317 protein-coding genes, 3 tRNA genes, 1 rRNA gene, 2 pseudogenes and 1 riboswitch are annotated in these 335,478 nt (G+C 71.4%); of the genes and pseudogenes, 142 read left to right on the top strand and 181 right to left on the bottom strand.

Annotated elements, in window-relative coordinates; all coding sequences use genetic code 11:
- The 4 genes from ACIPK3_RS15825 to ACIPK3_RS15810 form a co-directional block, all read left to right on the top strand.
- On the top strand, positions 1 to 421 hold a 421-nt coding region (locus tag ACIPK3_RS15825; RefSeq protein ID WP_402569975.1), incomplete at its 5' end, for a hypothetical protein.
- 70 nt (positions 422 to 491) lie between these two features.
- A complete protein-coding gene (locus ACIPK3_RS15820; protein WP_402569973.1) occupies positions 492 to 1,340 on the top strand; it encodes an EamA family transporter in 849 nt (282 codons plus the stop codon).
- Between the two features lie 47 nt (positions 1,341 to 1,387).
- Positions 1,388 to 2,281: an NAD(P)-dependent oxidoreductase gene (locus ACIPK3_RS15815; RefSeq protein ID WP_402569972.1), complete on the top strand. Its 894-nt coding sequence runs from the start codon at positions 1,388 to 1,390 to the stop codon at positions 2,279 to 2,281.
- An 87-nt stretch (positions 2,282 to 2,368) separates the two neighbouring features.
- A complete protein-coding gene (locus ACIPK3_RS15810; protein ID WP_402569970.1) occupies positions 2,369 to 2,641 on the top strand; it encodes a DUF1876 domain-containing protein in 273 nt (90 codons plus the stop codon).
- A 25-nt stretch (positions 2,642 to 2,666) separates the two neighbouring features.
- Here ACIPK3_RS15810 and ACIPK3_RS15805 read toward each other — a convergent pair whose 3' ends face one another.
- The 4 genes from ACIPK3_RS15805 to ACIPK3_RS15790 are packed head-to-tail and all read right to left on the bottom strand — an operon-like array spanning position 2,667 to position 6,418.
- Entirely contained in the window at positions 2,667 to 3,833 is a 1,167-nt protein-coding gene (locus tag ACIPK3_RS15805; RefSeq protein WP_402570214.1) for a serine hydrolase domain-containing protein, read from the bottom strand.
- A gap of 2 nt (positions 3,834 to 3,835) precedes the next feature.
- Positions 3,836 to 4,600 (bottom strand): energy-coupling factor ABC transporter ATP-binding protein, encoded by a 765-nt coding sequence (locus ACIPK3_RS15800; RefSeq protein ID WP_402569968.1) that lies wholly within the window; start codon positions 4,598 to 4,600, stop codon positions 3,836 to 3,838.
- Positions 4,588 to 5,349 carry a cobalt ECF transporter T component CbiQ gene (gene cbiQ / locus ACIPK3_RS15795; RefSeq protein WP_402569966.1) on the bottom strand — a complete coding sequence of 254 codons (762 nt, stop codon included), beginning with the start codon at positions 5,347 to 5,349 and terminating at the stop codon, positions 4,588 to 4,590. Before cbiQ ends, ACIPK3_RS15800 begins: the two co-directional genes overlap by 13 nt.
- Before the next feature lies 1 nt (position 5,350).
- Entirely contained in the window at positions 5,351 to 6,418 is a 1,068-nt protein-coding gene (locus ACIPK3_RS15790) for an energy-coupling factor ABC transporter permease (RefSeq protein WP_402569965.1), read from the bottom strand.
- Positions 6,419 to 6,600: 182 nt separating this feature from the next.
- Between ACIPK3_RS15790 and ACIPK3_RS15785 the strand changes: the two genes are divergently transcribed.
- Complete coding sequence (locus tag ACIPK3_RS15785) at positions 6,601 to 6,954, top strand: SsgA family sporulation/cell division regulator (protein ID WP_402569963.1); 354 nt, start codon at positions 6,601 to 6,603, stop codon at positions 6,952 to 6,954.
- Here the strand turns inward: ACIPK3_RS15785 and ACIPK3_RS15780 are convergent, their stop codons facing one another.
- The 4 genes from ACIPK3_RS15780 to ACIPK3_RS15765 form a co-directional block, all read right to left on the bottom strand.
- Entirely contained in the window at positions 6,955 to 8,613 is a 1,659-nt protein-coding gene (locus ACIPK3_RS15780; RefSeq protein ID WP_402569962.1) for a penicillin-binding transpeptidase domain-containing protein, read from the bottom strand.
- Positions 8,614 to 8,751: 138 nt separating this feature from the next.
- Positions 8,752 to 10,374 (bottom strand): penicillin-binding transpeptidase domain-containing protein, encoded by a 1,623-nt coding sequence (locus ACIPK3_RS15775; protein WP_402569960.1) that lies wholly within the window; start codon positions 10,372 to 10,374, stop codon positions 8,752 to 8,754.
- Positions 10,375 to 10,568: 194 nt separating this feature from the next.
- Positions 10,569 to 12,791, bottom strand: coding sequence for an MMPL family transporter (locus ACIPK3_RS15770; RefSeq protein WP_402569959.1), 2,223 nt, complete (start codon positions 12,789 to 12,791; stop codon positions 10,569 to 10,571).
- A 134-nt stretch (positions 12,792 to 12,925) separates the two neighbouring features.
- Complete coding sequence (locus ACIPK3_RS15765; protein ID WP_402569958.1) at positions 12,926 to 13,528, bottom strand: TetR/AcrR family transcriptional regulator; 603 nt, start codon at positions 13,526 to 13,528, stop codon at positions 12,926 to 12,928.
- Between the two features lie 207 nt (positions 13,529 to 13,735).
- Here ACIPK3_RS15765 and ACIPK3_RS15760 point away from each other — a divergent pair, with 207 nt between their 5' ends.
- Positions 13,736 to 17,038 (top strand): S41 family peptidase, encoded by a 3,303-nt coding sequence (locus tag ACIPK3_RS15760; protein ID WP_402569956.1) that lies wholly within the window; start codon positions 13,736 to 13,738, stop codon positions 17,036 to 17,038.
- A 55-nt stretch (positions 17,039 to 17,093) separates the two neighbouring features.
- Here the strand turns inward: ACIPK3_RS15760 and ACIPK3_RS15755 are convergent, their stop codons facing one another.
- The 4 genes from ACIPK3_RS15755 to ACIPK3_RS15740 all read right to left on the bottom strand — a co-directional run bounded on the left by ACIPK3_RS15755 (position 17,094) and on the right by ACIPK3_RS15740 (position 20,762).
- Positions 17,094 to 17,309, bottom strand: a complete 216-nt coding sequence (locus ACIPK3_RS15755; protein ID WP_402569955.1) for a hypothetical protein — start codon at positions 17,307 to 17,309, stop codon at positions 17,094 to 17,096.
- Between the two features lie 116 nt (positions 17,310 to 17,425).
- The gene (locus tag ACIPK3_RS15750) at positions 17,426 to 18,310 is read right to left on the bottom strand and encodes an SDR family oxidoreductase (protein ID WP_402569953.1); all 885 of its coding nucleotides are present in this window, start codon (positions 18,308 to 18,310) and stop codon (positions 17,426 to 17,428) included.
- On the bottom strand, positions 18,307 to 19,233 hold the full coding sequence (locus tag ACIPK3_RS15745; RefSeq protein WP_402569951.1) for an alpha/beta fold hydrolase: 927 nt from the start codon (positions 19,231 to 19,233) through the stop codon (positions 18,307 to 18,309). Before ACIPK3_RS15745 ends, ACIPK3_RS15750 begins: the two co-directional genes overlap by 4 nt.
- A complete protein-coding gene (locus ACIPK3_RS15740; RefSeq protein WP_402569950.1) occupies positions 19,230 to 20,762 on the bottom strand; it encodes a flavin-containing monooxygenase in 1,533 nt (510 codons plus the stop codon). The genes ACIPK3_RS15745 and ACIPK3_RS15740 overlap by 4 nt, the downstream gene beginning before the upstream one ends.
- Positions 20,763 to 20,948: 186 nt before the next feature.
- On the opposite strand from ACIPK3_RS15740, the gene ACIPK3_RS15735 reads away from it, so the two are divergent.
- Complete coding sequence (locus ACIPK3_RS15735) at positions 20,949 to 21,569, top strand: MerR family transcriptional regulator (RefSeq protein WP_402570212.1); 621 nt, start codon at positions 20,949 to 20,951, stop codon at positions 21,567 to 21,569.
- 59 nt (positions 21,570 to 21,628) lie between these two features.
- On the opposite strand, the gene ACIPK3_RS15730 is transcribed toward ACIPK3_RS15735, so the two are convergent.
- Positions 21,629 to 22,432: an exodeoxyribonuclease III gene (locus tag ACIPK3_RS15730; protein WP_402569949.1), complete on the bottom strand. Its 804-nt coding sequence runs from the start codon at positions 22,430 to 22,432 to the stop codon at positions 21,629 to 21,631.
- Between the two features lie 70 nt (positions 22,433 to 22,502).
- On the opposite strand from ACIPK3_RS15730, the gene ACIPK3_RS15725 reads away from it, so the two are divergent.
- The 3 genes from ACIPK3_RS15725 to ACIPK3_RS15715 are packed head-to-tail and all read left to right on the top strand — an operon-like array spanning position 22,503 to position 23,885.
- Positions 22,503 to 23,012, top strand: coding sequence for a GNAT family N-acetyltransferase (locus ACIPK3_RS15725; RefSeq protein ID WP_402569947.1), 510 nt, complete (start codon positions 22,503 to 22,505; stop codon positions 23,010 to 23,012).
- A 36-nt stretch (positions 23,013 to 23,048) separates the two neighbouring features.
- Positions 23,049 to 23,567 carry a hypothetical protein gene (locus ACIPK3_RS15720; RefSeq protein WP_402569946.1) on the top strand — a complete coding sequence of 173 codons (519 nt, stop codon included), beginning with the start codon at positions 23,049 to 23,051 and terminating at the stop codon, positions 23,565 to 23,567.
- A gap of 18 nt (positions 23,568 to 23,585) precedes the next feature.
- Positions 23,586 to 23,885: a hypothetical protein gene (locus tag ACIPK3_RS15715; RefSeq protein WP_402569944.1), complete on the top strand. Its 300-nt coding sequence runs from the start codon at positions 23,586 to 23,588 to the stop codon at positions 23,883 to 23,885.
- Positions 23,886 to 24,015: 130 nt separating this feature from the next.
- Here the strand turns inward: ACIPK3_RS15715 and ACIPK3_RS15710 are convergent.
- From ACIPK3_RS15710 to galU, 7 genes are all read right to left on the bottom strand, one after another.
- A tRNA-Ala gene (locus ACIPK3_RS15710) sits at positions 24,016 to 24,089 on the bottom strand.
- Between the two features lie 93 nt (positions 24,090 to 24,182).
- A complete protein-coding gene (glpR, locus tag ACIPK3_RS15705; protein WP_402569942.1) occupies positions 24,183 to 25,334 on the bottom strand; it encodes a gephyrin-like molybdotransferase receptor GlpR in 1,152 nt (383 codons plus the stop codon).
- A 174-nt stretch (positions 25,335 to 25,508) separates the two neighbouring features.
- A complete protein-coding gene (locus ACIPK3_RS15700; protein WP_402569940.1) occupies positions 25,509 to 26,111 on the bottom strand; it encodes a GNAT family N-acetyltransferase in 603 nt (200 codons plus the stop codon).
- 26 nt (positions 26,112 to 26,137) lie between these two features.
- Positions 26,138 to 26,680, bottom strand: coding sequence for a molybdenum cofactor biosynthesis protein B (locus ACIPK3_RS15695; RefSeq protein ID WP_402569938.1), 543 nt, complete (start codon positions 26,678 to 26,680; stop codon positions 26,138 to 26,140).
- Entirely contained in the window at positions 26,677 to 27,189 is a 513-nt protein-coding gene (gene moaC, locus ACIPK3_RS15690; protein WP_402569936.1) for a cyclic pyranopterin monophosphate synthase MoaC, read from the bottom strand. Before moaC ends, ACIPK3_RS15695 begins: the two co-directional genes overlap by 4 nt.
- A 115-nt stretch (positions 27,190 to 27,304) precedes the next feature.
- Positions 27,305 to 28,636 (bottom strand): gephyrin-like molybdotransferase Glp, encoded by a 1,332-nt coding sequence (glp, locus tag ACIPK3_RS15685; RefSeq protein ID WP_402569934.1) that lies wholly within the window; start codon positions 28,634 to 28,636, stop codon positions 27,305 to 27,307.
- Between the two features lie 5 nt (positions 28,637 to 28,641).
- On the bottom strand, positions 28,642 to 29,544 hold the full coding sequence (gene galU / locus ACIPK3_RS15680) for a UTP--glucose-1-phosphate uridylyltransferase GalU (protein ID WP_402569933.1): 903 nt from the start codon (positions 29,542 to 29,544) through the stop codon (positions 28,642 to 28,644).
- Between the two features lie 114 nt (positions 29,545 to 29,658).
- On the opposite strand from galU, the gene ACIPK3_RS15675 reads away from it, so the two are divergent.
- Positions 29,659 to 30,279: a 5-formyltetrahydrofolate cyclo-ligase gene (locus ACIPK3_RS15675; protein ID WP_402569932.1), complete on the top strand. Its 621-nt coding sequence runs from the start codon at positions 29,659 to 29,661 to the stop codon at positions 30,277 to 30,279.
- A gap of 119 nt (positions 30,280 to 30,398) precedes the next feature.
- On the opposite strand, the gene ACIPK3_RS15670 is transcribed toward ACIPK3_RS15675, so the two are convergent.
- A complete protein-coding gene (locus tag ACIPK3_RS15670; RefSeq protein ID WP_402569930.1) occupies positions 30,399 to 33,155 on the bottom strand; it encodes a penicillin acylase family protein in 2,757 nt (918 codons plus the stop codon).
- Positions 33,156 to 33,432: 277 nt separating this feature from the next.
- Here ACIPK3_RS15670 and ACIPK3_RS15665 point away from each other — a divergent pair, with 277 nt between their 5' ends.
- The 6 genes from ACIPK3_RS15665 to ACIPK3_RS15640 all read left to right on the top strand — a co-directional run bounded on the left by ACIPK3_RS15665 (position 33,433) and on the right by ACIPK3_RS15640 (position 39,221).
- Positions 33,433 to 34,929, top strand: a complete 1,497-nt coding sequence (locus ACIPK3_RS15665) for a potassium/proton antiporter (RefSeq protein ID WP_402570210.1) — start codon at positions 33,433 to 33,435, stop codon at positions 34,927 to 34,929.
- A gap of 277 nt (positions 34,930 to 35,206) precedes the next feature.
- Entirely contained in the window at positions 35,207 to 36,499 is a 1,293-nt protein-coding gene (locus tag ACIPK3_RS15660; protein WP_402569928.1) for an MFS transporter, read from the top strand.
- A 67-nt stretch (positions 36,500 to 36,566) separates the two neighbouring features.
- Positions 36,567 to 36,896, top strand: coding sequence for an FmdB family zinc ribbon protein (locus ACIPK3_RS15655; protein ID WP_402569927.1), 330 nt, complete (start codon positions 36,567 to 36,569; stop codon positions 36,894 to 36,896).
- Between the two features lie 70 nt (positions 36,897 to 36,966).
- Complete coding sequence (locus ACIPK3_RS15650) at positions 36,967 to 37,800, top strand: S-methyl-5'-thioadenosine phosphorylase (protein WP_402569926.1); 834 nt, start codon at positions 36,967 to 36,969, stop codon at positions 37,798 to 37,800.
- A gap of 272 nt (positions 37,801 to 38,072) precedes the next feature.
- A complete protein-coding gene (locus ACIPK3_RS15645; protein WP_402569925.1) occupies positions 38,073 to 38,639 on the top strand; it encodes a hypothetical protein in 567 nt (188 codons plus the stop codon).
- Between the two features lie 63 nt (positions 38,640 to 38,702).
- Positions 38,703 to 39,221 carry an MscL family protein gene (locus ACIPK3_RS15640; RefSeq protein WP_402569924.1) on the top strand — a complete coding sequence of 173 codons (519 nt, stop codon included), beginning with the start codon at positions 38,703 to 38,705 and terminating at the stop codon, positions 39,219 to 39,221.
- A gap of 10 nt (positions 39,222 to 39,231) precedes the next feature.
- Here the strand turns inward: ACIPK3_RS15640 and ACIPK3_RS15635 are convergent, their stop codons facing one another.
- Positions 39,232 to 39,411 carry a hypothetical protein gene (locus tag ACIPK3_RS15635; protein ID WP_402569923.1) on the bottom strand — a complete coding sequence of 60 codons (180 nt, stop codon included), beginning with the start codon at positions 39,409 to 39,411 and terminating at the stop codon, positions 39,232 to 39,234.
- Positions 39,412 to 39,499: 88 nt separating this feature from the next.
- Between ACIPK3_RS15635 and ACIPK3_RS15630 the strand changes: the two genes are divergently transcribed.
- The 4 genes from ACIPK3_RS15630 to ACIPK3_RS15615 all read left to right on the top strand — a co-directional run bounded on the left by ACIPK3_RS15630 (position 39,500) and on the right by ACIPK3_RS15615 (position 44,123).
- A complete protein-coding gene (locus ACIPK3_RS15630) occupies positions 39,500 to 40,735 on the top strand; it encodes a low temperature requirement protein A (protein ID WP_402569921.1) in 1,236 nt (411 codons plus the stop codon).
- 89 nt (positions 40,736 to 40,824) lie between these two features.
- Complete coding sequence (locus ACIPK3_RS15625) at positions 40,825 to 41,853, top strand: P1 family peptidase (protein WP_402569919.1); 1,029 nt, start codon at positions 40,825 to 40,827, stop codon at positions 41,851 to 41,853.
- 135 nt (positions 41,854 to 41,988) lie between these two features.
- Positions 41,989 to 43,224 (top strand): Ig-like domain-containing protein, encoded by a 1,236-nt coding sequence (locus ACIPK3_RS15620; RefSeq protein WP_402569917.1) that lies wholly within the window; start codon positions 41,989 to 41,991, stop codon positions 43,222 to 43,224.
- Between the two features lie 152 nt (positions 43,225 to 43,376).
- Complete coding sequence (locus tag ACIPK3_RS15615) at positions 43,377 to 44,123, top strand: DUF6227 family protein (protein WP_402569915.1); 747 nt, start codon at positions 43,377 to 43,379, stop codon at positions 44,121 to 44,123.
- Between the two features lie 24 nt (positions 44,124 to 44,147).
- Here the strand turns inward: ACIPK3_RS15615 and ACIPK3_RS15610 are convergent, their stop codons facing one another.
- Both ACIPK3_RS15610 and ACIPK3_RS15605 read right to left on the bottom strand, forming a co-directional pair.
- Positions 44,148 to 44,399, bottom strand: coding sequence for a hypothetical protein (locus ACIPK3_RS15610; RefSeq protein WP_402569913.1), 252 nt, complete (start codon positions 44,397 to 44,399; stop codon positions 44,148 to 44,150).
- A gap of 94 nt (positions 44,400 to 44,493) precedes the next feature.
- Positions 44,494 to 46,386 (bottom strand): LamG domain-containing protein, encoded by a 1,893-nt coding sequence (locus tag ACIPK3_RS15605; protein ID WP_402569911.1) that lies wholly within the window; start codon positions 46,384 to 46,386, stop codon positions 44,494 to 44,496.
- A gap of 349 nt (positions 46,387 to 46,735) precedes the next feature.
- On the opposite strand from ACIPK3_RS15605, the gene ACIPK3_RS15600 reads away from it, so the two are divergent.
- Both ACIPK3_RS15600 and ACIPK3_RS15595 read left to right on the top strand, forming a co-directional pair.
- Positions 46,736 to 47,425, top strand: a complete 690-nt coding sequence (locus ACIPK3_RS15600; RefSeq protein ID WP_402569910.1) for a response regulator transcription factor — start codon at positions 46,736 to 46,738, stop codon at positions 47,423 to 47,425.
- Positions 47,422 to 48,756 carry a sensor histidine kinase gene (locus ACIPK3_RS15595; protein ID WP_402569908.1) on the top strand — a complete coding sequence of 445 codons (1,335 nt, stop codon included), beginning with the start codon at positions 47,422 to 47,424 and terminating at the stop codon, positions 48,754 to 48,756. The genes ACIPK3_RS15600 and ACIPK3_RS15595 overlap by 4 nt, the downstream gene beginning before the upstream one ends.
- Positions 48,757 to 48,793: 37 nt before the next feature.
- Here ACIPK3_RS15595 and ACIPK3_RS15590 read toward each other — a convergent pair whose 3' ends face one another.
- The 3 genes from ACIPK3_RS15590 to ACIPK3_RS15580 all read right to left on the bottom strand — a co-directional run bounded on the left by ACIPK3_RS15590 (position 48,794) and on the right by ACIPK3_RS15580 (position 52,588).
- Positions 48,794 to 49,906 (bottom strand): trypsin-like serine peptidase, encoded by a 1,113-nt coding sequence (locus ACIPK3_RS15590; RefSeq protein WP_402569907.1) that lies wholly within the window; start codon positions 49,904 to 49,906, stop codon positions 48,794 to 48,796.
- 127 nt (positions 49,907 to 50,033) lie between these two features.
- Positions 50,034 to 51,038 (bottom strand): 1-aminocyclopropane-1-carboxylate deaminase/D-cysteine desulfhydrase, encoded by a 1,005-nt coding sequence (locus ACIPK3_RS15585; RefSeq protein ID WP_402569905.1) that lies wholly within the window; start codon positions 51,036 to 51,038, stop codon positions 50,034 to 50,036.
- Positions 51,039 to 51,139: 101 nt separating this feature from the next.
- Complete coding sequence (locus ACIPK3_RS15580) at positions 51,140 to 52,588, bottom strand: MFS transporter (RefSeq protein ID WP_402570208.1); 1,449 nt, start codon at positions 52,586 to 52,588, stop codon at positions 51,140 to 51,142.
- Between the two features lie 179 nt (positions 52,589 to 52,767).
- On the opposite strand from ACIPK3_RS15580, the gene ACIPK3_RS15575 reads away from it, so the two are divergent.
- Entirely contained in the window at positions 52,768 to 53,733 is a 966-nt protein-coding gene (locus tag ACIPK3_RS15575; RefSeq protein WP_402569903.1) for a helix-turn-helix transcriptional regulator, read from the top strand.
- A gap of 4 nt (positions 53,734 to 53,737) precedes the next feature.
- Here the strand turns inward: ACIPK3_RS15575 and ACIPK3_RS15570 are convergent, their stop codons facing one another.
- The 3 genes from ACIPK3_RS15570 to ACIPK3_RS15560 form a co-directional block, all read right to left on the bottom strand.
- Positions 53,738 to 54,370, bottom strand: a complete 633-nt coding sequence (locus tag ACIPK3_RS15570; RefSeq protein WP_402570206.1) for a TetR/AcrR family transcriptional regulator — start codon at positions 54,368 to 54,370, stop codon at positions 53,738 to 53,740.
- A gap of 470 nt (positions 54,371 to 54,840) precedes the next feature.
- On the bottom strand, positions 54,841 to 55,839 hold the full coding sequence (locus tag ACIPK3_RS15565) for an RNA polymerase sigma factor RpoD/SigA (protein ID WP_402569901.1): 999 nt from the start codon (positions 55,837 to 55,839) through the stop codon (positions 54,841 to 54,843).
- 401 nt (positions 55,840 to 56,240) lie between these two features.
- Positions 56,241 to 57,032, bottom strand: a complete 792-nt coding sequence (locus ACIPK3_RS15560; RefSeq protein ID WP_402569899.1) for a dioxygenase — start codon at positions 57,030 to 57,032, stop codon at positions 56,241 to 56,243.
- Positions 57,033 to 57,147: 115 nt separating this feature from the next.
- Between ACIPK3_RS15560 and ACIPK3_RS15555 the strand changes: the two genes are divergently transcribed.
- Complete coding sequence (locus ACIPK3_RS15555; RefSeq protein ID WP_402569897.1) at positions 57,148 to 57,657, top strand: MarR family winged helix-turn-helix transcriptional regulator; 510 nt, start codon at positions 57,148 to 57,150, stop codon at positions 57,655 to 57,657.
- 111 nt (positions 57,658 to 57,768) lie between these two features.
- On the opposite strand, the gene ACIPK3_RS15550 is transcribed toward ACIPK3_RS15555, so the two are convergent.
- Positions 57,769 to 59,328, bottom strand: a complete 1,560-nt coding sequence (locus ACIPK3_RS15550) for an MFS transporter (protein WP_402569895.1) — start codon at positions 59,326 to 59,328, stop codon at positions 57,769 to 57,771.
- Positions 59,329 to 59,459: 131 nt separating this feature from the next.
- The gene (locus ACIPK3_RS15545; protein ID WP_402570204.1) at positions 59,460 to 60,104 is read right to left on the bottom strand and encodes a TetR/AcrR family transcriptional regulator; all 645 of its coding nucleotides are present in this window, start codon (positions 60,102 to 60,104) and stop codon (positions 59,460 to 59,462) included.
- Positions 60,105 to 60,482: 378 nt separating this feature from the next.
- On the opposite strand from ACIPK3_RS15545, the gene ACIPK3_RS15540 reads away from it, so the two are divergent.
- Positions 60,483 to 61,790 (top strand): M6 family metalloprotease domain-containing protein, encoded by a 1,308-nt coding sequence (locus ACIPK3_RS15540; RefSeq protein ID WP_402569894.1) that lies wholly within the window; start codon positions 60,483 to 60,485, stop codon positions 61,788 to 61,790.
- Positions 61,791 to 62,094: 304 nt separating this feature from the next.
- Positions 62,095 to 62,170: transfer RNA gene (locus ACIPK3_RS15535), tRNA-Arg, on the top strand.
- Positions 62,171 to 62,236: 66 nt separating this feature from the next.
- Here ACIPK3_RS15535 and ACIPK3_RS15530 read toward each other — a convergent pair.
- Both ACIPK3_RS15530 and ACIPK3_RS15525 read right to left on the bottom strand, forming a co-directional pair.
- Positions 62,237 to 62,592: pseudogene (locus tag ACIPK3_RS15530) on the bottom strand (tyrosine-type recombinase/integrase); the annotation flags it as partial.
- An 83-nt stretch (positions 62,593 to 62,675) separates the two neighbouring features.
- Positions 62,676 to 63,122, bottom strand: a complete 447-nt coding sequence (locus ACIPK3_RS15525) for a hypothetical protein (RefSeq protein WP_402569892.1) — start codon at positions 63,120 to 63,122, stop codon at positions 62,676 to 62,678.
- A 126-nt stretch (positions 63,123 to 63,248) separates the two neighbouring features.
- On the opposite strand from ACIPK3_RS15525, the gene ACIPK3_RS15520 reads away from it, so the two are divergent.
- From ACIPK3_RS15520 to ACIPK3_RS15505, 4 genes are all read left to right on the top strand, one after another.
- A complete protein-coding gene (locus ACIPK3_RS15520; RefSeq protein WP_402569890.1) occupies positions 63,249 to 63,623 on the top strand; it encodes a hypothetical protein in 375 nt (124 codons plus the stop codon).
- A gap of 136 nt (positions 63,624 to 63,759) precedes the next feature.
- Entirely contained in the window at positions 63,760 to 64,272 is a 513-nt protein-coding gene (gene msrA, locus ACIPK3_RS15515) for a peptide-methionine (S)-S-oxide reductase MsrA (protein ID WP_402569889.1), read from the top strand.
- A gap of 52 nt (positions 64,273 to 64,324) precedes the next feature.
- Positions 64,325 to 64,831 (top strand): glutathione peroxidase, encoded by a 507-nt coding sequence (locus ACIPK3_RS15510; RefSeq protein WP_402569887.1) that lies wholly within the window; start codon positions 64,325 to 64,327, stop codon positions 64,829 to 64,831.
- A gap of 64 nt (positions 64,832 to 64,895) precedes the next feature.
- Positions 64,896 to 65,765, top strand: coding sequence for a MerR family transcriptional regulator (locus ACIPK3_RS15505; RefSeq protein WP_402569885.1), 870 nt, complete (start codon positions 64,896 to 64,898; stop codon positions 65,763 to 65,765).
- Between the two features lie 141 nt (positions 65,766 to 65,906).
- Here ACIPK3_RS15505 and ACIPK3_RS15500 read toward each other — a convergent pair whose 3' ends face one another.
- The 3 genes from ACIPK3_RS15500 to ACIPK3_RS15490 form a co-directional block, all read right to left on the bottom strand.
- Positions 65,907 to 66,098: a DUF397 domain-containing protein gene (locus ACIPK3_RS15500; RefSeq protein WP_402569883.1), complete on the bottom strand. Its 192-nt coding sequence runs from the start codon at positions 66,096 to 66,098 to the stop codon at positions 65,907 to 65,909.
- A gap of 188 nt (positions 66,099 to 66,286) precedes the next feature.
- A complete protein-coding gene (locus ACIPK3_RS15495; RefSeq protein WP_402569881.1) occupies positions 66,287 to 67,144 on the bottom strand; it encodes a helix-turn-helix domain-containing protein in 858 nt (285 codons plus the stop codon).
- Positions 67,145 to 67,353: 209 nt separating this feature from the next.
- A complete protein-coding gene (locus ACIPK3_RS15490; RefSeq protein WP_402569879.1) occupies positions 67,354 to 68,109 on the bottom strand; it encodes a GPP34 family phosphoprotein in 756 nt (251 codons plus the stop codon).
- Positions 68,110 to 68,302: 193 nt separating this feature from the next.
- On the opposite strand from ACIPK3_RS15490, the gene ACIPK3_RS15485 reads away from it, so the two are divergent.
- Together ACIPK3_RS15485 and ACIPK3_RS15480 are read left to right on the top strand one after the other, a co-directional pair.
- Positions 68,303 to 70,705: a D-alanyl-D-alanine carboxypeptidase gene (locus ACIPK3_RS15485; protein ID WP_402569877.1), complete on the top strand. Its 2,403-nt coding sequence runs from the start codon at positions 68,303 to 68,305 to the stop codon at positions 70,703 to 70,705.
- A gap of 154 nt (positions 70,706 to 70,859) precedes the next feature.
- Positions 70,860 to 72,755: an MFS transporter gene (locus ACIPK3_RS15480; RefSeq protein WP_402569875.1), complete on the top strand. Its 1,896-nt coding sequence runs from the start codon at positions 70,860 to 70,862 to the stop codon at positions 72,753 to 72,755.
- A 40-nt stretch (positions 72,756 to 72,795) separates the two neighbouring features.
- Here the strand turns inward: ACIPK3_RS15480 and ACIPK3_RS15475 are convergent, their stop codons facing one another.
- Positions 72,796 to 73,635: a hypothetical protein gene (locus ACIPK3_RS15475; protein WP_402569873.1), complete on the bottom strand. Its 840-nt coding sequence runs from the start codon at positions 73,633 to 73,635 to the stop codon at positions 72,796 to 72,798.
- A gap of 73 nt (positions 73,636 to 73,708) precedes the next feature.
- On the opposite strand from ACIPK3_RS15475, the gene ACIPK3_RS15470 reads away from it, so the two are divergent.
- Positions 73,709 to 74,497, top strand: coding sequence for an SDR family oxidoreductase (locus ACIPK3_RS15470; protein WP_402569871.1), 789 nt, complete (start codon positions 73,709 to 73,711; stop codon positions 74,495 to 74,497).
- 31 nt (positions 74,498 to 74,528) lie between these two features.
- Here the strand turns inward: ACIPK3_RS15470 and ACIPK3_RS15465 are convergent, their stop codons facing one another.
- On the bottom strand, positions 74,529 to 75,644 hold the full coding sequence (locus ACIPK3_RS15465; RefSeq protein ID WP_402569869.1) for an ADP-ribosylglycohydrolase family protein: 1,116 nt from the start codon (positions 75,642 to 75,644) through the stop codon (positions 74,529 to 74,531).
- Positions 75,645 to 75,774: 130 nt separating this feature from the next.
- On the opposite strand from ACIPK3_RS15465, the gene ACIPK3_RS15460 reads away from it, so the two are divergent.
- From ACIPK3_RS15460 to ACIPK3_RS15450, 3 genes are all read left to right on the top strand, one after another.
- Positions 75,775 to 76,317, top strand: coding sequence for a DUF2165 domain-containing protein (locus tag ACIPK3_RS15460; RefSeq protein WP_402569867.1), 543 nt, complete (start codon positions 75,775 to 75,777; stop codon positions 76,315 to 76,317).
- Between the two features lie 153 nt (positions 76,318 to 76,470).
- Complete coding sequence (locus ACIPK3_RS15455) at positions 76,471 to 76,680, top strand: hypothetical protein (RefSeq protein ID WP_402569865.1); 210 nt, start codon at positions 76,471 to 76,473, stop codon at positions 76,678 to 76,680.
- 56 nt (positions 76,681 to 76,736) lie between these two features.
- Positions 76,737 to 78,473, top strand: coding sequence for a DUF6895 family protein (locus ACIPK3_RS15450; protein WP_402569863.1), 1,737 nt, complete (start codon positions 76,737 to 76,739; stop codon positions 78,471 to 78,473).
- A gap of 15 nt (positions 78,474 to 78,488) precedes the next feature.
- On the opposite strand, the gene ACIPK3_RS15445 is transcribed toward ACIPK3_RS15450, so the two are convergent.
- The 3 genes from ACIPK3_RS15445 to ACIPK3_RS15435 form a co-directional block, all read right to left on the bottom strand.
- Complete coding sequence (locus ACIPK3_RS15445) at positions 78,489 to 79,067, bottom strand: hypothetical protein (RefSeq protein WP_402569862.1); 579 nt, start codon at positions 79,065 to 79,067, stop codon at positions 78,489 to 78,491.
- 98 nt (positions 79,068 to 79,165) lie between these two features.
- The gene (locus tag ACIPK3_RS15440) at positions 79,166 to 81,751 is read right to left on the bottom strand and encodes a bifunctional FO biosynthesis protein CofGH (RefSeq protein ID WP_402569860.1); all 2,586 of its coding nucleotides are present in this window, start codon (positions 81,749 to 81,751) and stop codon (positions 79,166 to 79,168) included.
- Between the two features lie 47 nt (positions 81,752 to 81,798).
- Positions 81,799 to 82,644 (bottom strand): TIGR03619 family F420-dependent LLM class oxidoreductase, encoded by an 846-nt coding sequence (locus ACIPK3_RS15435; protein WP_402569858.1) that lies wholly within the window; start codon positions 82,642 to 82,644, stop codon positions 81,799 to 81,801.
- 189 nt (positions 82,645 to 82,833) lie between these two features.
- On the opposite strand from ACIPK3_RS15435, the gene ACIPK3_RS15430 reads away from it, so the two are divergent.
- A complete protein-coding gene (locus ACIPK3_RS15430) occupies positions 82,834 to 84,360 on the top strand; it encodes a CehA/McbA family metallohydrolase (protein ID WP_402569856.1) in 1,527 nt (508 codons plus the stop codon).
- 23 nt (positions 84,361 to 84,383) lie between these two features.
- Here ACIPK3_RS15430 and ACIPK3_RS15425 read toward each other — a convergent pair whose 3' ends face one another.
- From ACIPK3_RS15425 to ACIPK3_RS15400, 6 genes are all read right to left on the bottom strand, one after another.
- Positions 84,384 to 85,847, bottom strand: a complete 1,464-nt coding sequence (locus ACIPK3_RS15425) for an aldehyde dehydrogenase family protein (protein WP_402569854.1) — start codon at positions 85,845 to 85,847, stop codon at positions 84,384 to 84,386.
- A complete protein-coding gene (locus tag ACIPK3_RS15420) occupies positions 85,844 to 87,574 on the bottom strand; it encodes an amidohydrolase family protein (RefSeq protein ID WP_402569852.1) in 1,731 nt (576 codons plus the stop codon). Before ACIPK3_RS15420 ends, ACIPK3_RS15425 begins: the two co-directional genes overlap by 4 nt.
- Before the next feature lie 27 nt (positions 87,575 to 87,601).
- A complete protein-coding gene (locus ACIPK3_RS15415; RefSeq protein WP_402569851.1) occupies positions 87,602 to 88,720 on the bottom strand; it encodes an LLM class flavin-dependent oxidoreductase in 1,119 nt (372 codons plus the stop codon).
- 123 nt (positions 88,721 to 88,843) lie between these two features.
- Positions 88,844 to 89,614 (bottom strand): SDR family NAD(P)-dependent oxidoreductase, encoded by a 771-nt coding sequence (locus ACIPK3_RS15410; RefSeq protein ID WP_402569849.1) that lies wholly within the window; start codon positions 89,612 to 89,614, stop codon positions 88,844 to 88,846.
- A 9-nt stretch (positions 89,615 to 89,623) separates the two neighbouring features.
- A complete protein-coding gene (locus ACIPK3_RS15405; RefSeq protein ID WP_402569847.1) occupies positions 89,624 to 90,580 on the bottom strand; it encodes an LLM class F420-dependent oxidoreductase in 957 nt (318 codons plus the stop codon).
- Positions 90,577 to 91,836: an amidohydrolase family protein gene (locus tag ACIPK3_RS15400; RefSeq protein ID WP_402569845.1), complete on the bottom strand. Its 1,260-nt coding sequence runs from the start codon at positions 91,834 to 91,836 to the stop codon at positions 90,577 to 90,579. The genes ACIPK3_RS15405 and ACIPK3_RS15400 overlap by 4 nt, the downstream gene beginning before the upstream one ends.
- Before the next feature lie 209 nt (positions 91,837 to 92,045).
- Here ACIPK3_RS15400 and ACIPK3_RS15395 point away from each other — a divergent pair, with 209 nt between their 5' ends.
- Both ACIPK3_RS15395 and ACIPK3_RS15390 read left to right on the top strand, forming a co-directional pair.
- Positions 92,046 to 95,003 carry an AfsR/SARP family transcriptional regulator gene (locus ACIPK3_RS15395; protein WP_402569843.1) on the top strand — a complete coding sequence of 986 codons (2,958 nt, stop codon included), beginning with the start codon at positions 92,046 to 92,048 and terminating at the stop codon, positions 95,001 to 95,003.
- A gap of 177 nt (positions 95,004 to 95,180) precedes the next feature.
- Entirely contained in the window at positions 95,181 to 95,417 is a 237-nt protein-coding gene (locus tag ACIPK3_RS15390; RefSeq protein WP_402569842.1) for a hypothetical protein, read from the top strand.
- Between the two features lie 193 nt (positions 95,418 to 95,610).
- Here ACIPK3_RS15390 and ACIPK3_RS15385 read toward each other — a convergent pair whose 3' ends face one another.
- Positions 95,611 to 97,200 carry a FadD3 family acyl-CoA ligase gene (locus ACIPK3_RS15385; RefSeq protein WP_402570202.1) on the bottom strand — a complete coding sequence of 530 codons (1,590 nt, stop codon included), beginning with the start codon at positions 97,198 to 97,200 and terminating at the stop codon, positions 95,611 to 95,613.
- A 108-nt stretch (positions 97,201 to 97,308) separates the two neighbouring features.
- Between ACIPK3_RS15385 and ACIPK3_RS15380 the strand changes: the two genes are divergently transcribed.
- From ACIPK3_RS15380 to ACIPK3_RS15370, 3 genes are read left to right on the top strand one after another with little or no spacing between them, the layout of a single operon-like run.
- Positions 97,309 to 98,463 (top strand): lipid-transfer protein, encoded by a 1,155-nt coding sequence (locus tag ACIPK3_RS15380; protein ID WP_402569840.1) that lies wholly within the window; start codon positions 97,309 to 97,311, stop codon positions 98,461 to 98,463.
- 6 nt (positions 98,464 to 98,469) lie between these two features.
- Positions 98,470 to 98,889 carry a Zn-ribbon domain-containing OB-fold protein gene (locus tag ACIPK3_RS15375; protein WP_402569839.1) on the top strand — a complete coding sequence of 140 codons (420 nt, stop codon included), beginning with the start codon at positions 98,470 to 98,472 and terminating at the stop codon, positions 98,887 to 98,889.
- Complete coding sequence (locus ACIPK3_RS15370) at positions 98,886 to 99,659, top strand: enoyl-CoA hydratase/isomerase family protein (protein WP_402569838.1); 774 nt, start codon at positions 98,886 to 98,888, stop codon at positions 99,657 to 99,659. Before ACIPK3_RS15375 ends, ACIPK3_RS15370 begins: the two co-directional genes overlap by 4 nt.
- 18 nt (positions 99,660 to 99,677) lie before the next feature.
- On the opposite strand, the gene ACIPK3_RS15365 is transcribed toward ACIPK3_RS15370, so the two are convergent.
- From ACIPK3_RS15365 to ACIPK3_RS15355, 3 genes are all read right to left on the bottom strand, one after another.
- Positions 99,678 to 100,241 carry a hypothetical protein gene (locus ACIPK3_RS15365; RefSeq protein WP_402569836.1) on the bottom strand — a complete coding sequence of 188 codons (564 nt, stop codon included), beginning with the start codon at positions 100,239 to 100,241 and terminating at the stop codon, positions 99,678 to 99,680.
- A gap of 110 nt (positions 100,242 to 100,351) precedes the next feature.
- The gene (locus ACIPK3_RS15360; protein WP_402569834.1) at positions 100,352 to 102,694 is read right to left on the bottom strand and encodes a PQQ-binding-like beta-propeller repeat protein; all 2,343 of its coding nucleotides are present in this window, start codon (positions 102,692 to 102,694) and stop codon (positions 100,352 to 100,354) included.
- Positions 102,695 to 102,905: 211 nt separating this feature from the next.
- Entirely contained in the window at positions 102,906 to 103,640 is a 735-nt protein-coding gene (locus tag ACIPK3_RS15355; protein WP_402569832.1) for a VOC family protein, read from the bottom strand.
- A 134-nt stretch (positions 103,641 to 103,774) separates the two neighbouring features.
- On the opposite strand from ACIPK3_RS15355, the gene ACIPK3_RS15350 reads away from it, so the two are divergent.
- A complete protein-coding gene (locus ACIPK3_RS15350) occupies positions 103,775 to 104,410 on the top strand; it encodes a TetR family transcriptional regulator (RefSeq protein WP_402570200.1) in 636 nt (211 codons plus the stop codon).
- Between the two features lie 86 nt (positions 104,411 to 104,496).
- Here the strand turns inward: ACIPK3_RS15350 and ACIPK3_RS15345 are convergent, their stop codons facing one another.
- Positions 104,497 to 104,949, bottom strand: a complete 453-nt coding sequence (locus ACIPK3_RS15345; RefSeq protein ID WP_402569830.1) for an Lrp/AsnC family transcriptional regulator — start codon at positions 104,947 to 104,949, stop codon at positions 104,497 to 104,499.
- A gap of 82 nt (positions 104,950 to 105,031) precedes the next feature.
- Here ACIPK3_RS15345 and ACIPK3_RS15340 point away from each other — a divergent pair, with 82 nt between their 5' ends.
- Positions 105,032 to 105,655 carry a LysE family translocator gene (locus tag ACIPK3_RS15340; RefSeq protein ID WP_402569828.1) on the top strand — a complete coding sequence of 208 codons (624 nt, stop codon included), beginning with the start codon at positions 105,032 to 105,034 and terminating at the stop codon, positions 105,653 to 105,655.
- 35 nt (positions 105,656 to 105,690) lie between these two features.
- Here the strand turns inward: ACIPK3_RS15340 and ACIPK3_RS15335 are convergent, their stop codons facing one another.
- Entirely contained in the window at positions 105,691 to 106,176 is a 486-nt protein-coding gene (locus ACIPK3_RS15335; RefSeq protein WP_402569826.1) for a nitroreductase family deazaflavin-dependent oxidoreductase, read from the bottom strand.
- The gene (locus ACIPK3_RS15330) at positions 106,176 to 107,378 is read right to left on the bottom strand and encodes an acyl-CoA dehydrogenase family protein (protein ID WP_402569824.1); all 1,203 of its coding nucleotides are present in this window, start codon (positions 107,376 to 107,378) and stop codon (positions 106,176 to 106,178) included. The genes ACIPK3_RS15335 and ACIPK3_RS15330 overlap by 1 nt, the downstream gene beginning before the upstream one ends.
- A 127-nt stretch (positions 107,379 to 107,505) precedes the next feature.
- On the opposite strand from ACIPK3_RS15330, the gene ACIPK3_RS15325 reads away from it, so the two are divergent.
- Positions 107,506 to 108,678 (top strand): thiolase C-terminal domain-containing protein, encoded by a 1,173-nt coding sequence (locus ACIPK3_RS15325; protein ID WP_402570198.1) that lies wholly within the window; start codon positions 107,506 to 107,508, stop codon positions 108,676 to 108,678.
- A 53-nt stretch (positions 108,679 to 108,731) separates the two neighbouring features.
- Entirely contained in the window at positions 108,732 to 109,400 is a 669-nt protein-coding gene (locus ACIPK3_RS15320) for a pyridoxal 5'-phosphate synthase (RefSeq protein ID WP_402569823.1), read from the top strand.
- A gap of 48 nt (positions 109,401 to 109,448) precedes the next feature.
- Here the strand turns inward: ACIPK3_RS15320 and ACIPK3_RS15315 are convergent, their stop codons facing one another.
- The 4 genes from ACIPK3_RS15315 to ACIPK3_RS15300 are packed head-to-tail and all read right to left on the bottom strand — an operon-like array spanning position 109,449 to position 111,857.
- Entirely contained in the window at positions 109,449 to 110,318 is an 870-nt protein-coding gene (locus tag ACIPK3_RS15315; protein WP_402569821.1) for a GNAT family N-acetyltransferase, read from the bottom strand.
- 46 nt (positions 110,319 to 110,364) lie between these two features.
- Positions 110,365 to 110,961 carry a GNAT family N-acetyltransferase gene (locus ACIPK3_RS15310; RefSeq protein WP_402569819.1) on the bottom strand — a complete coding sequence of 199 codons (597 nt, stop codon included), beginning with the start codon at positions 110,959 to 110,961 and terminating at the stop codon, positions 110,365 to 110,367.
- A gap of 45 nt (positions 110,962 to 111,006) precedes the next feature.
- On the bottom strand, positions 111,007 to 111,411 hold the full coding sequence (locus ACIPK3_RS15305; RefSeq protein ID WP_402569817.1) for a Zn-ribbon domain-containing OB-fold protein: 405 nt from the start codon (positions 111,409 to 111,411) through the stop codon (positions 111,007 to 111,009).
- Positions 111,408 to 111,857 (bottom strand): DoxX family protein, encoded by a 450-nt coding sequence (locus ACIPK3_RS15300; RefSeq protein WP_402569815.1) that lies wholly within the window; start codon positions 111,855 to 111,857, stop codon positions 111,408 to 111,410. Before ACIPK3_RS15300 ends, ACIPK3_RS15305 begins: the two co-directional genes overlap by 4 nt.
- Before the next feature lie 143 nt (positions 111,858 to 112,000).
- On the opposite strand from ACIPK3_RS15300, the gene ACIPK3_RS15295 reads away from it, so the two are divergent.
- The 4 genes from ACIPK3_RS15295 to ACIPK3_RS15280 all read left to right on the top strand — a co-directional run bounded on the left by ACIPK3_RS15295 (position 112,001) and on the right by ACIPK3_RS15280 (position 117,090).
- On the top strand, positions 112,001 to 113,203 hold the full coding sequence (locus ACIPK3_RS15295) for a flavin-containing monooxygenase (protein WP_402569813.1): 1,203 nt from the start codon (positions 112,001 to 112,003) through the stop codon (positions 113,201 to 113,203).
- Between the two features lie 166 nt (positions 113,204 to 113,369).
- Positions 113,370 to 115,598: an acetate--CoA ligase family protein gene (locus ACIPK3_RS15290; protein WP_402569811.1), complete on the top strand. Its 2,229-nt coding sequence runs from the start codon at positions 113,370 to 113,372 to the stop codon at positions 115,596 to 115,598.
- A complete protein-coding gene (locus ACIPK3_RS15285; protein ID WP_402569810.1) occupies positions 115,589 to 116,383 on the top strand; it encodes an enoyl-CoA hydratase/isomerase family protein in 795 nt (264 codons plus the stop codon). The genes ACIPK3_RS15290 and ACIPK3_RS15285 overlap by 10 nt, the downstream gene beginning before the upstream one ends.
- A gap of 92 nt (positions 116,384 to 116,475) precedes the next feature.
- The gene (locus tag ACIPK3_RS15280) at positions 116,476 to 117,090 is read left to right on the top strand and encodes a flavin reductase family protein (protein ID WP_402569808.1); all 615 of its coding nucleotides are present in this window, start codon (positions 116,476 to 116,478) and stop codon (positions 117,088 to 117,090) included.
- 7 nt (positions 117,091 to 117,097) lie between these two features.
- Here ACIPK3_RS15280 and ACIPK3_RS15275 read toward each other — a convergent pair whose 3' ends face one another.
- From ACIPK3_RS15275 to ACIPK3_RS15260, 4 genes are all read right to left on the bottom strand, one after another.
- Positions 117,098 to 118,417 carry an MFS transporter gene (locus ACIPK3_RS15275; protein ID WP_402569806.1) on the bottom strand — a complete coding sequence of 440 codons (1,320 nt, stop codon included), beginning with the start codon at positions 118,415 to 118,417 and terminating at the stop codon, positions 117,098 to 117,100.
- Between the two features lie 90 nt (positions 118,418 to 118,507).
- Positions 118,508 to 119,557: a Zn-dependent alcohol dehydrogenase gene (locus ACIPK3_RS15270; protein ID WP_402569804.1), complete on the bottom strand. Its 1,050-nt coding sequence runs from the start codon at positions 119,555 to 119,557 to the stop codon at positions 118,508 to 118,510.
- On the bottom strand, positions 119,557 to 120,711 hold the full coding sequence (locus ACIPK3_RS15265; protein WP_402569803.1) for an acyl-CoA dehydrogenase family protein: 1,155 nt from the start codon (positions 120,709 to 120,711) through the stop codon (positions 119,557 to 119,559). The genes ACIPK3_RS15270 and ACIPK3_RS15265 overlap by 1 nt, the downstream gene beginning before the upstream one ends.
- Before the next feature lie 30 nt (positions 120,712 to 120,741).
- Complete coding sequence (locus ACIPK3_RS15260) at positions 120,742 to 121,653, bottom strand: SDR family NAD(P)-dependent oxidoreductase (RefSeq protein WP_402569801.1); 912 nt, start codon at positions 121,651 to 121,653, stop codon at positions 120,742 to 120,744.
- Between the two features lie 84 nt (positions 121,654 to 121,737).
- On the opposite strand from ACIPK3_RS15260, the gene ACIPK3_RS15255 reads away from it, so the two are divergent.
- The gene (locus ACIPK3_RS15255; protein WP_402569800.1) at positions 121,738 to 122,664 is read left to right on the top strand and encodes a cyclase family protein; all 927 of its coding nucleotides are present in this window, start codon (positions 121,738 to 121,740) and stop codon (positions 122,662 to 122,664) included.
- A 209-nt stretch (positions 122,665 to 122,873) separates the two neighbouring features.
- Here ACIPK3_RS15255 and ACIPK3_RS15250 read toward each other — a convergent pair whose 3' ends face one another.
- The 3 genes from ACIPK3_RS15250 to ACIPK3_RS15240 form a co-directional block, all read right to left on the bottom strand.
- Positions 122,874 to 123,344, bottom strand: a complete 471-nt coding sequence (locus ACIPK3_RS15250; protein WP_402570196.1) for an ATP-binding protein — start codon at positions 123,342 to 123,344, stop codon at positions 122,874 to 122,876.
- A gap of 436 nt (positions 123,345 to 123,780) precedes the next feature.
- Positions 123,781 to 124,662: an acyl-CoA dehydrogenase family protein gene (locus tag ACIPK3_RS15245; protein ID WP_402570194.1), complete on the bottom strand. Its 882-nt coding sequence runs from the start codon at positions 124,660 to 124,662 to the stop codon at positions 123,781 to 123,783.
- An 8-nt stretch (positions 124,663 to 124,670) separates the two neighbouring features.
- A complete protein-coding gene (locus ACIPK3_RS15240) occupies positions 124,671 to 125,804 on the bottom strand; it encodes an acyl-CoA dehydrogenase (protein ID WP_402570192.1) in 1,134 nt (377 codons plus the stop codon).
- A 130-nt stretch (positions 125,805 to 125,934) separates the two neighbouring features.
- Here ACIPK3_RS15240 and ACIPK3_RS15235 point away from each other — a divergent pair, with 130 nt between their 5' ends.
- Complete coding sequence (locus ACIPK3_RS15235) at positions 125,935 to 127,482, top strand: class I adenylate-forming enzyme family protein (RefSeq protein WP_402569798.1); 1,548 nt, start codon at positions 125,935 to 125,937, stop codon at positions 127,480 to 127,482.
- Here the strand turns inward: ACIPK3_RS15235 and ACIPK3_RS15230 are convergent.
- Together ACIPK3_RS15230 and ACIPK3_RS15225 are read right to left on the bottom strand one after the other, a co-directional pair.
- Positions 127,461 to 127,970, bottom strand: a complete 510-nt coding sequence (locus ACIPK3_RS15230) for an EF-hand domain-containing protein (RefSeq protein WP_402569797.1) — start codon at positions 127,968 to 127,970, stop codon at positions 127,461 to 127,463. The two genes, ACIPK3_RS15235 and ACIPK3_RS15230, sit on opposite strands and share 22 nt — an antisense overlap.
- A 135-nt stretch (positions 127,971 to 128,105) precedes the next feature.
- Positions 128,106 to 128,540, bottom strand: a complete 435-nt coding sequence (locus ACIPK3_RS15225) for an STAS domain-containing protein (RefSeq protein ID WP_402569796.1) — start codon at positions 128,538 to 128,540, stop codon at positions 128,106 to 128,108.
- Between the two features lie 219 nt (positions 128,541 to 128,759).
- On the opposite strand from ACIPK3_RS15225, the gene ACIPK3_RS15220 reads away from it, so the two are divergent.
- Both ACIPK3_RS15220 and ACIPK3_RS15215 read left to right on the top strand, forming a co-directional pair.
- Positions 128,760 to 129,335 (top strand): RNA polymerase sigma factor, encoded by a 576-nt coding sequence (locus ACIPK3_RS15220; protein ID WP_402569795.1) that lies wholly within the window; start codon positions 128,760 to 128,762, stop codon positions 129,333 to 129,335.
- Positions 129,332 to 130,537, top strand: a complete 1,206-nt coding sequence (locus ACIPK3_RS15215; protein ID WP_402569794.1) for a maleylpyruvate isomerase N-terminal domain-containing protein — start codon at positions 129,332 to 129,334, stop codon at positions 130,535 to 130,537. Before ACIPK3_RS15220 ends, ACIPK3_RS15215 begins: the two co-directional genes overlap by 4 nt.
- Before the next feature lie 168 nt (positions 130,538 to 130,705).
- Here ACIPK3_RS15215 and purU read toward each other — a convergent pair whose 3' ends face one another.
- Both purU and ACIPK3_RS15205 read right to left on the bottom strand, forming a co-directional pair.
- Positions 130,706 to 131,590: a formyltetrahydrofolate deformylase gene (purU, locus tag ACIPK3_RS15210; protein ID WP_402569793.1), complete on the bottom strand. Its 885-nt coding sequence runs from the start codon at positions 131,588 to 131,590 to the stop codon at positions 130,706 to 130,708.
- A gap of 46 nt (positions 131,591 to 131,636) precedes the next feature.
- A complete protein-coding gene (locus ACIPK3_RS15205; protein WP_402569791.1) occupies positions 131,637 to 132,083 on the bottom strand; it encodes a hypothetical protein in 447 nt (148 codons plus the stop codon).
- A gap of 171 nt (positions 132,084 to 132,254) precedes the next feature.
- On the opposite strand from ACIPK3_RS15205, the gene ACIPK3_RS15200 reads away from it, so the two are divergent.
- Complete coding sequence (locus ACIPK3_RS15200) at positions 132,255 to 133,523, top strand: ABC transporter substrate-binding protein (RefSeq protein WP_402569790.1); 1,269 nt, start codon at positions 132,255 to 132,257, stop codon at positions 133,521 to 133,523.
- A gap of 48 nt (positions 133,524 to 133,571) precedes the next feature.
- On the opposite strand, the gene ACIPK3_RS15195 is transcribed toward ACIPK3_RS15200, so the two are convergent.
- Both ACIPK3_RS15195 and ACIPK3_RS15190 read right to left on the bottom strand, forming a co-directional pair.
- A complete protein-coding gene (locus ACIPK3_RS15195; RefSeq protein ID WP_402569788.1) occupies positions 133,572 to 135,179 on the bottom strand; it encodes a hypothetical protein in 1,608 nt (535 codons plus the stop codon).
- A gap of 201 nt (positions 135,180 to 135,380) precedes the next feature.
- Positions 135,381 to 136,766, bottom strand: a complete 1,386-nt coding sequence (locus ACIPK3_RS15190) for a transcriptional regulator (RefSeq protein ID WP_402569787.1) — start codon at positions 136,764 to 136,766, stop codon at positions 135,381 to 135,383.
- Between the two features lie 262 nt (positions 136,767 to 137,028).
- Between ACIPK3_RS15190 and ACIPK3_RS15185 the strand changes: the two genes are divergently transcribed.
- The 3 genes from ACIPK3_RS15185 to ACIPK3_RS15175 are packed head-to-tail and all read left to right on the top strand — an operon-like array spanning position 137,029 to position 140,062.
- On the top strand, positions 137,029 to 137,682 hold the full coding sequence (locus ACIPK3_RS15185) for a bifunctional DNA primase/polymerase (protein WP_402569785.1): 654 nt from the start codon (positions 137,029 to 137,031) through the stop codon (positions 137,680 to 137,682).
- A 29-nt stretch (positions 137,683 to 137,711) separates the two neighbouring features.
- Positions 137,712 to 138,485: an ABC transporter ATP-binding protein gene (locus ACIPK3_RS15180; protein WP_402569783.1), complete on the top strand. Its 774-nt coding sequence runs from the start codon at positions 137,712 to 137,714 to the stop codon at positions 138,483 to 138,485.
- The gene (locus ACIPK3_RS15175) at positions 138,482 to 140,062 is read left to right on the top strand and encodes a transporter (protein ID WP_402569781.1); all 1,581 of its coding nucleotides are present in this window, start codon (positions 138,482 to 138,484) and stop codon (positions 140,060 to 140,062) included. Before ACIPK3_RS15180 ends, ACIPK3_RS15175 begins: the two co-directional genes overlap by 4 nt.
- 3 nt (positions 140,063 to 140,065) lie before the next feature.
- Here ACIPK3_RS15175 and ACIPK3_RS15170 read toward each other — a convergent pair whose 3' ends face one another.
- Complete coding sequence (locus ACIPK3_RS15170; protein ID WP_402569780.1) at positions 140,066 to 140,923, bottom strand: alpha/beta fold hydrolase; 858 nt, start codon at positions 140,921 to 140,923, stop codon at positions 140,066 to 140,068.
- Positions 140,924 to 141,211: 288 nt separating this feature from the next.
- Entirely contained in the window at positions 141,212 to 141,904 is a 693-nt protein-coding gene (locus tag ACIPK3_RS15165; RefSeq protein ID WP_402569778.1) for a metal-dependent transcriptional regulator, read from the bottom strand.
- A 553-nt stretch (positions 141,905 to 142,457) separates the two neighbouring features.
- On the opposite strand from ACIPK3_RS15165, the gene ACIPK3_RS15160 reads away from it, so the two are divergent.
- Entirely contained in the window at positions 142,458 to 143,858 is a 1,401-nt protein-coding gene (locus ACIPK3_RS15160) for a PAS domain-containing protein (RefSeq protein ID WP_402569776.1), read from the top strand.
- Positions 143,859 to 143,861: 3 nt separating this feature from the next.
- On the opposite strand, the gene ACIPK3_RS15155 is transcribed toward ACIPK3_RS15160, so the two are convergent.
- A complete protein-coding gene (locus ACIPK3_RS15155; RefSeq protein WP_402569774.1) occupies positions 143,862 to 144,617 on the bottom strand; it encodes an SIS domain-containing protein in 756 nt (251 codons plus the stop codon).
- 146 nt (positions 144,618 to 144,763) lie between these two features.
- Entirely contained in the window at positions 144,764 to 145,456 is a 693-nt protein-coding gene (pdxH, locus tag ACIPK3_RS15150; RefSeq protein WP_402569772.1) for a pyridoxamine 5'-phosphate oxidase, read from the bottom strand.
- 129 nt (positions 145,457 to 145,585) lie between these two features.
- Between pdxH and ACIPK3_RS15145 the strand changes: the two genes are divergently transcribed.
- Complete coding sequence (locus ACIPK3_RS15145) at positions 145,586 to 146,686, top strand: citrate synthase 2 (protein ID WP_402569770.1); 1,101 nt, start codon at positions 145,586 to 145,588, stop codon at positions 146,684 to 146,686.
- Positions 146,687 to 146,696: 10 nt separating this feature from the next.
- Here ACIPK3_RS15145 and ACIPK3_RS15140 read toward each other — a convergent pair whose 3' ends face one another.
- The 13 genes from ACIPK3_RS15140 to ACIPK3_RS15080 form a co-directional block, all read right to left on the bottom strand.
- Positions 146,697 to 147,728, bottom strand: coding sequence for an isopenicillin N synthase family dioxygenase (locus ACIPK3_RS15140; RefSeq protein ID WP_402569768.1), 1,032 nt, complete (start codon positions 147,726 to 147,728; stop codon positions 146,697 to 146,699).
- 216 nt (positions 147,729 to 147,944) lie between these two features.
- The gene (locus ACIPK3_RS15135; RefSeq protein ID WP_402569767.1) at positions 147,945 to 148,553 is read right to left on the bottom strand and encodes a TetR/AcrR family transcriptional regulator; all 609 of its coding nucleotides are present in this window, start codon (positions 148,551 to 148,553) and stop codon (positions 147,945 to 147,947) included.
- The gene (locus ACIPK3_RS15130; RefSeq protein WP_402569765.1) at positions 148,541 to 149,275 is read right to left on the bottom strand and encodes an enoyl-CoA hydratase family protein; all 735 of its coding nucleotides are present in this window, start codon (positions 149,273 to 149,275) and stop codon (positions 148,541 to 148,543) included. The genes ACIPK3_RS15135 and ACIPK3_RS15130 overlap by 13 nt, the downstream gene beginning before the upstream one ends.
- Positions 149,275 to 150,858: a 4-coumarate--CoA ligase family protein gene (locus ACIPK3_RS15125; protein ID WP_402569763.1), complete on the bottom strand. Its 1,584-nt coding sequence runs from the start codon at positions 150,856 to 150,858 to the stop codon at positions 149,275 to 149,277. Before ACIPK3_RS15125 ends, ACIPK3_RS15130 begins: the two co-directional genes overlap by 1 nt.
- A gap of 37 nt (positions 150,859 to 150,895) precedes the next feature.
- Positions 150,896 to 152,056: an acyl-CoA dehydrogenase family protein gene (locus tag ACIPK3_RS15120; protein WP_402569762.1), complete on the bottom strand. Its 1,161-nt coding sequence runs from the start codon at positions 152,054 to 152,056 to the stop codon at positions 150,896 to 150,898.
- Between the two features lie 8 nt (positions 152,057 to 152,064).
- Positions 152,065 to 153,960: a biotin carboxylase N-terminal domain-containing protein gene (locus ACIPK3_RS15115; RefSeq protein ID WP_402569760.1), complete on the bottom strand. Its 1,896-nt coding sequence runs from the start codon at positions 153,958 to 153,960 to the stop codon at positions 152,065 to 152,067.
- Between the two features lie 5 nt (positions 153,961 to 153,965).
- The gene (locus ACIPK3_RS15110) at positions 153,966 to 155,564 is read right to left on the bottom strand and encodes an acyl-CoA carboxylase subunit beta (RefSeq protein ID WP_402569758.1); all 1,599 of its coding nucleotides are present in this window, start codon (positions 155,562 to 155,564) and stop codon (positions 153,966 to 153,968) included.
- On the bottom strand, positions 155,561 to 157,282 hold the full coding sequence (locus ACIPK3_RS15105) for an acyclic terpene utilization AtuA family protein (protein ID WP_402569757.1): 1,722 nt from the start codon (positions 157,280 to 157,282) through the stop codon (positions 155,561 to 155,563). Before ACIPK3_RS15105 ends, ACIPK3_RS15110 begins: the two co-directional genes overlap by 4 nt.
- The gene (locus ACIPK3_RS15100) at positions 157,279 to 158,073 is read right to left on the bottom strand and encodes a TIGR03084 family metal-binding protein (RefSeq protein WP_402569755.1); all 795 of its coding nucleotides are present in this window, start codon (positions 158,071 to 158,073) and stop codon (positions 157,279 to 157,281) included. The genes ACIPK3_RS15105 and ACIPK3_RS15100 overlap by 4 nt, the downstream gene beginning before the upstream one ends.
- 355 nt (positions 158,074 to 158,428) lie before the next feature.
- Positions 158,429 to 159,385: an EamA family transporter gene (locus ACIPK3_RS15095; RefSeq protein WP_402569753.1), complete on the bottom strand. Its 957-nt coding sequence runs from the start codon at positions 159,383 to 159,385 to the stop codon at positions 158,429 to 158,431.
- A gap of 138 nt (positions 159,386 to 159,523) precedes the next feature.
- Positions 159,524 to 161,449, bottom strand: a complete 1,926-nt coding sequence (locus tag ACIPK3_RS15090; protein ID WP_402569751.1) for an ABC transporter ATP-binding protein — start codon at positions 161,447 to 161,449, stop codon at positions 159,524 to 159,526.
- Positions 161,450 to 161,622: 173 nt separating this feature from the next.
- A complete protein-coding gene (locus tag ACIPK3_RS15085; protein ID WP_402569749.1) occupies positions 161,623 to 161,754 on the bottom strand; it encodes a hypothetical protein in 132 nt (43 codons plus the stop codon).
- Between the two features lie 108 nt (positions 161,755 to 161,862).
- Positions 161,863 to 164,793 carry an FAD-binding and (Fe-S)-binding domain-containing protein gene (locus tag ACIPK3_RS15080; protein ID WP_402569747.1) on the bottom strand — a complete coding sequence of 977 codons (2,931 nt, stop codon included), beginning with the start codon at positions 164,791 to 164,793 and terminating at the stop codon, positions 161,863 to 161,865.
- Between the two features lie 156 nt (positions 164,794 to 164,949).
- Here ACIPK3_RS15080 and serC point away from each other — a divergent pair, with 156 nt between their 5' ends.
- A complete protein-coding gene (serC, locus tag ACIPK3_RS15075) occupies positions 164,950 to 166,068 on the top strand; it encodes a phosphoserine transaminase (protein ID WP_402569745.1) in 1,119 nt (372 codons plus the stop codon).
- 137 nt (positions 166,069 to 166,205) lie between these two features.
- The gene (locus tag ACIPK3_RS15070; protein ID WP_402569743.1) at positions 166,206 to 166,904 is read left to right on the top strand and encodes a hypothetical protein; all 699 of its coding nucleotides are present in this window, start codon (positions 166,206 to 166,208) and stop codon (positions 166,902 to 166,904) included.
- A 48-nt stretch (positions 166,905 to 166,952) separates the two neighbouring features.
- On the opposite strand, the gene ACIPK3_RS15065 is transcribed toward ACIPK3_RS15070, so the two are convergent.
- Positions 166,953 to 167,939, bottom strand: coding sequence for a WD40 repeat domain-containing protein (locus tag ACIPK3_RS15065; RefSeq protein WP_402569741.1), 987 nt, complete (start codon positions 167,937 to 167,939; stop codon positions 166,953 to 166,955).
- 100 nt (positions 167,940 to 168,039) lie between these two features.
- Here ACIPK3_RS15065 and ACIPK3_RS15060 point away from each other — a divergent pair, with 100 nt between their 5' ends.
- The 3 genes from ACIPK3_RS15060 (at position 168,040) to ACIPK3_RS15050 (ending at position 170,413) form a co-directional block, all read left to right on the top strand.
- A complete protein-coding gene (locus ACIPK3_RS15060; protein ID WP_402569739.1) occupies positions 168,040 to 168,720 on the top strand; it encodes a GDSL-type esterase/lipase family protein in 681 nt (226 codons plus the stop codon).
- 64 nt (positions 168,721 to 168,784) lie between these two features.
- A complete protein-coding gene (locus ACIPK3_RS15055; protein WP_402569737.1) occupies positions 168,785 to 169,372 on the top strand; it encodes a Uma2 family endonuclease in 588 nt (195 codons plus the stop codon).
- A gap of 48 nt (positions 169,373 to 169,420) precedes the next feature.
- A complete protein-coding gene (locus tag ACIPK3_RS15050) occupies positions 169,421 to 170,413 on the top strand; it encodes an aldo/keto reductase (protein ID WP_402570190.1) in 993 nt (330 codons plus the stop codon).
- Positions 170,414 to 170,587: 174 nt separating this feature from the next.
- Here ACIPK3_RS15050 and thpR read toward each other — a convergent pair whose 3' ends face one another.
- Complete coding sequence (gene thpR / locus ACIPK3_RS15045) at positions 170,588 to 171,160, bottom strand: RNA 2',3'-cyclic phosphodiesterase (protein WP_402569735.1); 573 nt, start codon at positions 171,158 to 171,160, stop codon at positions 170,588 to 170,590.
- On the opposite strand from thpR, the gene ACIPK3_RS15040 reads away from it, so the two are divergent.
- The gene (locus tag ACIPK3_RS15040) at positions 171,159 to 171,617 is read left to right on the top strand and encodes a Uma2 family endonuclease (protein ID WP_402569733.1); all 459 of its coding nucleotides are present in this window, start codon (positions 171,159 to 171,161) and stop codon (positions 171,615 to 171,617) included. The genes thpR and ACIPK3_RS15040 overlap by 2 nt on opposite strands.
- Before the next feature lie 10 nt (positions 171,618 to 171,627).
- Here ACIPK3_RS15040 and ACIPK3_RS15035 read toward each other — a convergent pair whose 3' ends face one another.
- Both ACIPK3_RS15035 and ACIPK3_RS15030 read right to left on the bottom strand, forming a co-directional pair.
- The gene (locus ACIPK3_RS15035; RefSeq protein WP_402569731.1) at positions 171,628 to 172,971 is read right to left on the bottom strand and encodes an MFS transporter; all 1,344 of its coding nucleotides are present in this window, start codon (positions 172,969 to 172,971) and stop codon (positions 171,628 to 171,630) included.
- Positions 172,972 to 173,161: 190 nt separating this feature from the next.
- A complete protein-coding gene (locus tag ACIPK3_RS15030; RefSeq protein ID WP_402569729.1) occupies positions 173,162 to 173,599 on the bottom strand; it encodes a MarR family winged helix-turn-helix transcriptional regulator in 438 nt (145 codons plus the stop codon).
- Between the two features lie 164 nt (positions 173,600 to 173,763).
- On the opposite strand from ACIPK3_RS15030, the gene ACIPK3_RS15025 reads away from it, so the two are divergent.
- Positions 173,764 to 173,958: a ribbon-helix-helix protein, CopG family gene (locus ACIPK3_RS15025; protein ID WP_402569727.1), complete on the top strand. Its 195-nt coding sequence runs from the start codon at positions 173,764 to 173,766 to the stop codon at positions 173,956 to 173,958.
- A gap of 19 nt (positions 173,959 to 173,977) precedes the next feature.
- Here the strand turns inward: ACIPK3_RS15025 and ACIPK3_RS15020 are convergent, their stop codons facing one another.
- Positions 173,978 to 175,429, bottom strand: a complete 1,452-nt coding sequence (locus tag ACIPK3_RS15020) for an NCS2 family permease (protein WP_402569726.1) — start codon at positions 175,427 to 175,429, stop codon at positions 173,978 to 173,980.
- A gap of 131 nt (positions 175,430 to 175,560) precedes the next feature.
- Here ACIPK3_RS15020 and ACIPK3_RS15015 point away from each other — a divergent pair, with 131 nt between their 5' ends.
- Complete coding sequence (locus ACIPK3_RS15015) at positions 175,561 to 175,812, top strand: DUF2530 domain-containing protein (protein WP_402569724.1); 252 nt, start codon at positions 175,561 to 175,563, stop codon at positions 175,810 to 175,812.
- Between the two features lie 101 nt (positions 175,813 to 175,913).
- Positions 175,914 to 178,313 carry an HAD-IC family P-type ATPase gene (locus ACIPK3_RS15010; protein WP_402569722.1) on the top strand — a complete coding sequence of 800 codons (2,400 nt, stop codon included), beginning with the start codon at positions 175,914 to 175,916 and terminating at the stop codon, positions 178,311 to 178,313.
- 40 nt (positions 178,314 to 178,353) lie between these two features.
- On the opposite strand, the gene ACIPK3_RS15005 is transcribed toward ACIPK3_RS15010, so the two are convergent.
- From ACIPK3_RS15005 to ACIPK3_RS14990, 4 genes are all read right to left on the bottom strand, one after another.
- The gene (locus tag ACIPK3_RS15005) at positions 178,354 to 179,133 is read right to left on the bottom strand and encodes a DUF5707 domain-containing protein (protein ID WP_402569720.1); all 780 of its coding nucleotides are present in this window, start codon (positions 179,131 to 179,133) and stop codon (positions 178,354 to 178,356) included.
- A gap of 153 nt (positions 179,134 to 179,286) precedes the next feature.
- Complete coding sequence (locus ACIPK3_RS15000; protein WP_402569718.1) at positions 179,287 to 182,448, bottom strand: sacsin N-terminal ATP-binding-like domain-containing protein; 3,162 nt, start codon at positions 182,446 to 182,448, stop codon at positions 179,287 to 179,289.
- A 73-nt stretch (positions 182,449 to 182,521) separates the two neighbouring features.
- Complete coding sequence (locus ACIPK3_RS14995; RefSeq protein WP_402569716.1) at positions 182,522 to 182,911, bottom strand: recombinase family protein; 390 nt, start codon at positions 182,909 to 182,911, stop codon at positions 182,522 to 182,524.
- A 67-nt stretch (positions 182,912 to 182,978) separates the two neighbouring features.
- Entirely contained in the window at positions 182,979 to 183,905 is a 927-nt protein-coding gene (locus tag ACIPK3_RS14990) for a DUF3027 domain-containing protein (protein ID WP_402569714.1), read from the bottom strand.
- A 325-nt stretch (positions 183,906 to 184,230) separates the two neighbouring features.
- Here ACIPK3_RS14990 and ACIPK3_RS14985 point away from each other — a divergent pair, with 325 nt between their 5' ends.
- The 4 genes from ACIPK3_RS14985 (at position 184,231) to ACIPK3_RS14970 (ending at position 187,836) form a co-directional block, all read left to right on the top strand.
- Positions 184,231 to 185,655, top strand: a complete 1,425-nt coding sequence (locus ACIPK3_RS14985) for an MFS transporter (protein ID WP_402569712.1) — start codon at positions 184,231 to 184,233, stop codon at positions 185,653 to 185,655.
- 141 nt (positions 185,656 to 185,796) lie between these two features.
- Complete coding sequence (locus ACIPK3_RS14980) at positions 185,797 to 186,294, top strand: DUF2771 domain-containing protein (protein WP_402569710.1); 498 nt, start codon at positions 185,797 to 185,799, stop codon at positions 186,292 to 186,294.
- Positions 186,291 to 186,998 carry a futalosine hydrolase gene (locus tag ACIPK3_RS14975; RefSeq protein ID WP_402570188.1) on the top strand — a complete coding sequence of 236 codons (708 nt, stop codon included), beginning with the start codon at positions 186,291 to 186,293 and terminating at the stop codon, positions 186,996 to 186,998. The genes ACIPK3_RS14980 and ACIPK3_RS14975 overlap by 4 nt, the downstream gene beginning before the upstream one ends.
- Positions 186,979 to 187,836: a 1,4-dihydroxy-6-naphthoate synthase gene (locus ACIPK3_RS14970; protein ID WP_402569708.1), complete on the top strand. Its 858-nt coding sequence runs from the start codon at positions 186,979 to 186,981 to the stop codon at positions 187,834 to 187,836. Before ACIPK3_RS14975 ends, ACIPK3_RS14970 begins: the two co-directional genes overlap by 20 nt.
- Positions 187,837 to 187,870: 34 nt before the next feature.
- Here the strand turns inward: ACIPK3_RS14970 and ACIPK3_RS14965 are convergent, their stop codons facing one another.
- A complete protein-coding gene (locus ACIPK3_RS14965; protein WP_361125125.1) occupies positions 187,871 to 188,254 on the bottom strand; it encodes a cold-shock protein in 384 nt (127 codons plus the stop codon).
- Positions 188,255 to 188,419: 165 nt separating this feature from the next.
- Between ACIPK3_RS14965 and ACIPK3_RS14960 the strand changes: the two genes are divergently transcribed.
- Positions 188,420 to 188,671 carry a hypothetical protein gene (locus ACIPK3_RS14960; protein WP_402569706.1) on the top strand — a complete coding sequence of 84 codons (252 nt, stop codon included), beginning with the start codon at positions 188,420 to 188,422 and terminating at the stop codon, positions 188,669 to 188,671.
- On the opposite strand, the gene ACIPK3_RS14955 is transcribed toward ACIPK3_RS14960, so the two are convergent.
- Positions 188,647 to 189,285, bottom strand: coding sequence for an HAD family hydrolase (locus ACIPK3_RS14955; RefSeq protein ID WP_402569704.1), 639 nt, complete (start codon positions 189,283 to 189,285; stop codon positions 188,647 to 188,649). The two genes, ACIPK3_RS14960 and ACIPK3_RS14955, sit on opposite strands and share 25 nt — an antisense overlap.
- A 106-nt stretch (positions 189,286 to 189,391) precedes the next feature.
- The gene (locus tag ACIPK3_RS14950; RefSeq protein WP_402569702.1) at positions 189,392 to 190,402 is read right to left on the bottom strand and encodes a hypothetical protein; all 1,011 of its coding nucleotides are present in this window, start codon (positions 190,400 to 190,402) and stop codon (positions 189,392 to 189,394) included.
- A 47-nt stretch (positions 190,403 to 190,449) separates the two neighbouring features.
- Here ACIPK3_RS14950 and ACIPK3_RS14945 point away from each other — a divergent pair, with 47 nt between their 5' ends.
- Positions 190,450 to 193,005 (top strand): helicase-associated domain-containing protein, encoded by a 2,556-nt coding sequence (locus tag ACIPK3_RS14945; RefSeq protein WP_402569700.1) that lies wholly within the window; start codon positions 190,450 to 190,452, stop codon positions 193,003 to 193,005.
- Between the two features lie 110 nt (positions 193,006 to 193,115).
- Positions 193,116 to 194,762, top strand: a complete 1,647-nt coding sequence (locus ACIPK3_RS14940; RefSeq protein ID WP_402569698.1) for a DNA repair helicase XPB — start codon at positions 193,116 to 193,118, stop codon at positions 194,760 to 194,762.
- Between the two features lie 306 nt (positions 194,763 to 195,068).
- On the opposite strand, the gene ACIPK3_RS14935 is transcribed toward ACIPK3_RS14940, so the two are convergent.
- Both ACIPK3_RS14935 and ACIPK3_RS14930 read right to left on the bottom strand, forming a co-directional pair.
- A complete protein-coding gene (locus tag ACIPK3_RS14935) occupies positions 195,069 to 196,130 on the bottom strand; it encodes a glycosyltransferase 87 family protein (protein WP_402570186.1) in 1,062 nt (353 codons plus the stop codon).
- Between the two features lie 141 nt (positions 196,131 to 196,271).
- Complete coding sequence (locus ACIPK3_RS14930) at positions 196,272 to 196,451, bottom strand: hypothetical protein (RefSeq protein ID WP_402569696.1); 180 nt, start codon at positions 196,449 to 196,451, stop codon at positions 196,272 to 196,274.
- Between the two features lie 367 nt (positions 196,452 to 196,818).
- Between ACIPK3_RS14930 and ACIPK3_RS14925 the strand changes: the two genes are divergently transcribed.
- Positions 196,819 to 198,783 carry a HelD family protein gene (locus tag ACIPK3_RS14925; protein ID WP_402570184.1) on the top strand — a complete coding sequence of 655 codons (1,965 nt, stop codon included), beginning with the start codon at positions 196,819 to 196,821 and terminating at the stop codon, positions 198,781 to 198,783.
- Here ACIPK3_RS14925 and ACIPK3_RS14920 read toward each other — a convergent pair.
- Positions 198,780 to 199,493, bottom strand: a complete 714-nt coding sequence (locus ACIPK3_RS14920) for a copper homeostasis protein CutC (protein ID WP_402569694.1) — start codon at positions 199,491 to 199,493, stop codon at positions 198,780 to 198,782. The genes ACIPK3_RS14925 and ACIPK3_RS14920 overlap by 4 nt on opposite strands.
- Before the next feature lie 122 nt (positions 199,494 to 199,615).
- Here ACIPK3_RS14920 and ACIPK3_RS14915 point away from each other — a divergent pair, with 122 nt between their 5' ends.
- Together ACIPK3_RS14915 and ACIPK3_RS14910 are read left to right on the top strand one after the other, a co-directional pair.
- Complete coding sequence (locus ACIPK3_RS14915) at positions 199,616 to 200,287, top strand: hypothetical protein (RefSeq protein WP_402569692.1); 672 nt, start codon at positions 199,616 to 199,618, stop codon at positions 200,285 to 200,287.
- 10 nt (positions 200,288 to 200,297) lie between these two features.
- Positions 200,298 to 201,368: a GNAT family N-acetyltransferase gene (locus tag ACIPK3_RS14910; protein ID WP_402569690.1), complete on the top strand. Its 1,071-nt coding sequence runs from the start codon at positions 200,298 to 200,300 to the stop codon at positions 201,366 to 201,368.
- Between the two features lie 55 nt (positions 201,369 to 201,423).
- On the opposite strand, the gene ACIPK3_RS14905 is transcribed toward ACIPK3_RS14910, so the two are convergent.
- On the bottom strand, positions 201,424 to 201,699 hold the full coding sequence (locus ACIPK3_RS14905; RefSeq protein WP_402569688.1) for a DUF4031 domain-containing protein: 276 nt from the start codon (positions 201,697 to 201,699) through the stop codon (positions 201,424 to 201,426).
- Complete coding sequence (locus tag ACIPK3_RS14900; protein WP_402569686.1) at positions 201,696 to 202,079, bottom strand: hypothetical protein; 384 nt, start codon at positions 202,077 to 202,079, stop codon at positions 201,696 to 201,698. Before ACIPK3_RS14900 ends, ACIPK3_RS14905 begins: the two co-directional genes overlap by 4 nt.
- Before the next feature lie 164 nt (positions 202,080 to 202,243).
- Here ACIPK3_RS14900 and murQ point away from each other — a divergent pair, with 164 nt between their 5' ends.
- Positions 202,244 to 203,191, top strand: coding sequence for an N-acetylmuramic acid 6-phosphate etherase (murQ, locus tag ACIPK3_RS14895; RefSeq protein WP_402569685.1), 948 nt, complete (start codon positions 202,244 to 202,246; stop codon positions 203,189 to 203,191).
- A gap of 31 nt (positions 203,192 to 203,222) precedes the next feature.
- Positions 203,223 to 203,792: a hypothetical protein gene (locus ACIPK3_RS14890; RefSeq protein ID WP_402569683.1), complete on the top strand. Its 570-nt coding sequence runs from the start codon at positions 203,223 to 203,225 to the stop codon at positions 203,790 to 203,792.
- A gap of 16 nt (positions 203,793 to 203,808) precedes the next feature.
- Here the strand turns inward: ACIPK3_RS14890 and ACIPK3_RS14885 are convergent, their stop codons facing one another.
- Both ACIPK3_RS14885 and ACIPK3_RS14880 read right to left on the bottom strand, forming a co-directional pair.
- Entirely contained in the window at positions 203,809 to 204,933 is a 1,125-nt protein-coding gene (locus ACIPK3_RS14885) for an NADH:flavin oxidoreductase (protein WP_402569681.1), read from the bottom strand.
- Between the two features lie 383 nt (positions 204,934 to 205,316).
- On the bottom strand, positions 205,317 to 205,526 hold the full coding sequence (locus ACIPK3_RS14880; protein ID WP_402569679.1) for a hypothetical protein: 210 nt from the start codon (positions 205,524 to 205,526) through the stop codon (positions 205,317 to 205,319).
- A 114-nt stretch (positions 205,527 to 205,640) separates the two neighbouring features.
- On the opposite strand from ACIPK3_RS14880, the gene ACIPK3_RS14875 reads away from it, so the two are divergent.
- From ACIPK3_RS14875 to ACIPK3_RS14865, 3 genes and pseudogenes are all read left to right on the top strand, one after another.
- Positions 205,641 to 206,483: a helix-turn-helix domain-containing protein gene (locus tag ACIPK3_RS14875; protein ID WP_402569677.1), complete on the top strand. Its 843-nt coding sequence runs from the start codon at positions 205,641 to 205,643 to the stop codon at positions 206,481 to 206,483.
- Positions 206,464 to 206,673, top strand: coding sequence for a DUF397 domain-containing protein (locus ACIPK3_RS14870; RefSeq protein WP_402569676.1), 210 nt, complete (start codon positions 206,464 to 206,466; stop codon positions 206,671 to 206,673). The genes ACIPK3_RS14875 and ACIPK3_RS14870 overlap by 20 nt, the downstream gene beginning before the upstream one ends.
- Before the next feature lie 282 nt (positions 206,674 to 206,955).
- Positions 206,956 to 207,689, top strand: a pseudogene (locus tag ACIPK3_RS14865) (hypothetical protein).
- 10 nt (positions 207,690 to 207,699) lie between these two features.
- Here ACIPK3_RS14865 and groL read toward each other — a convergent pair.
- From groL to thrC, 4 genes are all read right to left on the bottom strand, one after another.
- Positions 207,700 to 209,322 (bottom strand): chaperonin GroEL, encoded by a 1,623-nt coding sequence (gene groL, locus ACIPK3_RS14860; RefSeq protein WP_402569674.1) that lies wholly within the window; start codon positions 209,320 to 209,322, stop codon positions 207,700 to 207,702.
- A gap of 314 nt (positions 209,323 to 209,636) precedes the next feature.
- Positions 209,637 to 209,843, bottom strand: a complete 207-nt coding sequence (locus ACIPK3_RS14855; RefSeq protein WP_019057200.1) for a cold-shock protein — start codon at positions 209,841 to 209,843, stop codon at positions 209,637 to 209,639.
- Positions 209,844 to 210,241: 398 nt separating this feature from the next.
- Positions 210,242 to 210,517 (bottom strand): MoaD/ThiS family protein, encoded by a 276-nt coding sequence (locus ACIPK3_RS14850; protein ID WP_402569672.1) that lies wholly within the window; start codon positions 210,515 to 210,517, stop codon positions 210,242 to 210,244.
- The gene (gene thrC, locus ACIPK3_RS14845) at positions 210,514 to 211,803 is read right to left on the bottom strand and encodes a threonine synthase (protein WP_402569670.1); all 1,290 of its coding nucleotides are present in this window, start codon (positions 211,801 to 211,803) and stop codon (positions 210,514 to 210,516) included. The genes ACIPK3_RS14850 and thrC overlap by 4 nt, the downstream gene beginning before the upstream one ends.
- 17 nt (positions 211,804 to 211,820) lie before the next feature.
- A riboswitch (SAM riboswitch) is annotated at positions 211,821 to 211,964 on the bottom strand.
- A 129-nt stretch (positions 211,965 to 212,093) separates the two neighbouring features.
- Here thrC and ACIPK3_RS14840 point away from each other — a divergent pair.
- Positions 212,094 to 213,038, top strand: a complete 945-nt coding sequence (locus tag ACIPK3_RS14840) for a glucosyl-3-phosphoglycerate synthase (protein ID WP_402569669.1) — start codon at positions 212,094 to 212,096, stop codon at positions 213,036 to 213,038.
- Positions 213,039 to 213,145: 107 nt separating this feature from the next.
- Complete coding sequence (locus ACIPK3_RS14835) at positions 213,146 to 214,567, top strand: trehalose-6-phosphate synthase (RefSeq protein ID WP_402569667.1); 1,422 nt, start codon at positions 213,146 to 213,148, stop codon at positions 214,565 to 214,567.
- On the opposite strand, the gene otsB is transcribed toward ACIPK3_RS14835, so the two are convergent.
- Positions 214,546 to 215,415: a trehalose-phosphatase gene (otsB, locus tag ACIPK3_RS14830; RefSeq protein WP_402569666.1), complete on the bottom strand. Its 870-nt coding sequence runs from the start codon at positions 215,413 to 215,415 to the stop codon at positions 214,546 to 214,548. The genes ACIPK3_RS14835 and otsB overlap by 22 nt on opposite strands.
- A gap of 46 nt (positions 215,416 to 215,461) precedes the next feature.
- Complete coding sequence (locus ACIPK3_RS14825) at positions 215,462 to 215,695, bottom strand: DUF3263 domain-containing protein (protein ID WP_402570182.1); 234 nt, start codon at positions 215,693 to 215,695, stop codon at positions 215,462 to 215,464.
- 107 nt (positions 215,696 to 215,802) lie between these two features.
- Between ACIPK3_RS14825 and ACIPK3_RS14820 the strand changes: the two genes are divergently transcribed.
- The 3 genes from ACIPK3_RS14820 to ACIPK3_RS14810 all read left to right on the top strand — a co-directional run bounded on the left by ACIPK3_RS14820 (position 215,803) and on the right by ACIPK3_RS14810 (position 218,993).
- Positions 215,803 to 216,792, top strand: coding sequence for an ROK family protein (locus tag ACIPK3_RS14820; protein ID WP_402569664.1), 990 nt, complete (start codon positions 215,803 to 215,805; stop codon positions 216,790 to 216,792).
- Positions 216,792 to 217,934: an N-acetylglucosamine-6-phosphate deacetylase gene (nagA, locus tag ACIPK3_RS14815; protein ID WP_402569662.1), complete on the top strand. Its 1,143-nt coding sequence runs from the start codon at positions 216,792 to 216,794 to the stop codon at positions 217,932 to 217,934. Before ACIPK3_RS14820 ends, nagA begins: the two co-directional genes overlap by 1 nt.
- Positions 217,935 to 218,063: 129 nt before the next feature.
- A complete protein-coding gene (locus ACIPK3_RS14810; protein ID WP_402570180.1) occupies positions 218,064 to 218,993 on the top strand; it encodes a 1-phosphofructokinase family hexose kinase in 930 nt (309 codons plus the stop codon).
- Between the two features lie 6 nt (positions 218,994 to 218,999).
- Here the strand turns inward: ACIPK3_RS14810 and ACIPK3_RS14805 are convergent, their stop codons facing one another.
- Together ACIPK3_RS14805 and cdgB are read right to left on the bottom strand one after the other, a co-directional pair.
- Positions 219,000 to 219,947 (bottom strand): CBM35 domain-containing protein, encoded by a 948-nt coding sequence (locus ACIPK3_RS14805; RefSeq protein ID WP_402569660.1) that lies wholly within the window; start codon positions 219,945 to 219,947, stop codon positions 219,000 to 219,002.
- 151 nt (positions 219,948 to 220,098) lie between these two features.
- Positions 220,099 to 221,754: a diguanylate cyclase CdgB gene (cdgB, locus tag ACIPK3_RS14800; protein WP_402569658.1), complete on the bottom strand. Its 1,656-nt coding sequence runs from the start codon at positions 221,752 to 221,754 to the stop codon at positions 220,099 to 220,101.
- Between the two features lie 317 nt (positions 221,755 to 222,071).
- On the opposite strand from cdgB, the gene ACIPK3_RS14795 reads away from it, so the two are divergent.
- Together ACIPK3_RS14795 and ACIPK3_RS14790 are read left to right on the top strand one after the other, a co-directional pair.
- The gene (locus tag ACIPK3_RS14795) at positions 222,072 to 222,650 is read left to right on the top strand and encodes a flavin reductase family protein (protein WP_402569656.1); all 579 of its coding nucleotides are present in this window, start codon (positions 222,072 to 222,074) and stop codon (positions 222,648 to 222,650) included.
- A 64-nt stretch (positions 222,651 to 222,714) separates the two neighbouring features.
- On the top strand, positions 222,715 to 223,215 hold the full coding sequence (locus ACIPK3_RS14790; RefSeq protein ID WP_402569654.1) for a GNAT family N-acetyltransferase: 501 nt from the start codon (positions 222,715 to 222,717) through the stop codon (positions 223,213 to 223,215).
- A 45-nt stretch (positions 223,216 to 223,260) separates the two neighbouring features.
- On the opposite strand, the gene arfB is transcribed toward ACIPK3_RS14790, so the two are convergent.
- On the bottom strand, positions 223,261 to 223,689 hold the full coding sequence (arfB, locus tag ACIPK3_RS14785) for an alternative ribosome rescue aminoacyl-tRNA hydrolase ArfB (RefSeq protein ID WP_402569652.1): 429 nt from the start codon (positions 223,687 to 223,689) through the stop codon (positions 223,261 to 223,263).
- Between the two features lie 137 nt (positions 223,690 to 223,826).
- Here arfB and ACIPK3_RS14780 point away from each other — a divergent pair, with 137 nt between their 5' ends.
- Both ACIPK3_RS14780 and ACIPK3_RS14775 read left to right on the top strand, forming a co-directional pair.
- Positions 223,827 to 224,402, top strand: coding sequence for a TerD family protein (locus ACIPK3_RS14780; protein WP_402569651.1), 576 nt, complete (start codon positions 223,827 to 223,829; stop codon positions 224,400 to 224,402).
- A 60-nt stretch (positions 224,403 to 224,462) separates the two neighbouring features.
- Entirely contained in the window at positions 224,463 to 224,990 is a 528-nt protein-coding gene (locus ACIPK3_RS14775) for a GNAT family N-acetyltransferase (RefSeq protein ID WP_402569649.1), read from the top strand.
- An 11-nt stretch (positions 224,991 to 225,001) separates the two neighbouring features.
- On the opposite strand, the gene ACIPK3_RS14770 is transcribed toward ACIPK3_RS14775, so the two are convergent.
- Complete coding sequence (locus ACIPK3_RS14770; RefSeq protein WP_402569647.1) at positions 225,002 to 226,441, bottom strand: M1 family metallopeptidase; 1,440 nt, start codon at positions 226,439 to 226,441, stop codon at positions 225,002 to 225,004.
- A 38-nt stretch (positions 226,442 to 226,479) separates the two neighbouring features.
- Here ACIPK3_RS14770 and ACIPK3_RS14765 point away from each other — a divergent pair, with 38 nt between their 5' ends.
- Positions 226,480 to 226,980, top strand: a complete 501-nt coding sequence (locus ACIPK3_RS14765) for a hypothetical protein (RefSeq protein ID WP_402569645.1) — start codon at positions 226,480 to 226,482, stop codon at positions 226,978 to 226,980.
- 66 nt (positions 226,981 to 227,046) lie between these two features.
- On the opposite strand, the gene ACIPK3_RS14760 is transcribed toward ACIPK3_RS14765, so the two are convergent.
- The 3 genes from ACIPK3_RS14760 to ACIPK3_RS14750 are packed head-to-tail and all read right to left on the bottom strand — an operon-like array spanning position 227,047 to position 229,894.
- Positions 227,047 to 227,772, bottom strand: a complete 726-nt coding sequence (locus ACIPK3_RS14760) for a pentapeptide repeat-containing protein (protein ID WP_402569643.1) — start codon at positions 227,770 to 227,772, stop codon at positions 227,047 to 227,049.
- Positions 227,773 to 227,812: 40 nt separating this feature from the next.
- Complete coding sequence (locus ACIPK3_RS14755) at positions 227,813 to 229,219, bottom strand: NAD(P)/FAD-dependent oxidoreductase (protein WP_402569641.1); 1,407 nt, start codon at positions 229,217 to 229,219, stop codon at positions 227,813 to 227,815.
- Between the two features lie 9 nt (positions 229,220 to 229,228).
- Positions 229,229 to 229,894, bottom strand: a complete 666-nt coding sequence (locus tag ACIPK3_RS14750; RefSeq protein ID WP_402569639.1) for a rhomboid-like protein — start codon at positions 229,892 to 229,894, stop codon at positions 229,229 to 229,231.
- Between the two features lie 79 nt (positions 229,895 to 229,973).
- Between ACIPK3_RS14750 and ACIPK3_RS14745 the strand changes: the two genes are divergently transcribed.
- Both ACIPK3_RS14745 and ACIPK3_RS14740 read left to right on the top strand, forming a co-directional pair.
- Positions 229,974 to 231,074: a nitrous oxide reductase family maturation protein NosD gene (locus ACIPK3_RS14745; protein ID WP_402569637.1), complete on the top strand. Its 1,101-nt coding sequence runs from the start codon at positions 229,974 to 229,976 to the stop codon at positions 231,072 to 231,074.
- A gap of 82 nt (positions 231,075 to 231,156) precedes the next feature.
- Positions 231,157 to 232,185 carry a methyltransferase gene (locus ACIPK3_RS14740; RefSeq protein WP_402569636.1) on the top strand — a complete coding sequence of 343 codons (1,029 nt, stop codon included), beginning with the start codon at positions 231,157 to 231,159 and terminating at the stop codon, positions 232,183 to 232,185.
- Between the two features lie 94 nt (positions 232,186 to 232,279).
- Here ACIPK3_RS14740 and ACIPK3_RS14735 read toward each other — a convergent pair whose 3' ends face one another.
- The 7 genes from ACIPK3_RS14735 to ACIPK3_RS14705 are packed head-to-tail and all read right to left on the bottom strand — an operon-like array spanning position 232,280 to position 237,558.
- A complete protein-coding gene (locus ACIPK3_RS14735) occupies positions 232,280 to 232,636 on the bottom strand; it encodes a TcmI family type II polyketide cyclase (protein ID WP_402569634.1) in 357 nt (118 codons plus the stop codon).
- 20 nt (positions 232,637 to 232,656) lie between these two features.
- Positions 232,657 to 233,139 carry an SRPBCC family protein gene (locus ACIPK3_RS14730; RefSeq protein WP_402569632.1) on the bottom strand — a complete coding sequence of 161 codons (483 nt, stop codon included), beginning with the start codon at positions 233,137 to 233,139 and terminating at the stop codon, positions 232,657 to 232,659.
- 1 nt (position 233,140) lies between these two features.
- Positions 233,141 to 233,398: an acyl carrier protein gene (locus ACIPK3_RS14725; RefSeq protein WP_402569630.1), complete on the bottom strand. Its 258-nt coding sequence runs from the start codon at positions 233,396 to 233,398 to the stop codon at positions 233,141 to 233,143.
- Positions 233,399 to 233,440: 42 nt separating this feature from the next.
- On the bottom strand, positions 233,441 to 234,691 hold the full coding sequence (locus ACIPK3_RS14720) for a ketosynthase chain-length factor (RefSeq protein WP_402569628.1): 1,251 nt from the start codon (positions 234,689 to 234,691) through the stop codon (positions 233,441 to 233,443).
- Between the two features lie 25 nt (positions 234,692 to 234,716).
- The gene (locus tag ACIPK3_RS14715; protein WP_402569626.1) at positions 234,717 to 235,973 is read right to left on the bottom strand and encodes a beta-ketoacyl-[acyl-carrier-protein] synthase family protein; all 1,257 of its coding nucleotides are present in this window, start codon (positions 235,971 to 235,973) and stop codon (positions 234,717 to 234,719) included.
- On the bottom strand, positions 235,970 to 236,416 hold the full coding sequence (locus ACIPK3_RS14710) for a cupin domain-containing protein (RefSeq protein WP_402569624.1): 447 nt from the start codon (positions 236,414 to 236,416) through the stop codon (positions 235,970 to 235,972). The genes ACIPK3_RS14715 and ACIPK3_RS14710 overlap by 4 nt, the downstream gene beginning before the upstream one ends.
- Before the next feature lie 53 nt (positions 236,417 to 236,469).
- On the bottom strand, positions 236,470 to 237,558 hold the full coding sequence (locus tag ACIPK3_RS14705) for a SchA/CurD-like domain-containing protein (protein WP_402569622.1): 1,089 nt from the start codon (positions 237,556 to 237,558) through the stop codon (positions 236,470 to 236,472).
- A 212-nt stretch (positions 237,559 to 237,770) separates the two neighbouring features.
- Between ACIPK3_RS14705 and ACIPK3_RS14700 the strand changes: the two genes are divergently transcribed.
- On the top strand, positions 237,771 to 239,417 hold the full coding sequence (locus ACIPK3_RS14700; protein ID WP_402569621.1) for an FAD-dependent oxidoreductase: 1,647 nt from the start codon (positions 237,771 to 237,773) through the stop codon (positions 239,415 to 239,417).
- A 101-nt stretch (positions 239,418 to 239,518) separates the two neighbouring features.
- Here the strand turns inward: ACIPK3_RS14700 and ACIPK3_RS14695 are convergent, their stop codons facing one another.
- Entirely contained in the window at positions 239,519 to 240,481 is a 963-nt protein-coding gene (locus ACIPK3_RS14695; protein WP_402569620.1) for an alpha/beta fold hydrolase, read from the bottom strand.
- A gap of 153 nt (positions 240,482 to 240,634) precedes the next feature.
- On the opposite strand from ACIPK3_RS14695, the gene ACIPK3_RS14690 reads away from it, so the two are divergent.
- Entirely contained in the window at positions 240,635 to 242,059 is a 1,425-nt protein-coding gene (locus ACIPK3_RS14690) for a hypothetical protein (RefSeq protein ID WP_402569618.1), read from the top strand.
- A 72-nt stretch (positions 242,060 to 242,131) separates the two neighbouring features.
- Here ACIPK3_RS14690 and ACIPK3_RS14685 read toward each other — a convergent pair.
- Positions 242,132 to 242,205, bottom strand: a tRNA-Thr gene (locus tag ACIPK3_RS14685).
- Positions 242,206 to 242,432: 227 nt separating this feature from the next.
- Here ACIPK3_RS14685 and ACIPK3_RS14680 point away from each other — a divergent pair.
- The 3 genes from ACIPK3_RS14680 (at position 242,433) to ACIPK3_RS14670 (ending at position 245,032) form a co-directional block, all read left to right on the top strand.
- Positions 242,433 to 243,569, top strand: a complete 1,137-nt coding sequence (locus ACIPK3_RS14680) for an ABC transporter ATP-binding protein (RefSeq protein WP_402569616.1) — start codon at positions 242,433 to 242,435, stop codon at positions 243,567 to 243,569.
- Between the two features lie 177 nt (positions 243,570 to 243,746).
- A complete protein-coding gene (locus ACIPK3_RS14675) occupies positions 243,747 to 244,214 on the top strand; it encodes a hypothetical protein (RefSeq protein WP_402569615.1) in 468 nt (155 codons plus the stop codon).
- An 86-nt stretch (positions 244,215 to 244,300) separates the two neighbouring features.
- A complete protein-coding gene (locus tag ACIPK3_RS14670) occupies positions 244,301 to 245,032 on the top strand; it encodes an NDP-sugar synthase (RefSeq protein WP_402569613.1) in 732 nt (243 codons plus the stop codon).
- An 88-nt stretch (positions 245,033 to 245,120) separates the two neighbouring features.
- Here ACIPK3_RS14670 and ACIPK3_RS14665 read toward each other — a convergent pair whose 3' ends face one another.
- From ACIPK3_RS14665 to ACIPK3_RS14640, 6 genes are all read right to left on the bottom strand, one after another.
- Positions 245,121 to 246,806: a DoxX family membrane protein gene (locus ACIPK3_RS14665; RefSeq protein ID WP_402569611.1), complete on the bottom strand. Its 1,686-nt coding sequence runs from the start codon at positions 246,804 to 246,806 to the stop codon at positions 245,121 to 245,123.
- Positions 246,807 to 246,923: 117 nt separating this feature from the next.
- On the bottom strand, positions 246,924 to 247,868 hold the full coding sequence (gene rlmB / locus ACIPK3_RS14660; protein ID WP_402569609.1) for a 23S rRNA (guanosine(2251)-2'-O)-methyltransferase RlmB: 945 nt from the start codon (positions 247,866 to 247,868) through the stop codon (positions 246,924 to 246,926).
- Between the two features lie 111 nt (positions 247,869 to 247,979).
- Positions 247,980 to 249,383 (bottom strand): cysteine--tRNA ligase, encoded by a 1,404-nt coding sequence (gene cysS, locus ACIPK3_RS14655; protein ID WP_402569607.1) that lies wholly within the window; start codon positions 249,381 to 249,383, stop codon positions 247,980 to 247,982.
- Between the two features lie 154 nt (positions 249,384 to 249,537).
- Positions 249,538 to 250,062, bottom strand: a complete 525-nt coding sequence (gene ispF / locus ACIPK3_RS14650; RefSeq protein ID WP_402569605.1) for a 2-C-methyl-D-erythritol 2,4-cyclodiphosphate synthase — start codon at positions 250,060 to 250,062, stop codon at positions 249,538 to 249,540.
- Positions 250,052 to 250,804 carry a 2-C-methyl-D-erythritol 4-phosphate cytidylyltransferase gene (ispD, locus tag ACIPK3_RS14645; protein ID WP_402569603.1) on the bottom strand — a complete coding sequence of 251 codons (753 nt, stop codon included), beginning with the start codon at positions 250,802 to 250,804 and terminating at the stop codon, positions 250,052 to 250,054. Before ispD ends, ispF begins: the two co-directional genes overlap by 11 nt.
- Positions 250,805 to 251,169: 365 nt before the next feature.
- Positions 251,170 to 251,652, bottom strand: coding sequence for a CarD family transcriptional regulator (locus ACIPK3_RS14640; protein ID WP_003953493.1), 483 nt, complete (start codon positions 251,650 to 251,652; stop codon positions 251,170 to 251,172).
- 594 nt (positions 251,653 to 252,246) lie between these two features.
- Here ACIPK3_RS14640 and ACIPK3_RS14635 point away from each other — a divergent pair.
- On the top strand, positions 252,247 to 252,918 hold the full coding sequence (locus ACIPK3_RS14635) for a DUF461 domain-containing protein (RefSeq protein WP_402569601.1): 672 nt from the start codon (positions 252,247 to 252,249) through the stop codon (positions 252,916 to 252,918).
- Positions 252,919 to 253,003: 85 nt separating this feature from the next.
- Here ACIPK3_RS14635 and ACIPK3_RS14630 read toward each other — a convergent pair whose 3' ends face one another.
- Positions 253,004 to 253,684 (bottom strand): response regulator transcription factor, encoded by a 681-nt coding sequence (locus ACIPK3_RS14630; RefSeq protein WP_010358452.1) that lies wholly within the window; start codon positions 253,682 to 253,684, stop codon positions 253,004 to 253,006.
- Positions 253,681 to 254,985, bottom strand: coding sequence for a sensor histidine kinase (locus tag ACIPK3_RS14625; protein WP_402569599.1), 1,305 nt, complete (start codon positions 254,983 to 254,985; stop codon positions 253,681 to 253,683). Before ACIPK3_RS14625 ends, ACIPK3_RS14630 begins: the two co-directional genes overlap by 4 nt.
- 245 nt (positions 254,986 to 255,230) lie before the next feature.
- Here ACIPK3_RS14625 and phoU point away from each other — a divergent pair, with 245 nt between their 5' ends.
- From phoU to ACIPK3_RS14605, 4 genes are all read left to right on the top strand, one after another.
- Positions 255,231 to 255,920 carry a phosphate signaling complex protein PhoU gene (gene phoU / locus ACIPK3_RS14620; protein WP_402569597.1) on the top strand — a complete coding sequence of 230 codons (690 nt, stop codon included), beginning with the start codon at positions 255,231 to 255,233 and terminating at the stop codon, positions 255,918 to 255,920.
- Positions 255,921 to 256,078: 158 nt separating this feature from the next.
- The gene (locus tag ACIPK3_RS14615; RefSeq protein ID WP_402569595.1) at positions 256,079 to 256,234 is read left to right on the top strand and encodes a hypothetical protein; all 156 of its coding nucleotides are present in this window, start codon (positions 256,079 to 256,081) and stop codon (positions 256,232 to 256,234) included.
- Positions 256,235 to 256,407: 173 nt separating this feature from the next.
- Entirely contained in the window at positions 256,408 to 256,707 is a 300-nt protein-coding gene (locus ACIPK3_RS14610) for a hypothetical protein (RefSeq protein WP_402569593.1), read from the top strand.
- A 429-nt stretch (positions 256,708 to 257,136) separates the two neighbouring features.
- Positions 257,137 to 258,663 carry a methionine--tRNA ligase gene (locus ACIPK3_RS14605; RefSeq protein ID WP_402569591.1) on the top strand — a complete coding sequence of 509 codons (1,527 nt, stop codon included), beginning with the start codon at positions 257,137 to 257,139 and terminating at the stop codon, positions 258,661 to 258,663.
- 131 nt (positions 258,664 to 258,794) lie between these two features.
- On the opposite strand, the gene ACIPK3_RS14600 is transcribed toward ACIPK3_RS14605, so the two are convergent.
- Positions 258,795 to 259,556, bottom strand: a complete 762-nt coding sequence (locus ACIPK3_RS14600; protein WP_402569589.1) for a phosphoglyceromutase — start codon at positions 259,554 to 259,556, stop codon at positions 258,795 to 258,797.
- A 110-nt stretch (positions 259,557 to 259,666) separates the two neighbouring features.
- Positions 259,667 to 262,654 (bottom strand): FG-GAP-like repeat-containing protein, encoded by a 2,988-nt coding sequence (locus ACIPK3_RS14595; protein ID WP_402569588.1) that lies wholly within the window; start codon positions 262,652 to 262,654, stop codon positions 259,667 to 259,669.
- Between the two features lie 352 nt (positions 262,655 to 263,006).
- On the opposite strand from ACIPK3_RS14595, the gene ACIPK3_RS14590 reads away from it, so the two are divergent.
- Positions 263,007 to 264,281: an MDR family MFS transporter gene (locus ACIPK3_RS14590; RefSeq protein ID WP_402569586.1), complete on the top strand. Its 1,275-nt coding sequence runs from the start codon at positions 263,007 to 263,009 to the stop codon at positions 264,279 to 264,281.
- 36 nt (positions 264,282 to 264,317) lie between these two features.
- On the opposite strand, the gene ACIPK3_RS14585 is transcribed toward ACIPK3_RS14590, so the two are convergent.
- Together ACIPK3_RS14585 and ACIPK3_RS14580 are read right to left on the bottom strand one after the other, a co-directional pair.
- Positions 264,318 to 264,830 (bottom strand): YbjN domain-containing protein, encoded by a 513-nt coding sequence (locus tag ACIPK3_RS14585; protein WP_402569584.1) that lies wholly within the window; start codon positions 264,828 to 264,830, stop codon positions 264,318 to 264,320.
- Complete coding sequence (locus ACIPK3_RS14580; protein ID WP_402569582.1) at positions 264,823 to 266,229, bottom strand: glycosyltransferase; 1,407 nt, start codon at positions 266,227 to 266,229, stop codon at positions 264,823 to 264,825. Before ACIPK3_RS14580 ends, ACIPK3_RS14585 begins: the two co-directional genes overlap by 8 nt.
- Positions 266,230 to 266,425: 196 nt before the next feature.
- On the opposite strand from ACIPK3_RS14580, the gene ACIPK3_RS14575 reads away from it, so the two are divergent.
- The 3 genes from ACIPK3_RS14575 to ACIPK3_RS14565 all read left to right on the top strand — a co-directional run bounded on the left by ACIPK3_RS14575 (position 266,426) and on the right by ACIPK3_RS14565 (position 270,204).
- On the top strand, positions 266,426 to 267,286 hold the full coding sequence (locus ACIPK3_RS14575) for a class I SAM-dependent methyltransferase (protein WP_402569581.1): 861 nt from the start codon (positions 266,426 to 266,428) through the stop codon (positions 267,284 to 267,286).
- Between the two features lie 191 nt (positions 267,287 to 267,477).
- Complete coding sequence (locus ACIPK3_RS14570) at positions 267,478 to 268,557, top strand: NlpC/P60 family protein (RefSeq protein ID WP_402569579.1); 1,080 nt, start codon at positions 267,478 to 267,480, stop codon at positions 268,555 to 268,557.
- Between the two features lie 330 nt (positions 268,558 to 268,887).
- Positions 268,888 to 270,204 carry a PP2C family protein-serine/threonine phosphatase gene (locus tag ACIPK3_RS14565; protein WP_402569577.1) on the top strand — a complete coding sequence of 439 codons (1,317 nt, stop codon included), beginning with the start codon at positions 268,888 to 268,890 and terminating at the stop codon, positions 270,202 to 270,204.
- A gap of 41 nt (positions 270,205 to 270,245) precedes the next feature.
- Here ACIPK3_RS14565 and ACIPK3_RS14560 read toward each other — a convergent pair whose 3' ends face one another.
- The 4 genes from ACIPK3_RS14560 to ACIPK3_RS14545 all read right to left on the bottom strand — a co-directional run bounded on the left by ACIPK3_RS14560 (position 270,246) and on the right by ACIPK3_RS14545 (position 272,883).
- Positions 270,246 to 270,596 carry a DUF2516 family protein gene (locus ACIPK3_RS14560; protein WP_402569575.1) on the bottom strand — a complete coding sequence of 117 codons (351 nt, stop codon included), beginning with the start codon at positions 270,594 to 270,596 and terminating at the stop codon, positions 270,246 to 270,248.
- 119 nt (positions 270,597 to 270,715) lie between these two features.
- Positions 270,716 to 271,348 carry a hypothetical protein gene (locus ACIPK3_RS14555; protein ID WP_402569573.1) on the bottom strand — a complete coding sequence of 211 codons (633 nt, stop codon included), beginning with the start codon at positions 271,346 to 271,348 and terminating at the stop codon, positions 270,716 to 270,718.
- Between the two features lie 82 nt (positions 271,349 to 271,430).
- Positions 271,431 to 271,871 (bottom strand): helix-turn-helix domain-containing protein, encoded by a 441-nt coding sequence (locus ACIPK3_RS14550; RefSeq protein ID WP_402569571.1) that lies wholly within the window; start codon positions 271,869 to 271,871, stop codon positions 271,431 to 271,433.
- 367 nt (positions 271,872 to 272,238) lie between these two features.
- A complete protein-coding gene (locus ACIPK3_RS14545; protein ID WP_402569569.1) occupies positions 272,239 to 272,883 on the bottom strand; it encodes a class I SAM-dependent methyltransferase in 645 nt (214 codons plus the stop codon).
- 115 nt (positions 272,884 to 272,998) lie between these two features.
- Here ACIPK3_RS14545 and ACIPK3_RS14540 point away from each other — a divergent pair, with 115 nt between their 5' ends.
- Both ACIPK3_RS14540 and ACIPK3_RS14535 read left to right on the top strand, forming a co-directional pair.
- Positions 272,999 to 273,508 carry an NUDIX hydrolase gene (locus ACIPK3_RS14540; protein WP_402569567.1) on the top strand — a complete coding sequence of 170 codons (510 nt, stop codon included), beginning with the start codon at positions 272,999 to 273,001 and terminating at the stop codon, positions 273,506 to 273,508.
- 81 nt (positions 273,509 to 273,589) lie between these two features.
- A complete protein-coding gene (locus ACIPK3_RS14535; RefSeq protein ID WP_402569565.1) occupies positions 273,590 to 274,186 on the top strand; it encodes a nucleotidyltransferase family protein in 597 nt (198 codons plus the stop codon).
- Between the two features lie 17 nt (positions 274,187 to 274,203).
- On the opposite strand, the gene ACIPK3_RS14530 is transcribed toward ACIPK3_RS14535, so the two are convergent.
- Both ACIPK3_RS14530 and ACIPK3_RS14525 read right to left on the bottom strand, forming a co-directional pair.
- Positions 274,204 to 274,716: a hypothetical protein gene (locus tag ACIPK3_RS14530; RefSeq protein ID WP_402569563.1), complete on the bottom strand. Its 513-nt coding sequence runs from the start codon at positions 274,714 to 274,716 to the stop codon at positions 274,204 to 274,206.
- A gap of 213 nt (positions 274,717 to 274,929) precedes the next feature.
- Entirely contained in the window at positions 274,930 to 275,529 is a 600-nt protein-coding gene (locus ACIPK3_RS14525; protein WP_402569561.1) for a hypothetical protein, read from the bottom strand.
- A 203-nt stretch (positions 275,530 to 275,732) separates the two neighbouring features.
- Here ACIPK3_RS14525 and ACIPK3_RS14520 point away from each other — a divergent pair, with 203 nt between their 5' ends.
- Positions 275,733 to 276,404 carry a hypothetical protein gene (locus ACIPK3_RS14520; protein WP_402569559.1) on the top strand — a complete coding sequence of 224 codons (672 nt, stop codon included), beginning with the start codon at positions 275,733 to 275,735 and terminating at the stop codon, positions 276,402 to 276,404.
- Between the two features lie 91 nt (positions 276,405 to 276,495).
- Here the strand turns inward: ACIPK3_RS14520 and ACIPK3_RS14515 are convergent, their stop codons facing one another.
- Together ACIPK3_RS14515 and ACIPK3_RS14510 are read right to left on the bottom strand one after the other, a co-directional pair.
- Positions 276,496 to 277,866, bottom strand: a complete 1,371-nt coding sequence (locus tag ACIPK3_RS14515; protein WP_402569557.1) for a carotenoid oxygenase family protein — start codon at positions 277,864 to 277,866, stop codon at positions 276,496 to 276,498.
- A gap of 65 nt (positions 277,867 to 277,931) precedes the next feature.
- On the bottom strand, positions 277,932 to 279,509 hold the full coding sequence (locus tag ACIPK3_RS14510; RefSeq protein WP_402569555.1) for an MFS transporter: 1,578 nt from the start codon (positions 279,507 to 279,509) through the stop codon (positions 277,932 to 277,934).
- A 245-nt stretch (positions 279,510 to 279,754) separates the two neighbouring features.
- Here ACIPK3_RS14510 and ACIPK3_RS14505 point away from each other — a divergent pair, with 245 nt between their 5' ends.
- A complete protein-coding gene (locus ACIPK3_RS14505; RefSeq protein ID WP_402570178.1) occupies positions 279,755 to 280,651 on the top strand; it encodes an aminoglycoside phosphotransferase family protein in 897 nt (298 codons plus the stop codon).
- 98 nt (positions 280,652 to 280,749) lie between these two features.
- Here ACIPK3_RS14505 and ACIPK3_RS14500 read toward each other — a convergent pair whose 3' ends face one another.
- From ACIPK3_RS14500 to ACIPK3_RS14485, 4 genes are all read right to left on the bottom strand, one after another.
- On the bottom strand, positions 280,750 to 281,292 hold the full coding sequence (locus ACIPK3_RS14500; RefSeq protein WP_402569553.1) for a hypothetical protein: 543 nt from the start codon (positions 281,290 to 281,292) through the stop codon (positions 280,750 to 280,752).
- An 84-nt stretch (positions 281,293 to 281,376) separates the two neighbouring features.
- On the bottom strand, positions 281,377 to 283,629 hold the full coding sequence (locus tag ACIPK3_RS14495) for a phosphotransferase family protein (protein ID WP_402569551.1): 2,253 nt from the start codon (positions 283,627 to 283,629) through the stop codon (positions 281,377 to 281,379).
- A 267-nt stretch (positions 283,630 to 283,896) separates the two neighbouring features.
- On the bottom strand, positions 283,897 to 284,610 hold the full coding sequence (locus ACIPK3_RS14490) for an HAD family hydrolase (protein ID WP_402569549.1): 714 nt from the start codon (positions 284,608 to 284,610) through the stop codon (positions 283,897 to 283,899).
- A gap of 29 nt (positions 284,611 to 284,639) precedes the next feature.
- Positions 284,640 to 285,518, bottom strand: a complete 879-nt coding sequence (locus ACIPK3_RS14485; RefSeq protein WP_402569547.1) for a FadR/GntR family transcriptional regulator — start codon at positions 285,516 to 285,518, stop codon at positions 284,640 to 284,642.
- A 162-nt stretch (positions 285,519 to 285,680) separates the two neighbouring features.
- Between ACIPK3_RS14485 and ACIPK3_RS14480 the strand changes: the two genes are divergently transcribed.
- Positions 285,681 to 285,866, top strand: a complete 186-nt coding sequence (locus ACIPK3_RS14480; RefSeq protein ID WP_402569545.1) for a hypothetical protein — start codon at positions 285,681 to 285,683, stop codon at positions 285,864 to 285,866.
- 43 nt (positions 285,867 to 285,909) lie between these two features.
- Here the strand turns inward: ACIPK3_RS14480 and ACIPK3_RS14475 are convergent, their stop codons facing one another.
- The 3 genes from ACIPK3_RS14475 to ACIPK3_RS14465 form a co-directional block, all read right to left on the bottom strand.
- Positions 285,910 to 286,818 carry a winged helix-turn-helix domain-containing protein gene (locus ACIPK3_RS14475; RefSeq protein ID WP_402569543.1) on the bottom strand — a complete coding sequence of 303 codons (909 nt, stop codon included), beginning with the start codon at positions 286,816 to 286,818 and terminating at the stop codon, positions 285,910 to 285,912.
- Between the two features lie 391 nt (positions 286,819 to 287,209).
- The gene (locus tag ACIPK3_RS14470) at positions 287,210 to 288,508 is read right to left on the bottom strand and encodes a GNAT family N-acetyltransferase (RefSeq protein WP_402569541.1); all 1,299 of its coding nucleotides are present in this window, start codon (positions 288,506 to 288,508) and stop codon (positions 287,210 to 287,212) included.
- 52 nt (positions 288,509 to 288,560) lie between these two features.
- Positions 288,561 to 289,184 (bottom strand): aerial mycelium formation protein, encoded by a 624-nt coding sequence (locus ACIPK3_RS14465; RefSeq protein ID WP_402569539.1) that lies wholly within the window; start codon positions 289,182 to 289,184, stop codon positions 288,561 to 288,563.
- Between the two features lie 159 nt (positions 289,185 to 289,343).
- On the opposite strand from ACIPK3_RS14465, the gene dtd reads away from it, so the two are divergent.
- On the top strand, positions 289,344 to 289,769 hold the full coding sequence (gene dtd, locus ACIPK3_RS14460; protein ID WP_402569537.1) for a D-aminoacyl-tRNA deacylase: 426 nt from the start codon (positions 289,344 to 289,346) through the stop codon (positions 289,767 to 289,769).
- A 34-nt stretch (positions 289,770 to 289,803) separates the two neighbouring features.
- Here the strand turns inward: dtd and ACIPK3_RS14455 are convergent, their stop codons facing one another.
- The 3 genes from ACIPK3_RS14455 to ACIPK3_RS14445 form a co-directional block, all read right to left on the bottom strand.
- Positions 289,804 to 290,769: a YgfZ/GcvT domain-containing protein gene (locus ACIPK3_RS14455; RefSeq protein WP_402569535.1), complete on the bottom strand. Its 966-nt coding sequence runs from the start codon at positions 290,767 to 290,769 to the stop codon at positions 289,804 to 289,806.
- A 10-nt stretch (positions 290,770 to 290,779) separates the two neighbouring features.
- Complete coding sequence (locus ACIPK3_RS14450) at positions 290,780 to 291,217, bottom strand: Fur family transcriptional regulator (RefSeq protein WP_402569533.1); 438 nt, start codon at positions 291,215 to 291,217, stop codon at positions 290,780 to 290,782.
- A gap of 131 nt (positions 291,218 to 291,348) precedes the next feature.
- Positions 291,349 to 291,924 (bottom strand): FABP family protein, encoded by a 576-nt coding sequence (locus ACIPK3_RS14445; protein WP_402569531.1) that lies wholly within the window; start codon positions 291,922 to 291,924, stop codon positions 291,349 to 291,351.
- 487 nt (positions 291,925 to 292,411) lie between these two features.
- Between ACIPK3_RS14445 and ACIPK3_RS14440 the strand changes: the two genes are divergently transcribed.
- Together ACIPK3_RS14440 and ACIPK3_RS14435 are read left to right on the top strand one after the other, a co-directional pair.
- Positions 292,412 to 292,774 carry a DsrE family protein gene (locus ACIPK3_RS14440; RefSeq protein WP_402569529.1) on the top strand — a complete coding sequence of 121 codons (363 nt, stop codon included), beginning with the start codon at positions 292,412 to 292,414 and terminating at the stop codon, positions 292,772 to 292,774.
- Positions 292,774 to 293,088 carry a hypothetical protein gene (locus ACIPK3_RS14435; RefSeq protein WP_402569527.1) on the top strand — a complete coding sequence of 105 codons (315 nt, stop codon included), beginning with the start codon at positions 292,774 to 292,776 and terminating at the stop codon, positions 293,086 to 293,088. The genes ACIPK3_RS14440 and ACIPK3_RS14435 overlap by 1 nt, the downstream gene beginning before the upstream one ends.
- 74 nt (positions 293,089 to 293,162) lie before the next feature.
- Here ACIPK3_RS14435 and ACIPK3_RS14430 read toward each other — a convergent pair whose 3' ends face one another.
- The 8 genes from ACIPK3_RS14430 to ACIPK3_RS14395 form a co-directional block, all read right to left on the bottom strand.
- The gene (locus ACIPK3_RS14430; RefSeq protein WP_402569525.1) at positions 293,163 to 293,444 is read right to left on the bottom strand and encodes a DUF3099 domain-containing protein; all 282 of its coding nucleotides are present in this window, start codon (positions 293,442 to 293,444) and stop codon (positions 293,163 to 293,165) included.
- A gap of 95 nt (positions 293,445 to 293,539) precedes the next feature.
- On the bottom strand, positions 293,540 to 293,827 hold the full coding sequence (locus ACIPK3_RS14425) for a DUF1416 domain-containing protein (RefSeq protein ID WP_042174833.1): 288 nt from the start codon (positions 293,825 to 293,827) through the stop codon (positions 293,540 to 293,542).
- Positions 293,828 to 293,857: 30 nt separating this feature from the next.
- The gene (locus ACIPK3_RS14420; RefSeq protein WP_402569523.1) at positions 293,858 to 294,703 is read right to left on the bottom strand and encodes a sulfurtransferase; all 846 of its coding nucleotides are present in this window, start codon (positions 294,701 to 294,703) and stop codon (positions 293,858 to 293,860) included.
- A gap of 146 nt (positions 294,704 to 294,849) precedes the next feature.
- A complete protein-coding gene (locus ACIPK3_RS14415; RefSeq protein WP_350751515.1) occupies positions 294,850 to 294,930 on the bottom strand; it encodes an Ms5788A family Cys-rich leader peptide in 81 nt (26 codons plus the stop codon).
- A gap of 191 nt (positions 294,931 to 295,121) precedes the next feature.
- Complete coding sequence (locus tag ACIPK3_RS14410) at positions 295,122 to 295,859, bottom strand: DUF2993 domain-containing protein (RefSeq protein WP_402569521.1); 738 nt, start codon at positions 295,857 to 295,859, stop codon at positions 295,122 to 295,124.
- 173 nt (positions 295,860 to 296,032) lie between these two features.
- Positions 296,033 to 297,142 carry a hypothetical protein gene (locus ACIPK3_RS14405; protein WP_402569519.1) on the bottom strand — a complete coding sequence of 370 codons (1,110 nt, stop codon included), beginning with the start codon at positions 297,140 to 297,142 and terminating at the stop codon, positions 296,033 to 296,035.
- A gap of 3 nt (positions 297,143 to 297,145) precedes the next feature.
- Positions 297,146 to 297,400: a MoaD/ThiS family protein gene (locus tag ACIPK3_RS14400; RefSeq protein WP_402570176.1), complete on the bottom strand. Its 255-nt coding sequence runs from the start codon at positions 297,398 to 297,400 to the stop codon at positions 297,146 to 297,148.
- 34 nt (positions 297,401 to 297,434) lie between these two features.
- The gene (locus ACIPK3_RS14395) at positions 297,435 to 298,259 is read right to left on the bottom strand and encodes an alpha/beta hydrolase (RefSeq protein WP_402569517.1); all 825 of its coding nucleotides are present in this window, start codon (positions 298,257 to 298,259) and stop codon (positions 297,435 to 297,437) included.
- 130 nt (positions 298,260 to 298,389) lie between these two features.
- Here ACIPK3_RS14395 and ACIPK3_RS14390 point away from each other — a divergent pair, with 130 nt between their 5' ends.
- From ACIPK3_RS14390 to ACIPK3_RS14365, 6 genes are all read left to right on the top strand, one after another.
- Entirely contained in the window at positions 298,390 to 299,208 is an 819-nt protein-coding gene (locus ACIPK3_RS14390) for a response regulator transcription factor (RefSeq protein ID WP_402569515.1), read from the top strand.
- Positions 299,209 to 299,315: 107 nt separating this feature from the next.
- Positions 299,316 to 300,338, top strand: a complete 1,023-nt coding sequence (locus ACIPK3_RS14385; protein WP_402569513.1) for a LacI family DNA-binding transcriptional regulator — start codon at positions 299,316 to 299,318, stop codon at positions 300,336 to 300,338.
- A 97-nt stretch (positions 300,339 to 300,435) separates the two neighbouring features.
- The gene (locus ACIPK3_RS14380) at positions 300,436 to 301,557 is read left to right on the top strand and encodes a S1C family serine protease (RefSeq protein WP_402569511.1); all 1,122 of its coding nucleotides are present in this window, start codon (positions 300,436 to 300,438) and stop codon (positions 301,555 to 301,557) included.
- Positions 301,558 to 301,604: 47 nt separating this feature from the next.
- Positions 301,605 to 301,844, top strand: coding sequence for a hypothetical protein (locus tag ACIPK3_RS14375; protein WP_402569509.1), 240 nt, complete (start codon positions 301,605 to 301,607; stop codon positions 301,842 to 301,844).
- 79 nt (positions 301,845 to 301,923) lie between these two features.
- Positions 301,924 to 302,652: a response regulator transcription factor gene (locus tag ACIPK3_RS14370; RefSeq protein WP_402569507.1), complete on the top strand. Its 729-nt coding sequence runs from the start codon at positions 301,924 to 301,926 to the stop codon at positions 302,650 to 302,652.
- Positions 302,649 to 304,106 (top strand): sensor histidine kinase, encoded by a 1,458-nt coding sequence (locus ACIPK3_RS14365; protein WP_402569505.1) that lies wholly within the window; start codon positions 302,649 to 302,651, stop codon positions 304,104 to 304,106. The genes ACIPK3_RS14370 and ACIPK3_RS14365 overlap by 4 nt, the downstream gene beginning before the upstream one ends.
- A 64-nt stretch (positions 304,107 to 304,170) precedes the next feature.
- On the opposite strand, the gene ACIPK3_RS14360 is transcribed toward ACIPK3_RS14365, so the two are convergent.
- On the bottom strand, positions 304,171 to 306,003 hold the full coding sequence (locus ACIPK3_RS14360) for a bifunctional metallophosphatase/5'-nucleotidase (RefSeq protein ID WP_402569503.1): 1,833 nt from the start codon (positions 306,001 to 306,003) through the stop codon (positions 304,171 to 304,173).
- Positions 306,004 to 306,203: 200 nt separating this feature from the next.
- Here ACIPK3_RS14360 and mshD point away from each other — a divergent pair, with 200 nt between their 5' ends.
- From mshD to ACIPK3_RS14335, 5 genes are all read left to right on the top strand, one after another.
- Positions 306,204 to 307,184, top strand: a complete 981-nt coding sequence (gene mshD, locus ACIPK3_RS14355) for a mycothiol synthase (protein ID WP_402569501.1) — start codon at positions 306,204 to 306,206, stop codon at positions 307,182 to 307,184.
- A 255-nt stretch (positions 307,185 to 307,439) separates the two neighbouring features.
- On the top strand, positions 307,440 to 309,671 hold the full coding sequence (locus ACIPK3_RS14350) for an RNA degradosome polyphosphate kinase (RefSeq protein ID WP_402569499.1): 2,232 nt from the start codon (positions 307,440 to 307,442) through the stop codon (positions 309,669 to 309,671).
- Positions 309,652 to 310,698, top strand: a complete 1,047-nt coding sequence (locus ACIPK3_RS14345) for a CHAD domain-containing protein (protein WP_402569497.1) — start codon at positions 309,652 to 309,654, stop codon at positions 310,696 to 310,698. The genes ACIPK3_RS14350 and ACIPK3_RS14345 overlap by 20 nt, the downstream gene beginning before the upstream one ends.
- Complete coding sequence (locus tag ACIPK3_RS14340; protein ID WP_402569495.1) at positions 310,695 to 311,126, top strand: NUDIX hydrolase; 432 nt, start codon at positions 310,695 to 310,697, stop codon at positions 311,124 to 311,126. Before ACIPK3_RS14345 ends, ACIPK3_RS14340 begins: the two co-directional genes overlap by 4 nt.
- Before the next feature lie 132 nt (positions 311,127 to 311,258).
- Complete coding sequence (locus tag ACIPK3_RS14335) at positions 311,259 to 312,707, top strand: DUF2079 domain-containing protein (RefSeq protein ID WP_402569493.1); 1,449 nt, start codon at positions 311,259 to 311,261, stop codon at positions 312,705 to 312,707.
- Positions 312,708 to 312,756: 49 nt separating this feature from the next.
- On the opposite strand, the gene ACIPK3_RS14330 is transcribed toward ACIPK3_RS14335, so the two are convergent.
- Complete coding sequence (locus tag ACIPK3_RS14330) at positions 312,757 to 312,933, bottom strand: hypothetical protein (protein ID WP_402569491.1); 177 nt, start codon at positions 312,931 to 312,933, stop codon at positions 312,757 to 312,759.
- A 138-nt stretch (positions 312,934 to 313,071) separates the two neighbouring features.
- Between ACIPK3_RS14330 and ACIPK3_RS14325 the strand changes: the two genes are divergently transcribed.
- Positions 313,072 to 313,971, top strand: coding sequence for a hypothetical protein (locus ACIPK3_RS14325; RefSeq protein ID WP_402569489.1), 900 nt, complete (start codon positions 313,072 to 313,074; stop codon positions 313,969 to 313,971).
- A gap of 100 nt (positions 313,972 to 314,071) precedes the next feature.
- Positions 314,072 to 314,242: a hypothetical protein gene (locus ACIPK3_RS14320; RefSeq protein WP_402570230.1), complete on the top strand. Its 171-nt coding sequence runs from the start codon at positions 314,072 to 314,074 to the stop codon at positions 314,240 to 314,242.
- Between the two features lie 15 nt (positions 314,243 to 314,257).
- Here the strand turns inward: ACIPK3_RS14320 and ACIPK3_RS14315 are convergent, their stop codons facing one another.
- Complete coding sequence (locus ACIPK3_RS14315; RefSeq protein ID WP_402569487.1) at positions 314,258 to 314,605, bottom strand: metal-sensitive transcriptional regulator; 348 nt, start codon at positions 314,603 to 314,605, stop codon at positions 314,258 to 314,260.
- 214 nt (positions 314,606 to 314,819) lie between these two features.
- On the opposite strand from ACIPK3_RS14315, the gene ACIPK3_RS14310 reads away from it, so the two are divergent.
- On the top strand, positions 314,820 to 315,440 hold the full coding sequence (locus ACIPK3_RS14310; protein ID WP_402569485.1) for a DUF47 domain-containing protein: 621 nt from the start codon (positions 314,820 to 314,822) through the stop codon (positions 315,438 to 315,440).
- Between the two features lie 7 nt (positions 315,441 to 315,447).
- The gene (locus tag ACIPK3_RS14305) at positions 315,448 to 316,446 is read left to right on the top strand and encodes an anion permease (protein WP_402569483.1); all 999 of its coding nucleotides are present in this window, start codon (positions 315,448 to 315,450) and stop codon (positions 316,444 to 316,446) included.
- A gap of 124 nt (positions 316,447 to 316,570) precedes the next feature.
- On the opposite strand, the gene pstB is transcribed toward ACIPK3_RS14305, so the two are convergent.
- The 4 genes from pstB to pstS all read right to left on the bottom strand — a co-directional run bounded on the left by pstB (position 316,571) and on the right by pstS (position 320,749).
- Entirely contained in the window at positions 316,571 to 317,347 is a 777-nt protein-coding gene (gene pstB / locus ACIPK3_RS14300) for a phosphate ABC transporter ATP-binding protein PstB (protein WP_402569481.1), read from the bottom strand.
- 54 nt (positions 317,348 to 317,401) lie between these two features.
- Positions 317,402 to 318,463 carry a phosphate ABC transporter permease PstA gene (pstA, locus tag ACIPK3_RS14295; protein ID WP_402569479.1) on the bottom strand — a complete coding sequence of 354 codons (1,062 nt, stop codon included), beginning with the start codon at positions 318,461 to 318,463 and terminating at the stop codon, positions 317,402 to 317,404.
- Positions 318,460 to 319,470, bottom strand: coding sequence for a phosphate ABC transporter permease subunit PstC (gene pstC / locus ACIPK3_RS14290; RefSeq protein ID WP_402569477.1), 1,011 nt, complete (start codon positions 319,468 to 319,470; stop codon positions 318,460 to 318,462). The genes pstA and pstC overlap by 4 nt, the downstream gene beginning before the upstream one ends.
- A gap of 154 nt (positions 319,471 to 319,624) precedes the next feature.
- Positions 319,625 to 320,749, bottom strand: a complete 1,125-nt coding sequence (gene pstS / locus ACIPK3_RS14285) for a phosphate ABC transporter substrate-binding protein PstS (protein WP_402569475.1) — start codon at positions 320,747 to 320,749, stop codon at positions 319,625 to 319,627.
- A 364-nt stretch (positions 320,750 to 321,113) separates the two neighbouring features.
- Between pstS and ACIPK3_RS14280 the strand changes: the two genes are divergently transcribed.
- Positions 321,114 to 322,703 carry an FAD-binding oxidoreductase gene (locus tag ACIPK3_RS14280; protein WP_402569473.1) on the top strand — a complete coding sequence of 530 codons (1,590 nt, stop codon included), beginning with the start codon at positions 321,114 to 321,116 and terminating at the stop codon, positions 322,701 to 322,703.
- Between the two features lie 62 nt (positions 322,704 to 322,765).
- Here ACIPK3_RS14280 and ACIPK3_RS14275 read toward each other — a convergent pair whose 3' ends face one another.
- From ACIPK3_RS14275 to ACIPK3_RS14260, 4 genes are all read right to left on the bottom strand, one after another.
- Positions 322,766 to 323,479 (bottom strand): phosphatase PAP2 family protein, encoded by a 714-nt coding sequence (locus tag ACIPK3_RS14275; protein WP_402569471.1) that lies wholly within the window; start codon positions 323,477 to 323,479, stop codon positions 322,766 to 322,768.
- A 237-nt stretch (positions 323,480 to 323,716) separates the two neighbouring features.
- On the bottom strand, positions 323,717 to 324,661 hold the full coding sequence (locus ACIPK3_RS14270) for an NlpC/P60 family protein (protein WP_402570174.1): 945 nt from the start codon (positions 324,659 to 324,661) through the stop codon (positions 323,717 to 323,719).
- 278 nt (positions 324,662 to 324,939) lie between these two features.
- Positions 324,940 to 325,722, bottom strand: a complete 783-nt coding sequence (locus tag ACIPK3_RS14265; RefSeq protein ID WP_402569469.1) for a trypsin-like serine peptidase — start codon at positions 325,720 to 325,722, stop codon at positions 324,940 to 324,942.
- An 81-nt stretch (positions 325,723 to 325,803) separates the two neighbouring features.
- The gene (locus ACIPK3_RS14260; RefSeq protein ID WP_402569467.1) at positions 325,804 to 326,694 is read right to left on the bottom strand and encodes an oxidoreductase; all 891 of its coding nucleotides are present in this window, start codon (positions 326,692 to 326,694) and stop codon (positions 325,804 to 325,806) included.
- 89 nt (positions 326,695 to 326,783) lie between these two features.
- Here ACIPK3_RS14260 and ACIPK3_RS14255 point away from each other — a divergent pair, with 89 nt between their 5' ends.
- The 7 genes from ACIPK3_RS14255 (at position 326,784) to ACIPK3_RS14225 (ending at position 334,746) form a co-directional block, all read left to right on the top strand.
- Positions 326,784 to 327,392, top strand: coding sequence for a TetR/AcrR family transcriptional regulator (locus ACIPK3_RS14255; RefSeq protein WP_402569465.1), 609 nt, complete (start codon positions 326,784 to 326,786; stop codon positions 327,390 to 327,392).
- Positions 327,393 to 327,701: 309 nt separating this feature from the next.
- Complete coding sequence (locus ACIPK3_RS14250) at positions 327,702 to 328,010, top strand: hypothetical protein (protein WP_014673544.1); 309 nt, start codon at positions 327,702 to 327,704, stop codon at positions 328,008 to 328,010.
- A 102-nt stretch (positions 328,011 to 328,112) separates the two neighbouring features.
- On the top strand, positions 328,113 to 328,922 hold the full coding sequence (locus tag ACIPK3_RS14245) for a hypothetical protein (protein WP_402569463.1): 810 nt from the start codon (positions 328,113 to 328,115) through the stop codon (positions 328,920 to 328,922).
- Positions 328,912 to 330,243 (top strand): hypothetical protein, encoded by a 1,332-nt coding sequence (locus tag ACIPK3_RS14240; protein ID WP_402569461.1) that lies wholly within the window; start codon positions 328,912 to 328,914, stop codon positions 330,241 to 330,243. Before ACIPK3_RS14245 ends, ACIPK3_RS14240 begins: the two co-directional genes overlap by 11 nt.
- Positions 330,240 to 331,799, top strand: coding sequence for an SCO6880 family protein (locus ACIPK3_RS14235; protein WP_402569459.1), 1,560 nt, complete (start codon positions 330,240 to 330,242; stop codon positions 331,797 to 331,799). Before ACIPK3_RS14240 ends, ACIPK3_RS14235 begins: the two co-directional genes overlap by 4 nt.
- A 9-nt stretch (positions 331,800 to 331,808) precedes the next feature.
- Positions 331,809 to 333,248, top strand: coding sequence for an ATP-binding protein (locus tag ACIPK3_RS14230; RefSeq protein ID WP_402569457.1), 1,440 nt, complete (start codon positions 331,809 to 331,811; stop codon positions 333,246 to 333,248).
- Positions 333,249 to 333,261: 13 nt separating this feature from the next.
- Positions 333,262 to 334,746 carry a type IV secretory system conjugative DNA transfer family protein gene (locus ACIPK3_RS14225; protein ID WP_402569455.1) on the top strand — a complete coding sequence of 495 codons (1,485 nt, stop codon included), beginning with the start codon at positions 333,262 to 333,264 and terminating at the stop codon, positions 334,744 to 334,746.
- A 4-nt stretch (positions 334,747 to 334,750) separates the two neighbouring features.
- Here the strand turns inward: ACIPK3_RS14225 and ACIPK3_RS14220 are convergent, their stop codons facing one another.
- Positions 334,751 to 335,314: a GNAT family N-acetyltransferase gene (locus tag ACIPK3_RS14220; protein WP_402569453.1), complete on the bottom strand. Its 564-nt coding sequence runs from the start codon at positions 335,312 to 335,314 to the stop codon at positions 334,751 to 334,753.
- A gap of 76 nt (positions 335,315 to 335,390) precedes the next feature.
- Positions 335,391 to 335,478, bottom strand: a 5S ribosomal RNA gene (gene rrf / locus ACIPK3_RS14215); the annotation flags it as partial.

The raw sequence follows: 335,478 nt of genomic DNA, 5'->3' as shown, positions 1-335,478 counted from the left end.
CGAGGCGAGCAACGCCAAGGCCGCCACCAAAGCCGAGGCGAAGGACACCAGAGCCGCCACCAAGGACGCCAAGGCCGCCGACAAGGTCGAGGCGAGCAACGCCAAGGCCGCCACCAAAGCCGAGGCGAAGGACACCAGAGCCGCCACCAAGGACGCCAAGGCCGCCGACAAGGTCGAGGCGAAGGACACCAAGGCCGCCGGGCCCCGGGCGCAGCGTCGCTGGTCCGGCCGCAAGCTGTGGATCAGCGTGGGCGCGGCAGTCGTCGTGGTCATCACGGTGGCCGCGTACCTGCTGTTCCTCTACTTCTCGGATTTGCCGCCGAGGGATAGGGATTGGGAATGGTGGCTTTCGCTGGAGTCCACGCAGCCGGTGGTGCCGAGGGGTCACGAAGGCCAGGTCGACATCCTCCGGGCCGCCTGATCCGACCCTTGTCGGCCGGACAGCGAAACCCGGTTGCATATGCAACACACGTGCGCGTTAGCGTGCAGGCATGACGCCTTTGGTCTCCGCGGCCGTACTGCTCGCCGCGGTCACGCACGCCAGTTGGAACGCGATCGCCCACAGGATCACCGACAAGCTGGTCGGGTTCACGTTGATCCTCGCGGGAGGGGTGCTCATCGGGGCGGTGATCGCGCCGTTCGCGGAGTTCCCTGCGGGGCGGGCGTGGCCGTATCTGATGCTCTCGGCGGGGATCCATCTCGCCTACGTCGTCCTGCTGATGGCTTCCTTCCGGCTCGGGGACTTCGGGCAGGCGTATCCGATCGCACGGGGAACCGCGCCGCTCGTGGTCACCCTCTTCGCGGCGCTCTTCGCGCACGAGGTGCCGGACCGCTGGGGCGCCGCGGGCATCGCGTTCACCTGCGTGGGGCTGACCGGCGTGGCGGTGTGGGGGATGCGCGGGCACCGGCCCAACTGGGCGGCGATCGGGGCCGCGTTGGCGACGGGGCTGTCCATCGCGTCGTACACGGTGGTGGACGGGCTCGGTGTGCGGGCCTCCGGTTCCGCCCTCGGCTACACCGCGTGGCTGATGGTGCTTCAGGGCCTGGCCGTCCCGGCGTACGCCGTCTGCTTCCGCTGGCGGCGCGAGACCGTCGCCGTACTGCGTCCCGTCGCCGTACTCGGTCTGCTCGGGGCCGCGCTCTCGGTCGCCGCGTACGGGCTGGTCCTGTGGGCGCAGACCCGGGCGGAACTCGCACCCGTCGCCGCACTGCGGGAGTCCTCGATCCTCGTCGGCGCGGCCATCGGCGCGGCATTCTTCAAGGAACGGTTCGGCCTGCCGAGGATCGCGGCGGCCGGACTGCTGGTCGTGGGAATCGGGCTGATGCTGCACACCGGATAGTGCGGGACGCTCGAACCAGGAAGTCCAAGAACCTCCCGGGAACAGGAGTGGTCATGGCAGACAAGCTCACCGTAGGTGTCCTGGGTACCGGGATCATGGGGGCCGCGATGACCCGCAGCCTCCGCAGGGCCGGGCACACCGTCCGCGCCTGGAACCGCACCCGCGCCAAGGCCGAGCCGCTGGCCGCCGACGGCGTCCACGTCGTCGGCACGCCCGCCGAGGCCGTGCGGGACGCCGACGTCGTACTGACCATGCTGTACGACGGTGACACCGTCCTGGAGACGATGCGCGAGGCCGCGCCGGAGCTGCGGGCCGGTGCCGTGTGGGTGCAGTCGACCACCGCCGGGATCGACTCGATCGCGGACATGGCCGGGTTCGCCGACCGGCACGACCTGGTCTTCTACGACGCCCCGGTGCTCGGTACCCGGCAGCCCGCGGAGGCCGGTCGGCTCACGGTCCTGGCCGCGGGCCCCCGGGACGGCCGGCGGACGGTGGAACCGGTCTTCGACGCGGTCGGCGTCCGCACGCTGTGGACCGGTGACAACGGGGCGGCGGGCAGTGCCACCCGGCTCAAGCTGGTAGCCAACAGCTGGGTTCTCGCGGTCACCGCGGCGACCGGCGAGGTGCTGGCCCTGGCCAAGGTGCTGGATGTCGATCCGGAGGACTTCCTCGGCCTCATCGACGGCGGACCGCTCGACATGGGGTACCTGCGGGCCAAGGCCGCGCTGGTGCTCGACGGACGCCTCACACCGGCCCAGTTCGCGGTGACCACCGCGGAGAAGGACGCGCGGCTGATCGTCGGGGCCGGTGCGGACCATGGCGCGCGTCTCGACGTGGCCGCCGCTGCCGCCGAGCGGTTCGCCCGTGCCGCCGCCCAGGGGCACGGCGGCGAGGACATGGTCGCCGCCTACTTCGCCAGCTTCGACAAGCCGGACGCCTGAGCACCCCTGAGCCGCCGGTCCTCCTGAGCTGCCGCCCGGGGCGTCCGGGAGCACCCTGGAAGCAGGTTATTTCGGAGGTGGTCCACGATGCACACCCCGGTGGGATGGCACATAGAGCTGGAGTTCGAGGAGGACGACCGGCACACCAGGGCGGCCGCGCTGGTGCGGTTGCCCGACGGCAGCGAGGTGACGGCGCACGGGAGTGCCAGCAGGCACGACACGGACTCCAGTCAGCCCCGGGTCGGTGAGGAGATCGCGGGAGCGCGGGCGCTCAACGAGCTGGCGATGGAGTTGCTGACCAAGGCGCACGACGAGATCGACTCCGCCTCCGGGCGGATCTCGCACCCCATTCACGTCTAGTCACGTCTAGTCGCGTCCGGTCACGTCACGTCTGGCCGAGCGCCGATTTCACCGCTCCGACCAGCGCCTGCGCCCGCGGATCCGCCGTCACGCTCCGGCGGAAGCCGTTGGTGACATAGCCGAAGGCGATGCCCGACTCGGGGTCGGCGAAGCCGAGGGCGCCTCCGCGGCCCGGGTGGCCGAAGGAGCCCGGGGCCAGGAGCGGGGACGCGCTGCCGTGCAGCATGTAGCCGAGCCCGAAGCGGGTGTTCACCACGAGCACCCGGTCGGGGCCGGCGGACCGCTCGCCCCGGGCCAGCTCCACCGTCTCGGGGTCGAACAGCCGTGTGCCGCCGTCGACCCGGCCGATCAGCGACGCGTACAGGCGGGCCAGGCCGTCGGCGGTGGCCATGCCGTTGGAGGCGGGCAGCGCGGCGGCGCGGTAGGCGGGGGCGTTCTCGTCGGGCAGCGGGGTGATCGCGGCGAAGGCGCGGCGGGTCAGCGACTCCGGGTCGGCGTACGCCTCGGTGACCGACCGTCTGGGGCGGACTCTCAGCGCGCCGGTCGCCTCGGGGGCCTCGGTGCGGCCGACCCGGCCCACGCGGGCCGCCTGTGCCTCGGGCAGGCCGAGCCAGAAGTCCGCTCCGGCCGGCCCGGTGACCTCGGCCGCCAGCCACTCGCCGATCGGGCGGCCGGTGACGCGTCGTACCAGTTCGGCGGTGAGCCAGCTGTAGGTCTGCGCGTGGTATCCGTGGTCGGTGCCCGGCTCCCACGCCGGTGCCTGGGCCGCGACGGCCCGTGCGCCGAGGTCGGGGTCGGCAGCCTCCTCGGGGGTCAGCGGACGGTCGAGGACCGGCACGCCCGCCCGGTGCGCGAGCAGGTGCCACACCCGGGTGCGTTCCTTGCCCGCGATCTTGAACTCCGGCCAGTACCCGCCCACCGGTGCGTCCAGGTCCAGCTGCCCGCGCTGGTGCAGGAGCAGCACCGCGGCGGCGGCCACCCCCTTTGTCGCGGAGCGCACGATCTGCGCGGTGTCGCGCTCCCAGGGGGCCGTGCCGTCGACGTCCCTGGTGCCGCCCCACAGGTCGACGACCCGGTGCCCGTCCCGGTAGACGGCCACCGCCGCGCCCCGGTCCCCGAGCAGCTCGAAGTTCCGGGCGAACGCCTCCCCGACCGGTTCGAAGCCCTCGGCAACCGTGCCGTTCACCCGCACGGTCACGCCCGCACCGACCTCGGGTCGAAGCCGAACGGAAGCTCCAGCCGGTGGGCGCGCATCAGGGTGTCGTCGGACAGCAGCTCGCCGGTCGGGCCGTCCGCCGCGATCACTCCGTCGCTCAGGATCAGTGAGCGCGAGCACAGCTCCAGCGCGTACGGCAGGTCGTGCGTGACCATCAGCACGGTCACGTCCAACGAGCGCAGGATGTCGGCCAGTTCGCGGCGGGAGGCCGGGTCGAGGTTGGAGGAGGGCTCGTCCAGGACGAGGATCTCCGGCTCCATGGCGAGCACCGTGGCCACGGCGACCCGGCGGCGCTGGCCGAAGGACAGATGGTGAGGCGGGCGCTCGGCGAAGTCGGCCATGCCGACCCGCTCCAGCGCCGTACGCACCCGTTCCTCCAGCGCGGCTCCCTTCAGTCCGGCGGCCGCCGGGCCGAACGCCACGTCCTCCCGCACGGTCGGCATGAAGAGCTGGTCGTCCGGGTCCTGGAAGACGATGCCGACCTTCTGCCGGATCTCCGCCATGTGCTTCTTGCCGACCGGCATCCCGGCCACGGTCACCTTGCCGCTGCCGCCGCCGAGGATGCCGTTGAGGTGCAGCACCAGCGTGGTCTTCCCGGCGCCGTTCGGTCCGAGCAGCGCGACCCGCTCACCGCGGCCCATGGAGAAGTCCACCCCGAACAGGGCTTGGTGTCCGTCGGGGTATGCGAAGGCCAGCGAGGCCACTTCCAGTGAAGGCACAGGCGTAGTTGTCACAGCACCCATCCCAGCAGACAGACGACGAGCGCGGTGCAGGGGAGGGTGAGGGCGTGCGACCACTGCGCCCGGGACGCGGTCACCTCGTCGATGACCGGCATGGAGCCGGTGTACCCCCGGCTCACCATGGCCAGGTGCACGCGTTCCCCGCGCTCGTAGGAGCGGATGAACAGCGCTCCGGCCGACTTGGCGAGCACACCCCAGTGACGCATGCCCCGCGCCTCGAAGCCGCGTGACTGGCGGGCGATCCGCATCCGGCGCATCTCGTCGGTGATGACGTCGCCGTAGCGGATCATGAACGACGCGATCTGGACCAGCAGCGGTGGGAGCTTCAGCCGTTGCAGGCCGAGGAGCAGCTCGCGCAGCTCGGTGGTGGAGGCCAGCAGCACGGACGCGGCCACGCCCAGGGTGCCCTTGGCGAGCACGTTCCAGGCGCCCCACAGGCCGTTCACACTCAGCGACAGGCCTAGCACGTCCACCCGGCGGCCCTCCGCCACGAACGGCATGAGCAGCGCGAAGGCGACGAACGGCACCTCGATCAGTAGCCGTTTGAGCAGGAACAGCGCGGGTATCCGGGCGTGATGCGCGACAACGCCCAGCAGGACGGCGTACAGGCCGAAGGCCCACATCGCCTCCCGCGGGGTGGACACCACGACCACGACGAAGGCGAAGGCGGCGGCGAGTTTGGTGTGCGGCGGCAGTGCGTGGACGGCGGAGTGCCCGTGCCGGTACAGCCGGTGCGCGTGCCCCGCACCCACCTCAGGCTCCCGTGCCCGCGGGCGACACGTCCGCGGCTCCCGCGGCGTCCCCGGTGCGGCGCCTGCGCACCGCCCAGAACACCGCACTGCCCGCCGCGACCGTGACGCCGACGCCGATCACTCCCGCGAGACCGCCGGAGAGACGGGCGTTCTGGACGTCCTTGACGCCGTAGTCGGCGAGCGGGGAGTCGGCCGCCGCGTGCTGCTCGGCCTTGCGGTCGATGCCCTTGTCGTGGGCGACCTTCTCCAGGCCGTCGGGGCTGGCGGAGGCGTAGAAGCTGACGAACCCGGCGAGCACGAGGGACGTGACCAGGCCGGTGATCCAGATCTTGCGGTGCGAGCGGGCGGCGGCGGGAACCGGGGCCGGTTCGGCGGCCGGGGCGTCGACGAGTTCGCCGCCCACCCGGAGCTTGAGACGCTGCTGGAGGCCGCGGGCGCCGTACACGAGGTCAGGCCGTACGGCGATGACGGCGCCGACGGTGAGCGCGGTGATCGCCGCCTCGCCGAGGCCGATGAGGACGTGGACGCCGATCATCGCGGTGGCGACCTTGCCGATCGGGACGTCGGTGGTGCCGCCCACGGCGTAGATGAGGGTGAAGGCGACGGCGGCGGCCGGGACGGAGAGGACGGCGGCGGCGAAGGAGGCGACGGTCACCGCGCGCCGCCCGCGCGGAAGTACCTTCACCAGGCCGCGGAAGACGGCGTACGCCACGACCGTCGTGACGATCGCCATGTCCGTGACGTTCACGCCGAGCGCGGTCAGGCCGCCGTCGGCGAACAGGATGCCCTGCATGAGCAGGACCACGGAGACGCAGAGCACCCCGGTGTAGGGACCGACGAGTATCGCGGCGAGGGCACCGCCGAGCAGGTGCCCGCTGGTCCCGGCCGCGACCGGGAAGTTCAGCATCTGCACCGCGAAGATGAAGGCGGCCACCAGGCCGGCCAGGGGGGCGGTCCGCTCGTCGAGTTCGCGACGGGCGCCGCGCAGGCTCACGGCGATGGCTCCGGCGGCCACCACACCGGTGACAGCGGATGTGGGCGCGTCGATGAATCCGTCAGGTACATGCACGTCTTGATTTTAGTGGCTTGTTGCAACCCTTTTGCAAGAGAGAGGCGGTCGTGGAACGTCATGGAATGCACAAATGAGAGCATTGCGCTCCACTGAGCGGAATGCGCAGAATATGCGACATTGGAGGGGTGGAGGCGGATGCACGGCCTCCACAAAGGTTACGCACCGTTAGGGGCGGTCCGATGCCCGTAGTCGAGCAGTACGCGCGAGCCCACATCGTCACCGACGAGGACGTACCGGACGAACAGCCGGCCGTCCCGGTCGTCCTGCGCTACGACCCCGAGGCCGACCCACGATCCGTCCACATCGACCTGCCCGGCCCGCACGAGTGGACCTTCTCCCGCGCCCTCCTCGAACGCGGCCTCAGAGCACCGGCCGAGAGCGACGGTGTCCGTGTGTGGCCGTGCGGCCGGGTCCAGGCCGTGGTCGAGTTCCACTCCGGGCACGGCGTCGAGCTGGTGCAGTTCGAGTCGAAGGCCCTGCTGCGGTTCCTGCGCCGGACCTACGTGGCGGCCGAGGAGCCGGTGGCCCGCTGATCAGCTCCCTGCCCGCAGCAGGGCCGCCACGATCGGGCCCGCCGTGTCGCCGCCGTGGCCGCCCGCCTGGACGACGCCCGCCGCCGCGAGGTCACCGCGGTAGGCGGTGAACCAGCCGTTGGGCTTGTCCTGGCCGTCGACCTCGGCGGAACCGGTCTTGGCGCCGTAGTCCGGGCCGAGGCCTGACATGGCCTGGGCCGCCGTGCCGGACGCGGCGGTGTAGCGCATGAGCTCGCGGAGCTGGGCGAGCGTCGAGGCGGACATCGTGCGGGCGGCGGTGGCCGTCCGGCGGTGGTCCACGTCGGGGGAGACCAGATACGGCTGGTGGAAGGTGCCCGCCTTCACGGTCGAGGCGACCGACGCCATGTTGAGCGGGTTCATGCGCACGCCGCCCTGGCCGATCAGCTCGGCCGCCATCTGCGCCGCCGACTGCACCGGCACCGAACCGTCGAAGGTCGGCACGCCGATCGCCCAGTTGTTCATGGACAGCCCGAACACCTGCTGTGCCTGCTTCGCCAGGTCGGCGTCGTCCAGCTTCTCCGCCTGGCTGATGAACGCCGTGTTGCAGGAGCGCGCGAAGCTCGCCTTGAAGGTGCCGCCCTTGATCTCGAAGTCGTCGTCGTTGTGGAAGGTCCAGCCACCGTACTTCACCGTCTTGGGGCAGGGGTGCGGCTTCTCCGGGGACGCCAGGCCCTTCTCCAGCAGCAGCGACGACGTGATGACCTTCATCGTGGAGCCGGGGGCCAGCGAGCCCTGGAACGCGGTGTTGAAGCCGTGGCCGCTGTTGGCCGCCGCGAGGATCTCCCCGGTCGACGGGCGCATGACCACCACCGAGGCCCGCTCCCGCTTGGCGACCTGCTGCTCGGCGGCCGACTGGAGGACCGGGCTCAGCGTCGTACGCACCGTGCCCGGGGTGCCCTTGCTCAGCTCGACGAGCGTCCTGTCGGACAGCTTGGCCGCCTTCGACGCCTTGCCGCGCAGCACCCGCAGTTCGATGCCCGCCTTGCCGCCCGCCGTCTTGCCGAACTTCTCCCGCAGCCCGTCGAGGACCGTGCCGAGGGACGGGTACTTCGCGGCCGTCACCTCCCCGCCGTGGCGGTCCAGCGCCTTGACGGGCGGGGTGCCGGACTCGCCGGTGACCAGCCGGTCGCCGTCCTTCAGGTCCGGGTGGAGGACGGACGCGTGCCAGTCGACCATCGGCCTGCCGTCGCTCGCGCGGCGGACCACGGTGAGCGTGCTGTCGTAGGCGAGCGGCTTGCTGAGGCCCTGGTAGCTGATCGTGGCCCTGACGGAGAAGGGGACCTTGTCGCCGGTGCGGGAGCCGGGGGTGACGGTGACGTCCTTGAGGTGGGCGTCCCTGGTGTAGCCGGTGAGCAGCGCGGCGGCGGCCGCCGAGTCGTCCGTGGCGGCGGCGGCCCGGCTCACGCTGCCCTGCTGCCAGGCCGCCAGGAAGCGGGTGGCGGAGGTCTGCACCTCGGTCGCGGACAGCGGGCCGGTCTTGACCGCCTTGCGGGCCTCCGTACGGCCCTCCGCCTCCGCGCCGCCGCCGTAGAGGGTGTAGGCGCCGAGGCCGAGGCCGCCGACGACCGCGACGATCACTCCGCCGACGAGCGCGGGTCTGGCCTTGCGCCGCTCGGCGGCGCGTCTTCTCTTGCCCACTGCCCCAGTTCCTCCGACGGTTCCCCGAGCTACGGTTCCCCGAGGTCCCCGCGGCCCTCGTGGCTTATGCGGCCTGTGCGGCCTTTACGCTTCTCAACGACGGCACCCACCCTAAAGTCCCCTTCTGCACGAGTGACTTCAGCGGGCGATCCGTAGCACTTCTGCGACAATCGGGCCCGCCGCGTCGACGCCGTGCCCGGCGTCCTCGCTCATGGCCGCGGCCGCCACGTCGTTGCGGTAGCCGGTGAACCAGCTGTTGGACTTCGCCTGCCCGTCGACCTCGGCGGAGCCGGTCTTCGCGCCGATGCTGCCGCTCAGTCCGCGCATCACCTCGGCGGCGGTGCCGCTGACCGCGGTGCGCTTCATCATCGACCGCAGCTGCTGGACCGTCCCGGCCGAAAGGCCCCGGGCGGTGGCCAGTGGACGGTTGTCGAGGCCCCGCGGCACGATCACCGGCTGCCGGAAGGTGCCCGTCGTCGCCGTCGCCGTCACCGACGCCATGTTCAGCGGGCTCATCTGCACCTGGCCCTGGCCGATCAGGTTGGCCGCCATGTCCGGGCCGGTGGAGGCGGGGACACGGCCGTCGAAGGACGGGACGCCGACCTTCCAGTTGTTCCGCCCGAGCCCGAACCGGTCCTGGACCTCGTCGGTCAGGGTGCCGGCCTTGAGCTTGCCCGTGTACGCCACGAAGGCGGTGTTGCAGGAGCGGGCGAAACTGCTTGCCAGGGTGGCGTGTTCGTCGGCGGGCAGGTTCTTGAGGTTGCTGAAGGTCTGGCTCTGCCACATCGCGGTGGGCGGGCAGGGCGCCGGGCCGTTCGCCGTGGTGATCCCGTTGTCGATGAACGCCGCCGAGCTGATGATCTTCATCGTGGAGCCGGGGGCGAGCTCGCCGAGGAACGCCGCGTTGAAGCCGTCGTCGCGGTGGTTGGCGACCGCCAGCACCTCACCGGTGCTCGGCTTCACGGCCACCACGGACGACTCCGCGTACTTCCGTACGGCGGTCTCGGCCGCCGCCTGCGCGCTCGCGCTCAGTGTGGTGGGCAGCCTGCCCGCGCGCCCCTTGGCCAGGGTGAGCAGGGTGGTGTCGGCCACCCCCTCGCCCTGGTGCCGTATCGCCAGTTCCACGCCGGGAGTGCCGCCCACCTTGGCGCCGTACTTGTCGCGCAGCGCGTCCAGGATCGGGCCGAGGGAGGGATACTTCTCCTTCGTCAGGACCTTCCCGTCACGGTCCACCGCCTCGACGGCCGGGCTCGCCGACGCGCCGGTGACCAGTGTGTCGCCGCGCTTCAGCTGCGGGTGGACCACGGACGGCTGCCAGTCGACGAGCGGCCGGTGGCTGGTCTCACCGCGCACCACGGTCAGCCGGCTCCGGTAGACGAGCGGCTTGGCCTTCCCGCCGTACGACACCTGCGCCTTCACCGTGAACGGCACGCTGGTGCCGGTCGCCGTGCCGGGGCTTATGTGCACCCCGGTGATGTGCGCGCCGCTGCCGTAGGCCGTCAGGAGCGGTCCGGCGTCGGCCGCGTTGTTCGTGTACGAGGCGGCCGTCGTGCCCTGCCCCTTCTCCCAGGCGGTGAAGAACTTCCGTGTGGTGTCCCGTACTTCGTCCTCGCTCGGCGGCCCGGTCCGCGTGGCCTGCGGGGTGCCGTCCGATCCCGTGCCGCCGAGTGCGGACACCAGGTTGTACGCCCCGTATCCGGCCCCCGCCACCAGCACCGTGCACACTCCGCCCACGATGCCGACTCTGATCCCCTTGCGCATGGCGCGAGATCACCCTCCCCGTTTCCCCGTTGTTCCCCCGCTTCGGTGATCGAACTGTATGCGGCGTGAGGGATTTCTGTGAGAGGGGTGCCGGACATTGGCCGGTGGTCGCACAGGAGCAGCGGAAGGCCGGTGAGGGCGCGCCGTCCCCACGGCGCCCTCACCGGCCGGTCCGGTGTGGCGGGCAGCGCCTGTCAGGCGCTGACCAGCTCCCGGTCCTCGTCGCGCGGCTGCTTCTCGTCCGCGCCGCGCAGGCCTTCGCCCTCCACGTCGACGTTGGGCAGGACGCGGTCCAGCCACTTCGGCAGCCACCAGGCCCGCTTGCCGAGCAGGGCGAGGACCGCCGGGACGATCGCCATACGGACGATGAAGGCGTCGAAGAAGACCGCGATCGCGAGGCCGAAGCCGATCATCTTGATCATCGCCTCGCTGGAGCCGATGAAGCCGGAGAAGACGGCGATCATGATGACGGCGGCGGCGGTGACCACGCGGGCGCTGTACCTGAAGCCGGTGACCACGGCCTGGCGCGGGTTCTCCCCGTGGACGTACGCCTCCCGCATCCGGGTGACCAGGAACACCTCGTAGTCCATGGCGAGTCCGAAGACCACGCCGACCATGAAGATCGGCATCATCGACATGATCGGGCCGGTCTCCTCGACGTTCATCAGGCCGGACAGCCAACCCCACTGGAAGACCGCGACCACGGCGCCGAGGGCCGCGAGGACGCTCAGCAGGAAGCCGAGGGCCGCCTTCAGGGGGACCAGGATCGAGCGGAAGACCAGGATCAGCAGGAGGAAGGCGAGGCCGACGACCAGGGCCAGGTAGGGCAGCAGCGCGTCGTTGAGCTTCTGCGACACGTCGATGTTCATCGCCGTGGTACCGGTGACCAGGACGTTGGCGTCCGTGTCGGCCTTGATGTCCACGCCCTTGTCACGGATCGAGTGGACCAGGTCCTCGGTCGTCCTGGAGGACGGCTTGGACTTCGGGATCACCGTGATGATGCTGGTGTCCCCGGCCTTGTCGGGCTTGCCGGGGATGACCATCCCGACGTCCTCGAGGCCCTTGATCGTCTTGGCGGTGTCCTTGAAGACGGTCTTGGGGTGGTCGCTGTCCTTGGCGTCGACCACCACCATCAGCGGGCCGTTGAAGCCGGGACCGAAACCGTCGGTGAGGGTGTCGTAGGCGCGGCGCTGGGTGGTCGAGGTCGGCTGGGAGCCGTCGTCGGGCAGGCCGAGTTCCAGCGAGGCGGCGGGGATGGCGGCGGCGCCCAGGCCGATGACGCCGAGCACGAGGACGGCGATCGGGCGGCGGACGACGAAGCTGGCCCAGCGGGTGCCCATGTTGGGGCGGGACGCGTGCTCGCCGTGGGCGGGCTTGCGGCCGCCGCCGAGCAGCTTGCTCTTCTGGCCCGCCGGGCGGACCCTGCGGCCGGCGTAGCCGAGCAGCGCCGGGATGAGGGTGAGCGCGATCAGGACGGCGATGGCGACGGTGCCGGCCGCGGCCACGCCCATCTTGGTCAGCATCGGGATGTTGACCACGGACAGGCCGACCAGGGCGATGACGACGGTCAGTCCGGCGAAGACCACCGCGGAGCCCGCCGTGCCGACGGCCCGTCCGGCCGCTTCCTCGCGTTCGCGGCCCTCGGCCAGTTCGGCGCGGTAGCGGGAGACGATGAACAGGGCGTAGTCGATGCCGACGGCGAGGCCGATCATCGAGGCCAGCGTGGAGGTGGTGGTGCCCAGGTCGAGGGCGCTGGCCAGCGCGCCGATTGTGGAGACGCCGATGCCGACGCCGATGATCGCGGTGAGCAGCGGCAGTCCGGCCGCGAGCAGCGAGCCGAAGGTGATGACGAGGACGACCGCGGCGATGGCGATACCGATGATCTCGGTGGCGCCGGTCTCGGGGGCCGCCATGAGGGCGTCGCCGCCGATCTCGACGGTCAGCCCGGTCTTCTGCGCGTCGTGCGCGGCTTCCTTGAGGGCGTCCCGCGAGGACTCCTCCAGCTCCATGCCGGAGACCTTGTACCGCACCTCGGTGTAGGTGATGCCATGGTCCTTGCTGACGGCACCGGTCGCGTAGGGGTCGGTGACGCTGTCGACCTCGGAGCCCTTGCGCAGCTCCGCGACGGTCTCCTTGACGGCCTTCTTGTTGCCGGAGTCCGTCATCTTCTCGCCGCTCGGCGCCTTGAAGACGACGCGTGCGGTGGCGCCGTCGGCGTTCATGCCGGGGAAGCGCTCCTCCAGCAGGTCGAACGCCTTCTGGGACTCCGTGCCGGGCACGGAGAAGGACGAGTTTCCGGCCACCGGCGCGGTTGCCGCGCCGACGCCTGCGAGGGTGAGCAGCGCCACCCATATGAGAGCGATGAAGTGCCGTCGCCGGAAGGCGAGTCGGCCCAGTCGGTATAGGAACGTGGCCACGAGGTCGTACTCCCGGTCAGTCGTGGGATGTTCAGGGCAGGGATGACCAACCCCGTGGGTGGCAGGGGTGATCGGCCCGACGACGTGAGCGGTGACGTCAGGTGGAGCTGAGGGGATTTCTCAGGTCGGGTCAGTCACGCGGTCGGAACACCGAGGGCGGGGAGGACCACGGCGTCGATGTACGAAAGGACGAACTCCTGTGTCGGCGGCTGCTCGTCGATGAGCGTGCGGGCCATGAACCCGCCGATCAGCATGTGCTTCACAAACCCGAACGCCGGGTTGTCGGCACTGATCTCCCCCCGGGCGACCGCCCGCTGGATCACGCTCTGGAACTCCGCCATCTCCGGCTCGATGAGATGCTCCCGGAACGCCTGGAGGAGGTCCGGGTTGCCGTGCATGGCCATGGCCAGCCCGCGCATCAGCGCGGCGTTCTGCTCCATCTCGCAGTCGTCCGAGTGCTCCACGATGGCGTGCAGGTCGCCCTTGAGCGACCCGGTGTCCACCTCGGTGGCGGAACCGCCCGGCTTGTTGTGCCGCATCGCCTTCGCCACCAGCTCGGCCTTGCCGCCCCACTGGCGGTAGAGCGTCGCCTTGCTGGACCGGGTGCGTGCGGCCACGGCGTCCATGGTGAGGGCGTCGTAGCCGACCTCTCGGAGCAGGTCGAGCACGGACTCGTAGAGTTCGGCCTCGCGTTCGGGGGTGATACGACTGCGGCGCGCCGTGGCGACCTCGGTCATCGTCCCTCCTTGTCCGCTCCGGTCGACCCACTCTGATCGATCCGCGCCGATCGTCCGTTTGGAACGATACGGTTTCGTACTCGACGAATGTAGCGCAGCCCGCCAGCGAAACGAAACCGTTTCGTACGTGGTCTCGGTCACGTACGGACCGACCGCCCGGAATTGTCACGAGTTGCTCTGGTTCATCCCCCGGAAAAGCATGGTGTGGTGAGCTATCTGCGCCTGCCGCACCTCAGCGGCGAACTGCTGTGCTTCGTGGCCGAGGACGACCTCTGGCTGGCCCCCCTCGATGCTCCCGGCCGTGCCTGGCGACTCACCGTGGACCGCGCCAAGGCCGGACACCCCCGCTTCTCGCCCGACGGCCGCCGCATCGCGTACACGAGCTGGCGCAGCCTGGTGCCCGAGATCCACGTGGTCGACGTGGACGGCGGGCCGGCGCGGCAGCTGACGTACTGGGGCAGCGCCGACACCCAGGTCTGCGGCTGGACACCCGACGGGGAGATCCTCGCCGTCGCCTCCCACGGCCAGCCCTTCTCGTACTTCACCTGGGCCTACAAGGTCACCACCGACGGCGACCCCGGCCGCGGGCTCCCCTGGGGCCCGGTCGCCGACATCCAGGTCGCCGACCTCCCCGGCCTCGACGGCGAGCGCAGGACCCTGCTGCTGACCGGCACCCCGCCGCACGAACCGGCGGGCTGGAAGCGCTACCGGGGCGGCGCCATGGGGCGGCTCTGGCTGCACGGCGAGCGGCTGCTCCCGGACATCGGCGGCCATCTGGCGTCCCCCATGTTCGTGGGCGGCCGGATCGCCTTCCTCTCCGACCACGAGGGCATCGGCAACCTCTACTCGTGCGCCCACGACGGCTCCGACCTGCGCCGGCACACCGACCACGACGCCTTCTACGCCCGGCACGCCGCCAGCGACGGCACCCGGGTGGTGTACCAGTGCGCCGGTGACCTGTGGCTGGTGGACGACCTGTCCGCGGACTCGGCGCCGCACCGGCTGGACGTGCGCCTGTCCGGGGCGCGCGCGGGGAGCCGGAGCTACCCGGTGCCGGCCGCCCAGCACGTGAACGGTCTCTCGGTGGACGAGACCGGCCGGGCCAGTGCCGTCGTCGTACGCGGCAGCCTCTACTGGCTCACCCACCGCGACGGCCCCGCCCGCACCATCATGGACACGCCCGGGGTACGGGCCCGGCTCCCGGAGATGCTGGGCTCGACCGGGCAGGTCGCCTACGTCACGGACGCCGAGGGCGAGGACGCGATCGAGATCGCCCACCTGCCCCGTGCCAGCGGCGACCGCGAGCCGCGCCGGCTGGCCTCCGGCGCGCTGGGCCGGGTCCTGGAGCTGGTCGCGGACCCGTCCGGCGAGCGGCTCGCCGTCGCCGCGCACGACGGACGGCTGCTGCTGGTCACGGTGGCCGGCGACACGGCCACCACGGTCACCGAGGCCCCCACGGACGCCGGGGACGCCCCGGAGGGGGACGGCGAGGTCACCGAGCTGATCCGGACCGACAACGGGCCCGTACGGGACCTGGCCTTCTCCCCCGACGGCACCTGGCTGACCTGGTCGCATCCGGGAATCGGCCGGTCGCTGCGGCAGATCAAGATGGCCCGGATCGGCGGGAACGCACCGGCGGAGCGGGTGACGGTGGATGTGACGGACGGCCGCTTCGAGGACGAGAACCCCGTCTTCACCCGGGACGGCCGCTATCTGGCCTTCCTGTCCTGGCGCGGCTTCGATCCGGTCTACGACGTCCACACCGGCGACCTGTCCTTCCCCCTCGGCTGCCGCCCCTACCTGGTCCCGCTCTCCTCGGCTACCCCGTCCCCCTTCGCCCTGAACCCCGAGGGCCGCCCGGCCGCCGGGGGTCTGGACCCGGTGGAGGAGAACGGCGAGGGCGGCACGGTGATGGTGGAGGTCGAGGGGCTGGAGAGCAGGGTCACCCCGTTCCCGGTCTCCGCCTCCAAGTACTCGGCGATGTACCCGGTGGCGGGCGGCGGCCTGGTCTGGCTGCGCTGGCCGATCTCCGGCGCGCTGGGCGAGACGTTCGCCAACCCCAACGACCCCAGCGAGCGGCCCACGCTGGAGTACTTCAACCTCGTCAAGGCGAAGAAGTCCCAGCTCCTCGACGATCTGGACTGGTTCGCGGTGAGCGGCGACGGCTCGCGCCTGGTGGTCATGGACGAGGGCGTGCTGCGGGCCGTACCCGCCACCGAACCGGGCGACGGCGACACGACGACCTGGATCGACCTGCGCCGCATCCTGCACGAGGTCGATCCGCCCGCCGAGTGGCGGCAGGCGTACGCGGAGGCCGGACGCCTCATCCGGGACTACTTCTGGGAGCCGCACATGTGCGGCGTCGACTGGGACTCGATCCTCGACCAGTACCGTCCGCTGGTCGAACGGGTCGCCTCCCCCGACGAGTTCGCCGACCTGCTGCGCGAAGTCCTCGGCGAACTCGGCACCTCGCACGCCTATGTCACGCCCGCCCGGCGCAACGAGGGACCGCCGCACTACCAGCGCTACCAGGGTCTGCTGGGCGCCAACCTGGTCTGCCGGGACGGGCGTTGGGTGGTCAAGCGGATCCTGCCCGGCGACTCCTCGGACTCCCGGGCCCGTTCCCCGCTGGCCGGTACCGGCATCCGACCGGGCGCGGTGCTCACCCACGTGGACGGCCGGGCGGTGGACCCGCTGGCGGGCCCGTATCCACTGCTGGCGGGTTCGGGCGGTACGACGGTGGAGCTGACGTTCGCCCCGGCCGAGGGCGAGAGCGGTCGCGCGCGGCGGGTGGCGGTCGTGCCGCTGGTCGACGAGCGTCCGCTGCGCTACCAGGACTGGGTGGCCAAACGCCGTGCGGTGACCCGGGAGCTGAGCGGCGGGAAGTGCGGCTATCTGCACATCCCCGACCTGGGCGGATCGGGCTGGGCCCAGTTCAACCGGGACCTGCGCATGGAGGTGTCCCGCCCCGCGCTGATCGTGGACGTGCGCGGCAACGCGGGCGGCCACATCAGCGAACTGGTCATCGAGAAGCTGACCCGGACCATCCTCGGCTGGGACCTGACGCGCGACGCCCAGCCGGTGTCGTACGCCTCGAACGCGCCCCGCGGCCCGATCGTCGCCCTCGCCGACGAGGCGACCTCCTCCGACGGCGACATGATCACGGCCGCCATCAAGCTGCTCGGGCTCGGCCCGGTGGTCGGGCAGCGCACCTGGGGCGGCGTGGTCGGGATGACCGGACGGCACCGGCTGGGCGACGGCACGGTGATCACCGTGCCGATGAACGCCGCCTGGTTCGACGCGTACGGCTGGTCGGTGGAGAACCACGGCGTCGCACCCGACCTGGAGATCCTTCGCACCCCGCTGGACTGGGCCGAGGGCCGTCACGCGCAGATGGACGACGCGGTGCAGCTGGCGCTCGACCTGCTGGCGGAGAACCCCGCCGCGGTCCCGCCGGACTACAGCGACGTACCGGACCAGTCGCGTCCGAAGCTGCCGCCACGGCCGTGAGCCTGTGCGGAAGGGGTGCCCCCGTCGGGACACCCCTTCCGGTGGACCGCAGACGTCAGGCGTCGTAGTCCATGTCCATACGCTCCTTGCGCTCACGCGTCTCGCGCTCGGACTCCTCGATGTTGCGCTTGCCCTGCTGCTGGCCGCGCTGCGCCTGCTGCTTGCCGCGCTCGATGTGCTCCTGGGCCTGCTGCTGGCCGTGCTGGGCCTTCTGCTTGCCCTGGTTCTTCAGCTCGTTGGCCTTGTCCTGGAACTGGTCCTTCATACCCATGTGGGTTCACCCCTGTGAAGTGAGGGAATCGGGCCCCTTGGTGGGGCCTCGACCAGATTCACACGGGCGAACACGTCGCGCATGTCGATCAGTCACAGTGCGTAGCGCCTGCCTGGTCAGCCGTGGTGCGCGGCCCGCTCCCGCTCGTCGGCCGCGCCCCCCGCGCCCACCAGTCCGGTCCGCACTCCGTGGAGCCGTGGCGCGAAACGGCGCATCTCGCGCTGCCCCACCGTGCCGATGAGCCCGGGCAGAGAGCCGCGCACGCCCTGCATCCCGCGCAGCCACCACTGCGCGTACACATGGGCGGAGCGCCGCTCGATGCCGGCGACGATCCGGTCCACGGCGGGGCCCAGCGGATAGGTCTTGTTGGACGGCCACGGCAGACGCTGCCTCAACTCCCGCATGACGTCGTCCTGGTCGGCGCCGCGCACCATGTCGGTGTCGGTCCACGACAGATATCCGACGCCCACCTTCACGCCCTGGTGGCCGACTTCGGCGCGCAGGCAGTGCGCGAACGCCTCCACACCCGACTTGGACGCGCAGTACGCCGTCATCATCGGCGCCGGGGTGATCGCGGCGAGCGAGGCGATCTGGAGCAGATAGCCGCGGCTCTCGGTGAGCACCGGCAGGAAGGCGCGGGCGGTGACCGCGGAGCCGATCAGGTTGACCTCGATCACCCGCCGCCAGGCGTCGGGGTCGGAGTCGGCGAACGGGCCGCCGCTCGCCACCCCGGCGTTGGCGACGACGATGTCCACCTTGCCGAAGCGCTCCTTGACCTCCCGGGCCACCCGCGTCATCGCCTCGTGGTCGGTGACGTCGGCGTACCAGTGGTCGCTGTCGCCGTGCAGCCGCCCGGACACCTCCTTGAGCGCGTCCGCCTCCAGCCCGACCAGCGCCACGGTGGCACCGCGCGCGGAGAGTTTGCGCGCGAGCAGCTCACCGACGCCCCGTGCGGCGCCGGTGACGACCGCGACCTGTCCGTCCAGGCCCACCCTGCTCATGCGCCCTCCTTGAGCTGCTTGACGTGTGCGTATGTGCCGACGAGTTCCCGGATCCTCGAGGTGACCAGCTCGGGCGCCTCCACCGGGGTCATGTGGCCGAGTCCGGGCAGCTCGGTGAGACCGACGCAGTTCGGCAGCTCCGCGGCCAGGGAGCGGGCGTGCACCGGCGGGGTGAGCCGGTCGGCGGTGCCCGTGACCACCACCGTCGGCACCCGCAACTGCCTTACGCCGTGCCCGAGATCGAGCCCGGCCAGCACCTCCGACCAGGCGTGGCGCACGGCGCGCGGGCAGGCGTGCACGATGTGCGCGCAGGCCTCCACCATGTGGGGTGCCGAACCGGCGCCCATCGTCGCGTACTTGAGGACGCGCCGGGCGACCGGGGTGACCGGCCCGAGCGGGGCGCGCGAGCCGAGGACACGGGCGGTGAGCCAGGTGCGGGCGGCCGAGGCGCGCAGTGGTACGACCCGTGACTCCTCCACCAGTCGCGAACTGCCGGTGCTGCACAGCAGTACGGCGGCCGCGTGCTCGCGGAAGCGGGGGCGGGCGGCGGCGGCCATCACCGTCATCCCGCCCATGGAGTGGCCCGCGATCACGGCCTTCTCGCCGGGCGCGAGTGTCCCGGCGAGCACCGCCTCCAGGTCGTCGGCCAGCGCGTCGGTGGTGCAGGCGGGGCTCGCCGGGCTGCGTCCGTGGCCCCGCTGGTCGTAGGCGATGACCCGGTGGTCGGCGGCCAGGTCCCGTATCTGCGCCGCCCAGAAGGCGGTGGAGCAGGTCCAGCCGTGGGCGAGGACGACGGCGGGCGCGTCGTCCGGACCGTGCACCTCGACGTGCAGGGACGCGCCGTCGGCGGAGAGCAGGGTGAGTTCGCGGGCCGGTGCGGGCGGGGCGTAGGGGCCGGTGGTGACGTGCTTCAGGCGGCTCATGGGGTGACCTCGGCACTCTTGTCGGGGTTCGGGGTGGCGGTGCTGTTCTTCGGGTGCGCGGGCGCGCGGAGAACGTCGTACTCCGCGAGATCCACCCGCCGGGTCGCCCGCCGGAACTCGGTGGTCGTACCGGGCCAGATGGTGGTGTTGCGGCCGTTCGCGTCGAGGTACCAGCTGGTGCAGCCGCCGGTGTTCCACACGGTGCGCTTCATGCGCTCCTGCACCGTGCGGTTCCACGTCCGTACGGCGCCGGGGCGGGCGTCGAGCGCGACGCGGCCGCCGAGGACGTCGAGCTGCCTCACGTAGTCGGCCAGGTAGTTCAGCTGGGACTCGATCATCAGGATCATGGAGGAGTTGCCGAGCCCGGTGTTGGGTCCGATGATCGTCAGCCAGTTGGGGAAGCCCGCCGCCGACGCCCCGCGCAGGGCCTGCATCCCGCCCTTCCAGCTCTCGGCGAGGGTGCGGCCGTCGGCGCCGACGACGCGTTCGGCGATCGGCAGGTCGGTGACGTGGAAGCCGGTACCGAAGACGATGGCGTCCGCTTCGGCCTCACTGCCGTCGGCGGCGACGAGGGTGGAGCCCCGCACCTCGGCGAGACCGCTCGCCACCACGTCCACGTTGGGCCGGGTCAGGGCCGGGTAGTAGGTGCTGGAGAGCAGGATCCGCTTGCAGCCGATGCGGTAGTCCGGGGTGAGCTTGGCGCGCAGCACCGGATCCTTGACGGAGCGGGCCATGTTGCGCCGGGCCAGCCGCTCGACGAAGCCGAGTTCGTCGGGGCGTTTGGTGAACGCCTGGACCTGCAGCTCCCGCATCCCCCACAGCAGTCCGCGCCGCAGCTGGGCGGTCAGCGGCAGGGTGCGGTGCAGCCGGCGTTCGGTGCCGCTGATGGCGCGGTCCATGCGGGGCATCACCCAGGGCGGGGTGCGCTGGAAGAGGGTGAGTTTCGCGACCTGGGGCTGGATGGCGGGCACGATCTGGATGGCGGAGGCGCCGGTGCCGACCATGGCGACCCGCTTGCCGCGCAGGTCGTAGTCGTGGTCCCAGCGGGCCGAGTGGAAGACCTTGCCGGGGAAGGAGTCGAGGCCGGGGACGGCTGGAACCTTGGGATCGGACAGCGGCCCGGTGGCGGAGACGACGAGGTCGGCGCGGAGCGAACCCTTCGTGGTCTCGATGTCCCAGCACAACTCGGCGGAGTCCCAGGTCATCCGTGTCACCTCGGTGCCGAGGCGCAGGTGCGGCCGGAGCCGGAACACGTCGGTGACTTGTTCCAGATAGGCGCGGATGTGCTCCTGGCCGGAGAAGGTGCGCGGCCAGTCGGGGTTGGGCGCGAAGGAGAACGAGTACAGATGCGAGGGCACGTCGCAGGCGCAGCCCGGGTAGCTGTTGTCCCGCCAGGTGCCGCCGACGCTGTCCGCCCGCTCCAGTACGACGAAGTCGGTGATCCCCTCGCGGCGCAGCCGTACGGCCGCACCGAGCCCGCCGAAGCCGGATCCGATCACCGCGACCCGTACATGCTCGTGCTCAGCCATCCGGAAGCCTCCAGGCGTCGCGTAGGACTCATTGGACTCCGCCAGTGAACACTGGCGCAATGGGAGCGTAGAGCAGCTCCATACCGATGGGTAGGGGTCGGGAGCGGGAAAGTTACCGGCGGTACACCATAGGCTTCTGGCGTGGCAGCAGAGACAGCAGAATCCGGGGGACGACGCGAGTACCGCATGGCGGAGCTGGCCAGGCTGGCCGGCATCACCGAGCGCACCCTGCGCTTCTACCGTGAGCGCAAGCTGATCCCGCCGCCCCGCCGGGAGGGCCGGATCGCCTGGTACGACGACCACCACCTGGCCCGGCTGCGCACCATCGCGGCGCTGCTGGAGCGCGGCCACACCCTGAACGGCATAGCCGAGCTGGCCGAGGCCTTCGACCACGGACGCGATGTCGCCGACCTGCTCGGCATGGGCGCCCCCACCGAGGAGGAGCCCGTCCGTCTCACCCCCGAGGAGCTGGCCGCCCGCTTCGAGGGCGAGGCCACCCCGGAGAACCTCGCCGCCGCCATGGACCTGGGCTATGTGGGCGCCGACGGCGACGAGATCGTGCACATCAGCAGCCGTCTGCTGGACGTGACCTCCGCGCTGGTGCGGGAGGGCATCCCGCTCGCCGACATCCTGGCGGCGGGCCGACGCGTACGGGAGCACGCGGACGCCCTGGCCGACCTCTTCGCCGACCTGGTCCTACGGCACGGCCCCGAGGAGAACCTGCACCGCCTGCGCCCGCTGGCCCGGAGCGTGGTGGAGGCGGAGGTGTCCCTGGCGCTGGACCGGAGGCTGCGCAAGCGGGACTGAGGCGCGGGGCCAGAGGACGGTTTGTGGGCGAGTGTGCCGTGGGTGACGGTGTCGCGGACTCAGATGTCGTAGACGACGGTGACCGGCGCGTGGTCGGACCACCGCTCGGCGTGCGTGGCCGCCCGCTCGACGAACCCCTTGACGGCCCGGTCGGCGAGGCGGGACGTGGCGGCGTGGAGGTCGATCCGCCAGCCCGAGTCGTTGTCGAAGGCGCGCCCCCGGTAGGACCACCAGGTGTACGGCCCCTCGGTGTCCGGGTGGAGGGCGCGCACGACGTCGACGTACCCGCCGTCGCCCGGGTCGAGGACCCGCCCGAGCCACTCCCGCTCCTCGGGCAGGAAGCCGGAGTTCTTGGTGTTGCCGCGCCAGTTCCTGAGGTCGGCCTGCTGGTGGGCGATGTTCCAGTCGCCGACGACCAGGACCTCGCGCCCGTCGGCGGCGGCGCGCTCGCGCAGCTCCTTGAGGTGGGCGAGGAACTCACCCATGAAGCGCGTCTTCTCCTCCTGCCGTTCGGTGCCCACCTCGCCGGAGGGGAGGTAGAGGGAGGCGACGGTGAGGCCGGGCAGATCGACCTCCGCGTACCGCCCGCTGCCGTCGAACTCGGCCGACCCGAAGCCCACCCGGACGCGGTCGGGCTCGCGGCGCGTGTAGAGGGAGACGCCCGCGCGTCCCTTGGCGGCGGCGGGGGCGTGCACGACGTACCAGCCCTCGGGCTGCCGCACCTGCTCGGGCAGCTGCTGGGGCTCCGCCCGCACCTCCTGGAGACAGACCACGTCCGCGGAGGTCCCGGCGAGCCACTCCACGAAGCCCTTCTTCGCGGCGGCACGCAGCCCGTTCACATTGACCGAGGTGACAGTGAGCATCCGGGCACGATACCGGCACACTGGACGGAGCCCGGAAGAGCCCTCTATGCATGAATGTACGATGCCCGGCATGAATATACGCACGGTCACCTTCGACCACCCCGACGCCGTCGGACTCAACGACGAGGTCCAGGCCGAGTACCACCGGCGCTACGGCGAAGGCGGCGACGCCACCACCCTGGACGCGTCGGACTTCGTACCGCCCAGGGGCGTGTACCTGATCGCGTACGACGAGAACGGCCGTCCCGTGGCCAGCGGTGGCTGGCGCAGCCAGGACGAGAACGGCGACGGCAACGAGAACGGCGACGCCGAGCTCAAGCGCATGTACGTCGTCGAGGGCATGCGCGGCCGCGGCCTGGCCCGCCGCATGCTGGCCGCGCTGGAGGCCGATGCCCGCGCCGCCGGCCGTATCCGCATGGTCCTGGAGACGGGCACCGCGCAGCCCGAGGCCATCGCCCTCTACACCTCCAGCGGCTACGAGCCCTGCACGAAGTTCGGCTACTACCGCCACTACGAGTCCAGCCGCTGCTACGCCAAGCCGCTGGCGTCCGATGCGGACACTTCGCTGACAGTGCACTGACAGCAGTGCAAACACCGCTCGTGAACGATGAGCGCCATGAAGCCCCGCACCTCTCGAACACAGGTTGGCCTCGGCCTTGCGCTTCGCGGCCAGGGCGTCGGACGGGCGGCTGACCCGAACAAGAACAAGCAGACGCTTGCCCGACTCCAGGAATCGCCGCGACTGCTCCTGCACCGCAGAGATGGCGAGGATCTGGTCCTCACCACCGCAGCGCGGGCCGAGCAGGATCAGACCGTGGTGTCGGCAGCCACCCGGATGCCGGTCGCAATGGCCCGCCGCGAGCCCGGCAGCATGGAACTGCTCCTCGACATACTGCCGGACGCGTTCCCGTGGGTCCGTTTCCTGCCTGAGCCCGATCTGCACGCCTTCGCCGTCGAACTGGTCGACACCATGCGTGCCGCCGACTCACTCGGCAACAGCGCGTCAGTCGCTCGACTGCTCAGCGTCTGGCAGCACACCGCCGAGGTCCACTCCGACCCCGAACTGCTGGCTGCGCTGACCAGGGATCACGGCGAAGACTACGGCCCGGCAACAGACCCGCGGGACGTCGCATGACCGGCCGCCGCGGCGACCGTGTCGCGCCCCCAGCACCAGACGGCCACTGGGGAGTCCGCTTCACTGACGCGGACTCCGGCAAAAGGCTGGGAGAGCCTCGCCCAGCAGGCCCGCGAGAACGCGTACCGTGCCTGGATCGCCATGCGCACCGCCCCCAGACCGGCCACCGAGACACCCCGGCACCACCGCCTCAAGGGCGGTCTGGCACATGGCACCCACCGCGGTCGGACCTGTGAGCAGTGGCAGATCGAGGTGACCGGCGGCGGCCGCATCTGGTACGGCCGGACGACAGCCGTCCGGAAGGGCGGTGACCAGTGAGGTGATCCGCTGGTGGAGTCCATGGCCGTGGATATGACGCGCAGCCAACCCCGCCCCCGCCAGGGGCCGTTGCTGCACGAAAACCAAAGAGCCCCAGCCGGATCACTCCGGCTGGGGCTCTGAGCTGCGGTGGACCTGTGGGGATTTGAACCCCAGACCCCCTCGATGCGAACGAGGTGCGCTACCAGACTGCGCCACAGGCCCTTGCAACGAGTGAAACTCTAGCATCCCCGTCGGGGTGCTTGGTAATCCGTTCCCTGACTGGTCAGAGGGGATTCCCCGGTGGGGTGACGGGGGTCACTCGTTGGCCGCTCGGGGGCGGTCGCCGTCCTCGTACTGGTCGAAGAGGGGGGTGCGGCCGCGGCCGCGTGAGCGGCGGGCGGAGGCGGCGCGGCGGGCGTCGCCTCGGGTGTCGGTGGCCGACGGCCGGCCCTCGGCGTCGGGTGCCGCCTCGCGCTCGCGTTCCGGTGCGGCGGCGCTGGAGCGCGCCGAACTCCAGGTGTCTGGTGCCGTCAGGTCCACGTCGGAGGTGGCGCGCGGCGCCACCGGCGCGGTCACGTAGGTCGGCAGCGGTACCGGGACCGGGTCCCAGCTGTCGCCGTGCCCGGGCCGCTGACGCTCGCGCTGCTGGTCGACCCACTCGGCGTGGTCGGTCTGCTCGACGAGTGCGCGGCGGTCGGCGGCGAGCGCGGACAGCCCGGTGCCGGTCGCGGTCTCCGGGCCCTCGTCCGGTTCGTCGGCGGCGAGGTCCGCCTCCGGGGCCGGGCGGCGGCGCGGCTGACGCGCGCGCTCCCGCAGCTGCCGTGCCGCGGCCTCGGCCCGCTGCCGGTCCATCTGGAAGGCGAACCGGCGGCGTTCCTGGGAGCGCAGATGCGCGATGTACGCGCTGAGCAGCACGGCGGGTGCGGCGGGCGCCCAGAGGAAGGTGAGGCCACCGACCGCCGCGACGACGGCGCCGAGGGTGAAGGCGAGGAAGAGGAGAACCGTCGTGCGCCGACGGCGTGCGAGTACCTTCGTGCGCTGGGCGCGCGCCGCGGCCGCCTGTGCCGCGGGATTGCGCCGGGCTTCCGGGACTCGGTGGGAGTCCGGGGCTCGATGGGAGTCCGGGCGCCCGGGGTCCTTCGGCTCGGCGTCCGGCCGTACGTCCGCCCGTACGTCCGCCCGCGTCTGGCGACGGGTCGGAGGCATGGCGAAGGCACGGACGTCCACCGAGTCGGTGACGGCGTCCGGGTCGGTCTCGGGCTCCCCCTCCTGGCCGGAGCGTGCCCGCAGGTCCCTGGCGTAACGACGCTCCATACCCGCCCGTCCGGACAGCAGCCGGATGGCGGTGCTGAAGCGTTCCGTCGGACGGGCCTCGTTCAGCTCGTCCTGCCTACGGAGCCACATCGGCACCAAGTAGGCGGCCCAGGCCCCGACAATGACTGCGTAGATGAGGCCGCTGCTGCTCACGCCTCACACGGTAGAGGGGTTTGCGTGGGGCCATCTGCCAATTGAGCCGGTGTGTCGCACGATCTGGCTGATATTTCGAACTTTTTTTGTGACCGATGCGATCAACAGGCCGTCGAACGTGTGAATTCAAAGCCTCCACGCGACCGGTGACCACCCGCTTTTTCGAACATACATTCAATTCTTCGGGGTGTTCTCCTGCGCGCGCGCCCGGTGCCAGCGGCTCAGCAGCCCGTCCGGCACCTCTTCCGCCGTGAGCGCGAAGACGAGATGGTCGCGCCAGGCCCCGTCGATGTGCAGATAACGCGGGCGCAGCCCCTCCTCGCGGAATCCGAGTTTCTCCACGACCCGGCGGCTGGGCCGGTTCTCGGGCCGAATGCAGACCTCGATGCGGTGCAGTCCGACGGCGCGGAAACAGTGGTCCACCGCGAGCGCGACGGCCGTCGGCATCACCCCGCGACCGGCCACCCCCTGGTCGACCCAGTAGCCGATGTGCCCCGAGCACATCGAGCCCCAGGTGATCCCGGCGACCGTCAACTGCCCCGCCAGCTGCCCCTGGTACTCGATGACGAAGGGCAGCATCCGGCCCGCGTGCGCCTCGGAGCGCAGATGCCGGACCATCTGGCGGTAGGTCGGACGGTGCGCCGTCTGCCCGCCGGGCACGGGCGGCGGGATGGTCGCCTCCCAGGGCCTGAGCCAGTCCCGGTTGCGCTGGTTCACGTCGCGCCAGAGCCGCTGGTCGCGCAGCTTTATCGGCCGGAGGACGACATCGCCGTCCACCAGCGCGACGGGCCAGGATGGGCTGTTCAGCTCGCACCCCCAGTGGTGGCCCCGGGTCTGGGGTGGTCGCTGCCGCGGATCTGGTCGACGGCATGCGTCAGCAGCGGTTCCAGGACGGCCAGCCCGTCCTTCACCCCGCCGGTCGACCCCGGCAGGTTGACGATCAGCGTCCGCCCCGCCACTCCGGCCAGGCCCCGGGAGAGGGCCGCGGTCGGCACCTTCTCCCGTCCGAACGCCCGGATGGCCTCCGCTATGCCCGGTACCTCGCGGTCGATCACCGCGCGGGTCGCCTCGGGGGTGCGGTCGGTGGGCGAGATACCGGTGCCGCCGGTGGTCACGATCAGGTCGAAGCCCGCCTCGACGCCCGCCCGGAGCACGTCCGCCACCGGGTCGCCGTCCGGGACCACCCGGGGTCCGGCCACCACGAATCCGCAGCGCTTCAGGCCCTCCGCGACCAGCGGGCCGCCCCGGTCCTCGTAGACCCCGGCGGCCGCCCGGTTGGAGGCGGTCACGACCAGGGCGCCGTAGGGCGCCGACGGCACGTCCCCTGCGGGCGTGCCGGGGCTCATGTCCGGCTCCAGTCGCCCGACTTGCCGCCCGTTTTCTCCTCCACCCGCACGTCCGTGATGACCGCTCCCTTGTCGACCGCCTTGACCATGTCGACCACGGTGAGCGCGGCGACCGACACGGCGGTGAGGGCCTCCATCTCGACGCCCGTGCGGTCCGTGGTCTTCACGGTGGCCCGGATCTCGACGGCGTCGTCCGCGACCGACAGATCCAGTTTCACACCGGACACCGACAACGGGTGGCACAGCGGGATCAGGTCCGGGGTGCGCTTGGCCCCCATGATGCCCGCGATGCGGGCGGTGGCCAGCGCGTCGCCCTTGGGGACCCCTTCTCCGCGCAGCAGCTCGACCACGCGGGCCGTGACAAGGACCCGGCCGCTCGCGCGCGCGGTGCGCGCGGTCACGTCCTTCCCGGACACGTCGACCATCCGGGCCGCGCCCGCCTCGTCGATGTGCGTCAGGTGGTCCTGCGCGGAGGATCCGGGGGTGTCCCCCCGGGAAGACTCGGTCATGGTGTGCGGCGCTCCCGGTCCTGGCCCGCGGCGGTACGGCGCGCGGGCCTGCTGTGCGCGACACGGTACCGCCAAGCCGGCCGGCGCACCGGCGCAGGACCCCCTGCCGGGCCGCTCAGCCGGCTCCGCCGAGCAGGACCACGTCCACCTCGGTGCCGGGCTCCACGGACTCGGTGTCCTCGGGTACCACGATGAGGGCGTCGGCGCGTGCCAGGGCCGCGACCAGATGGGACCCCGCTCCGCCCACCGGCGTGACCTCGCCGTCCCGGTACACCCCCCGCAGGAACTGCCTGCGTCCCTTCGGGGAGCCGAGCGCCTTGTCCGCGCTCAGGGTCGCGCGGACCGTGGGCCGGTGGACGTCGGTCACACCCATCAGGGTGCGGATCGCGGGGCGTACGAACAGCTCGAAGGAGACGTACGACGAGACGGGGTTGCCCGGCAGCGCGAGCAGGGGCGTGTGGTCGGGGCCGACGGAGCCGAAGCCCTGCGGCTTGCCGGGCTGCATGGCGAGCTTGCGGAACTCGACGCCGCCGCCCGCCTCGTCCTCGTCGCCGACGTGCGACAGCGCCTCCTTGACCACGTCGTACGCGCCGACGCTCACGCCGCCCGTGGTGACCAGCAGGTCGGCGCGGATGAGCTGGTCGTCGATGGTGGCCCGCAGGGTCTCGGCGTCGTCGGCGACGGCGCCCACCCGGTAGGCGATGGCGCCGGCGTCCCGGGCGGCCGCGGTGAGGGCGAAGCTGTTGGAGTCGTAGATCTGGCCGCCGGCGAGCTGCTCGCCGGGCTGGACGAGTTCGCTGCCGGTGGACAGCACGACCACGCGCGGGCGCGGCCGCACCCTTACGCTGCCGCGTCCGATGGCGGCGAGCAGCGCGATCTGCGGCGGGCCGAGCAGCGTGCCGGCGGCCAGGGCGAGCTCACCGGCCCGTACGTCGCTGCCGGTCGCGCGCACATGCGCGCGCTCCTCGGCGGGCCGGTACACCTGCACGTGCCCGGTGGCGGCGCCGGGGTTCAGGCTCTGGGCGCGCATGCCCTCGACGGGGCCCTCGCCGAGGCCGCCGTCGGTCCACTCGACGGGTACGACGGTCTCGGCGCCGGGCGGCAGCGGGGCGCCGGTCATGATGCGGGCGGCCTTGCCGGGGCCGATGGCCGGCAGTCCGGACGCGCCCGCCGCGACGTCCCCGACGACCTCCAGGACGGCCGGGAACTCCTCACTCGCGCCCGCGATGTCCGCGACCCGTACCGCGTAGCCGTCCATGGAGCTGTTGTCGAACGGCGGCAGGGAGACCGGCACGGTGACGTCGTCGACCAGGACGCAGCCCTGGGCGTCGAGCAGTTGCAGCTCGATGGGTTCGAGGGGGCGGACGGTGGTGAGGATGTCGTCCAGGTGCTCGTCCACCGACCACACGTGGTCCGGACCGGCGGCGCGGGTCGTGACGCTGCTCAACGTGGCTACATCTCCTCGGCTACGAAACTGCGAAGCCAGGTCCGGAACTCCGGGCCCAGGTCTTCACGTTCGCATGCGAGTCTGACAATGGCACGCAGATAGTCGCCGCGGTCGCCGGTGTCATAGCGGCGGCCCTGGAAGACGACGCCGTGCACCGGGCCGCCGGCCTTCTCGTCCTGGGCGAGCTGCTGCAGGGCGTCGGTGAGCTGGATCTCGCCGCCGCGGCCGGGCTCGGTCTTGCGCAGTATGTCGAAGATGTGCGGGTCGAGGACGTAGCGGCCGATGATGGCGAAGTTCGAGGGGGCGTCCCCCGGGTCCGGCTTCTCGACCAGCCCGGTGACCTTGACGACGTCGCCCTCTTCGGTGGCCTCCACGGCCGCGCAGCCGTAGAGGTGGATCTGCTCGGGCTTGACCTCCATGAGCGCGATCACGCTGCCGCCGTGCTGCTCCTGGATCTCGATCATGCGCTGGAGCAGGGGGTCGCGCGGGTCGATCAGGTCGTCGCCGAGCAGGACGGCGAAGGGCTCCTGCCCGATGTGCGGTTCGGCGCACAGGACGGCGTGACCCAGGCCTCTGGGGTCGCCCTGGCGCACGTAGTGCATGGTCGCGAGGTCGCTGGACTCCTGGACCTTGGCGAGCCGGGCGGCGTCGCCCTTCTTCTGCAGGGCCGACTCGAGTTCGTAGTTGCGGTCGAAGTGGTCCTCCAGGGGCCGCTTGTTGCGCCCGGTGACCATGAGGACGTCGTCGAGTCCCGCGGTCACGGCCTCCTCGACCACATACTGGATCGCGGGCTTGTCCACGACCGGCAGCATCTCCTTGGGAGTGGCCTTGGTGGCCGGGAGGAAACGGGTGCCGAGGCCCGCTGCGGGAATGACAGCTTTACTGATCCTGCGGTGCTCCTGCGTCATGTCCGCAACCTTATCCGGTGCCTTTGTGAGGAAACTGTGGCCTGGATTAATTGGCTCTCATATGAGCTGATTGGGAAACTCGTATGAGTGGACTGAGAAGGGTGCAGAACACCAGTGGACCACGTCGGACGCCCAGCAGAGCCTGACAAGCGCATCTTGCGACGGGAACTCCTCTCGGCGAGGAACAGGTTGACGGCGGATGTCGTCAGGGAGGCGGCGACGACGCTCGCCGGGCACGCGCTGGAGCTGCCCGAGCTGGCGCGGGCGCGCACCGTGGCGGCCTACGTCTCGGTGGAGGGCGAGCCCGGCACGCTCCCGCTCCTGGACGAGCTGCACGCGCGCGGAGTGCGGGTACTCCTTCCGGCGCTGCTGCCGGACAACGACCTGGACTGGGGCGCCTACACCGGGGAGGGCTCCCTCGCGCGGGTCCAGCACGGCGGGCGGATGGCACTCTTCGAGCCCGCCGGCGAGCGCCTCGGCCCGGACGCCGTGACCTCCGCCGACGTCGTCCTGCTGCCCGGGGTCGCGGTCGACGTGCGCGGGATGCGCCTGGGGCGCGGCGGAGGGTCGTACGACCGGGTCCTGGCCCGGCTGGAGAAGGCGGGCGCCCACCCCGCGCTCGTGGTGCTGCTGTACGACTCGGAGGTCGTGGAGCGCCTTCCGGCGGAGGAGCACGACCGGCCGGTGCACGCCGTGGTCACCCCGTCGGGCGTACGCCGCTTTCCGCATGCCTGAATGCGTGGCCTGAATGCATGCCTGAATAGCTTCCGGAAACCGTCCGAATACAGCCGGTGCAGCTGAAAGGGCCTCCACGCGCGCGTGGAGGCCCTTTCGTGGGACGTGCCGTCAGCGGGTCACGGCTTGAGGACGAGCGTGTCGCTCGTGCTCCGGTCCACCGTCTTCGGCTTGAACGACCAGGGCAGCAGTTCACCCTTGACCCATTTGCCGGTCTGGTCGGTGTAGTGGGCGCTGTAGGCGTGCCCGGAGGCACCGGTGAGATTGATCCACTTGGACTTGTCGAAGTCGGCCAGGTTGACCACCATCCGCATCGAAGGCACCCACACGACGCCGTAGCCCCCGGCGGCGTTCCAGCCGGTCGCGTTGACCGCCGCCTCGCCGCCGCTGAGCTTCCAGGGGCCGCGGTTGAGGACGTACTGCAGGATCCCCGGTCCCTCGGTCCCGAGGGTCTGGTTCTTCAGGAACAGGCGGTGCAGCCGGCCCCAGCTCCAGGTGTCGATGTCCTTGCCGAGCTTGGCGGTCAGCTCCCAGCGGGCGTCGATCATGGCGCGGGCGAACAGCTCGTCCTCGTTGGTGGCCGCGGGGCGGGTGCCCGACTTGGGCGTCTTCCACCAGTCGCTGTTCGGCTTGTCCAGCTGCGAGAGGACCACCTCGGACCAGCGGTCGCCACCGTCGGGCTGCGCCTGGTCGGCTTCGCGCTCGCCGCACTCGCGCACCTTGGTGTCGTCGTCGACCGGGCCGGTGGAGTCGATCTTGTCCACCCACAGGCATTGGCCCTTGACCCGGAGCTCCTTGGGTAGCTTGTTGCCGAAGGCGAGCTTCAGGATGTTGCGCCAGACGGCGTTGAAGTAGGCGGCCGCGGCCGAGTCGGCGTCCTGGGTGTAGTCCCAGCCCTCGAGCAGCTTCTGCGCCTGGCGGACGTCGTCGTCCTTGAGGTTGATCTTCATCAGCATGGGCACGAGCCGGCTGGCGATCTGGCTGCTGTTGTCCAGCTGCATCTGGCGCATGTCGTCGGTCGAGATCTTGCCGCCGCCCTTGATCTTCGACTCGATCAGGTCGGTGATCCGCTGGCTGCGGGTGCCGTAGCCCCAGTCCGTGGTGAGCGTGTAGGGGTAGGCGTCCTTGCTCACGACGGCCTGGTTGGCGGTGACGATGTAGCCGCGCGCGGGGTTGTACTCGTAGGGCAGCTTGTTCTGGCCGATGTAGCCGGTCCAGCGATACCTGGAGGTCCAGCCGGGCGCCGGTACCGAGCCGTTGTCGCCCTTCGCGCGGGTCGGGATCCTGCCGGGCAGCGTGTAGCCGATGTTGCCCGCGGTGTCGGCGTAGATCAGGTTCTGCGACGGCACGTCGAACAGCTTGGCCGCGGCCCGGAAGCCCTTCCAGTCGGCCGCCCGGTCCATGGCGAACACGGCGTCCATGGAGGTGCCCGGCTCGAGCGCGGTCCACTTCAGGGCGATGCCGTAGCCGTCCCCGCGGTCGGGGGCCTCGGTCTTGACTTCGGCCTTCCTGCCGACCTTGAGCAGCTCGTCGTCACGGTCGGACAGCAGGGGCATGCCGTCGGCGGTCTCGCGGACGACGATCTTCTTGCTGTCGCCGCCGGCGACCTTGATGGTCTCCGTGCGGGAGGTGAAGGGCTTGACCTTGCCGTCGTACAGGTAGCCGTCGCCGCTGAGCTTCTCCAGGTAGAGGTCGGTGACGTCGACCTCGGAGTTGGTCATGCCCCAGGCGATGTCGCCGTTGTGGCCGATTATGACGCCGGGCATACCGGCGAAGGTGTAACCGGCGACGTCGTACTGGCACTTGGCGGAGACGGTGCGGCAGTGCAGGCCCATCTGGTACCAGACGGACGGCAGCGAGGGCGCCAGGTGCGGGTCGTTGGCCAGCAGCGGCTTGCCGGTGATGGTGTGCGCGCCGGAGACGACCCAGGAGTTGGAGCCGATGCCCTGTCCGTTCACGCCGACGGCGGCGGGGACGTTGTCCAGGACCTTGTAGAGACCGCTCAGCTGGCTGGTGAGCGCCGAGCCGGAGGCGCCGCCGGCCGTACTCGTCGTACCGCCGGAGTTCCCCGAGCCGCCCGTGGCGTCGTCGCCCTGCTCGAACGCCTTGGACAGCTCGCTGTACTGGCCCTCCTGGACGATCGTCTTGTTGCGGGCCGGGTAGGCGGGGTACAGGTCGGCGATCTGCTGGGGGCCGAGGCGGCTGGTCATCAGCGCGCGGTCGATCTCGTCCTGCATGTTGCCGCGCAGGTCCCAGGCCATCGCCTTCAGCCAGGCGAGCGAGTCGACGGGGGTCCACTGCTCGGGCTTGTAGTCGTTGACGAAGCCGAGGGCCGCGTACTCCAGGGAGATGTCCGCGCCGCCCTTGCCCGCGAGGTAGGCGTTGACACCCTTGGCGTAGGCCTGAAGGTACTTCTTGGTGGAGGCCGACAGCTTCCGGTCGTACTCGTCCTTCGCCACCCGGTCCCAGCCCAGGGTGCGCAGGAACTCGTCGTTCTTGACCTGGTCCTTGCCGAACATCTCCGACAGGCGCCCGGAGGTCAGATGGCGGCGCACGTCCATCTCGTAGAACCGGTCCTGCGCCTGGACGTAGCCCTGCGCCATGAACAGGTCCGCGTCGGACGAGGCGTAGATCTGCGGAATCCCGTTGCCGTCCCGTTTCACCTCGACGGGGTCCGCCAGACCATCCAGGTTGATCGTGCCCGTGGTCTGCGGGAAGGAGGCCCGGACCGTGCTGATGGACCAGTACGCCCCGTAGGCGACGCCACCGATGATGGCCAGCACCAGGACCAGCACGACCAGTCGGGCTTTGCGCCCCTTCTTCCTGCCGGGCTTGCCGGGCGTGTCACCCGTTGAGGCGGTGGTGTTCGGGGGCATCGCTGTCCTTGCTGTCCTAACGCGAGCGGCAGGTCGGGCTGTGACTTTGAATGAGCGCTGGAGCAACCATAGGCGCAGGGTCAGGTGCCGCTTGACCCGGAGTCGGCATCGAGCACGGGGACGCCCGTGGCCCTGACGAGATCCTGCCGCGAGAAACGTCAAGAAAGCGTCAAGAGTTAGGTAAGGTAACGAAGTACTTGGGTGCGGAGTGCCGCAGCCACGGGTCTTGTCCATGTGTCCGCGCGCCCCGCGCGCGGGCCGGTGAAAGGAACCGCCGCTGACCGTCGACCACCTCAACCAGCTTCTGCTCGTCTGCTCCCTCGTCCTGCTCGTCGCCGTCGCGGCGGTCCGGATCTCCTCACGCAGCGGGCTCCCCAGCCTGCTCGTGTACCTGGGGATCGGCGTCCTCATGGGCCAGGACGGCATCGGGAACATCCACTTCAACAACGCCGAGCTGACCCAGGTCATCGGATACGCGGCCCTGGTCGTGATCCTGGCCGAAGGCGGTCTCGGCACGAAGTGGAAGGAGATCGAACCGGCCCTGCCCGCCGCCTCCACCCTGGCGCTCGTCGGGGTCGCGATCAGCGTCGGGGTCACGGCCGCCGGGGCGCACTGGCTGATCGGGCTGGAATGGCGGCAGGCGCTCATCATCGGAGCGGTGGTCTCCTCCACGGACGCGGCGGCGGTCTTCTCCGTGCTGCGCAGAATTCCGCTCCCCGCGCGCGTGACGGGCACCCTGGAGGCGGAGTCCGGCTTCAACGACGCCCCCGTGGTCATCCTGGTCCTCGCCTTCTCCCAGTCCGGCCCGGTCGAGCACTGGTACGTACTGGTCGGCGAGATGGCCCTGGAACTCGGCATCGGCATCGCCATGGGGCTCGCCGTGGGCTGGCTCGGCTCCTGGGGGCTCAGGCACGTGGCGCTGCCCGCCTCCGGCCTCTACCCGATCGCCGTGATGGCGATCGCGGTCACCGCGTACGCGGCCGGTGCGCTCGCGCACGGCAGCGGCTTCCTGGCGGTCTACCTGGCGTCCATGGTGCTCGGCAACGCCAGACTGCCGCACTGGCCCGCCACCCGCGGCTTCGCCGAGGGGCTCGGCTGGATCGCCCAGATCGGCATGTTCGTCATGCTGGGCCTGCTGGTCACCCCGCACGAACTGGGCGACGACATCCTGCCCGCCCTGGTCATCGGGCTCGTGCTGACCATGGTCGCGCGCCCGCTGAGCGTGGTGCTCAGCCTCGCGCCGTTCCGCGTGCCGTGGCAGGAGCAGACGCTGATGTCCTGGGCCGGGCTGCGCGGCGCGGTCCCCGTCATCCTGGCGACGATCCCGATGGTGAACGGCGTCGACGACACCCACCGGATCTTCAACATCGTCTTCGTCCTGGTCGTCGCCTACACCGTCGTCCAGGGCCCCACGCTGCCCTGGCTGGCCCGCAGACTCCGGCTCGGCGACGGCGCGACGGCCGCCGACCTGGGCATCGAGTCGGCGCCGCTGGAGCGGCTGCGCGGGCATCTGCTGTCCATCTCGATCCCCGAGGGCTCGCGGATGCACGGCGTGGAGGTCAACGAACTGCGGATGCCGCCAGGCGCGGCGGTGACCCTCGTCGTGCGGGACGGGAAGTCCTTCGTGCCCCTGCCGACGACGGTGCTGCGCCACGGGGACGAGCTCCTCGTCGTCGCCACGGACCCCGTGCGGGACGCGGCGGAACGGCGCCTGCGCGCGGTCGCCCAGGGCGGCAAGCTGGCCGGATGGCTCGGCACCGGCGGCGGACGCTGAGCCCGTTACGGGCGCGTTTCGTACAGTTCACACCCCAGGCGATCCCAGGCAGAAGTGCCCATGGTGCTCGTTTTCACAGGTGCACGACCGTCCTGTCCCTGTACGATTAAGGCACCCTGATCGAACCAACTCTGCCTGACGCAGAGCTGGCGCGACCGTATGGCGGCCGGGACATCTCCCTCAACGGGCACCGGTATCTACCGCAGTTCCGCGCAAGAGGACAGCTCTCGGTGCCCCCGTCCCGGGCGCGCTACCAGGCGGCAGAAAGGCAAGGGCCGTGGAATCCACGGTCACCTCCGAGCTGTCGAAGAACTCGGCGGACCCTTCCCGCCCGGGATACGGACAGCTGCTGCGCACCCGCGGCGCCTGGACCTTCCTCCTCCCCGGCTTCGCGGCACGCCAGCCGTTCGCGATGCTCACCCTCTCCATCGTGCTGCTCGTGCAGCACACCACCGGCTCCTACGGCGCCGCGGGCGCCACCGCGGCCGTCACCGGCGTCGCCATGGCACTGTTCGCGCCCTACAGCGGCCGCCTCGCCGACCGCTACGGCCAGCGCACCGTGCTGCTCCCCGGCGTCCTCGTGCACGCCGTCGCCGGTGCGACCCTGACGGCGCTCGCGCTCGCCCACGCCCCGCTGTGGGCGCTGTTCGCGGCGGCCGTGCCGACCGGCGCCTCGGTACCCCAGGTCGGTCCGATGGTCCGCTCACGCTGGGCCGTGAAGCTCCAGGACTCGCCCCTGATGGCCACGGCGGCCGCCTTCGAGTCGGTCACCGACGAGCTGACCTTCGTCGTCGGCCCGCTGCTGGCGACCGCGCTGTGCACCACCGTGAACCCGGCCGCCGGCCTGATCACGGAGGCGGCCCTGACCCTGGTCGGCGGTCTGCTGTTCGCCGCGCAGAAGAGCACGCAGCCCCCGGTCGACGCGAGCGGGCACGCGCGCGTGCAGCAGGTTTCCGCGCTCCGCGTCCCCGGTGTGCGCGTCCTGGTGGTGACCTTCCTGGGCATCGGATCGGTCTTCGGCGGCATGCAGGTCGGACTCGCCGCGTTCACCGAGTCGATCGGCGAGCCGGGCCTGAACGGCGTGCTGTACGGCATCTTCGCGGCGGGCAACATGCTCTCCGGAATCGCCTGCGGCGCCATCGCCTGGAAGATCGCCCCGCGCCGGCGGCTCGTCCTCGGCTACGTGGCCCTCGCGCTGACCGCGTCCGCGCTGTGGACCGCCCACTCGGTGCTCCTCCTCGCCGGGCTCGGCCTCCTGGTCGGCATGGCCATCGCCCCCTCCCTGATCACCGGCTACACCCTGGTCGAGTCCCTGGTCCCGGCCGGTGCCCGTACCGAGGCGTTCACCTGGCTGACCGGCGCGGTCGCGCTGGGCCAGGCGGCCGCGGTCACCACCGCCGGACAGCTCGAGGACCGGCTCTGGGACGGCGCTGGCTTCCTGGTGCCGATGGCCGGAACGGTGCTCGCACTGGTCACCCTGGTGACGCTGCGTTCCCGGCTGGCCGCACGGCAGCAGAGCCGCACCGTCGCACGTGGCGTCGGTCACCGCGTGCCGGTGACAGTGGACTGATCCGCGGGAATGCGTCACTATTGACCGTCGTTAGCACTCATCGAGTGAGAGTGCCAGGAGGAAGACAGTGCCGACCTACCAGTACCAGTGCACCGAGTGCGGCGAGGGCCTTGAGGCGGTGCAGAAGTTCACCGACGACGCCCTGACCGAGTGCCCCAACTGCAGTGGCCGCCTGAAGAAGGTGTTCTCCGCGGTCGGCATCGTCTTCAAGGGCTCCGGCTTCTACCGCAACGACAGCCGCGGCTCCTCGTCGAGCAGCAGCCCGGCGACGAAGCCCGCCGCGTCCTCGACCTCGAGCAGCACCTCGTCGTCCGACGCGAAGAGCGGCTCCTCGTCCTCGGCGTCCTCCGACTCGAAGACGACGTCGGCGAGCTCCAGCAGCAGCTCCGCCGCCTGACACTCCTCCCGGAGAACCCTGCCGTCGCCCGACGGCAGGGTTCTCGGCGTTCCCGGATAGTGTGCACGTCATGGCGAACGCAGAGATCGGTGTCATCGGCGGATCAGGGTTCTACTCCTTCCTCGACAACGTGACCGAGGTCGAGGTGGAGACCCCCTATGGCGCCCCCAGCGACTCCCTGTTCCTCGGTGAGATAGCCGGCCGACGGGTCGCCTTCCTGCCGCGGCACGGGCGCGGACACCATCTGCCGCCGCACCGCATCAACTACCGGGCCAACCTCTGGGCACTGCGCTCCCTCGGCGTCCGGCAGGTCCTCGGCCCCTGCGCGGTGGGCGGGCTGCGCCCGGAGTACGGGCCCGGCACGCTGCTGGTGCCGGACCAGTTGGTGGACCGCACGAAGTCGCGGACGGGGACGTACTTCGACGGGCTGCCGCTGCCCGGCGGAAACCTGCCGAACGTGGTGCACGTGTCCCTGGCCGACCCCTACTGCCCCGCCGGGCGGACCGCCGCGCTCAAGGCGGCCCGCGGCCGGGACTGGGAGCCCGTGGACGGCGGCACGCTGGTCGTGGTCGAGGGGCCGCGCTTCTCGACCCGGGCCGAGTCCCTGTGGCACCGGGCGCAGGGCTGGTCGGTGGTGGGCATGACCGGCCACCCGGAGGCGGCGCTCGCCCGTGAACTGGAGCTCTGCTACACGTCGCTGACGCTCGTCACCGACCTCGACGCCGGGGCGGAGACCGGCGAGGGCGTCTCGCACGAGGAGGTGCTGGAGGTGTTCGCGGCCAACGTGGACCGGATGCGCGGCGTCCTGTTCGACGCGGTGGCGGCGCTGCCGGACAGCGGCGAGCGGGACTGCTTGTGCGCGAACGCGCTCGGCGGGATGGACCCGGGGTTCGAGCTGCCGTGACCACGTCGGGACCGCTGTCGGGACCGCGGTCGGGGGTCACGACCGGGGGTCACAACCGGGGGTCACGACCGGGGGTCACAACCGGGGGTCACGACCGGGGGTCACAACCGGGGGTCACAACCGGGGGTCAGCCGGGGGTCACGACCGGGGGTCACGGCCGGGTGAGCGGGTTTTCCACAACCCGTCAGTAGCCCACGGGCTCCGGCCGGAACCGGCGCAAGGCCTCATCGTGGGAGCGCAATCCGATTCCACGTCGCAGGTGGTGGTCCCGCATGTCCTACTCTCCCTTCGCTCCCGCCCTCCCCTCGCCGCGTCCGCTGGGCACCGACGCCCCGGCGACCTGCGAGGTACCGCCCTTCCCGCCGGTGCGGGTGCGCGGCGGGCTGTGGCGGACGGCACGGCTCGTACGGCATCGCCGCCGGGCGGTGGCCGCCGGACTCGCCGTCACAGCGGCCGCACTCGTGGCGGCGGGACCGCGCACGGCGGCGGATCCGGCCCGCGGGGAGCGGTCGCGCGGGCATCCGGTGGCCGACCCCGTACGACGGCACCGCGCGGACGAGCTGGTCACCGCGCCGGTGCGGATCGCCGACGCCGCCACGGTCCGGCTGCTGCGGCCCGGCGACCGGGTCGACGTGATCGCCGCCGAGGATCCGGCGACCGGCGGTGACGCCAGGGTGATCGCCACCGGGGCCAGGGTCAGCGGGCTCCCGGAACCGCTGGATCCGGCGGACGCCGACGCCCGGAGCGGGGCACTGGTCGTGCTCTCGGTGCCGCGATCCACCGCCGCGCGTCTCGTCGGTGCGAGCACGACGGCCAGGCTGGCGGTGACGCTGTGCTGACTCGTGGCGTAGGTTGCGGAGCGTTTCGTTCCACACCAAGCGCGTACGAGGAGAGTCCCCGAGGTGAGCAACAAGAAGGAAGCGGGCGTCCTGCAGGGCTTCAAGGCGTTCCTGATGCGTGGCAACGTCGTCGATCTGGCGGTCGCGGTGGTCATCGGCGCGGCCTTCACCAACATCGTCACTGCGGTGGTGAAGGGGATCATCAGCCCGATAGTCGGGGCGATCGGCACCAAGAACCTGGACAGCTACAGCACCTGTCTGAAGCACCCCTGCGAGCTTGCCGCGGACGGCACCGTCAAGAGCGGCGTCCAGATCATGTGGGGATCCGTCCTCGGTGCCACGCTCAGCTTCGTGATCACCGCGGCGGTGGTCTACTTCCTGATGGTCCTGCCGATGGCGAAGTACCTCGCCCGGGTGGAGGCCCGGCGCAGGGCGCGCGAGGGCTCGCACGACACCATCGAGGTGAGCGAGCTGGAGGTGCTCAAGCAGATCCGCGACGAACTGGTGGCACAGCGCGGCACGGGCCGCGACCAGCTGGTGACCCAGCGCGGCACGGGCACGGGCACGCCCGACCAGCCCTGAGGTCCCGTCGTCAGAGGTGGTGGGGCGGCTTCTCGTCCAGGAAGCGCTTCAGGTCGGCGACGCCGCCGTCACCGTCCCCGCGCTCGCCCCACCCGCGGTCCGTGTCGTCCGAGGACTGCTGGTTCAGCGGGTCGTCGAAGATCAGCGCGGGCTTGGGGGCGGGCGGCTCGGGGGCGGGGCCGGTACTCATGCGTCAAGGGTACGGCCCGCTCCCCGGGCAGGCGGGCGGGCCAGGGGCCCACAGGATTTCGGCGGGGATTTCTGCTCTGCTGGAAGGCATGACGTCGAGTTCCTCTTCGGCCTCCGCTTCCGGCGGGCAGCAACCCCACGCAGTCGTGCGCCGGCTCACTGCTCGCGGGCGCGGCGAGCCGCACCGGGTCGCCTCACCGCTGGAGCTCTTCTTCGACCTGTGCTTCGTCGTGGCCATCGCACAGGCGGGCGCGGAGCTCGTGCACGCGGTGGCCGAGGGCCGGGCGGGTCACGGCCTCCTGAACTACGCGATGGTGTTCTTCGCCATCTGGTGGGCCTGGATGAACTTCACCTGGTTCGCCTCGGCGTACGACAACGACGACCTGCTCTACCGGCTCGTCACCCTGGTCCAGATCTTCGGTGTGCTGGTGCTGGCCGCGGGAATCTCACCGTCCTTCCGCACCCATGACTTCCTGGCGCTCTGGCTCGGCTATGTGATCATGCGGGTGGCGATGGCCACGCAGTGGCTGCGGGTCGCGAGATCGGCGACCGGCGCGGAGCGGACCATGGCCCTGCGGTACGCGGGCGGTGTGCTGCTGTGCCAGGTCGGCTGGACCGGACTGGTACTGCTTCCGGTGTCCGCCCGGGTCTGGGTGTTCGTCGTCATGGTGATCGCGGAGCTGTGCGTGCCGCTGTACGCGGAGAGGGCCTGCACCACCTCCTGGCATCCGCATCACATCGCCGAGCGGTACGGGCTGTTCACGATCATCGTGCTCGGTGAGACGGTCGCCGCCGCCACGGTCGCCGTGAAGTCGGCGGTCGGCGAGCACGACGTGGGCGAGCTGCTGCCGATCGCGGCGGGCGGTCTGCTGATCGTCTTCTCCGCGTGGTGGGTCTACTTCGCGGTGCCGATCCACGGGCACCTGCGCTCCAACCGGCAGGCGTTCCTGTGGGGCTACGGCCACTACCTGATCTTCGCGTCGGCGGCCGCGATCGGCGCGGGGCTGGAGGTGGCGGTCGAGCAGACGGTGGGCACGGCGCACATCTCCACACTGTCCGCGTCGGCCGCCGTGACCCTGCCGACGGCGCTCTATCTGCTCACCCTCTGGGCGCTGCACTCGCGGTACTTCAAGGTGGGCATCGCCCAGCAGATACTGCTGCCGCTGGCGGCGCTGCTGGTCATCTGCTGCACCTTCCTGGGGGACTGGGCGGTACTCGCGGCGGGCCTGGCGTCGGCGCTGACCGTGGTGGCGGGGGTGACACTGACGGCCCGGCGGGCCGCACGCGGACACGGGACGAGACAGACCTCGTCCGACTCCTCCTGATCCCCTGATCCTGCCGGGAGCCCTCTGGTCCTGACGGGGACCCGTCCGGTCCTGACGGGTGCCGCGGGCGCTGGGACACACTGGTCGCCATGACAGTTGACGCACTGACGGATGTCGCGGGGCTGCGGGTGGGGCACGCGACGCTCAGAGGGGACGGCCGGCTCACCGGTGCCACGGTCGTCCTGGCTCCCGAGGGCGGAGCCGTCGCGGCGGTCGATGTGCGTGGCGGCGGCCCGGGCACCAAGGAGACCGACGCGCTCGACCCGCGCAACGTGGTGCAACGGGTCGAGGCGATCGTGCTGACCGGCGGCAGCGCGTACGGGCTGGACGCGGCGTCCGGGGTGATGGCCTGGCTGGAGGAGCGGGGGCGTGGCATCCGGGTCGGGGCGGATCCGGCGCACGTCGTGCCGGTGGTCCCGGCGGCCTGCGTGTTCGACCTGGGGCGCGGAGGGGACTTCCGGGCCAGACCGGACGCGGCGACAGGACGCGCGGCGGTGGAGGCGGCCGCGGCGGGCGCGCCGGGATCCCCGGTGCCCCAAGGGTGCGTGGGAGCGGGTACGGGCGCCGTGGCGGGGCTGCTGAAGGGCGGGGTCGGCAGCGCGAGCACGGTGCTCGGCTCGGGTGTGACGGTGGCGGCACTGGTGGTCGCCAACGCGGCGGGAGCGGTGATGGACCCGGAGACGGGGGTGTTGTACGGGGAGTTGTTCCAGGGGCGCGTGGAGTATCCCGAGGCGGGCGTGCACGAGGCCGCGGGCCGGCGGCTGGCCGAGGTCGCCGCGAGGAACGCGCCTCCCCCGCTCAACACCACGCTCGCGGTGGTGGCGACCGACGCGGACCTCTCCAAGGCACAGGCGCAGAAGCTGGCGGGCACCGCGCACGACGGCATCGCGCGCGCCGTACGCCCGGTGCATCTGCTGCACGACGGCGACACCGTGTTCACGCTGGCCACCGGGGGGCGTCCGCTGGACGCGGGGAACCCGCTCGCGCTCAACGACATCCTCGCGGCCGGCGCGGACGTGGTGACGCGCGCGATCGTCCGTGCGGTGCGGGCGGCCGGGCCGGTGGACGGGCCGGGTGGAGCGTGGCCGTCCTACGAGGAGTTGTACGGCTTTCGGTAGGTCGCCGGTCCGGGAAATGTCGCGGTTCTGTCACGTGATGGCGTTCGGAGGCGTTCGAGGGAACCTCACTCCATGTGTGTTCCCTCTCCTTTCACGCACGACGGAACACCCGCATGAACGAACCTGGAGCAGCCCGTGAACACGCCGGACATTGCAGTGCGACGCGCACTGGGGGCCTGTGCCGCACTGATGGTCGGCGCCCTCACCCTGACCGCCTGCGGCGGCAGCGCCACCGCGGACAACAACAACGACGGGAAGGGCGACAAGGGCTCGTCCAAGACGTCCGCGGCGCACATAGCCATATCGGCCAAGGACGGCGCGACGAACGCGTCCATCAACGCCACCGGCGTGCAGGTCAGCGACGGCAAGCTGACCGACGTGAAGATGACCTCGGCCGACTCCGGCAAGGCCGTGGCGGGCACGATGTCCGCCGACGGCAAGAGCTGGAAGCCGCAGGAGAAGCTGGAACTCGGCACCAAGTACAGCATCTCGGCGAGCGCGAAGGACGCCGAGGGACTCACCTCCACGGCGAAGTCCGTCTTCACCACGGTCTCCAAGTCGAACAGCTTCGTCGGCAACTTCAACCCGGACGACGGGACGACGGTCGGCGTCGGCATGCCGGTCTCGTTCAGGTTCAACAAGAACATCACCGAGAAGAAGGCCGTGAAGTCGCACATCACGGTGACCTCCAGCAGCGGCCAGGAGGTGGTCGGGCGCTGGCTCAAGTCGACTCAGGGGGACCGGCTCGACTTCCGGCCCGAGAACTACTGGAAGGCCGGCTCCAAGGTCACGGTGAAGATCGCCCTGGACGGGGTGGAGGGCGCCAAGGGCGTCTACGGCGTGCAGAGCAAGACGGTGACGTTCAACATCGGCCGTTCCCAGGTCTCCACGGTCGACGTCAACACGCAGACCATGACGGTGGTCCGGGACGGCAGGACCCTCAAGTCGGTCCCGATCTCGGCGGGCAGCCCGGAGAACCTGACGTACAACGGGCAGATGGTGATCTCCGAGAAGCACACGCAGTACCACATGAGCGGGCGGACGGTCGGCTTCGGCAAGGACTCGTACGACATCTCGGACGTGCCGCACGCCATGCGGCTCACGGACTCCGGCACGTTCGTGCACGGCAACTACTGGTACCCCAAGGGCAACCCGCCCTTCGGCAACCGGGGAACCAGCCACGGCTGTGTCGGCCTCCAGGACGTGAAGGGCGCGCAGGGGGACACGAACGGCAAGTGGTTCTACGACAACTCGATCATCGGTGACGTCGTGGTCGTGAAGAACTCCCCCGACAAGCAGGTCACCCCGGGGAACGGGTACAGCGGCTGGAACATGCCGTGGAGCGAGTGGCGCGCGGACAGCTCCGCCTGAGCGGCAGCCGACCGACCACCGGGCCGCGCGGGCACCCCCCGCGCGGCCCGCGCGTTTTCCCCGTACGTTTTCTCGGTTCCCGGACATGATGTCCGACCGAGGGGCTACGGTATGCACCCACAAGGTGACATGCAGCAACGCCGGGAGAAACGTTGAGCGTTCCGCACGAGACGGCTGCCTACGGGCCGGCCGAGTCGCCCGAGCCTCCCGAGGAGCACCTCGCGCGGCTCCTCGGCCGTGCCCTGAACTCCTTCGAGCTGCCCGACGAGGCGATACGGCGGCTCGACTGTGCGCTGGCGTGCGACAGTTCACTCCACTCCGCGTACCACAGCGCGGGGCTGCACCGCGAGACGTACCGGCACACCTGGCTGCTCGCCGACGGTTCGGCGGTCACGTTCTGGGAGCTCGTGCACAACCGGGCTCCCGGCAGCGCCCCGGAGCACGAGGTGTACGCCGACGAGGAGGAGCTGCGCGCGGCGACCGCCCGTCTGCATCCGTCGCAGGACACACCGGACTTCGAGCTGCCGGTGCTGATACAGCTGCCACCGGTCCTCGAACCGCGCCATGCGTACGTTCCGGACCGTTCGGCGGACCACGCGCGCCGGCTGCTGCGCCGGGCGGAGAACCCGGACGGGCCGGGGGCGGGACTGGCGGCGCTGCTGGCGACGGCGTCCGCGCACGAGATCACGCAGGCGTTCGGGCGTCCGGGACGGACCGGGCGCAAGGGGCCGTCCTTCTCGCTCTACGAGCACGCGTTCCTGCTGAGCGACGGCACGGAGCTGTCCCTGTGGGAGGTCGAGCACACGGCGACGCCCGACGGACGGCACATGTGCGAGGTGTACGCGACGCAGGAGGCGGCCCGGGACGCCATGGAGCGGCGGGCGGCCCGCCCGGCCTGAACCGACCCGCCCGGTCGCGTCCGGTCAGCTCCTGCCGAGCTGGCGCATCAGGCCCGCGAAGGCGTCCTGCTCGGCGGGGGTCAGTTCGACCGCCTCTTCCTGGGGCGCGGTCCGGCGCTGGGGCGGGAGGGCGGCCAGCGGGAGTCCCGAGCGGCGCTCGGCGGCCGCGGCGCGCGTGCGGCGTACGGCGTGCGTCAGGAGGATCGTCCAGGCCGCGGTCACCAGGAGCAGGCCGACCGCGCCGGCCAGCTGGAGAATCGAGACGTGCTCAGGCATGCGCTCCAGTAGACACCACCGCCCGGCACCTCCACGCCGTACCGTGACGTATCTCGCAGGTGCCGTGAACCACCCCAAACGGGCATCGGTGTGATCAGGACCGGCCGGCCAGGGTCGCCGCCTCGGTGGCGGTCAGGGCGCGGGGGAAGGTCCGTACGTCGTCGATGGCGCCCTGGAAGCGGTCGGCGGCGTCTCCGTTCCACAGGCAGCGGCCGACGGTGAACTGGCCGCCGGCACCCCAGTCGCCGTTGTGGCGGGCGGTGCCCTCCAGGACTCCGTTGACGTACAGCCGTATCTGGTCGGCCGGGTCGTCGTAGACGCCGGTGAGGTGTACCCAGGTGCCGATGGCGGGGCGGGTCACCGAGACCGCCTGGTCCTTGTCGCTGTGGGTGGAGTCCTCGTCGCGCATGGCCATGGCCCAGCGGCCGGCCCTCGGGTCGTACTGGAGGAAGAAGCCGCTGATGTCGTCGCCGTCCTGGGCCGCCACCACGTGGAAGTCGTCCAGGGTTCCGAGGTTGACCCAGGCGGAGACCGAGAAGCTGCTGTTGGTGTCGACCGCCGCGCGGGTCCCCTGCACGTACTGGTGGTGCCCGTCGAACTGGAGGGAGCCGCCGTGCAGGGAGCTGCGGACGGGTGGGCCGACGAGGTGGCCGTCGTTGCCCGACCCCGAGGTGTCGCGCGTGGTGTCCCCGGTCTTCTCGCCGAAGTCCCAGGCCACCGTGGCGCCCGGCACGGTGGGACGGGACGGCGGGGTGCTCCTGGCGGCCGACGGATGCGGTCCCGCGGACGCGGAACGGCCCGCGGAGGGCGAGGGCGAGGCGGACGCGGAGGTCTTCACGCTCGGTGACGGCGCGGACGGGGCGGCCGCGGCGGCGTCCGGTCCGGTCAGGCCGGGGGTGATGGCGGCGGCCACCGGCGGATGGGTGGCGGGCCGCAGCGTCAGGGCTATGAGCGCGGCCGGGACGGCGACGGCGACTCCGACGAACGCGCCCACCATGAGCAGCCGCCGTCGGCCACGCGGCCCTTCGGGAAGGCGCGGCAGGCGTGTTCCGCCCTCCCGGGCGGTGGCGCGGGCCGGTCCGCGGCGGCGGCGCCCCTCCGGCGCCGGCTCGGCCGCCGTGAAGTCGCCTCGGCGGCGGCCGTCGGCGGCCTGTTCGGCGAGATAGCGGGCGCCGCCCCAGCCCAGCAGGCCCTCGGCGAGCAGCAGATCGGGGCGGTCCCGCATCCGCAGCAGGTCGTCGAAGGCACGGCCGCAGTGGGCGCACTGGGCGAGGTGGGCGTCGAGTCCGGGGTCGTCGAAGGCGGCGTCCTGCCGGGCGGAGGTCACGACCATCCGTTTGGCGAAGGCCACCACCAGGCGCTTGAAGGCGCGGCAGCCGCCTTCGGCGCTGTCCTCGTAGATCCGCACATAGGCGGCTTCCAGGGCCTCGCGGGCGTTGTCCCGCCAGCCCCGTACCGCTTCGGCGGTGGCGCCGGTCAGTCGGGCGGTCTCCGCCTCGTCGTCCCGCTCGACCAGGTCGTGCCACAGCACGGTCTGGGTCGCGGAGGGCAGCCTGCCGTACGCCTCGCGCAGCGGACCGGGAGCCGTCGGCGGGTCCGCCCGGCGCCAGGCCCGCAGGTCGGCGCCGAGTTCGCCCGCGCGGCCGCTGTCGATCCAGGAGGACGCCGTCCGGAGCACCGCGTTGAGCAGATGGGGCCGCCAGGCCAGGTCCGAGGTGGCGGACACGGTCCGCAGCGCGGTGTGGGCGGCTTCCAGGGCGAGTTCGTCGGCGGCCCGGGGGGTCGCCGCGCACAGGGAGGCGTAACGGACCGCGGCGTGCTGGTGGCGGTCGCGCAGTTCCTCGGCGGCACGGCGGGCGCTGGCATGACCGCTGCGGGCGAGCCGCGCCAGGGCCATGTCGCTGATCGGTCCTTCGCCGTGGAGCCCGGTCCCGTGGGAGGGTGCGGCGGTCCCGGTCGTGTCACCCTCGGGTCGGGGCTGGCCCACCTGCTGACTCCTCCGTGGAACGTCGGAGGGCAAGCAGAGGCGGTGGTCGGCCCTTCGGTCCCCGGAATCACTCCCCGCGGACTGCTCGGCCCCGTCCCCCGCGCAGCTCAGCCACGAATCCCTCGCGGGACACCCCTCCGGCGGCTTCAGTGCGTTCGTACGCCGATGTACGGAATTGCGTGGATGGAATGTGCCATCGTCACGTTCCGGCCACCGGCCCGGCTGAATGTACTTGGGCGGAACGGTCTCGTCCAGCCTTCCATGATTTCTGGGACAACAGTGCCGCAATGCAGGACAATCGCACCCCTCGCACCGGCCGTCGCCGGGCCTGCGGTTACCCTCCCCGGTCATGGCCTCAGTCCTGCTGGTCGAAGACGACCCCGTCATACGTGCCGCGCTCCTCGACGTGCTCACCACCCATGGGCACGCGGTGCGCAGCGTCACCCAGGGCTTCGAGGCGTTGCGCGAGGCCACCCAGAACCCGCCGGACGCCGTGGTGCTGGACCTGGGGCTGCCGGACCTCGACGGGGTGGACGTGCTGCGGATGCTCCGCGGGATCTCCCGGGTACCGGTGCTGGTCGCGACCGCCCGCGACGACGAGGCGGAGATCATCCGGATCCTCAACGCCGGTGCCGACGACTACCTCGTCAAGCCGTTCTCCGGGGGCCAGCTGGCCGCCCGGATCAACGCCGTACTGCGCCGGGCGGGACATCCGGCGGCACCGGACCCGGCCCCCGCCCTGCTGCGCGCCGGAGAGCTGGTGATCGACCCGGCGGCCCGCACCGCGCGGCTGGGGGCCGCCGAGCTGTCCCTGACCCGGCGCGAGTTCGACCTGCTGGCCTATCTGACCCGCCAGGCCGGGCGGGTGGTGTCGCGGCGGCAGATCCTCGCCGAGGTGTGGCGGGAGAGCTACGTGGACGACCAGACCGTGGACGTGCATCTCTCGGTGCTCCGCCGCAAGCTGGGCGAGTCCGCGGCGGCCCCCCGCTATCTGCACACCGTGCGCGGCATCGGCATCAAGCTGGTGGCCCCGCGATGAGACGCACCCTGGCCGGCATCGTGCTGGCGGTGACCCTGCTGACCACGCTGTCCTTCCTGGTGCCGCTGGCCGTGCTGGCCCGCTCCCAGGCCCGGGACCGGGCGATCACGGCCGCCGAGCAACGCGCCGGAGCCCTCGCCCCGGTGCTCACGCTGACCACCGACCCGGACAAGGTGCGCCGGGTGATGGCCGGACTGGACGGCGGGGACGGACTCGCGGTGCGGCTGCCGGACGGCAGCTCCGTGGGCGCGTTCCGCGCCCCGGACGGCGACGTACGGCAGGTCACCCGGACCCATCGCACGCTCGCCCTGGACGTCCCCGGCGGCTGGTGCTACATCCAGCCGGTCCCGCTGTCGAAGGACCGGGTCGCGGTCGTCGAGGCGCATGTGACGGACCGTGAGCTGACCCGTGGGGTGGCGGTGGACTGGGCGGTGATGTCGGGGCTGGCCCTGGGCCTGGTGTGCGGCTCGGTGGTCATCGCCGACCGGCTCGCCTCCCGGGTGCTGCGCTCCTCGCGCGGTCTGTCCCGCGCGGCGCGCGCACTGGGCGCGGGCGACCTGATGGTGCGGGTGGAGCCGGACGGGCCGCCGGAGCTCAAGGAAGCGGGCGCCGCCTTCAACGAGATGGCGGACCGGGTGGTGCATCTGCTCGCCGTGGAGCGGGAACTGGTCGCCGACCTGTCGCACCGGCTGCGCACCCCGCTGACCGCGTTGCGGCTGGAGACCGAGCGGGCGGCCGCGCTGCCCGAGGTACGGCGGATCAGCGACGCGGTCGGCCAGTTGGAGGCCGAGCTGGACGCGATCATCACCTCGGCCCGCACCCCGCTGTCCGAGTCGCCGCCGGACACCAGAGGCGCGGAGGACCTGAGCGAGGTGGCCGAACTGGTCGGCGGACGGCTGGACTTCTGGTCGGTGCTGGCCGCCCAGCAGGGACGTGACTGCACGCGCTCCCTCACCGGGGAGCCGACCCCTGTGCGGCTCCCCGGCGACGATCTCGCGGCGGTGGTCGACGCGCTGATCGGCAATGTCTTCCGGCACACCCCGCACGGCACCGCGTTCTCGGTGTCCGTGGAACGCTCCGCCCAGGCCGTGCTGCTGACGGTGGACGACGCCGGGCCCGGTATCGACGACCCGGCCGCCGCGCTGGCCCGGGGGGTCAGCGAGGGCGGTTCGACCGGCCTCGGCATGGACATCGCCGACCGTGCCGCCCGGCGGACCGGGGGCAGGCTGAGCGTGTCCCGCTCTCCGCTCGGCGGCGCCCGGATTCAGGTGAGATTCACGCTGGCCACGGCCGCCCGGGGCAGCGGGCCGCGCCGGCGCCGGCGGAACTGAACTCGGCCACGGCGCCGAACCCGGTCGTCCCGTCGGCTCAGTTGTCGCCCGCGGCACGCAGCGCGGACTGGAACAGACGCCAGGTCGTGTCGTTGAAGGAGGCTCCGGCGGCGGCGTTGTTGCCGTTGCGGCTGAACGTGCCGTGGTTGACGCCCACCAGCGTCAGACTGCCGCCCGACTGGGCGAACCAGGGGCCGCCGGAGGCGCCGTCGCCGAGGTTGGAGCAGGTGTTGGTGCCCCAGATGACCTGGGCCTCCCCGTGGCCGCGGTTGGGCTCCAGCGCCCGGGTGGACTTTCCGCACACATGCGGGCGGTAGCGGTCGGCCTGTGTCTCCGGGTAGCCGACGATGGTCATCTGCTTGCCGACCAGCGCCTTGTCGACCGTGCTGGTCACCCAGCCCGCCACGTCGCCGAGGCTGCGGCCGTTCTTCTTCTGCATGACGACATAGGCGACGTCGTAGGCGGTGTGCTCCCAGGAGCCCTCGGCGGCACGGTAGCGGGGGTCCACCAGGACCTTGGCGGAGCGGAAGTATTCCTGGAGCTTCGGCTGCCGGGCCGCGTCCAGGCCGGGCCGGAAGAAGACCTCCTGGTCTCCGGCCCGCTCGCCGCTGCTCTTCACCACGCAGTGGGCGGCGGTGACGATGACGTCGGGCGCGACGGCGGTGGCGCTGCACTGGGTGTAGTGCGGCAGGAACGACGTTCCGCGGTAGTCGAAGTCGGTGGCCAGGTAGCCGATGGCGTTCTTCTGGAGCCCGGAGGCACCGCGCGCGCTGCCGCTGAAGGCCTGACCGGCGGAGGTTTTGGCGCCGGAACCCGGGGAGGCCGACGTCGTCCGGGGGTCGGGCGTGCCGTGCCCGGTGGCCGGCGTTCCGGTGCCGCGGGGCGAAGGCTTCGAAGAGGGCTTCGTGGACGGCTTCGTGGGGGGCTTGGTGGAGGACTTCGTCGTGGTCGAGGTGTGCTTGGTGGTGTGGCTGCCGCTGTGGTGCGAGGCGCCGGCGGACTGCCCGCCGGAGGTGTCGATGCAGGCGAGCGCCGAGCCCGCCCCCAGGGCGGCTATCGCCGCGCCGATGGTCACCGAGATCCGCAGCCGCTTGCCGGTGCGGCCGGACTTGGAGTGGCGGGAACGGTTGGTGGCGCTGGTGTTGCCCATGCTCTTCCCATCGGTGCAGGCGGTTGGTTCGTGCCGACCCTACGAACCGGAACCTCTCCCGCCGAGGCTGGAGAAACAGCCCTAAGCGTTTCTTCAAAGTCCCCTAAGGTCACTGGGCCGACGGCACTCACCTGGGTCCGTGAGTGTTGAGGAAGACCACCGGCCCCTCGCCGAATCGGCCGTCCGACGCCATCTTCAGCAGCGCTGCGTAGGCCTTGGCCGTGTAGGTGGGGTCCAGCCGAAGCCCCTCCGCGGCGGCGAGGGCTCGGGCGGCGGCGGCTTCCTCGGTGGCGTGACCGTAGCCCGGTCCCAGCCAGTCACGCAGGATCAGGACGTCGTCCGGGCCGAGGTCGACGGACGGCAGCGCCGCTCCCCGCCCGCGCAGGAGGCGTTCGCCGCGCTTCGCCAGGGCGAGGATCGACGGGGCGTCCAGCCGCAGGGTGTCGTTGACGACGATTCCCACGAGCTTCGTCGGCAGTCCCGCGATTCTCAGGCCGAGCGCGAGTCCGGCGGCGGTACCTCCGGAACCCACGGCGGTGACCAGGTGGGTGGGCGTCGGCAGACCCTTCTGCCGTATCTGTTCGGCCAGCTCGCAGGCGGCCTCGACATGTCCGAGGGTGCCGACGGCATTGGATCCGCCCGCGGGTAGGAAGTAGGGCGGGCGTCCCGCGCGGGCGTGCCGGAGGTAGAGCCAGGGGGCCAGGGCGACGGTACGGCGCTTGGTGTGTGTGAAGTGCAGGGTGGCGCCGGACTGCCGCAACCGCCGCAGCTGCGCGTCCACTTCGTCGTCGACGGGCTGGTCGATCAGCGCGATGGCGGTGGACATCCCGAGCTCGCGCGCGTAAAGCGCGGTGGCCAGGCCCCAGTTGGTGGCCAGGCCGCCGACGGTCAGGATCGTGCCGGACTTCCGCCGCTTCGCCTCGGGCAGGATCCACTCCAGTTTGCGCACCTTGTTGCCGCCCCAGCCGCCGGTGCCGTACCCGCTGTCGTCCTTGCACCACACCCGTGCGGGCAGGGCCAGTGACACCAGCGGGCGCAGCGGTGTGGGGCCGTTTCCGAGGGGCAGGTGCGGAAGCGAACCGGCCAGCTCGGGCCATCTCCGGTGCAGGTACGGCGTCTCGGGACGAGTCATGGCCAGAGGTGTACCCCAAGGCGCCCGAGGTGATGTGGTGATGTGCGGATGACATGCGCGGGGCCCGGCACCAGCGGTACCGGGCCCTGCTCGGCGGGCGTTCAGTGCACGAGCTCGCGCTCCCGCTGCTCCGGGAGCGACGCCACGGCCGCGTCGTCGCCCCCGCCCTCGAGGTGCTGTGCGGGTCGCTTCGGCAGGGCGAACATCAGCAGGAAGATCACGCCGAGCACCGCGGCGACCCAGCCCAGCGCGTACTGGAAGGCGTGGACGAAGGCCGGTCCCACCTGGTCCGCGGTCAGCCGGTCGCCGATCCGACCGAAGAACAGCACCGACACCAGCCCGAGCCCCAGCGCGTTGCCCATCTGCTGCACGGTGTTGATCAGTCCGGAGGCCGAGCCTGCGTGCTCGCGCGGCACCTCGGAGAGCACCGCGTCGGTCAGCGGGGCGACGATCAGTCCCATGCCCGCGCCCATGACGACCAGCGGGAGCGCCATCTGCCAGGGGGCGATGCCGAGGCCGTAGTGCGCGGACTCCGCCAGGTAGATCAGCACACCGGCCATCATCACCAGCGCGCCCGCCTGGAGCACCCCGCGGCCGAAGCGCGGGACCAGCTTCTGCACCGACATGCCGGCCGCCACGGAGACGGCGATCGAGAAGGGCACCCCGGTCAGACCGGCCCGCAGCGGGCGCCAGCCGAGGCCCACCTGCATGTAGAGCGTCCACACCAGGAAGAAGATGCCGAGCGAGATCCCGAACACGGTCTGCACCGCGATTCCCGCGGCGAAGCTCTTCACCCGGAACAGGGACAGCTCGATCAGCGGGGAGCCGTCCCGCGCGGCCTTGCGCCGCTCGTAGGCCACCAGCGCCCCGAAGACGACGAGCGAACCGGCCATCGAGAGGTGTCCCCACAGCGGCCAGCCCAGCTCGCGGCCGCGGGTGAGCGGGTAGAGCAGCATCAGGAGGCCGAGCGCCACCAGCGCGACGCCGACGAGGTCCAGCTTCAGTGCCTTCGGCGCCCGGGACTCGGTGATGAAGCGGCGGCCGAGGAGGAAGGCCACGACGCCGACCGGCAGGTTGATGAGGAAGATGGGCCGCCACTCCAGGCCGAACAGGTTCCACTCGGTGAGCAGCGCGCCGAGCAGCGGACCGGAGACCGCGCCGAGCCCGACGACCGCGCCGAACAGGCCGAAGACCTTGCCGCGCTCGTGGGCCGGGAAGGTGGCGTGCACGATCGACAGGACCTGCGGCACCATCATCGCCGCCATCGCGCCCTGCAGGATGCGGGAGGCGACCAGCATCTCCGGGTTCGCGGCGAAGCCGCACAGCGCCGACGCGAGGGTGAACCCGCCGATGCCGAGCAGGAACAGCCGCCTGCGGCCGTGGATGTCACCGAGCCGTCCGCCGGTGATCAGGCCCGCGGCGAAGGCGAGGGCGTATCCGGCCGTTATCCACTGGATCTGGCTCACCGAGGCGCCGGCGTCGCGCTGGATCGAAGGGATCGCGATGTTGACGATCGTGACGTCGACGAGGTCCATGAAGGCGGCGGTCATCACGATGGCAAGGGCGAACCAGCGGCGCCGGTCGGTCGCGGGGGCCGATTCGGGTGCGGGTTCGGGGACGGGTCCGGGAGCGGATTCGGAGCCTGCAAGCGGTGCGGTCGAGGTCATGCCGTAAAGGTAGGACCCGATTAGGTCAGATCGTGTCCTAGTCGTGGGGCATTCTCGAAGGCATGACGACGGACACTCCTGCACGGCTGCTGCAACTCCTGTCCCTCCTCCAGACGCCCCGCGAATGGCCCGGCGGCGAGCTCGCCCACCGGCTCGGGGTCTCCCGGCGCACGGTGCGCCGGGACATCGACCGGCTGCGCGAACTGGGCTATCCCGTGCAGGCGACGCTGGGCTCCGACGGCGGCTACCGGCTGGTCGCGGGCAAGGCGATGCCGCCCCTCGTACTGGACGACGAGGAGGCGGTGGCGATCGCGGTCGGGCTGCGGGCCGGCGCCGGGCACGCGGTGGCCGGGGTGGACGAGGCGTCGGTGCGGGCGCTGGCGAAACTGGAACAGGTGCTGCCCGCCCGGCTGCGCCACCGGGTGTCCACCCTCCAGGCCGCGACAACCCCGCTGACCAGCGGAGACGGGGCGAGCATCGCACCCGAGACGCTGACCGTGATGGCGTCCACCGTGGCCGGGCGGGAGCGGCTGCGGTTCGCCTACCGCGCCGGGGACGGAACCGGGTCACGGCGGCTGACCGAGCCGTACCGGCTGGTGTCGACGGGGCGCCGCTGGTACCTGGTCGCCTACGACCTCGACCGCGACGACTGGCGGACCTTCCGCGTCGACCGGGTCAGCGAGCCGTTCGCCACCGGTGCGCGGTTCACACCGCGCGAGCTGCCGTCGGGGGGCGCCGCGGAGTATCTGCGGCGCTCCATCCAGCGGCAGCAGGAGACCTACGCCTTCACGGTCGCCTTCGCCGCTCCCGCCGACGCGGTCGCCGCCCGGCTGCCCGGCTGGCTCGGCACTCCGGAGCCGGACGGCGCGGGCGGCTGTGTCGTACGCGGCGACAGCGGGGATCCCGTGGAGTGGCTGGCGGTCCGGCTGGCGATGACCGGGTTCGAGTTCAGCGTCCGGGAGCCCACTGAACTCATCACACATGTGCGGGAGTTGGGCGGTCGGCTGAGCCGGGCCGTGGGCGCCTGAAGAGCTACCCGCGCTCGGTGCCCTCCCCATCCTCCCCGCCTTCCCAGGGAAAGTCCCGCAGCGCCCAGAGGTTGCGCAGTGCCAGTGCGGCGGGACCGTCCGGGCCCGAGGGCGGGGCCGGGGTCTCGGCCCAGGTCTCGACCGCCACGCGTACGGCGGATCCCACGACCGCCGCCGTGAAGCGGAGTTCGGGCGTGGGTACGGCCCGGCCGGCGACGGCGCTCGCCGGCCAGGCCGGGGCCGTGCGCTCCGCCAGGACCTCCGCGAGGGTCTCCTCCGAGGCCTGGCACACCTCCGCCCACACCTTGCCCAGCGCGGGGCTGGTGCGAGCCAGCCGGACGAGGGTGCGCACCCACTCCCAGGAGGTGGCGGAGATGCCGGTACCGGGGTTCAGGGTGTGGCGCACCGCGTGCTCCAGTGCCTGCGGTACGCGCAACGAGGCGGGCGCGTCGCGGATCGCCTCGGTCCAGCGCTGGGCGCCCGCGGCATAGAGCGGGGCGACCGCCTCCTCCTTGGTGGCGAAGTAGCGGTAGAAGGTGCGGGTGGCGACTCCGGCGGCCTGGGCGATGTCCTCGGCGCGGGTGGTACGCAGACCCTGGCCGACGAAGAGCGCGGCCGCCGCCCGCGCGATCTCCATCCGGGTCTCCGCCTTGCGGCGCTCCGTCAGAGTGCTCACGTCGGCAGGCTATGCCCGTGTGGCACAATCTGCCATCCGGCGGGCCACCCCGGAGTTCAGGTACGGGGTGACCCGCCGCTCGGCGTTTTCGGGCCCGTGCGCCCTCATGTCTGCTGGGGAGTGAGCCGGGCTCCGGCGCCAGGGGGGATGGCGCCGGAGCCCGGCTTCGGCAGGTCCCGGCCGCCGGGGGGGAATTGCGAACGGGACGTGGCTCAAGGTGTCACGGGACATGGCTCGTGACGTCACGGGATGTGGCGCAACGTGTAACAGGGCCGGCCGGGGCTCGCCGGGGCGCGGTCTCGGGGCCCCGGCTCGTCAACTCATCGGCCCTGAAGGGTTGTTCCCGGGTCTTCGGGAGTTGAAGCGACGGTACAAAGCCATGTTTGCGCCGTCTTTCGCCACCCGGCGTGCGCGTGGAGCGGGCACTCCACTCACGCCGCCGCGTCGAACCCCGTGCTGCGCGCCAGCTTCTTCAGCTCCAGCAGGGCGTGCTTCTCGATCTGGCGGATGCGCTCGCGCGTCAGACCGTGCTCCTTGCCGACCTCGGTGAGGGTGCGCTCGCGGCCGTCCTCGATGCCGTACCGCATCTTGATGATGGAGGCCGTGCGGTCGTCGAGGCGGCCGATCAGGTCGTCGAGTTCCTCGCTGCGCAGCAGGGTGAGCACCGACTGCTCGGGGGAGACCGCCGAGGTGTCCTCCAGCAGGTCGCCGAACTGGGTCTCGCCCTCGTCGTCCACCGCCATGTTCAGCGAGACCGGGTCGCGGGCCCAGTCCAGCACGTCGGCGACGCGCTCCGGCGTGGAGCCGAGCTCTCCGGCGATCTCCGCGGGCTCCGGGTCGCGGCCGTGCTCCCGGTTGAACTCACGCTGCACACGCCGGATCCGGCCGAGCTCCTCGACCAGGTGGACGGGCAGCCGGATCGTGCGGGACTGGTCGGCTATGGAGCGGGTGACCGCCTGACGGATCCACCAGGTGGCGTACGTCGAGAACTTGAAGCCCTTGCGGTAGTCGAACTTCTCGACCGCGCGCACCAGGCCGGCGTTGCCCTCCTGGATCAGGTCGAGCAGGGGGAGGCCGCTGCGCGGATAGCGCCGGGCCACCGCCACGACCAGGCGGAGGTTGGAGCGGATGAAGACGTCCTTGGCGCGCTCCCCCGCGGCGACGAGAGCTTCGAGCTCCTCGCGGGAGGCGTCCGTGCCGGACTCCTCGTACCCCTCCAGGAGCTGTCGCGCGAAGACACCCGCTTCTATGGTCTGGGAAAGCTCGACCTCCTTGGCGGCGTCGAGCAGCGGCGTGCGCGCGATCTCGTCGAGATACATGCCGACCAGGTCGCGGTCGGCGATCTCGCCGCCATGGGTGCGAACACTGCTTGCCGCGTCGGCCGTCTCGCCGGTGGCGGACTTACGACGGGCGACGGCACGGGTTGCCATGCGTGCTCCCTTGCGATGGTGGATCAGCGGGCGGTTGTATCGGATACCCAGGCATTCCAAGAAGACTGCTAAAACTGCTGCGAGTACTCCCGAGTGCTTCTGGGACTCTCCTCGGGTGCCCTGCATCCGATGGGAACAACGACTGGAAACCGGACAGAATTCCCAACCCGCCCCTCAATTTTTCTGATCATGCAGTACCCTGTGGCGCCGCACGGGAGGCAGGGACGCCACGCGGGACGTCCGTCCTTCGTCGCTCCCACCCCGGAAGACGGTCCGCACCGCCCGAAGGTTGCCACCGGGGCGAACTCACAGCGAATACCGAGGTTCGCCACATCCAGCCCTTACCGGCCTTACGGGCCGTCTTACGGGCTTGAAGGCTCACGGGCGGAAGCCCGGCGGAATCAGCCGAACTGCACGGACCGCTTCGCCAGCCCCATCCAGAAGCCGTCGATCACCGACCGCTGCCCGTCCAGTTCCCCGGCGGCCTCCGCCGCACCCATGGTGACGAAGAGCGGGGCGAAGTGTTCGGTGCGCGGATGGGCGTACCGGCCGGCCGGAGCCTTGTCGAGGAAGTCCAGCAGGGCGTCCCAGTCGCAGGTCTCCAGCACCCCCCGGCCCCAGTCGTCGAACTCGGCCGACCAGTCGGGCACGCCGCCGCCCGGGTGCCTGAGCGCGGCCAGGTTGTGGGTGAAGAAGCCGGACCCGACGATCAGCACGCCCTCGTCGCGCAGCGGCGCGAGTCTGCGGCCGATCTCCATGAGCCGTACCGGGTCGAGGGTCGGCATGGAGACCTGGAGGACGGGGATGTCCGCCTCGGGGAACATCTCCGCCAGGGGGACGTAGGCGCCGTGGTCGAGCCCCCGGTCCGGAACGTCCTGGACCGGCGTGCCGGGCGCGCGCAGCAGCTTGCGTACGGAATCGGCGAGCGCGGGGGCGCCGGGTGCTTCGTACCGCACCTGGTAGTAGCGCTCCGGGAAGCCCCAGAAGTCGTACACGAGCGGGACGGTACGCGTGGCGCCGAGGGCGAGGGGAGCCTCCTCCCAGTGCGCGGAGACCATGAGGATCGCCCTGGGGCGGGGCAGGCCCGCGGACCAGGCGGCGAGCTGGCCCGGCCAGACCGGGTCGTCGGCGAGCGGCGGGGCGCCGTGGCTGAGATAGAGGGCGGGCATGCGCTCCGGGACGGCGGCGGACATGACTGCGGCTCCCTCCGTATCTTGCTTCAGCTCTTGCTTTAACTCTCAAGCTTTCCCTGGGGAGACTACGACACGCTTGTTCAAAGTTCAAGAAGATTGCTCGTACAGTGGACCCATGAACACGGCAGCCGACAGCGGCGCGCGCCCGCGCTGGCTCACCGACGAGGAGCAGCGGGTGTGGCGCTCCTATCTGCACGCCACCACCCTGCTCGAGGACCATCTCGACCGTCAGCTCCAGCGCGACGCGGGCATGCCGCACATCTACTACGGCCTGCTCGTCCAGCTCGACGAGGCGCCGGACCGCCGGCTGCGGATGACCGAGCTGGCGAGGAACGCGAAGATCACCCGGTCTCGCCTTTCGCACGCCGTCGCCCGGCTGGAGGGGCACGGCTGGGTACGCCGGGAGGACTGCCCCTCCGACAAGCGGGGCCAGTTCGCGGTGCTCACCGCGTCGGGCGCCGAGATGCTGCGGCGCACGGCACCGGGCCATGTGGCCGCCGTACGCCAGGCACTGTTCGAACGGCTCACCCCGGAACAGCGGAAGACCCTCGGCGCGATCATGGAGATCGTCGCCGAGGGTCTTCAGCCGGAGGAGGCGGGGGCGGACCTGCCCTGGCTGCGCTGAGCCGCCTTTCCGCGCACACGGTCCCGCCGGTGGGTCCGGCGGGGGCCAACTGGACTCAGTGGGCTGCCCGTTGGCCCAGTGGGCTCACTGGGCCGATTGGGCCGACTGGGCTCAGTGGGCGATGACCGGCACCGGGACCTCGCCCTCGACACCGTCGACGGAGACCGGGACGTTGGTGGTGTCCTGGCTGCCGGCGTTGACGAAGGTCACGACGACGACCGCCGCGAGCACCAGCATGCCGACGGCGAACCAGACCGCGTTGGTGTAGCCGTGCACCTGGCCCTCGAGCAGGACGAGCTGCTGCTGCGGCTTGGTGGCCGCGGTGGCGATGTGGTCCTTGATGTACGCCGTCGTCGCGGAGGCGGCGATCGTGTTCAGCAGGGCCGTACCGATCGCGCCGCCCACCTGCTGCGAGGTGTTGACCATCGCGGAGGCGACACCGGCGTCCCGCGGCTCGACGCCCAGGGTCGCCAGCGACATGGCCGGCATGAACGCCGTACCCATGCCGAGGCCGAGCAGCAGCATCGACGGCAGCACGGTCGAGGTGTAGGACGAACCGATCTCCAGCCGGGTCAGCAGGAACATGCCGACCGCGGCGACCAGGAAGCCGGGACCCATCAGCAGCCGGGCCGGAACCCGGGTCATCAGACGCGTGCCGATCTGGGTCGAGCCGACCATCATGCCGACGATCATCGGCAGGAAGGCGAACCCGGTCTTGATCGGCGAGTAGCCCTTGACGCCCTGGAGGAAGTAGGTCAGGAACAGGAAGGTGCCGAACATCGCGATGATCGCGATGCCGAGGGAGAGGTAGATGCCGCCACGGTTGCGGTCGGTGACCACGCGCAGGGGCAGCAGCGGGGCCTTGACCTTGGCCTCCGTGATGACGAAGGCGATCAGCAGCACGGCGGAAGCGACGAACAGGCCGACGGTGACGGCGTCGCCCCAGCCGTCGGACTCGGCGCGGGTGAAGCCGTAGACCAGCGCGACCAGGCCGAGCGTGGACAGCACGACACCCGGGATGTCGAGCGGGGAGCGGTTGCGGCCGCCCTCGGGCTCACGGATGACGAAGTAGGCGCCCAGCGCCGCGACAGCGGCGAACGGGATGTTGACGAAGAACGTCCAGCGCCAGTCCAGGTACTCGGTGAGCACACCGCCGAGGATGAAGCCGACGGCACCGCCACCACCGGCGATCGCGCCGTAGATGCCGAAGGCCTTGGCGCGCTCCTTGGCGTCCGTGAACATCACGGCGAGCAGGGACAGCGCGGCCGGGGCGAGCAGGGCGCCGAAGACACCCTGGAGGGCGCGGGCGCCGAACATCATCGAGCCGGAGGTCGCCGCACCGCCGAGCGCGGAGGCACCGGCGAAGCCGACGAGACCTATGACGAAGGCACGCTTGCGCCCCCACAGGTCGGCGATCCGGCCGCCGAACAGGAGCAGACCGCCGAAGGCGAGCGCGTAGGCCGTGATGACCCACTGCCGGTTGCCGTCGGAGATGCCCAGGTCCTGCTGGGCGGAGGGCAGGGCGATGTTCACGATGGTCGCGTCGAGGACGACCATCAGCTGGGCGAGCGCGATGAAGACGAGCGCTTTCCAGCGGTTGGCGTCGCCGGTGTTCACGGTGGAGCCCGTGTTCACGGCGGCGCCGGGAGCCTTGGAGGCTGTTTCGGACATGGAGGTACCCACTTCAGTGCTTCGTGACGGAAAAGCTTCGAGGTTCTAGTGATCGAGGCGATCCGAGTGATCGATTCGATCGAGGAGGTATCGAGGAGATGAGGAAGCTGTTCGACTGAGCGTCGTCATCGTCAGGCCAGGCGCAGGTCCTCCATCGTCACGGCCGTACCCGGCAGAACGGATCGGGCCGGAGCCCGCAGCCCGTCCAGGAACAGCTGGAGATGACGGTGCACGAAACGGTCCCCGCTGGGGCAGGCCGTCCCGGCCGGGGGCCGGCTGAGCTGGGCCACCGCGACCATCACGTCGCCGACACTCACGTCGGGGCGGAGCTGACCCGCCTCCTTGGCCCGGTCCATGACCCCCGCGACGATCAGCTCGAAGCGCCTTCGGGCGGCTTCCAGGTCGGGGTGGTTCTCGTCGAACGCGCTGGAGACCATCGGGCACAGTGCGCTGATCCGCTCGTCGGCGGAGGCATGCACGAAGTGCTCCAGCGCCTCGAACGCGTCGCCCCCCTCGGCGAGCGCCTGCTCGGCCGCCCGCACCGTGCGGTCCAGCACCGAGCAGACGACCTCGCGGACGAGGGCGTCGCGGTCCGGGAAGTTGCGGTACAGCGTGGCGTTGCCGACGGCCGCCCGGCGGGCGATCTCGTCGAGCGGCACGTCCGGACCGTGCTCGACGAACATCTCGCGGGCCGCGGTGACGATCCGCTCCCTGTTGCGCAGGGCGTCCGCCCTCGGCCGGGACGGCTTGCGCAACACGGGCTGCGCGGAGATCACGGTCTGCACGGCACGCTCCTCGGTTCCTGGTTCCGGTTCCTGCTGGTGTGGCTGACGGGCCGGTGTGGCCGGCCGGCGGGCGATCCGGAGAAGAAGTCCCCGTTTCGCTCGGACACAGGGCTAAACGGGGAGACGGTCCCCGGTTATTTCCCACTCCGGAAGAAATCCGGCGTGACCTGGGTCACCCTTCCGGCGCTCCCTCCGAAGGCACCTTTCGAAGCCGCCCGCCGACCGGCCCCGAACCAGTCCCGAAGCCGCTCCTACTCGCGGGAAACCCACGATCGGCCCCTCCAGCGCGCGCATACGGCCCCGGCGACACAGGGTGATCGCAAGGATGCAGCCGGACACCGGCGGCTGCCGGGAGCGAGAGGTGTTTGCATGCAGCCGCCGACCTCCCGCCACATATGCGCCCGCCACACCCGCCGCATACGTCCCCGCCGTGCCGCCGCCCTCGCGTCCGTGACCGTTCTGACCCTCGCGGTCTGCACCTCCGGCGGGAGCGGACGCCTCGCGGCGAACCCCGCCGAGCCCGGTGCGGGCTCCGTCACTCTCGCCCGCTCCTCCGCCCTGCGCCCCTGCCTGATCAACGGCGGCGTGGACGTCCAGATGACGGAAGGCGTCCCCACCTCCGGCGGCTACTCCCGCTCCACCGGCACCGTACGGGCCCTGACCCTGATGGTCGACTTCTCCGACGCGCCCGGCGAGGGCGACGCGCTCGACCGCTACCGCGAGTTCTTCCCACAGACCCAGGAGTGGTTCCGCACCGCCTCCTACGGCCGCCTCGACTACCGCTCGGAGGCCCCTCTCCGGCACTGGCTGCGGATGCCCAAGTCGTTCGCCGACTACGGCATAGAGCGCGGCGCCCCCTTCGACCCCGGCTACCGCGAGCTGGTCCAGGACATCGTGGCCGCCGCCGATCCCGAGGTGGACTTCCGGTCGTACGACCTGCTGAACGTGCTGGTGACCCCCAACGCCGGGCCGTCCGCCCTGGACACCGTCCTGTCCGTGACCTTCGCCGGCAACACCGAGGCCCCGGTCGCCGACGGCACGCCGGTCGCCAACACGTCCTTCGTCTACTCCCGCCAGGACGACGGCTCCGGCGCCTACGACCACACCGGCTACCGCGTACTCCCCCACGAGAACGGCCACGTCTTCGGCCTGCCCGACCTCTACACCCAGGACGGCGGGGGCGCGGTCGGCCACTGGGACATCATGAGCGAGGACTGGGGCGTCAACAACGACCTGCTCGGCTGGCACAAGTGGAAACTGGGCTGGCTGGACCCGAACCAGGTGAGCTGCGCGGCACTGCACGGCAGCTCCGAGTACACACTCACGCCGCTGTACCGCACCGGCGGCCCCAAGCTCGTCTTCGTACCGATCAGCCCCCGCAGCGGATACGCCATAGAGCTGCGCGCCCAGGGCGGCAACGACGAGTCGATCTGCCGCCCCGGCATCCTCGTCTACCGGGTCGACGCCGACATCGACACCGGCTACGGCCCGGTCACCGTCTTCGACTCCCGCCGCCACACAGGCGGCTGCACCCGCAGCCCCAACGTCCAGGCCGAACTCTCCGACGCCCCCTTCATACCCGGCGAAACCTTCAAGGACCCGCGCAGAGGAATCACCGTGGAGGTGACCGGGGCGGACCTGGCGGGCGACTACAAGGTACGGGTGACCCGGAGTTAGAAGCGGCGCGCGGTCGGCGTCCGGCGACAGAGTCGGCGCGGAGCGAAACCGGAGCCCGAGCCCCGGGACCGGACACTGCGGGGCGAGCCCCACCCAGCCCCAATCCGACCGACCGGTTGCGCGCCGACGGCCTCGGAGTTGGACCTGGCACCCCCCGCGACGGCCTCCCGCCCCCGGAGCGCCACTCCACCCCAAGCCCCTGATCCGCTAGGCTGTCAGAGGCCGCCGTCACCGACGGCCCCACCCTTGCCGCACGCAATCGAATACTCACCCAGAGTATCCACCAACGCTCCGGGCAAGCCCCGCCTTCGTAGCTCAGGGGATAGAGCACCGCTCTCCTAAAGCGGGTGTCGCAGGTTCGAATCCTGCCGGGGGCACCAGCCAAAAGGCCCCGGACCGATCATGGGTCCGGGGCCTTTGACATCAACGGGGGCGGTCGCCGCTGATCACTGGCGACCGGGGCGCCTCTTCCTGCTCCTGAGGAGCCGGTCCATGTGGCCCATGGCTTCGCGCTGGGTGTCCTGGACGACGTGGGTGTCGACGTCCATGGTGATGCTGATCTGAGAGTGACCGAGGATCTCCATCACGACGCGGGGCGGCCGTGAGGAGGGTGGCGGTGCCGGGCGTCGGGCAGCCGGATGACACGGAGGCCGGCGGACTCGGCGACGCGGGTGAACGAGCGGTAGAAGTTGCGTGGCTCGACGGGGCGGCCAGTGCGGATGGCGAAGACGTAGTCCGAGTCCTGCCACCTCTCCCCGCCTTGGCGCGGGCATCTACCGTGGCGCAGTTGCGCTCTTGACCAAGGTCCACAAGGGCAGTTCCGTTAGGGAAGTTGGGGTGTCGGACTCGGGGGTGGCCTTCGTGTACCGGAGGTTCAGGCGTCGTCTACACGCCCGCCGCGTAGACGACGCCGGTCACGGTCATCAGGACCGTTGCCGAGATCGCGATCCAGACCACCGCGCCCGTGCTGGCCTTTGTCGTCGGGTCCTTGACCCACCGGTAGTAGTCCCGGGTGATCGTGCCGCGCACGGGGGCCAGTATGAGCGGGAACATGACCAGGAGCGCCGCGTAGAGGAAGAGAGTCTCGGGCAGCGTGTGGTGTTCGGCCAGGCCTCGTGTGCCGAGACAGACGATGCCGATGACCGGCATCCAGAACTGCCTCTTCCGGTATTTCGGAATCTGGATGATCCACTGCATCGCGGCGAGGTTGAAGACCGTCGCCCCCGCCGCGATGAGGACCCAGACGCTGGTGGACAGCGACAAGAACATGGGCAGCCCCAGAAGTATTGAGTGGTCGCGAAGCTGACCGCCCGTGCCCACCATGCCGGGCACGGGCGGCATCCCCACGCATGTGCATCGCGTCCCTGATCCGGGCGATGGCTAGAATGAGTCATGAAATCGTACTCCGTGCATTCTGAAACGAGTTGGGCTCGGCGGCGCGCAGCAGTACTGGCTTCCTTGCTGACCGCGGCGGCCCTCGGATGGATCGCGGTCGCGCTGAGCGTGCACACCGGCTCGACCGCGCCGGACACCGACGGGGCGACCGACGCCGATCTGACGCGGCTGGGTGCTGCCGTGATGGCCGGCCTGGCGGCGGTGGCCGCGGGGCTGTGGTGGCGGCACTGGGCGGTGGTGCGTCAGCCGTTGATCGGCGGAGGTTGGGCGCGGGGGGCGTTCGCCATCTCCGCCGTCCATTCGGTTTTCGTCCTGCCGGTGATCGTGTTCGCCTCCTGGGGCTGGAAGGCCCTGGTGATCGCGTTCACGTGCGCGGTGGTCGCCGCCGGTGTGCGGGAGGCGGCCGCACCAGCCGCTGCGGTTGCCGTTCCGGCGTGACGAGTCGTGACGGGTCCTGACGGGTCCTGACTAGCAACGTCACCTGGTCACGGGAATTGCCCGGGCCCCGCGGGCGCTGTGCTGAGTGACCGGTGGCCATCGAGGCCTCGGGACACGGGACAGCGGAGGGACGGACATGGCAGCGCAGACGCAGAGGGCCGTGCTGGCGGGCGGATGCTTCTGGGGGATGCAGGACCTGATCCGGCGGCTGCCGGGCGTGACGGGGACGCGGGTCGGCTACACCGGGGGTGACGTGCCGAACGCGACGTACCGCAACCACGGCACGCACGCGGAGGCCATCGAGATCCTCTACGACCCGGAGGCGACCGACTACCGCGCCCTCCTGGAGTTCTTCTTCCAGATCCACGACCCGAGCACGAAGAACCGCCAGGGCAACGACATCGGCCTCAGCTACCGCTCCGCCATCTACTACGTGGACGACGAGCAGAAGCGGATCGCCGAGGACACCATCGCGGACGTGAACGCCTCGGGGCTGTGGCCGGGCAAGGCCGTCACCGAGGTCGAGCCGGTCGGCCCCTTCTGGGAGGCCGAGCCGGAGCACCAGGACTACCTGGAGCGCTACCCCGACGGCTACACCTGCCACTTCCCGCGTCCCGGCTGGCGGCTGCCCGCCCGCACCGAGGGCTGACCCGGCGGGGCCGAGCGGCGGTGGCGGCACTCGCCGGAGTTAGCATCCGCTCATGACTTCTACCGACAACAACGGCTCCGTGCTGGGCGTCGAGATCGGCGCCCTCCGGGGTGGCTCCGCCGACCTGTCGCAGTACGCAGGCAAGGCCGTACTCATTGTGAACGTGGCCTCCAAGTGCGGGCTGACCCCGCAGTACACCGGCCTGGAGCGACTCCAGGAGCGTTACGCCGAGCGCGGCCTCACCGTGCTGGGCGTGCCGTGCAACCAGTTCCTCGGGCAGGAGCCGGGGAGCGCCGAGGAGATCGCCGAGTTCTGCTCCGCGACGTACGGCGTGACGTTTCCGCTGACCGAGAAGGTCGAGGTGAACGGGGAGGGCCGGCACGAGCTGTACGAGCGTCTGGTGGGCTTCGCCGACGCCGAGGGGCACAGCGGCGACGTCCGCTGGAACTTCGAGAAGTTCCTGATCGGGCGGGACGGCACGGTCGTGGCCCGCTTCTCGCCGCAGACCGAGCCGGAGGCGGCGGAGGTCGTGGCGGCCGTGGAGGCGCAGCTCGGCTGACCGTGGCTTGACCTTGCCCCTGGGGCAGGGCGGAGCGTCCTTGTCACCGGGCGGAAGGCGCCCGGTGACGGAGGATGTCGGAGTGGACGAGGAACTGCTCACCATCGGTGCGTTCGCCGCGCGGGCCCGGCTCTCGGCCAAGGCACTGCGGCTGTACGACCGACTGGGACTGCTGGCACCGGCGCACGTCGACGGGACCAGCGGCTACCGCTACTACCGCGCCGGTCAGGTGGAGCACGCCCGGCTGGTGGCGCTGCTGCGGCAGCTGGACATGCCGCTCGCGCGGATCGCCGAGGTGGTGGAGGCGGGCGACGGCCCCGAGGCCGCCGACCTGGTCACCGCGTACTGGGCGGATGTCGAGGCGCGGTTCGCGGGACAGCGGGCGCTCGCCGACTATCTCCGTGGACGGCTGTCCGGGAGGAGTACGGAAATGTACGGAAAGTTCGTGGTCGAGACGGTGGACGTGCCCGAGCGGGTGGTGATCACCGAGACCCGGCACACCCTGGCGGACGAGTTGCCCGCGTGGATCGGGGCGTCGCTGGGACGGCTGGAGTCGGCGGCCGCGGAGTGCGGGGGCCTCTCGGGGCCGCCGTTCGTCGTCTACTACGCCGAGGTGTCCATGGAGAGCGACGGGCCCGCCGAGGCGTGTGTGCCGGTCGCGGACGAGCGGGCGGCCCGGGAGTGGTTGGCCCGGCAGGGGCGGACCCGGGACCACGGGGTCCGGGTGGAGCCGGCCCACCGGCTGGCCTTCACCCGGATCGTCAAGGCACAGGTGGCCCAGCCGCAGATCTTGACCGCCTTCGAGGCCGTCGAGCGGTGGATGGCCGGGGAGGGCCTGGAGATGGCTGGGCCGTGCCGGGAGGTGTACTTCGCCGACTGGGAGGCGTCGGGGGCACAGGACCCGGTGTGCGATGTGGCGTTTCCCGTGCGGTGACGCCACGTGCGGTGACGTGACGCGTGGTGACGCCACGTGCGGCGACCGGGTGCGACCCCAGGGGTGAGCCCCCTCGGCAAGGACGGCGGGCTGGTCGAGAGGGCTCTGGGGTGGTGCGTGTGTGGTTGTTTTCAGTGAGCCCTAGGCCTTGACCGACGCCACGAAGGCGTTCCAGGCGTCGGCCGGGAAGGCCAGGACGGGGCCCTCGGCGACCTTGGAGTCACGTACGGCGAGGTCCGCGGTCGCCGGGGACTTGACCTCGACACACGCGCCGTTCCCGGCGGAGTAGGAGGACTTCGTCCACATGTCCGTGGCGCCCTGAAGCAGTGCCATGTTCACTCCTGTAACGAGTTGCTGTAGTGCGATTCACGCCAACCCTGTCGATCGATTGGCGAGTTCGACGCTACTCGGCAACTTCCGCTCCCGGAGCTGGCGTTCACTCGACCGGATGGCATATTCCAGACGCCCTTACGCTGGAGCGTTGCACCGGTGTAAGATCCCGCGCCTCACGCGGATCATCGTCAACGGGCGTATGCCTTGGCCGCGTTCCCGAGGTACTGCCGGGACAGCTCCACACTGAGCGACTGCGCCCTGAGGTGCTCGTACATCACCGCGTACTTGCCGACGTCCGGCGCCTTCTCCAGGTACAGGTCACTGGTGACGCCCTCCAGGTACACCACGCTGGAGTCTGCCGCGTCCGCGAACTCCAGGATGGCGTACTGCCCGTTGAGCCCGGGGTGCGCGCCGACGTCGAACGGCAGCACCTGCACGGTGACATGGGGCAGCTGGGACATCTCGAGGAGGTGTTCCAGCTGCTCCCGCATGATCTGCTCGTTGCCCACCACGCGGCGCAGGGCGGCCTCGTCCAGCACCACCCACAGCCGCAGCGGGTTGCTGTCGGAGTGGATGCGCTGCTGCCGGCGCATCCGTACCTGGACCCGCTTCTCGATGTCGGCCGCCGAGGTCTCCGGCAACGCGCCCCGCACCAGGGCCTCCGCGTAGGCCGGGGTCTGCAACAGACCGGTGACGAGCTGCGGTTCGTACACCCGCAGGGACTCGGCGTCGGTCTCCAGACCGATGTACACGCTGTACGGGATGTCGCCGAAGGAGTGCCACCAGCCCTGCTGGCGGGAGTCACGCGCCATCTCCATCAGGGAGTCGACGACCCGCTGGTCCTCGACCTCGTACACCCCGCACAGGTCGCGGACGTCGCGCTGGCTGATGCTGCGCCGGCCGTTCTCCAGCCTGCTGATCTTCGACTGCGACACCAGCAGTCGTTCCGCCACTTCCTCGGCCGTCATGCCCTTGAGCTCACGGAGCCTGCGCAGCTCCTGGCCCAGCCGGCGCCGCCTGACGGTAGGGTTGACATTGGACGCCACGGAACGTGCACCTCCGGCTGCCTGCCTTGCCTGACACTTTGTGTATCTGCTGCTGAGCAGACTGCCACCAACACGCCCGCTACCGCTGGGAAACAGTGGATATGCAGCGGATATGCAGTGGGTACGGGTCAGTTCGGCACACAAGCGGCCGAGCGGGGTGGTGGGACTCCGGGTCGTCCGGGTCTCACCGCCCCGCTCGGAACGGCAACTCAGTGGGCCACGACACGTGCCATGGAGTCACGGCGCGGCTGCATCGGAACGCCACGGGCGGGTTCCGCTGCGGCCCTGGCTCCCGGTCCGGCCTGGCGGCCGGCGGGCGCCGGGTTGCGGCGCGGCTGGGCCGCCGCACCACTCTGGACGTCCATCACGGCGTGCGCGACGAGTCCGCCCATCGGGTCGTGCCTGATCAGGTCCCGCAACCGGGAGCGGGACGAGCGCCCCTCGTTCCCCGGGTACAGGTGCTTGCCGAGACCGACCGCGTGCGCCAGGGCGGCGAGCGCCGCGGTCCGCGGGTCCGGCGGTACGCCGGTGCGGATCGCGGAATCCAGCCGGGCACGTATCTCCCGGCTGATGTCGGTGTCCGTCGCCTGATAGCGAGTCGTCGGCAGCACCCCGCACATCTGTCCCGGCACGGCGGCGACCATGCCGCACCGTTCCAGATGCGAGAGGTAGGTCTGGCGGAGCCCGAGACGCGGCCCGCCGATCCAGTGGACGGCCCGTACCGGAGCGCCGCGCCTTCGCAGCAGCTCCAACGCGCAGTCCAGGGTTGGATCTCCAGTCGGCCGTGGTGCCACCACGGCGATACGATCCCCGTCTGGGGCTATCCGTCCGGCCAGCGCCAGCTCCACTAGCTGTGCTCCGGCCAGACCGAGGTCGAGCGACTGCGGCTGCGCAGTGGTACCCGTGGTCGGGTCCAATGCCAGCAGCAGAAGCTCCTCCGGAATTGTTCTGCGGCTCCTGCCCATCCATGCCTCCCCGCGTGGATGAATGACAGGGTGACCCCTCTCACATTGGTCTGTCGAGAGCGCGTGACCGGTTCGTGAGGGAACCAGTAGGTATGTCGTTCTCGTCTACCACAGCGGTCAGACTCGCACACAGGACACTGGTACATGGTTCGGACAGCGGGTTGTACGGCGCACGCACGGCGACGTGCGGCACATGGAGGAGGTATCGGTGGCGGGCGAGTCCCCCGACGAGGCGAAGCAGCGTGAGTCGTCGACAGAACCGACGTCGGGGAGCGCGGGCCCGGTTCCCGAATCACGTGACCCGCGTCTGACCGTGTCCCGCGAAGCCGCGGACACGGCGACCCGTGTCCTGTCGCTACGGGACGAGGCGACCGACACCGGAGCCCCGGAACCGGACTCCCGGCTGCGCGAGGCCGTGGCGGCGTGGGTCCGCACGGCGGACACGGAGGACGCCCCGGCGGAGCCGACGGCCGACGCCGAGGGCGAAGGCCCCACCGATGCCGGATCGGACGACGACAGCGCCGAGACCACCGACTCGCAGGAGCGAACTGCCGCGAAGCCGGACGGGACTGAGGCCGCCGACACCGAAGTCGAGGCCGACGACGACACGGAGACCGGGACCGACAGTGCCGGGTCCGAGGCCGAGGCCGGGGTCAAGGCCGGGACCGACGACAGGGCTGAGGCCCGGACCGGCGCCGAGGCCCGCACCGGGAGCGGAGCCGAGGACGGGATCAAGACCGGGGCCGGGGACAGGGCTGAGGCCCGGACCGGCGCCGAGGCTCGAGCCGGGAGCGGGGCCGAGGACGGAGTCACGGCCGAGGACGGAGTCACGGCCGAGGACGGAGTCACGGCCGAGGCCGAGACCGGGGCCCGTACCGGGAGCGGAGCCGAGGGCAAGGGCACGGCCGAGGCTGAGGCGGAGGTCGACGACGCGGCGGCCGGCGACGCCGAGCCGGAGGCCGACGAGCCGGAGGCGAACGGTCGCGGTGCGAGCATAGGTTCCGGCGGTGAGGCCACAGGTGCCGAGGACGCCCCGCAGGGGTCGGCCGCGGTCGGCGACAAGTCGCGCACGGGTGATGCGGATGGGAACGAATCCGCCGAAGGCGCCGCAGCGGACACCGCCGACGACACCCCCGTCGACCAGCCCACCGCCGTCTTCCGTGCCCCCCGGCCCAAGCCCGAGGTCGACCAGCCGACGACCACGTTGAAGGCCCGCCCCGGCAAGTTCGTGCCGCTGAGGGACGAGACCACTCAGGTTCCGCAGGTGGGCCCGGAGCGCACCACGCAGCAGCCGCTTCCGCCGAAGCCTCCGCTGGACCTGCTCGCCGAGCTGACGAACACGCCGCGGCCCCCGGAGACCTCGGTCCGCACGATCGTGCGCCGGGTCAAGATCTGGACCCCGCTGGTCCTGCTGCTGGCGATCGTCTTTGCGGTCGTACAGGCCCTGCGCCCCGTCCCGACGCCCACGCTCGCGCTGACCGCCGACGAGACGTACCAGTTCGAGGGCGGCAAGGTCGACCTGCCGTGGCCCGACGAGGGCCAGGGCTGGATGGAGGGCGTCGGCGTCGGCACGATGGGCAACTTCGGCAAGCAGACGTCCGTGCCCATCGGCTCGGTGGCCAAGACGATGACCGCGTACGTCGTCCTGAAGGACCACCCGCTCAAGGTGGGCGAGGAAGGGCCGTCGATCACCATCGACCCGCTCGCCGAGAAGGAGGGCGGCTACAACAAGGCCGGCGTCGACGAGTCCACCCTCGACACCGTCAAGGCGGGCGACAAGCTCACGCTCAAGCAGGCCCTGTCGGCCATCATGATCCCGTCCGCGAACAACATCGCGAGGCTCCTGGCCCGCTGGGACGCGGGCTCCGAGGCGGCGTTCGTCGAGAAGATGAACGCCGCCGCCAAGGAACTCGGGATGACCGGTACGACGTACACCGACCCCTCGGGGCTGAAGGAGACCACCGTCTCCACGGCCCACGACCAGGTGCGGCTCGGCTACGAGGTCGTGAAGAACCCCGCCCTGGTGGACATCACCGACAAGTCCAGCTGGACGGACCCCAAGGGCACGTACCACAACAACGTCAACGACCTGCCGTATCTCATCGGCGCGATCGGGATCAAGACCGGCAGCACCACCAAGGCCGGCGGCAACCTGCTGTTCGCCTCCCGCAAGAAGGTCGGCGGCGAGACGGTCACCGTCGTCGGCGCGATCCTCGGTCAGCACAAGCGCCAGCCCCAGGGTGGCGTCATCAAGACCGTCAACATGGTCAGCAAGCCCGCGCTGCTCGCCGCCACGAAGGCGCTCACCTCGTCGAAGATCCTTAAGAAGGGCGACGTCGTCGGGTACGTGGACGACGGCCTCGGCGGCCACACCCCGGTCGCCGTCACCGAGGACGTCGTCGCCGCCGGCTGGGCGGGGCTCCAGGTGAAGCTGTCGTTCGCCGCCGGGAAGGTGCCGCACACGGCGAAGGCCGGGACCAAGGTCGGTACGCTCACCGTCGGTGACGGCAGGAGCGGCGCCGTGCAGGTCCCGGTGGCCCTCCAGAAGGACCTCGCCGAGCCCAGCTTCGGCGGCAAGCTCACCCGCGTCGGCTGACCGGTACACCGGCAGTACGGACGTCGTCACGCACCCCGCCGAGGGGTCCCGCCCAGGGGTCCCTCGGCGGGGTGCGTGCTAGCGTCACGAATCGGGGCAGGCCGCCGAGGAACACGGCCGGGAACAGAAGACGGGACACGGGGAGTGCCTTCAGGTGGCCACAGCGGAGCCGACACACGCCGACGACGCCGATCCGGGCTCGGGCGCCGGGCCGCGAATACCCCTGCCCAAAACCGGCTCGGCTGAGACCACCGGCACCGCCGGGACCACCGGGACCACCGGCACCGCCGACGCGGGGCGTCGCCCCGGCGCCCGGCTTCTCGCCGCGGCCGAACCGCTCAGGCAGCGCATGCTGCGGCACCCCGCGCTGTCCATGACCGCGCTCGCCGGTGTGCTGCACGTCATCTGGTTCTTCACGTTCGCGAGCAGCGGCGGCGACCTCGCGGCGCAGGACGCCTGGGCCGAGTTCGTCGGCCGCCACCCGGACTCGGCGTACAACCTCGCCTGGTACGGCGGTATGCACCCGGTGTCGTACAGCGTGGTGTCGCCGTATCTGATGGCGGTGCTCGGTGTCCGTACGACGCTGATGATCGCGGGGACCCTGTCGGCGGGCCTGCTGACGATGGTCCTGATCCGCAGCCGGGCCGTGCGGAACCCGCTGTGGGCGGCGCTGGCCGGGGTGCTCGCGCTGCTCTGCAACGCGATCTCGGGCCGGGTGACCTTCGCGCTGGGCACGGTGTTCGCGCTGGGCGCGGTCGCCGCCGTGTTCTGCTGGCCGTACCGCTGGCGGCACAAACGGTGGGCGAAGGCGCTGGTGGCCGCGCCGCTCGCCGCGCTCGCCACCATGGGGTCCCCGGTGGCGGGCCTCTTCGTGGGGCTGATCGCGGCGGCGCTGTTCCTGCAGAAGCGCCGTCCGGGCGCCTGGGCGCTGGGGCTCGCGCCCACGGCGGTGGTGGCCGTGTCGGCCTGGCTGTTCCCCTTCTCCGGCACCCAGCCGATGGGGATCGGGTCCGTGATCCTTCCGCTGCTGTACGGGCTGCTCTGCCTGTTCCTGGTGCCGAAGGAGTGGACGACGGTCCGTCTGACCGCCGGTGTCTACAGCGTCGGCGTGGTGCTGGTCTGGCTGGTCAGCTCGCAGATCGGGTCGAACATATCGCGGCTGCCGATGCTGTTCGCGGGGGTGACGCTGGTCGCCGCGCTGCCGTTCACCCAGCCGCGCACGCGCAAGTGGTACACGCTCGTCCTGGCGCTGGCCGGGTTTGTCGGCTGGGTCGGATTCAAGTCCGTCGACGACATCATCCACGCGACCCCGGAGGCGTCCTGGGCGCGTGAGCTGGCCCCGCTCGTCAACCAGTTGCAGGAGGTCGGCGCCGCGAAGGGCCGCGTCGAGGTGGTACCGGCCCGCTCGCACCGCGAGGCGTCCGCGCTCTCGCCGTACGTGAACCTGGCCCGCGGCTGGAACCGCCAGGCCGACATGGAGCGCAACCAGCTCTTCTACGACGACACCCTCAATTCGGCGAACTACCACGAGTGGCTCCAGCGCTGGGCCGTGCACTTCGTCGTGCTGCCCAAGGACGAGCCGGACGGGCTCGGCGGCAAGCGCGAGCGGACCCTGCTGCTGCGCGGCATGCCGTATCTGAGGCAGATCTGGGGCGACGCCAACTGGCAGCTGTTCCAGGTGACCGACCCGACGCCGCTGGCCGAGCCCCACGCGGTGGTCGACCAGGTCGATCAGGACAAGGTGACGATCGAGGTCCGCGAGGCCGGGCGCATCCTCATCCGCATCCCGTACTCACCGTGGCTGAGCGTGGTCGACGCCAAGGGCGAGAGCCTTGAGCCGCCCCGGGAGGCCAAGGCCTCCCGGCACCGCGCCGAGGGCTCCCCGAAGACGTACGACAACGTCAACGGCTGTCTGGGGGAGAGCCCGGAGGACTCGCGGGGCGACAAGTGGACCGTACTGCTCGCGCCGAAGGCGGGGACGTACCGGCTGGCGGCGCCCTACCAGCTGCCGCGGGGCACACCATGTCCCGACCAACTGCTCAAGAAGTGACCTGGGCCAGCCTGGCGCTGACCTGGGGCCCGTCTGGGCCCTAGCGCAGCTCGGCGACGTAGCGGTCCGTGCCGGGCACCGTCGGGACGAACGGGGCCACCAGCTCCACCCGGCCGAGCCCGGACTCGGCCACCTGTTCGTCGAGGCCGGTGAAGTGCCGCTGCCAGCAGGTGCGCGGGTCGGTCTCCAGGAACCAGAGCAGGGTCAGCCGGGTGTCCACGCCCTCGACCTGTTTCACATAGGTCATGCGGTCGCCGGGCAGCGGGGTGGGGCGCAGGACGGTCACCATGGCCGCCGGGGAGTCCACCAGCCGCCGGGGCAGGTGCCGGGTGCGGAGCCAGTCCAGGAGGTCCGCGCGCTGCTCGGGCGACTCGGCGTCGATGACCTCGACCACGAGGCCCGCGTAGGGGTGGTCGAGGGCGTGGAAGTCGCGGGGGCCTGCCGCGCCGTCCCGGTAGACCGTGGTCTCGCGGTCCTGGAAAGCCGTGAACACGTGGGTGCGGTCCTGGTAGACGCGGGCGTCGCGGTTGAGACGTTTGTTGATGGCGACGGTCCACTTCATGTGGTCGTCGTAGCGGCCGTCGGTGATCCAGTACGTGGAGATGTAGCAGCCCGCGGTGACGGGCTGGGCGATCGCCGACTTCTCCGGGTAGCGCAGCCGCTGGAGGTCCCGGGTGGCCACCCAGCGGCGTCCGGCGTACATCCAGGGCATGGCCATCGCGCCGGCGTAGTAGTGGTCGTCCTCGTACCAGCGGTTGTAGGCGTGCTCGTGGCCGGGATGCGGCTCGACCATGGTGATCAGGGCGTGCCCGAACGGGACCGTGTACGGGCCCACGGCGGCCAGTTCGGCGTAGGTGTCGCTGCGGGTGTCGTCGCTCATGCGGTTCCCCTTTCCTGCGGCGGCCCATACTCTGACGCCCTGTCAGAAAAAGCCAGGGTGCGGGAGGTTGGCCATGTCGCTGCTCGCGGGCAGGACCGTCGTGATCTCGGGGGTCGGGGCGGGACTCGGGCACCAGGTCGCGGCGGCAGTCGTACGGGACGGGGGCAACGCGGTGCTCGGCGCGCGCACCGAGGCGAACCTCGCCAAGAGCGCCGCCGAGATCGACCCGGGCGGGGCGCGTACGGCGTACCGGACGGCCGACATCCGGGACGAGGGCCAGTGCGAGGCGCTGGCGGCCCTGGCGCGGGAGCGCTTCGGCGGGGTCGACGCCGTGGTCCATGTGGCCGCCTGGGACTCCTACTTCGGCGGGATCGAGGACGCGGACTTCGCCACCTGGCAGTCGGTGCTCGACGTGAACCTGCTGGGGTCGCTGCGGATGACCCGCGCCTGCCTGCCGGCGCTCAAGGAACGGGGCGGCGGCTCTGTGGTGTTCATCGGCACCCAGTCCGCGGTGGCCGCGCCCTCGCAGGTGAGGCAGGCCGCGTACGCCGCCTCCAAGGGGGCGCTGACCAGCGCGATGTACTCGCTGGCGCGGGAGCTCGGGCCGTACCGGATCCGGGTCAACACGGTGCTGCCGGGCTGGATGTGGGGGCCGCCGGTGCAGGCGTACGTGCGGTTCACGGCACAGACGGAGGCGGTGCCGGAGGACGCGGTGCTGAAGCGCCTGACGGACCGCATGGCGCTGCCCGAGCTGGCGACGGACGGTGACGTGGCGGACGCGGCGGTGTTCCTCGCCTCGGACCGGGCACGGGCGATCACCGGGCAGTCGCTGCTGGTGAACGCGGGGGAACTGATGCGCTGAGCCGCCTGGGCGGCCGTGGCCCGAGGACCCCTCAGACCCGCGGGTAGCGCGCCAGCCACCCCGGCGACGAGCCCGCCGGGCCGTGCAGCGCGGGCCCCTGGGTCATCTCCATCGCGAAGTCGTCGGCGAGTTCCAGGATCGTCGCACGGCCCTCCAGCTCGGTGAGCCAGGCCGGGGGGAGGGCCGTCTCGCCGTGCAGGGCACCCAGCAGCGCGCCGGTGAGGGCGCCCGCGGCGCCGGACGGGCCGGACTGGTTGACCGCGAGGCACAGGCCGTGCCGTACCTCCTCCCCCACCAGGGCGCAGTAGACGGCGGCCGCGAGCAGTCCGTCGGCGGCGCCGTCGCCCGTGAGTTCCTCCACCCGTGCCGGGCCGGGCATCCCCTGCCGTACCGCGCCGAGCGCGTGCTGGAGGGCGTCGGAGACGGGCTGGTGGCCGGGGCGGACGGCGAGCAGGGCCAGCGAGCGCTGCACGGCACCGTCGAGGCTTTCGCCCTGGGCCAGCGCGTGCACGATCACGGCGAACGCGCCCGCCGACAGATACGCCGTGGAGTGACCGTGGCTCTGCGCCGCGCACTCCACCGCCAGCTGCATCACCAGCTGGGGCTCCCAGCCGACCAGCAGCCCGAAGGGCGCCGAGCGGGCGACGGCCTCCGGACCCGTCTCGGCGGGGTTCTTGGGCGTCTCCAGCGTGCCCATCCTTTCGTCCCCGAAGCCGGTCAGCAGCGGGCGTGAGGGGTCGCGACGGGCGTACAGCCACTCCTGGCGGGCCAGCCAGCCGTCCTCGGCGCGGCGCTCGTCGGGGCCCCAGTCCCGCTGGGTTACGGCCCAGCGCAGATACGCCCGGTGCAGATCGGTCGGCGGGTGCCAGGCGCCGGTGTCGCGGCGGACCTGTGCGCGGATCAGCCCGTCCACCGTGAACAGGGTGAGCTGGGTGTGGTGGGTGACGGCACCCCGCCGCCCGTACCCGAAGGCCGGGCCGACGAGGCCCTCGGCGCCGTAGGCCGCCCGGATCTCCTCGGTGGTGAGCCCGTCGACCGGCGCGCCCAGCGCGTCCCCGACGGCGGCGCCGAGCAGGGTGCCGCGCACCCTGCCACGGAAGTCCTGCTGCTCGGCGCGCCCCCAGACGGCACCGGACGTCGCACCCACCCAGCCCTCCTCACGGCATCGTTCGTACGTACGACCCGTACGACCGCTGAGCACTGTAATCGACGCCGCCGCCGCGCATTCTGGCCGGAACCGAGCGGTGCACCTCCCGGCCCAGGGAATGATCACCGTCATGGTCACTCCCACCTCACGCCCCGGCCCCCGCCCCCTCAACCTCGCCGCCACGCTGCTCACCGCCGCCGTCGCGCTGTACATCGGCCTCGTCGCCCTGGGGAACATCACCGACTTCGGTACGAACCAGCAGTTCGTACAGCACGTTCTCGCCATGGACACCACGTTCAAGGACGACGACCTGATGTGGCGGGCGATATCCAACAAGGGTCTGCAGAACGCCGCTTACCTCGCCATCATCGTGTGGGAGACGGTGGCGGCACTCGTGCTGACGGCGGGGACGTGGTTCTGGGTGCGGCGGGATCACGGGCTCGCCCGGCGGCTGTCCACCTACGGGCTGCTGATGCTCGTGCTGCTGTTCGGGGCCGGGTTCATGGCCATCGGCGGCGAGTGGTTCGCCATGTGGCAGTCGAAGACCTGGAACGGGCTGGACGCCGCGACCCGTGTGCTCGTACTGACCGGAATCGCCCTGGTCGTCGTGCAGTTGTCCGAGCGGTCGGCCGAAGAGAGCGGAGAAACCGGGGAAACCGAAGAAGTCAAGTGAGCCGAATCAATCGAAAGAATCGAAATAATCGCCGCACTGGAAATTTCAACTGCCAAGTGTGACTGTATGAGTTACCTCCTGCATATTTCGCAGGCATGGTGAATGGGAAGATACTAAAGGAGAAATGCTGGACAATCGAACTGGAGGTTCGCCATGTCCTGTCCGCCGTCGGTCGACGCGCGCAAAGCGCTCGACTTCCTCAGAACCAGCGGTCTGATCGACCTCAGCGCCCCGCTGGAGCGCGTGGTAGGCCAGGTCAGCCAGCTGGACGACGTCGCCGGCTATGTGCTCGCCTGGGAGCGGTACGTCCTGGTCGTCGCCAACGAGGTAGCGGCCGAGATCGAATCACCCGCGGGCAACTGACCCGCTGAACCGACCCACTGAAATCCACCTCAAGGTGACAGCCGGGAGGCTCGGCGATGGAAACAGGGAAACCCGGCGTCCGGTCATCTCGAAGGCGCGCGGTGGAAGACCGGGCGGTTGCCTGGCTCACTGCGCGCCGGGCCATGCTCGACCCACGCGAAGCCCGGCCCGACAGCGTCCTCTTCGTCCGCAAGGCCCTTATCGAGACGGCCTTTCTCGTGGGGCTGCGCGCCCGGCTCGACGACACGCCCCTCGACGGTGACTACGCGGACATCCTCCAGCAGGTCGCGGACGTCGCCGGTGAGCCGTCGTACCGCGAGATGATCGCGCGCGACGAGCAGGCCCTCCTGCTGTACGCGGGAACGTACGCCGCGCTGCGGCTCTGCGGCCGTGACGACCCGGAGTTCAGGCACGTCATCCAGCAGGCCGTGGACGGCGGTTACGCGGCGGCGTTCGAGCGCGTGCCGTACCGGCAACTGGATCTTCTGCACACCCTGTACCTCTGCGGCGTCGAACACGACCTCCCGGCGATGGACACGGTCCTGCCGTTCACCCTGCTGTGCCGGAACCCGAACGTCCTCAAACTGGCCGACGCCGACGTCTACGCCATCACCCACACCCTGTTCTACGTCACCGACTTCGGCCTGCGAGAGCCCGTGTGGCCCGACGGCCACGGCACCGGCGCTGCCGTCGAGCTCCTGGAGGCGCTCCTCGTGCTGGCCGAGGGCCGCGCGAACGCCGACCTCGTCGGAGAGCTGCTGTGCTGTCTGTACTGCCTCGGCGTCGACGACTCCCAAGCGGCCGACCGGGCCTGGGACTTCCTGGAGTCCGTCCAGGAGGACAACGGACGGGTCAACGGGCCCGTGGGCGTCGTCCACCCCGGCCTCGACCACGGGGACGAGGGGTTCCGGCACTGGGCGGAGGGCTACCACACCACCATCGTCACCGCCCTCGCCGGTCTGCTGCGGCGGAGCCCGCTGCGGCACAGGGCACCACGCCGGGATCCGGCGGCGGTCACCGAGGTCGCCCTCGGGGCGCCCCTGCGGCGCGCCGTGGTGTGGCTGTGCGAACAGAGCACACGGGACGGACAGAGCGAGCAGAGCGAACAGGGGCTGGAGCGGGGTGACTTGGCGCAGGGACCGGGCGCGGGGCTGGCCGGGGTCACGGCGGCCGCACTCGGGGCCGCCGCGATCCAGGAGCACCACCTCGCCGTACCGGCCCTCGAACACCATGCGGCGCTCCTCGCCGCCGCGCCCCCCGGCTTCTGGCAGGAGCAGGGCATGGAGGTCGCCGGGGAGTTCGCCCTGGCCCTGCGTGCGGCCGGAGCCGACTGCCCGTCCCTGACCGACTTCCTCAAGGCCACGGCCGACGTCGTCGGCTCGCTCGACACCGTCCCCGACGATGTCGCGGACGGGGTGCGCAAACTGGTCGAGCTCGGCTTCCTCCCGCCGTCGACGGTGGCAGCCGCGGCCGCACCCCGGCCGTCCACGCCGGGCGAGCGGCGCGCGTACCCCGCGCGGACCGCTCTCGCGCTGTGCGAGGCCAGGGAGTCCTACCACCTGGGCAGGGTCGCCGCCCTGGTGCGCGGCCTCGTCCAGGAGGGCTGGGGACGGCACCGCATCACACGGGACGCCCTCGCCTTCCTCCTCGCCCAGCAGGGCACCACCGGGGCGTTCGGCCACTGCGCCGACGACGACCGGACGGCACGCGCGCGGGCCCAGCACCCCTGGACCCGAAGCGCGGTGACGGCCCTCGCCGCCGTCGGGAGCAGCGCCGCCGTCAGCAGCACCTAGCCGTCAGCAGCAGCCCTAGTCGACGACCCGCACCTTGGTGTTCGGCTCGGTGCCGAAGGTCCACAGGGCCGCGCCGTCCTCCTTGTGCATCCGGATGCCGCCGGTCTTCCGGCCGGCCTTGGCGGGCGGCGGGGACGTGCCGTCGACCGCGTTGGAGAAGGCGATGGACAGGCCCGACTTCCCGGCGAAGTAGAGGATGTGCTCGATCTGCACGCCGTCGGAGCCGGTGGCGGCCGCCCGGGTCCGGGAGATCACGTAGTTGCCGGGGTCGGGGCCGACCGATCCCGGCCACACGGTGAAGGAGCGGACCGTCCCGCCGCTCGCGTCGGCCAGCCAGACCCGCTTCTGGCCCAGTGAGTAGACGATCCGGCGTCCGGTGCCCGAGTTGGCCGGCAGCGCGGGGGCGGACGCCTTGGGCTTCGGCTTGGCCGAGCCGGGGTGGTGCGCTCCCGCCGACGCCGACGAGCCCGGCCGTACGGACGCTGCCGTCGGGTGCGGCCCCCTGTCCGCCTGCATGGCGAGGACGACGACGGCGGCGGTCGCTCCCACCGTCAGGCCGGTGACCCAGGCCCAGGAGGGCAGTAGGGCAGGCACGGGACGATCTCCTCAGCTCCGGTCAGCTCCGGTCAGCGCCGGGACCCCGCCACAAGGGGGGTCGGATCATCGTACTGTGAGCGCCTCCGGGTCATGGCTCAGTCGAGTACCGGCAGCAGCTCCGGCAGGTGCCCGTCGGACGCCCGCGCCGCCCGCCGCCGCTCCTCCGGCACCTCGCCGTACAGCGTGGTGCGCGGCCTCGCCGGACGGCCGGCCGCCTCCGCCACCGCGATCAGCTCCTTGACCGACTTGTACGAGCCGTAGGACGAGCCGGCCATCCGGGAGATCGTCTCCTCCATGAGCGTGCCGCCCAGGTCGTTGGCGCCTGAGCGCAGCATCTCCGCCGCGCCCTCGGCACCCAGTTTGACCCAGCTTGTCTGGATGTTGGGGATGTGCGGGTGCAGGAGGAGGCGCGCCATCGCCGTCACCGCGCGGTTGTCCCGCACGGAGGGACCGGGGCGGGCGATGCCCGCCAGGTAGACGGGGGCGTTGGTGTGGATGAACGGCAGCGTCACGAACTCCGTGAACCCACCCGTCTCCCCCTGGATACGGGCCAGGGTGCGCAGATGCCCGAGCCAGTGGCGGGGCTGGTCCACATGGCCGTACATCATCGTGGACGACGAGCGGATGCCCAGCTCGTGGGCCGTCGTGATCACCTCGATCCAGGTGGCCGTCGGCAGCTTGCCCTTGGTGAGCACCCAGCGGACCTCGTCGTCGAGGATCTCCGCCGCCGTGCCGGGGATCGAGTCGAGCCCGGCCTCCTTGGCGGCCGTCAGCCACTCCCGGATCGACAGGCCCGTCCTGGTCGCGCCGTTGACCACCTCCATCGGTGAGAAGGCGTGCACATGCATGCCCGGGACGCGCTCCTTGACCGCGCGCGCGATGTCGAAGTACGCCGTGCCCGGCAGGTCGGGGTGGATACCGCCCTGCATGCACACCTCGACCGCGCCAACGTCCCACGCCTGCTGGGCGCGGTCGGCCACCTGGTCCAGGGAGAGGGTGTAGGCGTCGGCGTCCGTGCGGCGCTGGGCGAAGGCGCAGAAGCGGCAGCCGGTGTAGCAGACGTTGGTGAAGTTGATGTTCCGGGTGACGATGTAGGTGACGTCGTCCCCGACGGCCGCCCGGCGCACGTCGTCCGCGATCCGGGTGAGCGCGTCCAGCGCCGGGCCGTCCGCGTGGAAGAGGGCGAGCGCCTCGGCGTCCGTCAGCCGGGTGGGGTCGTCGGCCGCCGTCGCGAGGGCCTGCCGTACGTCGGTGTCGATGCGCTCCGGCGCCATCCCCGGGGCGGCCGCCTCACGCAGGGCGCCCCAGTCGCCGTACACCTCGTCGAAGTCGTCGCGCCGGTCGGCGGTGCGGCCCTCGCTGTCGATGGTGCGGTGCAGATCGGTACGGCCGGTGGCGGTGAAGGCCTCCTCGGGCTCCTGCCAGGGGTGTCCCTCGACCACCGCGTCCGGGAGGGCCAGGCCCGTCTCCGGGTCCGCCAGCGCCCGCACGTGCGGCAGCAGCCGGGGGTCCAGCCAGGGTTCGCCGCGCTGCACGAACTCCGGGTACACGCACAGCCGTTCGCGCATCTCGAAGCCTGCCGCCCGGGACCGCTCGGCCAGTTCCTCGATCTGCGGCCAGGGGCGCTCAGGGTTGACGTGGTCGATGGTGAGCGGGGAGACGCCTCCCCAGTCGTCGATTCCGGCGCCGATCAGCCGCTCGTACTCGCTGTCGACGAGGTTGGGCGGGGCCTGCAGACATGCCGAGGGCCCCATGATGTGCCGGGCCACCGCCACCGTGGCGACCAGTTCGTCCAGTTCCGCGTCGGGCATGCCGCGCATCGCGGTGTCCGGCTTGGACCGGAAGTTCTGAATGATCAGTTCCTGGATGCCGTGGTACGACCGGGAGACGCGGCGCAGCGCGAACAGGGACTCGGCGCGCTCCTCGTAGTTCTCTCCGATGCCGATGAGGATCCCGGACGTGAAGGGGACGGAGGAGCGGCCCGCGTCCTCCAGGACGCGCAGCCGTACGGCGGGCTCCTTGTCCGGGGAGCCGTGGTGCGGGCCGCCGGGCTCGGACCACAGCCGGGTGGCGGTGGTCTCCAGCATCATGCCCATGGAGGGGGCCACCGGCTTGAGCCGCTGGAAGTCGGTCCAGGTCATGACGCCCGGGTTGAGGTGGGGCAGCAGGCCCGTCTCCTCCAGGATCCGGACGGAGATCGCGCGGACGTAGGCGATGGTGTCGTCGTAGCCGTGCGCGTCGAGCCACTCGCGCGCCTCCGGCCAGCGGTCCTCGGGCTTGTCGCCGAGGGTGATGAGGGCTTCCTTGCAGCCGAGCGCGGCACCCTTGCGGGCGACGTCGAGCACCTCGTCCGGGGACATGAACATGCCGTGCCCGGCGCGGCGCAGCTTGCCGGGCACGGTGACGAAGGTGCAGTAGTGGCACTTGTCCCGGCACAGCCGGGTCAGCGGGATGAAGACGCTCTTCGAGTACGTGATGACGCCGGGCCTGCCCGCAGCCTCCAGGCCCGCGTCCCGCACCCGGGCGGCGGACGCGGCGAGGTCGGTCAGGGCCTCGCCGCGCGCCTGGAGGAGTACGGCCGCTTCGGCGACGTCGAGGGCGACGCCGTCCCGGGCACGTTTGAGGGCGCGACGCATGGAGTTCTCGGTCGGGCCGGTTCCGGAGGTCGCGGAAGTCGTCATTGTCAGAGCATACGTTCGGGCTGATCAGGTCAGGGAGGCGTGCCGGATCAGGCCGGAGCGGCGTAGGCGTCGAGCACCCGCAGCACTTCGGCCTCGTCGCCCGACGGCAGCTGGACCACGGTTTCCTCGATGCCGAGTTCGGCGTAGTGGGCGAGTTTGCCGGGGGTGGGCAGGACGGCGTACGGCACCACCTGGAGGGCGGCCGGGTCGCGTCCGGCGTCCGCCCAGACCGAGCGCAACACGGGCAGCGACTCCGCCAGCCCGCGTCCGCCGATCGGCAGCCAGCCGTCCGCGTACTCCGCGATGTGTGCGAACAGCTTGGGCCCGGCGGCCCCGCCGATCAGGGTCCGGGGGCCGGTCACCGGGCCGCGCGGCTTCTGCAGGGGCTTGGGGTGGGCGTGGCTGGCCCGTACGCTCCCGGACTCCCCGTCGTACGCGGTGGGTTCGTCCGCCCACAGGGCCCGCATCAGGCCCATCCGGTCCCGTACGAGGTCCCGCCGGGTGCGCCACTGAACGCCGTGGTCGGCGGCCTCCTCGACGTTCCAGCCGTAGCCGAGGCCGAGCGTGAAGCGGCCGCCGGAGAGGTGGTCCAGGGTGGCGATCTGCTTGGCGAGGTCGATGGGGTCGTGCTGGGCGACGAGCGTGATGCCGGTGCCGAGGCCGAGGCGCTCGGTGACGGCCGACGCCTGGCCGAGCGCGACGAAGGGGTCGAGGGTGCGGCCGTACTCGCGCGGCAGCTCGCCGCCGGCCGGGTAGGGGGTGGTCCGCTCGACCGGGATGTGGGTGTGTTCGGGCAGGTAGAGCCCGGCGAACCCGCGCTGCTCCAGCTCACGGGCGAGCCGGACGGGGGTGATGGTCTCGTCGGTGAGGAAGATCGTGACGGAGATTCGCATGTTCCATCTGTACCGGGGTGGCTGTGAGATGTCCATACCGACTGGTCGGCATCTCTGGTTGGTGTTCACTGTTGCCCCGGCCCAGGGGTGCTGCTCGGCTTCCCTTGCCCCGGAGTTCACGGGCGTGCGCCAGAGTGGCGCAGGCGGGTCCGCACCTTCCCTGTCATCCGACACGTCGGGAGCGACACCATGTGCGAGGACGACCACGGCATCGCAAGGCGCGCTTTGTTCGTGACGGGCGCCGCGACCGCGCTTACGTTGGCCACCGTGAGCTTCCCCCAGGGTTCCGCCGCGGCGGCGGCCGACGGCCAGGAGACGAGAACGGTGCGCGGCACGCTGCCCGCCGGCTCCCCCGACTTCGTGTACCTGCCCGTCGCCATCCCCGCGGGCGTCCGCGAGATCAAGGTCGCCTACTCCTACGACCGACCGTCGGTTCCGGCCGGCACCCCGGGCAACGCCCTCGACATCGGCATCTTCGACGAGCGCGGCACCGACCTGGGCGGGGAGGGCTTCCGCGGCTGGTCCGGCGGCGCGCGCACCGAGTTCTTCCTCCGCGCGGACGACGCCACCCCCGGCTATCTCCCGGGCCCGCTCCGCCCCGGCACCTGGCACATCGCGCTGGGCCCCTACACGGTGGCGCCACAGGGGCTGGCGTACGAGGTCACGATCACGCTCACGTACGGCGACGGCCCGCCCGGCGGTGCGCCCGCACCCGTGTACCCCCCGGCGCGGGCGAAGGGCCGGGGCCGCGCCTGGTACCGGGGCGACTGCCACCTGCACTCCTGGCACTCGGACGGCCGCCGTACGCCGGCCGAGATCGCGGCACTGGCCCGGTCGGCGGGACTCGACTTCATCAACACCTCGGACCACAACACCCACTCCTCGCACGCCCACTGGGCCGACGTGGCGGGCGACGACCTGCTGGTCATGCTGGGCGAGGAGGTGACGACCCGCAACGGCCACGTGCTCGCCCTGGGCGTCGACCCGGGCACGTTCGTCGACTGGCGCTACCGGGCGCGCGACAACCGCTGGGCCCGGTTCGCCCGGCAGATCCACCGGGCGGGCGGCCTGGTCGTCCCGGCCCATCCGCACGCCACGTGCGTGGGCTGCGGCTGGAAGTTCGGGTTCGCGGAGGCGGACGCGGTGGAGGTGTGGAACGGGCCCTACACCCCGGACGACGAGGTGACGCTGGCCGAGTGGGACAACACGCTGGTGACGGCGGCGCGCGAGGGCCACGGCCGGTGGCTGCCCGCGATGGGCAACAGCGACGCCCATCGCTCTCCCGACCCGGTCGGTTCCCCGCAGACGGTGGTCCTGGCCGACGACCTGACCCGCGAGGCCATCCAGGAGGGGCTGCGCGCGGGCCGCTCGTACGTGGCCGAGTCCGGGAACGTCTCGCTCGTGTTCACGGTCTCCGGTGCGCGCGGCGAACACGCGGGCATCGGCGAACGGTTGCGGGTGGACCGCGGCTCCCCGGTGACCGTCCGTGTGACGGCCGGGGGCGCACCGCGCTGCACGCTCAACCTCGTCACCGACCAGGGACTGGTGTTCACCGGCGGCCCGCTGCCGGTGTCGGGCACGGGGACGGTCGAGTGGCACACGACACCGGCGCGGGCGGCCTACGTACGGGTGGAGTTGCGGCACGAGACGGCGGCGGGGCCGCTGCCGGGGGCGCTGGCCGCGTTCAGCAACCCCGTCTTCCTGGGCCTGACCTGAGAGCCCCCGAGAGACCGGCCCCCTCACCCCGGCCAGACGATCGCCTGCACCTCGCTGTAGGCGTGCAGGGCGTACACGCCCACGTCCCGGCCCACCCCGCTCTTCTTGAAGCCGCCGAAAGGCGCCTCCATGTTGCGGCCGACGGTGTTCACCCCGACCCCGCCCGCCCGCAGCCGACGGGCCACCCGGAAGGCTCGGGCCACGTCGCCCGACCAGACGTAGTCGATCAGGCCGTAGTCGGAGTCGTTGGCGAGGGCGATGCCCTCGTCCTCGTCGTCGAAGGGGATCACGCACACCACCGGGCCGAAGATCTCCTCACGGGCGGCCCTCATGTCGTTGGCACAGTCCGCGAGCAGCGTCGGCGCGACATAGAACCCCCGGTCGAGGGAGGGCCGTGCACCGCCGGTGACCACGGTCGCGCCCTCCTTGCGGGCGAGTTCGACGTACGACTCCACGCGGTCGCGGTGGGCGGCCGAGATCACCGGGCCCACGACCGTGTCCGGCTCCCGGGGGTCGCCCACCTTCAACCCGCGTGCATAGGCGGCGAGTTGCTGGACCAGTCGGTCGTACACGCCCCGCTGGGCCAGCACCCGAGTGGGTGCCGTGCAGATCTGCCCGCTGTAGAAGGAGAACGTCGTCCCGATCCCGGACACCGCCGAGCCGAGGTCGGCGTCGTCGAGGACGACGGCCGCACCTTTGCCGCCCAGCTCCATCAACTGCCGTTTCATGGAACGTCCGCACACCTCGGCGATGCGCTGCCCGACCGCGGTGGAACCGGTGAAGCTCACCATGTCGACGTCCGGGGAGGCGACGGCCTCCTCGCCGACCTCCACCGCACGGCCGGAGACCACGTTCACCACTCCGGGCGGGACACCGGCCGCCTCCAGCGCCTCCGCCATCCGGTACACGGACAGCGGGTCCTGCGGCGCGGGCTTCACCACCACCGTGTTGCCCATCGCCAGCGCCGGGGCGACCTTCCCGGCCGCGTTGGCCCACGGGTTGTTGTACGAGGTGACGCAGGTGACGACGCCGACGGGCTGGCGGACGGCCAGCGCGCCCATCACCCCCGCCCTGCCCATCGGTCCGGCCTCGTTGATCTGGGGTGCGACGGCCCACTCGGCCGGTTCGACGCGCGCGTAGCGCCGGAAGCGGGCCGCGGCCACGCCCACCTGCATCGCGCGTGCCGTGCCCGTCGTGGCGCCGCTCTCCGCCCGGGCCAGTTCGGCGTACGGCACCAGGTTGCCGCGGATGAGGTCCGCGGCCCGGCCGAGGACGGCCGCCCGCTCCTCGGCCGGTGTGCGGGACCACGGGCCGAAGGCCTCCCGGGCGGCGGCGCAGGCCGCGCGGACCTGCTGCGGCGAGGCCTCCGGCGCGAGGCCGACGGTCTCCTCGGTCGCCGGGTCCACCACGGCGTAGTGGCCGCGCTCGGGCTCCACCCAGGCGCCGCCGACGAACAGCCGCCCGCCCGACGGTTCGGGCGGGCTCACCGTGTGCTCACCGTCCTCGTGTCCCGTCCGGAGCGCAGCACCCTGCCGGGCACGGCCCCGCTCACCACGTCGTCGCGGATCGCCTCGACGCCGTTGACCCACACGGCCCGGATCCCGATCGCCCGGGAGTCGAGACGCGGGCTGTCGCCCGGCAGGTCGTGCACCAGGGTGGCCTGGCCGGCGTCGATCCGGTCCGGGTCGAAGAGGACCAGGTCGGCATACCAGCCCTCCCGGACCCGGCCGCGCTCGCGCAGCCCGAAGAGCCGCGCCGGATCGTCGGTCAGCATCTTCACCGCCTGCTCCACGCCCACCAGCTTCCGGCCGCGCAGACAGTCCCCGATGAAGCGGGTGGTGTACGGCGCCCCGCACATCCGGTCCAGGTGCGCGCCCGCGTCCGAGCCGCCCAGCATGACGTCCTCGTGCTGCCAGGTCTCCGCCCGCAGCGCCCAGGACGCCGGGTCGTTGTCGGTGGGCATCGGCCACAGCACCGTACGCAGGTCGTCGGCCGCGCAGATCTCCACCAGGCAGGCGAAGGGGTCCAGTCCCCGTTCCCCGGCGATGTCGCGGACCACCCGGCCGGTCAGCCCGGCGTTGGCGTCGCTGTAGGTGTCGCCGATGACGTACCGGCCGAAGTCGGCGAGCCGCCGGAAGACGCCCGCCTCCTTCGACCGGGCCCGGCGCAGCAGTTCCGCGCGCACGTCCGGGTCGCGGAGCTTCGCGATGCGCTCGGGGACGGGGAGCCCCAGGACGGGGCCCCAGCCGGGGATCAGGTTCAGGGCGCAGAAGGTGCCGAGGGACATGTTCATCGGCGTGAGGATCGGCATGGTGAGCGCGACGATCCGGCCGCCCGCCTTCCGTGCCCGCTCGCTCGCCGTCAACTGTCTGGGCACCCGCTCCGGAACCGCCGCGTCGACCGTGAGGACGTTCCAGTTCAGGGGGCGTCCGGCGGCCGCGCTCAGTTCCACGAGGAGATCGATCTCGGCGTCGCTGAACTGGTCCAGGCAGCCCGCCACGATCGCCTCGATCTGGGTGCCCTCGTGTTCCCCGACGGCCTTGGCCAGGGCCAGCAGTTCGGCGGACCGCGCGTGCCGGGAGGCCACCGGCTGCCCGTCGCCGTCCGAGTGGGTGCTGGACTGGGTGGTGGAGAAGCCCCACGCGCCCGCGTCCATCGCCTCGTGGAACAGCCGCAGCATCTCGGCGAGTTGCCCGGGCGTGGGCTGTCCGCCGACCGCGTCCGGACCCATCACGTACCGTCGCAGCGCGCAGTGGCCCACCATGAAGCCCGCGTTGACGGCGATGCGGCCCTCCAGGGCGTCCAGGTACTCGCCGAAGCCGTGCCAGCTCCAGGGCGTCCCCTCCTCCAGCGCGACCAGGGACATGCCCTCCACCCTGGACATCATCCGTCGGGTGTAGTCGGCGTCCTCGGGGCGGGCCGGGTTGAGGGGCGCGAGGGTGAACCCGCAGTTCCCGGCCGCGACGGTCGTCACCCCGTGGTTGAGGGAGGGCGTCGCGTACGGGTCCCAGAAGAGCTGGGCGTCGTAGTGGGTGTGCGGGTCGACGAACCCGGGGGCGAGGATCAGGCCGGTGGCGTCCTCGCTGGTCCGGGACTCCTCGGTGACCGTGCCGACGACGGCGATGCGGCCGTCGCGCATGCCGACGTCGGCGGTGACGGCGGGCGCGCCGGTGCCGTCGACCACGGTCGCGCCCCTGATGACGTGATCAAGCATGAGGGCTCCCCTTCTCGGCTCCGGCGGTCACGCACCCGCCCGGAACCGTGAAGTCCGGTGCACGGGATCCGTGTCTATTTTCGGGATGACGTGCTCCCCGATGAGCCGGATGGTCTGGAGCGTCTCCTCCTTGGGCACCCCCACCGGCAGTCCGAAGCTCAGCTGGTCGGCCCCGGCCTGCTCCCACCGCTTGCACTGGCGGAGCACCTCGTCCGGGTCGCCGCAGATCAGGAGTTCCTCCTCGATGAGCAGCTCGACGAACTCCGGCGTGTACTCGGGCAGCGTCTCCGGCCAGACCGGGAATCCCTCGGGGCGCGGGAAGGTGTCGTGGTAGCGGAAGACCAGCGAGGGCAGGTAGTGCAGCTCGCCGCGGACCGCGATGTCGATCGCCTCGGCGTGCGTCGGCGCGCAGATCGCCGTGGTCGTGACCATCACGTTGTCGTTCACGAAGTCGCCGACGGGCTTCGCGTTCACGATGGCGGTCTTGTACTGCTCCAGCACCCACTCCATGTCGGAGACCTTCTGGATGCTGAACCCGAGCACGCCGAGTCCCTTGCTCGCCGCCATGGCGTACGACGACGGGGACCCGGCCGCGTACCACATCGCCGGGTGGGACTTGCCGTACGGCTTGGGCAGGATCTTCCTGGGCGGGAGCTGCCAGTGCTTGCCCTGGAAGCCGGCGTACTCGTCCTGGAGCCACATCTTGGGGAACTCGGCGATGGTCTCTTCCCAGAGTTCCTTGGTGTGGTTCATGTCCGTGATACCCGGCAGGAAGCCGAGGATCTCGTGGCTGCCCGCGCCCCGGCCGCTGCCGAACTCGAAGCGGTTGCCGGAGAGGTGGTCGAGCATGGCGACCTTCTCGGCGACCTTCACCGGGTGGTTGACCGGCGCGAGGGGGTTGAAGATTCCGGAGCCGAGGTGGATCCGCTCCGTGGCGTGGGCCAGGTAGCCGAGGAAGACGTCGTTGGCGGAGAGGTGCGAGTACTCGTCCAGGAAGTGGTGCTCGGACGCCCAGGCGTACTTGAAACCGGACTTGTCGCCCTGGATGACGTACTCGGTCTCCTCCATCAGCGCCTTGTGCTCGGCGAGCGGGTCGCTCTCGGCGCGCTTGCCCACGTATCCCTGTACAAAGAGCCCGAATTCCAAGGCGGATCACCGTCCCTGTTCGATCTCGGCTTCCGTTTCTGACACTCCGTCAGATTGCTGGCTAGCGCCTGACTGTGGCACCGCGGGGATGCACCGTCAATAGCTGATGGCCAGTCAGGTACGTCAGATCACCTGCACGCCCGCCAGCCAGCCGCCGTCGATCACGAACGGCTGGCCGGTGATGTAGGAGGAGTCGTCCGAGGTGAGGAAGAGAGCCAGCTTGGCCACCTCCTCCGGGCGGCCGATCCGGCCGAGCGGGACCAGCTTGCGGTACAGCTCGTCCAGGGCCCGGGTCATCTCCTCGGGATCCGCGGCCGGGTCGAGCCGGGCCGGATTGGACATCGGGGTGTCGATGGCGCCCGGGCAGATCGCGTTGACCCGGATCCGGCGGCCGGCCAGCTCCAGCGCCGCGACCCTGGTGAGCCCGAGGACCGCGTGCTTGGTCGCCGCGTAGGTTCCCACGGCCGCCATCCCGGTCAGCGCGGTGTACGAGGCGGTGTTCACGATCGTCCCCCCGTCGGCCAGTTCGGGGGCGACGGTCCGTATCCCGAGGAAGCAGCCGACCTGGTTGACCTGCACGACCTGCATGAACTCGTCGAGGGGGGTGTCCACGAGGGAGTTGAACCGCAGGATGCCCGCGTTGTTGACGAGCCCGTCGACGCGGCCGTACGCCTTCTTCACGGCCGCGACGGCACCCTGCCAGTCGGCCTCGCTGCGCACGTCGAGGTGGACGTAGAGCGCGCCGATCTCCTTGGCCAGCTTCTCGCCCTGGTCGTCCAGCACGTCGGCGACGACGACCCGGGCGCCCTCACCGGTGAACAGCCGCGCCTCCTGCTCCCCCTGGCCGCGCGCCGAACCGGTGATGATCACGACACGTCCGTCCAGCTTGCCCATGCCCACTCCTCAGCGCTGAAGTACGGGGGCGATCTCCGCCCCGAACGTGGATATCTGGTCGATGAGTTCGGCACGGTCACGACAGCGGAACCGCACCTGGATCTGGTGAACGCCCATGTCCCGGTAGGCGCGCAGCGACTCGGCGAGGGCCTCCGGGGCGCCGGTGAGGGTACGGCGGCCGGTGTCCCAGGCGGGCGTGCCGACGTAGAGGGGTTCGGTGATGGCGCCGACGGTGAACGGCGCCTCGATGCCCGACCGTTCCCTCAACTCCCGGATGCGGCCGATCTGGGCGGGCAGCCGGTCCCGCGGATCGCCCTGCGGCAGCCACCCGTCGCCCTTGAGCGCGGCTCGGCGCACGGCGGCGGGCGAGGATCCGCCCACCCAGAGGGGGACCCGGCCCTGGGCGGGCCGGGGCCGCTGCCCGAGCCCCTCGAAGTCGTACAGCTTGCCGTGGTGCTCGGGGAACTCGTCGGGTCCGAGCGCGGCGCGCAGCGCGTCGATCTGCTCGTCCAGCACGGCCCCCCGGTGCCGGAAGTCCGCGCCGAGGGCGGCGAACTCCTCCGCCACGTGTCCGGCGCCGACCCCGAGGATCAGGCGGCCGCCGGAGAGGTGGTCGAGTGTGGCGTACTGCTTGGCGGTGAGCAGCGGGTGCCGCAGCCCGACGACGGCGACATGGCTGAGCAGCCGGATCCGTTCGGTGACGGCGGCGAGGTGGGCCAGGGTGGCGACGGGGTCGTACCAGACCGTGCTCATGGCGGCGGCGAGGCGGCGCGGGATGGCGACGTGGTCGCAGCAGGCGAGGTAGCCGAACCCGGCGCGGTCGGCGGCGCGGGCGATCCCGACCAGGTCGGCGGGACCGGCGGAGGCCTCCCAGGGCTCCGTGTAGAGGGTGCTCTGGGACTGGACGGGGAGCTGGATGCCGTAGGAGAAGGCCTCCTCGGCCGTCTCGTTCACCTTGTCGGTCACCTCGGCCCCCTCCACAGTCCGTCGTCGGTGAGGCCGAGGAGGTCGATGGCGTTGCGCCGTACGATCCGTTCGACGACGTCGGGGGCCAGGTGACCCATCTGGGCCTCGCCGACCTCCTTCGACTTCGGCCAGGTCGAGTCGGAGTGCGGGTAGTCGGTCTCGTACAGGACGTTCCCGGCGCCGATGGAGTCGAGGTTGCGCAACCCGAAGGCGTCGTCGAAGAAGCAGCCGTAGACGTGCTCGGCGAAGAGCTCGGACGGCGGCCGGGTGACCTTGTCGGCGACCCCGCCCCAGGCCCGGTTCTCCTCCCACACCACGTCGGCGCGTTCGAGGATGTACGGGATCCAGCCGATCTGCCCCTCGGCGTACATCACCCTGAGGTTGGGGAAGCGCTCGAACTTGCCGCTCATCAGCCAGTCCACCATCGAGAAGCAGCAGTTCGCGAAGGTGATGGTGGAGCCGACGGCGGGCGGCGCGTCGGCCGAGGTGGAGGGCATCCGGCTGCTGGAGCCGATGTGCATGGCCACGACGGTGCCGGTCTCGTCGCACGCGGCGAGGAACGGATCCCATTCGTCGGTGTGTACGGAGGGCAGCCCGAGGTGCGGGGGGATCTCGGAGAAGGCGACCGCGCGCACCCCGCGGGCGGCGTTGCGGCGGACCTCGGCGGCGGCGAGCGTGGCGTCCCACAGGGGGATGAGGGTGAGGGGTATGAGCCGGCCGTGCGCCTGCGGCCCGCACCATTCCTCCACCATCCAGTCGTTGTAGGCCTGCACGCACAGCAGGGCCAGTTCGCGGTCCTTCGCCTCGGTGAAGGTCTGGCCGCAGAAGCGGGGGAAGGTCGGGAAGCACAGGGCGGACTGGACGTGGTTGACGTCCATGTCGGCCAGGCGCTGCGGGACGTCGTGGGAGCCGGGGCGCATCTGCTCGTAGGTGATGACCTCCAGCCGGATCTCGTCCCTGCTGCAGCCGACGGCGGTGTCGAGGCGGGTGAGCGGCCGGTGCAGGTCCTCGTAGACCCACCAGTCGCCGATCGGTCCGTCGTCGCCCTGTCTGCCCATGACCGGCGCGAACCGGCCGCCGAGGAAGGTCATTTCCTTCAGCGGGGCGCGGACGATGCGCGGTCCGGTGTTCCGGTACCTGGTGGGGAGCCGGTCCTGCCAGACGTGCGGGGGCTCGACGGTGTGGTCGTCGACGGAGATGATCCGCGGCAGTTCGGTGCGGGTGTCCGAGGCGTCCTGGGTGTCCTGGGTGTCCATGGCGCTCACCGTAGCGCCGATCTGACGACCCGTCAGCTATGCCGTGGGCGGCGATGATGACAGGGTCTGTGTGCGACCGTGCGGAGAGCCTGTGAGGGCCTTGTGTGCCCCGCAGCCGCCGGCCTGTGATCGGCGTCTCGCACGGCTGACGCATCTGCCATGAACAAGGCAAACTGACGGAGTGGTTCGGGATGTCTAGGGAGACGGGCATGGACGGTGTACCGCGCGTACCGGAGCAGCGGCGCCCCGACTCCGCACAGGAGTCGGCGGCGCTGCGCTTCAGCGTGCTCGGCCCGGTGCGCGCCTGGCGCGGCGAGGAGCCGCTCAACACCGGCTCCCCCCAGCAGCGGGCGCTGCTCGCCGCCCTGCTGCTGCGCGAGGGCAGGACGGCGACCGCGGCCGAGCTGATCGACGCCCTGTGGGGCCCCGAACCGCCGTCGCAGGCACTGGCGGCGGTGCGGACCTACGCGTCCCGGCTGCGGAAGGTCCTCGACCCGGGGGTCCTGGTGAGCGAGTCCGGCGGCTACGCGGTGCGGGGGCTGCGGGACGGCGCGCTCGACCTCACCGCGGCACAGGAACTGGCGGCCGGCGCGGAGAAGGCGCGCGGCGCCGGGGACCTGGGCCGGGCCCGGGACGTGCTCAACGAGGCGCTCGCGGTGTGGGACGGCGAGCCGCTGGCCGGAGTGCCCGGGCCGTACGCCGACGCCCAGCGGGTCCGTCTGGAGGAGTGGCGGCTGCAACTCCTGGAGTCCCGCCTGGACATGGACCTGGAGCAGGGCTGCCACGCCGAGTCGGTCTCGGAACTGACGGCCCTGACCGCGGCCCACCCGCTGCGCGAACGCCTGCGGGAACTGCTGATGCTGGCCCTGTACCGCAGCGGCCGCCAGGCGGAGGCCCTCGCGGTCTACGCCGACACCCGCCGTCTGCTCGCCGAGGAACTCGGCGTGGACCCGCGCCCCGGGCTGCGCGAGCTCCAGCAGCGGATCCTCCAGGCGGACCCTGCGCTCGCCGCCCCGGCCGCCCCGGCGGCCGAGCCCGCGCAGGTCCCGGTGCGCCCGGCGCAACTCCCCGCGACCGTTACCGACTTCACGGGACGCTCCGCCTTCGTCACCGAGCTGAGCGAGGTGCTGGCGTCGGCGTCCGAGGCGGAGGGCAGGGTGATGGCGGTGTCGGCGGTGGCCGGCATCGGAGGCGTGGGCAAGACGACACTCGCGGTCCATGTCGCCCACCGGGCGCGCACCGCCTTCCCGGACGGCCAGTTGTACGTCGACCTCCAGGGCGCGGGCCCCCGGGCGGCCGAGCCGGAGACGGTCCTCGGGTCCTTCCTGCGCGCCCTGGGCACGCCCGAGTCGGCCATCCCCGACTCCCTCGAGGAGCGGGCGGCGCTGTACCGCTCGGTGCTGGACGGACGGCGGGTGCTGGTCCTGCTGGACAACGCCCGGGACGCCGCCCAGATACGGCCGTTGCTGCCCGGCATGGAGGGCTGCGCGGCCCTGGTCACCTCCCGGGTCCGGATGCTGGACCTGGCCGGGGCCCACCTGGTGGACCTGGACGTGATGTCCCCCGACGAGGCACTGGACCTGTTCACCAAGATCGTGGGCGAGGAACGGGTGGGCTCGGAACGCGAGGCCGCCCTGGACGTGGTCGCCGCGTGCGGTTTCCTGCCCCTGGCGATCCGTATCGCCGCGTCCCGGCTGGCCGCCCGGCGGACCTGGACCGTCTCGGTACTGGCGGCGAAGCTGGCCGACGAGCGCCGGCGCCTGGACGAACTCCAGGCCGGCGACCTGGCGGTCAAGGCGACCTTCGAACTCGGCTACGGCGCGCTGGAGCCCGCCCAGGCGAGGGCGTTCCGTCTGCTGGGCCTGGCCGACGGCCCTGACGTCTCACTGGCGGCGGCCGCCGCCGTACTGGACCTTCCGGTCGACGACACGGAGGACCTGCTGGAGTCCCTCGTGGACACCTCCCTGCTGGAGTCGGCGGCCCCCGGCCGCTACCGCTTCCACGACCTGGTCCGGCTCTACGCGCGTGCGTGCGCGGAACGCGACGAGCGGCCGGCGGGGGAACGCGACGCGGCGATGTCGCGCTTGCTGGACTTCTATCTGGCGACGGCGGCCGGCGTGTACGCGATCGAACGCCCCGGGGACCGGCTGGTGGACCATCTGGAGGCGACACGTCATCCGGGTCTGACGTTCTCCGACTCCAAGGCCGCGGTCGACTGGCTGCACACGGAAGGGGACTGCCTCCTGGCCAGTGTGCGCCAGAGCGCGGGGCAGGGGATGCTGAGGCGGGCCGTCGATCTGCTCTGGGTCGCCAAGGACCTGACGGAGTCGGGCGCGAACTCGTACCGGTACGAGGCGACCGCCGTGGCGGTGCGGGACATGGCCCACGAGGTGGGCGACGACCGGGCCGAGGGCCGGGCACGCACCGCGCTGACCAACGCGCTGCTCGTCTCGGACAAGTTCAACCAGGCCGACGAGGAGGCGCGCCTGGCCACTCTGCTGGCGCGCGCCGCGGGCGACCTCGCGCCCTGCTGCTGGGCCCCCAACGATCGCGGCATCATCGCCCTCTACCAGGGACGCAACGACGACGGCGAGAAGCATCTCCAGGAGGCGATCACCAACTACCGCGCCGACGGGAACCTCCCGGGCGAGGCCAGCGCACTGTGCAACCTGTCCCGCATCCATGTGAAACTGGGGCGGCTGACCAGCGCGGTCGAACTGGCCCGGCGGGGGCTGGCCATCTACGACCAGCTCGGGCTGACCATCCGGGTCGCCAACGCACGACTGGCCCTCGGTATCGCGCTCAGCGCGCTGGGCCGGGCGTCCGAGGCTCTTGACCAACTGCGGGAGGCCCTGCGGCTGTTCCAGGAGAACCGGCAGCGGCTCTGGGAGGGCACGGCCAACTTCCGTATCGCCGAGGCCCACTTGGTCGGTGGTGAGCATGCTCTCGCGGCCCGCCACGCCGAACAGGCCCTGGCGCTTCAGGTCATCGGCGGTGACTGGATGCGGGCCAACGTACTGACGACGCTGGGCCGGGCGCTCAGCCAGCTCGGCCAGACCGACCGGGCGAAGGCGTGCTGGCGCGAAGCCCTCAGCATCCACGAGCAGTTCGGCGCGGCCGAGGCCGAACAGGTCAAGGCGCTGCTGCGCCCGATCGCCGCCGCCTGACCTGGGGGCTCACGGCATTCATCGTTTGTTTATCCCCGTTCGGCATCCTGGTTGTCGCCGGTCCGTCGTGTCGGGGGGCAGACGGAGCGGCGCTGGGCTGCACCGCTAGGGTGAACGGCCTTGTAACCGTCCGGCAGCCCTCGGGGGATGGCTGCCGGACGGGACGACCATCCTTCTATGACGCTCGACAGAAAGTTGCCGACGATGAGCGACACCTCGCAGACGAACGAGTTCACCACGCAGGAGAACCACGCCGGCACCCCGGGCAACGGCGCCACGGCCAAGCCCCTGGAGAACCACGCGGGCAGCGTCACGGCGGGCGAGGACATCAAGCCGCTCGAGAACCACGCGGGCTCTGTCCCGAAGGACCTCCTGAAGACCATGGAGAACCACGCGGGTTCCGAGAAGGCCTGACAAGGCCTGAGGACGTCACCCGACGTCGGGGGACACGGGATCGGGTGACACGGGGGGCACGGGGGCACGGGGGCCACGGGGGCACTGGGGTCACGGGGCACGGGGCCACGGGGCACGGGGGTCGAGGGAGACGGGGGAAACGGGGGAACGGCCGCGGCGGCGCGGAGGGGGTGCCGCCGCGGCCGTATGTGTGTCACCCGGGTCGGCGTCGCCGCAGCTCCCCCTTCACCACCTTCCCGCTCGCGTTCCTCGGTAGTTCCGTCACGAACTCCACCGCTCTCGGGACCTTGTAGTTGGCCATCTCCCGGCGGGACCAGGCGATCAGGTCGTCGCCGGTGAGGGCCGTGTCCGGCCGTCGTACGACGAACGCCTTGCCCACCTCGCCCAGGCGGGCGTCCGGGACACCGATCACCGCCGCGTCCGCCACGTCGGGGTGGAGGGTGAGGAGTTGCTCTATCTCGGCCGGGTACGCGTTGAAGCCGCCGACTATGAACATGTCCTTGATGCGGTCCGTGATGCGGAGGTTGCCCGACTCGTCCAGCACTCCCACGTCGCCGGTGCGCAGCCAGCCGTCCTCCGTCATCGTCTCGGCCGTCGCCGCCTCGTCCTCGTAGTAGCCGCGCATGACGTTGAAGCCCCGGACCAGCACCTCCCCGGGGGTGCCTGCGGGAGCCTCGACCCGTACCTCGGTACCGGGGATCGCCCGTCCCGAGGTGGAGGCGATCACCGTGGGGGCGTCCTCCCTGCGGCACATGGTCACGATGCCGCTCGCCTCCGAGAGGCCGTACGCGGTCAGGACGGTGTCCACGCCCAGCTCGCCGCGCAGCCGTTCCACCAGCCGCAGCGGCACCACCGCCGCGCCCGTCACCACCAGCCGCAGCGCGGACAGGTCGTGGGCGTCGCGAGCCGGGTGGTCGAGGAGCTGCTGGTGGAGGGTGGGCGGGCCGGGGAGGACCGACACGCGTTCCGCCGCTATGTTCGCCAGCGCCGTCGCCACGTTGAACACCGGTTGCGGGATCATCGTCGCGCCCCGCGTCAGGCAGGCGATCACCCCGGCCTTGTAGCCGAAGGTGTGGAAGAAGGGGTTGACGATCAGATAGCGGTCGGCAGCGCGCAGGCCCGCCAGGTCCGCCCAGATGTCGTACGCCCGCAGGGTCTGGCCGTGCGTGATCATCGCACCCTTGGGGCGGCCCGTCGTGCCCGAGGTGAAGATGATGTCCGAGAGGGATTCCCGGGTCAGTTCGGCCTCCCGGCGCCGCACCTCCGCCGCCCCCGTGCCCTCTCCCTCCGCCAGGAAGTCCTTCCAGGTGCGGAAGTCGGCCGGGGCGTCGTCCGAGAGGACCACCACCCGCTCCAGCGCGGGCAGGCCCGGCAGGGGGCCGCTGCCCGGCCCCTCCCCCGCCGCCCGGCGCAGGGAGGCCACGTACGACGTGCCGAGGAAGGTGCCCGTGACGAACAGGAGCCGGGCTCCGCTGCGGCGCAGCACGTCGGCCGCCTCGGCGCCCTTGAAGCGGGTGTTCAGCGGGACCAGGACCGCGCCCGCCGAGACCGCGCCGAGTGCGGAGACGATCCAGTCGAGGGAGTTGGGGGCCCAGACGGCCACCCGGTCGCCGGTTTCCAGGCCGCTCGCCAAGCAGGCGGCCGCCGCGCGTTCCACCCGGGCGCCGAGTTCCGCGTACGAGATCCTCGTACGGCCGTCGACCACCGCCTCGGCGTCCGCGTACCGCTGCGCCGCCGACCGGACCAGGGCCGGAATGCTGGCCCACTCCACGTCTGCGCGTATCTCCACGACCCACCAGCCTTCCCGAAACACATAGCTGACTGCCCGTCAGATTAGCTGTAGCCTGACGGACTGTCAGCACGTGGCATTCCTCGTGGAGGTGTGTGCGGCATGGTCGGTTCAGGGCTCAAGGACGCCACCGCCGTCGTCGGCATCGGACAGACCGCCTTCGCCAAGCGGCTGCCGGAGGACGAGCGCGCCCTGGCCTGCCGTGCCGTGCTCGCGGCGCTCGACGACGCCGGGATCGACCCGGGCGAGGTCGACGCCCTGGCCTCCTACACGATGGAGGAGACGGACGAGGTCGAGCTGGCCAAGTCGGTCGGGTTCGGGGACCTCACCTTCTTCAGCAAGGTCGGGTACGGCGGCGGCGGGTCCTGTGCCACCGTCACGCATCTCGCCGCCGCCATCGCGAGCGGGCAGGCCACCGTGGGGGTCGCCTGGCGGTCGCGGAAGCGGGGCAGCGGGCCGCGGCCGTGGACCAACACCGCCGTGCAGCTGCGCACCCCGGGGCAGTGGACCCGGCCCTTCGGGCTGCTCCGGCCCGCCGACGAGATAGCCATGCTGGCGCGCCGGTACATGCACGAGTACGGCGCGACCAGGGACCACCTCTTCAACGTCGCCCTCGCCTGCCGGAACCGGGCCAACCAGAACCCGGACGCGATCATGTACGACCGGCCGCTGACCCGCGAGATGTACATGACCTCCCGGTGGATCAGCGAGCCCCTCTGTCTCTACGACAACTGCTTGGAGACGGACGGGGCGTTGGCCTGTGTGGTGGTGTCGAGCGAGCGGGCGCGGGACTGCCGGCGGCCGCCCGTGTACATCCACTCCGCCGCCCAGGGACTGCCCGCCCAGCACCACGGCATGGTCAACTACTGGAACGACGACCCCCTCACCGGACCCGCCTGGACCGCCGCACGCCATCTGTGGAAGCACTCCGACTTCACCCCGCAGGACGTGGACGTCGCCCAGATCTACGACGCGTTCACCCCGCTCATCCCGCTTTCGCTGGAGGGGTACGGCTTCTGCGACCGGGGCGAGGGCGGGGCGTTCACCGAGGGAGGCGCCCTGGAGATCGGCGGGCGGCTGCCCCTCAACACGGGGGGCGGCGGACTCTCCGAGGCCTATGTGCACGGCTTCAACCTCATCAACGAGGGCGTGAAGCAACTGCGCGGGACCAGCACCGCCCAGGTCCCGGGCGCCGCCACCTGCCTGGTCACGGCGGGTGAGGGGGTTCCCACTTCCGCTCTGCTGCTGAGGAGTTGAGTCCTGGTGCTGTCTCCCGTCACCGACACCGACGGTGCTCCCTTCTGGGAGTACACGGCCCGGGGTGAGTTGCGTGTGCAGGCATGCGGCGAGTGCGGTGAGCCCCGCTTCCCGCCGCGTCCCTGCTGCCCGCACTGCCGGTCCTTCACGTGCGAATGGCGGCCCACCGCGGGGCGGGGGCGGATCTGGTCGTACGTCCGGCCCCATCCGCCGCTGCTGCCCGACTACGCCGCGCAGGCGCCGTACCACGTGATCCTCGTCGAGCTCGACGAACTGCCCCGGATCCGGCTCGTCGGCAATCTGGTCGGTGCCCCTGGGGCGGCGCTGAACTCCGTCACGGAGAGCCGGGTGCGGATCGGGGCGCGGGTGCGGATGGTGCCGGATCCGGGCACCGGGCTCCCCCAGTGGATCCTGGAGCGGCCGTGAGTGTGCGGGTCGCCGCCGACAAGGAGACCGGGGTCGCCGTCGTCACCCTCGACCGGCCCGCGCGGCTCAACGCCATCGATCTGCCGATGGCCGCCGAACTCAGGCGCACCTGGCGGGCGTTGCGGTACGACGACTCGGTGCGGGCGGTCGTGCTCACGGGAGCGGGGGAGAAGGCGTTCAGCACCGGACTCGACCGGGACGCCGTGGTGCCGCAGCCGTCGTCGCCGTACATGCAGGACGATCCACTGCTCACCATCGGGCCGAAGGCCAACGACCTGTGGAAGCCCGTCGTCGCCGCCGTGTCCGGGATGGCCTGCGGGGGCGCCTTCTATCTGCTCGGGGAGGCCGAGTTCGTGGTGGCCGACACCACCGCCTGCTTCTTCGACCCGCACACGACGTACGGCATGGTGAGCGCCTACGAGTCGGTGCTGATGGCCCAGCGCATGCCGTACGGGGAGGTCGCCCGGATGGTGCTGATGGGCAACTCCGAACGGATCGGGGCCGAGCGGGCCCACGCCATCGGGCTGGTGTCGGAACTCACCGAGCCGGGCGGTGCGTTGGCGGCGGCGGTGCGCTGCGCGACCGTGATCGCCGGACAGCCGGCCGAGGCGGTGCAGGGCACGGTGCGTGCCCTGTGGACGACCCGGGAGTCGGCGCGGGAGCGTGGGTTCGCGCAGGCGCCGTATCTGATAGCGCTCGGCAACCTGTCCGGCGAGCGCCAGGCCGCGCTGTTCACCGCCCGGCGGCCCGGCGGACATCGCACCCGGTGAGGGTGCCGTGTACGCCCGTCAGCCGGAGGCCACCGCGACCGGCTCCAGGTCGCACCGGGCCACCCGGGCGGCACGGTCGGCGCCCTGTACTTCCAACTGCACCGTCGCCCTGCCGTTCGCGGGCACCACGGCCTCCTCCGACGCGGAGGCGACCTCGGCGCCCCGGGCGTCGTCGAAGGTGATGGTGACGTCGAAGCGGGTCGCGGTGCCGTTGGGGTTGGTGACCTCGACGGTCGCGTACGGCTTCTTCGGTGTCGCGCAGCTCAGCAGCTTTGCGGTTCCGTCCGCAAAGGCCGGCGCGCTCGTGCCGCCGCCACTGCTGCCGCTGCCGTAGTCGTCGGTGTCGTCGTACGGATCCCGGTAGGAGCCGGAACCGCCGCCGGAACCGCCGTGGTCGTCGTCCTTGTACGCCCCGCCGCCGGACGACGACGCGTCGTGGTCCTGGCCGGAGCTGCTGCAACCGCCGCCCCCGCCGCCGGAATGGCCGTGTCCGTGGCCGCGTCCCGACGTGAAACCGGTCAGCGAGAGAACCACCAGCGCCGACACCGCCGTGAATTTGAGCGTTCGCCCCCGTGATCGCATGCCTTCACCCTACCGAGTGATTGTCGCGATCACGTCACCGTCGGACGACCGCCGCGCACGAAGCCGATCCCGTGTCCGCGGCCCGGTCCGAACGGTCCGGACGACAGGCCCTACGTCGTGCGCGCGGTGCCGGTGCCCTTCTCCGCGTCCAGGGCATAGACGCAACGGTCCTTGCTGCACGCGTACACGACCCCGTCCTTCACCACGGGCGAGCCGGTGATCTCGCCGCCGGTGGCGAGCTTCCAGCGGAGCCGGCCGTCGTCGGCCTTGAGGGTGTACAGCAGGTGGTCGGTGGAGCCGAAGTGGATGCGGCCCTCGGCGACCGCCGGGGCGCCCACGATGTCGCCGCCGGACTGGAAGCGCCACTTGGGGGTGCCGGTGACCGCGTCCAGGGTGTAGAGCCCCTTGCCGCTGCCGACGTGCACGTGACCGGCGGCCACCAGAACCGGATCGATGGAGGCACGGGCCTCGGTGGCGATGCGCCAGCGGTCGCGGCCGTCGGCGGCGTCGAGGGCGTACACCGTGCCGAGGTAGTCGGCGAGGTAGATTCCGCCGCCGGTCACGGCGGGGCCGGGCACGAAGGTGGGCGGGCTGAGGAAGACCGCGGGGGCCTCGAAGTGCCAGCGGATCATGCCGTTCGCCACGTCGATGGCCAGGACCCGGCTGCCGGCCGAGATGTAGACCTGGCCGTCGGGGGCGGGGGTGAGCCGGACGGGGACTCCGCCGCAGGACGCCGCGTCGCCGATCGGGTAGGACCAGCGCTCCTCGCCGGTGCGTGCCTCCAGGGCGCGCAGCCGCGCGTCCTGCCAGACGTAGACGGTGCCGTCGTGGACGGCGGGCCCGGCCTCGGGGGACTCGAAGTCGCTCTGGCAGCCGGTGATCTCCCACAGCTTCTGGCCGCTGGACGCCTCCCAGGCCTGGACGCCGCCGCCGCGGGTGCCGGTGACGACCGTGCCCCGGTCGGCGTGCAGGGAGTACACCCAGGCGTCGGTGTTCAGCCGCCACAGGTCGTCGCCCTCGCGGGCCTCCAGCGCGAAGAGGGTGGGGCCGTCGGAGGCGTGGATACGGCCGTCGGCGACCGCCATCGACCAGGCGACGTCCCGGGTCTTGAAGCGGCGGCGGCCGGTGGCCACGTCGAGGGCGTGCACCTCGAAGGAGGTGACGTAGACGAGGTCGCCGTCGACGGCCGGGGTGCCCCAGACGTCGTTGGACATGCGGAAGCGCCAGGGGCGCCAGCCGGACGCGGCCTCCGAGGGCGCGGGCGGGGCGGCCGGTACGGCGGGATCGGCGCCGCCGACGCCGGGGCGCGGGCGGGACCAGCTGGCGACGAGTCCGGCCTCGGGCGGGGGTGCCTTCACGGCGGCGGCTCTGGCGTCGGCGACCCGGGGACCGGGGCCGATGGGCACCTTGGCACCGGCCAGCTGGACGGGGCCGCCGTCGGGCGCGCCGACCGGCAGCGGCGGGACCGGGACCATCGGGTCGTGGGCGGGCGGCGGCGGCACACCGGGGCCGCGGCCGCCGCTGCGCGGTCCGGCGGGCGCGGGCTTGGCCGAGGGGCGGCCGCCGCGGCGGTTCTCGATCAGCGCGACCGCCTTCTCGGGCAGCCACGCGGAGGCCGTACCGCTGTCGTCGGAGCCGGAGCCGAACAGATGCGGGGCGAGCTGGGCCTGGAGGTCGGCGGGGTTGGGCCGGCCGACGGCCTCCATCTGCATGCAGGACTCGATGAGCGGGCGCAGCTCGTCCGGGAGTCCCGCCAGGTCGGGGCCTTCGCGCAGCAGCATGAAGACGGTTTCCACGGGGTTGGCGCCGTGGAAGGGCGGGTGTCCGGTGGCGGCGAAGACCAGCATGGAGCCGAGCGAGAAGACATCGCTGGCGCCGGTGACACTGCGGGAGTCCTTGGCCTGTTCGGGGGACATGTAGGCGGGGGTGCCGACGGCCACGTTGGTCATGGTCAAACGGGTGTTCGAAACGCCGGACGCGATGCCGAAGTCGATGACGCGGGGGCCGTCCTCGACGACGAGCACATTGGACGGCTTGAGGTCCCGGTGGACGAGTCCGGCGCCGTGGATGGACTGGAGGGCCTCCGCCACGCCCGCGGCCAGCCAGCGCACCGCCGGAGCCGGGAGCGGGCCGCACTCGTTCACTATCTCTTCGAGGGAGGGTGCGGGAACGTACGCGGTGGCCAGCCACGGCACGGCGGCACGCGGGTCCGCGTCGACCACCGCGGCCGTGTAGAAGCCGGACACGGCGCGGGCCGCCTCCACCTCACGGGTGAAGCGCACACGGAAGAGCTGGTCCTCGGCGAGCTCCGTACGGACCGTCTTGATCGCCACGCGCCGGCCGGACGCCGAGCGCGCCAGATAGACCAGCCCCATGCCGCCGGCCCCCAGCCGCCCCAGCACCTCGAACGGTCCGATGCGCCGCGGATCGTGCTGTGTCAGCTGATCCACCACTTGCCTGCCACCTCCCCGTACGGGTCACGTCACCCACATATGTACGCGACCCCGTGCAGCGTCTCACCACCGCACCGCCATGGCGGCACGCACCCTGATTCTTCCTGGCCCGGGCACAGGTTGCGAACCCGGTGATTAATCGGGGTGTCTCGTGATAAGCGAGACATTTTGGCATGGCGCCGCCGATTTCAGTGCCGCAATCAGGGCCCCGTCACCGCTGCATCAGCGCGAACGAAGCCCCCTGATTGTCGGTGACGACGGCCACCGTGCCGTACGACGTCTCGAATGGTGGAGCCTGCACCCGGCCGCCCAGCCGCCGGACCGTGTCCGTCGCGGCCTCGATGTCCGCCACCTGGAAGTGGACCAGGAAGTGGGGTGGCATCTCGGCCGGGAACACGTCGGAGACGAGCGCGCGCCCGAAGTCGGGCTCGGGCCCGGTGCCGAACAGGGCGTCATGGAAGAGGCGGCCGTAGAAGGCGTTGGCCGAGTCGGTGTCCCGGATGTAGAGCTGGGCCCAGCCGAAGGTGCCCGGCTCGTGCCGGGCACCGAAGCCCTCGTGTCCGGCCTCCGCCTGCCACAGCCCGAACACGGCGCCCTCGGGGTCGGAGACCAGGGCGGCCGTGCCCAGCCGGCCGATCGGCAGCGGCGCCAGCAGGACGTGCCCGCCGGCCGCGACGATCCGCCGGCACAGCGCCTCGGCGTCCGGCGTCGCGAAGTACACCGTCCAGACGGTGGGCATACGGCCGTCCGTCTTGTGCGCGAGCGCGGCGACCGGCGACTCGTCCTTGCGGGCCCACACGGAGGAGCCGAGGGGTCCGGACTCCGCGTCGAAGGTCCACCCGAAGAGCTCACCGTAGAACCGCTTGCCCGCTTCCACGTCGGGAAGCTGTGCGTCCACCCAGCACGGGACGCCCTCTCCGTACACCGATGCCCTGTTTTCGGCCATGCCGCCAAAGTAACCGCGCCACGCGCACCCCGCAGACCAGGCACACCACCCCTCACACCCCGGCGCACCCCATTTGCAGTCGGCCGAATCGCGCTCCCATCACCCCTCGGTAAGCTGACGGCATGACAGGACAAGTGCGTACCGTCGACGGCCGCGTGGCCGGCAGACGTGGGCAGGCGACCCGCCAGAAGCTGCTCGACTGCCTCAGCGAGATGCTCAGCTCGTCTCCCTACCGGGACGTCAAGGTCATCGATGTCGCCCGGAAGGCGGGCACTTCGCCCGCGACCTTCTACCAGTACTTCCCGGACGTCGAGGGTGCCGTCCTGGAGATCGCCGATCAAATGGCCGCCGAGGGCGCCGGGTTGACCGAGCTGCTCGATGGGCGGTCCTGGGTCGGCAAGGCGGGCTGGCAGACCGCACAGGAACTCGTCGACGGGTTCCTGGATTTCTGGCGCAGAAACGACGCGATCCTGCGGGTCGTGGACCTCGGGGCCGCCGAGGGCGACAAACGCTTCTACAAGCTCCGTATGAAGATCCTGAACTCGGTGAACAACTCCCTCACCGACTCGATCGCCGAACTCCAGTCGAAGGGCAGGGTCGACAAGGACGTGAACCCCGCCGCGGTGGCCGGCTCACTGGTCGCGATGCTCGCGTCGGTGGCCGGACACCAGAAGGGTTTCCAGACCTGGGGCGTAAAGCAGGCCGAACTCAAGCCGAACCTCGCGCTGTTGGTGCATCTCGGTGTGACCGGCAAGAAGCCGACCAAGTAGGCCGCACTCCCGGCACACCTCTTCTTCCGGCCCCAAGTCCTGTCACGCGGGCGGTGGTTCACCCAGGTGGACTTCCGCCCGCCGCGCTATGCGGGCAGCGGACGGTCCCGCACCACGTGCTTCATCACCAGCGTCGAGGTCAGCCGCTGCACCCCCGGCAGCGTCGCCAGCTTCTCGTCGTAGAGCCGCTGGAAGGCGGCGAGGTCGGCGGTGGCCACCCTGAGCAGATAGTCCGGCTCCCCGAACAGCCGCTGCGCGTCGAGGACCTGCTCCACGTCGCCCACCGCCCGCTCGAACTCGGCGACCGTGTCCCGGTCCTCCTGCCGCATGGACACGAAGACCAGCGCCTCGAAGTTCAACCCCAGCGCGGCCGGGTCCACCACCGCCCGGTACCCCTGGATGGCTCCGGCCCGCTCCAGCTCCCGCAGCCGCCGGTGGCACGGCGAGACGCTCAGCCGCACCCGCGCGGCCAGCTCGGTCACGGTCAGTCGCCCGTCCTGTTGAAGCTCGGCAAGAATTTTCTGGTCCACGTCGTCCATGAGAAAGATATTTGCTCAGAACAGGGAACTCTGGGCAAACTTCGGGAACACTTTCGGGCCATTCACGCCTAATGTCCCCGGTGTGAATACGGGAGCGCTGCTGTCCTTCCTGGCCCTGGACCTGCTGTTGGTGTGTGTGCCCGGCGCGGACTGGGCCTATGTCATCGCCGCGGGACTTCGCGGCCGCTCGGTGCTCGCCGCCGTCGCCGGGCTGGTCGCCGGTTACGCGCTGCACACGGCGCTGGCCGCGGCGGGCCTCGCCGTCCTGGTCGCGGGCTCACCCCGGCTGCTCACGGCGCTCACCGTGGCGGGGGCCGGCTATCTGGTCTGGCTGGGCTGGAGCGTGCTGCGCAGGCCCACGGCGCCCGGGGCGGCGCCGGACGCCCCGCGGGATCGCGGCTCCCGTGTCTTTCTGCGCGGTGCCACGATCAGCGGCCTGAACCCCAAGGGCCTGCTGCTCTACTTCTCGATCCTGCCGCAGTTCCTGACCCTCGGCGGCGGCCATCTGCCCGTGCCGGCCCAGACCGCCGCCCTCGGCCTGCTCCACATGGCCTGCTGCGCCGCCGTCTACCTGAGCGTCGGCGCCCTGTCCCGGGCCCTGCTGTCCGCCCGCCCCGCCGCCGCCCGCGCGGTGACCCGCACGTCAGGCGCGGCGATGCTCGGCATCGGCGCGTTCCTGCTGGTGGAACGGCTGGCGACCCTCTAGGGAGCCGGAGCCCTCAGCCTGGGGAGCCGGAGCCCTCAGCGTCGTACGAGCCGGAAGATCCGGATCTCCCGCTCGATGCGGTTCTGGTACGTCGCGTACGGCGGCCAGAACACCAGCAGCGCCTTCCAGGCCGCCGCCCGCTCCTCCCCGGTCAGCAGCGTGGCCGTGACCGGGAACTCCTCGCCCTTCCAGCTGATCGAGGCGTCGGGACGGGCCAGCAGGTTGTGACTCCAGGCGGGATGACCGGGGCGCCCGAAGTTGGACCCGACCAGCAGCCAGCCCCGGCCGCCGCCCTCCGGCATGCAGGCGAGCGGGGTACGGCGCGGCTGCCCGCTGCGGGCGCCGGTGGCCGTCAGGACGACCCCGGGCAGCAGTTGCGCGCTGAGCAGCACCCGGCCCCGGGTCGCCCGGTGCACGGCCCGGTCCAGGGCGGGGATCACATGGGGGGCGACCCTGGCGAAGGCCCTGGTGGAGGACACCTTCTGCACCAACCGCACACCGAAGTCCTTGACGCCGGCCATCAGACCGCCACCTCCCTGTCCGTGCGGGACCGCTCCTCGAAGAGCCGTGCCGTGTCGGCCGCGCGGGCGCGCAGCCGGTGCGCCGGGCCGAACAGCAGTTCGTCACCGGCGGCCCGCTTGAAGTACAGATGGGCCTCGTGCTCCCAGGTGAAGCCGATCCCGCCGTGCAGCTGGATCCCCTCGGCGGCGGCCGTCCGCAGCGCCTCCAGGGCCTGAGCGAGGGCGATGCCGCCCGCCCGCTCCTGATGCCCGGCCGCGGCCCAGGCCGCGTAGTAGGCGGCCGAGCGCGCCGCCTGCACCTGTACGTACACATCGGCCAGGCGGTGCTTCACCGCCTGGAAGGAGCCGATGAGCCGCCCGAACTGCTCCCGCTGCTTCACGTATTCGACGGTGCGTTCCAGCGCCCGGCCGGCGGCGCCGACGGCCTCGGCGGCGAGCACGGCGGCGACCGTGTCGCCCAGGGCGGAGAGGGCGGCGAGCGCATCGGAGTCGTCGGCTCCGAGCAACCGCGCTTCGACGTCGCGCAGTTGCACCCGCCCAAGGGGCCGGGTGGCGTCGAGTGCGGTCTGCCGGGTCCGGGTCAGCCCCGCCGCGTCCCCCGCCACCAGGAAGAGCCGGACGCGGGAGCGCGCGAAGCCGCCGGCGTGGGCGGCGACGAGGAGCAGTCCGGCGCTGTGCCCGTCGAGTACCTGCGTCACCTCCCCGTACAGCCGCCACCCGTCCCCGGCCGCTGTCGCCTGCACTCCTCCGGACCGGCCGCCGCCCGCCCACTGCCCGTCGTTGCCGCCGGTCAGGGTGAGGACGGCGGCGAGGGCGGTGCCGGGCACGGCGAGGGTGGCGGTGAGCGCGCCGGAGGCGAGGCGGGGCAGCAGGGCGGTGCGCTGGTCCTCGGTGCCGAGGGCCAGGATCAGCGGGGCGGCGAGCACGGAGGTGGCGAGCAGCGGGGTGGGCGCGAGCGCGCGGCCCGTCTCCTCGCAGGCGAGGGCGAGTTCGGTGGCCGAGCAGCCGATTCCGCCGTGGGCCTCGGGGAGGGCGAGTCCCGGCAGGCCCAGTTGTTCGGCGAGGGCGGTCCACAGGGCGGGGTCGTGTCCGGCCGGGGTGTCGAGGGCGGTACGGCGTTCCTCCGGGCCGCAGCGCTTGTGGAGCAGTTCGCGCAGGGTACGGCGGATCTCGTCCTGTTCGGCGGTGAGGCGCGTGTCCATGGCTCTTCCCTCCGGCCGGATCTGACGGAGCGTCATGTTAGGGCGGCGAGGGCGGGATGCCCAGAGGTTCGGCCCTGTCGTGGGACCTTGGATCTGATGTACCGTCAGATTCATGTCACCAGCGAGCATGGGGAGCAGCAACAGGAAAGTCGCCCTCGTGGGCGTGGCCCTCTCCGACTGCGGCCGGGTGGACGACGCCACCCCCTACGCCCTGCACGCCCAGGCGGCCCGCCGGGCTCTCGCGGACGCGGGCCTGGACCGCGCCGTCGTGGACGGGTTCGCGTCGGCGGGCCTCGGGACCCTGGCGCCCGTGGAGGTGGCCGAGTATCTGGGCCTGCGGCCCACCTGGGTCGACTCGACCTCGGTCGGCGGCTCCACCTGGGAGGTGATGGCGGCCCACGCGGCGGACGCGATAGCGGCCGGGCACGCGAACGCCGTACTGCTGGCGTACGGCTCGACGGCGCGGGCGGACATCCGGGCGGGCAGGCGCACCGGGAACCTGTCCTTCGGCGCCCGGGGACCGCTCCAGTTCGAGGTGCCGTACGGCCACACGCTCATCGCCAAGTACGCGATGGCGGCCCGGCGGCACATGATCGAGTACGGCACCCGGATCGAGCAGCTCGCCGAGGTGGCGGTGCAGGCCAGGGCGAACGCGGCACTGAACCCGGACGCGATGTTCCGCGACCCGGTCACGGTGGACGACGTCCTGTCCGGCCCGATGGTCGCGGACCCGTTCACCAAACTGCACTGCTGTCTGCGCTCCGACGGGGGCGCGGCGGTGCTGCTGGCGGCCGAGGAGTACGTACGGGACTGCCGTACGTCGCCGGTGTGGGTGCTCGGCACCGGTGAGCACGTCTCGCACGCGGCGATGTCCGAGTGGCCCGACTTCACGGTGTCCCCGGCGGCGGTGAGCGGACGGCTCGCCTTCGAGCGGGCCGGGGTGGGGCCCGCGGAGATGGACTTCGCCGAGATCTACGACGCGTTCACCTACATGACCCTGGTGACCCTGGAGGACCTGGGGTTCTGCGCGAAGGGCGAGGGCGGGGCGTTCGTGGAGAAGGGGCGGCTGCTGGTGCGGGGCGGGGAGCTGCCGGTGAACACGGACGGGGGCGGGCTGTCGGCTCAGCACCCCGGAATGCGGGGGCTGTTCCTGCTGGTGGAGGCGGTACGGCAGCTGCGCGGCGAGGCCGGTGAGCGCCAGGTGCGCGGGGCGGGCGGCGCGCCGCCGCGCCTCGGGGTGGCCTCGGGGACAGGCGGATGGTTCTGCTCCTCGGGGACCGTGGTGCTGGGCCGGGACTGAGGCCGACCCTGGAGCCGGGCCGGGAGCGAGGCACGGCCGGGGATACTCGCCGCATGGCAGCAACCGATCTCCATGAACTCCTGAGGTCACTGCGGGTGTGGGCACCCGGGGTCACCGAGCTACCCCCCTTCGACCCGGCGACGGCGCCCACGAGCCCGCTCCAGCTGTTCACGACGTGGTTCGCGGAGGCGGTGGCGGCGGGCCAGCCCGAGCCGCACACCATGTCGCTGGCGACGGCGGACGAGGACGGCAGCCCGGACGTGCGGATCGTGATGCTGCACGGCGCCGACGCGGACGGCTGGTCCTTCGCGACCCACGACGTCAGCCGCAAGGGCCGCCAGCTGGCCGCCCGACCGGAGGCGGCGCTCGTCTTCTACTGGCCGGCGCTGGGCCGCCAGGTCCGGGTCCGCGGCCCGGTCACCTCGGCGCCCTCCGCCGAGAGCCAGGCGGATCTCCACGCCCGTTCGACGGGGGCGCTGGCGGCGGCGCTCACCGGCCGCCAGAGCGAGCCGCTCGGATCACCGGAGGAGCTGCGGCAGGCCTCGGAGGCAGCCTGGGAGGCCGCCCGCCGTGATCCGGCGGCCCTCTCCCCCACCTGGACGCTCTACCGGCTACGGCCCCGGGAGGTGGAGTTCTTCCAGGGGGACGCCGAGCGCAGGCATGTGCGCCTGCTGTACCGGGGCGAGAGGGACGGCTGGCACCGGCAGCTGCTGTGGCCGTGAGCCGGGCTCAAGGACCCCTCAGTCCCCAGCCCCCACTCCCCCGTCCCCTCAGTCCCCGAACCCGTACACCGTGAAGTCGGTGACCTCCCGGTATCCGATGCGCTGGTAGAGCGCGTTGCTGGTCGGGTTGGCGAGGTCGGTGAACAGCAGCACCTCGGCCGCCCCGGCGGCCGTTGCGGCCCGGCTGACCTCGGCGGTCACGGCCCCCGCGTATCCGTTTCCGCGCAGGTGCGACGGGGTGTAGACGGGGGCGACCCGGATCTGCCCGGCGATCGGACGGGTCACGCCGGCCATGGAGACGGGTGTGCCGTCGAGGGTTTCCCAGAGGGTGACCCCGCCGTAGGAGATACGGGCGTCGGCCCACGGGCCGGGGTCGGCGTGGACACCGCCTCCGGTCACCTCGTTGAACTCCTTGAACCAGCGCATCAGCAGCTTCCGGTCGGCGGCGCCGACCGTCCTCGCCCGCCCCTCGGGCACCGGCTGCGGCACCGACAGCTCGCCCAGCCGGTAGAGCCGCTGATGCTCCCGGATCCGGGCGGCGCCGCCCGCCGCGCGCTGCCAGGCCTCGGCCACGGCGGCAGCGGTGGCGTCCTCGGCCGAGACCCCGGGGGCCGGATGCCCGAGCCGGAACAGCCCGGCCACGAGGGCGTCGGCCTCGTCGGCGGTGAGGGGGGTGACGTTGAGTACGTGCGGGGGCGTGTGGAACAGCGCCGCCCGGACATCGCCGCCGTCCCCGTCCGCCAGGAACCCGAACAGCGGGTCCTGATCGCCGAAGAGATGCGTCCCGCGCTCGCGCAGCGTGTCCGTCACCGTCAGCGGCACCGTGTGCAGGGCGGGCCGGGAGTGCAGGAACGCGCCCGCGTGGGCGAGGAATTCGTCCAGGTCGTGGGTGAACTGCCAGTCGTATGAAGGGGCCATGCCTCATGATCCGGTCCCCCGCACGCCCGGCGCGAGTGAATTCGGCTCACGCCGGTTCGGGGTCCGTGGCCAGCCGGGCGTGCAGATGCTCGTCCCGGAACACGTCGAACCGTCCCGACCCGAACATCGCGCCCCGCAGCGTCCCCTCGGCCGGGAACCCGCACTTCTGGGCGATCCGGCAGGACGCCGCGTGCCCGACGGCGTGCCCCAGCTCCAGCCGGTGCAGGTCGAGTTCCGTGAACGCCCAGCGGGAGACGAGGGCGAGCGCCCGGGTGGCGACCAGGCGGCCACGGGCCTCCGGCAGGACCCAGTAGCCGACGCGGCCGGAGCGGATCACACGGTCGATCGTGTTGAGGCCTATGTGTCCCAGGGCGGCGCCGCTGTCCGCGTCGCCGACGCGGAAATGGGCGCAGGTGCCCTCGGCCTCCTTCCGGGCGTAGTCGCGCATCGCCGTGCGGGCCGACTCGAAGTCGGCCACGGCCAGCAGCGGGGTGTTCCAGCGCAGGAACTCCGGGTCGGAGCGGCCGCGCAGCCAGTCCGCCACGTCGGCATCGCTGTCCGGGTCCCAGTGGCGCAGGCGCAGGCCTTCACCGTGCGGCTCGGGGAACCGGCGGGCATGGAGGGGTTCGCGATCGGCAGCCATGCCCCCCATTCAAGCCCAGGCCACTTCCCCGCATTCGAGCCCAGGTCACTCCCCCGCCCCCCGGAACACCGGCACCCCCTCGCGAAACGCGACGGCCAGTTCCGCGCCCGCCCGCAGCCGTTCCGGCTCGCACCCGACCAGTTCGGTCATCATGCGCGGCCCCTCCGCGAGGTCGACCACGGCGGCGACGTAAGGGGTGCGCCCGTCGAAGGGCGGGAGGTCGTTCCGATGGACCACCGACCAGGTGTAGAGGGTCGCCCGGCCGCTCGCCTCCGCCCAGACCACGTCCTCGCTCCAGCAGTACGGGCAGAACTCACGGGGGTAGTGGTGGACCCGGCCGCAGCCGGTGGAGCGGCAGCGGCGCAGCAGCAGCCGGCCCTCCGCGGCCGCGTCCCAGTAGGTCCGGGTGAAGACGTCGGCCTCCGGGAGGTCGTGGCGCACCGTGCTCATCGGAACCACCCCAGCGCCGCGTCCAGCGACCACGACTGCCAGGCCATCCCGAAGAACGCCACCACCGAGATGAGCGCCATCATCGAGTTCTGCCCCTGCTCCGCCCAGTCGTGGATCATGAGGACGAAGTAGAGAAGGTTCAGCAGCAGGCCGCCCACCAGGGCGACCGGGGTGAGGAGGCCCGCGATCAGGCCGAGCCCGAGGGCGAGTTCGGCGTACACGACGACGTACGCCATCACCTTCGGCCGGGGCTCGACCACCCGCTCGAAGCCGACCCGCACCGCGCTCCAGCGGTGGTTCCCGGCTATGCCCGCCGCCCAGGTGATGCCGCTCCCCCTGAACCAGGCCTTCTTGTCCTTGTGCCGCCAGCTCTCCAGCCACCACAGACCGAGACCGATGCGCAGCACGGCCAGCCACTGCGCGCCACTGAGCCAGATCGAGTCCATGTATCTGACGGTACGTCAGATCAGGTGTGTTGCCGAGACCCGGTCGGGAATTGCCACCCCGTTCCCGCGCGCGTGACCAATCCGCAACCAATTCCGGTCTTGACCGAGACCCATCAACGTAGGACGTGGTTACGCTCCCGCTCATGGCCGACTCCAGCGATCCCAGCGTCTCCCCCACAGAACGCTTCGCCGACCGCCCCGTCTACGTCATCGGCGGCGGCCCCGGCGGGCTGGCCGCGGCGTACGCGCTCCGGGCCCGTGGCGTACGCGCCATCGTCCTGGAGAAGTCCGACCGGGTCGGGGCCTCCTGGCGGCGCCACTACGACCGCCTCCACCTGCACACCACACGGCGCCTGTCGGCCCTGCCGGGGCTGGCGATCCCGCGCCGGTTCGGGCGCTGGGTGGCCCGGGACGACGTGGTGCGGTACCTGGAGAAGTACGCCGAGCACCACCGGCTGGAGATCGTCACCGGTGTCGAGGTCTCACGGATCGAGCGCACGGCCGACGGCACGGGCTGGCTGCTGCACGCCTCCGGCGGGCGCGAGCTGACCGGCGGCGCGGTGGTCGTCGCCACCGGCTTCAACCACACCCCGCGCGTGCCCGGCTGGCCGGGCCTCGAGGAGTACGGCGGCCGCTTCCTGCACGCGGGCGAGTACCGCAACGCCGAGCCGTACGCCGGACAGGACGTCCTGGTGGTCGGCGTGGGCAACACCGGCGCCGAGATCGCCGTGGACCTGGCGGAGGGGGGCGCCGCGCGGGTGCGGCTGGCGGTGCGCACCGCCCCGCACATCGTGCGCCGGTCGACCGCCGGGTGGGCCGCCCAGTACACCGGCGTACTGGTACGGCGGCTGCCCGTCGGATTCGTGGACCGGCTCGCCCGGCCGATGGCCCGGATCAGCGTGCCGGACCTGTCGGCGCACGGCCTGCCGCGTCCCGACACCGGCCTCTACACCCGGTGCAAGGCGGGGTCCATCGCCGTGCAGGACGTCGGCATCATCGACGCCGTGCGCAAGGACCGGGTCGGGATCGTGGCCGCCGTCGAGGCCTTCGAGGAGGGCAAGGTGGTCCTGGCCGACGGCACCCGGATGTCGCCGGACACGGTGATCGCGGCCACCGGTTACACCCGCGCGCTCGAAGCACTGGTCGGCCACCTGGGCGTGCTGGACGAGCAGGGCAGGCCCGTCGCGCAGGGGGGCCGCACCCCGCAGCACGCACCGGATCTCTACTTCACCGGTTACACCAACCCGATCAGCGGCATGCTCCGTGAACTGGCCCTCGACGCCGAGAAGATAGCCAAGGCCGTCGCGAGGAGTGCGGCGGGGAAGGCGTCCCGGATACCGGGCTGACCGTTGGCCGCGTCCGGCCCCTGTACGCCCGCGCCGGCCGGGCCCAGAATGTGAGCACTGCTCAAGTTTCCCGCTCCCTGCGTGCAGGACTGTTCCTGACACGGCGTCAGTTCAGTAATCTGACAGTGCGTCAGTTAATGTGCTGTCACACAGGAGCGGGCGGACGATGCTTGGATCAACCCACGGCACCCTCACCACCGACTCCCGCCGGGCCCGGGTCATCGCCTGCGGCGAGCTGCGCCCCGGCCCCGCCGTCCACGGCCGGGCCACCGACACGGACGACCTCGATGTGAGCGGACGGCCGCTCCAGTCCGGCGTACCGGACCTGGACCGGTTCTTCCGGCCCGGGTCCGTCGCCGTGATCGGCGCCTCCGACGCCGAGGGGCGGCCGAACACCGGGATCACCCGGCAACTCCTCGACTGGGCCGAGCGGGTGGGAGCGCGGGTGCACCCGGTGCACCCCACCCGGGAGTCCGTGTTCGGCACCCCCTGCGCCGCCTCGGTCGCGGACCTGCCCGAACAGGTCGACCTCGCCGTACTGCTGGTCGCCGACCCGCTCCCGGTCCTGGAGGAACTCGCGGAGGCCAAGGTGAAGTTCGCCGTCGCCTTCGCCTCCGGGTTCGCGGAGACCGGCGAGGAGGGGGCGATGGCCCAGACCCGGCTCGCGGCCGCCGTACGGCGCTCGGGGCTGCGGCTGCTCGGCCCGAACACCAACCTCAACGCCTTCGAGCGGTTCCGCGAGGACCTGACGGGCCCGGCCATCGCCCTGATCACCCAGTCCGGGCACCAGGGACGGCCCGTCTTCGCCCTCCAGGAACTGGGCGTACGGCTCTCCCACTGGGCGCCGACCGGCAACGAGGCCGACCTGGAGACCGCCGACTTCATCTCCTACTTCGCGGAGCGGCCCGAGGTCGGCGCCATCGCCTGCTACGTCGAGGGGCTCAAGGACGGCCGCTCCTTCCTGCTCGCCGCCGACCGCGCCGCCCGGCGCGGGGTGCCGGTGGTCGCGGTGAAGGTGGGCCGCACCGAGGCGGGCGCCCGCACGGCCGCCTCCCACACCGGCAAACTCACCGGCGCCGACGACGTGGTGGACGCGGCGATGCGGCAGTTCGGGGTCATCCGGGTGGACGGACTGGACGAACTCCAGGACACGGCAGCCCTGTTGGCGCGAGCCCGGGCGCCGCTCGCGGACGGCGTCGTCGTCTACTCGATCTCCGGCGGCACCGGGGCGCACGCCGCCGACCTCGCCACCGGGGCGGGGCTGCGGCTGCCGGTGCTGTCCGAGTCCCGGCAGGCCGAACTGCACCAGTGGATACCCGAGTACCTGAGCGTGGCCAACCCCGTGGACAACGGCGGCCATCCGGTCGGCGACGAGCGCGGCCGGAAGATCATCGACTCGATCCTGGCCGACCCCGAGGTGGGCGTGCTGATCTGTCCCGTCACCGGGCCGTTCCCACCGCTCAGCGACCGGCTCGTCCGGGACCTGGTCGACGCGGCGGAGCAGACGGACAAGCTGGTGTGCGTGGTCTGGGGGTCCCCGGTCGGCACCGAACCGGCCTACCGCGAGGTGCTGCTCGGCTCCTCCCGTGTGGCCACCTTCCGTACCCTCGGCAACTGCCTGACGGCCGTCCGCGCCTACCTCGGCCACCACCGCTTCGTGAGCGGCTACCGCTCCCCCTTCGAGGAGGCGCCCCGCACCGTCTCCCCGTCCTGCAAGAAGGCGCGCGCGCTGCTGCGGCCCGGGGAGCAGCTGAGCGAGCACGCGGCCAAGCAGCTGTTGCGCGCGTACGGCATCCGTGTGCCCCGCGAGCAGCTGGTGACCAGCGCCGCGGCGGCCGTACGCGCGGCCGCACAGGTCGGCTACCCGGTGGTCATGAAGGCGTCCGGCGCGCGAATCGCCCACAAGACCGAGCTGGGTCTGGTGAAGATCGGCCTGACCTCGGCGAGCCAGGTCAGGGACGCCTACCGCGAGCTGACCGACATCGCCCGCTACGAAGGTGTCCCGCTGGACGGGATCCTGGTGTGCCAGATGGTGGAGCAGGGTGTGGAGATGGTCGTCGGCGTCACCCGCGACGAGCTGTTCGGGCCGACCGTGACGGTCGGGCTCGGCGGGGTGCTGGTGGAGGTGCTGCGCGACGCGGCCGTGCGCGTGCCGCCGTTCGGCGAGGAGCAGGCCCGGAACATGCTCACCGAACTGCGCGGCCGGTCCCTGCTCGACGGCGTCCGGGGCCGCCCGCCCGCCGACCTCGACGCCCTGGTGGAGGTCGTCCTGCGGGTGCAGCGCATGGCACTGGAGCTGGGCGACGAACTGGCCGAGCTGGACATCAACCCCCTGATGGTGCTGCCCAGGGGGCAGGGCGCGGTGGCGCTGGACGCGTTGGTGGTGTGCCGGTGAGCGAGTCCGTGCGGTACGAGGCGCGCGATCAGGTCGCCGTCGTCGTCCTGAACCGCCCAGAAGCCCTCAACGCCCTCACACCCGGCCAACGGGACGAGGTCATCGGACTGTTGGCGCGTGCGTCGGCCGACCCGGACGTACGGGCCGTGATCCTCACCGGTACCGGGCGCGGCTTCTGCGCGGGCGCGGATCTGCGGGGCGGCTCGGGCGGCGGTGAGCGGATCACCGGCGACGTGGCCCGGACGATCCGGCTCGGCGCGCAGCGGCTGATCGCGGCCGTGCTGGACTGCGAGAAGCCGGTGATCGCGGCCGTCAACGGTACGGCGGCCGGGCTCGGCGCACATCTCGCGCTCGCCTGCGATCTCGTACTGGCCGCCGAGTCCGCCCGGTTCATCGAGGTGTTCGTGCGCCGCGGACTGGTCCCGGACGGCGGCGGCGCCTATCTGCTGCCCCGGCTGGTCGGCCCGCAGCGCGCCAAGGAGCTGATGTTCTTCGGCGACGCGCTCTCCGCGGCGGACGCCGAGCGGCTCGGCCTGGTCAACCGGGTGCTGCCGGACGGCGACCTGGAGAAGACGGCCCGCGAGTGGGCCGCCCGGCTGGCCGCCGGCCCCACCCGGGCACTCGCCCTGACCAAGCAACTGGTCAACGCCTCCCTGGACAGCGACCGCTCCACCGCCTTCACCGCCGAGGCCGCCGCACAGGAGATCAACATGACGACCCAGGACGCCCAGGAGGGCCTCGCCGCCTTCGCGGAACGCAGGGGCCCGGAGTTCCGGGGGCGGTGAGGCCCGGCCGCCGGGAGCTGCGCACGCCCCCGCATCGCGGCCCGCCACACCCCTTCCAACCTGACGATCCGTCAGCTTCAATGGACGGTGTGATGGGACACGCAGGAATGGCGGCCGCCGCCGTCCGATATCTCAGGCCCGTCGACGCCCCGCCCGTGGGACCGGTCGACCCCTTGCCGCGGCCGGAGCTGCGGTGCGTCCGGGAGGACGAGCGGGCGCCGGTCGAGCCGGGCGAGTTCCGCCGGGTGCTCGGGAGCTTCGCCACCGGCGTCACGGTGATCACGGCTCCCGCGCAGGACGGTGAGGCGGGACCCGCCGGGTTCGCCTGCCAGTCGTTCGCCTCTCTGTCGCTCGATCCCCCGCTGATCGTGTTCATGGTCGGCCGGACCTCCACGACCTGGCCGAGCATCGCCCGCGCGGGCGTCTTCTGCGTCAACGTCCTGGGCGCCGGACAGGGCGAGCTGTGCCGCGCCTTCGCGGTGAGCGGCGCGGACAAGTTCGCGGGCATGACGTACGACGAGGCACCGGTCTCCGGGTCTCCCCGGCTGGCGGGCGCGGTGGCCTGGATCGACTGCACCGTCCACGCGGTGCACACCGGCGGCGACCATCTGATCGTGGTGGGCCGGGTGGACGCGCTGGGGGCGGCCGAGGAGGCCGATCCGCTGCTCTTCCACCGGGGGCGGTTCGCCCGCCCCCGGGAGGACTGAGGCCCGGTCAGAGCAGTGCGGGCACCGGGGCCGGCCGCCGCCTGATCACCAGGGCCATCAGCGCGGCCGCCGCGCACAGCGCGCCGGAGGCGTACCAGACGACGTCGTAGGAGCCGAAGACATCCCGGGCCATGCCGCCGAGGAAGGCGACGAGGGCGGCGCCGACCTGGTGGGAGGCGAGGACCCAGCCGAAGACGATGGCGCTGTCCTCGCCGTACTGCTCGCGGCACAGGGCCAGGGTGGGCGGGACGGTGGCGACCCAGTCGAGGCCGTAGAAGACGATGAAGAAGACCATCGGCGGGTGCACGCTCGGCGCGAGCAGCATGGGCAGGAAGAGGAGGGAGACGCCGCGCAGGGCGTAGTAGACGGCCAGCAGACGGCGCGGCTCGAAGCGGTCGGTGAACCAGCCGGAGGCGATCGTGCCGGCCACGTCGAACACCCCGATGACCGCGAGCAGCGAGGCGGCCGCCGTGACGGGCATGCCGTGGTCGTGGGCGGCCGGCACGAAGTGGGTCTGCACCAGACCGTTGGTGGAGGCGCCGCAGATCGCGAAGGTGCCGGCCAGCAGCCAGAAGGGGCCGGTGCGGACGGCGGAGGACAGCACGCCGAGCGCACGACGGGCGGCGCCGGTGACCGGCGGGGGCTTCGGCACGAACTCCGCCGCTCCGTACGGCTTCAGGCCCACGTCGGCGGGATGGTCGCGGAGCAGCAGCCAGACGAACGGTACGACGGCGAGGGCCGCGAGGGAGACGGTCACGGCGGCCGGGCGCCAGTCGTGGGCCTCGACCATCCAGGACAGCAGCGGCAGGAAGATCAGCTGGCCGGAGGCGGAGGCCGCGGTGAGGATGCCGCTGACCAGCCCGCGCCGCTCGGCGAACCAGCGGTTGGTGACGGTCGCGGCGAAGGCCAGCGCCATGGAGCCGGACCCGAGCCCGACCAGCAGCCCCCAGCAGAGCATCAGCTGCCAGGCGGCCGTCATCCACACCGTGAGGCCCGACCCGATCGCGATCACGGTCAGCGCGACGGCGACCACCCGCCGGATGCCGAACCGGTCCATCAGCGCGGCCGCGAACGGCGCGGTGAGTCCGTACAGCGCGAGGTTGACGGACACGGCGGCACCGATCGTGCCGCGCGACCAGCCGAAGTCCCGGTGCAGCGGGTCGATGAGCAGACCGGGCAGCGACCGGAAGGCGGCCGCGCCGATGATCGTGACGAAGGTGACGGCGGCGACGAACCAGGCACGGTGTATTCGGGGCCGACGGGGGGACGGGGTCGCCTCCGCGTCCGTGCCGGCGGCGTCTGTGAGGGCGGCGCTTGTCTGGGTCACGCCACACAGCTTCGGCTCCCCGCCTCACTCCTTCGAGTGGCCCGAGGGACATCGTTCACTAGGATCGGGCCACCCTCACGGCAGCCGGTCTCAGAAGGTGAGCACTCCTCTTGCCACCCGCCCCGCCTCCGCGTCGGCCCGCGCCTTCTCGAAGTCCTCGACCGGGTACGTCTGCGTCACCAGCTCGTCGAGCAGGAGCCGCCCCTCGCGGTACAGCCCGGCGTACAGGGCGATGTCGCGCTGCGGGCGGGAGGAGCCGTAGCGGCAGCCCAGGATGGACTTGTCCAGGTACATGGAGGAGACCAGGAAGGACGCCTCCGCGGTGGCCGGGGGGACCCCGAGCAGGATGGCCTGGCCGTGCCGGTCCAGGAGGTCCACGGCCTGGCGGATCAGCTCGGTGCGGCCCACGCACTCGAAGGCGTGGTCGGCGCCCGTGGGGAGGATCTCGCGCACGCCCTCCGTCGAGGTGAGGAAGTCCGTGGCGCCGAACTGCCGTGCCGCCGCCTCCTTGGCCGGGTTGGCGTCCACCGCCACGATCCTGAGCGCGCCCGCGATCCGGGCGCCCTGGATGACGTTCAGGCCGATTCCGCCGGTGCCGATGACCAGGACGGTGTCCCCGCGGTCCACCCGGGCCCGGTTGAGGACGGCCCCCACACCGGTCAGGACGCCGCAGCCCATCAGGGCGGCGGACGTCATCGGGATGTCGTCCGGGATCCGGACCGCCTGCACCGCCTTCACGACCGTGCGTTCCGCGAAGGCGGAGTTGGACGCGAACTGGTGCAACGGGCGCCCGCCCCTGGTGAAGGGCCTCCCCGGGCGGCCGATGGCATGCCGGCACATGGTGGGGCGGCCCCGGTCGCACTGGGCGCACGCGCCGCAGTTCGCGAGCGTCGACAGGGCCACGTGGTCGCCGGGTGCCACATGGGTGACGCCCGCGCCGACCGCCTCCACCACCCCGGCGCCCTCGTGGCCGAGGACCACCGGGACCGGGAAGGGTATGGTCCCGTCGATCACCGACAGGTCGCTGTGGCACAGCCCGGCCGCCGAGATCGCGACCAGTACCTCCCCCGGCCCCGGATCACGTACCGCCAGGTCGTCCACGACCCGTACCTGTTCGCCGTCGAACACCACGCCGCGCATCACATGCCCCCCTTGGGCTCTCTCGGCAGACCGAGCACCCGCTCGGCGATGATCGTGCGCTGCACCTGGTCCGAGCCGCCGTAGATGGTGTCGGCCCGGGAGAACAGGAACAGGTGCTGCTCCGCGTCGAGTTCGTACGGCGCCGACGGCGACCAGTCCACCGGCCCCACGCCCGCCGCCGCCCCGCGCACCCGCACCGCCAGCTCCCCGAGCCGCTGGTGCCAGCCCGCCCACAGCAGCTTGGCGACGCTGGGCGCGCCGGGATCGCCCGAACCGCCGAGGGTGCGCAGCGCGTTCCAGCGCATCGCGCGCAACTCCGCCCACTGGCGTACCAGCAGGGAGCGGATCACCGGGTCGGACGCGGCACCCGTGGCGACGGCCGTGCGCAGTACGCCGTCCAACTCGGCGGCGAACCCGATCTGCTGGGCCAGCGTGGACACGCCCCGCTCGAACCCGAGCAGGCTCATCGCGACCCGCCAGCCGTTGCCCTCGCCGCCCACGACGTGTTCCGTGTGCGCGCGTGCCCCGTCGAAGAAGACCTCGTTGAACTCGCTGGTGCCGGTCAGCTGCCGGATGGGCCGCACCTCGATCCGGCCCGGCTGGTCCATCGGCACCAGCAGGAAGCTCAGCCCGTGGTGGCGCCGGGACTCCGGGTCGGTGCGTGCCAGCACGAAGCACCAGTCGGCCTCGTGGGCGAGTGACGTCCAGATCTTCTGTCCGCTGATCCGGTAGTACGGCTCGTGCGGATCGCGTACGGCGGCGGTGCGCACCCCGGCCAGGTCCGATCCGGCGCCGGGTTCGCTGTATCCCTGGCACCAGAGTTCGTCACCGGCGGCGACCGGGGGAAGGAAGCGCGCCTTCTGCTCGTCGCCGCCGTGGGTGATCAGGGTGGGGGCGAGCAGCTTCTCGCCGATGTGCCCGGAGCGCGGCGGAGCCCCCGAACACGCGTACTCCTCGGCCCAGACGACCTGTTGGGTGAGGGTGGCGGTCCGGTTGCCGTAACCGCCCTCGGGCCAGCCGAGCCCGATCCAGCCGGCCGCTCCGAGGGCGCGTTCCCAGGAGCGCCGGTCCGTCGCGGACCCGGCGTGCTCCGACAGCCACGCCCTGGCCTCCGTGCGGAACGCCTCGTCGTCAGGGGTGAATCCGAAGTCCATGAGGGTCTCCTCCCAGCTCGGCACCGGCTGTCAGGCGTTGGGCCGGGAACCGTCCCGTGCGGCCCGCTCCATCTCCTCCAGCCGGGCCAGCATCGGCATCGGGTCCACGCCGACCGTCCCGGGCAGGAAGTCCGCTATCCGCTCCGGCGTCCAGGCACCCTCGCCGTAGGCCGCGCGCAGCTCACGGGGCTGGGCCCACACCGCGATCTTCGGCCCGGCGATCGTGTACACCTGCCCGGTGATCCCGGCCTCCCGGGCCCGGCCGGAGAGGAGATAGGTGACCAGCGCGGCCACGTCCTCCGGTTCCCCGATCTCCTTCAGTTCCATGGGCACGCCCGCCGACATCCGGGTACGGGCCACGGGCGCCACCGCGTTCGCGGTCACCCCGTACTTGTGCAGGCCGAGCGCGGCGCTGCGCACGAGCGAGATGATCCCGCCCTTCGCCGCGCTGTAGTTGGCCTGCGACACGGAGCCCTGGTGGTTGCCGCTGGTGAAGCCGATGAGCGTGCCGGACTTCTGCTTCCGCATCACCGCGGAGGCCGCGCGGAACACCGTGAACGTGCCTTTGAGGTGGGTGGCGACGACGGGGTCCCACTCGTCCTCGGTCATGTTGAACAGCATCCGCTCACGCAGGATCCCGGCCACGCAGACGACGCCGTCGAGACGGCCGTACGCCTCCAGGGCGGTGTCGACCACGCGCTGTCCGCCGGCCATCGTGGAGATGTCGTCGGCGACGGCGACCGCCCGGCCGCCCGCCGCCTCTATCTCCTTGACCACGGCGTCGGCGACCTCGCTGGTCGGTGAGGTGCCGTCGGCGGTGACGCCGTAGTCGTTGACGACGACCCGTGCGCCCTCGGCGGCCGCGGCGAGGGCGACCGCCCGGCCGATGCCCCGTCCGGCGCCGGTGACGGCGACCGCCTTTCCTGCCAAGAAGTTCCCCACGCCCGGCCCCTTCCCGCGGTTTCTGACGGACCGTTAGATTTTATGGCGCGTCAGACCGAGAAGGACAAGCCCCGGGGAGGCCCGATGTCACTGCCGGAACGGTTCCACGACATCGCCAAGCGCGTCAGCAACTGGGGCCGCTGGGGGGCGGACGACGAGATCGGCACCCTGAACCTGATCACCGACGAGGTGGTCCGCGGGGCCGCGGCCGAGGTCCGCACCGGCCGCCGGGTGCCGCTCGCGCTGCCGCTGCGCGAGGACGGGGTGCAGACCGGGATGATCCCGGGGCGGGTCAACCCGCTGCACACGATGGTGCAGATCAACCAGGAGCTCTTCGGGCCGGGCACGGTGGCGTGCAGCGACGACGTGGTGACGATGGGGCTGCAGGCGGGCACGCACTGGGACGCGCTGACCCATGTCTCGCACTCCGGGAAGCTCTACAACGGCCGTCCCGCGCACACCGTCACCGCGCACGGCGGCGCCGAGTTCTGCGGGATGGACAAGGCGCGGCACGTCGTCTCGCGCGGGGTGCTGCTGGACGTGGCCGGCGCCCGGGGCGTCGACCGGCTGGACGGCGGTCACGCGGTCACCCCGGAGGATCTGGAGGCGGCCGAGGAGTTCGGCGGTACGCGTGTGCGGGCCGGTGACATCGTGCTGGTGCGGACCGGTCAGGTCCAGGTGTATCTCGCCGGGGACAAGCACGGTTACGGCTATCCGTCGCCGGGCCTGTCGGTGCGCACACCGGAGTGGTTCCACGCGCGCGACGTGGCGGCCGTGGCGAACGACACCCTCACGTTCGAGATCTTCCCGCCGGAGATCGAGGACCTGTGGCTGCCCGTGCACGCCCTGCACCTGGTGGAGATGGGGATGCTCCAGGGCCAGAACTGGAATCTGGAAGAGTTGTCCACAGCCTGTGGAGAGGCGGGTCGGTACGCGTTCCTGCTGTCGGCGATGCCCGAACCGTTCGTGGGCGCGACGGGAACGCCGGTGGCGCCGGTGGCCGTCCTGTGAACTCCGGCCGGTGGCACGGGCGAGGTGCGGCGCGCCACCGGCCGGTCCGACCCACGCTCGACAAGGACCTCCCCCACCCGGGCCCTCGTCGTCCCCTCGCGGCGAATCGCTGCACACCAGGGTGATCAGCCGGTCACGCGACGTCAATACCGTGAGGCAACCGCCCCGGCGCGCACGGATGCACACCCGGCGCACTGCCGACACCCCGCCTACACGGCCTCGAACGCCAGCCCCTCGTACGCGGGGAGTCCGCTTCCGTACGCCGTGGCCGCGCTCTGGGCGTTGCGCGCGCAGCGGTCCAGTTCGCACCAGATGCGCTTGCCCGCGCCGTCGGGGCTCCAGCCCCAGCGGTCGGCGAGGCCGTCGACGAGGGCCAGTCCGCGGCCGCCGGTGGCATCGCCGTCCACGCAGCGCGGGACGGGGGCGCGGGCGCTGGTGTCGGCCACCTCCAGGCGCACCGTCGCCGACTCCGCGCCGGCCCCGGTTCCCGGCAGGGACAGCCGCAGCACGGCAGGCAGGCCGGTGTGCACGACGGCGTTGGTGACCAGCTCGGAGACGAGCAGGATCAGCGTCTCGGCGAGCGGCTCGTCCACCGCTATGCCCGACCCGGCAAGGCGCGAGCGGGCCCAGCGCCGGGCGCGCCCCACCTCGGCGGGGTCGGGCCGGATCTCCAGTTGCACTTGAAGTACCTGCACCGCTCACACCATCCGAACCGGCGGACACATTTTCTGCATGCCCGGAACGACAACCGAAGCTGGGGTCACGGACCGTGAATCCCTTACAGGACACCATGGTTGACGCACAGTCACGCCAACAAGCGCTTCGGGCATATTCCAGCGCGAAGGAGTACCCGTGCGGCATACTGTGCGACGCTCGCCCGGAAGAGTCGAACAGGCCGGAACCGGCCTCGCCCCAGGGGCAACACCGGACAGGCGCGCGCTCGAAACCACTCGCATCCCACAGAAGGTACCGGAGCGGACAGCCGACTCCAGGGCGTTACGAGTCACGCGTTGGACACAACCCGGTATCAACGCTCTGTAGTTCCGTCACAACACGATCCGCAACATCCTTGGCCATTGGATGGCGGTTTCCGCAGCCCAACAGGGTTCTGGCGGGTCAGTCCAGCAGTTCGGCAGCGAGCGTCTCCTCACTCTCCGTAACGCCTCCGCCACGCTGCGCCCGAACCCAGGTTCGCTTCAGGTGCAAATGCACCTCTGCCTCCCAGGTGAACCCCATGCCGCCGTGCACCTGAAGGCAGTCCCGGGCGCCGTGTACGGCCGCCTCGTCGGCCAGCAGGCGCGCCGCCGCGATGTCCACCGGGTCGGCGGTGACGGCCGCCGCGTAGACCGCAGCGCGTGCCGTCTCGGCCCGTACCAGCATCTGCGCGCACAGGTGTTTGACCGCCTGGAACGCCCCGACCGGCCTTCCGAACTGCTCACGCGTCCGGGCGTGGCGCACGGCCAGTTCGCAGACGCGCGTGGCCGTGCCGAGCTGTTCGGCGGCGGTGAGGAGCACGGCGTGGGGGTCCGGGCGAGGGCCGGGGCGGCCCGGGCCGGCGTCCGGCACCCGGTGCAGGGGCGTCAGCGGGTCCACCGACCGCAGCGGCAGGGCGCCCGAGGCGTCCCCGCGCACCACGTCGGCCTCCGCCAGCCACTCCACGGGGCCGCCGTCGCAGACGGCCACCACCGTCTCCCCGGTGTCCGCCCCGGGCACGGCCCCGGCCGCGAGATGCGTGGCCACGAGCGGCCCCGGCAGCAGGGCCCGCCCGGCCTCCTCGAAGGCCAACACGGCCTCCGGCAGACCGAGTCCGGCCCCGCCGTCCGCCTCCGGCAGCCGCAGCGAGAAGAAGCCCGCCGTGCCCAGCTCGCGCCACAGCGCACGGTCCAGACCGGGCACCCCGGCGGCCGCCCGCAGCGCCTCCGGGCCGAAGCGCCGGGCCAGCATCCCCCGTACGCCGTCCCGCAGCGCCCGCTGGTCCTCGGTGAGTTGGAAGCACATACGGCAGGTCACCGCCCCTTCGGCAGGCCGAGGATCCGTTCGGCCACGATGTTCCGCTGGATCTGCGAGGTACCGGCGGCGATGGTGTACGAGAGGGAGGAGAGCCGGTCGAGGACCCAGGGGCGGTCCAGGTCGAGACAGTCCGGGCCCAGTACGTCGGCCGCCGCGTCGTACAGCTCCTGGCGCGCGTGCGAGTACCTCAGCTTGAAGACGGAGCCCCCGGTGCCGGGCACCCCGCCGCTCGCCTCGGCCTCGCTCACGTTCCACTGGGTGAGCCGCCACAGCGCACGGAACTCGGCGTTCAGCCGTCCCAGCCGGCGGCGCAGCACGGGATCGTCCCAGCGGCCGTTCTTGCGGGCCTCGCGGGCCAGTTCGCCGAGGACCCGGCGGCAGGCGACGACCTCGCCGACGAAGGCGGTGCCGCGCTCGAAGGACAGCGTCACCATGGTCACCCGCCAGCCGTCGTTCTCCTCGCCGACCCGGTTGGCCACCGGGACGCGCACCTCGTCCAGGAACACCTCCGCGAACTCGGCCGACCCGGCGAGGGTGCGCAGCGGCCGTACGGTGACGCCCGGCGCGTCCATCGGCATGGCGAGCCAGGTGATGCCCTGATGCTTCGGCGCGGCGGGGTCGGTGCGCACCAGCAGTTCGCACCAGTCGGCGACCTCCGCGTGCGAGGTCCAGATCTTGGAGCCGGTCACCACGTAGTCGTCGCCGTCCCGCCGGGCGCGGGTGCGCAGCGCGGCGAGGTCGGATCCGGCGTCGGGTTCGCTGAAGCCCTGGCACCACACCTGTTCGCCGCGCAGGATCGGGGGCAGCCAGCGGGTCCGCTGCTCCGGGGTGCCCTCGGCGGCGATGGTCGGCCCCGCGTGCAGCAGTCCGACGAAGTTGGCGCCGACATAGGGGGCGCCCGCGCGTTCGGTCTCCTCCAGGAAGATCAGCCGCAGGGTCGGGGAGGCGTCCCAGTGCACCTCGCCGTAGCCGGCGTCGTGCAGCGTCCGCTGCCAGCCGAGGTCGTAGGCGCGCCGCCCGGGCCAGTCGTCGGGGGACGGCTTGGGCGGCAGGGCGGGCAGCGTCCCGGCCAGCCACCGGCGCAGCCGGGTCCGGAACTCCTCCTCCTCGGGCGTGTACGACAGGTCCATTCCCGCTCCCCGCATCTGATGCAGCGTCAGATTTCTGGCAGGCTAACCCCGCACCCCTGGACCGACAAGGCGCCCGGGCCTACGCTCTGGCCACGATCTGACGAGTCGTCAGCCACAGGGGGGCATCGGCATGAACGTCACCGCACACGAACTGAGCACGTCCCGCACCCTCTGGGAACTGGTCGCCCGGCGTGCCGCGCTCACCCCCGGCCGGCCGGTGTTCCTCCAGGGCGACCGGACGCTGACCTTCGGAGAACTGCGCGACCGTGCCGAACGGGTGGCCGCCGGCCTGTACGGCATGGGTGTGCGCCCCGGCACGGTCGTCGCCTGGCAGCTGCCCACCCGGATCGAAACGGCCCTGCTGTCCTTCGCGCTGGCCCGGCTGGGCGCCGTGCAGTCGCCGGTCATCCCGTTCTACCGGGACCGGGAGACCGGCTTCGCGCTGCGCGAGTCCAGGGCGGAGTTCTTCGCCGTACCGGGCACCTGGCGGGGCTTCGACCACACGGAGATGGCGCGGCGGCTGGGCGCGAAGGGGGTCTTCGAGGCGTACGCCGAGGGCGGGCTGCCCGACGGCGACCCGGGGGTGCTGCCCGAGCCGCCCGCCGAGGGCACGTCCGTACGCTGGATCTACTGGACCTCGGGCACCACCTCCGACCCCAAGGGCGTGCTGCACACCGACCGTTCGCTGATCGCGGGCGGGTCCTGTCTGGCGCACGCGCTGAAGCTGACGGAGCGGGACGTCGGCTCGATGGCCTTCCCGTACGCGCACATCGCCGGGCCCGACTACACCGTGATGCTGCTGCTGTACGGCTTCCCGGCGGTGCTGTTCGAGCAGTTCGCACTGCCCGGGGCACTGGCGGAGTACCGCCGGCACGGGGTGACGGTGGCGGGCGGGTCCACCGCGTTCTACTCGATGTTCCTGGCCGAACAGCGCAAGCTGCCCGGCGAGAAGGTGATACCGACGCTGCGGCTGCTCGCCGGGGGCGGCGCGCCCAAGCCGCCGGAGCTGTACCGCAGCGTGGTCCGCGAGATGGACGTGCAGCTCACCCACGGCTACGGCATGACCGAAGTACCGATGATCACCATGGGATCGCCGGACGACACGGCGGAGAACCTCGCGACGACGGAGGGGCGTCCGCCGGAGGGGATGGAGATACGGATCGTCGACGGGGAGGTGCGGCTGCGCGGGGAGGCCGTGTGCCGGGGCTATCTCGATCCGGCGCAGACGGCCGAGGCCTTCGACACGGACGGCTTCCTCCGCACCGGTGACCTGGGGCATCTGACCGGCTCCGGCCATCTGGTGCTCACCGGTCGCTCGAAGGACGTGATCATCCGCAAGGGCGAGAACATCTCCGCGAAGGAGATCGAGGACCTGCTGCACCGGCACCCCGGCGTCGGCGACGTCGCGGTGATCGGCCTCCCGGACGCGGAACGCGGGGAGCTGCTCTGCGCGGTCGTCGAGACCCCGCCCGGGGCGACCGCACCGACCCTCCCCGAACTGGTCGCCCATCTGAGGTCGCAGGGCCTGTCCGTGCACAAACTCCCCGAGCGCCTGGAGGTTGTGGACAGCCTGCCCCGCAACGAGACGCTGCGGAAGGTGCTCAAGTACAAGTTGCGGGAGCGCTATTCGGAGCCGGAGGAACAGTCGCGGCTCCGTCAGTCCGGCACCGTGAAGTAGCGGGCCACCGCCGGGACGACCTCCGCCTCCCCCACCCTGCCGTCGCCGTCGGTGTCCAGTGCGGCGGCGGCCGCCTGGGCGATGTCGGTGGGGACGCCGAGGGTGGTGAGGGCGCGGACGACGTCCGGGATGGTGGCCCTGCCGTCGGGGGCGGAGATCAGGTCGAGGGTCGCGTGCAGGAAGGGGCGGGCGATCTCGGCGAACCGGTCGGGGTTGTCGTGCAGGCGTTTGACGGCGCCGCCGACGAACTCCTCGCGGGTGATGCGCTGGTCGCCGTCCCGGTCCGCGATGCCCGCCATGCCCTGCCAGAACGCCTCGGCGCCCGCGTACAGGGCCTGCCCCTTGTCCGACCGGGCCACCGTCCCGAACTCGGACAGCAGTGCCTTGGCCGCCGCGCTGAAGTCCTCACGGTCGATCCAGCCGTTGCCGTCCTGGTCGAAGGTGGCGAACCGGGCGGCGATCCTGCGTTCGTGCTCGCTGCTGATCATTTCTTCGGTCCGCCTTACGTCATGTGGGGGTTCATCCGTCACGGAGCGTACGACGCCGCAGCCGGCGGGGGAGCGAGAAATCGACGCTTGTGCCAAGACCGGGGGAATTCCGGGACAACAGTGTGGCGATGTCGCTCAGGCCGACAATGGTTCCGTACCCTCCGCCACGGCCGCCTCGACGTCGGGGTACACGTCGAACAGCCGGCGCACGCCCAGCGCGGACAGCACCCGGTTGACGTGCGAGGCGTCGGCGGCGCCCCGGGACGGCAGGATCAGCCGCAGACTGCCCCGGCAGGAGCGCATCAGACGGCGGGCGGCGATCAGCACGCCGACCCCGCTGGAGTCGCAGAAGAAGACCTCCGAGAGCTCCAGGACCAGGCTGTGGTGCCCCTCGGCCACCGCGTCGTGCACCCGTTGCCGCAGCACCGGCGAGGTCACCAGATCCAGTTCGCCGGACACGCGGAGCACCGCCCATCCGCCCCGATCGACGCGGGTCACATTGAATGTCACGGTCCAGCCCTCCGCTCGCCGATCTCGGGAACCGCCGGGAAACGGAAGCAGTTCCTGCATTTACCTTCCGCGCGGCTGCCCAGCGGCGGTTCCCTGAAACCCCCCGCCACAAACCGAAACCGATCATCATAGGGCTTGTTTCAGTCACCACCAATCCTGTTCGATCAGAAGTAGGCGGGGGCGCACATTGACACAAAGGGGCGTGCGCCGCCGAAAGTGCCTACTACATTCGAGGAGACGGTGGACACACGCTGGACACGGGCACGGGGAAGGGGCCGCATGGCGAGCAAGGACGCACCGCCCCACTGGGACCACAGGATGCGGCAGCGGCTCCAGCGCGGCGAGGCGGCCGCCCTGGGCGAGCTGTACGACCGGTTCGCCACGCTCGTGCACGGCCTCGCCCGCCGAGTGCTCGGCGACGAACCCGCCGCCGACACCGTCACCCGTGAGGTCTTCGCCCACGTCTGGGAACACCCCGAGGCCTACGACCACGAGCGGCACGGCCCCCTGCGCTCCTGGCTGGCGGGCCTGACCCACCGTCTCGCCGTGCAGCGGCTGCGCACCACCAAGGCCGCCGCGCTCGCCCGGGACGAGTCCGGCTCCACGGAGGAACTGGAGCGCGACGTGTGCCGCGCCTCGGTCGCCGCCCGCGCCGACTACATCGTGAACGCCATGCCCGCACCGCTGCGCGACGCCCTGGACCTGGCCTACTTCCAGCGCCGCGACTACCGCCAGACAGCCACCGACCTCGGCGTCACCGAGGACGAGGCCCGCCGACGCCTCCGTCTCGGCCTGCAACTGCTGTCCACCGCCCACGACGCCGGAAGACCGCCGGGACAGGGAGGCGCGGCATGAGCGGAGCGGACCACTTCGACGCGGCGCGGCCCCGCATCCCGCTGCCCCGCGCCTCGGTGGAGGACACCGGACTGCCGCTGCCCGGCCCGCCTCCGCCGGCGCTGTCGCACGACGTCCTGAAATCGCTGCTCGGCGCATGGGCACTGGCCGCCTGTTCGACCGCCGAGACGACCGCCGTGGAGGAGCACCTCGGCGCGTGCGGCCCGTGCGCGGAGGAGGCGCTGCGGCTGCGCGAGGCGGTCGGTCTGCTGCACCCACCGGAAAGCCTCGACCTGGACCCGACCCTGCGCACCCGGGTACTGGAGAGCTGCCTCGACCGGCGCCCGGCCGACATCCCGGTGCCCGTCTGGGCGACGCCGTACGACGCCGAGACCGCGCGTCTCGACGCGCTGCTCCAGGACATCGGGGACGGCGAGTGGCACGCGCCGGTACGGCTGAGGTGGTTCGAGGACGACACGGCGACGAGCCGCCGTACCACCGTGGCCGGAGTGATCGCGCACCTGATGTCGGTCGACGGGCTGGTCGCGGTCGCGCTGGGCCTGGACGACCCGCTGGCCGGAGCCGGGGACGCCGCGCGGGGCCCGGCCGCGCGCACCGAGGCCTTCTGGCGGGCCTCGCCCCGACCGCCGACCCGCGCGATACGGGTGCCCTGGCGGCAACAGACCCACACCATCGTGCGGTCCGCGTCCTTCACCGGCGCCGGCGAACCCGCCGTACGGTACGGCGACTTCGAGCTGCCGCTGCCCGACGCGATGCTCGACCGGGCCTTCGAGTGCTGGGTGCACGCGGAGGACATCGCGCACGCGGTGCACTATCCGTACGACCCGCCCGCACCGCGCCATCTGAGCCGGATGATCGGCCTCGCCGCCCGCATGCTGCCGGTCGTGCTCGCGGCCCGCCGACGCGCGGGGCTGGCCCCGCCGGGCGAGGGCCGCCATCTCGTGCCCGCCGGTGAACCCGGCCGCAGCCTCCGGCTGGAGATCGAGGGCTCGGGCGGCGGCGAGTGGCTGATCCCGCTCGACTCCCCGGCCGCCCTGGGCTCCGCAGACCACGAGGTCGCCCACGTCGCCCTGGACGGCGTCGAGTTCTGCCGGCTCGCGGCGGGCCACGTGTCTCCTGCGGAGGCTGCGGCGGGGCAGGTCGGTGATCGTGCGGCGATCAGGGACGTACTGTTCGCTGCGGCGGCGATGAGCCGGATGTAGGGGGTGGTGCGGGGTGCGTCGGCGGCTGCGGGCAGTCGGTGGCTGGTCGCGCAGTTCCCCGCGCCCCCAAGAGGTGGGACCAGTGCGCCTGCCTCCAGGGGCGCGGGGAACTGCGCGAACGGCCTCCACTCACCCACAGCCGCCGACGAACCCCGAGCTCCCGGGCTCCTAGGCGAAAACCACCGTCCGGCGCCCGTTCAGCAGAATCCTCCGCTCCGCGTGCCACTTGACGGCCCGCGCCAGCGCCTGGCACTCCACGTCCCGCCCGACGGCGACCAGCTGGTCCGGGGTGACGTCGTGCCTCACCCGCTCGACCTCCTGCTCGATGATCGGCCCCTCGTCGAGGTCGGCGGTGACGTAGTGCGCCGTGGCGCCGATCAGCTTCACGCCCCGCGCGTGCGCCTGGTGGTACGGCTTGGCGCCCTTGAAGCTCGGCAGGAAGGAGTGGTGGATGTTGATGATCCGGCCGCTGAGCTGCTTGCACAGGTCGTCCGAGAGGACCTGCATGTAGCGGGCGAGCACGACCAGCTCGACGCGCTCCTCGCGGACGATCTCCAGCACCCGTGCCTCGGCCTGCGCCTTGGTGTCCTTCGTGACCGGAATGTGGTGGAAGGGGATGTGGTACGACTCCACCAGCTCGGCGAAGTCGGTGTGGTTGGAGACCACGGCCGCGATCTCCACCGGCAGGGCGCCGATGCGGGCGCGGAACAGCAGGTCGTTCAGGCAGTGCCCGAACTTGCTGACCATGAGCACGATGCGCATGCGCTCGTCGGCGTGGTTGATCTGCCAGTCCATCTGGAAGGAGTCACCGATCGCCGCGAAGCTGGCGCGCAGCTTGTCCACCGTCACGGGCGCCTCGGCCGAGAAGTGGACACGCATGAAGAACAGTCCCGTGTCGTGGTCGCCGAACTGCTGGCTGTCCTCGATGTTGCAGCCGGTCATGAACAGGTAGCTCGACACGGCGTGCACGATGCCCGTTTTGTCCGGGCAGGAGAGGGTGAGGACGTACTGGTCGGCGAGGGCCGCACCGGCCCGGCTGGGCTGCTCGTTCATGCAGCACAGGGTCCCATACGAACCCCGTGCGGAGAGCGAGCGTCCGTCACGCGGACCTGGTCATGATGCGCAGCACCTCAAGGGTCCGCGGCGCGGCGTCGGGGTCGTCCCCGTCGCTGGTCGCGAGGCGTATGTGCGCGTCCCGTGCGGCCCGCACCGCCTCCGGCCACCCGTGGTGGTCGAAGTAGGCCTGGACCGGGGCGTCCGGCCCGATCTGGTGCACGATCCGCAGCACACGCAGCACGGCCGTGTCGACCAGCGCCGCCTCCTGCGAGTCCCGGAAGATCGTGCCGACGTACTTCTCCGCGGACCAGCTGTCCAGCCAGGTGTCCTCCACCAGCCGGTACACCGCGTCGGTGACGTCGCCGTACCCGTCCACGCCCGCCAGCCAGACTTCCTGCTGGAACACCGGGTCGGAGAGCATGTGCAGCGCGGAACGGACGTTGCCGCGCCAGCGCCACCAGGGCATGTCGTTGAGAGGCATGCCGCCCATGGTGGATGAGCGACGGCCGCGACGGGAAGTGTTCTCCGAACCTTGCACGGTGTCCGATCGTACGTTCCCCGGCGGGGAACACCCATTGACCCCCGTAATTCACCTTCACGCCACTTTCCGTTGAACGCAGGTCACTCCCAGGTTCGGTAGGTGGCGGAATCGTGCGTGTACATGACCCCCAGGAAAGCCACCATGCTCACCGCGGGCGCGCTGCTGGCATGCGCCGCACTCACGTCCGGATGCGGGGTCGTGCCCGGCACCTCGGGGGATTCCGGGAACGACCCGATCAAGGTCATGACCTGGGCTCCGGAGAACACCGACGCCACCAACAAGCCGGGCATGCCGGCCATGGCCAGGGCGTATGCCAAGTGGATCAACGCGCACGGCGGTATCAACGGCCGCGACCTCACGGTGCTCACCTGCAACGACCACAACGACGGCATCACCGCCGCGCGGTGCGCCCAGCGCGCCGTCGATGAGAACGTGGTCGCGGTCGTCGGCTCCTACAGCCAGTACGGTGACTCCTACCTGCCCGTGCTGCAGACCGCCGGCATCCCCTACATCGGCGGCTACGGTGTGACCAACGACGAGTTCACCAGCGTCACGTCCTACCCCGTCAACGGCGGCCAGCCCTCGCTGCTCGCGGGCCTCGGCGAGGCGCTCGCCGGGCGCTGCGGCCGCGTCGCCCTGGTCCGCCCCGACAGCATCGCGGGCGACGAGCTGGCCCCGCTTCTCGACTCCGGCCTGAAGGCGGGCGGGCACCCGGCGGCCGACGACCAGCCGGCGGCCGAGAACGCCACCGAGTACGGCGGGCCGTCCCAGCAGGCCCTGACGGCGGCGACCAAGGACCCGACGCACAAGGGGTGCGTGGTACCCGCGCTCGGCGACCGCACCGACACCTTCATGGACTCCTTCCGCCGTGACCGCGAGGACTACCGGGCGGTGCGGACCGCGACCGTGCTCGGCAACGTCGACCAGACCGTGATCAACCGGACGGGCGGGGCCCACGGGCCGTACGAGGGCGCGTACATATCCGGCTGGTACCCGGTGACCTCGGACCCCCGCTGGGACCGTATGAAGAAGGTGATCAACGAGCAGGCCTTCGGCGACAACCGCATCGACCCCGCGGACACCGGGGTGCAGACCACGTGGATCGCCTACACCGTCCTGAAGGGCGCCCTGGAGCGGCTCGCCGGCCAGGAGGTGACCGCGCGGTCCGTCCGGAACACCCTCGACCACGGCCTCAAGGTCGACACCGACGGTCTGACCCCGGCCCTTCAGTGGCCGCAGTACCGGAGCAAGCTGTCGTCCGCCGGCTTCTCCCGGCTGGTCAACACCAGCGTGACCCTCCAGGTCGTCCGGGACGGCCGGCTGGTCGCGGCCAAGGGCGGATTCGTGGACGTGACGAGGACACTGGCGAGCGCGGACCTGGACTACTGACCCCGGACCACTGCCCCGGAACCGTTACGGCTCCGGGCCGGAGCCGGGTCAGAGCTGGGTCGGCTGGCGCTGGGTCAGGCCGTACTTGTTCGCGATCGCGTTCCACAGCCGCGACGCCGAGACCTTCTGGGTGCTGGCGACACCGCTCTCCCTGTTGCCCGCCTGGGTCTGGCCGGTGGCGCGGGCATGGCCCTTCTTGCAGCCGTGCTTGCCGGAGACCTGCTGGGCCCAGGCCGCGTAGTGGTTGTCGGCCGACGCGGACGCCTGCCAGGCCTTGGTGAGGGCCGAGGTCAGCGCCGCGTTGTCCGGCAGCTTGTCGACGGACAGCTGTGACAGGCGGGTGACCAGACCGCTGCGCTGTTGGGCCGCGCTCCGCAGATCCGAGGCGGCCGCGCCCAGGTTGTTGCAGCTCTTCACGTCGGCCACGGCCTTGATCACCGAAGCGCGGCTGCTGCCGCTGTCGGCGAGCAGCTTGTCCAGGGCGACGGCCTGCTGCCGGGCGGGATCGGCCGCCGCCGGGGAGGCGGAGTCGCCGGTCGCGGGCGCCGAGGCGGCCACGTTCTTGCCGCTGTCGGTCTGCCCGCCCTTGTCGCCGCCACCACCGCTGAGCAGCGCGCCCGCGCCGACTCCGACGACGACGATGCCCACGCCGATGGCCGCGATGAGCGGCACCTTCGAACGGGTACGGCCGCCGTCGCCGCCGTCGTGACCGCCGTCGTCGTACTGCGCGTGGTCGTACTGCGGCGCGGGCCGTCCGGCATAGGCGTTCGGCGCGCTGGGGACGCGCGGCATCTGCTGGGTGGCTCCGGCCGGGGCCGGACCGGACGGCTCGCTGCGGAAGAGGCTGTCGAACTCGGCGGGCGGCCGCCGGTCCCCGCCGCCGTAGGGATCGGCCGCGACCGGCGGGATGTACTGCGTGGGCGCGTTGTCCGGATGCCCCGCGGCCCCCGCGGGCGCCGTGCGGCCGAGGAAGCGCGTCTGGTCGTCCGCCGTCTCGGGCGGCAGCGCGCCGGGCGACACCGGGGCGATGTACTGGGTCGCCGCCTCGTTCGCGGGGGCCGCGGGGACCGGCGGGAGGTACTGGGTGGCGCCGTCGGCGGTGGGCGGCAGCGGGGCGGCGGCCCGCGGGTAGCCGGCCTGCGGGAAATCGGCCTGCGGGTATCCGCCCGCCGCCGGGTAGGCGTCGGCGGCGGAGCCGTACGACTGCTGCGGCGCACCCGAGCCGTAGGACTGCGGCTGCGGCGTACCCGAGCCGTAGGGCTGCTGCTGCGGCGTACCCGAGCCGTAGGGCTGCTGCTGCGGTGCGTCGGAGCCGTAGGGCTGCTGCTGCGGTGCGTCGGAGCCGTAGGACTGCGGCTGAGCGTCGGAACCGTAGGACGACTGGTGCTGAGCGCCGGAGCCGTAGGACGGCTGCTGCTGAGCGTCGGAGCCGTAGGGCTGCTGCGCGGCGTACGGGGAGCTCGCGCCCTGGCCCTCCGTCTCCGCGGGCAGCGGGCCGGCGCCCTGCTGCTGTTCCGGGCCCCAGGGGCCGCCCCAGGCCTGGCCACCGGCCGGGGCGGGGTTCCGGCCGGTCATGCCCGGCAGCAAGGGCTCACCGCCGTCGGAGGGCAGCACTATGCCTTCGCGCGCGGAATCGCCCTGTCCACTCTGCGTCACCGGGGCTCCTACGAATGGGGGACCTTCGGAATCGTCGGCCCACGCTACCGGGTCCCCGGAGCCGGGTGCCACGCCGCTCAGGACGTGATCTTCTTCGCTGTCCCGTCCGCCGCGACAGCTGTAACGGAATCGCGCCGCGGGGCGCTGATCACATCACCTCCTGTGCGCCGCCTGTGCGGCCGCGGGCCGTTCCCCGGTCGTTCACGCGGCCTGCCGGGTCTCCAGCCGCGCCCCGAACTCCCGCACCACGGACTCCTCGCGGTACGGCTCCAGCCGCTGCTGGAAGTCCTCCAGGTACTCGGCGCCGCGGTTGGAGCGGAGCGACTCCAGCAGTTCCACGGCCTTCATCCCGGTGGCACAGGCCTGTTCGATCTCGCGCTGCTGCACCTGTGCCGTGGCGAGCAGCACATAGCCGATCGCCCGCCTTCGCGCCCGCTTCTCGGGGTGCCCGGCCAGCGCCTGCTCCGCGCACCGCGCCGCCGCCTCGCTCTGTCCCAGGTCGCGGTGGCAGTGCGCCAGCTCGTCGGCGAGATAGGCCTCGTCGAAGTGCGCGATCCACACCGGGTCGTCCCCGGCGGCCGGGTCCGCCAGCTCCATGGCGCCGATCGCCCGCCCGGAGGCCTCCTGGGCGGCCCGCACATCGCCCAGCAGGGCGTGCCCGCGCGCCTCGGCCGCGAAGAACATCGCCTCCGCGCGCGGTGTGACGCGCCCGCGTGCCCCTTCCTGGGCCGCGCGGGCCAACTGTGCGATCTCGCGCGGGTTTCCGAGCTGGGCGGCGAGGTGGCTCATGGAGGCGGCGAGCACATAGCCGCCGTATCCGCGGTCGCCCGCCGCCTGCGCGAGGCGCAGCGACTGGATGTAGTAGCGCTGGGCGAGGCCCGGTTGGCCGGTGTCGACGGCCATGTACCCGGCCAGTTCGGTCAGTCGGGCGACCGCCGCGAACAGGTCGCGGCCGACCGCCTCCCGGTAGGTGCCGGCGAGCAGCCCGGAGACCACGCTGTTGAGGTAGTGCACGACGACCGGGCGCACATGCCCGCTGCCGTACTGGTGGTCGAGGTCGGTCAGCGCCTGGGTCATCGCGCGCACGGCCGCCACGTCGGAGTGGCCCACGCGCGGTCCCGCCTGGCGTGCCACCTGCGAGTCCGGGGCCGAGATCAGCCAGTCGCGGCTCGGCTCGACCAGCGCGGACGCGGCGACCGTGGAACCGGACAGGAAGTCCCGGCGGCCCACGTCACTGCGCCACAGCTCGCAGACCTGCTCGATGGCGCCGATCACGGTCGGCGAGAACTGGAGGCCGACGCCGGAGGCGAGGTTCTTGCCGTTGGCCATGCCGATCTCGTCGATCGTGACCGTACGGCCCAGCTTGCGGCCCAGTGCCTCGGCGATGATCGCGGGCGCCCGGCCGCGCGGCTGCTGCCCGCGCAGCCAGCGCGCCACCGACGTCTTGTCGTAGCGCAGGTCGAGGCCGTGCTCGGCACCGCACATGTTGACCCGGCGGGCCAGCCCGGCGTTCGAGCACCCGGCTTCCTGGATGAGCGCCTGCAACCGTTCGTTCGGCTGCCGTGCGACGAGAGGCCTTGCGGCCATGGCATAACCCCCTGCGAACCCCTGAGTCGAAAGTTCCGGCCGTGAAGATCAGTTCCCCGCTTACATCACGAAAATGCGGCACATACGAGGATTGCCGGGACATGGGCTGCTGACGACCCCCACACCTGGCTACCCAGCCCACCCGCCGTTGCCAACCGCGCGCCCCCGCACGTGCATCCATGCGCCCCGACCGGAGAACCGATGCTCTCCCCCGCGCGCGTTACGGCCGTAACTCCAGGTGGACCCGGGAGTTGAGTGGAGCGTGGAAGAGACCATCGCGGGCACCGAAGCCGCTCAGATTCCGCAGCAGCGAGGCGACTCGCTGCTGGAGACCGCCGTGCGTTACGCCGAGGAGCGCCACTGGGACGTGTTCCCGGGCACCTGGCTGGAGGCCGACGGCGGGGCTCAGCGGTGCTCCTGCGAGGATCCCACGTGCCCGGCACCCGGCGCGCACCCCACGCGCCCGGACTGGGCGACCCAGGCCACCGGCAGCGCCACCGTCGCGAGCCGGATGTGGCAGCAGCAGCCGACGGCGTCGATCCTGCTGCCGACCGGTCGGACCTTCGACGCGCTGTGCGTCGCGGAGACCGCCGGGTTCCTCGCGCTGGCCCGGATGCAGCGGATGCGGCTGGCGCTGGGGCCGGTGATCCTCACCCCGGACCGGCGGATGCAGTTCCTCGTGCTGCCGGGCGCCTCGGCGAAGGTGCCCGAACTGGTGCGCAATCTCGGCTGGTCGCCGTCCTCGCTGGATCTCGTGGCACTGGGTGAGGGCGGTTATGTGGCCGCTCCGCCGACCCGGTTCGGCTCCCGGGGCGCGGTCCAGTGGGCCTGCGCGCCCACACCCGCCAACCGCTGGCTGCCGGACGCGGAGGAGTTGATCTCCCCGCTCACCTACGCGTGCGGCCGGGACAGATGACCGACGCGCCGCCACCGTAGGGTTCTCGTATGGAAGAGGCTGCGGTTCGGGTACGAGGGCTCTGGAAGCGGTTCGGTCAGCAGGTGGCCGTGGCCGGCATCGATCTCGATCTGCCCGCCGGGAAGTTCATCGGGCTGGTCGGTCCCAACGGGGCGGGGAAGACCACCACCCTGTCCATGGTGACCGGGCTGCTCCGGCCCGATCAGGGGTCCGTCGAGGTGGTCGGCCACGACGTGTGGCGGGATCCGGTGGAGGTCAAGTCCCGCATCGGGGTACTGCCGGAGGGGCTCCGGCTCTTCGAGCGCCTCTCCGGGCGTGAACTGCTCGCCTACTCGGGACGGTTGCGCGGCCTGCCGGGTCCCGAGGTGGACAGACGGGCCACCCAGCTCCTGGACGTCCTCGATCTGGCCGGGTCCCAGCACAAGCTCGTCGTGGACTACTCGACCGGCATGCGCAAGAAGATCGGTCTCGCGGCCGCGCTGCTCCACAATCCCGAAGTCCTCTTCCTGGACGAGCCGTTCGAGGGCGTGGACCCGGTGTCCGCGCAGACCATCCGGGGCGTCCTGGAGCGGTACACCGCGTCCGGCGCCACCGTGGTGTTCTCCTCCCATGTGATGGAGCTCGTCGAGTCGCTGTGCGACTGGGTGGCCGTACTGGCGGCGGGCCGCATCCGCGCGACCGGCACCCTGGCCGAGGTGCGCGGTGAACATCCCACGCTTCAGGGGGCTTTCCTGGAGCTGGTGGGCGCACGGGGCCGCGACGCCGTCTCCGACCTTGACTGGCTGGGGGGCGGCACCCGATGACCGGTGTCACCGCCACGGTCGTACGCCTGAAGCTGTCGCTGGTACGCAACGGCCTTCGCGGATCGGGCGGCCGACGGGCCGCGTTCGCCGTGTCGGCCGTGGTGGCCCTGCTCTTCGCGGCCCTGCAACTCCTCGGCTTCGCCATGCTGCGCGGCAACCCGCACGCCGACGCCGTGGCCGTCCTGGCGGCGGCCGTGCTGGCGCTGGGCTGGGCGGTGATGCCGCTGTTCTTCCCGAGCGGCGACGAGACCCTGGACCCGACCCGCCTGGTGCTGCTGCCGCTGCGGCCACGTCCGCTGGTGCGGGCGCTGCTGGCGGCCTCGCTGGTCGGCATCGGCCCGCTGTTCACGCTGCTGGTGCTGGCGGGGTGTGTCCTCTCGGTGGCCCACGGGGCGGCCGGGTACGCCACCGCGGTCGTCGCCCTCGCCCTGGCGCTGCTGAGCTGTGTGGCCCTGGCCCGTGTGGTGGCCACCGCCAACGTACGGCTGCTGACCAGCCGCAGGGGCCGCGACCTCGCGGTGCTCAGCGGCCTGGTGATCGCGGTCGGGGCGCAGCTGGTCAACTTCGGCGCCCAGCAGCTGGGGTCGGCCGGCCTCGGCCGCCTCGATCCGGTGGCCGACGTACTGCGCTGGCTGCCGCCCGCCTCGGCGGTCGGCGCGGTGCACTCGGTGAGCGAGGGGTCGTACGGCACCGGGGCGGCGCAGCTGCTGCTGGCCGCGGCCGCGCCGACGCTGCTGCTCGGGGCGTGGGCGCGCGGTCTGACCCGGCTGATGACCGCCCCCGACGGGTCCACCCTCCAGCCCGCCGACACCGGTGAGCGTCCGCCGGGCGGCCCGGTGCGGCTGCTGCCCCCGGGTCGCACCGGCACGGTCATGGAACGCGGGCTGCGCTATGTCTGGCGCGACCCGAAGACCAAGGCGGCGTGGGTGACGTCGCTCGCCATCGGCCTGATCGTGCCGGTGTTCAACGCGGTCCAGGGCACCGGCTCGGTCTACTTCGCGTGCTTCGCCGCGGGGATGCTCGGCATCCAGATGTACAACCAGTTCGGTCAGGACACGTCGGCGTTCTGGATGGTGGCGATGACCATCGCCTCGCCGCGGGACGCGTATGTCGAGCTGCGCGGGCGGGCGCTGGCGCTGCTGGTGATCACCTTGCCGTACGCCGCACTGGTGACCGTGCTGACCACGGCGCTGCTGGGCGACTGGGGCCGGCTCCCCGAGGTGCTCGGACTGTCCTTCGCCCTGCTCGGCGCGATGCTGGCGACCGGCGCGTGGGCCTCGGCCCGCTTCCCCTACTCGATCCCGCAGGAGGGTCACAAGAACGTGGCCCCGGGCCAGGCGGGCCTCGCCTGGATCTCCATCTTCGGCGGCATGATCGCGGCGGCGCTGCTGTGCGCCCCTGTGATCACCCTGACCATCTGGCTGAACGTGAGCGCGGGCGGGGACGCGTGGAGCTGGGTGCTGCTGCCGGTCGGGGCGGCGTACGGGGCACTGATCACCTGGGCCGGGCTGCGGCTGGCGGCACCGCGCACGTCGGCGCGGTTGCCGGAGATCCTGGGGGCGGTCAGCCGGGGGTGAGTGTCACCCCACCTCGTCGAGGAACGGCTGCACCACTCCCCGCCAGCCGCCCGGCTGGTCGTAGTGCACGAGATGTCCCGCGTCGACGACCTCCGCGTACTCGCCCCGCGGCAGCACGCGCACCATCTCCTGTGCCTCCGCGCGGCCCAGTTCGCCGTCGAGGCCGCGTACGACGAGGGTGGGGCAGCGGACCTGGGCGAGTTCCTCCCAGTGGGCGTCGTGGACCCAGGTCTCCCGGGATCTGAGCATCTGCTCGGGCTCGAAGACGGGGCGCCAGCCGTCGGGTGACTCCTGCATGACCTCGGCGTAGAACTCGCCGCGGGCGGGGTTGGAGCGCTCCACCCAGGGGTCGCCCTCGCCGAACCACTTGCGTACGTCGGCGAGCGTGGCGAACGGGACGGGCCAGGCGTTGAACCATTCGGCCCACTCGCGCTGGGAGGCCGCGCCGAGCGGCGAGGCCCGCATGTCGCAGATGACCAGGGCGCGGACCAGGTCGGGGCGTTTGGCGGCGAGTTGCCAGCCGGTGAGGGCGCCCATGGCGTGCCCGATGACGACGGCGGGGGCGATACCGAGCTGGACGACGGCCGCCTCGGCGTCCTCGACGTAGACCTCGCGGGTGAAGGCGGCCCCCGGGGGCTTGTCGCTCTGGCCGTGTCCGCGCTGGTCGAGGGCGACTGCGCGGTGCCGCTCGGCCAGCCAGCGTGCGGTGCCGGCCCAGTGCGAGGCGCGGCCCATCAGGCCGTGCAGTAACAGCACGCCGGGCGGCCGGGTGTGGTCCGGGTCCGCCTTGGGCGGGTCGGTGAACTCCCAGGCCGCGAGGCGCACGCCGCCCGCTCCTGTCACGTCGATGCGCCGTGCCATGGGCGTGGCCCCCCTAGCTGCGTTGCGGTAGTTCCGGCCCAGATTATCGAATGCGCATTCGAAAAATCCGCCTCCGCGAACAACACCCCTCAATCGAGTGACAGCTTTCGAGGCATGATCGCCGCCGACGAGGGGAGGTCTTCAGCGGGGGGCGGGCCGCTCGGGGAAAACGGTCCGCGGGGAATGACCCTGAGAGCTCGGGGCTCCGGGTCAGCAAAGGGGAGGACAGGCCCCGGTGCCACAACAAGGCGCCGGGGCCTTCCACCGCTCCGCGGTCCCCGCGGAGCATCAGCGCTTGGCGACGAAGACGTGGGAGGCGATGTCCGCCTCCAGCTCGGCGGCCTCACCACCACTGCCCACCAGCACCCCGCCCGCCGACTCCGTCACGCTCACCACCGAACCGGGCTGTACACCCGCCCGGCGCAGTGTGTACATCAACTGGGCGTCCGTCTGGATGGGCTCACCGATACGGCGTACGACCACCGTCTTTCCGTCGGTGCCCGGGTCGAGGTCGGCCAGCGACACCATGCCCGCGTCGAGGAACGGATCGGCGCCGTCCTTCTCCCCGAGCTCCTCGAGACCGGGGATGGGGTTGCCGTACGGCGACTCGGTCGGGTGCCTCAGCAGTTCCAGCACGCGGCGCTCCACCGCCTCGCTCATCACGTGCTCCCAGCGACAGGCCTCGGCGTGGACCTGCTCCCACTCCAGGCCGATCACGTCGACCAGCAGGCATTCCGCGAGCCGGTGTTTGCGCATCACGCGGGTGGCCAGTCGGCGGCCCTCGTCGGTGAGCTCCAGGTGGCGGTCACTGGCGACCGCCACCAGCCCGTCGCGCTCCATCCGCGCGACCGTCTGGCTCACCGTGGGCCCACTCTGGTCCAGCCGCTCCGCGATGCGGGCGCGCATGGGGACAACGCCTTCCTCTTCGAGCTCGAGGATGGTGCGGAGATACATCTCCGTCGTGTCGATCAGTCCGGACATACGTGCCCCTCGATTACCTCGGCCGGCAGCCCGGCGCGTGCACCGGCCCTGGTGTCAATTCTGCCGGATCCCACTGACAAGCGTGCCGCACCGGGGGAACGGGAACGGTGGGGGCCACGCAGACGACCCGCGAGCCCGGGTCCCTGCGCCTTGCGACGGAGGGGCCGGCCGGACGTGCCGGCGAGCTCGCGGGTCGGGTGACTGCTTTGGATTGGGCCGGCTGCGTGCTTCTCGCGCACGCTGGTCCGGCACCGCACTGAGTGTGATGGCGGGCCGCTAGCCCGCAGCCACCTCGCGCGTCCGGGTTTCACTCATTTACCCGATCACCTCCCTTCCACGTACTCCACACCCTAAGGAGCGACCGGGGAGGGCTCAACCTGTTTTTCGTGTCCTGTTTTTCGTGTCCTGTTTTTCGCGTCCTCGCAATGTCTGCGTCAATCTTGCGGGAACCAACTGTGTGATGCGTCACGTTCGAGTTGAATGAGGGTGAGTGAGCGAACCTTCGCGCCGTATGTCGCGGCGTATGCGTGGACGCAGCCTGCAGGGGGTCCAGGTGAGTGCTTCCCGGCGTAGTGGGACCACGGACGAGCTGGGGCCCGACGAGCCCGGGCCCGACCGGGGTGTCTTCGGCGGATCGGATCTGCTGGCCGCCCTGTTGGACGGGATGGATGCCGCCCTGTGCGCCTTCGACGCGCACGGAGTGGTGACGCACTGGAACAGGGAGGCCGAGCGCATCCTCGGCTGGAGCGCGGCCGAGGCGGTGGGGCGGCAGGGGTTCGCCGGGTGGGCGGTCCGCGAGGCGGACGCCGAAGAGGTCGAGCGGCGGCTGCTGTCCGCCATGCGCGCCCCCGGACGGCAGGTGCACGAGTTCGCCCTGCTCACCAAGGACGGCGGCCGGGTGCTGGTGCGGACGCAGTCCGCCGCGGTACGCGGGCCGGACGGGCGGCCCGCGGGCGTGTACTGCGCCTTCAGCGAGGTGCACACCCAGATCGACCTGGAGCGGTCCATCGCGCTCAGCGAGGCGCTGTTCGAGGACGCGTCCTGGGGCGTCGTGCTGGTCGACGTGGATCTGCGTCCGGCCGTGGTGAACGCGCACGCGGCCCGGTCCCTGGGCACCGGGCGCACATCGGTGCTGGGGCGGCCGCTCGGCGAGCTGCTCGCGCGGGGCGTGGAGGAGCTGGAGAGCGCGCTGACCCATGTGCTGGCCGAGGGCACTCCGCCCGCGCCCGCCGAGATGTGGGTGAGCGTGCGCACGCCGGAGGGCGAGCGCCGGCGGTGCTGGCGGAGCGGGTTCGTGCGGCTGGCCTCGCCGCTCGCGGAGGAGCCGGTGCCGCTCGGGGTGGGCTGGCTGTTCCAGGACGTGACCGAGGCCAGGCTGGCGGAGCAGGAGGCGGCGCTCGTCCGCTTCCGCGCCAACCAGCTGCACCGGGCGGCCCGCGCCGCCGCCGAGTGCGAGGACCCGCTGGAGGCGGCCTCCGCGCATCTCGACTTCGCGCTCGCCGGGTTCGCCGACCACGCGCTGATCGACCGGGTGGCGGGCGGTGCGCGGGACGCCGAGGAGGCGGGGCCGGTGTGGCTGGTGCGGGTGGCCGCGACGCCCGCCGGGACACCGGGGCCGAGTCTGCTCACCGGGCAGGCCGGACTGCCCGTGCGTTACGAGGAGGGGCATCCGGCTCTCCAGTGCGCGGACCGGGCCGGGACGGTGCGCGCGGACGCCGGTTCCGTCCCGGCCGAACGGGCCCGGGAGTGGGCGCTGGCCAGGCGGTGGCCGGAGGACTCGGTGCACGCCCTGTGCGCGGTGCTGCGCAGCCGGGGCCGCACGCTGGGCGTCGTGACGTTCCTGCGCGGGTCGGGGCGCAGCCGCTTCGAGCGGTCCGACGCGACCTACGCGGAGGATGTGGCGGTGCGCATCGGGGCGGCGCTGGACCTGGCCGGGGTGCTGGGCGAGAAGTAGGCCTCAGCGCTGGTAGAAGATCCGGTCCCGGTACTCCTCCATGATCCGGCGGTTCCACTCGTGGCCGCCGTCGACGTTCCCGGAGCGCAGCAGCGGGGGCTGGAAGCCGCGGGCGGCCAGGGTGGCGGCCGCCGTGGCCATGACCGCCTGGAGGAGGGCGGCGGTGACGACGGTGGAGGCGGGGGCGAAGGGCGCCGGGACGGTGTCGAGGGTGAGTTCCGCGTCGCCGACCGCGATCTTCGAGTCGAGGACGATGTCGCAGTGGTCCTTCAGATAGGTCCCCGAGGCGTTCCGGGACGTCGTCTCCCTGGCGTACGCCACCGACGTCACGCCGATGACCCGGACGCCCTTGGCGCGGGCGTGCGACGCCATCTCCACGGGGAGGGCGTTGCGGCCGGACAGGGAGATGATCACAAGGGCGTCGCCGGACTCGATCGGAGCGGTGTCCAGGACGGCGGCGGCGAGCCCGTCCACGCGTTCGAGCGCGGAGCCGAGCGTCGCCGGCATGACGTCGACGCCCACGGCACCGGGGACGGCGAGCAGGTTCATCAGGGCGAGGCCCCCGGCCCGGTAGACGACGTCCTGCGCGGCCAGCGAGGAGTGCCCGGCGCCGAACGCGAACAGCCGCCCGCCCGCCTCGACGGTGTCGGCCAGCAGCACACCGGCCGCCGCGACCCCCTCGGACTCCTCGTCCCGCACCCGGCGCAGCAGCCCGATCGCGGCATCGAGGAACTCCCCGGCCGGAGTGCCGTCACTCATACGGTGCCCCCTTCGCGCGGATGTGTCGCGGATCACGGTGCGGTCCGGACCAGTGCGCTGTCAACACGGCCGTACCGGGGCTCCGGGCGCGGCCCGAAGCCCCGGTACGGCCGCGCCCGACGGCGTCACGGCCGCCGCCGGTCGCGTCACGGGCTGAGCCGCTCCACCCGCCACGAGCCGTCCGGTTCGGCCGTGTAGCGCAGCCGGTCGTGCAGGCGGTTCTCCCGCCCCTGCCAGAACTCCACCGTCTCCGGTTCGACCCGGAAGCCGCCCCAGTGCGGCGGGACCGGGACCTGTTCGCCCTCGGGGTAGCGGTCGTGCAGGTCGGCGTAGGCGGCGTCCAGGTCGGCGCGGCTGGTCACCGTGGACTGGGCGCTGGCCCAGGCGCCCAGCTGGGAACCGTGCGGGCGGCTGCGGAAGTAGGCGGCGGTCTCGTCGCGGCCGGTGCGGTGGGCGGTGCCGGTGACGATGACCTGGCGAGCGATAGCCTGCCAGGGGAAGAGCAGGGAGACGCGGGGGTTCACGGCCAGGTCCCGGCCCTTGCGGGAGTCGTAGTTGGTGAAGAAGACGAAGCCCCGCGTGTCGTAGCGCTTCATGAGGACCGTGCGGGAGCTGGGCCGGCCGTCGGTGTCCGCCGTGGAGAGGATCATCGCGTTGGGCTCGTAGACCGTGCCGCCCGCCGCGGCCCGCGCGGCCTGCTCGAACCAGTGGGTGAACTGGTCCATGGGATGTGCGGCGAGGTCGCTCTCGGCGAAGCCCTCCACCCGGTAGTGCTTGCGCATGGCGGCCGGGTCGAGAATGGGTTCGAGGAAGTCACGGCCGGGATCACTGTCGGTCACGCGGTCATCTTGCCGTATGGATACATGACTTCGCCTGGCACTGAGTGCCGTACCGACTCCCCAAAGGTGACACCCGGGGATACCGTGGTGCCGTTGCGGGACCCGCTTCCAACATCAAGGAGCCGCCTGATGTCCGACTTCGTACCCGGGCTCGAAGGAGTCGTCGCGTTCGAGACGGAGATCGCCGAACCGGACAAGGAAGGCAGCGCCCTGCGCTACCGGGGCGTCGACATCGAAGACCTCGTCGGTCACGTCTCGTTCGGCAATGTGTGGGGGCTGCTGGTGGACGGCGCCTTCAATCCGGGACTGCCGCCCGCCGAGCCGTTCCCGATCCCGGTCCACTCGGGTGACATCCGGGTGGACGTGCAGTCGGCACTCGCCATGCTCGCCCCCGTGTGGGGCCTCAAACCGCTCCTCGACATCGACGTGGAGCAGGCTCGTGACGACCTCGCCCGCGCCGCCGTCATGGCGCTGTCCTACGTCGCCCAGTCCGCGCGCGGCCAGGGCCTGCCGATGGTGCCGCAGCGGGAGATCGACAAGGCCAACTCGGTCGTCGAGCGGTTCATGATCCGCTGGCGGGGCGAGCCCGACCCCAAGCATGTCGCGGCCGTGGACGCCTACTGGACGTCGGCCGCCGAGCACGGCATGAACGCCTCCACCTTCACCGCCCGGGTCATCGCCTCGACCGGCGCCGACGTGGCCGCCGCGCTGTCCGGCGCGGTGGGTGCCATGTCCGGTCCGCTGCACGGCGGTGCCCCCTCCCGGGTGCTCGGGATGATCGAGGAGATCGAGCGGACGGGTGACGCGACGGCCTACGTCAAGCAGGCCCTCGACCGGGGCGAGCGGCTGATGGGCTTCGGGCACCGGGTGTACCGGGCCGAGGACCCGAGGGCCCGGGTGCTCCGCCGTACCGCCCGTGAGCTGGGCGCTCCCCGCTTCGAGATCGCGGAGGCGCTGGAGAAGGCGGCCCTGGAGGAGCTGCACAGCCGCCGCCCGGACCGGGTCCTCGCGACGAACGTGGAGTTCTGGGCGGCGATCATGCTGGACTTCGCCGAGGTTCCGGCGCACATGTTCACGTCGATGTTCACCTGTGCCCGTACGGCGGGCTGGTCGGCGCACATCCTGGAGCAGAAGCGGACGGGCCGGCTCGTACGGCCGTCCGCCCGCTATGTGGGGCCGGGTCCGCGCAGCCCTCAGTCGATCGAGGGCTACGCAGACATCTCCCAGTGAGTGAGCTCGGTCAGGCGGGCGTGAGGAGGTCCGTGTGGTGGCGCTCGGCCACCAGCGGGTGCGCCCGCAGCTTGCCCTTCAGCTCGTTGTAGCCGTACTCGGCGAACAGCGGGTTGGCCGGGTCGTCGGTGATGCCCGGGGCGGTGGACGCGTGCGGGAAGGGCAGCGGCTCCACCCGGGCGTCCAGGCGCGGGTTGTAGAAGAACGGCACGGAGAAGCGTTCGGTGGCCCCGGGCGGGCTGACGACGCGGTGGCTGGTGGCGATCAGATAACCGTTGGTCGCCACCTCCAGCAGTTCGCCCAGGTTGACCACGAAGGCGCCCTCCAGCGGCGGCACGTCGTGGAAGCGGCCGTCCTCGCGCAGCACCTGGAGTCCGCCGACCGTGTCCTGGAGCAGCAGGGTCAGGAAGCCGTAGTCCTTGTGCGTGCCGACGCCCTGCGCGGTGCCGTCGCCCGCGCTGCCGGGGTAGCGCACCAGCTTGAGGTGCGGGTGGGCGTGCTCGCCGAAGACCGGGTCGTAGAAGCCGGCGGGGGCGCCGATGGCGGTGAGCAGTTCGCGCAGCAGCCGCTCGGCGACACCGCTGAGCCGGTCGATCCAGGCGAGCGCGGCGGTGCGCAGTTGGGGCAGGCCGGCGGGCCACTGGTTGGGGCCCTGGAGCCACCAGTAGGCGGGCTCGCCCGGGCCGGGTGTCCGGGCGGGGCGTTCGGCGCCTATGTCGAGCTGGTCGCGCCAGTCGCGGGCGCCCTGGGTGCGTTCGTCGCCGGTGCGGGTGTAGCCGCGGAAGTGCGGCGAGTTCACGTTGTCCAGGGCGAGCCGGTCGGCCTCGGGCAGCGCGAAGAAGGCGCGCATGGCGGTGAGCAGGGCGTCGGTGTCCGCCCGGGTGACACCGTGCCCGACGAGCTGGAAGAAGCCGACGTCGTGGGCGGCGGCGTGCAGCTGGGCGTGCAGCAGCGCACGGGCCTGGGGGCCGCGGTCGGCGGCCGAGAGGTCGATGATCGGGAGCTGGTCGTACGACGGGGTCGTCGCGATGTGCGTCGTCATGGATGCGTCCACAGGGTGTGTGGGCCACGGGCAGCGGGCCACCGGGTAGGCAAGGCCGCGCCCCGGATGCCGTAAGAAGGAGAAGAAAGGGGCTGGGTCAGGCCGAAGGCCGACAGCCCATGCTCGTGACGCGCACGTAGTCCACGTGGCGGCGTCGAACGAGCATCGGAAGCATGCGCCAAGGGTAACGCGCCGCCGGAGTGATCCGGCCGGGCGTCAGCCGAGCGTCTCCTCCATGAGCACCGCCCACTGGGCGACGACCCGGTGGCGGCGGGCGGTGTCGTCGGTGAGGAGGTTGGCGAGACCGAGGCCACGGGCCATGTCGAGCAGGCCCTGGACGGTTTCCCGGACGCCTGGGCGAGACTCGTCGGCGGCGAGCAGTTCGACGGCGATGCGGTGGGTCTCACGGCCGACCCGGGCCTCCAGCTCGGTCACCCGGGGGCGCAGCTGCTCCTCGTCGGACGCGGCGACCCACAGGTGGAGGGCAGCGCGGAAGAGGGGGCCGGTGTAGAGGTCGACCAGGGCGTGGACGACGGCACGGCGGTCGGCGGGGCCGTCGGGGAACAGCTCCCTGAGCGCGTTGGACCGCTGTTCGGCGACGTACTCGACGGCGGCGGTGAACAGGTCCTCGCGGGTCGGGAAGTGGTGCTGGGCGGCGCCGCGGGAGACCCCGGCGCGCTCGGCGACGACCGAGACCGTGGAGCCCGCCCAGCCGTGTTCGGCCAGGCAGGCCACGGCGGCCTCCAGGAGCCGCTGCCGGGTGGCCCGGCTGCGGTCCTGCTTGGGCACGCGGTCGCGCTGTTCCGCCGTACTCACACCACCCACGCCGCATCTCGTCTTTCCAGGAAAGCCGTCATCCCCTCCCGGGCCTGGGCGGAGGTGAACAGCCGGGCCGAGAGCGCGGTGAGTTCCGCCGCGTCCCGGTCGAATGTCTCCAGCACCCTAGCCGTGAGCAGCCGTTTCGTCTCGGCCAGAGCCTGCGGTGAGGAACGGCGCAGGCCGTCGAGGACGGGTTCGAGTACGGCGTCCACGTCGTCCCCGGCGGCGGTCAGCAGGCCGATCCGGGCGGCTTCGGCCGCGTCGAAGCGCTCGCCGGTGAGGTAGTAGCGGGCGACGGCGCGCGGGTCGGTGCGCGGCAGCACGGAGAGTGAGATCACGGCGGGCGCGACCCCGATGCGTACCTCGGTGAACGCGAAGCTGGACGCCGCGGACCCGGCGGAGATGTCGCAGCCGGCGAGCAGGCCGAGGCCGCCGGCGCGGACGTGGCCGGTGACCCGGGCGACGATCGGCTTGGGCAGCTCGGCCATCTGCCGCAGCAGGTGGCCGAGGGAGTCGGCGGGCGGGGGGTCGCGCAGGTCGGCCCCGGCGCAGAAGGTGTTGCCGCTGTGGGTGAGGACCACGGCTCGCACGTCCGGGTCCTTGCCGCACTCGGTGAGCGCCTCGGCGAGCCCGCCGACCAGCGCCGCCGACAGGGCGTTGCGGGTGTCGGCGGAGTCCAGGCTGAGGGTTTCGATGCCGCGCTCGCGCGTACGGCCTATCAACGTCATCAACGCTCCCTGGGTTCAGGTGCCTTCCGCAGCTCTCTGCGGAGGATCTTGCCGGAGGCGGCCCTCGGCACACCGGCGACGAAGGTGACGCGCCGGACGCGCTTGTAGGGGGCGACGCGTTCGGCGACGTACGTCATGACCTCGTCCTCGGTGAGGCCGTCGGCGTCCGTCTGGCGGACGATGTGGGCGTGCGGGACCTCGTTGTGGTCCTCGTCGTAGAAGCCGATCACGGCTGCGTCCGCGATGCCGGGGTGGGTGAGGAGCAGGGCCTCCAGTTCGGCGGGTGCCACCTGGTAGCCCTTGTACTTGATGAGTTCCTTCACCCGGTCCACGACGAACAGCCAGCCGTCGGCGTCCGTGTGCCCGACGTCGCCGGTGTGCACCCAGCCGTCGGTGTCGATCATGGCGGCGGTGGCGTCGGGGCGGCCCAGGTAGCCCTTCATGACCTGCGGGCCGCGGATCAGGATCTCGCCGGTCTCACCTGTGCCGAGGTCCTTGCCGGGGTCGTCCAGGGAGACGATGCGCATCTCGGTGCCCGCGATGAGCTTGCCGACCGTGCCGGGGGGCGCGTCCGCCATGGCGTCGAGCGGTACGACGTGCGTGCCGGGCGAGAGTTCCGTCATGCCGTAGGCCTGGCCGACCGGGGGCAGTCCGAGGCGTTCGGAGCAGGCGGCGGAGAGCCGGGCGTCGAGGGGGGCGGCGGCGCTGATGAGGTACCGCAGCGAGGACAGGTCGTAGCGGGCGACGGCCGGGTGCTTGGCGAGGGCGAGAACGATCGGCGGGGCCACGTACAGGCCGGTGATGCGGTGGTTCTCGACGGCCGCGAGGAAGGTCTCCAGCTCGAAGCGGGGCAGCACGACGACGGTGGCGCCGTGCCGCAGCGGCGCGTTCATCAGCGCGGTGAGGCCGTATATGTGAAAAAAGGGCAGAACTGCGAGGATCCGGTCGTCCGGTCCGGCCGGGACGGCGGGTTCGAGCTGGGCCAGGTTGGTGGCGATCTGCCGGTGGGTGAGCATCACCCCCTTGGGGACGCCGGTGGTGCCGGAGGAGTACGGCAGGGCGGCGACGTCCTCGACCGGGTCGATGGCGATGTCCGGTTCGGGGGCGGTGGAGCCGATCATGTCGATCAGGGAGCGGTGTCCGGGCGCGCTGTCGCAGACGAATATCTCCCTTATGCCGCCCGCGAGTTCGGCGGCCCGGCGGGCGGTCTGCAGCAGCGGTGAGACGGTGACGATCCAGCGGGCGCCCGAGTCGTCGAGCTGCTTGGCGAACTCCTCGGGGGTGGCGAGCGGATGCACGGTGGTGACGGCGGCGCCGGCGCGTGTGGCCGCGTAGAAGGCGGTCGGGAAGGCGACGGTGTTGGGGCTGTGCAGGGCGAGGACGTCGCCCTTGCACAGGCCCGCGTCGGCGAGGGCGGCGGCGATCCGCCGGTGGAACCGGTCCAGTTGGGCGTACGTGAGGGTGGTGCCGTCCGCCCCGTCGATCAGGGCGGGGTGGTCGCCGAACTCGGCGGCCCTGCCCAGCACTGCCTCGTGGATGGGCAGTTCCACGGCCGGGACGTCTGCGTACTCACTGCGGAACACGGTTCCTCCTCGCGCGACTGGCACAACGCTGTGCTGATCAGTACGACTTGGGCAGACCCAGGGTCTGGTGGGAGACGTAGTTCAGAATCATCTCCCGGCTCACCGGTGCGATACGAGCCACGCGCGAGCCCGTTATCAGCGAGGCCAGGCCGAACTCACGGGTGAGGCCGTTGCCGCCGAGGGTGTGCACGGACTGGTCGACGGCCTTCACGCAGGCCTCGGCGGCCGCGTACTTGGCCATGTTGGCGGCCTCGCCCGCGCCGATGTCGTCCCCGGCGTCGTAGAGGTGGGCGGCCTTCTGCATCATCAGGCGGGCGAGTTCGAGGTCGATGTGCGCCGTGGCGAGGGGGTGCGCGATGGCCTGGTGGGCGCCGATGGGGGTCTTCCAGACGCTGCGGTCGCGGGCGTAGTCGATGGCCTTGGCGAGCGCGTAGCGGCCCATGCCGATCGCGAAGGCGGCGGTCATGATGCGCTCGGGGTTGAGCCCGGCGAACAGCTGGAGGAGGCCGGCGTCCTCGTCGCCGACGAGCGCGTCCGCGGGCAGCCGGACATCGTCCAGAACGAGTTCGAACTGCTTCTCCGCCGCGTTGAGTTCCATCTCGATGGGGTTCCGCTGGAAACCCTCGGCGTCGGTCGGCACGATGAACAGACAGGGCTTGAGGCGGCCGGTGCGGGCGTCCTCGGTACGGCCGACGATCAGCACGGCGTCCGCGATGTCGACGCCCGAGATGAACACCTTGCGGCCGGTGAGCAGCCAGTCGGCGCCGTCCCGGCGGGCGGTGGTGGTGATGCGGTGGCTGTTGGACCCGGCGTCCGGCTCGGTGATGCCGAAGGCCATGGTCCGCGAGCCGTCGGCCAGTCCGGGCAGCCAGGCGCGCTTCTGCTCCTCGGTGCCGAAGCGGGCTATGACCGTTCCGCAGATGGCGGGCGAGACGACGAGCATGAGCAGCGGCGAACCGGCGGCGCCCAACTCCTCCAGGACTATGGACAGTTCGGTGATGCCTCCGCCGCCGCCCCCGTACTCCTCGGGCAGGTTGACGCCGAGGTAGCCGAGCTTGCCGGCCTCGGCCCAGAGTTCGACGGGGTGCCGGCCCTCGGCGACGGTGCGGGTGATGTATTCGCGGCCGTACCGCTTGCCGAGGGCGGCGACCGCGGCGCGGAGGGCTTTGTGCTCTTCGGTTTCCATGACGGAGGTCATAAGGGCTCCTAGGCCTGGGAAGAGTTGTCCTGCGATTCCTGCGTGACCTGCGTGTCCTGCGACTCCTGGACGACGGCGAGCAACGTGCCGGGCTCCACCTGCTGTCCGGGCGTGACGTGCAGGGTGCTGAGCGTTCCGGCGACCGGCGCGGAGATCTGGTGCTGCATCTTCATCGCCTCCAGCCAGATCAGCGGCTGCCCGGCACGGACGGCGGCGCCCTCGGCCAGCCCCTCGGCGACACGGACGACCGTGCCCGGCATCGGGGCCAGCAGGGAGCCGGGGGCGATCTGCGCGGCCGGGTCGGGGAAGCGGGGCAGGGCGGTGAGCGCGGTGGCGTTGACGTACACCTGGTCGCCGTACCGCGCCACGTCGAACTTCCGCCGTACACCGTCCACTTCGAGTACGACGAGACGCGCGTCCGCGTGCACGACGCGCACCCCGTCGGCCGCCGCGGCGAGGCCCTCCCGGGTGTGCCGGTAGCGGGCCTCGTGCTCCTCGCCCGCCATGAGATAGCGCTTCGTCTGCGGCTGCGAGGACAGGTTGCGCCAGCCGCCGAACCGGGAACGGCCGTGTGCGTCGGCGAGGGCCGCGGCGAGCGGGGCGTACGGCTCGGGGGCCGCCGCGGTCAGCCCGGTGAGGTGACGGTCGTAGAAGCCGGTGTCCATCCGGCCGTCCGTGAACTCGGCGTGCCGCAGCGAGCGCACCAGCAGCTCACGGTTGGTGACCGGGCCGTGCACCTCGGCCCGCTCCAGCGCGCCGGATAGCTTGCGGAGCGCCTCCGCGCGGGTGGGTGCGTGGGCCACCACCTTGGCGAGCATCGGGTCGTAGTGGACGCCGATGCCGTCGCCGTCGGTGTAGCCGGTGTCGAGCCGGATGCCGCCCGGTACGGCGAGCCGGTGCAGGATGCCGGTCTGCGGGGCCCAGTCGCGGGCCGGGTCCTCGGCGTAGAGGCGGGCCTCGACGGCGTGGCCGCGCGCGGGGGGCGGGTCGGCGGCGAGGGCCTGACCCTCGGCGATCCGGATCTGCTCGGCGACCAGGTCCACGCCGAACACGGCCTCCGTGACCGGGTGTTCGACCTGGAGGCGGGTGTTCATCTCCAGGAAGTGGGCCCTGCCGTCGGCGACGAGGAACTCGACGGTGCCCGCGCCGGTGTACTCGACGGAGCGAGCCGCGCGCACCGCCAACCGGTACAGCTCGTCGGTGAGTTCGGTGCCGAGCCCCGGCGCCGGGGCTTCCTCGACCACCTTCTGGTGGCGGCGCTGGAGGGAGCAGTCGCGGGTGCCGAGGGTCCAGACCGTGCCGTGGGTGTCGGCAAGGACCTGCACCTCGACATGCCGGCCGCGCTCCACGTACGGCTCGACGAACACCTCGCCGTCGCCGAAGGCGCTCGCGGCCTCGGCCCCGGCGGCCGTCAAGGCGGCTTCGAGCTCGCCGAGTTCGCGCACGATCCGCATGCCCCGGCCGCCGCCGCCGGCCGCCGCCTTCACCAGCACCGGCAGGTCCGACCCGGTGACCTCGCCGAGCGGCTCGATCCCCATCAGCTGCTTGGCGCGCGTCTTGGACGCCATCGCCTCGATCGCCTCCGGCGACGGCCCGATCCACACCAGGCCCGCGCCGAGCACGGCACGCGCGAAGTCGGCGTTCTCGGACAGGAAGCCGTACCCGGGGTGCACGGCGTCGGCGCCGGCGTCCAGGGCTGCCTTCACGATCAGGTCGCCGCGCAGATACGTCTCGGCGGGCGTCGCGCCCGGCAGCCGTACGGCCGCGTCGGCCTCGCGCGCGTGCAGGGCGTGCTCGTCGGCGTCGGAGTGCACGGCGACGGTACGGATGCCCAGCTCACGGCAGGTACGGAAGACACGGCAGGCGATCTCGCCGCGGTTGGCGACGAGCAAACTCGAAATCATGAGCCTCACATCCGGAAGACGCCGAACCCACCGCGCGCGCCCTCGTAGGGCGCCGTGTGGATGGCGGACAGGCAAAGTCCGAGGACGGTGCGGGTGTCCCGTGGGTCGATGACGCCGTCGTCGTACAGCCGCCCGGACAGGAACATCGGCAGCGACTCGGACTCGATCTGCTGCTCGACCATGGCGCGCAGCGCGGCGTCCGCGTCGTCGTCGTACGGCTGCCCCTTGGCGGCCGCCGACTGCCGGGCGACGATCGACAGCACACCGGCGAGCTGCTGCGGGCCCATGACGGCGGACTTGGCGCTGGGCCAGGCGAACAGGAACCGCGGGTCGTAGGCGCGGCCGCACATGCCGTAGTGACCGGCACCGTAGGAGGCGCCCATGAGGACGGACAGGTGGGGGACGCGACTGTTGCTGACGGCGTTGATCATCATCGCGCCGTGCTTGATGATGCCGCCCTGCTCGTACTCCCGGCCGACCATGTAGCCGGTGGTGTTGTGCAGGAACAGCAGCGGGATGTCCCGCTGGTTGGCCAGCTGGATGAACTGGGCGGCCTTCTGCGACTCCTCGCTGAACAGCACGCCCCGGGCGTTGGCGAGGATGCCGACCGGGTAGCCGTGCAGGCTCGCCCAGCCGGTCACCAGGCTCGTCCCGTACAGCGGCTTGAACTCGTCGAAGTCGGAGGCGTCCACGATCCGGGCGACGACCTCACGCGGGTCGAACGGCACCTTCAGGTCGCCCGGCACGATCCCGAGGAGCTCCTCCGGGTCGTACTTGGGCGGCGCCGCCGGACCCGGATCCGGGTACGCCTTGCGGTGGTTGAGCCGGGCGACCACGCGCCGCGCCTGCCGCAGCGCGTCCTGCTCGTCGACGGCGAAGTAGTCGGCGAGCCCGGACGTGCGCGCGTGCATCTCCGCGCCGCCCAGCGACTCGTCGTCGCTCTCCTCGCCGGTCGCCATCTTCACCAGCGGCGGACCGCCGAGGAACACCTTCGCGCGTTCCTTGACCATGATCACGTGGTCGGACATGCCGGGGACGTAGGCGCCGCCCGCCGTCGAGTTGCCGAAGACGACTGCGACGGTCGGGATGCCGGCGGCCGACAGCCGCGTCAGGTCCCGGAAGACGGCGCCCCCGGGGATGAAGATCTCCTTCTGGGAGGGCAGGTCGGCGCCGCCCGACTCCACCAGGCTGATGTGCGGCAGCCGGTTGGCGTGTGCGATCTCGTGCGCCCGCAGGGCCTTCTTCAGGCTCCACGGGTTGCTGGCACCGCCGCGCACGGTCGCGTCGTTGGCGGTGATCAGGCACTCGACGCCCTCGACCACCCCGATCCCGGCGACCACCGACGCGCCCACGGCGTACTCACTGCCCCAGGCGGCCAGCGGCGACAGTTCCAGGAACGGCGTGTCCGGGTCGAGGAGCAGTTCCACGCGCTCACGAGCCAGCAGCTTGCCGCGTTTGCGGTGCCGTTGCACATACTTCTCGCCGCCGCCCGCGAGCGCCTTGGTGTGCTCGGTCTCGAGGTCGGCGAGCTTGGCGAGCATGGCTTCGCGGTTCGCTCGGTAGTCCTGGCCGCCGGTGTCCAGGGTGGACGGAAGGACGGTCACAGCAGGGCCTCCGGTATGTCCAGGTGGCGGGAGCGCAGCCATTCGCCGAGGGCCTTGGCCTGCGGGTCGAAACGGTGCCGCGCGGCGACGCCCTCGCCGAGGATCCCCTCGACCACGAAGTTCAGGGCGCGGATGCCGGGGAGCAGATGGCGGGTCACCGGCAGCTCCGCCGTCTCGGGCAGGAGCTGCCGCAACCGCTCGGCGGTCAGCTCGTGGGCGAGCCACCGCCAGGCGTCGTCGTCGCGCACCCAGACACCGACGTTGGCGTTGCCGCCCTTGTCCCCGCTGCGGGCACCGGCGACCAGGCCGAGCGGGGCGCGGCGGGTGGGGCTCTGGGGCAGGGGCTCGGGCAGGGGTGGCTGGGGTACGTCTTCGAGTACGGCGGTGTCGTGCGGCGCGGTGACGGGGATCCGTCGGCCGTCGTCGAGTACGGCGAAGTGGCCGACGTCGGCCCGGGGGACGTACCGGGCCTCGAAGACGCCGTAGGGGTCGCCCTTCCCCGGCAGCGCGAGCACATGGAAGCCGGGGTAGCTGGCGAGCGCCAGCTCGATGGCGGCGCCGCTCAGCGCGCGTCCCACGACGCCCTGGTCGGGGTCGCGTACGACGAGCCGCAGCAGCGCGCTGGCCGTCTCCTCGGTGTCGGCGTCGGCCCGGTCGGTGCGGACCAGTTCCCACCCGACGTGGGCGGGGGCCGACTTGGCGAAGACGTCGGCCAGCTGCTCGCGCACCAGTGCGGCCTTGGCCTCGATGTCGAGGCCGGTGAGGACGAAGGTGACCTCGTTGCGGAAGCCGCCGAGCCGGTTGAGCCCGACCTTGAGGGTGGGCGGCGGAGCCTCGCCCCGCACCCCCTCGATCCGCACCCGGTCAGCCCCGTCCTGACTGAGCCGTACGGTGTCGAGGCGGGCGGTGACGTCGGGCCCCGCGTACCGGGCGCCGCCCGTCTCGTAGAGCAGCTGGGCGGTCACGGTCCCGACGCTCACGAAGCCGCCGGTGCCGGGGTGCTTGGTGATGACGCAGCTGCCGTCGGCGTGGACCTCGGCGAGGGGGAAGCCGGGACGGCGGATGTCACCCCTGGCTCCGCCCCCGCCCCCGCCCCCGGCTTCGGCTTCGGCTTCGGTGAAGAAGGAGTAGTTGCCGCCGGTGGCCTGGGTGCCGCACTCCAGTACGTGCCCGGCGACGACGGCACCCGCGAGCCGGTCGTACTCCCCCGGCTGCCAGCCGAAGTGGGCGGCGGCGGGCCCGGTGACCAGGGCCGCGTCGGTGACCCGTCCGGTGACCACGATGTCGGCGCCCGCCTTCAGGCACTCCGTGATCCCGAACCCGCCGAGGTAGGCGTGGGCGGCGAGGCTGCCTGGGTGCCGGGCGGTGAGGTCGTCGCCCTCGACATGGGCGACGCGTACCGGTATGCCGAGCCGGTCGGCGAGGGCGCGTACGGCGTCGGCGAGACCGGCGGGGTTGAGCCCGCCCGCGTTGGTGACGATCCGGACGCCCCGCTCGTGGGCGAGGCCGAGGCAGTCCTCCAGTTGCCGCAGGAAGGTGCGGGCGTATCCGGCGGAGGGGTCCTTCAGCCGGTCCCGGCCGAGGATCAGCATGGTCAGCTCGGCGAGGTAGTCGCCGGTGAGGACGTCGAGTTCGCCGCCGGTGAGCATCTCCCGCAGGGCGTCGAAGCGGTCGCCGTAGAAGCCGGAGGCGTTGGCTATGCGCAGCGGCCGGGTCACTCCCCGGCCCCCTTGGGGGTGCGCCCGGCGCCGGGCGGTCCGGCGAAGGCCTGGGCGATGTCGAGCCAGCGGTCGGCGTCGGGGCCCTCGGCGCGTACGGCGAGATCGGCACGGTGGGCGCGCTGGGTGACCAGCAGGCAGAAGTCGAGGGCGGGACCGGTGACACGCTGGGCGGCGTCCTCGGGGCCGTGGGCCCAGGTGTCGCCGGAGGGCGCCAGGACCTCGACGCGGAACGGGTCGGCCGGCGCCTGGAGTCCGCGCGCCGCGAAGGCGAAGTCCCGTGCGCGTACTCCGATGTGCACCACATGCCGGAGCCGGTCGGTGGGGGCGCGGACCACGCCGAGCGTGTCGGCGACGTCCTGGCCGTGGGCCCAGGTCTCCATCAGTCGGCCGGTGGCCACCGAAGCGGCCGACATGGGCGGCCCGTACCAGGGGAACCGCGCCCCGGGCGGGGCGGCACGCAGCGCCCCGTCGAGCGCGGCACGCCCCGCACGCCACCGTGCCAACAGCTCGGCGGGCGGCAGCTGGGCCCCCTCTTCGGCGCCGTCGTCCACGAAGGTGTCCGCCGAGGCGAGCGCCTTCTCCACCAGGGCGCGGAAGCCGTCGGCGTCGGTGACGGAGAGCAGGGCCGACTGATCGGTCCAGGCGAGGTGAGCGATCTGGTGCGCGACGGTCCACCGGGGAGCGGGCGTCGCCGACGCCCACCGCTCCGGGCTCAACTCGGCCACGAGCCGGTCGAGTTCTTCGCTTTCCTCACGCAGATCATCGAACACAGGCGTCGGATCGGACATGGGTGGGAGCATGGCAGCGCCACCAGAAACAATCAAGCGTGCTTGCATTGATTTTGGCTGCGAAAGTACGGCGGGGACCACGAAAGGCGCGAGCGGGGACTGTGGGAGGCAGGAGCTAAGGCCACGGAAGGCGTGAGGGGACTGTGGGAGGCGGGAGCGGGCGCCACAGAAGGCCCGGAGCGGGGGCCGCAGAGGCGCGAGCAGGGATACGGAAGGCGTGAGCGGGGGCCGCAGAAGGCCCGGAGCGGGGGCCGCAGAAGGCGCGAGCAGGGACTGCGGAAGGCCAACGCGGGAGCCGTGGAAGGCCGGAGCAGGGGCCGCGGGAGGCCGGAGCGGGGGCCGCGGGGGGTCGGCTTCAGCCCGTCGGAGTCTTTGGCAACCGGGCGCCCCGGCCCACCTGGGTTCGCACCGCGCCCATGCTCGCGCCGATGACCAGGGCGATCGCGGCCGCCTGGGTGGCGGAGAGGGTCTGGTCGAGGATCAGGAAGCCCGCCGCCGCGGCGAGAGCCGGTTCCAGGCTCATCAGGATGGCGAAGGTGGAGGCGGGGAGGTGGCGCAGGGCGAGGAGTTCGAGGGTGTAGGGGAGGACGGAGGAGAGGACCGCCACCGCGGAACCCAGGGCCACCGTCGTCGGGTTCAGCAGCTTGCCGCCCGACTCGGCGATCCCGAGCGGGAGGAACAGCAGCGCCGCCACCGCCATGGCGAGGGCCAGCCCGTCGGCCTGCGGGAAGCGCCGGCCGGTACGGGCACTGAAGACGATGTACGCCGCCCACATCGAGCCCGCCCCGAGCGCGAACGCGGCGCCCACCGGGTCCAGGTCGCCGAAGCCTCCGCCGCCGAGAAGGAAGACCCCGGCCAGGGCGAGGCCCGCCCAGAGGGCGTTGACCAGTCGGCGGGAGGCCAGCACCGAGAGGGCCAGCGGGCCCAGGACTTCCAGGGTGACGGCGGGACCGAGGGGGATACGGGCGACGGCCTCGTAGAAGAGGCCGTTCATCGCGCCCATGGTGATACCGAAGACGGCCACCGTGCCCCAGTCGGCCCGCGAGTGGCCGCGCAGCCGGGGGCGGCAGACCACCAGAAGGATCACCGCGGCCGCGAACAGCCGCAGGGTCACCACACCGAGTGCGCCGGTCCTGGGCATCAGGGTCACCGCGAGCGCCCCGCCGAACTGAACCGAGACACCACCGGCGAGAACCAGGCCGACCGGCCCCAGCGAGCCGAACCGGCTCGATGCGGACGCGGCTTCGGCCACGGGCGCGGGCGCGTGGGCCGACACGGGGGCGGATGTGGATGCAGGTGTGGGTGTGGTCACGACGGTCCAGATGCTCAGCTCAAGCGTTCGTTCAGCATGGTGCACTACTCAGTCCACAGTAGTGGACCCCGTCAGGTGTGTACACCTTTTTTGCGGCTGTACCGGATGGCGCCCCGGAGGCCGTCCCGGATACTGAGATCAGCCCGGTCGAGCGGCCCGGCCCTGTGCCGGCCGGGTCCATGTCCCGGCCGCAGCGTAGGCCTCGCGCTCGCTCCCGTATGCCGCCGGTATCGCCTCCTCCGTGAACAGCGGCAGCCGCAGTTCCGCCGTGTCCGTCACCGTGTTGTTCTGCGAGCGGTGCAGCCGGGAGTACGCCCCGCCGCGCGCCAGCAGTTCCTCGTGCCGGCCGGTCTCCACGACGCGGCCCCGGTCCACGACCAGGATGCGGTCGGCGTCGGGGGCGAGATTGAGGTCGTGGGTGATCATGATGGTCGTACGGCCCGCGGTCAGCCGGCGCAGCGGCTTCACGAATCTGCGTGCGGCCATCGCGTCCAGACCCGTGGTCGGCTCGTCCAGGACCAGCACCGGCGAGTCCCGCAGGATCGCGCGGGCGAGCGCCAGTCGCTGGAGCTGGCCGCCGGACAGCCGGGCCGAGTTGGGGTCGACCCGGGTGTCGTAGCCGTCGGGCAGCCGGGTGATGAACTCGTGGGCGTCGGCCGCCCTCGCCGCCTCGGTGATGGCCCGCTCACTGGCACCGGAGCGGCCGCAGGCTATGTTCGCGCGGATCGTGTCGTGCAGGACGAGGGTCTCCTGCGGCAGGAGTGTCACGTACTCGCGCAGCCGGGCCAGCGGGTAGTCCCGCAGCGGCACGCCGTCCAGGCGGATCTCCCCGCCGTCCGGGTCGTAGAAGCGCAGGAGCAGTTTCGACACCGTCGACTTGCCCGCGCCGCTCGGGCCGGTGATGATCACCAGCTCGCCCGGGGTGGCCGTGAAGGAGAGGCCCGACAGGGCGGTGCCGCCGATGCCGGGGTAGCCGAACGTCACGCCCCGGACCTCCAGGGTGCCGTCGGGACGGCCGGGCTCACGGCCGGGGCGGGGGGCGGGATCGGTGACCGAGGGCGGCACATCGAGTATCTCGATCAGCCGCTCCGCGCCCGCCGTGGCCGCGGTGACGGTGAGCCCGAGCTGGGCGAGACCGCGCACCGGCGGGTAGAGGTAGCCCAGGAAGGCGGAGAAGGCGAGGAGCTGGCCGAGGGTCATCCGGTCGGTGGAGATCTCCCAGGCCCCGATGCCGATCACCGCGAGCACACATACGGTCTCGATGACCTGCACCAGCTGTTCGTACGCCTCGTTGAGCCGCGCCGAGCGGACGGCGGCCCGGAACCAGGCGTTCGCCTCCACGTGCAGCCGCCGCCGCTCCGCGTCCCGGCGGTCGTACGCCTGAGTGAGCACGATGTTGCCGAGGGACTCCTCCACGACGGAGGTGATCGCGCCGTCGGCGACCCGGCCCGCGCGCGAGACCTCCCCGAGGGAGCCGGCGAAGCGGCGGGCCGCCAGCCAGAACAGGGGGGCGAGGACGAAGGTCGCGGCGGCCAGGTCCCAGCGCAGCCAGAAGGCGGCGCCCGCGTAGAACAGCGCACTGAAGACGGCCGAGGCGGCGCTCACGAACCCGGACACGACCATCGTCTCTATCGCCTCCACGTCGCTGGTCAGACGGGAGAGCAGATCGCCTTGCCGGTGTCTCTGGAAGAAGTGCGGGGGCAGCCGCTGCACATGGTCGAAGACCTGCTCGCGCAGCCGCATCACGAAGCGTTCCGTCACCCAGGCGGCGAGGGAGTTGCCCGCGTAACCGACGACCGCGCCGGCCACGGCGATGGCCAGCCACTTGCCGGCGGGGCTCCAGAACGCGTCGAGCGAACCCTTCTCCAGGGCGTTGTCGGTGAGGTCGCTGAAGAGCAGGATCGCCCCGGTCTCGGCGAGCGCGGCGAGCACCGTGCACAGCCAGACGAGCAGCAGCCAGTGGCGCAGACCTCTGGTCAGCGGCCAGAACCTGCGGAATGCGGTGCGCGCCGGAAGGGTCGGGGTGTCCTCGTATTCGAGCGCACCACCCTCATCCTTTTCCATTCGCATTCCCTCCACTCTCTCCATCCCCTCCACTTTTCCCCATTCCCTCGGCGCGTTCGTGAATTTCCAGGCATCCCTCGGACGGTGCTCCCGTCACAGGAAAGGGGGCCGACGGTGCGCCGTCGGCCCCCTTTCACCTGGCCTTGCCGGGGGCGCCCTGTCAGGCTCCCCGGTCAGGCTCCCTTGCCGTGGTGCGGCTTGGGCAGCGGCTTTCCGTGGTGCTTCTTCCTGGGCTTCGCCGGGGGCGGCGGGGGAAGGTGCTTCTTCGGTTTCGGGGGCAGCGGGGCGAGCTTCCTGAGGCTCATTTTACGACTCCTTCGTTGGCATTACTCATTGCGGTAGTGAATTCCGCGTCCGGAACCCGACATCAAAAAACCTACACCCCCCGCAACCACCGGAACGCCGGAATCCCCTTAGAGCTGCTGTGAATTCCCTTGGATTTGCTGAGAATTCTTTCCGTAGCCTGAGAGCGCCTCGGCGAGCACCTCGGCCAGGTGGCGCCCCCGCACTCCGGCCAGCTGTTCCAGCTGGGTTCGGCAGGAGTACCCGTCCGCCAGGACCACCGTGTCTTCGGCCGCCTCGCGCACGGCGGGCAGCAGTTGCTCCTCCGCGCAGGCCGAGGACACCTCGAAGTGGCCGCGCTCGAAGCCGAAGTTCCCCGCGAGTCCGCAGCAGCCGCCGGCCAGCTCACCGGTGAGACCGGCCGCCTCGCGCAGTCTGCGGTCGGGGGCGTCGCCGAGGACCGCGTGCTGGTGGCAGTGGGTCTGACCGGTCACGGGGCGGGCCACCGCCGGTGGGCTCCAGTCGGGCGCATACCGCTCCAGGGCCTGCGCGAAGGTGACCACCGCCGACGCCAGCCGGGCCGCACGCGGATCGTCGGGCAGCAGCTCGGGCAGGTCGGTGCGCAGCGCCGCCGCGCAGCTGGGCTCCAGGACGACGACGGGCGTGGGGGTGGAGGCGGGGACGGGGGCAGCGGTGCCGGTGACAGCGGTGGCTGTGGTGCTCAGCGCCGACTCCATGATGTCGAGGGTGCGGCGCATGACCTCGCGGGCGCGGTCCAGCTGACCGGTCGAGACATAGGTCAGCCCGCAGCACACGCCCCGCCGCCCTCGCGGGGCCGGCGGCGGCAGCGTCACCCCGACCCCGGCCGCCTCCAATACCCGCACGGCGGCCCGGCCCACCTCCGGCGAGAGGTACTCGGTGAAGGTGTCCGGCCACAACACGACCGGCCCGTCCCGGCCGATCGCGTCGCCATCGCCGTCACCGCCACCGTCGCCCGCGAAGCCTCCGCCTCTACCGCGCCACCACCGGCTGAACGTCTCCGTCGCCAGGCGGGGAATCTCCCTCTCCGGGGCGAGCCCCGCCAGCCGCATGGCGGCCCGTGCCAGTAGCCGTACCGCGGCGAGGGTGTTGAGGGGCCGGGCCGTGTGGGTGCGGGCCGCCCAGTCGAGCCAGCTGGGCAGTCGGCCGAGCGTGTAGTGGGCGGCGGGGCGCAGTCGGCCCTGGTAGTGGTGGTGCAGGAACTCCGCCTTGTAGGTGGCCATGTCGACCCCGACCGGGCAGTCGGAGCGGCAGCCCTTGCAGGACAGGCACAGGTCCAGCGCGTCCCGGACCTCGGGCGAGCGCCAGCCGTCCGTCACCAGCTCACCGGCGAGCATCTCGTGCAGGAGCCGGGCGCGGCCGCGCGTGGAGTGCTGTTCCTCGCCGGTGACCCGGAAGGAGGGGCACATGACGGCGGGCCCGGACACGGTCGTCGTACGGCACTTGGCGACCCCCACGCACCGGCGGACCGCCGCCGAGAAGTCACCGCCGTCGGCCGGGTAGCCGAAGGCGACGTCGATCGGGTGGCGGGGCAGCACGGCGAAGCGGAGGCCGACGTCGAGCGGTGCCGGGTCGACCAGCATGCCGGGGTTGAGCAGGCCGTCCGGGTCCCACACGGCCTTGGCGCGCTCGAACAGGGCGACCATCTCCGCGCCGTACATCCTCGGCAGCAGCTCCGCACGGGCCTGGCCGTCCCCGTGCTCCCCGGACAGTGAGCCGCCGTGCGCGACCACCAGGTCGGCCTGCTCCTCGGAGAAGCGGCGGAAGCGGCGGACGCCCGCGTCGGTCATCAGGTCGAAGTCGATGCGGATGTGCACGCAACCGTCGCCGAAGTGGCCGTACGGCGTACCGCGCAGTCCGTGCGCGGACAGCAGTGCCCGGAAGTCCCGCAGATAGGCGCCGAGCCGGGCGGGCGGCACCGCGCAGTCCTCCCAGCCGGGCCAGGCCTCTGTGCCGTCGGGCAGCCTGGTCGCGGTGCCGCTGGCGTCCTCGCGGAGGCGCCACAGGGTCCGCTGGGCGGCGTCCTCCGTCACCACCAGCGCGTCCACCACGTCGGCCGCGCGGACGATCGCCTCCGCACGCGCGCGTGCCTCCCCCGCCGACTCCCCGCCGGTCTCCGCGAACAGCCAGGCACCGCCCCGGGGCAGCCCCACCGGGTCCGGCACCAGGTCGGCAGCCATGCCCTCCACGGTGAGCGGGCCGTGCGGCAGCAGCCCGACGGCGGCTTCGGCGGCCGCGCTCTCGTCCGCATAGCCCAGTACGGCCAGGGCGCGGGCGCGGGGTGTCTCCACGAGCCGTACGACCGCCTCCGTGAGGATGCCGAGGGTGCCCTCCGAGCCGCAGAGGGAGCGGGCGACGTCCGCGTGTTTCTCGGGAAGCAGGGCGTCCAGCGCATAGCCGGAGATGCGGCGGGGCAGGTCGGGAAGGCCGGTGCGCAGCCGGGCCCGCTCGGCCGCCACCAGTTCTCGCAGGCCCGGCGGGGCTCCCGCCCAGTCCCGGCCGGGCCGCAGCCGCTCTCCGCGCGCGGTGATCACGGCCAGTTCCCGCACGTTGTCGGCGGTCGTCCCCCAGGCCACCGAGTGCGAGCCGCACGAGTTGTTGCCGATCATCCCGCCGAGCGTGCACCGGCCGTGCGTCGAGGGATCGGGGCCGAAGCGCAGGCCGTGCGGGGCGGCGGCCTCCTGGAGCCGGTCGAGGACCAGACCCGGTTGCACGACCGCCGTGCGGGCGGCGGGGTCCAGCGTGAGCAGCCGGTTCATGTGCCGGGTGAAGTCCAGCACCACGCCCGTGCCGGTGGCCTGTCCCGCGATCGAGGTGCCGCCACCTCGTGGCACCACCGGCACCCCGCGTTCCCGGCACACCTCCAGCGTCGCGGCCACGTCGTCAACATCCCGTGGCGACACCACCCCCAGTGGGACGCGCCGGTAGTTCGAGGCGTCCATGGTCACCAGCGCCCGGGACGTGACATCGAAAGCGACCTCACCCCGGACGGCCCTCCGCAGCTCCGCCGCCAGATCCGTCATGCGTCCAGGATGCATCCGCTCACGCAGAGTCACATCGAGTTGTCCACAGCCCCACCCATTTCGTCGTACGACTCAACAAGTCCATCGCTTGGCGATCTTGTCTCATCGGACGGACACGGCGCCGTCCGGCTCCGCCCAGCCGATACCCTCCGACTCGTGGCTGAGATCCAGATTCCCGCTGACATCAAGCCCGCCGACGGTCGATTCGGCGCGGGCCCCTCCAAGGTGCGGACGGAGGCGCTGGACGCGCTGGCCGCCACCGGTACGTCCCTGCTGGGCACCTCTCACCGCCAGGCCCCGGTCAAGAACCTGGTCGGCAGGGTCCGTGAGGGCATCTCCGAGCTGTTCTCGCTGCCCGAGGGCTACGAGGTCGTCCTCGGCAACGGCGGCTCCACCGCCTTCTGGGACATCGCGACGCACGGACTGATCGAGAACAAGTCCCAGCACCTCACGTTCGGCGAGTTCTCCTCCAAGTTCGCCAAGGCCGCGAAGCTCGCGCCGTGGCTGGCCGAGCCCACCGTCGTCTCCACCGACCCGGGCACCCACCCCGAGCCGCGGGCGGAGGCGGGCACCGACGTCTACGCCTTCACCCACAACGAGACCTCCACCGGTGTCGCCATGCCCATCAAGCGGGTGGCGGGCGCCGACGAGAACGCGCTCGTCCTCGTGGACGCCACCTCCGGCGCGGGCGGCCTCCCGGTCGACATCGCCGAGACCGACGTCTACTACTTCGCCCCGCAGAAGTCCTTCGCCTCCGACGGCGGCCTGTGGATCGGCGTCTTCTCCCCGGCCGCGATCGAGCGCGCCGAGCGCGTCCACGCGTCCGGCCGGCACATCCCGGAGTTCTTCAGCCTGCCGACTGCGATCGACAACTCCCGCAAGAACCAGACGTACAACACCCCGGCCCTGGCCACCCTGTTCCTGCTGAACGAGCAGCTGGAGTGGCTGAACGGCCAGGGCGGCCTCTCCTTCGCCACCGGCCGCACGAAGGACTCCTCGACCCGCCTGTACACCTGGGCGGAGGAGTCCAAGTACGCCACCCCGTTCGTCACCGACCCGGCCAAGCGCTCGCAGGTCATCGGCACGATCGACTTCGCCGACGAGATCGACGCGGCGGCCGTCGCCAAGGTGCTGCGCGCCAACGGCGTCGTCGACACCGACCCCTACCGCAAACTCGGCCGCAACCAGCTGCGCGTCGCGATGTTCCCGGCGATCGACCCGGCGGACGTCGAGGCGCTGACGGCGTGCGTGGACTACGTGATCGAGAAGCTGTAACCACTCGTCCCACGACCCCGAGGGGCGTCCGGTACACGCCGGGCGCCCTTCGCGTGTGCGGATATCTCCGGCGACAGGTGACAATTGGTGCCGACGAGGAGTTCCTTCGTACCGAAGGCCGAAGGAGGGGTGCCGTCATGCCGACCGCGCTCGCACACCACCGCCGCCGCTCGCTCCTGGCCGCCTCGCTGCTCCTGGGCACCCTGGGCGTCGGCGCCACCGGCGCCACCAGCACCCCGGCCGCCAACCCGGACGCCCGCTACGCGGGCCGGGCCGTGGCCGTCGGCCAGGACATGGTGGCCGTCCTGCGCGACGATCCGCGCGCGGGTGGCCCCGAGGCGTGGATTCGTGCCGTGTCGCCGCGCTGGCGGCCGGGTGACGCCTACATGTACCGCGTCCTGGCCTCGCTGGACCGCGTCCATGCCACGGCGAAGGAGCGCGGTCTCACCCTGACCCTGACGGGTACGGACGGATCCGCGCCCGCGCTCCGGGTGACCGGCGCCAGGAGTGGGGCGCGCACCTTCCCGCTCCCGGAGACCGGCACACCCGACGCGCGGGGCTGCACCATCACCGAGGAGCACGACATCGGGGCCGGAACCGTCGCCGTACTGAGCAACGGCCCGGACGGCCCGGTCGCCTTCTTCAAGAACGCGGGTGACGGCACGCGCGTCGGCGGCACCCTCGACCGGGCGCATCCCGCGCTGCCGGAGAGCGCGGGCTTCGAAGCCCGCATCATCGATCCGGACGGCACGTCCCCCAAGCTCCGGACCACCACGGAGGGCGGCGGCCACCCGGCGGACACGACGGCCTTCCCGGCCCCCGGCTGCGTGAAGTAGTCCGCTGACGGCAACGCGGGCGGGGCCGGGAGGGGCAGCTGCGAGGGGTCAGGTGCGGGGGCCCCGGCGGAGCCGCCGCAGGCCGAAGAACGCGACCGCGACCACGGCCACCGCTATGGCGCCGTTCCTGAGTACGCCGTCGCCGCCGTCGTCCCCGCCGCTGCCGGACGCCGATGAACTCCCGTTCTTCGAAGGCGACGTGGCGGATCCGCCGCCCCCTGGCGCGTCCTTGGCCACCACCGTGCTGTCGGTGCCCTCGCTGCCGTACATGAGCTTGCTGCCGTCGGCGGAGTAGGTGATCGACTCGCCCTGGCCCTGGAGCGGGACCTCCAGTCGTTCCTTGCGTTCGATCCGGCCGCCGTTCCAGTCGTAGCGGATGCCGCCGAAGTAGCCGCGCACGGCGAGTTGCGTGCCGTTGGGCGAGAACGCGGCGTCGGTGGCCCACAGGTCGACGGGGGCGACGGGCTTGAAGGTGTTGGAGCCGGACGTGGAGAGTTTCGCCGGGCCCTCGTAGAGGTGTCCGCCGTCCTCATCCTTGTCGATGATGTAGACGCGCCCGGTCTTCGGGTGCACGACCATCGACTCGGCGTTGCGGGGGCCGTCCGCGTACTTGACGACGTACTGCGTGGCCTTGACGGTCTGGTCCTTCAGTTCCTTCGGCTCGGGCAGCCGGTAGATCCACACGTAGGGCCACTTGCCGTCGTAGTTGTCACCGATGTCGCCGACGTAGATCTGGTTGTCCGGCCCGATGGAGATGGCCTCCACGTCGCGCGGGGCGCCGACCCCGCGCAGGGTCACCCGGGCGACGGTCTTCCCGGTGCCGCTGTCCACGGCGTAGATGTACGGGCCGTCGTTGCTGTCGTTGTGCGTCCAGTAGATGCCGGGGTGGAGATGGGAGGCGGCCAGGCCGCTCGACTCGGTGATCCTCGGGTCCTTGATCGTGAACCCTTCGTCACCTCCGCCGTCGGCGGACGCGGGCACGGCGAGGACGCCTGTGAGCAGGGCTCCGGCAAGGAGGGCGAGGGTACGGCGCATACCTCCAAGCCTGCCATCCCGCGCGGGCGTTCACCGGGCGTGGTGGGCCTCACACGAACCTCACACCCCACGCACCTCCGTGATCGTCCATCATGAGCGGATGCTCAGGTTCATGCCCGTAGGCGACTCCATGACGATCGGGAGCGCGGGCGAGCACACGTGGCGTTACCGCTTGTGGCGGCACCTGTGCGAGTCGTACGGCGGTCCGTTCACGTTCGTGGGCCCGCGCGAGCATCTGTACGACAAGACGACCGAGGCGCCCACGTCGGAGGCGTACGCCGAGCCCGGCTTCCCCCGCGGCCACCTGGCCGGCTGGGGCGAGGGCTGGATGCACATGGCCCCGCTCATCGAGGACGCGGTACGGCGGCACCGGCCCGACGTGCTGCTGGTCTCCCTCGGCCTCATCGACCTGGGCTTCTACACCAACGCCGAACAGACCGCGGACAACGTACGGTCCTTCGTCGCGGCCGCCCGCGCGGGCGGGCCGCGCATCCGCATGGTGGTGCTGCCGGTGATCCCGAACATCCGCGCCGCCGCCGACGCGCCCTTCGCCGAGCAGGTGGACGGCTTCAACGTGCTGCTCGCCAAGGCGATCGCCGACCTGGACGAACCCCGGTCACCGATCCTGCTGGCCTCGACACCGCGCTCGTACGACCTCCAGCGCGACACCTACGACGGCACCCACCCCAGCGCGAGCGGCGAACACAAGATCGCGGCAACCTTCGCGGAGGCGATGTGGCAGGCGTGGGGGCTCGGCGCGGAGTATCCCGAGTCCCGGTGACCGTGCGTATCGTTGTACTGCGCGGCTGTGCCTGTTCGTGGGACGGCCGGGGAGGAGCGCCACGATGACCGTCCTGGAGGACAGGATCGAGATGGCCGACGCCGACACCATGGGTCTGGACGAGTGGTTCGAACGTCTTGAGCGCATGCCCGTCCCCGAAGGATTCCGGGTCGAGATCGTCGGGGGCAACGTTTACATGACGCCGCAGCGGAACACGCACTGGCAGATCATTCGCCGGATCCTGCGGGCCCTCGAAAACAGGTTCGGCGAGGACGCCATCCTTTGCTCGGACGTCCGTATCGACTTCCCCGGGCACAAGAACGGCTTCTGCCCCGACGTCGTCAAGCTCAGCGACTCGGCGGAGGAGGACGACAGGGGCCGCTGGCGCTACCAGGACGTCGAATTCGCCGCCGAGGTCATCTCCGCGGGCACGGCGCCCAACGACTACGGCCCGAAGAAGACCGCGTACGCGGTCGCTGAGATCCCCGTCTACATCGTCGTGGATCCCTACCAGGGACGGTGCTACGTCTACACCGACCCCAAGGACAGCGACTACGCCACGATGACGAGGGTGGAGTTCGGTACGGACATCGACCTCACCGGCACCGTCGTCGACCTCGTCCTCAAGACGGACAAGTTCCCCCGCGACTGACCCCCTCCCCTTGCCTGGAGCGCACTCCAAGTCGTTGGCTGGATGACCATGGAGTACACGCAGCTCGGACGCACGGGACTCAAGGTCAGCCGACTCGTCCTCGGCACCATGAACTTCGGCCCGCAGACCGACGAGGCCGGCAGTCACGCGATCATGGACGCGGCCCTGGACGCGGGTATCAACTTCTTCGACACCGCCAATGTGTACGGCTGGGGCGAGAACAAGGGCCGTACGGAATCGATCATCGGGAACTGGCTCGCCAAGGGCGGTGACCGGCGAGACAGGGTCGTGCTCGCCACCAAGGTCTACGCCAACATGGCGCCGGACGGGCAGTCGGCCTGGCCCAACCACGACAAGCTGTCCGCCCTCAACATCCGCAGGGCGGTCGACGCCAGCCTGAAGCGGCTGCGGACGGACCACATCGACCTGTACCAGTTCCACCACGTCGACCGGCAGACGCCGTTCGAGGAGATCTGGCAGGCCATCGACGTGCTCGTACAGCAGGGCAAGATCCTCTACGCGGGTTCCAGCAACTTCCCCGGCTACAAGATCGCCCAGGCGAACGAGACCGCGGCGCGCCGGGGCTCGTACGGGCTGGTCAGCGAGCAGTGCCTCTACAACCTCGCGGAGCGCCGCGCCGAGATGGAGGTCGTCCCGGCCGCGCGGGAGTACGGGCTGGGGGTCATCCCCTGGTCGCCGCTGCACGGCGGGCTGCTCGGCGGGGTGATCAAGAAGGAGGCCGAGGGCGGCCGCCGGGCGAGCGGCCGGGCCGCCGACTCCCTCGCGAGCAGCACCATCCGCGCCCAGGTCCAGGCGTACGAGGACCTGCTCGACAAGCACGGCCTGGAACCCGGCGAGACCGCCCTGGCCTGGCTGCTCACCCGGCCCGGAGTGACCGGCCCGATCGTCGGTCCGCGCACCCCGGAACAGCTGGAGTCGGCGCTCAGGGCCGTGGAGCTGGAGCTGCCGCAGGAAGTGCTGGCGGGACTGGACGAGATCTTCCCGGGTCCGGGGCCGTCCCCGGAGGCCTTCGCCTGGTAGCCGCCGCGACCGCGGGTACGGCGGGCGGCGGACCGGATGCGGCCGCGGGCCGCGGCGTCGGCGGCCGGGGGGGGGCTACCTTCCGGCCGCCGCCGCCACCGCCACCACCACGAACATCAGCACAAGCGCACCGGCCATGATCCGGTTCCTGGTTTTCGGGTCCACGTGTCGAGCCTAACCGGCGCCACCGAGTGCCCAGCGGGCGACCGTCTCGTACCGGGGCTGCTCCCCCGGGATCCCGGACCTGGGCAGGTTGCTGCGCACCAGCGCAAGGTCGGTGACGGTCCAGGTGCGGCCGGTGAAACCGCGCAGGCCGTCCACGTACGGCCGCACGTCCACCGCGTCCCGGCTGCGTGCCACCGTCAGGTGGGCCTTGTAGCGCCGGTGCTCCTCCATCGGCACCCCGGCCTTGCGGGCCGCCGCCTCCGCCCGCTCCGCGAGCAGCCGCAGCGTCTCCAGGTCGCCCTCCGCCCCGGCCCACAGGGCCCGCCCGTGCCCGAACTGGCCACCGCCACAGACGGCCAGCGGAAAGGCGGCGGTACGGTGGGCCGCGCGCGCCAGCCGCTCCGACAGGTCCGGTACGAGGGCGTCGTCCACCTGGCCGTAGAACGCGAGCGTGAAGTGCCAGCCGGGGCGCCCGGTCCAGCGCAGCGCGTCCGCGCCGGGCAGCCCGCGCAGCACGGCCACCTCGGCCGCGAGCGCGTCGGCGACGTCCTCGGGGGGCAGCACGGCGGCGAAGAGTCTCATGGGGTCAGTGTCGCCGCCGCGCGGCCCGGGCGTCCCCGAATGGCCATGCGTATCGTTGTTGCGCGCCCGCTACCCGAAGCAGCGCCTCATGTCGGACATACGGATCGACTATCCGGGACACCTGAACGGTTTCGCGACCGACGTCAGCCTGATCGCCGAGGGCGCGGAGCTGGACGGGAAGGGCCGCTTTCACCATCGCGACGTGGAGTTCATCGCCGAGGTGATTTCCAAGGACACCGCGGCCAACGACTACGGCCCCAAGAAGACCGCCTACGCAATCGCCGAGGTCTCTGTCCACCTCGTCGCCGACCCGTACCAGGGCAGGTGTTTCCTCTACACCCATCCCAAGAACGGCGAGTACGCGACCGAGACGAAGATCCCATTCGGCGACGACATGGACCTGACGGACACGACAGTCGGTCTCGTCATCAAGACCGCCGAGTTCCCCCGCGACTGACCCCCGCCGGTCAGGCCGTCGCGACGGCCTCCGCCTCCCGCGGCACGAACCGCACCCGCGGATGCCCCCGGTTCCAGCCCACCGACAGCCGCAGGCCCCCGGCCCGGGCCAGGACCAACCCGATGACAGCGGCCGCCGCCGCCGAGATCGCGCCGCCCAGGGCGAAGCCGACCCGGGGGCCGTAGACGTCGGTGATCCAGCCGACCGCCGGTGCGCCCAGTGGGGTGCCGCCCATGAAGACCATCATGAACAGGGACATCACCCGGCCGCGCATGGCGGGGTCGGTGGCCATCTGGACCGCGGTGTTCGCGGTGACGTTGACCGTCAGGCCGAAGACCCCGATCGGGACCATGAGCAGCGCGAACAGCCAGTACGAAGGGGCCAGCGCGGCCACGGTCTCCAGTGCGCCGAAGGCCAGTGCGGCCGCGGTCAGCAGCCGTAGGCGGGCCGTGCCGCGGCGGGCGGCGAGCAGCGCGCCGGCCAGCGAACCGGCGGCGATCAGGGTGTTGAAGAGGCTGTAGGCACCCGCTCCGGCGTGGAAGACGTCGTCGGCGTAGGCCGACAGCCACACCGGGAAGTTGAAGCCGAAGGTGCCGATGAAGCCGACCAGGACGATCGGCCAGATCAGCTCGGGGCGGCCGGCGACATAGCGCAGTCCCTCACGCAACTGGCCCTTGCCGCGCGGGGCGCGCCGGTCCGTGTGCAGCTCGCGGCCGCGCATCAGGAGCAGCCCGGCGAGCGGGGCGACGAAGGACAGGCCGTTGAGGAGGAACGCCCAGCCGGTGCCCACGCCGGTGATCAGGAGCCCGGCGACGGCCGGGCCGACCAGGCGGGCGGACTGGAAGTTCGCGGAGTTCAGGCTGACCGCGTTCTGGAGCTGCTCGGGGCCGACCATCTCGGAGACGAAGGACTGCCGGGCCGGGTTGTCCACGACGGTGGCCAGGCCCACGGCGAAGGCGGCGACGTAGACGTGCCACACCTGGACGTGGCCGGTGAGGGTCAGCGCCGCGAGCGCGAGGCCGGTGACGGCCATGGCGGACTGGGTGACGAGCAGCGTGGGGCGCTTGGGGAGGCGGTCCACGAGGACGCCGCCGTAGAGGCCGAAGAGCAGCATCGGAAGGAACTGGAGGGCCGTCGTGATGCCGACGGCCGTGGACGAGCCGGTGAGGCTGAGTACCAGCCAGTCCTGGGCGATCCGCTGCATCCAGGTGCCGGTGTTGGAGACGACCTGGCCGATGAAGAAGAGGCGGTAGTTGCGGATCCTCAGCGAGCTGAACATCGAGGATCTGCCGCGGGCAGCGGTGGTGGGGGTCGTCGGTGCGGGGGCGGAAGCTGCTCCGGATCCCGTACTCAAGTGGGTTCGCCTCCTCGGGCCGTGGTTAGGGGTCCTTGCACCATGAGCGCCCGATGAGGTCGCGTGGTCTGGTGCCGTGCATCGCAAGGCGCCGGAGCGCCCTCGTGGCGGCGCCACGTGGGCGTTTCGGCAACGCGGCGAGGTGCGGTGCCAGGCCACGCGACCCGGGCGGGCATAGTGCAAGGACTCCTTACAGGTGTGCGAGCTTCTCCAGCACGGGGGCGGCGGCGCGCAGTTTCGCCCACTCGTCCTCGTCGAGCGCCTCGACAAGACCGGCCAGGAACGCGTTCCGCTTGCGGCGGCTCTCCTCGAGCATGGCCTCGGCCTGCTCGGTCCTGGTGACGACCTTCTGGCGGCGGTCCTCGGGGTGCGGCTCCAGCCGGACCAGGCCCTTGGCCTCCAGCAGTGCCACGATGCGGGTCATCGACGGCGGCTGGACGTGCTCCTTGCGGGCGAGCTCACCCGGCGTGGCCTGACCGCAGAGGGACAGGGTGCCGAGCACCGACATCTCGGTGGGGCTCAGCGACTCGTCGACGCGCTGGTGCTTGAGCCGACGGGACAGCCGCATCACGGCGGAGCGGAGGGAGTTCACGGCGGCAACGTCGTCGCCATGGCTAAGGTCCGGCATGTTCTTTAGCGTAACTCATTACCCTCGCTAAATACCAATGCGACACGCCCGGATTCCCGTGACTCGCGCCACTGAATCCCCGCACACCCCGGCGTCACCCGAACGAGTGAGTCAGGTCCGGAAAGCGACGCACGGGAGGGCGGGGTGTGGCGACCCTCGTGTGCATGGGGACCAGCGTGGGGACCAGCGTGCTCAGTCTGCGATTGGACGGGGAGCTGCTCGACCGGCTCCGGCACCATGCGGCGAAAAGGGGAATGAGCGTCCAGGACTACGTGGTCGGGACGCTCATTCGAGGCGACTTCGACGAGCGGTTCCAGGCCGCCGTCGAGGAGACGGAGAAGTTCTACGGGGTCACCTGAGCCCCGCCCACCGCTTCGGTCAGGAGAGACCCAGGGCCGGCATCAGGTAGTAGAAGAGGAACACGGCGGCGACGACGTACATCGGCGTCGGCACCTCCCGGCCGCGCCCGGCCACGAGCCGCAGCAGCACGAAGGTGATGAAGCCCATGCCGATGCCGTTGGTGATCGAGTAGGTGAACGGCATCATCACCATGGTGACGAAGGCCGGCATGGCGATGGTGTAGTCCGACCAGTCGATCTCCCTGACCGAGCCGGCCAGGATCAGGAAGCCCACCGCGAGCAGCGCCGGGGTGGCGGCCTGGGACGGCACCATCGTGGCGACCGGGGTGAGGAACAGCGCCACGGCGAACAGGGCACCGGTGACCACGTTGGCGAAACCGGTGCGCGCGCCCTCGCCGACACCGGCCGTGGACTCCACGAAGGCGGTGGTGGCCGAGGAGGAGCTGGCGCCGCCCGCGGCGACCGCGAGGCCGTCCACGAAGAGCACCCGGTTGATGCCGGGCATCTCGCCCTGGGCGTTGGTCAGCTTCGCCTCGTCACTGACGCCCATGATCGTGCCCATGGCGTCGAAGAAGCAGGACAGCAGGACGCTGAAGACGAAGAGGACGCCGGTCAGGACGCCCACCTTGCCGAAGCCGCCGAAGAGACTGACCTGGCCGATGAGCCCGAAGTCCGGGGTGGAGAAGGGGTTGCCCGGCCACTTCGGGGTGGTCAGACCCCAGGAGGGCACCTTGGCGACCGCCTCGATGATCACCGCGAGCACCGTCATGGCGACGATCGAGATGAGGATCGCGCCCGGCGTCCTGCGCACGATGAGCGCGAGCGTAAGCAGCACGCCGAGGATGAAGACCAGGACCGGCCAGCCGTTCAGATGGCTGTCGGCGCCCAGCTGGACCGGGACCGTGGTGTGCGCGACGTCCGGGACACGGCTGACGAAGCCGGAGTCGACCAGGCCGATCAGCATGATGAACAGGCCGATACCGATGGAGATGGCCTTGCGCAGGCCGTAGGGCACCGCGTTCATGACCCGCTCGCGCAGCCCGGTTGCGACGAGCAGCATGACCACGAAACCGGCGAGCACGACCATGCCCATCGCGTCGGGCCACGACATGCGCGGCGCGAGCTGGAGCGCGACGACCGAGTTCACGCCGAGTCCGGCGGCGAGTGCGATGGGCACGTTGCCGATGACACCCATGAGGAGTGTCGTGAAGGCGGCGGTGAGCGCGGTGGCCGTGACCAGCTGTGCGTTCTGGAGGTGATGCCCGTACATGTCCTTGGCACTGCCGAGGATGATCGGGTTCAGCACGATGATGTACGCCATCGCAAAGAAGGTGGCGAGACCGCCACGGATCTCGCGCGCGATCGTGCTGCCCCGCTCCGAGATCTTGAAGTAGCGGTCGAGCGCGCCGTACGAGGGCTCGTCACCCGGCTGTTCGGGAGCGGGGACCGTGGCGGTTGCCGGGGTGGGCATACTTGTACTTTCCTACGAGCAGAAGTGGTCAGAGACAAACGGTTTCAGTATGAACGTATGACCGAGAGATCGCTATCTCCGCGCGTAGAGGTTTGTGAACGGTTCGAAGACCCACCTCGTAAGCTGTCCGCATGACGAAGTGGACCCCCGAGCACGAGGCGCCGGAGCCCCTGGAGGGCCCCGTGGTCGCCACCATCACCGGCGGCACCGTCGTGTGGTTCGTCCTCTTCCTGGCCCAGCTCCCCTTCTACGGCTGGTTCGCAGACCACGGACACACCTGGTGGGTGTGGACCTGCCTGGCCGGCGGCGGCCTCGGGCTGATCGGCGTCTGGTACGTCCGCAAGCGCGACGCGGCGATCAAGCGGTCGGCGATGGCCGAATAACGGCCCGCGACGTCCCATGGCCGAGTAACGGTCCGCCCAAGGCCGGACAGCGCGTCGCACTCGGCAGGTGAACCCGCACATCCGCACGTACCGTCGAATGCATGACGCACATCGACGCGGGCGCGGAGCTGGACCCCGTACACCCGGTGCCCATGCCGAAGGTGCCCCCGTCGATCGGACTGACCTCCGCCGAGGTCGCGGAGCGCGTCGCGCGCGGGGAGGTCAACGACGTACCGGTGCGCAGCAGCCGCAGTGTCGCCGAGATCGTCCGCGCCAACGTCTTCACCCGCTTCAACGCGATCATCGGCGTGCTGTGGCTGGTCACGCTGTTCGTCGCCCCGATCCAGGACAGCCTGTTCGGCTTCGTGATCATCGCCAACACCGGCATCGGCATCGTGCAGGAGTGGCGGGCCAAGCAGACCCTGGACTCGCTGGCCGTGATCGGCGAGTCCCGCCCGACCGTCCGCCGCGACGGAGCCGCCGTCGAGGTCGCGACCTCCCGGCTGGTGCTGGACGACCTGATCGAGGTGGGCCCCGGTGACAAGATCGTCGTGGACGGGGTGTGCGCCGAGACCGACAGCCTGGAGATCGACGAGTCGCTCCTGACCGGCGAGGCCGACCCCGTCGTCAAACACCCCGGCGACCAGGTCATGTCGGGGAGCTTCGTCGTCGCGGGCGGCGGCGCCTTCAAGGCCACCAAGGTCGGCCGCGAGGCCTACGCCGCCCAGCTCGCCGAGGAGGCCTCCCGCTTCACCCTCGTCCACTCCGAGCTGCGCACCGGCATCTCGACCATCCTCAAGTACGTCACCTGGATGATGATCCCGGCCGCCGTCGGCCTGATCGTCACCCAGTTCTTCGTGAAGAACAACGGCGTCAAGGACGCCATCGCCCGCACCATCGGCGGCATCGTTCCGATGGTCCCGGAGGGCCTCGTCCTGCTCACCTCCGTGGCCTTCGCGATCGGGGTGATCCGACTTGGCCGGAAACAGTGCCTCGTCCAGGAACTTCCGGCCATCGAGGGACTCGCCCGCGTCGACACCGTCTGCCTCGACAAGACCGGCACCCTCACCGAGGGCGGCATGGACGTCAGCGAGCTGCGGCCGCTCGGCGGCAGCGACGAGTCGTACCTCCGCACGGTCCTCGGCGCGCTCGGCGAGTCGGACCCCCGGCCCAACGCCTCCCTCCAGGCCGTCATCGACGCCTACCCGGACAGCGAGGACTGGCGCTGCGTCGAGTCGCTGCCCTTCTCCTCCGCCCGCAAGTACAGCGGCGCCACCTTCAGCGAGGGCGACGGCGAGACCAGCACCTGGCTGCTCGGCGCCCCCGACGTGCTCCTCGCCGACGGCAACCCGACGCTCGCCGAGACCGAGCGGCTCAACGAGCAGGGGCTGCGCGTGCTGCTGCTCGCCCGTGCCGCCCGCGACCTGGACGACGCCGACGTGGCCAGGGGCGCCACGCCCGCCGCCCTCGTCGTACTGGACCAGCGGCTGCGCCCCGACGCCGCCGACACCCTGCGGTACTTCGCCGACCAGAACGTGCGCGCCAAGGTCATCTCCGGCGACAACGCGGTCTCGGTGGGCGCGGTCGCGGCCAAGCTGGGCCTGAACGGCAGGACGGTGGACGCGCGTCGGCTGCCCCGGGAGCGGCCGGACATGGCCGCCGCGCTGGACCGGGCCACGGTGTTCGGGCGGGTCACCCCGCAGCAGAAGCGGGACATGGTCGGCGCGCTCCAGTCGCGCGGGCACACGGTCGCGATGACCGGCGACGGCGTCAACGACGTGCTGGCGCTGAAGGACGCCGACATCGGCGTGTCGATGGGGTCGGGCTCCGAGGCCACCCGCGCGGTCGCCCAGATCGTGCTGCTCGACAACAGCTTCGCCACGCTGCCCTCGGTGGTCGCGGAGGGCCGGCGGGTCATCGGCAACATCACCCGGGTGGCCACGCTGTTCCTGGTGAAGACCGTCTACTCGGTGCTGCTGGCCGTGCTGGTGGTGTGCTGGCAGGTGGAGTACCCGTTCCTGCCGCGGCATCTGACCCTGCTGTCGACGCTCACCATCGGTGTGCCCGCGTTCTTCCTGGCCCTCGCGCCGAACCGGGAACGCGCCCGGCCCCACTTCGTGCGGCAGGTGATGCGGTACTCGGTGCCGGGCGGGCTGGTGGCCGGGGTGGCGACCTTCGCGTCGTATCTGCTCGCCCGCCACCACTACACGGGCTCGGACGCGTTGCAGGCGGAAACCAGCGCGGCCACGCTGACGCTCTTCCTGATCGCGATGTGGGTCCTGGCGATCATCGCCCGCCCCTACACCTGGTGGCGGGTGCTGCTGGTGGCGTCGATGGCCCTGGCGTTCGTGTTCGTGCTCGTCGTACCGGCCTTGCAGCGGTTCTTCGCGCTGAAGCTGGTGGGCTTGGCGATGCCGTGGACCGCGGTCGGCATCGCGGTGGTGGCGGCGGCCGCCCTGGAACTCCTGTGGAGATGGGTCGACCGCCGCTTCCCCGCGTAGGGCTGCGCCCCCGGGGTTACCTCTGGGGTTGCTTCCGGGGTTACTTCACGTCGATGAAGTCGCCCGCGGCGGTGACCGCCGGGGTGGTGGAGGTGCCCGCGAAGACGAAGCGGTAGTAGCCGTCGGCCGTCGCCTTGGTCGTGGTCTTCAGGTTGCCCCTGGAGTCCGTCTTGACGGTCTTCAGCGTGCTGTAGGTGCTGGAGCCCTTCTTGCGGAACTGGAGCTTGACCGGCTGGGCGGCGTAGCCGGAGTACTTGTGCGCGTCCCAGTTCGCCCGGGTCAGCGCGCCCGTGACGGTGATGGTCCGGCCCTTCTTCACCGGCTCCGGCGAGGCGTTGGCGGACAGCCTGGACGCGCGCTGCACCTGGAACGTCTTGGCGTTCTCCCGCACCACGTAGTTGCCGTCCTTGCCCTGGCCGACGGCCGCGACCTTCCAGGTGCCGGCCGTGGAGTTGAGCAGGTTGAAGTCCGTGTCCAGGGTGTACGTCGCCGTGCAGGTCGACGTGGTGGCGTTGACCTTGGTGCACTTCGACGAGCCGTCGCTGGTGTTGGCGATGGCGCCGGTGTCGGAGTGGTCCAGGTCGGTGCCGTGGTAGAGGATCGCCTCCGCCTTGCTGACGCCCGAGTTGTCGGTCACGGTGAAGGACACCGGGATGGTCTTGGTGCCGGTCGAGCCGACGACGACCGCCTTGCCGCCGTTCACCACGACATTGGAGATCTTGGTGTCGCCGTGGACCTCGTCCGCCTGGGCAGCCGGGACGGCGAAGGCGGACAGGGCCAGGGCGCCGACGACGGCCGCGCCCATCACTCGCATGCGCATGGGTTCCTCAATGGGTCATGGGAGTCGGATGACTCGCGATGATCAGATCCATGGCAGACGTGAACGGTTGCACGATGTTATGGATATTTGATGATGTGATTGAGGCCACGCGCGCACGCAGGAGCACGCGCGCACGTGGGGGGGCGGGTCGGTTCAGTCGAACCAGCGGTCCCGCGCCAGCTCCTCCGTCCGGGACGGATCCTCCAGCAGCGCCGCGACCTCGAACCGGCGCGGCCACTGCCCGGCCGCCCAGGCGAGACCGGCGGCCACGCCCTCCAGGGTGGCGGCGTGCAGTACGCCGTCGTCGGTCAGCCGCCAGTCGATCTCCACACCGTCGACCACCAGTTCCTCGTGCTCGACGTACGTCTCCGGGGTGCGCGGACCGAGCAGCACCCGCACCGGCTCCGGTACGTCGTGCTCGGCGCCCTCGGAGTCCACCGACCCGGTGACGGACTCGCTCAGCCGCCGGACCTGGAACAGCTCGGCCAGCCCGGCGGCCCGGGACGGCCGTACCGGCAGCAGCGGAACGCCCTCGGTGAACGGCAGCAGGTCGGGCGAGTCCACGACCACCGCCCCGGTCGCGTCCACCACCTCCACCCGCCCGTCGACCACGGCCCGCAGCTCGTCCGGGAGCGTCACCTGCTCGGGGTCCAGTTCCGCCAGCGCGCTGTAGAGACCGTGCAGCTGGGCCGGGGTGACCCGGCGGTCCGGGTCGGCGAGCCGGTCGAGCAGTTCGGCGCCGCCGCCCGGCTCGTCGAGGAGCGCGGCGACGGACGTCCGCACCCCGAGGGCCCGCAGCACCTGCTCGTCCTCGAACCCGGTGGCGTCCGCCTCGTCGTACAGCCCCCGCAGCAGCGGGTCGCCGCCGGACGCGAGCAGACCCGCGGGACGGCGGCCGTCGAGGACCGGGTGCCCGCGCAGCCACCACGCGGTGTACGGCCGCACCACCTCGTGGGTGCCGTCCGGCAGCAGGATCCGCACCGGCTGGGTGAGCGCGTCCCGCAGCGGCGGGAGGGCCAGCAGGGCGAGGGCCTGCGGCCAGCGCTCGTCGTCCACGAGGTCCAGGTCGCGCACGGCGACCAGCTCGGTGGCCACCGGCGGCACCGGGCTGTCCGGGAAGCGGTCGAGGATGTCCTCGCACCACACGTCGACGGAGTCGAGCAGACCGGCGTCGTCGGGTTCGGCGAAGTCGCCCTGCCTGGGGTCCAGTTCGTCCGGGTCGAGGACGACGTCCGTGGCCCGGACGAGAGCGAAGTCCGCGAGGACGCCGCACGCGGCGAGCGGCTGCCTCCCCCACTTCCCGGCGAGCTCGGCGTCCACCTCGGCCAGTTCACCCTCGCGGATGACCTGCGCGAAGGCGCTGCCGGGGAAGACCAGTTCACCGGCGGGGGCGAGTTCGCCGTCCTCGTCGGGCAGGGCGAGGGCGCCCAGCCAGGGCTCCTCACCGGGTTCGAGGCCCGCGTCCCGAACCAGGGCGAGGACGGTGTCGGCGAGTTCCTCGGCGTCCGGGACGTCCTCCTCCCAGCCCGTGCCGCCCTCGTCGTCCAGGGAGGCGGCGACGGCGGCCCGCACCTGGGGCGTGGTCAGCACGGCCCGCGGGGTCGCGGGCAGCGCGCCGAGCTTCTCCAGGAGCGGATGGGCCGCGTCCGGGTGGGCGACCTTCAGACCGAGCCGGGCGAGGAGCTCCGGGTCGATACCGGCGGCCTCGGTGGTGGGCAGCAGGACCTGGCGGGGGCCGATCGTGGTGCGCCGGTCGGCGAGCGGCACGGGCAGCCCGGACAGCCGGTCCGGGTCGACCCCGGCGAGGCTGTCGTAGAGCCGGTGCCACCAGTGCGGATCCTTCTCCAGACCGGCCAGCCGGTCGATCACGTCCGCGAGCGGCAGCCGGGCGACACCCAGCGTGCGCAGTTCGACGCGCCGCTCGAGACCGGCGGGCAGCAGGGTGGGCAGCACCTCCGCCAGGACCCGCACCGTGTCGGTGCCCGCGCCCTCGACGACCTCGGCCTCCCGGGGGCGCAGCGCCTCGGGGAGCTCCTCGGCGCCCTCGCCCTCGGGAACGACGGCGGGCGGCAGGAAGGCGGTGCGCGGAAGCAGTTCGAGGACCGCCTGGCGCAGTGCCCCGTCCAGTTCGCCCTTGCCCAGCGGGCCGGGCACCAGGTCGATGATCCCGTCGGCCACCGGGCGCCAGTCCGCGAGGAGTCCGGCGTAGGCCTCGGCGGCGCGCCGCACCAGGAAGTCGGTCAGCGGGCCGGGGGCGGCGTGCCGTCGGGTGGTGTCCAGCGGGAACGAGGCGATGAGCAGGGCGGGCACACCGAGGGGCTCGTCGCTGGGGGTGGGGGCGTGCACCACGGGGGTGGTGCGGGGGCGTACCGGGCTGCCGTAGGAGTCGACGGGGACCGCCCAGGTGACGGACCAATGGGGACGCAGCCGCTCCTCGACCGGGCGGTCGGCGAGCAGGTCGGGGGTGAGCGGGCCGTGCGCGGTGGAGGTTCGCCAGTGGGTGACGCCGTCGCGGGAGTCCTCCACGATCGTGAAGGGGCCGTCGGTGCGGCGGCTGATCGTGCGCAGCGGCTCGCCCTCGATCTCCACGACGACTTCCGCGAGGCCGGGCAGGGCGAGGAGGAGGGCGTCGTCGACCGCGTGCAGCAGGCGTTCGGCGAGGTCGGTGGCGGCGGTGTCGCGCAGCGGGAGGATGACGACCGTGTCGTACGGGTCGGGGGCGGTGCCCTCGGCGGCGAAGGGGACGCGGAGCAGCGGGACGTGTCCGTCGCGGCGGCGGATCTCGTCGCCGAGCCCGGGGCTGTGGCGGGCGGTGTCGGCGGCGAGTTCGCGGGCCTCGGCGAGGGACCAGCGGACTCCGCCGTGCCGTCCGACGACGGCGGGTTCGTCGGTGACGGCGACCACGGCGGCGAAGCCGACGCCGAACCGGCCGATGGCGGCGTGCCCCGTGTGCGCGGCGTGCGCCGGCTGCGCCGGTTGCGGGTCGCGTTTCGCGGAGGCGCGGAGGGTGGCGAGCGACTCGACACCGGACGCGTCCAGGGGGGCGCCGGTGTTGGCGGCGGCCAGGACGCCGTCGCGGAGGGTGAGGCGCAGTCGGCCGGGGGTGCCCGCGCGGGCGGCGGCGTCGGCGGCGTTCTGCGCCAGTTCCACGACGAGCCGGTCCCGGTAGCCGCCGAGGACCAGGTCCTCCTCGGCGTTGGCGTCCTCGCGGAAGCGGGCGGGGCTGGTGGCCCAGGCGTCGAGCACACCGCGCCGCAGACGGGCGGTGCCGAAGGGGTCGGCCCCCTCGGCGGCGGGCCGCACGGACTTGCTCACGTTGCACTCTCCTCGTCGGCGGGACGACGACGAAGGTACCGCCCGCGCGACGCGGTTCGGCCCACCCGGCCGGTCAGCGGCGGCGGGCGGGAGCCGAATGCGTCGGAAGCCCGCTGACGGCCACCAGAACCTTCTCCTTCTCGCGGAAGACCGACTGCAGTGTCTGGAAGTCCTCGACGTTCATTCCGAGGGCGGCCGGATGCGGGACGACCACGATGACGGAACGGCCGTCCGAGCACTTGCTCATCACATCGGTCCAGCCCGGGCGCTGGTCCACGGAGACGCCCTCGCCGTTCTCCGCGACGACGTCCACGACGTTCCAGGCGCGGTTCCGGGCGAACGAGGAGCAGTGCTGGGCCTGCCCGTCGTGCGTCGACTCGTCATCGGCGCAGATGTAGACCACCGTCGGCAGCGGGCCGTGCCGGCACGACTGGCCGTCCAGATTGCATCTTGATCCGCCCACGCGTGCCCTCCTCAGATCGGCGAGGTCCGGACTCCGCACCGGCCCACCAGCCTACGCACGCTACCCGCTACGAGTGACCCAGTTCCGCCGTCTCCTCGTCGCCCGCCTCCGGGACCGAGCCGGAATCGGCCGCGGGGCGCAGCGGGAAGGGGTCCAGCCTCGTCTCGTCCACGACCGGGGCGGCCGGCTGGGGCGGCTTGGGCATGACCGCGGCCTCCGAGTGGCCGCCGCAGCCGTACGAGAGCGACACGACACGCCCGTCGGCCGGGGAGAACTCGTTGGCGCACAGGCCGAAGGCCTGGCCCAGCGAGCCGCCGAGGGGCACCAGGAAGCCGCAGGTGACGCAGGCCGCGGGGGCCGCCTGGGCCATCGGGGTCTGGGCGCCGAACGCGTCGTCCCAGCGGTCCGCCGCGACATGCAGGCCGTAGCGGGACAGGACACGGGCCCGGCGCAGGCCGAGCTCCTCGGCGATCGCGGCGATGGTGCCGCGGGAGGGGGTCACGGGCAGCGCGGCGGGGGCACCGGAGGTGACCTCGGCGTCCTCCGCCTCCACCAGCTCGGCCATCTCGTGCGACACGGCGGAGGTGGGCAGCGGCTCGTCGTCGCCCGAGTAGCCGGGCTCCAGGCGCAGGTCCTCCGCGTCCGTGGGCAGCAGATCGCCGGGGCCCATGTCGCCGGGGCGCAGCCGCTCGCTCCACGGCACCCACTCCGGGGCCAGCAGCGCGTCCTGGCCCGGCAGCAGGACGACCTCGTCGAGCGTCACCAGCTTGGCGCGGGAGGCGCGGGCCACGGTGGCCGCCCAGCGCCAGCCGCGGTAGCCGAGTTCCTTGCACTCGAAGAAGTGCGTGACAACGCGGTCGCCCTCGGACACCAGGCCCACGTGCTCGCCGACCACACCGGGGGCGGCGGCCTCCTCGGCCGCGGCACGGGCGAGGTCGACCGCCTCGGCGCACAGACGGTCGGGGGTGCGGCTTCGCGTTGTCGCTGCGCTCACGGGTATCGCTTCTCTCCTACGCCGTCTCAACGAGTGCGCCGGCCTGAAGGCGGTGGGGCGGACGGAGCGGACCTGGGGGCCGCATCGACGTCCGCGTCCGATCGCGCTCGGGCGCACCTCTTCCATCCATTCTGCGGGATGGCTGAGATACGCACGCTACCTGTTCGAGGGCGCTCGGCCCACACCGACGGCACACTACGCCGGTTAGGCGCGGACTTTCCCGCCTTCGCCCCCTGTCCCGACGCCGAAGTCGCCCTGCCCCGCGCCCGACTCGCTCGGCCGCAAAGTGCACTACGACCCGCGTTCTCAGGGCACTATGAACGTCGTGGCAGCCGCGAGGTCGTCCCAGGGCGCCACCGGGGCCGGTGGGGTCAAGGGAAGCAGCCGAGGTGGCGGTGCGGTCCGGATGCGCGGTGCCGTCCGCTCGATCGGCCGTGCCCTGCACTTCCCGGTCACCGGAACCGCCCGGGGCATCCGCAAGGCGACGCACGCCCATGGTGCCGGGGAGTCCGGGCTCGGCAAGCTGATCGAGCTGCACGCGGTGAACGGCGCCGGGGACGTCATGATCACCGTGGCGCTCGCCTCCACCGTGTTCTTCTCGGTGCCCACCGACGAGGCCCGCGGCCGCGTCGCCCTCTACCTCGCCATCACCATGGCCCCCTTCACGGTCCTGGCGCCCGTGATCGGCCCCCTCCTCGACCGGCTGCCGCACGGCCGCCGGGCCGCGATGGCGGGCGCGATGCTCGCCCGGGCGATGCTGGCGCTGATCATCTCGGGGGCGGTGGCCTCCGGCAGCCTTCAGCTGTATCCGGCCGCGCTCGGCGTGCTGGTGGCCTCGAAGGCGTACGGGGTGGTGCGCAGCGCCGTGGTGCCCCGGTTGCTGCCGCCCGCCTTCTCGCTGGTCAAGGCCAACTCCCGGGTGACTCTCGGCGGGCTCCTCGCCACCGGCATCGCCGCGCCGGTCGGCGCCGGGCTCCAGACGGTCGACCCGCGCTGGCCGCTCTACGGCGCGTTCGTGATCTTCGTGGCGGGTACGTTCCTGTCGTTCTCCCTGCCGCCGAAGGTGGACTCCGCCAAGGGCGAGGACATCGCGCTGCTCGCCGCCGACGAGAACCATCTGCACGGGCCGCGGCGGGGGGCGGTGAAGCGGCCGGGGCTGCGCACGGTCGGGCCGGCCGTCACCCACGCCCTCGGCGCCAACGCGGCCCTGCGCTGCCTGTCCGGCTTCCTGATCTTCTTCCTCGCGTTCCTGCTGCGCGAGCACCCGCTGGCCGGTGAGAGCGCGGCGGTGTCGCTCGGGATCGTGGGTGTGTCGGCGGGCGTGGGCAACGCGCTGGGCACGGCGGTCGGGGCGTGGCTGCGCTCCCGGGCGCCGGAGATCATCATCGTGACCGTGGTCGCGGTGGCGCTGGGTACGGCGGTGGTCGCGGCGGTGTTCTTCGGCGCGGTCCTGGTGGCCGGCCTGGCCGCGGTCGCCGGCTTCGCCCAGGCCCTCGCGAAGCTGTCCCTGGACGCCCTGATCCAGCGGGACGTCCCGGAGCAGGTCCGCACGTCCGCCTTCGCCCGCTCCGAGACCCTGCTCCAGGTGGCCTGGGTGTTCGGCGGCGCGGTCGGCATCGTGATGCCCCTCAACGGCACCGCGGGCCTGGCGGTGGCCGCCGCGATCGTGGCGACGGGCTGGCTGACCACACTGCGCGGCCTGCTGGACTCGGCACGACACGGCGGCCGGACGCGAACGCGAGTGACGTGACGGGGCCGGGACGGCCGCACCGTGCGCGACAGCCCCCGACCGCGTCCCGCGGCGGTCCGTACCGCCGCGAGTGGCGTAACGAACCGGGCACGCCGTACCCCACGTGGGGGGACGGCCCGGGGCGCCCGATAGCCTTCGGCCATGACCACGATGCATTCCGTTGTGCGACGCCGCCGCGCCGTCGCCGCCGCCGGCGCCGTTTCTGCTGGACTGCTCGTTCTGTCGGCGTGTGACAAGCCGACCCCGATCGCGACGATCACCGTCGGCACCAACTCGGTCAATTCCGAGGCCACCTGCTACAACGACGGCAAGGCCCTGGACACCGCCACGCTCCGGGACTGCCTCAAGGACACCGACATCAAGTCGATCACGGTGGACCCGGACGAGACCGTGCGCCTCGGTGTCGACCCGAAGATCGCGGACAACGGCTGGACGATCCTGATGAACGGTCAGCCGCTCACCGAGTCCAGTAAGAAGACCTACCGCACCATCCCGGGCAGCGTGTTCTTCAACGTGCAGTACGGCGCCCAGGGCAACTCGACCCTGGTGTCGATCAAGGAGGGCGACAAGGACGTCAAGGGTCTTTGGTCCTTCAAGCTGAAGAAGGACCCCGACTCCTCGGCCGCCTCCGCCTCCTGACGCGCGTCGCCCCGTACCCCGTGCACGAAGCGCGCGTACTCGTGACCACCGCGGTCCCCGCAGAGCGGGACGCGGTGGCCCGTGCGTTCCCGCGGACCCCGGCGGGGTACGACCTGCTGGCGGTCGGGGTGGGCCCGGCCCGTGCCGCGGCCGCCACCGCCACCGCGCTCACCACCGCCGCCCTGTCCGGCACCCCGTACACCCTGGTCGTCTCCGCCGGGATCGCCGGCGGTTTCCAGCCCGGGGCGCCCGTCGGCTCCCTGGTCGTCGCCGACGAGATCACCGCGGCCGATCTGGGCGCCGACACGCCCGACGGCTTCCTCCCGGTCACCGAGCTCGGCTTCGGCACCGTGAGCCACCGCCCGCCGGAGGCCCTCGTCCGTGACGTGGCCGCCGCGACCGGAGCGCGCGCCGGAACCGTGCTCACCGTTTCGACCGTGACCGGCACGGCCGCCCGCGCCGAGCAGCTGAGCGCCCGCCACCCGCGTGCCCTCGCCGAGGCCATGGAGGGCTTCGGCGTGGCCGAGGCCGCCGCCGCGCACGGCGTCGCGGTCCTGGAGATACGCGCGGTGTCCAACCCGGTCGGACCACGCGACCGCGCCGCCTGGCGGATCGGTGACGCCCTCGCGGCCCTCACCGAGGGTTTCGGGAAGCTCCCGCCCGTCCTGGAGAGTTGGAACAGCCATGACAGCCACGACAGCTGAGCCCCTGCGGATCGCCTACTCGCCCTGCCCGAACGACACCTTCGTCTTCGACGCCCTCGCCCACGGCCGGGTGCCGGGCGCACCCGCGCTCGACGTGACGTTCGCGGACATCGACGTCACCAACGGCATGGCCGAGCGCGGCGAGTTCGACGTACTGAAGGTGTCGTACGCGGCCCTGCCGTACGTGCTCGACGAGTACGCGCTGCTGCCCTGCGGGGGCGCGCTGGGCCGGGGCTGCGGGCCGCTGGTGCTGACCCGTGAGCCGGGCGCCGACCTCACCGGGGCCAGGGTCGCGGTGCCGAGCGAGAAGTCGACGGCGTATCTGCTGTTCCGGCTGTGGGCCGCGGACACGCTGACCGGCGGGGTGGGCGAGGTCGTCGTCCTGCCGTTCCACGAGATCATGCCGGCCGTGCGGGACGGGAAGGTCGACGCGGGTCTGGTGATCCACGAGGCGCGCTTCACGTACCAGAACTACGGGCTGCACAAGCTCGCGGACATGGGCGAGCACTGGGAGCACACCACCGGGCTGCCGATCCCGCTCGGCGCGATCATCGCCCGGCGCTCACTGGGCGCGGACGCGCTGCGGCTGCTGGCGGACTCGGTCCGCACGTCCGTGCGCGCGGCCTGGGACGACCCGGAGGCCTCCCGGCCCTATGTGATGGAGCACGCCCAGGAGATGGACCCGGCCGTCGCCGACCAGCACATCGGTCTGTACGTCAACGAGTTCACGGCGCAGCTCGGCGAGGACGGCTACGCGGCGGTCCGGGGGCTGCTCACCCGCGCGGCGGCCGAGGGACTGCTCCCGCCCCTCGGCCCGCACGCGCTGGATTTCCCCTAGCGCGACCCCGGAGTGGTCACACTGGGCACACTGGTCACACGTCCAACTGGTCGGCGACCGCGCGCAGCAGACCGGCGATCTTCTTTCCGGATGCCTTTTCGGGGTAGCGGCCCTTCTCCAGCATCGGCGTGATGTTCTCCAGAAGCGTGGTCAGGTCCTGGACGATGGAGGCCAGTTCGTCCGGCTTCTTGCGCTGGGCGGCCGCGACCGACGGCGTCGGGTCGAGAACGGTCACGGAGAGTGCCTGGTCACCGCGCTGGCCGGCGACCACCCCGAACTCCACGCGCTGTCCCGGCTTGAGTACGTCGACTCCGGCGGGGAGAACCGAGGAATGGACGAAGACGTCACCGCCGTCGTCCCGGGAGAGAAAGCCGAAGCCCTTCTCACTGTTGAACCACTTGACCTTGCCGGTAGGCACGTCTGTCCTCGTCCTCGTACTCGTCGGAAAACTGCTTCGGAAAACTGCTCTTGACAGCATGAGAGCGGGTCCTCGCTGACCCGCCGGTACCCAGGCTAATGGTCTTCCGGCCGGTGACAAGACGTCGCCCGATTGTTCCTTCGCGCTGGGAACTACCCTGGTCGGGTGCGTGACAAAACCCAAGCGAATTCCGCCGGGCCCGGCGACGGACTGATCCGTGCCGGTGCCCTCGTCTTCCTCATCGGTGCCGTGGCCACTCTCGTCACCGTGACCCCGTTGTTTCTGGGCGCGAAACCCTTTCCCACCTACATGTTCGGACTGAGCATGCTGATGGGGGTCGGCTTCCTCGTGGCGGGCGCGGGCCTGCTGCGGTCCATCGCCGCGGACCGGCGTCAGGCGCGCGCCGACGCCCGGTAACCGGCCAGCCACCCCGGAAACGCGGCGAGGTCGTCGAGCACCACGTCCGCGCCCGCCGTCCGCAGTTCCTCCGCGTCGCACGGCCCGGTGGCGACGGCGACCGACAACGCTCCGGCGGTACGGGCGCCGCGCACGTCTCCCACATGGTCGCCGACGTACACCTGGGCGCCGTGCGCGCGCAGCGCGTCCGCCTTCTGCTCCGCCCACAGGTCACCCACCAGCACGTCCGGCTCCAGGCCCAGGTGGGCCAGGTGCAGCCGGGCGTTCGGCTCGTACTTCGCGGTGACGACGACCGCCTGCCCACCGGCCGCCCGGACCGCCGCGATCGACTCCCGGGCACCGGGCATCGCGGGCGAGGCGGCGACGGCGATCGCCGAGTACATCTCCCGGTACAGGTCGCTCATCTCCGCGACCCGCTCGGGCGGGAACCAGTTGGCCATCTCCTCCGCCAGCGGCGGCCCGAGCCGGGTGACCGCCAGATCGGCGTCGATGTACGTCCCCGTCCGCTCGGACAGCGCCAGATAGCAGGCCCGGATGCCCGGCCGGGAGTCGATCAGCGTCATGTCGAGGTCGAACCCGACGGTGAGCACGGCGGAGGAGTCCATGCGAGCCATTGTGCCCAGGGGCGTAGCCGCCGGGTCGCCGCCCCCTCGGACTCCTCGGACTCCCCGACCCCTCGGACTCCCCGAAGCCCGCCGGAAGCCCGCCGGAAGCCCGCGGCTAGCGGCGTCGCTGTGAGCGCCACGCCAGGTACAGCGCCGAAGCCAGCGCCGCGCCCCGCACGACCCACGGCCAGGTCTCGCCGACCGCGTCGTTCATGTGGCCCTGGGCGAGGGGGGCGCCCCACCGTCCGTCGGTCCGCCCCCACAGCCAGACCACCCCGGCGGTGACGGCCAGTGCGGGCAGGACCATCACCGCCCACCTGGTCTCGGCCGGGGTCAGCCGTCGGGAGCCGTACGCGATGAGCCAGCCCAGGGCGAGCGCGAGCCAGTTGCCGAGCACGGCGCCGGCGACGAGGAGCCCGGCCGCGAGCAGCAGCAGCGGGTTGGTCCACCCGGCGGCGGGCCCCGGGACGGCGAACCGCCGACGGCGCGGCGCGGCCTCCTCGGCGGCGGCCGCCTCCGACTCCTCCGCCTCCGTGAGTTCCCCGGGCTCCCCGGACTCCGCGGCCTCACCGGGTTCCTTCTTCGGCGGCGGAGGCCTGAGCAGCTCGGGAATCTCCACCCCGCCGACGAACCCGGGCACGCTGTCGCCCTCCCCGAACGGGCTGCTGTCCACCCGCCACCAGTCGGGTTGCAGCGCGCTGTCGCCGAGCTCGTCCTCACCGGCGAGATGCGGCGGGGACGGAGCCGGGGACGACACCTCCGGCTCGGCCGGACGCGGCTTCGGCACCCTCCAGCGCGGCCGCGCGGGCGATTCCGGCCGCACGGGTTTCACGTGTTTCACAGGCTTCACCGGCTGCACGGGCACGGTGGCCGACGGCACCGACGCCGACCCGCCCGCCTCGGACCCCGCCGCCGCGACCACCTCGTCCGGGCTGCCCAGCCTGGCGATGATGCGGCGGACGGCGGCCGGGCTGTCGACGGAGACCCTGGCGCGGTGCCGGTCGATCTCGTTGCGCAGCTCTGAGACCAGGCGCATCCTCGCGGCCGACGGCAGCTGTCGCTGCTGTGCCACGTCACCGACCCGGCTCAGATATTCGTAGACGACCTGGTCGCTTTCGATACCCACGTCGGACGAAGGTAGCGCAGGCCCGGACCGCCGGTACCGTAAGTCAGATGAGCACCGAGGACCGCCCGGCGCCCCGCTCCCTCGCGGAGGCGCTCCGCGCACGGGACGACGATTCCCTGGCCGCGCTCCTGCGCAGCCGCCCTGACCTCATCACGCCCGTCCCCACCGACCTCACCCAGCTCGCCACCCGCGCCGGAACCCGCGCCTCGGTGCTGCGCGCCCTGGAGCGGCTGGACCGCTTCGCGTTGCAGACGGCCGAGGCGCTGGCGGTGGCGGCGGACCCGGCAACGTACGGCGAACTCCTGGGCCTGATGGCCGGTGACGCCCGGACGGATCCCGCCGTGGTCGACGCCCTCCCCCGGGCTCTGGCCGACCTGCGTGAACAGGCCCTGGTCTGGGGCGACGACGAGCGGCTCCGCCTGGTGCGCACGGCCCGCGAGGTGCTGGCCCCGTCGCCGCAGCACCCCTCCCCGACGGGGCTCGGCCCGACCGTGCGGGAGGTGACCGCCGCGATGTCGCCGGGCCGGGTCCAGGAGATCGTCGCCACCGCGGGCCTGTCCTCGACGCATGACGCGGTCTCCGCCTCGGCGGCGCTGGCCGAGCTCTTCACGGACCGCGCACGGATGGCCGTACTGCTCGGCACGGCGCCCGAGGAGTCGCTGGAGGTACTGACCCGACTGGTCTGGGGGCCGCCGTACGGACAGGTCACCGCCGATCCGGCGCCCCGGCTGCGCTGGCTGCTGGACCGGGGCCTGCTGCTGCCGACGGCGCCCGGCACCGTCGTACTCCCCCGCGAGGTCGCCCTGCATCTGCGTGAGGGCCGCGCCCACCGCGCGCCCGAGGCCGTACCGCCCGCCGTCGAACCGGCCGCGGCGCACGCTCCGCAGCTGGTGGACGCGACGGCGGCCGGGCAGGCGTACGGCACGCTCGCGACCGTCGAGGAACTGCTGAAGGACTGGGACGAGGGCGGGCCCGCGGTGCTGCGGGCGGGCGGCCTGAGCGTGCGGGACCTGAAGCGGACCGCTGTCGCGCTGGACGTGTCCGAGCCCGTCGCCGCCTTCTGGGTCGAACTCGCCTACGCGGCGGGCCTGCTGGCCTCGGACGGCGAGGCCGACGAACGGTATGCCGCGACCCCCGCCTACGACGAGTGGCTGACGGCGCCCCCGGGCGAGCGCTGGGCACGGCTCGCCGGGGCGTGGCTGGTGGCGACCCGCACACCGGGGGTGGTCGGCGGGCGGGACGCGAAGGACCGCGCGCTGTCGGCGCTGGGCCCGGGGCTCGACCGCTCGGCCGCGCCGGAGGTACGGCACCGGGTGCTGTCCCTGCTGGCCGCGCTCCCGGAGGGTTCGGCACCCGTCCCCGGCTCGGTGCTGGCCCGGCTGGGCTGGGAACGCCCGCTGCGCGGCCCGCAGAACGACGACGACCTGCGCTCCCGCCTCGCCAAGTGGACGCTGGAGGAGGCCGAACTGCTCGGCGTCACCGGACGCGGGGCGCTGTCCGCGCACGGCAGGGCGCTGCTCGGCGCACCCGCGCCCGGCCGTCCCGCGCCCGCCCCGTCGGCCGGCGAACCCTCCGGCCCCGGCGACAAGCTGCCCGCCCACCACCATCACCACCGCCCGCCCGTGCCACTGGCGCCGCTCTCGCCGCCCGAGCGGGAGGTGGCCGCCGCCGCGGCCGGCCGCATCCTCGCTCCCCTCCTGCCCGAGCCGCTCGACCACGTGCTGCTCCAGGCCGATCTGACGGCGGTGGCCCCCGGCCCGCTGGAGCGTCCGCTCGCGGAGACGCTGTCGGTACTCGCGGACGTGGAGTCGAAGGGTGGTGCCACGGTCTACCGCTTCACCCCCGCCTCGGTACGCCGCGCCCTCGACGCCGGTCGCGCGGCCGCCGACCTGCACGCCTTCCTGTCCGCCCACTCCCGCACACCGGTGCCGCAGCCGCTCGCCTATCTGATCGACGACGTGGCGCGCAGACACGGCCATCTGCGGGTGGGCGCCGCCTCCGCCTACGTCCGCTGCGACGACGACGCCGTGCTGAACGAGATCCTCGCCGACAAGCGCGCGGCCGCACTGCGCCTGCGCCGTCTCGCACCGACCGTGCTGGCCGCCCAGACCGACCCGGCGACGCTCCTGGACGGCCTGCGCGCGATGGGTTACGCGCCCGCCGCCGAGTCCGCCGAGGGCGACGTCCTGATCACCCGCGCGCACGCTCACCGCACCCCGCCCCGCACGGCCCCCGAACCGGTCCCGGACGGCCCGCCGGCCCCGGACACCACCCTCCTCGCGGCAGCGATCCGGGCCATCCGCGCGGGCGACCTCGCCGCCACGACCCCGCGCAAGGCGACGGCCGGCGCCGCCCCGGCCGCGACCGGCGACCTCCCCCGCACCAGCGCGGCCGAGACCCTCGCCACCATGCAGGCCGCCGTCCTCACCGGCGAGGCCCTGTGGATCGGCTATGTCAACGCCGACGGCGCGGCCAGCCAGCGCGTCATCGCCCCGATCCGTGTGGAGGGCGGCTTCGTGACGGCGTTCGACCACACGGCGGACGAGGTCCGGACGTACCCGCTGCACCGGGTGACCGGGGTGGCGGAGCTGGCGGAGGACTGAGACGAACGACGCGGCCGGCAGCGGAGCCCGGTAGGGCACACTGGACGTTTGGGCCACACAGCTGGCCGAACTCAGATGGCCGGGGGATGGCCATACGAAAGGGTGACGCGTTGAACTCAGGACCGCTCATCGTCCAGTCAGACAAAACCCTGCTCCTGGAGGTCGACCACGAGCAGGCCGACGAGTGCCGCCGCGTCATCGCGCCGTTCGCCGAGCTGGAGCGGGCCCCTGAGCACATCCACACCTACCGGGTGACCCCGCTCGGGCTGTGGAACGCGCGGGCGGCCGGGCACGACGCCGAGCAGGTCGTCGACGCGCTGGTGAAGTACAGCCGCTATCCCGTGCCGCACGCACTGCTCGTGGACATCGCCGACACCATGGACCGGTACGGCCGGCTGACCCTCAGCAAGCACCCGGCCCACGGTCTGGTCCTGACCAGCACCGACCGGCCGGTGCTGGAAGAGGTACTGCGTTCCAAGCGGATCGCTCCCCTCGTCGGCGCCCGGATCGACCCGGACACCGTCGTCGTGCACCCCTCCGAGCGGGGGCAGATCAAGCAGACGCTGCTCAAGCTGGGATGGCCCGCCGAGGACCTCGCGGGATACGTGGACGGCGAGGCGCACCCGATCGAGCTGCGCGAGGAAGGCTGGGCGCTGCGCGCCTACCAGCGGCAGGCCGTGGAGAACTTCTGGCACGGCGGCAGCGGTGTGGTCGTCCTGCCCTGCGGCGCCGGGAAGACGCTGGTGGGCGCCGGGTCCATGGCGCAGGCCAAGTCGACCACGCTGATCCTCGTCACCAACACCGTCTCCGCCCGGCAGTGGAAGCACGAGCTGGTGAAGCGGACCACGCTCACCGAGGACGAGATCGGCGAGTACAGCGGTACGAAGAAGGAGATCCGGCCGGTCACCATCGCGACCTACCAGGTGCTGACCACCCGGCGGAAGGGTGTCTACCCCCACCTGGAGCTGTTCGACTCCCGTGACTGGGGCCTGATCGTCTACGACGAGGTGCACCTGCTGCCCGCCCCCGTCTTCAAGTTCACCGCCGACCTCCAGGCGCGCCGCCGGCTGGGGCTGACGGCGACCCTGGTGCGCGAGGACGGCCGCGAGTCGGACGTGTTCTCCCTCATCGGACCCAAGCGGTTCGACGCGCCCTGGAAGGAGATCGAGGCGCAGGGGTACATCGCGCCGGCCGACTGTGTCGAGGTACGGGTCAATCTCACCGACTCCGAACGGCTCGCCTACGCCACCGCCGAGGCGGAGGAGAAGTACCGCTTCTGCGCGACCACGGCCACCAAGCGGAAGGTCACGGAGGCGATCGTCCGGCGGTTCGCGGGGCAGCAGATCCTCGTCATCGGCCAGTACATCGACCAGCTCGACGAGCTGGGCGAGCATCTGAACGCCCCCGTGATCAAGGGCGAGACGTCCAACGCGCAGCGCGAGAAGCTGTTCGACGCCTTCCGGGAGGGCGAGATCAGCGTGCTGGTCGTCTCGAAGGTCGCGAACTTCTCCATCGACCTGCCGGAGGCCACGGTGGCCATCCAGGTGTCGGGCACCTTCGGCTCCCGCCAGGAGGAGGCCCAGCGCCTCGGCCGGGTCCTGCGCCCCAAGGCCGACGGCCACCAGGCCCACTTCTACTCCGTGGTCGCCCGCGACACCATCGACCAGGACTTCGCCGCCCACCGCCAGCGCTTCCTGGCAGAACAGGGATACGCGTACCGAATCATGGACGCGGACGAGATCCTGGCGGACGGCTGAGCGAAAGCCGACACCGGCGGACGCCGAGCGAAGACCGAACCCGGACGGACCCTGAGCGAAAGCCGAACCCGGCGGACGCCGAGCGAAGACCGAACCCGGGCAGACCCTGAGCGAAAGCCGAACCCGGCGGACGCCGAGCGAAGACCGAACCCGGACGGACCCTGAGCGAAAGCCGAACCCGGCGGACGCCGAGCGAAGACCGAACCCGGGCGGACCCTGAGCGAAAGCCGAACCCGGCGGACGCCGAGCGAAAGTCGAGTGTCGGTCCGGCCGAGGGGCGGTCATGTCGTGCGCGCCGGGTGTGGATCACGCCTCCCGGGGGCGCCGGGCCGTGGCCGGCCGTCGGCGTTGCCCGGGTCGGAGGGCACCCGACCAGCCCACCAGCAGCGCCAGGCCCAGCAGCGGATAGGGCGCTGCGGCGGGCTGTGCCCACCAGGGCAGCCGCAGGTCCAGATCGCCCTGGTGCGGGAGCAGCCACATCGTGCGGGCGGTGAAGACGGCCAGGGTCAGCGCCGCCAGGCGGGTGCGGCCCTCCGCGAGGAGTACGGCGGTCAGCGGGACGCACCACACCCAGTGGTGGGACCAGCTCACCGGTGAGACGAGCAGGGCGGTGAACGCGGTGAGCAGGATGCCGTGCCGCTCCTCCCGGGCCCGTGCCGCGAGCCACAGCCCCAGCACCCCGACCACCGCCGCCGGGATCAGCCAGGCGAGCACCGGCGCGGGGTCGCCCGTCACCCGCGCGACCAGGCCCCGCAGGGACTGGTTGTCGACGATCCAGCCCTTGCCCACCCTTCCCGTCTCGTACAGCCGCCGCGTCCAGAAGTCCGCCGAGGCGGACGGGAGCAGCAGCACCCCCAGCAGGACCGTGCCACCGAAGGCCGCCGTCGCCGTGGCGGCCTCCCGGCGGCGGCCGGTCAGCAGCAGATGGATGACGAACACGGCCGGCGTGAGCTTGATCCCGGCCGCCACTCCCAGGGCCACGCCTGCGCCCCGAGCGCCCGTCGGCCGGGTGAGGTCCCACAGGACCAGGCAGGCGATGGCCAGGTTGACCTGGCCGAAGAGCAGCGTCTGGAAGACGGGTTCGAGCCACAGGGCGGACGCGGTGGCGGTGCACAGCAGCGGCAGGGTGATCGTCCGACCCGCGAGGCGGGCGGAGAGACGGACGAGACCGGCCAGCAGAAGCACGTTGACCACGAGGAACGACGTCTTCAGGGCTGGAACGCAGACCCAGGCGGCCGGTACGAAGAGGGCTGCCGCGAAGGGCGGATAGGTGGCCGGCAGGTGCCACTCGGTGACCGTGAAGCCGTAGAGATCGCCGCCGTGGAGGACGGCCTCGCCCTCGGCGCGGTAGACCAGTACGTCGGCCATCGGCGCGCGTTGCAGGAAGCAGAGGGCGGCGAAGGACGCGAGGGACGCGACCAGGAGGAGCGGGGGGAACAGGGGGGAGTGGAGGGGGAGGTGAAGGGGTGAGTCGGGTGACCGTTTCGGCACGTAGGCGACCCTATGGGGTCACCTGCGGCGTATGCCCGCCTCCTCGCCGTACTCGCCGAGGACGACCACGCCGAACGTCGCTTCCGCGAACACCTTGATGGCTCGCAGGGCGCTGCCGAGGCGGTGGTGGTGGGTGCCGTCGACCGCCGTGGCGCCGGACGGGTGACCGTTCGTTGGGGGAATGGTTGCTGCACTCATGTCTCCATGGTCCCTCCACACCCGCGTACCACGCATCGGCCTACGGGTCCAATCCCCAGGGCCTCCTTGTCCACCCCCAGATGGACTTCGTCCCCCTAGGGGATGGCCGAAAGAATGAAGATCACTGGCCGGGAACAGCCACCCGCACGGAAATATCCATTGGCCCTCCCCACCGCATCTCACTAGAATCCCCGCTCTTGCCCGCCTCCACACCGGAGTGCCGCCGCCCGGCCGGAACCGGACGGCATCCACGTCGCACCCTCACGTCGCACCGCCCCCTGGAGGCACCCCCTTGTCCACGTCCGCCACCGACCCCCTCGCCCGTGAGCGCTCCCACCTGGCCTCCTCCCGGGCCGCGCTGCGCGCCATGCGGGAGGACGTCGAGTCGCTCGACATCCGCGACGTCACCGCGAACTGGGTGAACGCCGAGGTCCTGGCCCGCCAGATCGACGAGCGGATCAAGGCGCTGGCCGACCTCAGCGACACCCCGCTGTTCTTCGGCCGCCTCGACTACCTGCACGCCCCGGGTGCCGACCGGGCGGAGGGCGCCGAGGGCGAGCGCTTCTACATCGGCCGCCGCCATGTGCACGACCACGACGGCGACCCGATGGTGATCGACTGGCGCGCGCCGGTGTCGCAGCCGTTCTACCGGGCCTCCAAGAAGGACCCGATGGACGTCGGGCTGCGCCGCCGCTTCGGCTACACGGGCGGGGACCTCACCGCCTACGAGGACGAGCACCTGTCCGACCCGGCGGAGGCGGCGGCGACCAGCAAGCTGCTCCAGCAGGAGATCGAGCGTCCGCGTGTCGGCCCGATGCGCGACATCGTGGCGACCATCCAGCCCGAGCAGGACGAGATCGTGCGGTCCGGGCTCTCCGGCACGGTCTGTGTGCAGGGAGGTCCCGGCACCGGGAAGACCGCCGTCGGCCTGCACCGGGTCGCGTATCTCCTCTACGCCCACCGGGAGCGGCTCGCCCGCACCGGCACGCTCGTGATCGGCCCGAACAAGTCCTTCCTGCACTACATCGAGCAGGTGCTGCCCGCGCTGGGCGAGCTGACGGTACGGCAGGCGACGGTGGACGACCTGGTCGCCCATGTGGAGGTGCGCGGCACGGACGACGCGGCGGCGGCGATCGTGAAGGGCGACGCGCGTATGGCGGAGGTGCTGAGGCGGGCCGTGTACGCGCACGTGACCATGCCGACCGAGCCGGTCGTGGTGGTGCGCGGCTCGCGGCGCTGGCGCGTGTCCGCCCACGAGCAGGAGGAGATCGTCCGCGAGCTGCTGGCCCGGGACATCCGCTACGGCGCCGCCCGCGACGCGCTGCCGCAGCGCGTGGCGCACGCGGTGCTGGTGCAGATGGAGCGGGCGGGCGAGGCCCCGGACGACCGGGTGCAGGACGCGGTCGCTCGCAACAGCGCGGTGAAGGCGATGGTCAAGACGGTGTGGCCGGCCGTCGACGCGGCGAAGCTCGTCCTGCGGTTGCTGACCGACGCGGACCTCCTGGCCGAGCACGCGGCCGGGGTCCTGGACGAGACCGAGCAGAAGACGATCCTGTGGGCGAAGCCGGTGCGCAGCGTGCGGTCGGCGAAGTGGTCGGCGGCGGACGCCGTGCTGATCGACGAGGTCACCGATCTGGTCGAGCGCACGCACTCGCTGGGGCATGTGGTGCTGGACGAGGCGCAGGACCTGTCACCGATGCAGTACCGGGCGGTGGGCCGCCGCTGCACCACCGGCAGTGCCACGGTCCTCGGCGACCTGGCGCAGGGCACCACCCCGTGGGCGACGCGGAGCTGGGACGAGGCGCTGGCCCACCTGGGGAAGCCGGACGGGATGATCGAGGAACTGACGGCGGGCTTCCGCGTGCCGACGGACGTCATCACCTACGCCTCCCGGCTCCTCCCCCACATCGCCCCGGGCCTCACCCCGGTCGCGTCGGTCCGTGAGAACCCGGGCTTCTTCGATGTCCGCGAGATCACCGGCCCGGCCGAGGTCATCGCCGCCTGCGCGGAACTGCTGCGCAACGAGGGCTCGGTCGGCCTGATCACGTCCGACGCCCAGGTCCCGGCCCTGGCCGAGGCCCTCACCACCGCCGGCATCGGTTACCTGTCCCCCGGCGAGGAGACCACCCGCGAAACCCGCCTCACCCTGGTCCCGGCCTCACTCGCCAAGGGCCTGGAGTACGACTACGTCGTCCTGGACGACCCCCGCTCGGTGGTGAACGCGGAACCGGACGAACGCACCGGCCTGCGCCGCCTGTACGTCGCCCTGACCCGAGCGGTGTCGGGCCTGATCGTGACCCACACGACACCGCTGCCGGAGCAGTTGGGCTAGGTCCCGCCCCCGCCCACGACCCCCGCGTCCAGCACCCGCCGCCACTCCCCCACCGCTCCCGCCGACACCGTCCCCGTCCAGCCCTCCGGGCGGGCGGCGCTGCCGATGTGGAAGGCGTTGACGCCTGCGTTCAGGAGGGTGGGGACGTGGGTGAGGCGGAGGCCGCCGCCGGCGAGGAGGGTCTGGGCGTAGCCGGGTTCGCCGCGGCGCAGTGCCTCGGTGCGCAGTGTGGGGAGGCCGTCGTCCACTCCGGTGGGCGCACCGGCGGTGAGGTAGGTGTCGAGGCCGGGCAGGTCGGCCAGTTGCTTGCGCAGCGCGTCGCGGTCCCCGCAGTGGTCGATGGCGCGGTGGAACGTCCAACGGCAGCCGTCGAGTTCGGAGACGACCCGTTCCACCGCCGCCAGGTCCGTCGAGCCGTCCGCGCCGAGGAAGCCGAGCACGAACTGGTCGGCCCCGGCGCCGCGGAGTTCCCCCGCCGCCCGCACCAGGCCGCCGACGTCCCCGGCCGCGAACCCGTCGGTCAGCCGCAGCATCACCCGCAGGTCGATGTCGACGGCGGCCCGGATCGCGGTGAAGGTCCGGGCGGGTGGGGTCAGTCCGTCCGCCGCCATGTCGGTGACCAGCTCAAGCCGGTCCGCACCCCCCGCCTGGGCGGCGACCGCGTCCTCGGGCCCGAGGGCGATCACCTCCAGGACTGCACGCCTGCTCATGGGACCCCTTCCGTCACCTACAGGTCTAGTCCAATGTCAGGGTACAGACCTGGCGTCCGCGTCGTCGCCCCTCTCGTACCCGGCCCGTACACAGCCCGGCGCGGCGCAGGCACAATGCCCCCATGGCCGACCTCAACGCCCTCAGTGCCCTCGGCGCCCGCTGGACCCGTGCCCTGGAAGGAGCCCGGGGGCACGCCGACGGGCCGGATCCGGCGCCGTACGCCGACAACCTGCTCGCCCGCTGGCAGGAGCCGCAGCGGCGGTACCACACGGTCGCGCACCTCACCGCGGTCCTGGACCACATCGACGTACTGCACGAACACGCGGCCGACCCGGACGTCGTACGCCTCGCCGCCTGGTTCCACGACGCCGTCTACTTCCCCGACCGTTCCGAGAACGAGGAGCGGTCGGCGCGGGCCGCCGAACGCGCGCTGCCCGAGGCCGGGGTGAGTGACGAGCGGACCGCCGAGGTGGCCAGGCTGGTACGGCTCACCGTCACGCACGACCCCGCCGACGACGACCGTGACGGCCAGGTGCTGTGCGACGCCGACCTGGCGATCCTCGCCGCGCCGCCGGACGCGTACGCCGCCTACACCGCCGCCGTCCGCGAGGAGTACCACTTCGTGCCGGAGGACGCCTTCCGCGCGGGCCGTTCCGCGATTCTGCGGCAACTCCTGGACCTGCCGAGGCTGTTCCACACCCCGTACGGGCAGGCCCACTGGGAGGCCGCCGCCCGCCGCAACCTCCGTGCCGAGCTGAAAATCCTGTCGCCCCCGGCGGATCCGGCCCCATAGTCTGCGGCCCATGCGTGCATGGAGCGGGACACAGGTGGAAGAGGCCGTCGCGGGATGTCTGGCGGCGCTGCGCCCTGCGGTGGACCGGGACTGGGAAACGGTGAAGGCCGGCAGCTCCGACTGGAGTTGCCACGAGACGGCGTTCCATGTCGCCGAGTGCCTGATCGGGTACGCCGGCAATCTGGCGGGCCGTGCCCAGCACGCCTACGTCCCCTTCGAGATCAGCCTGGACGAGGGCACCGACAACGCGGGCCTGCTGCATGTGATCGAGACGACCGGCGCCCTGCTCGCCGCGACGGTCCGCACCGCCCCGCCCGGCGCCCGCGCCTTCCACCCCTACCCGTTCCGCAGCGCCGACCGCGAGGGTTTCGCCGCGATGGGCCTCGCGGAGGTGTTGCTGCACACGCACGACATCGCCGAGGGCCTCGCACTCGACTACGCGCCCCAGGAGGAACTGGCCGAGTTCGTCCTGACCCGGATCTTCCCGCACGTCCAGCCCGGCCCGGACGCCTGGTCCACCCTGCTGTGGGCGACCGGCCGCGGTGACCTGCCCGGCCGCGCCCCGGTCACCGAGTGGCGCTGGCACAACAACCTGGTCATCCCGTCCGAACGCCTCGTCCTCACCGGCGTCCGCCCCGCCGAGGCCCGCGATCTGCGCCTCGGCGGCGACGGCGGCTTCGACTGGGTCGAGGGCGGCCCGTTCGAGGGCACGCGGGACGCGGCGGGGATGCTGGTCAAGGCGTACGAGGCGGGCGTGCACCGGCCGGAGTTCGGGGTGTTCGTGATGGTGCGGCCCGAGGACGGCCGCGCGGTCGGCGGCATCGGCTTCCACGGCGCCCCGGACGAGGAGGGGCTCGCGGAGATCGGATACGACCTCGCCGAGTCCGCCCGCGGCCAGGGCTACGCCACCGAGGCCCTGCGCGCGCTGTCCGGCTGGGCGCTGGCCCGCGACGACGTACGCACGGTGTTCGCCACCGTCGAGCGGGCGAACACCCCCTCCCACGCGGTCGTCACCCGGGCCGGGTTCACCAAGGTGAGCGAGGGCGAGGACGAGTTCGCCTACGAACTCCGGCAGGCCTGAAGCGTCATCGGCGAGGTGCGTTCCACCTCCCCCGCCTCCGCGGGGTGGGAGCCTCTCAGAACGCCTGAGGCCCGCTGCCCTTGCGTCTGCGCAGGCCGGAGCCGTGCAGCAGCCGTACCACCTGGCGGCTGTCCACCTCCACCGCTCCGGCGGCCACCACGTCCGCGTACCGGTGCGACGGAATGTCGTAGTGATCACGCTCGAAGGCCCGCCGGGGTACGCCCAGCCCCGCGGCGAACGTGTGCAGTTCGTCGTACGACACGTCGCTCACCAGGTGCGACCACAGGCGCCCGTGGCCGGGCCAGGTCGGCGGGTCGATGTACAGCGTCACGAGGACGCCGTCCCGCCCGTCGCCCGCCCCAGTGAGCCCACGGCGGCGACCTTCACACCCGCCTTGTGGCACACCCAGTGCGGATCGGGACCGAGTTCCGGCTCGACGTCGAGGGCGTGTGGGTCGCCGGAGCCGCACACCGGGCACAGCGGCCAGCGGCCGTGCCGGTCGAGCAGCGCGTCCTGTACGTCCTGTGCCACCAGTCCGGCCACGTACCCGACCCCGTCGGGCCACTGCTCGACCCACCAGCGGCGCTGTACGACGGAGTCCTCGACCAGGGACACGACGTCCGCCTCGGCGACCTGGCCCGCGACCAGGTCGGAGAGCACGAGGGCGCGGGCCGCGTGCAGCGCCTGTTCCAGGGGGCTTACGGGGTCCATGGTCCTATTGTGCGCGGTCTTGACCGCCGTACGGGCCGAAAATACGTTTCGCGGGTGACGGTGACCCGGTGGCCGGCCGCTCGTAGTGGACTGTCTGTTCGTCGGAGTCGCGCAGCGGACCCACGACACCCGCCGCACCAGACGTCCCGGAAAGAGCCACCCGCATGAACAACTCCATGAACGACCGCTTGAGCCGTCCCATGAACCCCGCCGAGCTGGAGACGCTGACCACCGAGGGCTTCCGCCCGGACCTCGCGGACATCGACCGGCTCCCCACCCTCGCCATCGCCCGCCTGATGAACGGCGAGGACGCCCGGGTGCCCGCCGCCGTCGCCGAACGGCTCCCGGAGATCGCGGCGGCCATCGACGCGATCGTCCCGCGCATGTCCCGGGGCGGCCGGCTGGTGTACGCGGGGGCGGGTACGGCGGGACGGCTCGGCGTGCTGGACGCGTCCGAGTGCCCGCCCACCTTCAACACCGACCCCACGCGGGTCGTGGGCCTGATCGCGGGCGGCCCGACGGCGCTGGTCACCTCGGTGGAGGGTGCCGAGGACTCCCGGGAGCTGGCCCGCGCGGACCTGGACGCGCTGGCCCTGACCCCCGACGACACGGTGGTCGGCGTCTCGGCGTCGGGCCGCACCCCCTACGCGGTCGGCGCGGTCGAGCACGCCCGCGCGCTGGGCGCGCTGACCGTCGGCCTGTCCTGCAACCGTGGAAGCGCGCTCGCGGCGGCGGCCGAGTACGGCATCGAGGTCGTCGTGGGTCCGGAACTGCTCACCGGCTCGACCAGGCTGAAGGCGGGCACGGCGCAGAAGCTGGTCCTCAACATGATCTCGACGCTCACGATGATCCGCCTCGGCAAGACCTACGGGAACCTGATGGTGGACGTCCGCGCCTCCAACGACAAGCTCCGGGCACGCTCCCGCCGTATCGTCGCGCTGGCCACCGGCGCCACCGACGAGCAGGTCGAGCGGGCCCTGTCGGAGACGGGCGGCGAGGTGAAGAACGCGGTCCTGACCATCCTGGCCGGAGTGGACGCCCCGACGGCGGCCCGCCTCCTGAAGAAGACGGACGGCCACCTGCGTGCGGCGCTGACGGACACCGACGGCTGATGAGGGGCACGCGGGTGGGAAGCTGGTGGGCATGAACCACGCCCAGCTCACCGCTCTCGGACGGGCCCTGCGACTGCTCGGGGAGCACGGGGAGGCGCTCACCGCCGAGACCCCGGACGCCAAGCTGCACGAGGTGCGGGCCGATCTGCGGCGGGCCGTGGACCTGCTGGACGAGAGCGTCAGCGGGGGCGCGCCCACCACCCGCTGTCCCGAGCACCCGACCGGCCCGGTGGACGAGGGCGCACCGGACCTGTGTCTGCTGTGCGAGACCCGGCGCCGGGCGGCGCGCCGCTCCCAGCTGCACGGGACCCGCCCCCGGGAGGGGGGCGCCGAGCCCGTGCCCTCCCGCTACGGCGTCCGCTCCGAACGTCCACAGGCCCAGCAGCGCTGGCTGCCGGAGATGTGGAACGGACGGGAGTGGCAGTTGTGCGGCACCCCGCGCCGGGACCGCCGCGAGGCCGAGCTGTACATCGCCGCCCAGCGACGCGGCTCCCGAGCCGCCATGGCCTACCGGCTCGTGCACGAGTTCACGGACTACGAGGTCCTGCGCGTCTGGGGCACACCCGTGCAGGTGGACATCGAGCCGATGGGAAACCTGTAGGCCGGACCAGGTCGGATCAGGTCAGCTTCTTCAGGGCCGCCGCGTCGAACGCCTTGAGCTCGGAGAAGCGGTCGCCGAGGACCTTCGCCGCCCACTCGGGGTCCTGGAGCAGGGCACGGCCGACGGCGACCATGTCGAACTCGTCGGCCTCCATCCGGTCGAGCAGGTTGTCGATGCTCCCCAGACCGGCGCCCTCGCCCGCGAAGGACGAGAGGAACTCGCCGTCCAGGCCGACCGAGCCGACGGAGATGACCGGCTTGCCGGTGATCTTCTTCGTCCAGCCCGCGAGGTTGAGGTCGGAGTCGTCGAACTCCGGGAGCCAGTAGCGGCGGGTGGAGGCGTGGAAGACGTCCACACCGGCGGCGGCCAGCGGGGTGAGGATCGACTCCAGCTCCTCCGGGGTCTCCGCGAGGCGGGCCGAGTAGTCCTGCTGCTTCCACTGCGAGTAGCGGAAGATCACAGGGAACTCCGGGGACACGGCCGCGCGGACCGCCGCGACGATCTCCGCCGAGAACTGGGCGCGGGCCACCGGGTCGCCACCGTAGGCGTCGGTACGGCGGTTGGTGCCCGCCCACAGGAACTGGTCCAGCAGATAGCCGTGGGCGCCGTGCAGCTCGACGCCGTCGAAGCCGATCCGCTCGGCGGCGGCGGCCGCCTCCGCGAACGCGGCGATCACGTCGTCCACGTCCTGCTGCGTCATGGCCCGGCCGGTCTGCTCGGCGCCCTCGGCCACCAGACCCGACGGGCCGACGGCGGGAGCGTCCGCGAACGGCGGTTCGCCCGCCTTGCGGACCATGCCGATGTGCCACAGCTGCGGCACGATCGCACCGCCCGCCGCGTGCACGGCCTCCGCGACCTTCGCCCACCCGGCGAGCTGCTCCTCACCGTGGAACCGGGGCACCCGGTCGCTCTGCCCGGCCGAGTCGTGCCCGACGTACGTCCCCTCGGTGACGATCAGTCCGACACCTGCGGCGGCCCGGCGCGCGTAGTACGACAGCACGTCCTCACCCGGGATGCCGCCCGGCGAGAACATGCGGGTCATCGGCGCCATCGCGATGCGGTTGCGGACGGTCAGCCCGTTCAGCGAGACGGGACGGGAGAGGAGCTGGGCCGCTCGGGAGGCGGTGTCAGTGACGGTCACGGGAAATCTCCTGGGCAGACAAGTCGGGTACCGGTCGGTATGTGCACACGCATGCACAGTCCGACGGGCTCAACCGTGCCATCCATCGCCGCATTCCCCAACCCGACTCCTGGAGATCTACGACACGTACGCCGTGGGCTCCCGGGGCTGACGACCCCCTCACGTCCGGGGCAACCGCACCTCCCTGTTCAGCCTGCGCACGCGCTCCCGCAGCACGTCACTCGGCGTCGCCTCCCACAGCTCCCCCGGCGGACAGTCCCACTCGACCCCACCGCCCACCGGCCTGAGCTGCACACACCCACCCTCCCGCCCCATGACCTCACCGACCCTGCCACTGCGCCCGTCCACGGCATACGACCCGACGGGCACCGGCACCTCGCCACTCACGCGTCCCCGCCCCGCTCCCGCAGCGCGGCGGCCAGCCGGGAGGCGACGCCCAGGTTGCAGCGGCCGAGGTCGACCAGGGCGTACGGGTCTCCGTACGCGCCGGTCACCGGATCGATCCGCAGGGACGGCAGGATGATCCCGACCTCCTTGAGCGCGGAGCGCAACCGCTCCACCGCCTCCTGGGCCGACTTCGCCGTGTTCGCCATAGTCCGTACCTCCACTCTGAGTATTCCTGTTCTGTACCCAGCGTGGCCATCAAGTCCCTAACCTGGCCAGAGACGGCGACCCAACAACCCCACGTGATGTGACAGGGAGTTGCCATGTCCGGCTCCAAGGACCTAGATCCGTCCAGCTCTCCCCGGGCCCTCCTGGGCTCCGAGCTACGCATCGCCCGCGAACGGAAGGGCTTCAGCCAGACGGCACTGGGTGAGCTTCTGTTCGTGAGCGGGTCGTTCATCGGGCAGTTGGAGGCAGGCACTCGGCGCCTGCAACTCGAATACGCCGCCAAGATTGACGAGATCCTGGGCACGAACGGCTTCTTCACCCGCAACTGCGGCGCCCTCGCCAAGTCGAAGTACCCGGACCACTTCGCGGAGGCGGCGGACGCGGAGGCAGTCGCAAGGGGAATCAGGGAGTACGGCCAGCTTCTGATCCCCGGACTGTTGCAGACGGAGGCTTACGCGCAGGCGGTGTTTCGCGCGTACAACCCCACGGCGCCCGATGCGGAGATCGACAAGTCGGTGGCCGACCGGCTCGACCGGGCCCACATCCTCAACGACCCAACAACCCCGTTGTTGTGGGCGGTGCTGGACGAGGCCGTACTCCGCCGGCCGGTGGGCGGTCGCGCAGTCATGGCGGAAGCGCTGCGGCATGTGGCGGACCTGGCCCGCAGGCACCGGATCATCGTGCAGGTGCTGCCGTTCGGCGAAGGGGCGCATGCGGCGATGGCCGGGGCATTGAAACTGATGGAGTTCACGGACGCCCCTCCGCTCTCCTTCGTGGAGGGTCCGGACATGGGGAGGCTGGTGGACGACCCGGCCACAGTCGCCCGCCACACGCTGATGTTCAGCCTCCTCCAGGCCTCAGCGCTCTCCCCTTCCGACTCGCTGGCTCTGCTCGAGTCGGTGGTGCAGGATTACGGCCATGGAGATCAGCCCTCTTGACTACGACCTGAGCACGGCCACCTGGTACAAGTCGAGCTACAGCGGCGGCAGCGGCAGCAACTGCCTCGAAGTCGCCGACGGCAACCCCGCCGTCGTCCCCGTTCGCGACTCCAAGAACCCCCGCGGCCCGAAGCTCGCGTTCCGGCCGGAGGCCTGGTCGGCGTTTGTCGCGGGCGTCAAGCAGGGCTGAGAAGAACCCCTCCCGAGGCTCAAGTCGCCAGCCCCGAGACCTCTTTCCAAGGAACGGGTGGAGGGCCCAACCCACCCTCCCACCCTTGCGTGTTGACTTGACGCGACCGACTTGCGACGGAACGTCACAAGGCTCTGGCGTCCGCCATAGCAATCAGCCCCCACAGGTGCACCAACACCTATGGGGGGCCTGACCAAGAGATCGATGAACTGGAAGGTTCGGTCCATGGCTGACGCCAAGCTTGGTGACGCCCCCACCGTCGCGCACGAGCCCCCTCACCCGATGGCCAACCCCGGGTACGGGAAGCGCACTGCGCCGGGCCAAAGCCCCCGCACGAACGACGACTTCACGCATCTCCCGCCCCGCGAAGCGGCGATCGCGGCGTAGGTGGACCGGTTGCCCGACGGGGCCGACGTGTCGGTGAAGACGCTGGCCAAGGTGCTCCCGTACGGGCAGTGCGCGTTGCGTACGGCGCTGAACAACATCCAGCGGGCGGGGCACCTGAGGCGAGGCCGCGAGCAGCTCACCGGGACCGGGACCGTGCAGTGGATCACCCGAACGTGGTTCACGCGAACGGCGCGTGAGGACGGATGGTGCTGACGGCGCTCGGCCGTACGGCCCCGGCGCTGTCGCTCTCGGCGGCCGACTGCGCGCGGCTGGCGCCTGCTGCACCGCCGTCTGACGGACAAACTCCCCCGGAACCGATGGCACCGTTGGCACCGTCGGCGCCGACGACTCCGCCCCGCCGCCTGCTGGAGTGCTCGGAGTGCGGCGTACCCGGCCGCCCGGAAGCACTGCCGGGCGGCCTGTGCACGGCCTGCCGTGGCACCCGGCACCACACCGCCTGCTCCCCGTCACCGTCCCCCGACGTCCACGCCCGCGCCGCCGAACTGCGCACGGCGTTGGCGTCGGTCAGCCGCCGCATCCCGTGGCATCGAGCGCACGTCCCGACGGAAACGCCCGAGGGCGGTACCCCCGCCTCAGCAGGGGTACCGCCCTCGGAAAAGGACAGGTGATCCGGAAGGATCAGAAGTCCATGTCACCACCCGGCATGCCGCCACCGGCAGGCGCGGCGGACTTCTCCGGCTTGTCGGCGATGACGGCCTCGGTGGTGAGGAACAGCGCGGCGATGGAGGCGGCGTTCTGCAGCGCGGAACGGGTCACCTTCGCCGGGTCGATGATGCCTTCCTTGACCAGGTCGACGTACTCACCGGTCGCGGCGTTCAGACCGTGGCCCGGGGTCAGGTTGCGCACCTTCTCCACCACGACACCGCCCTCGAGGCCGGCGTTGACGGCGATCTGCTTCAGCGGGGCCTCGAGCGCCAGCTTGACGGCGGCGGCACCGGTGGCCTCGTCGCCCTCCAGCTCCAGCTTCTCGAAGACCTGGGAGGCCTGGAGCAGGGCCACGCCACCACCGGCGACGATGCCCTCCTCGACGGCCGCCTTCGCGTTGCGAACGGCGTCCTCGATGCGGTGCTTGCGCTCCTTGAGCTCCACCTCGGTGGCGGCGCCGGCCTTGATGACGGCCACGCCGCCGGCCAGCTTCGCCAGACGCTCCTGGAGCTTCTCGCGGTCGTAGTCCGAGTCGCTGTTCTCGATCTCGGCGCGGATCTGGTTCACCCGGCCGTTGACCTGGTCCGAGGAGCCGGCACCGTCGACGATGGTGGTCTCGTCCTTGGTGATGACGACCTTGCGGGCGCGGCCCAGGAGGTCCAGGGTCGCGTTCTCCAGCTTGAGGCCGACCTCCTCGGAGATGACCTCGCCGCCCGTGAGGATGGCGATGTCGCCGAGCATGGCCTTGCGGCGGTCACCGAAGCCCGGGGCCTTGACGGCGACGGACTTGAAGGTGCCACGGATCTTGTTGACGACCAGGGTCGACAGGGCCTCGCCCTCGACGTCCTCGGCGATGATCAGCAGCGGCTTGCCCGACTGCATGACCTTCTCCAGGAGCGGGAGCAGGTCCTTGACGGAGCCGATCTTGGAGTTGGCGATCAGGATGTACGGGTCGTCGAGCGACGCCTCCATACGCTCCATGTCGGTGGCGAAGTACGCCGAGATGTAGCCCTTGTCGAAGCGCATACCCTCGGTGAGCTCCAGCTCCAGACCGAAGGTCTGGGACTCCTCGACGGTGATGACGCCTTCCTTGCCGACCTTGTCCATGGCCTCGGCGATGAGCTCGCCGATCTGGGTGTCGGCGGCGGAGATGGAGGCCGTGGAAGCGATCTGCTCCTTGGTCTCGACATCCTTGGCCTGCTCGAGCAGGGCGGCGGAGACGGCCTCGACGGCCTTCTCGATACCGCGCTTCAGCGCCATCGGGTTGGCACCGGCGGCCACGTTGCGCAGGCCCTCGCGGACCAGCGCCTGGGCGAGCACGGTCGCGGTGGTCGTACCGTCACCGGCGACGTCGTCCGTCTTCTTGGCGACTTCCTTGACCAGCTCGGCGCCGATCTTCTCGTACGGGTCCTCCAGCTCGATCTCCTTGGCGATGGAAACACCATCGTTGGTGATCGTGGGGGCGCCCCACTTCTTCTCGAGGACGACGTTACGGCCCTTGGGGCCGAGGGTGACCTTGACGGCGTCGGCGAGCTGGTTCATACCGCGCTCAAGGCCGCGCCGCGCCTCCTCGTCGAACGCGATGATCTTGGCCATGTGAAGTGGTCCCTCCAGGACTGGGGGTGATTCCTTCGGACCGCGCCCGCGCCCGCGACGGACGGCTCGCAAGCCCGTGGATCCTTGCCCCACGCGGCCTGCGGACCTCACCGACCCGGTCCATCTTTGTCACTCTCACCTTCAGAGTGCTAACGCCAATGATTAGCACTCGCCCCTGCCGAGTGCAAGCGGCTCGGGCAAGACCCCAGGCAAGACATGGGGCAGGACGAGGGCAAGACGAGGGGCCCGCACCTGAGCGGTGCGGGCCCCTCGCGTACAAACAGACGTACGTCGGCGTTCAGTCGACGCGTGCTTCAGCTGGTCGCCAGCCGGACCATGTCCGCCTGCGGGCCCTTCTGGCCCTGCGAGATCTCGAAGTCGACCCGCTGCCCCTCTTCCAGGGTGCGGTAGCCGTCCATCTGAATCGCGCTGTAGTGGACGAAAACATCCGCACCACCGTCGACCGCGATGAAGCCGTACCCCTTCTCCGCGTTGAACCACTTGACGGTGCCCTGAGCCATGCCTAACTCCCCTATTACTGGCCCTTGCACAGATCCACACTTCGCGGATCCGGGTCAGACCTCACCCCCCGTTGGGTTGGGGGCGTGCGCCGGAACGCGTCGACCGCGGCTGAATGTATCTGTCCAACTGCCCTCTGCAACAGGTCAAACGGACGAGAATTCTGGGCGCATGCGGTCCGGAATGTGGCGAAAATTCACCCACTGTCAGGGCAAGTCAGGCTCCACAAAGGGGAAAAATGCCGCAGAAAGCACCCGCACTTTGGCTACTTCTTGTCGGGACTGCGGCATGATTCCAGGGCTTCTGACCTGTGATTGCGGCGCGGATTCCCCAAACTGTACCGCGCTCAACCACGCTGAATTACTTATTCCGCTTCCCTGAGCATTACCCAGGGTAATGTTCAGCCGCCCGCGACAGCCGGAATGATCGAGACACCGGCACCCTCGGGAGTCGCGGTTTCCAGGCCCTGCTCGAAGCGGACGTCGTCGTCGTTCACGTACACGTTGACGAAGCGGCGGAGCTTGCCCTGGTCGTCCAGGACACGGGCGGCGATCCCGGTGTGGTTGCGCTCCAGGTCCTCGATGACCTGGCCCAGAGTGGCCCCCTCGGCGCTCACCTCGGCCTGCCCGCCCGTGTACGTACGGAGGATGGTGGGAATACGGACAGTCACACTCATGCGAGGCCAGCCTCTCGGAAGGAGTCCAGGTTCGGGCGGATGGTCGCGGTCAGTCCGGTGCCGGCCACCGCGTCGAGGGTCTTGAGGCCGTCGCCGGTGTTGAGCACGACGGTGGTCTTCGCCGGATCGAGGACGCCGTCCTCGATCAGCTTCTTCGTCACGCCCACCGTCACCCCGCCCGCGGTCTCCGCGAAGATCCCCTCGGTACGGGCCAGCAGCCTGATGGCGTCCACGATCTGCTCGTCGGTCACGTCCTCCACCGCACCGCCGGTACGGCGCGCGATGTCGAGCACATACGGCCCGTCGGCCGGGTTGCCGATCGCGAGGGACTTGGCGATGGTGTCCGGCTTCTGCGGGCGGACCACGTCGTGGCCGGCCTTGAACGCGGCCGACACCGGCGAGCAGCCCTCGGCCTGGGCACCGAAGATCTTGTAGGGGCGGTCCTCCACGAGCCCGAGCGCGATCAGCTCCTTCAGCCCCTTGTCGATCTTCGTGAGCTGGGAGCCGGAGGCGATCGGCACCACGATCTGGTCCGGGAGCCGCCAGCCGAGCTGCTCGCAGATCTCGTACGCCAGGGTCTTGGAGCCCTCCGCGTAGTACGGCCGCAGGTTCACGTTGACGAAGCCCCAGCCCTCTCCGGCCGGGTCACCGATCAGCTCGGAGCAGAAGCGGTTCACGTCGTCGTAGTTGCCCTCGATGCCGACGAGCTCACCGCCGTAGACGGCGGCCATGACGACCTTGCCCTGCTCCAGGTCGTGCGGGATGAACACGCACGAGCGCAGGCCCGCGCGGGCGGCGGCGGCGCCGACCGCTCCGGCCAGGTTGCCGGTGGAGGAGCAGGAGAGCGTGGTGAAGCCGAAGGCGCGGGCGGCCTCCAGGGCCTGGGCCACGACGCGGTCCTTGAAGGAGTGCGTCGGGTTGCCGGAGTCGTCCTTCACGTACAGGCCGCCGGTGACGCCCAGCTCACGGGCCAGGTTGTCGGCCTGGACCAGCGGGGTCCAGCCGGGATTCAGGTTGGGCTTGCCCGCCACGTCCGCGGGGACCGGCAGCAGCGGCGCGTAACGCCAGACGCTGGCGGGGCCGGACTCGATGCGCCGGCGCAGTTCCTCGGTGTCGTAGCCGGAGAAGTCGTAGGCGATCTCCAGCGGCCCGAAACACTCCTCGCAGGCGAAGACGGGGCCGAGCGGGACGCGGTGCCCGCATTCGCGGCAGCTGAGGGCGGCGGCGGGGCCGAGGTCCACAGTGGAGGTGGGGGTGCTGTTCGATGCAACTGTCTGCACAGCCATGGAGGCGAGGCCCTTTCTCCTCATCTTCCTCACAGCGCATCTCGCCGTGAGACGGATTTGGCACCTTCCCGAGCCGGGAGCCTCGCGATGCGCACGAGTGACCGACTGGAGGGTTGCCGGGGCTTCATCGGGCCGTGTCCCTCTGCCCCTCTGGATGAGCGGTATTCGGTTGTGGACGTCGGCGACCCTGGATATGCGATGGTCATCCGGCGTTGCTCAGAACTGTAACCGAAGGCCAGGAACGTTGAGACAGCCGTCCGAACCGCGAGACACGTGAGGAGCCGCTGACTGTGCTGGAAGAAGTCGAGCGCTGGCTGGCCACCCGCTCCTGGTCCGTGGCCGACATCCCGCAGCACCGGGTCCTCGCCGCCAAGCGGGCCACCGGGCAGTCGGTGTCCGTGGTCCTGCCCGCGCTGAACGAGGAGCCGACGGTCGGCGACATCGTCGCCACCATCCGCCGCGACCTGGTGGAGCGGACCCCACTGGTCGACGAGATCGTGGTCGTGGACTCCGGCTCGACCGACCGCACCGCCGAGGTGGCCGCCGCCGCGGGCGCCCGCGTGGTCCACCGGGACACGATCCTGCCCCGCATACCGGCCCTCCCCGGCAAGGGCGAGGTCCTGTGGCGCTCCCTGCTGGCCACCGACGGGGACGTGGTCTGCTTCGTGGACGCCGACCTCAGGGACTTCTCCTCCGACTTCGTCGTGGGGACCGTCGGCCCGCTGCTCACCGACCCCGGCATCGACCTGGTCAAGGCCATGTACGACCGCCCGCTCGGTCAGGCCCCGGGCGAGGGCGGCCGCGTCACCGAACTGGTGGCCCGCCCGCTGCTCAACATGCACTGGCCCCGGCTGGCCGGCTTCGTACAGCCCCTCGGCGGCGAGTACGCCGCCCGCCGCTCCCTGCTCGAGCGGCTCCCGTTCCCGGTCGGCTACGGCGTCGAACTCGGCATGCTCGTGGACGCCCTCCACCTGTCCGGCCTGGACGCCCTCGCCCAGGTGGACGTCGGCGTCCGAAGACACCGCCACCAGGACAGCCAGGCCCTGGGCCGCATGGCCGCCGCCATCTACCGCACCGCCCAGCTGCGCCTCGCCCGCGGCCACCTCCTGCGCCCCACCCTCACCCAGTTCGAACGCACCACCACCGGCTTCGAGCCGCGCACCTACCAGGTGGACACGGAGGAACGCCCGCCCATGCTGGACATCACGGAGTACACGAGCCGACGGGTGGCGTGACCCGGCGCGGGCGCAGCGCCCCGCGCGCTGGAGAACGGCTGTATACGGCCCCTTCGCAGGGCTGAACGTACGTTTGGGGGTTTCCGGGGCGGGCTAGGTTGAGGGGCATGGCTTCCACGCTCGCTGCTGAAGTGCTGGTCGCGTCCAATCGCGGCCCGGTCTCCTACGAGGTGCGCGAGGACGGTGTGCTGCACGCCAGGCGGGGCGGCGGCGGGCTGGTCTCGGGGCTGTCGGCCATCGGGCCGGGCGCGGGCGCGGTGTGGGTGTGCGCCGCGCTGAGCGACGCCGACCGGGAGGCCGTACGGCGCTCGCACGGCGGCCGGCGGCTGTCCGAGGACGCGACCGGCGGCCAGCGGGTGCGGATGCTGGACATCGACCCGACGGTGTTCGCCGACGCGTACAACGGCATCGCCAACTCCGTGCTGTGGTTCGTGCACCACATGCTCTACCAGACCCCGCTGGAGCCGGTCTTCGACGCGGAGTTCCGGCGCCAGTGGGCGTCGTACCGGGCGTACAACCAGGCCTTCGCCGAGGCGCTCGCGCAGGAGGCGGCCGAGGGTGCCGCCGTGGTGATCCAGGACTACCACCTCGCCCTCGCCCCCCGGATGCTCCGCACGCTCCGCCCCGACCTGCGCATCGGCCACTTCTCCCACACCCCGTGGGCCCCGCCGGACTACTTCCGGCTGCTGCCCGACGACATCGCCGCCGAACTGCTGAACGGCATCCTCGGCGCCGACCGCGCGGGCTTCCTCACCCGGCGCTGGGCGGACGCGTTCACCGACTGCTGTCACACCGTCCTCGGCCCCGAGAGCACGTCCGGCACCCGGATCGGCGTGCACGGACTCGGCGCCGACGCGGAGTTCCTGCGCGAGCGGGCCCACCGGGCCGACGTCGCCGAGCGGATGGCCGCGCTGCGGGCGGAGATCGGCGACGAGAGCCGCAGGACCGTCGTCCGCGTCGACCGCACCGAGCTGTCGAAGAACATCGTGCGCGGGCTCCTCGCCTACCGGCAGCTGCTCGACGACCGCCCCGAATGGCGCGAACGCGTCGTGCACGTGGCCTTCGCCTACCCCTCCCGGCAGGACCTCGCCGTCTACCGCGAGTACACCGCCGCGGTCGAGCGCCTCGCCGCGGAGATCAACGCCCAGTACGGGACGCCCGGCTGGACCCCCGTCGTCCTGCACGTCAAGGACGACTTCGCCCGCTCCCTAGCCGCCTACCGGCTGGCCGACGTGGCCCTCGTCAACCCCATCCGGGACGGCATGAACCTGGTCGCCAAGGAGGTGCCGGTCGTCTCCGACGACGGGTGCGCGCTGGTGCTCTCCCGGGAGGCGGGGGCGTACGAGGAACTGGGCGAGGACGCGATCACGGTCAACCCGTACGACATCGGCGGCACCGCCGACGCCCTGCACCGGGCACTGACGATGCCCGTGACGGAGCGGGCCGAGCGGACCAAGCGGCTGGCCGCCGCGGCCACCGCGCTGCCTCCGGCCCAGTGGTTCCTCGATCAGCTCGGGGAGCTCAGCTGAGCCGCCAGCGCGCGCAGTAGGCCCACCACCCCCGCCGGACCCTCCACCACCAGGTCCGCCCGCTCCGACAGTTCGGTGACCTCCGTGCTGCCGCTGCACACCAGCAGGCCCGGGACACCGTCGGAGCGCAGCTGCTGCACGGCGGCGAAGGCGGGCAGGTCACCCAGGTCGTCGCCCGCGTACAGCACGGCGGCGGCGCCCGTCTCACGGACGTGCCGCAGCAGGGCGGCGCCCTTGTCCATGCCGGGTGGGCGCAGCTCCAGGACCAGGCGGCCCGGCTCGACGATCAGGCCGTGGCGGGCGGCGAGGTCGGTGAGCGGGGCGCGCAGGGCGTCGAAGGCGGCCTGGGGGTGGTCGGCGCGGCGGGTGTGCACGGCGACGGCCCGGCCCTTCTCCTCCACCCAGATCCCTTGCTGGGCGCCCGATCGCTCCAGGACGGCGGGCAGTTCGGCGCGGACCGCGGCGACGCCGGGGTGCGGGGGCGGCGCGGTGACGGTCGCACTCACCGCGTCCCAGCGCTCCGCGCCGTAGTGCCCGAGGACGACGAGGTGTTCCAGGCCGGGGACGCCCGCGAACCCGCCGTGCCGCACGGCGACCTCGGCCGGGCGGCCGGTGATCACGGCGACGGAGGCCACCTTCGGGGCGAGCACGGCCAGCGCGGGCACCGCCCCGGGGTGGGCGCGGGCCTGTTCGGGGTCGGCGACGATCGGGGCCAGGGTGCCGTCGAAGTCCAGCCCGATCAGCGCGCCGCCCGGCCGCGCGAGCAGCGCCGTGAGCCCGTCCCGTCCGGCCCGGGTGGCGGGGGTCGGCAGCGGGTCCGTCGTATCGATGCCCATGTCGATGCCCATACGGCGACCCTATCCACGATCCGCGTACGGCCGCTCAGCGATCCGCTCAGCGTTCGGAGCGCCTGGACTCCCTGACCCGGCGCAGCCGGTTCACCGTCACCGGGTCGTGGGCCAGCGCCCGCTCGTCGTCCAGCAGGGCGTTGAGCAGCTGGTAGTAGCGGACCGGGGCCAGGCCCAGCTCCTCCCTTATCGCCCGCTCCTTCACACCGGGGCCGGGAAAACTCCGGCGCTCCAGCGCGAGAACGGACTGCTCGCGCGGGTCCAGTTCCTCCCGCTCCATGTGCTCCATGCCCTGAACGGTAGCGCCGGCCACTGACATCCACGCGCCCCCGCGAGCCCGCGCGAGTGGACTAGACCTCTCATGGGTCGGAGGTCCACACTGTCCCCGTGAGACATGTCATCGCCCTCGACGTGGGCGGCACCGGGATGAAGGCCGCCCTGGTCGGGGACGGCGGCACACTGCTGCACCAGGACCGCCGCCCGACCTGCCGCGAGCGCGGGCCCGACGCGGTGGTGGAGGGCATCCTCGGCTTCGCCGCCGACCTGCGCGACCACGGCGCGCGCGAGCTCGGCGAACCGGGCGCCGCCCTCGGTCTCGCCGTCCCCGGCATCATCGACGAGGAACGCGGCATCGCCGCCTACTCCGCCAACCTGGGCTGGCGGGACGTCCCCCTGCGCGAGCTGCTCGCCGCCCGGATCGGCGTCCCGGTCGCCCTCGGCCACGACGTGCGCACCGGTGGCCTCGCCGAGGGCCTGATGGGAGCGGGCCGGGGGGCCGACCGGTTCCTGTTCGTCGCGCTCGGCACCGGCATCGCGGGCGCCATCGGCCGGGACGGCCGGGTGGAGGCGGGGGCGCACGGCCTCGCGGGCGAGATCGGGCACATCGTCGTACGGCCCGCCGGCACCCCCTGCCCGTGCGGGCAGCGCGGCTGCCTGGAGCGGTACGCGTCCGCCGCCGCGGTGAGCGAGGCCTGGGCGGCCGCCCGCGGGGACCGGGACGCGGACGCCGCGGACTGCGCCCGGGCCGTCGCGGCCGGCGACCAGGACGCCGTACGCGTCTGGCAGACGGCCGTGGACGCGCTCGCGGACGGACTGGTCACCGCGCTCACCCTGCTGGACCCGGGCACCCTCATCATCGGCGGCGGCCTCGCCGAGGCCGGGGACACCCTGTTCACGCCGCTGCGCGAGGCCGTCCGACGGCGCGTCACCTTCCAGCGGCCGCCGACGATCGTCCCCGCCGCCCTCGGCGACACCGCAGGATGCCTGGGCGCCGGACTCCTCGCCCGGGCCCTCCTCGAAACCACCGCCCGTGCCGGTGACCGTTCAGACCATCCAGACCGCTCAGACCGTTCGGACCGTTCGGAGGTAACCGCCTGATGGCCCCCAGCTTGGTTCTCGCCGGTGCACGGGTGGTACTGCCCACCGGGATCGTGGACGACGGGCGCGTGGCCGTCGAGGGCAGGAGGATCACGGACGCGGCGGACGCGAACGCGGAGGTCGTCGACGTGAGCGGGCACTGGCTGGTCCCCGGCTTCGTCGACCTCCACAACCACGGCGGCGGCGGAGCCTCCTTCTCCGGCACCGCCGACGAGGCCCTCACCGCCGTGCGCACCCACCGCCGGCACGGCACCACGACCCTGGTCGCCTCCACCGTCACCGACGACCTGGACTTCCTGGCCGGGCAGGCCGGGCTGCTGAGCGAGCTGGCCGAGCAGGGCGACATCGCGGGCATCCACTTCGAAGGCCCGTTCATCTCGCCGTGCCGCAAGGGCGCCCACTCCGAGGAACTGCTGCGCGACCCCGACCCGGCGGACGTCCGCAAACTGATCGACGCCGCGCACGGCCGAGCCACCATGGTCACCCTCGCCACCGAACTGCCGGGCGGACTCGACTCGGTACGGCTGCTGGCGGAGCACGGGGTCATCGCCGCCGTGGGACACACCGACGCGACGTACGAGCAGACGGTGGCGGCCATCGACGCGGGCGCGACCGTGGCCACCCACCTCTTCAACGCCATGCCCGCCCTCGGCCACCGCTCCCCCGGCCCGGTCGCCGCCCTCCTGGCGGACGAGCGGGTCACCGTCGAGCTGATCAACGACGGCACCCATCTGCATCCGGCCGCACTGGAACTGGCGTTCCGCCACGCGGGCGCGGACCGGGTCGCGTTCATCACCGACGCGATGGACGCGGCGGGCGTCGGCGACGGCCGCTATCTGCTCGGCCCGCTGGAGGTCGAGGTCAGCGACGGTGTCGCCCGTCTGGTGGAGGGCGGCTCGATCGCCGGGTCCACCCTCACCCTGGACCGCGCCTTCAAGCGGGCGGTGACCGTCGACCGGCTTCCCGTGCCGGACGTGGTCCGGGCGCTGTCCGCCAACCCGGCCCGGCTGCTGGGACGCTACGACACCATCGGCTCGCTGGAGTCCGGCAAGGACGCCGACCTGGTGCTTCTGGACGAGACGTTCGAACTCAGGGGCGTGATGCGCCGGGGGGAATGGGTGGTCGCGCCCCAACTGCCCTGATACTGCGCCGGGCTGGAAGACGGTGGCCGACCCGAGGTCTGGGCCGGTCGCCGTCTCTTTGGCATGATCGGGCCCCGCAACGGACAGCGGACGACGGCGGACGCGCGTATGCCGAGGGAGGTCGGGCCGGTGATCCTCACGGTCACGCTGAACAGCGCTCTCGACATCACCTACCGGGTACGGTCCCTGCGGCCGCACTCGGCCCACCGGGTCACGGACGTCCGTGAACGGCCGGGCGGCAAGGGCCTGAACGTGGCCCGGGTACTCGCCGCCCTCGGGCACGAGGTGACGGCCACCGGGTTCGCGGGCGGCGGCACCGGGCGTGCCGTGCGGGAACGGCTCGCGGACACCCCGGGGGTGACGGACGCGCTGCTCCCGGTCGCCGGGGCGACCCGGCGCACGGTCGCCGTGGTCGACGAGCTGACCGGCGACACCACCCAGTTGAACGAGCCCGGCCCGCAGATCGGCCCGGCCGAGTGGGCCGCCTTCCAGGACGCCTACGTCAACCTGCTGGACGGCGCGACGGCGGTGGCCCTGTGCGGCAGCCTGCCGCCGGGGGTGCCGGTGGGTGCGTACGCGGGGCTGGTGCGCGGTGCGCGGGCCGCCGGTGTGCCCGTCCTGCTGGACACCGGCGGCGAACCACTGCGGCGCGGTGTCGCGGCCCGGCCCGACATCATCAAGCCGAACTCCGGCGAACTGGCCGAACTCACCGGCTCACACGAGCCGCTGCGCGCGACCCAGGACGCCCGGCGCCGGGGAGCCCGCGCGGTGGTGGCCTCCCTGGGCGCCCAGGGCCTCCTCGCCCACACCCCGGACGGCCACTGGCGGGCCGCCCCGCCCGCCTGCCTGCGCGGCAACCCGACCGGTGCCGGCGACTCGGCGGTCGCGGGCCTGCTGTCCGGCCTGGTGGAGAACCTCCCCTGGCCGGACCGCCTGGCCCGCGCGGTCGCCCTGTCGGCGGCGACCGTACGGGCCCCGGTGGCGGGCGAGTTCGACCCCGCGGCCTACGCGGAACTGCTCGCGCGGGTCACGGTGACCGGTGAGGTCACGGCGGCGTGACCTCGGCTACTTGGTGATCGAGAACTGGTCCAGTACGGCGTCGCACTGGTTGCCGGCGGCGCAGGCGACGACGATCGTATTGGTGCCGGCGGTGAGGTTGACGTTGGCCCAGGTGGTCTTCCAGCCCTTCGCCCAGTCGCCCTTGGGCGTGTTGCCGAAGTTCTTCATGTTCAGCGGCTGCGGGCTGTCCTTGCCGTTGACCTGCAACGTCGCGCTGGCATCGGTGCCCGGGACGCCGTAGCGCACATAGAGCCGGTAGGTGCCGGCCTTCTGCACGTCCGTGGTCCAGGTGACCTTCGCCCCGACCTGGTTGAAGCCGGTCACATAGACGCCGCCGTCGGCCTTGGCGCCCTCGAACTCGGACGCCGTGGTGGTCCCGCCCTCCAGGCGGAGCGTCTTCGCGTCGGTCTTCGGCAGCTCGTCCGAGCCGGAGCCCTTGCCGGAACTGGACGGCTTCGGCGCGGAGCTCTGCGACTGGGTCGCGGTGGAACCGGCGTGGTCGCCGGACTTGTCGTCGTCCGAATTGCCGTTGATCACGGCCAGGCTGATGCCGATGACGACCGCGGCGACCACCGCGACCGCGCCGATCAGCAGACCCTTGGTGTTCGGGCCGCGACCCCGGCCGCCATCGTTGTCACCGCCGGACGGGGGCATCGGCTGCCGGGGCCCCGCGCCGCCCGGGACGGTCTCCGGGGCCTGGTAGTGCGCGTTCGGCTGACCGTGCGGGGACGGCTGACCGTAGGAAGCGGTCTGCTGCTGCGGGACCGTCTGGCCGTACTGCGCCTGCTGACCGCCGTAGGTCCGCTCGCCGACCGGACGCGCCCTGCCCACCGAGTTCGGGTAGCCGTAGCCACTGGACGGCGGCTGGGCCCCTCTGGCCTGGCCGTCGGCGTACAGATAGCCGAACGGGTCGTCGTCCTCGGGCGCGCTCGCGCCGTTGTCGCCGGGCGTCATCCCTTGGTCTCCTCAAGCAGGTGCGGGCCGATTCGTACACAGGTATCGAGTGCCGAGCCTACCCGCTCTCACTGGCCCAAACGGGTGACTCAGCTCGCTTCAACGCCCATGGCCCTGCGGTGACCTGCGACAACCTGGGGCGACATGTGACTCATCCGGCACGGCGGTGCTGCTTGGGGCGAGATCGTTTCTCGACGTACATCCGCTCGTCGGCCGATTTCAGCACCTCGTCCGCGGTCATGCCGCAGTGCGCCCACCCGATCCCGAAGCTGACGCCCACCCGCACGGCCCGGCCCTCGGCCCGGATCGGCTGGATGATCTCGTTGCGCAGCCGTACGGCGAGGTCCTGCGCGTCCGCCTTGCCGAGTCCGTCGGCCAGGATCACGAACTCGTCGCCGCCGAGCCGGGCCACGGTGTCCCCGTCGCGCACACCACGCGTCAGCCGCCGGGCGACCTCGATGAGAACCGCGTCGCCCGCGTTGTGCCCGAACCTGTCGTTGATCGACTTGAAGCCGTCGAGGTCGCAGAAGAGCACCGCGAGCCCCTTGGTGCCGTCGTCCTGCTCCCCCTCCGGCGCGACCGTGTGCACATGGTGGTCGAAGCCGTCGTACGCCTGCGCGGCGGCCATGAAGTCGAAGGCGTGGCCGTTCACGTCGAAGGCGGGGTGCTCGTAGACCGCGTCGAAGGACTCGATCACACCGGGACGGACGGGCCGCTGGCAGATCCGGGCGGACAGCCGCGAGCGCAGCTCGGCGGAGTTCGGCAGGCCGGTGAGCGAGTCGTGGGAGGCGCGGTGAGCGAGCTGGAGCTCGCGGCGCTTGCGCTCCTCTATGTCCTCGACGTGGGTGAGCAGGAAGCGGGGGCCGTCGGCGGCGTCGGCGACCACGCTGTTGCGCAGCGACACCCAGACGTACGTCCCGTCGCGCCTGCCGAGCCGCAGCTCGGCGCGCCCGCCCTCGGCGGAGGTGCGCAGCAGCGTGCCTATGTCCTCGGGATGGACGAGGTCGGAGAAGGAGTAGCGGCGCATCGCGGAGGCGGGCCGGCCGAGCAGTCGGCACAGGGCGTCGTTGGTGCGCAGGATGCGGCCGTGCTGGTCGCCGCCCATCTCGGCGATGGCCATGCCGGAGGGGGCGTACTCGAAGGCCTGCCGGAAGCTTTCCTCGCTGGCGCGCAGCGCCTGCTGTTCCCGCTCCAGGCGGACCAGGGCGCGCTGCATGTTGGCCCTGAGCCGGGCGTTGCTGATCGCGATGGCGGCCTGGAACGCGAACATCTGGAGCGCCTCGCGCCCCCACGCGCCGGGAAGGCGGCCGTTGCGCGGCCGGTCCACGGAGATCACGCCGAGCAGTTCGCCGGAGGAGCCGCCGCCCTGCACGCCGGGCGTGTACATGGGCGCGAAGAGCCGGTCGGAGGGGTGCCACTCGTCCTCGAAGCGGGGCGCGGGACCGTCGGTGAACCACTGCGGGACGTCGTCGTCGTCCAGGACCCATCCCTCGGTGTGCGGTATGAACCGCAGGTCGCCCCAGGACTCGCCCATGGCCAGACGGCGGTCCCAGGACTCGCGGGAGCCGACCCGGCCGGTGATCAGGGCTTCGGCGGCGGGGTTTCCGGCGAGGGCGGCGACGACCAGGTCGCCGTCGGGGCGCACGAGGTTGACCGCCGCCATCTCGTAGCCGAGGGCGTTGACCGCGCCGTCGGCCACGGTCTGGAGTGTGTCCGCCAGGCTGCGTGCCGTGTTGATGTCGGCCATGACCTGGTGCAACTGTCGCAGGGACGCAAGACGGACATACGGCTCCGACTCGGTCTCCATGCTCGCCCTCCCCCCGAGTTCTCGCAGCGAATCAAGGGTTCCCTTCGGCCTCTCCCCGCCACTGAATCACAGCGCGCTGCTCACTCGGTACACAGGGTCAACAATTAGTACGGCTTGTGACTCAAGTCACATGGAAACATGAACAATTGAGTGGAGTTTCTGCGTTTTCCCTGTGGATTCCCTGAGCGAAATCTTTCGCGGCCGTGGGCCCATCATGCACGAACGGCGCCCCCTCCGGCGGTCCTAGGTCCTCGGCCGCCGTTTACTCCGACCGGGGCCCGATGCGGGGCGAGCGGGCCGGGGATTAGCGTTCCAGGGTGCTGAACATCCCTCCCGCCTCCCCCTCACCCGCCCCCGCCGCCCGGCATGCTGAGGGAGTGAGCAACGACGAGTTCCGGGCCGCCATGTCCCGGCTGGCCGCGGGTGTGGTCCTGGTGACCGCGCAGGAACCGCCGCTCGACCCGGACGACCCCATGGCGCCGGGCGGCGAGGACGTCGGCATGACCGCCACCGCCTTCGTGTCGGTCTCCCTGGACCCGCCGCTGGTCCTGGTCAGCCTGCGCGAGGGCTCCCGCATGGACGACCTCCTCGCCGAGCAGCCGCTCTGGGCGGTCTCCGTCCTCCCCGACACCCAGCGCCACATCGCGGGCCGCTTCGCCATGAAGGGCCGCGTCAGCGACCGCCTGCTCTTCGCCGACCTCCCGCACGAACGCGGCGAGGTCTCCGGCGCGCTCCTGATCACCGGCACCCTGGCGAACCTGGAGTGCCGCACCGAGCAGCGGGTGACGGCCGGGGACCACACCCTGGTGATCGGCCGCGTGCTCGCCGCGCGCACGCCCACGGGCGACGACGGTCCGCTGCTGCATTTCCGGGGCAAGTACCGGCAGTTGGGCTGATCCGGGAATGGGCGCCGCGGAAATCCGCTCGCGCGCCGCGGAACCGGCGTCGTAGGTTCCCGGCATGCCTCCTCGCCTCGTGGAAATCACACCCGGAAATGTGGACGCTGCCCTCGCCATTCGCGTACGGCCCGATCAGGAACACGCGGTCGCACCCGTCGTGAAGTCACTGGCCGAGGCGTACGTCCATCCAGGGGTGGCCTGGCCGCGTCTCATCGTGGACGACACGGTGGACGACGGGGACGGCGGCGAGGACGGGGGCGGCGACGGCCGTCCGGTCGGCTTCCTGATGGCCTTCCTCGACATCGACTGGCACGGCGACGGCACGGTCCGCCGCTCCGGCCTGTGGCGCCTGAACATCGCCGAGGGCGAGCAGGGCAGGGGCTACGGCCGCTTCGCCGTCGAGTCCGTGGCCGACGAGCTCCGCCGCCTCGGCCGAAAACAGCTGTACGTCACATGGCATCCCGGCCCGACGGGCCCGGAGGAGTTCTACCGCCGGCTCGGCTTCACCCGGACCGACGAGACCAGCGGGGGACAGACGGTGGGGGTACTCGACCTCGGATAGGCCGCACCCGGGCAGGCCGCGAGCGGACCGGCCGACCTTGTCGGCTCAGCCCCAGTCCCGGCCGGACCGGCCCCGCTTGGTGTCCGCGCGCTGTTTCTTCTCACGGAGGCGGCGTTCGTTGATGCCGCGCGGGATACGGGTGGGTTTGCGGGGCTTGGGCGGCGGCGCGGTCGCTTCCGCGAGCAGGGCGGCCAGGCGTACGGCTGCGGTCTCGCGGTTGCGCCACTGGGAACGGTGCTCGGAGGCCCGTACGGTGACGACCCCGCCGACCAGCCGCCCGGCGAGCCGCTCCAGCGCCCGCCGCTTCCACACCTCGGGCAGTGCCTCGGTGTTCGCGAGGTCGAAGCGCAGCTCCACCTGGGAGTCGCTGGTGTTGACGTGCTGCCCGCCCGGACCGGACGACCGCGAGAAACGCCACACCAGCTCGGCCTCGGGCAGGGAGACGGAGCCGCGGATGACGTGAGGACCGGACATGCGTCCATGGTGACGGCTGCGTACCGTCCACGTCACCTGCATTTCCGGCACGCCGGAACCATCCGGGCCCCTCCCGGCGTTGTCCGGGGTGAGGTTAACTTCGTGCGCAAACAGAACTAGGGAAGGGACTCCCAACAATGGCTGTAAGCCTGTCCAAGGGTGGCAACGTCTCGCTCACCAAGGAGGCTCCGGGCCTGACCGCCGTCACCGTGGGCCTCGGCTGGGACGTCCGCACCACCACCGGCACGGACTTCGACCTGGACGCCTCCGCCATCGCGGTGAACACGCAGGGCAAGGTCTACTCGGACGCCCACTTCGTCTTCTTCAACAACAAGCAGACCCCGGACAACTCGATCGTCCACACCGGTGACAACCGCACCGGCGAGGGCTCCGGCGACGACGAGGCGATCAACGTCAACCTCGCCGCGCTCCCCGCCGACATCGAGAAGATCGTCTTCCCGGTCTCCATCTACGACGCGGAGAACCGCGGCCAGAACTTCGGCCAGGTCCGCAACGCCTACATCCGCATCGTCAACCAGGCCGGCGGCGCCGAGATCGCCCGCTACGACCTCTCCGAGGACGCCGCCACCGAGACGGCCATGGTCTTCGGCGAGCTGTACCGCAACGGCGCCGAGTGGAAGTTCCGCGCCGTCGGCCAGGGCTACGCCTCCGGCCTGGTGGGCATCGCCCAGGACTTCGGCGTCAACGTCTGACGAAGCCTCGTGCCGAGGGGCCGGACCGCTCGGTCCGGCCCCTCGCGCTAGCTTTCCCCGGTGATCCTTGAGGCTCTGACCCCCGGTGACGACATCCCGGGCCCCCTGCTCACCGAACTGACCGCGCTCTACGCCTCCAACCGCGACTTCCACGCGCTCAGCGGGGAGTTCCCGGATCCGGACGATGTCCGGCCGGAGCAGGTGGCGAAGGCGTTGGCCGACGAGCTGGCGCATCCCGGTGCGGAGGTGCTGCTCGCGCGGAGCGAGGGGCGGCTCGCCGGGGTCGTCGTCACTCTCGCCCACCACCCCGACCCGGCCGATCCGGATCCCTGGATCGGGCTTCTGATGGTCGACGCCGACGTGCGGCGGCAAGGGCACGGGCGGCGGATCGCGGGGCTTGTCGAGGACCGGTTCCGTGCCGCCGGGCGTACGGCCGTCCGCCTGGCCGTGCTCGACAACAACCCCGCCGCGCTCGCCTTCTGGACCTCGCTCGGCTACGAGGTCGTCGCCCACCGTCCGGACCGCCAGCGGGGCCGCCCCTGCGCCGTACTGCGCAGGGCGCTCGGCGCGCCGCCGGAGGACGAGTAGCGCCGAGACCGCTATCGGTGCGCGGGCTTGCCCTCGCCGTACAGCCAGTCGGACCAGATCGCGTCGAAGTCCTTGTCCGGTGCCATCTTCTCGACGTAGGCCGTGAAGTCGGCGGTGTTCGCGTTGCCGTGGCGGTGGGCGGCGGCCCAGCCCTGGACGATGTCGTAGAAGGCGTCGTCGCCGACCTTCTGCCGGATCTTGTGCAGGACCATCGCGCCGCGCTCGTAGACCGGACGGTCGGAGACGTGCGCGGCACCGGACGGCTTCGCGGGCGGGAACGCCCAGATGGCCTTGGCCTTTTCGGCGTCGTCGAAGTAGTCGAGGTCGCCGTCGTAGACCGCGTCGAAGGTCTGCTGCACGGTGTCGCCGTCGTGGTCCTCCTCCCAGAGCCACTCGGCGTAGGTCGCGAAGCCCTCGCTGAGCCACATGTCCTGCCAGGTCTTCGGGGTGACCGAGTCGCCGTACCACTGGTGGACCAGCTCGTGGACGAGCGTCCAGGTGTCCGGGGCGCCCGGGAAGACGGGGCGGTTCTGGGTCTCCAGGGCGTAGCCCGCGTCGTCGTGGCGGTCGACGATCGCGCCGGTGGAGGAGAAGGGGTACGGGCCGAAGTTGGTCTCCGCCCACTCCATGATCTCGGGGATCTTCGCCAGCACCGTGCGGCTCTCCTCGGTCTGCGTCGGGTCGACGGCCACGTAGGCGGGCAGCCCGCTCTTGAGGGCGGGGCGGGTGATGTCGTAGTGGCCGACGGCGAGGGTGGCGACGTAGGTGGCCATCGGTTCGGCGGTGTGCCAGGTGAAGGTGGTGCGGTTCCCTGTCGTCCGCTCGCTGCGCAACTCACCGTTGGAGACGGCCTGGAGGCCCTTGGGCACGGTGACCGTCACGTCGTAGGACGCCTTGTCCGAGGGGTGGTCGTTGCCGGGGAACCAGGCCATCGAACCGGTGGGCTCGCCGAGGGCGAGGGCGCCGTCCGCCGTGCGCAGCCAGCCCTCCTCGGAGCCGTCCGGGTCGGTGATCGTCTGCGGGGTGCCCGAGTAGCGGACGGTCGTGCTGAACGTCTCGCCCTTGTCCAGGTCGTCGTGCGGGCGGATGGTCAGCTCCTGGCCGGCCCGGTCGAAGCGGGCGGGTCTGCCCTCCACGGTGACGTCCCGGACGTCCAGGCCCTTCAGGTCCAGGTCGAACGCGGACAGGTCCTCGGTGGCGCGGGCCGTGATCACCGCCTCGCCGGTGAGGCGGTGGTTTCCGGGGTCGTAGGAGAGGGTCAGGCCGTAGTGGCCGACGTCGTAGCCGCCGTTGCCCGCCTTGGGGAAGTACGGGTCGCGCACCCCGCCGAGACCCGAGCCGCCGGGGGTGCCCCGCACTCCGCCGTCGCAGGCGGTCAGGGTGAGCGCGAGGGCGAGCACGGCGGCGACGGCCGGGGTGCCGGCCTGGACAGGACGTACGGACCTGGACATGTCAGTGATCCTACGAGGGCCGTGACACCATCAGCTACGTGCTCGACATCGGCTACGCCCTCTCCAACCGCTTCCCCGACCCGCCCCAGACCGACTACCGGCGCGCGGACGTCCACGCGCTGCGGCACGACCTGTTCTGCGGGGACGTGTACCTCGCCGACACCAAGGCGGACCGGGAGCTGTCCACAGCCTGGGGATGGGTGCCGGTGCTGGACTTCGCGTGGGCGCTGTGCGACATCGTGGAGCGGATCGACCGGGACCCGGCGGGATCGCGGGCGTCCCGGCCGCAGCGGGCGGAGCTCGACTTCACCGAGTCCACCGACTGCATGCTGTTCGAGCGGCGCTTCGGATGGGTCGACATCGAGGCCGACTGGATGCCGACCGAGGAACCGCCGCTCACCTTCTCCCACGCCGACCTGCGCCGTGAGGCGCGGGACTTCCTGCACGACCTGCTCGCCGATCTGACCGACCTGCATGACGACCTGGCCGAGAACCCGGCGATCTGGACGCTTCAGGCACGCTTCCCACGGGTGAAGTGAGCCGACGGGCGCGTGAGCCGACGGCGGCGTCGGCCGCCCGGATCGACCCCGATCACCCGACCCCGGTCACTCGACCCGGATACCGAGTTCCGCCGCCAGCACCGGCGCCAGGTCCAGCAGCTGCCCCAGCGAAACCGTCGCCCCCGCCAACCGCTCCACCCCCCGCGCGATCTCCAGCGAAGCGGCCCCGCGCAGATCCACGTCCTTCAGGGTCGCCCCGCCCAGATCCACCCCCTTCAGCACGCAGTCCACGAACTCCACCCGCTCCAGGGCGGCGTTCGCGAAGTCCGGTTCGACCAGGACGCAGCCCTCGAAGACGACGTCGGTGAGCTTCGCGGAGCGCAGGTTGAGGTAGTCGATCTTGCCGCCCCGGATCAGCACCCGTTCCAGGACGGCACCGTGCAGCTGGGTGCCGCCCAGCCGGGCGTCGGTCAGCCGGACGTCCCGCAGGGTGGACTCGGCGAGGTCGGTGCCCACGCCCCGGATGCCGGTGAGAACCGTGTCCAGCAGGCGGGCGCGGTGCAGCCGGGTCCCGTCCAGGGCGCAGCCCGTCAGCGCGCAGTCCATGAAACGGGCCCCGCTGCCGTCCTGTCCGGCCAGGTCCGTCTCCCCGAAGTCCAGGCCGTCGTAGTCCCCGTCCGGCTCCAGCTCCCCGCCGTCGAACGCCGACAGCGAGGGCAGCCGCAACTCCGGCCGCCGCGCCGGCCGCACACCCGCCCGTGCCCCTGTCCGTGCCCCCGCCCGTGCCTCTGATCCTGCCCCTGTCCCGCCGCCGGTGGCTCTCCTCGTCATGCCCCCATGCTGCACCCACCCACTGACAACGGCGGAGCGCTCAGTGCCGCCCCGCCACCCGGTCCGCCAGCCGGGCCAGACGCGAGGACTCGGCCCCCGGGTGGAGCCGCTCGCGTTCGTCGGCGGCGCGGTAGGTGGCGTACATGCCCTGGACGCCCAGCCAGCGCAGCGGCTCCGGCTCCCACTTGCGCACCTTGTGGTTCACCCACGGCAGGTCGGTCAGCTCGGTGCGGCCGCCCTGGCCGGAGTCCTGCTGGACCAGGTCGCACAGGGTGCGGGCGGCCAGGTTGGCGGTGGCGACGCCCGAGCCGACGTAGCCGCCCGCCCAGCCGAGGCCGGTCGAGCGGTCCAGGGTGACGGTCGCGCACCAGTCGCGCGGCACGCCGAGGACACCGGACCAGGCGTGCTCGATCCGCAGTCCGGCGAGGGACGGGAAGAAGCGGACCAGGATGTCGCGCAGCGCCTCGACCGTCGCCTCCTGGGTGCGGCCGTCGTTGTCGGTGCGCGAGCCGAAGCGGTACGGCACCCCGCGCCCGCCCAGCGCGATACGGCCGTCGGCGGTGCGCTGGGCGTACATGTAGGCGTGCGCCATGTCGCCCAGGGTCTCCCGGCCGTCCCAGCCGACGGCGTCCCACTGCGCGTCGGTGAGCGGCTCGGTGGCGATCATCGAGGAGTTCATCGGGAGCCAGGTGCGCTTCTGGCCCTTGAGGTTGGCGGTGAAGCCCTCGGTACAGCGCAGCACGTAGGGGGCGCGGACCGTGCCGTAGGGGGTCACGGCGTGCTTGGACCGGATCTCCGTGACCGGTGTCGACTCGTGGATCTCGACTCCGAGCGCCTCCACGGCCGCCGCGAGCCCCTTCACCAGCTTGACCGGGTGCAGGCGCGCGCCGTGCGGGGTCCAGCCGGCGCCCACCGCGTCGGCGACCCGGATCCGCTCCCGCGCCTCGCGGGCGCCGTACAGCTCGCGGTCCTTCTCGCCGTACGAGAGTTCGTGTTCGTGGAAGGCCCGCAGCCGCGCCAACTGCGCCGGTGTGGTCGCCACTTCCAGTACGCCGCCCTTGTGCAGGTCGGCGTCGATGCCCTCGGCGGCGGCGGCCGCGATCACCTCGTCCACGGTGGCGTTCATCGCCTGCTGGAGGCGTACGGCGGCCTCCTTGCCGTGCAGCCTCGCGTACCGGTCGCGGCCCGCGATGCCGTTGTAGAGCCAGCCACCATTGCGTCCGGAGGCGCCGTAGCCGCAGAACTTCTGCTCCAGGACGGTGATACGGAGGAAGGGGGCGGCCTTCTTCAGGTAGTACGCGGTCCACAGTCCCGTGTAGCCGCCGCCGACGATGACGACGTCGGCGGTCGCGTCGCCGGAGAGCGGCTCGCGGGCCTCGGGTAGGCCCTGGTCCGCGTACCAGAAGGAGACACCGCCGTTGACGACACCGCTTGCCGAGCTGTTCATGGCGGGACGTTAACCCCTGAGGGCGGCCGGTGTCTCCTTCGGATTCCATGCTTTTCCGCAGCCTCTGACCAGCGGATAGCAGCCCAGACCGATCAGTACGGCGACGAGGTGACCGAAGTCGGTGAAGGTGCGCCCGGCGGCCAGCGGGACGCCGTAGACGGCGAACACGGCCGCCAGGTACGCGTACCGCCAGGGCGCCGCGATCCGGTAGACGAGCACGGCGACGACGCCCGCCAGGGCGTAACTCACCCCGATGTCCAGGGTGTCGACCGCCGAGCGCGGGGCGTGTCCGGCGCGGACGGCCAGCAGCAGGGTGCCCTCGCTGATCAGCGTCGCGAGCACGTGCGCGGCCACGCACACGGCGAGCCAGCGTGCCGTGCCGAGCCAGTGCTCCGCCTGCGCGTGGAAGACCGTGAACAGGACGACGTACGGCAGCCAGTGCCCGCCGTCGATCCACATGGCGCTGGTGACCAGCACCCGCAGGGGATGCCGCGACAGCTCGTGGATGTTGGTGGACCGCTGCCGCAGGAAGTCGTGCTCGAAGGCCGGTGACATGTGGTGCAGGGCGACGGTCGTGACGAACAGGATCAGCAGCCAGACGTACGTTCCCGGGGCGCCGCGCACATAGGCCGCGACCGCCCGCAGCCCCCGACGAAATCCGCTGACCCGGTTCACATCCGTCAGTATCACCGGGACACGCCGCCGGATGGCTCATCCGGCCAAACTTAGGCTTATCAGTCATAACGTGCGAGATATGAAAAAATGCCATATTGCCTACCTGGGGTGCACCGCCGCACTGCTCGGCGCCGGACTCGGGGCCACCCCGGCCACCGCCGCTCACTCGACCCTCATCGTTCATCCGGGCGAGTCGATCCAGAAGGCGGTGGACGCCGCCCAGCCCGGTGACACCGTCCTGGTGCTGCCCGGCAACTACTACGAGAGCGTCAAGATCACCAAGTCCGGGCTGACGCTGCGCGGTTCGGGCCGGACCACCATGATCAAGCCGGATCCGACGGTGGCGGTGCCCGACAAGCCGAGCAAGCCGGACGGCACCACGCCGACCACCGGCAGCTGCGCCGAGAAGGGCAACGGCATCTGCGTCATCGGCACCAAGACCGCGAGCCTGGAAGGCGTCACCGTCTCCAACCTGACGGTGACCGGCTTCGCGCACAGCGGGGTGTTCGCCATGGCGACCGACGGGCTGACCGTGCGCAAGGTGCACGCCGTGGACAACAAGGTCTGGGGCATCGCCCAGGAGCGCTCCACCCGCAGCACGCTCCGGCAGAACCACGCCACCGGCAACGGCGACGCGGGCCTGTTCCTCGCCAACACCGTCTCCGCCGAGGAGGGCGCCGCCGACACCAGCGGCACCGTGATCGAGGACAACCGGCTGGAGAACAACCGGATCGGCCTCACCGTCCGGCGCCTGCGCACCCTCTCCGTCAACGACAACTACATCACCGCCAACTGCGTGGGCGTCTTCGTCGTGGGCGACGAGAACATGCCGCGGGCCGGCGCCATCAGCGTCCGCGACAACACCATCGTCAAGAACAACAAGTCCTGCCCGAAGACCGAGCGGCTGCCCGCCCTCCAGGGCTCCGGCGTCGTCCTGACCGGCGCCGAGGAGACCGAGGTCACCCGGAACGTCATCACGGACAACGTGGGCGAGTCGCCGCTGTCCGGCGGTGTCGTGCTGTTCAAGAGCTTCGTCGGCGCCACCAGCGAGCGCAACCGCGTCAGCGACAACACGCTCGACGGCAACGCCCCCGCGGACCTGGTCAACACCGACCCCGGCCGCGACAACTCCTTCACCGGCAACACCTGCCGGGCCTCCAAGCCGTCGGGCATGTGCTGAGCCGCACCGTCACCGGCCACCCGTGAACCACCGACGACAGCCACCCACGACAGCCACCGACAACCAGGAAGGAAGGCGGCACATGACCACCGCACCCACCGCCCCACCGCCGTCCATGCGGCTGCGAGAGCTCGTATTCGGCGCGGCCTGTGCCGCCGCCGTCCGCGCCGCCGCCCGGCTCGGCGTCGCCGACGCCCTCGGCGAGTCCCCGCTGGCCGTGGAGGACCTCGCGGCCGCAGTGAAGACCGAACCCAAGCCGCTGCGCCGGCTGCTGCGCGCGCTGTCCTGCTACGGCGTCTTCGAGGAGCGCCCGGACGGGATGTTCGCGCACACCGAGATGTCCCGGCTGCTGCGCGAGGACGACCCGCGGAGCCTGCGCGACATCTCGCTGTGGTGCACCGAGCCGTGGACCTGGGACGCCTGGCCCAGGCTGGACGAGGCCGTGCGCACCGGCCACAACGTCGTGGAGGACCTCTACGGCAAGGAGTTCTTCGAGTACCTCAACGAGGACGCCCCCGAGTCGGCGGACGTCTTCAACCGGGCCATGACCACCTCGAGCGAGCAGTCGGCGCGGGAGGTCGCGGCCCTGCTCGACCTGTCGCACTGCCGGTCGGTCGCGGACATCGGCGGCGGCCAGGGGCACGTGGTGGCCTGCCTCCTCGACAAGTACCCGGCGATGCGCGGCAGTCTGCTCGACCTGCCCCGCGTGGTGGAGAACGCCGTACCGAGGCTGCGCGAGGGCGGCGACCTCGCCGACCGCGCCCGGATCGTGCCCGGCGACGTCCGCGTCGCGGTCCCGGTCGAGGCCGACGTCTACGTCATCAAGAACATCCTGGAGTGGGACGACGAGAGCACCGCCAGGCTGCTGCGCAACGTCATCGAGGCGGGCGGCCCCGGCACCCGGGTCGTGGTCATCGAGAACCTCGTCGACGACACCCCGTCGATGCGGTTCAGCACCGCGATGGACCTGCTGCTGCTCCTCAACGTCGGCGGCGCCAAGCACACCACCGACAGCATGGTGAGCCGGCTGACGGAGGCGGGCCTGGTGGTGGACGAGATGCGTCCGGTCAACCCGTACCTGCACGCGTTCGAGTGCCACGTGCCCGGCTGACACCCACGGCACACAAAACCATCGGTCGCCGGGCCCGCCATCACCGCGGGCCCGGCGACCGATGGCCGTCCGGGGATGTGCCGGACGGGATGGTTCAGTGCGCGCGCTCCCGCTCCCAGAGGTAGAAGCGCTGCGCCATGGCGTCCTTCGGCGAGCGCCAGGTGGCCGGGTCGTAGGCGCTGACGTACGCGGACAGCCGCTCGCTGATGTCCCGGAACTCGGGGTGCCCGGTCACCTTGGCGATGGCCGGTCCGGGCTCGCGCTCCGACTCGACCAGGTGCATGTACACATCGCCGAACTGGAAGAGGCTGCGCCGTGTGACACCGATCAGATGCGGCAGTTCTCCCCGGTCGGACTCCTCGAAGATCTTGGCGATGTCGGGGCCCGAGCCGGGGGCCATCCGGGCGACGATGAGTGCCTGGTGCGGCGACTGGTTCGGCGACTGGTTCATCGGTTGGACCTCCGTCCGGTTCAGTCGGCCATGGCCGGCGCGGCGGGCCGATGCCCGGCGGCGGCCTGCTCGATCTTGTCCCGGATCAGAGCCATCTGGACCTTGGAGTTCCGGTTGATGTTGTCGGTCATCCAGTCGTCGTCCACGGGCGCGTCCGGCTTCATCTCGAAGTCCTGCGTCCAGACCATACGGATGCCCGCGGGCACCTCCTCGTACTGCCAGTGGATGTTCATGTAGGCGAAGGGACCCGTCTCCACGCGGCGGGCCTTGACACTCAGGGCACCGCGGTCCGGCTCGCGCTCGGAGACCCAGCTCCACACGGTGCCGTTCTCGTCCGGGTGCATGGTGAGCCGGAACGTCGTCTTCCTGCCCTCCTGGGAGAGGACCTCACAGGACGCGTACTCACTGAACAGCCGCGGCCAGTTGTCGAGATCGTTGGTCATGTCCCAGACGAGGTCCAGCGGTGCGGCGATGGTGATCTCGTTCTGCGTGTGTCCGGCCATGTCAGGCTCCTGCCATGAGTGTGCTGTTGACGAGGTCGAGGAACTGCCGGGGGGTCCTGCAGCGCTCCGCGTCCGGCGGCATCGGCGTGCCGTGCCGGTTCTCCAGCTCGCCCACGATGCCGAGCAGGCCGAGCGAGTCGACGCCGAGGACGTCGAAGCCCACGTCGCTCTGCTGCTCAAGCTCCTGTGGGGCGACGGTGACCCCAGCGGCCTTCTTCATGAGCCCGGACAGTTCCTCTACGGTGATTTGGGCGGTCATTTCCTCTCCTTTACTGCGGAGGCTGTGCTGCGAGGCGCCTCGCTACGAAGCGCCGGCGGTGCCGTGCCGGAGCACGAGCGCCGAGTTCGACCCCATGAGTCCCCTGCTGAGGACCAGCGCCGTACGCAGCTCGGCCGCACGGGCGCGGCCGGTCACGAGATCGAGGTCGTGGCAGACGTCGAAGACGTTGGGAGTGGGCGGGATCAGGCCGTGCTCCATCGCGAGCACCGCGGCGGCGCTGTCCAGCACCGGTGCCGCGCAGTAGCCCCGGCCGAAACCGGTCTTCGGCGCGGTGACCGGTACCCGCCTGCCGTGACCGCCGAGCGCGTCGGCGATCGCCAGCGCCTCGGCCCGGTCCGCCTCCGGCACCCCGAGGGCGTCGGCGAAGACGACGTCGACCTCCTCCGGGGCACAGCCGGCCTCGTCCAGGGCACCCCGGATCGCCTGCGCGAGTCCCTCCCGGGACTCCGCCCAGCGGGACGCCCCGGTGAACGTCGCCGCGTGCCCCGCGACGAAGGCCCGGACCACGGCACCCCGCTCCCGCGCCGCCCGCTCCGCCTCCACGACCAGCATCGCGCCGCCCTCGGCGGGCACGAACCCGCAGGCGGAGGAGGTGAACGGACGGTAGGCGCGAGCCGGGTCCTCGACGATGCTCAGCTCCTCGTAGCCGAGCTGACACACCATCGAGTACGGCGCGAGCGGCGCCTCGGTCGAACCGGCCACGATCGCGTCCGTGCCCCGGCGCACCGCCCGCGCCGCATGGGCGATGGCGTCCAGACCGCCCGCCTCGTCCGCGGCGACCACCGAGCAGGGCCCCTTGAAACCCCGCCGGATGGAGATCTGTCCGGTGCTCGCGGCGTAGAACCAGGCGATGGACTGGTAAGGGCCGACGAACCGGCTGCCCTTGCCCCACAACCGTTGCAGCTCCCGCTGGCCGAACTCGCCACCGCCGGAACCGGCCGCGGTCACCACGCCGATGGAGTACGGCGCGGCCGAGGTGTCCGCCGCCCCGAGCCGGGCGTCGTCCAGCGCGAGGTCGGCGGCGGCCATGGCGTAGTGGGTGAACCGGTCCGTCTGGACGAGGAAGCGCTCCTCGACCGCCGCCGCCGGGTCGAAGTCGCGGACCTCGCCCGCCACCTTCAACGGCATGTGCTCACAGCCCTCGCGGGTGATCCGGTCGAGGACGCTGAGCCCTTCCTGGGTGGCCTTCCAGAAGGTGTCGGTACTGGTCCCGTTGGGCGCGACCACACCGATGCCGGTGACGGCCGCGCGCCGTTCATGAGGTGCGCTCATCTGCCTTCTCCGCTCATCGTGCTTTCTACCTGGGACGGGTCAGGATCACCGCGGACTGGAACCCGCCGAACCCGCTGCCCACGGACAGCACGCTGTCCAGCTTCCGTTCACGGGCCACGCGCGGGACGTAGTCCAGGTCGCACTCGGGGTCGGGGGTCTCGTAGTTCGCGGTCGGCGGCACGACCTGCTTGGCCAGCGCCAGCACACACGCCACGATCTCGATCGCGCCGATCGCCCCGAGGGAGTGCCCCACCATGGACTTGATGGAGCTCATGGGCGTGTCGTAGGCGTGCTGTCCGAGCGCCCGCTTCACGGCCGCCGTCTCGTGGCGGTCGTTCTGCCGAGTGCCCGAGCCGTGCGCGTTGACGTAGTCGATCGCGGACCCGTCGAGCCGGGAGTGGTCCAGGGCGACCTCGATCGCCCGGGCCATCTCCAGACCCTCACTGGTCAGGCCGGTCATGTGGTAGGCGTTGCCGTAGGTGGCGTAGCCGCTCAGCTCGCAGTACACGTGCGCACCGCGGGCCCGTGCGTGTTCCAGCTCCTCCAGGACGAGCACCGCGCCGCCCTCGCCCATGACGAACCCGTCACGGTTGTTGTCGAAGGGCCGGGAGGCGTGCGCGGGATCGTCGTTGTTCGGGGACGTTGCCCGGATCGCGTCGAAGCAGGCCATGGTGATCGGCGAGATCGGCGAGTCCGAGGCACCCGCTATGCAGATGTCGGCCCGGCCCTCCTCGACCGTGTGCAGGGCGTAGCCCACCGCGTCCAGTCCCGAGGTGCAACCCGTGGAGACGGTCTGCACCGGACCCCGGGCACCGAACCGCTCGGCCACCGCGGAGGCCAGCGTGCTCGGCGAGAACGCCCGGTGCAGCTGGGGCTGCGCCTCCCCGTGGTCCACGTCCCAGCGCTGCCCTCGGTGGCTGACCAGGACGTAGTCGTGCTCCAGACGGGTGGTGCCGCCCACCGCGGTGCCCAGCGACACCCCGACCCGCCAGGGGTTCTCCCCGGCCAGGTCGAGACCCGAGTCGCGGACGGCCTCGTCCCCGGCGACCAGGGCGAACTGGATGTACCGGTCCGCCCGCTCGATCTCCTCGGTGTCCAGGCCGTACGCCATCGGGTCGAAGTCGCACTCGGCGGCGATCTGGGACCTGAGGCCCGACGGGTCGAAGAACGTTATGCCCCGCGTCGCGGTCCGGCCGTTGGCGAGCAAGTCCCAGAACGCCGGTACGCCGATCCCGCCCGGAGCCACGATGCCTATGCCGGTGACCGCCACGCGCCGGGTCATGACAGGACCCGGCCTTCCGTGACGACGGCGGCGGCACCGATGATCTCGGTCTGCGCCGGGGTCTCCTCCGTGTCGACATGCCCCAGCTGCGGCCGCGGCGCCAGCGGACCCAGGTGGAAGACCATCCGCGCCTCCACCTTGCCCACGTTGCGGAACCGGTGCCGCATGTGCGCGGGGATCATCAGCCCCTGCTCCGGCTGGAGCGTGTAGGGCTCGTCGTCCAGGTCCACCTCCAGCTGCCCGCAGACGACGTAGACGAACTCCTCGGAGTACGGGTGGTAGTGCTCACCGATGCGGTCACCGGGCTGCACGATGGCCACGCCCATGAAACCGCTGGTCGAGCCCACCGTGGCCGGGGTGAGCATGGCGCGCAGGTCGCCACCGCGCTTGACGTTGGGCGCGACCTCGCTCAGATCGATGATTCTCGGACGGGATTGGGTCACGACGTTCCTCCGATGGGTTGCTGCGTCGTCGGCGTGAGAGCGTGGCCGCAGGGTCAGGCGCCCGGCGAACGGCGGTCGGTGATGAGTTCCATGCGGACGGCGGCACCGTCGAGGAGCTTCTCCACCTCGGCGGTCCGGCCGGCCTTCGGCAGAACCGGTACGGCACCCGCGCCGGCGTGCACGTCCACCAGCCGCACCACGACGTCGTCCCGCTGGAAGACCGTGCTGCGCAGCACCGGACTGCCCTGGTCGTCCGCGGTCAGCTCGTCGGCCTCGGCGAGCAGCTCGGCCAGCCGCATCCCCTGACCGGCCTTCGCCGGGTAGCACAGGGCGTGCCGCTCGGCCTCCGGCTGGTCGCCCGAGGTCACGTGGTGCACAGCGGGCAGCGCCGCCCGGGTGAAGAAGACCCGCGCGGACTCCTGGTCGTCCAGGTCGCGGTCGTGCTCCAGGTACGGGTTGATGGCCTCCTCCACCGCGCGCACCTCGGGCTGCCGGGCGACGTGCCGCAGCGCCGCCATCAGGTCGCCGCGCACCTCGATCGCGCGGACCACCCGGTTGCCGTGCATGAACAGGGAGGTGCGGCACAGCCGCGTGGTGTCGTCGACCCGCGCCTCCGGCGACGAGTAGTTCTTGAGGATCTTCGCGACCTCCGCCTCACTGCCCGGCTTCACCGTGAAGGTCAGCGCGTGCCGGATGACCCCGTCACCGATCCGCGGGGACGTCTGGAGCCGGCGCTGCGACGACGAGGCCTCGGCCCCGGCCGCCGCGCCCTCGGTCTCCCGGACCACGTGGAAGCGCAGCGAGCGGGTGTCACGGACGCAGCTGTGCAGCGGCTGCACCATCCGCACGTGCTCCTCGCTGTTCACCCAGGCGAGGAACGGCGGCGCGCTCTCCCACTCGCTCGTGATGAGCCATTGGGATGGATTCTCGATGGACTGGCACAGTTGGTCGCTGACGTGTCCCGGCACAGAGGCGACCTGGTTGCACAGTTGCTCGTACGCCTCCAGGAACTGCTGCTGTGCTCCGTCGTACACCTCGACGAGCAGCACGACCCGGAGCCGGGAGCCGTCGAACACCGACTGGGAGACTTTCGACACCTGGCGCGTCAGTTCTTCTGAAACACGTTCAGACGTAGTGGTCATCCTGCGTACATCTCCTTCGCGGGGGCAGAGGCGGACGCCGGCCGCGAGTGACGCGACGTCAGCGTTCCTTGATCCTGTGACGGACCCCACCGGTGCGCGACTCGTATGAACCACGTGGGTGATTGGACGCGCGGAGGCGCTCCCGCACGGCCCCACAGGGCATGGACAGTCACAGGCGCCCCATGCGCGCACCCCTGCCACTGGAGGCTTCCATGCATCGAAAAGCCGACCACCGGGTTCCCGTCCTCATCGTGGGCGGCTCCCTGGTGGGCCTGTCCATGTCCGTGTTCCTGGGCCGTCTCGGTGTGCGGCACATGCTCGTGGAGCGACACGCCGGGACCTCGCACCACCCGCGCGGACGCGGCAACAACGTCCGAACGATGGAACTCTTCCGGGTGGCCGGCATCGAGCCGGACATCCACGAGGCGGCCTCACTGCTCGCCGACAACCACGGCATCCTGCAGACCCCGACGCTGGTCGGCGACGCCGGGGAGTGGCTGTTCAAGCACATCGACCCCGGTGGTGGGCTCGCGCGATTCAGCCCCACCTCATGGTGCCTGTGCAGCCAGAACGACCTGGAGCCGGTCCTGCTGGACAACGCCCGCGAGCTGGGCGGCGACCTGCGCTACTCCCACCACATGGAGTCCTTCGTGCAGGACGAGCGAGGGGTGACAGCGGTCGTACTGGACCGCAACACCGAGGAGCGCCACACCGTCCACGCCGACTACCTGGTCGCCGCCGACGGCCCCCGCAGCCCGGTCCGCACCAGCCTCGGCATCGGCCAGACGGGTCCCGGCGAACTCTTCGCCAACGTCAGCGTCACCTTCCGCTCGAAACTGCTCGCCGACGTGGTCGGCGACCGGCGCTTCATCTGCTGCTACCTCACCGACCCGGACGCCGACGGCGCCCTGCTCCCCGTCGACAACAAGGAACGCTGGGTCTTCCACGCCCCCTGGCACCCCGAGCACGGCGAGACTCTGGAGGAGTTCACCGAGGACCGGCTCGCCAAACACATCCGCCGCGCCATCGGCGCCCCCGACATCGATGTCGAACTCACCGGCAAGGCGTCCTGGCGGGCCGCCGAACGCGTCGCCGACCGGTACCGGCAGGGCCGCGTCTTCCTCGCCGGCGACTCCGCCCACGAGATGTCCCCCACCGGCGCGTTCGGCTCCAACACCGGCATCCAGGACGCGCACAACCTGGCCTGGAAACTCGCCGCCGTCCTCGACGGCTGGGCGGGCCCGGACCTGCTGGACACCTACGACACCGAGCGCCGCCCGGTCGCCGTCGCCACCAGCGCCCGCGCCTCCGCCCGCTCCGTCGAGCACAGCCACCCCGGCTTCGCCCCCGCCCCCGGTGTGGGCGGCGGCCAGAAGAGCGGCATCCTGGGCGTCGTCCTCGGCTACCGCTACCCGAAGGGCGCCGTCATCGACGCCGACCCCGACCAGCCGGTGGTCCCCGAGAAGATGACCCTGGACGGCCGCCCCGGCAGCCGAGCCCCCCACATGTGGCTGCACCGCGACGGCCGGCGCATCTCCACGGTCGACCTGTACGAGAACTCCCTGGTCCTGCTCACCGACGCCCCCGACGACGCCGGCTGGCACGCCGCCGCCCGCCGTATCGCCGAACAGGACGGCGTACGGCTCGACTCCTACCGCGTCGGCCGCGGCCCGGACGCCGACCTGGCCTACGGCGAGGGCGACGACACCGCCGACTGGGCGGAGGCCCACGGCACCACCGCCGACGGAGCGGTCCTGGTACGCCCCGACGGCTATGTGGCCTGGCGGGCCCAGGGCGCCGTACCGGACCCGGAGGCGTCGCTGCGCAAGGTGCTGACGGCGCTGCTGCGCACGCACTGAGCCCACGGCCGTACGACGACGGAGGCCACCGGCACCTCTCGGCGCCGATGGCCTCCGCCACGAGAAGTGCCGCTCAGCACGCTCTCAGCACGACTGAGGAATCAGCACTCCTTGAGGAACTCGATGAGCGCGGCGTTCACCTCGTCCGGCCGCTCCTGCTGGGTCCAGTGCCCGCAGCCCGCCAGCTCGAGCGGCGGACGCCGCAGGCTGGGCATCAGCTCGGGCAGCCGTGCGATGAGTTCGGGCGTGCCGGGGAACGCGGGCACCGGGTCGCAGTCGCCGTAGACGTACAGCGCGGGCGTGGTGACGGTGGCGCCCTGCCAGGGGGCGGTCAGCTCCCAGTTGCGGTCCAGGTTGCGGTACCAGTTGAGGGCGCCGGTGAAACCCCCCGAGAAGCTCTCGGTGAGCGCGTCGAGATCGGCCTCGGTGAACCACTCCGGCAGCACCTCGGGGTCGGGCATGTCCGCGAGCCAGCCCTTCTCGGGGTCGTCTACCAGCAGTTCCCTGACCGCCCCGTCGCGTGCCGCTTCCTCGGAGATGGCGTAGAACATCTTCCGCAGCGCGGTGCGCGTGTCCCGCGCGAACTCGGCGTCGGCGACACCGGGACGGTTGAAGTAGCTCCAGTAGAACCGGCCGCCGAACCGCTGCTCCATCGCCGCCAGCGGCGGCCGGGCCGGCCGGAAGGGCGGCGGCACACTCAGCCCGGCCACCCCGCGCACCAGGTCCGGCCGCAACAGCGCGGTGTGCCAGGCGACCGGCGCACCCCAGTCGTGCCCGACGACATACGCCCGCTGCTCGCCCAACGCCCCGATCAGCCCCACGACATCGCCCACCAAGTGGAAGATGCTGTACGCGTCGACATCGTCGGGATGGTCACTGCTCCCGTATCCCCGCTGGTCCGGGGCCACGACACGGTAGCCCGCCGCGGCCAGTGGCCCGATCTGCCGATGCCAGGAGTGCCACGACTCGGGAAACCCGTGCAGCAGCACCACAAGCGGCCCTTCACCCTCCTCCACCACGTGCAGCCGGATCCCGTTCACGTCGATCATCCGATGCTCAGCCATGGCATCGAGCCTACGGTCCGCCCACCCGCACCGCGCAGCCCCGTCGCCGCACTTCGCTGGGCTGTCCGGGTCGACTCGGTTTCCTGGGACCACGGAGCGTGGGAGGGCTGAGCTGATCCGAAGGATGTACGGATGTGGCGTTGAGGAGTGGCGATGGGCTGGCGGAAGATGCGGGTCGGGACTGCCGTGGCGGCAGGGACACTGCTCGCCGGAATGATGACGGTTCCGGCGCACGCGTTGACGATGGTGGGCTGTTCGGAGACGGAGCTGCGGGACGCGATCACCGCGTCCAACGGAATGCTGGGCGGCGACACCCTGCAACTCACCTCGTACTGCGTGTACACGCTGACCGACACTTTCGGCCAGCTCCCGACGCTCATCCAGCCCCTGGTCATCGTGGGCAACAACGCCACGATCCGCCGGGACCCGACGGCCCTGAGCGACTACCGCCTCTTCCAGGTCACCACCGGCGGCTCGCTGGACATGAGCACCCTGACCCTCATGAACGGCAGCTACGGTCCGGCGACCGTCGGCGGCGGCGCCGTGGCGGTCACGGAGGCCGGCGGGCCCCTGATCACCAACAACGTCAACTTCCAGGGCAACCGTGCCACGGGCCGCGGCGGCGCGGTGTACCTCAACACCACCTCGGCCGCACCCTCGTCGATCACCGGGGGCACCTTCAGCGACAACATGGCGATGAACATCGGCGGCGGCGGCATCTTCACCCAGGGGGGCACGCTGACCGTGGACTCGGCGACGATGACCCGCAACCGCGCGGGCTTCGGCGGCGGCATCTACGCGGACGGCACGAAGCTGACCGTCGAGGACAGCATCGTCAGCAACAACACCGGCGTGTTCGGCGGCGGCGGCATCATCCTCCTCGACGGCAACGCCGGCACCCCGGTGAACATCACGGACACCGCGATCACCGACAACAGCGTCACCGGGAGCGCGGAAGGCGGAGGCGGCATCGTCGCCTCGCTGGCGACCGGCAACGTGACCACGATCACCGACTCCACCATCTCCGGCAACACCGTCACCGGCTACACCGCCATCGACGGCTTCGGCAACCGGGGCGGCGGCATCAACAAGGAGACCGGCACCAGCGGCCAGCTCATCCTGGACAACACCGACGTGACAGCCAACCGGATCATCGGCGCGAGCGGCCAGGGCGCGGGCATCGCGGCGGGCGGCGGCTCCCCCGCGGGCGTCCTGACCCTCCGGAACGGGACCTCGGTGACCCGCAACCTGGCCTCCGGCCGCTACTCCCAGGGCGGCGGCCTCTACACCGAGAACGGCGAGGGTGACGCCCTGACCGTCGCCATCGACACCACCAGCATCGACACCAACAAGGTCACCGGCACCGGCTCCGCCGCCGCCGGCATCTACAACCTCGACGCCACCGTCTCCCTCAACGGCGGCAGCGTCAGCAACAACACCGCCCCCGCCGCCCCCGCCCCCGGCGGCATCTCCACGGTCGACGTGCCGATCTCCTCGGTCACCGGCACGACGATCACGGGGAACACCCCGACCAACTGCCTCCTCAGCCCCATGCCCGTCGCGACCTGCATGGGCTGAGACCCCGCCACGAAACACCACCGCCCCCCAGCACATTTCGATGTGCTGGGGGGCGGCTGCGTCGTACGACCGAGCCCCCTGTCGGATTCGAACCGACGACCTACGCTTTACAAGAGCGTTGCTCTGGCCAGCTGAGCTAAGGAGGCGTGCGCGCCCGTGGTGTGCGTGCGTGCCAGTGCAGTGTACCCAGGCCTCAGGGGTGTCCTGCCGGGAATTCCGGCGAACCTCACAGTCCCCGGCCTGCTGACAGACGCGTGAACGCCAGGTACCGTCCTGACCCAGTTCACGCTGTTCACGCTCGTGGACTACACCAACCACCTTCCTACTCGGATCGTCCGGCACGTTCCTGCCGGTAGAAGGGGGCCCATCCAGCATGGCCACTGTCTCGTTCGACAAGGCGACCCGGATCTATCCGGGCACCGACAAGCCCGCCGTCGACCAGCTCGACATTCACATCGAGGACGGCGAGTTCCTCGTACTGGTCGGCCCGTCCGGCTGTGGAAAGTCCACCTCGCTGCGGATGCTCGCGGGGCTTGAGGACGTCAACGGCGGCGCCATCCGCATCGGTGACCGCGACGTCACCCATCTGCCGCCGAAGGACCGGGACATCGCCATGGTGTTCCAGAACTACGCGCTCTACCCGCACATGACCGTCGCCGACAACATGGGCTTCGCGCTCAAGATCGCCGGTGTGAACAAGGCGGAGATCCGGCAGAAGGTCGAGGAGGCCGCGAAGATCCTCGACCTCACCGATTACCTGGGCCGCAAGCCGAAGGCGCTCTCCGGCGGTCAGCGCCAGCGGGTCGCCATGGGCCGCGCGATCGTGCGCGAACCGCAGGTCTTCCTCATGGACGAGCCGCTGTCCAACCTGGACGCCAAGCTCCGCGTCTCCACGCGTACGCAGATCGCCTCGCTCCAGCGCCGGCTCGGCATCACCACCGTCTACGTCACCCACGACCAGGTCGAGGCCATGACGATGGGCGACCGGGTGGCGGTGCTCAAGGACGGTCTGCTCCAGCAGATCGACTCGCCCCGCAACATGTACGACCGCCCGGCCAACCTCTTCGTCGCCGGGTTCATCGGCTCGCCCGCCATGAACCTGGTCGAGGTCCCGATCACCGACGGCGGCGTGAAGTTCGGCAACAGCGTCGTCCCGGTCAACCGGGAGGCCCTGAGCGCCGCCGCCGACCGGGGCGACCGCACCGTCACGGTCGGCGTCCGTCCCGAGCACTTCGACGTCGTGGAGCTGGGCGGCGCGGCCGCCGCGTCCCTGTCCAAGGACGCCGCGGACGCCCCGGCCGGTCTCGCGATCTCCGTGAACGTCGTGGAGGAGCTGGGCGCCGACGGCTATGTCTACGGCACCGCCGAGGTCGGCGGCGCGCCCAAGGACCTGGTGGTGCGCGTCGGCGGCCGGGAGGTGCCGGAGAAGGGCGCCCAGCTGCACGTCGTACCGCGGCCGGGCGAGACCCACGTGTTCTCCACCTCGACGGGCGAGCGGCTCTCCGACTGAGCGAGCACTGAGCGAGAAGGGACCCGCGGCTGCCGCGGGTCCCTTCCGCCGTCTTCCGGCAACTCAGGTCATTTCGAGGGCGTACGTCAACCCCCTACCCGGAAAACTCCCCTTTTCTGTCCCTCGATACGGTGACCAAATGTCGCCATATGGTTACCGGACGCTACCCTCTCACGCGTGAAGCACTCCACCACCCCCCAGACCCGACGCGGCCACCGGGGTCCCGCCCGCCGGATCGGCCGCTCCCTCGCCCTCGTCCTGCCCGTCGTCCTGGTGCTCTCCGGCACCCTCGCGGTCACCCGGGTCAACTGGACGGGCAGCCCCGGGAGCTCGGTGCTCGCCGCCACCGACGTCTCCTCGGCGGAGGTGACGTCCGCCAAGGCCGGCCCCGAAGCCCGCGCCCCGCAGGACGTGCTGCGCGACCAGCTGATGACCGAGCTCCAGGAGAAGAACCCGGGCGAGGTCCTCACCCACCTCCAGCAGGCGGTCAACGGCCGCCCGTCGCTGGCCCGGCACTGCACCTCCATCGCCCGCGCCCTCGGCCGTGCCGCGGTCCATGTCTACGGCGCCTCACGCGCCCAGTCGTACGCCCGCCCCGTCTGCGACACCTCCTTCGCCTCCGGGGTGCTGGCCGCCCACAGCTGAGCGCGCACAGCTGACCGACGGTGGCCGTCAACGGCCGGCCACCGTCGGCCGACCACCTCCAGCGGGGCGCCACGTACAGTTCGGGCATGACCCATCCGAGCGCCGCGTCGCGCCCCACTCAAGCCGTCGTGCTGGCCGGTGGCCAGGGCTCCCGGCTGCGCCCCTACACCGACGACCGGCCCAAGCCGATGGTCGAGATCCCCGGTACGGGCACTCCGATCATCGGCCACCAGCTGACCTGGCTCGCCGAAGAGGGCGTCACCGACGTGGTGGTCTCCTGCGGCCACCTCGCCGACGTCCTGGAGAAGTGGCTGGACTCGGCCGAACTGCCCGTCCGTGTCACCACCGTCGTGGAGACGGAGCCCCTCGGCCGCGGCGGCGGCCTGAAGTACGCCGCTGCCCGGCTGCCCCGCCCGGACCTGCCCTGGTACGCCACCAACGGCGACATCTGGACCCGCTTCTCGCTGCGCGAGATGGCCGACTTCCACACCGAGCGCGACGCCGTCGCGACCCTCGCGCTGGCCCGGCCGCGCATTCCCTGGGGCGCCGTGCAGACCGACGGGTTCGGTCACATCACCGACTTCATCGAGGCCCCGCCGTCGACCTTCGAGATCAACGCGGGCGTCTACGTGTTCTCGCCGGAGTTCGCCGACCTGCTTCCCGAGCGCGGCGACCACGAGCGGACCACCTTCCCGCACCTCGCCCGTGAGCGCCGCCTGGCCGGCTTCCCCCTCCCGCAGGGGGCCTACTGGCGGGCCATCGACACCGCCAAGGACCTCACCGAGGCGGCGAAGGAACTGGCGGCACTGAGCCGCTGACAGGACAACAGCGAACAGACCACGGCGAAGGGGTCCCGCACGGTGTCGTGCGGGACCCCTTCGCCGTAGGTCCGTCTCGGTGGGGCTGCTAGCCGAGCAGGCCCCCCACCAGTCCCGGCTGGCCGGACGACGTGCTGCCGCCGCCGCTGCCCGTGCCGCCGCCACCGGACGGGCCGCCGGTGCCGCCGCCGGTCGCGCTGCCGCCGGTGCTGGGGCCCGCGCTGGTGCTGGGGGCCTGGCCGGCCGGGGAGGTGTGCCGCGGCGGGGCCTGGCCCGCGGCGCCCCGGGTCTGGCTGGGCGCTCCGCCGGTGGCCGTGCCGGACGACGGGGTGGTCGCGCCCGGGGTGGTCGCCGCGCCGGACGGCGAGGTGGACGCCGTGGCGCCGCCGGAGGGCGAGGTGGACGCCTTCGGGGCCCTGCTGTGCCGCTTGGCGGACTCCTCGGGGAGCGGGGAGCCCGGCAGGTTGTTGCGCGGGGCCTCGCCGGGACCGGGCACGAGCACCCGTCCGGCGTCGCGGACCGCGCCGCCCAGCAGCGAGCCGACGAGCAGGGTGAGGCCGACGGTGACGGCCGTGATGAGGGCGCCGCGGCGCAGCACGTAGCGGCGCAGTTCCCAGATTTCGGAGCGGGGCCCGAGGGTGCGCCAGGCGCGGCCCGCGAGGCGACCGTCGACGGAGTAGACGGGGGCGCCCGCGATGATCAGCGGGGACCAGGCGGCGAGGCAGATGATGTCGGGCGCGTCGTAGACCGGGACGGTCTTCCAGCTGACGGTGACGATGAGCGCGGTGGAGAGCAGGACACCGAAGACCGCGGCGACCCGCTGCCAGCAGCCGAGGATCGTCAGCACGCCCACGACGACCTGGAGGAAGGCGATGACGAGTCCGGCGCCGATGGGGTGCTGGAGGGCGAACTGCCGCAGTGGCTCGGCGACTTCCCAGGGGTGCAGGGTGTTGAGCCACTTCACCATGGAGCCGCGCTCGCCGCCGTCGAAGTAGACGGGGTCGCAGAGCTTGCCCATGCCCGCGTAGATGGAGATGAAGCCCAGGAAGATCCGCAGCGGGAGGAGGACGACGCCGAGGTTCATCCGGCGGCCGGGGTAGTAGGCGTGCCGGGCGGGGTCGTCCGCGTGCCGCCGGAACCGGGATCCGGGGAGCGGCTCGGCGGACGCGCCCAGCCCGGCGGGATCCCCGAATTCGTCGAACTCGTCGTCGGCGTAGGTCTGTTCGTCGTAGGCGCTGCCGACGGGCGGCATCCGGGGGACCAGTCTGTTCTCGCCCGGGGCGGGCGGCCGCTGGCGTCCGAGCACCGGGCCCTCGGCGGTCCGTTCGAGACCGCCTCGGCCGTCGTCGCCGTACCCGTCGTATCCGTCGTATCCGACGCCGACGCGTGGGATGACCTGGGTGGCCCGGGATTCGGCGGTCCCGTCCTCGGGGTAGCGGATGCTGCCGCCCCGCACGGCCTGGAGCAGCCGGTGGGCGCCGGTGTCGTCGGGGGCGGAGCGCCCGCTCCAGACGACGGGCCGGCGCCGGGCCTGGCCGGCGGCCTGCCCGACCGGGACGCGCCCGGCGCCCTCGGCGGCACTCATCTGCCCTGCCACCCGCAGGGATCGGGCACGGCGTGCCGAGGCGCCCAACTGCACGCGGAAACTGGCGTGGTTGACGATGACCTGAGCCGGATCGCTCGGTACCTTCACCATGCTCAGCGCGGGAGCATCGTCGAATCCCGACGAGCGGTCCCCCGAGGGTGTGCGGGGTGTTCTGGTGTCCACACTCATCTAACCGAGTGACATGGAGTTAGGACACTGCTTTGACCGGCCGGAACTGTCCGGACAGCGTCAAGCTTGTCCTGAGCGCCGGAACAGACCCGTACGGGTGAGGCCGCGCACGGGTGTTCAGCCCCGTCGGCGCGCCGCCTCGTACAGCACGATCCCCGCCGCCACACCGGCGTTGAGCGACTCGGCGCCACCAGGCATCGGGATGCGGACGCGGTGGTCGCACGTCTCGCCGACCAGCCGGGACAGGCCCTTGCCCTCGCTGCCGACCACGATCACGACCGGTCCACCGAGGGCCGCCAGGTCCCCGATCTCGGCCTCTCCGTCGGCGGCGAGGCCGACGACCGCGATCCCGGCCTTCTTGTACGCCTCCAGGGCGCGCGTCAGGTTGGTGGCGCGGGCGACGGGCGTACGGGCCGCCGCACCGGCGGAGGTCTTCCAGGCACCGGCGGTCATACCGGCCGCGCGCCGCTCGGGCACCACGACACCGTGGCCGCCGAAGGCGGAGACGGAACGGACGACGGCACCGAGGTTGCGCGGGTCGGTCACCCCGTCGAGGGCGACGATCAGCGGGTCCTCGCCGTTGTCGTAGGCGGCGGCCGCGAGGTCCTCGGGGTGCGCGTACTCGTACGGCGGGACCTGGAGGACCAGGCCCTGGTGGTTGAGGCCGTTCGTCATGCGGTCCAGCTCGGGGCGCGGGGCCTCCATGAGGTTGATGCCGCCGCGCTCGGCGGCGAGCTGGAGGGCCTCACGGACGCGCTCGTCGTTGTCGATGAACTGCTGGACGTAGAGCGTGCTCGCGGGCACGCCGTCGCGCAGCGCCTCGTATACCGGGTTGCGGCCGACGACCAGCTCGGACGACGACTTGCCGCCGCCCCGGCGCTGCGGGGTGGTGCGTCCCTGCGCCCGGCGGACCTTCGCGTTCGCGGCGCGCTGCTTGGCGTGTCCCTTGCGCATCTCGGCGGGCGGGGTCGGACCCTTGCCCTCCAGGCCCCGGCGCCGCTGGCCGCCGCTGCCGACCTGCGCGCCCTTCTTGCCGGACATGCGGCGGTTGTTCGCGGCCATGACCTACCTGTTCTCTACGGAAGCGTGTCTGCGTCTGAATGTGGTGTGCATATGCAGTGTGCCGCCCGGATGGCCGGGCGGCACAATCGATCATCGGACCGGTGGCCGGACTCAGTGCCTGCCGAGGCTCCAGCGCGGTCCCTGCGGGCTGTCCTCGACGACGAGTCCCGACTGGGCGAGCTGGTCGCGGATGGCGTCGGCGGTGGCCCAGTCCTTCCGGGCGCGGGCGGACTCGCGCTGGTCGAGGACGAGCCGTACGAGGCTGTCGACGACACCGCGCAGTTCGTCCCCGCCTTCGCCGCCGTCACCGGACCACTGCGGGTCGAGCGGGTCGAGGCCGAGGACGCCGAGCATCGCGCGGACCTCGGCGAGGCGGGCGATGGCGGCTTCCTTGTCGTCGGCGGCGAGGGCGGAGTTGCCCTGCCGGACGGTGGTGTGCACGACCGCGAGGGCTCCCGGGACGCCCAGGTCGTCGTCCATGGCCTCGGCGAACGCGGGCGGCACCTCGGCGGCCGGTTCGACGGGCTTGCCGGCCAGCTCGGTGACCCGCTGCACGAATCCCTCGATCCGCGTGTACGCGGAATCGGCCTCGCGCAGCGCCTCCTCGCTGTACTCGATCATCGAGCGGTAGTGCGGGGTGCCGAGGTAGTAGCGCAGCACGACCGGCCGCCACTGCTTGACCATCTCGCTCACGAGCACCGAATTGCCCAGCGACTTGGACATCTTGTCGCCGGCCATGGTGACCCAGGCGTTGTGCACCCAGTACCGGGCGAAGTCGTCGCCGTAGGCCTTGGCCTGGGCGATCTCGTTCTCGTGGTGCGGGAAGATCAGGTCGAGGCCGCCGCCGTGGATGTCGAAGGCGGTGCCCAGGTACTTGTGCGCCATCGCCGAGCACTCCAGGTGCCAGCCGGGCCGTCCCGGTCCCCAGGGCGTCGGCCAGTTCGGCTCGCCGGGCTTGGCGGCCTTCCACATGGCGAAGTCGCGCGGGTCCCGCTTGCCGGTCTCGCCGTCGCCGGAGGGCTGGAGCAGGTTGTCCAGCTCCTGACGGGACAGCTCCAGGTAGCCGGGGAAGGAGCGCACGTCGAAGTAGACGTTGCCGTCCGCCTCGTAGGCGTGGCCGCGCTCGATGAGGCCCTGCATCATCTCGATCATCTCGGTGATGTGGCCGGTGGCGCGGGGCTCGTACGTGGGCCGCAGGCAGCCGAGGGCGTCGTAGCCGTCGTTGAACGCCCGCTCGTTCTCGTAACCGATCGACCACCACGGGCGGTTCTGCTCGGCCGCCTTGGTGATGATCTTGTCGTCGATGTCGGTGACGTTCCTGACGAACGTCACCTCGTAGCCGCGGTAGGTGAACCAGCGGCGCATGATGTCGAAGTTGAGGTACGAGCGGACATGTCCGATGTGCGGTGCGGACTGCACGGTGGCACCACACAGGTAGATCGAGACGCAGCCCGGCGTGAGCGGGGTGAAGTCACGGATCTGCCGGGCGTTGGTGTCGTACAGCCGAATAGTCACCACTCCAGGGTAGTGGGCGCCGGGTAGTGCCATGTACCGTCCGGCGGTTCGCACGTCAAATCGGTACGGCGCGTTGTGGTCGCGCGGACGGCCCCGACGGCGGACGGCGCCATCAGCCTGGCTCCCTCAGACGGCTCCCCTCGGCCGGCGCCCCTCAGCCGGCCCTGACGACCAGTGCCGTCGCCACCGCCATCAGGCCTTCGCCCCGCCCCGGGAAGCCCAGGCCGTCCGTCGTGGCTCCGGAGACGGAGACCGGGGCACCGGCCGCTTCGGAGAGGAGTTTCTGGGCCTCGTCGCGGCGTTTGCCGATCTTGGGGCGGGGACCGACGACCTGGACCGCGATGTTGCCGATGCGGAAACCCGCCTCGCGGACGATACGGGCCGCCTCGGTGAGGAGGGTGACGCCGGACGCGCCGGACCACTCGGGGCGCCCCGTGCCGAAGTGCTGTCCCAGGTCACCGAGGCCGGCCGCGGAGAACAGCGCGTTGCAAGCGGCGTGGGCGACGACGTCCGCGTCGGAGTGGCCGGCCAGCCCCGGCCCCTCCCCCTCCCACTTCAGGCCGGCGCACCACAGCTCCCGGCCCTCCTCGAAGGCGTGGATGTCGGTGCCGATGCCGACCTGGGGCAGCGGCGGAAGCGGCGGCAGCGCCCCGGAACCGGAAGCCTTCTCAGAAGCCAACGTTCAGCCTCCTCCGGGCCAGGACCGCCTCGGCGAGGACCAGGTCCAGCGGCCGGGTGACCTTGAAGGCCTCCTCGTGGCCGGGAACCACGACGACCCGCTCCCCCAGCTGCTCGACCATGCTCGCGTCGTCGGTGACATCGTCGCCGACCGTCTCGTGGGCGCGCAGCAGCGTCTGCCGGTCGAAGCCCTGGGGGGTCTGCACGGCGCGCAGCCGGGACCGCGCCGGTGTGGCCACGACCGGCTCGGGGTCTCCGGGTGCCGCCGCGGGCTCGACCTCCTTGACGGTGTCGGCGAGCGGCAGCCCGGGGACGACGGCGACGGCGCCGGCCCGTACCGCCTCGATCACGGCGTCCACCGTGTCCACGGGCACCAGCGGGCGGGCCGCGTCGTGCACGAGAACGACGCCGTAGTCGGGCGGGAGGGCGTCGAGCCCGAGCTTCACCGACTCCTGGCGGCTCTCCCCGCCGGGCACGACGACGAAGTCCGTGCGGTCGGGCAGCGCGTGCGCGTCGAGCAGCGACTTGACCTCGGCGGTGCCGTCGGGCGGGGCCACGACGATCACCAGGGACACGGCGCGCGACGCGGCGAGGGCGCGCACCGCGTGGACGAGCATGGGCGTGCCGTTCAGCGTGCGGAGCGCCTTGGGGGCGCCCGGGCCGAGGCGTACACCCCGGCCTGCGGCCGGAATCACGGCCGCCGTACGCGACTGCGCGGGTGAAGGGCGCGAATCGTCAGACATCGGTTCCTGTCAGGTTTGTGTGGCGGCCCGGCGTGGGTATGGCCTGGGAAGTGCCGGGCGCGACGCCTTGACCGGACCCTTCCGTGACACCGGTCGAGCCTGCTGCCCGAGCCCGGCACGCCAAGTATCGGGCACTTGGGCACGTGTCAGGTGTAGATGATCGGCGTACGTACGAACATCTACGCATCGGGGTACGGCATTCGGGTACCGGGTACGAACATGCCGCAGCGCCCGGCGACAGCTGTTGCGTCATCGGGCACCGCGGCATTTCGGTGTGCTGAGTGGAGCGGGCGCTGCCTGCTTCGTGTCAGGACTCGATGTCAGGACTTCTCAGCTTCTCAGGACTCGTTTCGGGACTTCGCGCCTCAGGACGCGAGGACCTCGTCGAGCAGAGCCTCGGCCTTGTCCTCGTTGGTGTTCTCCGCGAGAGCGAGTTCGCTCACCAGGATCTGGCGGGCCTTGGCGAGCATGCGCTTCTCACCTGCGGAGAGACCGCGCTCGCGCTCACGACGCCACAGGTCACGCACGACTTCCGCGACCTTGATGACGTCGCCGGAGGCGAGCTTCTCCAGGTTTGCCTTGTAACGACGCGACCAGTTCGTGGGCTCCTCGGCATACGGCGCGCGCAGCACCTCGAAGACCCGGTCCAGCCCGTCCTGACCGACCACATCACGCACACCCACGAACTCAGCATTGTCCGCTGGCACACGCACCGTCAGGTCACCCTGCGCGACCTTCAGCACCAAGTAGGTCTTGTCCACGCCTTTGATCTGACGAGTTTCGATAGCCTCGATCAGCGCGGCCCCGTGATGGGGATAGACCACGGTGTCGCCAACCTTGAACGTCATGTGACAGGTACCCCTTCCGTGGCTATCCAGAGTAACACGGATACGGCGTCTTCTGAATGGCGTTTTCGCAGGTCAGGGCATATCTCGGGGCTTGACAACAGCGACAGGAACGTGCTTCGGAAGGGGTGCCGGACCAGGTATCCGCAGGTGGGAGCGGCTCTCCGGGCGGAGGGAAACGCGTACGATACACACATCCGGAGGCCCCTCCAAGTGGCGGAACATCCCCATTTGTCCGGCTCCAGGCGTGCGACTTCCGCTACTCCGTTCGGTGGGCCGACGGCCGGTACGAGACTTTCCGGAATTGATCATCAACGCCCTACCGGCCGGTAGGTGATCAATATCAGGAGCCCTCACAGCGCATTCCTTCACGGAAATTTTGCGCCCCCTTATGTGAATGGCGGACAAATGTGAGGCCAAAGTGACTCAGGGGTCACTGGTGGGCCCCGGTTACCCCCTGCATGAGCGAAGCGTGCCGGTTCGGGGAGGGTCGGGTGCGGCGGCGCGGGAACGGCTCGGTAACCTAAGGCCGCTGACAGACACTTAGGGCGGCTCTAACAGGGAGGTCGCCCCTGCGTTCAAGGAGTTGCCGCCGCCGTGAGCAGCAGCATTCGACGCGGCGCCCTAGCCGCCTCCGCCCTCGCCTTCTCGATCGCCGCGCTCGCCGGATGCGCCGCCGGCAACAACGCCCAGACGCTGGAGGTCAAGCCGGACAACGCGGCGACCAGCGTCGGCGGCCTCAAGGTGCAGAACGCGACCGTCATCACCCAGCCCGATCTGACGTCCGACGGACCGGCCGTGATCTCGGCGACGATCTTCAACAACGGCCCCGACGAGCAGACCCTCGAGTCGCTGGCCGTTCCGGGCACCGGCAAGACCGCGACCCTCTCCCCGGCCAAGGGCGGATCGCTCACCATCAAGCCGGGCACCTCGCTGATCCTCGGCGGCAAGGGCAACGCCTCGGCCGTGCTGCCCAGCAGTCGCGAGGCGGTGAAGGACGGCAACGCGCAGAAGATCACCTTCAGCTTCAGCAAGACCGGTGACGTGAGCCTGCGCGCCTTCGTGGTCCCGGCGAAGAGCTACTTCACCGGCTGGGGCCCGAGCGAGATCCCGTCGGCGCCGGCGCAGTCGCAGCCCTCGGGGCAGCCGTCGTCGGGGCAGTCCGCGTCCTCCGGCGCCCCCGCCGCGGGCTCTTCCGGCTCCCACGCGCCTGCCTCGTCGTCTTCCTCGTCTTCCTCGTCGGACTCGTCACCGGCCGCCGGCCACTGACCGACGGCAGCACGAACGCGAAGGGGCGGCACCCGTTGGAAACTCGGGTGCCGCCCCTCGTGCGTCTCCTTGGAACGAGCGCGGTCTACGGCTCGAACTTGTACCCCAGACCCCGAACCGTCACCAGGTAGCGCGGGGCGCCCGGGTCCGGCTCGATCTTCGCGCGCAGGCGCTTGACGTGGACGTCCAGCGTCTTGGTGTCGCCCACGTAGTCGGCGCCCCAGACCCGGTCGATGAGCTGCATACGGGTCAGCACGCGCCCGGCGTTGCGCAGCAGCATCTCGAGAAGGTCGAACTCCTTGAGCGGGAGGTCCACCTTCGAGCCGGAGACCGTCACCACGTGGCGGTCGACGTCCATGCGGACCGGGCCCGCCTCCAGGGCGGCCGGGGTGACCTCCTCCGGCTCACCGCGGCGGCGCAGCACGGCCCGGATACGGGCGACCAGCTCACGAGAGGAGAAGGGCTTGGTGACGTAGTCGTCGGCTCCTATCTCCAGACCGACGACCTTGTCGATCTCGCTGTCCTTGGCGGTGACCATGATCACCGGAACGTTGGAACGGCCGCGCAGCTGACGGCACACCTCCGTACCGGGCAGCCCCGGCAGCATCAGGTCGAGGAGGACGAGGTCGGCGCCGTTGCGCTCGAACTCGTCGAGTCCGTCGGGGCCGGTGGCCGCGACGGCGACCTCGAAGCCCTCCTTGCGGAGCATGTACGACAGGGCGTCGGAGAAGGACTCCTCGTCCTCGACGACGAGCACTCGGGTCACGGAAGGACCTCCGGGGCAGGAAGCGTTTCGTACGCGGTTGAATCGGGGGGTGAGACGGGGGACGCGCCGGATCCGGACGATCCGGGAGACGAGTGTGCGGCCGGGCGGTCCTCATCATCGAGGGCCGGGTGCTGCTGGGCGCGGTCACGGGCCGCACCCGCCTCCGGCAGCCGCAGGGTGAAGGTGGAGCCCTGGCCTTCGGCGCTCCACACCGTGACCTCCCCGCCGTGCGAGGCGGCCACGTGCTTGACGATCGCGAGACCCAGACCGGTGCCCCCGGTGGCCCGGGAGCGGGCGGGATCCACGCGGTAGAAGCGCTCGAAGATGCGCTCCTTGTCCTTGTCCGAGATGCCGATGCCCTGGTCCGTGACGGCGAGTTCGATCATGTCGCCGCCCGTCGCGCCGACCCTGCGGGCTGCTATGCCCACGCGGGTGCGGGCCGGGGAGTAGTTGACGGCGTTCTCGACCAGGTTGCCGAGGGCGGCGGCGAGCTGCCCCCTGTTCCCCCACACGTGCAGGTCGGCCGCGCCGCCCGCCGCCATGGTGATCTGCTTGGCGCCGGCCTGGTGGCGGCACCGGTCGACAGCCTCGGTGACCAGTTCGTCGACCCGGATGGGCTCGGCGTCCTCCAGCGGGTCGTCGTTCTGCACCCGGGAGAGGTCGATGAGCTCCTGGACCAGGTTGGTCAGTCGGGTGGCCTCGATCTGCATGCGTCCGGCGAAGCGCTGTACGGCCTCCGGGTCGTCGGAGGCGTCCATGACGGCCTCGGACAGGAGGGAGAGCGCGCCGACGGGGGTCTTCAGCTCATGGCTGACGTTGGCGACGAAGTCGCGTCGTACCGCCTCGATCCGGCGGGCCTCGGTGAGGTCCTCGACCAGAAGCAGTACGAGCCGGGAGCCGAGCGGGGCCACCCTGGCGGACACGGCCAGGGCCTCGCCCCGTCCGGTGCCCCGCCTGGGGAGGTCCAGCTCGACCTGGCGTATCTCGCCGTCGCGCCGGGTGTCCCGGGCCATCTGGAGCATGGGCTCGATGGCCAGTTTGCCCCCTCGGACCAGCCCCAGGGCGTACGCCGCGGAGCTGGCCTTGACGACCGCGTCGCCCTCGTCGAGGACGACCGCGGACGACCGGAGCACGGACAGTACGGTGTCCACGCCCGGTGGGAGTACGGCGTCGGTGTGCAGAGAAGTCCTGGTCGGCCGCTTCTGGTCGCGTTCGCTCCAGCGGAACGCCAGCATGGCGATGACGCCGGTGAGTACCCCGGCAATCGCTGCCGCTGCGGCGACCGCCGCGTTCACGTCCATGCGTCCAGGTTAGGCATGGGAAACCTGGTGGCCACAGCCGTCGGGGTGGGAGCCGCATCACTCGTCGCCCAGAGTTCACCTTGGAGCCAGTACCGGTTCATTTGGGGTGGCGGAAACGGACGCGTACAAGCCAGAACGTGGGAGCGTGGGGTTCGCACCGGTGGTTTCACCACGGGCCTTCACCACGGGCTCCGGCCCCCCGGCACCCCGGCACCCCCGAAGAACACGTACGAGAGGGAATCCTGATGCGGGACGCGTACCACGAGGAACTGGACTCGATCGGCGACGGTCTGGTGGAGATGGCCCGGCTGGTCGGGTCGGCGATCGGGCGCGCCACGACGGCGATCCTCGACTCCGACCTGAAGCTCGCCGAGAGCGTGATCGAGGCCGACAAGAAGGTCGACGAACTCCAGCACGACCTGGAGGCGCGGGCGATAGCCCTGCTCGCCCGCCAGCAGCCGGTCGCCACCGACCTGCGGATAGTCGTGACGTCGCTGCGCATGTCGGCCGACCTGGAGCGCTCCGGCGACCTGGCCCAGCACGTGGCGAAGCTCGCCCGGCTGCGCTTCCCCCAGCGCGCGGTCCCGCAGGACCTGCACGCCACGATCCTGGAGATGGGCCAGCTCGCCCAGCGCCTGATGGCGAAGGCGGCCGAGGTGATCGTGACGAAGGACGTCGACCTGGCGCTCCAGCTGGAGTCGGACGACGACGCGATGGACCTGCTCCACCGCACGCTCTTCCAGCACCTGATCGACGACCGCTGGAAGCACGGCATCGAGACCGCCGTGGACGTCACCCTGCTCGGCCGCTACTACGAGCGCTACGCCGACCACGCGGTGGCGGTCGCCAAGCGCGTCGTCTTCCTGGTGACGGGCGAGCACGCGGACGATCTCCAGCAGGACATCCACCCGCCGACGGGAGCCGAGGACGCGTAGGCACCGGGCCCCGGTCCGTAGGCTCCGGGCCCAGGTCGCGTAGGCGCTGAGCCGAGGTTGCGTAGGCGCTGATACGCCACTGTGCGCCGTTGATGCGCCCGGGGAACGGGGCATGGAATGGGCGAAGGCATCAGGCCCTAGCCTCAAGGAGGGGACCCATGGCCGAATCCCCCAGCACCACACCCGACCCCACACAGCAGCGCGAGACCGACCGGCCCGCCGAGCCGACGAGCCTCCCGCTCTTCGGCGCGTGCGGCTGCGGCTCGGGCTGCGGTTGTGGCTGCCAGTCCGGCAATCCCTGCCAGTGCGGCTGACACCGACAGCAAGGTCCGTACGACGATGAGGGGCCCCGGCGCCGTGCACCGCTCGGCGCCGGGGCCCTTCGGCATCCCGGTGAGCAGCCGGAGTAGCACCGGCTTCCCGAACTCCGCCCACCCGACTGTGGCTTGCGTCACAATGACCTGCACGGTTCCGGGGGGAGGCCCTGATGCAGGACCAGGCAGTGGCGGTACTGGCCAGCACGAGCCAGGACATCGCGGGCGGAATCATCGCCGTGATCGTCGGCGGCTTCATCATCACGGCGATCGTGATGAAGGTGGCGGGAAACCTGGCCGACGCGGCCAGGACACCGGCCAGGGAATGGCGATTCCCCCTGATGATCGCCACCGGCGCGTTCCTCGTACTCCGGCTGATCCTGGCCGCCCTCATGCCCGACGCCACGAAAGCAGCCGCGACAGCCGGCACCGTCGTGGGCGTCCTCTTCGTGGGCGGCCTCCTCTTCGGCTGACCGCCGGAAGGCCCTGTCCGAGCCGAGGGAGGGGGATGCGATGAAGCAGATGGTCGCGAGCACGATTGGCGCCGCGTGGGGTGTCACGTCCATCGAGACCTGTGCCGAGTGGAGGGCGCACGGCAGATGCGTCGAAGGCGGTGTTCCAACCCCGCGCAATTCGACGTGCGTGGGGCAACCCGTGATACCTGCCTCGCCCAGCGCTGCCCCGGATGCACCCGGTGCGTGCGGCTGCCATGACGGGGCGGAAATAGCGTGCTGCGACATCGCTCCGTTGCTACCCTCGCATGCATGATCACGCCTTCGCCTCAGCACTGGATGATGCCCCGTCGACGGGGCTGCTGAGAACGGACGCGTACCGAATCCGAGGCCCCGGGACGGGGCCTCGTTTGTTGTGCGACCAGGCCTCGCTACCCGGTAGGAGGACTGATGACCGCACGCCGCTACATCACCACGACCATTCCCTACGTCAACGCCCGCCCGCACCTGGGCTTCGCCCTGGAGCTCGTCCAAGCTGACACGTTGGCCCGTCACCACCGCCAACGGGGCGAGCAGGTCCGGCTGCTCAGCGGAACCGACGACAACTCCCTGAAGAACGTCCTGGCCGCCGAAACGGCCGGTGTCGACGTGCAGTCGTTCGTCGACCGCAACGCCGACGCGTTCGCCGCCCTGCGTGGCCCACTGGCACTCTCATTCGACGATTTCATCCGCACCAGCAGCGACCCACGTCACCGCGTCGGAGTCGAACGACTGTGGCGCCAGTGCGAGGCGTCCGGCGACCTCTATCGCAAAGAGTACGAAGGCCTGTACTGCGTCGGCTGCGAGCAGTTCTACACCCCCGATGAACTGGTCGAAGGACGGTGCGGCGAGCACGGCACCGAACCGCAGCTCGTCGCGGAAGAGAACTGGTTCTTCCGGCTTTCCCGCTACGCCGACCGTCTCCATCGACTGATCTCGAACGGCGACCTGCGCATCGAGCCCGCGGCCCGCCGCAACGAGGTCCTCGCCCTCATCGAGCGTGGCCTGCACGACTTCTCCGTCTCCCGCTCCCACAGCCGCGCCCGCGGCTGGGGCATTCCGGTGCCGGACGACCCGAGCCAGGTCGTCTACGTGTGGTGGGACGCCCTCGGCAACTACGTCACCAGCCTCGGATACGGCACCGGTGACAGCACCTACGACCAGTGGTGGGAAACCAGCGAGCGCCGCGTCCACCTGGTCGGCAAGGGAGTGGTGCGTTTCCACGCCGTGTACTGGCCGGCCATGCTGCTGTCGGCCGGACTCCCGCTGCCCACCGACATCCTGGTCCACGACTACCTCACCGTCGACGGCCGCAAGATCAGCAAGTCCGCCGGAACCACCATCGACCCGGCTGCGCTCGCCGCAACGTATGGCACCGACGCGTTGCGCTGGTGGCTCCTGCGCGATGTGCCCCGGGTCGGGGATGCGGACTTCACGCCCGACCGGCTGACCACCCGCGCGGATGCGGATTTCGCCGGAGGGCTGGGTAACCTCGTCCACCGCATCGTGACCATGGTTCACCGCTTTCGCGGCGGAATCGTCCCTGCCTCTGCGCCGGCAGATCCGGGGGAGCCGGCGCTGGTGGACGTTTGCCGGAAGGCGCCTGGCCTCGTCGACGCCGCCTTGGCCGACTTCGACTTCCGGCGTGCCATCCACGCTGTCTGGGAGATCGTGGAGGAGGCCAATCGAAGTATCGACGCGACCCGGCCTTGGGAACTGGCTCGGGAAGAGCGCAGGGGCAACGGTGAAGCGGCGAAGCAACTCGACGTCGTCCTCGTCACGCTGGTCACAGCGTGCCGCGTGCTGGCCGATGAACTACGCCCGTTCATCCCGGATGCCGCCACGCGGATCACCGGACAGTTGACACCGGCCGAGGGGCTTCTGCCCGCAGCACAGCCGCTGTTCCCACGCCTTCACGAGGACGCGCAGCCAGCCTGACGTGTACGCGCAGACGAATACTTCTTGCTGGTGTGTGACGACGTACCCCGATCGACCGGCTGACGGCCAGCCTCACCCAAAAGCCCCCTACCAGCGGAGAACCCGCAGGTAGGGGGCTTATACGTACGGGCTTACTTCTTCTTGCCCTGGTTCTTGACCGCCTCGATCGCCGCCGCCGCGGCGGCCGGGTCGAGGTACTTGCCGCCGGGGGTGACCGGCTGGAAGTCGGCGTCGAGTTCGTAGTACAGGGGGATGCCGGTCGGGATGTTCAGGCCCGCGATGTCGGCGTCGGAGATGCCGTCCAGGTGCTTGACCAGGGCGCGGAGGCTGTTGCCGTGGGCGGCGACCAGGACCGTGCGGCCGGTGAGCAGGTCCGGGACGATGGCGTCGTACCAGTACGGGAGCATGCGGCCGACGACGTCCTTCAGGCACTCCGTGCGGGGACGCAGCTCCGGCGGGATCGTCGCGTAGCGCGCGTCGTTCGCCTGGGAGAACTCGGAGTCGTCGGAGAGCGGCGGGGGCGGGGTGTCGTACGAGCGGCGCCAGAGCATGAACTGGTCCTCGCCGAACTCGGCGAGGGTCGCCGCCTTGTCCTTGCCCTGGAGCGCGCCGTAGTGCCGCTCGTTGAGGCGCCAGCTGCGGTGGACGGGGATCCAGTGGCGGTCGGCCGACTCCAGTGCGAGCTGGGCGGTGCGGATCGCGCGCTTCTGGAGGGACGTGTGGACCACGTCGGGCAGCAGATCGGCGTCCTTCAGAAGCTCGCCGCCGCGGACTGCCTCCTTCTCGCCCTTCTCGTTGAGATTGACGTCCACCCAGCCGGTGAACAGGTTCTTCGCGTTCCACTCGCTCTCGCCGTGGCGGAGGAGGATCAGCTTGTACGGTGCGTCGGCCATGCCCCAGAGCGTAATCCACGCCCTGTGAGAGCCACCGGCGGTGGGCAGCGCCGAGCAGTCACGCCCGCAGCGATTTCCTCGCCGGGGGCGTGACAGGCGGCACGGCGGCGCTAGGAAAGCCCCTTGTAGCCGGCCCAACCGCTCGCGATCTTCGTACGGGAGCCGAAGGTGCCCTTGCCGGTGCCGTTCTGCCGGTAGAGGTTCCCCCGGGTGTCCCGGGCGACGATGTCGGCCCTGCCGTCACCGGTGATGTCCCCGACGCCGACGACCGCGTTGTACGAGCCGCCCCAGTTGCCGGCGGTCTTCACCCGGGAGGTGAAGGTTCCCTTGCCGGTGCCGTTGAGGCGGTAGAGGTTGTTGGCCTTGTCCTGGAGGAGGAGGTCGCCGATGCCGTCGCCGTTGAGGTCTCCGGCGCCGACGATCTTCTTGTAAGCCTTCCAGTTGCCGTAGAGCTTGACGGGGGAGGACAGCTTGCCGGTGCTGGTGCCCTTGTAGAGGTAGACGGCGCCCGTGGAGGCGTTGCGGGTGATCAGGTCGGGGCGGCCGTCCTTGGTCACGTCACCCGGCGCGGTCAGGACGTCGTACTGGGCCCAGCCGCTGCCGGCGAGGGTCGTGTACGGCGTCGACGGCTTCAGCGCCGCCCCGCAGACCGGCTTGTACAGGCGCAGGGCGCCGTTGCTCAGCCGGACCAGGACGTCGTTGCAGCGGTCGCCGCTGAGGTCGCCGAACGGCACGGCTCTGACCGAGGTCGACCAGCCACTCGCCGACACCTGCCCGGAGAGCTTCCCGGCCCCGTCCCCCTGGTGGAAGGTGAGCGATCCCGAGGAGCTCAGCGTCAGGAGGTCGCCGGCACCGTCGGGCAGCGACGAGCCGCCGACGTGGTCCCGCCACACCGCCACGCCACCCGTCAGCCGGACCGTGCCGGACTGGATCAGCGCCGCGCCCTGCCCGTCCGCCGGCACAGCCGTCAGCGTCCAGGTGTACGAGCCGTTGGGAAGCAGTCCGCCCGTCGTGCCACGGCCGTCCCATGCAGTCGCGATCGAGTACGCGGCCGGTCCGCCGCTGCGCGTGGCAACCACACGGCCCGTGGCCTTGTGGCGAATCTCCACCTTCCAGGCAGCCGCCGGTTCGGACAGCCACCATTCGCCGCGCCAGGCGAGCGGTGTCGCGTCCGTCTCCACCCGCGCGGCGACGTTCCGGTAGGGGGAGACCAGCGCCGCCTGGGGTCGCCCGGTGCTCAGGACATGGACGGCCTGGTCCAGCGTGGAGTACGCGAGATCGCCGTTGTGCGGGTCGAGCGCCACGAGCCCCGCGGCGTCGGTCGTCCACCGCTGGACGGCCGCCCCGGTCTGCAGGCCGTAGACAGTCAGCCGCTCCTGATCTCCCCGGACGGCGACGACACCGTCGCCGAGGTGGGCCTGCCCCGCGGAGGGAAGCGGGATGCTCCTCCTGGACTGGAGGTCGTAGACGCCTGCAGCGTTCGGAGCGTCGCCTACGTTGCACTTCCAGTACAGCCATCGGCCGACAGCCTGCAGATCGACCATGGAGGAACACCCGGTGCCCACCACGAGGGATGTCAGCGAGGTCCCGGTGCGCGCGTCCTTGGCGGTCACCGTGCCGCTCGCGGCCGAGGACCACACGGTGGTCCCCCAGATCGCACTCTTCTGGTACGGCTCCTTGTGCAGGACCTTGCCGGAGTCGATGTCGACGACCCGGAGTTCCCTGCCGCCGCCCGCAGGGCTCCCGGCGACCAGCACCAGGTTCCCGGACGCCCCGAGGATCGTCATCTGAGGATCGGCGGAATTGAAGGAATCCTGGAGGCCCGTTTCGATCGGGGCGCCGGGAAACGCCTCGCCCTTGCCCACGACGAACAGCTTCGGCTGCCAGGCGTCTCCCTCGCTCACTACCCCGCGGTACACGGTCCGGCCGTCCCCGGTGGGATACAACTCGGGACACAGGCCGTAGAAGGAACTGCACTTGCCGTAAGGGACCGGCAGGCTGCCGACCCGCACACGTTCGCCGTATCCGGGCGCGACTCCGGTGAGCGGGCGCTGGTACGCGGAGGTGGATCGATCGCCGTACTCCAGGGTCGTGACGGTGCCGTGATCCAGCGCCAGCCGCTGGAGTTGCATCGGGACCGGCAGGATGCGGAGCACACGAGTCGTGTGCGGTACGGCGTCAGCCCCGGCAGTGATGTCCTGGTAGCCGTAGTCCTCCGCGGACTGGCCGCCGACGATCTGAAGGCCGCCGTCCGGCCGGACGGCGACGCGGTCCGCCACTGCACGGGCGAGCAGCGTCCGCTCGCCGGAGCCGTCGAAGGGGACGGCCACGACCCTCCAGATGGACGCTTGGGCCTCCTTCCCGCCGAGCGAGGAGTCATAACGGCCCACGATCAACGAGTCGCCGACGACGCCGAGAACCTTGGCGTCCTTGAGGCTGACCGGAACCTCGCGCAGGGGGGTGTCGAACCGGCCCTGCTCATAGATCCGGACGCCGCCGCCGACCCTGGGGGTGACCAGGTGATGAGCGGTCACCACGGAATTCGCGTACACCGTGCCGTACGGCAGAACCGTGACTTCCGCGGTACGGAGATCGACCCAGGCGTACGGTCCGACGTCTTCCCCGGGGATCGTCAGAGGCATGAGGAACCCATGGACGCCGGCCCGGCCGAGACTGGTGAAGTGGGCTCCCTCCGGAAGGCCTGCCACACGACGGTCCACCGTGGTCCCGTCCTCATTGCTCAGCAGATGAAGCTCGGTCCACTTCCCCTCGGTGCCTCCGCCGATGGCCACCACGGTGGTCCCGATCGTTCTGGCGTACACCTGCCCCTTGGGGACAGTTACGGTTGTGGTCTCGTCGGTGACCATGTTCCGCAGCAGCACGTCGCCCGCGCCCTCCTTGGGCGGCAGCGCCACGACGTCCGATGCCGTGCCGTAGTACTCCACAGGGTCGAACGGATGCGTGCCCGCGAGCTTTCGGGTCGAGCCGTCCGCGTTCGTCCATTCCAGTCCGGAGGGACCGTTCGCGGTAATGGCTGAGTGCAGGAACCCGGAAGGTCCCACGCTCATCACCTGGCCGAAGCCCGGTGTGACGCGCATGGTCGCGGCGATCGTGGTCGTACTGAACGTCCCGGCATCGGCGGAAGCGGTCCAGGAGGCCGGACCGACAGCCAGCGACAGAGATACGACCGCTGTGACGGCGACAAGACCTGGACGCGCAAAGGCGTGACGAGCCAACTGGACCCTCCCCAAGTACCCGAGACGGAACGTGCACCGCTCTCCGGCGTCCCTGGCCCCCCGGCCAACACACCCGTCTCACAAATAGGCTGATCTTACAGTCACTTCGCAAATCTCCGGAGCGTTCAAAAACAAGTGGCTCGGCCGTGCTGTCTCTTCGTAAGGTGTCAGACTCAGAGAAGCTACTTACATCGCGCTTGTCCCGGGGGGACCCATGTCGTTGGCCAGCCTGAGACGCGCCGCCCGGGAAACCGTCTCCGGTCTCCCCCGCGAGTTCTGGTGGCTGTGGACCAGCACCCTCGTCAACCGGCTCGGCGCCTTCGTCGCCACCTTCATGGCGCTGTATCTGACCCTCGACCGCGGCTACAGCGCGTCGTACGCCGGCCTGGTCGCCTCGCTGCACGGGCTCGGCGGGGTCGTGGCCTCGCTCGGCGGAGGTGTGATGGCGGACCGGCTGGGGCGGCGGCCGACGCTGCTGGTCGCCCAGTCCGCGACGGCCGCGTCGGTGGCACTGCTCGGGTGCGTGCGCGACCCGGTCTCCATCGCCGCCGTGGCCTTCCTGGTCGGTCTGACCTCGAACGCGTCCCGGCCGGCAGTGCAGGCGATGATGGCGGACATCGTCAGGCCCGAGGACAGGGTACGAGCGTTCTCCCTGAACTACTGGGCGATCAACCTCGGCTTCGCCGTCTCCTCCGTCGCCGCCGGCTTCATCGCCGAGGTCAGTTACCTGGCGGGCTTTCTGATCGAGGCCGGAATGACGGCGGCCTGCGCGGTCGTCGTCTTCGCCAAGATCCCCGAGTCCCGCCCCGAGCCGGTCGACCGGGGGGCGGAGGAGGACATCAGCCTGGGCACGGTGCTGCGCGACGGCCGGTACATGGCCGTGGTCGGACTGTCCTTCCTCGTCGCGCTCGTCTTCCAGCAGGGCGCGGTGGGACTGCCCGTGGCGATGGGTACGGCGGGTTTCTCGCCCGCCGACTACGGCACCGCCATCGCCGTCAACGGCGTCCTGATCGTCGCCCTGCAGATCCCCCTCACCCGTGCCATCGAACACCGCGACCCGCGCCGCCTCCTGATCGTCTCCGCGCTCCTCGCGGGATACGGCTTCGGCCTCACGGCGTTCGCCGGCTCGGTCGCCGTCTTCGCGCTCACGATCTGCGTGTGGACGATCGGCGAGATGATCAACGCCCCGATGCAGACCGGCCTCGTGGTCCGCCTCTCACCCGTACACGGCCGCGGCCGCTACCAGGGCATGTACAACATGTCGTGGGCGCTCGCCGCGCTGGTCGCTCCGCTCATGTCCGGCGTGGTGATCGACAGGCTCGGCGCGGGCTGGCTGTGGGCCACATGCGCGGCGGTCGGTACGGCGGCGGCGCTCGGCTACAGCACCCTGATGCGCCGTCTGCCCAGGAAGGAACCGGCGCCGGTCGCCCTCGCCGTGGGCGATGTCGATGCCGAAGCCGACGCGGCGGCCGAGGTCCGCACCGCGTGAAGCCGACCGGATGCAGGGCCGCGCGCCGAAGGCCCGCTACTTGCCGGGGACTTCCCCGGAGCGCTCGATCAGGTGGGTGAACGCGTCCAGGTTGCGGGTGGACTCGCCGCGTGACACCCGCCAGGCGTACTCCTTGCGGATCGCGGAGGCGAAGCCGAGTTCGAGGAGGGTGTTGAAGCTGCCGTCCGCGGCCTCCAGAACCTGGCCCAGGAGGCGGTCGAGGTCGTCGGGGGTGACGGAGGTGAGGGGGAGGCGGGCGGTGACGTAGATGTCGCCGAGCCGGTCGACGGCGTAACTCACTCCGTACAGCTTGAGGTTGCGCTCCAGGAGCCAGCGGTGGACGGCGGGCTCGTTCTCGTCGGGGTGGCGGATCACGAAGGCGTTCAGGGAGAGGGTGTGGCGGCCGACGAGGAGGGACACCGTGGTGGAGAGCTTGCGGGTGCCGGGGAGCTTGACGACGTAGGTGCCGGGCTCGGGGCTCTCCCAGTCGAGTTCGGCGTCCTTCAGGAAGCCCTCGACCACCTGCGTCGCCTTGTCGCCGTCACCCATGGTGGGAGCGTACGCGACGGCGGTGGGACTGGGTCGCGGCCAGGTACACCTCGGCGGTGGCGGCGGCCGCGGTGTCCCAGCCGAAGCAACGGGCGTGCCGGGCGGCGGCCTCGCCCATGCGGTCCGGCAGGGCGGGGTCGTCGGCGAAGCGGCGCAGTACGCGCGCGTAGTCGGCCGGGTCGTGGCCGTGGACCAGGAAGCCGGTCTCGCCGTCCCGCACGGCCACCGGGAGGCCGCCGACCGCGGCGGCCAGCACGGGGGTGCCCGCCGCCTGCGCCTCTATCGCGACCAGCCCGAAGGACTCGCTGTAGGAGGGCATGACGAGAACGGACGCGGCCCGGAACCAGTCGGCGAGCTGCTCCTGCCCGACCGGCGGGCGGAACCGGACGACGTCGGCTATGCCGAGCCGCGCGGCGAGCTTCTGGAGGCCCTCGGGCTTGCTGAGGCCGCTGCCGCTCGGGCCGCCGACGATCGGCACGACGATCCTCGACCGCAGCTCCGGGCGCTCGTCGAGCAGGGCGGCCACCGCGCGCAGGAGCACGTCGGGGGCCTTGAGGGGCTGGATACGGCCCGCGAAGAGCGGGATCAGGGCGTCCCGGGGCAGGCCCAGGCGGGCGCGGGCGGCGGCACGGCCCGCGGAGACGTCGGCGGAGGTGCCCACAGAGGTGCCGACGGAGATGTCGGCCGGGTTGCCTGTGCCCTGGGGCAGGGGGCAGAAGCGCTCCAGGTTGACGCCGGGGTGGACCACGGCGACCTTGGCCCGGTCGGCCGTGTAGTGCCGGACCAGTTCGTCGGCCTCCTCGGCGGTGTTGGCGATGAGCCGGTCGGCGGCCGCGACGATCTGGGTCTCGCCTATGACACGGGCGGCGGGTTCGGGGGTGTCGCCGTCGGCCAGGCGCGCGTTCTTGACCTTGGCCATGGTGTGCATGGCGTGCACCAGGGGGACGCCCCAGCGCTCGGCGGCGAGCCAGCCGACGTGGCCGGAGAGCCAGTAGTGGGAGTGGACGAGGTCGTAGTAGCCGGGGCGGTGGCCGGCCCAGGCCTGCATCACACCGTGCGTGAAGGCGCACAGCTGGGCCGGGAGCTCCTCCTTGGCCAGTCCCTCGTAGGGGCCCGCGTCGACGTGCCGGACGAGGACGCCCGGGCTGAGCTCGACGGTGGGCGGCAGGCCGCCCGCAGTGGCCCGGGTGAAGATCTCGACCTCGATGTTGATCGCGGCGAGGCGCTGGGCCAGCTCCACGATGTAGACGTTCATGCCGCCGGCGTCGCCGGTGCCGGGCTGGTGGAGCGGTGAGGTGTGTACGGAGAGCATGGCGACGCGGCGGGGCCTGCGGTGCAGCCTGAGCCGCGAGGGGGCCGCCGGAGAGCGACGCCCGAGCCTGCTGACGTACTGGCTCACGTGGCGTTCCTCCTTGCTGCGGGCATGCCGGTGGGAGGGCCTGGACCGCCCTCCAAGGGGCTGCAACGCCGGACGTGGCCGCTCCATTTCCCGATCAACTCCCTCCCGCGCGGCTTTACCGAATCATTACCATCGACCGCTCAACCGTTCGACACAAGCGAAAGTTCCCCGTTCCGGGCCGCATACCCTCGTACGTATGACAGCCCGCGCGACCGCCCGCCCCGTGGGAACGGTGACGCGCGGCACGACCAACCCCAACCGCCTGCGGCGCATGGACCGCTGGATCACCGCCGTCCACGGGGCCGAACTGCGCCGCGCGGCCGACCCCGTCGCGATCGACCTCGGCTACGGCGCAGCCCCCTGGACCGCCGTCGAACTGCTCGGCCGGCTGCGTTCCGTCGCGCCCCGCGCGCGCGTGGTCGGCGTGGAGATCGAGCCGGAGCGGGTCGCCGCGGCGAAGCCGTACGAGCGCGAGGGCCTGGTCTTCCGGCACGGCGGCTTCGAGATCCCGGTCCCGGGGCGGCCGTATCTCATCCGGGCCGCCAACGTGCTGCGGCAGTACGACGAGGGCGAGGTCAGCGCGGTGTGGCAGCGGCTGTGCGCGCGGCTCGCGCCGGGCGACGCCGGTTCAGGTGGCGGTTCCCGCGGCGGCTCCGGTGCCGGTTCCGGCGGCAGCTCCGGCGGCGGGCTGCTCGTGGAGGGGACCTGCGACGAGATCGGACGGCGGCACGTGTGGGTCGCGCTCGGTCCCGAGGGGCCGCGGACGGTCACCTTCGCGACCCGGCTGGGCTCCCTGGAGCAGCCGTCCGACCTCGCCGAACGCCTCCCCAAGGCGCTGATCCACCGCAATGTGCCGGGAGAGCCGGTGCACGCCTTCCTCCGCGACTTCGACCGCGCGTGGGCCGCCGCCGCGCCCTACGCCTCCTACGGCGCCCGCCAGCGGTGGATCCGCGCGGTGCGCGACCTGACCGCCGACTGGCCGGTGACGGACACGGCCGCGCGTTGGCGGCAGGGCGAAGTGACGGTGGCGTGGGGGGCGTTGGCGCCCCGGAGCTGATTCGGCGGCCGTCCGGCCGCACGGGGAACGATCTTCACGCGCCGTTCGTCACAGGGGCGGGAGATCGTCACGCCCGGAGCGGAAAGTGCGAGGACACACCGGGTATCACGTCTGTCGCTTTACGCCGCGACGTGGCACGATCCCCCGGGCGACCGAAAGTTACTGACGAGAAATCAGTTGGGGGACCGAGTATGGGCACCGGCAAGCGCGGCCTTATCGCGGTGGCCGTGACCGTGGTCTGCGCGGTGACCGTACTGGCGGCACCCGGTACGGCGTTCGCCGACCCGAGCCCGAAAGCCTCGCCCACCGGCAGCACGACCGCGACGCTTCCGGCCGACAGGGACCTCGAAGCCGTCCGCGAGAAGCTCGACACGCTCTACCACGACGCGGCCGTGGCGACCGACGCGTACAACGCGGCGCAGGAGAAGACCGAGAAGCAATCCGCCGAGATCGTGGAGCTGGCGAAGAAGATCGTCGCGGGCCAGGCGAGGCTGGACGACCTCAAGAACCGCGCGGGCGCCGCGGCCCGCGCCCAGTACCGCACGGGCGGGCTGCCGCCCACGGCCCAGCTGATATTCAGCGACAACCCGCGACAGTTCCTGGACGGCGCGGGGCGGGTGCTCCAGGGTCAGCGGGCGGCCAAGGGTCTGATCGGGGAAATGACCCGCACGCAGGAGGACTTGAAGCAGTACGCCACGGACGCCTCCGACCGCTGGGACAAGCTGGAGGCCAACCGCAAGGCCAAGGCCGCCGCCCAGGAGACGATCAAGAAGCAGATCTCGGCCGCCGAGAAGCTCGAGTCCCGGCTGGAGAAGAAGCAGAAGGAGCGTCTCGCCGCGCTGGAGAAGGAGGCCGCCCACCAGGCCCAGACCGCCTGGCTGGACAGCGGCATCCTCAAGGACATCAACGGCAAGGCGTCCGAGCAGGGCAAGCAGTCGGTCGAGTTCGCGACCCAGCAGATAGGGAAGCCCTACGAGTGGGGCGCCGAGGGGCCCAACGCGTTCGACTGCTCGGGTCTGACCTCACAGGCCTGGGAGAAAGCCGGGCGCCCCATCCCGCGTACCTCGCAGGAGCAGTGGCGGCAGCTGAAGCACGTGGCCGTCGAGGACATGCGCCCCGGCGACCTGATCATCTACTTCAGCGACGCGAGCCACGTGGCGATGTACGTCGGCGGCGGCGCGATCATCCACGCCCCGCGCCCCGGCCGCACGGTGACACTCGCCGGGGCGGGCGAGATGCCGATCCTCGGTGTGGTGCGGCCGGACGCGTGAGACCGGGCGCGTGAGACCGGCGTACGGGACCGGCGTACGGGACCGGACGCCTGGAAGACGGGCGGGACGGCCGTGCCGCGACCCGGCCCATGTGACCGAGCGCACGGCCAACGTGGGCCCGAAACCGGACATGACGTGACCTTCGTCATCCCCTCCGCCGTTCCGACCTGTCCAACTGCGTTACGAAACGCGGCATATGACAGTGGCCAGTAACCGAGCGACGCGGCTCACACCATTCCGTTGCGGCGGCCGATGCCGCTATGGTCCCGGTCGGTGGGTCGAGGTCCCTCGCCCCGCCATGCCCTCGGGGGGAGGGAAGGAAACCGACAGATGCCCGTACCCGTACCGCGGCAGAGAGCGATCCCGGCCGTGGAGAGTGGTCAGGCGCAGGCCGCATCCGGCGGCCCCCTCAAGGAAGAGGCCAACCGCATCGAGACCGCCGCCGCCACCCACACGAACAACACCGTGGCCGGCACCACTCTCACCCTGCTGCTGATCGTGGACGACCCGGCCGGCTGGCCGGTGGTGCCCGAGCTGCACGACGCGAACGGCAAGCCGATCCGCGTGCGTACCGCACGGAACCTCACCGAGGCCGAGCGGCTGCTCACCGACGACGTCCACTGCATCCTGCTGGACCTCGCGCTCCCGGCCCCCGGCCGGACCGCCGACGGCGACGACGAGCTGGCCGTACTCAAGCACGTACTGGAGCTCGCGCCCCGACAGGCCGTCCTCGCCCTCACCGCCTCCGGTGACGCCGAGCGCGGCGCCGAGGCCGTACGCGTGGGTGCCCAGGACTACCTCTTCCGGGACGAACTCGACGGACGGCTGCTGAGCCGTGCCATCCGCTACGCCGTGGAGCGCAAGCGGTCCGACACGGCCGAGCGCCGACTGGCCGAGGGCCGGATGCGCGCGCAGGAGAACCGGCGCCTGGAGCGCGGCCTGCTGCCGACGCCCCTCCTGGAGGGCTCGTCGCTGCGGTTCGCCGCGCGCTACCGGCCCGGCCGGTCACGCGCGCTGCTCGGGGGCGACTTCTACGACACCGTGCGCACGCCCGACGGCACCGTGCACGCCATGATCGGCGACGTCTGCGGCCACGGCCCCGACGAGGCCGCGCTCGGTGTGGAGCTGCGCATAGCGTGGCGCACGCTGACGCTGGCCGGGCTCTGCGGCGACCAGCTGCTCAGCACGCTCCAGGAGGTACTGGAGCACGAGCGGTCGGACGAGGAGATCTTCGCGACGCTCTGCACCGTGGACATCTCCCCCGACGGCCGGCGGGCCGGCCTGTGCCTGGCCGGCCACCCGGCCCCGCTGATCGCCCGCCCCGGCCGGCTCGCGGAACTGCTCCCGCACGACAACAACGGCCCCGCCCTCGGCCTGCTCCCGGGCGCCCGCTGGCCCCGGACGCAGGTGGAGCTGGGCGCCGAGTGGAGCCTGATGCTCTACACCGACGGCCTGATCGAAGGCCGCGTCGGCGCGGGCGGGGACCGCCTGGGCCAGGAGGGCATGGTGCGGATGATCCGCCGCCAGCTGGCCGCCGGACTGCACGGCGAGGACCTGCTGCGGGCCGCGGTCCACGAGGCCCGGGACCTCAACGGCGGGGAGCTGACGGACGACGTGGCGGTGGTCCTGCTGGACCGCACGCCCTGAGCCGAGCCCCGAGGAACCTTCCCCGGGGCCTTGGGTTGGGGTCAGCGGCCGCCGTTGTACGGGCCGTACGGGCCGTCGCTGCTGCTTCCCCGGCCGCCGCGGCCCCAGCCGCGCCCGCCGCCGGAGAGCCGCTTGACCGCGGGCCGCACGTCGACGATGTACACGATGCTCGCGATCACGCCCGCGATGGGCAGGAACGAGAGGATCGAGAAGAGGTAGCTCACCACGAGCGCGATGGCCAGGATGACCAGCCAGAACGGCTTGGTCTGCTTGTCCGCCGCGCGGAAGGCGTCCTCACGCCGGAACGCGGCGTCGAACAGCCCGAACGCGGCCAGGGCCATCAGGACGATCTTCAGCAGTCCCAGGAATCCCGCGAAGCCCAACATCAGCATGCCGCCACCGCCCGATCTCTCCCGTCCCGTACCGCCCTACGCGGCCACCGTACCCGTACAACGGGCCGGGCACCCCTGAGGTGCCCGGCCCGCGCGCATGCCCGTCGTTCTTGCCTGGCCTACTTGGACGGCGGCGGGGTGCTCTTCTTGGCGGCCGCCTTGCGCGGGGCCGGGGTCTTGCGGCCGGCGGGCTTCTTCGCCTCGGCGGTACCGGCGGATCCGGCCTGGGCCTCGGCGGGCTTCGGCTCGGCCTTGACCGTGGTCGTGGCCGGCTCCACCTTGCCCTCGACGGCGACGGCGAGTTCCTCGATCTCCTCGGCGGCCTCGCCGCGCCAGGTCTTCACGGCCTGCTCGCCGTGCTCGGCGACCTTCTCGTAGGTCTCACGGGCCTTGACGGCGTACTCGGCGGCGACGCCGACACCGCGCAGGGCGAGGTCCTGGGCGGACTCGCTGAGCTTCTTCAGGTCGCCGTCCAGGGCGCCGATGAACCCGCTGACCCGGGTCTGGAGCGCCTCCTGCGCCTCCTTCGCCCTGACACCGGCCTCCTTGGCGCGCGCGGCGGCCTTCTCCTGCACGGCCTTGGCGTCGGTGTTGCGCACGGCCTCGATACGGGCCGGGGCCTCGGTGCGCAGCTGCTCGACCAGGCCGGGCACCTTCCTGGCCTGCTGGATCGCCAGATCGGCGGTACCGGCCGCGAAGTAGAGGGGGGTCGGGTCGCTGAAGGTCTTGCGCAGATCGTCGGTGATGGCCATGGTGAGGGTCCTCCCGGATTCACATTCGGCTGAGGGTTCTGAGGTCCGCGGCGCGGCGGCCGGGGCTGACTTCCCGGTACGGCTAACCGGCCGTCCGCTGTGGACCGGAGTCTCTGGCATCGTCCGCGTCGGCCGTGCGGGTGCCTCGCACGGCGGTGTCGTCACCCTCGCCCGCGAATCCGTTCTCCTTGCGGAAGGACTCGTAGATCTGGAGAAGCACCTGCTTCTGCCGCTCGTTGAGCGTGGGATCGGCGAGGATGACGGCGCGCGTCTCCACCTCGTCCATGTCCCGCTCGGCGTCCAGGATCCCGGCACGGACATACAGCGTCTCGGCGGAGATGCGCAGCGCCTTGGCGACCTGCTGAAGCACCTCCGCGCTCGGCTTGCGCAGCCCGCGCTCGATCTGACTCAGGTACGGATTCGACACCCCGGCGGCGTCGGCGAGCTGCCTGAGCGACAGCTGCGCGTTGCGCCGCTGTTCGCGCAGATACTCACCGAGATTGCCGACGTTGAGCGATGCCATGCCCCCACCTTGCCGCACCCCCGCTAACAATTGCAAGCACCTTGCTTGCAAAAGCGTGTCGAGCCCGGGTGTGGGCGGGTGAGCCTGAGCACGATAGGTGTCGTATTTGGCAGGACATCCGTCGTCATCCGCGTCCGGTCCCCTGGTGCAGGTGCTCTCGGGTCGGCTTCTGCGGGTCGGCCGTGTCCGGTCTCAAATGATCTGGTTCCGAGTCGGGTCGCTGACCCGCGGCGACCAGTTCAGTTGAGATGTGGGGAAGCCAGGAATCTCAAGTGATGTGGTCCCGGGCGAGCGGATGCCAAAGGCTGCTCAGTTGATGTGGTTCGACTTCGCCGCGCCGTCGGCCGCAACCGGACCGCTGGCGTGGCTAGGACTGACGGCGTGCGAAGAGGACCGCACCTGGAACACTCTCGTCGGGGTCGATCAGCATTTGAGCCTCGACGGTGAATCCGGCATCGCGTAGCCAGGCCGCCACTTGGTCAGGCTGGCGGCGGTGAACGTGGACGTTCATCGAGTGGCCGCCGTAGCCCTGCGTCTTCAGCCTCGCCCCGTCGCCGACGTGAAAGCCGAGCAGCAGTGGTCCGCCGGGACGCAACACGCGCCGGAAGTGGCCGAAGGCCGTGGGCACTGCTTCGTCGGGGACGTGAATCAACGACCAGAAGGCGAGCAGGCCGACGAGCGAAGCGTCGGCGAGGTGGAGGTCCGTCATCGAGCCGACTTCGAACCGCAGGCCGGGGTGGTCGCGCCGAGCGACGTCGATCATCACGGGTGAGAGATCGATGCCGAACGCGTCCACGCCCAGCCCGTGCAGGTGAGTGGTGACGTGTCCCGGTCCGCAGCCCACGTCTGCCACCGGCCCGCCGCCGGCAGCGTGCACCAAGTCGGCGAACAACGTCAGAGCCGCTCGAAGATACGGTTTCCCAGCCAGAACCTCGCGCAGTTGGTCGGCATAGCTGACCGCGACCGTGTCGTAGGAGGTCCGGGTGTCTGCCAACCAGCGGTCCGCGTTCATGGCTCGACAGAGTAGTGCAGCGATCAGGATGGCGAACCAGATCAACTGAGATCAACGACGCATCAGGCCAGGTCACTTGAGATGGATCCCAGCGTTGTCGGTGGGCTCTGCCAGGGTGTCCGTCGTGGATGAATTGGTGGAGCGTGTCGACGGTCAAGATCGCGTAGTGGGGGTGGTCACCCGTAGGGAGGCCATCCGGGAGGGTTGGCTGCATCGGGTCGCCGTGACGGTGTGTCGTGATGATCGTGGCCGGATCCTCGTCCACCGGCGGGCGGAGCAGGTATCGCGCTCCCCCGGGTTCTATGAGGTCGAGGTCGGTGGCGCCGCAAATGTAGGCGAGTCCTATGAACAGGCCGCCGCGCGGGAGCTGGCCGAAGAGCTGGGCATTCGTGCGTTGCCGCGCCTGCTGTTCACGTTCGTCAACCGCAGCGGTCTGAGCCCTCACTGGCTCGGCGTGCACGAAGCCGTGGTGCCGGACGCCGTGGTCCCTGATCCTGATGAGGTCGCCTGGCATGGCTGGCTGACCGAGCCGGAGCTGCGGTCGGCCCTGCTGGAGTGGCGCTTCACCCCCGACAGCCACGAAGCCTTCAGCCGGTATCTCGCGTTCCGGAGCGCGCAGTCCTGACCTCTCTCGCCTCTGGGGCTGGGATGCCTGCTTGCGGCCAACGCGCCCTGTGAGAGGGGATGTTCGTGATAGGGAGTACGGATGCTTGGTCGACTCCCTCTCGTTGAGCAGCTCGATGGCTTTCGGTCCGTGCTCTCCCGGAACGAGGTCCTGACCGACGTGCTGGCCAGGGCAGCGAGGCTGGAGCTGCCCGGCTGGTATGTGACGGCGGGCTGCCTGTTCCAGACGGTGTGGAACGTGGTCACCGACAGGCCCCCGACCAGCGGAATCAAGGACTACGACATCTTCTACTTCGACGGCGCCGACCTGTCCTGGGAGGCGGAGGATGCCGTGATCAAGGCGGGTCGGGAGGTGTTCGCCGGGCTGCCGGCCGAGGTGGAAATCCGCAACGAGGCCCGTGTGCATCTCTGGTACGAGCAGAAATTCGGCGTGCCCTGCCCGCCGCACGAGTCCACCGAGGCCGCGATCGACTCGTTCGCCGCGACGACGTGCTGTCTGGGGGTGCGCCTGGACCCCGACGGCGGGTGGCGCGTCTATGCGCCCCACGGGCTGTCCGACATGTTCAACCTCGTGATCCGGCCCAACCCGGTGCTTGCCCCTCGGGAGGTCTATGAGGCCAAGGCGGAGCGCTGGAGAGACGAGTGGCCGGAGCTCACCGTGCTGCCGTGGCCGGGCTGACGCTCGGATGCGAGTGGTCATGCGGCGAGTTCCTCTCCGGCTGGCCAGTTGTCCTTGACGGCAGCCCGCAAGGGCTGCGAGATCCATGCGGGGCGTCGCAGGTAGGTGCTGAGAGCCCGGTCGGCGTCGCGTAGTCGCTGGACGAGCGGGGTCAGACGCTTGCGCGCTTCGTGCGGGTCGGCAGCTTGGAGAAGCTGCGAGGCGATGTCCAGGACGGCCCCGGCGGCCAGTGAGTTCGCGGGCGGTGCGGTGTAAGGCTTGGAGGTCTTCTTCTTGCCGGGGGTGTTGAGCGGGGGCTCGGCCTGCGCGATGCGGGAGGTGTGCTCCGTGTCGAGGGCGGCGGCCAGGGACGGTGTGCTGGCGTACTCGCGGGCGACGGGCCAGGTTCGGAAGACCATGGCGACCGTGGCGCGCAGGTCGGCGAAGTAGTGGGCGGCGGGGACCGGTGCACCCGCGCTCATGGCCGTTTCGGGGCCGCTCGTCGTGAGCAGGTCCACGAGCTGTTGTTGGAGTTGCAGGAGCACGGTCATGGTGACCGTGTCGGGTTCGGTGGAAGGCGGATCAAGGCGAGTCAGGTCGGTTGCGCAGGCTGCTTCGGGCTGGTGCTGTGGCGTCGGCCGAGCCAGCGCGGGCCACCGGCCAGTACGTCTCCGTCAGGGCCAACTCCCGGGGCCGCCAAACTCACCCGGCCGTCGACATGACGCTCAACTCCACGCCCTCTCGACCGTTGGGATGCGCATCCGCTAATCGACGTCGTTGATCAACTCGTCCAGCGCATGGCGCGCCGCCGGAACGAAACGTTGCCGGCATCCCTCCACGAGGGCATTCGCCTCGGAAGCAGTTGAGCGGTATCGCTCCCGCTGATCCTCGCTCAGCGGCCCCTTGCTCAGCTGCATCAGAGCCTCGATCGGCGGCTCGATGTTCCGATCCATGGCGTTGGCATATTCCGCGGCGAACTGGGCCACGTCAGCCGGTCCTTCCAGCTGAACCGCGTCGGCTGCGCGGCGCGTCGCGCGCACTGCGTCGATGGCCGCGCCCCGCCTGATGTCATAGCGGTGTTGGTCGAACGGTTCCAGCGTCAGCCGCCCCAGCTGCCAGATGGCCCCCTCAGCCTCATGGGCGGCATCCAGCAAGCCCTGATAGGCAGCTTGCCTGCGATCCCTGCGCCATTTCCGGTGTTCGACACGCAGTTCGCGATGTTGAATGCGATCACGCACAGCCTCTTCCCGTATTTGCTGCCGCTCCTGGGCTTCGCTCCGGCGCCGCTCGGTCCGAGCGGCCGCGAACGCCGTCAGACCACTGCCGAGCAGGGTGCCGCAAATTGCGATGACTGTCGTGATCAAGCTACTCGCCATGGAAGAACAGTCTGACGGGTCGGCGTCGACTCCGGCGACGAGAAGACGGCTCGGTCGAGTGAGACGGGGCACCACAACTCACCCACAACCCACCCATATGTGCGGCCAGTTGTCGTCAGCAGTGCCCGGCCTGGGTCCTCGACGACGGATGCCGTACTCAGGGCCTCGGGAGAGGCGCTTGGATGGGTGCCATGACCGTTCACGATGTTGCCGAGGCGCTTCCGGATATTCCGACGTTGCGGGACCGGTGTCGGTCGATAGCCATGCTGGAGGCCGTGCTGAACCCCGACGGCGAGCGCTGCTACTCGTTCGGCGGGGCTTGGTCCGAGACCGAGGAGATCGCCTCCATGCGCAACGGCTCGGGGGACGAGTTCGACGTCGTCTTCTCTCCGGCGGGCGCGTATGTCCGAGGCTTCGACCACGAGTCGGCGATGAGCCCGTATGTCGACGACGAGCCCTGGCCGGGCGTCGTGGACTCGGTCCCCGAGGTGTTCCGCGGTTGCGTCGAAGAGCCGGCCTTCACGGACGACGGGATGCCCCGGGTGACGGCCTGCATGTGGCGTGAGGCGGGAAGCGGGCACTGGCAGGCCGGAGAGATCGACTTCCCCGAGGAAAGCTCCGACCCGGACGGCTCGGGTTGGCTGTTCCACTTGCTGGTCGACCCGTCGCCCGAGGCATTCCAGAAGTTCGCCGAGGACTACTACGAGGTCCCGGTCGACCTCGACGCGGTGCGCCATGTGTATGCCCTGCGCCCACTGACCCGGGATGTGGTCATGGCGTTGAACGCCAAGGCGACCCTGGCGGGCATCGCCGACGCGGCCACCGCGATCGGCTATGCCGTCGCGGCCGGCCCGGCTTTCTGACCGGGGGCGGGCAAGGACTGACAGAGGGCGGCGCGGGGAGTGTCGCGCCGCCCTCCGGTCAGTTGCCCTCCGTCTGCCGGCGGGGTGGTGGTCAGGCTGCGGTGGGGCCGTCCAGTTCGGTGTCGGGGACCCAGGAGCCGTGGATTCCGGCGGTCACCCGGCGGGGGAGGTGGACGGTGGCCACCTGGTCGAGGCCGGACGCGTCGAGGACCAGGAGCTGGGAGGCGTCCTGCTTGAGGTCGGAGACGACGGTCAGGAGGTAGCCGTCGTCCTCGTGGGTGGCTCCGGCGGCGGGGACGAAGACTGCCTCGCTGGGCAGACGGGCGTCGCCGACCTGGTGGATGCGGCGGGCGCCGGTGGTGCGGTCGTACTTGACGACGCCGTAGCCGCCGAAGCCGCGCTCGTCGGGGAAGGAGATGGCGTACTGGTAGCGGTTCTCGACGCCCAGGTAGTCCTCGTTGAGGGTGGGGAACTCCACCGCGAGGTCGTCGATGATGTGCTCGTCGACGGCACCGGCGGTCAGGTCGATGACCCAGCGGCGGGTGTAGGAGCGCGCGTTGGGCTCGGAGCCGCGACCGGGGGCGCCGACCCACCAGTTCCAGGAGAGGTGGAAGCCCTCGCGGTCCACGGTGGGGCCCTCCAGGACGATGCGGCCCTGGCCGTCCTCGTAGGCGTTGGAGACGTGCAGCATGTTGCCCGGCTCGATGGAGAACCAGCGGATGTTCCGGGCACCGTCCGCGCCGCGCGGCATGACCCCGATACGGGACGGGTGCTGGTCGCTCCAGCCGTACGGGATGCCCGAGTGCTCGGTCGGGTCGAAGGTGACGTTGCCCTCGATGAAGACCACGTGGTGGCGGGTGATGGCGAAGTCGTGCTTGAGGGAGGCGGTCGCGTCCGGGATCTCGGCGCTGTGGACGATCTCGCCCTTGGCGTCGGAGACGTAGTACGTCAGGAACGGCGGGACGGGCGACGACGCGAAGAAGTGGAGTTCGCCCGTGACCGGGTCCTCCTTGGGGTGCGCGGTCATCGCGGTGCGCAGCTTGCCGTTGAAGTCGAAGGCGCCGACCGTCTCCAGCTCAGGGGTGAGCTCGAAGGGGAGGTTCGCCTCGCACAGGGCGAGCAGTCGTCCGGCGTGCTCGATGATGTGGGTGCCGGCGGGGCTGGCGGTCAGGTCCGGGCCGCGCTCGGTCATGTAGGGGGCGCCTTCGAGGGCGGGGGTGTGCACCCAGCGGTTGCGGTACCACTCGGCGCGTCCCTCGCGCAGCCGGATGCCGTGGACCATGCCGCTGCCCTTGAACCAGTGCGTCGGGGTGACGCCGGGCTTGGGGTTGTGGCCGTTGCGGAGCAGTCGTCCGGTCAGCTCGGGGGGCAGGTTGCCCTCGACGGTGAGCTCGGTGGCGGTGATCTCGTCGGCGACGGGGGTGTAGTGACCGGTCAGGTAGGGCTTCTTCTCAGCCGGCATGACAGGAATCTCTTCTCTGGTGAGTGGATGTGACGGGGCGGCGAAAGGTCTGTTCGGTGTGGGCATCAGCGGGCCGTCGGGCTCTGCCCGTTCGAGGTCCGGGTCCCGGGCGGGCCGGGTCGTGATGTCGCGTGCGGCGGGGGCAGGGACGAGGACGGGAGGGGGGAGGACGGGCGGTCAGGGGCCGGGGCCTCGGCGATGGCGGGGGCGGTGGCGGTCCGTCGGCTTCCGGCAGCGCGGGTGAGGAGCAGCGCGAGGATCGCGGTGGCCGCGAGGATCGCGGCGGAGGCGCCGAAGGCGGCGCGGTATCCGGCGGCGACGGCTTCCAGGTGAGGTGTGTCTCCGGCGGCGTGGGCGGTGACGGAGCCCGCCAGGGTGGTCAGGACCGCGAGTCCGATCACGCCACCGACCTGGCGGGTGGTGTTGACCAGTCCTCCGGCCAGCCCGGCGTCCTGTGTGGGGACGCCCTCGACGGACAGGGCGGTCATCTGGACGAAGGCGATGCTCAGGCCCAGGCCGATCAGAGTGGTGGGGCCGAGGACGTCGGTGAGGTAGCTGCCGTGGGCGCTGATCCGGGACAGCCACAGCATTCCGCCGGCCTCGGTGAGCAGGGCCGCGATCACGGTCGCCCCGGCGCCGATCCGCCGGGAGATGCGCGGTGCCAGCGTGGCGCCGAGCATGTTGGCCGTGGCGAAGGGAAGTTGGCCCAGGCCCGTGGCCAGCGGGTCCATTCCCAGGACCTGTTGCTGGTAGAGCGACAGGAAGACGAACAGGGCGATCCATACGGAGCCCATCAGCGCCATCAGCAGGTTGCCCGCGGCGACCCGGCCGGTGGTGAACAGGCGCGGCGGTATGAGCGCGTCCGGGCGGCGGCGCTCGATCACGACGAAGACCGCGAGCAGTACGGCGGAGGCGAACAGGGCGCCCAGCACACCGGTGTCCGTCCAGCCGGCGCCGCGTGCGGTGGTCAGCCCCCAGACCAGGCAGGTCAGGGCAAGACTGACCGTGGCGGTGCCCAGCAGGTCGAACCGCCCGGACTCCCGGCCCGCCGCCCGTGGGACGAGGGCCGCCACCGCGGCCAGCACCAGCACGGCCCCGAGGGCGACGCAGTAGAAGATCCAGGGCCAGCCCCCCGCCTGGGTGAGGACACCGCCCAGCAGGACGCCGCACGCACCTCCCGCGCCGGAGACCGCGCCCCACACGCCCAGTGCCCTGCCCCGCCCGGGACCGGAGGGGAACAGTTCCATGGTCAGGGCGAGCGCCGCCGGGGCGATGGCGGCCGCGCCCACGCCCTGGACGGCCCGGACGGCGATCAGCACACCGGAGGAAGCGGCCAGTCCGGCCGCCAGCGAGGAGCCCGCGAACAGCGCGAGACCGGCGATCAGCACCCGGCGGCGGCCCAGGAGGTCGGCGGCACGTCCGCCCGCCAGCAGCAGAGCCCCGAACGCCAGACTGTAGGCGTTGACCACCCAGGTGGTCCCGCTGTCCGACAGGCCCACCCCGGAGCGGATGTGCGGCAGCGCCACGTTCACGATCGACGTGGCGACCATGATGATGAACTGGGCCGCGGCGAGCGCCGCGAGCACGGCGCCCGGTCGGGGAGCGCGCGGCGCCGGGCCTGTCTGTGTGCGTTCGAGGGGCATGCCGCACACGCTCGTGCGGACCGCTGTCCACTTTCCAGACCGTCAGGAGCCCGGCACTGTCCACTCCTGTCCGATACTGACCGCCTGCGCCTCGGCCCCGTAAAGGGCGTGCGGCTGCAAAAAGGGCGTGCGGCGGCGAGTGCGACGTAGTACTCCTGGTGTCATCTGACGTCATCTCTCGCCAGGAGTATTCGGTGGCCGTTCGTCGTGTTGTCCCCAACGTGCAGTCCGAGGCCCTGCCGGACGTGGCGCTGCACGAGGGTGAGATCCCGGTCGACGAGACGCTGGTCCGGTCGCTGCTGAGGGCGCAGCGTCCCGAGTGGGGAAGGCTGCCGTTGGCCGCCGCGGGTGCGGGTACGGACAACGTCATGTACCGGGTGGGCGGCGAGTTGCTCGCGCGGCTACCGCGCACCGCCGCGAACGGAGAGGCCGTACGGAAGGAACAGGAGTGGCTTCCGAGGCTGGCGCCCTTCCTTTCGTGGCCGGTTCCCGAGCCGGTGCACGCCGGGACGCCCACCGACGCCTACCCGGTGGTGTGGTCGGTGCAGCGCTGGATCGACGGCGCCGAGGCCGGTCCGGACACCGTCCGGGACTGGTCCGCGTTCGGGGCCGACCTGGCGGCCTTCGTCAAGGAACTGCACGGTGTCGACCTCATGGGCGCGACCCGCGCGGACGGCCTCGGCTGGTACCGCGGCGGCAGCCTGGCGCCGTGCGACGAGTGGGTCGGCGAGTCCTTCGACGCGTGCCGGACCACCGTGGGTGCCGAGCTCGACATCGACACGCTGGAGCGGATGTGGCGGACCGCGCTCGCACTGCCCGACCCCAGCGGACCTCACGTATGGCTGCACGGCGACCTCAAACCGAGCAACCTCCTGGTCCGGGACGGCAAACTGCACGCGGTCATCGACTTCGGGGGACTCTCGGTCGGCTTTCCCGACGCCGAGCACGCCACGGTCTGGGACCTGCCGCGACCGGCACGGCGGGCCTACTGGGACGCCCTGGATCTCGACGAGCCGACCTGGATCCGCGCTCGCGCCTGGGCCATCGCGGTGGGCGTCAGCGGAATCTCCTACTACTGGCACACCTTTCCCGCCTTCGTCGCCGAATGCCGCGCACGCCTCCAGGCGATCCTCGCCGCCTGAGCCGCCCGAGTCCCCTGAGCCCCCTGAGCGCCTGCGCTCTTCGCCGGTCGACCGGACGGAACTGGTGGACTGGCTCCTCACCGACGTGCGCGACCGGGTCACCGACGCCCGTCCGGAGGACCCGGAACTCCTTGGGCACCCCCGGACGCTTGTTCCCGGTTCCGCGCCCGCACCCACGCCTCCACCGTCGTGAGGTCCGCGTCCCTGATGCCGTACTGGTGCTCGACGCGATGCAGCAGGGCGGGGCCGTGGTGGTGTGCGGCGACCCAGGCGCGGTCGGCCTCGGTGATCTCGTCGTCCAGCCAGACGAAGGGGCGGCCGGCCGCCCAGACCGTCAGTGACCTGGTCTTCCAGTGCATCAGGGCAGGCGGCTCGTCCTCGTCGGGCCATTCGACGACCGGGAGCGGGGGCAGGCCGAGCCAGGGTGAGATGACGGCGTTCGCGTCGTCCATCCACGTGGTGGCCCACACCAGCTCGCAGCCCAGCGCGCGCAGCCGCGGGCCCAGCGAGGGGTCGATCCGGGACAGCAGCGGGTGCTCCCCGGCGGCCTCCGGGGGAACGCCGGGCGACTCGTACACGGGAAACAGGCGGTCCGCCCCGAACGGGATCAGTGGGCCGTCGACATCGAGGAAGAGGATCATCGCAGGACAGGATCCGTCACCGGGTCGGCTCCCGGCCACAGGCCAGGCCGTCTGCGCCGGGGCCGGCTCCGGGGAGGAGCTGCCCTACGCCGGCCCCCACGCGCGGTACGGGTTCGCTCCGCGTCGTACCGGCAGGCCGAGGGAGGCCGTGGCGGCGGCCAGGGTCATCGCGTACGAGTCCACCGCCCGGCGTACGTTCGGGGCGTCCAGGCCCGCCCCCGTGACAAGCCGGTCGAGGTCGACGTAGGCCGAGCGGACCAGCTCGATCCAGCGGTACACGTGCGAGTCCCGCCGCCAGTTCCCGGTGTACTCCGCGGGCAGCGTCCGCTCCCAGCGGCGGAACATCCGGTCGCGGATGTCCGGCTTGGTGGGAGTCAGATGCATGTGCCGGACCAGGTCGTAGAGCGGGTCGCCGACCAGCGCCATCTCCCAGTCGATGAGGGTGAGCGCCAGCCGGTCGTCCCGGCGTACCAGGTTCCACGGGTTGAGGTCGCCGTGCAGCAGGGCCGGTGTCCGGCGGGAGACCCGCTGCCGGGCGAGGATCTCGCGGAGCCGGGGGGCGTCGGGCAGACCGAGGAAGCGGGCCAGTTGCTGGGACTCCCTGGGCAGGCCCGCGACGAGTGTCACGAGCTGCTCGCACAGCCCGCCGTGGAAGTCGGTCTTCTCCGCGACCGGGTCGAGTGGTCGGTGGTCCACCGCCGTCAGGGCGCCGAGCTGGTCGACCAGGCCGTCCGCCTCGTGCGGGCGCAGACCGTCCACCGGGTGCTCCGGCCTGCGCGCGGGGTCGCGCGGGCCCTCGTAGGTGTGGACAGCGAAGCCGTCCTTCGGGTGGCTCTCGCCGAGCGCCAGCACCCGTGGCGCGGCCACCGCCACACCCGATTTCTCGATCGCCGCGAGTACGGCGTGCTCGCTCAGAAAGCTGCGTTCGCGCCGGTTCGGGTTCGCGACCTCGCGGCGGATGACCACGGGAAAGTCCGTGCCGGGCACCCGGACCACCGTGTTGAGATGCGCGGTGCCCTTGAAGACCCGGTCGGCCGGGGCGGCGCCCTCCAGGTACAGCGCGTCGCCCACGGCGGACCGCCCGAAGTCGGCTCGCTCCGGGACCCGTTCGTCCGGCACCCAGTCGATCGCCACAGCGGCCGGCACGGAGAACGGGCCGGAGAGCGTCCCGGACAGCGACCCGAGCCGCCGGGCTTCGACCGATCGCGCGGACGCCCGCCAGCGGAACAGGATCCGCTCGATCTCCGGCTCCCCCGGCACCTGACGCAGTCCCAGCGGCCCGGCCGCCGACTCCAGCGCGCGGCGCACGGTCGCCGTCGCCTCGGCGAGGCTGCTCCCCTGCCCGAACGATTCCTCCGGCGAGCCCGGCGACCCCTGCGACCCCGTTGAGCCCGCAGACCCCGGGCACTCCAGCGACCGCGCCGCCCTGACGATGTCGGGGTAGACGGACTGCGCCCGCTCGAAGGCGAGGTAGTGGCGCAGGTCCCTGGTCACCCCGTGCACCGCGGCGGGACGGACCGGGCGCATGGCGTCGGCCCACGCCTCCACGACCTCGTCGTACTGGTCGGCCGGGTAGCCGGTCCGCACCAGGTGCACGGCGAGGTCATGCAGGGGGTCGCCGTAGGTGGCCAGTTCCCAGTCCAGGCAGACCAGCGGCGAGGTGCCGTCGCGTGAGGTGAGGACGTTGCCCCGGTGCAGGTCGCCGTGGAGCAGGCCGTACGGCCGCCGCGCCATCGCCGGTACCCGGTCGGCCAGCCGGAGCATGGCGTCGTCCGGAATGCCGAGCGCCGCGAACAGCCCGCCGAACCGCGGCAGGTTGGGCCGGCGGATCTGTGTCTCCGCCAGATGGGCCAGCGTGCGCAGGAAGCCCTGGCTGTCGGTGTGGTTGCGGGGCCAGAAGGGGGGCAGGGGCGGCAGCGCGGCCCGGCGTACCCGGGTGGGGCGGGCGAGCAGCCCGGCCAGGTCCCTCAGCAGCGGGCCCTCGACCGGCTTGCCGTCCGGGCAGACCGCGGCGAGCGGGACTCCGTCCACATGGCTGTGGATGGCGTAGCCGTCGCCCTGGGCCAGGCACTGGGGGACGTCGGTCAGCACGCTGCCGACGGCCCGCAGGATCCACGGCTCGTCCTGCCAGGTGCGGATCACCACGGGCGGGGCGTCGGTACGGCGGACCCGCACGACCACGGGGGTGCCCGGCCGACGGCCGACCAGCCGGGCAACCGCGTCGGTCAGCGGCAGCAGGTAGTTCCGGTTGTGGAAGCCGTCGCTCAGCCGCCCCCGTTCAGCGGCATGTCCCAGGAACGCCTGGTACACGGCGTCGGGGGCAGGCGCTGCGCCCACTGTCCCTCCGGGGGATCACTCGCGGGAAATGCCGTACGGGAAGGGCTTGTTCATGAGTCATCAACAGGTCTTCGACAGGCTGGCGGGCGCGGCTGGAGTCACGGCCGAGCCGTCGCCGCGACGGTTGCGGAATGCTAACCCGCTGGGGAGGGCCGCGGATCCGAATCGGCGACTATTCGTGTGGCGCACGTCTGTGCTAGGACCCGGCGACCCAACGCCCTAACGGCCCAACCGCCCAACGACCTGACGACCTGACGACCTGACGACCTAACGCCCCAGCATCCGCAGCAGCGGCTCCAGGGAGGTGACGACGTGGTCGGCGCCGGACTCGTGGAGGAGCGCTCGCTTCTCCTCGTCGCGCGCGTACCCGAGGAACTCGACCCCGGCGGTGTGCGCGGCGGTGAGGTCCATGAGGGAGTCGCCGATCATCAGGGCGACGGCGGGCGCGGCGCCCATGGCGTCGAGGGCGCGGTTGAGGCAGTGCGGGTCGGGCTTGAGGCGCCGGACGTCGCCGGTGCGGCCGTAGATGTGGGGGGCGAAGCAGCCGGTGAGGCCGCGGCCGTCGAGATAGGCGCGGACGACCTGGGGTGAGTTGTTGCTGGTGATGGCGAGCCGGGAGCCGGTCGCCGTCCAGGTGCGGATCAGCCGGTCGGCGTACTCGGTGGGCGCCGCGGTGGCCGAGGCCCGCAGCTCCTCCTCGGTGAGACGTTCCTCCAGCTCCGCGACCAGCTCGCTGCCGGGCCGCCTGCGGTCCACGGCACGCAGGACGTCCTGCGGGTCCTCCGTCAGGCGTTCCCGCTCGTCGAGCAGTCCGGCCGGGCCCCGGTCGGCCAGCCAGTCCACCAGGTGGCGGGCTATCGACTCGGGTTTGTGACCCGCGAACAGCCGGCAGACCGGCCCGTCGAAGTCCCACAGAATCACCCGGGCCCGTGTGACCGCTTCCCTCAGCCTCTCGTGCTCCTGCGCGGTCGTTTCCGTCACCGGTTCGGTCTGTTTCGTATCAGAAGTCACTAGGAGAGTGTCAGGTCCGTGGTGATGGTTTCCCAGAGGGCGTCGAACCACATCTGTGACTGCTCCACGAACGCCTCGTCCCGCCGGCCCCGCCGCTTCTCGAACGAGAAGAGCAGGGACTTGGAGCCCAGGGCGTCGTACATGTCCAGCATGCCGTTGTCGGTGGACTCCTTGCGGCGGGTCACCGTGTAGTACGCGAAGAGCACCTCCGTCCCGCCCAGCAGGTACAGCTTGACCGGCGGGGTGAACGGCAGCGCGCGGAAGGTGACCCGGACGTCGATGTCATGGGTGGCGCGCAGGGCGTTCAGGTTGTACTGGAGGACCTGACCCTGGGCGTTGCGCATGGCGAGCCAGCGCTCGTGGACGGGGTCGTCGTCACCGCGTCCCTTGACCGGAACCGGGAAGGCCAGGTCGATGTCCCGGGACGGCAGCAGGATGCGGACGTCGATGGACTGGGGGTGGAGGCGGCCCGCGTGGATCTCGCGCAGGGGCTCGCTCATCGCGAGCATGAGGGTCTCGGCTGTGAGGCAGACCGCGTCTATCCGCACCTGGGGCGCCGCGAAGGCCTCGGCGAGCCGGGGACCGAGGCCGACCATCGTGGGCTGGGGGTGGTCGGGGCCGGGCTCCGGCTGGGCGATCCGCGGCGGGCTGCCCTTGCTGACGTTGCTGAGGAGGCCGTCGGCCTGGAGGGACCGCAGGGCCTGGCGTACGGCGCCACGCTCCACGCCGAACTCCTCGGCGAGTTCGGCCTGGGTGGGCAGGCGGTCCCCCGCCTTGAGCTCGCCGACGCGGATGCGTTCCCGCAGGGTGTCGGCGATCTCCTGGGACGTGAGCCTTCTGCCGCCGTTCACTGCCACGTTCTCCTGGGTCACGACCAAACGCTACAACTTTGATCCATCTAAAGGGAGTTGCCCGGAAGTTGTTTATGCGTTGCTGCCAAGTGGGGACAACATAGTCAGAGTTGGTTACCAACTTGGCCGAGTTGGTGGAAGTTTTGCCTCCCGGCGCCACCGCCCGGTCCGCCCGAAGGGGGAATCAACGTGCCTGCTCTCGCCCTCCTCTCCGCGCTGTTCGTCGTCGGCTTCGAGCAGCTCGTCCAGTGGAAGTACGGCGCCACCGGCATCGTCGGCCTGCTGCTGTTCACCGTCGGCATCAAGGCCAAGAGCCCCGCCGTCAGCTCCGCCGGGGCCGTACTGCTCGCCGTCCTGATCGCCGGGGCGGTCTAGGGCCCAATCACCCGAAGGCCCACAGCCCCAGGGACCCGCAGCCCTAGGTCAGCACCAGATCCGAACTGATCGTCTCCCACAGCGCGTCGAACCAACCGCGGGACTGCTCCACGAACGCGGCGTCCCGCGGCCCGACGCTCCGCTCGAAGGCGAACAGCATGGACCGGGTGCCCTCCGCGTCGTACATCTCCAGGTGCTCCTGGCCGATCATCCGCTCCCGCCTGGAGAGCGTGTAGTAGGCGAAGAGCGCCTCCTCGCCGTTGAGCAGGTACAGCTTCACCGGCGGGGTGAACGGCAGCGCGCGGAAGGAGACCCGCACGTCGATGCCGTGTGTGGCGCGCAGGGCCAGCAGGTTGTGCCGCAGCACCTGGCCCTGCGCGTTGCGGTGGGCGAGCCAGCGCTGGTGCAGCAGACCGGTGGCGGAGGCGTCGTCCACCGGCGCCGGGAAGGCCAGGTCGATGTCCCGGCTCGGCAGCAGGATCCGCACGTCGACCTTGGCCGGTTTCAGCCGTCCGGCGTGGATCTGGCGCAGCGGTTCACCGATCGCCAGGGTGAGCGAGACGGCGGTGAGGCACAGCGCGTCGATCTCTACGTGCGGAGCGGCGAAGGCCGCGGCCGTGCGCGGGGCGAGGGCGGCCATGGTGGGCTGCGGAGCGGCTCCCGGGCCTGCCGGGAGCGGATACCGGGCCGGGTGCGGGGCGACTGTGGCGGGGCTGCCCTTCGAGACTCCGGTGAGCAGGTGCTCCGCGTGCAGGATGTTCAGCGCCTGCCGTACGGCCCCGCGCTCCACGCCGAACTCGTCGGCGAGCCTGGCCTGGGTGGGCATGCGGTCCCCCGCCCTGAGCTCGCCGGAGGCGATCCGGGCGCGCAGCTCGTCGGCCACCTCACGGTGTGACTTCTGTGGCCGCTGTGACCTTTTCCGCCCATTGGCGGAGGCGTGTTCCGGGTCCACACGATGACACTACAACTTCCCGCCATCTTCGGGCAGTTCACGGAAAGGTGGTTATACGCCGGTTCCAGGCGGAGATAACACCATTGAGTTGGCAGCCAACTCGAACAACATGGCCGGACTTTCCGGCGGTTGGCCGCACGGGCTTCCTTCCGGAGGGGAGCCGGGAGCCCGGCGGCCGACCGGCCGGCGACGAACCACAACGGCACCACAGGCACAGTCACAACTGAACACACCAGCACAGTCACAACTGAACGCGCAGCCACAACCGAACAGCTCGCTACGGATCAACGACCGAAGACAGGAATCAGAGACAGAACAGCGGACAGAACCGCAGACAGGAAGCCGGACGGGCAGCCGGGAAGGCAGGCAGCAGCCGGCGAGAAGGGAGCCGTCAGAATATGTCCGGGCACCAAGGCCGCCTGGGCGTGTGCAGCAGGGCGTCGGCCACTCGGGCGGCGCCCGCTCGTACTTCCCGGACCCGGCCCAGCGCCACCAGCCGTGCCGCCGTCTCGTCACCGAGCCACAGCATGGACAACTCGGCGACCCCGAGGACCAGTTCCGGATCCGCGCCGGTCGGGGTGCAGGACGATCCCTCGAGGGACGCCTCCAGCCGGTAGCGGCCGCCGGTGAGCCCCTGCTCGTCGGTGACCTCCAGCACCAGCGCGCCCGTCCCGCCGTACGTCCGCGCCTCCAGGGCCCGTACGACGTCCAGGATCCGCACCCACAGCCAGTCGGTCTGTGTGGTGATCCTGGCCGCCCGCGGGTCGGGCAGATAGAGCGGGAGCAGGTCGTCGGGCGCCCGCCAGCCGCTCTTGACCTCGGTGATCCAGTCCATGGTGCACACGAAGTGCCACAGGTCGCGCTCCGCCGCCGGGGTCGACGCGATCAGCCAGTGGACGTTCGCCGTGTTGTGCGGCTGCTTGCCGTGCCAGGTGTCGTCCGGCACGTACTTCATCATGCCCTCGACCTCGCCAGAGGCGGAGCGGTGGACGGCGTAGAAGGGCTCGGTCCAGTCGTCGAAGAAGCGCAGGGCTCCCGTGGCCGTCTTCCACCACACCTCGTCCCGGCTGACGGCACCGGGCTGCGCGCGGCGCACCCGCTCGTGCAGCTCAGGGCCGAGCCGGCGCACGTCCTCGGCGTCCACCAGGTCGATGCGGGCGCCGCCCTCGGGACCGGACCAGCGGGGGTCCAGACCGGCGCGGGTCACGTCGACGGTCCACTCGGCGAAGTGGGTGGCGGGGCCGAAGCCGTAGCGGCCGTAGATCGGGTACTCGGCGGCGATCAGCGTGGCCAGGACGTCCTCGCGCTCCTTCGCGGCGGCGATGTCCAGGCTCATCATGCGACTGAGGAGGCCGCGGCGGCGGTGGGTGGCGGTGACCGTGACGTTGGAGATCGCGTCGGCCTGGACGGACGCCCCGCCCACCGCCGTGACCTGCTGGTCGAAGGAACGGAAGGTCGCGACACACCGCCCGCCGTCGAACGCGCCGAGCAGCCGGCCGGGCACGAACTGGCTTCTGCGCGCCTCCACCTGCTCCTGCGTCGAGACCGGCTGCCGCAGGAACCCGGTGTTCAGGGCACGGTTCCAGTCGGCGAACTCGGCTTCGGTGATGGGGCGTACGTCGATCTCGGAGGTCCCTGAGACCGCCGAGGTCGCTGTGGTCGCTGAGGTCTCTGAGGCGGAGCGGCTCATAGAGGTCACGGTAGGTCCACGAGGCAACGGTGTCGCAGGATTTTCCCGGGGCTCACGTCAGCAGGTCGTCCACCTGCGCCTCGCCGTCCCGGTACCGCCGGGCGATCTCGGCGCCGCAGCCGTCGGCCGTGCGCTGGAGGTGCTGGCGGCTGCGGGAGACCTGCTGCTCGTAGCGGACCAGACGGCCCATCGCGGTGCCCAGTTCCAGGTCGGTGCGCGCCTGGAGGTCGGACAGCTCGACCTCGGCGAGCATCTCGGTGGCCAGGCGCCGGTACTCCTCGCTGTGCGGCGTACCGACCGTCACATGGCGGGCCGAGGAGCGGTACCGGGCCGGGGCGTCGGTGAGGATCTCCGACAGCCGGGCGACCACCGGCACCGGAGCGTGCGCGGGAGTCACCAGGACCGCCGGGCCGCGCCGGGACAGCTCCGCGCGCAGGATGTCGATACGGCCCTGCAACAGGCGCCGCACATAACTGAGGTCCGCCTCGTCGCGCTGGGCGTCCCGGCGCAGCGCGCGCAGCTCCGGCAGGCTCAGCAGGACCAGCTCGGGTTCGGCCGGATCCTCGGGCAGCGGCGCGCTGTCGACGCGCTGCGCGGGCGGGCGGTGCGGGTCGGAGCCGGCCTCGCGGATGTCCGCGACCGCCCCGGTCGGCTGCCCGGTGCTCGGTGTGCTCATGTGCCTCAACCGTCCCCTCGACCGGCGTACGGAAGCATCGTGCCACCCCAAGTGGCCAGTATGTGACCGAGAGCCCCCGAACGGCCCCAGATGGGGGCTTAAGGATCAAAAATAGGCCCTCCGTGAACGCGGGTGCGGCACCCGGGCATCATGGTCCGCATGCGTGCAGTGGTGCAGAGGGTGGACGGCGCGAGCGTCGTCGTGGACGGCGAGACGGTGGGCGAGATCACCGGCGAGGGACTGTGCGTCCTGGTCGGGGTGACGCACGAGGACACCAAGGAGAAGGCGGCCCAGCTCGCCCGCAAACTCTGGTCCGTGCGCATGCTGCACGAGGAGCGGTCGTGCAGCGACATCGACGCACCGCTGCTGGTCATCAGCCAGTTCACGCTCTACGGCGACGCGCGCAAGGGCCGCCGCCCGACCTGGAACGCGGCCGCCCCCGGCGATGTCGCCGAGCCGCTGGTGGACGAGGTGGTCGCCCAGCTGCGCGCGCTGGGCGCGACGGTGGCGACGGGCCGGTTCGGCGCGCACATGCGCGTGTCGCTGACGAACGACGGCCCGTTCACGGTCCTGATCGAGGTGTGAACCCCTCGCCGCCCAGGGCTCGACGCCTTGCCGCCTAGGGTTCGACGACGGTCTCCTGCGCCGCGGCCGTGTTCCCCACCAGCAGCGGCGCGTCCACGGGCACGTTGCGCTTGACCAGGGCCAGCGCGATCGGGCCCAGCTCGTGGTGGCGCACGGAAGTGGTGACGAAGCCGATCTTGCGGCCGTCGGGGCCGTCGTCCGCCAGGCGGATCTCGGCGCCGTGCGCGGGGAGGTGGACGTCGCTGCCGTCGAGGTGGAGGAAGACCAGGCGGCGCGGGGGCTTGCCCAGGTTCTGGACCCGGGCGACGGTCTCCTGGCCGCGGTAGCAGCCCTTCTGGAGGTGCACCGCCGTGCCGATCCAGCCCAGCTCGTGCGGGATGGTGCGGTGGTCGGTCTCGAAGCCGACGCGGGGCCGGTGCCGCTCGACGCGCAGCGCCTCGTAGGCGAGGAGCCCGGCGGCGGGGCCGGTCCGCTCGGCGTACGACTCCAGGTCGGCGCGGGGCAGGAAGAGGTCACGGCCGTACGCCGTCTCGCGTACGACGACACCCTCCGGGGCCTCCGCGATGGAACCGGCCGGCAGATGCACGACGGCGAAGTCGGCGGTCCGGTCGGCGGTCTCGACCCGGTAGAAGAACTTCATCGACTCCAGGTACGAGAGCAGCTCGCCCTGGGTGCCCGGCTCCACATGGGCCCAGACCGTCGTGCCGTCGTCCACCAGGTACAGCGCGTGCTCGATGTGGCCGTTCGCGGACAGGATCAGCGCCTCGGTCGCCTCGCCCACCGGAAGCTCGCTGACATGCTGGGTGAGCAGCAGGTGCAGCCAGCTCAGCCGGTCCGCGCCGGTGACGGTGAGGACCCCCCGGTGGGAGAGGTCGACGAATCCGGTGCCGTCGGCGAGTGCGCGCTGCTCGCGGAACAGGTCGCCGTAGTGGGCGGCGACACCTTCGTCCACGCCCTCGGCGGGGACGGCGCCGGGCAGGGACAGCAGAGGGCTCTTCATATACGTAAGCCTACGACTCGGTAATTGAACTCTTGAGCGTGCAGTCCTCGCACCGGCCGAAGATCGCAAAGTGCTTCATGTCCGTGTCGAACCCGAACGTCTCGCGCAGCTTGGCCGTGAACTCGGACGCCACCTCGGTGTCCGCCTCGATCACGTTCTGGCAGTCCCGGCACACCAGGTGGATGTGGTGGTGCCGGTCGGCCAGGTGATAGGTCGGCGCCCCGTGCCCGAGGTGCGCGTGCGAGACGAGCCCGAGCTCCTCCAGCAGCTCCAGCGTCCGGTACACGGTGGAGATGTTGACCCCCGACGCCGTCTTCCGCACTTCCACGAGGATGTCGTCGGGCGTCGCGTGCTCAAGGGTGTCCACGGCTTCGAGCACGAGTTGCCGCTGCGGCGTCAGCCGGTAGCCGCGCTGCCTGAGGTCGCTCTTCCAGTCGGTGCTCACCACATGGACAAGTCTAGGCATGGGATGGGCGGGGCAGGGGGTGGCCGACGGTTACGGCCTCACGGACCCACGGACTCGGGGCGGCCGGCCCCCGAGGGACCCGCTTCCGCCCCGCCGCCCGGGCAGGTGCATCCCTACTTGAAGAACGCGATGCCGTCGTCAGGCATGTCGTCCGGGAGGGCCTTGGCCCAGCGTTCGACGTCTTCGGGGGTGACGACCTTCTTCAGGTGGGCCGACATGTAGGGGCGGAGCTCCACCTCGGGGGTCTGCTTCTCGCCGACCCACATCAGGTCGCTCTTCACATAGCCGTACAGACGCTTGCCGCCGGTGTACGGCTGCGAGGCCGCCGTACGCGCCACCGCGTCGGTGACCAGGTCGATCTGCGGCTTCTTGTCGGCCAGCTCGCCGTACCAGATCTCGATCACGCCGTCGTCGCGGGTCATCGTGACCTCGACCTTGCGGTTCGCGTCGATCCGCCAGAAGCCGGACTCCGACTCCAGCGGGCGGACCTTGTTCCCGTCGTTGTCCAGCACCCACGTGTGCGAGTGGTACTCCAGGAAGTCCCGCCCGTCGTGGCTGAACGAGACCTCCTGCCCGAAGTTGCACTTCTCGGAGCCCGGGAAGTCGTGCACGCCAGCGCCGGCCCAGTTGCCGAGCAGGAAGACGAGCGGGACGAGGTCCTTGTGGAGGTCGGACGGGATCTCGATCATGAGTGGCGGTTCCTAGCCGATTTCCTTGACGTGGTCAGCGCTGGCCCTGGTACAGCTTCTTCACGGTCAGACCGGCGAAGGCGAGCACGCCGACGCAGACCAGGACCAGCAGGGTTTCGAAGAAGATCTCCACAGGGTGCTCCTCGGCGAGGGTGGGTACACAGAGCCGCGTCCCAGCTTACGCGGCGCACACCCCCGCCTCACCGCGAGGTACGCCGCTCGGGTCTGCGCCCCGGTCGGCCCCGGAGCCCGCCGCCACCGACCGCCGCCAACGGTGCTCCGAAGCGGGCTGCGGAGCACCGCTTCGGAGATGATCGTGCGGAACTGCGGGGCACCGTCCGACAGAAGCAGCTCCCGCGCCTCAACCTGCTTCTCCCACCCTGCTCTACGACACCGCCACCGACCAGGTCGGGGAGTACCGTGCGTGACGCCCGGCGGGCGCGGTGCCGTTCCGGGACTGGAGGGTTGTTCGGACTACCATTCGGGCATGGCGAAGAAGCTCGTGATCAAGGTGACGGCCGGGGCGGACGCCCCCGAGCGCTGTTCGCAGGCGTTCACCGTGGCGGCGGTGGCCGTGGCCAGCGGTGTGGATGTGTCGCTGTGGCTGACCGGGGAGTCGGCCTGGTTCGCGCTTCCGGGACGGGCCGCCGAGTTCGAGCTGCCCCACGCGGCCCCGCTGCCCGGACTGCTCGACGCGGTGCTCGCGGGCGGCCGGATCACCCTGTGCACCCAGTGCGCGGCGCGCCGGGACATCACGGAGAAGGACGTCATCGAGGGCGTACGGATCGCCGGTGCGCAGGTCTTCGTGCAGGAGGCACTCGGCGACGGCACCCAGGCGCTGGTCTACTGATGACCCGATGGGCCGTCATGCGGGCTTCCGGGGAGGCCGAGGCCTTCCGGTACACCGTGCACCGCGAGCTCGACGGGACGCGGGCCGAAGCCCTGGCCGCGCTGCTGCACGCGGTCGACACCTTCGCCGAGGCGACCACCGAGGCAGGGCGGCGGCGTCAGAGAAGAGAGGTCTTCCGCGTCTCCGAGCACCGCTACTTCGTGCGCGTCACCAACCGGTTCACCAGCGAGGAGGCCCACTTCAGCCTCGCCGAGCTGCTGGCCGACACCCACGACGACGGCCTTCCCGACACCGTGGGCGTCCGACAGGCCTGAGGCAGCCCCGACCAGGCCTGAGGCAGCCCCGACGCCTTTTCCTCGGGCAGCCCCAAGGCCTCTCCTTCGTCCCCCTACGGCCTTTCCTTCGGATCCTGCCGGGGGCGCTTCTTGCCGTCCAGCTCGTCCCACCACTCGTCGGACTTCGGGTCCCCGGACGGGTCGTCCCACCAGCGGTCGTCGGGGCCCCGCCGGTTCGCGACGATCGCGGCCAGCGGCGGGATGACCATGGCCACGACGCACATGCCCACCGCCGCCGGAACCGACCACAGGCGCACGACCGCCCAGGCCAGGACGAACAGGCCGACGCAGGTGCCCATCATGGCGAAGTAGATGTGACGCCGCCGCGCGTACATGACTCCAGAGTAGGTCCGTGTCCCGGACACGGCGAAGGGCCGCACCCCAGGTGTCCAACCCGGTGGGTGCGGCCCCTGCCCGTGGGGGGAACTCGTCAGACCGCGATCGCCACCTCGGCCAGTCCGCCCTGCTGGGCGACGACCGTGCGGTCGGCGGTGCCGCCGGGCACCAGCGCGCGCACGGTCCAGGTGCCCTCGGCCGCGTAGAAGCGGAACTGTCCGGTGGCGGAGGTCGGGACCTCCGCGGTGAACTCGCCGGTCGAGTCGAGCAGACGCACGTAACCGGTCACCGGCTCGCCGTCGCGGGTCACGTGGCCCTGGATCGTGGTCTCACCGGGCTTGATCGTCGAGGCGTCGGGGCCGCCGGCCTTCGCTCCACACATGGTTTTCCTTCCGTACAGGCCGTAGAGGAGTTACTTCGCCGCGCCGAGCTCGATCGGCACGCCCACCAGGGAGCCGTACTCGGTCCAGGAGCCGTCGTAGTTCTTGACGTTCTGGACGCCGAGCAGCTCGTGCAGCACGAACCAGGTCAGCGCGGAGCGCTCACCGATGCGGCAGTAGGCGATGGTGTCCTTGGCCAGGTCGACGTCCTCCTGGGCGTACAGCTCCTTCAGCTCGTCGTCCGACTTGAAGGTGCCGTCGTCGTTGGCGTTCTTCGACCACGGGATGTTGCGGGCGCTCGGGACGTGACCGGGGCGCTGCGACTGCTCCTGCGGCAGGTGGGCCGGGGCGAGCAGCTTGCCGGAGAACTCGTCGGGCGAGCGTACGTCGACCAGGTTCTGGGCGCCGATGGCCGCCACGACGTCGTCGCGGAAGGCACGGATCGAGGTGTCCTGCGCCTTGGCCTTGTAGTCGGTCGTCGCGCGCTCGGGCAGGTCGCCGCCGTCGGCCAGCTCGCGGGCGTCCAGCTCCCACTTCTTGCGGCCGCCGTCGAGGAGCTTGACGTTCTCGTGGCCGTACAGCTTGAAGTACCAGTAGGCGTAGGACGCGAACCAGTTGTTGTTGCCGCCGTAGAGGATCACCAGGGTGTCGTTGGCGATGCCCTTCTTCGACAGGAGCTTCTCGAAGCCTTCCTGGTCGATGAAGTCACGGCGGACCGGGTCCTGAAGGTCCTTGGTCCAGTCGATCCGGATGGCGCCCCGGATGTGGTTCTTCTCGTAGGCGGACGTGTCCTCGTCCACCTCGACGATGGCGATGGTCGGGTCGTCCAGGTGATCCTGGAGCCAGTCGGCGTCGACCAGGACGTCGCTGCGGCTCATGCTCTTTCTCCTCCGGGGCAGGTGCGGCGGGGCGTGCGAAGTGTGAGGGGTGCGCGCGACTTCCGGAACTTCCGTCCGGGAGCGGTGCACGAGTGCCCTGAGCTGGGCGGCTGGGGATACGGAGCGCCGAGAAGGGCGCTTCCGCTTCAGAAGGGGCGACAGAGCATGGCGGCAACGCGGCACAGGTCCACTGCCCGCCGCTTTGTGAGATCCGCCTGTCGCTTCATGCGCTCGATCGTAAGGACCGACTACCCGGCGTGTCACCGGTGTGTCGCATGCTGAGATGCGATCGTCCGCGATGTGGGACCGGATACGGGCCGGTGCCGTGCCGGACGGCTCCCGGGCTGCTCCGATCGCCACCGCATCTACGGTACGGACGTGAACGTCTCGCTCAGCGGACGGGGCCCGGAACCGGCGCTCATCCCGCCAGCTTGACGTTCGTCCCCTTCACCGTGATCTCCACGCCGTCCGGCGCCGCCTGCACCTTGTCCAGCTTGATGTCACCGGGCAGCTGGTCGATGACCTGCCGGAAGTCGGTGACCGACCGGATGCGGTCCTCGGCGATGTCGACGCCGCCGATGCTGGGCAGGTTGTCGGCGTTCACCTTGACGTGGTCGCCCTGGACGCTGACCGAGCTGAGCACGGAGACCGGCTGCGGCACCTTGGCGCCGAGGACCGTAGCCTCCAGCGCGACCTTGATCTTGCCGTTGCCGCCGTCGGACAGGCCGACGATGCGGGCGCTGACGCCGGGGGCGATCCGGGTGGGAGCCGACTTGGTGGTCTTCAGGAGCTCGTCGTACGCGATGGTCGCGGTGCCGGTGGCGGTGTCCGCGGTGGCGGAGCTGTAGTCGCCGGAGAACTCGACGCCCTTCATATGAGCCGTCAGGTTGTCGATACGGATCTTCTCCGTGCCGTTCCCGGTGGCCGCCTCGTAGTCCTTGATGCCGACCTCGACGTCGTCCAGCGAGCCGCCAGCGACCTGTGTGAGGAACGGGAACCCGTGAATCGACACGTCCGGCGTCCCGGCGAGGTTCTGCGTCGCCTTCAGCTTGTCGGCGGCCTCGCCCTCGGCGAAGTAGACGGCGACACGGTCGGCGAGCACGAACAGACCGCCCAGGACCGCGACGATGATCAGGCATATTCGCAGGGCGCGCATGTGTGGTTTCCCCCGGTTCGACGGCTCCAGCCGAGAGTTCTTCCCAGCTGCTGCTCAGCGTTGGCTCCGCTGTTCTCAGCGATTCCCACAACGCTAACCCCGTGGGGTACGGCCGCCCGAAAATTGTCGATCACCTGTGACGTGAGCCGGGAGCACCTCACCGCGTGCCCGGGTCAGCCCAGGGCGCGCCCCAGCATCCACACCGCCGGAGCCGCCGCCGCGAGCGGCAGGGCCACACCGGCCGTGAAGTGCACGAAGCGGGACGGGAAGTCGTAGCTCGCGACCCGGTGGCCGATGAGCGCGCAGACCGCCGCGGCGGCGCCGAGCAGCGCGCCGCGCGAGCCGATGTCCGTCACGTTGCCGACGGCGATGCCCGCACCCGCCGCCGCGAGCACCGCCACGGTCACCGAGGCCGGCGTCGGGAGGGGCAGCGCCCGGGCGAGGACCGCGACCGCCACCGCGGCGGCGCCGACCGACACCGCGTGCGGCTCGGCACCCAGGAATCCGGTCGCGATGATCGCCAGCGCCGACGCGGCGGCCGTCGCCATCAGGCCGTACATGCGCTCGTCGGGGTCCGCCTGCGAGCGGAGCTGGAGGACCAGACAGAGCAGCACCCACACTCCGAGGGTGCCGAGGATCGCCGCGGGTGCGTTCTCGCGTCCCGCCGCGAGCAGGGCGACGTCCGAGACGAGCGCGCCCAGGAAGGCCAGCGCGATGCCCTGCCGGGCGGGCCACATGCCGTTCAGCCGGAACCAGCCAGCCGCCGTGACGGCCTGGAGCAGCACCAGCGGGACGGCCAGGGCGTACGAGCCGACCGGCGCGGTCACGGCGAGCAGCAGCCCGAGCAGCGCGGTGAGCGCCGCCGGCTGCATCCCGGGCTCGATGACCGGGGAGCGGCCCTCGATGCGGGCGCGCTGTGCGTCGGTGACGCGGGAGTTGCCGCCCAGGGTGGCGGGGCCGTAGGTGGGCTCTTCCTCCAGCAGGGCCTGCTCGGGCCGCGCCGTCCGCACGGGAGCGGGCTGCGGCTGCGGTGACTGCGGCTGCGGATAGCCGTGCGCCGGTGACACCTGCGCCGCGTGGTTCTGCGTCTCCCACGTCTGGCCCTGCCACTGCTGCGTGTACTGCTGCTGCTCGGCACCGGGCCAGGGCTGCTGCGCCTGCTGGTGCTGCTGCGCCTGCTGCTGGTACTGGTACTGCTGCTGGTAGGGGTCCTGGTGATACCCCTGATAGCCGTCGTACGGCTGCTGCGGCTGCTGTTGTGGCTGGTACGGCTCGTCGGTCATCAGTCACCCTCCTGCGAACGGCGGGAGCACCTCGACCGTGCCGCCCTCGGTCAGCCGTACCGTCTCATGACCGCGCGTTCCCACGGGGTCACCGTCGACGAGGAACGAGCATCGGAGCAGCACGCGCGCCAGCTCACCGGGGTGCCGCTCGCGGACCTCGGCCAGCGCATCGGCGAGGGTCACCGCGTCGTACGGCTCCTCGGCGACCCCGGCCGCGGCCTTCGCGGCCGCCCAGTAGCGCACCGTGACCTTTGCCATCTCGTCCCTCTGTTCGTCCTTCAACACGGTCAGGCTAGCCCGCGCGGGCCGCCGCCCAGTCACCGATCCGGGCCAGCAGGGCGTCGTCCGCCGCGTTCTCGGCGTGGCCCATCCCGGGCTCCAGCCAGAGTTCGCCGTGGTCACCGGCCGCGTCGGCCAGCATCCGGGGGTGGTCGAGCGGGAAGTAGGCGTCCCGGTCGCCGTGTACGACCAGCAGGGGGGCCGGGGCTATGCGCGGGACCGCTTCGACGGGGGACAGCGGGACCGGGTCCCAGTCCCGGTGGTGGATGCGGGTGCGCAGGCCGTAGCGGCCGATCAGCCGGCCCTCCGGGCGGGTCACCAGCCAGTGCAGCCGCCGCATGGGCGCCGTGCCCCGGTAGTACCAGCGGGCCGGGGCGCTCACCGAGACCACGGCGTCGACTCCCCGGTGCAGCGCCGCGTGCCGCAGCACCACCGAGCCGCCCATGGAGAAGCCGACGGTCACCACGCGCGGGTGCCCGAGTTCCCGCGCCCACGCCACCGCCGCCGCGAGGTCGAGCACCTCCCGGTCGCCGACCGTGGAACGGCCGCCGGAGGCACCGTGGCCCCGGAAGGAGAAGGTCACGACGGCACCGTGGCGGGCGAGCGCGGCGGCGGCGCGGCGGACGTGCGGCCGGTCGACGTCGCCGGTGAAGCCGTGGGCGACCACGAAGGCGGGGCCCGGGCTCGCGTCGTATACGGCCGTCCCCGGGTCGTATACGGAATCGATGGCGACCCCGTCGGCCGTGTACAGAAACGTCCGCATAGGTGTACGTGCATCCGTCTCGGGATTCGGACGAACGGTGGAACGTGCGGTTTGACCCGCCGGACCGTTACTCATGTCGGCTATTCTGCTGGGCAGAGGACTCGGGCAGCGCAGCCCCCGGGTCCTTTTGTGCTTTCGGAAGATCGCAGAGCCAGGGTCGAAGTACCGCAAACGTCCTCGCGGGGACCGAGGAGGAACCAGACGTATGAGTTCTCTGCTGCTCCTGACCAACGCCCTCCAGCCGTCGACGGAGGTGCTGCCGGCCCTCGGGCTGCTCCTGCACAACGTACGGGTGGCTCCGGCGGAGGGGCCCGCGCTGGTCGACACGCCGGGCGCCGACGTGATCCTGATCGACGGGCGCCGCGACCTGCCTCAGGTCCGCAGCCTGTGCCAGCTCCTGCGGTCCACCGGGCCCGGCTGCCCGCTGATCCTGGTCGTGACCGAGGGCGGTCTCGCCGCCGTCACCGCCGACTGGGGCATCGACGACGTACTGCTCGACACCGCAGGACCGGCCGAGGTGGAGGCGCGGCTGCGGCTGGCCATGGGACGGCAGCAGATCGTCAACGACGACTCCCCCATGGAGATCCGCAACGGCGACCTGTCGGTGGACGAGGCGACCTACTCCGCCAAGCTGAAGGGCCGGGTCCTGGACCTCACCTTCAAGGAGTTCGAACTCCTGAAGTACCTCGCCCAGCACCCCGGCCGCGTCTTCACGCGCGCGCAGCTCCTCCAGGAGGTCTGGGGATACGACTACTTCGGCGGCACCCGGACCGTGGACGTCCACGTACGACGGCTGCGCGCCAAGCTGGGCCCCGAGCACGAGTCCCTGATCGGCACCGTCCGCAACGTCGGCTACCGCTTCGTCACCCCCGAGAAGGGCGACCGCACCACGGACGAGGCGAAGGCCAAGGCCAAGGCCGCGGCCGGTACCGGTGCCGGAACCGGCCAGCCGAAGCCGGAGAACGCCGGCGCATCGGACACGGCGGCCGCCCACGACCCGGCGGAGATCCACGCGGACGCGTGACGCGGGCCCGCGCAATGGGTCGCCGCCGCATCGCGACCCATTGCGTCCGCACAGACAAACCACGGAACGCCCTGCCCAGAGCGGGTCAATCCGCGTAGACTCCGCGCGTGCCCAAGGTGACTCGGGATGATGTGGCGCGGCTCGCGGGAACCTCCACCGCCGTGGTCAGTTATGTCATCAACAACGGACCCCGGCCGGTTGCCCCGGCCACGCGCGAGCGTGTCCTCGCCGCGATCAAGGAGCTGGGGTACCGGCCGGACCGGGTCGCCCAGGCCATGGCGTCGCGGCGCACCGACCTGATAGGTCTGATCATCCCGGACGCCCGCCAGCCCTTCTTCGGGGAGATGGCCCACGCCGTCGAGCAGGCGGCGTCCGAGCGCGGCAAGATGGTTCTCGTCGGCAACACCGACTACGTCAGCGAACGCGAGGTCCACTATCTGCGCGCCTTCCTCGGCATGCGCGTGGCGGGCCTGATCCTGGTCAGCCACGCACTCAACGACCTCGCCGCCGCGGAGATCGACGCCTGGGACGCCCGGGTGGTACTGCTGCACGAGCGCCCCGAGGCCATCGACGACGTCGCCGTGGTCACGGACGACCTGGGCGGCGCCCAGGTCGCCGTGCGCCATCTGCTGGAGCACGGCTACGAGTACGTGGCCTGTCTGGGCGGCACCGCCGAGACCCCCGCCGTCGGCGACCCGGTCTCCGACCACGTCGAGGGCTGGCGCCGGGCGATGGAGGAGGCCCGGATCCCGACCGAGGGCCGGCTGTTCGAGGCGCCGTACAACCGCTACGACGCGTACCGGGTCGCCCTGGAGCTACTCTCCGGCCCGGACCGGCCGCCCGCGGTCTTCTGCTCCACCGACGACCAGGCGATCGGCCTGCTGCGCGCGGCGCGCGAGCTGCGCATCGACGTGCCCGGGGAACTGGCGGTGGCCGCGTTCGACGACATCAAGGAGGCGGCGCTGGCCGACCCGCCGCTGACGACGATCGCATCGGACCGTTCGGCGATGGCGCGGGAGGCCGTGGACCTCGTACTCGACGACGGTCTGCGGGTACCCGGGTCCCGGCGGGAGCGGCTGAAGACCTTCCCGTCGCAGCTGGTGGTCCGCAGGTCCTGCGGCTGTGAGTAACCGGCCGTAGATGAGAAATCACTGAGAGGCGAGGTTCTGCCGGGGTTCTCAGGGAGGGCTCAGGAAGCTCTCATGGTTGCGGGAAATGCTCTATGGCATGACCGAGACCTTCCGCCGCAGCGGCGAGTACGACGAGAACCCCCGGGGCGCTCCGGTGAACCCCGAGTGGCCGCCCCCTCCGTCGCACTCGCCGTCGTACGAACATACGTACGGGCGGACGCATGAGCAGGCGTCGTACGCACAGGAGACGTACGAGCAGCCGTACACGACCTCCGTACCCTCACCCGACGCACCGGCGCCCACCCGGCGGGTCAAGCGCCCCCGAGGCCCGATATCCCTGCTCGCCGCGGTGGCGATCGTCGCGGCGGCCGTGGGCGGCGGCACGGCGTACGCCTTCCAGGAACTGACCAGGGCGGACACCGTCACCGCCAGCAGCACCAGCACGAACGTGGTGCCGTCCAGCAAGAAGGGCGACGTCGCCGCCATCGCCTCCGCGGTCAGCCCGAGCGTGGTCGAGATCAGCGCGACACTGCCGAGCGGCTCGTCGACCGGCTCCGGTGTGATCATCAGCAGCGGCGGCGAGGTCGTCACCAACAACCACGTCGTCTCCGGCTCCTCCTCGATCAAGGTGAGGACCAGCAATGGCAAGACCTACACCGCCGACGTCGTCGGCACCGACAGCTCCAAGGACCTCGCGCTCATCAAGCTGCGGAACGCCTCCGGGCTGAAGGCCGCGACGCTCGGCGACTCCGACTCGGTCCAGGTCGGCGACTCGGTCGTGGCGATCGGCTCGCCCGAGGGCCTGACCGGAACCGTCACCAGCGGCATCGTCTCGGCGCTCAGCCGTGACGTGACCGTCTCGACGGACGAGAGCCAGAGCCAGAGCCAGAACCAGGGCCAGGGACCCGGCGGCGGTGACGGCCGGTGGCCGTTCGAGTTCGGCGGCCGCCAGTTCAACGGCGACACCGGATCCTCCACCACGACCTACAAGGCGATCCAGACCGACGCGTCCCTCAACCCCGGCAACTCGGGCGGCGCCCTGATCGACGCCGCGGGACGCATCGTCGGCATCAACTCCGCGATGTACTCGGCCGCCGCCGACTCCTCCGGGTCCTCCTCGGACGCGGGCAGCGTCGGCCTCGGCTTCGCGATCCCGATCAACACCGTCAAGTCCGACCTGGCGAAGCTGCGGGCGGGCGGCACCGGTACCACCAGCTGACACGGCCGCTGACACGCCTCGGGCGTGCGGACAGTAGGGAGTACGTCATGATCAAGCAGATCGAGCAGGTCACGCAGATCAAGCGGGTTTCCCACCGGGCGACGGGCAACCGCCCCGGCGACTTCGCCCTCGCCCTCCAGGTCGCCGGCGAGCTCCACACCCCGCCCGCGCCGGTACGGCTCCCCGAGATCACGGCCCCCCAGATGATGGGCCTGCGGATGCCCGCGGCCCGCCCGCACCGCCACAAGGTTCCGCTGAAGCGGCTGACGGCGGTACGCGGCTGCTGACCGCTCGCACCCCACGGCCCGGAAACGTGCGACGCTGAGAAAGCCCCGAACCCGACCGCACCCCGAGGAATCGCGAGCGATGAGCCACGCCGATGGCGACCGTGAAACCCAGCGCATCCTGATCGTCGACGACGAGCCCGCAGTACGCGAAGCGCTCCAGCGCAGCCTCGCCTTCGAGGGGTACGACACCGAGGTCGCCGTCGACGGCGCGGACGCGCTGGAGAAGACCACCGCCTACCGGCCCGACCTGGTCGTCCTGGACGTGCAGATGCCCCGGATGGACGGCCTGACCGCCGCCCGCCGCATCCGCGGCACCGGCGAGACGACCCCGATCCTGATGCTGACGGCCCGCGACACCGTCGGCGACCGCGTCACCGGCCTCGACGCCGGCGCGGACGACTACCTGGTCAAACCGTTCGAGCTGGACGAGCTGTTCGCCCGTATCCGCGCACTGCTGCGGCGCAGCTCCTACCCGTCGGCCGAGGCGGGCGGCCAGGACGAGATCCTCGCCTTCGGCGACCTGCGCATGGACGTCACGACACGTGAGGTCACGCGCGGCGGGCGCGAGGTGGAACTGACCCGCACCGAGTTCACCCTCCTGGAGATGTTCCTGGCGCACCCGCGCCAGGTCCTCACCCGGGAACAGATCCTCAAGGCTGTCTGGGGCTTCGACTTCGAGCCGTCCTCCAACTCCCTGGACGTGTACGTCATGTACCTGCGCCGCAAGACCGAGGCGGGCGGCGAGCCGCGGCTCGTGCACACCGTGCGGGGTGTGGGGTACGTACTGAGGCAGGGCGGCGCGGAGTGAGACGGCTGGCCCGCCGGTACCGGACCCTGCCGATCCGCGCCCGACTCTCGGCACTGGTCGCGGCAGCCGTGGCGTTCGCGGTGGCGGCGGTGGCGGTGACCTGCTGGTTCATCGTGCAGGGGAAGCTGTACGAGCAGCTGAACAGCGACCTGCGCAAGTTGCCGTTCGTCCGGGGAGCCCCCCTGAGCCAGCAGTTCGACCTGCTCAAGGAGACACTGGCCGACTGCACCCAGACCCCACGGAACACCCCCAGTTACACGAGCACGTACTCCCAGGCGATCGACGAGGACGGCACCACCTGCCTCTTCCCGACCTCGGTGGGCCGGATCAACGTCACCCAGGCCGACAAGGACGTGCTCCGCAGCGGTGACGAGGCCCTGTTCCGCAACGGCACCGACCAGGACGGCAACCGGGTGCGCGTGATGACCAGACCGTGGATCTCCCACGATCCGGTCACCGGCGGCGTCACCAGTTACGGCACGATGACGGCCATCCCGCTGAAGAGCACCGAGTCCACGCTCAAGGACCTCGCGCTGGTCCTGCTCGCGGTCTCCGGCATCGGGGTCGTCGGCGCCGGAGCGGCAGGCCTCGCCGTCGCCCGCGCGGGACTGCGCCCGGTCGACCGGCTCACCGAGGCCGTCGAGCACGTGGCGAGGACGGAGGACCTGGGCATCCGGATCCCCGTGGACGAGGAGAGCGACGACGAGATCGCCCGGCTGTCCCGCTCCTTCAACTCGATGACCAAGTCCCTCGCCGGATCCCGCGAGTTGCAGCAGCAGCTCATCGCGGACGCCGGGCACGAACTCCGCACCCCGCTGACCTCGCTGCGCACCAACATCGAACTGCTCACCCGCAGCGAGGAGACCGGCCGGCCGCTGCCCACCGCGGACCGCCTGGCCCTGCTCGCCTCGGTGAAGGCACAGATGACGGAGCTGGCGTCGCTGATCGGCGACCTCCAGGAGCTGTCCCGCTCCGAGGGCCAGCGCGGCGAACGCGTCCAGGTGGTCGCCTTCCACGACAGCGTGGAGGCCGCCCTGCGCCGGGCCCGGCTGCGCGGCCCCGAACTGAAGATCACGGCGGACGTCCGGCCCTGGTACGTACGGGCGGAGCCCTCCGCACTGGAGCGTGCCGTGGTCAACATCCTCGACAACGCGGTGAAGTTCAGCCCCTCCGGCGGGACCATCGACGTGTCCCTCGACCAGGGCGTCCTGCGCGTCCGCGACCACGGCCCCGGCATCGCCGAGGACGAACTCCCCCACGTCTTCGACCGCTTCTGGCGCTCCCCCGGCGCCCGTGCCCTCCCGGGCTCCGGCCTCGGCCTCTCCATCGTCGCGCGCACGGTCCAGCAGGGGGGCGGCGAGGTCACCCTGACCCGCGCCGAGGGCGGCGGCACACTGGCGACGGTACGGCTGCCGGGGGCGCCCACGCCCCCGCCGAACACGGAAACCCCGTAACGGCGGACAGCAGACAGGAAGGCCCGGCGCACATGCGCCGGGCCTTCGTTCGTCACGGGGTCGGTTACTGCACGACCGTGATCCGGTTCGCCGCCGGCGGCGTGAGGGGCTTCGCGGCGGAGGAGTTGGCCGTCAGGTACTTCGCCAGGGCGGCGAGGTCGTCCGAACCGACCAGGTCACCCGTGCCCTGACCGAGGGTCGGGAAGCCGTCGCCGCCGCCCGCGAGGAAGCTGTTGGTCGCGACACGGTAGGTGGCGGCGAGGTCGACGGCCGCGCCGTTCAGCCGGATCGAGTCGGTGACCACACGGTCCGCGCCGGACTTGGTCATGTCCAGGGTGTACGTGAGGTTGGCGGACGGCTGGAGGATCTTCGGAGCGGCCGCGTTGGCGCCGCTCACCTGCTCCTTGAGCACCTGCACCAGCTGGGCCCCGGTGAAGCTCTGGAGGTTCACCGTGTTGGAGAACGGCTGCACCGTGAAGCCCTCGGCGTACGTCACCACGCCGTCGCCCTCGGCACCCTTGGCGGCGTAGGTCAGACCGGCCCGGACACCGCCCGGGTTCATCAGGGCGAGGTCGGTCTCGGGGTCCAGCTCCTTGCCGTGGGCGAGCTGCGCGTCCGCGATCAGGTCACCCATCGGGGACTCGGTACCGGTGTTGTTGACGTCGCCGGAGATGTAGCCGATGGGACGGTTGCCGATCGGGGCGGCCAGGGCGTTCCACTTGCTGATCAGGCTGGTCATGTCGGCCGCCTTGGGGACGTCCCGGGTGACCACGCGGTTCACCGACTTCGCCGACAGCGCGGACTTCGGCGACGTCACGGCCGTACGGACGATGTCGCCCGTGCAGCGGTCGTACGTCAGCGTGGTGTCGGTGTAGAGGCGACCGAAGGACGCGGCCGAGGTGACCATGCGGGGCTTGCCCGACGGGTCCTTGATGTTGCACACGTACGCCGTGTGGGTGTGGCCGGTCACCAGCGCGTCCACGGCGGGCGTGACGTTCTTGGCGATGTCCACGATCGGGCCGGAGATGCCGGCACCGGCGCCGCCCGCGTCACAGTCGTAGTTGTAGTTCGTGGACGCCGGCAGGCCGCCCTCGTGGATGAGCGCCACGATCGACTGGACGCCCTGGCGCTGGAGCACCTTGGCGTACCTGTTGATCGTCTCGACCTCGTCCTTGAACTTCAGGCCCTTGACGCCCTCGGCGGACACGACGTCCGGCGTGCCCTCCAGGGTGACGCCGATGAAGCCGATCCGGACGCCGTTCTTCCGCCAGACGCCGTACGGCTGGAGGATCGGCCGGCCGGTCTTCTCGTCCAGCACGTTCGCCGCCAGGTACGGGAAGTCCGCGCCCTTGAACTTCTTGTCCGTGTAGCAGCCGTCGGTCTTGTGACAGCCGCCGTTCTGCAGTCGGCCGAGTTCCTTGGCGCCCTCGTCGAACTCGTGGTTGCCGACCGACGTGACATCCAGGTCCAGCTTGTTGAGCGCCTCGATGGTGGGCTCGTCGTGGAACAGACCGGAGAGCAGCGGGGACGCGCCGACCATGTCGCCCGCGGCCGCCGTGATCGAGTACGCGTGGTTCTTGCGGGCCTCGCGCAGGTGCGTGGCCAGGTACTCGACACCGCCCGCGTCGATGGTCTTCGTCGTGCCGTCCGCCTGGAGTTCGGTGACCCGGCCGGAGGAACCCGACGGCGGTTCGAGGTTGCCGTGCAGGTCGTTGAACGACAGGAGCTGGACATCCTGGTAACGGCTCGGCGCGTGGTGCCTGCCGCCGTGGTTATCGTGCGCGGCAGCGGGCAGCGCGGAGGCGAGTGCGGCGGCGGTGGCGAGCGACGCGGTGGCCGCGAGCAGCGCGTAGGTACGGCGTCTCGCGGGCCGGGGCGGATGGGACGTGGCCGGCATGGAACCCCCCAGTGGGTCGACTGTGCTGAGCGGACCGGTCGGCGACAGTGGACCGGTCGGGCGCAGCCTAGAGTCAACGCGCGTAGCGCGACAGAGGGTTCATGGTCACATCCTGATCTCCCTTTTTGCTTTCCTTTGCTGTTTCCCTCACGTTTCCCCTTGCCGCCACTTCGCGCCGCACGCGCCGTACCCTCATACGCATGAGCAGCGACGACATCGCACGGCCCGGCTTCTCCCGTGCCATCGAGACCTACGCCGAACTCATCCCGGACCAGGCCGAGGCCGTGCTCGCACTGCTCGCCGAGGCCGCCCGGGTCGACGGGCAGCAGCCGGTGTCCGAGCAGGGCCGCCTGCGACTGCGTGGCCGACCGCGCGAGGGCATCTCGCATCTGCTGCTCACGGTCGACGGCGAACTCGTCGGCTACGCACAGCTCGAGGACACCGACCCGGTGGAGGCGCCGGCCGCCGAGCTCGTCGTACACCCCTCCTACCGGGGGCACGGGCACGGGCGGGCACTCGGCTCGGCCCTGCTGGCCGCGTCCGGCAAGCGGCTGCGGGTGTGGGCGCACGGCGGGCACTCGGCCGCCCGGCATCTCGCCCAGGTCCTGGGGCTGACCCTGTTCCGGGAACTCCGCCAGATGCGGCGCCCGCTGACGGACCTTGAGCTGCCCGAGCCCAAGCTCCCCGACGGCGTGCGCGTGCGGACGTTCGTGCCGGGGCAGGACGACACGGCCTGGCTGGCCGTCAACTCCGCCGCGTTCGCCCACCACCCCGAACAGGGCTCCCTCACCCAGCGCGACCTGGACGACCGCAAGGCCGAGCCCTGGTTCGACCCGGCGGGTTTCTTCCTCGCCGAGCGCGAGGGCGAGGCGGACGGCACGGGCGAGGGAGAGGACCGCACGGGCGAGGGCGGCACGGGCAGGCTGGTCGGCTTCCACTGGACCAAGGTCCACGCGGACGACGGCCTCGGCGAGGTGTACGTCCTCGGGGTGTCCCCGGCCGCCCAGGGCGGCGGTCTCGGCAAGTCCCTGACCACCATCGGCCTGCGGCACCTGGCCGCGCAGGGCCTGCCCACGGCGATGCTCTACGTCGACGCGGACAACAAGTCCGCCGTGTCGGTGTACGAGCGCCTGGGCTTCCTCACCCACGAGACCGATCTGATGTACCGCACCGAGACCTGACACGCACAGTGACCAAGGGGCTACGGCTCAACCGGGGGCCGGCCGGCATGGACGCCCGGGAGCCGTCCCCGCATAGCCCGCACGTCATGTCGCCGTAACCATCGATTCAGACGACCTTGCGACGCTCAGCCAATGCAGCCCGCCGTGCCAGAGCCTTCGCCGCCACCCGAGAGGGACGCGGCAACCGGGACGCCATCGCTCCCACCCGCACGTTCCGACGCGCCCGTAACCCCTCTGGCGCGGAAGAATGGGGTCATGAGCCAGCCAAACGCCCAGGCACAGGTCCAGCACGCGCAGCCCTCCGTGGGCTCCATAGCCGCCCACCGGTCGCACACCGTGGCCGCCGCGGTCTCCGACCTGGAACCCGACCTCGACGCGGACCTCGACCCGTACGAGGAGTCACCGGTCGATGGGCCCCAGCTGCCGCAGGGCCGTTTCCTGGACCGGGAACGCAGCTGGCTCGCGTTCAACGAACGGGTCCTCGAACTCGCCGAGGACCCGAACACACCCCTCCTCGAACGGGCCAACTTCCTGGCGATCTTCGCCAGCAACCTGGACGAGTTCTTCATGGTCCGGGTGGCCGGCCTGAAGCGCCGTATCGCCACCGGTGTCGCCACCCGCTCGGCCTCCGGCCTGCAGCCCCGCGAGGTGCTGGAGATGATCTGGGCCCGCTCCCGCGAGCTCATGGCCCGGCACGCCGCCTGCTACCACGAGGACGTCGCCCCCGCACTCGCGGAGGAGGGCATCCACCTGGTCCGCTGGAACGAGCTGACCGAGAAGGAGCAGGCACGGCTCTTCACCCTCTTCCGGCACCAGATCTTCCCGGTCCTCACCCCCCTCGCGGTCGACCCGGCGCACCCCTTCCCGTACATCTCGGGCCTGTCCCTGAACCTGGCCGTCGTCGTCCGCAACCCGGTCAGCGGCCACAAGCACTTCGCCCGGGTCAAGGTGCCGCCGCTGCTGTCCCGCTTCCTGGAGGCCGCCCCGGGCCGCTACGTCCCGCTGGAGGACGTCATCGCGGCCCACCTGGAAGAGCTGTTCCCGGGCATGGAGGTACTGGAGCACCACGCGTTCCGGCTCACCCGCAACGAGGACCTGGAGGTCGAGGAGGACGACGCCGAGAACCTCCTCCAGGCGCTGGAGAAGGAGCTCATGCGGCGCCGCTTCGGCCCGCCGGTGCGCCTGGAGGTCGAGGAGTCCATCGACCGCGAGGTGCTCGACCTGCTGGTGCGCGAGCTGAAGATCGGCGAGGCCGAGGTCTACCCGCTGCCCGGCCCGCTCGACCTCACCGGCCTCTTCCGCATCCACCGCCTCGACCGCCCCGAGCTGAAGTACCAGAAGTTCATCGCGGGCACCCACCGTGACCTCGCCGAGGTCGAGTCCGCCTCCGCGCCCGACATCTTCGCGGCCCTGCGCGCCCGGGACGTGCTGCTGCACCACCCCTACGACTCGTTCTCCACCTCCGTGCAGGCGTTCCTGGAGCAGGCGGCCGCCGACCCGGACGTCCTCGCCATCAAGCAGACCCTGTACCGGACCTCCGGCGACTCCCCCATCGTGGACGCGCTGATCGACGCCGCCGAGTCCGGCAAGCAGGTCCTCGTCCTGGTCGAGATCAAGGCCCGCTTCGACGAGCACGCCAACATCAAGTGGGCGCGCAAACTGGAGGAGGCCGGCTGCCACGTCGTATACGGCCTCGTCGGCCTCAAGACCCACTGCAAGCTGTCCCTGGTGGTCCGTCAGGAGGGCGACACACTCCGGCGTTACAGCCACGTCGGCACCGGCAACTACCACCCGAAGACGGCCCGGCTGTACGAGGACCTGGGCCTGCTGACGGCCGACCCGCAGGTCGGCGCCGACCTGTCCGACCTGTTCAACCGGCTCTCCGGCTACTCCCGCCGGGAGACCTACCGCCGGCTGCTCGTCGCGCCCAAGTCCCTGCGCGACGGCCTCATCTCGCGGATCAACAAGGAGGCCCAGCACCACCGCGCGGGCCGCCCGGCGTTCATCCGCTTCAAGGTCAACTCGATCGTCGACGAGGCGGTCATCGACGCGCTCTACCGCGCCTCCCAGGCCGGCGTGCCGGTCGACGTGTGGGTACGCGGCATCTGCGCGGTACGGCCCGGCGTCCCCGGCCTGTCCGAGAACATGCGGGTGCGGTCCATCCTCGGCCGCTTCCTCGAACACTCCCGGGTGTTCGCCTTCGGCAACGGCGGCGAGCCCGAGGTGTGGATAGGCAGCGCCGACATGATGCACCGCAACCTCGACCGCCGGATTGAGGCCCTGGTCCGGGTCACCGACCCGGCCCACCGGGCCACGCTCATCCGGCTCCTCGAAACCGGCATGTCCGACACCACCTCCTCCTGGCACCTGGGCCCGGACGGCGAGTGGACCCGGCACGCGACCGATGCCGACGGACAGCCCCTGCGCAACATCCAGGAGATGCTCATAGACGCCCGGAGGCGCCGGCGTGGCACAGCAGCACCTTGACCCGACGGACCCGCCGGCCACCGCGGTCATGGCCGTGACGGGAGAAGCCCTCGGCGCCTATCTGAGCGCCCGGGCCACGGAGTTCCTCCGCGCACTGCGGCTGCACCGGGAGACCGGTGCGGCCGCCGGTGCGCACGAGTCCGCCGACGCGGCGCGCGCCCTGCGCCGCGCGGCCCGCCGTATCAGCGGCAGTCTGCACACCTTCCGGCCGTTCCTCGACACCGACTGGTCCGAGGAGATGCGCCCCGAGCTGGCCTGGCTCTCCGGGACACTGGCCATGGAACACGCGTACGAGGCCCGTCTGGAGCGGCTGCTGCTCGCGCTGCACCGGCTGTCGGGCTCCTCGCCGTTCCCCGGCCAGAGCGGCGAGCGGACAGGCCCGGCGACCGGCACCCCGGAGCGCGGCAACCTCACCGTGGGCGCGGCGAAGGCCGGCGCCCTGCTGGAGCGCCAGCTCACCCTCGCCCGGACCCGCGCCCACTCCACCGCGCTCCAGGCGCTCGGCTCCTCCCGCTTCCACGCGGTCGCCGACAAGGTCGCGCTGCTCGCCAGCGAGGTCCCGCTCGCCCCCGCGGCCGCCGCCACCGATCCGCGCCCGCAGGCCGCCGCCGCCGAGGAGCGGCTCCTGGCCGCGATCGCCGCCCTGCCACTGGTCACCGCGGGCCTGCCGTACAACGCGGAGGCCCTGATCCACGGCCTGTCCCCGGATCCGTCCCCGCACCCCCAGGACGGCCCCTGGCACCAGGTACGGCTGCTGCTGCGCCTGCACCGCTACGCCCGCGAGGTGCTGGACGGGCCGGGCGCCCCCGTCGACGTACCCCTGCTCACGGCCGGGCAGGCCCTGAACCGGCACCGGGACGCCTCGGAGGCGGCCGCGGCCGCCGCGCAGGCGGCGCGCACCCCGCGCATCGCCCCGGCGACGGCGTACGCCCTCGGTGTGCTGCACGCCGACCAGCGGCACGAGGTGGAGGCGGCGCGGTACACGTTCCAGCAGTCGTGGCAGCAAGAGGCGGTCGGCGCGCCGTGAAGGAGACGACCGTCGTCAGGGCCGGGGGCTGTGTGCTGTGGCGCCGCTCGTCATCGGGCGGTGTCGAACTGGCCCTGGTCTTCAGGCCGAAGTGGTCCGACTGGTCCTGGCCCAAGGGGAAGCTGAAGAAGGGCGAGACGGCCCACGCGGCCGCCCTGCGCGAGGTCGAGGAGGAGACCGGGCACACCTGCCGGCTCGGACCGGCCCTGCCGACCGCCCGCTACGTCGACCACACGGGCCGGAACAAGGAAGTCAGTTACTGGGCCGCGGAGTCGACCGGCGGAGCCTTCGCACCCAACAACGAGGTCAGCGAACTGCTCTGGTTGTCGCCGGACGAAGCGCGCGAGCGCCTGAGCCACCCGCGGGACAGGGAACTGATCGCTCCGGCACTGGCGGCCGTCGCCTCCGACCGGCACGGGGACGACTGACCCGGCCCTTGCCGCGCCGGCCAACGCTCTCATACGCTTCCGGGATCCGGTGACGGATGTCCTCGCGCGCCGTCCCGGCCATGGGCGCGAGCACTGCGAACACGACGCCGGCAAGGATCGTGCGAGCCGGTCATGACCGATGTGCTGGGTGGGGACGACTGCAGGGAGGCCCTCGCGGCCACGCCCGTACCGCGGGACAGCGGCGCGGCGCATGACGCCCGATCCCGGTGGGCCGGACTCCCGCACCGGGTGCTGCCAGGGGCACTGACGGCCTTCTTCGCCGTCCTGTACTGCGTGGTCTCGGTCCGCCGTCACGAGCGGCTGATCAGCATGGGTTACGACCTGGGCATCTTCGAACAGGTCGTCAGGGCCTACGCGCACCTGGACGCACCCGTGGTCGCGTTGAAGGGGCCGGGCTACAACGTGCTCGGTGACCACTTCAGCCCCGTGCTGGTGCTGTTGGGGCCCGTCTACCGGATCCTTCCCACGCCGCTCACCCTGCTGGTGGCCCAGGCCGTGCTGATGGCCCTGGCCGTATACCCGCTCACCCGCTGGGCGCGGGACCAGCACGGCGTGAAGGTCGCGGCACTGGTGGGATGCGCGGTCGGCAGCTCCTGGGGCATCGTGAAGGCGGTCTCCTTCGACTTCCACGAGATCGCGTTCGCCGTCCCGCTGCTGGCGTTCGCCGTGGAGGCGCTGGGACGCAGGCGGTGGCACGCGGCCGTGCTGTGGAGCGTGCCGCTGGTGCTGGTGAAGGAGGATCTGGGCCTGACGGTCGCCGCCGTCGGCGGCTACATCGCCTGGTACGGGCGCCGCCCCCGCGTCGGAGTGCCGCTCGCGCTGTTCGGGCTGCTGGCCACCGCGACAGAAGTCCTGGTGCTCATACCGTCGTTCAACCCGCACGGGGCCTTCGACTACCTGCCGCAGGTCTCCTCCACCGGCGGACCGCCGCACACCGTGACGCATCTGCTGTGGCCGCCGCTGAAATGGCTCACGCTGCTGATGCTGCTAGCGCCCGCCGGATTCCTGTGCCTGCGCGCCCCCCTGCTCTGGCTGTGCCTGCCGACCCTGCTGTGGCGCTTCGCCTCCGACAATCCCCACTACTGGGGCGTCAGTTACCACTACAGCGCGGTGCTCATGCCGGTCGTCTTCGCCGCCATGCTCCAGCGCATGCCCCGGGTCGCTCCACGCCTGCGGCGGGCGGGGCTGCGCGGCGTCGCCGCGTTCGCCTGCCTGATGATCCCGGTCTATCCGCTCCACGAAGCCGTGATGCCCGAGGTCTGGCAGACCCCGGCTCATGTACGGACCGTACGGCAGGTGCTCGCCCTCGTCCCCGACGGCGCGACCGTCGCCGCCTCCGACCACGTCGCCGCCCAGCTGGTCAGCCGCACCACCGTCAGCCTGTACTGCGCCGACCCCACACCCGAAGGCCCGCAGTGGGTCGTCGTCGACCGCACCGACCCCACCGTCAAGACACCCTGCCCCGTGGACCGGCTGCGGAGCCGGCTCGACACCTACCGGCGAAACGGCTATCTGGTCCGCGTCGACCGGGACGACGTGGTCCTTCTCGAACGCCGGTGACACCCGCCCGGCGGAAGGCCGTCGGCCCACGGCCGCGACGTCGGGTCCCTCAGAGGGCGACCGCCGTGTGCCCCTCCGCGTCCGTGCGGGCCTGACTTCTGGCCCGGCGGGCCGGGCCGCGCCAGCCGCAGGTGCAGCGGGCCACACAGAAGCGGCCCTGCTCGCACGTCGACACCTGGTGTTCCGGTCCCTGCCCGGCCGAATCCGGGCCGCCCTGCTGCGTCACGACGACAACGTTACCCAGATCGGGTGCATGACTCGAACGCGTACGCCCTTGACGGCGCGTGACGGCGCGCCCCCGACCGTCGTTAGCCGAAGCGACGGGGGGCCCGTGACGGACGTACCGGCTGGGGGTAGGCAGACGATGGATCGGCGGCAGCGCACACGCCCGGGTGAGACGGCCGCCGCGGTGGCGGCCGTGGTCGGCCTCGGCATGGGGTGCGTCGCGGGATGTTCCTACAGCGGGGCCGCCGCGGAGGACGCGCGCGGCTGGTCGGACCCGGTCGGGACGCTGCGCCGGGCCGCCGACCTGCTGCGCGCGACGGGCAGCTCGAAGGCCGGCACCTCGATGGAGATGGCCACCGGCGGCACCCGGGTCACCATCCGCGGCGAGGGCGTCTACGACTACCGCAGACAGCTCGGCCGGCTCACCGTACGGCTGCCGCAGGACCCCGCGGGAGCGGCCGAGCACCGCCCGATCACCGAGTTGCTCGCGCCCGGCGCCCTGTACATGAAGAACCGGGGGGCGGGCGTGCCCGCCGACAAGTGGGTCCGGGTCGAGACCGCCACCCTCGCCGACGGCAACCTCGTGACGGGCGGCGCGACCGACCCGTACGCGGCCGCCGAACTGCTGCGCGGGACGCGCACCGCGGACTTCGTCGGGCGGGCCGAGGTGGGCGGCACGGCGGTGCGGCACTTCCGGGGCGTCGCCGACCTCGCCGCGGCCGCCCGGTTCGCCTCGGCGGGCAACCGGGAGGCCCTGGCCGCCGCGGCGAAAGGGTTCGCCACCGCCCGGGTCCCGTTCGACGCCTATCTGGACGACCAGGGCCGCGTCCGCAAGCTCCAGCAGCACTTCAGCTTCGTCAACGGCGAGCGGAAGGCCACCGTGGCGGTCGCCTCCACCACACTGCTGTACGGCTTCGGGACCCCGGTGGACGTACGGCTGCCGCACGAGAAGGACATCTACGCGGGCCGGATCGCCGAAAACCAGCCAGACCAGCCGGACCGGTCGGAGAAACCGCCCGGGAACCGACTGGAGAACTAGCCGGTAACCATCCCGCGAACTAGCCCTTCCGTGCCATGCGCGTCGCGTGTGCCGATGCCTACTCTAGGAGTTCGGTGACGGCAGAGAAGAGGTGATGCACGTGGCTCCGGTCGGCGGTACGACGGTTCAGGACCACGTGGCCCTCGCCGAGATCGAGCTGTGCGGAGACCTGATCATCGCGGCCTCCGCCGCCCACGAGGACCGGCTCAGTCTGGAGAGCATCGACGAGGTGCTGAAAGTGGCCCGGGAACGGGACGCCTCCGGCCAGTAGACCGCAGGTCAGACGTCAGGTGCGGAGCAGCCGTCCGATCGCCTTGGTGGCCTCCTCCACCTTGGCGTCGATCTCGCTTCCGCCCTTGACCGCCGCGTCGGCGACACAGTGCCGCAGGTGTTCCTCCAGGAGTTGCAGCGCGAAAGACTGCAGGGCCTTGGTGGAGGCGGACACCTGCGTGAGTATGTCGATGCAGTAGACGTCCTCGTCGACCATCCGCTGGAGCCCGCGGATCTGCCCCTCGATGCGGCGCAGCCGCTTGAGGTGCTCGTCCTTCTGATGGTGATAACCGTGCGTGGCGCCCCCGTGCACGCCGTGTGCGTCCTCGGAGGGCGCCGCGGCGCCGGCCTCGGTGGTCGTCATCGCGTCCTCCACTGATATACCCCTGGTGGGTATATGGTAACGAATTTTGCTGGGTATAGGGCCCTTGGTGCGCCCGCATGAAGATCACTTCGTCAGATGGGCGACACTGGAGATCGGCCCGATAGCCGTGGCTGGATGTTGCGCCTAGCATCAGCCTGACCAAAACCGCAGCACCCACCCGAAGCACCAACCCGAAGCACCCCGAGGACCCCACGTGCGCTTTCGTCTGACCCCCAGGGAGACGAGCTTCTACGACATGTTCGCCGCATCCGCGGACAACATCGTCACGGGCTCGAAACTCCTGATGGAACTGCTCGGGGCGGACGCCTCCGCCCGAGTCGAGATCGCGGAGCGTATGCGGGCGGCCGAACACGCGGGTGACGACGCCACTCACGCGATCTTCCACCAGCTGAACTCCTCGTTCATCACGCCGTTCGACCGGGAGGACATCTACTCCCTCGCGTCCTGCCTCGACGACATCATGGACTTCATGGAGGAGGCCGTCGACCTGGTCGTCCTCTACAACGTCGAGGAGCTGCCCAAGGGCGTCGAGCAGCAGATCGAGGTACTGGCACGGGCGGCCGAGCTGACCGCCGAGGCCATGCCCCACCTGCGCACGCTGGACAACCTCACCGAGTACTGGATCGAGGTCAACCGGCTGGAGAACCAGGCCGACCAGATCCACCGGAAGCTGCTCGCCCACCTCTTCAACGGCAAGTACGACGCGATCGAGGTCCTCAAGCTCAAGCAGATCGTGGACGTCCTGGAAGAGGCAGCGGACGCCTTCGAGCACGTGGCGAACACGGTGGAGACCATCGCCGTCAAGGAGTCCTGAGGCGTCGATGGACACCCTCGCTCTGGTCGTGACCATCGCGGTCGCGCTCTTCTTCACCTATACGAACGGCTTCCACGACTCGGCGAACGCGATCGCGACGTCGGTGTCGACGCGGGCGCTGACACCCCGAGCCGCACTGGCCATGGCCGCGGTCATGAACCTCGCCGGCGCCTTCCTCGGCTCCGGGGTCGCCAAGACGGTCAGCGAGGGCCTGATCGAGACGCCCCAGGGCGGCCGGGGGATGGGAATCCTCTTCGCCGGGCTGCTCGGCGCGATCACCTGGAACCTGATCACCTGGTACTTCGGCCTTCCCTCGTCCTCGTCGCACGCCCTGTTCGGCGGCCTGGTGGGCGCGGCGCTCGCGGGCGGCACGACGGTGCTGTGGGACGGGGTGGTCGACAAGATCGTCATCCCGATGTTCCTGTCCCCGGTGGTGGGGCTCGTCGTCGGCTATCTGGTCATGACGGCGATCATGTGGATCTTCCGACGGGCCAACCCGCACAAGGCCAAGCGGGGCTTCCGTATCGCGCAGACGGTGTCCGCGGCCGGCATGGCGCTGGGCCACGGTCTCCAGGACGCGCAGAAGACCATGGGTGTCGTGGTGATGGCACTGGTCATCTCCGGCCACGGGACCTACAACGACCCGATCCCGGTGTGGGTGAAGCTCGTCTGCGCGATCATGCTGTCGCTCGGCACGTACGCGGGCGGCTGGCGCATCATGCGCACCCTCGGCCGCAAGATCATCGAGCTGGATCCGCCCCAGGGGTTCGCGGCGGAGACCACGGGCGCGTCGATCATGTTCGCCTCGGCCTACCTCTTCAAGGCGCCGATCTCCACGACCCACGTCATCACGTCCGCGATCATGGGCGTGGGCGCGACGAAGCGGGTGAACGCCGTGCGCTGGGGCGTCGCCAAGAACATCGTCCTCGGCTGGTTCATCACGATGCCGGCCGCGGCACTGGTGGCCGCCGCCGCCTTCGGGCTCGTGAGGCTGACGGTCCTGTAGTCGTCGCACCGCCCGACCCCGTGCACAGGAACGGGCCCGCCCCCGGGAAGCCGGGGGCGGGCCCTTTCTGCGTCCTCGCGGTGGCACCGCCATGCAGCACCGCGAGGGGTCCTTCGGCCTCGGCTCAGCCGAAGCGGCCGGAGATGTAGTCCTCCGTGGCCTGGACCGACGGGTTGGAGAAGATCCGCTCCGTGTCGTCGATCTCGATGAGCCGGCCGGGCTGGCCGACGGCCGCCAGGTTGAAGAACGCCGTACGGTCGGAGACGCGCGCCGCCTGCTGCATGTTGTGCGTCACGATGACGATCGTGAAGCGCTCCTTCAGCTCACCGATCAGGTCCTCGATGGCGAGGGTGGAGATCGGGTCGAGCGCCGAGCAGGGCTCGTCCATGAGCAGCACCTTCGGCTCCACGGCGATCGCCCGCGCGATGCACAGCCGCTGCTGCTGACCACCGGACAGTCCGGAGCCGGGCTTGTTCAGCCGGTCCTTGACCTCGTTCCAGAGGTTCGCGCCCTTGAGCGACCGCTCGACGATGTCGTTGAGCTCGCTCTTCTTGTAGTTGCCGTTCAGCCGCAGCCCCGCCGCCACGTTGTCGAAGATCGACATCGTCGGGAAGGGGTTCGGGCGCTGGAACACCATGCCCACCTCGCGGCGGACCGACACCGGGTCGATCCCGGCGCCGTACAGATCCTCGTCGTCCAGCAGCACCTTGCCCTCGACCCGCCCACCGGGGGTGACCTCGTGCATACGGTTCAGCGTGCGCAGGAACGTCGACTTGCCGCAGCCGGAGGGACCGATGAAAGCGGTCACCGAACGCGGCTCGACCGTCATCGATATGTCTTCGATCGCCTTGTGGGAGCCGTAGTAGGCGGTGAGTCCGCTTACGTCGATTCGCTTGGCCATGTCTACTTCACTTCCGAACTTCCGTTAAGTCTGATCAGTCGCTGTATGGCCGCGTCAGCGACCGGTCTTCGGGGACTTCCAGCGGGCGATGCCCCGGGCCACCATGTTGAGGATCATCACGAAGGCGATCAGCGTGAGCGAGGCCGCCCACGCGCGGTCGTACGCCGCGTTGGCACCCGCGCTCTGCGAGTACTGCTGGTAGATGTACAGCGGAAGCGACGCCTGCGCACCCTCGAAGGGGTTGTTGTTGATGAACGGGTTGCCGAACACCAGCAGCAGCACCGGAGCTGTCTCACCCGCGATACGGGCGATGGCCAGCATGACACCGGTGGTGATGCCGCCGATGGAGGTCGGCAGGACCACCTTCAGGATGGTGCGCCACTTCGGCACGCCCAGCGCCAGGGACGCCTCGCGCAGCTCGTTCGGGACGAGCTTGAGCATCTCCTCGGTGGAGCGGACCACCACGGGCATCATCAGGATGGCCAGGGCCAGCGACCCGGCGAAGCCGAACGGCTGCATCTCGAAGATCAGCATCAGGCTGAGGATGAACAGACCCGCGACGATCGACGGGACACCGGTCATCACGTCCACGAAGAAGGTGACCGACTTGGCGAGCTTGCCGCGCCCGTACTCGACCAGGTAGATCGCGGTGAGGATGCCGATCGGGGCGCCGATCAGGGTGGCGAGGCCGACCTGCTCCAGGCTGCCGATGATGGCGGCGTAGATGCCGCCGCCCGGCTCGGAGTCGGCGACGACACCCATGGAGTGGGTCAGGAAGTAGACGTCGAGGACCTTCACGCCGCGTGCCACCGTCACCCAGATCAGGGAGACCAGCGGGATGAGGGCGATCAGGAAGGCGACCCAGACGAGCGAGGTCGCGATGCGGTCCTTGGCCTGGCGCCGGCCCTCGACCTTGGCGGCGATGCCGTAGGTGCCGAGGAGGAACAGGACCGCGGCGATCAGACCCCACTCGGCCTTGCTGCTCAGTCCGGCCCCGAGGCCGATGCCGACCGCGACGGCGACGGAGCCGCCGGCGATGGCCCAGGGGGACCACTTGGGGAGGGTCGCGCCGCGCAGCGTGCTGACGCTCTTGTGGCCGGCTGCCGCTGTGCTCATGCGTTGGCCCCCGAGTACTCCTTGCGGCGGGCGATGATCGCCCGGGCCGCGCCGTTGACCAGCAGGGTGATGACGAAGAGCACCAGACCGGAGGCGATCAGCGCGTCCCGGCCCTGCTCGGTGGCCTCACCGAACTTGCTTGCGATGTTCTGGGCGAAGGTGCCGCCGCCCGGGTCGAGCAGGCTGGCCTGGATGTCGTAGCTCGGGGAGAGCACGGTGGCCACGGCCATCGTCTCGCCGAGGGCGCGACCGAGGCCGAGCATCGAGGCGGAGATGACACCGGAGCGGCCGAAGGGCAGGACCGCCATGCGGATGACCTCCCAGCGCGTGGCGCCGAGGGCCAGGGCCGCCTCCTCGTGCGTCTGCGGGACCTGGCGGAAGACCTCGCGGCTCACGTTGGTGATGATCGGCAGGATCATGATCGCGAGCAGGATGCCCACGGTGAGCATCGCGCGGGGGGCGCCGCCCTCCCAGGAGAAGATTCCGGTCCAACCGAGGTAGTCGTTCAGCCAGCCGTAGAGGCCCTGCATGTGCGGGACCAGGATCAGGGCGCCCCACAGGCCGTACACGATGGACGGCACGGCGGCGAGCAGGTCGACCACGTAGGCGATGGGACCGCTCAGCTTGCGCGGGGCGTAGTGCGTGAGGAACAGCGCGATCGCCACGGCGACCGGGACCGCGAGGGCCATGGCGATGATCGAGGAGACGACCGTGCCGAAGGCCAGTACCGCGATGCCGAAGGTCGGCGGCGTGAGGTTGGTGTTCCACTCGAAGGTGGTGAGGAAGTTCCCGTGGTCCTTGCTGATCGCGAGGGAGGCGCGGTAGGTGAGGAAGGCTGCGATCGCGGCCATGATCACCAGCAGCAGGATGCCCGACCCGCGGGACAGGCCGAGGAAGATGCGGTCACCGGGTCGGGTGGCGCCGCGGGCGGCGCGCCTGCGTTCCGCCGTGGCCGGCTGTGGTGAGGGCGGAGGGGTGTCTGTGGTCTTGGTAGTCGATATGTCCATCGGGTTCTCCGGTCTGCGGAGCCACCGGGTGGGCGGCTCGGTGGAGCCGGTACACCCATGAGGTCGACCATCACAGGTGAAAGGCTCCGGGCGGCGGTGCACCGGACGGTGCGGCCCGGCCCTGGGAGGGACCGGACCGCACACACGGATCAGGTCAGCTCAGGCCCTCGATGGTGGTGCGGACCTTGGAGATGATGTCGGCGGGGATCGGCGCGTAGTCGTTCTGCGAGAGAACCTTCTGGCCGTCCTCGCTGGCGATGTAGCGCAGGAACGCCTTGGTGGCGGCCAGCGTGTCGGACTTGTTGCCCTTGTCGCAGATGATCTCGTACGTGACCAGGGTGATCGGGTAGGCGTTGTCGGCCTTGGTCGCGTAGTCGAGCTTCAGCGCCAGGTCCTTGCCGGTGCCGACGACCTTGGCCGCGGCGATGTCGGCCGTGGCGGACTCGACCGACGGCTTGACCGGGGTGCTGGCGCCGGTGGCGATCGAGACGGTGCTCATGTCCTTGGCGTAGGACAGTTCGAAGTAGCCGATGGCACCGGAGTTCTGCTTGACGCCCTGGGCCACACCGGCGGAGCCGGAGGCAGCCTGACCGCCCTTGGCCTGCCACGCCTTGCCACCGGAGTACTTCCAGTTGTCCGGGGTGGTGGCGAGCAGGTACTTGGTGAAGTTGTCCGTGGTACCGGAGTCCTCGGAGCGGTGGAACGCCTGGATCTTGAGGTCTGGAAGCTTCGCGCCCGGGTTCAGCTTCTTGATCGCCGGGTCGTTCCAGTTCTTGATCTTGCTGTCGAAGATCTGCGCGATCGTCGGCGCGTCCAGAACCAGGTTGTCGACACCCGGGACGTTGTAACCGAGGGCGATCGGGCCGCCGACCATCGGGAGGTCGATGCCCTGGCCGCCGGAGCAGACGCTCTTGGAGGCGGTGACCTCTTCGGGCTTGAGCGCCGAGTCGGAACCGGCGAAGGCGACCTGGCCCTGGGTGAACGCGGTCACACCCGCGCCCGAGCCGCCACCCTTGTAGTTGATCTGCACGCCACAGGCCTGGGAGAACTCCTTGACCCAGGCGTCGATCGCGTTCTTCTGCGCGGAGGAGCCGTCGGCGAGCAGCTGGCCCTTGGCGTCGTCGCACTTGACGGAGCCGGCGCTGGTCGCCGCCTTCGAACCGCCCTCGGACTTCTTGCCGGTGTCGTCCGAACCGCACGCCGTCAGCGCCAGGGCGCCGGAGACGGCGACCGCACCGAGGGAAAGGGCGCGCAGCCGGTTCTTGCGCTGAAGCTTCACTTTCGGGTGTTCCTTCCAGGAGCCGCCACCGACGGGCGGCGTGCGAGGTCGTTGTGGCACGGGAGCGCTTTTTCCGCGCACTCCGCACCGGGTAGGGCCGAAATTAGGCAGATCAGGTGAAGCGACCGATGGCCATAAATGAACGGCGGGTGAACCCCTGCCGTCGGCCTGGTTAGGTCACGGAATGCTTACGGCGAGGGCACGCCCCGGTTCCGAAAGCACCGGTTACGCGCGGGGGTACGGAGGCCCACGCGCCCACTGCGGGGGATACGGCCGAAGCGGCGCACACCTGTGTCCGAACCCACGGGAACCCGCGGTCCCGCGAGGTCGTCTCGTTCCACGAAAGCCGACGAAAGGCACGGGCATGGAACGGCGTACGTTCATCTCAGGCAGCGCGGCCGCGATGGCGACTGCGGCGATCGCGGGGTGCAGTGGCGGTTCGACCGACGGCTCGTCGGCCGACACGGCCAATGTATCCGATTCACCACTTTCCTCCACATCCGCCGGATCCTCTTCACGTACGTCGCTGAAGACCACCAGTGCGGCCGCCGCCGCCAACTGGACGGCCCTCGCCCGTGACCTCGACGGCACCCTGGTCCGCCCCGGGGACGCCTCCTGGACCACGGCCCACCAGCTCTACAACACCCGGTTCGACGGCCTGAAGCCCGCCGCCGTCGCCTATGCCGCCCACCCGGACGACATACGCACCACGCTGGCCTACGCCAAGGCCCACCGCATACCCGTGGCGATACGCAACGGAGGCCACTCCTACGCCGGCTACTCCTCCGGCGACGGCCGCCTGATCGTCGACGTCTCCAAGCTGAACCGGATCCGGGTCAGCGGCGGCCAGGCGGTGGTCGGCGCCGGGTCCAAGCTGATCGACGTCTACCGCGCGCTCGCCGCGAAGGGCGTGACCATCCCGGCCGGCTCCTGTCCCACCGTCGGCGTCTCCGGCCTCGTCCTCGGCGGCGGCCACGGGGTCGCCTCCCGCGCCTACGGCCTGACCTGCGACAGCCTCACCCAGGCCACCCTGATCACGGCCGACGGCAAGCAGCTCACCGCGAACGCGTCCACCAACAAGGACCTCTTCTGGGCCCTGCGCGGCGCGGGCAACGGCAACTTCGGCGTCGTCACCGAGCTGCAGTTCAGGACGCACCCCGCGCCACAGGCCGTCACCGGCTATCTGACCTGGCCGTGGGCGAAGGCGGCGGCCGTGCTCAAGGCCTGGCAGGAGTGGGGACCGAGCCAGCCCGACGAGATCTGGTCGTCCCTGCACCTGTCCGGCACCGGCGGCACCCCCTCCATCTCGGTCGCCGCGTTCTCCCTCGGCACCTACGGCGAACTCCAGAACGCGGTGGACCGCCTCGCCCACCTGGCCGGCGCGAACGCCTCCAGCGTCTCCCTGCGGCGCCACGGCTACGAGGAGGCCATGGAGATCTACGCGGGCTGCTCCTCCTTCTCCACCCAGGCCCAGTGCCACCTGCCGGGCTCCACCCCCGGCCGCTCCTCGCAGGGCAGGCTGGGCAGGGAGACGTACGCGGCCCGCTCGGACTTCTTCGACCGCTCCCTGTCCGCGGCCGGCATCCAGACGCTCCTCAACCAGCTGCGGTCGGTCCGCGGCGGCGCGGGCAGCATCGCGCTGACCGCCCTCGGCGGCGCGGTCAACCGGGTCTCCCCCACGGCGACCGCCTTCGTCCACCGCCGCTCCCGCATGCTGGCCCAGTACCTCGTCTCCTGGCGCGCGGGCACCTCGGGCAGCAGCGCCCAGTCCTGGCTGGCCTCGGCCCACACCGCGATGAAGCCGTACGCCTCCGGAGCCGCGTACCAGAACTACGCGGACCCCACACTGCGCGACTGGCGCAAGGCCTACTACGGGGACGCGGCGACCCGCCTGAAGCAGGTCAAGACGAAGTACGACCCCCAGCACCTCTTCGGCTACCCGCAGGGTCTGTAGACCCCGGCCTGTAGGCCCCGGTCCGTAGACCCCGGGTCTGTGGCCCGATCCGGACGACAGGCTCAGGCCGCCAGGTCCCGCTCCCCCGACGTCGCCGAGGTCCGGGGGGCCGGGAGCGCGGTGTTGCCCGGGTCGACGGGGGCGTCGGACAGGGGCCGGCGACGGATCAGACGGCCCGCCCGGGGGGACCGCTCGACGGCCTTCATCAGGGGGGTGAGCAGCGCCGTCGCCGGCGGTGACAGCAGCAGCACGACGGCCGTGCCGAGCGCGAAGCCGCCGACCACGTCGGTCGGGTAGTGCACCCCCATGTACACCCGGCAGAAGCCCTCGAGGAGCGCGAGCCCTATCCCGGCGATCCCGAACTTCCGGTTGGCGACGAACAGCCCCACCCCGAGGGCCATGGTGATCGTCGCGTGGTCGCTCACGAAGGAGTAGTCGGTCTTCCCGGAGACCAGGACATCGATCCCCTGGTGTTCCCGGAAGGGCCGGGGCCGCCCGACGAACCCCCGGATGGGCACGTTGACGAGGACCGCGATCGCGGCGGCGAGCGGCGCCCACACCAGCCCCGCCACGGACGAGGCGGCGTCCGGCGCGCCCCGCCGCCGCACGGACCACCAGCACCCGAGCACGAGCAGCACCATGGCGAGCAGCAGCCCGTACTCACCGACGAACCCGATGGTCCGGTCGAGCCAGTACGGGGCCTTCCTGGCCAGCCCGTTGATGTCGTAGAGCAGGTCGACGTCGGGGTTCGATCCGGATTCGGCGAGTACAGCCATGGTGCCGCGGCCCCTTCGTCGTCGTCCCGGACGCACCTCTCGTGCGCCGCTCCTTGCACCCCCGTGGGTTGTAGATCCGCTTGGTCTGCGCTGACGTTCGCTCGGCTACGTCAACAGGAACGCACGACCCTCGTTGATACGTTCCACACTCCACCGAATGATCACGCAGACGTTATCGAAGAGAGACCCATCACCCCAGCTCAGGGCACGGGTTCACGTTTAGTTCACACCTTCTTTTCACACCTTCGTGGGCAGCGCTTTCGCGCCATCCTCGGTTACCCGTGTGGCCCCGAAGTAGTCCGGCGTGTCGATGGGGTCGAACCGGATCACGGCTCCCGTCCGCGGCGCGTCGATCATGTACCCGCCGCCCACGTAGATGCCCACGTGCCGGATGGCCCGGGAGTCGGTCAGGTTGTCCGAGAAGAACACCAGATCACCGGGGAGCAACTGATCCCGGGACGGATGCGGCCCGGCGTTGTACTGGTCGTTGGCGACCCGGGGAAGCGTGACACCGACACTCTCGTACGCCGCCTTGGTGAGCCCTGAGCAGTCGAACCGCCCGCCCTGCGAGGCCGTACCCTCACCGCCCCAGAGATAGGGCGTGCCGAGCTTCTTCTGCGCGAAGTAGATGGCCCCGGCGGCCTGTCGGGAGGGGTCCACCCGGGAGGCCGGAGCGGCGAAGCTCTCCTCCAGGGTCGTGATCGTCCGCACATAGCCCTGCGTCTCCCTGTACGGCGGCACACCCCCGTACTTGATGACCGCGTAGGCCCCCGCGTTGTACGCGGCCAGCATGTTGTGCGAGAGGTCGCCGGGCACGTCCTTGACGTACTTGGCGAGTTCGCAGTCGTAGGAGGCGGCCGACGGAATCGCGTCGTTCGGGTCCCACACGTCACGGTCACCGTCACCGTCCCCGTCGACGCCGTGGGTGGCCCAGGTGCCCGGGATGAACTGCGCGATCCCCAGCGCCTTGGCCGGGCTCCTGGCGTCCGGGTTGAACCCGCTCTCCTGGTACAACTGGGCAGCGAGCAGCGCCGGGTTCAGGGCGGGGCACAGGTTGCCCCACTTCTGCACGAGCACCTGATAGGCGGCCGGTACCGCCCCCTTGGCCAGCGCGACACCACCCGCGCCGACACCACCGGCGAGGTTCCCGGCAACCATGTACACCCCGACGACGAGCAGCATCACGAAGCTCAGGCCGAGCCCGACCGCGGCCACGCCAGCCACCCAGACTTTGCGCACCCCTCAACCCTCCCCCATCCGCGCCCGGTTCAAGGCCGCATTCGGGCCACGTCGGCACTCCCGGCCAACTTACGGCCTATTGGGGATGCTCTCGCGACTTGCCCGACACGGAAACCGGCCCGGCCGAAGCCGTCGCGGCCGATGGGGCGGCCGCTCCTGAGGGCCCTCGCGGCGCTGGCCGGGGCTGCGGTGCTGACCGGGCCTTCTGCGCTGACAGGTACTCAGGAACCGTCCACGGCGTCCTGGTAGAGCCCGGCGGCCTCCTCGCCGAGGGTCACGCTGTACGAGGTGTCGTCCGTCGCCCCGCCCCGCTCGTACCCGCCCAGCACACCGACGATCCGGTGGTCCCCGTTCACCCAGGGGCTGCCGCTGGTCCCGCCGGTGAGGCCGGGGCAGTCGATCCGCTGCTGCGTACGGCTCTGGGCGGACGGCTTGTTGGTGCAGCTGAGGGGCACCTCGCTGGTGTTCGGGTACCCGGTGACCGTCACACCCGTCGCCCCCGTCGCCGTACCGAACGCGATCCGGTTGCCGCCGACGACGTCCTCGATCCGCCCGCCGTCCGGCCCGTCCACGACGGCGAAGGCGATGTCACTGTCCTCGGCCTGCCCGTCCGACCACCCGTCGGACACGAACACCCGCCCCACCCGCCACACCCCGTACGGCGCCCGCCCGTCCCGGTACCCCGGCACGAACACCAGCCCGGCGCCACCGCTGGTCACGCAGTGCGCGGCGGTCACGATGAGATCCCCCTGCGGACTGTGCACGACGGACGCGGTGCAGGAGTGGTTCCCGGCGAGGTCACCGGACCGGTCGGCCCGGAACAGCGCGCCGACCCGCGCGCTGCGCGCGGTCGCCTCCGCCGTCCTCGTGACCCCGAACGGCCCCGGCCCGGCATCCGCCGCGGCGACCGAGGCCGAGGTGAGGGCCAGCAGCACCATCACGCCGCCGAGCAACACGGGACGCGAGACAGCTGGGGCGTGCCAGGCACGTGAGTTCCGCTTCATCAGGACTCACTCTTTCCCGCGCAGCCGGGAAACGGTTCCCCATGGCGCCTGAATTTCTCGTGAAAAGGCGCCGGCCCGACGCTACCGACCGCCCCACTTCACACCCGTCAGCTCCTCCGACAGCGTCCACAGCCGCCGGGCCGCCGCCGGATCGCTGGCCGCCGCGCTGCGCCCCACCAGCGTGGGCGCGCCCCGCATCCCGCCGAGACCGTCCGGGCCGACGTAGGCGGCGCCTGGCAGGTCCTGGGTCGCGGCGAACAGGGTGGGCAGCGCACCCGCCCGGTCGTCCTGGGCCAGGAACTTTCCGCCGATCCGCATGCCCACGCGGACGATCGGGTTGGCCGCGTGGTTCTGGAGGTTCGTCGCCGCCCAGCCGGGATGCGCGGCGACGGAGCGGACCCGCGACCCCGCCTCCGCCAGCCGTCGCTGGAGCTCCAGGGTGAACAGGAGATTGGCCAGCTTGGACTGCGCGTAGGCACGCTGCGGGCCGTAGTCACCGGCCATGTTCACATCGTCGAACTCGATCCGCGCGCCGCCCCAGCGGTGGCCGGTGGAGGACACCGTCACCACCCGGTCGGTCACCTGCGGCAGCAGCAGGTTCGTGAGGGCGAAGTGGCCCAGGTGGTTGGTACCGAACTGCGTCTCGAAGCCGTCCTTCGTCCGCGACTGCGGCAGCATCATCACGCCCGCGTTGTTGAGCAGCAGGTCGATCGGCCCCTGCCACTCCTCGGCGAACCGGCGCACGGAGGCGAGGTCGGCCAGGTCCAGGCGGCGCACCTCGGTGCTGCCGGGCACCTTCGCGGCGGCGGCCCGGCCCCGCTCGGTGTCCCGCACGGCGAACACCACATGCGCCCCCGCACGGGCCAGCGCGTCCGCGGCGGCGAAACCGATACCGCTGTTGGCGCCGGTGACGACGGCCGTACGGCCGGAGAGATCAGGAAGACGGGACGCGTCCCACTTGTCGGTAGCCATGGCGCCAATGTAGGCACCGCCAACAATGATGTCAACGACAACAAAGATGACACCGCCAACAAAGCTGGCGCCGTCAACATCGAGTTACGATGGTCCGCATGCCCGCAAGCCGCCCCTACCACCACGGAGACCTGCGCGCCGCACTCCTCGACAGCGCCGAACGAACCCTGCGCGAGAAGGGCGCGGCCGCGCTCTCCCTGCGCGAACTCGCCCGCGACATCGGGGTGAGCCACGCGGCCCCGGGCCGGCACTTCAAGGACAAGCAGGCGCTGCTCGACGCCCTCGCCCTCACCGGCTACGAGCGCATGAACCAGGCCCTCCACGCCGCCGACAGCCCCGGACTGGCCCTCGAACCGCGCATCGCCGCACTCGGCCGCGCCTACCTCGGGTTCGCCATCGACAACCCCGAGCTGCTGGAGCTGATGTACTCCCGCAAGCACCACCCCGACAGCTCGACCCAGCTCACCTCCGCCGTCGAACGCTCCCTCGACACCTTCACCCTGCTCGTCACCGACGCCCAGGCGCGGGGCGAGATGGTCCAGGGCGACCCGGAACGCATCACCCACGTCGCCGCCGCGAGCCTGCACGGCCTCGCCGCGCTCATCACCAGCTGCGCCCTCGACGCCGAGTCCGCGCTCGCCGGGCTCGACGACCACGTCCACCTGCTCCTGCACGGACTCCGCCCGCGCCTGCCGTGAGAACATCGACTCGACGGCTCACCCGATCCACCGTCAAAACCCCGGCCGGGCCCTGAAGAAGACCGAAGAAGATCGAAGAAGTCTGAAGAAGACTTCAACGACGGAACCACACGACAGGTTCCGCTCAGGCCTCATTGCCCGGCGTGACCTGCCGTGATACACAGAGTGACCATAGACGCGATTCGTACGAAACCCGTCGGCCAATGGCGTCAAGTCGACATACGACAGCGACATTGTCGGCGAGAATGAGGTCTGACCTCTGCACCCCGCAGGGGACTGCGGAACTACCCACCAGGGGCGGTGACTTACATGCTCTTTGCGGCCGACAAGGGAGACATCAACACCATCATCGGCGGGATCGCTCCGGACTGGGGCCCCTTCGGCAGCCTGGGCAACGAAGCGAAGGTGATGATCGAGGTGGTGATGGCCGTCGCCATCCTGCTCTGCCTCGGCATCGCGGTCTGGGGCGCGGCCAAACAGCGCATCGGCGCGACGGCCCTCCGGGACACCTTCAGCGCCGAACAGGGCAAGGGCCTCATCATCGCCGGACTCACCGGAGTCTTCATCATCGGCTCACTGGGCACGCTGTTCACCATCGTCTACGGCATGGCCGTCTAGCCGCGTTTCCCTGATGCCGAGTCACCACACCGCGCCCGCGCGGGAACCAGCACGGCTACCGTCGTACTCCTACGCGGTCCGGCACGAGGGGGGTTGCGCGACATGAGCACCGGAGACGAGCACGACTACGGCACCGGCGAGACCCGCACCCGCCTCCCCGGCGCCGACCCCTACGGCGGCGCCCGCCGTACCGCCCGCTCCTCCTCCCGGAGCCTGGTCACGGTGGTCGGCGTCGTCGTCCTCCTCATCGCGGCGATCGCCTTCGCCAACCGCGACGACGACACCCCCTCCTCGAACAAACCCCCCACCAACACCCCCACCACCTCAACAACAGCCCCCACCGGCGAAACCCCAGTAACAACAAAGTCCACAGGCATCCCCACAGGCTTCGCCCACAACGCCCAGGGGGCACAGAGCGCGGCGGCGAACTATGCGGTGGCACTCGGCTCCGCCGAGATGTTCGACAAGGCCAAGCGTGACGAGATCCTGCGCGCCGTCATCACTCCGTCGCGAGTCCAAAGCTTCGAAGCGTCTCTCGACCAGGCGTACACACCGGACTTCAACAAGAGCGTCGGCCTCAGCGCGGACGGCACGACCCCTAAGGGCTACACGTTCGTCTCCCGCACAAGCCCGATCGGCACCAGAATCACCGGATCCTCCAGCGACACCGCGAGCGTAGAGGTCTGGTGCAGCGGACTGCTCGGACTGGCGGGCGAGAACTCCACAACCCCGGTCACCAACAGCTGGTTCACCATCACCATGAAACTCGAATGGACCGCAGGCGACTGGAAGATCGTCACGCACACGCAGAAGGAAGGCCCGGCGCCAGTTCCCGGCGACGACAGAGCCGCCAGCGCCGACGAGATGTCAAAGGCCGTCGAGGAGTACGGAGGGTTCACCTATGCCCGCTGACCACCGTGTACTCAAGCTGACCGCCGCAGTCACGGCCGTGCAGAGCGCAGCAGTCCTGCTGGCCACCCGAGCCTTCGCCGCACCCACCCCGCCACCCACACCCTCGAAGAGCAACAACCCCTGCGACCTGATCCACGGCCCCGCCAAGCAATACTGCGAGCGCGGGTCCGGTGGTAAAGGTGCGCCGTCCACCGGCAACCCCCTCACCGCCACCCTCGACCCCCTCTCCTCCCTCGCCAAGGGCTGTGCCGACGCCGCGTCATGGACGATCGGCAAGCTCAGTGACGCGGTCAAGGAGACGGCGAACGTCGACTTCACGAACAGCAGGTTCCTCCAGCAGTACGCGGTGGTCTTCGCGGCGTCGACCATCCTGACGCTCCTGCTGTGGCTGCTGGCCGTGGCCAAGCGAGCAGTCCGCGGCGTCCCCCTCACCACCGCGCTCTCCGAAGCCGTCGGCTTCCTCTGGCTGACCGTCCTGGCCTCGGCCTTCACCCCCCTGATCCTGTACACCGTCGTGTCCGCGACCGACGGCGTCACCGACGTACTCGCCAAGACCACCGGCAACCAGACGGACACGTTCTTCGGAACCTTCTCCGGCGCCCTGAGCAAGGGCCAGGACATCGGCGGCGGCCCGATCATGCTGATCGTCGTCTCCCTGGTCAGCATCCTCGCCGCCGGCATCCTCTGGCTGGAGCTGGTCATCCGCGCCGCGCTCCTCTATGTCGGCGCCCTCCTCGGCACGGTCGTCTACGCCGGCCTGGTGGACAAGAACCTCTGGGGTCACGTCCGCCGCTGGGCCGGCATCATGATCGCCGTCATCCTGGTCAAACCGGTGATCGTCATCGTCCTCGGCCTCGCCGGCGCCCTCTCCAGCGACAACGGCCCGAACGCCTTCTCCGCCGTCGTCTCCGGCCTCGCCATCATCCTCCTGGCCATCTTCGCCAGCGCGATGATCTACCGCTTCGTCCCCGGCTTCGGCGACGAGATCGCGAACAGCCGCAGCAACCGCATCATGCAGGGCGCCGAGGGCAAGGCCGCCGCGGTCATCAGCTCCCCCGCCACCCTCGTCGCACAGGGCATCAAGACCCACAGCGCCCGCGCCGACAACAACGGAGGCGGCGGCCAGTCCGCCTCCGCCCCCCGCCCGGCCAACCCGGCCCAGGGCGGAGTCGCCGCGCACAGCTCGCGCACCGCGAACAGTGGTGGCGGCGGATCTGTCCCCTCCGCCGCACCCGCACCCCGCGCGCCCAGCCAGGCGAACACCCCGCACGCCGGCAGTACCCGCAACATCAGCAACCGCACTGGAGGTGAAGGGCGTTGACGACCGAGTCCCATCTGTCCCATCCGGTCACGCCCCGCCGTACGTATCTCATCGGCCGCGCCCGGCCGAACGCGATCGTCGGCCGGAACCGCGAGTCCGGCGAGATCGCGCTCATCATCGTGGGCGCGTTCCTCGGCATGATGTGCGGCCTCCTCGTCCCGGTCCTCTCCCTGCGCATCGTGCTGCTGATGGGCTTCCCACTGCTCGCGCTGATGGCGGTCTACGTGCCGTACAAACGCCGCACGTTCTACAAGTGGTTCGAGATCAACCGCAGCTACAAGCGCTCCCTGCGCCGCGGAACGGCCTACCGCAGCGGCGTCATCGAAGCCGGCACCCGGCTCGACGGCCGCGAGGTGGAGATCGGCCCGCCCCCCGGCATCGGCCGCATCTCCTGGCTCGCCGCCCCCTTCGGCCCCGACGAGATCGCCGTACTGCTGCACGCCGACCGCCGTACCGTCACCGCCGCCATCGAGATCGAGGGCCCCGGCGTCGGCCTGCGCGACTCCGAGGACCAGGAAGCCCTCGTCGACCGCTTCGGCACCCTGCTCAAACACGTGGCGAACGGCGACGGCTTCGTCACCCGCATCCAGATGCTCGCCCGCACCCTCCCCGCCGATCCCGACGCCCACGCCAAGGACGTCACACAGCGCGGCGACGACAGGGCCCCGGGCTGGCTGCAGCAGTCGTACGACCAACTCCAGTCCATGGTCTCCACCAGCAGCGAGCAGCACCGCGCCTACCTCGTCGCCTGCATGCACTACAACCGCGAACTCTCCGCCGAGGCACAGGCCATGGCCCGCGCCGCGAGCCCCCAGCCGGGCCGCAGGATCGACCGCGACGCCGGACTCGCCGTCGTCATGGCCCGCGAGCTCACCGACATCTGCTCCCGCCTCCAGGAAGCGGACATCCGCGTGCGCCAGCCCCTCGGCCAGGGCCGGCTCGCCTCCCTCGTCCACTCCATGTACGACCCGGACCACCCCATCGACCACATCCAGGCCATGACCAAGCGCAACGCCTGGCCGGCCGAACTCGACGCCATGGAGCCCGACTACCTCCAGGCCAAGACCCGCGAGTCCGCCACCCGCGCCCCCTGGTGCCACGCCACCGCCTGGGTCAAGGAGTGGCCGATGACCCCCGTCGGCGTCAACTTCCTCGCGCCCCTCCTCGTCCACACCCCGGACGTCATCCGCACGGTCGCCGTGACCATGGACCTCGAACCCACCGAGGTCGCCATCGAACGCATGCTCACCGAGAAGACCAACGACGAGGCCGAGGCCAGCCGCGCCGCGAAGATGAACCGCACCGTCGACCCCCGCGACATCGCCGCCCACAACCGCCTCGACCAGCGCGGCGAGGACCTGGCCAGCGGCGCGGCCGGCGTCAACCTGGTCGGCTACATCACCGTCTCGTCCCGCTCCCCGGAGGCACTCAACCGCGACAAGCGGACCATAAGAGCTTCGGCCGGAAAGTCGTATCTGAAGCTGGAGTGGTGCGACCGCGAGCACCACCGGGCCTTCGTGAACACCCTCCCGTTCGCCACCGGCATCCGAAGGTAGGGACCCCACATGCGGGATCCGCTGTCCGTCCTCACCGACGCCTTCACGTCCTTCCTCTTCGGCAAGGTCGAGACCACCAGGCTGCCGGTGCGCACCTCCACGGGCCAGGCCCAGGCGGTCTATCTGCCGACCGCCGCACCCGGCCTCGGCGACTCCGGCGTCATCATCGGCCGCGAGGTGTACTCCGGCAAGGGCTACATCTACGACCCCTTCCAGCTGTACGGCCAGCAGCTCCCGGCACCGCACTGGCTGGTCCTCGGCGAGTCCGGCAACGGCAAGTCGGCCCTGGAGAAGACCTACGTCCTGCGCCAGCTGCGCTTCCGCGACCGACAGGTGGTCGTCCTGGACGCCCAGGGCGAGGACGGCGTCGGCGAATGGAACCTCATCGCGGAGGAGCTGGGGATAACTCCCATCCGGCTGGACCCGATGGCGGCCCTCGACCACGGCATCCGGCTCAACCCCCTGGACCCCTCGATCACCACGACCGGGCAGCTGGCCCTGCTGCGCACCATCATCGAGGTCGCGATGGGCCACGGCCTGGACGAACGCTCCGGCTTCGCCCTGAAGGTCGCGCACTCCTTCGTCAACGAGACGATCGTCGAGCGCCAGCCGGTCCTCTCCGACATCGTGGAGCAGCTACGGCACCCCGAGCCGGAGTCGGCGGAGGCGATGAACGTCGCCATAGACGACGTGCGGGCCTGGGGCCTGGACGTCGCCCTGGTACTGGACCGCCTGGTCGACGGTGACCTGCGCGGCATGTTCGACGGCCCGACCACGGTCGGCATCGACCTGGACGCCCCGCTGATCGTCTTCGACCTGTCCCACATCGACCGCAACTCCATCGCCATGCCGATCCTGATGGCGATCGTCGGCGTGTGGCTGGAGCACACCTGGATCCGCCCCGACCGCAAGAAGCGCATCTTCCTGGTCGAGGAAGCCTGGCACATCATCAACAGCCCCTTCGTGGCCCAGCTGTTCCAGCGGCTGCTGAAGTTCGGGCGGCGGCTCGGTCTGTCCTTCGTCGCGGTCGTCCACCACCTCTCCGACGTCGTGGACGGCGCGGCCGCGAAGGAGGCGGCGGCCATTCTGAAGATGGCCTCCACCCGGACGATCTATGCCCAGAAGGCGGACGAGGCCCGGGCCACCGGCCGGGTCCTCGGCCTGCCCCGCTGGGCCGTGGAGATCATCCCGACCCTCACCCCGGGCATCGCGGTCTGGGACGTCAACGGCAACGTCCAGGTGGTCAAGCACCTGGTGACCGAGACGGAACGCCCCCTCGTCTTCACCGACCGTGCGATGACCGAGTCCTCCCGCGACCTGGAGGACCAGCAGGAACTTGCGGACCGGGAGTCCCACGACGCGTTGCGCGCGGCCGAACTGGAGGCGGAGGAGCGCGCGGCTGCCTTCGCGGAACAGCACCTCGACGACTCCGAGTCGACGGTGGCGTAGGGAGGGAAACCCCGTGAGACCGGACGATCGCCGAGACCCCCGTCGGGAGGGCCAGGGCGGCATCCCCGACGGACTGCTGATCGGGATACTCGTGTTCCTCCTCGGCATGACGCTGCTGGTGTGGACGGCGACGGGACTGGCCGGCTGGTTCGCCGACGGCTCGTGGCCCTCCGGGGTCACCTTCACCCGGACGCCGCTCGCCATACGACACCTGATCGGCGAACCGCACGACATCACGGGCGCCTGGCCCGCCACCCCGGCGGCCGAGCTCTCCGGGTACGGGCTGTTCTGGGGACTGTTCATCGGCCAGCTGATGGTGCTGTTCGTGCTCACCGTGTTCGTGATGGGGACGCTGGCGCGGTGGCGGGCCGGGAAGCTCCGGCGGGCAGCCGAGAAGGCCGCCCCAAGCGCCGTGGCCGCCCCGAGCACGGTGGAGGCTCCGGCCACCGTGGCGGCTCCGGCGCCCCCTCAGGTGCATGAGGTGCCGGTTCCTCGTACGGAGCCCGAGGCCGAGGAGTCGCGGGACCTCTTCGCCGACAGCAGACGGGCGGCCGGCTGGGAGGCGAACCGCGCCGAACGCACGGTGCTCTACGCACCCCCCGCCACCCGCCAGACAACCGCCGGCCAGGCGATCCGGGACGCGGAGGGCCCCGCGCTCGTGGTCACCTCGAACCCCGCACTCTGGTCGGACACGAAGGACGCGAGAGCCAAACTCGGCCCCACCCTTCTCTACGACCCCACGCACCTCTGCGACACCCCGGCCCGTATCCACTGGTCACCGACGACGGGCTGCGAGGACAAGCAGACAGCGGTACAGCGGGCCACCGCCCTCCTCGCCCCGGTGAGACCGACGGCCAAGGTCGACCAAACCCTGGCCGAGACCGCCGAAACGCTCCTCCGCAGCTATCTCCACGCCGCCGCGATCGACGGCCGCACCATCCGGCACGTCCACCGCTGGGCACAGGGCACCCAGGTGCAGGACGCGGTACGAACCCTGCGCACCAACCCCAAGGCCGCCCCCGGAGCCGCCGGCGAACTGGAGGCCGCCCTCACCTCCCACCCCGAACGCCGGGACATGGCCCAGGAACTGACGAACCGTGCGCTCGCCGCCCTGTCCACGGTCAACATCCGCGAAGCCTGCACTCCGAACCGAACTGATGCGCTCGCCCTGGATTCCTTCGTCAACGAAGGGGGAACGCTTTACGTGGTGGGCCAATCCATCGAGGACCCCAGGACCGACCCCGGTGCGATGCCCCTTCTGACGGCACTTGTCGCAAGCGTGGTCGAGCACGGCCGGCGCATGGCCGAACGGTCATCCTCCGGTCGGCTCGACCCACCACTGACGCTCGTCCTGGACGACATCGCGGCCGTCGCCCCGCTCCCCCAGTTCCCCGAGCTGCTGAGCACCGGCACGGACCGCGGTCTGCCCACCCTGGCCCTGCTCCGCTCCCGGGAACAGGCCCGCACCCGCTGGCCCCACCACGAACTCCCGGTGTGACGTTTCAGCCGCGCGCGATGACCAGCTCCAGCTCCCGCTTCTCCGTGTCGCTCTCCAGCTGCACGATGACCCCGCTGGGCTCGAACCCCACCTTCTGATACGCGGCACGCGCCCGCCCGTTGTCCTCGTGCACGAGGAGTCGTGCCCGCTCCGCTCCGCGCTCCCACGCCCATGCGAGGCCGGCTGCGAACAGTGCATCGAGCAGCCCGTTCCCCCGGTGTTCCGGCCGCACGTAGACCCCGACGACGTGCGCCTGCCGCCGCTCCACCGGAAACCCGGCCCAGTCCGTGGACCCGGCCTCTTCCATCAGTACGGTCACGCTGCCGACCCACTCCCCGCCCGGCGCCACGGCGACGACCTGCCGCACCGAGGCCGCGTCCTCGGCCCCGCCGAGAGCTCGCTCCTGCCAGAACGCATCGGGCCGCGCGGCCGCGTCCTCGTAGGTCTCCAGAAAGGCGAGGTGAGCCACAGCATCCTGAAGCGCCCGAAGCCGAAGCTCCTTCACCTCGGGCCATTCGTCGGCCTGTATCGCCCGAACCACATACTCGCCGTTGACCACGCTGTTCATACGGCCACGCTAACAAACGCAAAAGAGCCCCAACCAGCGGTTTTTCAACCGAGGTTGGGGCTCTTTCGTAATATTTGTTCGGCGGCGTCCTACTCTCCCACAGGGTCCCCCCTGCAGTACCATCGGCGCTGTGAGGCTTAGCTTCCGGGTTCGGTATGTAACCG

The organism is Streptomyces sp. NPDC086787 (assembly GCF_044745865.1).
Taxonomy (GTDB): domain Bacteria; phylum Actinomycetota; class Actinomycetes; order Streptomycetales; family Streptomycetaceae; genus Streptomyces.
Note: the sequence above shows the minus strand (reverse complement) of the source record. Positions and strands in the feature narration are given on the sequence as shown.

What these genes read in the sequence shown, in the direction of transcription:
- ACIPK3_RS15820 (WP_402569973.1), top strand. Translation starts at nt 492, where the DNA reads ATGACGCCTTTGGTCTCCGCGGCCGTACTGCTCGCCGCGGTCACGCAC.
- ACIPK3_RS15810 (WP_402569970.1), top strand. Translation starts at nt 2,369, where the DNA reads ATGCACACCCCGGTGGGATGGCACATAGAGCTGGAGTTCGAGGAGGAC.
- ACIPK3_RS15800 (WP_402569968.1), bottom strand. Translation starts at nt 4,600, where the DNA reads ATGGGTGCTGTGACAACTACGCCTGTGCCTTCACTGGAAGTGGCCTCG.
- ACIPK3_RS15785 (WP_402569963.1), top strand. Translation starts at nt 6,601, where the DNA reads ATGCCCGTAGTCGAGCAGTACGCGCGAGCCCACATCGTCACCGACGAG.
- ACIPK3_RS15775 (WP_402569960.1), bottom strand. Translation starts at nt 10,374, where the DNA reads ATGCGCAAGGGGATCAGAGTCGGCATCGTGGGCGGAGTGTGCACGGTG.
- ACIPK3_RS15765 (WP_402569958.1), bottom strand. Translation starts at nt 13,528, where the DNA reads ATGACCGAGGTCGCCACGGCGCGCCGCAGTCGTATCACCCCCGAACGC.
- ACIPK3_RS15755 (WP_402569955.1), bottom strand. Translation starts at nt 17,309, where the DNA reads ATGGGTATGAAGGACCAGTTCCAGGACAAGGCCAACGAGCTGAAGAAC.
- ACIPK3_RS15750 (WP_402569953.1), bottom strand. Translation starts at nt 18,310, where the DNA reads ATGAGCAGGGTGGGCCTGGACGGACAGGTCGCGGTCGTCACCGGCGCC.
- ACIPK3_RS15745 (WP_402569951.1), bottom strand. Translation starts at nt 19,233, where the DNA reads ATGAGCCGCCTGAAGCACGTCACCACCGGCCCCTACGCCCCGCCCGCA.
- ACIPK3_RS15740 (WP_402569950.1), bottom strand. Translation starts at nt 20,762, where the DNA reads ATGGCTGAGCACGAGCATGTACGGGTCGCGGTGATCGGATCCGGCTTC.
- ACIPK3_RS15735 (WP_402570212.1), top strand. Translation starts at nt 20,949, where the DNA reads ATGGCGGAGCTGGCCAGGCTGGCCGGCATCACCGAGCGCACCCTGCGC.
- ACIPK3_RS15730 (WP_402569949.1), bottom strand. Translation starts at nt 22,432, where the DNA reads ATGCTCACTGTCACCTCGGTCAATGTGAACGGGCTGCGTGCCGCCGCG.
- ACIPK3_RS15725 (WP_402569947.1), top strand. Translation starts at nt 22,503, where the DNA reads ATGAATATACGCACGGTCACCTTCGACCACCCCGACGCCGTCGGACTC.
- ACIPK3_RS15720 (WP_402569946.1), top strand. Translation starts at nt 23,049, where the DNA reads ATGAAGCCCCGCACCTCTCGAACACAGGTTGGCCTCGGCCTTGCGCTT.
- ACIPK3_RS15695 (WP_402569938.1), bottom strand. Translation starts at nt 26,680, where the DNA reads ATGAGCCCCGGCACGCCCGCAGGGGACGTGCCGTCGGCGCCCTACGGC.
- moaC (WP_402569936.1), bottom strand. Translation starts at nt 27,189, where the DNA reads ATGACCGAGTCTTCCCGGGGGGACACCCCCGGATCCTCCGCGCAGGAC.
- galU (WP_402569933.1), bottom strand. Translation starts at nt 29,544, where the DNA reads ATGACGCAGGAGCACCGCAGGATCAGTAAAGCTGTCATTCCCGCAGCG.
- ACIPK3_RS15670 (WP_402569930.1), bottom strand. Translation starts at nt 33,155, where the DNA reads ATGCCCCCGAACACCACCGCCTCAACGGGTGACACGCCCGGCAAGCCC.
- ACIPK3_RS15650 (WP_402569926.1), top strand. Translation starts at nt 36,967, where the DNA reads ATGGCGAACGCAGAGATCGGTGTCATCGGCGGATCAGGGTTCTACTCC.
- ACIPK3_RS15645 (WP_402569925.1), top strand. Translation starts at nt 38,073, where the DNA reads ATGTCCTACTCTCCCTTCGCTCCCGCCCTCCCCTCGCCGCGTCCGCTG.
- ACIPK3_RS15635 (WP_402569923.1), bottom strand. Translation starts at nt 39,411, where the DNA reads ATGAGTACCGGCCCCGCCCCCGAGCCGCCCGCCCCCAAGCCCGCGCTG.
- ACIPK3_RS15630 (WP_402569921.1), top strand. Translation starts at nt 39,500, where the DNA reads ATGACGTCGAGTTCCTCTTCGGCCTCCGCTTCCGGCGGGCAGCAACCC.
- ACIPK3_RS15625 (WP_402569919.1), top strand. Translation starts at nt 40,825, where the DNA reads ATGACAGTTGACGCACTGACGGATGTCGCGGGGCTGCGGGTGGGGCAC.
- ACIPK3_RS15610 (WP_402569913.1), bottom strand. Translation starts at nt 44,399, where the DNA reads ATGCCTGAGCACGTCTCGATTCTCCAGCTGGCCGGCGCGGTCGGCCTG.
- ACIPK3_RS15600 (WP_402569910.1), top strand. Translation starts at nt 46,736, where the DNA reads ATGGCCTCAGTCCTGCTGGTCGAAGACGACCCCGTCATACGTGCCGCG.
- ACIPK3_RS15595 (WP_402569908.1), top strand. Translation starts at nt 47,422, where the DNA reads ATGAGACGCACCCTGGCCGGCATCGTGCTGGCGGTGACCCTGCTGACC.
- ACIPK3_RS15590 (WP_402569907.1), bottom strand. Translation starts at nt 49,906, where the DNA reads ATGGGCAACACCAGCGCCACCAACCGTTCCCGCCACTCCAAGTCCGGC.
- ACIPK3_RS15585 (WP_402569905.1), bottom strand. Translation starts at nt 51,038, where the DNA reads ATGACTCGTCCCGAGACGCCGTACCTGCACCGGAGATGGCCCGAGCTG.
- ACIPK3_RS15580 (WP_402570208.1), bottom strand. Translation starts at nt 52,588, where the DNA reads ATGACCGCCGCCTTCATGGACCTCGTCGACGTCACGATCGTCAACATC.
- ACIPK3_RS15575 (WP_402569903.1), top strand. Translation starts at nt 52,768, where the DNA reads ATGACGACGGACACTCCTGCACGGCTGCTGCAACTCCTGTCCCTCCTC.
- ACIPK3_RS15570 (WP_402570206.1), bottom strand. Translation starts at nt 54,370, where the DNA reads ATGGAGATCGCGCGGGCGGCGGCCGCGCTCTTCGTCGGCCAGGGTCTG.
- ACIPK3_RS15565 (WP_402569901.1), bottom strand. Translation starts at nt 55,839, where the DNA reads ATGGCAACCCGTGCCGTCGCCCGTCGTAAGTCCGCCACCGGCGAGACG.
- ACIPK3_RS15560 (WP_402569899.1), bottom strand. Translation starts at nt 57,032, where the DNA reads ATGTCCGCCGCCGTCCCGGAGCGCATGCCCGCCCTCTATCTCAGCCAC.
- ACIPK3_RS15555 (WP_402569897.1), top strand. Translation starts at nt 57,148, where the DNA reads ATGAACACGGCAGCCGACAGCGGCGCGCGCCCGCGCTGGCTCACCGAC.
- ACIPK3_RS15550 (WP_402569895.1), bottom strand. Translation starts at nt 59,328, where the DNA reads ATGTCCGAAACAGCCTCCAAGGCTCCCGGCGCCGCCGTGAACACGGGC.
- ACIPK3_RS15540 (WP_402569894.1), top strand. Translation starts at nt 60,483, where the DNA reads ATGCAGCCGCCGACCTCCCGCCACATATGCGCCCGCCACACCCGCCGC.
- msrA (WP_402569889.1), top strand. Translation starts at nt 63,760, where the DNA reads ATGGCAGCGCAGACGCAGAGGGCCGTGCTGGCGGGCGGATGCTTCTGG.
- ACIPK3_RS15510 (WP_402569887.1), top strand. Translation starts at nt 64,325, where the DNA reads ATGACTTCTACCGACAACAACGGCTCCGTGCTGGGCGTCGAGATCGGC.
- ACIPK3_RS15500 (WP_402569883.1), bottom strand. Translation starts at nt 66,098, where the DNA reads ATGGCACTGCTTCAGGGCGCCACGGACATGTGGACGAAGTCCTCCTAC.
- ACIPK3_RS15490 (WP_402569879.1), bottom strand. Translation starts at nt 68,109, where the DNA reads ATGGGCAGGAGCCGCAGAACAATTCCGGAGGAGCTTCTGCTGCTGGCA.
- ACIPK3_RS15485 (WP_402569877.1), top strand. Translation starts at nt 68,303, where the DNA reads ATGGAGGAGGTATCGGTGGCGGGCGAGTCCCCCGACGAGGCGAAGCAG.
- ACIPK3_RS15475 (WP_402569873.1), bottom strand. Translation starts at nt 73,635, where the DNA reads ATGAGCGACGACACCCGCAGCGACACCTACGCCGAACTGGCCGCCGTG.
- ACIPK3_RS15470 (WP_402569871.1), top strand. Translation starts at nt 73,709, where the DNA reads ATGTCGCTGCTCGCGGGCAGGACCGTCGTGATCTCGGGGGTCGGGGCG.
- ACIPK3_RS15460 (WP_402569867.1), top strand. Translation starts at nt 75,775, where the DNA reads ATGGTCACTCCCACCTCACGCCCCGGCCCCCGCCCCCTCAACCTCGCC.
- ACIPK3_RS15455 (WP_402569865.1), top strand. Translation starts at nt 76,471, where the DNA reads ATGTCCTGTCCGCCGTCGGTCGACGCGCGCAAAGCGCTCGACTTCCTC.
- ACIPK3_RS15450 (WP_402569863.1), top strand. Translation starts at nt 76,737, where the DNA reads ATGGAAACAGGGAAACCCGGCGTCCGGTCATCTCGAAGGCGCGCGGTG.
- ACIPK3_RS15440 (WP_402569860.1), bottom strand. Translation starts at nt 81,751, where the DNA reads ATGACGACTTCCGCGACCTCCGGAACCGGCCCGACCGAGAACTCCATG.
- ACIPK3_RS15435 (WP_402569858.1), bottom strand. Translation starts at nt 82,644, where the DNA reads ATGCGAATCTCCGTCACGATCTTCCTCACCGACGAGACCATCACCCCC.
- ACIPK3_RS15430 (WP_402569856.1), top strand. Translation starts at nt 82,834, where the DNA reads ATGTGCGAGGACGACCACGGCATCGCAAGGCGCGCTTTGTTCGTGACG.
- ACIPK3_RS15420 (WP_402569852.1), bottom strand. Translation starts at nt 87,574, where the DNA reads ATGCTTGATCACGTCATCAGGGGCGCGACCGTGGTCGACGGCACCGGC.
- ACIPK3_RS15410 (WP_402569849.1), bottom strand. Translation starts at nt 89,614, where the DNA reads ATGGGCAAGCTGGACGGACGTGTCGTGATCATCACCGGTTCGGCGCGC.
- ACIPK3_RS15400 (WP_402569845.1), bottom strand. Translation starts at nt 91,836, where the DNA reads ATGGACACCCAGGACACCCAGGACGCCTCGGACACCCGCACCGAACTG.
- ACIPK3_RS15395 (WP_402569843.1), top strand. Translation starts at nt 92,046, where the DNA reads ATGGACGGTGTACCGCGCGTACCGGAGCAGCGGCGCCCCGACTCCGCA.
- ACIPK3_RS15390 (WP_402569842.1), top strand. Translation starts at nt 95,181, where the DNA reads ATGACGCTCGACAGAAAGTTGCCGACGATGAGCGACACCTCGCAGACG.
- ACIPK3_RS15380 (WP_402569840.1), top strand. Translation starts at nt 97,309, where the DNA reads ATGGTCGGTTCAGGGCTCAAGGACGCCACCGCCGTCGTCGGCATCGGA.
- ACIPK3_RS15365 (WP_402569836.1), bottom strand. Translation starts at nt 100,241, where the DNA reads ATGCGATCACGGGGGCGAACGCTCAAATTCACGGCGGTGTCGGCGCTG.
- ACIPK3_RS15355 (WP_402569832.1), bottom strand. Translation starts at nt 103,640, where the DNA reads ATGGCCGAAAACAGGGCATCGGTGTACGGAGAGGGCGTCCCGTGCTGG.
- ACIPK3_RS15345 (WP_402569830.1), bottom strand. Translation starts at nt 104,949, where the DNA reads ATGGACGACGTGGACCAGAAAATTCTTGCCGAGCTTCAACAGGACGGG.
- ACIPK3_RS15335 (WP_402569826.1), bottom strand. Translation starts at nt 106,176, where the DNA reads ATGGCCGGCGTCAAGGACTTCGGTGTGCGGTTGGTGCAGAAGGTGTCC.
- ACIPK3_RS15330 (WP_402569824.1), bottom strand. Translation starts at nt 107,378, where the DNA reads ATGGACACGCGCCTCACCGCCGAACAGGACGAGATCCGCCGTACCCTG.
- ACIPK3_RS15325 (WP_402570198.1), top strand. Translation starts at nt 107,506, where the DNA reads ATGGGGAGCAGCAACAGGAAAGTCGCCCTCGTGGGCGTGGCCCTCTCC.
- ACIPK3_RS15320 (WP_402569823.1), top strand. Translation starts at nt 108,732, where the DNA reads ATGGCAGCAACCGATCTCCATGAACTCCTGAGGTCACTGCGGGTGTGG.
- ACIPK3_RS15315 (WP_402569821.1), bottom strand. Translation starts at nt 110,318, where the DNA reads ATGGCCCCTTCATACGACTGGCAGTTCACCCACGACCTGGACGAATTC.
- ACIPK3_RS15310 (WP_402569819.1), bottom strand. Translation starts at nt 110,961, where the DNA reads ATGGCTGCCGATCGCGAACCCCTCCATGCCCGCCGGTTCCCCGAGCCG.
- ACIPK3_RS15305 (WP_402569817.1), bottom strand. Translation starts at nt 111,411, where the DNA reads ATGAGCACGGTGCGCCACGACCTCCCGGAGGCCGACGTCTTCACCCGG.
- ACIPK3_RS15300 (WP_402569815.1), bottom strand. Translation starts at nt 111,857, where the DNA reads ATGGACTCGATCTGGCTCAGTGGCGCGCAGTGGCTGGCCGTGCTGCGC.
- ACIPK3_RS15295 (WP_402569813.1), top strand. Translation starts at nt 112,001, where the DNA reads ATGGCCGACTCCAGCGATCCCAGCGTCTCCCCCACAGAACGCTTCGCC.
- ACIPK3_RS15290 (WP_402569811.1), top strand. Translation starts at nt 113,370, where the DNA reads ATGCTTGGATCAACCCACGGCACCCTCACCACCGACTCCCGCCGGGCC.
- ACIPK3_RS15280 (WP_402569808.1), top strand. Translation starts at nt 116,476, where the DNA reads ATGGGACACGCAGGAATGGCGGCCGCCGCCGTCCGATATCTCAGGCCC.
- ACIPK3_RS15270 (WP_402569804.1), bottom strand. Translation starts at nt 119,557, where the DNA reads ATGCGCGGCGTGGTGTTCGACGGCGAACAGGTACGGGTCGTGGACGAC.
- ACIPK3_RS15265 (WP_402569803.1), bottom strand. Translation starts at nt 120,711, where the DNA reads ATGGACTTCGGATTCACCCCTGACGACGAGGCGTTCCGCACGGAGGCC.
- ACIPK3_RS15255 (WP_402569800.1), top strand. Translation starts at nt 121,738, where the DNA reads ATGTCACTGCCGGAACGGTTCCACGACATCGCCAAGCGCGTCAGCAAC.
- ACIPK3_RS15245 (WP_402570194.1), bottom strand. Translation starts at nt 124,662, where the DNA reads ATGTGCTTCCAACTCACCGAGGACCAGCGGGCGCTGCGGGACGGCGTA.
- ACIPK3_RS15240 (WP_402570192.1), bottom strand. Translation starts at nt 125,804, where the DNA reads ATGGACCTGTCGTACACGCCCGAGGAGGAGGAGTTCCGGACCCGGCTG.
- ACIPK3_RS15235 (WP_402569798.1), top strand. Translation starts at nt 125,935, where the DNA reads ATGAACGTCACCGCACACGAACTGAGCACGTCCCGCACCCTCTGGGAA.
- ACIPK3_RS15230 (WP_402569797.1), bottom strand. Translation starts at nt 127,970, where the DNA reads ATGATCAGCAGCGAGCACGAACGCAGGATCGCCGCCCGGTTCGCCACC.
- ACIPK3_RS15225 (WP_402569796.1), bottom strand. Translation starts at nt 128,540, where the DNA reads ATGCAGGAACTGCTTCCGTTTCCCGGCGGTTCCCGAGATCGGCGAGCG.
- ACIPK3_RS15220 (WP_402569795.1), top strand. Translation starts at nt 128,760, where the DNA reads ATGGCGAGCAAGGACGCACCGCCCCACTGGGACCACAGGATGCGGCAG.
- ACIPK3_RS15215 (WP_402569794.1), top strand. Translation starts at nt 129,332, where the DNA reads ATGAGCGGAGCGGACCACTTCGACGCGGCGCGGCCCCGCATCCCGCTG.
- purU (WP_402569793.1), bottom strand. Translation starts at nt 131,590, where the DNA reads ATGAACGAGCAGCCCAGCCGGGCCGGTGCGGCCCTCGCCGACCAGTAC.
- ACIPK3_RS15205 (WP_402569791.1), bottom strand. Translation starts at nt 132,083, where the DNA reads ATGGGCGGCATGCCTCTCAACGACATGCCCTGGTGGCGCTGGCGCGGC.
- ACIPK3_RS15200 (WP_402569790.1), top strand. Translation starts at nt 132,255, where the DNA reads ATGACCCCCAGGAAAGCCACCATGCTCACCGCGGGCGCGCTGCTGGCA.
- ACIPK3_RS15190 (WP_402569787.1), bottom strand. Translation starts at nt 136,766, where the DNA reads ATGGCCGCAAGGCCTCTCGTCGCACGGCAGCCGAACGAACGGTTGCAG.
- ACIPK3_RS15180 (WP_402569783.1), top strand. Translation starts at nt 137,712, where the DNA reads ATGGAAGAGGCTGCGGTTCGGGTACGAGGGCTCTGGAAGCGGTTCGGT.
- ACIPK3_RS15175 (WP_402569781.1), top strand. Translation starts at nt 138,482, where the DNA reads ATGACCGGTGTCACCGCCACGGTCGTACGCCTGAAGCTGTCGCTGGTA.
- ACIPK3_RS15170 (WP_402569780.1), bottom strand. Translation starts at nt 140,923, where the DNA reads ATGGCACGGCGCATCGACGTGACAGGAGCGGGCGGCGTGCGCCTCGCG.
- ACIPK3_RS15165 (WP_402569778.1), bottom strand. Translation starts at nt 141,904, where the DNA reads ATGTCCGGACTGATCGACACGACGGAGATGTATCTCCGCACCATCCTC.
- ACIPK3_RS15155 (WP_402569774.1), bottom strand. Translation starts at nt 144,617, where the DNA reads ATGAGTGACGGCACTCCGGCCGGGGAGTTCCTCGATGCCGCGATCGGG.
- ACIPK3_RS15145 (WP_402569770.1), top strand. Translation starts at nt 145,586, where the DNA reads ATGTCCGACTTCGTACCCGGGCTCGAAGGAGTCGTCGCGTTCGAGACG.
- ACIPK3_RS15140 (WP_402569768.1), bottom strand. Translation starts at nt 147,728, where the DNA reads ATGACGACGCACATCGCGACGACCCCGTCGTACGACCAGCTCCCGATC.
- ACIPK3_RS15130 (WP_402569765.1), bottom strand. Translation starts at nt 149,275, where the DNA reads ATGACGTTGATAGGCCGTACGCGCGAGCGCGGCATCGAAACCCTCAGC.
- ACIPK3_RS15120 (WP_402569762.1), bottom strand. Translation starts at nt 152,056, where the DNA reads ATGACCTCCGTCATGGAAACCGAAGAGCACAAAGCCCTCCGCGCCGCG.
- ACIPK3_RS15115 (WP_402569760.1), bottom strand. Translation starts at nt 153,960, where the DNA reads ATGATTTCGAGTTTGCTCGTCGCCAACCGCGGCGAGATCGCCTGCCGT.
- ACIPK3_RS15100 (WP_402569755.1), bottom strand. Translation starts at nt 158,073, where the DNA reads ATGTCCGATCCGACGCCTGTGTTCGATGATCTGCGTGAGGAAAGCGAA.
- ACIPK3_RS15090 (WP_402569751.1), bottom strand. Translation starts at nt 161,449, where the DNA reads ATGGAAAAGGATGAGGGTGGTGCGCTCGAATACGAGGACACCCCGACC.
- ACIPK3_RS15085 (WP_402569749.1), bottom strand. Translation starts at nt 161,754, where the DNA reads ATGAGCCTCAGGAAGCTCGCCCCGCTGCCCCCGAAACCGAAGAAGCAC.
- ACIPK3_RS15080 (WP_402569747.1), bottom strand. Translation starts at nt 164,793, where the DNA reads ATGACGGATCTGGCGGCGGAGCTGCGGAGGGCCGTCCGGGGTGAGGTC.
- ACIPK3_RS15070 (WP_402569743.1), top strand. Translation starts at nt 166,206, where the DNA reads ATGCCGACCGCGCTCGCACACCACCGCCGCCGCTCGCTCCTGGCCGCC.
- ACIPK3_RS15065 (WP_402569741.1), bottom strand. Translation starts at nt 167,939, where the DNA reads ATGCGCCGTACCCTCGCCCTCCTTGCCGGAGCCCTGCTCACAGGCGTC.
- ACIPK3_RS15060 (WP_402569739.1), top strand. Translation starts at nt 168,040, where the DNA reads ATGCTCAGGTTCATGCCCGTAGGCGACTCCATGACGATCGGGAGCGCG.
- ACIPK3_RS15055 (WP_402569737.1), top strand. Translation starts at nt 168,785, where the DNA reads ATGACCGTCCTGGAGGACAGGATCGAGATGGCCGACGCCGACACCATG.
- ACIPK3_RS15050 (WP_402570190.1), top strand. Translation starts at nt 169,421, where the DNA reads ATGGAGTACACGCAGCTCGGACGCACGGGACTCAAGGTCAGCCGACTC.
- ACIPK3_RS15040 (WP_402569733.1), top strand. Translation starts at nt 171,159, where the DNA reads ATGGGGTCAGTGTCGCCGCCGCGCGGCCCGGGCGTCCCCGAATGGCCA.
- thpR (WP_402569735.1), bottom strand. Translation starts at nt 171,160, where the DNA reads ATGAGACTCTTCGCCGCCGTGCTGCCCCCCGAGGACGTCGCCGACGCG.
- ACIPK3_RS15030 (WP_402569729.1), bottom strand. Translation starts at nt 173,599, where the DNA reads ATGCCGGACCTTAGCCATGGCGACGACGTTGCCGCCGTGAACTCCCTC.
- ACIPK3_RS15025 (WP_402569727.1), top strand. Translation starts at nt 173,764, where the DNA reads ATGGGGACCAGCGTGGGGACCAGCGTGCTCAGTCTGCGATTGGACGGG.
- ACIPK3_RS15020 (WP_402569726.1), bottom strand. Translation starts at nt 175,429, where the DNA reads ATGCCCACCCCGGCAACCGCCACGGTCCCCGCTCCCGAACAGCCGGGT.
- ACIPK3_RS15015 (WP_402569724.1), top strand. Translation starts at nt 175,561, where the DNA reads ATGACGAAGTGGACCCCCGAGCACGAGGCGCCGGAGCCCCTGGAGGGC.
- ACIPK3_RS15010 (WP_402569722.1), top strand. Translation starts at nt 175,914, where the DNA reads ATGACGCACATCGACGCGGGCGCGGAGCTGGACCCCGTACACCCGGTG.
- ACIPK3_RS15005 (WP_402569720.1), bottom strand. Translation starts at nt 179,133, where the DNA reads ATGCGCATGCGAGTGATGGGCGCGGCCGTCGTCGGCGCCCTGGCCCTG.
- ACIPK3_RS14980 (WP_402569710.1), top strand. Translation starts at nt 185,797, where the DNA reads ATGACCACGATGCATTCCGTTGTGCGACGCCGCCGCGCCGTCGCCGCC.
- ACIPK3_RS14970 (WP_402569708.1), top strand. Translation starts at nt 186,979, where the DNA reads ATGACAGCCACGACAGCTGAGCCCCTGCGGATCGCCTACTCGCCCTGC.
- ACIPK3_RS14955 (WP_402569704.1), bottom strand. Translation starts at nt 189,285, where the DNA reads ATGGCTCGCATGGACTCCTCCGCCGTGCTCACCGTCGGGTTCGACCTC.
- ACIPK3_RS14945 (WP_402569700.1), top strand. Translation starts at nt 190,450, where the DNA reads ATGAGCACCGAGGACCGCCCGGCGCCCCGCTCCCTCGCGGAGGCGCTC.
- ACIPK3_RS14935 (WP_402570186.1), bottom strand. Translation starts at nt 196,130, where the DNA reads ATGGCCGACGTACTGGTCTACCGCGCCGAGGGCGAGGCCGTCCTCCAC.
- ACIPK3_RS14930 (WP_402569696.1), bottom strand. Translation starts at nt 196,451, where the DNA reads ATGAGTGCAGCAACCATTCCCCCAACGAACGGTCACCCGTCCGGCGCC.
- ACIPK3_RS14925 (WP_402570184.1), top strand. Translation starts at nt 196,819, where the DNA reads ATGCGGGAGGACGTCGAGTCGCTCGACATCCGCGACGTCACCGCGAAC.
- ACIPK3_RS14920 (WP_402569694.1), bottom strand. Translation starts at nt 199,493, where the DNA reads ATGAGCAGGCGTGCAGTCCTGGAGGTGATCGCCCTCGGGCCCGAGGAC.
- ACIPK3_RS14915 (WP_402569692.1), top strand. Translation starts at nt 199,616, where the DNA reads ATGGCCGACCTCAACGCCCTCAGTGCCCTCGGCGCCCGCTGGACCCGT.
- ACIPK3_RS14910 (WP_402569690.1), top strand. Translation starts at nt 200,298, where the DNA reads ATGCGTGCATGGAGCGGGACACAGGTGGAAGAGGCCGTCGCGGGATGT.
- ACIPK3_RS14900 (WP_402569686.1), bottom strand. Translation starts at nt 202,079, where the DNA reads ATGGACCCCGTAAGCCCCCTGGAACAGGCGCTGCACGCGGCCCGCGCC.
- murQ (WP_402569685.1), top strand. Translation starts at nt 202,244, where the DNA reads ATGAACAACTCCATGAACGACCGCTTGAGCCGTCCCATGAACCCCGCC.
- ACIPK3_RS14890 (WP_402569683.1), top strand. Translation starts at nt 203,223, where the DNA reads ATGAACCACGCCCAGCTCACCGCTCTCGGACGGGCCCTGCGACTGCTC.
- ACIPK3_RS14880 (WP_402569679.1), bottom strand. Translation starts at nt 205,526, where the DNA reads ATGGCGAACACGGCGAAGTCGGCCCAGGAGGCGGTGGAGCGGTTGCGC.
- ACIPK3_RS14875 (WP_402569677.1), top strand. Translation starts at nt 205,641, where the DNA reads ATGTCCGGCTCCAAGGACCTAGATCCGTCCAGCTCTCCCCGGGCCCTC.
- ACIPK3_RS14870 (WP_402569676.1), top strand. Translation starts at nt 206,464, where the DNA reads ATGGAGATCAGCCCTCTTGACTACGACCTGAGCACGGCCACCTGGTAC.
- groL (WP_402569674.1), bottom strand. Translation starts at nt 209,322, where the DNA reads ATGGCCAAGATCATCGCGTTCGACGAGGAGGCGCGGCGCGGCCTTGAG.
- ACIPK3_RS14855 (WP_019057200.1), bottom strand. Translation starts at nt 209,843, where the DNA reads ATGGCTCAGGGCACCGTCAAGTGGTTCAACGCGGAGAAGGGGTACGGC.
- ACIPK3_RS14850 (WP_402569672.1), bottom strand. Translation starts at nt 210,517, where the DNA reads ATGAGTGTGACTGTCCGTATTCCCACCATCCTCCGTACGTACACGGGC.
- thrC (WP_402569670.1), bottom strand. Translation starts at nt 211,803, where the DNA reads ATGGCTGTGCAGACAGTTGCATCGAACAGCACCCCCACCTCCACTGTG.
- ACIPK3_RS14835 (WP_402569667.1), top strand. Translation starts at nt 213,146, where the DNA reads ATGGCTTCCACGCTCGCTGCTGAAGTGCTGGTCGCGTCCAATCGCGGC.
- otsB (WP_402569666.1), bottom strand. Translation starts at nt 215,415, where the DNA reads ATGGGCATCGACATGGGCATCGATACGACGGACCCGCTGCCGACCCCC.
- ACIPK3_RS14825 (WP_402570182.1), bottom strand. Translation starts at nt 215,695, where the DNA reads ATGGAGCGGGAGGAACTGGACCCGCGCGAGCAGTCCGTTCTCGCGCTG.
- nagA (WP_402569662.1), top strand. Translation starts at nt 216,792, where the DNA reads ATGGCCCCCAGCTTGGTTCTCGCCGGTGCACGGGTGGTACTGCCCACC.
- ACIPK3_RS14805 (WP_402569660.1), bottom strand. Translation starts at nt 219,947, where the DNA reads ATGACGCCCGGCGACAACGGCGCGAGCGCGCCCGAGGACGACGACCCG.
- cdgB (WP_402569658.1), bottom strand. Translation starts at nt 221,754, where the DNA reads ATGGAGACCGAGTCGGAGCCGTATGTCCGTCTTGCGTCCCTGCGACAG.
- ACIPK3_RS14790 (WP_402569654.1), top strand. Translation starts at nt 222,715, where the DNA reads ATGCCTCCTCGCCTCGTGGAAATCACACCCGGAAATGTGGACGCTGCC.
- arfB (WP_402569652.1), bottom strand. Translation starts at nt 223,689, where the DNA reads ATGTCCGGTCCTCACGTCATCCGCGGCTCCGTCTCCCTGCCCGAGGCC.
- ACIPK3_RS14780 (WP_402569651.1), top strand. Translation starts at nt 223,827, where the DNA reads ATGGCTGTAAGCCTGTCCAAGGGTGGCAACGTCTCGCTCACCAAGGAG.
- ACIPK3_RS14770 (WP_402569647.1), bottom strand. Translation starts at nt 226,441, where the DNA reads ATGTCCAGGTCCGTACGTCCTGTCCAGGCCGGCACCCCGGCCGTCGCC.
- ACIPK3_RS14760 (WP_402569643.1), bottom strand. Translation starts at nt 227,772, where the DNA reads ATGACGAGGAGAGCCACCGGCGGCGGGACAGGGGCAGGATCAGAGGCA.
- ACIPK3_RS14755 (WP_402569641.1), bottom strand. Translation starts at nt 229,219, where the DNA reads ATGAACAGCTCGGCAAGCGGTGTCGTCAACGGCGGTGTCTCCTTCTGG.
- ACIPK3_RS14745 (WP_402569637.1), top strand. Translation starts at nt 229,974, where the DNA reads ATGAAAAAATGCCATATTGCCTACCTGGGGTGCACCGCCGCACTGCTC.
- ACIPK3_RS14740 (WP_402569636.1), top strand. Translation starts at nt 231,157, where the DNA reads ATGACCACCGCACCCACCGCCCCACCGCCGTCCATGCGGCTGCGAGAG.
- ACIPK3_RS14735 (WP_402569634.1), bottom strand. Translation starts at nt 232,636, where the DNA reads ATGAACCAGTCGCCGAACCAGTCGCCGCACCAGGCACTCATCGTCGCC.
- ACIPK3_RS14730 (WP_402569632.1), bottom strand. Translation starts at nt 233,139, where the DNA reads ATGGCCGGACACACGCAGAACGAGATCACCATCGCCGCACCGCTGGAC.
- ACIPK3_RS14725 (WP_402569630.1), bottom strand. Translation starts at nt 233,398, where the DNA reads ATGACCGCCCAAATCACCGTAGAGGAACTGTCCGGGCTCATGAAGAAG.
- ACIPK3_RS14720 (WP_402569628.1), bottom strand. Translation starts at nt 234,691, where the DNA reads ATGAGCGCACCTCATGAACGGCGCGCGGCCGTCACCGGCATCGGTGTG.
- ACIPK3_RS14715 (WP_402569626.1), bottom strand. Translation starts at nt 235,973, where the DNA reads ATGACCCGGCGCGTGGCGGTCACCGGCATAGGCATCGTGGCTCCGGGC.
- ACIPK3_RS14705 (WP_402569622.1), bottom strand. Translation starts at nt 237,558, where the DNA reads ATGACCACTACGTCTGAACGTGTTTCAGAAGAACTGACGCGCCAGGTG.
- ACIPK3_RS14700 (WP_402569621.1), top strand. Translation starts at nt 237,771, where the DNA reads ATGCATCGAAAAGCCGACCACCGGGTTCCCGTCCTCATCGTGGGCGGC.
- ACIPK3_RS14695 (WP_402569620.1), bottom strand. Translation starts at nt 240,481, where the DNA reads ATGGCTGAGCATCGGATGATCGACGTGAACGGGATCCGGCTGCACGTG.
- ACIPK3_RS14690 (WP_402569618.1), top strand. Translation starts at nt 240,635, where the DNA reads ATGGGCTGGCGGAAGATGCGGGTCGGGACTGCCGTGGCGGCAGGGACA.
- ACIPK3_RS14680 (WP_402569616.1), top strand. Translation starts at nt 242,433, where the DNA reads ATGGCCACTGTCTCGTTCGACAAGGCGACCCGGATCTATCCGGGCACC.
- ACIPK3_RS14670 (WP_402569613.1), top strand. Translation starts at nt 244,301, where the DNA reads ATGACCCATCCGAGCGCCGCGTCGCGCCCCACTCAAGCCGTCGTGCTG.
- ACIPK3_RS14665 (WP_402569611.1), bottom strand. Translation starts at nt 246,806, where the DNA reads ATGAGTGTGGACACCAGAACACCCCGCACACCCTCGGGGGACCGCTCG.
- rlmB (WP_402569609.1), bottom strand. Translation starts at nt 247,868, where the DNA reads ATGGCCGCGAACAACCGCCGCATGTCCGGCAAGAAGGGCGCGCAGGTC.
- ispD (WP_402569603.1), bottom strand. Translation starts at nt 250,804, where the DNA reads ATGTCTGACGATTCGCGCCCTTCACCCGCGCAGTCGCGTACGGCGGCC.
- ACIPK3_RS14640 (WP_003953493.1), bottom strand. Translation starts at nt 251,652, where the DNA reads ATGACGTTCAAGGTTGGCGACACCGTGGTCTATCCCCATCACGGGGCC.
- ACIPK3_RS14625 (WP_402569599.1), bottom strand. Translation starts at nt 254,985, where the DNA reads ATGGACGTGAACGCGGCGGTCGCCGCAGCGGCAGCGATTGCCGGGGTA.
- phoU (WP_402569597.1), top strand. Translation starts at nt 255,231, where the DNA reads ATGCGGGACGCGTACCACGAGGAACTGGACTCGATCGGCGACGGTCTG.
- ACIPK3_RS14615 (WP_402569595.1), top strand. Translation starts at nt 256,079, where the DNA reads ATGGCCGAATCCCCCAGCACCACACCCGACCCCACACAGCAGCGCGAG.
- ACIPK3_RS14610 (WP_402569593.1), top strand. Translation starts at nt 256,408, where the DNA reads ATGCAGGACCAGGCAGTGGCGGTACTGGCCAGCACGAGCCAGGACATC.
- ACIPK3_RS14605 (WP_402569591.1), top strand. Translation starts at nt 257,137, where the DNA reads ATGACCGCACGCCGCTACATCACCACGACCATTCCCTACGTCAACGCC.
- ACIPK3_RS14600 (WP_402569589.1), bottom strand. Translation starts at nt 259,556, where the DNA reads ATGGCCGACGCACCGTACAAGCTGATCCTCCTCCGCCACGGCGAGAGC.
- ACIPK3_RS14595 (WP_402569588.1), bottom strand. Translation starts at nt 262,654, where the DNA reads ATGCGCGTCACACCGGGCTTCGGCCAGGTGATGAGCGTGGGACCTTCC.
- ACIPK3_RS14590 (WP_402569586.1), top strand. Translation starts at nt 263,007, where the DNA reads ATGTCGTTGGCCAGCCTGAGACGCGCCGCCCGGGAAACCGTCTCCGGT.
- ACIPK3_RS14585 (WP_402569584.1), bottom strand. Translation starts at nt 264,830, where the DNA reads ATGGGTGACGGCGACAAGGCGACGCAGGTGGTCGAGGGCTTCCTGAAG.
- ACIPK3_RS14575 (WP_402569581.1), top strand. Translation starts at nt 266,426, where the DNA reads ATGACAGCCCGCGCGACCGCCCGCCCCGTGGGAACGGTGACGCGCGGC.
- ACIPK3_RS14570 (WP_402569579.1), top strand. Translation starts at nt 267,478, where the DNA reads ATGGGCACCGGCAAGCGCGGCCTTATCGCGGTGGCCGTGACCGTGGTC.
- ACIPK3_RS14565 (WP_402569577.1), top strand. Translation starts at nt 268,888, where the DNA reads ATGCCCGTACCCGTACCGCGGCAGAGAGCGATCCCGGCCGTGGAGAGT.
- ACIPK3_RS14560 (WP_402569575.1), bottom strand. Translation starts at nt 270,596, where the DNA reads ATGCTGATGTTGGGCTTCGCGGGATTCCTGGGACTGCTGAAGATCGTC.
- ACIPK3_RS14555 (WP_402569573.1), bottom strand. Translation starts at nt 271,348, where the DNA reads ATGGCCATCACCGACGATCTGCGCAAGACCTTCAGCGACCCGACCCCC.
- ACIPK3_RS14550 (WP_402569571.1), bottom strand. Translation starts at nt 271,871, where the DNA reads ATGGCATCGCTCAACGTCGGCAATCTCGGTGAGTATCTGCGCGAACAG.
- ACIPK3_RS14545 (WP_402569569.1), bottom strand. Translation starts at nt 272,883, where the DNA reads ATGAACGCGGACCGCTGGTTGGCAGACACCCGGACCTCCTACGACACG.
- ACIPK3_RS14535 (WP_402569565.1), top strand. Translation starts at nt 273,590, where the DNA reads ATGCTTGGTCGACTCCCTCTCGTTGAGCAGCTCGATGGCTTTCGGTCC.
- ACIPK3_RS14530 (WP_402569563.1), bottom strand. Translation starts at nt 274,716, where the DNA reads ATGACCGTGCTCCTGCAACTCCAACAACAGCTCGTGGACCTGCTCACG.
- ACIPK3_RS14520 (WP_402569559.1), top strand. Translation starts at nt 275,733, where the DNA reads ATGACCGTTCACGATGTTGCCGAGGCGCTTCCGGATATTCCGACGTTG.
- ACIPK3_RS14515 (WP_402569557.1), bottom strand. Translation starts at nt 277,866, where the DNA reads ATGCCGGCTGAGAAGAAGCCCTACCTGACCGGTCACTACACCCCCGTC.
- ACIPK3_RS14510 (WP_402569555.1), bottom strand. Translation starts at nt 279,509, where the DNA reads ATGCCCCTCGAACGCACACAGACAGGCCCGGCGCCGCGCGCTCCCCGA.
- ACIPK3_RS14500 (WP_402569553.1), bottom strand. Translation starts at nt 281,292, where the DNA reads ATGATCCTCTTCCTCGATGTCGACGGCCCACTGATCCCGTTCGGGGCG.
- ACIPK3_RS14470 (WP_402569541.1), bottom strand. Translation starts at nt 288,508, where the DNA reads ATGAGCCGCTCCGCCTCAGAGACCTCAGCGACCACAGCGACCTCGGCG.
- ACIPK3_RS14465 (WP_402569539.1), bottom strand. Translation starts at nt 289,184, where the DNA reads ATGAGCACACCGAGCACCGGGCAGCCGACCGGGGCGGTCGCGGACATC.
- dtd (WP_402569537.1), top strand. Translation starts at nt 289,344, where the DNA reads ATGCGTGCAGTGGTGCAGAGGGTGGACGGCGCGAGCGTCGTCGTGGAC.
- ACIPK3_RS14455 (WP_402569535.1), bottom strand. Translation starts at nt 290,769, where the DNA reads ATGAAGAGCCCTCTGCTGTCCCTGCCCGGCGCCGTCCCCGCCGAGGGC.
- ACIPK3_RS14445 (WP_402569531.1), bottom strand. Translation starts at nt 291,924, where the DNA reads ATGATCGAGATCCCGTCCGACCTCCACAAGGACCTCGTCCCGCTCGTC.
- ACIPK3_RS14440 (WP_402569529.1), top strand. Translation starts at nt 292,412, where the DNA reads ATGGCGAAGAAGCTCGTGATCAAGGTGACGGCCGGGGCGGACGCCCCC.
- ACIPK3_RS14435 (WP_402569527.1), top strand. Translation starts at nt 292,774, where the DNA reads ATGACCCGATGGGCCGTCATGCGGGCTTCCGGGGAGGCCGAGGCCTTC.
- ACIPK3_RS14430 (WP_402569525.1), bottom strand. Translation starts at nt 293,444, where the DNA reads ATGTACGCGCGGCGGCGTCACATCTACTTCGCCATGATGGGCACCTGC.
- ACIPK3_RS14425 (WP_042174833.1), bottom strand. Translation starts at nt 293,827, where the DNA reads ATGTGTGGAGCGAAGGCCGGCGGCCCCGACGCCTCGACGATCAAGCCC.
- ACIPK3_RS14420 (WP_402569523.1), bottom strand. Translation starts at nt 294,703, where the DNA reads ATGAGCCGCAGCGACGTCCTGGTCGACGCCGACTGGCTCCAGGATCAC.
- ACIPK3_RS14415 (WP_350751515.1), bottom strand. Translation starts at nt 294,930, where the DNA reads ATGAAGCGACAGGCGGATCTCACAAAGCGGCGGGCAGTGGACCTGTGC.
- ACIPK3_RS14410 (WP_402569521.1), bottom strand. Translation starts at nt 295,859, where the DNA reads ATGCGCGCCCTGCGAATATGCCTGATCATCGTCGCGGTCCTGGGCGGT.
- ACIPK3_RS14405 (WP_402569519.1), bottom strand. Translation starts at nt 297,142, where the DNA reads ATGACCGACGAGCCGTACCAGCCACAACAGCAGCCGCAGCAGCCGTAC.
- ACIPK3_RS14400 (WP_402570176.1), bottom strand. Translation starts at nt 297,400, where the DNA reads ATGGCAAAGGTCACGGTGCGCTACTGGGCGGCCGCGAAGGCCGCGGCC.
- ACIPK3_RS14395 (WP_402569517.1), bottom strand. Translation starts at nt 298,259, where the DNA reads ATGAGTAACGGTCCGGCGGGTCAAACCGCACGTTCCACCGTTCGTCCG.
- ACIPK3_RS14390 (WP_402569515.1), top strand. Translation starts at nt 298,390, where the DNA reads ATGAGTTCTCTGCTGCTCCTGACCAACGCCCTCCAGCCGTCGACGGAG.
- ACIPK3_RS14380 (WP_402569511.1), top strand. Translation starts at nt 300,436, where the DNA reads ATGACCGAGACCTTCCGCCGCAGCGGCGAGTACGACGAGAACCCCCGG.
- ACIPK3_RS14375 (WP_402569509.1), top strand. Translation starts at nt 301,605, where the DNA reads ATGATCAAGCAGATCGAGCAGGTCACGCAGATCAAGCGGGTTTCCCAC.
- ACIPK3_RS14370 (WP_402569507.1), top strand. Translation starts at nt 301,924, where the DNA reads ATGAGCCACGCCGATGGCGACCGTGAAACCCAGCGCATCCTGATCGTC.
- ACIPK3_RS14360 (WP_402569503.1), bottom strand. Translation starts at nt 306,003, where the DNA reads ATGCCGGCCACGTCCCATCCGCCCCGGCCCGCGAGACGCCGTACCTAC.
- mshD (WP_402569501.1), top strand. Translation starts at nt 306,204, where the DNA reads ATGAGCAGCGACGACATCGCACGGCCCGGCTTCTCCCGTGCCATCGAG.
- ACIPK3_RS14350 (WP_402569499.1), top strand. Translation starts at nt 307,440, where the DNA reads ATGAGCCAGCCAAACGCCCAGGCACAGGTCCAGCACGCGCAGCCCTCC.
- ACIPK3_RS14335 (WP_402569493.1), top strand. Translation starts at nt 311,259, where the DNA reads ATGACCGATGTGCTGGGTGGGGACGACTGCAGGGAGGCCCTCGCGGCC.
- ACIPK3_RS14325 (WP_402569489.1), top strand. Translation starts at nt 313,072, where the DNA reads ATGGATCGGCGGCAGCGCACACGCCCGGGTGAGACGGCCGCCGCGGTG.
- ACIPK3_RS14315 (WP_402569487.1), bottom strand. Translation starts at nt 314,605, where the DNA reads ATGACGACCACCGAGGCCGGCGCCGCGGCGCCCTCCGAGGACGCACAC.
- ACIPK3_RS14305 (WP_402569483.1), top strand. Translation starts at nt 315,448, where the DNA reads ATGGACACCCTCGCTCTGGTCGTGACCATCGCGGTCGCGCTCTTCTTC.
- pstB (WP_402569481.1), bottom strand. Translation starts at nt 317,347, where the DNA reads ATGGCCAAGCGAATCGACGTAAGCGGACTCACCGCCTACTACGGCTCC.
- pstA (WP_402569479.1), bottom strand. Translation starts at nt 318,463, where the DNA reads ATGAGCACAGCGGCAGCCGGCCACAAGAGCGTCAGCACGCTGCGCGGC.
- pstC (WP_402569477.1), bottom strand. Translation starts at nt 319,470, where the DNA reads ATGGACATATCGACTACCAAGACCACAGACACCCCTCCGCCCTCACCA.
- ACIPK3_RS14280 (WP_402569473.1), top strand. Translation starts at nt 321,114, where the DNA reads ATGGAACGGCGTACGTTCATCTCAGGCAGCGCGGCCGCGATGGCGACT.
- ACIPK3_RS14275 (WP_402569471.1), bottom strand. Translation starts at nt 323,479, where the DNA reads ATGGCTGTACTCGCCGAATCCGGATCGAACCCCGACGTCGACCTGCTC.
- ACIPK3_RS14270 (WP_402570174.1), bottom strand. Translation starts at nt 324,661, where the DNA reads ATGCTGCTCGTCGTCGGGGTGTACATGGTTGCCGGGAACCTCGCCGGT.
- ACIPK3_RS14265 (WP_402569469.1), bottom strand. Translation starts at nt 325,722, where the DNA reads ATGAAGCGGAACTCACGTGCCTGGCACGCCCCAGCTGTCTCGCGTCCC.
- ACIPK3_RS14260 (WP_402569467.1), bottom strand. Translation starts at nt 326,694, where the DNA reads ATGGCTACCGACAAGTGGGACGCGTCCCGTCTTCCTGATCTCTCCGGC.
- ACIPK3_RS14255 (WP_402569465.1), top strand. Translation starts at nt 326,784, where the DNA reads ATGGTCCGCATGCCCGCAAGCCGCCCCTACCACCACGGAGACCTGCGC.
- ACIPK3_RS14250 (WP_014673544.1), top strand. Translation starts at nt 327,702, where the DNA reads ATGCTCTTTGCGGCCGACAAGGGAGACATCAACACCATCATCGGCGGG.
- ACIPK3_RS14245 (WP_402569463.1), top strand. Translation starts at nt 328,113, where the DNA reads ATGAGCACCGGAGACGAGCACGACTACGGCACCGGCGAGACCCGCACC.
- ACIPK3_RS14240 (WP_402569461.1), top strand. Translation starts at nt 328,912, where the DNA reads ATGCCCGCTGACCACCGTGTACTCAAGCTGACCGCCGCAGTCACGGCC.
- ACIPK3_RS14230 (WP_402569457.1), top strand. Translation starts at nt 331,809, where the DNA reads ATGCGGGATCCGCTGTCCGTCCTCACCGACGCCTTCACGTCCTTCCTC.
- ACIPK3_RS14220 (WP_402569453.1), bottom strand. Translation starts at nt 335,314, where the DNA reads ATGAACAGCGTGGTCAACGGCGAGTATGTGGTTCGGGCGATACAGGCC.